General features: G+C 31.9%; 464 protein-coding genes, 14 pseudogenes, 3 CRISPR repeat arrays, 7 riboswitches and 4 other annotated features (2 of these 492 running past the window's edge). Of the genes and pseudogenes, 95 read left to right on the top strand and 383 right to left on the bottom strand.

What is annotated here, in order from left to right; all coding sequences use genetic code 11:
* From ACZ5N4_RS13630 to ACZ5N4_RS13645, 4 genes are all read right to left on the bottom strand, one after another.
* A protein-coding gene (locus ACZ5N4_RS13630) for a hypothetical protein (RefSeq protein ID WP_464210775.1) crosses the window boundary here: on the bottom strand, nt 1-459 show its 5' portion. Its footprint begins 6 nt before the window's first position; the window shows 459 of its 465 coding nt (coding positions 1-459); the start codon lies at nt 457-459; its stop codon lies beyond the left edge, outside the window.
* A gap of 2 nt (nt 460-461) precedes the next feature.
* Complete coding sequence (locus tag ACZ5N4_RS13635; RefSeq protein ID WP_464203060.1) at nt 462-1406, bottom strand: ParM/StbA family protein; 945 nt, start codon at nt 1404-1406, stop codon at nt 462-464.
* Between the two features lie 578 nt (nt 1407-1984).
* On the bottom strand, nt 1985-2629 hold the full coding sequence (locus ACZ5N4_RS13640; RefSeq protein WP_464203061.1) for a helix-turn-helix domain-containing protein: 645 nt from the start codon (nt 2627-2629) through the stop codon (nt 1985-1987).
* A 130-nt stretch (nt 2630-2759) separates the two neighbouring features.
* Nucleotides 2760-3056 carry a hypothetical protein gene (locus ACZ5N4_RS13645; protein WP_464203062.1) on the bottom strand — a complete coding sequence of 99 codons (297 nt, stop codon included), beginning with the start codon at nt 3054-3056 and terminating at the stop codon, nt 2760-2762.
* Nucleotides 3057-3468: 412 nt separating this feature from the next.
* On the opposite strand from ACZ5N4_RS13645, the gene ACZ5N4_RS13650 reads away from it, so the two are divergent.
* Nucleotides 3469-3675, top strand: a complete 207-nt coding sequence (locus tag ACZ5N4_RS13650; RefSeq protein WP_464203063.1) for a helix-turn-helix domain-containing protein — start codon at nt 3469-3471, stop codon at nt 3673-3675.
* Between the two features lie 53 nt (nt 3676-3728).
* Here ACZ5N4_RS13650 and ACZ5N4_RS13655 read toward each other — a convergent pair whose 3' ends face one another.
* Complete coding sequence (locus ACZ5N4_RS13655; protein ID WP_464203064.1) at nt 3729-3992, bottom strand: zinc-ribbon domain-containing protein; 264 nt, start codon at nt 3990-3992, stop codon at nt 3729-3731.
* A 250-nt stretch (nt 3993-4242) separates the two neighbouring features.
* Between ACZ5N4_RS13655 and ACZ5N4_RS13660 the strand changes: the two genes are divergently transcribed.
* The gene (locus tag ACZ5N4_RS13660; RefSeq protein ID WP_464203065.1) at nt 4243-4872 is read left to right on the top strand and encodes a hypothetical protein; all 630 of its coding nucleotides are present in this window, start codon (nt 4243-4245) and stop codon (nt 4870-4872) included.
* Between the two features lie 200 nt (nt 4873-5072).
* Here ACZ5N4_RS13660 and ACZ5N4_RS13665 read toward each other — a convergent pair whose 3' ends face one another.
* Both ACZ5N4_RS13665 and ACZ5N4_RS13670 read right to left on the bottom strand, forming a co-directional pair.
* Complete coding sequence (locus ACZ5N4_RS13665; protein ID WP_464203066.1) at nt 5073-5588, bottom strand: hypothetical protein; 516 nt, start codon at nt 5586-5588, stop codon at nt 5073-5075.
* 30 nt (nt 5589-5618) lie between these two features.
* Nucleotides 5619-6182, bottom strand: coding sequence for a DnaA N-terminal domain-containing protein (locus ACZ5N4_RS13670; protein WP_464203067.1), 564 nt, complete (start codon nt 6180-6182; stop codon nt 5619-5621).
* Between the two features lie 212 nt (nt 6183-6394).
* On the opposite strand from ACZ5N4_RS13670, the gene ACZ5N4_RS13675 reads away from it, so the two are divergent.
* The gene (locus ACZ5N4_RS13675; RefSeq protein WP_464203068.1) at nt 6395-7198 is read left to right on the top strand and encodes a hypothetical protein; all 804 of its coding nucleotides are present in this window, start codon (nt 6395-6397) and stop codon (nt 7196-7198) included.
* 158 nt (nt 7199-7356) lie between these two features.
* Here ACZ5N4_RS13675 and ACZ5N4_RS13680 read toward each other — a convergent pair whose 3' ends face one another.
* The 3 genes from ACZ5N4_RS13680 to ACZ5N4_RS13690 form a co-directional block, all read right to left on the bottom strand.
* Nucleotides 7357-7896: a hypothetical protein gene (locus ACZ5N4_RS13680; protein ID WP_464203069.1), complete on the bottom strand. Its 540-nt coding sequence runs from the start codon at nt 7894-7896 to the stop codon at nt 7357-7359.
* Nucleotides 7897-8075: 179 nt separating this feature from the next.
* On the bottom strand, nt 8076-8786 hold the full coding sequence (locus ACZ5N4_RS13685) for a hypothetical protein (RefSeq protein WP_464203071.1): 711 nt from the start codon (nt 8784-8786) through the stop codon (nt 8076-8078).
* Nucleotides 8787-8822: 36 nt separating this feature from the next.
* Entirely contained in the window at nt 8823-8993 is a 171-nt protein-coding gene (locus tag ACZ5N4_RS13690; RefSeq protein ID WP_464203072.1) for a hypothetical protein, read from the bottom strand.
* A 943-nt stretch (nt 8994-9936) separates the two neighbouring features.
* Here ACZ5N4_RS13690 and ACZ5N4_RS13695 point away from each other — a divergent pair.
* The gene (locus ACZ5N4_RS13695) at nt 9937-10713 is read left to right on the top strand and encodes a hypothetical protein (protein WP_464203074.1); all 777 of its coding nucleotides are present in this window, start codon (nt 9937-9939) and stop codon (nt 10711-10713) included.
* A 482-nt stretch (nt 10714-11195) separates the two neighbouring features.
* Here the strand turns inward: ACZ5N4_RS13695 and ACZ5N4_RS13700 are convergent, their stop codons facing one another.
* The 11 genes and pseudogenes from ACZ5N4_RS13700 to ACZ5N4_RS13750 form a co-directional block, all read right to left on the bottom strand.
* Nucleotides 11196-11429, bottom strand: a complete 234-nt coding sequence (locus tag ACZ5N4_RS13700; RefSeq protein ID WP_464203075.1) for a hypothetical protein — start codon at nt 11427-11429, stop codon at nt 11196-11198.
* Nucleotides 11430-11438: 9 nt separating this feature from the next.
* Nucleotides 11439-11714, bottom strand: coding sequence for a hypothetical protein (locus ACZ5N4_RS13705; RefSeq protein ID WP_464203076.1), 276 nt, complete (start codon nt 11712-11714; stop codon nt 11439-11441).
* 335 nt (nt 11715-12049) lie between these two features.
* Nucleotides 12050-12784 carry a DUF6483 family protein gene (locus tag ACZ5N4_RS13710; protein ID WP_464203078.1) on the bottom strand — a complete coding sequence of 245 codons (735 nt, stop codon included), beginning with the start codon at nt 12782-12784 and terminating at the stop codon, nt 12050-12052.
* 565 nt (nt 12785-13349) lie between these two features.
* Nucleotides 13350-13919, bottom strand: a complete 570-nt coding sequence (locus ACZ5N4_RS13715) for a hypothetical protein (RefSeq protein WP_464203079.1) — start codon at nt 13917-13919, stop codon at nt 13350-13352.
* Between the two features lie 52 nt (nt 13920-13971).
* Nucleotides 13972-14163: pseudogene (locus tag ACZ5N4_RS13720) on the bottom strand (DUF255 domain-containing protein); the annotation flags it as partial.
* A gap of 271 nt (nt 14164-14434) precedes the next feature.
* Nucleotides 14435-15712 carry an FAD-dependent oxidoreductase gene (locus tag ACZ5N4_RS13725; RefSeq protein ID WP_464203080.1) on the bottom strand — a complete coding sequence of 426 codons (1278 nt, stop codon included), beginning with the start codon at nt 15710-15712 and terminating at the stop codon, nt 14435-14437.
* 191 nt (nt 15713-15903) lie between these two features.
* Nucleotides 15904-17049: an NAD(P)/FAD-dependent oxidoreductase gene (locus tag ACZ5N4_RS13730; RefSeq protein ID WP_464203081.1), complete on the bottom strand. Its 1146-nt coding sequence runs from the start codon at nt 17047-17049 to the stop codon at nt 15904-15906.
* 12 nt (nt 17050-17061) lie between these two features.
* A complete protein-coding gene (gene cydC, locus ACZ5N4_RS13735) occupies nt 17062-18849 on the bottom strand; it encodes a thiol reductant ABC exporter subunit CydC (RefSeq protein WP_464203082.1) in 1788 nt (595 codons plus the stop codon).
* A gap of 70 nt (nt 18850-18919) precedes the next feature.
* Entirely contained in the window at nt 18920-20677 is a 1758-nt protein-coding gene (gene cydD, locus ACZ5N4_RS13740; protein WP_464203083.1) for a thiol reductant ABC exporter subunit CydD, read from the bottom strand.
* A 156-nt stretch (nt 20678-20833) separates the two neighbouring features.
* Nucleotides 20834-21838: a cytochrome d ubiquinol oxidase subunit II gene (gene cydB, locus ACZ5N4_RS13745; protein WP_464203084.1), complete on the bottom strand. Its 1005-nt coding sequence runs from the start codon at nt 21836-21838 to the stop codon at nt 20834-20836.
* Nucleotides 21829-23220 (bottom strand): cytochrome ubiquinol oxidase subunit I, encoded by a 1392-nt coding sequence (locus ACZ5N4_RS13750; RefSeq protein ID WP_464203085.1) that lies wholly within the window; start codon nt 23218-23220, stop codon nt 21829-21831. The genes cydB and ACZ5N4_RS13750 overlap by 10 nt, the downstream gene beginning before the upstream one ends.
* A gap of 215 nt (nt 23221-23435) precedes the next feature.
* Between ACZ5N4_RS13750 and ACZ5N4_RS13755 the strand changes: the two genes are divergently transcribed.
* On the top strand, nt 23436-24386 hold the full coding sequence (locus ACZ5N4_RS13755) for a polyprenyl synthetase family protein (RefSeq protein ID WP_464203086.1): 951 nt from the start codon (nt 23436-23438) through the stop codon (nt 24384-24386).
* Between the two features lie 62 nt (nt 24387-24448).
* On the opposite strand, the gene ACZ5N4_RS13760 is transcribed toward ACZ5N4_RS13755, so the two are convergent.
* Both ACZ5N4_RS13760 and ACZ5N4_RS13765 read right to left on the bottom strand, forming a co-directional pair.
* Nucleotides 24449-25336: a UbiA family prenyltransferase gene (locus tag ACZ5N4_RS13760; protein WP_464203087.1), complete on the bottom strand. Its 888-nt coding sequence runs from the start codon at nt 25334-25336 to the stop codon at nt 24449-24451.
* 748 nt (nt 25337-26084) lie between these two features.
* A complete protein-coding gene (locus ACZ5N4_RS13765; protein ID WP_464203088.1) occupies nt 26085-26777 on the bottom strand; it encodes a GGDEF domain-containing protein in 693 nt (230 codons plus the stop codon).
* Between the two features lie 86 nt (nt 26778-26863).
* On the opposite strand from ACZ5N4_RS13765, the gene ACZ5N4_RS13770 reads away from it, so the two are divergent.
* Nucleotides 26864-26941, top strand: coding sequence for a LysR family transcriptional regulator (locus ACZ5N4_RS13770; RefSeq protein ID WP_464210941.1), 78 nt, complete (start codon nt 26864-26866; stop codon nt 26939-26941).
* 344 nt (nt 26942-27285) lie between these two features.
* On the opposite strand, the pseudogene ACZ5N4_RS13775 reads toward ACZ5N4_RS13770, so the two are convergent.
* A pseudogene (locus ACZ5N4_RS13775) lies at nt 27286-27456 on the bottom strand (DUF255 domain-containing protein); the annotation flags it as partial.
* A gap of 287 nt (nt 27457-27743) precedes the next feature.
* On the opposite strand from ACZ5N4_RS13775, the gene ACZ5N4_RS13780 reads away from it, so the two are divergent.
* Entirely contained in the window at nt 27744-28844 is a 1101-nt protein-coding gene (locus ACZ5N4_RS13780; RefSeq protein ID WP_464203089.1) for a PQQ-dependent sugar dehydrogenase, read from the top strand.
* Nucleotides 28845-28943: 99 nt separating this feature from the next.
* Here the strand turns inward: ACZ5N4_RS13780 and ACZ5N4_RS13785 are convergent, their stop codons facing one another.
* The 7 genes from ACZ5N4_RS13785 to ACZ5N4_RS13815 all read right to left on the bottom strand — a co-directional run bounded on the left by ACZ5N4_RS13785 (nt 28944) and on the right by ACZ5N4_RS13815 (nt 37489).
* Complete coding sequence (locus tag ACZ5N4_RS13785) at nt 28944-29066, bottom strand: hypothetical protein (RefSeq protein ID WP_464203090.1); 123 nt, start codon at nt 29064-29066, stop codon at nt 28944-28946.
* 40 nt (nt 29067-29106) lie between these two features.
* Complete coding sequence (locus ACZ5N4_RS13790; protein ID WP_464203091.1) at nt 29107-30804, bottom strand: methyl-accepting chemotaxis protein; 1698 nt, start codon at nt 30802-30804, stop codon at nt 29107-29109.
* 365 nt (nt 30805-31169) lie between these two features.
* Nucleotides 31170-31694, bottom strand: coding sequence for a hypothetical protein (locus ACZ5N4_RS13795; RefSeq protein WP_464203092.1), 525 nt, complete (start codon nt 31692-31694; stop codon nt 31170-31172).
* 157 nt (nt 31695-31851) lie between these two features.
* Complete coding sequence (locus ACZ5N4_RS13800) at nt 31852-33513, bottom strand: putative ABC transporter permease subunit (RefSeq protein ID WP_464203093.1); 1662 nt, start codon at nt 33511-33513, stop codon at nt 31852-31854.
* Nucleotides 33506-34231, bottom strand: coding sequence for an ABC transporter ATP-binding protein (locus ACZ5N4_RS13805; protein ID WP_464203094.1), 726 nt, complete (start codon nt 34229-34231; stop codon nt 33506-33508). Before ACZ5N4_RS13805 ends, ACZ5N4_RS13800 begins: the two co-directional genes overlap by 8 nt.
* A gap of 264 nt (nt 34232-34495) precedes the next feature.
* Entirely contained in the window at nt 34496-36934 is a 2439-nt protein-coding gene (locus ACZ5N4_RS13810; RefSeq protein ID WP_464203095.1) for a VIT and vWA domain-containing protein, read from the bottom strand.
* 126 nt (nt 36935-37060) lie between these two features.
* Entirely contained in the window at nt 37061-37489 is a 429-nt protein-coding gene (locus ACZ5N4_RS13815) for a bacteriohemerythrin (RefSeq protein ID WP_464203096.1), read from the bottom strand.
* A 345-nt stretch (nt 37490-37834) separates the two neighbouring features.
* On the opposite strand from ACZ5N4_RS13815, the gene ACZ5N4_RS13820 reads away from it, so the two are divergent.
* A complete protein-coding gene (locus tag ACZ5N4_RS13820; RefSeq protein ID WP_464203097.1) occupies nt 37835-38293 on the top strand; it encodes a peroxiredoxin in 459 nt (152 codons plus the stop codon).
* A gap of 134 nt (nt 38294-38427) precedes the next feature.
* Here the strand turns inward: ACZ5N4_RS13820 and ACZ5N4_RS13825 are convergent, their stop codons facing one another.
* Nucleotides 38428-39000, bottom strand: a complete 573-nt coding sequence (locus tag ACZ5N4_RS13825; protein ID WP_464203098.1) for a hypothetical protein — start codon at nt 38998-39000, stop codon at nt 38428-38430.
* Between the two features lie 97 nt (nt 39001-39097).
* Here ACZ5N4_RS13825 and ACZ5N4_RS13830 point away from each other — a divergent pair, with 97 nt between their 5' ends.
* Entirely contained in the window at nt 39098-39304 is a 207-nt protein-coding gene (locus ACZ5N4_RS13830) for a hypothetical protein (protein ID WP_464203099.1), read from the top strand.
* 141 nt (nt 39305-39445) lie between these two features.
* On the opposite strand, the gene ACZ5N4_RS13835 is transcribed toward ACZ5N4_RS13830, so the two are convergent.
* From ACZ5N4_RS13835 to ACZ5N4_RS13885, 11 genes are all read right to left on the bottom strand, one after another.
* Entirely contained in the window at nt 39446-42598 is a 3153-nt protein-coding gene (locus ACZ5N4_RS13835; RefSeq protein ID WP_464203100.1) for an AAA family ATPase, read from the bottom strand.
* Nucleotide 42599: 1 nt separating this feature from the next.
* On the bottom strand, nt 42600-43757 hold the full coding sequence (locus ACZ5N4_RS13840) for an exonuclease SbcCD subunit D (protein ID WP_464203101.1): 1158 nt from the start codon (nt 43755-43757) through the stop codon (nt 42600-42602).
* 21 nt (nt 43758-43778) lie between these two features.
* Entirely contained in the window at nt 43779-43931 is a 153-nt protein-coding gene (locus ACZ5N4_RS13845) for a hypothetical protein (RefSeq protein ID WP_464203102.1), read from the bottom strand.
* A 177-nt stretch (nt 43932-44108) separates the two neighbouring features.
* The gene (locus tag ACZ5N4_RS13850; protein WP_464203103.1) at nt 44109-44798 is read right to left on the bottom strand and encodes a DUF3786 domain-containing protein; all 690 of its coding nucleotides are present in this window, start codon (nt 44796-44798) and stop codon (nt 44109-44111) included.
* Nucleotides 44799-44945: 147 nt separating this feature from the next.
* The gene (locus tag ACZ5N4_RS13855) at nt 44946-45311 is read right to left on the bottom strand and encodes a DUF4363 family protein (RefSeq protein WP_464203104.1); all 366 of its coding nucleotides are present in this window, start codon (nt 45309-45311) and stop codon (nt 44946-44948) included.
* 16 nt (nt 45312-45327) lie between these two features.
* Nucleotides 45328-46038 carry a DUF421 domain-containing protein gene (locus ACZ5N4_RS13860; RefSeq protein ID WP_464203105.1) on the bottom strand — a complete coding sequence of 237 codons (711 nt, stop codon included), beginning with the start codon at nt 46036-46038 and terminating at the stop codon, nt 45328-45330.
* Between the two features lie 133 nt (nt 46039-46171).
* Nucleotides 46172-46375, bottom strand: coding sequence for a DUF1657 domain-containing protein (locus tag ACZ5N4_RS13865; RefSeq protein WP_464203106.1), 204 nt, complete (start codon nt 46373-46375; stop codon nt 46172-46174).
* Nucleotides 46376-46398: 23 nt separating this feature from the next.
* The gene (gene spoVAD / locus ACZ5N4_RS13870; RefSeq protein ID WP_464203107.1) at nt 46399-47400 is read right to left on the bottom strand and encodes a stage V sporulation protein AD; all 1002 of its coding nucleotides are present in this window, start codon (nt 47398-47400) and stop codon (nt 46399-46401) included.
* Between the two features lie 158 nt (nt 47401-47558).
* Nucleotides 47559-48035: a stage V sporulation protein AC gene (gene spoVAC / locus ACZ5N4_RS13875; RefSeq protein ID WP_464203108.1), complete on the bottom strand. Its 477-nt coding sequence runs from the start codon at nt 48033-48035 to the stop codon at nt 47559-47561.
* A 12-nt stretch (nt 48036-48047) separates the two neighbouring features.
* On the bottom strand, nt 48048-48908 hold the full coding sequence (locus ACZ5N4_RS13880) for a DUF421 domain-containing protein (RefSeq protein WP_464203109.1): 861 nt from the start codon (nt 48906-48908) through the stop codon (nt 48048-48050).
* 13 nt (nt 48909-48921) lie between these two features.
* A complete protein-coding gene (locus ACZ5N4_RS13885; protein WP_464203110.1) occupies nt 48922-49128 on the bottom strand; it encodes a DUF1657 domain-containing protein in 207 nt (68 codons plus the stop codon).
* Between the two features lie 243 nt (nt 49129-49371).
* On the opposite strand from ACZ5N4_RS13885, the gene ACZ5N4_RS13890 reads away from it, so the two are divergent.
* Nucleotides 49372-49647, top strand: coding sequence for a DUF1657 domain-containing protein (locus ACZ5N4_RS13890; RefSeq protein WP_464203111.1), 276 nt, complete (start codon nt 49372-49374; stop codon nt 49645-49647).
* 225 nt (nt 49648-49872) lie between these two features.
* Here the strand turns inward: ACZ5N4_RS13890 and ACZ5N4_RS13895 are convergent, their stop codons facing one another.
* The 3 genes from ACZ5N4_RS13895 to recQ form a co-directional block, all read right to left on the bottom strand.
* Nucleotides 49873-50682 (bottom strand): DUF166 domain-containing protein, encoded by an 810-nt coding sequence (locus tag ACZ5N4_RS13895; RefSeq protein WP_464203112.1) that lies wholly within the window; start codon nt 50680-50682, stop codon nt 49873-49875.
* A 91-nt stretch (nt 50683-50773) separates the two neighbouring features.
* A complete protein-coding gene (locus ACZ5N4_RS13900; protein WP_464203113.1) occupies nt 50774-52111 on the bottom strand; it encodes an MATE family efflux transporter in 1338 nt (445 codons plus the stop codon).
* Between the two features lie 143 nt (nt 52112-52254).
* Nucleotides 52255-54033, bottom strand: coding sequence for a DNA helicase RecQ (gene recQ, locus ACZ5N4_RS13905; RefSeq protein ID WP_464203114.1), 1779 nt, complete (start codon nt 54031-54033; stop codon nt 52255-52257).
* Between the two features lie 219 nt (nt 54034-54252).
* Between recQ and ACZ5N4_RS13910 the strand changes: the two genes are divergently transcribed.
* From ACZ5N4_RS13910 to crcB, 3 genes are all read left to right on the top strand, one after another.
* The gene (locus ACZ5N4_RS13910; protein ID WP_464203115.1) at nt 54253-54759 is read left to right on the top strand and encodes a hypothetical protein; all 507 of its coding nucleotides are present in this window, start codon (nt 54253-54255) and stop codon (nt 54757-54759) included.
* A 39-nt stretch (nt 54760-54798) separates the two neighbouring features.
* A riboswitch (Fluoride riboswitch) is annotated at nt 54799-54857 on the top strand.
* 57 nt (nt 54858-54914) lie between these two features.
* Nucleotides 54915-55328: a fluoride efflux transporter FluC gene (locus ACZ5N4_RS13915; RefSeq protein ID WP_464203116.1), complete on the top strand. Its 414-nt coding sequence runs from the start codon at nt 54915-54917 to the stop codon at nt 55326-55328.
* A 27-nt stretch (nt 55329-55355) separates the two neighbouring features.
* Nucleotides 55356-55712 (top strand): fluoride efflux transporter CrcB, encoded by a 357-nt coding sequence (gene crcB / locus ACZ5N4_RS13920; protein WP_464203117.1) that lies wholly within the window; start codon nt 55356-55358, stop codon nt 55710-55712.
* A 196-nt stretch (nt 55713-55908) separates the two neighbouring features.
* Here the strand turns inward: crcB and ACZ5N4_RS13925 are convergent, their stop codons facing one another.
* The 3 genes from ACZ5N4_RS13925 to ACZ5N4_RS13935 all read right to left on the bottom strand — a co-directional run bounded on the left by ACZ5N4_RS13925 (nt 55909) and on the right by ACZ5N4_RS13935 (nt 59246).
* Nucleotides 55909-57111 carry an MFS transporter gene (locus ACZ5N4_RS13925; RefSeq protein WP_464203118.1) on the bottom strand — a complete coding sequence of 401 codons (1203 nt, stop codon included), beginning with the start codon at nt 57109-57111 and terminating at the stop codon, nt 55909-55911.
* Nucleotides 57112-57229: 118 nt separating this feature from the next.
* The gene (locus tag ACZ5N4_RS13930; RefSeq protein WP_464203119.1) at nt 57230-58048 is read right to left on the bottom strand and encodes a purine-nucleoside phosphorylase; all 819 of its coding nucleotides are present in this window, start codon (nt 58046-58048) and stop codon (nt 57230-57232) included.
* Nucleotides 58049-58073: 25 nt separating this feature from the next.
* Nucleotides 58074-59246, bottom strand: coding sequence for a phosphopentomutase (locus tag ACZ5N4_RS13935; protein ID WP_464203120.1), 1173 nt, complete (start codon nt 59244-59246; stop codon nt 58074-58076).
* 791 nt (nt 59247-60037) lie between these two features.
* Between ACZ5N4_RS13935 and ACZ5N4_RS13940 the strand changes: the two genes are divergently transcribed.
* Nucleotides 60038-60904 carry a cation diffusion facilitator family transporter gene (locus tag ACZ5N4_RS13940; protein ID WP_464203121.1) on the top strand — a complete coding sequence of 289 codons (867 nt, stop codon included), beginning with the start codon at nt 60038-60040 and terminating at the stop codon, nt 60902-60904.
* Nucleotides 60900-60986 (top strand): annotated as a pseudogene (locus tag ACZ5N4_RS13945) (asparagine synthase C-terminal domain-containing protein); the annotation flags it as partial. The gene ACZ5N4_RS13940 and the pseudogene ACZ5N4_RS13945, both read left to right, overlap by 5 nt.
* 189 nt (nt 60987-61175) lie before the next feature.
* Here the strand turns inward: ACZ5N4_RS13945 and pduB are convergent.
* The 30 genes from pduB to ACZ5N4_RS14095 form a co-directional block, all read right to left on the bottom strand.
* Complete coding sequence (gene pduB / locus ACZ5N4_RS13950; protein WP_464203122.1) at nt 61176-61874, bottom strand: propanediol utilization microcompartment protein PduB; 699 nt, start codon at nt 61872-61874, stop codon at nt 61176-61178.
* A 34-nt stretch (nt 61875-61908) separates the two neighbouring features.
* Nucleotides 61909-62229 carry a phage integrase N-terminal SAM-like domain-containing protein gene (locus ACZ5N4_RS13955; protein ID WP_464203123.1) on the bottom strand — a complete coding sequence of 107 codons (321 nt, stop codon included), beginning with the start codon at nt 62227-62229 and terminating at the stop codon, nt 61909-61911.
* Nucleotides 62230-62380: 151 nt separating this feature from the next.
* Entirely contained in the window at nt 62381-62671 is a 291-nt protein-coding gene (gene eutM, locus ACZ5N4_RS13960) for an ethanolamine utilization microcompartment protein EutM (RefSeq protein ID WP_464203124.1), read from the bottom strand.
* A 74-nt stretch (nt 62672-62745) separates the two neighbouring features.
* A complete protein-coding gene (locus tag ACZ5N4_RS13965; protein ID WP_464203125.1) occupies nt 62746-63396 on the bottom strand; it encodes a phosphate propanoyltransferase in 651 nt (216 codons plus the stop codon).
* Nucleotides 63396-64988 carry an acetaldehyde dehydrogenase (acetylating) gene (locus tag ACZ5N4_RS13970; RefSeq protein ID WP_464203126.1) on the bottom strand — a complete coding sequence of 531 codons (1593 nt, stop codon included), beginning with the start codon at nt 64986-64988 and terminating at the stop codon, nt 63396-63398. Before ACZ5N4_RS13970 ends, ACZ5N4_RS13965 begins: the two co-directional genes overlap by 1 nt.
* Nucleotides 64989-65022: 34 nt before the next feature.
* The gene (locus ACZ5N4_RS13975) at nt 65023-65682 is read right to left on the bottom strand and encodes a BMC domain-containing protein (RefSeq protein WP_464203127.1); all 660 of its coding nucleotides are present in this window, start codon (nt 65680-65682) and stop codon (nt 65023-65025) included.
* Between the two features lie 20 nt (nt 65683-65702).
* Complete coding sequence (locus ACZ5N4_RS13980; protein WP_464203128.1) at nt 65703-66365, bottom strand: cupin domain-containing protein; 663 nt, start codon at nt 66363-66365, stop codon at nt 65703-65705.
* A 59-nt stretch (nt 66366-66424) separates the two neighbouring features.
* Entirely contained in the window at nt 66425-66973 is a 549-nt protein-coding gene (locus ACZ5N4_RS13985; RefSeq protein WP_211140965.1) for a BMC domain-containing protein, read from the bottom strand.
* Between the two features lies 1 nt (nt 66974).
* Nucleotides 66975-68303 (bottom strand): 4Fe-4S dicluster domain-containing protein, encoded by a 1329-nt coding sequence (locus ACZ5N4_RS13990; protein ID WP_464203130.1) that lies wholly within the window; start codon nt 68301-68303, stop codon nt 66975-66977.
* Between the two features lie 62 nt (nt 68304-68365).
* Complete coding sequence (locus ACZ5N4_RS13995) at nt 68366-68629, bottom strand: EutN/CcmL family microcompartment protein (protein WP_211140967.1); 264 nt, start codon at nt 68627-68629, stop codon at nt 68366-68368.
* Nucleotides 68626-68928, bottom strand: coding sequence for a BMC domain-containing protein (locus ACZ5N4_RS14000; RefSeq protein ID WP_211140968.1), 303 nt, complete (start codon nt 68926-68928; stop codon nt 68626-68628). Before ACZ5N4_RS14000 ends, ACZ5N4_RS13995 begins: the two co-directional genes overlap by 4 nt.
* 18 nt (nt 68929-68946) lie before the next feature.
* The gene (gene eutJ / locus ACZ5N4_RS14005) at nt 68947-69792 is read right to left on the bottom strand and encodes an ethanolamine utilization protein EutJ (protein WP_211140969.1); all 846 of its coding nucleotides are present in this window, start codon (nt 69790-69792) and stop codon (nt 68947-68949) included.
* Nucleotides 69774-70460, bottom strand: coding sequence for a cobalamin adenosyltransferase (locus ACZ5N4_RS14010; protein ID WP_464203132.1), 687 nt, complete (start codon nt 70458-70460; stop codon nt 69774-69776). Before ACZ5N4_RS14010 ends, eutJ begins: the two co-directional genes overlap by 19 nt.
* A gap of 6 nt (nt 70461-70466) precedes the next feature.
* Nucleotides 70467-70913 carry a EutP/PduV family microcompartment system protein gene (locus ACZ5N4_RS14015; protein ID WP_464203133.1) on the bottom strand — a complete coding sequence of 149 codons (447 nt, stop codon included), beginning with the start codon at nt 70911-70913 and terminating at the stop codon, nt 70467-70469.
* Nucleotides 70910-71263, bottom strand: a complete 354-nt coding sequence (locus ACZ5N4_RS14020; RefSeq protein ID WP_464203134.1) for a BMC domain-containing protein — start codon at nt 71261-71263, stop codon at nt 70910-70912. The genes ACZ5N4_RS14015 and ACZ5N4_RS14020 overlap by 4 nt, the downstream gene beginning before the upstream one ends.
* A 40-nt stretch (nt 71264-71303) precedes the next feature.
* Nucleotides 71304-72257, bottom strand: a complete 954-nt coding sequence (gene cutD, locus ACZ5N4_RS14025; RefSeq protein WP_464203135.1) for a choline TMA-lyase-activating enzyme — start codon at nt 72255-72257, stop codon at nt 71304-71306.
* A gap of 53 nt (nt 72258-72310) precedes the next feature.
* Nucleotides 72311-74851 (bottom strand): choline trimethylamine-lyase, encoded by a 2541-nt coding sequence (cutC, locus tag ACZ5N4_RS14030; RefSeq protein ID WP_464203136.1) that lies wholly within the window; start codon nt 74849-74851, stop codon nt 72311-72313.
* 105 nt (nt 74852-74956) lie between these two features.
* Complete coding sequence (locus ACZ5N4_RS14035) at nt 74957-76426, bottom strand: acetaldehyde dehydrogenase (acetylating) (RefSeq protein ID WP_464203138.1); 1470 nt, start codon at nt 76424-76426, stop codon at nt 74957-74959.
* Nucleotides 76427-76459: 33 nt separating this feature from the next.
* Nucleotides 76460-76768: a BMC domain-containing protein gene (locus ACZ5N4_RS14040; RefSeq protein ID WP_211140976.1), complete on the bottom strand. Its 309-nt coding sequence runs from the start codon at nt 76766-76768 to the stop codon at nt 76460-76462.
* Between the two features lie 25 nt (nt 76769-76793).
* On the bottom strand, nt 76794-77090 hold the full coding sequence (locus ACZ5N4_RS14045) for a BMC domain-containing protein (RefSeq protein ID WP_308038281.1): 297 nt from the start codon (nt 77088-77090) through the stop codon (nt 76794-76796).
* 62 nt (nt 77091-77152) lie between these two features.
* A complete protein-coding gene (locus ACZ5N4_RS14050) occupies nt 77153-77419 on the bottom strand; it encodes a hypothetical protein (RefSeq protein ID WP_211140978.1) in 267 nt (88 codons plus the stop codon).
* Nucleotides 77406-78515, bottom strand: coding sequence for a hypothetical protein (locus ACZ5N4_RS14055; RefSeq protein ID WP_464203139.1), 1110 nt, complete (start codon nt 78513-78515; stop codon nt 77406-77408). Before ACZ5N4_RS14055 ends, ACZ5N4_RS14050 begins: the two co-directional genes overlap by 14 nt.
* Nucleotides 78516-79027: 512 nt before the next feature.
* Nucleotides 79028-79858, bottom strand: a complete 831-nt coding sequence (locus ACZ5N4_RS14060) for a MerR family transcriptional regulator (protein ID WP_464203140.1) — start codon at nt 79856-79858, stop codon at nt 79028-79030.
* Nucleotides 79859-79974: 116 nt separating this feature from the next.
* The gene (locus ACZ5N4_RS14065) at nt 79975-81117 is read right to left on the bottom strand and encodes a 1-propanol dehydrogenase PduQ (protein WP_464203141.1); all 1143 of its coding nucleotides are present in this window, start codon (nt 81115-81117) and stop codon (nt 79975-79977) included.
* Nucleotides 81118-81295: 178 nt separating this feature from the next.
* Nucleotides 81296-82381, bottom strand: a complete 1086-nt coding sequence (locus ACZ5N4_RS14070; RefSeq protein ID WP_464203142.1) for a uroporphyrinogen decarboxylase family protein — start codon at nt 82379-82381, stop codon at nt 81296-81298.
* A gap of 3 nt (nt 82382-82384) precedes the next feature.
* Entirely contained in the window at nt 82385-83092 is a 708-nt protein-coding gene (locus tag ACZ5N4_RS14075) for a corrinoid protein (RefSeq protein WP_464203143.1), read from the bottom strand.
* Between the two features lie 176 nt (nt 83093-83268).
* The gene (locus ACZ5N4_RS14080) at nt 83269-84993 is read right to left on the bottom strand and encodes an ASKHA domain-containing protein (RefSeq protein WP_464203144.1); all 1725 of its coding nucleotides are present in this window, start codon (nt 84991-84993) and stop codon (nt 83269-83271) included.
* Between the two features lie 250 nt (nt 84994-85243).
* Nucleotides 85244-86392, bottom strand: a complete 1149-nt coding sequence (locus ACZ5N4_RS14085) for a double-cubane-cluster-containing anaerobic reductase (RefSeq protein ID WP_464203145.1) — start codon at nt 86390-86392, stop codon at nt 85244-85246.
* 200 nt (nt 86393-86592) lie between these two features.
* Nucleotides 86593-86919, bottom strand: a complete 327-nt coding sequence (locus ACZ5N4_RS14090) for a DUF2325 domain-containing protein (RefSeq protein WP_464203146.1) — start codon at nt 86917-86919, stop codon at nt 86593-86595.
* Between the two features lie 241 nt (nt 86920-87160).
* A complete protein-coding gene (locus tag ACZ5N4_RS14095; protein WP_464203147.1) occupies nt 87161-88303 on the bottom strand; it encodes an aldo/keto reductase in 1143 nt (380 codons plus the stop codon).
* Between the two features lie 238 nt (nt 88304-88541).
* Here ACZ5N4_RS14095 and ACZ5N4_RS14100 point away from each other — a divergent pair, with 238 nt between their 5' ends.
* A complete protein-coding gene (locus ACZ5N4_RS14100) occupies nt 88542-89318 on the top strand; it encodes a 3'-5' exonuclease (protein ID WP_464203148.1) in 777 nt (258 codons plus the stop codon).
* A 90-nt stretch (nt 89319-89408) separates the two neighbouring features.
* On the opposite strand, the gene infC is transcribed toward ACZ5N4_RS14100, so the two are convergent.
* The 8 genes from infC to ACZ5N4_RS14140 all read right to left on the bottom strand — a co-directional run bounded on the left by infC (nt 89409) and on the right by ACZ5N4_RS14140 (nt 97866).
* A complete protein-coding gene (infC, locus tag ACZ5N4_RS14105) occupies nt 89409-89915 on the bottom strand; it encodes a translation initiation factor IF-3 (protein WP_464210943.1) in 507 nt (168 codons plus the stop codon).
* Between the two features lie 282 nt (nt 89916-90197).
* Complete coding sequence (locus tag ACZ5N4_RS14110; RefSeq protein WP_464203149.1) at nt 90198-92198, bottom strand: ABC transporter ATP-binding protein; 2001 nt, start codon at nt 92196-92198, stop codon at nt 90198-90200.
* A gap of 84 nt (nt 92199-92282) precedes the next feature.
* The gene (locus ACZ5N4_RS14115) at nt 92283-94010 is read right to left on the bottom strand and encodes an ABC transporter ATP-binding protein (protein ID WP_464203150.1); all 1728 of its coding nucleotides are present in this window, start codon (nt 94008-94010) and stop codon (nt 92283-92285) included.
* 29 nt (nt 94011-94039) lie between these two features.
* A complete protein-coding gene (locus ACZ5N4_RS14120; RefSeq protein ID WP_464203151.1) occupies nt 94040-94492 on the bottom strand; it encodes a MarR family winged helix-turn-helix transcriptional regulator in 453 nt (150 codons plus the stop codon).
* A 392-nt stretch (nt 94493-94884) separates the two neighbouring features.
* On the bottom strand, nt 94885-95607 hold the full coding sequence (locus ACZ5N4_RS14125) for an EcsC family protein (RefSeq protein ID WP_464203152.1): 723 nt from the start codon (nt 95605-95607) through the stop codon (nt 94885-94887).
* Nucleotides 95608-95978: 371 nt separating this feature from the next.
* Nucleotides 95979-96629 (bottom strand): ABC-2 transporter permease, encoded by a 651-nt coding sequence (locus tag ACZ5N4_RS14130; RefSeq protein ID WP_464203153.1) that lies wholly within the window; start codon nt 96627-96629, stop codon nt 95979-95981.
* Nucleotides 96622-97488, bottom strand: coding sequence for an ABC transporter ATP-binding protein (locus ACZ5N4_RS14135; protein WP_464203154.1), 867 nt, complete (start codon nt 97486-97488; stop codon nt 96622-96624). The genes ACZ5N4_RS14130 and ACZ5N4_RS14135 overlap by 8 nt, the downstream gene beginning before the upstream one ends.
* Before the next feature lie 3 nt (nt 97489-97491).
* Nucleotides 97492-97866, bottom strand: coding sequence for a GntR family transcriptional regulator (locus ACZ5N4_RS14140; RefSeq protein ID WP_211140992.1), 375 nt, complete (start codon nt 97864-97866; stop codon nt 97492-97494).
* A 294-nt stretch (nt 97867-98160) separates the two neighbouring features.
* Between ACZ5N4_RS14140 and nudC the strand changes: the two genes are divergently transcribed.
* Nucleotides 98161-98946: an NAD(+) diphosphatase gene (nudC, locus tag ACZ5N4_RS14145; RefSeq protein ID WP_464203155.1), complete on the top strand. Its 786-nt coding sequence runs from the start codon at nt 98161-98163 to the stop codon at nt 98944-98946.
* Nucleotides 98947-99044: 98 nt separating this feature from the next.
* Here the strand turns inward: nudC and ACZ5N4_RS14150 are convergent, their stop codons facing one another.
* The 3 genes from ACZ5N4_RS14150 to hisS all read right to left on the bottom strand — a co-directional run bounded on the left by ACZ5N4_RS14150 (nt 99045) and on the right by hisS (nt 104687).
* Nucleotides 99045-101522, bottom strand: a complete 2478-nt coding sequence (locus ACZ5N4_RS14150) for an ABC transporter substrate-binding protein (RefSeq protein ID WP_464203156.1) — start codon at nt 101520-101522, stop codon at nt 99045-99047.
* Between the two features lie 259 nt (nt 101523-101781).
* Nucleotides 101782-103086 (bottom strand): hemolysin family protein, encoded by a 1305-nt coding sequence (locus ACZ5N4_RS14155; protein WP_464203157.1) that lies wholly within the window; start codon nt 103084-103086, stop codon nt 101782-101784.
* 284 nt (nt 103087-103370) lie between these two features.
* Nucleotides 103371-104687: a histidine--tRNA ligase gene (gene hisS, locus ACZ5N4_RS14160; protein WP_464203158.1), complete on the bottom strand. Its 1317-nt coding sequence runs from the start codon at nt 104685-104687 to the stop codon at nt 103371-103373.
* Nucleotides 104688-105126: 439 nt separating this feature from the next.
* Between hisS and ACZ5N4_RS14165 the strand changes: the two genes are divergently transcribed.
* Nucleotides 105127-105918 carry a Cof-type HAD-IIB family hydrolase gene (locus ACZ5N4_RS14165; RefSeq protein ID WP_464203159.1) on the top strand — a complete coding sequence of 264 codons (792 nt, stop codon included), beginning with the start codon at nt 105127-105129 and terminating at the stop codon, nt 105916-105918.
* A 91-nt stretch (nt 105919-106009) separates the two neighbouring features.
* Here the strand turns inward: ACZ5N4_RS14165 and ACZ5N4_RS14170 are convergent, their stop codons facing one another.
* Nucleotides 106010-106876, bottom strand: a complete 867-nt coding sequence (locus tag ACZ5N4_RS14170) for a LysR family transcriptional regulator (protein WP_464203160.1) — start codon at nt 106874-106876, stop codon at nt 106010-106012.
* Between the two features lie 130 nt (nt 106877-107006).
* Here ACZ5N4_RS14170 and ACZ5N4_RS14175 point away from each other — a divergent pair, with 130 nt between their 5' ends.
* Nucleotides 107007-107843, top strand: a complete 837-nt coding sequence (locus tag ACZ5N4_RS14175; RefSeq protein ID WP_464203161.1) for a sulfite exporter TauE/SafE family protein — start codon at nt 107007-107009, stop codon at nt 107841-107843.
* Entirely contained in the window at nt 107843-108202 is a 360-nt protein-coding gene (locus ACZ5N4_RS14180) for a DUF1634 domain-containing protein (protein ID WP_464203162.1), read from the top strand. Before ACZ5N4_RS14175 ends, ACZ5N4_RS14180 begins: the two co-directional genes overlap by 1 nt.
* A gap of 278 nt (nt 108203-108480) precedes the next feature.
* Here the strand turns inward: ACZ5N4_RS14180 and ACZ5N4_RS14185 are convergent, their stop codons facing one another.
* From ACZ5N4_RS14185 to ACZ5N4_RS14200, 4 genes are all read right to left on the bottom strand, one after another.
* Nucleotides 108481-109722 (bottom strand): HAMP domain-containing sensor histidine kinase, encoded by a 1242-nt coding sequence (locus ACZ5N4_RS14185; protein WP_464203163.1) that lies wholly within the window; start codon nt 109720-109722, stop codon nt 108481-108483.
* Between the two features lie 6 nt (nt 109723-109728).
* Entirely contained in the window at nt 109729-110424 is a 696-nt protein-coding gene (locus ACZ5N4_RS14190; protein ID WP_464203164.1) for a response regulator transcription factor, read from the bottom strand.
* Between the two features lie 202 nt (nt 110425-110626).
* Nucleotides 110627-113131, bottom strand: coding sequence for an ABC transporter permease (locus tag ACZ5N4_RS14195; protein ID WP_464203165.1), 2505 nt, complete (start codon nt 113129-113131; stop codon nt 110627-110629).
* A 54-nt stretch (nt 113132-113185) separates the two neighbouring features.
* A complete protein-coding gene (locus ACZ5N4_RS14200; RefSeq protein ID WP_464203166.1) occupies nt 113186-113881 on the bottom strand; it encodes an ABC transporter ATP-binding protein in 696 nt (231 codons plus the stop codon).
* A gap of 611 nt (nt 113882-114492) precedes the next feature.
* On the opposite strand from ACZ5N4_RS14200, the gene ACZ5N4_RS14205 reads away from it, so the two are divergent.
* Nucleotides 114493-114729: a hypothetical protein gene (locus tag ACZ5N4_RS14205; protein WP_464203167.1), complete on the top strand. Its 237-nt coding sequence runs from the start codon at nt 114493-114495 to the stop codon at nt 114727-114729.
* A gap of 321 nt (nt 114730-115050) precedes the next feature.
* On the opposite strand, the gene ACZ5N4_RS14210 is transcribed toward ACZ5N4_RS14205, so the two are convergent.
* A complete protein-coding gene (locus ACZ5N4_RS14210) occupies nt 115051-115182 on the bottom strand; it encodes a hypothetical protein (RefSeq protein ID WP_464203168.1) in 132 nt (43 codons plus the stop codon).
* 28 nt (nt 115183-115210) lie between these two features.
* Between ACZ5N4_RS14210 and ACZ5N4_RS14215 the strand changes: the two genes are divergently transcribed.
* Nucleotides 115211-115522: a hypothetical protein gene (locus tag ACZ5N4_RS14215; protein ID WP_464203169.1), complete on the top strand. Its 312-nt coding sequence runs from the start codon at nt 115211-115213 to the stop codon at nt 115520-115522.
* Nucleotides 115523-115841: 319 nt separating this feature from the next.
* Here the strand turns inward: ACZ5N4_RS14215 and ACZ5N4_RS14220 are convergent, their stop codons facing one another.
* Together ACZ5N4_RS14220 and ACZ5N4_RS14225 are read right to left on the bottom strand one after the other, a co-directional pair.
* The gene (locus ACZ5N4_RS14220) at nt 115842-116006 is read right to left on the bottom strand and encodes a hypothetical protein (protein WP_464203170.1); all 165 of its coding nucleotides are present in this window, start codon (nt 116004-116006) and stop codon (nt 115842-115844) included.
* 279 nt (nt 116007-116285) lie between these two features.
* Nucleotides 116286-116459 (bottom strand): hypothetical protein, encoded by a 174-nt coding sequence (locus ACZ5N4_RS14225; RefSeq protein WP_464203171.1) that lies wholly within the window; start codon nt 116457-116459, stop codon nt 116286-116288.
* Between the two features lie 90 nt (nt 116460-116549).
* Here ACZ5N4_RS14225 and ACZ5N4_RS14230 point away from each other — a divergent pair, with 90 nt between their 5' ends.
* A complete protein-coding gene (locus ACZ5N4_RS14230; RefSeq protein ID WP_464203172.1) occupies nt 116550-117020 on the top strand; it encodes a hypothetical protein in 471 nt (156 codons plus the stop codon).
* A 964-nt stretch (nt 117021-117984) separates the two neighbouring features.
* On the opposite strand, the gene ACZ5N4_RS14235 is transcribed toward ACZ5N4_RS14230, so the two are convergent.
* Entirely contained in the window at nt 117985-118149 is a 165-nt protein-coding gene (locus ACZ5N4_RS14235; protein WP_464203173.1) for a hypothetical protein, read from the bottom strand.
* A 19-nt stretch (nt 118150-118168) separates the two neighbouring features.
* On the opposite strand from ACZ5N4_RS14235, the pseudogene ACZ5N4_RS14240 reads away from it, so the two are divergent.
* Nucleotides 118169-118297, top strand: a pseudogene (locus ACZ5N4_RS14240) (bacterioferritin-associated ferredoxin); the annotation flags it as partial.
* A 156-nt stretch (nt 118298-118453) separates the two neighbouring features.
* Here ACZ5N4_RS14240 and ACZ5N4_RS14245 read toward each other — a convergent pair.
* From ACZ5N4_RS14245 to ACZ5N4_RS14285, 9 genes are all read right to left on the bottom strand, one after another.
* The gene (locus ACZ5N4_RS14245) at nt 118454-119137 is read right to left on the bottom strand and encodes a GGDEF domain-containing protein (protein ID WP_464203174.1); all 684 of its coding nucleotides are present in this window, start codon (nt 119135-119137) and stop codon (nt 118454-118456) included.
* 151 nt (nt 119138-119288) lie between these two features.
* Nucleotides 119289-120401, bottom strand: coding sequence for an acyltransferase family protein (locus tag ACZ5N4_RS14250; RefSeq protein WP_464203175.1), 1113 nt, complete (start codon nt 120399-120401; stop codon nt 119289-119291).
* A 75-nt stretch (nt 120402-120476) separates the two neighbouring features.
* Nucleotides 120477-120887 carry a 3-hydroxyacyl-ACP dehydratase FabZ family protein gene (locus ACZ5N4_RS14255; protein ID WP_464203176.1) on the bottom strand — a complete coding sequence of 137 codons (411 nt, stop codon included), beginning with the start codon at nt 120885-120887 and terminating at the stop codon, nt 120477-120479.
* A gap of 130 nt (nt 120888-121017) precedes the next feature.
* Nucleotides 121018-122133: a M20/M25/M40 family metallo-hydrolase gene (locus tag ACZ5N4_RS14260; RefSeq protein WP_464210945.1), complete on the bottom strand. Its 1116-nt coding sequence runs from the start codon at nt 122131-122133 to the stop codon at nt 121018-121020.
* Nucleotides 122134-122435: 302 nt separating this feature from the next.
* The gene (locus ACZ5N4_RS14265) at nt 122436-123602 is read right to left on the bottom strand and encodes an ABC transporter permease (RefSeq protein ID WP_464203177.1); all 1167 of its coding nucleotides are present in this window, start codon (nt 123600-123602) and stop codon (nt 122436-122438) included.
* 12 nt (nt 123603-123614) lie between these two features.
* Nucleotides 123615-124277, bottom strand: coding sequence for an ABC transporter ATP-binding protein (locus ACZ5N4_RS14270; protein ID WP_464203178.1), 663 nt, complete (start codon nt 124275-124277; stop codon nt 123615-123617).
* A gap of 39 nt (nt 124278-124316) precedes the next feature.
* The gene (locus ACZ5N4_RS14275) at nt 124317-125267 is read right to left on the bottom strand and encodes an efflux RND transporter periplasmic adaptor subunit (RefSeq protein ID WP_464203179.1); all 951 of its coding nucleotides are present in this window, start codon (nt 125265-125267) and stop codon (nt 124317-124319) included.
* A gap of 180 nt (nt 125268-125447) precedes the next feature.
* Entirely contained in the window at nt 125448-126740 is a 1293-nt protein-coding gene (locus ACZ5N4_RS14280; RefSeq protein WP_464203180.1) for a sensor histidine kinase, read from the bottom strand.
* Nucleotides 126733-127419, bottom strand: coding sequence for a response regulator transcription factor (locus ACZ5N4_RS14285; RefSeq protein WP_464203181.1), 687 nt, complete (start codon nt 127417-127419; stop codon nt 126733-126735). Before ACZ5N4_RS14285 ends, ACZ5N4_RS14280 begins: the two co-directional genes overlap by 8 nt.
* Before the next feature lie 285 nt (nt 127420-127704).
* Between ACZ5N4_RS14285 and ACZ5N4_RS14290 the strand changes: the two genes are divergently transcribed.
* Both ACZ5N4_RS14290 and ACZ5N4_RS14295 read left to right on the top strand, forming a co-directional pair.
* Complete coding sequence (locus ACZ5N4_RS14290; protein ID WP_464203182.1) at nt 127705-128406, top strand: EAL domain-containing protein; 702 nt, start codon at nt 127705-127707, stop codon at nt 128404-128406.
* A 170-nt stretch (nt 128407-128576) separates the two neighbouring features.
* Nucleotides 128577-129362, top strand: coding sequence for a CAP domain-containing protein (locus ACZ5N4_RS14295; RefSeq protein WP_464203183.1), 786 nt, complete (start codon nt 128577-128579; stop codon nt 129360-129362).
* Nucleotides 129363-129464: 102 nt separating this feature from the next.
* On the opposite strand, the gene aspS is transcribed toward ACZ5N4_RS14295, so the two are convergent.
* The 4 genes from aspS to ACZ5N4_RS14315 form a co-directional block, all read right to left on the bottom strand.
* Nucleotides 129465-130754, bottom strand: coding sequence for an aspartate--tRNA(Asn) ligase (gene aspS / locus ACZ5N4_RS14300; protein ID WP_464203184.1), 1290 nt, complete (start codon nt 130752-130754; stop codon nt 129465-129467).
* 237 nt (nt 130755-130991) lie between these two features.
* Nucleotides 130992-131208: a binding site (T-box leader), on the bottom strand.
* 150 nt (nt 131209-131358) lie between these two features.
* The gene (locus ACZ5N4_RS14305; protein ID WP_464203185.1) at nt 131359-131994 is read right to left on the bottom strand and encodes a LysE family translocator; all 636 of its coding nucleotides are present in this window, start codon (nt 131992-131994) and stop codon (nt 131359-131361) included.
* A 17-nt stretch (nt 131995-132011) separates the two neighbouring features.
* Nucleotides 132012-132680, bottom strand: coding sequence for a class I SAM-dependent methyltransferase (locus ACZ5N4_RS14310; RefSeq protein WP_464203186.1), 669 nt, complete (start codon nt 132678-132680; stop codon nt 132012-132014).
* 90 nt (nt 132681-132770) lie between these two features.
* Nucleotides 132771-133325 (bottom strand): helix-turn-helix domain-containing protein, encoded by a 555-nt coding sequence (locus tag ACZ5N4_RS14315; RefSeq protein ID WP_464203187.1) that lies wholly within the window; start codon nt 133323-133325, stop codon nt 132771-132773.
* 84 nt (nt 133326-133409) lie between these two features.
* On the opposite strand from ACZ5N4_RS14315, the gene ACZ5N4_RS14320 reads away from it, so the two are divergent.
* Nucleotides 133410-133889, top strand: coding sequence for a YbaK/EbsC family protein (locus ACZ5N4_RS14320; protein ID WP_211141020.1), 480 nt, complete (start codon nt 133410-133412; stop codon nt 133887-133889).
* A gap of 51 nt (nt 133890-133940) precedes the next feature.
* Here the strand turns inward: ACZ5N4_RS14320 and ACZ5N4_RS14325 are convergent, their stop codons facing one another.
* The 5 genes from ACZ5N4_RS14325 to fabF form a co-directional block, all read right to left on the bottom strand.
* Complete coding sequence (locus ACZ5N4_RS14325) at nt 133941-134474, bottom strand: GNAT family N-acetyltransferase (RefSeq protein WP_464203188.1); 534 nt, start codon at nt 134472-134474, stop codon at nt 133941-133943.
* Nucleotides 134475-134568: 94 nt separating this feature from the next.
* Nucleotides 134569-134895, bottom strand: a complete 327-nt coding sequence (locus tag ACZ5N4_RS14330) for an MGMT family protein (protein WP_464203189.1) — start codon at nt 134893-134895, stop codon at nt 134569-134571.
* A gap of 458 nt (nt 134896-135353) precedes the next feature.
* Nucleotides 135354-137102, bottom strand: a complete 1749-nt coding sequence (abc-f, locus tag ACZ5N4_RS14335; RefSeq protein ID WP_464203190.1) for a ribosomal protection-like ABC-F family protein — start codon at nt 137100-137102, stop codon at nt 135354-135356.
* Nucleotides 137103-137504: 402 nt separating this feature from the next.
* On the bottom strand, nt 137505-137693 hold the full coding sequence (locus tag ACZ5N4_RS14340) for a hypothetical protein (protein ID WP_464210947.1): 189 nt from the start codon (nt 137691-137693) through the stop codon (nt 137505-137507).
* Between the two features lie 196 nt (nt 137694-137889).
* Nucleotides 137890-139131, bottom strand: a complete 1242-nt coding sequence (gene fabF, locus ACZ5N4_RS14345) for a beta-ketoacyl-ACP synthase II (RefSeq protein WP_464203191.1) — start codon at nt 139129-139131, stop codon at nt 137890-137892.
* A gap of 265 nt (nt 139132-139396) precedes the next feature.
* On the opposite strand from fabF, the gene ACZ5N4_RS14350 reads away from it, so the two are divergent.
* The gene (locus ACZ5N4_RS14350) at nt 139397-140305 is read left to right on the top strand and encodes an AraC family transcriptional regulator (protein WP_464203193.1); all 909 of its coding nucleotides are present in this window, start codon (nt 139397-139399) and stop codon (nt 140303-140305) included.
* Nucleotides 140306-140422: 117 nt separating this feature from the next.
* Here ACZ5N4_RS14350 and ACZ5N4_RS14355 read toward each other — a convergent pair whose 3' ends face one another.
* The 4 genes from ACZ5N4_RS14355 to ACZ5N4_RS14370 form a co-directional block, all read right to left on the bottom strand.
* Entirely contained in the window at nt 140423-141283 is an 861-nt protein-coding gene (locus ACZ5N4_RS14355) for a GGDEF domain-containing protein (RefSeq protein WP_464203194.1), read from the bottom strand.
* Nucleotides 141280-141630: a hypothetical protein gene (locus tag ACZ5N4_RS14360; protein ID WP_308038339.1), complete on the bottom strand. Its 351-nt coding sequence runs from the start codon at nt 141628-141630 to the stop codon at nt 141280-141282. Before ACZ5N4_RS14360 ends, ACZ5N4_RS14355 begins: the two co-directional genes overlap by 4 nt.
* A 202-nt stretch (nt 141631-141832) precedes the next feature.
* Entirely contained in the window at nt 141833-142507 is a 675-nt protein-coding gene (locus ACZ5N4_RS14365) for an HD-GYP domain-containing protein (RefSeq protein WP_464203195.1), read from the bottom strand.
* Between the two features lie 94 nt (nt 142508-142601).
* Nucleotides 142602-142690: riboswitch (cyclic di-GMP riboswitch) on the bottom strand.
* A 131-nt stretch (nt 142691-142821) separates the two neighbouring features.
* Nucleotides 142822-143334 (bottom strand): DUF3267 domain-containing protein, encoded by a 513-nt coding sequence (locus ACZ5N4_RS14370; protein WP_464203196.1) that lies wholly within the window; start codon nt 143332-143334, stop codon nt 142822-142824.
* A 215-nt stretch (nt 143335-143549) separates the two neighbouring features.
* Between ACZ5N4_RS14370 and ACZ5N4_RS14375 the strand changes: the two genes are divergently transcribed.
* Entirely contained in the window at nt 143550-144293 is a 744-nt protein-coding gene (locus ACZ5N4_RS14375) for a hypothetical protein (protein WP_464203197.1), read from the top strand.
* Between the two features lie 249 nt (nt 144294-144542).
* On the opposite strand, the gene mnmA is transcribed toward ACZ5N4_RS14375, so the two are convergent.
* Both mnmA and nifS read right to left on the bottom strand, forming a co-directional pair.
* Nucleotides 144543-145619 (bottom strand): tRNA 2-thiouridine(34) synthase MnmA, encoded by a 1077-nt coding sequence (mnmA, locus tag ACZ5N4_RS14380; protein WP_464203199.1) that lies wholly within the window; start codon nt 145617-145619, stop codon nt 144543-144545.
* 30 nt (nt 145620-145649) lie between these two features.
* Entirely contained in the window at nt 145650-146801 is a 1152-nt protein-coding gene (gene nifS / locus ACZ5N4_RS14385; protein ID WP_464203200.1) for a cysteine desulfurase NifS, read from the bottom strand.
* 503 nt (nt 146802-147304) lie between these two features.
* Between nifS and ACZ5N4_RS14390 the strand changes: the two genes are divergently transcribed.
* Complete coding sequence (locus ACZ5N4_RS14390) at nt 147305-148033, top strand: hypothetical protein (protein WP_464203201.1); 729 nt, start codon at nt 147305-147307, stop codon at nt 148031-148033.
* An 85-nt stretch (nt 148034-148118) separates the two neighbouring features.
* Here ACZ5N4_RS14390 and ACZ5N4_RS14395 read toward each other — a convergent pair whose 3' ends face one another.
* From ACZ5N4_RS14395 to ACZ5N4_RS14405, 3 genes are all read right to left on the bottom strand, one after another.
* Complete coding sequence (locus tag ACZ5N4_RS14395) at nt 148119-149414, bottom strand: APC family permease (protein WP_464203202.1); 1296 nt, start codon at nt 149412-149414, stop codon at nt 148119-148121.
* A 2-nt stretch (nt 149415-149416) separates the two neighbouring features.
* A complete protein-coding gene (locus tag ACZ5N4_RS14400; protein ID WP_464203203.1) occupies nt 149417-150145 on the bottom strand; it encodes a gamma-glutamyl-gamma-aminobutyrate hydrolase family protein in 729 nt (242 codons plus the stop codon).
* A gap of 185 nt (nt 150146-150330) precedes the next feature.
* Complete coding sequence (locus ACZ5N4_RS14405; RefSeq protein ID WP_464203204.1) at nt 150331-152358, bottom strand: sigma-54 interaction domain-containing protein; 2028 nt, start codon at nt 152356-152358, stop codon at nt 150331-150333.
* Nucleotides 152359-152500: 142 nt separating this feature from the next.
* Between ACZ5N4_RS14405 and ACZ5N4_RS14410 the strand changes: the two genes are divergently transcribed.
* Nucleotides 152501-153571 carry a M20 family metallopeptidase gene (locus tag ACZ5N4_RS14410; RefSeq protein WP_464203205.1) on the top strand — a complete coding sequence of 357 codons (1071 nt, stop codon included), beginning with the start codon at nt 152501-152503 and terminating at the stop codon, nt 153569-153571.
* Nucleotides 153572-153644: 73 nt separating this feature from the next.
* On the opposite strand, the gene ACZ5N4_RS14415 is transcribed toward ACZ5N4_RS14410, so the two are convergent.
* The 12 genes from ACZ5N4_RS14415 to ACZ5N4_RS14470 form a co-directional block, all read right to left on the bottom strand.
* Complete coding sequence (locus ACZ5N4_RS14415) at nt 153645-154088, bottom strand: threonine/serine exporter family protein (RefSeq protein WP_464203206.1); 444 nt, start codon at nt 154086-154088, stop codon at nt 153645-153647.
* Nucleotides 154085-154843, bottom strand: coding sequence for a threonine/serine exporter family protein (locus tag ACZ5N4_RS14420; protein WP_464203207.1), 759 nt, complete (start codon nt 154841-154843; stop codon nt 154085-154087). Before ACZ5N4_RS14420 ends, ACZ5N4_RS14415 begins: the two co-directional genes overlap by 4 nt.
* 161 nt (nt 154844-155004) lie before the next feature.
* Nucleotides 155005-156456 carry an aminomethyl-transferring glycine dehydrogenase subunit GcvPB gene (gcvPB, locus tag ACZ5N4_RS14425; RefSeq protein ID WP_464203208.1) on the bottom strand — a complete coding sequence of 484 codons (1452 nt, stop codon included), beginning with the start codon at nt 156454-156456 and terminating at the stop codon, nt 155005-155007.
* Nucleotides 156456-157799 carry an aminomethyl-transferring glycine dehydrogenase subunit GcvPA gene (gene gcvPA / locus ACZ5N4_RS14430; protein WP_464203209.1) on the bottom strand — a complete coding sequence of 448 codons (1344 nt, stop codon included), beginning with the start codon at nt 157797-157799 and terminating at the stop codon, nt 156456-156458. Before gcvPA ends, gcvPB begins: the two co-directional genes overlap by 1 nt.
* A gap of 1 nt (nt 157800) precedes the next feature.
* Nucleotides 157801-158184 (bottom strand): glycine cleavage system protein GcvH, encoded by a 384-nt coding sequence (gene gcvH / locus ACZ5N4_RS14435; protein WP_464203210.1) that lies wholly within the window; start codon nt 158182-158184, stop codon nt 157801-157803.
* Between the two features lie 41 nt (nt 158185-158225).
* Complete coding sequence (gene gcvT / locus ACZ5N4_RS14440) at nt 158226-159332, bottom strand: glycine cleavage system aminomethyltransferase GcvT (RefSeq protein ID WP_464203211.1); 1107 nt, start codon at nt 159330-159332, stop codon at nt 158226-158228.
* Between the two features lie 162 nt (nt 159333-159494).
* A riboswitch (glycine riboswitch) is annotated at nt 159495-159593 on the bottom strand.
* A 294-nt stretch (nt 159594-159887) separates the two neighbouring features.
* Nucleotides 159888-160580 carry a PilZ domain-containing protein gene (locus ACZ5N4_RS14445; protein ID WP_464203212.1) on the bottom strand — a complete coding sequence of 231 codons (693 nt, stop codon included), beginning with the start codon at nt 160578-160580 and terminating at the stop codon, nt 159888-159890.
* A 65-nt stretch (nt 160581-160645) separates the two neighbouring features.
* Complete coding sequence (purF, locus tag ACZ5N4_RS14450) at nt 160646-161992, bottom strand: amidophosphoribosyltransferase (protein ID WP_464203213.1); 1347 nt, start codon at nt 161990-161992, stop codon at nt 160646-160648.
* 135 nt (nt 161993-162127) lie between these two features.
* A riboswitch (TPP riboswitch) is annotated at nt 162128-162239 on the bottom strand.
* A 63-nt stretch (nt 162240-162302) separates the two neighbouring features.
* On the bottom strand, nt 162303-163469 hold the full coding sequence (locus ACZ5N4_RS14455; RefSeq protein ID WP_464203214.1) for an MFS transporter: 1167 nt from the start codon (nt 163467-163469) through the stop codon (nt 162303-162305).
* A 193-nt stretch (nt 163470-163662) separates the two neighbouring features.
* Nucleotides 163663-164088: a MarR family winged helix-turn-helix transcriptional regulator gene (locus ACZ5N4_RS14460; RefSeq protein ID WP_464203215.1), complete on the bottom strand. Its 426-nt coding sequence runs from the start codon at nt 164086-164088 to the stop codon at nt 163663-163665.
* Between the two features lie 138 nt (nt 164089-164226).
* Complete coding sequence (locus tag ACZ5N4_RS14465; RefSeq protein WP_464203216.1) at nt 164227-167361, bottom strand: DEAD/DEAH box helicase; 3135 nt, start codon at nt 167359-167361, stop codon at nt 164227-164229.
* Between the two features lie 220 nt (nt 167362-167581).
* A complete protein-coding gene (locus ACZ5N4_RS14470) occupies nt 167582-168136 on the bottom strand; it encodes a class I SAM-dependent methyltransferase (protein ID WP_464203217.1) in 555 nt (184 codons plus the stop codon).
* 767 nt (nt 168137-168903) lie between these two features.
* Here ACZ5N4_RS14470 and ACZ5N4_RS14475 point away from each other — a divergent pair.
* Nucleotides 168904-169992, top strand: a complete 1089-nt coding sequence (locus ACZ5N4_RS14475) for a M24 family metallopeptidase (RefSeq protein WP_464203218.1) — start codon at nt 168904-168906, stop codon at nt 169990-169992.
* Between the two features lie 17 nt (nt 169993-170009).
* Entirely contained in the window at nt 170010-170891 is an 882-nt protein-coding gene (pepI, locus tag ACZ5N4_RS14480) for a proline iminopeptidase (protein WP_464203219.1), read from the top strand.
* Between the two features lie 365 nt (nt 170892-171256).
* On the opposite strand, the gene ACZ5N4_RS14485 is transcribed toward pepI, so the two are convergent.
* The 19 genes from ACZ5N4_RS14485 to ACZ5N4_RS14575 form a co-directional block, all read right to left on the bottom strand.
* Nucleotides 171257-171997, bottom strand: coding sequence for a hypothetical protein (locus ACZ5N4_RS14485; RefSeq protein ID WP_464203220.1), 741 nt, complete (start codon nt 171995-171997; stop codon nt 171257-171259).
* A gap of 93 nt (nt 171998-172090) precedes the next feature.
* Entirely contained in the window at nt 172091-174655 is a 2565-nt protein-coding gene (locus ACZ5N4_RS14490) for an ABC transporter permease (protein ID WP_464203221.1), read from the bottom strand.
* Nucleotides 174652-175335 carry an ABC transporter ATP-binding protein gene (locus ACZ5N4_RS14495; protein ID WP_464203222.1) on the bottom strand — a complete coding sequence of 228 codons (684 nt, stop codon included), beginning with the start codon at nt 175333-175335 and terminating at the stop codon, nt 174652-174654. Before ACZ5N4_RS14495 ends, ACZ5N4_RS14490 begins: the two co-directional genes overlap by 4 nt.
* Before the next feature lie 82 nt (nt 175336-175417).
* Complete coding sequence (locus tag ACZ5N4_RS14500) at nt 175418-176407, bottom strand: sensor histidine kinase (protein WP_464203223.1); 990 nt, start codon at nt 176405-176407, stop codon at nt 175418-175420.
* Nucleotides 176394-177080: a response regulator transcription factor gene (locus ACZ5N4_RS14505; RefSeq protein WP_464203224.1), complete on the bottom strand. Its 687-nt coding sequence runs from the start codon at nt 177078-177080 to the stop codon at nt 176394-176396. Before ACZ5N4_RS14505 ends, ACZ5N4_RS14500 begins: the two co-directional genes overlap by 14 nt.
* Before the next feature lie 178 nt (nt 177081-177258).
* On the bottom strand, nt 177259-177534 hold the full coding sequence (locus ACZ5N4_RS14510) for a DUF961 family protein (RefSeq protein ID WP_464203225.1): 276 nt from the start codon (nt 177532-177534) through the stop codon (nt 177259-177261).
* 296 nt (nt 177535-177830) lie between these two features.
* The gene (locus ACZ5N4_RS14515) at nt 177831-178724 is read right to left on the bottom strand and encodes an SPL family radical SAM protein (RefSeq protein ID WP_464203226.1); all 894 of its coding nucleotides are present in this window, start codon (nt 178722-178724) and stop codon (nt 177831-177833) included.
* 13 nt (nt 178725-178737) lie between these two features.
* Nucleotides 178738-179001 (bottom strand): zinc ribbon domain-containing protein, encoded by a 264-nt coding sequence (locus ACZ5N4_RS14520; protein ID WP_464203227.1) that lies wholly within the window; start codon nt 178999-179001, stop codon nt 178738-178740.
* 63 nt (nt 179002-179064) lie between these two features.
* Complete coding sequence (locus ACZ5N4_RS14525; protein WP_464203228.1) at nt 179065-179976, bottom strand: helix-turn-helix transcriptional regulator; 912 nt, start codon at nt 179974-179976, stop codon at nt 179065-179067.
* 36 nt (nt 179977-180012) lie between these two features.
* Nucleotides 180013-180741 (bottom strand): ABC transporter permease, encoded by a 729-nt coding sequence (locus tag ACZ5N4_RS14530; RefSeq protein WP_464203229.1) that lies wholly within the window; start codon nt 180739-180741, stop codon nt 180013-180015.
* Nucleotides 180741-181586, bottom strand: coding sequence for an ABC transporter ATP-binding protein (locus tag ACZ5N4_RS14535; protein WP_464203230.1), 846 nt, complete (start codon nt 181584-181586; stop codon nt 180741-180743). The genes ACZ5N4_RS14530 and ACZ5N4_RS14535 overlap by 1 nt, the downstream gene beginning before the upstream one ends.
* A gap of 170 nt (nt 181587-181756) precedes the next feature.
* Nucleotides 181757-182773, bottom strand: coding sequence for a LytTR family transcriptional regulator DNA-binding domain-containing protein (locus ACZ5N4_RS14540; protein ID WP_464203231.1), 1017 nt, complete (start codon nt 182771-182773; stop codon nt 181757-181759).
* Nucleotides 182774-183101: 328 nt separating this feature from the next.
* A complete protein-coding gene (locus tag ACZ5N4_RS14545; RefSeq protein ID WP_464203232.1) occupies nt 183102-183674 on the bottom strand; it encodes a xanthine phosphoribosyltransferase in 573 nt (190 codons plus the stop codon).
* Entirely contained in the window at nt 183658-185001 is a 1344-nt protein-coding gene (locus ACZ5N4_RS14550; RefSeq protein WP_464210948.1) for a nucleobase:cation symporter-2 family protein, read from the bottom strand. Before ACZ5N4_RS14550 ends, ACZ5N4_RS14545 begins: the two co-directional genes overlap by 17 nt.
* Before the next feature lie 203 nt (nt 185002-185204).
* Nucleotides 185205-185306: riboswitch (purine riboswitch) on the bottom strand.
* 79 nt (nt 185307-185385) lie between these two features.
* Nucleotides 185386-186243, bottom strand: a complete 858-nt coding sequence (locus tag ACZ5N4_RS14555) for a YitT family protein (RefSeq protein ID WP_464203233.1) — start codon at nt 186241-186243, stop codon at nt 185386-185388.
* Nucleotides 186244-186404: 161 nt separating this feature from the next.
* Complete coding sequence (locus tag ACZ5N4_RS14560) at nt 186405-186689, bottom strand: ArsR/SmtB family transcription factor (RefSeq protein ID WP_464203234.1); 285 nt, start codon at nt 186687-186689, stop codon at nt 186405-186407.
* Nucleotides 186690-186886: 197 nt separating this feature from the next.
* Complete coding sequence (locus tag ACZ5N4_RS14565; protein ID WP_464203235.1) at nt 186887-187510, bottom strand: MtnX-like HAD-IB family phosphatase; 624 nt, start codon at nt 187508-187510, stop codon at nt 186887-186889.
* A 410-nt stretch (nt 187511-187920) separates the two neighbouring features.
* Nucleotides 187921-189075 carry an amidohydrolase gene (locus ACZ5N4_RS14570; RefSeq protein ID WP_464203236.1) on the bottom strand — a complete coding sequence of 385 codons (1155 nt, stop codon included), beginning with the start codon at nt 189073-189075 and terminating at the stop codon, nt 187921-187923.
* A gap of 10 nt (nt 189076-189085) precedes the next feature.
* Nucleotides 189086-189523, bottom strand: a complete 438-nt coding sequence (locus ACZ5N4_RS14575) for a DMT family transporter (RefSeq protein ID WP_464203237.1) — start codon at nt 189521-189523, stop codon at nt 189086-189088.
* Nucleotides 189524-189715: 192 nt separating this feature from the next.
* On the opposite strand from ACZ5N4_RS14575, the gene ACZ5N4_RS14580 reads away from it, so the two are divergent.
* The 4 genes from ACZ5N4_RS14580 (at nt 189716) to ACZ5N4_RS14595 (ending at nt 193181) form a co-directional block, all read left to right on the top strand.
* Entirely contained in the window at nt 189716-190135 is a 420-nt protein-coding gene (locus ACZ5N4_RS14580; RefSeq protein WP_464203238.1) for a HutP family protein, read from the top strand.
* A 364-nt stretch (nt 190136-190499) separates the two neighbouring features.
* Nucleotides 190500-191510 carry an ABC transporter substrate-binding protein gene (locus tag ACZ5N4_RS14585; protein ID WP_464203239.1) on the top strand — a complete coding sequence of 337 codons (1011 nt, stop codon included), beginning with the start codon at nt 190500-190502 and terminating at the stop codon, nt 191508-191510.
* Nucleotides 191511-191512: 2 nt separating this feature from the next.
* Nucleotides 191513-192421: an ABC transporter permease gene (locus ACZ5N4_RS14590; RefSeq protein ID WP_464210950.1), complete on the top strand. Its 909-nt coding sequence runs from the start codon at nt 191513-191515 to the stop codon at nt 192419-192421.
* A complete protein-coding gene (locus ACZ5N4_RS14595; RefSeq protein WP_464203240.1) occupies nt 192387-193181 on the top strand; it encodes an ABC transporter ATP-binding protein in 795 nt (264 codons plus the stop codon). Before ACZ5N4_RS14590 ends, ACZ5N4_RS14595 begins: the two co-directional genes overlap by 35 nt.
* 96 nt (nt 193182-193277) lie before the next feature.
* Here ACZ5N4_RS14595 and ACZ5N4_RS14600 read toward each other — a convergent pair whose 3' ends face one another.
* The 9 genes from ACZ5N4_RS14600 to ACZ5N4_RS14640 all read right to left on the bottom strand — a co-directional run bounded on the left by ACZ5N4_RS14600 (nt 193278) and on the right by ACZ5N4_RS14640 (nt 202165).
* A complete protein-coding gene (locus tag ACZ5N4_RS14600) occupies nt 193278-193697 on the bottom strand; it encodes a hypothetical protein (RefSeq protein WP_464203242.1) in 420 nt (139 codons plus the stop codon).
* A 115-nt stretch (nt 193698-193812) separates the two neighbouring features.
* On the bottom strand, nt 193813-194457 hold the full coding sequence (locus ACZ5N4_RS14605; protein ID WP_464203243.1) for a tetratricopeptide repeat protein: 645 nt from the start codon (nt 194455-194457) through the stop codon (nt 193813-193815).
* Nucleotides 194458-194798: 341 nt separating this feature from the next.
* Complete coding sequence (locus ACZ5N4_RS14610; RefSeq protein ID WP_464203244.1) at nt 194799-195374, bottom strand: transposase; 576 nt, start codon at nt 195372-195374, stop codon at nt 194799-194801.
* Complete coding sequence (locus tag ACZ5N4_RS14615) at nt 195337-195876, bottom strand: helix-turn-helix domain-containing protein (protein WP_464203245.1); 540 nt, start codon at nt 195874-195876, stop codon at nt 195337-195339. The genes ACZ5N4_RS14610 and ACZ5N4_RS14615 overlap by 38 nt, the downstream gene beginning before the upstream one ends.
* A gap of 149 nt (nt 195877-196025) precedes the next feature.
* A complete protein-coding gene (locus ACZ5N4_RS14620) occupies nt 196026-196802 on the bottom strand; it encodes a tetratricopeptide repeat protein (RefSeq protein WP_464203246.1) in 777 nt (258 codons plus the stop codon).
* Between the two features lie 60 nt (nt 196803-196862).
* A complete protein-coding gene (gene dapB / locus ACZ5N4_RS14625; RefSeq protein ID WP_464203247.1) occupies nt 196863-197666 on the bottom strand; it encodes a 4-hydroxy-tetrahydrodipicolinate reductase in 804 nt (267 codons plus the stop codon).
* A gap of 474 nt (nt 197667-198140) precedes the next feature.
* Nucleotides 198141-199805, bottom strand: a complete 1665-nt coding sequence (gene ilvB / locus ACZ5N4_RS14630; RefSeq protein WP_464203248.1) for a biosynthetic-type acetolactate synthase large subunit — start codon at nt 199803-199805, stop codon at nt 198141-198143.
* Nucleotides 199806-199835: 30 nt separating this feature from the next.
* Nucleotides 199836-200837, bottom strand: coding sequence for a ketol-acid reductoisomerase (ilvC, locus tag ACZ5N4_RS14635; protein ID WP_464203249.1), 1002 nt, complete (start codon nt 200835-200837; stop codon nt 199836-199838).
* 131 nt (nt 200838-200968) lie between these two features.
* Nucleotides 200969-202165 carry an aminotransferase-like domain-containing protein gene (locus tag ACZ5N4_RS14640; protein WP_464203250.1) on the bottom strand — a complete coding sequence of 399 codons (1197 nt, stop codon included), beginning with the start codon at nt 202163-202165 and terminating at the stop codon, nt 200969-200971.
* 84 nt (nt 202166-202249) lie between these two features.
* Nucleotides 202250-202448: a binding site (T-box leader), on the bottom strand.
* A gap of 387 nt (nt 202449-202835) precedes the next feature.
* Nucleotides 202836-203030, top strand: a binding site (T-box leader).
* A gap of 47 nt (nt 203031-203077) precedes the next feature.
* On the opposite strand from ACZ5N4_RS14640, the gene ilvD (ACZ5N4_RS14645) reads away from it, so the two are divergent.
* Nucleotides 203078-204763, top strand: coding sequence for a dihydroxy-acid dehydratase (gene ilvD, locus ACZ5N4_RS14645; protein WP_464203251.1), 1686 nt, complete (start codon nt 203078-203080; stop codon nt 204761-204763).
* Nucleotides 204764-205071: 308 nt separating this feature from the next.
* On the opposite strand, the gene ACZ5N4_RS14650 is transcribed toward ilvD (ACZ5N4_RS14645), so the two are convergent.
* The 9 genes from ACZ5N4_RS14650 to ACZ5N4_RS14690 all read right to left on the bottom strand — a co-directional run bounded on the left by ACZ5N4_RS14650 (nt 205072) and on the right by ACZ5N4_RS14690 (nt 214341).
* Nucleotides 205072-205998, bottom strand: a complete 927-nt coding sequence (locus ACZ5N4_RS14650) for a RelA/SpoT domain-containing protein (RefSeq protein ID WP_464203252.1) — start codon at nt 205996-205998, stop codon at nt 205072-205074.
* 119 nt (nt 205999-206117) lie between these two features.
* Complete coding sequence (locus tag ACZ5N4_RS14655) at nt 206118-206498, bottom strand: helix-turn-helix domain-containing protein (RefSeq protein ID WP_464203253.1); 381 nt, start codon at nt 206496-206498, stop codon at nt 206118-206120.
* On the bottom strand, nt 206491-208263 hold the full coding sequence (locus ACZ5N4_RS14660) for a sensor histidine kinase (RefSeq protein ID WP_464203254.1): 1773 nt from the start codon (nt 208261-208263) through the stop codon (nt 206491-206493). The genes ACZ5N4_RS14655 and ACZ5N4_RS14660 overlap by 8 nt, the downstream gene beginning before the upstream one ends.
* Nucleotides 208241-208948 carry a response regulator transcription factor gene (locus ACZ5N4_RS14665; RefSeq protein WP_464203255.1) on the bottom strand — a complete coding sequence of 236 codons (708 nt, stop codon included), beginning with the start codon at nt 208946-208948 and terminating at the stop codon, nt 208241-208243. The genes ACZ5N4_RS14660 and ACZ5N4_RS14665 overlap by 23 nt, the downstream gene beginning before the upstream one ends.
* Nucleotides 208949-209330: 382 nt before the next feature.
* On the bottom strand, nt 209331-210251 hold the full coding sequence (locus tag ACZ5N4_RS14670) for a DMT family transporter (RefSeq protein WP_464203256.1): 921 nt from the start codon (nt 210249-210251) through the stop codon (nt 209331-209333).
* A 151-nt stretch (nt 210252-210402) separates the two neighbouring features.
* The gene (locus ACZ5N4_RS14675) at nt 210403-211329 is read right to left on the bottom strand and encodes a hypothetical protein (protein ID WP_464203257.1); all 927 of its coding nucleotides are present in this window, start codon (nt 211327-211329) and stop codon (nt 210403-210405) included.
* 464 nt (nt 211330-211793) lie between these two features.
* Complete coding sequence (locus ACZ5N4_RS14680) at nt 211794-212711, bottom strand: ketopantoate reductase family protein (RefSeq protein WP_464203258.1); 918 nt, start codon at nt 212709-212711, stop codon at nt 211794-211796.
* Between the two features lie 261 nt (nt 212712-212972).
* Complete coding sequence (locus ACZ5N4_RS14685; protein WP_464203259.1) at nt 212973-213461, bottom strand: prolyl-tRNA synthetase associated domain-containing protein; 489 nt, start codon at nt 213459-213461, stop codon at nt 212973-212975.
* Between the two features lie 247 nt (nt 213462-213708).
* The gene (locus tag ACZ5N4_RS14690; protein ID WP_464203260.1) at nt 213709-214341 is read right to left on the bottom strand and encodes a flavodoxin family protein; all 633 of its coding nucleotides are present in this window, start codon (nt 214339-214341) and stop codon (nt 213709-213711) included.
* A 304-nt stretch (nt 214342-214645) separates the two neighbouring features.
* Here ACZ5N4_RS14690 and ACZ5N4_RS14695 point away from each other — a divergent pair, with 304 nt between their 5' ends.
* Nucleotides 214646-214981 carry a winged helix-turn-helix transcriptional regulator gene (locus ACZ5N4_RS14695; protein WP_464203261.1) on the top strand — a complete coding sequence of 112 codons (336 nt, stop codon included), beginning with the start codon at nt 214646-214648 and terminating at the stop codon, nt 214979-214981.
* A gap of 184 nt (nt 214982-215165) precedes the next feature.
* Here ACZ5N4_RS14695 and ACZ5N4_RS14700 read toward each other — a convergent pair whose 3' ends face one another.
* On the bottom strand, nt 215166-215285 hold the full coding sequence (locus ACZ5N4_RS14700; protein WP_464203262.1) for a MerR family transcriptional regulator: 120 nt from the start codon (nt 215283-215285) through the stop codon (nt 215166-215168).
* Nucleotides 215286-215359: 74 nt separating this feature from the next.
* On the opposite strand from ACZ5N4_RS14700, the gene ACZ5N4_RS14705 reads away from it, so the two are divergent.
* Complete coding sequence (locus ACZ5N4_RS14705; protein WP_464203263.1) at nt 215360-216283, top strand: hypothetical protein; 924 nt, start codon at nt 215360-215362, stop codon at nt 216281-216283.
* A 146-nt stretch (nt 216284-216429) separates the two neighbouring features.
* On the opposite strand, the gene nadE is transcribed toward ACZ5N4_RS14705, so the two are convergent.
* From nadE to ACZ5N4_RS14730, 5 genes are read right to left on the bottom strand one after another with little or no spacing between them, the layout of a single operon-like run.
* Nucleotides 216430-217164: an NAD(+) synthase gene (gene nadE / locus ACZ5N4_RS14710; protein ID WP_464203264.1), complete on the bottom strand. Its 735-nt coding sequence runs from the start codon at nt 217162-217164 to the stop codon at nt 216430-216432.
* Between the two features lie 55 nt (nt 217165-217219).
* Entirely contained in the window at nt 217220-218689 is a 1470-nt protein-coding gene (locus tag ACZ5N4_RS14715; protein ID WP_464203265.1) for a nicotinate phosphoribosyltransferase, read from the bottom strand.
* 2 nt (nt 218690-218691) lie between these two features.
* Entirely contained in the window at nt 218692-219240 is a 549-nt protein-coding gene (locus ACZ5N4_RS14720) for a cysteine hydrolase family protein (protein ID WP_464203266.1), read from the bottom strand.
* Between the two features lie 12 nt (nt 219241-219252).
* Nucleotides 219253-220050: a ribose-phosphate pyrophosphokinase gene (locus ACZ5N4_RS14725; protein ID WP_464203267.1), complete on the bottom strand. Its 798-nt coding sequence runs from the start codon at nt 220048-220050 to the stop codon at nt 219253-219255.
* A gap of 21 nt (nt 220051-220071) precedes the next feature.
* Nucleotides 220072-220962 (bottom strand): NUDIX hydrolase, encoded by an 891-nt coding sequence (locus ACZ5N4_RS14730; RefSeq protein ID WP_464203268.1) that lies wholly within the window; start codon nt 220960-220962, stop codon nt 220072-220074.
* 748 nt (nt 220963-221710) lie between these two features.
* On the opposite strand from ACZ5N4_RS14730, the gene ACZ5N4_RS14735 reads away from it, so the two are divergent.
* Nucleotides 221711-222994 carry a LysM peptidoglycan-binding domain-containing protein gene (locus tag ACZ5N4_RS14735; protein ID WP_464203269.1) on the top strand — a complete coding sequence of 428 codons (1284 nt, stop codon included), beginning with the start codon at nt 221711-221713 and terminating at the stop codon, nt 222992-222994.
* A gap of 181 nt (nt 222995-223175) precedes the next feature.
* On the opposite strand, the gene ACZ5N4_RS14740 is transcribed toward ACZ5N4_RS14735, so the two are convergent.
* From ACZ5N4_RS14740 to ACZ5N4_RS14755, 4 genes are all read right to left on the bottom strand, one after another.
* Nucleotides 223176-225755: a RyR domain-containing protein gene (locus tag ACZ5N4_RS14740; protein WP_464203270.1), complete on the bottom strand. Its 2580-nt coding sequence runs from the start codon at nt 225753-225755 to the stop codon at nt 223176-223178.
* Nucleotides 225756-225835: 80 nt separating this feature from the next.
* The gene (locus tag ACZ5N4_RS14745; protein ID WP_464203271.1) at nt 225836-226027 is read right to left on the bottom strand and encodes a hypothetical protein; all 192 of its coding nucleotides are present in this window, start codon (nt 226025-226027) and stop codon (nt 225836-225838) included.
* Between the two features lie 62 nt (nt 226028-226089).
* Complete coding sequence (locus ACZ5N4_RS14750; RefSeq protein WP_464203272.1) at nt 226090-226233, bottom strand: hypothetical protein; 144 nt, start codon at nt 226231-226233, stop codon at nt 226090-226092.
* Between the two features lie 174 nt (nt 226234-226407).
* Nucleotides 226408-227013, bottom strand: a complete 606-nt coding sequence (locus ACZ5N4_RS14755) for an FMN-dependent NADH-azoreductase (RefSeq protein WP_464203273.1) — start codon at nt 227011-227013, stop codon at nt 226408-226410.
* Nucleotides 227014-227226: 213 nt separating this feature from the next.
* Here ACZ5N4_RS14755 and ACZ5N4_RS14760 point away from each other — a divergent pair, with 213 nt between their 5' ends.
* Nucleotides 227227-227619 (top strand): winged helix-turn-helix transcriptional regulator, encoded by a 393-nt coding sequence (locus ACZ5N4_RS14760; protein ID WP_464203274.1) that lies wholly within the window; start codon nt 227227-227229, stop codon nt 227617-227619.
* A gap of 122 nt (nt 227620-227741) precedes the next feature.
* Here the strand turns inward: ACZ5N4_RS14760 and ACZ5N4_RS14765 are convergent, their stop codons facing one another.
* Nucleotides 227742-228296, bottom strand: a complete 555-nt coding sequence (locus ACZ5N4_RS14765; protein ID WP_464203275.1) for a flavodoxin family protein — start codon at nt 228294-228296, stop codon at nt 227742-227744.
* A 290-nt stretch (nt 228297-228586) separates the two neighbouring features.
* Between ACZ5N4_RS14765 and ACZ5N4_RS14770 the strand changes: the two genes are divergently transcribed.
* From ACZ5N4_RS14770 to ACZ5N4_RS14780, 3 genes are all read left to right on the top strand, one after another.
* The gene (locus ACZ5N4_RS14770; RefSeq protein WP_464203276.1) at nt 228587-229780 is read left to right on the top strand and encodes a phosphoenolpyruvate hydrolase family protein; all 1194 of its coding nucleotides are present in this window, start codon (nt 228587-228589) and stop codon (nt 229778-229780) included.
* A 138-nt stretch (nt 229781-229918) separates the two neighbouring features.
* Nucleotides 229919-231127 (top strand): Tm-1-like ATP-binding domain-containing protein, encoded by a 1209-nt coding sequence (locus ACZ5N4_RS14775; RefSeq protein ID WP_464203277.1) that lies wholly within the window; start codon nt 229919-229921, stop codon nt 231125-231127.
* Nucleotides 231128-231195: 68 nt separating this feature from the next.
* Nucleotides 231196-232026 carry a phosphoenolpyruvate hydrolase family protein gene (locus ACZ5N4_RS14780; protein WP_211140737.1) on the top strand — a complete coding sequence of 277 codons (831 nt, stop codon included), beginning with the start codon at nt 231196-231198 and terminating at the stop codon, nt 232024-232026.
* 121 nt (nt 232027-232147) lie between these two features.
* Here ACZ5N4_RS14780 and ACZ5N4_RS14785 read toward each other — a convergent pair whose 3' ends face one another.
* Nucleotides 232148-232594, bottom strand: coding sequence for a hypothetical protein (locus ACZ5N4_RS14785; protein WP_464203278.1), 447 nt, complete (start codon nt 232592-232594; stop codon nt 232148-232150).
* A 316-nt stretch (nt 232595-232910) separates the two neighbouring features.
* Between ACZ5N4_RS14785 and ACZ5N4_RS14790 the strand changes: the two genes are divergently transcribed.
* Nucleotides 232911-233459: a DUF6241 domain-containing protein gene (locus tag ACZ5N4_RS14790; RefSeq protein ID WP_464203279.1), complete on the top strand. Its 549-nt coding sequence runs from the start codon at nt 232911-232913 to the stop codon at nt 233457-233459.
* A 39-nt stretch (nt 233460-233498) separates the two neighbouring features.
* Here ACZ5N4_RS14790 and ACZ5N4_RS14795 read toward each other — a convergent pair whose 3' ends face one another.
* The 4 genes from ACZ5N4_RS14795 to ACZ5N4_RS14810 all read right to left on the bottom strand — a co-directional run bounded on the left by ACZ5N4_RS14795 (nt 233499) and on the right by ACZ5N4_RS14810 (nt 237889).
* Nucleotides 233499-234092 (bottom strand): hydrolase, encoded by a 594-nt coding sequence (locus ACZ5N4_RS14795; protein WP_464210952.1) that lies wholly within the window; start codon nt 234090-234092, stop codon nt 233499-233501.
* Between the two features lie 45 nt (nt 234093-234137).
* Entirely contained in the window at nt 234138-235322 is a 1185-nt protein-coding gene (locus ACZ5N4_RS14800; RefSeq protein ID WP_464203280.1) for a multidrug efflux MFS transporter, read from the bottom strand.
* A 103-nt stretch (nt 235323-235425) separates the two neighbouring features.
* The gene (locus tag ACZ5N4_RS14805) at nt 235426-236256 is read right to left on the bottom strand and encodes an AraC family transcriptional regulator (RefSeq protein ID WP_464203281.1); all 831 of its coding nucleotides are present in this window, start codon (nt 236254-236256) and stop codon (nt 235426-235428) included.
* 232 nt (nt 236257-236488) lie between these two features.
* Complete coding sequence (locus ACZ5N4_RS14810; RefSeq protein ID WP_464203282.1) at nt 236489-237889, bottom strand: L,D-transpeptidase family protein; 1401 nt, start codon at nt 237887-237889, stop codon at nt 236489-236491.
* A gap of 1046 nt (nt 237890-238935) precedes the next feature.
* Here ACZ5N4_RS14810 and ACZ5N4_RS14815 point away from each other — a divergent pair.
* Nucleotides 238936-239091, top strand: coding sequence for a WYL domain-containing protein (locus tag ACZ5N4_RS14815; protein WP_464210954.1), 156 nt, complete (start codon nt 238936-238938; stop codon nt 239089-239091).
* Nucleotides 239092-239283: 192 nt separating this feature from the next.
* Here ACZ5N4_RS14815 and ACZ5N4_RS14820 read toward each other — a convergent pair whose 3' ends face one another.
* On the bottom strand, nt 239284-241449 hold the full coding sequence (locus ACZ5N4_RS14820) for an aerolysin family beta-barrel pore-forming toxin (RefSeq protein WP_464203283.1): 2166 nt from the start codon (nt 241447-241449) through the stop codon (nt 239284-239286).
* Nucleotides 241450-242235: 786 nt separating this feature from the next.
* Between ACZ5N4_RS14820 and ACZ5N4_RS14825 the strand changes: the two genes are divergently transcribed.
* Nucleotides 242236-243018, top strand: coding sequence for a Na-translocating system protein MpsC family protein (locus tag ACZ5N4_RS14825; RefSeq protein WP_464203284.1), 783 nt, complete (start codon nt 242236-242238; stop codon nt 243016-243018).
* Nucleotides 243019-243511: 493 nt separating this feature from the next.
* On the opposite strand, the gene ACZ5N4_RS14830 is transcribed toward ACZ5N4_RS14825, so the two are convergent.
* The 20 genes from ACZ5N4_RS14830 to ACZ5N4_RS14925 form a co-directional block, all read right to left on the bottom strand.
* Complete coding sequence (locus tag ACZ5N4_RS14830; protein WP_464203285.1) at nt 243512-244312, bottom strand: TrmB family transcriptional regulator; 801 nt, start codon at nt 244310-244312, stop codon at nt 243512-243514.
* Nucleotides 244313-244519: 207 nt separating this feature from the next.
* The gene (gene ilvD / locus ACZ5N4_RS14835) at nt 244520-246172 is read right to left on the bottom strand and encodes a dihydroxy-acid dehydratase (protein ID WP_464203286.1); all 1653 of its coding nucleotides are present in this window, start codon (nt 246170-246172) and stop codon (nt 244520-244522) included.
* A 22-nt stretch (nt 246173-246194) separates the two neighbouring features.
* Nucleotides 246195-246407 carry a tautomerase family protein gene (locus tag ACZ5N4_RS14840; protein ID WP_464203287.1) on the bottom strand — a complete coding sequence of 71 codons (213 nt, stop codon included), beginning with the start codon at nt 246405-246407 and terminating at the stop codon, nt 246195-246197.
* Nucleotides 246408-246430: 23 nt separating this feature from the next.
* Nucleotides 246431-247417 carry an ornithine cyclodeaminase family protein gene (locus ACZ5N4_RS14845; RefSeq protein ID WP_464203288.1) on the bottom strand — a complete coding sequence of 329 codons (987 nt, stop codon included), beginning with the start codon at nt 247415-247417 and terminating at the stop codon, nt 246431-246433.
* 65 nt (nt 247418-247482) lie between these two features.
* Complete coding sequence (locus ACZ5N4_RS14850; protein ID WP_464203289.1) at nt 247483-248379, bottom strand: TSUP family transporter; 897 nt, start codon at nt 248377-248379, stop codon at nt 247483-247485.
* A gap of 456 nt (nt 248380-248835) precedes the next feature.
* Nucleotides 248836-249360, bottom strand: a complete 525-nt coding sequence (locus tag ACZ5N4_RS14855) for a hypothetical protein (RefSeq protein ID WP_464203290.1) — start codon at nt 249358-249360, stop codon at nt 248836-248838.
* On the bottom strand, nt 249357-250121 hold the full coding sequence (locus ACZ5N4_RS14860; protein ID WP_464203291.1) for an ATP-binding cassette domain-containing protein: 765 nt from the start codon (nt 250119-250121) through the stop codon (nt 249357-249359). Before ACZ5N4_RS14860 ends, ACZ5N4_RS14855 begins: the two co-directional genes overlap by 4 nt.
* A complete protein-coding gene (locus ACZ5N4_RS14865; protein ID WP_464203292.1) occupies nt 250105-251403 on the bottom strand; it encodes an ArnT family glycosyltransferase in 1299 nt (432 codons plus the stop codon). Before ACZ5N4_RS14865 ends, ACZ5N4_RS14860 begins: the two co-directional genes overlap by 17 nt.
* 75 nt (nt 251404-251478) lie before the next feature.
* Nucleotides 251479-252363, bottom strand: a complete 885-nt coding sequence (gene ftsX / locus ACZ5N4_RS14870; protein WP_464203293.1) for a permease-like cell division protein FtsX — start codon at nt 252361-252363, stop codon at nt 251479-251481.
* Between the two features lie 6 nt (nt 252364-252369).
* Nucleotides 252370-254373 carry an ABC transporter permease gene (locus ACZ5N4_RS14875; RefSeq protein WP_464203294.1) on the bottom strand — a complete coding sequence of 668 codons (2004 nt, stop codon included), beginning with the start codon at nt 254371-254373 and terminating at the stop codon, nt 252370-252372.
* Entirely contained in the window at nt 254363-255133 is a 771-nt protein-coding gene (locus ACZ5N4_RS14880) for an ABC transporter ATP-binding protein (RefSeq protein ID WP_464203295.1), read from the bottom strand. The genes ACZ5N4_RS14875 and ACZ5N4_RS14880 overlap by 11 nt, the downstream gene beginning before the upstream one ends.
* Before the next feature lie 245 nt (nt 255134-255378).
* Nucleotides 255379-256251 (bottom strand): TSUP family transporter, encoded by an 873-nt coding sequence (locus ACZ5N4_RS14885; RefSeq protein ID WP_464203296.1) that lies wholly within the window; start codon nt 256249-256251, stop codon nt 255379-255381.
* Nucleotides 256252-256547: 296 nt separating this feature from the next.
* Nucleotides 256548-257558 carry a sensor histidine kinase gene (locus ACZ5N4_RS14890; protein WP_464203297.1) on the bottom strand — a complete coding sequence of 337 codons (1011 nt, stop codon included), beginning with the start codon at nt 257556-257558 and terminating at the stop codon, nt 256548-256550.
* Entirely contained in the window at nt 257555-258223 is a 669-nt protein-coding gene (locus ACZ5N4_RS14895) for a response regulator transcription factor (RefSeq protein WP_464203298.1), read from the bottom strand. Before ACZ5N4_RS14895 ends, ACZ5N4_RS14890 begins: the two co-directional genes overlap by 4 nt.
* A gap of 309 nt (nt 258224-258532) precedes the next feature.
* Nucleotides 258533-259789 (bottom strand): MFS transporter, encoded by a 1257-nt coding sequence (locus ACZ5N4_RS14900; protein WP_464203299.1) that lies wholly within the window; start codon nt 259787-259789, stop codon nt 258533-258535.
* Between the two features lie 85 nt (nt 259790-259874).
* Nucleotides 259875-262499, bottom strand: coding sequence for a phosphoenolpyruvate synthase (gene ppsA, locus ACZ5N4_RS14905; protein ID WP_464203300.1), 2625 nt, complete (start codon nt 262497-262499; stop codon nt 259875-259877).
* Entirely contained in the window at nt 262496-263110 is a 615-nt protein-coding gene (locus ACZ5N4_RS14910; protein ID WP_464203301.1) for a TetR/AcrR family transcriptional regulator, read from the bottom strand. Before ACZ5N4_RS14910 ends, ppsA (ACZ5N4_RS14905) begins: the two co-directional genes overlap by 4 nt.
* Nucleotides 263111-263367: 257 nt before the next feature.
* Entirely contained in the window at nt 263368-264330 is a 963-nt protein-coding gene (locus ACZ5N4_RS14915) for a D-2-hydroxyacid dehydrogenase (RefSeq protein WP_464203302.1), read from the bottom strand.
* A gap of 68 nt (nt 264331-264398) precedes the next feature.
* Nucleotides 264399-265268 (bottom strand): AraC family transcriptional regulator, encoded by an 870-nt coding sequence (locus ACZ5N4_RS14920; RefSeq protein WP_464203303.1) that lies wholly within the window; start codon nt 265266-265268, stop codon nt 264399-264401.
* Nucleotides 265269-265510: 242 nt separating this feature from the next.
* A complete protein-coding gene (locus ACZ5N4_RS14925; RefSeq protein ID WP_464210956.1) occupies nt 265511-266404 on the bottom strand; it encodes a LysR family transcriptional regulator in 894 nt (297 codons plus the stop codon).
* Between the two features lie 153 nt (nt 266405-266557).
* On the opposite strand from ACZ5N4_RS14925, the gene ACZ5N4_RS14930 reads away from it, so the two are divergent.
* Nucleotides 266558-267136 (top strand): DJ-1/PfpI family protein, encoded by a 579-nt coding sequence (locus tag ACZ5N4_RS14930; RefSeq protein WP_464203304.1) that lies wholly within the window; start codon nt 266558-266560, stop codon nt 267134-267136.
* 272 nt (nt 267137-267408) lie between these two features.
* Here the strand turns inward: ACZ5N4_RS14930 and gltX are convergent, their stop codons facing one another.
* The 9 genes and pseudogenes from gltX to ACZ5N4_RS14975 form a co-directional block, all read right to left on the bottom strand.
* Nucleotides 267409-269070 carry a glutamate--tRNA ligase gene (gene gltX / locus ACZ5N4_RS14935; RefSeq protein WP_464203305.1) on the bottom strand — a complete coding sequence of 554 codons (1662 nt, stop codon included), beginning with the start codon at nt 269068-269070 and terminating at the stop codon, nt 267409-267411.
* A 50-nt stretch (nt 269071-269120) separates the two neighbouring features.
* Nucleotides 269121-269341 (bottom strand) — a binding site (T-box leader).
* 190 nt (nt 269342-269531) lie between these two features.
* Nucleotides 269532-269873 carry a hydrogenase maturation nickel metallochaperone HypA gene (locus ACZ5N4_RS14940; protein WP_464203306.1) on the bottom strand — a complete coding sequence of 114 codons (342 nt, stop codon included), beginning with the start codon at nt 269871-269873 and terminating at the stop codon, nt 269532-269534.
* Between the two features lie 81 nt (nt 269874-269954).
* Nucleotides 269955-272657 carry an FAD-dependent oxidoreductase gene (locus ACZ5N4_RS14945; protein WP_464203307.1) on the bottom strand — a complete coding sequence of 901 codons (2703 nt, stop codon included), beginning with the start codon at nt 272655-272657 and terminating at the stop codon, nt 269955-269957.
* A 33-nt stretch (nt 272658-272690) separates the two neighbouring features.
* Nucleotides 272691-273362, bottom strand: a complete 672-nt coding sequence (gene hypB / locus ACZ5N4_RS14950; RefSeq protein WP_464203308.1) for a hydrogenase nickel incorporation protein HypB — start codon at nt 273360-273362, stop codon at nt 272691-272693.
* A gap of 62 nt (nt 273363-273424) precedes the next feature.
* Nucleotides 273425-275194, bottom strand: coding sequence for an oleate hydratase (locus tag ACZ5N4_RS14955; protein WP_464203309.1), 1770 nt, complete (start codon nt 275192-275194; stop codon nt 273425-273427).
* Nucleotides 275195-275298: 104 nt separating this feature from the next.
* Entirely contained in the window at nt 275299-276315 is a 1017-nt protein-coding gene (locus ACZ5N4_RS14960) for a DUF5692 family protein (protein ID WP_464203310.1), read from the bottom strand.
* 127 nt (nt 276316-276442) lie between these two features.
* Entirely contained in the window at nt 276443-277018 is a 576-nt protein-coding gene (locus ACZ5N4_RS14965; protein ID WP_464203311.1) for a TetR/AcrR family transcriptional regulator, read from the bottom strand.
* Nucleotides 277019-277219: 201 nt separating this feature from the next.
* A pseudogene (locus ACZ5N4_RS14970) lies at nt 277220-277480 on the bottom strand (AIR carboxylase family protein); the annotation flags it as partial.
* Nucleotides 277468-278415, bottom strand: a complete 948-nt coding sequence (locus tag ACZ5N4_RS14975) for a LysR family transcriptional regulator (protein WP_464203312.1) — start codon at nt 278413-278415, stop codon at nt 277468-277470. The pseudogene ACZ5N4_RS14970 and the gene ACZ5N4_RS14975, both read right to left, overlap by 13 nt.
* A 123-nt stretch (nt 278416-278538) precedes the next feature.
* Here ACZ5N4_RS14975 and ACZ5N4_RS14980 point away from each other — a divergent pair, with 123 nt between their 5' ends.
* Nucleotides 278539-279816, top strand: a complete 1278-nt coding sequence (locus tag ACZ5N4_RS14980) for an aminotransferase class V-fold PLP-dependent enzyme (protein WP_464203313.1) — start codon at nt 278539-278541, stop codon at nt 279814-279816.
* A gap of 82 nt (nt 279817-279898) precedes the next feature.
* A complete protein-coding gene (locus ACZ5N4_RS14985; protein ID WP_464210958.1) occupies nt 279899-280651 on the top strand; it encodes a TSUP family transporter in 753 nt (250 codons plus the stop codon).
* A gap of 160 nt (nt 280652-280811) precedes the next feature.
* On the opposite strand, the pseudogene ACZ5N4_RS14990 reads toward ACZ5N4_RS14985, so the two are convergent.
* The 5 genes and pseudogenes from ACZ5N4_RS14990 to ACZ5N4_RS15010 form a co-directional block, all read right to left on the bottom strand.
* A pseudogene (locus ACZ5N4_RS14990) lies at nt 280812-280958 on the bottom strand (ATP-dependent sacrificial sulfur transferase LarE); the annotation flags it as partial.
* Nucleotides 280958-281071, bottom strand: a pseudogene (gene larC / locus ACZ5N4_RS14995) (nickel insertion protein); the annotation flags it as partial. The pseudogenes ACZ5N4_RS14990 and larC, both read right to left, overlap by 1 nt.
* A gap of 94 nt (nt 281072-281165) precedes the next feature.
* Nucleotides 281166-281552 (bottom strand): MerR family transcriptional regulator, encoded by a 387-nt coding sequence (locus ACZ5N4_RS15000; RefSeq protein ID WP_464203314.1) that lies wholly within the window; start codon nt 281550-281552, stop codon nt 281166-281168.
* Nucleotides 281553-281571: 19 nt separating this feature from the next.
* Nucleotides 281572-282726, bottom strand: a complete 1155-nt coding sequence (locus ACZ5N4_RS15005) for an aldo/keto reductase (protein WP_464203315.1) — start codon at nt 282724-282726, stop codon at nt 281572-281574.
* Between the two features lie 79 nt (nt 282727-282805).
* Nucleotides 282806-283945, bottom strand: coding sequence for an aldo/keto reductase (locus ACZ5N4_RS15010; protein ID WP_464203316.1), 1140 nt, complete (start codon nt 283943-283945; stop codon nt 282806-282808).
* A 342-nt stretch (nt 283946-284287) separates the two neighbouring features.
* Between ACZ5N4_RS15010 and ACZ5N4_RS15015 the strand changes: the two genes are divergently transcribed.
* Nucleotides 284288-284815 (top strand): hypothetical protein, encoded by a 528-nt coding sequence (locus ACZ5N4_RS15015; RefSeq protein WP_464203317.1) that lies wholly within the window; start codon nt 284288-284290, stop codon nt 284813-284815.
* Nucleotides 284816-284950: 135 nt separating this feature from the next.
* On the opposite strand, the gene ACZ5N4_RS15020 is transcribed toward ACZ5N4_RS15015, so the two are convergent.
* Genes ACZ5N4_RS15020 through ACZ5N4_RS15030 form a run of 3 tightly spaced genes read right to left on the bottom strand, consistent with a single transcriptional unit; the run spans nt 284951 to nt 289815 of the window.
* Nucleotides 284951-286408, bottom strand: a complete 1458-nt coding sequence (locus tag ACZ5N4_RS15020) for an FAD-dependent oxidoreductase (protein WP_464203318.1) — start codon at nt 286406-286408, stop codon at nt 284951-284953.
* 38 nt (nt 286409-286446) lie between these two features.
* Entirely contained in the window at nt 286447-287688 is a 1242-nt protein-coding gene (locus ACZ5N4_RS15025) for an NADH-ubiquinone oxidoreductase-F iron-sulfur binding region domain-containing protein (protein ID WP_464203319.1), read from the bottom strand.
* Between the two features lie 15 nt (nt 287689-287703).
* Entirely contained in the window at nt 287704-289815 is a 2112-nt protein-coding gene (locus tag ACZ5N4_RS15030; RefSeq protein WP_464203320.1) for an FAD-dependent oxidoreductase, read from the bottom strand.
* A 99-nt stretch (nt 289816-289914) separates the two neighbouring features.
* Between ACZ5N4_RS15030 and ACZ5N4_RS15035 the strand changes: the two genes are divergently transcribed.
* The gene (locus tag ACZ5N4_RS15035) at nt 289915-290733 is read left to right on the top strand and encodes a MerR family transcriptional regulator (protein WP_464203322.1); all 819 of its coding nucleotides are present in this window, start codon (nt 289915-289917) and stop codon (nt 290731-290733) included.
* 83 nt (nt 290734-290816) lie between these two features.
* Here ACZ5N4_RS15035 and abc-f (ACZ5N4_RS15040) read toward each other — a convergent pair whose 3' ends face one another.
* The 3 genes from abc-f (ACZ5N4_RS15040) to ACZ5N4_RS15050 form a co-directional block, all read right to left on the bottom strand.
* Entirely contained in the window at nt 290817-292457 is a 1641-nt protein-coding gene (gene abc-f, locus ACZ5N4_RS15040) for a ribosomal protection-like ABC-F family protein (protein ID WP_464203323.1), read from the bottom strand.
* Between the two features lie 117 nt (nt 292458-292574).
* Nucleotides 292575-292856 carry a CD3324 family protein gene (locus ACZ5N4_RS15045; protein WP_464203325.1) on the bottom strand — a complete coding sequence of 94 codons (282 nt, stop codon included), beginning with the start codon at nt 292854-292856 and terminating at the stop codon, nt 292575-292577.
* A gap of 182 nt (nt 292857-293038) precedes the next feature.
* Nucleotides 293039-293608, bottom strand: a complete 570-nt coding sequence (locus ACZ5N4_RS15050) for a CD3072 family TudS-related putative desulfidase (protein ID WP_464203326.1) — start codon at nt 293606-293608, stop codon at nt 293039-293041.
* Between the two features lie 194 nt (nt 293609-293802).
* Between ACZ5N4_RS15050 and ACZ5N4_RS15055 the strand changes: the two genes are divergently transcribed.
* Entirely contained in the window at nt 293803-294372 is a 570-nt protein-coding gene (locus tag ACZ5N4_RS15055; protein ID WP_464203327.1) for a CD3073 family putative ECF transporter S component, read from the top strand.
* Nucleotides 294373-294480: 108 nt separating this feature from the next.
* On the opposite strand, the gene ACZ5N4_RS15060 is transcribed toward ACZ5N4_RS15055, so the two are convergent.
* From ACZ5N4_RS15060 to ACZ5N4_RS15070, 3 genes are all read right to left on the bottom strand, one after another.
* Nucleotides 294481-295188, bottom strand: coding sequence for a DUF1287 domain-containing protein (locus tag ACZ5N4_RS15060; RefSeq protein ID WP_464203328.1), 708 nt, complete (start codon nt 295186-295188; stop codon nt 294481-294483).
* A 2-nt stretch (nt 295189-295190) separates the two neighbouring features.
* Nucleotides 295191-295292, bottom strand: coding sequence for a hypothetical protein (locus ACZ5N4_RS15065; RefSeq protein ID WP_464210959.1), 102 nt, complete (start codon nt 295290-295292; stop codon nt 295191-295193).
* Between the two features lie 187 nt (nt 295293-295479).
* Entirely contained in the window at nt 295480-296874 is a 1395-nt protein-coding gene (locus ACZ5N4_RS15070; protein ID WP_464203329.1) for an amino acid permease, read from the bottom strand.
* Nucleotides 296875-298138: 1264 nt separating this feature from the next.
* Here ACZ5N4_RS15070 and ACZ5N4_RS15075 point away from each other — a divergent pair.
* Nucleotides 298139-299452 carry a pyridoxal phosphate-dependent aminotransferase gene (locus tag ACZ5N4_RS15075; protein WP_464203330.1) on the top strand — a complete coding sequence of 438 codons (1314 nt, stop codon included), beginning with the start codon at nt 298139-298141 and terminating at the stop codon, nt 299450-299452.
* 116 nt (nt 299453-299568) lie between these two features.
* Here ACZ5N4_RS15075 and ACZ5N4_RS15080 read toward each other — a convergent pair whose 3' ends face one another.
* Nucleotides 299569-302562: a helicase C-terminal domain-containing protein gene (locus ACZ5N4_RS15080; RefSeq protein WP_464203331.1), complete on the bottom strand. Its 2994-nt coding sequence runs from the start codon at nt 302560-302562 to the stop codon at nt 299569-299571.
* 396 nt (nt 302563-302958) lie between these two features.
* Between ACZ5N4_RS15080 and ACZ5N4_RS15085 the strand changes: the two genes are divergently transcribed.
* Nucleotides 302959-304128 (top strand): glycosyl hydrolase family 18 protein, encoded by a 1170-nt coding sequence (locus ACZ5N4_RS15085; RefSeq protein ID WP_464203332.1) that lies wholly within the window; start codon nt 302959-302961, stop codon nt 304126-304128.
* A gap of 197 nt (nt 304129-304325) precedes the next feature.
* Here ACZ5N4_RS15085 and ACZ5N4_RS15090 read toward each other — a convergent pair whose 3' ends face one another.
* The 3 genes from ACZ5N4_RS15090 to ACZ5N4_RS15100 all read right to left on the bottom strand — a co-directional run bounded on the left by ACZ5N4_RS15090 (nt 304326) and on the right by ACZ5N4_RS15100 (nt 306473).
* Entirely contained in the window at nt 304326-304778 is a 453-nt protein-coding gene (locus tag ACZ5N4_RS15090) for a GNAT family N-acetyltransferase (protein WP_464203333.1), read from the bottom strand.
* A gap of 114 nt (nt 304779-304892) precedes the next feature.
* Nucleotides 304893-305429, bottom strand: a complete 537-nt coding sequence (locus ACZ5N4_RS15095; RefSeq protein ID WP_464203334.1) for a flavodoxin family protein — start codon at nt 305427-305429, stop codon at nt 304893-304895.
* 132 nt (nt 305430-305561) lie between these two features.
* Entirely contained in the window at nt 305562-306473 is a 912-nt protein-coding gene (locus tag ACZ5N4_RS15100) for a PhzF family isomerase (RefSeq protein WP_464203335.1), read from the bottom strand.
* A 489-nt stretch (nt 306474-306962) separates the two neighbouring features.
* On the opposite strand from ACZ5N4_RS15100, the gene ACZ5N4_RS15105 reads away from it, so the two are divergent.
* Complete coding sequence (locus ACZ5N4_RS15105; protein ID WP_464203336.1) at nt 306963-307205, top strand: zinc ribbon domain-containing protein; 243 nt, start codon at nt 306963-306965, stop codon at nt 307203-307205.
* Nucleotides 307206-307368: 163 nt separating this feature from the next.
* Here ACZ5N4_RS15105 and ACZ5N4_RS15110 read toward each other — a convergent pair whose 3' ends face one another.
* The 7 genes from ACZ5N4_RS15110 to ACZ5N4_RS15140 form a co-directional block, all read right to left on the bottom strand.
* A complete protein-coding gene (locus ACZ5N4_RS15110) occupies nt 307369-308094 on the bottom strand; it encodes an intradiol ring-cleavage dioxygenase (RefSeq protein WP_464203337.1) in 726 nt (241 codons plus the stop codon).
* A 178-nt stretch (nt 308095-308272) separates the two neighbouring features.
* The gene (locus ACZ5N4_RS15115; protein WP_464203338.1) at nt 308273-308812 is read right to left on the bottom strand and encodes a nitroreductase family protein; all 540 of its coding nucleotides are present in this window, start codon (nt 308810-308812) and stop codon (nt 308273-308275) included.
* 60 nt (nt 308813-308872) lie between these two features.
* Nucleotides 308873-309793, bottom strand: a complete 921-nt coding sequence (locus ACZ5N4_RS15120) for an alpha/beta hydrolase family protein (RefSeq protein ID WP_464203339.1) — start codon at nt 309791-309793, stop codon at nt 308873-308875.
* A 228-nt stretch (nt 309794-310021) separates the two neighbouring features.
* Nucleotides 310022-310159 (bottom strand): hypothetical protein, encoded by a 138-nt coding sequence (locus ACZ5N4_RS15125; RefSeq protein WP_464203340.1) that lies wholly within the window; start codon nt 310157-310159, stop codon nt 310022-310024.
* A 135-nt stretch (nt 310160-310294) separates the two neighbouring features.
* Complete coding sequence (locus ACZ5N4_RS15130) at nt 310295-310597, bottom strand: hypothetical protein (protein ID WP_464203341.1); 303 nt, start codon at nt 310595-310597, stop codon at nt 310295-310297.
* Nucleotides 310598-310773: 176 nt separating this feature from the next.
* Nucleotides 310774-311085, bottom strand: coding sequence for a hypothetical protein (locus tag ACZ5N4_RS15135; protein ID WP_464203342.1), 312 nt, complete (start codon nt 311083-311085; stop codon nt 310774-310776).
* 847 nt (nt 311086-311932) lie between these two features.
* A complete protein-coding gene (locus ACZ5N4_RS15140) occupies nt 311933-312625 on the bottom strand; it encodes a TetR/AcrR family transcriptional regulator (RefSeq protein ID WP_464203343.1) in 693 nt (230 codons plus the stop codon).
* A 90-nt stretch (nt 312626-312715) separates the two neighbouring features.
* Here ACZ5N4_RS15140 and ACZ5N4_RS15145 point away from each other — a divergent pair, with 90 nt between their 5' ends.
* Nucleotides 312716-313399 (top strand): hypothetical protein, encoded by a 684-nt coding sequence (locus ACZ5N4_RS15145; RefSeq protein WP_464203344.1) that lies wholly within the window; start codon nt 312716-312718, stop codon nt 313397-313399.
* 375 nt (nt 313400-313774) lie between these two features.
* On the opposite strand, the gene ACZ5N4_RS15150 is transcribed toward ACZ5N4_RS15145, so the two are convergent.
* Entirely contained in the window at nt 313775-314101 is a 327-nt protein-coding gene (locus ACZ5N4_RS15150; RefSeq protein ID WP_464203345.1) for a hypothetical protein, read from the bottom strand.
* A gap of 386 nt (nt 314102-314487) precedes the next feature.
* Here ACZ5N4_RS15150 and ACZ5N4_RS15155 point away from each other — a divergent pair, with 386 nt between their 5' ends.
* Entirely contained in the window at nt 314488-314667 is a 180-nt protein-coding gene (locus tag ACZ5N4_RS15155; protein ID WP_464203346.1) for an H-type small acid-soluble spore protein, read from the top strand.
* A 374-nt stretch (nt 314668-315041) separates the two neighbouring features.
* Nucleotides 315042-315899, top strand: coding sequence for a metallophosphoesterase family protein (locus ACZ5N4_RS15160; RefSeq protein ID WP_464210960.1), 858 nt, complete (start codon nt 315042-315044; stop codon nt 315897-315899).
* 1 nt (nt 315900) lies between these two features.
* On the opposite strand, the gene ACZ5N4_RS15165 is transcribed toward ACZ5N4_RS15160, so the two are convergent.
* The gene (locus ACZ5N4_RS15165) at nt 315901-316953 is read right to left on the bottom strand and encodes an epoxyqueuosine reductase (protein ID WP_464203347.1); all 1053 of its coding nucleotides are present in this window, start codon (nt 316951-316953) and stop codon (nt 315901-315903) included.
* Between the two features lie 126 nt (nt 316954-317079).
* Here ACZ5N4_RS15165 and ACZ5N4_RS15170 point away from each other — a divergent pair, with 126 nt between their 5' ends.
* Nucleotides 317080-317979: a LysR family transcriptional regulator gene (locus tag ACZ5N4_RS15170; RefSeq protein ID WP_464203348.1), complete on the top strand. Its 900-nt coding sequence runs from the start codon at nt 317080-317082 to the stop codon at nt 317977-317979.
* Between the two features lie 276 nt (nt 317980-318255).
* Here the strand turns inward: ACZ5N4_RS15170 and ACZ5N4_RS15175 are convergent, their stop codons facing one another.
* The gene (locus tag ACZ5N4_RS15175) at nt 318256-318840 is read right to left on the bottom strand and encodes a cyclodeaminase/cyclohydrolase family protein (RefSeq protein WP_464203349.1); all 585 of its coding nucleotides are present in this window, start codon (nt 318838-318840) and stop codon (nt 318256-318258) included.
* Nucleotides 318841-319074: 234 nt separating this feature from the next.
* Here ACZ5N4_RS15175 and ACZ5N4_RS15180 point away from each other — a divergent pair, with 234 nt between their 5' ends.
* Nucleotides 319075-319638: an accessory gene regulator B family protein gene (locus ACZ5N4_RS15180; protein ID WP_464203350.1), complete on the top strand. Its 564-nt coding sequence runs from the start codon at nt 319075-319077 to the stop codon at nt 319636-319638.
* Nucleotides 319639-319689: 51 nt separating this feature from the next.
* Here the strand turns inward: ACZ5N4_RS15180 and ACZ5N4_RS15185 are convergent, their stop codons facing one another.
* Complete coding sequence (locus ACZ5N4_RS15185; RefSeq protein ID WP_464203351.1) at nt 319690-320187, bottom strand: LytR/AlgR family response regulator transcription factor; 498 nt, start codon at nt 320185-320187, stop codon at nt 319690-319692.
* Between the two features lie 270 nt (nt 320188-320457).
* On the opposite strand from ACZ5N4_RS15185, the gene ACZ5N4_RS15190 reads away from it, so the two are divergent.
* On the top strand, nt 320458-320643 hold the full coding sequence (locus ACZ5N4_RS15190) for a hypothetical protein (protein WP_211142733.1): 186 nt from the start codon (nt 320458-320460) through the stop codon (nt 320641-320643).
* Nucleotides 320644-320774: 131 nt separating this feature from the next.
* Here ACZ5N4_RS15190 and ACZ5N4_RS15195 read toward each other — a convergent pair whose 3' ends face one another.
* From ACZ5N4_RS15195 to ACZ5N4_RS15205, 3 genes are read right to left on the bottom strand one after another with little or no spacing between them, the layout of a single operon-like run.
* Complete coding sequence (locus ACZ5N4_RS15195) at nt 320775-320933, bottom strand: hypothetical protein (protein WP_464203352.1); 159 nt, start codon at nt 320931-320933, stop codon at nt 320775-320777.
* A 23-nt stretch (nt 320934-320956) separates the two neighbouring features.
* On the bottom strand, nt 320957-321799 hold the full coding sequence (locus ACZ5N4_RS15200) for an aldo/keto reductase (RefSeq protein WP_464203353.1): 843 nt from the start codon (nt 321797-321799) through the stop codon (nt 320957-320959).
* A 37-nt stretch (nt 321800-321836) separates the two neighbouring features.
* Complete coding sequence (locus ACZ5N4_RS15205) at nt 321837-322472, bottom strand: flavodoxin family protein (RefSeq protein WP_464203354.1); 636 nt, start codon at nt 322470-322472, stop codon at nt 321837-321839.
* 455 nt (nt 322473-322927) lie between these two features.
* Here ACZ5N4_RS15205 and ACZ5N4_RS15210 point away from each other — a divergent pair, with 455 nt between their 5' ends.
* The gene (locus ACZ5N4_RS15210) at nt 322928-323269 is read left to right on the top strand and encodes a winged helix-turn-helix transcriptional regulator (RefSeq protein WP_464203355.1); all 342 of its coding nucleotides are present in this window, start codon (nt 322928-322930) and stop codon (nt 323267-323269) included.
* Between the two features lie 563 nt (nt 323270-323832).
* Here the strand turns inward: ACZ5N4_RS15210 and ACZ5N4_RS15215 are convergent.
* The 10 genes and pseudogenes from ACZ5N4_RS15215 to ACZ5N4_RS15260 form a co-directional block, all read right to left on the bottom strand.
* Nucleotides 323833-323944 (bottom strand): annotated as a pseudogene (locus ACZ5N4_RS15215) (radical SAM protein); the annotation flags it as partial.
* Nucleotides 323945-324386: 442 nt separating this feature from the next.
* Entirely contained in the window at nt 324387-324680 is a 294-nt protein-coding gene (locus tag ACZ5N4_RS15220) for a hypothetical protein (RefSeq protein WP_464203356.1), read from the bottom strand.
* On the bottom strand, nt 324661-327261 hold the full coding sequence (locus tag ACZ5N4_RS15225; RefSeq protein ID WP_464203357.1) for a RyR domain-containing protein: 2601 nt from the start codon (nt 327259-327261) through the stop codon (nt 324661-324663). The genes ACZ5N4_RS15220 and ACZ5N4_RS15225 overlap by 20 nt, the downstream gene beginning before the upstream one ends.
* 403 nt (nt 327262-327664) lie before the next feature.
* The gene (locus ACZ5N4_RS15230; RefSeq protein WP_464203358.1) at nt 327665-328474 is read right to left on the bottom strand and encodes an alpha/beta hydrolase family protein; all 810 of its coding nucleotides are present in this window, start codon (nt 328472-328474) and stop codon (nt 327665-327667) included.
* Between the two features lie 113 nt (nt 328475-328587).
* A complete protein-coding gene (locus ACZ5N4_RS15235) occupies nt 328588-329442 on the bottom strand; it encodes an AraC family transcriptional regulator (protein ID WP_464203359.1) in 855 nt (284 codons plus the stop codon).
* 221 nt (nt 329443-329663) lie between these two features.
* Nucleotides 329664-330083, bottom strand: a complete 420-nt coding sequence (locus ACZ5N4_RS15240; protein ID WP_464203360.1) for a hypothetical protein — start codon at nt 330081-330083, stop codon at nt 329664-329666.
* Between the two features lie 562 nt (nt 330084-330645).
* On the bottom strand, nt 330646-332340 hold the full coding sequence (locus ACZ5N4_RS15245; RefSeq protein WP_464203361.1) for an oleate hydratase: 1695 nt from the start codon (nt 332338-332340) through the stop codon (nt 330646-330648).
* 186 nt (nt 332341-332526) lie between these two features.
* Nucleotides 332527-333144, bottom strand: coding sequence for a TetR-like C-terminal domain-containing protein (locus tag ACZ5N4_RS15250; protein ID WP_464203362.1), 618 nt, complete (start codon nt 333142-333144; stop codon nt 332527-332529).
* Between the two features lie 112 nt (nt 333145-333256).
* Entirely contained in the window at nt 333257-334660 is a 1404-nt protein-coding gene (locus ACZ5N4_RS15255) for an MATE family efflux transporter (RefSeq protein WP_464203363.1), read from the bottom strand.
* Between the two features lie 295 nt (nt 334661-334955).
* Nucleotides 334956-335933 carry an alpha/beta fold hydrolase gene (locus ACZ5N4_RS15260; RefSeq protein WP_464203364.1) on the bottom strand — a complete coding sequence of 326 codons (978 nt, stop codon included), beginning with the start codon at nt 335931-335933 and terminating at the stop codon, nt 334956-334958.
* A gap of 217 nt (nt 335934-336150) precedes the next feature.
* On the opposite strand from ACZ5N4_RS15260, the gene ACZ5N4_RS15265 reads away from it, so the two are divergent.
* Nucleotides 336151-336747 (top strand): TetR/AcrR family transcriptional regulator, encoded by a 597-nt coding sequence (locus ACZ5N4_RS15265; RefSeq protein WP_464203365.1) that lies wholly within the window; start codon nt 336151-336153, stop codon nt 336745-336747.
* Nucleotides 336748-336941: 194 nt separating this feature from the next.
* Here ACZ5N4_RS15265 and ACZ5N4_RS15270 read toward each other — a convergent pair whose 3' ends face one another.
* The 16 genes from ACZ5N4_RS15270 to ACZ5N4_RS15345 all read right to left on the bottom strand — a co-directional run bounded on the left by ACZ5N4_RS15270 (nt 336942) and on the right by ACZ5N4_RS15345 (nt 349348).
* On the bottom strand, nt 336942-337064 hold the full coding sequence (locus ACZ5N4_RS15270) for a hypothetical protein (protein ID WP_464203366.1): 123 nt from the start codon (nt 337062-337064) through the stop codon (nt 336942-336944).
* Between the two features lie 637 nt (nt 337065-337701).
* A complete protein-coding gene (locus tag ACZ5N4_RS15275; RefSeq protein WP_464203367.1) occupies nt 337702-338295 on the bottom strand; it encodes a hypothetical protein in 594 nt (197 codons plus the stop codon).
* A gap of 29 nt (nt 338296-338324) precedes the next feature.
* On the bottom strand, nt 338325-338942 hold the full coding sequence (locus tag ACZ5N4_RS15280; RefSeq protein ID WP_464203368.1) for a nitroreductase family protein: 618 nt from the start codon (nt 338940-338942) through the stop codon (nt 338325-338327).
* A gap of 159 nt (nt 338943-339101) precedes the next feature.
* A complete protein-coding gene (locus tag ACZ5N4_RS15285; RefSeq protein ID WP_464203369.1) occupies nt 339102-339500 on the bottom strand; it encodes a (2Fe-2S)-binding protein in 399 nt (132 codons plus the stop codon).
* A 75-nt stretch (nt 339501-339575) separates the two neighbouring features.
* Complete coding sequence (locus ACZ5N4_RS15290; protein WP_464203370.1) at nt 339576-339767, bottom strand: DUF1858 domain-containing protein; 192 nt, start codon at nt 339765-339767, stop codon at nt 339576-339578.
* Nucleotides 339768-339847: 80 nt separating this feature from the next.
* Complete coding sequence (locus ACZ5N4_RS15295) at nt 339848-340294, bottom strand: MarR family winged helix-turn-helix transcriptional regulator (protein WP_464203371.1); 447 nt, start codon at nt 340292-340294, stop codon at nt 339848-339850.
* Nucleotides 340295-340428: 134 nt separating this feature from the next.
* On the bottom strand, nt 340429-341553 hold the full coding sequence (locus ACZ5N4_RS15300) for a DUF4932 domain-containing protein (RefSeq protein WP_464203372.1): 1125 nt from the start codon (nt 341551-341553) through the stop codon (nt 340429-340431).
* A gap of 220 nt (nt 341554-341773) precedes the next feature.
* Entirely contained in the window at nt 341774-342199 is a 426-nt protein-coding gene (locus ACZ5N4_RS15305) for a cytochrome b5 domain-containing protein (RefSeq protein WP_464203373.1), read from the bottom strand.
* A gap of 4 nt (nt 342200-342203) precedes the next feature.
* The gene (locus ACZ5N4_RS15310; protein ID WP_464203374.1) at nt 342204-342656 is read right to left on the bottom strand and encodes a hydrogenase maturation protease; all 453 of its coding nucleotides are present in this window, start codon (nt 342654-342656) and stop codon (nt 342204-342206) included.
* Nucleotides 342653-344068 carry a nickel-dependent hydrogenase large subunit gene (locus ACZ5N4_RS15315; protein ID WP_464203375.1) on the bottom strand — a complete coding sequence of 472 codons (1416 nt, stop codon included), beginning with the start codon at nt 344066-344068 and terminating at the stop codon, nt 342653-342655. The genes ACZ5N4_RS15310 and ACZ5N4_RS15315 overlap by 4 nt, the downstream gene beginning before the upstream one ends.
* Before the next feature lie 9 nt (nt 344069-344077).
* Complete coding sequence (locus ACZ5N4_RS15320) at nt 344078-344950, bottom strand: hydrogenase small subunit (protein WP_464203376.1); 873 nt, start codon at nt 344948-344950, stop codon at nt 344078-344080.
* A 194-nt stretch (nt 344951-345144) separates the two neighbouring features.
* Nucleotides 345145-346209, bottom strand: coding sequence for an ACR3 family arsenite efflux transporter (gene arsB, locus ACZ5N4_RS15325; protein WP_464203377.1), 1065 nt, complete (start codon nt 346207-346209; stop codon nt 345145-345147).
* A 52-nt stretch (nt 346210-346261) separates the two neighbouring features.
* Nucleotides 346262-348007: an arsenical pump-driving ATPase gene (arsA, locus tag ACZ5N4_RS15330; RefSeq protein WP_464203378.1), complete on the bottom strand. Its 1746-nt coding sequence runs from the start codon at nt 348005-348007 to the stop codon at nt 346262-346264.
* Nucleotides 348008-348028: 21 nt separating this feature from the next.
* A complete protein-coding gene (arsD, locus tag ACZ5N4_RS15335) occupies nt 348029-348406 on the bottom strand; it encodes an arsenite efflux transporter metallochaperone ArsD (RefSeq protein WP_464203379.1) in 378 nt (125 codons plus the stop codon).
* A 113-nt stretch (nt 348407-348519) separates the two neighbouring features.
* Entirely contained in the window at nt 348520-348936 is a 417-nt protein-coding gene (locus ACZ5N4_RS15340; protein ID WP_464203380.1) for an arsenate reductase ArsC, read from the bottom strand.
* 22 nt (nt 348937-348958) lie between these two features.
* Nucleotides 348959-349348 (bottom strand): ArsR/SmtB family transcription factor, encoded by a 390-nt coding sequence (locus ACZ5N4_RS15345; RefSeq protein WP_464203381.1) that lies wholly within the window; start codon nt 349346-349348, stop codon nt 348959-348961.
* A 234-nt stretch (nt 349349-349582) separates the two neighbouring features.
* Between ACZ5N4_RS15345 and ACZ5N4_RS15350 the strand changes: the two genes are divergently transcribed.
* The gene (locus tag ACZ5N4_RS15350) at nt 349583-350110 is read left to right on the top strand and encodes a VanZ family protein (RefSeq protein WP_464203382.1); all 528 of its coding nucleotides are present in this window, start codon (nt 349583-349585) and stop codon (nt 350108-350110) included.
* Nucleotides 350111-350343: 233 nt separating this feature from the next.
* On the opposite strand, the gene ACZ5N4_RS15355 is transcribed toward ACZ5N4_RS15350, so the two are convergent.
* From ACZ5N4_RS15355 to ACZ5N4_RS15435, 17 genes and pseudogenes are all read right to left on the bottom strand, one after another.
* Nucleotides 350344-350838 carry an arsinothricin resistance N-acetyltransferase ArsN1 family A gene (locus tag ACZ5N4_RS15355; protein ID WP_464203383.1) on the bottom strand — a complete coding sequence of 165 codons (495 nt, stop codon included), beginning with the start codon at nt 350836-350838 and terminating at the stop codon, nt 350344-350346.
* Nucleotides 350839-350846: 8 nt separating this feature from the next.
* A pseudogene (locus tag ACZ5N4_RS15360) lies at nt 350847-350948 on the bottom strand (MarR family winged helix-turn-helix transcriptional regulator); the annotation flags it as partial.
* Complete coding sequence (locus ACZ5N4_RS15365) at nt 350945-351526, bottom strand: SF0329 family protein (protein WP_464203384.1); 582 nt, start codon at nt 351524-351526, stop codon at nt 350945-350947. The pseudogene ACZ5N4_RS15360 and the gene ACZ5N4_RS15365, both read right to left, overlap by 4 nt.
* 113 nt (nt 351527-351639) lie before the next feature.
* Complete coding sequence (locus ACZ5N4_RS15370; RefSeq protein WP_464203385.1) at nt 351640-352563, bottom strand: exonuclease domain-containing protein; 924 nt, start codon at nt 352561-352563, stop codon at nt 351640-351642.
* A gap of 220 nt (nt 352564-352783) precedes the next feature.
* On the bottom strand, nt 352784-352936 hold the full coding sequence (locus ACZ5N4_RS15375; protein ID WP_464203386.1) for a hypothetical protein: 153 nt from the start codon (nt 352934-352936) through the stop codon (nt 352784-352786).
* Nucleotides 352937-352970: 34 nt separating this feature from the next.
* Entirely contained in the window at nt 352971-353339 is a 369-nt protein-coding gene (locus tag ACZ5N4_RS15380) for an LbetaH domain-containing protein (protein WP_464203387.1), read from the bottom strand.
* A gap of 127 nt (nt 353340-353466) precedes the next feature.
* The gene (locus ACZ5N4_RS15385; RefSeq protein WP_464203388.1) at nt 353467-354057 is read right to left on the bottom strand and encodes a TetR/AcrR family transcriptional regulator; all 591 of its coding nucleotides are present in this window, start codon (nt 354055-354057) and stop codon (nt 353467-353469) included.
* 50 nt (nt 354058-354107) lie between these two features.
* Entirely contained in the window at nt 354108-354473 is a 366-nt protein-coding gene (locus ACZ5N4_RS15390; RefSeq protein ID WP_464203389.1) for a VOC family protein, read from the bottom strand.
* Between the two features lie 608 nt (nt 354474-355081).
* Nucleotides 355082-355636, bottom strand: coding sequence for a MarR family winged helix-turn-helix transcriptional regulator (locus ACZ5N4_RS15395; RefSeq protein ID WP_464203390.1), 555 nt, complete (start codon nt 355634-355636; stop codon nt 355082-355084).
* A 197-nt stretch (nt 355637-355833) separates the two neighbouring features.
* A complete protein-coding gene (locus tag ACZ5N4_RS15400; RefSeq protein ID WP_464203391.1) occupies nt 355834-357105 on the bottom strand; it encodes an acyl-CoA thioester hydrolase/BAAT C-terminal domain-containing protein in 1272 nt (423 codons plus the stop codon).
* Nucleotides 357106-357526: 421 nt separating this feature from the next.
* Complete coding sequence (locus ACZ5N4_RS15405) at nt 357527-358255, bottom strand: MerR family transcriptional regulator (RefSeq protein ID WP_464203392.1); 729 nt, start codon at nt 358253-358255, stop codon at nt 357527-357529.
* Nucleotides 358256-358504: 249 nt separating this feature from the next.
* Nucleotides 358505-359185 (bottom strand): DUF6273 domain-containing protein, encoded by a 681-nt coding sequence (locus ACZ5N4_RS15410; protein ID WP_464203393.1) that lies wholly within the window; start codon nt 359183-359185, stop codon nt 358505-358507.
* A gap of 17 nt (nt 359186-359202) precedes the next feature.
* Complete coding sequence (locus tag ACZ5N4_RS15415) at nt 359203-359679, bottom strand: putative immunity protein (protein WP_464203394.1); 477 nt, start codon at nt 359677-359679, stop codon at nt 359203-359205.
* A 12-nt stretch (nt 359680-359691) separates the two neighbouring features.
* The gene (locus ACZ5N4_RS15420) at nt 359692-360771 is read right to left on the bottom strand and encodes a MerR family transcriptional regulator (RefSeq protein ID WP_464203395.1); all 1080 of its coding nucleotides are present in this window, start codon (nt 360769-360771) and stop codon (nt 359692-359694) included.
* 109 nt (nt 360772-360880) lie between these two features.
* Complete coding sequence (ppsA, locus tag ACZ5N4_RS15425; protein ID WP_464203396.1) at nt 360881-363493, bottom strand: phosphoenolpyruvate synthase; 2613 nt, start codon at nt 363491-363493, stop codon at nt 360881-360883.
* Nucleotides 363494-363854: 361 nt separating this feature from the next.
* On the bottom strand, nt 363855-364979 hold the full coding sequence (locus tag ACZ5N4_RS15430; RefSeq protein ID WP_464203397.1) for a radical SAM protein: 1125 nt from the start codon (nt 364977-364979) through the stop codon (nt 363855-363857).
* Nucleotides 364980-365282: 303 nt separating this feature from the next.
* Nucleotides 365283-366218 carry an AraC family transcriptional regulator gene (locus ACZ5N4_RS15435; RefSeq protein WP_464203398.1) on the bottom strand — a complete coding sequence of 312 codons (936 nt, stop codon included), beginning with the start codon at nt 366216-366218 and terminating at the stop codon, nt 365283-365285.
* 160 nt (nt 366219-366378) lie between these two features.
* On the opposite strand from ACZ5N4_RS15435, the gene ACZ5N4_RS15440 reads away from it, so the two are divergent.
* Entirely contained in the window at nt 366379-366543 is a 165-nt protein-coding gene (locus ACZ5N4_RS15440) for a hypothetical protein (RefSeq protein ID WP_464203399.1), read from the top strand.
* A 14-nt stretch (nt 366544-366557) separates the two neighbouring features.
* Nucleotides 366558-367298 (top strand): SDR family oxidoreductase, encoded by a 741-nt coding sequence (locus ACZ5N4_RS15445; protein WP_464203400.1) that lies wholly within the window; start codon nt 366558-366560, stop codon nt 367296-367298.
* A 383-nt stretch (nt 367299-367681) separates the two neighbouring features.
* On the opposite strand, the pseudogene ACZ5N4_RS15450 reads toward ACZ5N4_RS15445, so the two are convergent.
* Nucleotides 367682-367879, bottom strand: a pseudogene (locus tag ACZ5N4_RS15450) (radical SAM protein); the annotation flags it as partial.
* Between the two features lie 178 nt (nt 367880-368057).
* Complete coding sequence (locus ACZ5N4_RS15455) at nt 368058-369341, bottom strand: DUF4026 domain-containing protein (protein ID WP_464203401.1); 1284 nt, start codon at nt 369339-369341, stop codon at nt 368058-368060.
* Between the two features lie 364 nt (nt 369342-369705).
* On the opposite strand from ACZ5N4_RS15455, the gene ACZ5N4_RS15460 reads away from it, so the two are divergent.
* A complete protein-coding gene (locus ACZ5N4_RS15460) occupies nt 369706-370461 on the top strand; it encodes an AIM24 family protein (RefSeq protein WP_464203402.1) in 756 nt (251 codons plus the stop codon).
* A gap of 277 nt (nt 370462-370738) precedes the next feature.
* Here ACZ5N4_RS15460 and ACZ5N4_RS15465 read toward each other — a convergent pair whose 3' ends face one another.
* The 10 genes from ACZ5N4_RS15465 to ACZ5N4_RS15510 all read right to left on the bottom strand — a co-directional run bounded on the left by ACZ5N4_RS15465 (nt 370739) and on the right by ACZ5N4_RS15510 (nt 377806).
* The gene (locus ACZ5N4_RS15465) at nt 370739-371773 is read right to left on the bottom strand and encodes a Cfr family 23S rRNA (adenine(2503)-C(8))-methyltransferase (protein ID WP_464203403.1); all 1035 of its coding nucleotides are present in this window, start codon (nt 371771-371773) and stop codon (nt 370739-370741) included.
* Nucleotides 371774-371935: 162 nt separating this feature from the next.
* On the bottom strand, nt 371936-372124 hold the full coding sequence (locus ACZ5N4_RS15470; protein WP_464211083.1) for a hypothetical protein: 189 nt from the start codon (nt 372122-372124) through the stop codon (nt 371936-371938).
* Nucleotides 372125-372869: 745 nt separating this feature from the next.
* The gene (locus tag ACZ5N4_RS15475; RefSeq protein ID WP_464203404.1) at nt 372870-373391 is read right to left on the bottom strand and encodes a PadR family transcriptional regulator; all 522 of its coding nucleotides are present in this window, start codon (nt 373389-373391) and stop codon (nt 372870-372872) included.
* Between the two features lie 63 nt (nt 373392-373454).
* Nucleotides 373455-374303: a sialate O-acetylesterase gene (locus tag ACZ5N4_RS15480; protein WP_464203405.1), complete on the bottom strand. Its 849-nt coding sequence runs from the start codon at nt 374301-374303 to the stop codon at nt 373455-373457.
* A 602-nt stretch (nt 374304-374905) separates the two neighbouring features.
* On the bottom strand, nt 374906-375670 hold the full coding sequence (locus tag ACZ5N4_RS15485; protein ID WP_464203406.1) for an ABC transporter permease: 765 nt from the start codon (nt 375668-375670) through the stop codon (nt 374906-374908).
* Nucleotides 375671-376432, bottom strand: a complete 762-nt coding sequence (locus tag ACZ5N4_RS15490; protein ID WP_464203407.1) for an ABC transporter ATP-binding protein — start codon at nt 376430-376432, stop codon at nt 375671-375673.
* A gap of 115 nt (nt 376433-376547) precedes the next feature.
* Nucleotides 376548-376736, bottom strand: coding sequence for a cysteine-rich KTR domain-containing protein (locus tag ACZ5N4_RS15495; protein WP_464203408.1), 189 nt, complete (start codon nt 376734-376736; stop codon nt 376548-376550).
* 39 nt (nt 376737-376775) lie between these two features.
* On the bottom strand, nt 376776-377126 hold the full coding sequence (locus tag ACZ5N4_RS15500) for a DUF1048 domain-containing protein (RefSeq protein WP_464203409.1): 351 nt from the start codon (nt 377124-377126) through the stop codon (nt 376776-376778).
* 9 nt (nt 377127-377135) lie between these two features.
* A complete protein-coding gene (locus ACZ5N4_RS15505) occupies nt 377136-377483 on the bottom strand; it encodes a DUF1048 domain-containing protein (protein WP_464203410.1) in 348 nt (115 codons plus the stop codon).
* Nucleotides 377483-377806, bottom strand: a complete 324-nt coding sequence (locus ACZ5N4_RS15510; RefSeq protein ID WP_464203411.1) for a PadR family transcriptional regulator — start codon at nt 377804-377806, stop codon at nt 377483-377485. Before ACZ5N4_RS15510 ends, ACZ5N4_RS15505 begins: the two co-directional genes overlap by 1 nt.
* A gap of 195 nt (nt 377807-378001) precedes the next feature.
* Here ACZ5N4_RS15510 and ACZ5N4_RS15515 point away from each other — a divergent pair, with 195 nt between their 5' ends.
* Complete coding sequence (locus ACZ5N4_RS15515) at nt 378002-378148, top strand: integrase (protein WP_464203413.1); 147 nt, start codon at nt 378002-378004, stop codon at nt 378146-378148.
* A 516-nt stretch (nt 378149-378664) separates the two neighbouring features.
* On the opposite strand, the gene ACZ5N4_RS15520 is transcribed toward ACZ5N4_RS15515, so the two are convergent.
* The 13 genes and pseudogenes from ACZ5N4_RS15520 to ACZ5N4_RS15580 form a co-directional block, all read right to left on the bottom strand.
* Nucleotides 378665-379855, bottom strand: coding sequence for a M28 family metallopeptidase (locus ACZ5N4_RS15520; protein WP_464203415.1), 1191 nt, complete (start codon nt 379853-379855; stop codon nt 378665-378667).
* Nucleotides 379856-379950: 95 nt separating this feature from the next.
* Complete coding sequence (locus tag ACZ5N4_RS15525) at nt 379951-380721, bottom strand: MerR family transcriptional regulator (protein ID WP_464203416.1); 771 nt, start codon at nt 380719-380721, stop codon at nt 379951-379953.
* 493 nt (nt 380722-381214) lie between these two features.
* A complete protein-coding gene (locus ACZ5N4_RS15530; protein WP_464203417.1) occupies nt 381215-381442 on the bottom strand; it encodes a helix-turn-helix domain-containing protein in 228 nt (75 codons plus the stop codon).
* On the bottom strand, nt 381439-381909 hold the full coding sequence (locus tag ACZ5N4_RS15535; RefSeq protein WP_464203418.1) for an RNA polymerase sigma factor: 471 nt from the start codon (nt 381907-381909) through the stop codon (nt 381439-381441). Before ACZ5N4_RS15535 ends, ACZ5N4_RS15530 begins: the two co-directional genes overlap by 4 nt.
* A gap of 131 nt (nt 381910-382040) precedes the next feature.
* Complete coding sequence (locus tag ACZ5N4_RS15540) at nt 382041-382352, bottom strand: hypothetical protein (RefSeq protein ID WP_464203419.1); 312 nt, start codon at nt 382350-382352, stop codon at nt 382041-382043.
* A gap of 124 nt (nt 382353-382476) precedes the next feature.
* Nucleotides 382477-382563, bottom strand: a riboswitch (cyclic di-GMP riboswitch).
* 172 nt (nt 382564-382735) lie between these two features.
* Nucleotides 382736-382939 (bottom strand): annotated as a pseudogene (locus tag ACZ5N4_RS15545) (GntR family transcriptional regulator); the annotation flags it as partial.
* Between the two features lie 134 nt (nt 382940-383073).
* Nucleotides 383074-383838 carry an ABC transporter permease gene (locus tag ACZ5N4_RS15550; protein WP_464203420.1) on the bottom strand — a complete coding sequence of 255 codons (765 nt, stop codon included), beginning with the start codon at nt 383836-383838 and terminating at the stop codon, nt 383074-383076.
* 9 nt (nt 383839-383847) lie between these two features.
* Nucleotides 383848-384609, bottom strand: a complete 762-nt coding sequence (locus tag ACZ5N4_RS15555; protein WP_464203421.1) for an ABC transporter permease — start codon at nt 384607-384609, stop codon at nt 383848-383850.
* On the bottom strand, nt 384602-385525 hold the full coding sequence (locus tag ACZ5N4_RS15560) for an ABC transporter ATP-binding protein (protein ID WP_464203422.1): 924 nt from the start codon (nt 385523-385525) through the stop codon (nt 384602-384604). Before ACZ5N4_RS15560 ends, ACZ5N4_RS15555 begins: the two co-directional genes overlap by 8 nt.
* 122 nt (nt 385526-385647) lie before the next feature.
* Complete coding sequence (locus ACZ5N4_RS15565) at nt 385648-386604, bottom strand: sensor histidine kinase (RefSeq protein WP_464203423.1); 957 nt, start codon at nt 386602-386604, stop codon at nt 385648-385650.
* 1 nt (nt 386605) lies between these two features.
* Complete coding sequence (locus ACZ5N4_RS15570; RefSeq protein WP_464203424.1) at nt 386606-387304, bottom strand: response regulator transcription factor; 699 nt, start codon at nt 387302-387304, stop codon at nt 386606-386608.
* Nucleotides 387294-387476 carry a DNA-binding protein gene (locus tag ACZ5N4_RS15575; protein ID WP_464203425.1) on the bottom strand — a complete coding sequence of 61 codons (183 nt, stop codon included), beginning with the start codon at nt 387474-387476 and terminating at the stop codon, nt 387294-387296. The genes ACZ5N4_RS15570 and ACZ5N4_RS15575 overlap by 11 nt, the downstream gene beginning before the upstream one ends.
* Nucleotides 387477-387668: 192 nt before the next feature.
* Complete coding sequence (locus tag ACZ5N4_RS15580) at nt 387669-388214, bottom strand: conjugal transfer protein (RefSeq protein WP_464210962.1); 546 nt, start codon at nt 388212-388214, stop codon at nt 387669-387671.
* A 219-nt stretch (nt 388215-388433) separates the two neighbouring features.
* Here ACZ5N4_RS15580 and ACZ5N4_RS15585 point away from each other — a divergent pair, with 219 nt between their 5' ends.
* Entirely contained in the window at nt 388434-388895 is a 462-nt protein-coding gene (locus tag ACZ5N4_RS15585) for a recombinase zinc ribbon domain-containing protein (RefSeq protein ID WP_464210963.1), read from the top strand.
* 36 nt (nt 388896-388931) lie between these two features.
* Entirely contained in the window at nt 388932-389288 is a 357-nt protein-coding gene (locus ACZ5N4_RS15590; RefSeq protein WP_464203426.1) for a DUF4368 domain-containing protein, read from the top strand.
* 30 nt (nt 389289-389318) lie between these two features.
* Here the strand turns inward: ACZ5N4_RS15590 and ACZ5N4_RS15595 are convergent, their stop codons facing one another.
* From ACZ5N4_RS15595 to ACZ5N4_RS15605, 3 genes are all read right to left on the bottom strand, one after another.
* Complete coding sequence (locus ACZ5N4_RS15595) at nt 389319-389582, bottom strand: phospholipase D-like domain-containing protein (RefSeq protein ID WP_464203427.1); 264 nt, start codon at nt 389580-389582, stop codon at nt 389319-389321.
* A gap of 153 nt (nt 389583-389735) precedes the next feature.
* Nucleotides 389736-390047, bottom strand: coding sequence for an NUDIX domain-containing protein (locus ACZ5N4_RS15600; protein WP_464203428.1), 312 nt, complete (start codon nt 390045-390047; stop codon nt 389736-389738).
* A 60-nt stretch (nt 390048-390107) separates the two neighbouring features.
* Nucleotides 390108-390632, bottom strand: coding sequence for an HXXEE domain-containing protein (locus ACZ5N4_RS15605; RefSeq protein WP_464203429.1), 525 nt, complete (start codon nt 390630-390632; stop codon nt 390108-390110).
* A gap of 144 nt (nt 390633-390776) precedes the next feature.
* Here ACZ5N4_RS15605 and ACZ5N4_RS15610 point away from each other — a divergent pair, with 144 nt between their 5' ends.
* From ACZ5N4_RS15610 to ACZ5N4_RS15625, 4 genes and pseudogenes are all read left to right on the top strand, one after another.
* Nucleotides 390777-391343, top strand: coding sequence for a TetR/AcrR family transcriptional regulator (locus tag ACZ5N4_RS15610; RefSeq protein WP_464203430.1), 567 nt, complete (start codon nt 390777-390779; stop codon nt 391341-391343).
* Nucleotides 391336-391461: pseudogene (locus ACZ5N4_RS15615) on the top strand (nitroreductase family protein); the annotation flags it as partial. The gene ACZ5N4_RS15610 and the pseudogene ACZ5N4_RS15615, both read left to right, overlap by 8 nt.
* An 86-nt stretch (nt 391462-391547) precedes the next feature.
* Nucleotides 391548-391778, top strand: a complete 231-nt coding sequence (locus ACZ5N4_RS15620) for a YciI family protein (RefSeq protein ID WP_464210964.1) — start codon at nt 391548-391550, stop codon at nt 391776-391778.
* A gap of 358 nt (nt 391779-392136) precedes the next feature.
* Nucleotides 392137-393207: a diguanylate cyclase gene (locus ACZ5N4_RS15625; RefSeq protein WP_464203431.1), complete on the top strand. Its 1071-nt coding sequence runs from the start codon at nt 392137-392139 to the stop codon at nt 393205-393207.
* On the opposite strand, the gene ACZ5N4_RS15630 is transcribed toward ACZ5N4_RS15625, so the two are convergent.
* Entirely contained in the window at nt 393166-393816 is a 651-nt protein-coding gene (locus tag ACZ5N4_RS15630) for a recombinase family protein (RefSeq protein WP_464210966.1), read from the bottom strand. The genes ACZ5N4_RS15625 and ACZ5N4_RS15630 overlap by 42 nt on opposite strands.
* 105 nt (nt 393817-393921) lie before the next feature.
* Here ACZ5N4_RS15630 and ACZ5N4_RS15635 point away from each other — a divergent pair, with 105 nt between their 5' ends.
* Nucleotides 393922-394074, top strand: a complete 153-nt coding sequence (locus tag ACZ5N4_RS15635; protein ID WP_464203432.1) for a hypothetical protein — start codon at nt 393922-393924, stop codon at nt 394072-394074.
* Nucleotides 394075-394118: 44 nt separating this feature from the next.
* On the opposite strand, the gene ACZ5N4_RS15640 is transcribed toward ACZ5N4_RS15635, so the two are convergent.
* From ACZ5N4_RS15640 to ACZ5N4_RS15670, 7 genes are all read right to left on the bottom strand, one after another.
* Nucleotides 394119-394901: a recombinase zinc ribbon domain-containing protein gene (locus ACZ5N4_RS15640; protein ID WP_464203433.1), complete on the bottom strand. Its 783-nt coding sequence runs from the start codon at nt 394899-394901 to the stop codon at nt 394119-394121.
* 15 nt (nt 394902-394916) lie between these two features.
* The gene (locus tag ACZ5N4_RS15645) at nt 394917-395441 is read right to left on the bottom strand and encodes a recombinase family protein (RefSeq protein ID WP_464203434.1); all 525 of its coding nucleotides are present in this window, start codon (nt 395439-395441) and stop codon (nt 394917-394919) included.
* A 266-nt stretch (nt 395442-395707) separates the two neighbouring features.
* The gene (locus tag ACZ5N4_RS15650; protein WP_464203435.1) at nt 395708-396547 is read right to left on the bottom strand and encodes an alpha/beta hydrolase; all 840 of its coding nucleotides are present in this window, start codon (nt 396545-396547) and stop codon (nt 395708-395710) included.
* A gap of 72 nt (nt 396548-396619) precedes the next feature.
* Nucleotides 396620-396757 carry an HXXEE domain-containing protein gene (locus tag ACZ5N4_RS15655; RefSeq protein ID WP_464203436.1) on the bottom strand — a complete coding sequence of 46 codons (138 nt, stop codon included), beginning with the start codon at nt 396755-396757 and terminating at the stop codon, nt 396620-396622.
* A 356-nt stretch (nt 396758-397113) separates the two neighbouring features.
* Nucleotides 397114-397362 carry a hypothetical protein gene (locus tag ACZ5N4_RS15660; RefSeq protein ID WP_464203437.1) on the bottom strand — a complete coding sequence of 83 codons (249 nt, stop codon included), beginning with the start codon at nt 397360-397362 and terminating at the stop codon, nt 397114-397116.
* Between the two features lie 10 nt (nt 397363-397372).
* Nucleotides 397373-397534 (bottom strand): hypothetical protein, encoded by a 162-nt coding sequence (locus ACZ5N4_RS15665; RefSeq protein WP_464203438.1) that lies wholly within the window; start codon nt 397532-397534, stop codon nt 397373-397375.
* A 75-nt stretch (nt 397535-397609) separates the two neighbouring features.
* Nucleotides 397610-397720, bottom strand: a complete 111-nt coding sequence (locus ACZ5N4_RS15670) for a helix-turn-helix transcriptional regulator (RefSeq protein WP_464203439.1) — start codon at nt 397718-397720, stop codon at nt 397610-397612.
* Between the two features lie 118 nt (nt 397721-397838).
* Between ACZ5N4_RS15670 and ACZ5N4_RS15675 the strand changes: the two are divergent.
* Nucleotides 397839-398557, top strand: a pseudogene (locus tag ACZ5N4_RS15675) (AIM24 family protein).
* A 118-nt stretch (nt 398558-398675) separates the two neighbouring features.
* Here the strand turns inward: ACZ5N4_RS15675 and ACZ5N4_RS15680 are convergent.
* The 3 genes from ACZ5N4_RS15680 to ACZ5N4_RS15690 all read right to left on the bottom strand — a co-directional run bounded on the left by ACZ5N4_RS15680 (nt 398676) and on the right by ACZ5N4_RS15690 (nt 401289).
* Nucleotides 398676-399533: an AAA family ATPase gene (locus ACZ5N4_RS15680; protein ID WP_464203440.1), complete on the bottom strand. Its 858-nt coding sequence runs from the start codon at nt 399531-399533 to the stop codon at nt 398676-398678.
* A 282-nt stretch (nt 399534-399815) separates the two neighbouring features.
* On the bottom strand, nt 399816-400463 hold the full coding sequence (locus tag ACZ5N4_RS15685) for a lactate utilization protein (protein ID WP_464203441.1): 648 nt from the start codon (nt 400461-400463) through the stop codon (nt 399816-399818).
* Nucleotides 400464-400695: 232 nt separating this feature from the next.
* Nucleotides 400696-401289, bottom strand: coding sequence for a TetR/AcrR family transcriptional regulator (locus ACZ5N4_RS15690; protein WP_464203442.1), 594 nt, complete (start codon nt 401287-401289; stop codon nt 400696-400698).
* A gap of 227 nt (nt 401290-401516) precedes the next feature.
* Here ACZ5N4_RS15690 and ACZ5N4_RS15695 point away from each other — a divergent pair, with 227 nt between their 5' ends.
* The 4 genes from ACZ5N4_RS15695 (at nt 401517) to ACZ5N4_RS15710 (ending at nt 404162) form a co-directional block, all read left to right on the top strand.
* A complete protein-coding gene (locus ACZ5N4_RS15695) occupies nt 401517-401684 on the top strand; it encodes a LysR family transcriptional regulator (RefSeq protein ID WP_464203443.1) in 168 nt (55 codons plus the stop codon).
* A gap of 38 nt (nt 401685-401722) precedes the next feature.
* Nucleotides 401723-402295, top strand: a complete 573-nt coding sequence (locus ACZ5N4_RS15700; RefSeq protein ID WP_464203444.1) for a substrate-binding domain-containing protein — start codon at nt 401723-401725, stop codon at nt 402293-402295.
* Nucleotides 402296-403610: 1315 nt separating this feature from the next.
* Nucleotides 403611-403841 carry a hypothetical protein gene (locus tag ACZ5N4_RS15705; protein ID WP_464203445.1) on the top strand — a complete coding sequence of 77 codons (231 nt, stop codon included), beginning with the start codon at nt 403611-403613 and terminating at the stop codon, nt 403839-403841.
* Nucleotides 403842-403883: 42 nt separating this feature from the next.
* The gene (locus tag ACZ5N4_RS15710; RefSeq protein WP_464203446.1) at nt 403884-404162 is read left to right on the top strand and encodes a hypothetical protein; all 279 of its coding nucleotides are present in this window, start codon (nt 403884-403886) and stop codon (nt 404160-404162) included.
* A gap of 364 nt (nt 404163-404526) precedes the next feature.
* Here ACZ5N4_RS15710 and ACZ5N4_RS15715 read toward each other — a convergent pair whose 3' ends face one another.
* From ACZ5N4_RS15715 to ACZ5N4_RS15770, 12 genes are all read right to left on the bottom strand, one after another.
* A complete protein-coding gene (locus tag ACZ5N4_RS15715; protein WP_464203447.1) occupies nt 404527-405219 on the bottom strand; it encodes a CRISPR-associated endoribonuclease Cas6 in 693 nt (230 codons plus the stop codon).
* 1 nt (nt 405220) lies between these two features.
* Nucleotides 405221-406741: a hypothetical protein gene (locus ACZ5N4_RS15720; RefSeq protein ID WP_464203448.1), complete on the bottom strand. Its 1521-nt coding sequence runs from the start codon at nt 406739-406741 to the stop codon at nt 405221-405223.
* Nucleotides 406738-407814, bottom strand: coding sequence for a type III-A CRISPR-associated RAMP protein Csm5 (gene csm5, locus ACZ5N4_RS15725; RefSeq protein WP_464203449.1), 1077 nt, complete (start codon nt 407812-407814; stop codon nt 406738-406740). Before csm5 ends, ACZ5N4_RS15720 begins: the two co-directional genes overlap by 4 nt.
* A complete protein-coding gene (gene csm4, locus ACZ5N4_RS15730) occupies nt 407814-408860 on the bottom strand; it encodes a type III-A CRISPR-associated RAMP protein Csm4 (RefSeq protein WP_464203450.1) in 1047 nt (348 codons plus the stop codon). The genes csm5 and csm4 overlap by 1 nt, the downstream gene beginning before the upstream one ends.
* A gap of 8 nt (nt 408861-408868) precedes the next feature.
* Nucleotides 408869-409636, bottom strand: coding sequence for a type III-A CRISPR-associated RAMP protein Csm3 (gene csm3 / locus ACZ5N4_RS15735; RefSeq protein WP_464203451.1), 768 nt, complete (start codon nt 409634-409636; stop codon nt 408869-408871).
* Nucleotides 409637-409652: 16 nt separating this feature from the next.
* Complete coding sequence (gene csm2, locus ACZ5N4_RS15740; RefSeq protein ID WP_464203452.1) at nt 409653-410108, bottom strand: type III-A CRISPR-associated protein Csm2; 456 nt, start codon at nt 410106-410108, stop codon at nt 409653-409655.
* Nucleotides 410101-412230 (bottom strand): type III-A CRISPR-associated protein Cas10/Csm1, encoded by a 2130-nt coding sequence (cas10, locus tag ACZ5N4_RS15745; protein ID WP_464203453.1) that lies wholly within the window; start codon nt 412228-412230, stop codon nt 410101-410103. The genes csm2 and cas10 overlap by 8 nt, the downstream gene beginning before the upstream one ends.
* Before the next feature lie 501 nt (nt 412231-412731).
* Nucleotides 412732-413094: a CRISPR direct-repeat array (repeat unit 30 nt).
* A gap of 1714 nt (nt 413095-414808) precedes the next feature.
* A CRISPR array of direct repeats spans nt 414809-415298; the repeat unit is 30 nt; unit sequence ATTTAAATACATCCTATGTTAAGGTTTAAC.
* An 892-nt stretch (nt 415299-416190) separates the two neighbouring features.
* A CRISPR array of direct repeats spans nt 416191-416753; the repeat unit is 30 nt; unit sequence ATTTAAATACATCCTATGTTAAGGTTTAAC.
* Between the two features lie 389 nt (nt 416754-417142).
* Complete coding sequence (gene dnaB, locus ACZ5N4_RS15750; RefSeq protein ID WP_464203454.1) at nt 417143-418444, bottom strand: replicative DNA helicase; 1302 nt, start codon at nt 418442-418444, stop codon at nt 417143-417145.
* Between the two features lie 11 nt (nt 418445-418455).
* The gene (locus ACZ5N4_RS15755; RefSeq protein ID WP_464203455.1) at nt 418456-419346 is read right to left on the bottom strand and encodes a DnaD domain-containing protein; all 891 of its coding nucleotides are present in this window, start codon (nt 419344-419346) and stop codon (nt 418456-418458) included.
* Nucleotides 419333-419923 (bottom strand): sigma-70 family RNA polymerase sigma factor, encoded by a 591-nt coding sequence (locus tag ACZ5N4_RS15760; protein WP_464210968.1) that lies wholly within the window; start codon nt 419921-419923, stop codon nt 419333-419335. The genes ACZ5N4_RS15755 and ACZ5N4_RS15760 overlap by 14 nt, the downstream gene beginning before the upstream one ends.
* 24 nt (nt 419924-419947) lie before the next feature.
* Nucleotides 419948-420574, bottom strand: a complete 627-nt coding sequence (locus tag ACZ5N4_RS15765; protein WP_464203456.1) for a hypothetical protein — start codon at nt 420572-420574, stop codon at nt 419948-419950.
* Between the two features lie 454 nt (nt 420575-421028).
* Nucleotides 421029-421448, bottom strand: coding sequence for an organic hydroperoxide resistance protein (locus ACZ5N4_RS15770; RefSeq protein ID WP_464203457.1), 420 nt, complete (start codon nt 421446-421448; stop codon nt 421029-421031).
* Between the two features lie 313 nt (nt 421449-421761).
* Here ACZ5N4_RS15770 and ACZ5N4_RS15775 point away from each other — a divergent pair, with 313 nt between their 5' ends.
* Entirely contained in the window at nt 421762-421932 is a 171-nt protein-coding gene (locus tag ACZ5N4_RS15775) for a hypothetical protein (RefSeq protein WP_464210970.1), read from the top strand.
* Nucleotides 421933-422072: 140 nt separating this feature from the next.
* Here the strand turns inward: ACZ5N4_RS15775 and ACZ5N4_RS15780 are convergent, their stop codons facing one another.
* Entirely contained in the window at nt 422073-422873 is an 801-nt protein-coding gene (locus tag ACZ5N4_RS15780) for an SDR family oxidoreductase (RefSeq protein WP_464203458.1), read from the bottom strand.
* Between the two features lie 64 nt (nt 422874-422937).
* Nucleotides 422938-423414 (bottom strand): Crp/Fnr family transcriptional regulator, encoded by a 477-nt coding sequence (locus ACZ5N4_RS15785; RefSeq protein ID WP_464210972.1) that lies wholly within the window; start codon nt 423412-423414, stop codon nt 422938-422940.
* Between the two features lie 45 nt (nt 423415-423459).
* On the opposite strand from ACZ5N4_RS15785, the gene ACZ5N4_RS15790 reads away from it, so the two are divergent.
* From ACZ5N4_RS15790 to ACZ5N4_RS15805, 4 genes are all read left to right on the top strand, one after another.
* The gene (locus ACZ5N4_RS15790; protein WP_464203459.1) at nt 423460-423708 is read left to right on the top strand and encodes a hypothetical protein; all 249 of its coding nucleotides are present in this window, start codon (nt 423460-423462) and stop codon (nt 423706-423708) included.
* Nucleotides 423709-423721: 13 nt separating this feature from the next.
* A complete protein-coding gene (locus ACZ5N4_RS15795) occupies nt 423722-423901 on the top strand; it encodes a hypothetical protein (RefSeq protein ID WP_464203460.1) in 180 nt (59 codons plus the stop codon).
* 168 nt (nt 423902-424069) lie between these two features.
* Complete coding sequence (locus ACZ5N4_RS15800) at nt 424070-424732, top strand: TetR/AcrR family transcriptional regulator (RefSeq protein ID WP_464203461.1); 663 nt, start codon at nt 424070-424072, stop codon at nt 424730-424732.
* Nucleotides 424733-424750: 18 nt separating this feature from the next.
* Nucleotides 424751-425920 carry an alpha/beta hydrolase family protein gene (locus ACZ5N4_RS15805; RefSeq protein ID WP_464203462.1) on the top strand — a complete coding sequence of 390 codons (1170 nt, stop codon included), beginning with the start codon at nt 424751-424753 and terminating at the stop codon, nt 425918-425920.
* Between the two features lie 298 nt (nt 425921-426218).
* Here the strand turns inward: ACZ5N4_RS15805 and ACZ5N4_RS15810 are convergent, their stop codons facing one another.
* From ACZ5N4_RS15810 to ACZ5N4_RS15820, 3 genes are read right to left on the bottom strand one after another with little or no spacing between them, the layout of a single operon-like run.
* Nucleotides 426219-427367: a TolB family protein gene (locus tag ACZ5N4_RS15810; protein WP_464203463.1), complete on the bottom strand. Its 1149-nt coding sequence runs from the start codon at nt 427365-427367 to the stop codon at nt 426219-426221.
* Nucleotides 427357-428814 carry a sensor histidine kinase gene (locus ACZ5N4_RS15815; protein ID WP_464203464.1) on the bottom strand — a complete coding sequence of 486 codons (1458 nt, stop codon included), beginning with the start codon at nt 428812-428814 and terminating at the stop codon, nt 427357-427359. The genes ACZ5N4_RS15810 and ACZ5N4_RS15815 overlap by 11 nt, the downstream gene beginning before the upstream one ends.
* 12 nt (nt 428815-428826) lie before the next feature.
* On the bottom strand, nt 428827-429522 hold the full coding sequence (locus ACZ5N4_RS15820; protein WP_464203465.1) for a response regulator transcription factor: 696 nt from the start codon (nt 429520-429522) through the stop codon (nt 428827-428829).
* A 231-nt stretch (nt 429523-429753) separates the two neighbouring features.
* Between ACZ5N4_RS15820 and ACZ5N4_RS15825 the strand changes: the two genes are divergently transcribed.
* The gene (locus tag ACZ5N4_RS15825; protein WP_464203466.1) at nt 429754-430581 is read left to right on the top strand and encodes a hypothetical protein; all 828 of its coding nucleotides are present in this window, start codon (nt 429754-429756) and stop codon (nt 430579-430581) included.
* Between the two features lie 187 nt (nt 430582-430768).
* On the opposite strand, the gene ACZ5N4_RS15830 is transcribed toward ACZ5N4_RS15825, so the two are convergent.
* Entirely contained in the window at nt 430769-430945 is a 177-nt protein-coding gene (locus ACZ5N4_RS15830; protein WP_464203467.1) for a hypothetical protein, read from the bottom strand.
* Between the two features lie 156 nt (nt 430946-431101).
* Here ACZ5N4_RS15830 and ACZ5N4_RS15835 point away from each other — a divergent pair, with 156 nt between their 5' ends.
* Nucleotides 431102-431647, top strand: coding sequence for a DUF3231 family protein (locus ACZ5N4_RS15835; protein WP_464203468.1), 546 nt, complete (start codon nt 431102-431104; stop codon nt 431645-431647).
* 321 nt (nt 431648-431968) lie between these two features.
* Here the strand turns inward: ACZ5N4_RS15835 and ACZ5N4_RS15840 are convergent, their stop codons facing one another.
* The 4 genes from ACZ5N4_RS15840 to ACZ5N4_RS15855 form a co-directional block, all read right to left on the bottom strand.
* Nucleotides 431969-432187 carry a DUF2922 domain-containing protein gene (locus tag ACZ5N4_RS15840; protein ID WP_464203469.1) on the bottom strand — a complete coding sequence of 73 codons (219 nt, stop codon included), beginning with the start codon at nt 432185-432187 and terminating at the stop codon, nt 431969-431971.
* Between the two features lie 14 nt (nt 432188-432201).
* Nucleotides 432202-432426, bottom strand: a complete 225-nt coding sequence (locus ACZ5N4_RS15845; RefSeq protein ID WP_178910605.1) for a DUF1659 domain-containing protein — start codon at nt 432424-432426, stop codon at nt 432202-432204.
* Between the two features lie 334 nt (nt 432427-432760).
* Nucleotides 432761-433006, bottom strand: a complete 246-nt coding sequence (locus ACZ5N4_RS15850; protein WP_464203470.1) for a hypothetical protein — start codon at nt 433004-433006, stop codon at nt 432761-432763.
* Between the two features lie 141 nt (nt 433007-433147).
* On the bottom strand, nt 433148-434062 hold the full coding sequence (locus ACZ5N4_RS15855) for a class I SAM-dependent methyltransferase (protein ID WP_464203471.1): 915 nt from the start codon (nt 434060-434062) through the stop codon (nt 433148-433150).
* A gap of 489 nt (nt 434063-434551) precedes the next feature.
* Between ACZ5N4_RS15855 and ACZ5N4_RS15860 the strand changes: the two genes are divergently transcribed.
* Nucleotides 434552-434704 carry a hypothetical protein gene (locus ACZ5N4_RS15860; protein WP_464203472.1) on the top strand — a complete coding sequence of 51 codons (153 nt, stop codon included), beginning with the start codon at nt 434552-434554 and terminating at the stop codon, nt 434702-434704.
* A gap of 168 nt (nt 434705-434872) precedes the next feature.
* On the opposite strand, the gene ACZ5N4_RS15865 is transcribed toward ACZ5N4_RS15860, so the two are convergent.
* From ACZ5N4_RS15865 to ACZ5N4_RS15880, 4 genes are all read right to left on the bottom strand, one after another.
* On the bottom strand, nt 434873-435562 hold the full coding sequence (locus ACZ5N4_RS15865) for a radical SAM protein (protein ID WP_464203473.1): 690 nt from the start codon (nt 435560-435562) through the stop codon (nt 434873-434875).
* Nucleotides 435563-435660: 98 nt separating this feature from the next.
* Nucleotides 435661-436368, bottom strand: a complete 708-nt coding sequence (locus ACZ5N4_RS15870; RefSeq protein ID WP_464203474.1) for a B3/B4 domain-containing protein — start codon at nt 436366-436368, stop codon at nt 435661-435663.
* A 57-nt stretch (nt 436369-436425) separates the two neighbouring features.
* A riboswitch (guanidine-I (ykkC/yxkD leader) is annotated at nt 436426-436521 on the bottom strand.
* Nucleotides 436522-436725: 204 nt separating this feature from the next.
* Entirely contained in the window at nt 436726-437352 is a 627-nt protein-coding gene (locus ACZ5N4_RS15875) for a class I SAM-dependent methyltransferase (RefSeq protein WP_464203475.1), read from the bottom strand.
* 102 nt (nt 437353-437454) lie between these two features.
* Complete coding sequence (locus ACZ5N4_RS15880) at nt 437455-437871, bottom strand: RrF2 family transcriptional regulator (RefSeq protein ID WP_464203477.1); 417 nt, start codon at nt 437869-437871, stop codon at nt 437455-437457.
* Nucleotides 437872-438036: 165 nt separating this feature from the next.
* Between ACZ5N4_RS15880 and ACZ5N4_RS15885 the strand changes: the two genes are divergently transcribed.
* The 3 genes from ACZ5N4_RS15885 (at nt 438037) to ACZ5N4_RS15895 (ending at nt 441548) form a co-directional block, all read left to right on the top strand.
* On the top strand, nt 438037-439437 hold the full coding sequence (locus ACZ5N4_RS15885; RefSeq protein WP_464203478.1) for a LysM peptidoglycan-binding domain-containing protein: 1401 nt from the start codon (nt 438037-438039) through the stop codon (nt 439435-439437).
* Nucleotides 439438-439642: 205 nt separating this feature from the next.
* The gene (locus ACZ5N4_RS15890) at nt 439643-440281 is read left to right on the top strand and encodes a cupin domain-containing protein (protein WP_464203479.1); all 639 of its coding nucleotides are present in this window, start codon (nt 439643-439645) and stop codon (nt 440279-440281) included.
* A 496-nt stretch (nt 440282-440777) separates the two neighbouring features.
* Nucleotides 440778-441548, top strand: a complete 771-nt coding sequence (locus ACZ5N4_RS15895; protein WP_464203480.1) for a DUF975 family protein — start codon at nt 440778-440780, stop codon at nt 441546-441548.
* Nucleotides 441549-441714: 166 nt separating this feature from the next.
* Here the strand turns inward: ACZ5N4_RS15895 and ACZ5N4_RS15900 are convergent, their stop codons facing one another.
* From ACZ5N4_RS15900 to ACZ5N4_RS15980, 17 genes are all read right to left on the bottom strand, one after another.
* Complete coding sequence (locus ACZ5N4_RS15900) at nt 441715-442482, bottom strand: DODA-type extradiol aromatic ring-opening family dioxygenase (RefSeq protein ID WP_464203481.1); 768 nt, start codon at nt 442480-442482, stop codon at nt 441715-441717.
* Nucleotides 442483-442612: 130 nt separating this feature from the next.
* Nucleotides 442613-443026 carry a (2Fe-2S)-binding protein gene (locus ACZ5N4_RS15905; protein ID WP_464203482.1) on the bottom strand — a complete coding sequence of 138 codons (414 nt, stop codon included), beginning with the start codon at nt 443024-443026 and terminating at the stop codon, nt 442613-442615.
* Nucleotides 443027-443110: 84 nt separating this feature from the next.
* Nucleotides 443111-443302 carry a DUF1858 domain-containing protein gene (locus tag ACZ5N4_RS15910; RefSeq protein ID WP_178910589.1) on the bottom strand — a complete coding sequence of 64 codons (192 nt, stop codon included), beginning with the start codon at nt 443300-443302 and terminating at the stop codon, nt 443111-443113.
* Nucleotides 443303-443412: 110 nt separating this feature from the next.
* On the bottom strand, nt 443413-443844 hold the full coding sequence (locus ACZ5N4_RS15915; protein WP_464203483.1) for a hypothetical protein: 432 nt from the start codon (nt 443842-443844) through the stop codon (nt 443413-443415).
* Between the two features lie 409 nt (nt 443845-444253).
* Nucleotides 444254-444466 carry a hypothetical protein gene (locus ACZ5N4_RS15920; protein ID WP_178910587.1) on the bottom strand — a complete coding sequence of 71 codons (213 nt, stop codon included), beginning with the start codon at nt 444464-444466 and terminating at the stop codon, nt 444254-444256.
* 150 nt (nt 444467-444616) lie between these two features.
* Nucleotides 444617-445774, bottom strand: coding sequence for an SLC13 family permease (locus ACZ5N4_RS15925; protein WP_464203484.1), 1158 nt, complete (start codon nt 445772-445774; stop codon nt 444617-444619).
* Nucleotides 445775-445895: 121 nt separating this feature from the next.
* A complete protein-coding gene (locus ACZ5N4_RS15930) occupies nt 445896-446471 on the bottom strand; it encodes a MarR family winged helix-turn-helix transcriptional regulator (protein ID WP_464203485.1) in 576 nt (191 codons plus the stop codon).
* Between the two features lie 402 nt (nt 446472-446873).
* Entirely contained in the window at nt 446874-447128 is a 255-nt protein-coding gene (gene rpsR, locus ACZ5N4_RS15935; protein ID WP_178910584.1) for a 30S ribosomal protein S18, read from the bottom strand.
* Between the two features lie 125 nt (nt 447129-447253).
* Nucleotides 447254-447541 (bottom strand): 30S ribosomal protein S6, encoded by a 288-nt coding sequence (gene rpsF / locus ACZ5N4_RS15940; RefSeq protein WP_178910583.1) that lies wholly within the window; start codon nt 447539-447541, stop codon nt 447254-447256.
* Between the two features lie 178 nt (nt 447542-447719).
* Nucleotides 447720-448502 (bottom strand): Rossmann-like domain-containing protein, encoded by a 783-nt coding sequence (locus ACZ5N4_RS15945; RefSeq protein WP_464203486.1) that lies wholly within the window; start codon nt 448500-448502, stop codon nt 447720-447722.
* A gap of 18 nt (nt 448503-448520) precedes the next feature.
* Nucleotides 448521-449540, bottom strand: a complete 1020-nt coding sequence (locus ACZ5N4_RS15950; protein ID WP_464203487.1) for an ATP-binding cassette domain-containing protein — start codon at nt 449538-449540, stop codon at nt 448521-448523.
* Complete coding sequence (locus ACZ5N4_RS15955; RefSeq protein WP_464203488.1) at nt 449537-450229, bottom strand: GTP-binding protein; 693 nt, start codon at nt 450227-450229, stop codon at nt 449537-449539. The genes ACZ5N4_RS15950 and ACZ5N4_RS15955 overlap by 4 nt, the downstream gene beginning before the upstream one ends.
* Nucleotides 450230-450307: 78 nt before the next feature.
* Nucleotides 450308-451384, bottom strand: a complete 1077-nt coding sequence (locus tag ACZ5N4_RS15960) for an ABC transporter substrate-binding protein (RefSeq protein WP_464203489.1) — start codon at nt 451382-451384, stop codon at nt 450308-450310.
* Nucleotides 451385-451444: 60 nt separating this feature from the next.
* The gene (locus ACZ5N4_RS15965; RefSeq protein ID WP_464203490.1) at nt 451445-452224 is read right to left on the bottom strand and encodes an ABC transporter ATP-binding protein; all 780 of its coding nucleotides are present in this window, start codon (nt 452222-452224) and stop codon (nt 451445-451447) included.
* The gene (locus ACZ5N4_RS15970; RefSeq protein ID WP_464203491.1) at nt 452221-453243 is read right to left on the bottom strand and encodes a FecCD family ABC transporter permease; all 1023 of its coding nucleotides are present in this window, start codon (nt 453241-453243) and stop codon (nt 452221-452223) included. Before ACZ5N4_RS15970 ends, ACZ5N4_RS15965 begins: the two co-directional genes overlap by 4 nt.
* Nucleotides 453244-453615: 372 nt before the next feature.
* A complete protein-coding gene (locus tag ACZ5N4_RS15975; RefSeq protein ID WP_464203492.1) occupies nt 453616-455037 on the bottom strand; it encodes a 6-phospho-beta-glucosidase in 1422 nt (473 codons plus the stop codon).
* A gap of 167 nt (nt 455038-455204) precedes the next feature.
* Nucleotides 455205-455975, bottom strand: a complete 771-nt coding sequence (locus tag ACZ5N4_RS15980; RefSeq protein ID WP_464203493.1) for a MurR/RpiR family transcriptional regulator — start codon at nt 455973-455975, stop codon at nt 455205-455207.
* Nucleotides 455976-456012: 37 nt separating this feature from the next.
* Here ACZ5N4_RS15980 and ACZ5N4_RS15985 point away from each other — a divergent pair, with 37 nt between their 5' ends.
* Entirely contained in the window at nt 456013-456423 is a 411-nt protein-coding gene (locus ACZ5N4_RS15985; RefSeq protein ID WP_464203495.1) for an amino acid--tRNA ligase-related protein, read from the top strand.
* A 263-nt stretch (nt 456424-456686) separates the two neighbouring features.
* Here ACZ5N4_RS15985 and ACZ5N4_RS15990 read toward each other — a convergent pair whose 3' ends face one another.
* The 5 genes and pseudogenes from ACZ5N4_RS15990 to ACZ5N4_RS16010 form a co-directional block, all read right to left on the bottom strand.
* Nucleotides 456687-457187, bottom strand: a complete 501-nt coding sequence (locus ACZ5N4_RS15990; protein ID WP_464203496.1) for a CAP domain-containing protein — start codon at nt 457185-457187, stop codon at nt 456687-456689.
* A gap of 655 nt (nt 457188-457842) precedes the next feature.
* Nucleotides 457843-458391: a GNAT family N-acetyltransferase gene (locus ACZ5N4_RS15995; RefSeq protein WP_464203497.1), complete on the bottom strand. Its 549-nt coding sequence runs from the start codon at nt 458389-458391 to the stop codon at nt 457843-457845.
* Between the two features lie 137 nt (nt 458392-458528).
* Nucleotides 458529-458885: a VOC family protein gene (locus tag ACZ5N4_RS16000; protein ID WP_464203498.1), complete on the bottom strand. Its 357-nt coding sequence runs from the start codon at nt 458883-458885 to the stop codon at nt 458529-458531.
* A gap of 76 nt (nt 458886-458961) precedes the next feature.
* Nucleotides 458962-459315, bottom strand: a pseudogene (locus ACZ5N4_RS16005) (VOC family protein); the annotation flags it as partial.
* A 221-nt stretch (nt 459316-459536) separates the two neighbouring features.
* Nucleotides 459537-460745 carry a YibE/F family protein gene (locus ACZ5N4_RS16010; protein ID WP_464210974.1) on the bottom strand — a complete coding sequence of 403 codons (1209 nt, stop codon included), beginning with the start codon at nt 460743-460745 and terminating at the stop codon, nt 459537-459539.
* A 448-nt stretch (nt 460746-461193) separates the two neighbouring features.
* Here ACZ5N4_RS16010 and ACZ5N4_RS16015 point away from each other — a divergent pair, with 448 nt between their 5' ends.
* A protein-coding gene (locus tag ACZ5N4_RS16015) for a flavodoxin family protein (RefSeq protein ID WP_464203499.1) crosses the window boundary here: on the top strand, nt 461194-461373 show its 5' portion. The gene runs 444 nt beyond the window's last position; the window shows 180 of its 624 coding nt (coding positions 1-180); it begins with the start codon at nt 461194-461196; its stop codon lies off the right edge, out of view.

Genomic DNA, 461373 nt, shown 5'->3' on the forward strand with positions numbered 1-461373 from the left:
AAATTGTTTTAATGCTTTTAGTTTCTTTTGTCTTACTTCCTCGGCTTTGTCCTTATCATCTTGCTTTACCTCTACAGGTTCATCACTAAATTGACCTATATCTAACGATATATCATCATTTACATCTGTTTGTACCTTGCTATTACTATTAGTATCATTTAATACCTTATCCTTATTTATAGGTGCTGGTTGTCTCGAATTAATATCATTAGTTGCTTTTTCAACCTTATCGGTATTATTAGCACCCTTTTGTACCTTTTTATTCCTTTTAGTGTTTTTTTGCATCTTATTATTATCTTTAGATACTTTTTGAACTTGTTGGATATTATTAGTTGCTAATCGGTATATTGCTTCCTTTATAGCATCAGATTCCGAATAGGATTGAGAAAGATAGTCTTCGATTATCCTATCCTTCTCTTTTTGGTCATTTAATGTAATATAAATCCTTCTGCTAGACATAATTAAGCCACTTCCCAAGCCAATTTTGAGGCATTTAAAGCTCCTATTGCATTGCTATTTAAAGCATTTTCATGTATCTTATAATCTAAATTTGTTAGTTTGTTTATTACATCTTGTAACATTAAGCTTGTGCCACCTGTGAAGATTATTTCATTATATGTTTTTAAATTCACATATCCTTTTACAGAATTTAATATATCTTGAAGAAATTCTCCTAGTTGTTTCTGTGTTATTTTGATTGTTCCATTTTTTATACATCTAACAACTGTTTCCTCATTAAGATCCTCACCTTTTGCATTTTCTAAGGCTCTTATTTTATTGTAAAAATCGAATGAACCTTGTCTAATTGTTTGTAAAGTTTCTATTTCTCCATCTACCATACAACATATATTTATAGTTCTTGAACCTAAATCAAGTATACATATATCCTTACTTTGTTCTTCATCTGAAAGTGAATAGAATGAAGCAAATCCTTCTGGCAGTACCATCATTTCATTAATTTTAACTATGCTCTCTATACCATTAAATTTGAAATTAAATTCCTTACCCTTTAAATTTTCTATAAGTTTTTTCTTATTCTCCATTTGAAGTGAAGGTAATAATAGAGTTAAATTAGTTTCTATAATTTCTTGTCCTTCATTAGCTTTACAAATTGCATAAAGCAATTGTGCCATATAATCCCTTTCACATTTATTGAACTCCCTTGATAACTCTCCTATAGCCAAATATGTAGTTTTTCCTTCTAACTCTATTCTTTGTAGTCCTTCACTGTAGGCTTGATAATCCATACTAATTCTTGAACTAAAGCTGCCTTGATTTTCTCCTATGTATTTGATATTCATATTACCAAGGTCAACCACTGTTATTTTTGTAGTAGCTCCTATTGAATTCCCTTTAATTATTTCATTCATATTTTCTATCTCCTTTGAATTTAAATTTTTAATCATAGTGCTTTCAATGCTTCCAACTATCTATTACAAATAGAAGTCTCTACGATCGCTTAATTTTCACTTTTCCGTATAAATGTTCATTAATCAATTTTAAACGCATAGAAACCACTTTTTGTGACCAAGTTATGCGGTTTGTAGCACTTTTAAAATAAAGATTTCATTGACAATAGTCAATTTATGTTTTATAATGTTGACAAGAGTTAATAAAAAAATAATTATCATCTCCTTTCTATGGTTGATGTATAAGATTTAAAAAGTTGGTTAGAATGTAATAATAAATGAGTTGGTTAACAGGAAATAACCGTCAATTATTCCCTGTATTTAGTATTTAATTTTAGAGTACAGAACCCACTTCGTAGTTTATCACATTTACCTATTCAATGTAAAATTGGATATTAGTTTTTATTCGTCTAAATATTGCCATTCAAGTTTATATGGTTGAAATAATTGGTTGTAGCGTTAGTTTATAACCTTATTTGTGTTTGTAATAAAATATAAAATTTATCTCACTTTGATTATTTCATTTGAATTTACAACCTAACTTAATCTAAGATAAGAAAGGTTGTAACATTTGGCTAGATAGTTCTGTAATACTCTTCTTGTTCTTCTAGTTCAGCTTCAATTTGTTTATATCTACATTTTATAAGATTAATTAATTCTGTTCCAAAATGCACACCTTCCCAATTATCGGGCACATTCATTTTATCTTGTTTCAATTCCTTGTTCCAATAAATACTGTCTAAAATCTCATTTAACACACTTATATTAATCTTTTTTTCAATAATAATATAGAATAGACTCAATATACTATTAACTATAGGTTGTTTTTCTTCTTCTTCTGGTAAATTCAATATTTCATTTAACTTTTCTTTTATATCAAATATATCTTCTATATCTAGTAATATTGATGAATTAGCTACTAATCTAAAACTATTTACCTTTTCCACTAGATTAATTAGTCTTTCATATTCCTTTCTAGCCTCACTATTTGAATTTATTTCATTTGCAAGTTTAGATATTACTTTAATTTCTACTTCATCGGTTTCTTCTACTGTTAATTCTTTTTGAAAATACTCAATAGGTACTTTGTTAAATTTTTCAGATAATGTTTCAAGGTGTTTTTCTGGTATTTTTCTTCTACCAGATACCCACGAATTAACTGTTTGCTTAGATATTCCCAACATTTCGGCTATTTCAACATATTTTGTATTTGATAACAAACATATATATTCTAACCCTATAATCTTAACCACCTCATTACAAATGTTAAATGTAATACTTTCAGTACGACACTCTATGCTTATAATATATCATTTGTAATACTCTCAGTCAACCACCTTTAGAAAATTTTTATACAAAAGTTTCTAAAATACTAGAAAACATTGGTCTACATATACTATCCTTTTTAAAGAAATGTGTATCACATTGTTCATCTGCTACTATGTATCCTTCTTTAACTCCTATAAGGCATTCTCCTGGTATTTCTGCACCTAAACAAATATAATCTTCTACCTCTGCTACTGTAGCCAATTCCTCTACTGCACAATTATTAACATACTCAATTTCAAAATCACTAAGTTTCTTTGCGTATATCATTTTTACATCTCCCTTATTTTTAATACTACTAATATTACTTAAGTTAAACATGTTGCACATCCTGTAATTTTTTAAACTTCTTTAGATTTTCTGGCGTAGGTGCAATATTAAACTCAGCTGCAAATACTAAAAATCTTTGTAAAACTTTGATACTCATATTTTCACCTTCCTTATTGAATATTGATTTTACCCAATTGAAGGTGTATACTTAAATTGCAAGTAGAAGTACCTTACCTTCAGGTGGGTGCTTTTTATTTTTATAAGGATTTATTTACCTTATATACACATTGTACACTTTGTATTATATATAGTCAAGTATATAATATTCAAATTTAAAACTATATTATGTATTGAATTATGCATAAATAAGGTATATAATTATATATAAAATAGTAATAAATACTATTATTTATACATAATGTAGTTTTTGTTATTATAATTAAGGAATGGAGTGTGTCGTATAATGGTAAGATTTAAAATTGATAAAATATTAGAGGATAACCGAGTTAGTGCCTATTGGTTGGCACAGGAGAGTGGCATTACCTATGCTAGCATACATAAAATAGTAAATAATAAAGTTAAAAGTGTTAACTTGGATACGTTAGAAAAATTATGCAAGGCTCTAAAATGTGATCTTCCAGATATAATGGAATTAGTTAAGGAGGAATAATTTGAAAACGAAAAGGTAGAAGAATGAATGTTCCTCTACCTTTTTATAACTTATCATTTATTTTCATCTAAATATTTATTTAAATTATCATTGGCTTTTTTCAAATCTTCTGTCTGTTTTTTTAAATCTTCTTGATGCTTGTTTTCTTTATAATTATAAAAAGCAATGCTCCCAATTATTATTATAATTATTATACAAATACTTATTAGTTTTATACTTTTATCAGACATAGTTTTTAATCTATATCCACACCCTGGACATGATACAGATGTATCCGATATTTCCCTTTGACACTCTGGACATTTTATTAAACTCATAGCTGCATCTCCATTTTCTCATTTATAGTTGTAATCTCCCTTCTTTTGTAAACATTCTACAAATCAAAGGAAATTCCTCTATTAAACTCTAAATAGTTGCTAATTTTATAAAATTTATCCTTTAAATTCATTTAATAAATTAAACAATACAAAATGAAAAACAAAGCATTAATGAGATATTAAAAGTATTCTAAATATAATTTCGTATAATCTACGTTATTATCCATATAATACGATTGGAGGTGGTAAAATGAATAATGAATATTCTATAGTTAATTATTTTGATTCAACTTGTAGAATTATAATAGATGAGTTCAATCTTATTTTTAACACCATGAGTTTGAACGAAAGAAGAAACTACGCTAATTATAAAATTTGTGAAAATGATTTAGTTAACAAACTTGGTAGGTCTTTTGCAAATCTTGCTAGATATCCATCACACGGAACTCGAGGTAGAGATATTATAATTGACTATAAACAATTTGAGGTAGAAGTAAAATACTGGAGAAATTGGAATTGTAATTATGGAATAAATAAATTAAGATGGGAACCGTCTTTTTATAGTGCATTGAATTGGTTATGTAACGAAATAGATAACGGTAATAAAAACAAACGAACGATAATATGTGGTTGGTGTACAATTTTTAGTTGGAGTCAGTTATTACAATTAGGAAACAATACAGGTAAAAATCCAAAAGTAAATACTGAAAGATTACATATGCTGCCATTTTTGAACTGTACAGATGATACAATTTCAAGTATTAAAACAAGGTATGATTTAAGAGAATCTTCATTTAGAATACTAGGCAAAAATTCTATACTTAATTGGAGACTATTAGGAAGCGAAAGTGATAATTTTAATATGGTTATATTTTGGTAAAATTTTTGAAAAATTAATCTTTTAGAGATTACTTTGTAATACATTAAAATACATATAAACATGTTATAATTTCAAGGTTTTCCTTGTATTGTATTTGAGTAAAAATAAAGAAGTCTTATTTCTCAGCTAAGGCTTCTTTTAATCTATTTTCTCAGAATATTTATTTTTAACAAATGGATAACAATAAATTTCATTATAATCTATTGTTTATTACTATAATTTTTTAATGTTTCTTCCCAAATTTGTTTTGGCAATAACCTAACTACAGCATCCACACCTAAGTTATACATAAGTAATGTCAATAATTGAGATGCTACTATTTTATCACCACATATCTCACCTTCTATAAGTTCTATTTTCTCAGGTCTATACATGTCAAAATCGTCTATAGACACTTTCTGACTTTTTAACGAAGGTGTTAATTTACAAATAGGATCTTTGCTATTTAATATGAATTCCCATTTGTCTTCATCATTATATTCTCTTTTTCCTTCTAAACATTCTTGTAAATAAAACAACTCAGAATCTGTCGTATTAGTGTATTCATAGTCTAGAGCATCTATTGTAAAATAAGCATGAGATACACAATCATTTTTTAAATTAAACACATCATCCCAAGTAACACGTTCTCTCATTAGCTTTGCTGCTGTGTTTCTATCTATTTTATTTTCTAATAATTGTGTAAGTAAGTCTATAAATATTTGTTTTATATCCATATAAGCACCTTTTAAATATCATTTATTATTTTACTTATCCCATTTTATACTTATTACCTTAATGTGATTACTAAAGTCAGTTATACTAGTTTTAAATCCTAATTTCACCAATTCTTCACTTACATTCTCTATAATATCAGATTCAACTTTATTACACATATAACTTGTAGAATAATTTTCAGCCATCATTTCAATAGTATCTAATATTTTTCTTAGTGTTTTCTCAATTTCTTTTTTTATATTAATTGACTCAGCATTTTTCCTATCGGCTATCTTTCTCATATCTTCTACTGTTTTTAAAACATATTCTTCTTTTTGATCTTGCTTTGATTCTATGTTTTTATCAACCCTAATTATAATTTTGTTATAACTAAACCCATTACCAATAAAACGACAATAAGCTGTGTTAAATAACAATAAATATTTTTCTTCAATTATTGCTTTTTCAAAATCATTTGCTACTGGAATTATAATATTATTTCCTTCCATGTAGGCATTTTCAATACTTTCTTTACACCACGTCTTAAACGAGGCTTCTGTTAGTTCTTTTTTTAGTAAGTTAGCAATTTCAAAATTTATTTCTTTGATATCCATGATTCCTAAGCCTCCTAATCAGCTTTAGTTTATTTTATATTCTATCATATTCAGTCATCTGATTCAATTATATTTATTTTTCTTCTAAATTCTCTTATTATCTCGTAATTTTGTATTGTTTAATTAATTACTATACTCATTATGAGAAAATTTTCCCAATTTGTCCAACCGTGTTATAATATAGGAAATTGTGTATGAGGTGATATGTTTTTATGAGTAAACAAGGGAAGAAAATTACTGGACTAGTAGGGTGGATGCGACATTTAATTTCAGTATTTATAGCATGCATATATACTTTATTTATATCAATTGCTTTACTTAATATAGCAACTAATATAGCAATGAAATTTGCTAATTCATCCATAAATCCCATCTTAACATTTACAATATCATATATAGTGACCTTTATATTATTAGTTGTATTATTGTCTATATTCTTCCATTTATTAGGTATACTATTTGGTTTTAAAAAGAATGATTTCTTTATTAGAACTTTAAGTACTAATGAATATAATTACTTGTTAAACCATAAATTAATTCATTATACTAATTTTTTATCAGATGATTCAATTTCTGAATACAAAAGTAAAAATAAATTAAAAATAACCGGAAATAGCAGTGCAAAATCAAATTACTCAATGCATTGGAATGAAGCTAAAGAAAGATATGTGTGGTTTCATCAATCAGAAAATTTAAATGATGAGCCTTCGCTAGATAGTTTTTTCTTTTCTCATGGAACTGAAGGAATTCCGAGAAAATATAAAATTATAATAAACCCTAGAGATATCGATAAAACTAATCTTTATATTAGACCTTGTGATAATGCTATAATACTTAAAGGTGATTTTTATGGAGAATGCGAATTAAATGAAAGCTTTAATTGGTATAATGATAAAATTTACTTTTGGAAAGTATTAAAAGATAACTTATCTCTAACAAATTTTAATATAATTTTCTATTTTGGATTTAGACAAATCATCGGAAATATGAGAGATTTACTTAGTAATCATCGTTAAAAAGAGAGTAAAAATTTTACTCTCTAATTATACACATAAATATCTATTGTTTTATAAGAATCATGTTCTTCATTTGCCATATCCCCAGGATGGTGGATCTGGCATTTAAATTCCCCTTTTTCTCATTAAATTTTAGTGTTTTATCAGAAACATCCCCCCTATTCATTAAGGATATTTTTTCTAATTAAAACTTTTTTATTTTTATTCTTTTCATTTGTATACATAAAATAAATTGTATTTGTATTTTTTAATAAATCGATTATAGTTTTATCATCTATATTAAAATTAAATTCTTTAACTATACATTTTTTAGCCTCAATATTTATTATAGTTGATTCTTGTGAAAAACTAAAATATTCTCTTGTAATCTCATTATCTTTGTCATTTAAAATCACACTAAATAATTCTTTTTTGTTATCATAAAACCCTATTTTAATATTTCTCATTATTTTGGGAATTTCCGAGCTATTATATATATCCATTTTAAATTTTATATATAATGACTCTACTTCTAAGGAAGTTGTTTTTATATAAGTTCTTTCTCTAAATTCGTTTTTTATTGTGTTTTTTACATCCCAGTCTTTTAAATATAAATGTATTTTACCTGTGCTTTTCAATAATTTAGTAACAATTAGTGTAGTCACCGATCCTACTACAGCTCCGATAATACCATTAAATTCTTTAATTATTTCTATCATTAATTTATATAACTCCCCTACAATTTAAAATAATTTTTTTATATCCTTGTCCTATTAAGTTTGTAACCTTAGCATTTACCAAACTATTATAAAAACCTCTAAAACTGATCTGCCACCTTGTTTAGAGATTTTTCCGTTTAAAAGGGAAAACTCTTTTTCTTAGTGGTATTTCTTTTGTTTTAATCTTCATTATATAAAATTTCACCCTGTCTTAATTGTGACAACATTTCTATTAACTGTTCATTATTCTTTTCTATTCTATCAAACTCTTTGTCTAATTCCTTTTTTAGAAAACTATAACTAAGTTGGCCATCATCTACTAGATCGATTAATTTCCAAATATATTCTCTATTAGCTTTAGCACATTGAATCCTTTCATCATTTAATGGATAATTAATATTCTCCATATTACATTCATCTGTTGATTCTAGCATATAACAGTTTATATTAGTATTAAAATTTTCTAAAATTATATCTTCATTATCATAAGGTTGTAAGTATTTATCCTCATTATTTTTATAATTAGACAAACATTCTTCGATATAAGCTTTTGTTAGTTTCCCAACATTTCTTAAAGTATAAATTTGTTCATCATTTAATACTACTAATTGTTCAATGCTTACAATATGCCTACGCACTAAATTATTAATACTACGAGTTTCAAACTTTAATAATTTACATAAATCATACAATTTTGTTTCTTTGGTAATAATATTTTTAGATTTTAAATTTTCTATATTTAAACAACAATCTTTGAATCTACTATATTGTTTAAATATACTACTAATACTTGAAATAGATACTCTATATTCTTGAGCCAATTGTTCATATGAATTTCCTGCTTTAATTTTTTTGATAATTTCCTTATTTCTTAGTTCAAATTTATCCATTTTACTTCCTCAGCTTCTTTTTTAGTCATTTGTTAATTATCCTTCTTTATATAAATCACACCATTTTGCTTCATACTTATCAGTTAACTTACAATTTCCACGTCTTATGCAGTATATATCTGGATTCTTGTACTTACTTTTAGAATTAACTTTAGCATGTACACAATCGGTACATATCCTATCCGTTATAATATTACTTTCATTCATTTAAATCACCTGTCTATTCTTAATTGTATATAAAAATTATTAATAAAAGCTATATGGTTATTACCTTTAGTAGCTATTAAATTAACTACTATCTATCTTCTTATAGGAATCATTACAACATTAACTAAAATTATACAATATTATATAAAAAAAATAAATAATTGCGCCTTTATTAAAAATCTTTAAAGTTCCTATTAAAAGATTAGATGTAATGAATTTTAAACACGCTACTTTTTTAGTAGACCAATTATATCTCTTCTAGTTTATCCTCTCAAATTTCTAATAAGTCATCATATTTTCTTATCAAATTTTAAATTATAAACATGAAGCAAATAAAATAAGTATACTTACAAAACGCAAATACACTTATTTTTTCTATACTATGTTTTATTAAAGTTATAACTTTTCATTTCACCAATACATCTTATATTTAAATTCTTTGTATATAACACTATAATCATAATATATAATTAAATAAAAAACACGAGGGAAGTAGAGTACAATAAAGAATATAAGCGTTATTGTAGATATGAAAGGGGGAGCGCCAACATTTCTGACAAAGCCCACGCTAGAGAATTTAGTTCCACAAACCTTGATTTTTGATAACAGTATTGTAGACTTGAGTAAGATAGCCCCTTAAAGCTACTTTGTAGTACATGACAACTTAGCTGCTACTACTCCAAATCAAATATTTAACGCTTATTTAAATGAAAGTAAATACAAATATCGCGAAATGGCATTATTATGGCGTAGATTTATTCTCGCATAAAAATAAACGTTTACAAACCTTTATTATATAGATTACGACTTAAAAATGGCACTTCACGACATTCATCTTACATTTTTTTTGTGTTTGTGGTATATTTATAAATAACAAGCTTGTTATATTTTGCATATATTTAGCATCATGTTCTAAATATGTTATTAAATAGGGGGAGTTAAAATGAAAAAAAATATTAGTAAAATCTTAATTGGAGCGTTTATATTGGGGTTAATTGGATCAAGTTCATATGCTACACCAGTAAGCGCTAAAACATCAAATTCTGATGTAAAACAAGTAAGCACTGTAACCCAAAAGACTCAACTAAAACAATCTGAAAAAGACCAATTAGTTAACTGGTTTAATTCTTATAACGTAAGTAATAAGATTCAAACTAAACTTATTGCAAAATTAGAAGGTGGACAAGATTGGGATTCTTTTAATCCTAAAAATCATTGTATAACTACTAAAGGAACTTTACCAACAGGAGAAAAATACATAAAAAAGGTTTTTGATGATGGGTCAATAAGTGTGCAGACGATTGATTTATCAGAAGCTGAAGTTACACAAGTAAATCTAGCAAACTCTGAAATTACTCCAACCGCCATTGATCCGGGACAAATTACTCATGGAACAGGATATACTTTATATACTAATGCTAAGGTTTATGCAAGCAATGGATCCGTAACTGCCTCATTTCGTACAAGTTTCTATTTAACACAAGGTGGTTCTGATGGAATAACTATGACTGATATTCAAAAGTCAACTTACCTTATCACTGTATTGGGTGGAACTTATTCGGGTGCAAGCTTAAATGTAATCCCTAATGAGTCTTATGATCCAGCTTCTGCAATTTTAACTTTTGACTGGACAATATATGGTGGTGCTGCAAGTCATCGTGCTAATTTAGCGTTATATGTTGGAAATGACACTTATTGGACAAGTGATAATATCTCATAAGCCAATATAAGGATGTGACATTATTGGAAATATCTATTTCAGCGGTTATTCTAATTATAAGCATTATAGCTGTTGTTTTAATATGTTTAGCTATTGTTTTAATACGTTTAATTATTAAATTTATTAAAAAATAAAGTTATAGACTTATCAATTTTCAATGTAGAGGTGTCGCCAACAAAATTGATAAATTGCATGTTAATTTATGTCTTAGCGTGGGCTTTATTTGAAATGTTAGCGACACCCCCTTGAGTAGAAATAAGGAAGTCTTAGCCGAGATAAATAAGGCTTCCTTATAACTATTTTCCAGAAATTCATTTCAATTATTTCGTATATAAATCCAAACTAAAAAAATATAGTTACTAGAGACTATATAGCGTAAATTTAATTTATTAATATTACTTATTCTATTAATAAATTAAATATTAGCCTTATACACTAATTTTTAACAAATAGAATCAAGTCCTAATTCTATACGGATTATCTTATTTTTGTTTCTTAAAAGTATTATTGTTAATATCAAACAATAAATCACTAACATTAATATCTATTTTTAATTTTTCTTTGCATTCATATAGAAAATTATTATCATTTAAAATAACATTTGTAACATTATCTAAATAAGTTTTAAAATAATCTCTAAATTGTACAATTTCAAATGGAACTCCTGATGCTGTAAAAAATACATTTGCTGTTATAACTTTATTGTTTGCCTTCAAGCAACAATTTTAATTATTATTTCTTAATACTTTGAGCTCATTACTTTGAAGACTTTCCCTACTTACACCTTTCAGCTTATCATTTAATAAAAATCCCCAATTGTTATCAATTATTTCTAGCAACTTTATTTCATCATAGATATCTTTATGTACTCCTATGTCAATAAAATAAACAGTATCATTATTTTCTATCAACTGAATATTATTTTTATACTTATGTCTTTTAAGTTTTTCAATAATTTCTTGTGAATAAATTATCCGTTTGGATATTGATACAATGAACATAGGACATCATTTTTATTCCATACATAAAAATACCTTATATCATCTATTTTAGGATAAATACCATAAAACATTATTAAATCACTATTTTCTGGTAAACATTTTTTTTATAATAATTATTTATTGTTCTATTATTATGATTTTCATACACTTTTCTTTGTAGAAAATACAATCCTACAAAAAAGCAATAATACCAATTACAAATATAACCACTCCCATAATTTATTTTTAATGAGAGAATTTATATAATCACTAAACTCCCACTAAGTCTCATATCCCTCTTTTATAATATTTTCAATGACATTGTTGATAATCTATAAAATATAGATATTATGACATTATGTTTTATTAAAGTTATATTTTTTATTAAGCTCATTAATCCCATCTAAAACTTCATTTCTTGGTAAATTTCCACTTTCTAATTCCGCATCTGTTCTATTTAATATGTTTTTGTAGAATATATTCCCTTCTTCTACCCATCTTTTCTTGTTCATATAATTACTCTTGCCTATCATAGTATATAACAAATCCTCTGCTTCTGAGTATCTGCCTGTTATTCTATAATATTTAAATATTTTTTCATTCAATTCAGCAAGTATAGAACTCTCATAATTTAATAAATTTAATAGCTTGTCTATCTTTATTCTTTTTAAAGGCAAACCTCCTACTCTACCATATGCTAAATCCTCATCTATAATGTTTTCTAACATATTATCTAATTCTATAAATTTAGTATTAATCTTTTTGGCAATAACTGCTGTTCCAGTTGCCGTTAACATGAACATTTGTTTACCTTTTCCTGATATTTCGTCATAGTCTAATTTAATGCCAACAACTGCATTTGCATTTAAAGATTTTGCTTGTTCACTTAAATTACTTAAAGCTTTATTGTTTAATTGTTTTAACTGCTTCTCATAAGAATCGGAATTACCTCCCATAAAATCAGTTAGCTCAGCAAATAAATCACTAAAAACTCCTGTTCCAATAACAATCTGTGCTGAAACAATATCAACATACTCTACTATATCCCACCCATTTAGTTCAGATGTAGTTGATAATAATATTTTTTCCATAATTAATTCCCCTAAATTTTATAATATATTTTATAATATTATACACTATAAGTTCTATTAATGTAAGTAACTTCACGTTGTGCTAAATAAATGTATTATTGTATACATATTAAAATTATTAATATAAAAAGTATATATATTTGTGTGTTTTTAGGACTACATTTAGACTTACACCGTTATTAACTTTAGGTTGTGAACTGGTATTATCCCCATACAGAAGTCTAATTTACATCCGAAAATTAATAAGGACAATTTGAAGGATTTAATAATTGAATTGGAAATTTTAGATATTATAATATGGATTACAATTTAAAAAGAATATTATTTAAGAATTGTTGTTCCAAATTTATATGATATGAATTATTTTTAAGAACGACAAATAAACCTTTTTTATATATGATTTAAAAAGGTTGAATTTAATAGACTTTAAAATTCCTCCAAAAATTTTTGATAGGATATTTTAAAATTATTTTAAAAATGGTATAATAACATTAGTGTTAAGTACATTTATTTTAATGTTTAGGCTTATCAAAGGTGCAACTTTGATAGGTCTTTTGCTTTTTTGCTAAGTCCATCCTAATAAGGCATATTCAATATTTTTCAAATCCTCTTTGGAATAATCCCTTTGCCTGTAGTTGTTAAATATGCCAACCTTCTCCTTATTATAATTGTATTTTTTACTCTCATTATGTTGCTTTTCTGAACTCTTAGCTTTTGCTTCTTCCTGTTGTGCCTGAAATATTTGTTTCAAAAGTTCTACCATTTCCTTTTTCTTTCTCATATAATAGTAGTTGCTTCTGTTCAAGCCTTGCCTCACCTTTATAAATGGGCATAAGGAGCTTTCTGACATGCGATTAATACAATGGGATATGTATTCTCGAGTATAGCTTAAAGTATCTCCTATCTCTTGCTGAGAAGCATATACTATCATATAGTTATCCTTAGATTCATCTGTGTTAACCCTACATTCAAAGAAATCTAGTATCATTGAACAAGTACCTCTAATTCCTTTAGGTAATGATTTTAGAAACGATATTTTTAGGTTTAAGGCATCTGCATTAGAAAACACCTTCAATGACTTTATAGGCATGAATTCTTTTCTAAGTTTTTCTTTTAAATTTTCACTTAATAACATAATATCTTCCCTCCATAAAACTTGTACATTTTTATGGGGTTAATACGTTGTATCTTTTATATACGTGACACCAATGACATGTACTATAACCTAAACTGAGAAAGATTGGCTTATCTTCTGCTTTTGCTTTACTAAATGCCTCTTCTCCCCATGGATACCAATTTACAGGATTATGAGCATGTTGTAAAAGATATAGAGATTTCTCATTTATCAATTTATTGGGTACTACATCTTTATCAGTCATTATATCACCTTCCTTCTATAAATATAATAATCTTTAGTATATGCAAAAAATAAAAATGAAGTACGCTCGAAGTAGTAGAATATGAATTTCTAAAGAAATAAAAGGTGTTTACTAACGCCTTTTATTTCTTTGTGTTATAACATATGAGAGATTCTATGGATTTCCTCAATATTAGCTAGATGGTTTACATTTCCTGAAAAAGCTCTTGCTACTAACCAATATATAAGCTATATAACGCTAGCTATTATAATCTTGTTTAATGCATACAATTCTACCCTAGTTTTTTCGCAAAAACATTACTCAACCCTAAGGTTTCAATTCTATTCTTAATATCTTCATTATCAGTTGAATAAAGTCCTAAACTTTTCATTCTTTCAAAATACTCTGCTCCAGAAAAAGTATGTCTAATCTTCTTACCATCAGATGTTGTTAACCTATAATTCGAATAATAAATTATGTCCCCTATTGCTGTTGAAGTTGGTAGATTTAGTAAAGGTATATTGAGTGAAAATCTTACAGCATTATGTCCAGCTAAAGAACCAGTACAAATTGCTTCCGTGTGACCTATGAAAAATCCTGATTTTTCACCAGCACAGAATAAATTATCCACTCCTATTACTTTCAATTCGTTAGTTCTAGGAGCTGCAGCTAGATATCTTATAGAATTACCCTTACCACCAGAATAAGGGTCCATGAATCTAACTTTCTCTAATCCCTGAATTTTTCTAAGTTTTTCAATTGGATAAAAAGGACTCATAAGCTTTATGTGACCAGTATCAAGAAGTACCAGGTTTTCTGCAAACTGATCAAGAGCATATTGTTGGCAAACCTTAATTTTCAGCTTTTTTGGATTTACGTCCTGTGCTGGAATTTTTAAAACAACTACACCTTTTTCATCTAATTTACGCACAATATCATCAGACAAACTATCCTTTGGAATTTCACAAGACCCACTAAAAGCACCAGGAGTTCCATCTTCACGTTCAGAATTTATATCTTTTACACCAGCTTTAGCGCTAATACTTACCCTTGAACCAAAAGTAGGACATCTTAGAATACACATTACACAGCCATTGCCATACTTTGAACAATTGTCCATAGCACCTGTAGAGCCAGTAGCATCTATAAAAACATCGCCTGCTACCAAACTACCATCCTGAAGTTTTATATGTGTTATGTTGTTTTCATCTTTTTCGATAGTAACAACCCTACTAATTAGGTTTAATTCGATACCTAAATCTGCTAAGTAATTTCTTAATGCTGGTTCAACCTTACTTACATCGTAAAGGGATGCGTGGTTGTGTTCAGGAAAGCTTATGTTTGTATGCCTAGCATTATCATCCATTAAATGAATTAATTCTCCTGCACCTAGGTTAATTAATTCTTCTGCCGCGGTATATCTACCATTGTTTCTAAATATTCCTCCTACGTTTCCAAGACCTAAAAGCAAGTCTGTTTTTTCATATAAAGCTACATCTGCCCCAGCTTTTTTTGCAGTTATTGCAGCAGCGCAACCAGACCAACCACCGCCGATAATTATGACTTTCATAAAACACCATCCTTTTAATAAGTACTAATATTACAATATTTATTATTATAAAATTAAATACCAAGTTTTTCAGATTTAAATTTAAAATAGCATCCAATAAACTTACAAGTAATAAAAAATCTACTATGGTCATAAAAATTAAATACAAAAGGTGCTATACTGATTTTTTAATCAATACAACACCTTAAGCCTTATGGTTTTACAAAAGGATATTTAAATGCAGCTTTTAACTCTGACCAAAAGTTTCTAAAGTTATAATTTTTAATGCCACATAATATATAATGCATAAATATTCCTTTGCGTCCTTTTATGTCCTTACCAAGCACTGCTCCAATACTAGAAATATAAATCGGTATTATCCACCCCAAGTCTACAGGTGTAAATGGTGTTCTTCGCTTTTTGTTTAATACAGATGCAATGTTTTTAGCTCCATGTCTACCAGACATTTGTGCAAAGGTTACAGCCCTTCTTAAAAAATTATTGTTTTTATCCTTTATAGCAGCTGCATCTCCAACTACATAAACTTCAGGGTACTCAGGAATTGATAAAAATTCATCAACTATGATTCTTCCATCTGGAATCGTTTTGTATTCTCCACTAGGCTTTAATACAGACTTAACTCCGCTGCACCAGCAGAAAAATACATCCTTAATAACCTCATTGTTCTTTAAAGTTATATCTTTTCCGTCAAATGTCATAATTTGATTATCAGTGTATATTTTAAACTTAAGTTCATTTAACTTATCTATTACATGAGAGCATAGCTTTTCAGAAAGCATAGGTAATATCCTATTCGCCATTTCCACAAAAATAACATTTAAATTTTTTCCTTTTCTCTTGCTTAAATCATATAAGTTACAAGCAAGTTCCATACCAGTAAAACCAGCTCCTGATACTACTAATGTAGCTTCTGGCGCAGTATCTAAGTACTCTGAAAATTTCATCTTAATGTTTTCAGCTGCCTCTAATGAATCTAATACATTTACTTTATCTAAGCTTTGATTAAAACCAAATAAGTTTGTTGTTGAGCCAGTTGCTAAGATTAGATAATCATATTTATACTGATTTTCATTTGTATTTATGGTTTTTTCATCAAAATTTATCTCTAATATTTCTTCTTTTATAAATTTCACTGATTGTGGAAGTAAATTCATTATATTTTCTCTAACATCACTGCTCTCCAATCTGCCACTAGCTACTTCAGGAAGGTTTGGAAGCATTGTTGTATATTCTTTTTTATCTATTAAATAAATTTCGTGAGAAGTTGAAAGTTTTTTAGAGAGTTTCTTTGCTGCGTTAATTCCAGCAAATCCTCCACCGACTATAAATATCTTCATAGTAACACTCCTCTAAAATAAATATTGGTGTTGTGCACTCCATAGCTTATAATACGGCCCTTTATTATTTAATAACTCACTATGTGTGCCTCTTTCCACTACTTCTCCTCCGTGAATAACTAAAATTTCATCCATTCGATCCATCCTTACTAATCTGTGAGTCACCCATATGCAGCTTTTATCTTTAATAGTATTATAAATTGAATCTATGACTTTCTTTTCGAGTCCTACATCTAAACTAGCAGTTGGTTCATCTAGCAATAGTATTTTACTCTCTTTTAATAAGGCCCGTGCAATTGCCAGTCTCTGTTTTTCACCACCTGAAACTTTAGACCCGTACTCTCCTAGTAAGGAGTCTACTCCTCCTGGAAGTGCTTTAATTAAGTTAAATATATGAGCTCTTTTCAATATATCAATAATAGAATATTCATCTGCTCCTGTATTTGCTATAAACAAATTTTCTTTAATAGTAGCATTAAAAATATATGGATTTTGCTCAACATAAGCATATATCTTTCTTATTTCATCTATTGCTAACTTGTCATATGATATGCCACCTAGCTTAATATCTCCTTTTTGAAACTTCATAAATCCCATCAAGGTTTTTAAGATAGAGCTTTTTCCAGAACCGCTAAACCCAACTATACCTATCTTTTTTCCGTAAGGAAGATTAAAGGATAATTCTTTTATAATGAAATTTCCAGAGTTCTTATCATATACACTTAAATTGTTAACAGAGAGATTGTAATTATCTAATGCTTTTTTAGTGAGTCTATCGTTATTAAGATTAGTAAAATTTCTAAAAGAAACTTCCTTATTGCGATTAGAATTATTGGATCTAAAATTATCATTTTTTTCTGTAATGGATAAAATATTATTTCCAGCATTATGTGCGATCTGAAGTTTATAAAGTATACTAGGAATCTGCAGTAATGCTTCAAAGGAAGCCATAATCGCTAGTGGCAGCATGGCGTAGTATATACCAGATAACTTATTTTCTATTACTAGCGGTGCAGCTACTAATAGCGATATGACCATTCCTAAGCTTACAAATAAAGCATGTATGTTATCTTCAACTGTAGCAATTAAATTTTTCTTCTTTTGTATTTTAGATAATTCATTGTTTAATAGGCTAAACTTATAGTTAAATTCCTCCTTCATGGAATAAATAGTTACTTCTAAAATACCTTTTAACATATCCAAAAGAATTAAGTTTAGCTCTTTTTTTACCTCAGACTCTTTTTCCATTAATTTAGTATTAAATATAAATAATACAAGAGGTAAAATGATACCACAAAAGAAATATATTAAAATATAATAATAGGAAATAATTTTATTAAAATATGATAGAAATATAGCAGTAATTATTCCCGTTAAAATTGCTATTATTAATGGATAAACTCCTCTTAAATAATACTCTTTCAATGAATCCACATCACTTACTATTTTGCTATAAATATCGCCTTTTTTATAAACTTTATTATTTTCTGAGTAGTTATCCTCGAAATTTTTATAAAACCATTTTCTAACGCTACTTAATACTCTGAAAGTAGTATCATGTGAAAAAATTCTCTCTAAATATCTAAATACTCCCCTTGATATTCCCAAAAATCTAATACCAACTATTAAAATCATTAAATCTAATACATCTGGATGAAGAGCGGCTTTAGATATTAAAACAGAAGAAGTTGAGAACATTCCTATACTACTCAATACGGTAAAAGTCCCCATAAATAATGAGAGAATAACAAGTGGAATATGTTTTTTCATAAGATAGTTCATAACTTTAAAAAATCTCATTAACTTTCCTCCACAATTTTATTAAGTAACTGTACCAGTCATACACTGAAAAGCTCCATTGAATCAAGTTTCACTTCATCATATTATAATACCGGCCTCTACGCTTCATTAGCTCCTCATGGTTACCTATTTCAACTAAATAACCATCCTGTAGAACTAAAATTTTATCTACAGCTTTTATAGTATTTAATCTGTGAGCTGAAATTAAGACTGTTTTATTCTCAAAATAACCTTTCATAATATTTACAACAATCTCTTCTGTTTTAGAGTCCAAAGCGGAGGTAGCTTCATCTAATATTATAAAATCAGCATTTTTTACTACTGCTCTTGCTAATGCAATTCTTTGCCTTTCCCCACCGCTTACTTCTATTTCTTCACCTTCTCCAATAATTGTTTTATATTTGTCTTTAAATTCGTCTGAAAATAAGTCAACCTTTGTAGCATGATAGATATTTAAGATATTGCTATTGTTCATCTTGTTTCCCATTAAAATGTTATTTTTAATGTCCATATTAAAAATGTGAGGAAACTGAGGTACTATTGCAACTTTGCTAAAATAACTATCTTTGTTTATACTGTTTAAATCGATACCATTTATATAAACCATATCATCATCAACTTTTAAAAATCCACTTAAAATATTTATCAAAGTACTTTTACCACAGCCACTCTCCCCTACTAAGGCAACCTTTTCTCCTGCGTTAATCCTAAAACTTATATTATTTAGATTATCTTTAAATTCATGAGAAAATCTTAAATCTTTAACTTCAATATTTAAACCTTTATTAATATCTATTTTTACGTCGCTTTTCTTCTTACTAAACCCTTTCTTTCTACTTGCTTGTACATCAAATGTTGAATAATTGTATTCTTCAAACTTAAGTTCCTTCTCCATATCTTCAATTTTTTCAATTACAACCTGAGCATTTAATGAAGAATGAAATCTCATCCCTAATTGTCTAAGTGGCATATAAAAATCTGGTGTAAGTACTAATATAAAAAACGCTTGTAAAAAACTAATTTTACCATAAACTAGCCTTAAACCTAAGCCTACTGCTACAACAGCAGTACTAATTGTCGCCGATAATTCTAAAACTAATGATGATAGAAATGTTACTTTTAAAACTTCCATTGTTGATTTTCTATAGCTTTCACTTATCTCATATATTTTTTCTTCCTGAATCTTGCTTCTGCCGAAACTTTTTAATGTATTTAACCCTTGGAGCATATCTAAAAAATGTGAACTTAGAATATTAAGTTTTTTCCACTGTTTTTCATTTAATTCTTTAGTTTTATAGCCTATAAGGGCCATAAATATTGGAATGATTGGAAAGGTTATAACCATTATCAATGCTGATAATCTATCTACAAAAGCCACAGTAGTACAAATCATTAAGGATATAAAAACAGCTGAAGCAACTTGAGGAATATACTGTGAATAGTAAGGCGTAATCATTTCCATTCCATCTGTAAGTATATTAACAAGTTCTCCTGTACTATTATTTTTAACTTTATATGGATTAGTCGAAAGAATTAAATTAAAAAATTCTAACTTTATCTTATTCTTTATATCCTCAGAGCAGTCTTTAATGTATTTTTGAATAAAAAAGTTAGAAATAAATCTAAAAGCAGCATTTAACAAAAACAATAAAATATATAAGTTAATCTTATTTAAATTACACTTTTTCAAAAATACTCCCTCTACTATTAAGGCTAAAAGCGCAGCTGTAACTATTATAAAAATAGAATTTATAACTGCACTAATAATAATTACAGGTATATATAGTTTTTTTATGCTGCTTTCTTTTAACAATCTTTTATTTAACATAAGTATATATACTCCTTATAGTATATTTGCTTCTAACTTACACGTATTCCCGAATAAATGGAGACACAAGAACTCTTTGCACTCTCAAATTAGAGTTCTTGTGTATGGTTAAGTTACTCTATATTAAGCTAAATAATCAGTTATTTATATTTGCTTTTAATACTCCAAATCCTTTCCTGTAACTCTTTTTCTAAATATCCAGTAAGTCCAGGTCTGATATGCAAGTACAATAGGAACAAATACCAATGCTACCTTTGTCATCAAAAGTAAGGTATTATGACTTGAAGCAGCGTTATAAATTGTTAGACTGTACTCAGGCTTTATACTTGAAACCATAACTCTTGGAAACATTCCTAAAAATAACGAGCTAACACCAAGCGCAATCGAAAGACCATTCATTATCATAGCAATTTTAGCTTTTTTTTTTCTAATCAAGTACCAACTTAAACATAAAAATATTACAGCTAATATAGATGTACTTAATGCAAACTTACTGTTATATAGGTCAGTTTTCACAAAAGTCCCTATTATAAGCACTAAAGTAATTACTATTGCATATAATCCAAAGCTCCTAGCTGCTTTCAAAGCCCTTTGTTCTATTACACCTTCTGTTTTTAATGATAAAAAAATCGCACCATGAAAGATAAATATGAATAAGGTTGCTGCTCCAGCAATTAATGTATAAAAAGAAATCAAATCGAAAAATCCCCCGACATAATTCATTCTATTGTCTATTGGAACACCTTTAATTAAATTTGCTAAAGCTATCCCCCAAAGTATAGACAAGACGAAACTGCTGCCAGATATTGCATAATCCCAAGTTTTTCTCCAAATAATACTTTCATACTTACTCCTAAATTCAAAAGCAACTCCTCTAAGTATAAGGGCTACAAGTACTAGAAGAAGAGCCATGTAAAAACCACTAAACATAGTAGCATACCATACTGGATATGCAGCAAAGATTGCACCTCCAGCTGTTATAAGCCAAACTTCATTACCGTCCCAAAATGGGCCTATTGTATTTATAATAATTCTTCTTTCTCTATCTGTCTTTCCTAGAAAATGAAGAAGTATTCCTACTCCAAAATCAAAACCTTCAAGGAAGAAAAATCCTATAAATAAGATAGCAATTAATATAAACCATACAATTGCTAAATCCATAATGATCCCTCCCGATTACCATTAAATTTTTGATTTAAAGATTTATTTCCTTCTGGAGGTATCTTGGCAAACTTGAACATTAAATATAAGTCTATAATAATTAATATTGAATATACAGCTACAAAAGCTACTAACGATATTAAAACATAAGTACTAGATACTGTAGGAGAAATAGCCTTATCAAGCTTTAAAAGTCCAAATACGATCCAAGGTGTTCGGCTTATCTCTGTTAATATCCAACCAGTGGTATTTGCAATATAAGGTAGTGCAATTGATAAAACTAAAAGCTTAAGTAGTTTTTTCTTTTCATAGATTTTCCCTTTGACATAGCAAAACAAAGCAGTCAATGACATCAAAAGCATGAGTATTCCAGCTCCAACCATCAACCTAAAAGAGTAAAATGATATTGTAACAGGAGGAATGTAATTGCCTGGACCGTACTGTTTTTCATATCTTTGTTGAATATCATTCAAACCTTCAACTTTACCAGTAAAACTATTGTAACTCATAAAACTTAAAAGCTTTGGTATGCTTATCTCAAAAGAGTTTTTCTTATTTTTTTCATCGATTATAGCTATTATAGATAGTGGTGCAGGATCCTTTGTTTCCCATAAAGCCTCAGCTGCTGCCATCTTCATAGGTAAATGCTTAACAAGATATTTTCCCTGAACGTCACCCATGCCTGCAACTAATAATGTTGAAACAATTGAAACCATAATTCCCATTTTCAATGAGGCCTTTACCCATGCTCCATTATTCCTCTTTATTATATGATATGCACTTATTCCTAATATAAAGAATGCCGCCGTAGCTAGTGATGCAAAAATAGTATGAGGAAATTGAACCCAAAGGTGCGGATTTGAAATAATATCTGTAAAACTTGTCAGTTCTGCTCTTCCATTTTTTATAGTATATCCTACAGGTTCATGCATAAATGAATTAGCTGTTAAAATCCAGAAGGCAGAAAGTGTAGTTGATAATGCAACAATCCATATTGAAACAAGATGTACTTTTTTAGAAACTTTTTCCCATCCAAAAATCCAAATTCCAAGGAAAGTTGATTCCAGGAAAAAAGCAAGTAGCGCTTCTATGGCTAAAGGCACACCAAAAATGTCCCCAACATATTTTGAGTAATTAGACCAGTTCATTCCGAACTGAAATTCTTGCACCAGACCTGTTACAACTCCCATTGCAAAATTTATAAGAAATAGTTTCCCCCAAAACTTAGTCATTTGCTTATACTTATCCTTCTTTGTTTTAACGTATAAGGATTCCATTACTGCAATTAAAAATGACAATCCAATTGTTAATGGTACAAAAAAGAAGTGATAAATGGTTGTAGCTGCAAATTGTACCCTTGCTAAGGTGATAACATCTTCCATAACAAGCCCCCTAAATTATTATTTCTAAAATTTTCCATTATCTATTATATGTAGCTCCAGCAAATTTGGAATACTTTTTATTAAATTAGTTATAATTTATAAATTTAGTTTTGAGGTTAAAATAGAAATCTGTTCTATATTTATTAGTAAAAAATAGAATAACTATAGATACTAATATATATTCAGCATAACTAATAGAGAAAAGAGGAAGATCTATGTTAAGAGAAAAAGAGTCTATAGACATGTTTAATACAGATTTAATAGAACTAAAAAAGATTATTAGAAATAATTTAATAGATACTGATGCCACTGTTAAAACTCTTCTAAATGATTTAGCTGCAGATGATGGAAAATTAATTAGAGGAGTTTTTACATTAATTGGAGGAAGCTTTGGAAAAATTGAAAAAGAAAAACTCATCAATATTTCTGCAGGAGTAGAATTATTACATTTAGCTACCCTTGTTCATGATGATATAATTGATGAGGCAAATATTAGAAGAGGTAAAAAGACAATTCATAGCAAACATGGAGTAAAAACAGGAATATTTATAGGAGATTATCTTTTTTCACAAGCATATGTTATATTTTCAAAAAACTGTTCTCATAAAAGCATAGTAGATGTGTCTGAAACCATAAAATCAATATGCAGAGGTGAAATAAATCAATTTTATTCTCTTTACTCCTTAGATTCTACCATTAAAAGTTACTTAAAAAGAATCAGTAGTAAGTGCGCTTCTCTCTTTTCTCTTAGCTTATCTATGGGCGCGTATGAAAGCAATGTCAATATTGATATTGTAAAAAAATTAAAAAGCATAGGATATTCTACAGGAATGGCATTTCAACTAATAGATGATTTACTTGACATAACATCTTCTGAAAGGATCCTAGGTAAACCTTCTGGGAATGACATTAAAGAAGGAATATACACTATGGCTGTTTTATATGAGTTGAGAAGAGGAAATACTCATTTAAGAAATTATTTAAAAGAAGGTAATTTCGATGAAGCACTTAACCTTTTAAAAAACTCTGCTGGATTAAAAAAATCAAGAGAAACCGCTCAAAGGTATACTAATAAAGCTCTGATATTGGCTAATGAACTCCCAAATACGGATGAAAGCCAAGCCTTGAAGAGAATAATTACAAAGATGCTGCTGCGAGATTATTAGTATTTATGAAAATTTAAAGGCTATCCTTTTTAGGACAGCCTTAATTGATTATTTAGCTTCTACTAGTCTTGTATTGATATTAATAATCCAATAATCACAGCTAAATGATATTTTAATCCAATCCTCCCTATTAGTTCCATTGTTTTACTTTTTGTATAAATGCTCTTATCATAGGATAAGAAATTCGAAATTGACTTATAAGGAAATAATAAAATAACAGCTACTAATACAGCAATGGGATAGATGTCCATTATTAGTAAAATGAATGTTAATACCAGCAACATAGTTACATTAAAAATCCAAAGCTTTTCAGAATTTTTGATTCCTATCAGTATCGGTAATGTCTTTCTACCAACTTTCTTATCTTCTTCTATATCACTTAAATTATTAGATAGTAATATGGTACCAATAAATACTGCAGTAGGAACTGCTAAAAGCACTGTATTTAAATTAAATACTCCTGAGTAAATATAAATAGCCGTTGTTGTTATACCTATTCCCATGGTTACTCCAGATACAATTTCACCTATCGGAGTATATGAAATAGGCAAAGGCCCACAAGCATATAAAATTGAAATGATTTCACCAGTGAGCGCAACTATTAAAATATAATAACTTGTTTGGGTGGCTATATAAATACAAATTATAAAAGTAATAAATTGATACGTGAATATAATAACTAAAACTTGTTTTGGAGTAATTTCGCCACTCACTAAAGCTTTTTCATTCTCCTTCTCTTTGCTATCTGCACCACGTTTAAAGCCAAAATAATCATTAACCATATTAGTTGCACTTTGAATTAGTATCATAGCAACAGCTAATAATATAAAATAACCACCATTGAACTTTCCAAAAGCATATCTTGAATAGATTGAGCCTAAGATTACTGGAACAATCCCTGCAATAAGAGTTTTAATATCCATAAGTTTTATTATTGTACGAAAACTCATTTTTTCACCCACTTGTACAATCGCTTTGTAAATATCTTTTAATGTTGGATATTTTTCTAGCTTTGTTTCATCTTTACCTTGTCCGCCAAGAAAACCTGATCTACATGCAAGGCTTACTACATAAGGAGCATCTATAAATTTTCAATAAGTTTTAAAATAAGATAGTACGTTTTTATGTGCTTCAGATTCAATATTATCTTGACAAATTAATACAACAAATGACTTGGAAGTGTATACAAACTGTCTAATAAATAGGGATAACTGAACTGTTATAAAGTAAGGAGTTTTAATATTTAGATACATAAAATTATATTTTAAGAATGATTAATTTATAACTGTAAATAAAAATAGGCACCCAAATTAATCAGTGTCTTTTTATATATATTATTTGTTATATGAATCTAGCTATATTATATTAGCGTACATTTTTATAGATGCAAATTTTTGTTTAAAACTTCAGCGACTTCATCATCTTCAAAAGGTTCTCTTCCATGAAGCAATCTATTAACCCTTTGATGCATACTCTTATTCTGCATATTATCACGCTCCCTTCATATTTTTATCTATATTACTATACTTAAAAAAGCTATCAGATATAATCCGATAGCTTTTTTAAGTATAGAAAATTTATTTGAATTTCCAAAATAAGATTCTAATCCTAAGATCCTAGGAGATAATTGAAAGCTATCTCCTTGATTTTAATAATAATTATAATGTTAATTATCAAGTGCTCTTTTGTTTATCTACACTATAAATCAACACAGGCATCTAAAAATGCCACTGAATTTTTATTAGTCTTCGCCTTATATAACGCTTTATCAGCTAAATCTATAAAGGCATTTATATTCATTTTATTTCCAACTGAAGTAATTCCTATACTGGCAGTAACTTTAAAAAGGATATTATTATAAAAAAAATCATAGTTATGTATAGCACTTCTAATTCTATCTGCAATATTCAATGCATCTTTCGCACTAACTCCAGGAAGAGTTATAACAAATTCATCGCCACCCCATCTAGTGGCTATATCAGTAGCTCTAATATTATGTTTTAAAATATTTGAAAGTTGTTTTAAGATTTCGTCACCTGCAATATGACCATATGTATCATTAATATTTTTAAAGTTATCTAAATCTATTATTAGCAGAGAAATATATGATTGCTTTTTTTGTAGTTTCTCCATTGAATCAGATATACTCTCATAAAAAAAGTCTCTGTTGTTCAATTGAGTTAAAGGATCTATATACATAGATTTATGAAAAGAACGTGTTATTTTTCCAAGCTTAAGTATAAAGATAATATCAATACATCCTGATAATAACCATATTAGTAACATTGAATAATTCGGTAAGTATAATGTAGCCATATATCCCAATACATGTAAAAATAGTATGAATACTGATGCTATGATGGGAAAAAACTTAATAAAAAGTTTATTCATTAGTAACACCTCCAGTAATATATACGTAGGCTGTATTAAATATAGGGGAGTACATAGGTGAATTTTATTAAAAAGAAGATTTATTTATCACAACATCAGCTTTAAGTAAGGCTATCAGTAATCTTGAAGAAGAAATAGGTGTTGTTCTTTTTGAAAAACAGTGAAGAAATATTAAACTAAATAAATATGGAAAGATTTTTTATAGTTATGTATATAATATTTTGATTCTAAATACCTAAAATAAAAAATAAAAACCTTGACACTTTTAGAGTACCAACGTTTTTTTGGCTTTCTTTAATATTAAGTATTATCTTAATTTTAGTAGCATATTTACAAGCCTATAAAACAAAGTACTAAACCTGAGACTTATATAATAATGTTTTTCTTATAATCTATTCTGTCTGCAGTATAATCACATACAATTTATATTTTAAATTTTAATAGTTAAGAAAGCACTTTTATCGGTATAAATAATTTTTGACACCAATGACATGTCGTTAATTAATCACGAGTAGCCGATAGATAAGAATACGGGTTTATCCTCATTTTTAGCCTTCTCGAACGCATCAGCACCCCACGGATACCACTCGACGGGGTTGTACTCGTGTTGTAAAAGGTAAGGACTCTTTTCCGTAATTAATTTATTAGCTTTTCTATCGGCTACCTCTGTAATTTTCATAATATCACCTTCTTTCTAATTTTACTCCGTTATATTATGCTCTTATGTTTATAACCTTATTATATATACGATGACGGACAGAATTAGAGACTTATTGAAAGCGAAAAATAGGAAAATTATATATCGAATTTTTTATTAGGATTTATCCATTAAAATGGTACGGTTAGCCTCGTAAACGAATAATATGGTAATTAGATAAATAATAAAGATAAAAAGTGACAAATTTTATTTTCTAAACCTGTCACTTTTTTAATGTGTGCATTCATTTAAATTTGGAGGATAACAGTATGAAAAAAATAATTTATAATATTTTGTGTAATATGAAATTTAGTGGTCGTAATGCAGCCAATGTTAAAGCAAAAATAATCACATCAAGGCAATTTCCTTACGAAATTGAAGTTATCGCTGAAAATTTATATGTACCCTGGGCCATAGCGATAAGCGATGAAGGCAAACTATATTTTACTGAGAGGTCTGGGGCAATTAGAATTATTGAAGATGGTAAACTTCATCCACAGCCACTCATCACATTTCGTGCACCCTTTGTAAGTCAGGGGGAAGGAGGTTTGATGGGTATTGCGCTCGACCCAAATTATTCACAAAACCATTATATGTATGTTATGCATTCATATGCAGAAGGTAATCGAATCTATAACCGTGTTGTCAGATTGGTTGAAAACAATAATAGGGCATCCATTGACCGGGTTCTTCTGGATAAAATCCCTGGGGGACGAATTCACAATGGCGGAAGGCTAAAGATAGGTCCGGATCAGAAATTATATATTACAACGGGAGATGCAGGGAATTCTGCATTGGCACAAGATCCCACAAGTACAGCCGGAAAAATACTGCGAATAGAATTAGACGGCAGGATTCCTGAAGATAATCCAATTATTAATTCACCAGTTTACAGCTTAGGACATCGAAACCCGCAAGGTTTAGCGTGGAATTCAAAAAATGTCTTGTATGAATCGGAGCATGGACAGTCAGCACATGATGAGATAAACATAATACAACCAGGAGCAAATTATGGATGGCCTCTCGTTCAAGGAGATGAAGACTCCACGGAAGTTAAAATACAAAAGCCCTTAATACACAGCGGAGAAGAGACATGGGCACCCTCTGGTATTGCCTTCATAAATCAAGGACCATGGCAAGGAAAATTACTCATTTCCAATTTGCGTGGACAGCAACTACTTGCTATATCCTTGAATGGAAAAGGAACGGTAGTGAAAAGTATAGAATCATGGTTGAGAAATAGGTATGGACGATTGCGTGAGGTTATTCAGGGGAAAGATGGATCAATTTATCTGACAACAAGTAATAGGGATGGCAGAGGTAATCCTGATATAGCTGATGATAAAATTATCCGGCTCATTCCGAAGTAAAGCGACTATTATTTTATTGATTTTATACTTTTGCAAAGATTCTCTCAAGATATACCCGTAACTCCTCGAGCCTTCATAACTTAGTGACTTATTAAAAGATCATCTTATAATTGCTTCACAACTTGTCAAAGCATCTAAAGTTGGTGACAATAAAGCTGCTGCAGATGCTGAAAAAAGATTAAAGAGTAAGTAAAAAAAACAGAAGTATAAAACTTCTGCCATAAATTTATAATTTATTTCTTTTTAATCGCCATCCTAAATTCTATACTTTGAACTTTCTAACCATATTACTTAAATTTTTTACTAACTCTGCCTGCTCCTTAGAAGCTTCAGCCACTTTATCTATGCCTAATACAGTTTCATTTATATTATTTAATATTTCATCAGAATTTGCTGCTGATTCTTCAGCTGTTGCAGAAACATTTTGAATAGCATTACTTACTTCTTCTATGGCCGCAAGTACAACTTTTGAAGAGCTTGATATTTCTTCTGTTACATTATTTACGAAGGCAGAATCTTTTTCATACTGTATGCCTGTTTCTACCAAGAGCTCATAATCTGATTTTACTTGATTATTTATAAATGCTAATACTTTTTCAGCACTATTTGAAAGATTTGAGAAGGCATCCTCTACTCCGCTTACCACTTCTTGTATTTTCGATGCCGTGGTAGAGGATTGTTCTGCGAGCTTTCTCACCTCATCTGCAACAACAGCAAAGCCTTTTCCCTGTTCTCCAGCCCTTGCAGCTTCTATTGCAGCATTCAATGACAATAGATTTGTTTGGGATGCAATATTGGCAATAGCTTGTGACATGTCCCTAATTTCAGTAACAACTCTTCCAGCCTCAATAGCTTGCTTAATATCTGATAAATTATCATCATTTACATTATTTGCAGCTATAATGGCACTTTCTCCTTTGTTTTTTACGATAATTGCTCTCTCTTGAATTTCTACAGCAGATTTGGTACCATCATTTGTCTTGTTAGTTAGATTGTTTGTATTGAATTCAATTTCTTGAGAAGATGCATTAATCTCTTCTATGGTAGCACTTAAATCTTCTGATGCTTTCGCTACCTGCTCTGCAGACTCAAATATGTTTTTCATTTTAATGGAGATCTCCTCACTAGTATACATTAAGTGTTGTGATGAGCTAACAACTTTATCTGTTGTATTTGTTACTTCTTTAATTAAAGTTTGTAAATTCTCCACCATTTTATTATATGCACCTGCTATTTGTCCTATTTCATCTTTGCTGTCTATATTTAATCTTAATGTTAAATCACCCTCATTATTAGCAAGTTCTTCAAGTTTGTCAGAAACTTTTGATAGTCCAAAAATCTTTTTGGACATTATAATAAACACCCCTAGTATAAAGGTAGTAAGAATTATAATTAAAATATTAGTAAAAATCATAGCAATATTTAGCTTTTTTTTAGCTAACTCAGTTTCATTTTGAACTCTAGTGTTCATTTTATTTTGGAATTCATTTATAGGGTCTGTGATGACTTTTTTGTTAGAATCATAATTATTATCAAACATTAATATCCTTGCTTTTTGAAAATCACCAGCAGCTACTGCTTTCATGGCAGCATCTTCCGTTGCAATTAAGGCATCTGAGTTTTTCTTTGCCTTTTCTATTAGTTCTAATTCATTCTTTGGAGCATTTAATTCTTTTAATCTTTGAACAACTTTATCACGAGTTTTAGTTTCATTAACCTCTTTCCAATAATTATCATAGTGTATCTTTTCACCAAACTGAACATATCTTCTTGCCTCATTTGTTAAATAATCTGATGCGTTTACTAAATCAATTCCTAACTGTTTAGATTCTTCCTTCCTTGATACAGCCTCACGTTCCTTTTTAAAACAGATATTTAAATAATAAACACTGCTTCCTACTAAAATTGATAATACTAAAAAAATTGCTGCAGATAATTTCAAAAACTTAGATATTCTCATTTTGATTCCTCCTTGAGTAAAATTTAGGAATGGCTTAACATGATTTAATTCTACAAATTTCCTCCTTATCATTTTTACTTTAATTAATTTTCGTTGGATTGTCTCTAAAATTTATATGTTTTTCCCAAAATTATATATTTTATTATTATGTAATTTTAAAAAAATTAGATTTCATAAAATATTTATTTATCTTTGTTCTAAAATAGGTCTCTTCAATAAGCAAAAGTCCATTCATCAAATAGCAAGTGCTAATTAATGAATGGACTTAATATATGATAAAGTTATAATTAAACTTTATCTTTATATGCTAATTTTGCATCAAACACTCAAACACTTTAGGTATATTAAATAAATAGTATTTCAAACTAAAAATATTGATTATTTTGATTTTTTCCTTGTTGTCCTTGTTGTCCTTGTTGTCCTTGTTGTCCTTGTTGTCCTTGTTGCCCTTGTTGATTTTGTTGTGTCATTTGCTTTAATTGATTTTGAGCACCATCTATTAATTGAGTCATTTGGTTAAGAGCAGTATTTGCTTGAATTTGTTGATTAGCTTCAGATAATGCATTCATTGCTTGTTGTATAGAACCTTGTAATTGTTGCTGTGACTGCTGCTGCTGTTGCTGAGCTTGGTTTCTAAAGCTTTGCATTTGATTTGAAAGTTGTGTAGATACATTTTGAGTTACCTGTGATTGACCTTGTGATTGACCTTGTGATTGAGTTTGCGATGCTGTATTATTGTTAGATAGAACTCCTAAAGTAGATTTTATTTCACTTAGCGTATGCTGCATAGAATCCTGTTGATTTCTAAGAGTATCTAACTCTCTGGATATTTCAACGTCTGTTTTTGCTTCTTGTAAACTTTTCAATATTTCTTTATTTTTTTGATCCATATTCAATTCCTCCTAAGCAATAGTTTTGATACATCTATATGTTTTCCTTAGCGATTAAATATATGTTATTATAATTTGTACAAAAGTTGAAAAATCTGCATAACTAAACGCTAAACTTATTAAGCAAGTGTTTAATTACGCAGATTTTATTATAATCTTAGTTCTCAATATTTTTAAATAAACTTACACCCTTTATTAGGATAATTTTATATAGAATGAAATCTATTATTAAGAATAAAATAAACATTACAGTTGTAATATAAAATGCCTTTTCACTAAATTTAATAATAGGTATTGCTGATATTGCAGCTCCAAGTACGCCAACTATAAGACTTAAAAATCCATTGAAATTTTGTTTAACAGCTTTAACTTCATTATCCCAATTTAATTTTGGGTAATTTAAATCAATTAGCAGTCCAGCCATAGAAGAAAATAAAAGTCCAGGAATAGACACAATCAGTGACATTACTACTAGATATAATGGAGCTTTGATTAGTACAATAGCCATTAAAAGCATAACAATGATGGATACTACTCCCATAATCATACCGGATAGTATTTTTGCAGCAAACTGTGTAGTATAGTCCACCGGAATATATTTACTTATAAAAATATTTTGACCTTCTCTCGATATAGCTGTAGCAGTTATTAAGTTACTTGCTCCTAAGAAGACTCCCACTGCAAGAGCCATTCCAACAATAATTGCTGAAATACTAGGATCTCTTATAATTGCTGTAACCTTTTCTAGTTCTTTAAATAATTGAGGTTGAGTTACCATTGGTAGCAATAAAAATACAGGCCATAAAAAATTCATAATTATACAATTCATAAAATAAACTGGAGTTCTAAATAAAATTTTCAGTTCTCTCATAGTTAATGCTATCAATGGAGAGTGTATTTCACTAAATTTACTTAATTGTTCTGAATTTAGCTCTTTTCGTTTAGAGTATGTTTCGGAAATTCCGACAATTCCCTTAAAATATAGTTTTTCACCTAAAACTAATAGTACTAAGACTACAATTAAAGTTAGTATAATATATAAAAGTAAGTTTAAAAATCCCTGAGTAGTGCTGCTAAACACTAAAGCTTTTGCTGCTATAATAGAACCTGGAAATAACTTATTAGATAATTGAACTAAAGAGTTGTTACCCGAAGTTATCATTTTAATCATTTGGTCAGGATTATTTGAAGATACTCCAAATTTTTGCATGAATATATTTATGCAAATAGCTATAAACATAACTCCAATTCCACCTATAATTTTCAACTTATCTTTGTGCTTTCCAAGGTTTGTAAAGCTCATAATTATCATATTTAAAACTGATACTATTCCTAAAGGCGCAAGTGGCAGTATTAAAAATATTATGATACCATATGCATAATATATGAATGAAGCGGAACTTTTCACTCCGTATACAATTAGTATAGGTAAAAGCAATACTAGTTCTGTTAAGTATTCATATAGTAATGCTACTGTAAATTTTGCTCCTAGTATTTGCGAAGGTTTTAGCGGTAGAGGAAGAAGATTTTCTATATCCTTTGTGAAATACAATACATTTAATGAATAGAAGATTCCAAAAAAGAATACAAATATACTTACAAAGGAGATTCCAAGTGCTAAAATTAGTCCTTCTTGATTTATTCTTGATAAAAGATTATAACCAGCACTAATAGAGTTTACAATTATACCTATTGTTGGAGCAAAAGCGGCTGCTATTAAAACCCATAGTGCAATAGTTTTGGCTTTCTTCTTTTTATCACTGCTTAGATTAATATTATTCTTTAAAAGTATCTTGGTTAAAACAATATATCTACTCATTTTCAGTCATCTCCAAGAATATATTTTCTAGTGATTGATCCTGTTTAAATTTCTCTCTAAGTTCACTAAAAGTACCGCAAAATAGTATCTCACCTTTATTTATAATGGCAAACCTGTCACATATCTTTTCCGCTACCTCTAAAACGTGAGTAGAGAAAAAGACAGAGTTTCCCTTATCTGCATGTTCTCTCATCATCTCTTTTAATACATATGATGATTTAGGATCTAATCCAGTCATTGGTTCGTCTAGTATCCATACAGATGGATTGTGTATCAGAGCACCCATTAAAACTATTTTTTGTCTCATACCATGAGAGTAGCTTTGAATATAATCATCTAAAGCTTTACTAAGTTCAAATCTTTCTGAGAGACTTTTAATTCTTTCAATTCTTTCACCTTTACTAACTCCATAGATATCTGCCATAAAATTTAAATACTCTATACCTTTTAATCGTAAAAACATATCAGGATTATCTGGTACAAAACCAAATTGCATTTTAGCCTTTAAAGCATTATCCTTGATATTGATATTATTAATGCTAATATCTCCACTATCAGCATTAATAATTCCAGTTATCATCTTTATAGTTGTCGTTTTCCCTGCACCATTAGGTCCAAGAAAACCAAATATTTCACCATCAGGTATTATTAAGTTAATGTTATTTACTGCTTTAACTTTATTATTGTAACTTTTGTTAACCTTTGTTAGTTGTATCATCTTTTTCCTCCTAATTATTACTTTAAACACTCATAGTTCATTTTATTTAAAAACACTAGTGTATTATTATACCTGTTATATATAATATATAACAAGTATAATAAATGTGCAACCTTATTATTAATCTTTCTATAATTTTTACATAACCTGTATGAGGCTAAATTAATATTTTATCTGGTTTCTACAGCTACTAACACTCCATATCCAGTAAGTTAGTTAGATAAAAAAGTTTACACCATTAAGCGTAAACTTTTTTATTTATACTTATAAAGTTTTTAATCCTTTTAAAACTGCTAGCTTAGCCATATTAAAGATAGAATTTCTTTCATCATCAATTACTATTTTTTCATTTATAGAACTTCCATCTTCACTCATATTGAATAAAGATATAACATTTTTCTTGAAGGAGTATTCTATAAGGTTATTTACTAATACCTTATCATTCTCTCTTTCGTTTAAAATTTTATATAAATAATTTATAGTATACATAGCTTTTTCAGTATTTCTTCCCTTAGATATATTTTTATCTATACATCTAGTTAAAGCCAGTATTGTCATTTTTGCAATTATACTACTTAGATTAACGTTCATATCTGTATAACTTTGAGTTAAGAATTCTATTGATTTATTTAACTGGTTAAAGTATATATCTATATCTTCATCACCTATTGTAAAGGCAAGTAATACCATGGCAGTTGTCTCTATTTTATCTTCTGTACTACTATCCTCATAATCAACAAAAGCTCCATCTGCAAACTGATTTTTTGCAATAACTCTTAAAAGCTTTTCACGTGGATATCTTCTATCAAGATATTCATTATCATTCATAACCTTGTTGTGATCTTCCAACAAGTCTTCATGAGCCTTGTATATAAATCCAACTACATCAGTGTCTTCAATATCGAATTTTTCTAGTTCATCTGCTAATGTACTTTCATTAACCTTTAGAGGAATAATATTTCTTAACTCTATACCAAGCACAGGTTCATCTCTAAGCTCCATGAAAATAAAAGTGGTTTCTTGACTTAAGAGTCCATTGTTTTTAGACAGCTCTACTACTTTTTTTCTCATAGCTTCTCTTTTTTCACCACGTTCTGCTTTCATGTTAAGCTCAATGGACTTTATTCTCTTTCTAGCCCATACTTTTTTAAGTAGAGTAGCATTCTCTTCTGTATTAAAATTATCTAAGTTTATCTTTTGAATATAGTCTTTATTTCCAACTTTTCCTTTGATAGTTACTTCTCCACCTACTTCTCCTATTACGTTAGCAAAAATTGAAAAAGGTTCTCTATCATACATATATTCTATAGTTCTAGGATAAGTAGAGGCAATCTTTAAGTCTCCCCAATCAATTTGTATATCGTCTACCTCTGGATTTTGAATTCTCCTAAATTGTCTTAGCACAATATCTTCAATTCTTTTACCATTATTTATAAATTCTGCTTTACCAAAGCTTTCATGTGCAAGCTTATTTAAAAAGTAATTGTTTGCCGCTGAATCTATTCCAAAGCTAAATATTCTGTTATCATCCAAATGTTCTCTTACATATGATAATATTTCTTCTTCTTCTTCAACTTGATCATCGGTAAATATTAATATGGTGTTGTGACCGCCTTCATTTTCTAAAGCATATTTTAATCCCTCAAAAATATCTGCATCGCTTTCGATTGATAAATTGTCTATCCATCTTGAAGCGCTCCTTAATGTATCAGCGTTAAAGTCTGCCATGCCTTCTTCTGAGAAGTATTTTAAGCTGTCGCCCATAGCTACAATATCAAATTTGTCTCCTTTAGAAAGGTTACGTATGCAAAGCTGGAGAGCATTTTTAGCTTGTTCTAACTTCTCACCTTCCATTGTATCGGAAATATCTATTAAAAACACATAATTTTCCTCAACATCTTCTTCAAAATGATCAAGTTTTGGAAGCATTCTTATATAGACTATTCCTCTTTCTTCATCCTTTTCTTTATATTCATAGATCATACCATCAGCTTCTAAATGTTCTTGTTCTTTCATGTATAGTATAAAATCTTTATCCATGGATTCATATTCTTCATTTAAAGTAATTTTAGCTATAGTATCGCCATCTCTTTCAACATCTATTTTATGATAAGGACTATTAAAATCTAGTTTGCATAGAGACTCAATTAAAATATTAGTCTTTAATTCAATATCATTTTCTTCATATTTTTTACCCAAAAATTTATCTAACACATTATTTTTAAAGCTATTTATTGTTGAATCTGTATTTAGATTCTTTTGTTCAAAGACTGCAGGAATAACAAGTTTATAAGTATTATCTTTATATTCTAGTTCATTGATATATGATAGTTTTATACTTACTGTTTCCCCAGATATAATCTTTCCTATACTTATTTTAAATTGATGCTGCTTGAATTCCTCTAAAAGGAATGCATTATCCCCTCTTAACTTAGCATTTTCATAAATTTTAATTGATTTCTCTTTTTCTTCTACCACAGCCTTTAATGTTCTGCCACCTATTTCTGCTTCAAAGCCTGAAATTATAGCTCTTTTAGGTATTGGGAAGAAATAGACCCCTTCTATATCACTTTTTCCACTGTTTTCATAAACTTGATGTATAGATACTTCTGCATATGAGCCGCATATGTTTCCGTTTATACTTACTTTCTTTAATATTATGCCTTCATTGTTTCCTTTGATTTCTTTTATACCATAAGCCATTTTTAAAACCACCTTTATATTACTTTAAAAAATCACACTCAATTTTATGATTTCCATAATAAAACATATTATACATAGTAATTCCAGCTAAGTTTAAAGATAATTATATTTAAAGTCATTATAATATTATCTCGTAAAATCTATTCCATTTTTTAAGTTTTCAAAATAATCTCTTACTTTTAGATCTTGGCCAAGTATATGTCCTTCTATCCAAACATAAACAAAATCTAGTAATTTAATTATAGCTTTTTGTTGATCATCATCTACATGGTTTAAATTTATATTTTCAATTTTTTCAATAAAGTCTTCATGTATTTTTTTATGATTATCAAAATCAGGATATTCATATAGCCTCATAACTTTTTCTTCATCTGCAAAATGATAAACTGTATATTCCTTAAGCTCATCTATAAGGTCCAGTATCCTGTCATAATAATCTACATATTGTTTGTGTAAAGCCAAATCATAAATAGCCTGTCCAATTTCAAAAAGTTTTTTATGTTCGTCATCAATTATTTGTATATTGCAGCTATATTTTTTCTCCCATTCGAACATATTTTCACTCTCCCTCTTCTCTAATTGTCTTTAAATTAATAAATGCTAATGCCTTTTCTTAATAATAGCATATATTACCTATTTTTATAATATGCATAATTATTTTTTTTAATCTTTAATAGATAATTTTACTATTTAATCTGTTATTATGAGTAGCGTATTTTTGCATATATATTGAACATTGATAATTATTATTATATAATATTTTTAATTATTATATTTTACGAGGAGGTGAACTGTTGCAATAAATCTATAAAAACATGGTAAAATCCATATGAATTAAGTTGAACAGGGAATTAAACAATACTTATAGATTTTTATAGGTTATTGGCAACGGTGAGTGTTATGAATATAGAAGAAGGAATAAAAGCTCCAGATTTTACTTTACCAGGCTCTGATAAAAAGGACCATAGGCTAAGTGATTACTTAGGGAAAAATGTAATATTGTATTTCTATCCTAAGGATAATACTGCAGGCTGTACAAAAGAGGCATGTGCATTTAGAGATAACTTTGTAACTATAAGCAATTTAAATGCAATAGTCTTAGGCATTAGCAGAGATTCTTTAAATTCCCATGATAAATTTATTGAAAAAATAAATATTCCATATGTATTGCTTTCTGACTCCAATGAAGATGTGTGTAAATTATATGAGGTTTTAAAAGAAAAGAATATGTATGGTAAAAAAAGTATTGGAATTGAAAGAAGTACTTTTATTATTGACAAAGATGGATTCATAAAAAAGATATTCAGAAAAGTAAAGGTAGATGGACATATTGAAAAGGTGCTAGAACAACTAAAATAAAACCATTTAATATTTATAAATTTACATTGCAAATAAGTATTGCTTAAGATTTAGTAGACAAGAAGCCCGCTGATAGTTAATAGCAGTGGGTTTCTTGATATTTTAAATTAACACATTTATTTACTAGCTATTTTCTAATAATAGCATAAGATTTTTTTCAATCTTTTAATAATAATAATAATAATTAGATCAGTCCACAGCCAACTATATAAAAACCCAAAAATATATACGAAAAACAATTTTTTTATATTAAAATCATATGATACTGCAGGTCCAAGTACGGGAATTTGAAAAGCATAAAGCAGTATACTTATGCCTGCTAGTAGCATAACAGCAGAAAATGCAATTATATATATTCTTCTACCTAAACATAAAAATCCTATCCCTAAAGATATTCCTAGTAAGCCAGTTGTAAAAGCAAATAAAATGATCTCGCTGGGCATAAAAGCTAGCAATAGAAGCATTGTCAATAAATAACCAATAATTCCATAGGAAATAGAAAAAATAGTACATATAAAAATTGGTGCTGTAGCTAGAGGGCTAATAAGATAGCCTATGCCGGGCGCTAAATCTCCAAAACATTGGAAAACTGAAGCTAAGGCACTAAGGAAAGCTATAACAGTCATTTTTTTTACTCTTGAATAATTAGTTTTTACATTAATATTTATAGCCTCAGCATCTTGTGATATTTTATTACTAAAGTACATAATATCTCCCCCAATTCATATATTTATTCCTATAAATTTTATGCTATGCAATACTTGTATAAATGGTGCCTATAATTGCATTGTTAAATAATTTCTTTTGGAGGATAACATTAATGAAAAAGAGCAAAAAGGTTGTCTTAACTCTCGTCAAAATATGTTACTAAATATGTCAGCTAATGAAGTAAAAAAACAATATACGCCAAATATTAATCCTGATGATATACTAGTAACTGGCGATTATAAAGGTGAGGTTTTTGCTCCCTGGTACTGGAGTTATATGGAAAATATCAAAAATTTAAAATAATTGTTTTAAATTAGGGCAGGTAATCTTTATTAGATCCCCTGCCCTAATTTTATTCATGGAGGTTAAATGCCTAAATGGCATTTAACGGGCAGAATTGCCCCGTGGTCGTAGACAAACTCCACCTGAAGCCAAGAATTCTGTTTATCTAACGTTAAATTTTGTAGTACTTCCTTCTGCACTAGGAATTATTTCTAATCTAGAATCAATTCTTTCCTTAAGTTCAGGTACGTGAGAAATTATTCCTACAAGTCTTCCGTAATTTTGGAGATCTATTAAACACTGTATAGCATTATCGAGGGATTCAGGATCTAGAGTTCCAAAGCCTTCATCAATAAAAATTGTATCAATACTTATACCTCCGGCATAACATTGAACTACGTCTGCAAGGCCTAGAGCCAATGCAAGTGAAGCTTTAAAGCTTTCACCACCAGATAGTGTCTTTACATGACGATATTTACCTGTGTAATTATCAAAAACTTGAAGCTCTAATCCACTCTGAGTAAGCCCCTTACCCTTTTCTTTTATTCTATCAAGTTCATATCTATATTCAGTCATTTTACCAAGTCTTAAATTTGCTTTTTCAATTATTTCATCAAAAAACGCTGCTAGAACATATCTTTCAAAAGTCATTCTTTCAGTATTATTACCTTTTGCTACCTCCGCTAAATCTCCAATTATACTGTACTCTTTTTCTTTTTCCTTAATCTGTTCATTCAATTCATTAATTCGAATAAGAGAACTTTTATTCCTTGTTATTTTAGCGTGAAGCTCTGTTTTTTCTTTTTCTAATACTTCCATCTGATCCTTTATATTTTTATCTTTTGCTAAAAGTGTACTTATATCTATAATACTTAAACCTTCTAAGTCCTTTAAGGATTTTTCATATCTATCCTTTACAGACCTTAATTCCTCATTAAACTCATTTATTCTTTTATTTAAATTTTCAACTTCTTCTTCATTTAGTTTTGAAGCTTTATAATCCTCTAGGTTTTTGAATCCAGACTTTATAATTTCTTCATTTAGCTTGCTTTCAGCTTCTTTCAACGAAGCTTCAGCTTCATTAAGTGATTTAATTAGCCCTTCATTTTCTGTTAAAAGCTTTTCGTGCTGCAGCTTGCACTCATTATACAAATTCTGCGCAGCTTTTAACGCTTTACACATAAAGTCATAACGAGCTTCTGAGTCCTCAATAACTCTTTTTAGTGCCCTTTCAGAACGAAGATTTTCTGGAATTTCAACTATAAGTTGATTCAATATACCTTTTTTTCTCTCAACTTCGGCTAGCTTTTGGGCATACTCATCATTTAGCTTTTCTAATTTCATTTCTTCAGCTTGAAGCAATATTTTCTTTTCATTTAAGCTTTTTAAGATATCCTCTTCTTGATTTTTTTCTTTATTAAGTCTTTTAACTTCTATGTATAGTTTCTCTTTGAGACTTTCAAATTCTAACAATCTATTATTTATAAAATCTGTTAAATCATCTTTTGATAATTCTAGTATATTTTCTTCTATTAAAAGATTAAGCTCATCTTTTAATCTGTCAATAATACTTAAAAGTGACCTGCCTTTAACGTCAGTTTCTCTAAAGCTTTCATCACTTTTATCAAATTTATTTTTTGCTTCCTCTAAAAGTTTCTTATACTTTTTCAATTCATCTTCTGTTGGAACATCATGTTCAAGCTTTGCAAGTTTCGGATGATGTGTAGAGCCACAAACCGGGCAAGGATCTCCAGTATTTAGTCCTAGAGCTAACACTCCAGCCTGACCATCTCTAAATATCTGTTCCATATCTTTAAACTTCTTTTCACATTCTTCATATAATTTTTTGTTTTCATTAACTTCTTTCTTGTATTTTAAGTATTCATTCCTAAAGGAAATAAGTTGCTTATTTTCAGAATGTAAAACAGATATTTTATTATATATCTGGTTAGTTTTTTCAAGTTCAGCATTGAGCTTAATATAATCTGAGGATGCCTGTCTAACAACTTCTAATTTGTTAGACAGGATTTCTATATCTTTTTTAAATTCTTCAATTAATTGCTTTTTTTCATTCTTTTTATTACTGACATCCTTTAACTGTAGTTCTATTAAATTTAAGGATGCATTTTCATTTTCAAATATTTTTACTTTTTCTCTATATCCTTTTAAGACAGAAGTATATTCTAAAAGCTTTATTTTTTCTTCTTCCTTTGAATTTTCAAGTTTTAAAGCCTCTTCAGCTTTAATTAAGCCTTTACTAGCAGTTTCTATCGAACTTAGATTAAGTTCCAATTCTCTTTTCTTGATTATTAAATCTTTATGTCTTTCTATGTAGTTTGCTTCCACTGCATCTATTTGTGCAGCTTTTCTAGCTTTTGTAAGCCCTTCTTTTTCCAAGTTCATTATAGGTTGTCGGTCTTCAAGCTTATCTTTTATTTTTTCAAGTTCTTTTTGTTCTTCAAATTTTTTATTATTCTCTTTTGCCTCAAAAATTTTCTTTTGATTTTTCTCTAGTTCATTCAAACTCTCTTTTGCTAACTGTTCTAAGGACGACCTTTTCTCAATATCTTCTTCAATAAAACTTTCTAAAGAAGTAACAATTTCAGTTATATTTCTATTTTCATTTTCTATCAATTCCATAAGTAAAGTGTTATTGTCAAATTGTATGGTACTTATATTTTCACTTTGTTTATTATTTAAATCCTTAATTATATTTTTAATTTCTCTAGCCCTATCATTCAACTTTATCTCAACTAATTTATAGGCTTCTGTTCCAAATATTTTCTGAAGTATTTTTTCTCTGTCTTTACTTTCTGATACTAAAAGTTTTCTAAATTCACCTTGAGGTATCATCATAATCTGCTTAAATTGAGCATAGTTAATACCCATAATTTCATTGATTTTATCATTTACATTGCTTACACCAGATATAACCTTTATCTGTTCATCTGAATGTATTATTTTCATTTCAGCGTCAGTTTTCTGCTCTGTAGTTCCTTCACCTCTTGATTTCCTCTTTTCCTGCTTTGGTATTCTCTTTATATAATACTTGGTTCCTTTAAGTTCAAATTCTAATTCTACAGAAGTTAAAGTATCAACATCTGCAAATTGGCTTCTTAAGCTTTCACCATCTCTATCTTCACCACTGGCTTCACCATAGATTGCATAGCTTATACCATCAAATATTGTGGTTTTACCAGCGCCAGTAGGTCCAGTAATCAAAAAAATATTTTTATTATTTAATATTGTAAAGTCTATTTCTTCATTTTTGGCATAGGGTCCAAAAGCAGTCATTGTCAACTTCAAAGGTCTCAAATTATTCGCCCCTTTCACCTTTTTGTACTTCTTTTAACACCTGGGCTATTACCTTAGCTTTATCTTCATCAAATTCTTTTCTTGTAATTCCAGTATAAAACTCTTGAAAAAGCTCAAACATATCTCTTTTGCTGCGGTGTTCTGCTGAAAATTGCTCTAAATCTTCCGAGTTATTATTAAAAGAATTTCGCGTAAGTTTTAAAACATTAGGATATACTGTTCTAATTTTACTCATAGGTTCAATAAGCTCACCATCATCCGCTAAATCAACTTGGAGATAATCTTGAACATTCGTATTTTTGTACACTTCTGGTTTTAACAATTCTTCCAAATTTCCTCGTATTATCCTCATATCTCTAATTGGAGTAAGTTTTCGTAAGTTTATTTCAACATTTCCCTCATCATCTATATTCACAATAGTTATAGATTTATTATGGCGTACTTCTGAGAAAGAATATTTCATAAGAGATCCAGAGTATCTTATACTATCACTTCCAACCTTTTGTGGTCCATGAAGATGGCCAAGGGCTGTATAATTAAACTCTTTAAAGTGCTCTAAATATATATAGTCTGTCCCTCCTATAGAAAGAGGCCTTTCTGAATCGCTTGTCTCACCACCAATTACGAATCCATGAGCTACAAGCACATTTCTTTCTTTTTTATTCATATTTTCTTTTATAGAATTTACTATTACTTTCATAGCATCATCATGAGTATGAATATTCTCATCTTCAAATAAATCACGAACTATTGCAGGATCTGCATATGGAACCAAATAAAAGTTAACAGGTCCAGCCTCATCATGAATAGATACCTTTTGTATATCCTTTTTAAGTCTTCCTTCAATGTATAGACCTTTATTCATCAATATTCTGCTAGCAAAACCAACTCTATCAGGACTATCATGATTTCCCGCTATAGCTATTATAGGTACTTTTAAGTCTATTAATATTCTAGAAAATATTTTATCTAAGAGTTCTACTGCTTCCACAGGAGGAACTGACCTGTCGTATAAATCTCCAGCAATAACAATAACATGTGGTTTTTCTTCCTCTATAACCTTTATAAATTCATTTAAAATATAGCGTTGATCTTCTGTCATATGCACTTGATGCACTATTTTTCCAATGTGCCAGTCTCCTGTATGAATTATCTTCATGTAAGCACCCTCCCAAGTAAATCACGTATATGAAATTTCTACATTGTACTTTTCAATTATTTCTTTTATACATTCATCTTTTATCAACTTATCTTCAATTTCTTTTATTATGTCTTCTGATAATTCGGTATCATCTAATTTTATTAAAACGAACCCCTTTTTTAATATTATCATAATACACCCTTCCTTTAATAATTTTTATTATACTTTAGATTATAGTAAAATAAAAATAAAAAAATTTTCTTTTAAATAATTCTATGTATCAATTTGAAAATAAGTGTATTAAATTTAAAAAAATCTAATTATTACCAAAATATCAAGGTACTAATTAGATTTTCTTTATGATAATATTTAATTTATTTCATATCCATCTTTTGTTTTTTTCTGATATAATCCAATCCACTCAGGTATCTTTCCTTTATTTTTAAGAAGTTCTATAGCAACATCTCCAACTACTGCCAGGTCTTCTGCATTAAAGTAATATTCTATATTTTTATCAAATAATATATTTGCAGCAGCTGGTAATTCATCATCCCCATGCCAAACTATAAATGTAATATATACATTATTTATAAACTCAAATTTGCAACACAAATCTGCTCTGTCTAATAGTTGTGCGCCTATAGCTTTAGAACCTTCTTTAAAAATTTCCTGTTTATTTGAAAAAACTCTGGCGAGCTTGAGTATAGTCCTATTATAAAAGTTTTTATAATAAACTAATCCACCGGGTATTTCTTTATATGTTATATCCTTATTAAAAGGAGGAACTGCCCTAGAATTTACAAGGTATCTTAATATTAAGATTTTTATCGCGTAGCCCTTAATTTCCTCTCCATTCTCGCTATCATATAGTTCTCCTGAAGGATGATTTACAGTATAATTTTTACCCATGATTTTAATTTTAAAACACCCATTTTCCCTGTCATAAGGAATAGTAGACTGATTTGAGATATCCACTGGGTCTGTCTTAGAAAATATGCTTTGTATGTATTCGTAAGGAACTCTTCCCTGTCTATCATCTTTTAAATCCTTATTCGCCATTACCCAATCCCCCTACTGCAAAATTATATAGTATTAAATCTATTATAAAAATTATACTATAAAAAAGGAAAGATTTGATAGCTAAAGTTATCATGAGTTGTAAAATGTAAAAAATATTTAATAATTTTTACATTACTGATCTCCTTACTACTGTCCTAACTCTCGCCAGTTCTCATATATTTCTCCTAATTCCGCTAAAGCTCCGGCTTGATCTTTCCCCATAATAATTCCACGGAGTCTTGCCAAATTAATATTAATATTATAAATTTCGTCTCTTTCAACACTAAATTGAATTCTTGGAACTATTTTCCCCCATGCAGTCACTAGTTTTTGTCTATCTTCCTCAGCACGATTCCAGTTTTCTTCTTTTACGTCTTCTACAATTATAGAAATATATTTTGCTACATCTTCCCCCTCTCTCATAGGTTTTTTAAGAAATTGCCCCGTTGTCATAATTAACACAAAGAAACCTAAGATAATAATTGGTATACTGTAAGCAATTATTTTTTTCATCAATACACCTCCTATTCTACTTTTTAGTAGATTTTGTGTTTCCAAAGTCTTTGTACAAATCTATATACAGATTATTAGTTTTATCTATAGAAGCTATGAATACATCTTCAACATCATTTATTCCTTTTTTTCTTAGCTCATCTGTTAACCATTCCTTATCTCTGTTTACGACTTTTAGATTCTTTACTATAATAGTCCCATCATATATAAGCGTTATTGTCAATCCTCCAGGCCCTGTATAAAGATTCATATCCTTCGGAGTAACAGGTATATATTCAGGTTTCTTTAATACAGAAAGTTGCCCATCTTTTTCTAAGACTGCAAATTGTACTTCTTTTAAATCAAATACATCTTTTCCTCTAAGTTGTTCTAATAAGTCAGATAAACGAAATCTCATTTTTTTCATTGCATCTTCCATTACCTGTCCATTCATCACTACAATAGTAGGCTCTCCATCAATATAGCTTGAAATAGTTTTGGATTTTAATGTAGACCACTGCATTATAAAGCAAATTACAGCCCAAGTTAAAAGGCCTACCCAGTGTGCCCAAGCACTACTGGTTAGATCAGTAGTTAAAGTGGATGCCATAGATCCGATAGTGATTCCTAGTACATAATCAAAGAAAGTAAGCTGACTAATCTGCTGCTTTCCAAGTATTCTGGCAAAAATTAACAAAGTAAAAAAGCCAATTATTCCTCTTACTAAAACTATTAATGCTTCGCTCAAATAAATCACCTCAATATTCCATAAAAACTATTATTTGTTATATAAGAACAATATAAAACTCTAATTATATATGTTATAAAAAAGCTGAAAGAATTATACTTTCAGCTTCTCACTTAAAATTGTCATTTTTATTCTATTGTTTATAGGTTGGTTCTTGCTCTTCGATATATTGCTGTCTACCTTGTAAAGTTTGAAGTGCATCATCTAAATTTTTTGCTATGTTTTGAAAATCTGCTTTTGCTTGTGTATCTTCAGTTTCTAATGCAAATGTTTTCATTGTAGCAGCTGCACTTTGAATACCTGCTACTGCTTGTTGCATTTGAGTTCCTACTGTCATATTATCACCTCCTTTCAAAGGTTTTACATTTCTATAGATACTGCATGAGCAATACATGGAATACTTTCCTTTTGTTGAAATGTCATTGGTGACATTAACGCACCAGTTGCTACAATTAAAATTTTTTTCAGTTCGCCTTTTCTCATTCGATTTAAAAGATGACCATAAGTTACTGTTGAGGAACAACCACATCCACTTCCTCCTGAAAATACTGGCTGATCTTGCTTATAAATTAAAAGTCCACAATCTGTAAGTATCTCTGGAGGAATGTTCATTCCATGTTTATTTAAAAGTTCTCCTGCAATTCGATGGCCAAGGGAACCTAAGTCGCCGGTAGCTATCATATCATAATAGGATGGGTTTATATTTAAATCTCTAAAATGAGCTTCAATAGTATCTACTGCAGCTGGTGCCATTGCTTCTCCCATATTAAAAGGGTCAGAAATCCCCATATCTATAACACGACCTATAGTAGCAGAAGTAACTTTTGGTCCTTCTCCTTTGCTTGCTACTATTGCTGCTCCAGAGCCTGTTACAGTCCATTGGGCCGTAGGTGGTTTTTGCCCACCGTATTCCGTTGGATATCTATATTGTTTTTCTGATGCTGCATTATGACTTGTTGCTGCAGCTAATACGTAATCTGCTGCCTTACTGCTTACCAATAGAGAAGCCAGTGCTAATCCTTCCATGGAACTAGAGCAAGCACCGTAAATTCCTAAATAAGGAATGGAAAGAGTACGTGCTGCAAAACTGCTGGTTACAATCTGATTTAATAAATCTCCACTGAGAAAAAAATCAATATCCTCTTTCTTTACTTTTGCTTTTTCGATGGCTATTTCACATGCCTGTTCCAATAGTTTTTTTTCTGCTTTTTCAAAGCTATCCTGTCCTAGCCAAATATCTTCATGTAGGATATCAAAGTCTTCTGCTATAGCACCTTTTGCTTCAAAAGGTCCTCCAACGGCAGCAGAAGCTATAATAACTGGTTTAGATTCAAAAACCCAAGATTGATGCCCTTTTTTCATTTACATTCCTCCTTTTAGTTGGAACACTGGGTAATTTTGCTTGTTTCCCTTCGGGAACTGGGTAACTTAAGATTTTCGCTTCCGCTCACAAGTTACCCGTAAAAGTTCATTTAGAACTTTTACCTAGCAAAATTACCCGTTAAAGTCCATTTAGGACTTTAACCTCCTAACCACTGAAGTGTAATTTTTATAATTGCAACTACAAAAGCAGAAAAAACACCATACACAATTACTGAGCCAGCTATTTTAAACATATTGCCTCCTACGCCAAGGACATATCCTTCAGTTTTATGTTCTATGGCAGCGGAAGCCATCGAGTTGGCAAATCCAGTAACGGGTATAGCAGTGCCTGCTCCAGCCCATTGCCCAATGTGGTCATATATACCTAGACCAGTGAGTAATACTGAAATAATAATTAATGTTGCTGAAGTCGGATCTCCTGCTGTCTTTTCCGTAAATCCAAAGTATGTAATAAATAACCACTGTAGTAACTGCCCAAAGGTGCATATGAGTCCTCCTACAAAAAAAGCTTTGACGCAATTTTTAAATACTGGACGCTTTGGTTCCATTACTTTAGCAAAATCTTGGTATTCTTGCTGCATAGGAGTTAATTTCTTCTTTTTCTTATTGGACATTCTTATCACCTTCTAACGTAATAAAAAAGATTCTAATTTTTCCATCACAGCTTTTAACTTCTCTGCATCCTGCTGGTACATCTGTTTAGCTGCTTGATCTTCTGTCTCAAGCGCAAAAGACATTAAATCTGCCTGACATTTCTCTATATTAGCATAAAGCAGTTCTTTTACTTGAGGCTGCGGCAGTTGCAGTGCGTCATCAAAGAGATCCAAGTACAAATCTCCTGATGCATCTACCTGACCAATAAAAACATTATCTAAAGATACTCCCGCATTTTGTAGTTGACTTTCAAGCCATCTATGATTTAATCCCATATTGCTTAAAGGCTCATTGAGAATGTTGCCATCTAAAATTACTGTCTGTGGGGCTGCTTGTGGGGCTACTTTTTTTCCCATATCATGTGGAGTAATTGGCTTTTTATCTGATTTTAAAATAACATTAATATCTCCAGTAGGCTCCATAACTGCAAATTCCACGTCTGCTAGATTGAATACGTTTTTAGAACGTAATTCTCTTAAGAGCTCTTCCCCTGTCATTCTTTCTTTCCCTAAATTTTCTTCCATTACTTTTCCATCTTTTATTAGCAGAGTTTCTACACCATAAATTAAGTTATGCAGCTGCCTGCTTTTCATTGATGCAAAATCTAAAGCTATAGTTAATAATGCCCATACTAATATAGCAATAATACCGAAAATAAAATTTTTAATAATGTTTACTGAAAGTAAGGCTGCTAAAATTGAAACCACTGTATAGTTAACAAATTGAAAAGCTGTTATATTAGAAAGATTTTTTTTACCTATCAATCTCACTAAAATTAAAGTAAGAAAAAATAAAACCACAGATCTTATTAAAATTACTAACCATTCTACCATGCCATATCGCCCCTTACTTGCCTTTATATTGAGGTTCTTCAAATTCTAAAGTTTTTAACCTATTCTCTAAATCTTTAATAACTGATCCTGTTGTTGTAAGCGCCTCTTTATATGCAGCTTTAGCTTCTTCCTTTTGAGATTGAACGGAGTAAATTCTTAGCGTCCCCTGTATCCCTTTTAAATTAGCTAAAGTTTGTTTTACCTTAGAGCCAATGGTCATTGCTATGAACCTCCTCTCCAAATAATTATTTAATTTTTACTTTTTTTCTTCACAATCCTTATTGTTTCAATTATTTTTTATTTCATTCATTATAATAACTTATATTTTTATTTTAAAGTAAACTTAGTTATGCAAAAGACTTGAACATCTTTCCTATTAGTTTTTGTATACATTTCAAATAAAATACTAATAATATTAAATGTTAGTTTAATATTAGCTATACTATAGTAGGAGGTATAAAAAATGACAGTAGTAAATAAATTAAATCAAACTCTAGAAATGTTAAAATCCTGCGAATCAAATTGTAATACTTTTTCAATGGATACAGATGATTTAAATGCAAAACAACTTTATACTAAACTAGGAGAGCAGCTTAAACAATGTACAGATATGCTGCAAAGCAGAATAAGCTATGTAATGGATCAAGAGCCACAATATCAGACTCAAAATCAACAGAACCAAGTGGATCAACAAGCTAGTGCTATGGAAAACATACAAAAACAACCACCAGAATTATAGTAGAAGTGTAAGCTGTGTTTTTTACACTGATTACTAAAAAGTTAAATATAAAAAGCGTAATTTTAAAAAGTAAGGCATCTGAAAGAAAATAACAAGTCAAAGATGCGATGGATATTTTGTATCTGCCAAGGTCGTATGATGCAAAATAGACTAGCATACTGACTAGTTATTTTTTTGAAGATGCCTAAAATAAAAAACCCCATTACTATTGGGGTTTTTAGTCTACTATTCAACTCTAATTATTTCTGCATTTTCTAGGGAGCTATAGTGAGTATAACCCCCAATATGAAGTATTGTATCACCTAACTCAGGGTCTATATGCATTCCACCTAAGCAAGGATAGCTATGCCAATATTTTGCTACAGATTTCTTAGCTTCTTCTCCTAATTTTGTACCTACAAGATGTTTTGCTATATTATATCCATTACCGCAGGGTGCTGAAATTACTACATCCGCTCTAACTATCACATCATCATTATTTACAAAGAGTTTAAATTTAGGTTTTCCAAGTTTAAACTCATCAATAAAATCATTAACTAATTGGAATTTACCATAAGTTAAAGTGCAGAATGGTTTAGGGAAGGCATATTCAAGCCCATACTTTTTACACTCATCTATTACCAGCTCCCTTGTCCACTTCGACACCCAATCCTTATCTTCACAAGGTACAATAATAGCTTTTCCTCCACTTTCCTTTATAATTTTAGGAAGCTCTGGAAGTATATCTTGATGAACTCCAATGATTACAGCTATATCATGCTCTTGAAATTTATCTGGAAGATATTTAAGTGGCTCATCTTCAAATAATTTATAAAAATCTGGTACTTTAACTATTTGCGAAATACTATTTTCAAAATTTAAGTTGTACTTAGTTCTGCACCAAACACAAGATTTGCCACATACAGTACATACGTCTCTTTCATCTCTTAAGTGAGGTATAAATTTTGTATTAGCAAATCTTGTGTCAATCTTAACGTAAAAATCATTTTCAACCTTTTTATCACTCTTCTCGGAACAAATCACTAATAATTTCATGTTCCCCCTCCTCGATTGGCTTTTAACTAAATTATAGTAAAAGTTAACCAAAAAGTCAGTAACACAGGTTACTGTTTTGTTAAATATTTATCTATCTCAACTTATTTAACTTTTTTTCAAAGTATATGAACATTAAGATTGCATCTACTGTCCACTGGATAACTGTAATCCACCAAACATAAATAATAGATAACTTTAATATTCGTATAAAATAGAAGATTAAGGGTACTCTTATTAACCAACTTGTAAGAAGGGACACAATAAAAGGACTTTTGGCATCACCAGCACCTTTTAACGCTCCAGAAAATACTAATGATAAAGCTATTGATGGCTGTTCAAAAGCACCTATAAATAAGCACAATGATGCTAAATATACAACTTTCCGTTCATCTTCATTTACAAATAAATCTACTAAGAAACCAGGCATTAATAGAAAAACTATTCCAAACACACCCATCATTATCACAGCACCAAAGGCACAGGCGTAGCCGTATTCCTTTGCTTTTTTGTAATTTCTTTCTCCAATTTTCATTCCGACTAAAGTTGTTGCAGCAGTACCAAAGCCCATGCCTGGCATAAAGGACATAGATTCAACTATATTTGCTATTTGATTTGCAGCAAAAGGAATAGTTCCAGCACGCATTATAATAAAGGTACCTAACAACCTGCTTGTACTAAATGCTGCTTCTTCCATAGAGGAAGGTATAGCTAAAAATAATAAATTCTTAACTTTACCTGTATGTAGTTTTATCATATATCTTGGTCTTATTTTAACTTCAGATTTGATAAGTAAATATAATAGTAAAAATATAAAACCAATACATTGAGAAATAACTGAAGCAACTGCAGCTCCTATCACGCCCATTTTAGGTGCTGCAATTCCAAATATTAATGCCAAATCAAAGACAATCTTTAAAGAAGCAACAATAAGGGAAGCTACAAATGGCGTATATGTATTACCATATCCTCTTAATATTGAACTTATAATATTTATTAACATATTGAAAAATATTGAAACTATAGTGATCCTAGTATAAGTATTGCTTAAGTCTAATACTCCTCCTCTTGCTCCAGCTATTTGTAATATTGTTCTGCTGAAGATAAATAGTCCATAACATAGTATAAAGGAAAGAAAAATCCCTATTACAAATCCTATAGATGCATATTCTTCTGCTTCTTTTTTATCCCGCGCACCAATGCTTCTAGAAACGAATGAAGTTATTCCGATGCAAAGACCTATAGTGATAAATATTATAACACAGCTATTTAGAATTTCATTACTTATTCCAACGGCACTTACTGCTTTGTTTCCACCGTAATTGCCGATAATCATCGTATCAAACATGGACATTAATGTGTAAACTGCCGCTTCAGCAATAGCTGGGATTGATATATTTAATACCTCTTTTACAACATTTTTACTTAACATATTATTTCCGCCTTTTAATACATTTAAAATTTTGAGCCTTATATTCTTAAATATATTAATTAAGTGGCGTTTTTAATATATAAATTTTTTAGCAGAGGACTTTTTGCCAATCTTTTTTACTCTACAATTACCACAAAACGATATTACTGTTTATTATCTACATAACTTTTAATTGACTGTAAAAATTCCTCTCCATATTTTTTGAGTTTAGTTTCACCTACTCCTTTTATGTTAAGCATATCTTCTTCATCTAAAGGACAATATTCACTCATTTCTCTTAAGGTACTATCTGAAAATACAATATAAGGCGGAACATTCTCTCTCTCAGAAATACTTTTTCTTAATGATTTCAGCAATACAAATAATGAGTTGTCTTCTACTGCTATTTTCTTTCGTTTTTGTGTCTTATGATATACCTTTTGTTCACCCTTAAGCACACCTATAGCTTTTTCTTTTAATCTAACTACAGGGAACTGACCTTCTGTAAGACCTAAGTAGTCGTCCGCAATTAGTACATTTATGAGGTCCTTTATTTCCTTTAAAGTGTATCCTTTCATTATTCCAAAAGTAGATAGCTTGTTAAATCCAAACTCAGAAACTTTCTGATCTTTTGAACCTTTAAGTACTTGAGATACAAGTACAGTTCCAAACCTCTGCTTCATTCTAGCTACACAGGAAAAGATCTTTTGAGCATCAATAGTTATATCTGAAAGTTCCGTTTCATCTTTACAGTTGCTGCAGTTATCGCAGCAATCTTGAACATTTTCTTCTTCAAAATATTCAAGAATATATTTTCTTAAACATTTTGTAGTATGGCAATAGTCAACCATATGCTGAAGTCTTCTGTATTCTATTAATCTTCTTTCTTCTAAAGAGGTACTTTGTTCGATTAAAAATTTCTGAAGCATTATATCTTGAGCTGCAAATAATAAAACGCATTGACTTGCTTCTCCATCTCTTCCAGCACGTCCTGCCTCTTGATAATATGCTTCCATATTTTTAGGTATGCTATAGTGTATTACATACCTAACATTTGATTTATCAATACCCATACCAAAAGCATTAGTTGCAACTATAATATTCACATTATCATATATAAAATCTTCTTGAGCCTTGTTTCTCTCAGAGTCAATTAGTCCTGCATGATATTTACTTATAGAGTAACCTTTGCCTCTTAATAACTCGTATATATTGTCCACTTCTTTTCGTGTAGCAGCATATATTATACCTACTTGGTCTTTATTATCTTCTACGTATTTTAACAAATAATCTTTTTTATTTTCTCCTCTGACTACAGAAAAGAATAGATTTTTACGATCAAAACCTGTAGTATAAATCTTTGGACTTTTAAGCCCTAGAAGTTTTACAATATCATCTTTTACCTCTTTAGTTGCTGTAGCCGTAAAAGCTGAAATAACAGGTTTATCAATTAAGCTTTTAATTAAAGGTTGTATAGTTCTATAGCTTGGTCTGAAATCGTGTCCCCACTGTGATACACAGTGAGCTTCATCTATTGCTATCATTGATACATTTATTGTTCGCAGCAATTGACAAAAGTTCTCTGATTCCAACCTTTCCGGCGATATATATAATAACTTTGCATAGCCACTTAGAGCCAGCAAAATTCTCTGCTCTACCTCGTTATTATCTAATGTACTATTTATGTAAGTTGCCTTAACACCAGCACTATTTAAAGAATCTACCTGATCCTTCATAAGGGATATTAAAGGTGATATTACAATAGTTATACCTGGGAGAAGAAGTGCAGGTATTTGATAGCATATGGATTTGCCTGCTCCTGTAGGCATTATGGCAAAAGTATCTTCACCCTTTAATATACTTTCTATAACCTCTTCCTGACCTTTTCTAAAACTACTATATCCGTAATATTTCTTAAGTAATTTTCTAGCTTCATCTAGCATTAAGTTAAGACCTCCTGAATTTAATCAACCTATATTATAACATTTAAATGATATTATAAATAAACAATAATTTTTAATTTTAATATATATTTCATTTTTATACTTCGTAATTTATGTTAAAATATATTAATAATGATTATACTTATATTTAAAGCAACATATTTTTTTAGTTAAAACATATGCTTTATATTAAATACTGTAATAAAGGAGACACTCAATATGAATTTAAGCATTAAAAAATCTATAGCAATCATTATCTTAGTTTCTTTAATCCCCATATTCTCAGCTTATTCAAAATCTGTAGGGTTTTTTTTATTTAATTCTAAATTATTAAAAAATGATAACTCTAAAATACAACAGTACATGCCACAAATAACAACTAAAGAAAATTTAATTGTAAAAAATACAAACAATAATGAAGAATTAATATATGAAATCAAAAGTAAAAAGAATGATTTAGATATGGCTATAAAATCCTTGAGGGTTAAAGATTATAATGTAGCCTTGAAGTTAAGCGAAGAAATTAAGCAGTATGTTAGCAAAGGACAAATTTTAGATCAAAATATAAATAGCATGAAAGAAATTATAAAAATAGATGGAAACAAACATGACTACGCATCACTTATAAGTCATATGGACAGCGTAATTGACTTACAAAGCGCTAAATATAATTTTCTGAAAGAAGCAAATCAAGATTTAGATTTGGCATTAGAATCTTTAAAATAAAACTCATAAAGCTTGTATTTATAATATAAAATATAGTATAATACTTTTGGTGATGGAGCTCACCTTTAATCGCGTAAGCTAATGGCTCCTACTTTAATTTAAAATTAAAGTAGGAGTTTTTTTGTTATACTAAGCATGAAGAGGAGATGTATAAAATGAGAAAATATATTTTTATAGGAATAGGAGGTTTTTTTGGGGCTATTTTAAGACTTTATATAAAAACTGTTCCCATACAGAATTATAAAGAACTAGTTCCCCTTAATATACTTTTTATTAATGTGATGGGAAGTTTTCTTCTTGCATTAATAACTACAACGGCATTAGAAGTTTGGAAAATAAATTCAGACATAAGGCTTGGAATTTGTACTGGCTTTTTGGGTGCATACACTACTTTTTCAACTATGTGCAGAGAAGCTGTAACACTTTTAGATAAAGGCTACTATTTTTCCGCTGTAACCTATCTTACAAATTCAGTGTTTCTTGGCATAGCTGCAGCTTATCTAGGTGTAGTAGTTGCAAGGGAGTTTATATATAAATTAATAAATAAAAAAGCTTATAAGTATGAGTAAAATAGATAGTATTAAGAGGTGCTAATTATGGAATTTTTATTAGTAGGAACTGGAGGAATATTGGGAAGTATAACAAGATATTCACTAGGTAAATTTGTAGCTGCTCACTGTAAAAGGCAATTTCCGCTGGGAACTGCTTTTATAAATATAAGTGGAGCATTACTACTTGGAATATTAAGTAGTGCTGGCGCAAGTAAAGACATGTATATATTTTTAGGAGATGGTTTTCTCGGAGCTTACACTACATTTTCTACATTTATGTATGAAGGCTTTAGTCTATTTGAAAGTAATAAAAAGCTTAATGCATGTATTTATATACTAATGTCAGTTCTTTTAGGTGTTATTGGATATAAAATAGGGTTTAAACTTGGATTATTGTTTTAAATAAGGCATCTGAAAGAAAATAACAAGTCAAAGATGCGACGGATATTTTGTGTCAGACAAGGAGGCAGGTTCCGCAGATAGTCATCACTATCTAAGGGTTCTGCGGTTGCAGTATGACACAAAATAGACTAACATACTGACTAGTTATTTTTTTGAAGATGCCTAATAGGAGTAAAGTGAATTTATCACCTTACTCCTACTCTTTTAGTGTTTCTTCTAGTATTTTTTCATCCTTTTGTAAAGTCATAGATACTACAACAATAATAAGTGCGAAAACAGCTATACCAAAATATAAAATTTTAAAGGTTTCAGAATAATCAAACCCTCTAACCACATAAAATTCAATAAGTCTTCCCCATAAAAGAGATATTAGGAATCCTCCTAAAAATCTTATTGCCGTATATAGCGACATTTTTCTTGAAACATTTGTATGAATTGATTTTGCAAGAAAAATGTTTAAAGTTGAGAAAGCTATTCCTACAAATAGGGCTGTAAGAGCTAAGAATAATATGGATATTTCCAATGATAAATGCATTCCAATTCCAACAGCGGATACTATAAATACGATATACAGGTAATTTCTTATTGTTTTAAATGAAAGTTTTCTAAGTAAAATTACTGGTAGTATAGTTCCAACTACACCTAATATTTGCTCCAAGGATAGCACTCTTCCAGTGCTTCCGATAGCTTTAAAGCTTTCCATATAGTAAGCTAAATAAACCTGAATAGATCCAAAAATAGCTTGTGCTGAAAATATCATCAATACTAAGCTAATATATATCTTTTTATTATCCTGTGGTACATCTTTACTAATAAAATTTTCTTCAACTTTTTCGTGAGCATTTTTAATACTTATTAAGATGAAAAACCATACTATAATACCTATAGTTATTGGTATTAAGAATAGTTTTATTGGTTCATTAATAAAGCTTCCTGTTATCATTGCAGCAACAAGTCCACCAGCTGCAGCTCCAATTTCTAAAATGGTTGAACTCTTCTTTTGATCCTCGCTGCTTAAAGCAACCTTACTCATTGATAGCACCAATGGGAAAAATGCTGCCTCACCTAAAGCTTCAATAAATCTTCCAAATACAAATAAAGGATATTTTACTATAGTTATTGAAAGTATTTCTATAGAAATTCCAAATATCCATAAGAATACAAATGTTAAAAGCAGTGGTTTTGTTCCAGTTTTCTTTATAAGAGAGCCTACTACTGGAGAAAACAAAATCATTACTAAATAGCCTATATTGGGAAGCCATGAAACCTGACTTATTGTAACGCTAAATATCTTCTGAAGAGTAGGTAATATTGGAAAAAACATAACTACACCAAATATTGATAAAAATGGTACAATGAAATTTGCTATGAAAATGCTATTTTTCTCTCTTAAATTCATTTTTCATCCTCATTTATAACTGTACATAAATATATTCAATGTGATTACTAATTACTATATATAACTTTTAAAATGGCCACTTTACATTATTAATTATAGTGACCATTTTAAATAGTGATTATACTTCTTTTACTATATTTTTCATAAGGTTGATGAATTTTTCTCTTGCTATCTCTGAAGTTTCCATTACTTCAGCGTGACTCAAAGGTTGCTCAAGTATTCCTGCTGCCATATTTGTCATACATGAAACACCTATAACCTTTATTCCGCTGTGATTTGCTATAATTACTTCTGGAACAGTTGACATACCAACTGCATCTGCACCTAAAATACGTGCCATTCTTACTTCAGCAGGTGTTTCATAAGTAGGGCCACTAAACCAAGCATATACTCCCTCTTGAACTGGTATATTTAATTTTTCAGCTATACTCTTAACCTTGCTTCTTAAGTCTTTATCATATGCATTTGACATATCAGGGAAACGAGGACCAAATTCATCTAAGTTTTTGCCTATTAATGGATTAGTTCCTGATAGGTTAAGGTGATCTTTTATAATCATTAAATCCCCAGGTTTATAATCTGTATTTGCAGCACCAGCAGCATTTGTAACAACCAAGGTTTCAATACCTAGTGCCTTCATAACACGAACTGGGAATACAACTTCTTGTACATCATAGCCTTCATAATAATGGAATCTTCCCTGCATAGCTATAACTGTTTTTCCTTCTAAAGTTCCAACAACTAAACGACCAGCGTGTCCTTGAACAGTCGATACTGGAAAATGAGGTAATTCATTATAAGAGTAAAACTCTGGATTTTCTATTTGATCTGCAATTGCTCCAAGACCAGATCCTAAAATAAGACCTATTTGAGGCTTATATTTTGTTTTTTCTAAAATAAAATTTGATGCTTCCTTAATTTTTAATTCATAATTCATGTCATCTACTCCTTAATATTAAATCTTATTTCAAAATTTCTTTTAAAAAACTTTCTCCATTTTTAATTTTCTCTAAAGAAAAGATTTCAGCAATAGTCTGCCCAATATCAGCAAAGCTATTTCTTGTTCCAAGGTTAATATTGGATTTTAAAGTTTTACCATAAGCTATAAAAGGTACATACTCTCTTGTATGATCTGTTCCTGGTGTAGTAGGGTCACAACCGTGATCAGCAGTAATCATTAAAACATCTGAATCTCTCATTTCTTCAAGTATTTCTGGAAGTCTTGAGTCAAAAGCCTCTAAGCCTTTTCCATAAGCTTCTGGATCATTACGATGTCCCCACTTCATATCAAAATCAACTAGATTTGTAAATATCAATCCTTTTTTATTTTGCTTCATATAATTTAAGGTTTGATCTACTCCATCCATATTATCTTTTGTATGAATTGCTTCTGTAATACCTTTACCACAGAATATATCTTCTATTTTTCCCACAGCCATTACATGTAAATCATTATTTTTTAAAACATCAAGTAGAGTATCATGTGGCGGTGTTAATGAAAAATCCCTTCTATTTGCAGTTCTTGAAAAACTACCTGGTTGTCCGATAAATGGTCTAGCAATTACTCTAGCTACTGCATGCTCATCTTTTAGTATTTTTCTTGCAGTTTCGCACATTTTATATAGTTCCTCAAGAGGTATAATTTCTTCATGTGCAGCAATTTGGAATACACTATCTGCTGAAGTATAAACAATAGGGCTGCCAGTCTTCATATGTTCTTCACCAAGTTCATCTAATATTGCAGTACCTGAAGCAGGCTTATTACCTATCATTTTTCTTCCAGTAGCGCTTTCAAAGGCTTCAACAATTTCTCTTGGGAATCCGTTAGGATATGTTGGGAAAGGTTGCTTTGATACTACTCCAGCCATCTCCCAATGTCCTGTTGTTGTATCCTTTCCATTTGATGCTTCAGCTAAACGAGCATAACATCCTATTGGGTTCTCTGCTCTATTAACTCCTTTTATATGATTAATATTTCCAATCCCTAGTCTTTCTAAGTTAGGAAGTTTTAATCCTCCTAGTACCTTTGATACGTTTCCAATAGTATTACAGCCAACATCGCCATATTTGTCAGCATCATACATTTCACCCATTCCAACACTATCTAACACTATCCAGATAACTCTATCTACCATATCTCCTACTGATTTTTAAATTAATAATATTATTTTAAAAATCAGTATTTCACCTCCTTATTTTTCAAAATTTTATATTAATTCTACTGTTATAGTTTTAAATCATGTATGTTGTTCATACGTAATATGTGAAAGCGCTTCCACATGACTTATTATAAAATGTGAATTTAAATAAATTCACATTTGGCTTTATATCTTTACATATTGACTTTTTTATTTTGATTAATAAATTGTATCGATGTAAACTAACAATTTATCTAATTTGCTAAAATTATCAGTATTATTTCACATTTAAATATGTTAGCGCTTACATACTTAATATACAACATATTATGCCAAAGTTCAATATGTTGTTTTAAAAATTTTTCTAAGACATTTATGCTAACTTAACAATATAATAATTATGAATGATTTTAGTTAAGTTAAATAAACTATATTAGTGTTTTTAATTAAGTACTGATGCTGACATTTGTCATATAATAACAAGAACCAATTTATAAAAAAAACCATATAATTAATATTAGATGATAATTAATATTATATGCTATTGATATACAAAATTAATTATTCTTAATTATCATTTGATAATTAAATTCTCAGTAATTTCTTATATAAATAGGCTAATTTATTGCCTACATAAGCTTAGAATTTATCACATATTTATCAATTGAACATATTATATTATTATAATAGATGTATTTTTATAAAACTAAACCGTTATCAGAGATTATGAATAATTAGATATTATTAAATATAACTAGGAATACTGAACTTTAGGAGGCAACAATCAAATGGACAAAGAAAAAGCTGCTTATTTATCTATTGTATCAAATTCTTTACTTATTATATTCAAGCTTACTGCCGGTATACTTATAGGTTCTATAAGTGTTATATCAGAAGCTATTCACTCTTCAATTGACTTATTAGCTAGCTTTATAGCGTTTTTTTCCATAAGAAAAGCATCAAAAACAGAGGATGATGATCATCCTTTTGGATATGGTAAATATGAAAATATATCTGGATTTGCGGAAGCTATTCTGATATTTTTCGCTGCTGCCTTTATTATTATAGAAGCGATCAAGAAAATTATTCATGGATCATCAATAGATAGTGTTGGATTAGGCTTAGCGGTGATGTTTATTTCATCTGTAGTTAACTTTTTAATATCAACTAAGTTATTTAGTGTGGCAAGAAAAACCGATTCTATTGCACTAGAAGCTGATGCATTACATCTTTTAACGGATGTAATAACAACTGCAGGAGTATTTTTAGGGCTTCTTGTAGTTAAGTTAACGGGATTAAAAATCATCGACTCCTTGACTGCAATATTTGTAGCATTCTTGATTATAAAAACTTCTATTGATTTAACCAAAAGATCCATAAAAGATTTAGTGGATAGCAGACTTCCAGATGAAGATATTAATAAAATATTAGAAATCATTACTTCACATGATGAAATTAAAGGTTATCATAGACTAAGGACAAGAAAAAGTGGCCAGAAAAAAGAAATTGACATTCATTTAAAGCTTAGTGAAAATTATTCATTGACCCAAGCCCATAACATATGCAGTCATATAGAAAGAGATATAAAGCATATTTTCCCAAACAGTTATATTCTCATACATCCCGAACCATCCTCCATCATAAAAAATATATAAATCTCCTTGGTTTGGCCAGCTTATGAGAGATTTTCAGTTGTTAGCTTATTTGATTCAGTTTAACCCCTCGCTTAAGGAGTAAAATGTTAAGATAGAGATGTAATTGAAGGTAAAAGCATGTAGTTTAAAGCAAAAACTACATGCTTTTCTTTATTTGAATGGACATTCTAACAATAAATAATTCTAATAATTTGAGCATCATACTTTTGCACCTCGCAACGGTTCTTCACAGAATCCAGCTACTTCTTTTCTACAGTAATAACACCCTCTGTTAAATATATGGTTTAGTAACAGATTGAGGCTCTTGTCCCATTATTTTCAATAAAGATAAGCCAACTTCTCTTGCAGCTATTACTGATTGCCTAACAGCATCTGAATCTCCAGTAATTGTTATAATTACTTCATTTGTGTGTGCTGTTCCTGCACCTGGACTTGCATATGTTACCAGCTCAACATTTGCAGTTTTCATTGCTGTATCTGCCATTACTAAACCGATACCAGCTGGAGCACTGGCAATTATTCCAAAGGCCTTTCCAAGTGGGGCACCAAATGCTTTTTCTGATGCCAAGCTTGCTCTTGCAGTATAGGAAAGTTCTAAGTGCCCTGAATCACATACATAAACATCTCCAAAAGTTCTATCTAATTCTTTAAGAGCAACTTCTACAGCTCTTCTTGCATCTGATACGTCTTCTGCTGCTAGAATTATCAAAGAGCCATGCCCTGCTCCACCCTTTGTATCTCTTGGCATTTCAATAGTTATTACTTCTGTATTAGTAGCTTTTACAGCCTCGTCTGCTGCCATAATATGAGGGCCTGCCCCTATTCTTGAACTAATTATTCCTATAGAACGATATTTTTTATCTAATCCCATTTTTTCATGAAGAAAATAATCAACATTAGCTATAACTAAGCCAATGGTATCTCCAATTGCTGTTCCCACAAATTCTGTTATTTTTGATGATGTGTTCATTGTTAATACCTCTCTTTTCTCTTAAACCCCTAAATTAGTTTGAACAATTAATAATACGTTTATTATATTTTTTTCTTACAATATAATTCCTAGGCGGATTTTTATGATAGAAAAACCTACTAAGCATAGCTAATGCACAGAGTTTAACATTTATAGTTTGCGCTGTTTCCTTCTCTACGAGCACTAAATAGTCTTTGTACTCTTTACTCGTTTCCCTATCCAATTTCGAAATTTCTTCATTTTTGCAGCTATAGTACCAATTTATAAATTGTTCAACACATCTTGAATATGTCTTAACTGTACTTAAACTTTTATGCTCCTTGTATAGCAAATACTTTTCAAATTCCTCTATCATATATACACACATCTCCTTTGCTATTACTTAAACTTCTAAAGCATTTTTATGGGATAAATTTTTTTAATTTCCTATCAAAAATATAAAAATTAGTATAGGAAATAAATTCCTATACTAATTTCTAGAAAAACATTAGTTTATCTAAAGTATCTTATTTTGCAGCTTCTTTATTTGATGGAAGAATTACTTCAACCTCTGAATGTGGTCTTGGTATTACGTGTACTGATATTAATTCTCCAACACGTTGTGCTGCAGCAGCACCAGCATCTGTAGCAGCTTTAACAGCTCCAACATCTCCTCTAACCATAACAGTTACAAGTCCGCCTCCAACATATTCTTTACCTATTAAATATACGTTTGCTGCCTTAACCATAGCATCTGCTGCCTCTACAGCTCCTACCAATCCTTTAGTTTCTATCATTCCTAATGCATCATATTTCATTTTAAAATCCTCCTAAATATCTTTTATTTTTATATTTAAATTTTTTATTATAAACTTTATTTTTTATTAGTTTTTTATTTTACTATTGTTATTTTTGATTTTGACGTAATGCCCATAGCATTAGCTTCTTCAATATCAAGATGGCATTCAAGCTTTGAAGCATCGTTAGCTCTAACAGCTACATTGCTGTATATTCCACCTCTTAAATTATCAAATTTTATTGATACTACCTCTCCATCATGTACTCCTAAATTTTTAGCATCTTCAGGTGTCATGTGAATATGTCTTTGTGCAACTAGTAATCCTTCTTCAATTTGAACAGAACCTTTTGGTCCAACTAAAGTTATGGAAGGTGTTCCACTTAAGTCGCCTGATAGTCTTACATGTGTTGCTGCTCCAAGTTTAATGCAGTCTCCAGTTAATACTTCAACTTGAGTTTTACTTCTTACAGGTCCAAGTATTCTAACTTTTTCAATTGCACCCTTTGGTCCGCAGATTGTTACAACTTCCTTGCAAGCATATTGTCCAGGTTGAGATAGATCTTTAAGTTTCTCAAGCTTATAACCCTTACCAAATAGAGCTTCTAAATCCTTTTCTGAAAGATGTATATGTCTATTAGAAATCCCTACTGGAATCTCATATGGATTCCCAGAAGCTGCAGTATTTACTTCTTTATTTTTAACTGCTTCTAACAAAAGCTTTAATACTGCTTCATAATTTTCCATTAGTTTGCCTCCTTAATAGCGGCAACTATTTGGTTAACTAAGTCTGCAATTTCATCATTTTTTAAACCTTCATTGCTAGCGCAAGTATTAGTATTTTTAGCACAGTCATTAGCCTTAGTTAAAGCTGCTGCAGCCGCTGCAATTTGAGCTGGGCTCATGTTCATAAATGAGTTTTGAGCTCCATGATAACCTTCAGTAGTTTTTGCACAGTTTGTAGCTGGAGTATTCGCTGCTAATGCTGCACAATCTTTTATACCATAAGCAACTCTCTTAATGTTTACAAGGTGTTCAGGAGTAACGTTCTCAGATACTGAGCTTCCTCCCCATGTACCGCAGCCTAAAGTGAAGGAAGGATTAAGTCCTGTGCTTGCACCTGTTCCACCTTGAGTACCACCAGTATTAACAAGAATACGTGAAGCTGGCTTTTTAGCAAACTTCATAACTATATCTCTATCTTCAGTATGAAGACTCATTGTGTGACCAATTCCATTTTGAAGTAATGCGATACTTAATTCACATGCTTCGTGCCAATCTTTTACTGTATAGAAACCAAGAACTGTTGTAAGTTTTTCGAAGGATAATGGATTACCTTCTCCTACTCCATTTTGTCTTCCTATAAGTACTCTTGTTCCTTCTGGAATGCTAATTCCTGCAGCACTTGCAATAACTTGTGGGCTTCTTCCAACAAACTTAGCGTTCATAGCATGTCCATTTTTGAATAATAATCTACAAACTTTATCAGTTTCTTCTTTTGTCATGAAGTATCCACCCTGCTTTTTGAACTCTTCAATAACTCTAGCTTCGTTGCATTCTTCACAGATTATTGATTGCTCTGAAGCACAGATTGTACCATTATCGAAAGTCTTACTTGCCATGATGTTTCTAACAGCTTTCTCTACATCAGCAGTTCTTTCTATGTATGCTGGAGAGTTTCCTGCACCAACACCAAGAGCTGGCTTTCCTGAGCTGTAAGCAGCTTTAACCATTCCTGGACCACCTGTAGCTATTATTATAGCAACTTCATTGCTTTTCATTAGTTCATTTGTAGCTCCAATTGTTGGAATACTTACTGCAGTTATAACATTCTCTGGTGCACCAGCAGCAACAGCAGCATCATGCATTAATTGAACTGCTTTAGTTGTACATTTTGCAGCAGATGGGTGTGGTGAGAACACTATAGCATTACGGGATTTAATTGAGATCATAGCTTTGAAAATAGCTGTAGATGTTGGGTTTGTTGAAGGTACTATACCCATAACTAAACCAACTGGTTCAGCAATCTCTATAAGCTTATTTACTTCGTCTTCTCTAATTACATCGATAGTTTTCATATCTTTAATTGAATCATATAGTATTGTAGATGCTAACTGGTTTTTGAAAGTCTTATCTTCAACTTTACCAAAACCTGTTTCTTCAACTGCCATTTGAGCTAAACAAACAGCGTTTTCTTCTGCAACTCTAACCATATTACGTAAAATTTTATCAATTTGCTCTTCAGTATAATCAGCAATTTTATTAGCTGCTACTTTTCCAAGCCTAGCAAGATTTCTAGCTTCCTGTATTGAGCGTAAATCCTTATCAAAGTTTTCCATTGTTTCATACTTCCTTTCATAGCCTTAAAAATAGCTATTTTTTCTCATAATATAGTTTAAATTTAGCAATTAATAAATTTTTATCTGCCTTTGAAATTGCTCTGCCTGTAATTACAAAATCTTTGTATTCACGAGCTAGATTTCTAAGTTTAACAACCTTTAACTTAGATAAGATGAAAAGGGCTTTCTCTATACCATTTTTACTTACTAACTCATCTACATCATCTTTATGTAGATTATCTAAATTTACCCTATGAATTTTATCTGACTCTAAAGTATCTTGATCTTTTTCAATATTATCTTCAGCTTTTTCTACATCTTCTACTTCTGCATCTTTTGTTTCTTCTACATCATCTAGGCTGTCTTCATTTTCTACATCTTTATTATCTATATCTTCACTTGATACTGAGTCTTCTGGATTTTTAGGTCCAATTATACTTTCCAATTCCTGATGAGGACGTGGAATTACATGCTGTGAAACTAAAAGTTCTTCATGGAGCTTTTTAACAGCTGCTACTCCAGCTTCTATAGATGCTTGTACTGCACCTACATCACCTGTAATTGAAATTGTAACAAGACCGCCACCTACATAGGTTTTTTCAATAATACTTACATCTGCTGATTTCACCATCGTATCGGCTGCCTCAATAGCTGCAAGCAATCCTTTTGTTTCTATTAAACCAAGCGCTTGCATAGGTTTATCCTCCTAGTCTTCTATAAAAGATCCGCCCAGTTTGCTGGATAGGTTGCATAGAATACCCTAGCTTTATCTGGTGAACCCCAAACTACTTTAGAACCAGATGGTACAAATAACACATCTCCAGCATGAGCTGTATATGTCTTTCCATTGATTTCTACTGTTAAAGTTCCCTCAATAACATAGTCAAGTTCTTCATAAGTTAATTCCCAATCAAACTTTGAATTTTCAATAATTAAAAATCCAGCACTCATTTTTGATTCTTCTTTACTTACTAGTTCTTGAAAATAAACTTTGTTATCTGGATTACCAGTATCAAATACATCCATTTTTACTGAGCTTCCTCTAACAACTTTAAGTCCACTAGAATCCTTATCAGCTTCATATGGAAGATTTTTTCCTTTTAAGCATTCAATCATTTGCTCTAAAAGACCTTTGTCCATCATTGCTTTAAAGATGTTAAGCATCATTTCGCTGTCCATTCCCTCTATGCTTAGAGGTTTTTTAGCATCAATCTGCTGTACTTTAGGTTCTAAAGCTTTTGTAGTAAATACTATTCCATTGTTTTTTGCAAGGTCTTGAGCTGATGGTGTAATTATTTCACTGCCATCTACACAAAATACTTTTTCTCCCTTTAATATTAATGCTTCAATATCTTTTGCACATATTAATTTTTTCAATTTATCACTTCCTTTCATTCATATTGGGATATCTACTTAAGATTTTGGATGTCTGCTTATTAGAACAGCGATTCTATCAGTCTGTCGGACACCGAAGGTATAACTTCAGCATTTACCAGCAGACCTTTTTGTTCTGCAATAGCCTTTCCTGCTTCAACACCGGTTTGAACTGCAGCCACGTCTCCAGTAAAAGTGAAAAATGACTTACCGCCCAGTCCTGTTCCCAATCGAAGTTCTAAAGGATGTAATTCAGCAGCTTTCATAATTGCGTCAGCAGCAATAACCATAGTTGCTAAGGAGAAAAACTCTATAATTCCTAAAGCCTGAATTCTATCTGGCATTGTTGCACCTGTTATTGCTGGGAATACTTCAGGGCTGACATTTGGTATAATAATAGAATCAATCAAGAATTCTTCTGCCAACCTTTCACCAACACTGACTGAATCCTGAACCGCTGCAACATCACCTTGAATAATAGCAATATATTTACCTGGACAAACAGAGCTAGCTGTTACTATTTCCACATCAGCGGTTTTTACCATCTGATCTGCTGCATATATACCACGTGCAATACTTGTAAATTCAACCATTCCTATTGCTTTCGCCATATCAGTCCCTCCTTATAGTAATAAAATCATTTCCACTTTCCACAACAGTTCCTGAAATGCTTGCGTGAATTGCAGCACCCAAACTTTCTTCAGGAATTTTCCCTATTATCTGTCCCAACTTCACATGATCGCCAGCATTAACAATGGTCACTGCAGGTGCCCCTACATGCTGTCTTCTTGCAATGTGCACCAATTCAGGCTTTATTTCAACTTCTATCATAGGAGCTGGCTCATCAAAATCATGCAAACCTAGCCTAGCTATAAGGCGCTTACTTGGAACCAATCGATATTCACGATTTTTGCTGGCAGTGAACTCTGACTTCATCGGTTTATACCTTATATTCTGTTCTGCCAATTTCCCTTTAAAATAGAGATTTGCAGATTTGGGATAAAGCCCTGCTGGACAGGAGAACAATTCACATAAATTACATTGACAGCATAGCTGTGCACTCTTCTGCCCTTCAACATCTGTTAATGCATAATTTAAAGCTCTCATCATCTTGTGAGGCTGCACATTATGTCCAATAAGATAACGAGGACACATATCTGTACACATACGGCACTGTTCACAGGAAGCTCTATTTACTCTTCTTGTCTGTTCTATATTCATAGATTTCTTACGAATAAGAAAATGCTGTTTTTTCAAAATTACAAATCCCTTGTTTTTCTTTGTAATATACCCATCTATACTACTCATCACAGATCCCATCATAGGTCCGCCATCAATAACTGCATAGTTATCAAAATTTTCTATTCCGCTAAGCTTTAATACATCTATAATAGGTGTTCCTATCGGTACCTTTACGGTCAATCGTTTAGGAATATCTCCTGCAATTGTGATATATTTTTCTGTAACCGGCTCTCCCTTGGAAGCATGGTAAATATTTAATGCCGTTTCTGAATTCACTACTACACATCCAACCTGGATTGGAATACCTGCTTCAGGAACAACTCTACCTGTAAGTTCATAAACTAGAACCTGTTCATCACCTGCCGGATAAATATCTGGAAGCTCTTTCACTTCAACAAAATCGCCTACCTGCAGTGCCTCAATCCTTTCTTTCAGAATTGAAATCACTTTTTTGTGCTTTCCTTTAATACCTATAAGAGCTTTCCTAGCTCCAACTAATTTTCCTGCTGCTTCAAACCCTTTAATTATTTCATCTGGAAATAACTCCATCAACTGCTGATCCACCCTCAGCAAAGGTTCACACTCAGCTCCATTAAGGAGTATATATTCCGATTTTGATGTTAGCTTTGCATGTGTAGGAAACCCTGCACCACCTGCACCAATAACACCGGCTTCTCTAACCATTTCAAGAAGATTCATTTTTACCTCCTTTGCAGTTCTCTATGATTCATAGGAATTATTAATTCTTATGGATCCTGAACTTATCCAAAATTACAATCTGCATCAATTATTCCAACAACAACTGCATCTACAGGAATATCATCATTTCCTAACATTCTTCTAGCAGAAGATCCAGTAGTAACTATAACTCTATCACCGATACCTGCACTAATGTTATCCACTACAATAAATCTTCTTCCTGAATCAGTTCCACCAATTTCCTCTGCAAGCATAAATTTAAGTCCATTAAGTGATTCTGCTTTTCTAGTTGCCCATACAGTATCAATAAGTCTTGCTGCTATCATATTGCTTTTACCTCTTTCATTTTTAATTTAATTTCATTTAATGCAGCTTCAACGGATGCTGTGTCACCAAAAATCCCAATTAGAACCATATGCTGAGGGCATAATCCTCTAATATCTTCAACGGTAACTCCAACAGCTTTCTCAGCAATATCTGCAGCATAAATCATATCAATAAGTTTGCCTTGTACAAGTCCTATTGCATCACTGCTGTCTAAGTCCGTTTTACAATTTCCACCCATTCTTCTTCTAAGAATATCTTTAGTGCTTGGGGAAGGTGATTTTATAATTCTAAAATCCACTTTTAAACTCCCTCCTTATTACTCTATAATATCCTGAGTACAGCTTAATGCTATTCCAAGTGGTGTGGCAAACATAGGATTCTTAGGTTTATGAGTATATACTCCTGTCTGTTTTCCAATAATTTCTTCAATTCCTGTAAGGCAGCAAGTACCACCTACTAAGGAAATTTCCTTCACATCATAATCCTTAATATTATAATTAATAATTGATGCTACCTTTTCCACTACTGGCTTTAATATTGGTAAAATTTCTTTATGGTTCTTGTTATCTCTTTTGAATTTATCTGCCTCATTGAAAGGCATTCCATATGCACCTGAAAGAACTAATGAAAAATGAGTTCCACCTGTAGGTTCGTCAACAACATGGATAACTTTTCCATCCTTTAAAATTGATATTCCTGTTGTTCCGCCGCCAACATCTACCACTGCACCATTTTTAATTTTAAGTACATTATTAGCAGCAGTAGGTTCATCTAAAAGGCACGTAAGCTCAAATCCCGCAGCCTGAACTACATTTTTAATTGCTCCAGAATCTAAGGCATCCGTTCCTGGTGGAATTGCAGCAGCAGCATAAAGAAGTTCAGTATTAAGTTTTTCCTCAATTTCCTGTTTAAGCTCTCTAACAATCCTAACTGCTCCAATATAGTCAACAACCATACCATCACGCACTACATCTGCATACCTATATGCGCCTGCAACAGGCTCATAGTTTTCATCTAAAACTGCCAGTACCACACATGCAGTACCTAGGTCTACACCTGTATAATAAACAGAAGATTTATTAAGAATTGGTTTTTCTACAACTTCTTCAAACTTCTGAATCATTCTATCGCAATATTCAAAAGTTAAATTTTTCTCTGACATTCTTTTCCTCCCACTGCTGAACAAATCAATTGAGACAGCGAATTAATTATTGAATTAAGATTTTCATCAATTTTATTTTTTAAACTGTCATCATCATTTTGGTAAGTATCCATTATTTCAAACTGTAATTCTCTCAAAGCACAGCGAAGTGTATGCAATTTTAAGATAGCAGTGCCTTTTTCAAGCTGCATATGGAATTCTGTTATTTCAAAACAATCTTGGAGTTCAGTTGTAAAATTTAATGAATTTATGCCTGTACACTCTTTGCAATAAATAGGTTCAAGAGTACCCATTCCACTCACAACATTTCTAATATTTGATATTTTTCTGCCCAAAGTTATGATATTTTGTGCTAGAACAATATCTCCTTTTAATATCTCACTACTAGTAACAAGGAATGCTGCCTCTATGGATTTCAATTTACAACAAAGCTTCTTTTTTAAAATTAAGTTACTGTTTCCCACTTCTTTTATGCTTTCTGCCGCTTTTACAGCTTTTGTCTGATTCTTTTCCTTTGGTTTTGAATCATCAGTAATTTTTATCCTTTTATCAGACAAATATTGAGCTGCTCCAGGTGTAAGCCGCTGTCCCTGTTGTAATTTGTAGGTATTAAAAGGTTCTTTTCTATATAAATCTCTTAAATACTCTTCGGTAATAAATTTGATCATCGACCTTTACTCCTTACCTTTTTCAAATAAATACTTCTTTAAGGCATCAATTCCTGTTCCCACTTCAAAACTAATATGAAAATATGGTTCCGTTACTCCTATATTCTTTAGCTGTCTCAAAGATTTCTCTTCATTTTCAGGCATTAAATCACACTTTGTTATCACTCCAATTACAGGACATCTAAAAGATTTTGCAAATCCATGAGAATATATTTCTGTACAATTGGATTGATCAACCAATATAAGTACATGAGATGCATCCTGGGATGCTGCAATTATATGTTTATACATCCATGTATTCTCTAAATAGGAGCCTGGAACATCAATGGTATTTTTACCATAAATTAAATCTGGTGTTCGCCTTAACGGACCATCATAATCATTCAATGCATTAACTAATGTAGTTTTACCGCATCTTGAAGGTCCAATTACCATTATGCGTTTTTTTCTCATGTTCTTGTAATGGGAGCAGGAGTAAATCCAAGCATACTCTTTAGCGTATCATTTACTGCGCAAAGTGCTGTTTCAACACTTTGAACATCACCGTTTATTACAACAGAACCTGTAAAACGATCAAGGAATCCAATTTGTACATCAGAAGCCTTTGTAGCAATATCTGCCGCAATAATAGCACTTTCATAGGGAGAAAGAGTTAAAATACCTATTGCTCCCCTTTCATCAATTCCTAGACGTTCATATATATCAGGCATTGGCGATGCAATAACATGAGCTATAGTAATCTGTTTCCCTGGAACTGACTCTTGTATAATACGCTGTATATCTCTATCAGAAAAATCTCCCATAAACCTTACCTTCCATCTTAATTATCTATTTGAAAATTATTTAATGACGAATTACTTTTGCAGATAAATCGTATTTTTTAATCCAGCTTTCTATTCTATCTAAATCTTCATCTGTTAAGCTTGGATCATTTTTTATAGGATATTCCATTCCTAATTGGTTGTATTTATTTACACCCATTTTATGATATGGAAGTAGATCAATTCCCTTAAAGTTTCTGTAATCTTTATATGGCTTTAAAAATTCCATTGTTCTCTCAATGTCTTCTTGGTGATCATTTAAGCCTTTAAGTAATGGCATACGAATTTTTACATTATATTTGCGGCGAAGTAATTCTTTAAGATTATCTAAAATCAATTCATTTCTCACACCAGTTAACTGAAAATGTCTATCTGAATCAATATGCTTAATGTCAAATAGGAATAAATCTGTGAACTCCGCGACCTTAAGTACTGATTCCAGTTTTGCGTAACCACATGTTTCAATTGCAGTGTTTATTCCCTCTTGCTTACATGCCATCAATAAACTGCTTGCTGCTTCAGGCTGCATTAAAACTTCACCGCCACCTAATGTGACTCCGCCACCAGAAATTTCATAAAAAGTTCTATCTTCTTCTACGATTTTTAAAAGTTCAGAGATGGTCTTTACTTCTCCAACTATCGATATAGCAGATTTAAGGCAGGCATCCTTACACTTACCGCATCCAATACAATCAATATCATGGTTAACCTCATGCTTTAAGGTTTCCTTGGAGATAGTGTGTATCCCTGCAGGGCACACAGAAACACATGCCCCGCAGTCAACACATAAATTACTTTTAAGCATAACCCTATGTTTTTTAATTAATCCCTCAGGATTTGCACACCATTTACATCTAAGAGGGCAACCCTGAAAAAATATTAAAGTTCTTACTCCATCTCCATCATACATATTGTATTTTTGTATATTAAAAATCGTCGCTTTTCGTTCGATTATACCTAAAGTTCCATTGCTCATATTCTTCATTCTCCAATTTTATTTACCTTGATTTTTAATATATGTCCTTTAATTTAGAAGTGTGTAAGCACAGTTCTGCTGATGATTTCATCTTGAACATCTTTACATAACTCAACAAAGAATGCACTATATCCAGCAACACGAACTATTAAATCACGATATTGCTCTGGATGCTTTTGAGCTTCAAGTAGAGTATTGTTATCTAAATAGTTGAACTGCATTTCTCCAAGCTGAAGGGCACATGCACTACGTAATAATGTAATGATTCCCTGTTCACCTTCTGGTGTATCAAGAAGCCCAGCTATTAACTTGAAGTTATGAACCATACCTATGTTCATATCTTCACAAGACATTTTAGAAACAGACTTAATTATAGCAGTAGGTCCTTTATAATCTGATCCTTGAGATGGACTTATACCATCTGATAAAGGTAACCATGCTTTACGTCCATTTGCAGTAGCTCCAGTTAACTGGCCAAATGGAGTGTTGTTTGAGATTGATAAAGTACCATGGCTAAGTACTGAATATAATGTCTTATATTTACGGTGCTCTTGTTCAGTAAAGTTGATTAAATCAGCAGCAATTAAATCTGCATAATCATCATCGTTACCATACTTAGGTGCTTCTAAACAATCTTTTCTTAGTTTTTCATATCCAACAAAGTCAGCTTTTAAAGCTTCGTTCATTTCTTCTAAAGTGTATTTCTTATCTTCAAATACTAACTTCTTTATAGCTGCCATAGAATCTGTATAAGTAGCAAGACCACTCCATACTACTCCAGGTCCGAAGTTATACATAGCTCCACCTGCTTCTACTCCTCTACCTTTTTCCATACAGCCTTCATACATCATAGACATAAGTGGCTTTGGTGCAAGATCTCTGTGAACACGTTGAGAAATTACTGTAGCAACACTTGTCCATTTAGTAATATATTTAATTTGCTCTTTAACAGCTGCTTCAAACTGCTCGTAAGTTTTAAAGCTGCTTAAGTCTCCCATGTCAGGGCATACTTGCTTGCCATACCATAGTGGCACACCATGGTTAAGCACAAGTTCTATACATATAGGCCATTGAGTGTATCCTGTAGAAGTCCATTGATATAATCTTCCTGACTTCTGAGGCTCAACACAGCCCATTAAGCAGTAATCTCTTGCGTCTTCTATAGAAACACCTTTAGCTAACATCATTTTTATATGAACATCGTCAAAGTGACATGCTGGGAATCCCATGCCTGCACGAATAACTTCAACTATCTTTTTAAGATATTTCTGTGGTGATCCTTTGTGTATACGACATGCTAAAGATGGTTGATATATTTTAACATGACGAACTGCATCCATTAAAAGGTATGTTAATTCGTTTGTAGCATCACGACCTTCTCTAGTAACACCACCTAAGCACATATTAACGAATGGTTGGTAACCTGCGAAGAATTTAGAACCACCTTCACTTGTTATCCACATCATTTCAGACATTTTTATAAGCATACAACCTGCTAATTCAAAAGCTTCAAAATCAGTCATACGTCCATCTTCTAAATCATTTTTGTAGAATTCATACATGTATTGGTCAACACGTCCTATGGACATACCTGTTTGATTTTCTTCAACTACAAGTAATGATTCTATAGTCCAAACTGCTTGTATTGCTTCCCAGAAAGTACTTGGCTTATGTGCTGGTACTCTAGCATTTACTTCAGAAATCTTTAGTAACTCAGCCTTACGCTTAGGATTAGTTTCCTTTGCAGCAAGCTCAGCTGCGTAGTCTGACATACGTTTAGCGTATATCATAACACCCTCAGCAGTATCTATTAATGACTTATAGAAGTAGATTTTATCTATATCTTCTGGATTTTCATAGCTAAGGTGAGTCAATTTTTCTTCTGATTCTCGCTTTATATCAAGCATACCTTTTTTCATTAAGATAACGTCATATCCTGGGTTAGAGTCTCCTCCGCCATTTACTGCGTGATATGAACAATCTGAAACAAAGGATTCACCTGAAAGTTCCCATACTCCAGCTTCACGGTACTGATCTTCGCAGAACTCATCAACAGATTTTCCCTTCCAAAATGGGAATAACTCTTCACGCATAACTCTCTTATCTTCTTCTGATATATAGAATGGGTCTTGTGGACGATTTCCTATTGTATCAATTTCATCTACCATCCATCTCCAAGCTATATCAGGAGAAAATGCTCCTGCACGAGGCTGTCCATTTGGTGCTCCAACGATAAGTTCGTTATCTTGAATTACAAGTGGTGCAGTTTCGCAGCAGTGTTTAAAACATTTACCACGTAAAACTGATTTAGGAATACCAGGGTTTTCTTTAGCTATTTCAGTAATAGCTCTTGCACGGTGAGTTGTTATAGTTGGAACATGTTTTAAATAAGTTTCCTTCAACTTAACTAAACGTTCTGTTATTCCATCTGGAATTTGACCATTATTGTCAACTGCAACATGTGTATGAGCTGGTTCTTCTTTTACTATTTCTTTAGAAACTTTTTCAAACATTTTCATTAAACCAGCACGTTCTTCTTCAGACAAGTTCCTAGTAGCTTCCATAAATTTATTTGAAAATTCACGAATATCCAATTTATTACCTCACATTCTTTAACTTATTTTTTAAATGAAACTCCTTCTCCTTATTAGTCGAATGAGTAAGCGATTCACTACAAATCAAAGATTTGAGTTCTCTGCTCATTTTAAGTCCTTCATAATTTTCCTTAAGACATTCTCTAATAACTTAAGGTTATCTTCATCTTTTGTATTTAATTTATTTCCTTCAGTGTTTACGGTTTTAGTAAGTTCTTCTACGCTGCGAACTCCATATCCAACTTTGCGCAGATATATTAAGTTCATAGGCGAAACGTTATCCGAAGTCATTCCATCCCCTGCAGAACCACTGCCTAAAGTCATTGAAGGAAATAAGTTTGTAGTTGCTCCCATACTTCCAAAAGTTCCTGGAGTGTTAACAAGCACTCTTCCAACAGGTTTTTTTAGTGCAAATTGGCGAATTACTTCCTCATCCTTTGAATGTATGATGAGTGTATGTCCCTGTCTCTCACTAAGCAATAATTCTATACACTTTTCACAAGCATGCATCCAGTCCTCTTCTATATAAAAAGCTAGTACAGGACAAAGCTTTTCTCTTGAGTAAGGATTTTTTTGAAAAACAAATTTCTGCTTGGAGATAAGGACCTTTGTATCTTCTGGAACAGTAAAGCCAGCATTTTTAGCCAGGAATTGTGGTGATTTTCCAATCATCTCTAAGTCTGGGCTTCCATCTTTATAAAAGAATATAGATGCTAACTTTTCCGCTTCTTCTTCTGTCATAAAATATGCACCGTTCTTTTTAAGCTCTTCTTTTACTTCCGCTACAATGCAACTGTCAACAACAATTGATTGTTCAGCGGCAGATACAACTCCATAATCAAAATTCTTGCTGTCAATAATATCTTTGGCAGCTTGTTTTATATCCGCTGTACGCTCTATAAAAGCTGGACCGTTTCCATTGCCTCCATAAATTACTGGTTTACCAGATTTATAAGCTGCTTTTAGTATTTCTGGAACTCCTGTATTCATTATGAGAGAAGTATCTTTATGATTCATAAGTTCTAATGAACCGCTTTTAGTTACTGTATGTAGATATGCAAGAGTACCTTCTGGAAGTCCTGCTCTCTCCGCAGCTCTAATCAAAATATCAATTGTTTTAAAAATTGTATTTTTAGCTCTTGGATGAGGTGAAAATATAATCGCATTTCCTGATTTAATTGCAATTAATGCCTTATATATAGTTGTAGAAACAGGACTAGTTGATGGGCAAAAGGCTATAATAACACCCATTGGCACTCCAACATCCATTGTACTGTTCACTTTATCTTCATTAATGATACCTACACATTTCATATCCTTAAGTCTACTTTTCAGATACTTGCATACAAAGCGATTCTTGATATACTTATCTTCCCACTTTCCATATTCAGTTTCTTCATTAGACATTTTCGCAAGTTCCATTAAATGTTTTTCAATCTCTTCAGCCATAGCTTCAACTATCTCATCAAGTTTTTCTTGTGGGAAGGTTGCTAGTTTTTTTTGCGCCTCACGAGCATTTTCAACAAGAATTCTGGCTTCCTGCATGGAGAGTAAATCGTTATCGATAATATTCACTTTTCTCTCCTCCTTTTAGGAAAATTTCACGTTTTATTCTGTTACAAGATTTGTAATAGCATATCTTTTTATTATTTTTTCAAGATCTGGGTGTGGACTTGGAATAACTATGGAACTATAAAGATTTCCACCTTCCATTCCTTCAACTGCTGCAACACCAGCTTCTACAGCTGCTTTACAAGCACCAACATCTCCTTTAACTAATACAGATATATATCCTGATGCAACATTTTCATATCCTATAAGTTCAACATTTGCTGCTTTGCACATAGCATCTGCTGCTTCTAAAGCAAAAACCAAACCAAAAGTTTCAATTAACCCTAAAGCTTCATATCTTGCCATATGTATATCCTTTCCCTTCTATCTTTTATAAATCAATATCGTGTACTGAAACAATATCTCCAACTGCTCTAATAGGACGCGGCATAACATTATGCGCTGTTAATTTACCAATAGCTGCCGCTGCCTCAGCACCTGCTTCTACAGCAGCTCTTACTGCACCTACATCACCTTTTACCATAATAGTTACAAGCGTTGAACCAACATTTTCATATGAAATTAATTCCACATTAGCTGCTTTAAGCATTTTGTCTGCAGCCTCAAGTGCAGGAACTAATCCTATTGTTTCTACAAGACCTAAAGCCTCATTCCCATAATATCTCACTTTCAAGTCCTCCTTCCTTATTCTCATCTCATATATATTTTTGGTAAACTATACTGCCTATTTTAGTCTTTAATATATTTATTTATAGTAGCAGCACCTTCTGCATGTGCATGATAGTAAACCTTTAGTTCCTTATTTTCATCTAATTCAAATCTTGTTTCTTCAATGAGACCATTTGCTTCTGCTGTCATTAAAGCTGTTATTACTGCTTTCTTATTTAAAGCCTTAAAGCTGCCATACTCTCCCTTTAAAGCATTTATAACATCATCAGCACAAGCTTCATCAACCTTTGTAAAATATTTTAAAATTGCATAATTAAGCGGCTTCATTTGCTCCTACCTCCTTCTTTCTGAATAAATCCAATGGATTCATAGCTATTACAAGAATTCCGAACATCATTGTTACAGCAGCAATCCAAACGATTGGAGGTAATGCCCATCCATCCATACCACTTATTACTCCAAGAACTATCCAACAGCAGAACGGACCCCAGAAGGAGAATGTGCCATTACAAGCCATACCAAGAGCAGCACCACACATACTGTTACCGTTATACCAGCTCATGTAGGAAACAAAAGCACAGAGACCACTTAAGGCAAACCATATCATTGCAGGTCCACTTGTGAATGCTTGAACAGCTAAACCAGCTGAGGATTTAATGCCGTCACCAAATATCATTCCAAATACAGGTACTAATATTATTAAGTTTGAAAGTCCTGATGTTGCTTGACGGATTGTGATACCGATTTCTGAGTCGATCATAGATGTACCATATCCAGCCACACAACCTTCAAATCCCCATCCAAGTGCTGCAATAAATGCGATACAAAGCCCAAAGAACATTCCCTTTGGGGCATCTCCACTGATACTAGTACTACCAATCATGAAACTAGATAAAACGCAGATAACAATACCAAGCATCATACGTTTATTTAATTCTTGTTTAAATAATATTCTTCCTAGAATAGCGCCGATAGCTGGACAAAGAGCTGTAATTGGAATAACAATTGAACCAGCCATTTTTAAAGCTACAACATAAGCGGTACTTGATATTGGTCCTCCAATAAGAGCAGCTAATATCATTACAGCACCTGGCTTAGTTTTAAGACATCTAAAGAAATCTCCAAGTTTACCTTTAATTGCTGCATAACCCATTGCCCAAACAGCACTACAGGTATCGTTTACAGCACTACCAAGAGCACCAAGTACATATGTAATAACTAAGGCTGATAAACCTGCTGTATTGACACCATACCAGTCACCCCAAACTCCTTTTGTCATCCCTAGTGTTAAAAAGGCTGAGTAGAATCCGTACATAAGACCTGAAAAAAGAGCAATTGTAATACCTTTTCTTAAGAAATCCGATGATAATTTGTTTTTTGCACGAATTGCTTCTAAGTCTACCTTTTGGGAAACTTCCTTCATAAAATAAAACCCCTTTCGCTTATACGCTTAATACTTTTTTAACTAAATAGAAATTTATAACTGAATATATTTTGGGATTGTTATAATTGGGGACATTTTATTTTTAAATTATTGAAAACTTTTCATTTTATATCTTGTAGGTATGTTACTCTTAAGTAAATTATAGGCCGTTCCCTATAGGGTAAAGTCAATATATATTCTTATATAATTTAAAACCTTATAATAATTTAAAACTTTATAATTTTAGCTATGATTCAAACTTTATAAAATTAGTTATATCAGTCTTTTAGATAACAAATGCAAAATATACCAGTTACAAAAATATATTTTTTGCTTAGTAATGTTGTAATTTATTTACAAAATAGGCAGTATTGTCGTTTTAATATCCCTTTATACTTTACCCTAAGGGCAACGTTTTCAATGTGAAAGTGTTAACGTAAAAAGTGCATGAAAGTTCTAACATTTATTTTAATGTTAGAACTTTCATGCACTTTTTACGTACCATCGTAGACTTAATTCTCTCTCCTGACTTTAATTAAAACTTCCGTTACAAATTTGTCTACATTTTTAGTTGTCCAATAATCTGTTACATATCTTTCATAGCACTCCTCAGAACATATATAACCATACTCTTCCGTCCATGCTTGTATTTTTTTATATGTTTCATTAATTGTTTCATGAGATCCTATGTGATAACAAGCAGCTACTATACAGCCCCCAAATTCAATGCTTTCTTCTTCTTTACACTTTAAAATAGTCTCCTGCATTATTTTCATCTTGTTACACTTTCCATTAATTTTATCTTCAAAAGATGGAAAACATATAATTACAGGTCCTGTTATTGCATTATTTATACTATCAATATAATTATTAAACTCTATATTAACTATAGAATCCATATAATCATATTTAAAATCTTGCTCTAAAAAGATTAAGGTACGATTGTCAATGTATTTTATAGCAACATTGCTAACATTGTTTTCAATTACCATCTGTGCTTCAACTATAAGGTCATGCCAATCTTTAACGGATCTTATTTTTAAATTTATTTCTCTATCAAGTTCTTTTAATTCATCAATCTTTTTTCTAAAGCTTTTATCAAAAAAATCATAAGTTGTTCCTTCTAAGAACTCTCTCATTTCCTCTAGTTTAAATCCACTCTGTTTATAATATTTTATTATTGGCACAGATAATAAATTTTTCTTGCCATAATATCTGTAACCGCTTTCATCTGCTACTTTATCAGGAGATAATATACCCATTTTGTCATAATACCTTAGTGCTTTTTTTGTTATTTTGCATATTTCTCCGACTTTTCCTATTGAATACAATTCATTTTCCATCTAAATCCCCCTTATTTTTGATATTTTTAATTATATTTTAATTCAACTAATTTTTCAATATTTTCGAAAAAATATAAAAAAACCACCCATAAATGGGTGGTATAAAATACAATCTTTTATCCCAAAACTTTATCTAAAAGTTTTAATAAATCTTCTCTTGTCGCTTCTCTAGGATTCGCTGTTGTACATATATCATTAAGAGCCGCGTTAACAATTTCTTCTCTTGATGCTTGAGCCAAATTCATATCGGCACCTTGTTCTTTAAATGTTGCTGGAATCGTCAATGTCTTTTTAAGTTCTATAATGCTTTTTATTAGATTATTAACACCAATATGTACATTTGGTGCATGTAACTTTAATAGTTTTGCAAGTCTTTGATATTTTTTAGCTGCTATGTCATATTCAGCACTAAAGGCCGATTTGTTCAAATTAGCATTATACTCAATGACATAAGGAAGTATAATAGCATTACTTCTTCCATGAGAAATATGCAATTTCCCACCAACAGCATGAGCTATACTATGAGTAATTCCAAGTCCAGCTGCATTAAAGGCCATACCAGCAAGGCATGACGCATTGTGAAGTTTTTCTCTTGCTACTATATCGTTTCCATCAGCATAAGCCTGTGGTAAAAATCTAAAAGCTAAAGTGAGAGCTTTTTCTGCAAGAGCATCTGAAAAATCAGTGGCATTCTTTGAAACATAGGCCTCTATAGCATGTGTAATTACATCCATTCCTGTATCAACAGTTATAGCCTTAGGTACAGTTTTTACCAGTTCAGGATCCAGAATAGCAACTGTTGGAAGAAGAGATTTATCTGCAAGAGCATATTTTAATCCTTCTTGTTTATTTGTAATTACTGCATATTCAGTTACCTCAGAGCCTGTACCACTTGTAGTAGGTATAGCGTAGAAATCCTCTATAGAAGACACTCCCCCAGTAACTTTTTTTGCATATTCTCTCATAGCCTTAGCTCCATCAATTGATGAACCTCCACCAAGAGCTATCATAACTTGTACATTACAACTTTGTAACTTTTGAATACCAGCAGCAATAATCTCTACAGATGGATCAGGTACAATATCACTGTATATAGCTACTTCACAATCAACAAGTTTTTCTTGGATTTTTGCAGCTACACCTGAAGTTTCCATAAATTTATCACATACAATTAGTACTCTTTTATTTTTAATCTCCTTTAGTCTATCTAAAGAACCTTCTCCAAAATAGACATTTGTGTTAATACTAAATTCTTTCATATACATAATCTCCTATTTTAAAAGTAATTAAGATATGAATGAATTAGTTTTTCTTTAATTTAAATATAAAATTAACCCCAAATTATAACAGTTAAAATAAATCTATTATAAACTTTACTTAATGTATTATACCATATTGAATTAATAATACAATACTATTCCAACAGATTGACAAAAATTATACAAAAAAATTTAAAATATTCTTTAATTCTTCAATATCAACAGGATAACCAATTTCTCTAGCTGTATCCATCATAATTTGTATATTTTGCAGTGGTGTCTCTACTGGAAGACTACATCCAGACATTATAGCATACCCTTTTGGGCTATCATACCCTTGTAGCACACAATTAATAACTGCATCTCTGATTTCCTTATGAGTACCAGCATACATAACATTAGATGGATCTACATTACCAAGTATCCGCATTTTATCTCCTAAGGCTGCTTTAGCTTCAGCCAAGTTTACCATATTGTCCATACTAAAACCAGCTACGCCTGAGGACGCTAATTTACCTATTGCCGGCCAAATTTTTTCTGTCTTTCCGCATATATGAAGCACTGTTCCTTTCCCTCTTGATTGAATGAATTCAATTAGTCTTTTCAAATAAGGAAAACAGAAAGTTTCAAAATGTTTTGGATTTATTATAGTACAGGATGCTAATGGTTCTGATATAGTAGGAGTCAAGCCTAAATCAATAATTACTTTTGCATATTCAATACAGCTTTGAAGGGAAATTTCACAAAGCTTATGTATGGCTTCTGGATTTTTAAAAAATAGCTTTGTCATCTTTTCTATTCCTACTAAAAAGAAGGCATTTGAAAAAGGTCCTACAACACCACCAGAACAGGGCACTTCTTTTCCGAGTGCATCGACTAAATATTTCATAGCATCTACAAAAACAGGAAGTCTCCCATCTTTAAATGGATCTGCCACTTTAAGTTTACTTATATCTTCAATATTATCTATTGCAGGTCTTGCTAAATCTGCTGTATTATCTTCTGGAAGATGAACTTCTGCTCCCATAGCTTCTGCCCAAACATATAAGTCTGTAAATACTCTAACTCCATCCATGCCAAATCGTCTATATGCTGAAATTTGTGCATCTGCAATAGTTTTTCCATTTGTATTAAACTCTGAAATCTTGCATCCATGAATGCGAGCTACTCCATTCGCTATATTAGGATTGCAAGGGAGTCTGTCTACTAATTGTCCCTTGCTTAATGCAACAGCCCTTTCTAGGGGTGTCATTTGATCTATCATCTTTTATGCCCCCTGTACTAGAGTGCTGTCATTATCCTTAGCTGTTTTATCTCCCTTTGATATTGTAATTACTAAATCTTTAGCAAATTTTGCTGCTTTTGAAGCATCTGTGGTATATCCATCAGCACCTATTTTAGTAGCAAAACTCTGAGAAATAGGACCTCCACCAATCATAACTTTAATCTTATCTTTTAATCCTTCTTCTTTTAGGATATTTATAACTTCAGCCATTCCTTCCATTGTAGTTGTCATAAGGGTAGAAAGAACAATAATATCTGCTTTAACTTCCTTAGCTTTATTAACAAATTCTCTAGGAGGCACATCTCTACCCATATCTATAACATCAAAACCTTCAGTTTCCATCATTATTTTAACCAAATTTTTTCCTATATCATGTGTATCTCCTTGAACAACACCAATTACAACTTTATGTTTATCATTAATATCCTTTTTTTCAAGATGAGGTCTTAAAACATCTAGTCCAGCGTACATAGCATCTGAACACATTAATAATTCTGGTATATAATATTCTTCCTCCTCATAAAGCACACCAGCTCTATTCATTCCATCTGCTAAACCTTTATCAATTGCATCATAAGCACTAATTCCATTTTCAATGGACATTTTTGCAACCTCAACAACCTTTTCTTCTTCCATTTCAACAACTGAATCAGATAATTCTTTAATTAAATTTTCTTTTAAATCGCTCATGTTTATATCTCCTTTTTAATTTAATTTTTTATAAGTTTTAGGCAATATTCAATAAGCAAATTACCTCACCAATAAAAATACTGATAAATTGAATAAGAAGAGTTATTTTTATTGCTTTTTAAATGGTAGTTCCTTAAATATGAATAATAACGCTATTAAAAATTTATATTGCTGCACTAAAAATTAAGAGCACTTATGAAGCTATCCTGGAAATCTTCTCTAGTGGAGAGTTCTACAACCTCTATATTTTCCTTTACCTTGCTCATCTCTTTAAGCTTCTCCTTGTTAACTAGTGCAATTCTTGCACCTTCAATAGAGGAATTCCCTACAAAAGTAATCTCGCCCTTAAATCCCTTCGGGATAAGTCCTATATTTTTTATGCTTTCAGGGTTTATATGATATCCAAAGGCTCCTGCTATTACCACTTCATCTATATTTTCTATACTTGTATTTATTTGCTTAAGAAGGATGGTTACCCCAGCAGCAATTGCTCCTTTAGCTAATTGCACTTCTCTAATATCTTTTTGCGATATGTAAACATCATCAGTAATATAAAATTTTTTATCGCTGAGTCTATCTTTAATCTTCTCTGGTAAGTCTTTATTAAATCTTCCAGTTGATAAAATAACATTGCGTTTAACTAAACCTGCAACTACGTCAATAAGTCCACTACCGCAGATACCTTTTGCACTAGTATTTCCTATGGTTGAATAACTTATATTTAACTCATCATCTATATCAAAGGTATCTAGCGAACCTTCCTCAGCTCTCATACCACAGGATATATTCATACCTTCAAGAGCAGGACCAGCAGCAGTTGAAGATGCCGCCATCTTACCGCCACATATAGTAACTATTTCACCATTTGTACCAATGTCTATGAATATAGAAGGATGACTCTTATTTTGAAAATCTATGGCTACTATTCCAGCCATTATATCAGCACCAACATAAGAAGATACTGAAGGAAGTATTGTTAAAATCCCTTCTGAATTAACCTCTATCTCTAATTGTTTAGCGTAAAAATTAAGCTTATCCAAAAAAACTGGTCTATAAGGAACTGTAGCTATGGCGTCTGGTATAACTCCTAAAAAAAGATGGAGCATAGTAGTATTAGCTGATATTACAACTCTGTATATGTCATCTGTACAGTATTTATCTTCTACAAGGTCTTCTATCATTACATTTATTTTTTTTCTTATGCAGTTACTTAATGTATTTATTCCATTTTCGATAGTCATGCAATAGGTTATCCTTGATATAACATCTGCTCCAAACTCCGTTTGTGGATTTAAAGCTGAAACTTTATTTAAAACCTCTCCATTCTCCATATTTACAAGATAAGCTGAAAGCCCTGTAGTTCCTACGTCTACAGCAACACCTAAAATACAATCTATTTTTTCTCTTATGTCAATAATAGTATCTTTATGTAAAATTCCATAGAATTCTTTAATTTCATTCCTTTCAAGTAAACCAATCTTTTTTAGCACATTGATATTTTTAAATTCATATTCAACTGTATCTTTATAAGGAATAAAATTTTTCTCATCTATATTAGGCAGCTTAATTTTTTTCATACTGCTGTTAATTTCAACATCAATAGAAAAACCCCTATTAATTGTCTTTAAATTTTCATCTTCGTTTAAAAGCTCAATATTCACATCGCCTTTTACTCTTGCAATACAAGCAAGCCTCATGTTCTCTTCATCAGTATGCCTAAGTTCATCCTGAGTTTTAGGATATAATTCTCCAAAAGATCTAACTTTACACTTACCACATTTTCCTACAGAATTACATGATGTTTCTATTTTAAGCCCTGCTTTTCTTATAGAATCTATAAGTTTAGTACCCTCCTCTACTTCTATAGATATATCTTCGTTAACAAATCTAATCTGCGGCATCTTTATTCTCCTTTGCTGAGTAAATTTACGATTCCAAACTAAATGTAGTGAAAACCTTATCCAAAAGGGAAAATACTAAAAAAGCCTGCATACCTATTGTATTAGCATAAAAAGGTATAATACAACAATTATCACTAAATTGAATAAGAGCCATCACTATAATTTAATTTATTTATAGTTATATGTAATTTAAAAGGAGCTTATGACCATTAATGTCACTTGCTCCACAAAGAACACCTTCTAACAAGAATTATAGCATTTCTATAAAGGCAGCTATTCTGGTTTTGATTTGACCTACATCTGTTTGGGAATAATCTGTTTCTATACTCATGTAAGGCAAATTTTTATTTTCATTGACAAATCTTTTTATATTATAGGATTCTACACTATATGTATGACAAGCTTGAAGAATAACATCTACAACACCATCAACTTTATAATCCTCAATCAACTCTGATAGAAGCTTTGTTCTATTATCATTTGGAGTCATACATGAGCATCCTATATTTAAGTATTTATCTGTTAAAGCATCAATAGTATTAATATTCTCATCTACCAATCTGCTTATTTCTTTTACTCCTGTACAATTTTCGTAGCAAACAACAACTCCACCATTTTCTTCAATAGCCTTTACAATTTTTTCTGTTGCTTCTCCCATAGGGCATCCAGTAATAAGTATTCTTTTTGCCTTTGGCGAAACTTTTCTTTCTCCATCCGCATATTTAGCTTTAGCTTCTTTTACAAGCTCATTAAGCTCTTTTATTTCAATTTCCTTGTCCCACTTAAATGAAGCTCCATTTAAAACTCTCAACATTTCTAATCCTGTTATAGGTGGCGGACACATTTTCCCTAGCTCATAAAATTCTTTTAACGCTAGTCTCTCTCTATTTCGAATCTTAATTGCTTCCTTTATTTTTTCTTCAGTTATCTCCACATTAAACTCTTTTTCTAGCATAACTTTTAGTTTAAAAATTTCATTTTTCCAGAGTCTATAACTGTCTTCTCCATTATATGTTTGAGGTAATTGCATTACGTGAATATTTTTAATTTCCCCTAAATATTCATACATTTTCTTTTTGCCATCACATGTGGTTTCCCCAACAATTAGATCGGAAAAATAAAAATAAGGGCATTTATCAGTAATGGCAAAACCATAACTAGACTTTATTAGTGGACATAAGTTTCTTGGCAGATGCTTTTCTGCATCAGGTATTGTTTCATCACTTTTAGCACAAAGTGATACTGCTACAGCACCAGAGGCAGCTATAATCTCCCAAGGTGTATAAGTACAGAAAGTTCCTACAACCTTTCTTCCTTCATCCTTTAAATTTTTAATTGTTATAAATCCTTTTTTTCTTGATTCACTGAAGTCATCAAATATTTTAGGTAAATCATTCATAAATAACAGTCTCCCATCCCCTTTATTTCTATATAACACATTTTACCACAAATTCATTACTAAAATTATTTGCATTACTTATAGATTCTGAGATTCATATTAGAAAATATTATACTTACTATTTATAAATGTAGAAATAATAAAAGACTAAACTAAAAGCAGTTAACTTAGCATTTAGTTTAGTCTAATTTATTAATAAACTATTTAATAACATTATTACTAGCAAAATCATCTATGTTTTTAAAAAAATTATTTATTTCTTGTTCCATATAAGACCATGATCTTTTTGTAAATATCATCTTTGTTTTAACACCTTTTAACTTTTCTTTTGTGTTTTTCATGATACAGTGACTTATATAATCTACCAATACAATGACTAAGTCAGCTCTATCTATTCTTAGTAGAATATCTCCCCTCTTATCGCCACCCTTTCTACCACTTATATGATCAATATCCTTAAAGCCCTTCTCATACAATTTACAGGGAATACTTCCAAGGTTATCTCCTCCAATAATTAAAGCACTCACATTACCACCCTACCCTTACATTATTTTTTATTTTAAAATAATTTTTAACACTGATAACAAATCATATAATTGATAACGATATTCAATTTCAATTATATCACATTTTTTATTGTTTTTAAATAGCAAATATTCTTAAAAGTTTTTACTTGGCAAACAAGTGGCAAAAGCAAGAATAGATAGCATATAAAATAAACCATAACACCTTTGCTGCTGCAAATTTGCCATGGCTTATAAAATCCTACTATACAGTTATATCATTAGTACCTTTCTCTTCCCATACAGCAATTTCTTCTAATCTCTTAATAATTTGAAGATGTTGAGTACACTCACCTTCGCATTTGCCACATTTTATACAGTCTGCTGCAAACTTTTTGCCATTCATGTTATAATTCCAGTATTCTAAACCGTAGACAGACTTTATCATTTCTTCATCGCTTTTCTTGAACATTTGTTTTTCATTATAGAAAAGCATATATCCCGGTATGTTTATTTCCATTGGACAAACCTTGCAGTAGCCACAGCCTGTACAAATCTCATTCATATTTTTACCTAATTTACTTTTTAAAATATTAATATCTTCTTCTGTAAATGGTTTTCCCTCATCTGCAATTCTGCAAGCTTCATCAATATCATGCTTATTTCCAAAGCCTATTAATGAAATAGTAATTTGAGGACTTGTAATGTTAAATCTTAATGCTAATTCAGTAGCTGTTTCTCCTTCGGAAGCCAAAAATGATAATTCTTCTTCATGACTTGGAATTGAACCTCCGCTAAGTGGGTTCATTGCTACTATCCCATAACCATTTTTATTTGCATGCGTAACCCCGTTCCATCTATAAGAGAAATTTAATATATTTATGCCCATTGTAACTCCGTCAAATTTGTTTTCATTCAATATTTCTGTTACTTGATCTCCTGGTTGGTGTGATGAAAAAACAATATGATCTATTAAACCTGCTTCCTTACATTTTAAAAGACCTTCATATTGACCGCCCGATCTCATTGCTAATTCATAATGTTCCATTTTTCTAATACACCATATGTGATAAAAATGAATCTTAGGAACTCCTAGCCTTTCCAAAGACTTTTTGACTCCTGCTATAGCTTTTTCAGCAGTGTCAAATACTGTAGGCCTTCCTTTAGTGGAAACATAAAAGTCTGTTTTTCCCTCTTTAATCATTTGTCTAAAGGCTATTCCCAATATATCTTCACTTCTTCCGTCACAATATCCCGGTGCAGTATCAAAATAATTAATTCCTTTACTATAGGCATATTTAACTAATTCAGCATTTTCTTCATCACTTTTGCTTAAATCAAATCTCAGGCCTCCAAATCCGACTACAGAAACATTTTTATCAGTCCTACCATACTTAGTATATTTCATTTGTTTTCCCCATTTTATTAAACCAAACAACTATTAAAAAACTATGATTTTTTTATATTGTAAATTATCTTGATTACTAATGATAAGTATACATTATAATTTATACAGGTACAATGAAGAGAAAGTATATATATACCAATCATAAACTACTAGTACTTTTTCATAGTAATTAAGGTATACTATAGGTAATATAGTTTGTTACATATTAAATTTCGTATTATACTTGAAAGGGAATATTATGAATTACATAGTATTTGATTTAGAATTTAATCAGGAATGCAGTCCTGTAAAAACAAATAAAAATACAATAAATACAAAATGCCCCTTTGAAATAATTCAGATTGGTGCAGTAAAGCTTAATAGCGAGCTTAAAACAGTCTCTACTTTAGACAGTCTTGTTAAGCCTGATATATATACTATTCTTAATCCTTTTGTAAAAGAAATGACCGGCATAACAATGGATCAACTAAGTAAGGCTAAGCCATTTATTGAGGTCTATAAAGAGTTTGTCGAATTTGTAAGCGGAGAGGACAATGTCTTATGTGCATGGGGAATGGTTGATATAAAAGAGTTATTCAGAAATCTAGAGTATTATGATTTAGATACATCCTTAATCCCGAGAAAATATATAAATCTTCAACTTTATACTTCTAAGTACTTAAGCTTCCCAAAAGGAATTAGTATAGGATTAAAAAGAGCAGTGGAGTTATTAGAAATTTCTCATACTGATGAATTTCATAACGCTTATTACGATGCCTATTATACGACAGAAATTTTCAAAAAAATCTATAATAAAAATATTAAAACTAATATATATAAGTCGCATAAAGAACTAAGATTAGAGAGACATGAGAATTCAAGAAAGAAAATTGATACTTATAAATTAATAAAGCAATTTGAAAAAATGTTTAATAGAGAAATGACACAAGAAGAGCAGAAGATAATTAAATTAGCCTACATGATGGGAAAAACAAATCAATTTCAAATTAAAAATGAAGAAAGAGAGGTTAAATAAAAACCTTCCTGTAGGCACCCTACAAGAAGATTAAATTTACTTTGTTGTACACATAGAAATAAATTCGCTAATTGTTATCAATATAATTTATTATTTCTTTGGGGCTAAAATCAAAATCATATTGTTTCCCTCTAATTTAGCTGGTTTCTCGATTGTACCAACATCTCCTATCTTAGAGATAAACATATCAAAAACTTCTTTTCCTACATGAGTGTAATTGTTTTGTCTTCCTCTAAATCTAATTGATACTTTAACTTTATTCTCGTTTTGTAGGAATTTTTTAGCGTTATTAGCCTTAACATCTATATCATGTTCTTCAATACTAGGACTCAATCTTATTTCTTTAATATCAATAGTTTTTTGTTTTTTTCTATTTTCCTTTTCTTTTTTACTTTGTTCATAAAGGAATTTATTATAATCCATTATCTTACATACTGGTGGATTAACTGCTGGAGAAATCATTACTAAATCCAGATTTCTTTCTATAGCCATCTTTAATGCTTCGCTAGTAGAAATTATTTGAGTATCCTCTTCTCCCACCAATCTTATCTCTTTTGCTCTAATATTTTCGTTTAAATTTGCATTTCTATTTATAATGCAACACCTCCAAATTTTTGTTTTATACGCATATTTTTATATATAGTTATTATTCGCGATACTATATATTCCTACTCTTTCAATTTAAACATTTATATAGTTTAATTTATCATAATGCTTATTTATTACTATGTGTACTTGTTTTATCCTACCATTATCTTATAATAAAGTCTATCTTTTTCTAATTTAACTACAAAAATATATATAATTGTTTAAAATAAAAAAACTGCGCAGAAAACTGCAGCAGTTTTTTATTCATATAATTAATAACATTAGCTACGCTTAAATAGCCTGTTCCCCTAGATTTTTACCTGTAAATTGACTGTTGTAAAGATCAGCATAAAAGCCTCCTTTATCAAGGAGCTCATTATGGTTACCTTGTTCAATGATTTTACCATTGTTCATTACAAGTATCAAATCTGCATCTTTTATTGTAGATAATCTATGGGCTATAACAAAGCTGGTTCTTCCCTTCATCAGATTAGTCATAGCCTTTTGTATCTGAACTTCAGTTCTTGTGTCAACACTACTTGTTGCCTCATCGAGAATTAGTATTGCAGGATCAGCAAGTATAGCACGAGCAATAGTTAAAAGCTGTTTTTGACCTTGTGATATATTAGATGCTTCCTCATTTAGCACTGTATTATATCCTTCTGGAAGAGTTCTAATAAAGTGGTCAGCATGAGCAGCCTTTGCTGCTTTGATGACATTCTCGTCTGTTGCACCTCTGCGTCCATAAGCAATATTGTCTTTTATAGTACCATTAAAAAGCCATGTATCTTGAAGTACCATACCAAACATAGTACGCAAGTCTCCCCGTTTTAAATCCCTAACATCTACACCGTCAATAGTAATTTTTCCATCGTTTATTTCATAAAAACGCATTAGTAGGTTTATTAATGTAGTTTTACCTGCGCCAGTTGGACCAACTATCGCTATTGTTTCTCCTTCTTTTACATCTATATTCATATCTTCTATAAGGGTAACATTTTCTTTGTAACCGAATTTAACATTTTCAAATTTAACCTCACCTTTTACCGGTGCTATTACCTTTGTACTATTATCATCTAAATTTCTTTCTAGTATTTGATTATTTTTAAAGTCAACAATTTTAGCATCTTCTCTATCTGGGATTTCTTCAACCTCATCTAATAGTTCAAATACACGCTCAGCTGCTGCTATTGTAGACTGAAGAATATTAGCTATATTTGCAGTTTGAACAATCGGTTGACCAAATTGCCTTGCATACTGAATAAATGCCTGGATATCTCCAATTTCAATTTTCTTTTTAGTAACAAAAATTCCTCCAACAACACAAACGAGAACGTAGCCTATATTGTTAATAAAGTTCATTAAAGGCATAATTATACCAGAGATAAACTGAGCCTTCCATCCTACATTATATAGTCTTTCATTAATGCTGTTAAACTCATTTATCGATTTTTCTTCATGTCCAAAAGCTTTTACTATTTTATGTCCAGTATACATCTCTTCTACATGGCCATTTAGTTCTCCAATAGTTTTCTGCTGTTCTGCAAAATATTTTTGTGAACGCTTTGCTATAGTTGTTGTAACAATTATAGATAGTGGCAATGTTATAAGGGTAACAAGTGTCAACGTTACGCTTATTGATAACATCATTACAATAATACCTACTATAGTTACAACTGAAGTGATAAGCTGAGTCAAACTCTGCTGCAAGGTAGTTGATATAGTATCAACATCATTTGTAACACGACTTAATATTTCTCCATGTGTACGTGAATCAAAATATTTAAGAGGTAAACGTGCAAGTTTATTGTTTAAGTCGTTACGCATATTAAATACAGTTTTCTGTGCAACACCAGCCATAACGTACTGTTGAATATAACTGAATGCTGCACTGATAACATATAAACCAATTAGATAAAGTATTATTTGCCCAATATAATTAAAGTCAACACTTGGAACTCCCTGTTGTTTTAATTGAAGTAATAGCTGTGGGTTTGCACCTTTTTTTACTGCTGAAGCTGCTGCATTTAACTTTTCATAGTACATATATTTATTCATCAAGCCTTCAAATAACTTGGTTGTAGCTTTTCCCATTATCTTAGGACTAACAATACTAAAAATAGTACTTAAAATGGCTGTTATAAACACTACAATAAGATTTATCTTATGTGGTGCTAGGTATTTTATAAGCCTTTTCATCGTTCCCTTAAAATTTTTGGCTTTTTCTGCTGGCATTCCCATGGCCATACCTCCACCCATAGGACCTCTTCCAGCTCTTCTTTTTTCACCCATAATAATATCCTCCTTCTATGCATAAGGTCAGCTAGCTTTTAGTGATTTATTGTTCTGCTTCTAAAAGTCTAGTAGATGCTTGCTTTATGCTAATTCCGCCTCTGATAACTGTGAAGATACTATCTCGCGATATATCTCGCAATCATTTAAAAGGGTTTTATGTGTGCCGATTCCTGCAATTCTACCTTCATCTAACACTATAATCCTATCGGCATCTATTACAGTGCTGACTCTTTGAGCAACAATAATTGCTGTTGAAGCCTTTATTTCTGATTTTAAAGCTGCTCTAAGCTTTGCATCAGTTTTAAAATCTAGTGCTGAAAAGCTGTCGTCAAATATAAATATCTCCGGTCTTCTAACAAGTGCACGAGCAATGGCCAGACGCTGCTTTTGCCCTCCGGAAACATTACTACCACCTTGAGCAATCATTGAATCATATCCCTCTTTCATATTAGACACAAATTCTGATGCTTGAGCAATTTCTGCTGCATGCCTAATCTCCATATCATTTGCATCCTCTTTTCCATATCTGATATTGTCAGATATGGTTCCAGTAAACAATACAGCCTTTTGTGGAACAAAACCAATTTTTTTTCTAAGGTTTTCTTGAGACATTTCTCTAATATCCATTCCGTCAACTAAAATACTGCCACTATCAATATCATAGAAGCGAGGTATGAGGCTTATTAGTGTGGATTTACCAGAACCTGTTCCGCCAATAATGGCAGTTATTTCACCAGGTTTTGCGCCAAAAGAAATATTGCTTATCGCTGGCTGCTCTGCACCAGGATAACTAAAGGTAACATCCTTAAATTCTATATATCCTCTTTCTTTTTCAGTATTTTTGGGTTCTGTAGGATCATTAATTTCAGGTTTCATATCAAGCACTTCGTTAATTCTTACTGCTGAAGCCTCAGCACGAGGTATCATAACAAACATCATAGAAACCATAATTAAGGAAAACATTATCTGCATAGCATATTGAATAAATGCCATCATATCTCCTACCTGCATTTTTCCACTATCAATACGTATTCCACCAAACCAAATTATTGCAACACTTGTAAGGTTCATCATTATTATCATAGCAGGCATTAAAACTGCCATTATTTTATTAACTTTAATAGCAGTGTTGGTTAAATCAGAATTAGCTTCAGTAAATCGTATTTTTTCATCATCAATACGATTAAAAGCACGTATTACTCTTATTCCTATAAGATTCTCACGTACAACAAGATTTAACTTATCTAATTTTACCTGCATTGCTTTAAATAATGGAACTCCCTTTGTTGCAACTAACGCAATTATACCTGCAAGAACAGGAATAACTACTACGAGAATAAGTGACAACTCTGCATCTTTTGACACAGCCATAATAATACCACCTATACACATCAGTGGTGCACTAATCATCATACGCAATATTAATATTGTTACTTGTTGTACTTGCATAATATCATTTGTAGTTCTTGTGATAAGTGACGCTGTACCTACTTTGTCAAATTCATTTAAGGAAAAACTTTCTGCTCTTGAAAAAACTTCCTTTCTAATATCTCGACCAAACTTTGTTGCAACTTTTGATGAGAAAAAACTTGCCAAAATTGTACAAACACCGCTGACTGCTGCTACAATCAGCATAAATCCGCCGATTCTCATTATATAGTTAGTATCTCCCTTAACAATACCAGTGTTAACTATATCTGACATTAATGTAGGGAGGTATAATTCTGCAATAGATTGAAAAAATAAAAGAACTAAAATACCTGTTACAACCATTGCATATGGCTTTAAAAATCTAAATAATTTAAACATCATTATCATCTCCAATTACTAAACTATAGTTATATTTCAATCTTCCTATCGCATACTTTCATAAGATTATCTCTGACTTGCATTAGCAATCTACGAAGTAATATTTCTTCCTCTGAGGTAAAATTACTAAAGCATTCTGAATTTATAATCTTCATAACTTCCTTTACTTCTTCACAAACTTTTCCCCCCTTTTCTGTAATATAAACTCGCGAAATTCGCTGATCAACAGCATCTGCTTTTCGTTCTAAAAGCCCTGCCTTTTCCATCCTATTTAACATGACTGTAGCTGTCGCTGGCTTAATGTTAAGCTTATTTGCCAACTCTTTCTGACTCTGTCCATCTTTTTTATATAATGTAAATAGCATACCTGGTTGACCAGGGTATACCCCTACTTTATCAAGCAATGTATGAGTACGGTGATAGTGAAGTTTTATTACTTGAGCAAAAACATGATATAATGAATCATCTTGAAAACATTCCATTAAGTCACCTCCAATTTATTTAGTCGTCTAACTGTATTTTATAATATCATTACTTTTTACGTAAGTCAACAAACTTAATAAAATACTTGTATAGCAAGTATACCAGAAAACGTTATCTTCATTATTTATTTACTAATTTAGTTTGTTGTCTAATTATATTATTGAATTATTATAACTATATTGCTGTAATATTATTTGTCATATTACTATATTTATCCGAGATATATCATTACTTATGGACATTTTAAGAATACTTTTTTACTTGCACTTTAATAATAGTCTATGACGTTATGTTAGAGTCAACAGTTAAGCTTAAATTTTAATAATAATATTAAAAATAACAAATGGGTTATCTCATAATGTATAGATAACATTATGAGACAACCCATTTGTTATTTGTCTTTAAAAATTCTCATTCTATAAGCATTAATTGCAGTTTCACCAAGCTTATCTAATAATTGATAATTTGCATAAGCTCCAACCACAGCTCCAATTCCCGGAACTAACTGCAGCATTTTTGCTAAATCGATATAGTCTCTATATTCCTGCTGAAAAGTTCTCCAATCAAAGGAATTCACATCTTCTGGAAGATGTTTAACATAGTTTTCCCAGTCTGCAATCTCTAAATAAACTCGTGCTCTTCTCTCAGGACTTGAAAAAGCCAACTGAAATATATATAAAATATATAATCTTTCTTTGTAATTTGCTGCATTAAAACCATATAAGCTTGCTACCTCAAATAAAAACTTTATTTTTATGCTTAAAAGTATTGGAAAGTCTGCTAATCCTAGAAGCAATCCCCCTGCTCCTGTGCCAGCACCACTTAAAACAGCAGCTTTTCTATAAGAATTTAATTTTTCCTTAACTAATCTTTCTCTTTCTTCTAAAGATACATTCATTAGAGGTAACTTTGTTGTAAATTCAGAACCTAGAAGAACTACTTTTACAGTATTTTTTATCGCATCTGTAATTATTTTATTTGCTTTATCTGGTATTAAGTTATTGACTTTGTTTTGCAGCCCTTTAGCTACCTTGCTTGTGAATGATGGTTTCTTTAACATCTTTTTCTGCCATAATTCTAGCTCTTTTTTAGCTTCCTCTGTGTAATTATTCATACTTACTCCTTAAAAATATTTGATAACTATATTTAAATTACTATAATATTATATTAAGGCATTTAAATGAAATTTAAAATATCTTCACTTAAACTTTAATAACAACATTTAAATTATTTTTTTTAATTTACTATAATTTGTCGCCAAAATAAGTAAGAGAGATGAGATAAAGTATAACAGTGTTCCATATACATTACTTATAATAGCAACTTTTGAACCAAATATAAATGCTGTTCCGCTTAAACAATAAAGTAAGATATTAATATATTTTATATTTTTCATTTCACCACCTCTAATCTTCATTTATAATATTTAGCAAGATAACATATTTACATTCTTTAGTTTTATAAATATTACAATTTAAAAGTTTTCTAAAATTCCCTGCTCTCATATAGCTTAACAGACAGTAAAAAAGAACCTAGAATCATGATTATTATAGCACCTAAAAGATATACTAATATTTGCATATCAGATTTACTAGTAAAGAAATTTACTATAGTTTTTATAAATATATTACTTTGAGTTTTGCTTGTTATTTTTGCAAGTGCTGCTCCCCCAAAGAAAGTAAGAAAAAATAGCACTAAGACAACAATTCTAGATTTTGTATAACCAACCTTAAAGATAACAGGAAGATATATACCATTTAAAAGAGTTATAGCAAAAAGTGCACCTATTATTTCTTCTAAAGTAACAGGATGTATTGTAATAGGAGATCCCAATAGCCTAATTACAATTGTTGTAAGAAAATATGCAGCTATTCCCACTCCAATATATAGAAAAATAGAGAGATACTTTGCCAATACAATATTTCTTCTTTTTATAGGCAAACTGTTTAACATTATATCCGATTTATTTTTCTCCTCCAGTGAAAATCCTGTTATGACGAGAATATAGCTAATCATCACCATAGCTGAAACAAAACCTGCTTCTTTGAGGAACACTATTAAAAATATCATATATACAAAGGTAAATAACACTGTCTTTTTTTGTATTAAAATATCTTTTATTATAAGATTAAACATTTAATTCCCTCCTTGTACAATACAACATGACATCTTCTAGAGATGGTTTTTCTATGATAATACCATCCTTAATAAATTTGTTTATACTGCTTCGATTTTTTGCTAATCCCTCAAAACCAAATTGATTTTCTTTTATACCAACGAAATTTTTTCTCGTATCTTCATTTAAAAACTCTTTCTTTCCTTTTACAAGTCCATAGCAATCTAGAATTTCATCCTTAGTTGTACTGAATAATATTTCACCATCGTTAATTAAAGTTACATAATCAGCTATTTTATCTAAATCTGATGTAATGTGTGTTGAAAAGAAGATACCTTTATTTTCGTCTTGTATTAAATAAGAGAATATATCCAGTAACTCATTTCTTATCAATGGGTCTAAGCCCGAAGTTGGTTCATCCATAATAATAAGTTCCGCTTGATGAGAAAGTGCAATAGCTAAAGAAAATTTCATTTTCATTCCTTTTGATAGTTCTTTTATCTTCTTCTTAGGTGCTAGATTAAATTCTTTTAAATATCTATTAAAACATTCATCGCTCCAGTTTTTATATAGAGGAGCAATAATTCTCTTCATTTCAGAAATAGTTAACTCCTCATAAAAGTAATTTTCATCATAGACAAAGCCAATTCTATTTTTAATTTCATTTTCATTTTTGACATTGTCTAATCCAAAAACTTTTATCTCTCCAGCATCCTTCTTAAGCAGATTCATTATTAGCTTAATGGTGGTACTTTTACCTGCTCCATTAGGACCAATAAACCCCATAATAAACCCCTTTTCAAGAGTAAAACTAATATTTTTTAGAGAAAAATCCTTAAAATCTTTTTTCAAATTCTTTATTTCTAAAATTGGTGCCATTTATTAAACCTCCTCATAGAAAAGCTTAAGCATTTCTTTCATTTCTTCTAAAGATAAATTTATACTTTTTCCTGCAGTAATTGCTTCCAAAAGTTTTTCTTCCACCATCTTCAATCTAGTTTCTCGCATAAGTTCCTTATTTTGTGCGGCTACATAAGTGCCTTTGCCAGGTATTGTTACAATATACCCATCTTTTTCAAGTTCATCATAAGCTCTTTTTGTTGTAATTACACTAATTTGAAGTTCTTTTGCTAAGTTTCTAATTGACGGGAGGCCCTCAGCCTCTGAAAGCTCACCTTTTAAAATTGACTGCTTTATTTGTGTAACAATTTGTGCATATATGGGCTCCTGTGATGAATTAGAAATAATTATATTCATTATTTTATACCAACCCTCCAATCAATATATACTGTATATATACATTATATACAGTTAAATATCTAATGTCAACACTTACCAAAGTTTTTGTAGACTCTTCTATTGTATGAAGTAAGTGAGTTCATAGAATATTCTTAGCAGTTTATTGTTCTGTGCGCTGATTTAGTGTGAATTACTTTTACTGAGTGTGAAAATATTTGAATGATTGTCCACTAGATAAATAAATAATAAAAATAATAATAAATTTATGGTATTATTAACATAATAAATTTAATGCAAAAGGTGTGACTAAAGATGAAAAGATTTTATTTTATATTCAATGGCGATGAACTGTTAGTTAAAATTAAAGACAACCACATATCCTTCATCGATGATGATGATATTAATTCCTTAAAAGTTAGTTTAATAAATTCAGACAGTTTTATATCAGAAGATAATAACGAATACATATTTGGAGAATTAAGTAAGCAAGTAAATGTTGCTGAGCCCCTTCAATTTATTAAATTTCGCTCGCTTATAGCATTACTGGACATGCCTCTGTTTAATTTGGCCTCCAGAGCCCTTCACTTACTTAACTGGAATAGAACTTATAAATATTGTAATAAATGCGGCTCCCCCCTTAAGGATAAAGATGATGAAAGAGCAAAAGTCTGCCCTAATTGTGGTCTAATAGTTTATCCAAGAATATCGCCAGCAATAATAACTGCTGTTGTCAAGGATAATAAACTACTGCTAGCCCATAACGTTAACTTTAATAAAGATGTATATAGTGTTATAGCTGGATTTGTAGAACCTGGAGAATCCTTTGAAGCTTGCGTTGCTAGAGAAGTCTTTGAGGAAATCGGAATACAAGTTAAGAATGTAAAATATTTTGGCAGCCAACCTTGGCCTTTTCCAGATTCTTTGATGGTAGCATTTACATGTGAATATAGCAGTAGTGAAATAAAAGTAGACGGAATAGAGATCAGCGATGCAGATTGGTATAGTGTAGAAGAGCTTCCTAAAATACCGACTAAGGGAAGTATAGCCCGCAATTTAATAGAATGGTTTGTAGATAACCACAGGAGTACAAACCAATAAGCAACTTAATTACTAATAAATAATCTCTACAACGCTAAAAAGAGTACATACTAATAAGACCAATTTTAATTAGTATGTACTCCTTTAATTTTGAGTAACTACTTTTCTATTATTATATCTTCATATCTAACTATTCCAAGAGGACTAATTCTTACACCAATTACACCTTCTCTTGAAACATGTCCGAGCTGTGGATGATATAAAAATATCCAAGGTGAATCATCAACTATGATTTGCTGTAGTTCTTTATATACCTGTATTCTCTTATCAGGATTAATAATTTCCTTAGCCTTTTCCATCATTTCTGTAACCTTTGGATTATTATATCCAGTAAAGTCTGTAAAGTTAGAGGGATTAAACATAGGCTGAAGAAAATTATCCATATCTCCAGTATCTGATATCCATCTACTTAAAAACAGGTCACTTTTATTTATTGATTCTGGATTAAGATATTTATCAGGACTTACCATTTCCAAAGTACATTCAATTCCTACTTCTTTTAAGTCATTTACAATTGATTGTGTTATTTTATAAAAAATAGTTTCGCTACTTTCGTCTCTAATTAAAATTCTAAGCTTCGAATTTCCTATTAAAGTGCCTTTTCTACTTAAAATTTCTTTTGCTAATCTTTGATTATAGGTAAAGCCTGATAAATACTTATTCTCAACCATATTTGAAGGCATAGGCCCCTTAGCTTCCTCTCCAAGGCCTCCTAATATTTCATCTATAATTTTCTTTTTATTAACCGCTAAGTTAAAGGCCTTCCTAATTTCATTGTCTTTTGCAAATATGGAATTTGATCGTAAATTAAAGCCAGCATAATAAGTTCCCATTACGCTTTTATATTTTATATCTAAGCCTTTAATTTTTGATAATTCCTCCATTTGTTTTTTATTATCTATTGTAACAAAGTCACATTCATTATCGATAAAGCTCTCTATAGACTTTATTCCTTCAAATCTTACAATGATCTTATCCACATATGGAGAACCACCAAAATAATTATTAAAAGCAGTTAACACACACCTATCCTTTTCTACACTTTCTAAAATATATGGACCACATCCAGTGAATTTTCCTTTCTCAACATCTTCTTTAGCAAGTATAGAGCAAACATATTGTCCAAGATTAAGTAAAAATCCAGTGTATGGTCTCGTGAGTTTGAGCGAAACTCTGTACCTATCGAGTATTTTTATCCCCTTAACTTCTTGTGCTATTCCTTTATTATACTCTTTTGCCCCCTCAATTTGTTCTAAGAACCAACTATTTGGAGATTTTAAAGATGGCCTTAATAATCTTTCATATGTATATTTAACATCTTCTGCTGTTATTTCTCTACCATTATGAAATTTGGCGCCTTTTCTTAAATTAAATATCCATGTTAAGTTGTCATCCTCAACATACCAGCTTTTTGCGATTCCAGGAGTAATTTCTCCAGTAGAGCTTATTAGTAACAATCCACCATGTACATTATATAGAATTTGTCCACTCTGAGTATCTATTGCAAGCTGTGGATCATAGCTTAATGGAGCCTCACTCAAAAATGTTGTAAGCATTAATTCAGATTTCTCATCTGTTTCAATTTTATCTAAAAGCTTAGTAGATATACTTTGTAGATCCTTTGAAACATTTGAAAGAATATTTAGTGAAGTTTTAGTATACTGAGTATTTAGTGATGCAGTTTCTACCATGCCCATAACCTTCTCAGATGTTCTATTCATCTCTTCTGTGGAAAAGATAATATTTTCAAGGCTTTCAGTCTGTTTTGAAACTGCTGCATTAATTTCCTCTGCCACCTCACTAGTAGTACTTACAGCATTTATTATGTTATTAAATACTTCTTTAGTATTTTTTCCAATATTACTTCCCTCTAATACTTTGTCCATGCTTTTATTCATGGCGCCTATAGTTTCATCTATACTATTATTTATTTCATTAATAGTATTTGATATATGTCCAGCTGATTCTGCACTTCTCTGAGCAAGATTTTTAACTTCTTGAGCAACCACTGCAAAGCCTCTTCCAGCTTCTCCTGCCCTAGCTGCTTCAATAGATGCATTTAAAGATAAAAGATTTGTATGATTTGCTATATCTTTAATAATTGCAAGCATTTCATTTATATGAGCTGCTTTTAGACTTAAATCGTTTACTACTTTTTTAGCATTTTGAACGGATAGCTCAATTTCATTCATAGCTGATATAGAGCTGTCTACTGCATTACTGCCTTCTCTAGCTATTTCCATTGTCTGTTCTGCTATACGTTTTGAGTTTTCAGTACTAGCAAAAACTTCCTCAGCTAATGCTGAGTAATTACTTATTTCACTGACAACCTTCTCAATAGATTCCTTTTGTATTTCGGCATTTTTAGCAATATCTTGCGTTAATGATATTAAGTTTTCAGCTGCAAAACCAGTTTCTTCAATTTTATCATTTATTCTTGTTACTATGCATTTTTGATTGTGTTTTAAAAGACTTAATTCATTTTCATTTTGTATGTTATATAAAATTTCATTTTTAAGTGGTTTATAGACAGTTTCTTTATTTGAGTTTTCTTTACTTTTTTTCCATCCAAGCATTAACTTCACCTCATTTAACTATTACAACTACTTTATTCTATAATATTTTAGCATATTTTTCAAAACATTTTCTCTGTATTTCGTATATTGATATTTTTCGTAATAAAAACTACTTATAAAGATAAATTTGCTAATTTTTTTCTTTATATTTTTTTAAAACTTATATGGTTTAATTATTTCACTAATTACTTTTAAACAAAAAGATGCTGGTTTAACCCAGCATCCAATGTTTAAACAATATTTGTTGATATTATATTTATTATCCTATATAAACTTTAAGTTCTTCTATTCTCTTTTCATTTACCTTCTCAATTTTAAACTTTAAGTTATCATATTCAATAGTGCTATCATCGTCATCTTTAGGTATAGTTCCTAAAAGTGTCACTACGAATCCTCCTATAGTGTCTATATCATCTGAAGGTAAGTTAATATTTAAACTTTCGTTAACTTCATCTATTGGTATTAACCCATTAATTAAATAGGTATTTGAATCGATTTTTTTAATGTAATCTGTGTTTTCATCATACTCATCAAATATATTTCCCATAATTTCTTCAATTAAGTCTTCTATTGTTACGATACCTGAAAATCCTCCATATTCATCAATCAATATGGCCATATGATTATTGGTACTCTGTAATTCTCTGAATAAAGCGTCTATATTCTTAGTCTCTGGAACAAAATGAGGCGGTCTCAGAAGAGTTTTTATATTTATATTTTCAATATCTTTATTTTTTAATTGAATAAATAGATCTTTCATATATAAAACACCAATAATATTATCAATGTCGTTTTCATATATAGGTATTCTCGAATATTGTTCTTCTGATATTTGATTTAAGAGTTCGTCAATTGGAGTACCTAACTCTAAAGCAAATACATTTATTCTTGGAGTCATTATTTCCTTAGCTAAGGTGTCATCGAATTTAAAAATGCTATCTATCATGTCCTTTTCAATTTCATTAATAACTCCATTCTCTTCTCCAACCTTAATCATTGAGCGTATTTCTTCCTCTGATACTTTTTCTTCAAGGTTGTCTAAATTCATTCCAAATATTTTAACTAGTATATTTGTTGACGCTGTGAGCATTTTTACAAATGGAGAAGTGATTTTAGATACAAATAATATTGGTTTAATTGCAAACATAGCTATTTGTTCTGATTTTTGTAATGCAATTCTTTTTGGAAATAGTTCTCCAAAAACCAAAGTGACATATGACAGCAGCACTGTTATAACAACAACAGATATTTCATTACTTCCTGGTATACTAAACTTATTCAGTACACTTGAAAGATGTTTTGATATATTTGTTGCTGCAGATGCACTGGCTAAAAAGCCTGCCAAGGTAATTCCCACCTGAATTGTAGCTAAAAATTTACTAGGCTCATTTAAAAGTTTTAGTAAATACTTTGCTTTTACATTCCCTTCTTCAGCAAGATGGTTAACTTTATTCTTGTTTAAAGAAACTATTGCCATCTCCGAGGCTGCAAAAAAAGCATTGATTAGAACTAAAACCAAAATCAATAATAGCTCTAGTAAAATACTACTCGGACCATTGTCCATTAATTATTCCCCCTAACATAAATAAGAAATATAGAGTAAATTATAACATAAATTCGTCTGATATTAAAACATCGTAGACAATCAAATGCTACGTATAATCTCATTTATTTGCTTTAACAGACAAATACATAATATTATATAAGGAATTTATGGCTTTTATTCTTGAAATATCTTAAAATCTTTGAATTTTGGAAGCATTTATAAAAATTAAAATAAAACTGGCACTTAATACATGCCAGCTTTTAAATTTATTTGATATTTGCTCTGAAATTTAAAAATTCTGCTTATAATTTTACTTTATTAATTATTTCTTCTATGGATAAACTCAATTGTTCTCCAGTGTTCATATCTTTTAGTGTTAATATTTTGCTGTTAACTTCTTCTTCACCAATTATTATGACAAATGGTATTCTTAGCTTATTGGCATATGAAAGTTTTTTATTAAATTTGTTATTTTCTAAGTAAACTTCCGAAATAATATTATTTTCCCTTAATTCTTTAACAACTTCTACTGAGTATCCCATAGTTTCTCCCATAGGGACAACTAGCACCTTCGTTAAAGATGAAGAGGCATTTTCTTTTAGGATTCCAAGTTCTCTTAGTTGGGAGAACAATCTAGTTAACCCTATAGATATTCCAACACCTTGAAGTTTTTGGTTAGTGTAATGCCCTGCTAGATCCTCGTAACGACCACCAGAACATATTGACCCGATATTAGGGTAATCATCAAGCATTGTTTCATAAACTGTTCCAGTGTAGTATTCTAGTCCTCTTGCTATTTTTAAATCTATAATATAATTTTTTTCTGGGACTCCAAAACACCCAATATAATAAATAACCTTAGAAAGCTCATCTAGACCAAGCTTAAAGTCTTCATTTTCAATATTTAGCTCTGCTAGTGAATTTAATATTTCTTGATTACTTCCCTTTATATCGATAAAATTAATTATTTTATCAACAGCAGCTTCATCTAATCCTAACTCCTTCAGTTCACCGAAAACTGCCTCCATACCTATTTTATCTACCTTATCAATGATTCTTAATACCTCTACACCATTTAAAATTCCGAGGTAACTAAAAAATCCATTTAAGATTTTTCTATTATTTATACGTATTTTAAAAGAGCTTAATCCAATTTCCGTGAATATTGAATATATTATGCTTGGAATCTCTGCATCATTTACTATGCTTAATTCTCCATTGTTAATAATATCTATGTCGCATTGATAAAATTCGCGGTAACGTCCTTTTTGATTTCTTTCACCTCTAAATACCTTACCTATTTGATATCTGCGGAATGGAAAAGTTAAATCAGACATATGCTGAGCAGAATATCTAGCAAAAGGAACTGTTAAGTCAAATCTCAATGATATATCATTGCTTCCTTTAGTAAATCTATAAATCTGCTTATCAGTTTCTTGCCCTCCCTTAGCTAATAATATTTCTGTTTTTTCTATTATAGGAGTATCCATAGGTATAAAACCGCTTTTTTCATAATTACTCCTAATAATATCCATAATATTATTAAATACAATTTGATCCGCTGGCAGTAACTCCATGAATCCTGGTAAAGTTGATGGTTTGATAAACTGTTTTTCCATTTTCATTCCTCCTGAATTATTTTCTATTTAATTTACATAAAAAACCCATGCAGGCTTTGTACCTACATGGGTGATAATTTACTAAATTAACTATCATCACCATAGATACAACTGCTATAAATTCAAGCAGACCTACATCTATGGTTATTTTCCATGACGTAAGTCTCTACTAATGATGGTGATGAGTTGTTTTAAACATTATAATTAAGCTCTGCATAATTTTTTCTCCTAAATATATAATATTTATAATTATAATATATCACATTAAATTATTAAAGTACAATATTCCTTTTTTATTATTATATGCATTATTTATGATAACTTGCTTTTTTATATTAAATTGCAGCAAATCTTGATAGTTTGCTATTAAAATGTGGATTTTTTAAAAAGGTCATATTATAATAAAGCTCTACACTATGGAAGAAAGAGGTTGATCTATATGATAAAGCTTATAGCAAGTGACATGGATGGTACATTATTAAATGAACATGATAAATTAAACGAAGAATTTTTTCATATAATAGAAAAGCTTAAAGAAAGAAATATAATATTCGTTGCCGCAAGTGGCAGGCAATACTTCAATCTTGAAAACAAATTTTCTAGAGTAAAGAATGATATAATATTTGCCGCTGAAAATGGAAGTTTTGTACTTTATGAAGGTGAAGAAATATACTCAAGTATATTAGATAAGAACGTAGTTAAGGAACTTATTAAAATTGGAAGAGAACTTGATGACTGTGAGATAATATTATGTGGCAAAAAATCAGCATATATTGAGAAAAACTATAAAAAATTTATAGATGAGGTTGAAAGATATTATCTAAAATATGAAGTTGTTGATGACCTTGATGAAGTTGATGATGACATTTTAAAATTCACACTATGCGATTTTAAAGGATCTGCTGAGAATTCAAACAATGTATTTAAGCCAATTTGGGGAGATTCTCTTCAAATTACTGTATCCGGACAAATTTGGCTTGATATTATTAATAAGGATGTAAATAAAGGTGTAGCAATTAAATACATTCAGGAAAAGTTAAATATAACTGCTGAAGAGACAATGGTTTTTGGTGATTATTTTAATGATGTAGAAATGTTTAAATCCGCTTACTACAGTTATGCAATGGCTAATGCACCTGAAGAAGTTAAAAAACATGCTAGATTTGCTGCTAAAAGCAATAGAGAAAATGGAGTATTGGAAGTTATAAAAAATGAGGTTTTAAACAAGTAGTAAATAAGTTGGTTGCTGAATGCTTATTATAATTTAATATAACATAAAACCTATTGAAAACATTTAATAGGTTTTATGTTTATTTTATATGTTACACCTCAAAGAATTCTAAAAAATGCTTAGCTGCAGTTGATAAGTATCTGTCTTTTCTCCATATTGCTGCTATGCTTGTTTCTAAAGATGGTTCATTAATATCTTTATATTTTAAATTTGTGCTCTTAACGAGCTCCAATGCAGTTTTAGGTACAATGGCTATACCAATGCCCGATTGAGCCCATAACAATGTTGTTCTCGCATCATCGTTTTTACAAATTATTTTTGCTTCAAATCCTACCTTAAGACAAGACTCAGATATTATCTTTTCAAACCTTCTATATATAATTAATGGCTTGTCTATTAAATCAGTAAGAGATATAAATTTGTTTTCTTCAAGCCAATTACAGTCTTTAGCATATACTGCTATCATAGGTTCTTTTGATAGAAATCTTACTTCAAATTCATCTGTATTAAAAGGGGTTCTCACAATTCCAATTTCTATTACACCATTATTTAATATCTCTAATATTCTAAAAGTGTTTCCTTCCCATACCTCAAAACTTACACCAGGATACTTACTATGAAAGCTTTGTATTCTCTCTGGAAGAAGTGTAGCCCCAGAAGAGGATACTGTACCGATAGATAAAGTTCCCTTTAGTCCAGTTCCAAAATCCTTTAATTCTTTAACTGTAGACTGCGCTAGTTCTATCATTTGTTCAGCTCTATTGCGTAATATTTTACCGGCATCTGTTAGTTGAATTTTACGACTTCCTCTTTCAACAAGCTTAACGCCTAACTCTTCTTCAAGCAGCTTTAGATGGTAACTAAGTGGCGGTTGAGCAATATTTAATTTTTTTGCAGCTCCTGTTATTTGACCTTCTTCGGCTATTGCAAGAAAATATTTAAGCTGTTTTATATCCATAAAATCATCACCTCTGATATACAATTTTTATATCGAATAGATATATATTTAATATTTTTAATATATATTTTCACCTGCTATAATAATACTTGAATTTGCTAATTTGTTCAAACTAAAAGGAGATGATGTTTTGTCATTAGTAGCATTAAAAATATTAATAATATCTGTTATAGCTGGAGTAGTAGGTTCCGTTCTTGGACTTGGTGGTGGTACTGTAATTACTCCTGCACTTACATTATTATTCGGTGTTGATATAAAACACGCTATTGGAGCAAGTATTATTTCGGTAATTGCCACCTCTAGTGGATCAGCTGTAGCATATATAAAAGATAAAATAACTAATATAAGAGTAGGCATGTTCCTTGAAATAGCTACCACTACTGGAGCTATAACAGGAGCTTTCTTAGGAGGCCTAATAAATCCTAACTATCTTTATGTTCTCTTTGGAATATTGTTATTATACTCTGCTTTTGCAATGCTAAAAAAAGGCAAAGATGAATTGCCTCAGAATGTATCAGTTCATCCATTGGCAAAAAAATTCAAGTTAAATGGAGAATACTATGATAAAGCTTTACAGAAAAATGTTGCTTATAATGTAGACGGCGTACCTGCTGGTTTTAGCGTTATGTATGGTGCTGGGGTTATTTCAGGGCTTCTCGGAATAGGCAGCGGTAGTTTTAAAGTTATGGCTATGGACTTATGTATGAAGCTTCCTTTAAAAGTGTCCAGTGCAACTAGTAATTTTATGATGGGAGTAACTGCTGCCGCTAGTGCTGGTGTGTATTTTCTTAAAGGTGATATAGATCCTAAGATTGCTGCCCCTGTTGCCCTTGGAGTTCTTGCAGGTGCTACAATAGGAGCTAGAATTATGCAGCAACTGAAAAGTAAAACAATTAGAAAAATATTTATACCTTTTCTAGCCTATGTGGCAATACAAATGATTTACAAAGGAATAGGAGGACACTAATGAAAGAAAGTAATATTGGAGAAATAGAACTTATAATAAGTAAATCTTTGAGAGTAGGAGTTCTCTTGAGTTCATCAGTAATATTAACAGGACTCTTGATGTTTTTAATATCTGGACACAGTGGATACCCAGAAAATTTCTATCCAACTACGCCTTCTGCCGTAGTATCTGGTTGTTTGTCCTTTAAGCCCTATGCCATTATACTTTTAGGATTGATGATTTTAATAGCAATTCCAGTATTTCGTGTTGGTGTTTCAATTATTGTCTTTTTAAAAGAAAAAGATTATTTATATGTAAAAATTACCACTGTGGTTTTTATTATATTAATCATAAGCTTTTTAATGGGCAAAGTCGGGTAAAATAAACAGGGTTCTTGGCTTTAGGTGGAGTTTTAAGCTCCATCTGAAGATTAGAGGCCGTTATCCAGTGGAAGTAGACATCGGATAAAACTTAAATAAGCTTGAGGATAATCATTGAACAAATATAAGAACATATAAAAAGGCTTGCAAGAAGATTTATTATGAATTTTTTAAGTAGATATATTTAAAAAGAATGTTTAAATATCTACCTATTGATCATCTTATCTAATGCAAGCCTTTTTAATATCGAAAGTTATAGCATTAAACAATTTATATGCTTAATATTTGAGAAATGTGACAATAAATTTTGTTCCTTTTCCTACTCTACTTTGTGCTTCAATTGTTCCATTATGCGCTTCAATTATTGATTTTGCTAAAGCTAATCCAATTCCTACAGAGTCACTTTTTCTTGAGGTTCTTGCTTTATAAAATCTTTTAAAAATATGAGGTAAGTCCTTCTCGTCAATTCCTTCACCAGTATCTGTTATAATTATTCTTCTATAAATAGGATTTTCCGCTAATTCTATGATTATTTCTCCTCCTTGAGCAGTATGTTCTATGCCATTTTTGATAATATTTATTAAAGCCTCTTCAACCCACAATTTATCATGCCTAAAAACTACTTCAGAAATTTCCTTAAAAACTAATTTAATATTATTTTGCAGCGCCTTGCTTTCAAGTGCATCTATTGAATCTTGTATAGTCTCATTCAAGCTTTGCTTTTCTTTTACAAATTCTATAGCTTTTGCATCAAGCTTAGCAAGCTTAAGCATACTTTTGATTAACCAGTTCATTCTACTAAGCTGATTTTGATTATTCAATAAGAAAGTTTCTCTTTGCTCCTTTGATAGATCTTTGCTTAGTAAGATATCATTATACACAATCATTGCTGAAAGAGGAGTCTTTAACTGATGGGATATATCAGATAATAAGTCAACAAGAAATTGCTTTTCATTTTTTAGGGCATCTATATTATTTCTAATAATTTCTCTCATAGAATTAAAGGAACTTGCTAGTTTGGAGAAGTCTCCTTCTTTATTTTCATTAATTGCTAAATCATAATCTCCCTCAATTACTTTCTTCGCCCCTATAGTTAACTTTCTTATTTTTTTATAAAAGAATATATATTGAAAATAATTAAACATGAAAAATATTGCAGACATAAATATAAACAGAAAAATAATACTGTAATTGTTTTTTTTGATAGTCTTGTTAACGTAAGGAAAAATTTCACTTTCTAAATCTTTATTTACACCATATTGATTTAAGATTACCTTACCTTTATCAGCCTCTTCTTGAGATACTTCTCTTGTAATAATAGGTATAATCTCTTTTTCAAGCTCTGGATTTTTATTTATTACTCTTACCGTAATAGCTCCTAAGCTTTTTATATAGTCATCTTTTAAGTCATCATGATGTAATTTTATTATAAAAGATTCTAAACATAAAAATATAATCATTAAAAATAGAAGAATAGAAGAGCTTAATTTTAATTCAGGATTAATAAAATATTTTTTCATGTATATCTACTCCTTAACAACATCCTTATCCCATTTGTACCCTAATCCTCTTAGCGTGACTATATATTCTGGGTTCTTGGAACTATCTTCTATTTTTTCTCTTATCCTCTTAATATAAACAGACAATGTGTTTTCGTCGAAAAAAGATTCTGCTCCCTCTGTTAGCTCCTTTAATATTTCATCTCTCTTAATTAATACCTTTGGATTATTCATAAATATCAATAGAAGTCTATATTCCTGGGCTGTTAGAATAATTTCTTTATCTTTTTTCTTTACTATTGCTTTTGCATTATCAACTACTATATTTCCACTTATAAGCCTGTTTCCTGCAAGTGATATTTTAGAGCTTCTCCTTAGTGATACTTTTATTCTTGATAAAAGCTCTCTAACTCTAAAAGGCTTTGTTATGTAATCATCACCGCCTATTTCAAGTCCTAACACTATGTTAACTTCATCATCACATGCAGTTAAAAATATTACTGGAATATCACTTTTAGTTCTTATGGACTTACATAGTTCATACCCATTTCCATCTGGTAAATTAACATCTAGTAATATTAAATCAAACTGACTTAGCTGAAGTAAATTTTCTGCTTCTGATATCGTTGATGCTCTACAAAGCTCATAGCCTTCATCTTTTAATGTAAATTCTATACCAAGTGCTAGAGATTCATCGTCTTCTACTAGCAATAATTTGTACATACACTTCACCTCTTTTAATTTTTTAGAAATACAATCAATTTAATAATACTTGATTTATATACTAAATTGAATATATAAATATGTAATCCTTAAGTTCTTACCCTATCTTTTAGATAATGCTAAAAATAATGTCATGGACTATGCAATCCATGACATTAATATCTGATACTCTCACAAATTCTCTTTAACCCTTTATATTACATTAAAAATCTTCTCTAATTGCTTCAATTAAGTTTTCTTTTCTGATTCTCGAAAGTGGTGATAGTACTGAAAGATAACCAATCACTATAGCTGCTATACCTGCAGTAGCTACTGCACTCCAGGGAAAGTTCCATGGAAACTCTCTCACTCCACCTAAACCTTTATACATTGAAAATGATAAGGCACATGCTATTATTGATCCGTATATAGTACCAACTATACCATACATGAATCCTTCTAAAACTATCATTTTCTTTAATCCTTTTTGAGTTAAACCAATAGATTTTAATGCAGCAAATTCTCTTTTTCTTAATATAATATTTGTCGTTATTGTGTTTATTATATTAACACTTCCTATTAAAGATACAACTACAACAAATCCGTATATTAATATCTTTACCATTAGTATTGAAGTCTTTGTTTTTCTATTTTGTTCTATATTATCAATTACTCTTAATGAAGAATTTGATTTTATTGCAGTTTCTATTTCTGCTTTTGCTGCTTCTTCATTCTTCGCATCTTTGATTATAATATTTAAACCTACCGGTTCAATACTATTCTTATTAGTTAACTTTTTAGCAACTTCTTCAGTTGTAATAAGCTTTAACCCCTCTTGCGATCCCCAGAAATTAAAAGGTTCATTTTCAACTATCGCCATGACCTTAACTTTTTTAGTCTTTGCTTTGTCAAATTCAATTTTTTTATTGTTATCTCCTGCAATCTCACTATATTGAAGATCTATTTCATCTCCTACTTTTATATTAGCAACTGGACCTACATGTTTCTTTTGTGTTTTATCATTAAATATTGTATTTTTGCTAATTAAAATTACTCCATTTTCTTTGCTTAGTTTTTCAACATCAATATCACCAGAAGTTAAATATTTTTTAGAAGCTTCTAAAGCCCCTTGGTCATAAACCGCTGTATAGCCATTTAAAATAGTTTTTTGATTATAACTTGAATTAGTCTTATTATATACTTTACCCATATCTTGAATTTCTTTGATTTCTTTACTCTTATCTATAGCTATATCAAAATGATATGCATCATAAACCTTATATATCTTATCTATATCATTTACATTTTTAAGATTATCTATTATTTTTTCGTTTATATATGTCTCTTCCTTTGTAGCTTGTGAATTTCTTATAACTGAGAAGTGGATATTTTTTGATTCATTAGCATCTTTTCCTATAGTTAATGTCATATCCATGAAAGACTTAAAGGTAATAAATAATACAACACTTATCACTATTGAGAAAACAGTTACTCTATATCTCTTTTTATTTCTTTTTATGTTTTTAACTGCTAGTGCTGCTTCAAAACCAAATACTTTTCCGATAACTCTATTTTTTCTTCTTTTTATTTTTTCTTTTGTTATTGCTGTCCTACTGCTTATAGCTACTAATGGTGATATCCTGCCAGCGAAAATTGCTGGTATCAATGCTGACAAATATATTGATATTATGCCAACACCTCCACTTATAGCCATAATATTAGGATCTATTACTGGTTTCATAGGAAAAACCGATTCTCCGCCAATTAGTTTAAAAGCAAAGCTTATTCCATATATAGCTATAATACCACATACTAACCCCAAAGGAACACCTATGGCAGCTAAAACTGTTGCCTCTTTTAATACAATTTTTCTTATTTGTTTTGGAGTTCCTCCTACAGCCCTTAAAAGGCCAAACTGCTTTATTCTTTCCACAACGCTTATTTGAAATGAATTGTATATAACTGCTATAGTCGATATTACTACTATTCCAATGATTATACCTAGTGTAGCATATAATCCAGCCATTCCCGAACCTTTATCTCCAGCACCTTGCATTATAAGAAGATAAGTATTTTCTCCAACTTTATCTTTTTCAGTTAATCCTTTTAGTTCCTTTACTGCCTTCTTTAAATTTACTTTTGGACTTATTTCCACTAGCAGCATAGACTTTGACTCATCGATTTTATTATTTTTAGTTAATAAAATTCCTTTATTTTCAATTTGATTTCCTATATTGTCTTCCAATATACCTACAAGAGTATATTCTTTTTCATTAACCTTTATTTTATCCCCTATTTTACCATTTTTATCAATACGACTTAATGCCCATTTTTCTATTGCCACTTGATTCTCGTTTTCTGGAAACTTACCTTGTTTCACTCTATACGGAAGAAGTTCTAAAGCCTTATCTGTAGCTATTATAACATCAGTAGTTAATTTCCCCTCTAATTTAGTTTCTTCACCTACTGTATAAAATCCACTTCTAGAAACCTTTGGATTGTTTGTTATCTTAGAAATTAAACTTTCATTTGCTTTTGTAAAGGCTAATTGCCATGATCCATAGGAATTTTTAGCATCATCTATTTGCGCATTTTGTATTCCTTTAAAGAAAAGCCCAATTGATGATATCAATGCAACCGACAGTATAATTCCTATGATAGTAAGTAAAGTTCGTTTCTTATTAGTCTTTAAATATTTGCCCGTAAGCTGTCCATAGTTAGTTATCATTGGGTTACCTCCTAGTATTCCTTAATTCTACATTCTGATATTAATTTACCTTGACTATGCACCATATTTATTTCTTAGATACTTATCAGAAACAATTTCACCATCTTCTATGGTAATCACTCTATCAGCCATTGAGGCTATATTAATATCATGAGTAATAAGTATTAATGTTTGGTTATACTTTCTAGCTGTAAATTTCAATAATTCAATAACCTCTTTTGAATTCTTACTATCAAGGTTTCCCGTTGGTTCGTCTGCAAGTATTATTGAAGGTTTATTTAACAGTGCTCTTCCAATTGACACCCTTTGCTGTTGGCCACCTGACAGCTCAGATGGAAGATGATTTTTTCTTTCCTTAAGTCCCAATATTTCAATAATTTCTTCCAAATAGCTTTTATCCACTTTATCATTATCTAATAGTGCTGGAAGAGCTATGTTTTCCTCAACATCTAAAACCGGAATTAGGTTAAAGAATTGAAATATAAATCCTATCTTTCTTCTTCTAAATATTGCAAGCTTTTCTTCTTTATAGTTATAAATACTTTCACCGTCAATTATAACTTTTCCCTTTGTTGGTCTATCTAAGCCTCCAAGCAAGTGAAGTAATGTACTTTTACCTGAACCAGAAGCCCCTACAATTGCCACAAATTCTCCCTTATTTACTGATAGATTTATATCTTTAAGAGCTTCAACTATATTCTCACCTTTTCCATAAGTTTTGTTTAAGTTTTCAACCTTTAGAATTTCCATATATCTCTCTCCTCTGTTTTATTATCACCATGCTTAAATTATATATCACTACATTTCATTACTCCATGTCATTTAACTTACAAGAAAAAGTTTTGTCTTACAATTTAGTAAGATTGACATGTATTTAAAATTGAATATAAGTCCTAAATTGTTTATACTGCTTAATTTTAAGCTTTTTCAGAAAAATAAAATTTGAATAAACCTGAGCAAAATTGAAAAGTTTTTTTGACGAATTTTTGCCGTCAAAAGAATTGTGTTAATAAAAGCTCCGGATTACTCCAGAGCTTTTATTATTCTCAGTGGCATATTTATAAATCCTTCTTATGCTAATAACCTGAATGAGGTTACATTTTGAAAAGATGTACATCTGGTTGCTTTTCTTTTATTACTTCTTCTATTTTCATTGCCTCTTACTTCCTTTTTAAAATTTTGTAATCTTATTTTGCATCCTGCATATTATGTATTGTGTGTAAAAATTTTATGGAGGCTTACTAATGTATAGAAACGAAAATCTGGATCATGAACAAAATCTGGATCATGAACAAAATCTTAATCAAGATTCAAATGAGGCTTACCTTGGCTATCGCGAGGACCCTGATGATGACCCTCGCATGAGAATGTGCTGTCCTATGATGTGTTGTTGTCCTATGATGTATGGACCTCAAATGATGCCAACACAAGTTTCTCCTGCTCAAATGATGCCTAGTAGTGGATGTGATGATCCTGATCCTCGTCGACCATTTTTCCATCACAGACCATTTTTCTTCCCTTTCAGACCATTTTTCTTCCCTGTCAGACCATTTTTCCATCACAGACATTTTTCCCATCACAGCCCATGGTGGATGTAGCATAGATAAAATCGATAACTACTATATATCTAAATTAGGTAAACATAACTGCAGCTTAGGCTGCAGTTTTTTTATTTAATTTCTTAAAAAATAGTAAGTACTGACATCTCTGCCAGTACTACAACCAGGAGGATACTAATGTATTTTATCTTAATTAATTTCATTATATGGTTATTTATTATAATGTTACATTTAAAAATAAATAAGCACTAGCATTTCTACCAGTGCCATTGGGAGAGTAGTTAGAACACGCAGGATTCGAACCTGTCATGTAAGCCCAAGTTGATTATTGTCCTATATTAAAAGAGAGTTTTCTTCCCTTCATTGTTGCCATACATCTTTCATGTAATCCATGGTGCGCTTCATACATTCCTTAAGGCTATCAGCAGCGTTTTCTTTGTCTACTTTCTTGCTAGAACAAAACGGACATACTAAATATCTATCCTTAGTCATCTTATCCACATCTTAAGATAACAATATAATGAATATTACGGACTACTACAATGGCAATAATGAAGACATAATTGAAAATTACTATCGGCCTAGAAATATGAATTCTCCTACTTATCCCATGTATTCTTGCCCGCTATGCAACTATCCAATGTCTATGAGGGATGAATACTACGATTCATACGAATATGATGATCCAGATGAATATTACGATTTAGACGAATATGATGATCCAGGATACAGACAAAAGCGTCGTAGAAGACGTAGACATAGACGTAGACATCCACATTTTTATGGTCCTTACTTTTATCCATGGCTATACTTCCTCCCATTTTTCTTCTAATCCGAAAGATATTAAGACTAATGGAATTAGTATTAATAAGAATCCTTGCACACCAATTGTTCCTGGTGTGCTTCTTTAATCTTCTTAACAACTACACATTTTAAATATAATAAGCACCTGGATTTAACCAAGTGCTTAAATATATACCGTTGCCACAAAGTATGTAATCCCCACTACAACCATTAGGCAATTGTCCTTATACTTATTATATAGTATATATTTAGTATTTTTATCTCATTTTCGTCTCAAATTTGTCTCATGCTTTAATTGGCTTTTAAAATACTATTTGTTTTGTTTTGGGCATGAAAAAAGAGAGCAATTACTCTCTTGAGTTCTCTTTATCAGATTTTATACCTTTATTTCCCAACTCCTTTTCTGCAGCTGGAACAATACCTAATCCACCTATACTAAAAGCTGTCATGTTATTTAACTGTTTTACTATTTCGTTTTCTTCATTATTAATTTTTTTATCTTTATGTTCCATATTATCACCTCAGTTATTATAATAACCACTGGTACGATTTAATATTCTACATAAAAAGAGCCCTATACACAAGCTCTTAATAATATCTTCTCAATACATAATTTACTGCTTTTGATATCTTTCTATTTTTTCTTAAATAATAAAGGCACCTATGTCCTAAGACCTAACCGCCTTTATATATGTTATTACTTATTACATATCATCCCTCTTGCTTCTCTGGCTAAAATATGTATAGTTGCTTTTGTTATGAGTAACTTTATATACTCTTTATCTTCTAACTTATCTTTGCTTAATAGATCCACCTTTACCTCGCCTATAACTGTCATGTATCATCATGTTTTCGAAATCAGAAAAGAAGAGGCTTTCTTTACCCCTCCTATGTTTCTTTCTTGGTTTATTTAGTATCTTTTGTACATCTGGTTGCCGTTCTTTTATTACTTGTCCTATTTTCATTGCCCCTCACTTCCTTTTTAAACTTTTGTAACCTTATTTTGCATTCTGCATATTATGTATTGTGTATAAAAATTTTATGGAGGCTTATTAATGTATAGAAACGAAAACCAGAACATTGATCAAGAGCTTAATCAAAATTTAGATGATACTCGTCGTCATCACCATCATCATGGACACCATCATCATCATGGACATCATCATTTTGGAATGTGTTGTCCTATGATATGCTGCTGCCCTATGATATGCTGCTTCCCAATGATGCATGGACAGCAAATGATGCCTACTCAAATGTCTCCATCACAGGTTTCTCCTGCTCAAATGATGCCTACTAAAATGTGTCCATCACAGGTTTCTCCTGCTCAAATGATGCCTACTAAAATGTGTCCATCACAGGTTTCTCCTGCTCAAATGATGCCTACTCAAACAATGCCATATGGCATGGACCATAAATGTAAATGTGGAGATCATATGATGTATAGAGATGATAATATCAATAATGATAACATCAATAACGATGAACTCAGACAATATTATTCAAGACCTTACTATTATCCATATTAGCCATATTAACCATAGATAAAATTAATAATAACTATATATCTAGATTAATTAAACATAACTGCGGCTTAGGCTGCAGTTTATTTTTATCTAATTTCTTTAAAAATAGTAAGTACTTACATCTCTGCCAGTACTACAACTTGGAGGTAATTAATGTATTTTATTCTAATCAATTTCATTATATGATTAATTTATTATAATGTTACATTTAAAAATAAATAAGCACCAGTATTTCTACCGGTACTTAAAATAGATAAATTATTTGTATTTAAAACTAACACTTTTTACTATTGCTATTCTTTGTTAATATTACTGCTGCTACTAAAACAATTATATCAACGCCTAATATAATAAGATTCATACAATAGGCTCCCTTCTTTCAATACTTATTAATTATATTGTAGGAATCTATTGTTACATCTATGTGTCATTCCTGTTACATAATCATGTAGTTATTTAACAATCTGCAAATTAATAAGCACCGGTATTTCTACCAGTGCTTTATTAAATGAGTTTTAAAGGGGACTATTGATATATCCTATATGTTTGGGTAACTTAGGATATCTATTATTATAGACACCAATTGTTACATAAATATGTCATTACTGTTAAATAACTATATACTTTTTAATTACTTGTAAAATAATAAGCACTAGTTTTTACACCAGTGCTTAGTCGAATATATTATATAAGATTGGGTAACTTATCCTGCAAGGCTTTTATTACTTCAGGACAATCATTATTATAACTTCCAATTATTACACATTTATAACCAAATTGTTACATTTTTGTGTATTTTAAAATAAATAAGCACTTAGATTTCTCCAAGTGTTCTTATTTTTCATTTATTTTCATATAGCTTTTACTATTAGATTCAAATTCCTCTATCATATAGCCTTCATATAACTCATATGCTTTTTTATCTTTATTTAAAACCCATAGTTGCCCATTCTCATCTAATTTACATTCATTCTAATTCATATTTTTTACAACCTTTACTAACTAATTCGTCTATATTCACAATGTTAATATTTATATCATCTTCAATCATAAGATTTTCAATGTCCTTATGTTGAATTAAAATTTCAATTAACTTATTTGTTAATTGAAATTCTATAAAAGGAAAATCCATAACTGTTAAGCACTTTGTACTTGATAATATTATAAGACTTACAGGAGTAATGAAAAATGCGAAATGTGAGATTAACAATCCTTTAGGTAAATGTTGCCGTCCTATTATTCAAGAGACAATCAATAAAGCATTGAGCATGAAATCGTGAGCAAATACGAATAATGGAGCAAAACAAAAACACCCTAGGCTTGTAACCTAGGGTAAGAGATTAGTTGATGTTTCAAGCAAAAAACTATGAAAAATATCAAGCATGTCATCATTAAAATGAGATTTCCTGCTAAAAAGAGATGTTGTTTTCGTAAACTTATGAGTTATTCAAATTTATAACAGTATTTTTAATTTGCTTTGCCTTGTATAGTGCACAGTCAGCTAAATCTACAAAAGTGTCTATACTTAACTCTTCTTTTATAGATGCGATACCGATACTAATTGTAATCTTAATTACAATACTATTAAAGCAAAACATATGCTCTTCTATAATTTGTCTAATTCTTTCTGCCGTATTGTATGCATATTCCTGACTGGTTTCTGGAAGAATTATAGCAAATTCATCTCCTCCCCACCTAATTATGCTATCTCCTTTTCTGATGTTATGAGATAAGACATTTGCCAACTGGGTCACAAGCTTATCACCTATAACATGACCATAGGTGTCATTAATAATTTTGAAGTTGTCCATATCTATCATAATTAGAGAAACCACAGATTTTTTCTTTTTTAACTTTTCCAGTTCTTCATTCATTTTTAAATAGAAGAAACCTCTATTGTTTACTTTTGTTAGTGCATCTTCGTATACCCCTTTGTGAAGCCTTTGAATTAACTTACCACATCGAAATGCAAAAACCATATCAATTAAAGCTATAGAAGACCATATCAAAAAACAATGCTGTTTTCCTAGATTTACAGTTAATAAATAGCCTATAACGTGTAAGACTAATACAGATGTAGTTATAATATATGGTACAAATTTTATAAAAAACCTATCCATGATAAAGCACCCCTAATTTGGAAATTTAGTTAAATAATAATACAAAAACCTTTTATATACTTATTGTAACATATTTATTGTAACTTTTATCTGCTATTTTTATAAAAATATTGAATTTTTTGGAATATAAAAAAGCTGCTTTTAGCAGCCCTTATAACTTTATATATTTATTTTTTGAATACATTCTATTCATAATCCACATCCAAAGAATCACATACAGTATTGAAAAATATAAAGAATCAAGCCATTCACCAGCCCAGGGGGTTATAAATTTAAAGGTAATCCAAGGGCAGAAACCTAAAGGCTCTTTAAACTGGCTATCATATATAGGCACTCTCCAAAGAGTTTTTCGTATAAGTTCTGAAACTAAATAAACAAAAATAGGACTACTTCCTAATGCAGTAAAAGGTCTAAGCAGGCTTTCTTTTTTGTAAATGTCACAAACTAGATATAATATAGCTATACTTAAAGCTGCAGCTCCAGCTGTTACTAATATAAAAGAACTAGACCATATAGCTTTATTAAAAGGGAATATTTTATTAAATAGAAAAGCACCAAGTAAAGATGCTGCTCCGAGAATTCCTATATTTAAAACCCTATTGTAATCACTCGTACTCTTACATACTAAAAAATAACCAATTGTACATCCGAGAGTTCCAGAAGAAATTGATGCTAATGTACTTAAAATTCCCTCTGGGTCCCAGGTTTTTAAGGCTAAATGCCCACTTAAAAATCTAGAGTCAATTCTTTGTACTAAGTTTCCTTCCATTTCAAATCCATAAGGCTTTAATATTAGATAATACCCTATAATTATTATCAATGAAACAGCAATTAAAGAACCAACAACTTGACTATCTTTCTTTGTATTACATTTTATTGATATGTATATTAGGCTAGAAAATAAGTAAACTACACCGATTCTTTGCAAAACCCCTGGAATCCTGATTGAAGTAAAATCGAATAGTGGAAAGCCATTTAAAAATATACCTAACATTATTAATATAAGACTTCTCATAAAAACCTTTAAAATTACGTATTTTTTATTATTACTCGCAGACAGCCTTCTATTCATGACAATAGGGATAGTCATACCTGTAATTAGTATAAAAAACGGAAATCCAAAGTCAGCAAAAGTTAGCCCATTCCATGGAACATGCCTTAATTGGATATAGTTTCTGTCTCCATTCCCCGGATTATTACATAAAACCATTATGGCTACTGCAAAGCCTCTCAGTACATCTACAGCTTTAATTCTTGAAATCAAAGCACCACCCCCTCGTTCATTCAAATCTTCCGCAGTTTCTATCTACCGCAAGTATATGTATTTTAACAATCTATATTAAAGTTTTGCACACATCCAAGTAGCTTCTACAGCAATTTTATCTTTACAGTAAACAGTTCCTGATTGCTTTATAACTCTGTTTGATATCTTTATATTTTTAACTATCATTTCAATGGTGCTTCCAACTTCAACAGTGCTAAAAAATTTAGCATTCTCTATAGATGCAAGCCCGTACAACTCATCATCATCGTTATTCAATTTTTTTACACCTGCACCACCACATTGTGCCATAGCTTCAATCAATATCATATTTGGGACTATCTTTTCTTTAGTATGGTTTTCTTGAAAAAATACAAAGGATTCATCAAAAGTCTTTACACCTGTAATTTCATCTTTGTTAACATTAGTAATCTCATCAACAAACAAAAAAGGATATCTATGAGGGATCAAAGATTCGATTTCTTTCATAAAGCAAATTCTCCTTATCTATTTTATATATGACCATATACTATTATACCATGTGTTACTAATTTGTACATTTTTAGTAGCTCGATTAATAATAAAAACCACTTAGCATAGGTAAGTGGTTTTTGCTGAATTATGCTTCTTTTACTATTTCAACTACCATTCTAGCTGAATTAATTAAATCTTCTATAGCGATATATTCTTCTAAAGTATGGGCTTTTTTCATACCAATACCTAAATTAACAGCTTTTATACCATTGGCATTTAGTATATTAGTATCACTTCCGCCGCCAGTTGATGCAACTTTAGCTTCCATTCCCATATTAGAGAATACTTTCTTTAACATATTAACTATTTCATCATTCTCGTCTACACTAAAAGCGCCATACATTCTTTCAGTTTCTATTTCTATTTCTGCACCAAAATCAGCAGCAGCTTTTTTAAACGTATCTACCATGTGCTTTGTTTGGTCATCTAATTTAGAGTTATCTAAACTTCTAGCTTCTGCTAATATATCAAGTTCTGGCATAACTATATTAGTAGCAACTCCGCCTTTAATAGTACCTATATTAGCAGTAGTTTCTTCATCAATTCTTAATAAGTTCATATTTTCTATAGCTCTAGATGCAACCATAATTGCACTTATGCCTTCTTCTGGTACTAAACCTGCATGAGCTGGTTTACCTTTAATTTTAACTGATATTTTATCTTGAGCTGGAGCTTTAACTATTATTTGTCCTGGAGCTCCACCACTATCTAGTACAAATGCAAAATCTGGGTTGATTTTAGAATAATCTAAGTACTTAGCTCCAAATAGTCCTCCTTCTTCCCATATTGAGAACACTATTTGTATATCGCCGTGTTCAATGTTATTTTCTTTTATTATTCTTACAGCTTCTAATATAGCTGCTATTCCACCCTTATCATCGGAACCTAACACTGTAGTGCCATCACTTTTTATTATTCCATTAACTTCATCTATGATAGGCTTTATACCTTCTCCTGGACTAACTGTATCCATATGTGAACTAAACAACACAGTTTTTCCTGGTCTATTTCCTTTTAATGTAGCGATAACGTTTCCAGTTTCACCGCCAGCTTTAACTCCTGCGTCGTCTACATATACGTCGAATCCTAAGTTCTTTAGCTTGTCTACTAGAATTTTTGCTACAGCACCTTCCTTAGAACTTGGACTATCTATTTGTATAAGTTCTAAGAATTCCTCCACTAATCTTTGCTTATTTACCATCATATGTACCTCCTAAAAGAATTTTTTCTTGCGTCCATTCTAATTATATCATTTATTTTTAAAATGTAAATTTATTAGTTATATTTCTATATTTTTGATTGCATCACTTATAGGGCTATAAGGCCGAAAATTGACTTACACCCCGGACTATGTTTCCAAGCTTCAGTCCGTTAAAAGCTTTGGAAACATAGCCCTTTGTGTAAGTCAATTTTCTAGTTTGAAACCCTATAGCAGCTATAAATATAGAAATGTAACTAAAAGAGGAGTAACCTAAAAGTATATTTAGGTTACTCCTCTTTTAGTTATTCAAATCTTAACGCATCAATAGGCTTAAGGTTAGAGGCTTTATAAGCTGGGAATATACCAAAGATAACTCCTACCGCTAAAGAGAATGAAAATGCTACAATAACTATTGGTATTGAAAAAGTCATTGACATTCCGAGTGCTGCTACAGCCCACCCTATACCTAGTCCGAATACTACACCTGATATACCACCTAAAGAGCTTAACACTAATGCTTCAATAAGGAATTGTACTAATATATCCTTTCTTGTTCCACCTAAAGCCTTTCTAATGCCTATCTCCTTTGTACGCTCTGATACAGACACAAGCATAACATTCATTACTCCTATGCCGCCTACAATTAATGATATAGCAGCTATACCGCCTAATAAGTATGTCATAGTACTTGATATTGAACTCATTGTGTCTAGTAATTGTTTCTGACTCATAACTCTATTGTTGTTATCAGTTGATTTAAAGAAGCTAGTAAGATAACTATTTACCTCATTAGTTACGGAATCAACATTTTTTTCATCCGAGGATTTTATATAAATAGTTTGAACATTTCTTGTTCCAGCAAGACTTATTGCCGTAGTGGATGGTATAACTATCATATCATCTGTATTGCTTCCCATGGAACTTCCCTGTGATTTTAATACACCTACAATTTGATATGTGTTTCCTTTTATATCAATATCTTTTCCTACTGGATCTGTAAATCCATAAAGCTGCTCGGCTATATCTGATCCTAAAACAGCAACTTTATTTCTATAATCTACATCTAAATCAGCAATAAATCTACCTTCTGCAATAGTCATATTTCTTATATCAAGAAAATTGCTAGTAGTACCAGTTACTGATGTATCCTGAGAGGTTTTATCAACTTTAACAGTTGTGCTAGTAGAAATAACTGGAGCAACCTTATCTATTCCTTGTATTTGCTCAATATCTTTTACATTATCAAGGGTAAACTGCTTACTGCCGTTACTTGATGTATTTGCTGAAATAAGATTTGTTCCAAGTGATTGAACTTGAGAAGTTATTTGCTTTGTCGATCCACTTCCCATACCTACTAATACAATTACTGAAGAAATCCCAATGATAATACCTATCATAGTAAGGGCAGATCTTAATTTATTGCTTTTTATATTTTTTATAGCTAGTTTTATTGTTTGAAAAAATCTCATTTAATCCCCTCCCTATGCATAAAGCTTACCATCTTCTATAGTAACAACTCTTTCCGCCTGCTCTGCGACCTTATGGTCATGCGTTATTAATATTATAGTTTGTCCTTGTTTATGAAGCTCTTTTATAAGCTCCATAATCTCTTTACTGGTTTTACTATCTAATGCTCCAGTAGGTTCATCAGCTAAAAGAATCTTTGGATTTCCGACTAATGCTCTCGCAATAGCCACTCTCTGCTGCTGTCCTCCTGAAAGCTGATTTGGCCTATGATGTTCTCTTCCTTTAAGCCCTACTTTTTCAATATACTCCATAGCAAGCTCCCTACATTCTTTTTCACCCATACCTCTATATAAAAGGGGCACTTCTACGTTTTCTACTGCATTTAGTTTAGATAGCAAATTAAAATTTTGAAATATGAAGCCTATTTGTTTATTCCTAATTTTAGCTAGCTCTAATTCATTTGCTTTATCTATATTTACCTTGTCAAAAACATAACTCCCAGTATCAGCCACATCTAAGCATCCTAATATATTCATTAATGTAGATTTACCGGACCCAGATGGTCCTATAATAGAAACAAATTCGTTTTCTTTTATATTTAGATTTATATTATCTAAAGCTTTTACAACAGTATCCCCCATGGTATAAGCTTTAGATAAATTATTAATTTCTATCATTAAAATTCTCCTTTCTTCGTTAATTGAAGTACTTAAGTTCTATTTACCCTGACTATTGCTTTGTCCACCTGGTGCTCTATTGTTTCTTCCGCTTCCGCCTCCGCCTTGCATCATTTGGAAACCGCCCATGCCTTTCATCTTTGAGGAATTATTGTTAGAATTTTGAACTTGTGGTAATTCAATTTCTTGTCCAGATACTAATCCATTAGTTATCTCTACCATTCTTCCATTGCTAATACCAAGCTCAACCTTTTGTAATGTTGGTGTCGTATTATCTTTAAATACTAGTACATATTTTTCACCTTTAATATCTTTAACTGCTTCTACCGGTACTGCTAGTACGTTCTCTTTAGATTCAGTCACTATTGTAGCTTCTGTAGACATACCTGCTTTTATATCATGTATATCGTCAAAGGCTATTGTTACATCAAAGTTTGAAACTCCATTGGAATATGTGCCTTGTTGACTAATATCCTTAATAACTCCAGTGAACTTCACATCTGGGAAAGCGTTAACTTTTATGTCTGCCTTTTGACCAACTTTCAAATTTACTAAATCTGTTTCATCTACTGATATTTTTGTAAGAAGATTCTTATCATCAAATATAGTTATAAGTTCCTGTGATGCATTTACACTATTACCTGAAGCAACACTTATATCACTAATAACTCCATCGTAAGGTGCTACTATAGGATCGCTTCCATTTACAAAAGTTATTAACTCCTGTCCTTTTGTTACTACTTGATTTTTACTTACAAGTATTGATTGTATTGTATCTCTGCTGGATGCTTTAAGTGTATCAGTTGACGATGATTGAACACTGCCTGACCCGGAAACTGATTTTTGAATATTTTGTACAGAAGCTTTTGCTTTAACAATCTGAGAAGTTTTGCTTTGTGTTGATGCCTTAGCATTGATACTTTTATAGACTCCAAATCCTCCAAATCCTAATACGGCTATTATCATTATACTAATAGTTGCTTTTTTCATAATTACCCACCCTTTCTATATAATTAATTTTAATGTCCATCGTTATGGGTACTATTATGATACTTAAATCTTAACTTATCCTTAACTATAACATTGAATTTTTATCCATTGTCAGATTGTTATCAAATTATAAGTTTAATTTGTATTTAAAACATAAAAAAAGAGAACTTTCAAGTTCTCTTAATCAACTGGTAGTGTTACCTTAATTATTGTTCCTTTAGGATGATTTGGTGAAGCTTTTATTAAGCCGCCGTGATTACTTACTATCCATTTGGCAATAGATAAGCCCAGCCCCGTCCCTCCTGTTTGTTTTGTTCTGCTCTTATCTCCACGATAGAATCTTTCAAATATCAATTTAGTTTCTTCTTCTTTTATACCTATGCCAGTATCTGCTACACTTATAATACATCTAGATTCTTCATTTTTAAGATTAACTTTAATAGCATCTCCACTATTTGTATATTTTAAGGCATTATCTAAAAGAATAATTATAAGCTGAGATATTCTTTCTTCATCGCAATTTACAATTAAAGCTTCGGCTAAATTCAATTCCATATGCTTATCTTCTAAATCTGCAATTTCTACATAGGGTTCAGCTATTTTATTTATTAAAATACTAATATTTACAGGTTTCTTTGCAATTTCCAGTGTATTAGAATCAGATCGTGCAAGTGTAAGCAGATCAGATGTAAGTTTTGATAATCTTCTTGTTTCTGAAAGTGCAATTCCTAAATAATTTGCATTGTTAATTACAGTAGAATCAGGATATTTAAGAATTAATTCTAATTGAGATTGAATTACTGTTAAAGGAGTTCTAAGTTCATGTGAAGCATCTTCAACAAATTGTCGCTGCTTTTTCCAAGCATTAACTATAGGTATCATGGTTCTTTGTGCTAAGAATGATCCTACTCCTATGGTAACTAAGAATAGTATAATGCCACCAATAATTATGATTTTTAAAAGGTTATCTAGAAGTTCTTTTTCTGAATTTGTGTTTCTTAATAGCTGAACCATGATAGTTTTATTATCTACTTGAACACTGAAGGCTATTGTTCTAAAATGAAAATCATTAAATTTAATATCATATAATTTATCTGTTATAGTTGGTTTGATATTTTCTAAATTTTTTTGATAAAACATTGATAATTGAGAATGAAAAAGAATATTTCCTTTTTCGTCTCTTAAAATAGGTATTATACGTGGATCAAGAGGTGGTATATTATGGGGACCTGGTTGTGTAGTTTGACTAGATTCTAAAGCTGGAATCATTGAAGATTCTAGCTTCGGAAGCTCCAAACTAACTTTAGCCAAATTATTTTCTATCATTTTCTTAGAAATTAATAGTGATCTATCTACCCCTCTATATAAATTTGTTTTAGCATAAAAATATATAATCATATTAAATACAATAAAAAGTATAAAAAATATTGTTGTATTTAATAGTGTTAGTTTAAGTCTCTGTTTTTTAAACATTTTCATCCTCATAAGTTTTTAGCATATATCCAACTCCGCGTATAGTTTTTATACATTTATCATAATTATAGTTAGATAGTATTTTTCTAAGTTTATGCATGTATACCTCCACTATGTTTATGGTGGTATCTGATTCAAATCCCCATACTCTATCAAATATTTGCTCTTTTGTTAGAATAGTTTCTTTATTGTTAATTAGGTATTCTAGAAGATCAAACAACTTAACTTGAAGGTTTATTTTTTCGCCTTTTATAGACAGCTCTCTATTCTTAATGTTAAGTTCAATTTCTTTATACTTTAAAATGTTTTCTGCTGCCATTGAACCTGATCTCCGAAGTAGTGCTTCAATTCTTGCTTTTAATTCTTGTATATGAAAAGGTTTGACTAGATAATCGTCAGCGCCTATTTTTAAACCCTTTATTTTATCTTCTAAAGAGTCCTTCGCTGTAAGAAATAGCACTGGCGTATCAATATTCTCTTTTCTTAATATTTTTAGCACCTCATAACCATCTAATAAAGGAATCATTATATCAAGTATTATTGCATCATATATGTTTTGTCTAGCCATATATAACCCCTCTTCTCCATTATAAGAGGCATCTACCTGATAGTTACTTTCTAGACTATTTTTAATTGATTGTAATATTAATTCATCATCTTCTATAATAAGTAATTTCATATGCAACTCCCTTATAATTTATTAAATTTGTTATCTTTATTATGTTGTGTTTAATGATTTATTTAAATACAAATTAATAAAAATTAGAAATGAAGTCACTTAAAATTTGTAGTACTTATACTTCAATATTCCTTACTTTCCCATTTAAAGCATATATTTATCTTAACTTACTTAAATATACACTATTTGACATAATAAGCCAGTGCATGTTATGATTTTAATAATGAATATTATTTTACTAAATATTAAATTAATTCTTATATAATTGGAGGGGACGTGATTATAGTGGGCTTCTTTTTAGATAAAAGGATTGATATAACTAACCTTACATGCTGGTATCAGCCAATATATGAAGTAAATACCATGAACGTATTTGGATTTGAAGCATTAGTACGAAGTAAGCTATATCGCGATTTTAATGCTATTGATCTTTTTCATCAAGCGGGAATACAAAGAACACTTACAATACTTGATTATCAATTAATTTTGAAGGCTCAACAACTATTTAGATATAAGAATACTCACTCACTATTCATAAATATATTTCCATCAACTTTACTGGATAAAAGGTTTATTTCATGGTGGAAGGAATTCTCATCACTTGCTCCACAAATCGTTTTGGAATTGTCTGAGGAAGAACCTATATGCGACTGGGAAAATTTAAAATCTGTAATAAAAGTGCTAAAAAAGGATAAAGTAAAAATAGCTGTAGATGATATGGGTGAAGGATATTCATTTTTAAAGCATTGGCTGCAACTAGAACCTGATTATATAAAATTAGATAGATGTCATATGACAAATTTGATAGATAACAAAGCAAAACAGAAGAACTTAGAAGACTTAGTAAAACTAATTGGACCATCGATAGAAATAATTGCTGAGGGAATTGAAAAAATTGGATGTCTCGAAATAATTAAAAATGCAGGTATTCGATATGCCCAGGGTTACGCTCTTGGCAGGCCTGCACCCTTTGATAACTTTTATTAATTATATAAGAAGGTGTGAGTTAAAAACTCATACCTTCTTAATTTTTTATAATTATAATTTTACTAATAATATTCATTAGACTTACAAATACTAATGCTGTAAATTCTATTATTTAAGTCTAAGGAGTGAATTTAATGAAAAAGAAAAGCATTGTTTCTATTCTAATTGTTATGTCAATTTTTTCAGTCTCATGCGCACAAAAGCAACAATCAGCACAACAGCCTACTGCAGGTGTAGAATCCTCATATTCTAAAACAGGTGATGTTGAAAAAGTAAAAATTACCGCTGACCAAGCAAATATAAGATCTGGCTGTTCTAGTGATGCTCCTGTCATTCAGACAGCAAATAAAGATAATTCTTTTAATGTAGTTAGTCAGGTTCAAGATTGGTTTGCAGTAAAACTTCCAGATAACAAAATTGGTTTTATTCCTAAAGATCAAGGTAAGGCAATAGCACCTGAAAACAAAAAAGCCCAAGCGGCTGCTGATACTACTGGAACAACTACTCAAGGAACAACAGCGCAAACAGCACCGAAAACACCGACTGCACAGACAAACGCTACTACATTGACCGATGCAGAGCAGCAGATGCTAAAATTAGTAAATGATGCTCGAGTTCAAAATAATTTACAACCTTTAAAAGTTGATATGCAACTATGTAATATTGCCAGAATTAAATCTCAAGATATGATAGACAATAATTATTTTAGCCACAACTCACCAAAATACGGTAGTCCTTTTGATATGATGAAATCCTTTGGAGTAGGTTTTGTTCAAGCAGGAGAAAATATCGCAGGCAATCAAAACGTTCAAAATGCAGAAAATGCATTGATGAATTCTCCAGGCCATAGAAAAAACATATTAAGTCCAGATTTCACTCATATAGGCATAGGAATTAGAGCTGGTGGTCCTTATGGAAGCATGTTTACACAAGAGTTTATAAGCAAACCTCAATAAAAAAATAATAGCGGATATGTTTTCCGCTATTATTTTTTATATTATATAACTTATCAAAGGAATAGATGAAGTAACTCACAAATTTTCATTTATTAGATCTAATTAAGGTGTTAATCTACTTCTATCTCTAGGAAATGCGGATGTTTCTCTGATATTATTTATTCCTAAAAGTAAGGCTAAAAGTCTTTCGAGACCTATCGCCAATCCCCCATGAGGTGGCACTCCATATTTAAATACATTCACATAACTTGAAAAATTTTCATAGTTTAATCCTTTAAATTTAAAGCTTTCAACTAGCATGTCATAATCATGTATTCTTTGGCCTCCAGAAGTTATTTCCGTTCCCTTGAATATAAGGTCAAAGGATCTAGTACCATTTATGCCTTTAGGCATTGTATACATAGGTCTCTTTTTTCTACTGTAGTTTGTAACAAAAATAAACTCTGAATTATATTTCTCCTTTGCATACTCACTTAAAAGCCTCTCTCCTTCTGGATCTAAGTCATTGTCAGTTACAATTTTGTTGTAGTTTTCTTTTAAAACCCTTGCTGCATCTTCAAATTCTATCCTTGGTATCGGCGCTAATATTTTAGGAATATCTACATTTAACATTTTAAAATATCTAGCTCCTTCTAACTCTAGTTTATTTATAATGTGCTTTAACATTTCTTCCTCTATATCCATAATATCTTGTTCATCTTCAATAAATGCCAATTCAAGATCCATGCTCGTAAATTGGTTTAAATGTCTAGCTGTATCATGTTCTTCAGCTCTGAAAAAATTTCCTATTTCGAAGACTCTCTCATAACCAGCGGCTACCATCATTTGTTTATAAAATTGAGGACTTTGCGCAAGGTATGCATCTCTTCCAAAATAATCTAACTTAAAGAGAGCAGTTCCTCCTTCAGCTCCTTCCGCTACAATTTTCGGGGTAAATATTTCTATAAAGCCTTCTCTTGATAAAAATTCTCTAAAACCTTCCACTATAATATGCTGTATTCTAAATATAGCATTCTTTTTTTCATGTCTAAGACTTAAAATTCTATTATTAAGCATTGTATCAAGAGAAATATTTAACTCCTCGCCATTTATTTCAATAGGCAGATCTTCTTCTACTTTGCTCAACACCTTGAGAGATTTTACTGCTAATTCAAAATTATTTAGAGAGTTTTTCCCCTCTTTGATTGTACCGCTTACTTCCAGTACACTTTCACATTTTAGTCCATGTATAATCGGCTCTTTATTATCAACCACACATTGAACCATCCCACTTCTGTCTCTTAAAATTATAAAAGTAATACCTTTAAGCCTCCTTACTCTATGAACCCATCCTTTAATTATTACATTCTTATTCAAGTTTTCTCCTAGGCTCCTAATTAATGTTCTTTTCATAATAATCTCTCCTTTTATTTATTTAATAGCTTAATTTTATTGATCTTTTAGTAATAAAAAAATCTTCACTCCTTTTAGGAGCGAAGATTTAAATTCACGGTACCATCCTAATTTATCTTGTTTTAATCAATAGGCAATTTAATAAAAGAATATTAAGTAGTCTAAAAAATTTAGTAGAATTTTTTAAAACTAATAATACTTTTATTGACACATAAAATACAAAAACCTCACTCCTAGTGTAGGAGTGAGGTTAAATTCACGGTGCCATCCTGCTTAATCTTAGCAAAACAAAGATATCTTTAGACCCTTTAACGGCGGCAACCGATTTATTCTACTTAATTTCAAATAAACTTCTCAGAGATGTCTTTCACTAATATCGTTCCTTTGAGGCTCACACCACCCCTCACTCGCTTTGAGGACAAATATTAATTACTTTTCTCTTCATAGAATTTTTTTGTAATATATCGTTTAACGTATCACATTTTTTATATCATGTCAATATTTTTGTGTTTATTTTTATATTTTTTACTAGTCAATCTTCCTTTAAACACATAAATTCTATGGCAATTGATAAATCTCTATGCAATATAAAAAATAGTTTTATCTAATTTGATAGTTTTGCTCGTAATAAATTTAATCCCAATCCAACAAATATGATTCCTGATATCTTATTTAATGAATTAGCTAGTCCTACCTTTTTACTTATTTTTCCAGTTAAGTATGATGAAAATACTGCCAAAATTATACACCATATCGTTCCAGTAATAATAAATGTACATCCAAGCAATAAAAAAGGTAGAACTCCATAAGTGTTATTAGGATTAATAAATTGAGGTAAAAAGGCTAGAAAAAATAACGCTACCTTAGGATTTAATACATTGGTTATAATTCCTTGAAAATATATATTTTTAAAACTATTTTTTTCATTATCTCCATTATAAATAAGTAATGATGATTTTGACATAAATGAACGAATACCAAGATAAACTAAATAGGCTGCCCCCAAATATTTAATAATGTTAAAAGCAAGAGCTGATTTAGCTAATATGACTGAGAGCCCTAAAGCCGCCAATATGGTATGTACAATGCACCCAGTTGAAATTCCTAAAGCAGACATTATACCTGCCTTCTTGCCATTAGACATGCTATTTCCCAATATATACATAGTATCTGCACCTGGAGTCAAGTTTAGTATTATTCCCGTAATTATAAAAACACTGAAATTTACAATACCAAACATAATAAATCCCCCTTACTTTATTTTCTCCACACTAGTGAATATCTCCAAAATAGATGTCTTTTCAATTTTGCATTAGGAATTATTTCCCTGGTAATTTTTTCAACATCCTTAATTGTCATATATCTATCATGTTTTGCATGTTCATTCCACGCTTTAATTTCTTCTTCTGATTTCTTCACTTTACCTGTTTTTATTAACATAGTAATTATATTTATAGGTATAGCTGCTATTGATATCAAATAATCCGTTAGTTTTTCTTCTTTATAGAGATCAAGTATCATAAATACTCCATTTGGTTTTAGAGCCTCTCTTATTTTTAATAACATTTCTTTAAACTGAAGATGATGAAAAGTAGCAATAGAAACTATACAATCATATTTTTCCTGTCCTAAATCCCATTCTAATACATCCTCAACTTGGTACTTAATATTATTATATTTTCGAGATTGTTCTTCTGCTACTCTAATCATTTCTGGTGATAAATCTATTCCTTCAACTGTATGAGATTTTTCAGCTAGTAATCTAGTAAATTCACCTGTTCCACAACCAATGTCTATTGCTTTTTCACATTCATTTGGTATGAATTTTAGTAAAAAATTATGATAGTGTTTGTTATGTTCCCAATTTGAGGGCTTTGTATTTGCAATCTTATTAAAGTCATCAATTATAGCATCTTTGTCATCCATAATACTATTCCCCTATCTCTACTAAAATAAATATATTTAAATTATAATATATATCTATTAATAAAAATACTGAAAAATACAATAGATTTTTTATTTAAAATAATATATTATATGCTGAAAGCAAGTTTGTGTATTAGAGGTATTTCGATAAGTATGCTGTTTATTTGCAAAATAACTTATAGCATCTCCATCAGACAAACTGTATATATTATCTTCAATTAATAATTCCATCTTACCTTTTGTTACAATGATATATTCCTCCACGCCTTCATTATGAGGCAAAGACTGATGATTACAACCAGGTTCAAGAGTAATCATAAAAACCTCGAATCTTCTTTTATTGTCATAAGGAAACAATGGATATACTTTCATTCTTTTATCATTCTCTAATATTGGACCTATTTCACTACAGGAAACATATCTTATATCATCTTCAATTTCTTCCATAAAGTATGAAAAAGAGACATTTAAACCTGTAGCAATTTTCCATAAGGTAGCAACAGTAGGATTAGACTCACCACGTTCAATTTGTCCTAGCATTGCCTTGCTTACCCCTGTTAATTCAGAAACTTTATCAAGACTTAAACTTTTCTGTTTTCTAATATTATTAAGATTTTTGCCAATAATAGTAGTAAGATTTTTCATTTAATTACCTCCAAAGTAATTGTATGTTATAACATACTGTTGTACAATATATCATAACATATTATTTGTAGAGGAGGTAGTTTTATGTCAACAGATCTTAGTAAAAGCGCTGAAAAAGTGCAAAGCGCATTAAACAAATTTGGATTTGAACTTAATGTGGTTGAATTATCAGAATCAACTCGTACTGCACAGGAGGCAGCCGATACAATTGGTTGCCAGGTAAGTCAAATTGCTAAGTCATTAATATTTAAATGCAAAAATTCACAAAAGCCACTTCTAATTATTGCAAGTGGTACAAATAGGGTTAATGAAAAAATAATTAAACAGTATATTGGAGAGAAACTTGAAAAAGCAGATGCTGATTTTGTTCTTGAAAATACAGGATTTGTAATAGGCGGCATACCTCCAATTGGGCATAAAAATTCCATTACAACATTAATTGATGAGGATTTAATGCAATATGAAGAAATATGGGCTGCTGCTGGGACCCCTCATGCAGTATTCAAACTTACTCCAAAGATTTTAACTGAAATAACACAAGGAAATATTGTCTCAATAAAATAACAGGCAGACCACAAGGTATGTTATATCTTGTGGTCTGCCTGTTGATATAAGCTAATCAATTAATAACCCCATTGCAAGTGAATCATAGAACTCACCATTAATTAAATAGTCTCTTTTCAAAACTCCTTCTTCTAAAAATCCTATTTTTTTATATAAATTAATACCTGCTTTATTATCAGTTCTAACTCTTAAATTTATTTTTCTAATTATACCTGAATTTTTACTCCAGTTGACTAAATATCTAATAAGCTTCTCTCCGATGCCATTTCCCCAATATTCTTTGAGAACACTTACTCCAAATTCACCAACATGAGCATTTCTTTGTCTCGGCCCGCCGGAAAAGTTTAAATTCCCAATTACTTTTCCATTAACTTCTGCTATTATGAATAAAGAATTATCTTTCTCTAAAGTGTTTTTTATAAACTCTTCTTCCTGCTCAACTGTTCTTCCAAATTCACCTAATCCAAAAGTTAAAAAATCCGATTCTCCTCCTATTATGTTTAGGTACTTTATTAGTGCTTTAGAATCAGATTGATTAGCTTTTCTAATAATAACCTTCTCTTGGTTGACTATAATTTCTTTCATTAGTAATTCCCCCTAAATGATCTTTATACGTAAACTTTGCTCTCTTATATTTTTTGCTTGTCCATTTTAAATAACATTTTTAGCGTTTATTTCCCTAGGACCTATCATTATCAGGTCCACTCCATATATGTTTCTTCATATTGATGCACCCGCTTTTATTAAAAGTTATTCCCTCTGAACTTAGTATAGCTCTTTGAAGTTCTGGCGATCCAAATACGTATCCCGGTGACATTTCTCCAAGTCTATTAACTACTCTATGGCATGGTAAATTAAGCTGTTTAGGCGCTGCTCTCATAGCCCACCCAACTACTCTTGCACTTCTTGGTTCACCTAATAATAAAGCTATCTGTCCATATGTAGCTACCTTACCTTCCGGTATCTGAGATACTAATTTATAAACTCTTGAAAAAAAGTCCTTCAACTGATTTTTACTCCTCTCTACTAACAACTCATAAAGATATATTTTATATTTTATTATATATTAGGATATTTATCCAACACTATATTACCATATTCATAAAATTTTAAATCTAATTCGGCATTAAGCAGATATCCCAAATTTTAAGCAGGCATCCAAAATCTTAAGTAGATATCCCAAATCTATGATTTTGAGATGATCGCTTACACAGAGTGCTGATTTGGTGATAGCCACTTACACAGCGTATTGATTTGGAGATGATTGTTTATTTCTACGAAGTAAAGAATTGGAGTTTCTTTTAAAATAGAGATATGTTAATAAAAAAATAAGCTGGCAAAATATAACCAGCTTTAGTATATGAACTGTATAAGAGAAAATACCTTATTAGGTACATTCTACATTATAACCATATAACATTAAATTAAACCCATCATTTAAAATAAATTATTCACTTATCCTATCTATTCAAATTCCTTTTTTTTATTGATTAGCTCTTTAAATTTATTGTCTAACTGATTATAAGCTGGAGTACCCTGCGTAACTTTCGTCAACTCACCAAGCACATATGCAATTTCATTTTCAATTAACATTTTCTGTTCTCTAATATTATTTTCATTTTTGTTTTTCTCAGAGTTATTCCTTTTGTCTTTTATAAATAGTTTATCTAAATAATCTTTAGGCTCACTCAATATTTTTTTTATTTTATTATCTTCAAATACTAAAAGACAATCACAAATATTTTCTATCATATATCTATCGTGAGATACCAAAATTATACTTCCGTCATATTCTCTAAGTGCATCTTCTAATTTTTCTCTGCTGTAGATATCCAAGTGATTTAGAGGTTCATCTAGTACCAGTAGATCTTGATGTTTAGCGATGAGCTTTGCCATTCTAACCCTTGTAAGCTCTCCTAAACTCAAGGTGGATATAGGTTGTTTTATCATCTTTTCATTGAAACCCATGTTTGCTAACATCGTTCTTACCCTGCTTTCATCCTCTCTTGATTCAATGTCAAACAGTTCTATAACAGATTGCTCTCTATTAATTTCTTGAGCTTCCTGACTTAAATACCCTATACTTATAGATTTACTTATAAAGAGTTCTCCTTCATCTAAACTTTCCTTACCTATGATAGTGTTTAGTAGGGTGCTTTTACCACACCCATTAGGTCCAAATACTCCCACACGCTCTCCACTCATTATATAAAATGAAGTTTTCCTAAATAAAATCCTAGAATCAAAACTTTTTTTGATATCTGCTGCCTCAATAATCCTTATTTTCCTTAAAGCAGCTTCACTAAATTTAAAATCAATTTTTTTGTCTTTTTCAGGTTTTTTAACTCCTTCCAAATCTATCTTTTCAAGCCTCTTAATTTTAGACTTTATTTGTTTATCCATCTTCTTGGCCTTTTTTCTAAAATATTCTTTTTTACCTAATCCTGCTGCCTCCTTTTTTGTTGATTCCCTGTGGCCTTTATCAGACCAGCTCTTTAACCTGGTTATTTCTTGTTGGATTTTTATTTTATTACACTCTTGGATCTCATATTGATGAAGTTCACTTTCATATCTTCTTTTCTTTTCCTCTCTATAAAAGCTATAGTTCCCATGATAGATACTTGTCGTTCCTTTATTTATTTCAATTATCTTATTAACTGCACTATCTAAAAAATACCTGTCATGAGATATAATTAAAATAGTTCCCTTATATTTTTTTAACTCCTCTATAAGCCAATTCATTCCCTGATAATCGATATGATTAGTAGGCTCATCTAGTATAAGAAAGTCTGGATTTCTAGACCATATATTGGCTAAAGCAAGTTTCATCTTCTCTCCACCACTTAAGCTGCTGAGCCTTTCTTCTTCCATTGGATCTATTTTTTCTATGCCTAGATAACTTGATATCTCAAGTAAGTTTCCTATATATTCTTCATTCTTAATATTTATCTCCTTTCCACTCCAAGTTCTTTGACTATAAAAACTATTTTGTTTAAGATATCCAATTTCAATATCCTTCTTATACCAAAGAATACTTCCTTGCTCAGGTTTAAGGGCACCGTAAATTATATTTGCTAAGGTGCTTTTACCTGCTCCGTTTAATCCTACCAGACCTATTCTATCTCCTAAAGCAATATTAAAATTTACATTATTTAAAATAGTTACTTCACCAAATTCTTTGTTTATTCCTTGTAAACTTAACATCATTGTCATAAATGCCACCTCATTTTTCATATAATTTCAAGGTTTTACTTATGAGTTAAGAATTTTTCAAAACAAAAAGACGGTAAGCAAACATAGTTCACTAACCGCCTAAAAAATTGCATAAAAAAACTGTGCTGAAAGACACAGTAAATATCCGGTTATTTTATATTTTACTAATGTTCTTAACTCATAATATGTGCTTAAAGGTTCTACAAAAAGAGGATAATATTACCCCTTAAAAATACTTCAAACACCAATATTCAATTAGATTATCTAGTTAAGAACATAATCTTCATTTCTTTCTCCTTCCAAATTACAATATTTAAACTTTTTATAGCAACATCATATTACCATAATATTGAACAACAATCAACTGCTCTTAAAAAAAGCGTAATACTAATAATCATTAGTTTACGCTTTTTTCAGACTTTTAAAGAGGTTATCTCCTGAGGGCACTTCTCTAAAGAGATCATTAAATATTCTAATATTACAGGGAACAGCATAATCAGCACTTACCCAATGAATAGTACCTTTTACCTTTCTTTCCGTAAAACCGCTTCCACTTTTAGTTTTAGGATCATAGGTGCATCTTAACTCTATTTAATTGGATCAAGTACTGCCATGATTGAAGGCACCTTAGATTTTAAATTTTGTCTTAAAGAATGCTCTAACATTGCTATATCTACAACGCTCCCACTTTTTGATACTCCTATTTCACCTAAAAAATTATGAATAGACTCTATAGCAATTAATTATATTATTAAACATTTTATACAATAATATTAATTTAGTCAGCCTATTTAGAATTGAAAGATTTTAAAACCAATGAAGCATTATGTCCACCAAATCCAAAAGAATTTGATAAAGCATAATTAAACTCAGCACTTTTCCCCTCATTAGGTACATAGTATAGATCACATTCTGGATCTGGAGTTTTATAATTTATTGTTGGTGGTAAAAATTTATCCTTAAGTGCAAATGCTGTTATGATAGCTTCTATGGCACCTGATGCCCCTAACAAGTGTCCTGTCATTGATTTGGTTGAACTAATGGCAAGTTTATACGCATATTCACCAAATACAGATTTCACAGCAGCAGTTTCGGTTTTATCATTTGGTTTTGTTGAAGTTCCATGTGCATTTATATATCCAATGTCAGATGGTTTTATATCAGCATCTTTAATTGCAAGTTTCATACACCTTGCAGCGCCTTCTCCACCTTCAGAAGGGGCAGTTATATGGTATGCATCATTTGTGCAACCATAACCAACTATTTCAGCAATAATATTTGCTCCTCTATTTAAAGCATGCTCAAGTTCTTCGAGTATAAGTACACCAGAACCTTCTCCTAGTACAAATCCATTTCTTTCTAAGTCAAAAGGCTTAGAAGCGGTAAAAGGATCCTCATTTGTTGTTATAGCTTTACTAGCACTGAATCCCGCTAAAGTTAATCTCGTAATAGATGCCTCTGAGCCTCCAGCAATCATAATATCAGCATCATTACGTGCTATTACCTTAAAGGCATCACCTATTGAGTTAGTAGAAGAAGCACAAGCTGAGACAGAACATTCATTGAAACCTTTAGCTCCATATTTTATGGCTATAATTCCCGATGCCATATTAGGTATCATCATAGGAACAAAGAATGGACTAACTTTGCGATGACCTTTTTCAATAAGTTCACTATGTTGTTTTTCCATAGTTTCAATTCCACCTATCCCTGTTCCTATTATTACACCTACTCTCTCCTTATCTATTTTATCAAAATCCAACTTTGAGTCTTCAATAGCCATTTGAGCAGATGCTAGTGCAAATTGAGCAAACCTATCCATCCTTCTAATTTCTTTTTTATCAATAAATATAGATGGATCAAAATTCTTTATTTCACCACCAACTTTAGTTGGTAGATCAGAAACATCAATTCTTTCAATTTTACTAATTCCACACTTTCCAGCTTTTATTGACTGCCAGAGTTTATCTGCCCCAATTCCAAGAGATGAAACTGCTCCCATCCCTGTGATCACTACACGTCTTTTCATATAAAAAATCCTCCTAATTTTACATTATTAAACTTCATTTACTATGGCATAAAATATATGTAAAGGTCCTGCGTTGTAGACTAAATTACACCGCTGTACTTTATCACCACATTTGCCTAGTATTTACTTTAGTAATTGTAATGGATATAATGAATTAAAATAAATAAATATTACCTTTAAAAATAATTTTAATAGATTTAATAAATTAAAATGAACAAATATTGCTTTTAAAATATAAAACTATCGTTAGAAAAGGATTTAAGATATGATAAACTTAAAAGAATCTATCGTTTCAAGTATAGATTACATTGAAGATAACCTATATAATAAAATTTCTTTAGATGATATATCTTTCCATGCAGGAGTGTCTAAATATCATCTTCATAGAATTTTTAAATCTTTGACAGGCGAATCTATTATTGAATACGTTCAATCAAGAAAGCTGACATCAAGTATTAATGAACTTGTAAATACTAATATGAGAATTATAGATATTGCTCTAAATTATGGTTTTGACTACGAACAATCTTATATTAGAGCTTTTAAAAAGAAATTCGGATATACACCACTAAAAGTGAGGTCAGGCCAAAACTCATTAAGCTTAGTACTTAAAGAAAAGATTAATACTAATGACATTTTATCTGTCGATAACTCAATTACTTACAATCCGCATTTCATATTTAAACAAAAGTTTAATTTAGTTGGTATCAAACATAAAATATTAAGTAAGTCTGGTATTAGAACGGCAAATGCTTATGGAAGAGATTTTTTTTATAATCATAAGAGCAAAATTGTTAATGCTATAAATCCTCAGATATACTTTGGATATACGGATTGGAGTGGAAATGATAATGGTTTTATTTACTATACTCCAGCTGTACAAGTATCCGACTCTACTAACCTGCCAGAAGGAATGACGTACATTTCCATACCAGCTCATAAGTATGTAGTTTTCCGCTTTGTTGGATTTTTCCGACCAGATGATATTAATGGAAGACATGTAGGAAGGTTACTGGTCCAATTATATTCTAAATGGATTTTTAGGTCAGGTTATAAGTTTGCTGATACCTTTAGATTCGAGTATATTGATACATCTATTTCAAAGAATAGCTATTGTGAGTTATATGTATATCAGCCTATAGAGGATATACATAATGGTACAATCTCACATTAAAAAGAGCATGTATAGATTATATATATATCTATACATGCTTTAATAATTTAAAAATAAAAAAGCTAGATAGTTTATCCAACTTTTCATGTTACCATATAATATAATCTTAAAACATAGCTACGCAGATTCATATATACTATCTGTATTAGCAATAATTAAATGTTCTTCATTATTTTTAGCTTTTGTAGAAGCCAAGCTAGCTGCATTTACCATCTTATATACAAGTGAAATTATATTATCATCTATAGTCCTGTTCTCTTTTGCTGCAGATACTCCAACTGAAATAGTAACATCTATATTATCAGTAAAGGTATTTGAAGAAACAATTTTTATCAAATATCTTGCTAGATCAATAGATTTATCTATTGAATAAGGAGTTAAAACAATGAATTCATCTCCTGCAAATCTTGATAAAAAAGTATCTTTAGGGGTATTGTCCTTTAAAATTTTGCTTAATTCCTCTAATACTATATCTCCCTGAATATGTCCATATTTTTTATTGATATATCCAAAGTTATTTAAATCAATAAAAATAATAGCAGGAGTTATTCCTTCCTTTATTAGCTTTAGGATATTATAATATATGTAATCACTCTTGTATAAACCTGTTAAGAGGTCTATATGCTTACCTAATTCTTTATAAAGCTGATTTTTTATTAGCATTCCCAATAGCCTATTATCATCTCTAACTAATAAAACATCTTCTCCGCTTTTATCAAAGATCTCTTTTGCCTTCCACATATATGTATTGCTGTTTATATATATAATAGAGCTTGTCATAGCATCAGCCACAAGTCTATTAGGATGTGCTTTAAATAAATTTTTATATGTTAACACGCCAACAGTTTCATTATTTTCTACAACCAAAAAATAGTGACAATCACTATCCAAAATCAAATCTTGAATTTTTTGAATACTGTCACATGCATTTATAGTTACATAATTTGAAGATATTATATCTGATATGTTTCCTATCATATATCTATAGACCTGCTAACCTGAAGCACAATATTTACTTGTACTTTTATTATCATCGAAGGTGTAGCAATTCTTCCTCCTTCTTCTAAGACTAATGGTATTAATTTTTCCTTAGGTAGAATATTGAGCAAAGATTTTCTAATTACAACAGCCTCAATTGCATCGTGATCAATTCTAATAATGTCATACTGATCTGGCGACAGAGCATCTGCCATTCTTCTTGCGCCCTCTGGCCCTATTGGAGCTTTTTTACCAACAATTAAAACATCTTGCATTGGAGGCATTTCAAATTCTGATAATCTCATAGATATTTCTGCCTTTTTTGTGCTTTCAATATAACCACTCATAGCATACACTCCTCTTAATGACTAGATAATACTTAACTGCAACCTTTATATTGATTATTTTACATTTATTTTATATTTTTTATTCACATAATGGTATTATAGTATTTTATATGCTACATTACAAGGTAAAATTTGGATTAAAAGATCAATTATTGTACCTCACTTTGCAAGTAATGTCGAACTACAAAATTCATTTTTCTAATCAAATATCATTATATAAGATATCCATAAATATATCTACCAGCTCAGGATTAAATTGCTTTCCCTTTTCTCTAATTAATATTTCCTTAGCTGAATTTTGTGAAATAGATTTCCTGTATATCCGATCTGATGTTAAAGCATCAAAGGTATCTGCAATTGCAATAATTTGAGAAGCAAGTGGAATTTCATCATCTTTTAAACCGTCAGGATAACCAGTTCCGTCCCATCTTTCATGATGACTTCTTATTATATCACTTAAATCTTCACAGAATTTAATGTTCATTATTATTTTTTCGCCAATAATTGAATGCTTTTTAATCTCCTCATATTCTTCTACTGTCAGCTTATCTGGTTTCTTTAATATTGAATCATCTATACCTATTTTTCCTACATCATGCAATATAGATGCTAAATGAATTTTCAACTTTTCTTCCTCTGATATTGGTAGTATTTCACAAATTGTATTGGCGTAGAATGCCACATTCTTTGAATGTTCCCACGTATAAAAGTCTTTTCCGTAAATCAAACTTGCTAGCATTTCTGCTTCCATGATATGTACTCCTATAATAGGACTTATATATTGGCCTATCACTTCGTCCTCCCGAAAAGAAATATTATTGTATGTGCCATATATATTACAGCCACATTCTTTAAAGCTCATAAAATTATTTTTCATAACATTACCTCACCTACGAAATATTAAAGGCACCTAAAATAATTTTAGGTGCCTAATAGATTATGTTATATGTAAATACAACATAAAATTACATTTCGGCAACCTGGCAATCATAGGATTAACTATTCCCTTAGACCCATAGCTTTGCGACCTTACCTTTCAATAAGTGTGCTATTGTCGATATAAAATATATATTAAAAATTAGCATTAATAATTGTATCAATTTGCTACATTATAGTATATATTGGAGTTATTTGTATAATTTTGAAAACAATATTTTAATTATAATATATATACTATATTATTACAATAGTTTACTTAATAACATCAAATCCATATTCCCTGTCTATTATTTTACTATCATAACTACATCTGCATAAAACAAAAGCCATATATATATCTCCTATGCTTCCTATTAAATTAAAAAAATAGATTAAACCACCAATCCAAGGTGGAAATAGCGTAGAAGCAATAGATATTACTACTACTGGAGATAAAAGTACTATTAAAAACTTATTTCTATCAATAGGCATGCTTGATACCTCTTGTGTATATGCATAAATTATTTTAATTCCATATTTTACTTTGCCACCAAAGAGTTTAAATGTTATACCATGAATTAATTCATGGATTGTGCAAATTAGTATCATTGTCAATGCAGCTATAATATAAAAATTAAATAATGGATTGTCTGTAGGATAACTTATTACACCTCTTGATAAAAAATTATTTAATATTACATCTAGTATTTTTCCCATAGACTCAGTTAGCATTATAGCTACTAGTAAACATATTAAATGAGTTTTCCATGTAATTTTAAATGACATGATATCACCTCATTATAATATTTTACATGTTTTATATTTTTATACATTATTTTCTTAGAAATTCAAGTCATTTCAATGGTTTTATTTAATTATTAAATTCTTATTTGGCCATAAAAAACATACTTTTCACAATTCTATTATGAAAAATTTGGTTATATTTTTGAAAACTTGTCCATACTAATATAATAAAATAACATATAGAGAGGATGTTTTAATTGAGTACGAATGTTAAGAAAGTAATGTTAACAATTCTTATAATAATTGATCTTATTGCTATAAGATATGCAAATGTATATGGCAAAGCTAGTACTGCTAGTCAAATATATAATAATGTTAAAAGCAATCAAGTAGCATCCATGGATGCAATAAAAAATATTAATACTAAAAATATAGGCCAAGCCAAACTAGCAACAATAAAGCAAGAAGCTAAACAAGAAGTTAAAAATCAACCGGAACAAATTCCTATTAATAAAGAAAGTAATTCTCAAACTGAACAAAATAAAATTACTGAAGATAATAATCAACAGTCTGACTTAAATAAATCTGAAGCTGCAGAAAAAAATGCTGAGAAAAATAAGGAAAATAATCCTTCAAATAAAAAACAACTTTCACGTGGCGGCAGCCTAGAGACAAATAGTTTAGGAGATGAAATAGATATTGTTTTAACTTTCTATACAAGCCTTGCAGAAGAAAATGGCGGATACGCCGGTATTAATTGCACAGGTGGAAAGCTTACTCCAGGAATGGTTGCAAATAATGTGCTTCCTCTTGGAACAGAGATTTATACAAGTGAGTTTGGTACCTTAACTGTAGCCGACAGAGGTGGAAACAATTTTGATACTATACATAGACTTGATGTATTCATAGCTAGAAATGACGGAGAAAGTGACTGGGAATATAAGAAAAGGGTAAATAATATGGGTAAAGTAAAAATTAAAGGCTATATGGCAAAGCACTAGGTTTATCTATGGGTCTTAGCGAAGGATTGCAGAAAAGACTTAGAACTTAGATAGTGGTGAAAAGCCTAAATGGCTTTTCACGAGCGGCTTATCAATTAGCATTGATAAGTTGGTCCGACTGAGCGTAGCGAGTTTATCTAAGTATTAGTCTTTTCTGTAATACAAGCTTTAGACTCATTAAGAAGTATTTATGCAACCAGGAACTGTAAATATATTCCGGGGTATAAGTTAACTTTCGGCCTTATAACCCTATATAATTTCGTCTATAATTCCTCCACCAACTAAGTATTCTTTATTATAGAATACTACAGATTGCCCCTTTGTTATGGCACGTTGTTTATTTTCAAATTTAACCTTTACTCTGCCATCTTCAAGTGGAGTTATCCATGCTTTTCCTGGTTTAGCGGAGTATCTTATTTTAGCCTCAACTTCCATAGTATCTTCTAATTTATCAAAAGGAATAAAGTTTATATCCTTAGCTATTAATTCTGTATTAAATATATCCTCTTCACTACCAAGAACAACAGTATTGGTAAGTGGGTTTATGTCAGTTACGAATACAGGCGTGCCAAGCGCTATACCAAGGCCTTTTCTTTGACCTATTGTATAGTACACTATGCCCTTATGCTTTCCTAAAATATTTCCTTGTTTATCTACAAAATATCCTTCTCTGACTTTACCTGGAACCTGCTTTTTTATATAAGAACCATGGTCATTGTCAGGAATAAAGCATATTTCTTCACTGTCTTTTTTATTATGAACAAGTAATCCTATTTCCTTAGCAATCTCTCTTATTTTATCTTTCTTATATAATCCACATGGCATTAATGTATGAGCTAATTGGAACTGAGTTAAGTTATATAGCGCATAAGTCTGATCTTTTCTATCATCCTCAGATCTTCTAAGCAAATATCTATCCTCTACTTTTTCTATAGTTGCATAATGTCCTGTAGCAACATACTCAGCACCTAAATCCATAGCTTTTTTTAGCAGTGCATCAAATTTAATATACTTATTACATGCGACACATGGATTTGGGGTTCTTCCTTCCATATATTCATCGATAAAATAATCTATAACATTCTTTTTAAATATATCCTTAAAATTCATAACGTAAAAAGGAATATCTAATTTGTATGCCACTCTTCTAGCATCTTCTACTGCACTTAATGAACAGCAGCCTCCTTCTGCAGCTTCATACTCCTCATCTTCCTGCCAAACTTGCATAGTTACTCCAATAACGTCGTACCCTTGCTCTTTTAAAAGATATGCTGTAACGGAGCTGTCTACTCCTCCACTCATTCCTACTACAACTTTTTTATTCATGTTTATCACCTATTTTCTAAAATATTAACCTTACATACGATTTTTTCTGATTCTCTCTATAATACTTGGTATTACTTCAAGTAAATAATCTACTTCTTTCTCTGTTGTCCTTGAACCCATTGTTAACCTAAGTGCTCCTTTAGCCATTTCTTTTGATAATCCTATAGAAAGCAGTACTTGTGAAGGCTCTATTGCCCCTGCTGAACAAGCACTTCCACTGGAAGCACACACGCCTAAACTGTCAAGAGCCATAAGAAGCACATCACCTTCTATATCTTCAAAGCTTATATTTACGTTACCTGGCAATCTTTTGTCTCCTACTGCTCCATTTAACCTTGTGCCAGGTATTTTTAATAGTCCCTCTATAAGCTTATCTCTAAGACTCTCTAGTCTCTTACTTTCATTTTTCATATTTTCAACTGCCAATTCTACAGCTCTTCCTATACCTACAATACCTGCAACATTCTCTGTACCTGCTCTTCTGGCTCTTTCTTGAGCACCACCATGTATTAAGTTATGAATTTTTATGCCTTTTTTCACATAAAGCGCTCCCATTCCTTTAGGACCATAGAATTTATGCGATGCCATAGATAATAAATCTATTTTCATATCTTTTACATCAATCGGAACATTTCCTACTGCCTGTACTGCATCACTATGAAAAATAACTCCTTTTTCTCTGCATATCTCCCCTATTTCCTTGATAGGTTCAATAGTTCCTATTTCATTATTTGCAAACATTATTGACACAAGTATAGTTTTGTCTGTTATAGCATTTTTTAAATCATCTATTTTAACCACACCCTGTTCATTAACAGGCAAGTAAGTAACTTCAAAACCCTGATCTTCCAAGTATTCGCAAGTATGCAGCACGGCATGATGTTCAATACAACTGGTAATTATGTGATTCCCTTTGTCTCTATTTGCAAAAGCAATCCCTTTGATTGCCCAATTATCTGCTTCAGAACCTCCACTTGTGAAATAAATCTCATCACCTCTAGAGTTTATGGCACTGGCAATTCTATCTCTAGCTATATCAACTGCAGCTTTTGTTTTTCTTGATATATGATAAATTGAAGATGGATTACCAAAATATTGTGTAAGATATGGATTCATTTCTTCTAAAACCTCTGGCTTAATAAAGGTTGTAGCAGCATAATCCATATAGATTTCTCTTTCCATTCTTATCGCTCCTCATAAATAATATAAGCTACTAAAATTCTGAGTAATTTACTATGATATAATTATTCTATTTTTAAATGCAACATTTGTCAATATTTTAGAGTTACAACTTATAATATAAAACAATTTTTACATAGCGTATATGAATAAAGCTGCAATTCGTAAAATTTCATTTTGATACGCAAAATAAAAATTTTGCGTCAGTCTTAGTGAAGGGCTTTAAGAGAACCTTAGAACTTTAGAGTTGTTTGAGCGCAGCGAGTTCTCGAAAGTTCTTAGGTTATCTTGAAGCACAAGCTTTAGACTGACTAAAAATTTTTACAATATGACACATCTTATGCCATTAATTGAAACTACTATGTAAGCATAAAAACTCTCATATCGGATAACCTAAATATTGATACCTTTTCTAGATAAAATATAATTTTAAATTAAATTTATTTTACCTTTAAGAATATATTTTATACGTCTTTTCAAAAGATGAAATTTTAGGAGGTAGCACTATGAAAAAAGTAGTAAGCATTGTTACAGCAGCACTAATAACATGTTCTTTAAATGCATGTGGTAATAGAAATACTTCCTTTAACAATCCGGGAATTAATCAAGGTGGCGCAAATATAGGTTTAAATCAAGGCAGTAATCCAGGAACTACCACAACATATAGAGATGGTGTTTATATTGGCGAAGGTAACAAAACTGCAGCGGGAAATCAATCAGCTGTAGTTACAATTACTGGAGGTAGAATTTCTAATGTTGTCCTTAAAACTCTTGATGCCAAAGGCAGAGAAATAAGTACTAACAGACAAACTTCTACAGGAAATGCTGGAACTGCTATTGGTTCCAATATGGGTGGCACTACCAGCGGAACTCCTGGTGAAACTACTAGCGGTACTAAAGACAATGTTAATGGAGGAACTACTGGTGGAGCTAAAGGTGGAGCTACTAGCGGATCAATAACTGGTACTGGAGGCGGACGCGCAAATGGAACTGCATCTGGGAATCTGGTGACTGGTGGAACAACTGGCGGCGCTACTGATGGAACTACTATTAACGGCACAACTGCAGGTGGAAATACTGTAAATAACTATGAAAGAGTTAGAAGAGACTTAGCGTCTTCCATAGTTCAAAACCAAACAACTAATGTTACTATTGGTGACGTTGGCAACGAAAAAAATGCAGTTGATAACTGGAAATTAGCTGTTAATAGAGCTCTTGATAGAGCAAAGAGATAAGATTTTAAATGACACCAGTACAATACTGGTGCCATTTTTTATTAGATGTCTACTGCCAGAATATATCTAGCAATAGCTATATTTTTTAACAAACTTCTTTATTATCTATTGAATTATTTCCTTTTCTCATTATAAAGTATAGTGGTATTCCTATAACTAATGCTCCAAGTCCCCATATAATCTGCTGTTTAGTTGCTTGAGTTAACAACCATAAGCTAACTACTACAGATAAAATAGGTAGTACTGGGCCAAAAGGTATTCTAAATGTACTTTTTAAGTTGTTTCTTTTTCTAAATATAATTACTGAAAGACATGTTGGTATATACTGAGCAAATCTTGAAATTACACTTATTGCTGCAAGCTGGGTAAAGCTTCCTGATATTGCGATTGGAATTGCAAGTATTACAGTCACTATTATAGCAATATAAGGTGTGTCGAATTTGCTTTTCTTTGCAATTACTTTAGGTAACAGTCCGTCGTCAGCTAAAGCAACTCCTGACCTTGGAGTGATAAAAGATGCGGCAATATTTATACCCCCTATGGAAACTAGCGTTCCAGCTGTAACAAGCATTCCTCCAAAGCCCCCAAAGAAAGTATTAGCTGCATCTGCAACTGGAGTAGTACTTGAAGCAAGTTTTGATCCTAAAGTACCTACTGATACTGTTTGAGTTAATATATATATAATTGATACTAAAACCATAGTTATAATAATTGCTATTGGAATATTTTTCTCAGGATTATCCATATCTTCAGCAGCAACTGCTATAGATTCAAAGCCAGTGAAAGCATAGAATATTAATATTGCAGCAGATCCAAAGGTTGCTGAGGTAACATTACTAGGAAACATAGGTGTGAAATTTGAACCCTTTATACAAAATATACCTATAGCTACAAAGAATATTAATGGTACTAATTTTCCTATAGTTATTATGTTATTTAAATACTTAGTTGCACTTACACCTAAAATATTTACACATCCTAAGCCTACAAGTATTAAGATAGCTATCATATTTTTAGTAGAAGTATTAGCCGCTGCTGGCCAAATTTTTGCTAAAGCTGTTGGGAATCCAACTGCCATTGTAGCCCATGCTATAATACCTACTGCCCACTTCATAATTCCAACTTCAAAGCCAATAAATTCTCCAAAGGCTTCTTTTGCATAAACATATGGACCTCCATTTTTATTAAACATACCTGCAACTTCTGCAAAACATAAGGCCATTGACAAAACTAATATCATATCAAATAGATATACCCATATACTTCCTGGTCCCATGAGCTTCATTGCCTTACCTGGAAGTAGAAATATGCCTGAACCTATTACTCCATTGATTCCTAATAGAACTATACTCCAAAGCCCTAGTTTTTTCTTGTTATCCATTATTAATCCTCCTTAGTACATTGTTTTATTAACGCTTTAAATAAGTCAAGCATTTTTGAGTCTTTTTTGGCCATCATTTCTGGGTGCCATTGTACAGCGATTACAAAATCCTCTTCTTTTTCTATTGCTTCTATAACTCCATCCTTTGCCCTTGCTGAAATCTTAAATCCGGTGGCAACCTCTTTAATTGCTTGGTGATGGAAGCTGTTTGTTAAAGCACTTTCACCTAATATATCATATAATTTTGTTTCTTTTATTACTTCAACAGTATGGCTAGCTACATCTGGTCTTGAACTCTGTTGATGTTTTATGTAGCTTCCTTCTATTTTTGATGTGTCTTGATGTATTGTTCCTCCTAGTGCTGCATTTAGTATTTGAAGTCCTCTGCATATTCCAAGTATTGGTTTATTTAACTCTAATGCAATTTTGATAACTTTAATATCATAGTCGTCTCTTTCTGGGCATAAGAATCCCTGCTCTGGTATTGGTTCTTCGCCATATACTAAAGGATTTACATCATATCCTCCTGAAATTATTAAAGCATCCATATTAGCTATCTGACCTTTAATAGTCTCATAATCCGATATCAGCGGAAGTATAAATGGTGTACCTCCAGCCATAGCAACAGTTTGTACATAATCGTTATTTACATATGCTCTTTCGTAGCCTGGAAACATTCCTCCCTGATCAATTAATAAATTTCCTATAATTCCTATTAGTGGTTTATTCATATCTGTCCCTCCAATGTAACTTCTTCGCAAATATATATAGCAATTTGCGTGCCAAATGAATTTTAATTATAAATATACTTTTAAGTGTCAGTTAATTCTCATATTTAATTTTCTCTTTGTTAAAAATTAAATAAAAGTAGAGGAAATTTAAACAATTCCCTCTACTTTATTGGTTAAATAGGTTATTAGTTTATCCTATTTTTTATCCACTTTATAAAATTTCTTCCCTTAATAGTGAGTTCACTGCCTCTTCTACCTAAGCTGGATGTAATTATTCCTAAGTCATTCAGAATTGTTAAAATTCTTCTTACTTCTGCTTCCGTTATGCTTCTACATCTATTTTTTAAGGCTTCCTCTATATTTTTTCTTCCTACACCCATGTTATTTGAATTTTTTTCTTCAATAATTTCTAATATCTCTAAGGCATTTTCCACATTGCATTTATCATTTAAATAGTCATACTCTCGCTTATAATCTATATTGCAATTTAAAATATAAAAAGGAATATTTTCTATTTTAACTTCTTCTTCACTCATAAGCTCAATATAATCTGCAGCATTTTTAAGCTCTCTTATATTTCCAGGCCAAGTGTAATTTAATAATAAATCTACTACATATTTCGAAAGCTTTAGATTCTTTTTCGCATTTAAGGAACTCTCTAAAATTAATATTATATCTTCTTTTCGCTCTCTAAGTGGAGGAATATTTATTGGCAGTACATTTAATCTATAAAATAAATCCTCTCTAAATTTACCCTCGTTTATCATCTGCATTAAATTTCTATGAGTAGCAGCAATTATTCTTACATTAATATCTATAACGCTTTGAGAACCTATTCTCATAACTTGTCTTTCTTGAATTACTCTAAGCATTCTAGTCTGAAGAGATAATGGCATATCTCCTATCTCATCTAAAAATATGGTACCGTTATGAGCCTGCTCAAATAACCCTGCCTTTCCTTCTTTTAAGGCTCCAGTAAAGGACCCTCCTTCATAACCGAATAATTCGCTTTCAAGTAAGCTCTCAGGTAAAGCGGCACAATTTATTGCAACAAAAGGTTGTTTGGACCTATTTGATGCATTATGAATAGATTGAGCTAAAACCTCTTTACCAGTACCACTTTCACCGGTAATTAATGCTGTAAGATCCGAAGAAGCAATTTTTTTTGCTAAGCTTATACACTCTTTCATTCTAACTGAATTAGTGAGTATATCATTAAAATCATACTTAGCTACAAGTCCCTTATTTCTGAGTTTCTTGCTCAAATTTTGTTCCAACTGCTTAATATAAGTTACTTCTTGAATGTTGAAACAGTAGCCAATGTTTTGCCCTAAGGACTTTACAATTTGCTTATTAACATTTATATATCTTCCTTTTAGCTCTAATATTTCATCCTTAATAATCTCTTTTGTAAATGTATTTACAACTTCTTTATCTAAAACATCACCAATTTTTTTACCTTTTATATCTTCTCTTATATAGAAAATGTTCTTAAAAGCATTGTTATAGAAAGATATATTTTCTTCATTGTCTATAAGCAAAAATCCTTCCTTTGAAGAATTAATTATGATGTCCAACTCTTCATTTGCAACGTAAAGCTGCCTATAACTTTCTTTTATACCATTATTTAAGTTTATAATGCTTTCAGAATAGTTTATAACTCTTTCACTTAATCTTTTATCCTCTATATTGAGCTTATTTATTATTTTTATGAAAGTAGTAGTATCTATACACCTATTCCCAACATTTATTATAGTCTCTATATACTTAGGCACATGTTCTTCTTCATCTGGAGTTATAGCAATATTAATATCTTCATAAATTTTATCAGGTTCGTAAGCTATAAGTTCCAAATTACTTATTCCTATCTGATAAAGTAGTGAAACTGTTTCTAAAGTAGTTTCTTTACTATCGTTGATTACTAATGCTTTAGTATTTTTAGGAAGAGTAAATAATTTATATATTTCACTATCCTTTAAGGTTCTTTCTATTATTATGGTATTCTTTTTGTTTTGCACATATTTTTCACATTCTAGAGCCTTTTCTTTTATCATAAAAAGCACTATATCATCCTTAATTATGGAATCATCTTTTAAGTCATCTATATAATAATTATTTATTTTTACAAATCCTTTAAAAATATTTTGTAAATTGTTTTTTAAAAATTTTGCTAGTCTAGAATTGCTATTCGTTACAACAGCTATTGTTTTCATTAGTTTGTTACCTCCAAATTATTATATATACAAAACTTTAACTAATAATTGATAATTTATCAATGAAAATTTATATTATATTCTTATTGGTATGTTTTTTGCTATATTATATTAGCAGAAATACAACTAGGAGGTTATTTATATGGACTGTATAGAAATTACAAAAGAACTTATTAAAATCAATAGTTCAAATTTAGAAGGTGCAAACAAAGCTATAGATTTCTGTGAGGATATATTATTATCTCAGGGATTAAAAACAGAAATAATCGAGAATAATGGGTTTAAAACTTTAATATGTACTATTGGAAGTGGTGATAAAACAATAATATTGAACGGCCATTTAGACATTGTACCTGGAAAGGCTGAACAATTTGTTCCCTATATAGAAGATGGAAACCTCTTTGGAAGAGGTAGTGCCGATATGAAAGCTGGAGCTGCCGCTATGCTTACTACAATGTTAAAGCTTAAGAACGAAAATTTGAATTGTAAGCTGCAGCTTCAATTGGTTACAGATGAAGAAACAGGCGGCTTTAACTGTTCAAAATATTTAGTTGACAATGGCTTTAGAGGAGATTTTGTAATCTGTGGTGAGCCAACTCAATTAGGTATAGGAGTGCAGGCAAAAGGTATACTGCAGGTATACTTGGAGTTTTTCGGAAAATCTGCTCATGGAAGTAGACCTTGGCAGGGAACTAACGCTATAATTAAAGCTTATGAGGCCTTTAACGCTATTTTAGAATTACCTTTTGCAAAAGAGAAATCAGAGCTCTATGACTGCCCTTCTATTAATCTATCAAAAATAGAAGGCGGAGATGTTTATAATAAAGTACCTGCTTACTGCAAAATGTGTCTTGATATAAGATTTCTTCCTGGACAAGATCCTCAGGAAATAATAAGACAAATTGAAGAAGTAGCTGGCGTTAAAGTAAATATTCACTCCATAGGTGATGCTGTAAAAACAAAAGTTGATGATTTATACGTAGTAAAATTAAGCCAATCGATAACTAAAATAGCCAATAATAATGCTGAAATATTCGGTCAGCATGGCTCTGCAGACACTAGATTTTATTCAAAATATGATATACCAGCTGTAGAATTTGGACCTACAGGCCAAAACTGGCATGGTGATGATGAATTTATAAGAGTAGATTCGATTTATACATATGAAGAAATGCTTATAGATTTTATACTAAATATTAGTAGTGGTTTATAAAATTATAAAAAGTAAACTTTTAATTCAATAAAAAGGCTGCATCCTTTATATTTTAAGAATACAGCCTTTTAAACTATTGTGCTAATTTTTTTGACTTCATTAACTTTGAAATAAAACGAAAAGTTGTTGATGAAAGCATTATACCAAATGCAATTGCTCCTGCTACAGCTACTGCTTGCATGCCCTTTGAATATGCCGCAGAATAATCTTGTTCTACTATGTAATTTATAGTATTAAATGCTGTTATACCAGGCACAAGTGGAAATATTCCTGGTATTGAAAACTGCACCGCAGGAGTTTTAAGTTTTCTTGCCATTAATTCACTGTATAAACCTACAATGAAAGATCCTGCGAAGGATGCAGAAACTGGACTAATTGTATACTTATATACTGCAAGATAAGTTGCCCAACCAATAGCTCCACAAAAACCAGTCCATATTATCTTTTTTCTGTCAATATTAAAAAGAATAACAGGAAATATACTACCGAAAAACGCTAACACTATTTGTTTCATCATAATTTAACACCTACTCCAATAGCCAATGCTGCACCAATCCCTACTCCTATAGCAGTTATAATAAGCATTGCCTCACCAAATTTAGCCATACCTGATTCAAAGTCACCATAAATTACATCCTTAACACCATTTGTAAGGGCTACACCAGGTAATAATATCATTATTGCACCAGTTATAACATTTCCTTTACTTACAAAGGGTAATAGCTTTTGAGCAATTATGCTTGACCCTCCTATAATAAATCCAGAAAGAAAGAATTCGAAAAACTGAAAGAATCCAACTTTAGATATTTTCTCTAACATATAGTAAATTCCTATGCTTACTAAGGCCGAAACAATAGAATCATAGATTGTCCCATTAAAGAACAATGAATAAACAAATGAAGTCATACTTGCAGCAAAAAGTCTTACTGGAAAGCTGAAGTAAGGTGCTTCATCTATATCTTTTAATACTTGCTTTGCTTCTTCATAAGACATAGGTTTATGCTGAAGATTTCTTGAAAAAGAGTTAATAAGTTCTATTCTATATAAATCTACTCGTCTTATTCTAATTTTTTTCAGCGAAGTTATCTTTTCATCATTACCATCTAAGAGAGATATAAATACGCCTTTGGCTGTTACCATACATTCACATTCTAGATTGTAGGAACTACATATTCTTTCGATTGTTTCTTCAACTCTGTAAGCTTCTGCGCCATTACTTAAAAGCATTTGCCCCGTAGAAAGCGCAATCTCTAAAACTTGTTTAGCTTCCATATTATACTCCTTTATGATCCATTAAATTATTTATAGCCAGTAATATTATATCATTTTTTATAGTAATTTCTATTAAGTTATAGTAAAATTTAATACCATAAAAAACCTAAGAACTCTTAGAGTTTTTTATGGTATTTTTTAAATTTAATCTGGAGACTGGGTTATTTACTCCATCTTAATATTGGAGATCTTGCTGCCTTAACTTCATCTAACCTTTTAATCTCAGTACAATTTGGAGCTGATTTTACAAGTTCAGGATTTTCCTTTGATTCTTCAGCAATTTTAATCATTGCATTTATAAACTCGTCAAGGGTTTCAAGTTTTTCTGTTTCTGTAGGTTCTATCATTATGGCTTCCTGTACAATTAATGGGAAGTAAATTGTTGGAGGATGATATCCATAATCTAACAATCTCTTTGCTATATCCAAAGTTGACACGCTGTCATTATCCTTTAATCCAGCTAAAACAAATTCATGTTTACATATATCATCTATAGGTAATTCATAATGGTCTTTTAATTTAGCTCTTATATAATTTGCATTTAGAACTGCTAGCTCACTTGCTTCTTTTAAGCCTTCTGCACCCATAGTTAAGAGATATGAAAATGCTCTAACCATAAGACCAAAGTTTCCATAGAAACTTTTTACCTTTCCTATTGAGTAAGGTCTATTATAATCTAAATAATATTTATCATCTTTCTTTGATATTAATGGCTTTGGTAAAAATTCTACCAAGTCTTTTCTGACACCTATTGGACCACTTCCTGGTCCGCCTCCACCGTGAGGAGTTGAGAAGGTTTTGTGTAAATTCAAATGACATACATCAAATCCCATATCCCCTGGCCTTGTTCTTCCCATAATAGCATTCATATTAGCGCCATCATAATATAATAACCCCCCTGCTTCATGAACAAGCTTAGCTATTTCTACAATGTTCTTTTCAAACAATCCTAAGGTGCTTGGGTTAGTAAGCATTAGACCTGCTACCTCATCGCTTAACACAGCTTTTAGCTTTTCAATGTCTACAGCTCCACTTGAGTCAGATTGAACTTCTATTACACTAAATCCTGCCACTGATGCCGAAGCTGGATTTGTACCATGGGCTGAGTCCGGTACTATTATCTTTGTTCTTTTAAAATCCCCTCTTTTTTCGTGATAAGCCTTGATAACCATAAGTCCTGACAGCTCTCCATGTGCCCCTGCAGCTGGTTGAAGAGATACATCTTCAAGACCAGTTACTTCTGCTAGCTTTCCACTAAGTTCGTACATTAGCTTTAAAGCTCCCTGCACAGTGTCTTCTGGTTGATATGGGTGGAGATTCAAAAATTTAGGTATTGAAGCCATATCTTCATTGATTTTAGGATTGTATTTCATAGTGCAGGAACCTAAAGGATAAAAACCTGAGTCAACTCCATAGTTTTTATTTGAAAGTAATGTAAAATGTCTAATTACATCTACCTCACTAACTTCTGGAAGCTCTGCCTCTTTGCTGCTTAGGAACTCTTCAGGAATTAATTTTTCAATACTTATTTCAGGTACATCACAGCTAGGAAGAGAATACGCTTTTCTTCCTTCTTTGGATAGTTCAAAAATAATTTTATTATATTCCTTCATTATTTAATTCCCTCCAATACACATGCCAATTTGTCGATTTCGCTCTTTGTTCTTTTCTCAGTTACACAAAGAAGCATTGAATTTTTGTAGTGAGGGTATTCCTTTTCTAATTGATATCCACCAAGAATTTTATTTTCTAATAAAACATTATTTATCTCTTGTACAGAATTATTTGATGCTACTGCAAACTCTTTGAAGAACGGTTTATTAAATACTGCATTGTATTTTCCGCTCTTTATTATCTGTTCAAAAGCATAATGGGATTTTTGTATACTTTGTATCGCTACTTCTCTTATGCCCTTTTTACCAAGAGTTGTTAAATATATCAGAGCAGTTAAAGCATTAAGTGCTTGATTTGAACATATATTTGATGAAGCTTTATCTCTTCTTATGTGTTGCTCTCTTGCCTGTAATGTTAAAACAAAACCTCTTTTACCTTCCTTATCTGTTGTTTGACCTACTATTCTACCGGGCATCTTTCTTAAATACTTGTTTGTTGTTGCTAAGAAACCTAAATAAGGTCCTCCATAATTTAAACTATTTCCTAAGGATTGGCCCTCACCTACCACTATGTCTGCACCATATTCTCCTGGACTTTTTAAAACCCCAAGAGATATTGGGTCACAGCTTACAATAAGCAAGGATTTGTTTTGGTGAACAAGTTTTTCTACTTCTGTTAGTTCTTCAATTATTCCAAAGAAATTTGGAGTTTGAACAATCACTGCAGCTATATCTTTATTTAGTTCAGCTTTAAGTCTTTCTACATCAGTAACGCCATCTATTTCTTCTATCTCAATTAAATTCAAATTTTTAAATCTCAAATAAGTTTTTAGTACTTTTCTTGTTTCTGGATGAACAGTTTTTGAAACAATAACAGTCTTTCTTCTTGTTGAATCTACAGCCATTTGAGCTGCTTCTGCACAAGCAGTTGCTCCATCATACATTGAAGCGTTAGCAGCTTCCATTCCTGTAAGATTTGCTATCATGCTTTGATATTCAAATATTACTTGGAGAGTTCCTTGGCTTATTTCTGCTTGATAAGGAGTGTATGCAGTATAAAACTCTGATCTTGATATCATATGCTTAATCAAAGAAGGTATATAATGATCATAAGCTCCTGCACCTAAAAAGCATACTAAGTCATTACAGCTTTTATTTAAATCAGCTAAACTATTAAAATAAGATTGAACTTCTAACTCCGACATACCTTTGTTCATATTTAAGCTTCTATTTAAACAAACATCCTTTGGAATATCTGCAAATAATTCATCTATAGAGTTTACCCCTATTGTTTTTAGCATTAGCTCTTTATCTTCCGCTGTTAGCGGTAAATATGGATGCATACTATTCCCCCTTATTACATAATTTTTCGTATTGGTCAGCTTTTAATAAGCCATCGACTTCTGATTTATCTGACATTTCAACAACTATCATCCAGCTGCCATAAGCATCTTCATTGACTAGTTCTGGACTATCACCCAGCTTTTCATTTATTTCAACTACCTTCCCTCCAACAGGAATAAATAGATCTGAAGCCGCTTTTACTGATTCAACAACTCCAAAGGCTTCATCTTTAGAAAATTCTGTATCAACCTCTGGTAGCTCTACAAATACTATTTCCCCTAATGAATTCTGAGCAAAATCTGATATTCCTATATAAGCCTTATTCCCCTCAACCTTTACCCATTCATGATCCTTACTATACAATAACTCATTTAAAATTTTCATATAAATATCCTCCTTTTAGTATTAAATATTTTTAATATTGATTACTTATTGTAATTTTTTTTATAAAATCTTTTATCCACTACTTCAGCTTCAATAAGCTTGTTCCTAACCTTAATGAAGATGGTAGTTCCTAGTTCAGAATACTTTGAATCAATTAAGGCTAAACCTATATTTTTCTTAATAGATGGTAAAAGATAGCCAGTTGTAACGGTTCCTATCTTATCATCTTCTGCAAAAACATCGTATCCATGTCTTGGAATAGCCTTTTCTTTCATTTCAAACCCTACTATTTTTCTTTTTAGGCCTTCCTTCTTTTGCTTTACAAGAGCATCCTTACCTATGAAATTCTCCTTGTTCAACTTAACGAAGAATCCTAATCCAGCTTCAAGTGGTGTTATAGATTCTGACAATTCATTTCCATAGAGCGGTAAATTAACTTCAAATCTTAAAGTATCTCTAGCGCCAAGCCCTACTGGCTTCAATCCATCTTCTTTTCCGACATCCAATATCCTATCCCATAAGTCTATTACACTTTCAACGTCTGTGTAAATTTCGAAACCATCTTCCCCAGTATAGCCAGTTCTGGAAACTAGGCATTTTATCCCCCCTATTAAAATGCCTCTTTTGCAGAAGAAAAATTTAATGTCTTCTAGATCTGTATTTGTAAGCTTTTGAAGTATTGCCTGAGCTTTCGGTCCTTGAATTGCAAGTTGAGCAATAGATGATGAGATATTTGTTATATCTACTTCAAATTCATCTTTATTTTTTAACATCCAATCAAAATCTTTTTCAATATTTCCAGCATTTATTACTAAAAAAAAGTGATTTTCATTAAATCTATAAACTATTAAATCATCAACAACTCCTCCATCTGGATAACACATAAAAGCATATAAAATTTGGTCATCTTCTAATACAGCTATATCATTTGTCACTAAGTTTTGAACAAATTTAAAAGCATCTTCTCCAATTATCTCTACTTCTCCCATATGGGAAACATCAAATAACCCAGCCGCCGTGCGCACTGCTTCATGCTCAGCTATTATACCTTCATATTGCACTGGTAGAGCCCAACCAGCAAAGTCTATAATTTTGCCACCATATTTTTCGTAAGAATTGAACAACGGAGTCTTCTTTAATCCTTCCATACTTCAATACCCCCTATAATTTTTTGTACAACAAATAAAAAGGACATGAAGGCAAACTTTAAGTTAGCCCACATGTCCTCTGTTTCTTTACCTGAGAGTTTCGATATATAACCATATCTTACACCGTTGGTTCTGCTATTTAAAACAGTCTTTTCAGAGTTTCGTCCTACAACGTTATTTTTACCTGAGAGTTTCTAATATAGCCGTGGTACTATATCATTGCTCCTTCGGTTAACAGATGTTATCTCACACTGTAGTCATCCGAAAAATATTAAATTTTATTTTCAAGTTAATTATATTGCTCTCTGTAATTATTTTCAATAATAGTTAAAAAGTTAACTTCATAAAATTGCCAATATTCAAATTATTTCTATATATGCTTTTTATAGTGAGATTTTTTAATGATATGTTAATTCTTTTAGTAAATATTAGCATATTAATAAAGTACTCATTTAATAAATATCAAACTATCGTTAAAAAGCTAATAGTAGATTATTTTCATTTACATTTAATATTATTTAGCATTTTGCAAAAATATTCCTTATATGTAATAAATCATTCTGTACCATTTTTTCTATTTTTAGCTCTTAAATAAATTTCGTTTTCAAAAATAAACTCTATTATTTTTTCTCTTTCTTTTTCTGTTATAATATCGAAATAAATTCCATAGAGATAAATAGTTCCATCAGGATCTGAGATAACTTCTTTTCTTGTTATCTTACTGAGAAGAGACAGTCTGCAATTTACATTTATGCAAACTATTATTTGACTTCCAACGTCTAAGCTATCAGAGCACTGCAGTTTTAATCCTCCTCCACCTATATCAGTTATAATGCCAGCTTTGAATCTATTTCTTGCAAGTATCTCAGTTGATATATCTGATATTGAGTAATAATGAATACCTGCAGCTAAAGGTAGGTATGAAATCTTCAAGTTAATTGGAATTCTATGGTACATTCTTCTGTCAATAAGTCTTATTATCTTAGGAGGACTTAGTACAAGATGTATGTATTCTTCATTGTTTTTTATTCCTAAAACAGTTGATTTGCAAAGAAACAGTTCATTCTCTTGTAATACTATAAGTTCTATATGTTTATCTACTGGAAAAATAAAATGCTCATAATAATCGACGCTTACAAGAATACATTCCTTGTAAACGGTTTTTATAACCCCTGTACAGCTTCTACTTTCGTGCATCAACTGAAGCACTTTATTACAACAATTCAAGTTAACAAATTTATCCACCATCTAGCCACATCCCCTTAACAGCATAAATATGTAGTTTATATTATACAGTAAAAATGGAAATATTTCTATTTTATAAAGCATTGAAGACAAATATCTTTCTTCTTACCAATAGATTTCAGTAAACCTTCAATACTTAGATATTGTAAACTGTCAGCATCAATGAGATCTTTTATTTCATCTATACTGTATCTAGAACCGACTAACTCATGACTATTAGAAGTATTGATTCCCCAAAAGCACGGATATTTTATAATAGGAGAAGCAGCTCTAAAATGTATCTCTTTTGCGCCTGCATTCCTTAATAATTGTACAATTCTTTTACTTGTAGTTCCTCGCACAATAGAGTCATCCACTACAATTACTCTCTTGCCTTTAACGGAGTCTTTTATCACATTTAGTTTAAGTTCCAGGTTAGCTTGCCTTATTTTTTTAGAGGGTTCAATAAAAGTTCTTCCTACATATTCATTTTTTTCAAATCCTACATCATAGGGAATACTAGATGACTTTGCAAATCCAATGGCAGACAAAATTCCAGACTGAGGAACGCCTATAACTATATCTGATTCAGTAGGACATTCATCCCAAAGAGCTCTTCCTGCATTAATTCTTGATTGATAGACACTTACTCTGTCAATTATACTATCCGGCCTAGCAAAATATATGTACTCAAAAGCACAAATTGAGTGCTTAAATTTTTTACAATAATTTATTGATTTCATTCCAGTAGAATCTATTGTAATAATTTCTCCAGGATATACATCTCTTATTAATTCAGCCTTAATAGAATCTAGTGCACAGCTTTCAGAGGATAAAACAAAGGAGTTATTAAGTGTTCCTATACAAAGTGGCCTAATTCCCTTTGGATCTCTGAATCCAAATAGCTTTTCTCCAGTATAAAGCAATACTGAATATCCTCCATCTATTTGTTTTATAACCTCTAATATTGCATCTTCTAGTGTTTCACACTCGCTGTTTTCTATTAATTTTAATATTACCTCTGAATCTGTTGTGGTATTAAATTTCACACCTTTTGCCTCTAAATTAGCTCGCAGCTCTTTAGCATTTGTTAAATTCCCGTTGTGGGCAATTGCAATACTCCCACTTATTATGGGCTGCGCATTTATTATATTACTATCTCCACAAGTTGAATATCGTACATGCCCTATTGCTGAATTACCTGTAATCTCGCTAAAATTTCCTTTATTAAAAACATTAGAAACAAGTCCCATCCCCTTATAACAACTTATATTGTCACTATCAGCAACAGCTATACCACAGCTTTCTTGCCCCCTATGCTGCAGAGCATTAAGTGCAGTATATAACAAAGAAGATATATCAAGAATTTCATCACCTAAAATCCCAAATACACCACACTCATCTTCAATTTTATCTACTTGTTTACTGCTATTCATACCTGCACACTTCCTATCTTTTAAATTCTATAATTATTTACCTGATTTTCAAAGCATAGGATTTTCAATGTGCTTCTTTAAAATAAAAAAACACAAATCCATAGGATCTGTGTTTTTAAATTAACATCTTCTTAGACACGTTATGAAAACAACTTCCTACGCTGGCATTATCCAGTTCAGGTATTTAGGGTCAAAGAATTAAAGTTCTTACTCTCAGTTGGCCAATCCAACTCCCCTGTGTTTTTTTATTCACTTTTATTATCTAATAGTACCATAGGAAATCTTTTTATTCAATTTATATTCTGTTTATCTATGCTGCATTTTCTAATTCCTTCTCCTGCTGAGGTTTTATTGTGATTAAACCAATTGCTAATAAAGTGATAAAACTAGCTACTGCAAAAGGAAGTTGCTGTGAAAATGCATGTCCTAATATTCCAGACAAAACAGGTGCTATAGCAGCTCCAAGCCAACGAACAAAATTATATGCTCCTGAAGTAATGCCTCTTTCATATGGAGATACTTCCATGATATGACTAGTATATAATGCATTATTTAATCCAGAAACTAGACCTGATAGAATAATTAGTATGATTTTCCCATATAGGTTGCTCATAAAGAATAGAGATCCAGTAAAAATAAAAAATAATAATAAACTATACGGTAGAATAATCTTAGGACTAAACCTCTTCTCTAGATTATGGGAAAGAATAGCTGAACCATAAGCAAGCATTAATCCCCAACCAAAGAACACAAAACCTAATTGAATAGGTGAAACTTTTATAACAAGTGGTGAATAAGCTAATATTACGAAGAATCCGTAATAATAACACATAGAGGACATTGCTACACTAATAAAAGGACGGTATTTAATTAATTTTAATAGTTCTTTACCACCAGCTATTTTGCGCTTACTTTTATCTTTAGATTCATAAACAAAAAAGCTAACTAAAATAAAGGCAATGAATATAAGAATACAAGTAGCCATAAATGGATAACGCCAAGAATATCCACCTAAAACTCCTCCCAGTAGAGGTCCTCCAGCCATTCCAAGACCGATTGCAGCCTCGTATAAACCTATTGCATCATTTGCATCATCTGTAAATGAAATTAATAAAATCATTGCTGTAGCAAAAAACATTGAATTTCCAAGTCCCCAACCTGCACGGAAAATTGAAAGTGCAGGAATTCCATTTGAAATTCCACATAATAAAGAAAACAGTGTAACTAGACCTAATCCAATTGACATCATATTTTTATTACCTAATTTATTAGCTAAAATTCCTGATGGAATCATCATAATTGCCATAGTTAAAATATATGCTGTAAATAACATTTCAACCTGCCAAGGACTGGCACCTATATGTTCTGCAATTATTGGTAATATAGGATCAACAACACCTATGCCCATAAATGCTAAAAATGTAGCGAATACTGTAATATTTCTTGCTCGATTCTTTTTGCTTTGTACGTTACTCATAAAATTCCTCCATAAATGCATATTGTATAATTGCTTTTTGATTTTTAGTTAAAATCTTTTTTTTACCTCCTTATTCATAAGTCTTTTTAAAATTTTAATTATTAAACTTTAGAGTAATTATTATATAATTTCAAAATAATTGCTAAAGTATGACTTATCAATAATTGATATATCAATTATTTGATTAAAAAAATTACTCTAAATTTAAAATCAACTTATTTAATAAATCTTTTAATTGTTGAAACTCACTTTCATTAAAAACTGAAATATTTTCTTGGTTTATTTTTATAACCATTGGCAGCACTTCTTCATATAAATTACGACCTTTATCAGTCATATAAACTAGAAATTCTCTCCTATCATTAGATGAGTTTTCCCTCTTAATGAGCTCTTTTCTTTCAAGTATATCTAAAATTCTTGTGAGAGCTGCCCTATCTTTAAGGCATCTTTTAGCTAAATCTTTTTGATTATACCCTTCTTTTGTATATAATCCACTTAAAATTACCCACTGTTCTGTTGTAATATCGTAATCTTTAAGTGTCTTCTGTAATTTATTTTTCATTAACAATCTTGCTTTATAAACAATCCATCCAAGTGCTTCATCAAAAATATATTCCATATAATTCCCCTCTATTTAATATTTTGTTCTTTAGTATTGACTTAGTTATTGTATCAACAAAGTAATTGATATGTCAACTATCTTGTTGCATATTTCATTTCTTCAGCAAAAAAGAGTTTAGAAGCTCTATAGTTTTGCTCAATCCCTATCAAAAAGCTTCATTAACTCTTCTTTTGATAACTTATTTATAATATCACCATTTTTAAGTTCTCCTGTGATGATGTTATCAATTAATTCTTTCTTATGTTCTTGCAGCAAAATAATTTTTTCTTCTATTGTTCCTCTAGCAACTAACTTAACTACTTCTACTACATTCCTTTGACCTATTCTATGGGCTCTGTCTGTGGCTTGATTTTCTACTGCCGGATTCCACCATGGATCAAAATGAATGACTAAGCTTGCTGAGGTTAAATTAAGACCGGTACCTCCTGCCTTTAGTGAAATTAAAAATACTTTTATCTTATCACTATTGTTAAACTCATTTACTAATCTAATTCTTTCCTTAGATCCAGTAGAGCCATCCAAATAAAAGTATTGAATACCTTTTTCATTTAAGGATCTACCTATTTTTTTCAAAGCAGAAGTAAATTGAGAAAACAATAATAGTTTCCCACCGGAGGCTATCTGTTCTTCTATTAATGACATTGCAATTTTGAGTTTTCCACTTCCACCTTTATATTCGTCAAATATAAGAGATGGGTCTAAACAAATTTGTCTTAGCTTTGTCAAATAAGAAAAAACTTCTATTTTGCCGTTGGAGTTATTTTTTATTTTTCCCCGGATATCTTTTATATAGGAACCATATATTGCCTTTTGAGCTGCTGGCATTTCAACCAATATCTTTTTTTCTATTTTATCTGGTAAATCCTTTATAACTTCTTTTTTAGTTCTTCTTAAAATAAAAGGTTTTATTAATAACTTAAGGTTATCTAAATCACAGCCGCAGTCAGAAATAAACTTTTCATCAAAGGTTTCCTTAGAATATAAATATCCTGGCATTATGAAATCAAATATTGACCAAAGTTCAGTTAAATTATTTTCAATGGGGGTTCCAGTAAGTGCAAATTTCACCTTTGCTTTAATTTCTTTAATCGCTCTTGTACTTTGAGTTATTGGATTTTTTATATTTTGTGCCTCATCTATAATACAATAATCAAATTGAATATTACTGTATTTCTCAATATTATTTCTTAAAGTTCCGTAAGTAGTTAAAATTACTTCATACTCTTCTAATTTATCTAGTACCTTTTCCTGTTCTTTAATACTTCCATGTGCAATTCCAACTTTCAACCTAGGAGCAAACCTATCTATCTCATCCTTCCAATTATAAATCAGCGATGTTGGAGTAATTATTAAAGATTTTTTGTTTTCTTCTGATGTAAGAAAGGCTATTGTCTGAACTGTTTTACCTAGCCCCATCTCGTCTGCCAAAATGCCGCCAAATTCTAACTCACTTAAATTTTTAAACCATTTAAATCCACTTACCTGATATTCTCTCAATATTGCTTTCAGATTCTTTGGTAAAGCTATTTCCCTAGCATTTATCTCAGTTAACTTCTTTTCTATATCTTTTATTAGATTAATACCTTTGCCAAGTTTATAATTCTTATTATTTAGGCTTTCCCATATATATAAAGCCTTACTTTTTTCTATTTTTATTGAATCTTTTTCTATATTTTTATCATTATCCAAGGTCTCAATTAAATTAAAGAAACCTATAATACTGTCATCTTCAAAATCAATAAATCTATTATCTTTAGTTTTATAAAATCTATTATTAGACTTATAACTTTCATATATATTGCTCAGCTCTGTTTTATCAATGTCTCCAATATTATAATTAAATCTTAAATATCCATTTTCTTCGTACAAGTCTATTTCAATAAAAGATGAATCAAATATTTTTACATCTTCCATGCCCTTTCCTAACACAATATTACCTAATGAACGTATACTACTTTCTCTTGTGCTCAAAAGATTAAAAATATCATCATCCTCGCCAATAAATATAAGTTTGTCTTTTCTTTTAATAAACTTATAATATTCTAATTTCATAAGAGCTTTTTCTTCCTTATTATAATCCCTTATAAAATGTGTTTTTTTATTGCTGCTCTTTAATATGTTAACTTTTTCATTATAATAAATTGCATATACTTCACAATAGATATTGGATTCCTCTTTATAAATTAAAAATTCAAATCTTAGAGAGTTAACTCCAAATCTCTTCACATCTTCTCCAATTATAATATTATTTGAAATACTACTTATAAGAGAAATAATTGCATTATAATTTTTTATAGTTTTATTATATAAAATTTCACCTTCTTTTTGAAACTTATCATATAAAGGGCTATATATTTCAATTTGATTTTTTGAAGGTAAATAAAGTTGCCCATTAAAAAAGTATACATCTTTATTTTTATTTAAAGGAATTGGAAGTTTTTTATGTGTTGTTAACACAAAATGTTCATTTTTCTCTTTTAATGTAAAGCTAACAGGTAGGTCTCTTTTAAGAATATCTACTTTATACTCTATCCCATTGTATTTAAATAAAATTTTATTTCCGCCAACACATTCTAAAAATGCTCGTAAATCCACTGGTTGTATTATTAAGTTTCTCCTAGTATCTGATATTCCTCTATTTGAAGAAACGCATTCTTTAATAAAATCTATTACTTTTATATCATTAGTACAAATAGTATGCTGTGAAGGGTTATATGTAAACTGATTATTGAAAAAGATAGTTTCACTCTTATTTAAAGAAGAGATAAAATTCTTCAAATCAGTAATTAAATATTTATGGTCACGTCCTAGTCTAAATTCTAGTTCATAATTAGTTTTACCTTTCCAAGACTTGCAAGTTATCTTTACATCAATGCCTACTTCAACTTTTGCCTTTTTATCTTCAGGTAATTTTCTAAATGAATTATCTTCTTTACCTTTTTTCTTATGAAGTATACTTAAGAACTTGTATCCTGTGGCAGTCAAATGCTCACACATAAATAGATTTTTATTTATAGAAATTTCCTTAAAATCCTCACAAGTACAACTTACACTATCTAATTTTTTATTTGATAAATTTATTTTTATATATGTTTTATATTTATTATGATTAAGATCATTTAGCACATCTCCATATATATGATATATATTATCTATTTTTTTCCCTTTAATATTAGATACTAATCCATCTCTAAATATCTTTTCTCCACTTTTCCGCATTAGATTAGAAGACGTTTTGAAAATTATTTGTTCTAATTCCTTGAAATTCATTTTCTCACCACCCTTTCACATATAAGTCTCTAATATCTTTAATCATATAATTTTTATAATAGATAATTATTATATCATAATCAGTAAGAATAAATACCAAAAACTGCACTAGATTTCTCCACTGCAGTATAGTTATTTATTACATTTAACCCTGTGAGTGAACATAAAAACATTCTTGAATTTTCACTTAAAAATCTCTAAAATCTAAATAATTACGGAATTAGGATTCAAATATGGCACAATAAAAGTTCTCTCCTAATGAAAATTTTTCTATAGTTTTTAGTCCATTGTTATTACAAAGCTCTTCAACGTAATTTTCTGACAGCCTATGATCGATTGGAGGTCCCATTGGTGTTTTTCTCTTATGAAACTCTATTATCATAAGCTTTCCTTTTCTTTTTAAAACTCGCTTTATCTCATTTAACATATATTCTTTATCTTCTATCTCATGTAATACAGTTACCATTATAGCCATATCACAGATGTTACTGCCTAGTGGAAGTTGGATGGAGTCAACTTTCTTAATTATAAGATTTTTAGTATTTTGCTCATCCATTCTATTTTTTAGCAATTCAACCATACTATCTGATATTTCAAGGGCATAAATATCGTTACCGCTAATTTTCGCAGCTGTAAAAGAAAATATACCCGTACCAGCACCAATATCACATAGCACCATATTCTCTTTAAATCCTGTTTTTATTAATGTATTCTTTGGATTAAGCTCTGCTATTCTTATTGGATTTTCAAGTTTATTAATTTTACTATCATTCATCTAAACCATCTCCTTCTACCTAACACTTACCTTTTATTTAATAATTGTGGTATATACTAGTTAATTAACATATACCCTTTAGGGGTATGCTCTTATATTATATTAATCTATTCTGTTTGTCAAACAAAAGGAATAAAGAGAATAATAAAACTCATCATTAATTAAAAACTCTCTTTTTACTATTCTTTCTCCTGAAAACCAAGTTTCTTTTATCCGATGACTACCCGCTCTAATACTCCCTCGCACTCTGTGAAAGCGACTATCACCAAATCACAGATTTGGGATATCTGCTTTTCTCAAAGAGGGAGTAAATAGCGGCTACGTCCCTGGATTCGTTCAACTAAGAATCAGGTGGGGGTTAAATGCCTAAATGGCATTTAACGGGCAAAGCCCAGGGTCGTAGACGAACCCCCATCTGATTCAAGTTTCCACTTCATAAATACCTCCTGTATTATCAGTTCTAACTCTTAAATTAATTTTTCTAATTATTCTTCAACTTTCGATATTGATTAAATATTTTTATTAAACTGAATTTTTTACAGTTGCACTTAAATTTTTGCTGTAAAACTATATGAAAAAACTTCAAATTAATATATAATAGAAATATATCCTAAATATTAAGTATATTCTTATTTTAAAGTTTTTAGCTAAGCACTCCAGAAGAAATGGAAAATAAATAATTATAGAATAGTTACCAAGAAATCATTGTTTACAATGACTAAAAATATTACATTATTATTTAATAACTTAATTAGGAGGGAATACCTATGGATACAAAAAAACTAAACAGAATACTAAAATCAATGGAGGAGCATAAGATTCCTCAAATGATTATCTCTGATCCAACAGCTATTTTTTATTTAACAGGAAAATGGATTCATCCAGGAGAAAGATTATTAGCATTATACTTAAATGTTAATGGAAATCACAAAATTCTTATTAATGAATTGTTTCCACAAGAAAAGGATCTTGGTGTAGAAATCGTATGGTATAACGATATTCAAGACGGAGTTGAAATTTTATCCAAATTTGTAGAAAAAGATAAGGTTATGGGTATCGATAAAGTATGGCCATCTAAATTCTTATTAAGATTACAAGAACTTGGCGGAGGAAGCAAATTCGTAAATGGTTCTTTAATTGTAGACTATGTAAGAATGATAAAAGATGAAGAAGAAATTGCTATTTTGAGAGAATCATCAAGATTAAATGACCTTGTAATGGATGAGTTGATTCCATGGGTAGTAAAAGGTTTATCTGAAAAAGAATTAAATGTTAAAGTTCGTGAAATTTATAAAAAACATGGTATTAACGAAGTATCTTTCGATCCAATTACAGCATATGCTAAGGGAGCAGCAGATCCACACCATGTAACAGATGATACAAAAGGTAAATATGGAGACTGCGTTATCCTTGATATTGGAGGATTCTACAAGAACTATGCATCTGATATGACAAGAACTGTATTTATCGGTGAAATTTCCGAAAGACAGAAAGAAATCTATGATATCGTTGTAGAAGCAAACTTAAGAGGTATCGCTGCTGCAAAACCTGGAAACAGAATGTGTGACGTAGACTTAGCTGCAAGAAACTACATTGAAGAAAAAGGATACGGAAAATATTTCACACACAGAACTGGACATTCCTGTGGTTTAGAAGATCATGAATTCGGCGATGTTTCTTCCGTAAATGAAGACATTATCAAACCGGGACAATGTTTCTCTATTGAGCCAGGAATTTATCTTCCAGAAGAAGGAATAGGTGTTCGTATTGAGGACCTTGTTATCATAACTGAAGATGGCTGCGAAGTATTAAATAAGTATACAAAAGACGTAATTATTGTTCATGAATCCAAATAGACAGAAGGAGATTACTTATGAAAATTACTGAAGGCTATATGCCATATCTAGAATATAAAACCTACTATCGTATAGTGGGTGAATGTACAGGAAATAAAAAGCCATTGCTTTTATTACACGGTGGACCAGGTTCTACACATAATTATTTCGAAGTACTTGATAAAGTTGCAGAAGATGGACGTGCAGTTATTATGTATGACCAATTGGGATGTGGATTATCCGCAACACCTTCCCGTCCTGACTTGTGGTGTGCGAAGACATGGATTGAAGAATTAATCCAGTTACGTAAACACTTAGGCTTAGACGAAATTCACTTATTAGGACAATCTTGGGGAGGAATGCAGGCAATTCAATATGCTTGCGAGTACAAACCAGGAGGAATCAAGAGCTATATCTTATCCAGCACTTTACCATCTGCTGCATTATGGGAAAAGGAACAGCGTAGAAGAGTTGCATACCTTCCACAGGAAATGCAGGATGCCATTGCGAAGGCAGAAAAAACTGGAGATTATTCATCAAAAGAATATCAGGAGGCAGAAGCAGAATTCATGCTTCGTCACTGTGCAGGCAAAGTTGGACCAGATTCACCAGAATGCTTAAGACGTCCAAAAATTGCTGGAACAGAAGCTTATGTAACTGCATGGGGTCAGAATGAATTCAGCCCATCTGGTACATTAAAAGACTTTGATTTTATGAAAGAGATTGAAGATATTCAAGAACCTTGCTTAATCACCAGCGGTTTACTTGATCTTTGCTCACCACTTATTGCCAAAACAATGTATGATAAGATTCCGAATTCAGAATGGGAATTATTTGAATTCAGTCGCCATGCGCCATTCGTAGAGGAAAATGAGAAATATATAGAAGTACTTAATAAATGGTTGAATAAAAACGACTAGTCTATCACAGTGAGATGACTATTATTGTGATAGAACCTCTTAGCAACAAAAACTAAAACAGTTTTTGTTGCTAATGTTTTATATTCAAAATATCTTATATTTTCTTTGCTATCTTTACCACTGTCTCAACGTGCGTTGACTGCTAACGGTAGACAAGCTTAATTTAAATATAGAATTATAAATAGAAGATGTTGAGATAATTTTACATCTTCTATTTCATTAACATTATAAATTTAACTTATCCGTAAATTCTTTTCTAAACCCTTTCTCTTTGCCTTTATTGTAAAATGAGAGACCTATCAATTTATATTTATCATTTTCTATAATAAGACTATTCTCTATCTCGTAACTAATTTCTTTTGGTGCTAACAAAGTTTCTTCAACCTCATAAACTGCTGATGTTTCTTTAATGGCGTTACAAAAAACTCTTTCGTTCCTCTATATGGCACATAGTTTCTTTTTATCTTGTTCTCTATTTCCTTTAATATTTCTAATACGCATTGTAATAACTCTTCATTATTTATCTCACTTAAATCATCGTATTTACTGCTTAATGTTACCTCTAATCCACCTAAATAATCTTCTGAATCAAGAAATTCATTAATTGATTTTATATTTGGATAGTATTTAGTAATATTAGAAAATTTATAAAAATAGTTTTTACTAATTGCTTTTTGAATTACATTTCTTCCAAGTTCTAATAATTTATATGTTTTTCTATTTAGATTGCCAGACTTCGTTTCTTCTTGACTCTCTTCTAATATATGAGTTTCCCTTATTGAACCTGTTTTTAATGTATAACTATAACTTTTATCTACTCCCATTTGTTCTAAATTGGTAATATCCATATTTGGATTTATAACCTGCCTATTTGCAAATATAAATCCATTTTTAAAAACATTACTTTCTTTAAAGCTATCCTTTAGTTTTAAAACTACCGTCTTTTTATTATCTTCATCATCTAACAAACCTTTTTTTTTAAGCTCTTTTCTCAAATCTGAAATATATTTAGGTTCATTTGCCACAACTGCGGTTTTTTTTATTACCGCAGGGTACATTCCTTTGTAATTTACATTACTTGTGTAGGATGGATCCTGTATTTTCAATGTCTAAATCGCCTTTCGGGACGATTGCGAATCACTTGAACCCAATCATGCAAATTTTTTTTGATTTTCTATCAAGTTAATATCGGTTTTGAATTAAGTCATGTCATCCCGAAGCGCGTCAATGATATTTTCCTTTTTTATCTTGCGAGTGGCATACAGCATTGTAATGAACACGATAAAGAGCACGCTGAACACGCTGATTGCCATACTGCCCCAAGGAAATACAAAATAGAAGTTGTCCATCCTTTCTGCGGTTACAAGCCCTTTGTGAATCAGCCAAGAAGAGATTGCCGCTATTGGAAGCCCGAACAGCAACGTCCTCATGCCATAAAAAACACACTCGAAATTCATCATCTTTTGGAAATCCCGTTCAGACATACCCACCGAGCGGAGCATAGCAAGTTCCCGCCTGCGCAGCTTGATATTGGTGGAAATGGTGTTGAACACATTGGCAACCGCAATTAGTGAAATCATGATGGCAAAAACATAGGTGAAAACATCAATAACAAATGTCATACTGCGGTAGTGTTCAATTGCCGCGTACACATTGAATAGGGTATACTCAGACGTAATTCCTGTTTCCTGAATCATCGTTTCCATTTTAGCCACCGATTGTGAAGGATTCTTTGACAGAAAGCTCATTCCTACACCTGCATGGGTATCAGGGGTTTTAAACTTCTCTTTGAGGGAATAGGGGGCCACCACCATAAAAACGTATGATACCTTCTTGGAAGGTTGCTTTGAAATCGTATCCACCGGATAATTATCCACAAACGTAATGTTTATGCTTTGCGCCTGTTCCATCTTCGGCTTGTCATTTATTTGGGGAGCAACACTTAAAGTCATGGAACGATTCACAAATATATATGACCCGTCTCTCAGTCTGGCAACGGCAATCATTTTCCCGTCCTTCCCAGTATATTCTTCTCGGGGCAAGCCCAATTTTTTGATAAAACTCAGATATTCGCTGTCCTCAATAAACTGGATGTCCATTGGCAGATGAACCGTTTGGTCCGGCGCAGCATAACCTGCGTATTTTCGGTAACGGTCTGAAAAATCGCTTGCCTTAGCCGTGCATGAATACGCGAAAAGGGCTTGGTAGGAGCTTTTGTAAACCCCGTCTGCGGTTTTTAGTTTGTCGTAAAGCGGCAATATTTTGCTGTCGTCCATGTCCTGAGTGGTAAAAAAGATGTCATAATTAAAGTCCATTATAGATTGTTCTCCAAGCCGTTTCAAAGTTGTTCCAAAGGCACTTCCCGATACAAACAGCACAATGCTTAAAACAAGGGATAGCACAATGCTGCGATAGCGTTTTTTGTTTCTCTTAAAATTCTTTAATGCAAGAGTTCCCTCCAAACCGCAAATACGCTGTGCAAGTTTTGACGTTTTCACAGCTTTCGATTCGGTTTTAACTTCGCTCGTCTGGCGAATACTCTCCATCACAGGAGTCTTTCCAGCTTTCCTGGCCGGGATATAGGCTGAAATCAAAATGGTAACCAAACTGATCGCAGCTGCCGCGACAATCATTGGGATAGACACCGATAAGCTTAAATGCATGGTGCTTGAGATAATGTTACCAAACTTCTTTGCAACAATAGGAATTATAAGCCCGATACTGCCTATGCCGACTATAACGCCAATGGGGATGCCCATTGCACCAATGCAAAGTCCCTCAAACAGCACTGAATTTCGCAGTTGCTTAGCTGTGGCTCCAATAGATGAAAGAATCCCGAACTGCCGTGTGCGTTCGTTCAGCGAAATATTGAACGAGTTATAAATAAGAAAAATTGAACCTACCATTATTATGGCAACCAAAATGCCGACAACTGTGTACAGAAATGTGTTGAACAGTTTATCGTCCGAAATACCCATGAATTGCAACACTTTATCGTTAAAGATATAGCTGTGGTTTCCAGCTGTACTTTTTGCGTAAGCCTGAATTCCTCGTGGGTTTTTAAGGGTGACAAATATGCTGAAGCTGTTCCCTTGATCTTGAGTATCTGCCTTTGTTATCAAGGTGTATCCTGGTGCGGAATGTTCCTCAAAACCAGGTCTTTCGCAGATACCCACAACTGTGTAGGTTTTTTCAGCTTTTGGTACAAGAGTTTCTTTGATTTTCCCAGGCTCTCCCCCAGAAATGTAAGGGTCGTGTTGACCGAGATTTTTGTTTGTGTCCATGCGGCTTCCAACAGCAAGTGAAAGCGTGTCGCCCACCTTGAATCTAACACCGCCTTTGAGCGCAACATGAGATGGGATAAGAATCTCCCTGCTATTTTCTGGCAGTCTGCCTGTAATCAGAGTTATGGGCAAGGTATCAAAGGCTTCCTTGCTGAATCCGGCTATAAAAAGATACGGCTTTTCTGGGCTTTTCCCGCCCTTAAGTGTTGCATAGCCGATATCTTCAAAGGCTGCGGTGTTTGCAACTTCCTTGTCGTGGGTTCGCTCCTGCACGAAAGAGGAATTAACATCGAAAAACTCAACATGCCAATTGCCTTCTTTCTGGATTGCACCGTTTACCAGAAAATTTAGCATGGAAGTACCAAAGGTAGCCACTGCTGTAAACATGGCGGCAGACAGGATAACTCCAATAACCGTTACAATAGTTCGTGTGCGGCTTTTTTTCATGCTTTGCAGGGTAACTTTGTTGAAAATGTTCATGATCTCACCCTTTCATCCCGTACTACTTTGCCATCTGATATGCCGATAATGCGGTCCGCTTGCAGTGCGATATTTTCATCATGTGTGACGATGATAAGGGTCTGATTATATTTTTCATTGCTTGCTTTCAGCAGCTTGATAATTTCATGTCCATTTCGGCTGTCCAAACTGCCCGTGGGTTCATCGGCAAGCATGACCGCCGGGGCGTTCATCAAAGCACGTCCTATGGAAACGCGCTGTTGCTGACCGCCCGAAAGCTGATTGGGTAAATGTGTTTTTCGGTCTTTTAGCCCAAGCAGTTCGAGCAAGTCATTCAGCCGTTCCTTGTTGACCTTCCTCTTGTCCATTAGGATAGGCAAGGTGATGTTTTCCACCACATTCAGCGTGGGAATGAGGTTGTGAAACTGGTAAATCAGCCCAACCTGCCGCCTGCGGAAGATGGCGAGTTTTTCATTGCTTTGGGCATATACATCCTGCCCGTCCAAATACACCTTTCCGCTTGTGGGTACGTCCACGCCGCCAATGATGTGAAGCAATGTGGATTTGCCGGAGCCGGAGGAACCGATGATTGCGGTAAAATCCCCTTTTTCGATTGTAAGCGAAACGTGGTCAAGGGCGGTAACTTGGTTTTCGCCCTTGCCATAGACTTTGCATAAATTTTCAACTTTTAAAAACTCCATTATGTGAGTCTCCTTTCTTATGTTCTACCCATATAATAGAACCTTCAACTTACATCTCTGTGACATTTCGGTGAGAGATTCGTCACTTTGGAAAACGAATGGAAAACACCGCGCCGCCCTGCGGGTGATTTTTGGCGGTAATCGTCCCTCCCTGCCGTGTTATAATCATCTTGCAGAGAGCCAATCCAATCCCGTATCCTGTAGCACCTGCGTTTTTCCCACGATAGAACCTGTCAAATAGGCAGGGTAAATCTTCTTTTTCAAAGCCCGCGCCGCTGTCGTGGATGGCAATCTCGGTAAACAGTGGGTTGTCCGTGCAGACAATCTCAATCTTACCGTTATCTCCTGCGCTTTCTATGCAATTTTTGAGGATGTTTTGAATTGCTTCCGAAAGCCAACCTAAATCGCCCTGAATAATCATCCCTTTCGATGCATCTATTTGCAAAGTAATATCGTGTAGTTCCATTGGGATTAGGAACGGGCGAAGCGCGGCGCATATCAAGTTGTTTACATCTATCTGCTTGCTTTGGAACACCACAATGCCCGCGTCCAAGCGGGATAATTTCAATAGGGAAGTAATCAACCAATCCATCTGTACAAGCAATTCCTCTGTTTCCCGCACAAATGCTTTCCGCTGGTTTTCATCAGGATTATTCGTAAGCAATGACAGAATGAGGTTCGCGGATGTGAGCGGAGTTCGGAGTTGATGGGCTATGTCAGCCAGCGAATTGGCAAGATGTTCTTTTTCTTTTTTCAGCCCGTCGTTTTGTTCCCGAATACGCAGCGTCATTTTTGTTATCTCACTTTGCAGAATGGAAAGTTCGCCCTCGTCTGATTCAGCAATATACAGATGGTCAGTATTATGGAGCACAAGATCGATTTGATTTGAAATCCGTGCAAGGCTTTTGTATCTAGCTTTGGTAAAGGCGAAAAACGCTGTGCCAAAGGCCGCGGCAGAAGCAAGGGCAAGGATTCCTGCTAACCTATTTATTGCAAATCCCAGCATTACAGTAACGGCGGCCATTAAGGAGAACAAAATGGCAAACTGTCGAAACTCTCTATTCCGAAACATACTCGCCCCCCAATCTATACCCTGTACCGCGAACGGTCAGAATAATTTGCGGGCTTGCTGGGTTGTCCTCTATCTTCTCTCGTAAGCGTTTGATGTACACGGTCAATGTATTGTCATTGACAAACTCGCCCGCTGCGTCCCACAATTCGTCAAGCAGCCTGCCTCTCGTGATAATACTTTTGGGGTTGCTAATAAACACCAAAAGCAAGCGGTATTCTAATGCTGAAAGAAAAACCTCAATGCCATTTTTTTTCACAACGCCGCTTGCCGTATCGACATGAAGCCCGCGAATTTTAAAATCTGACCCAAAGCGCCCGCTTTTTCGCAGAGCGGTTCCAATTCGTGCAATCAATTCACGGGGGCGAAAAGGCTTGGTGATATAGTCGTCCGCGCCCATATTCAGCCCAGTAACAACACTGGACTCATCGCCAGAAGCCGTCAGAAAGATAACGGGAATATCTTGCATTTCTTTGATTTCCGTGCAAACCGTAAATCCATTTCCGTCAGGCAAAGAAATATCTATAAGTGCCAAGTCAAATTTATTCCCAGCAAGCGCAGCAAGGGCTTCACTCCGCGTAGGGGCGTGGGTGACTGTAAATCCCTCCGAGCGGAGTAAAAGTATAAGGTTTTTAGCAATTGCCTTATCGTCCTCAACCAAAAATATCCGTTTCATTTATTTTCACCATCCCTTACTTTACTGCTCCTATATCGTCCGTCAGCCGGTTTTTCAGCGTCAGCAGGAACAAGCCATGTATTTCCCATTTTTTTAGCTCCCTTAATCCGCCCGGCAGAGCAATGGTACACTACCATTCTGTCTGTGATTCCCCAATTTTTCGCTGCTTCTTTTGTCGTTATATAATCCAAGCATAACACCTCCATAATTTTATTATATTTCTTTTGGCAGAAATATACAAGCTGAGGTATAAAATAACGTCAGCGTGCAAAATATAGTTTGTGAAACCACGAGTGCCGATTTTATAGCCCTCTGCGGTAATGCGTAGGTTAAGCAGCTTTACCTTTTCCTCAAAGTCAAAATGCTTTTCGCCTGCTTCTGCCGGAAGAATCACAAGAATATCGTCTGCCTGTGATTTATCAAGGGCAGGCGTTGTGCTTCGTACCCTTGACAAATCCCATTCAGACAGGTAACGGGCAATTAAGCAGAATAAGGAGTATTCCTGCCAGTTTTTATCTGGCTGACTTTCAAAATGTAATTTGGGCGGTGGACGCTCCGGTTATTTTGATTGCGGCATGGCTATCACCTCCCTTCTGATTTTTGAGCAAGAAAAAAGACGCTCATTTCTGAACGTCTAAACAAGAGAAGAAGGGGTATCATTTTAACGGTACCCCTTTGATTCTCCACCTTTATTTTCTTGTATCCCCACACTCTATATCAACCACCACAGAAACATATAAAGCACCATATTTAAAACCAGCTTATTTGCTTATTATAATATCCATTCTTATAAGCGGCTACTATATCCTGCATTTTATAAAGTATCCCTAATTTTTCACATTCATCTTTAAATACTTTCCAAAGTCTTTTTGAGTTAACAGAAGAACATTCATAGCTATTTCCAAAAGTATTATTATATCTTTTAGCTAAATTACTATTTGGAAATAACTCTGTTACTTTATTATAAAAATAATCTCTTTGGTTTTGTCTAAGAGTTACTCCCATACCATAAGCCAAAATAAACTTTGCGCCGCATTCATAGGCCTTTCTTACTATATTTATGATATTCTCTTCATTATCGTTAATGAATGGTAAAATAGGCATAAGTAATACTCCAGTAAATATACCATTATCCGAAAGCTTTTTTATTGCTTTAAACCTTTCAGAGGATACACAAACATTTGGCTCAATTTTTTTACAAAGCTCATCATTAAATGTAGTAATAGTTATCTTAACAAGCACTGGTGAATGCTCCTTAATTTTTTCCAAAATATCAATATCTCTTGTAATAAGATTACTTTTAGTTGCTATTGCTACTCCAAAATTAAAAGCATTTATTTGATCAAGTGCGTTCCTTGTCAGCATCAAATCCTTTTCAAAAGGATTATAGGGATCGCTCATTGCACCTGTCCCAACGATTCCAGTTCTTCTCTTGCCTTTTAATTCTTTTCTGATAAGTTCTGTTGAATTTTCCTTTGCCCTTACCCTATCAAAGTTCTCTATACCATAACATTCACTTCTAGAATCACAATAAATACAGCCATGGCAGCATCCCTTGTAAATATTCATATTATAATTGATACCAAACCATGAGTTTTCCTTGACATACTGTGAGATTATTGTTTTTGCAGGAATATAGTCCATTTATCCTCCTTACCTACCTATTCTTCCATCTTTTTAGTGTAGGAAGAAATCTTTGTAGATTGCTTCTAGCTTCTTGTTCACTCATGTGAGGATTTGCATTTACCATGTGTGGTACACAAAACTCAATCATCTGCTCCATTGTCATATCACCTTTAAAGGCGCCATTTTCAAAACAATAAATACAGTACTCCATGTTCTTGCTTCCATCCTCATTAGTTCCAATTTCCTTTTGATCAACAAGCGGCATTCCACAGCTTTGACAATAAATTCTTTCCATTATAGACACACTCCTTTTTGTTATTTGTATCTATAATATCAAATAATATATGACAACTATATGTCATATTATATATTTTTTAAACATATTTTTAAGTCTTTTTTTAACTTCTTCTACTACATATTCAGGCTCAATAACTTCCACGCTATCTCCATAAGATAATATGTGAGAGTATACCCACTCATCATAGGGAAACTCTGCTGTTACTAAATAAGAGCCATCTGTTTCTTGTAAAATTTGATTTTCGTTATAATAATCAATAATACGATAAAGCATATTAGAATTGAATCTAAGCTTTAGTGTAACTATATTAAATTCATAATCACTTTTAGTTTTCTTAAAATACTTACTAATTTCTTTTCTTTCAAAATTTTTATCTATAGTCTTTACTTCTCTCATACGTGTAATCTTAAATACCCTGAAGCATTCTTTTTCACAGCAAAAACCTAATAGATACCAAGATTGACCTTTAAAGATAATCTTATAAGGCTTTACTACTCGGTCACTTTTAATATTTCTACAATTTACATATTTAAACTCTAGGATTTTTTGTTTTAATATGGCAGTCTTAATTTCCTCAAATCTCCTATCAATCTCGCCATTACTTCCCCAATGTGTAAAATCAACATCTACCCAATCTATAGAATTAATATTTCCAAAGATACTTTTAAGTTTTTCTATAGTATTATCTATCTGCAGTTGTTTGGTTGCTTCTAAGGTCTTAAGCGCAAAAATTATGTTTCCCCTTTCATCCTCCGATAAAATAGTTTTATCTAGGGTATAATTCTCCAAAAGAGAAATTCCTCCACCTTTTCCTTTACTCATATACACTGGTATACCTGCACTAGATAGCTCATCTATATCTCTATAAATTGTACGCTGCGACACGCTAAATCTTTCTGAAAGCTCCTTTGATGTTACTGTTCCTCTATTGAGAAGTATAATTATTATCTCCATTAATCTGTTAATTTTCATATTTATCACCAATACTATTATATTACAAATTTATTCTTAATTGTCTAACCCTTTTTTATTGTATATATAAGCAAAGACAGCTGCGGAAATTATTATCCACACTAAAATAATACATATATTATAAGTAACGCCAGTATTAATTGCTTCGCCTTTAAATATCTTTACTAACAATATATTTAAATTATAAGTTGGTAATAAATCTGATATTTTACCAACTGCCTTATTTAGCTTTGCAAACAGAGGAAGCATAAAAAAAGCCATCAATATAGGCATTCCTATAGTTCCTGTAGCTATCTGATTTTGAGCAATTAATCCTATTACAGCTCCTAATTCTATCATACTTAAGGCAACTAAAGTAGATATAAATATATACTTGCCTAAATATTGTATATTCATTTCAGCTATAAAAAACATTGTTATATTAACAACTAATGAAAGCAGCAATGTTATGATAGCTTTTCCCGCTAAAAATTCCATTGGCGAAACAGCTGATAACATTAATGTTCTCATAGTATTCTTTTCCTTTTCTTCTGCAATTAACATAGCCATAACAAGACTAGATACTAATGTCAAGTTCATACCCAAGCATAAATTTAAAATTGATATTTTATATACATATTGTGATGGGTTTCTCCCAAACATCTTTGAATATATAAAACAAAATACTATTGGAAGTATACACATAAATAAAACATTAGCATTCTTAACTATATCCTTTAATTCTTTTTTAAATAATCCATTTACTCTCCTTATTGAAAACTCCATTATAACTCCCTCCCAGTTAACATTAAAAATATTTCTTCTAAATTTGGTTCCATTGAATGGATAGACAATGCTTGTCCTTCTTCCATCAGAGTTTTAAGCCGAACTGCACCTTCTTTATTATTCTTTATCATTAGAGTCTTATTATCTTCCTTTAAAATTACTTTAATATCATCCTTTGCATAATTGAGTTTTAAAGTAACTGGGTTACCAATATCAACTATCTCTCCATTATTTAAAAATGCTACTCTATCACAAAGCTTATCAGCTTCCTCCATATTGTGTGTAGTTAAAAATATAGTTGTTCCCTCGCTGTTAAGTTTCTTTAATAATCTGTGTATCCCTAATGTCGTCCCAGGGTCTAATGATGATGTTGGTTCATCTAAAAATAGTAGTTTAGGTTTATGAAGCACTGCTCTAGCTAGCATTAATCTTTGTTTCATTCCTTTAGATAGCTTTTTAGCCTCCTTATTTTTACACTCTATCATACCAACCTTTTCTAATACCTCATATATATTCGCTCTTGGCACTTCATTAATATCTGCAAATAGATTTAGGTTATCTAAAACTGTAAGCCTTTCATATATACCGCTGTTATCCGTTAGTATTCCAATATACTTGAAGAGTTCTTTTTTTTCAGAATATATGTCTTTTCCAAATACATTTACATCTCCATTTGTAGGTATTAGTTGTGAAGTCAAGATTTTAATTGTTGTAGTTTTCCCAGCTCCACTTGGACCTAAGAATCCAAATATTTCACCTTCTTTAACATCAAAAGTTAAATTCTTCAAGGCTGTATTTTCCTTAAAGGTTTTTCTTACATTTTTCATTGAAATAATATTATCCATAGCTCAAACCTCTTTTCTTTTTTCTATGAGATAATTATTCCATGAATAATGCTGCTAAACTACAAATCTGTCTTCAAAGGAGTATCATTGAGGTTGAGAGGAGCATTTTTTAGTTTAAAATTTTATATTTACAGATAAAAGGAGTATATTTTACCTCACTGGAACATAATTTACAGATTTAATATGTCTTTTAGTTCTTCCATTCTCCCTTTAGCAAGGGGAACAGAACTTTTAAGTTTATCGTCTAAGCTTAAGCTGTAGCTATTCCTTGTCCAGGTTATAACTTCTTTAACTCTTTGAAGATTTACTAAATATGATCTGTGACATCGAAAAAATCCAAAATGCTTTAGCCTATTTTCTAATTCTGCAAGTGATACCATACATGGAAATCTTTCTCCTCTTATGTTTAAGTTACTTACACCTTGTTCACTTTCTACATAATCTATTTCAACAGGATCAAAGAGCAATATCCTTTCATCAATCTTTGCTGGAATCTTTTCAATTTTATATATTGGCTTTTTATCTTCATCGCTATCATTAATTAAACAAATATCATCTTTGTTGTCTTCAATTCCCTTAAATCCATTTTCATCAAGAATATAAGACTGACCTCCTAGCAATAGGGTATCTTTAAAAGATACAGAAGTATTCAATACAGAAGTTCCCTTAGAACATAACTCCTCTATATTTTCTATTATTATTTTTGCTCCTTCCCTATCCATATTAAGTATTGGTTCTTGAAATATTATTAATTTAGGTTCTTTAAGCATCTCTCTTGCAAAACTCAATCTTCGTCTTTGAGAATAAGTTAATTTTTTCACTCCCATATTACTTATATCTAATAATGCGAGCTTTAGCATTATCTTTTTATAATCAATATGAGGATTAATTACGCTGCTGTAAAACTTCATATATGACTCTACTGTTAACCTTTCATAAAAGCCTTCTTCCCTAAATACAATTCCAATATGTCTTAAATCGCTCTTTATGTAATCTGTATGTTTTTTACCAGCTATATAAATTTCGCCTTTTGCTGGTATTTCTTTTCCCAAAATTAAGTCTACTAACATATCACTAGTTTCATTGCTACACTCTATACTCACTAAGCTGCCTTTTTCCACCTTAAATGTAATACCATTTATTATATTATTTTTTTGTCTTTTATATAAATCATTAATCTCTAACAAGTTTATTCCCCTTCCAAAGTAACAGATTTACTATTATCAATCTTTTAATATAGTGCAATTATAATTATTATACAATAAAACTTTGGCATATTTTAGCTTTTGTTTTCAAAAGCATACCACCTACATTCAAGAGATATGGTTTCATAATTTCTATATGAAATAACAAAAGACTGTACTAGTTTTATCCAATACAGTCATACTCATTTTTTATTTAGGCATATGAAAAGAAATAAGAGACCAAAGATTCGTGGCAAATAGGCGAGAATACTGGTCTATTATTTACTTGATTATGCCTTATGTTGAAATTAGCTAGAAAGTAACTCTATACTTATTCTACAAATTCGATTAAATCCTCACCTAATTTAGCAATACGTGCTAATGAATAAACTTCGTAGTCTTTGTCTTCCAAAATCTTGCGTCCAGGTTGAAATGACTTTTCGATAACTATTCCTATTCCTGCAACTTGAGCTCCTGCTTCTTCAACTAAACGGGCAGCACCTAATGCAGCTTCACCATTTGCTAAGAAATCATCAATAATTAGTATTCGATCTTCTGCAGTTATATATTTTTTAGATAAAGTTAGCTCATAATCCATTGCTTTTGTAAATGAATGTACAGTTGTTTGATAAACATCACCATTTAATATTTTTGATGATTGTTTCTTTAATGTCACCATTGTCAAGTTCATTTGCATTGCAGTCATAACCGCTGGAGCAATTCCTGAGCTTTCGATTGTAAATATTTTAGTAATTCCATGCTCTTTAAAATAATTTTTGAAATAAGTGCCCATTTCATACATTAAATTTGGGTCTACTTGATGATTTAAAAAGGAATCAACCTTTAATACAGTTTCAGATAATGCATGTCCATCTTTTAAAATACGATTACGCAATTCTTTCATTTATATCACCTACTTCATTAGACTTTTCATTTTTTTCTCTTAGTAGTACATTTAATACTAATGCTGTAATTGTTCCTGTTGAAATTCCTGATGAAAAAATCATTTTTAAACCTTCTGGCAATTTAGCAATGACATCTGGACGGAATGTAACCCCTAACCCTAAGCCAATTGACGTAGCAATAATTAGTAAATTACGATTATTGAGCTTTACACGACTTAAAGTCTCAATTCCAGCTGCAGCTACCGTTCCAAACATAACAATTCCTACTCCACCAAGCACTGGCTGTGGCATTATGTTAATTAATGCAGCAAACTTAGGAAATAAACCTAAAATAATTAGTAATGCTCCCGCCATCATAGTCACATAACGACTAGCCACCTTTGTCAATGGTATAAGGCCGATATTTTGGCTAAATGACGTATTTGGCATAGCACCAAACACACCAGCTAACATACTTCCTATACCATCAGATAATACTCCAGCACCAATGCGTTTTTCATCAGACTCAATTCCTGAAACTCCATTTATAGCTTTCAAACATCCAACTGTTCCTATAACTGTAACAAAGTATGCAGGTATAAATGGTAACAAAACTTTTAAGTTAAAGTTTATTCCATATCCAAAGGCTTTAGGTAGTGATAGCCAGCTTGCTTGTCCTACAGATGAAAAATCAATCATTCCAAGTGGAATGCAAAGAATATATCCAACAACCATTCCAATTAAAACTGATGCACTGCTAACTAATCCCTTACCATAGTGGTTTAATAACAATGTAACTGTCATTATAGCTAAAGCAATGGCAATATTTTTTAGGCTACCATAACTAGCACTTCCTACACCGCCAGCTGCCCAATCTATTGAGACTGGTAGCAAAGTCAATCCAATTAAGGACACTACTGTTCCCGTTACAATTGGCGGGAACAACTTCATTAAAGGTTTAACAAAAAAGCTTAATAAAATTACTATAAGTGCACCTAAAATTGTTGCCCCAAAAATACCTGGCAATCCAAACTTTGCTCCAACAGCAATAGCTGGTGCAACAAATGTAAAGTCAGTTCCCATAATACAGGCAACTCGTGCTCCAACTGGTCCAACTCCCTTTGATTGAATAAAGGTAGCAACCCCTGCCATTAAGATTGCGCTGCTGATTAGTGCTGTTGATGTTTTAGCATCAAAACCTAGTGCTGCGGAAATAACGATTGGAACAACAATAATTCCACCAAAAGCAGCAAAAATATGCTGAAATCCTAATAAAATTTGTGTTAATAATCTTGGTTTGTCCTCAACTCCATAGATTAACTCAATGTCATTTTGATTCTTTTTCATATTTTCCATTTTAATCTCCCTCTATGTTTTTAAAAATACTTGTCTATCATACATAGAGCATCGTAGAACAAACTGCAGCACGGTTTAAAATAATAACATATTCATCCGAACTTATGCATTTTTAATTAAATGTGTAATAAAAAAACACCTCAAATAATTTGAGGTGTTGAGTTTAAAACCAATAGATATAAAATATACCTATGTGTTAAAACACATTACCTCGTAGTCTGCTAATTTACGGCTAGCAGGTAGAAACTTTCGGACCATATTACCGACGATATACGAGCTTTTTGTATGATATATCAGCATTATAACACATTTTTCGATATAAAAATATTTTTTTAATATTATTAATTATTAGTAATTTTCAGTTTGAGTAAAAATTTAATGTATAGCTTTCTTTTTATACTTCTTACCTGACGCTTCAACACTTCCAATAGTAACTAAAGCATCATCATCAAATCCGTGAACAATTGATTTCAGTTTGGCAATTTCAAGCCTTGATACAACAACATATATTACATTTGTCGAATACCCTTTATAGCCGCCTTTTCCTTGAAGTAAAGTGACCCCTCTACCAAGTCTGTCCATAAGCGCTTCGGATATATCTTTGTGTTTTTCTGATATAATAGTAACTGCTTTTGATTCATCTAAACCTTCCACAGTAATGTCAATCACTTTAAAGGCAATAAAGTACGCTATTAAAGAATACATTGCTCTGTCCCATCCGAAAATGAATCCAGAAGTACCTAATATAAATAGATTAAAGAACATAACAATTTCTCCAATTGAAAAGCTTGTTCTTCTATCTAATATTATTGCCACAATTTCAGTCCCATCTAAGGACCCGCCGCTTCTAATTACTATTCCAATACCTGCACCTAAAATAATGCCTCCAAAAACTGAGGCTAGAAGAGTATCATTTGTAATTCCTGAGACAGGGTGAAGAACACTTACCCCTATAGATAAACATATGACCCCAAATAGGGTTGATAAGGTAAAAGTTTTTCCGATTTGCTTATACCCTATGACAAAGAATGGTATATTTAATAAGAAAATGAATACACCTAAAGGAATTTTTGTTATATGACTTGCCATTATAGATATTCCCGTTATTCCACCATCAATTACATTATTGGGAATTAGAAATATTTCAAGACCGATGGATGCTAGGGTAGCCCCTAACATTATTAATAAAACCCGAAAAATAAATACAAATTTGTTACGATATTTTTTTATCATGTAACATCCCCCCTTTGAATATAATTTAGTATAGTTATCTTATTTCTATATTTCTATAAATATAGAAATAAGGTATAAAAGTTTAGCTATAAATAGCTTTACAAATTTTAATGAAAAGATATTTATAGCTAAGTTTACTTACAACTAATATAATTATTAATTTAATAGTCAATAACTGCTGGTGCATAGTGCTTTAAAACTTCTTTTTGTATTTGGTATATGTGATATACTCCTACTTTTTTTAGTTTAAGCAGGCCGCATTCTGTAAGAAGCTTTAGGTGGTGCGAAAGTGTTGATCCAGCAATTAAATTTAAACTTTTAGATATCTCAGCGCAGCTAAGCTCATCTTGTTTTGCCATTAATCTTATTATTTTAATGCGCGTAGGCTCACCTAATGCTTTATAAACTTTGGCTATATGATCAATTTCATTATTATATGGTATCATGATACATTTTACCTCTTATTACTTTAATATATTTCGATAACCATCGAATTAATTATATCATTAATTAATCATATAGTCAAATATACGAAATCAAGAGTATGAAATTACCGATAAAATAGAGAATATATAATGTATCTTCTCATTTTAAAGAATCTATAAGAGAAAAAAATTTGGGGTTATTAAATATAACCCCAAATTTACATATGCTTTATTACATCATAAAAGGTATCGAAATTATAGTAAGGTATATTTTGTTCTTCACAGTGCTGCTTTAAAAATGACTTAGCAAATATCTTATCTGCATATACACAGGCGCACCTATCAGAATGGCCATCGCCAACATAGTATACTTCATAACCTTCATCTTTCAATTTTTCAACTACCTTCTTTTTGCAGTTCCCACAAAGATTACATTCCTTATCCGTATTTAAAAAAGATAGCTTCCAGCCTTCGTCATAAACCGCACTATTACAGGATAGATCTAAATCTTCTAAACCATTTTGTTTAAGTATTTCTTTTATATAAATATCATAACCATCTGAGGTTATTACTACTTTATAAGAATTCTTCTTTATTATATCGATAAATTCTTTAAAACCAGGATTTATTTCAAACTTACTGGCAAAGGCTCTTATTTCTTCGTCATTATATTTGATTAAGTCCCACTGTTTTTGGCCGCATTCAGATGTTCCTATTTCTTTCTTAATCCAGCGATCACCTATTTCCTTCCAGCCATCTCCAGCAAATTTTTGTATTATAGAGAAACCTACATCCTTTACGGTTATTGTTCCATCAAAGTCTACCACAAATGCTTTTTTCAAGTTTTTTTACCCCCAAAAGTGTAATATTATACTTCTACTATTTTACCATTATAATATATAATTTATCCCATAACAATTATCTTCTATACTACTTTTAATTTGTAATATAAAAATTTTGCGACATAATATCCTATAGGAAAAGTAACTAGAAAGTTAGCTTATACAGAGGGATATGTTTCTAAAGCTGAAGATAGATTTAAAAACTTTGTGCTAGTCTTAGTGAAGGGTTTTAAGAGAACCTTAGCACTTTAGAGTTGTTTGAGCACAGCGAGTTCTCGAAAGTTCTTAGGTTATCTTGAAACACAAGCTTTAGACTGGCTAAAAGTTTTTAACGTGCTGAAGCTTGGAAACATATCACGGCGTATAAGCTAACTTTCAGCCTAGTGATCTGTATATGGACTTATGTCGCATTATTTTTTATATACTACTTTTCCATCAATGATTGTATATAAGGTATCTGTATACACATCCATAGGATTTCCGTCATATATTGCTATATCCGCATCTTTTCCTTTTTCTATGCTTCCCACTCTATCACTTATACCAAGTATCTCTGCCGCATTTATAGTTATAGTTTTTAAAGCTTCTTCTATGCTTAACCCTGACTTTACAGCTAATCCAGCACATATTGGCAGATACTCGATTGGAATAACCGGATGGTCTGTCATTATTGCTAACTTGACTCCTGCATCATTTAATAATTTTGCAGTAGTATAATTTCTGTTTTTTGTTTCTACTTTACCTCTAAAGGTCATAATTGGCCCAAAGATTGTAGGAACACCAGAATCTTTAATTTGTTCTATAATAATATGGCCTTCAGTGCAGTGATCGAGAGTGAGTAAAACATTAAACTCTTTAGCTATTCTAACGGCAGTAAGCATATCATCTGTTCTATGTGCATGGGCTTTTAGCGGTATTTTTCTATCTAAGACTGGCATTAATGCTTCCATCTTTATATCTATATCAAAGTTATCACCTTTAGCTAATGCTGCATTTTTCTTATTTTTATAGTTTACTGCTTTTGTTAAAGTTTCTCTAAGAAGTGCAGCGGTTCCCATTCTAGTCATAGGCATTTTATTTTTTCCTTTATAAATCCTTTTTGGATTCTCACCAAAGGCAATTTTTACTGCTGCTGGTTCTAATACTACCATTTCATCAATGGAAACCCCTTTAGTTTTTATAATTGCAAATTGTCCTCCTATTACATTAGCACTGCCTGGACCACTCATAACTGTTGTTATTCCAGCTTTCACAGCTTCATCAAAAGCTGGATCAAAAGGATTTATCCCGTCTATTGCCCTTAATTGTGGAGTTATAGGGTCTGTTGATTCATTTAAATCATTTCCCTCAAATCCTATATCCTCCTCAAGCATTCCTAAGTGGCAGTGTGCATCTATTAGCCCTGGTAAAACCCATTTATTTTCCGCGTCTATTACCTCTGCGCCCTGCGGCTCATTAATATTTTCACTAATTTCAACAATTTTACCATCCTTAATAAGTATAGATCCCTTTTCATAGTTAACACCTGTCATCGTAACTATTTTACCATTTTTAATTAAAAGCATATTTTCCCTCCTATCTAACTACAATCTTAACTCCTATAAGTATAAGTATAATCCCAAATAGCCTAACAAAATCAATTGGGGATTTTGTAACACCAAATAATCCAAAGTGACTTAGCACAGCACCAGTAATTACATGTAGAGAAACAAATATAGACAATGCTGATGCTGCTCCTAATATTGGCACAACCTTTATACTTAAAAACACAATTACTATACCAAAGGCTCCTCCTATCCAGTATAATGGAGGTACATTTTTGATATTTACATATTCCTTAAAACTACCCGAAACTAAGATTATTGTAAGCATGATAAATGTACTTGTAAGAACGCTATGAAAAGCTGCTATCTTTGGTGTAATAGCCTTTCCAAGCACAGCATTAATGGCAGGCTGTGTTCCAAGACAAATCCCCACTATTACAGCCATAATAATACCATAAGTCTTTTCCATTTTATCCCCCTCTTAAGTATACATGATTCCAATACTGAAAGGTCAATTTACCTTTTTAATTGAATCTTTGGTATTTGAATCACACACAAAATAATAAAAAATTATCTATACATACAAGATTATACATTATGTACTCTAAAATGTTAAATGTATGCTATAATGTTATAATAATAAACTAGAGGAGGAATTAGAATGAACCGTCAAAGCACTGATGTTGCTAAAGCATCTGTAAAAATGGCAATATCCTCAAGATCTAATGAAGAGAAGCTGACATTAGCCTTTAAAGAAAAAGGCATTCTTACTACTGCTGTAGATATAGGCGGTGACTTTACGAATTCAACAGTTAAAATTATTGAACGAGCATTAGTTGCTTCCCATAGATGTAAAATAATTAAAGACTGCCATGTTCACGATGGAGCTGTAGCTGGTGCTACAAAAGAAGCTCTTGAGCAAATATCACGGAAAGCTACAGGCCTTAACGTTGGAGGGAAAATAGGAATAGCACGAGCTGGAGAACATATTAGCGTATGCATCTTCATGAGCATAGGACTTCTTCATTTAAATGAAGTCGTTATAGGGCTTGGTCATCGTTCAATACCTGACATTTACTAATTGCCAATTAGTAAATGTCATTTTTCTTTCTTTTTATCTTTATAACTGCAAATATTATTCTTTTTTAAATATGTATTAGTAAATTAACCATCAAAATATTGAATTTTGCCAATTCTGACTGATATGTTGACTTTATTTATAATCTATTATATGATTATTCTCAATAACTTAATTTGGAATTTTAAATAATTGACAAATTTCAAACATTAAAATTAACAGTTTTTCTATAATTTGCTGTTAATATTTATAACTTTTACATTATTATTTGACATTTGAGAGTCGTCCAAGCGTAGTATGGTAGATATTAAAAGTAAAAAAATTACTTTTAAATTTTATAACTTAATATTTTTAGGAGGATGGTAGTATGGTAGGAAAAAAATTATTATCTTGTCTATTGGGAGGTCTTGTTTTAGGCACATCTATTTTAACAGGCTGTTCTTCAGCTACTTCAAGTAGTACTAGCAATTCCAAGAAGGTTTTAAATATTGGAATAAGCCAGCTAGTAGAGCATCCCGCTTTAGATTCAGCCCGTAAGGGATTTGTAGATGCACTGGCATCTAAAGGATTTAAAGATGGTGAAAAAATCAAAATAGATTTTCAAAATGCTCAAGGTGACATCCCAACTGCACAAACAATAGCAAGCAATTTTGTTTCAAACAAAAAAGACTTAATACTTGCTATAGCAACTCCTGCAGCACAGGCTGCATACAACAGCACTAAAGAGATACCTATTTTAATGACAGCAGTAACTGACCCTGTCAAATCTGGTCTTGTAAAATCAATGAATAAGCCAGATACAAATGTCACAGGAACTAGTGATGCCCTTCCCTTAGATAAGCAATTTGAGCTTATCAAAAAAATAGTTCCTAACTGCAAAAAGATAGGTATACTTTACAACACTAGTGAAGCAAATTCAGAACTCCAAGTTAAAGCGGCTAAAGAAGAAGCTGCGAAGATGAATTTAGAAGTTATAGCTACAGGTGTTACTAGTTCCAATGATATACCTCAGGGATTAAATGATCTACTTTCAAAAGTAGATGTTTTATACACACCTACAGATAATCTTGTAGCTTCATCAATGTCTTTAATCAACTCTAAGTGTTTAGAAAAGAAAATACCTGTTATAGGTGCCGAAAAAGCTCATGTTGATTCTGGCGCTTTGGCAACAGAAGGTATAGATTATTACAAACTTGGTTTTCAAACGGGTCTGATGGCAGCTGATATATTAGATGGCAAAAAACCTCAAGATATGCCAGTTCAGACTTTAAAAGAAACAAAACTCATAATAAACGAAGATACTGCTAAGAAACTGAATATCGCCATACCTGACGATTTAAAAGCAAAGGCAGAAATAGTTAAGGGTGGTGCTAAGTAGTGATTGGCTTTTTAATAAATATACTTGAACAGGGTTTAATATTTGGTATAGTATCCATAGGAGTTTATATAACTTATAAAATATTAGATTTTCCTGATTTATCAGTTGATGGTACCTTTGCTCTTGGAGCTGCTGTAACTGCTGCAGCCTTAGTAAAAGGAGTAAATCCATTTTTATCACTGATTATAGCTTTCATAGCTGGTCTTGCAGCTGGAGCAATAACAGGCTTGCTGCATGTAAAGCTTAAAATAACTAATCTTCTTTCAGGTATTTTAGTTATGATAGGCCTTTACTCCATTAATCTTAGAATAATGGGAAAAGCAAATGTTCCACTATTCACACAGAAAACTATCTTTTCAAATGGTTTTTTGCCAGTGATCATAATTGCTTTAATAGCATTTTTAATAAAAATACTGCTTGATATGTTTTTAAAAACAAAGTTAGGATTCATACTAAAAACTACTGGAGATAATCCACAAATGGTTACTTCTCTTGGAGTGGATATGGATAAGATGAAAATACTAGGCTTAATGCTATCTAATGCCATTGTAGCTTTGGCCGGTTCAATAATGGCTCAATACCAAAAATTTTCTGATGCAAATATGGGCACAGGAATTATTATAGTTGGTCTTGCAGCGGTTATAATAGGAACCTCTATTTTGAAAAAATCAACATTTATATCAGCAACCACTACAGTAATTTTAGGATCAATACTATACAAAGCAAGCGTATCAGCGGCATTGAAGATGGGTTTCCCTCCTACAGATTTAAAACTTATTACCTGTCTCATAGTTATAATTGTATTAACTTTGAATGGGAAGAGATTTAGTTTAAGTCTAAAAAGAACTAAAGTTTTTAGTTTAGGAGGTGTAAATATTGCTTCAAATAAAGAATCTGCAAAAGGTTTTTAATAAAGATACTGTTAATGAACAAGTTGTATTTAGAGATTTATCACTTAGTATAAATAAAGGAGACTTTGTCACCATAATAGGCAGTAATGGCGCTGGAAAGTCAACGCTTTTAAATCTAATAAGTGGTTCTTTACCAATAGACAATGGTTCTATAATTTTAGAAGGCAAGGAAATTTCTGCATTACCAGAGTATAAGAGAACAAAATTTATAGGTAGAGTATTTCAAAACCCTACATTAGGGACATCACCTTCTATGACTATATTGGAGAACTTATCTATGGCTTACAACAAAGGAAAAGCTTTTAATCTTACAGCCTGTGTTAATAAGAAAAATATAGGCTTCTTTAAGGAAATGTTATCTGAACTTTCCTTGGACCTTGAAAATATAATAGATACTAAGGTAGGATTACTATCCGGTGGGCAAAGACAGGCTTTATCCTTACTTATGTCAACAATGTCTAATCCTGAGCTGCTTTTACTTGATGAACATACTGCAGCATTAGACCCAAGAACATCTGAAAACATTATAGAAATGACTAAAAAAACTGTAACTGGGAAAAATATAACTACGCTTATGGTTACGCACAATTTATCTCACGCAATAAACACAGGAAACAGATTGATAATGCTTCATCGAGGTGAGGCGATTGTAGATGTTTCAGATAAAGAAAAAGCAAATCTAACTATTCCTAAACTTTTAGATTTGTTTAAAAATAAAAATTGTGAAGATTTCATAAGTGATACATTAGCTCTTTCTTAAAACTTCTTATAAAATATTCTCTTTATATTTTAAGGACTACACAAAAGGACTATAGGTTATGTTTACCTATGGTCCTTTTACTTTTATTATATTTCTCTACTCCAGCAATTCCTTTATATCCTTATATACCAGGCTATTAGATATACCACCATAATACCTTATAATATCGTCAATTACTGTAATAGGAGGTTCAAATCCTCTATTTATTATATCCTTTATCCTTTCAAATTCTCCTTCAAGTTTAGTTTTATCTAAATCTATAAATTCAACTATAGTTTGATCCTTTACATCGCTTTCTTCAATAAATTTTTTAAGCTCATTATATAAATCCCCTACAGTTTTTGAAGTATTTATTTTGCATCCACTGTGGGAATTTTTCGCGCTGGAACAACCACTGCATGAACTTTTTTTACTAGAGCAGCCAGAACAACCATTACCTTTATTGTTACATCCACATCCACTTGATATAGGCTGTTCCTTAACTCCAAATATTTGTACCTTTATTATATTATTCATTATGTTAAAATCCCTTTCTAAATATATAACTACCTTATATTAAGGATTATATCATTTTTATTTTTTAATTCAACAGCATACAAATAAAATTAAAGAGAATTGATTTTAATATGTTTTATATATTAAAGCAAAGTTTGCCTCCACACTTTTTACACTCTGCTTTGATTGTACTTTCGCATTCTTTTAACTTGCATATCAATGCTAAATTGTAATACACTTCATTATTATAAGGATTCAATTTTATAACTTTCATATAGTCTTTTATTGCCTTTTCATATTGTCCTTGATAATAAAATGCAACTCCTCTGCCATTATATGCATCTTCATATTCACTATTTAACTCTATAACTTCACTATAGTCTTTTATTGCTCTGTCATAATCCTTCATAATGTAATGTACAATTCCCCTGTTATAAAAGGCTTCTTCATCAAGAGGATTTAAATCTATTGCTTTACTAAAATCCTTTATCGCCATAGAAAAATTATCCTGCATTTTATAGGATAAAGCCCTGTTAAAATACGCATTTTGATTTAAGGGGTCTAATTCTATGACTTTATTATAGTCTTCTATAGCTTTTTCATAATTATTCATTTCATAATAACCAATGGCTCTGTTATTATATGAATTCTTATCTTCTATATTTAGTTCTATAGCTTTTGTCAAATCCTTTATTGCCATATCATATTCTTTTAAATCCGTATAAACACCTGCTCTGTTAAAATAAGCATCTTGATATTGAGGGTTTAATTTTATAGCCATTGTATAAAATTTAATTTTATCAGATTGATATACTTCATAATAGGCTCTATAGAAGAATTCTTCTGCCTTTTCTATTTTACTTTTACTATCAATATTTTTTCTTCTGATTTCATTTAATTTAATTATATTATTAATATTAATCCCCCCTTATAACAACCTATTTTTTAATATATGATATAATCATGAAAATTGCTCTTAAAAATTTTGTAGAATTTTTAAAACCTTAGGCGAAACTCTATTTTAATATGCAATAATGATTGTTGCAAATATAATATTTTAATATAGATAAGTCAACTTTCAGCCTTTTCTATCTATATAGATAAACAAACTCAAAGCTAGACTTATTTATAGTAATTTTTAGCGTAAACTAAGGACTTAATCATATCCTTTTGTTCATTAAAATGATGATAAACCATTTTGATTGACTCAAAAAGTTCATCAATAGAAAAATATGCACTTGCACTAAACATGCAATTTTTTAATTTATTCCAGATATTCTCCTGAGGATTTAGCTTAGGAGAATATCTAGGAGTATTTATTAAAAACAACTCACCTCTATGAGTTTCGGCGAAAGCCTGCATAGCCTTACTAACATGAAATCCCGCATTATCTAATAGAACATATACTTTTTTACCTACATTGATATCAAGTAGTCGCTTAAGAAACAATTTCACTTCTTCAGAGGTAATTACTTGTTTTGCCGAATAGGCATCTATGACAGTATCAAAGTTTTTAGTAATTTCAGTAGCACCTATTAGGTTAAGTCCTTCATGGCAATTGTTGCTCTCTAAAACAGGGGATATTCCTACGAGACTCCACGTTCTACGAATATCAGACTCCGTCCTAAGACCAGTTTCATCCATGGCATAAAATACACACTCAGAAGAGTTTTCTACAGAAATTAGAAGGGTTTTCATTTTTTAAAAAGGTTTTTTGTTCAACCTTATCAGCCTTAGTCGGCTTGCGCTGCGCTCTTTTATAGCTAAGATTATTTCGTTTTAACAATATTCTTATATATTCCTTAGAGTACTTTTCGCCATAGTTTTGATAAATGTACTCTACAAGAAGAGGACAGGTCCATACGTTACCTATAAATCCAAAATCATTAGGCCGTGTGTGTAATACAGTATTTATTAGATCATCCAACATCTCAGCACTAAAAGTTCCCTCTGAACCTCCACGATGATTTTCTAATGCCTTTAAGCCCCTAGAATTCCATCTTTTTATATAGTCTATAACTGTTTGTTTAGACTTTAATAAGAATCGGCCAATTTTTATGGTACTAAAACCCTCGTAGCGCATAATCACAGCAGTTAATACATTTCTAGCAAATTCATCTTCATGTGAATTTCTTATTTTCTTAAGTTCTTCTGTTGTGAATCCATATAATGATTCAATTTCCATACCTCTTCTACCCATAGTAACCTCTCCTAACTAAGTTTTACTTAACTTTAGTCTGTGCAGAAATCACTATAATATTTTGAATAAGTCAATCATGGAGTTGGTTTATCTATATATCTGTTTTAACATTATATATCTACTATAAAAAAATAAAGGGTTCCACCCTTTTAGTTGGAACCCTTACTTTTTAAATCTAATTCAATACATTTTTTATAATCTGAACATATGGTATTGCACATATTTTTCTGTTTGCATACAAGAGCCATATTATAATACACTTCCGGATTATTAGGATTTAACTTAATGACCTTAATATAATCATCAATAGCTTTTTCGTATTTGCCCAGTTGATAAAATACAACTCCCCTATTATTATAGGCACTTTCATATTCATCATTTAATTCTATTGCTTTACTGTAATCTGCTATCGCTCTATCAAAATCATTTAAAGCATAGTATATAATTCCTCTATTATAATATGCTTCCTCATCTTCTGGCTCCAAATTAATTACTTTAGTAAAATCTCTTATTGTATTTTCGTAATTCTCCTGCATTTTATGTGCCAAGCCTCTGTTAAAATAAGCATTTTCATCAACAGGATCTAGCTCTATTATCTTATCATAATCCTGTATTGCTTTGTCATATTCTTTTATTTCATAATAAACAACAGCTCTACCATTATGAGCATCTTTATTATTCGGATTTAACTCAATTGCTTTTGTAAAATCCTTTATTGCCATATCATATTGTTTCAATCCCTTAAAGACTATGGCACGATTATAGTAAGCATTTTCATGTTTAGGTTCATTACTTATAGCCATTGTATAGAACTTAATCTTTTCATCGGTATATATTGAATAAAATGCTCTATTGTAGAATTCTTCAGCTAATTCTTTTGTACTTTTTCTTTTATATGTCTTAAGTTCAATTACCTTGCTATTCATTATAATCCCCCCTCTAAATCGCTTACTAATTATTATATGAATATTGCAAAAACATGATTATTATTCATTTATTCCTAAAACATCTTTTACTGTGTATAGACCTGGACCTTTATCCTGTAAATATAAAGCTGCATTACAAGCACCATTTGCAAAGCAGTCCCAATTATGTGCGTGGTGAGTGATTTCTAATCTTTCTCCCATAAGTCCAAACATAACGGTATGACTGCTGGAAATATCCCCTGCCCTAAGGGAATGATATCCTATAGTACCTTCTTTTCTAGCCCCCTTGCCTTCTCTTCCATGTACTGCAACTTCCTTAAGTTTTTTTCCTAAAGCTTCTGATATTACTTCACCCATTTCTTTTGATGTTCCGCTTGGAGCGTCCATCTTATACCTGTCGTGCATTTCAATTATTTCTATATCAGACATACTGCCTATAGCTTCTGCAGCAGTACTCAAAAGCTTATACATAAGGTTCACCACCATGGAAGTGTTTGCTGCAAATAGCACAGGTATAGTCTTTGATATTTCTACAATTCTACTATACTGTTCTTCTGAAAACCCTGTGGTGCCGCATACTACAGCTTTATTATGCTTTAATGCGATTTCTAAAACTTCCATTGAGCACTCGGTAGTTGTAAAATCGATTATTGCATCACATTTATCAATTATATCTTCTAGGTTATCTACAACCAATGCCCCAATTTCTTCACCGACTCCTGCAGCTAGTCCTGCATCTTTTCCTATATAATCTCGTCCATGTGGAGCTACTGCACCAACAATAGTCATATTATCCATATCTTTAGCCAATTTAATTATTGTCTTTCCCATCTTACCTTTTGGCCCTATTACTATTATGTTCATATTCCCACTCTCCTAGCCATCAATAAATTAAATATTTAGATAATTATACCACAAATTAGGAATGTAGGCGTATTAATAATTATAGGGTTTCAAACTAGAAAATTGACTTACGCAAAGGGCTATGTTTCCAAAGCTGAAGGTAGATTTAAAAACTTTGTGTCAGTCTTAGCGAAGTGTTTTAAGACAACCTTAGAATCTTAGATACTGGTGAAAAGCCTAAATGGCTTTTCACGAGCGACTTATCAATTCTAATTGATAAGTTGGTCCGACTGAGCGGAGCGACTCAATGTTATATGAAACTCCTCTTCCTTACGTCAGAGGAGTAAGCGATTCGCATAAAATCATAGATTTTAGCTCTCTGCTTAAAACACAAGCTTTAGACTGGCTAAAAGTTTTTAACGGACTGAAGCTTGGAAACATAGTCCGGGGTGTAAGTCAATTTTCGGCCTTATACCCTATATTTTAAATTTTCATCTATCCAATACTTTGAGCTATAGCTGCCCCTGGAGGTACAATAGGATATACTTTTTCATCTCTATTTATTTCACATTCAACTATAACAGGTTCATTTAAGCTAAGTGCATAACTCAATACTTCTTCAATCTCACTGTTATTTTCTATCTTCATAGTCTTAATCCCATAGGCATATCCTAATTTTATAAAATCAACATCTGGACCTAGTTGTGTATGACAAAACCTTCCTTGATAGAACATATCCTGCCATTGATGCACCATACCTAAAGCATGATTGTTTAAAACTAACTGTACTACAGGCAGCCTATACTTTGCTATAGTGGCTAGCTCTGTAGAATTCATCTTAAAACTACCATCTCCTGCTACATTAATTACTTTTTTATCGGGATTGCCTACAGAGGCTCCTATGGCAGCACCAAGGCCGAAACCCATAGTTCCGAGTCCTCCTGAAGATATGAATGTTCTAGGTTTGGTAAATTTGAAATATTGAGCTGTCCAGATTTGATTTTGACCTACTTCTGTAGTTAAAATGCAGTTTCCTTCTGTGAGATGAAATAATTTTTCCATGATGAGCTTTGGACTTACATGAAGAGTTGTATTTGATTTTCCAGCACTGAGTTTCTTCCAGCTATTAACTTGGTCAAGCCAATCTACATTGTCTTTTTGACAAGCTTTCTCCGTTAAAACCTTTAGAACCTCTTTTACATCTCCTTTTAAAGCCACATCAATGTTCACATTTTTTCCAAACTCTTTAGGGTCAATATCAATATGAATTATTTTAGCATCTGGCGCAAAAGCTTCTACTTTACTAATTACACGATCACTAAAACGTGCACCTACTGCAATAAGCAGATCACATTCGGTAACAGCATAATTTGAACACTTACTTCCATGCATACCTACCATTCCCATATAATTTTCATGAACTCCAGGAAAAGCTCCCATTCCCATTAGTGAACAAGTTACTGGTGCATTTATTTTTTCTGCAAAGGACATAAGTTCATCCTGTGCACCAGATATAACTACTCCCCCACCAGCATAAATTACAGGCCTCATGCTACTGCTTATAAGTTCTTCTGCTTTTTTAAATTCTTCTTCATTATGCATTAAGCTTAGCCTTTTTCCTTTTGGCTTTTCAACTTCCGCATATTCATAGTCCATTTCTGCTATTTGTATATCCTTTGGGATATCTACAACAACAGGGCCTGGTCTTCCTTCTCTTGCTATATTAAAAGCTTCTCTTATGGTACTAACCAACTTATCTGCCTCTGTAACAATATAGCTTTTCTTTGTTATTGATGTAGTTATGTCTACAATATTTACTTCCTGAAAAGAGTCCTTTCCAAGTAAACTCTGAGGTACCTGTCCTGTAAATACCACCATTGGAACTGAATCTCTATAGGCTGTAGCAATACCTGTAACTGTATTAGTAGCTCCAGGACCTGAAGTTGCAAGGACAACTCCTACTTTTCCTGTGGATCTTGAATATCCATCAGCAGCATGAGTAGCCCCCTGCTCATGCGCTGTTAGTATATGAGTTATTTCTTCAGTGTTATACAGGGCATCATAAATTGGTAATACTGCTCCACCTGGATAACCAAATATTGTGTCTATGCCCTGCTCTTTTAAACATTCTAATAGTACTTCTGCGCCTTTCAATTTCATAATGATACCCCCTTTTAAAGTTTAGAAAATCTATTTACTTTCAATCCATGACATCATAGCTCTAAGTTCTTTACCTACTTTTTCTATAGGATGATTTTGTTCTTTTCTTCTCTTTGCATAGAAGTATGGTCTATTAGCTTGGTTTTCTAATATCCAATTTCTCGCAAAGGTTCCATCTTGAATTTCGCTAAGGACTTTTTTCATTTCTTTTCTTGTATCTTCAGTTACTATTCTACTGCCAACACTATAGTCTCCATATTCTGCTGTATCACTTATAGAATATCTCATGTAGCTTAAACCACCTTGACTCATCAAATCTACAATAAGTTTCATTTCATGTAGACACTCAAAATATGCATTTTCTGGTGAGTAGCCAGCTTCTATTAATGTTTCAAATCCAGCTTTTATAAGCTCAGTTACACCTCCACAGAGAACTACTTGTTCACCGAACAAATCTGTTTCAGTTTCATCTTTAAAGGTTGTCTGTAGAACTCCAGCTCTAGTTCCACCTATTCCCTTTGCGTATGCTAGTGCATAATCACAAGCTTTCCCACTATAATCCTGATATACTGCAAATAAGCAAGGGACTCCTTTCCCTCCAACATATTCACTTCTAACAGTATGACCTGGCCCTTTTGGTGCTACCATAAATACATCTACCTCAGCAGGTGGAACTATTTGATTAAAATGAATATTAAATCCATGAGCAAACATCAACGCTTTTCCTGCAGATAAGTTTGGCTCCACACTTTCTTGATATACCTTGCTTTGTTTTTCATCAGGTATTAAAAGCATTACTAAATCTGATTCTTTAACAGCATCAGCTACTTCTAAAACCTTAAATCCAGCTTCTTTTGCAAGTTCCCAAGACTTACTTCCTTCATACAATCCTACTACTACATCTACACCACTTTCTTTTAAATTCAAGGCATGAGCATGTCCCTGGCTGCCATATCCAACAACTGCAACTTTTTTTCCTTCTAATAAACCTAAATCTGCATCCTTATCATAATAAACTTTTAATCTTTCCATTTTTATTCCTCCTAAAATTTTTATTTATATTAATTAAATTTTTAAATATTATTGAGCTCAATAATGTGTTGTTTTATTTATATAAATTTGAATTTATGTGATATTTTAACTATTAAAAGTTAAAAAATTTTTTATTGATAGCTTTTTAAAATCTCACCAAGTCTTTTTATTCCTTCTACAATCTGATCATCTTTCATGCTTGAGAAGTTCAATCTAAAATTATTTCTACAATTGCCATTTGGATAGAAGGCTATTCCTGGAACAAAACCTACTCTCATTTCCATTGCCTTTTTCAAAACATCAGACGCATCTAAATTTTCTGGAAGCGTTACCCATAGAAAAAGTCCTCCATTAGGATGAGTGAATGAACAGTTTGATGGAAACTCCTCTTGAATAGTTTTTAACATTAAGTCTCTTCTTCTCCTGTAAACGGCAGTTATTCTATTTACATTTTCTTTTAAATCATACATCTTCATATACAATGCTGTTTCTTTTTGAGACATAGTATTTGTCTGCAAATCTACGGATTGTTTAACAAGTAAATATTGATCTAAAAATTCCTTACTTGTACATACCCATCCAATTCTTAAACCTGGACAGAATACCTTTGAAAATGTTCCATGATATATCACCCTGTCATCTTTATCAAAACTCTTAATTGCTGGGAGCCTGTCTCCTTCAAAAATTAAATTCCCGTAAGGGTTATCTTCTAGAATAAGTACATCATACTTTTGTGCTAATTCAACCATCTTTTTTCTTCTTTCAACCGGCAGCGTTATACCTGTTGGATTTTGGAAATCTGGTACAGTATATATAAATTTAGCATTTGGATTATTCTTTAACGCTTCTTCAAGCTCTTCCATCACCATACCTTCATTATCCATTTTCACTTCAATAAATTTGGGTCCATAGGCTTGGAAGGCAGTTATTGCACCTAAATAACTAGGGCTTTCACATATAACTACATCTCCCTCATCTAAAAATATTCTTCCTGAGAATTCTAATGCTTGCTGTGATCCACAGGTTATCATTACGTTGTCTGCTGTAGTATCTACACCAGCCTCTGCCATGATTTGTTCTGCAATAATTTCTCTGAGCTCCTTAACACCATAGGTTGAGCTGTATTGAAGAGCATTATGCCCATCTTCATCAAGTAACTTTTGAGTAACCTTTTTCATCTCTTCGATTGGAAAAAGTTCTCCATCAGGGAGCCCTCCTGCAAAGGATATTACCTCAGGCATTTCTGTAAGCTTCATGATCATTGCAATTACTTTATCTGCTTCACTGCATCCACCACTGCTAAGTCTCTTTGCAAATTTATTTTTCATAACAACACCCCTTAACACAGTAATTATTATTGTTTTATATTGTATTTTATACGAATAAAAAAGAATAAAAAAAATCAAACCTCTGCCTGGGGCGAGAAGTTTGACCGCGGTACCACCCAAATTTTTTACTCTATTAGATAACGGCTTCTGCCGGCACAACTTACTTATAGTTCAGTCTGCAACTCTAGGGTGATTTTCAACAGTTTCCGATTTGTGAGCTTTCACCTGCCCTCACTCTCTTTAAAATCTTTCACCACTTACTCGTCCCTATCATAGTTTTTGATTTATATAATTATTAAAGTATATGGAACAAAATGTTTATTCATTCACCATTTGTGAAAATCATAATATTAATTCCTTCACTTGTCAATATATTTTTTAATTTTTATTTTTTAAAATTTTTCTTTTTTTCTTTTGCTACATTATAACGAATTTATTATTTTTATATTTTAAGTATTGATATTATGTCATTTTAATAAAATATATTACGATTTATTAATTATTTATAATAAACGTTTTCATATGACTTCTAAATTTATTGACACTCAACTTTCATTTTGTGCAATATATAAATTTTATTTATTCATTTTTCTAAACAAGCTTTGATAGAAAATTTTATATTTATTCATTGACAGAAAATTTAAAGTATAGTATATTAATTGACAATACTAAAAAAACTGTGACAGGGAAGAGTAAACAAAACTATGCTTTAAAGAGAGTGGGGTAAGGTGAAAGCCCATAAGCTAACGTTGTTGAAAATCACCCTTGAGTTGTTAAGCTGAAATTTAGTAAGCCTAACCGGCAGAAGCCGTTATTTAAATTAAGTTATAATTTGGGTGGTACCGCGACAGACCTCGCCCCATTGTGGGAAAGGTCTGTTTTTTATTTCATAAATTTTAGGGGGTTATATACATGACAAAGTTGAATTGGAGAAGTAAAGAGGTTACAGAAGGAGTTGCTCGTGCTCCCCATCGTTCATTATTTTATGCAATGGGATATTTACCAGAGGATTTAGAAAAACCTTTAGTTGGAATAGTAAATGCTCATAATGAGATAATACCAGGACATTTTCATCTAAATGAAATAGTTCAAGCAGTTAAGCTTGGAGTAAGTGCTGGTGGTGGAACACCAATAGAATTCCCAGCAATAGGTATTTGTGATGGTATTTCCATGAATCACAGCGGTATGAAATATCCTTTAGCAAGCAGAGAACTAATAGCAGATTCCATAGAAGTTATGACTATGGCTCATAAATTTGATGCCTTAGTTCTTGTTGGAAACTGTGATAAAGTAGTTCCGGGAATGCTTATGGCTGCTGCAAGACTTAATATACCTGCTATTTATGCAAGCGGCGGTCCAATGCTTACAGGTAATCATAAGGGAAAGACTCTAGACTTAGTAAGTACATTCGAAGGTGTTGGTGCATATGCGGAAGGAAAAATAAACTCTGATGAACTTGATCAAATTGAAAACTCTTCTTGTCCAACTTGCGGAAGCTGCTCTGGTCTTTTTACTGCTAACAGTATGAACTGTTTAGCTGAAGCCTTAGGTATGGCTCTTCCGGGAAATGGTACTATACCTGCACCTTTCGGCAGTAGAAAGCAGTTAGCTAAAAGAGCTGGTATGCAAATAGTTGAACTCATAAAAAGAAATATAAGACCAAGAGATATATTGACTTTAAAGTCTTTTAAGAACGCTATATCTCTCGATATGGCTATTGGTGGATCAAGCAATACTACTCTTCATCTTCTAGCCATTGCTAATGAAGCAAAAATAGATCTTAATTTAAAGGAATTTGATGCTATTAGCAGAGAAGTTCCTAACATAGCAAAACTCAGCCCTGCTGGTAAACACAGTATAGAAGACTTAAACAATGCTGGTGGAATTTCTGCAGTACTTAAATTACTTAAGGATGCAGGATTGATTGAACCAAATACTATCACAGTTACAGGAAAAACTTTAGGTGAAAATATCGCTGATGCTGAAGTTTTAGATCCAACGGTAATAAAGCCACTAGACAATCCTTACTATAAGGAAGGTGGAATAGCAATACTTAAAGGGAACTTAGCACCAGATGGAGCGGTTATAAAACAGTCTGCTGTTGAGCCAGAAATGCTTTACCATCGTGGTCCTGCAAGAGTATTTAACTCTGAAGAAGATGCTTTTACCGCAATTATGGACAGACAAATAAAATCTGGAGATGTTGTTGTAATTAGATATGAAGGCCCTAAAGGGTGTCCTGGAATGAGAGAAATGCTTAGTCCTACTTCTGCAATAATTGGAATGGGACTTGAAAAGTCTGTAGCTTTACTTACAGATGGCCGTTTCTCAGGAGGCACTAGAGGACCCTGTATAGGCCATATATCTCCAGAAGCCTATGAAGGAGGACCAATTGCACTTATAGAAGATGGAGATATTATAGAAATAGATTTACCTAATAGAGTTATAAAGGTTGAGTTGTCTGATGAAGAACTTAAACAAAGATTATATAATTGGACTGCACCTCCTATAAAAGCGGAAGAAGGAACCTATTTATATCGCTACAGCAAGCTAGTCACTTCAGCAAGCACTGGTGCAGTTCTTAAAAAAGATTTTTAATATAATAAAAGAGTATGAATATAGAAAAACTAACTAGAAAGCTAGCTTATACAGAGGGGTATGTTTCCAAAGCTGAAGTAGATTTAAAAACTTTGTGCCAATCTTAGTGAAGGGTTTTAAGAGAACCTTAGAACTTTAGAGTTGTTTGAGCACAGCGAGTTCTCGAAAGTTCTTAGGTTATCCTGAAACACAAGCTTTAAACTGGCTAAAAGTTTTTAACGTGCTGAAGCTTGGAAACATATCCGGTTGTATAAGTTAGCTTTCGGTCCAGAAACCCTATATTTAAATACATACTCTTTTATTAAAACTTAGAGTTCCTTTGGCACTGTTCCAAAAGATTTAGCTAAGTCATCTGTTAATTTTGTCAAATTGTCTTTCAATATTATATCATCTAAACTTGATAATATTGCTTCCTTATCTTTCTCATTTAATTGAACCTTCAGTTCAATCATATCTATTAATTCTTTTATCTGATTATTTTTTTGTTCTATTATATTTTCGTATTTTTCTTCCATCTCAGTCCAATTCTTATTCAACAGGTTTATTAGTGAAGCCATTTCATCAGAACTACCTGCAATACGGTTAAATAATAAAAGATTTAGCTCTAATACTTCTGGAATTTGGCTATGAGAATATCTAAGCTGATGGTCTATTTCACCATACCCCTCTTCAAATATTGTTCTTACTTGAATCTCTGCTATAACCTGCTGATTTGTTGGAAAAAACTCTATTAAATAGTGAACAGATCGATAGCCAGATTTTCTAGATTTGATTTGGATATCTAACTCCTCAAATCTTTTAGTATCGTCACCCTCTCTAACATTAGCAGTTATTTCAATAACCTTCCACGTTCTTAATATGAAATTATGAATATCTTCCCAATCATCTTTAAAAATGTGTATTGCCCTTATGCCTATAAGATCGGTTATTTCATTTTTATAATTATCTACAGTAAATTGAAAATCTGAACCATATTTTTCTTTTCTATCTGGAGTTTTTCTAATAATTTTTTCAATTAATCGTTCTCCATCCTTTACTCTAGCCTTTACTGAGTGTATTTTATTATGGGTTCTTAAAGTGTTTGCAATAAAATTAGCTTGAGTTTCATAGCTGTCCTTAAATTTATTAAAGTCAACATATATTTTATCCAAAACATTCCAGTCAATTCCATTTTCTATAATAGTATTCTCTGAAATATGGTATCTCTTTGAAAATTTTTCCTCAATTAGTTCCATACTTTGTCCTCCTGATATAATGAAATCCTTATAATATAATATTACCACATATAGTATAATAAGGTGAAAAAATTCTGAGATGTAAATTGCTTATTTACTATGGAACTAATTATCGTAGGTTATTCTAGAGCTTTATTTCCGCTCAACATATATTCATCTATGGCCTTTTTACTAAAGCGTATTTCACCATTCGTTTTTATACAAGGAAATTTTGAATCTGGATTATCAATAATAGAGCTATAGATTAATTTAATATCTACTTTTAAATAATTCGCTAGCTCTGTAGGTGTCATTATATCCTTTTGCTGTTCTTTTAAAGCTAGCATTTCATTTGAAATTTTGTTGTTTAGTGTATTAGTATTACTCATAATTAAATCTATTTTATGTTCTAGAGAATTTAACTTTTCATATTGGCTGTTTAATAAATAAACAGTACTTACGTTCGATATTATTAAAACCGTGAATAAAACTCCTAAAGCATATTTTAAATTTTTATTCATCAATATCACCTCCCTGCATTTTCAGCACTATAAACACCTTAAATAGGTCTCCCTCTTTTTCTATATACATTTTACCATCGTGCAGCTCTATAATGCTTTTTGAAATTGCAAGGCCTAATCCGGAACCTTCAACTTCTGAATTTCTTGATTCGTCCCCTCTCTTAAAACGTTCAAATATTTCTTCAACATCAAAGTTCATTTCATAGGCTGCTATATTTTTAAAGGATATAATTACTTCATTAGCTTTATTTTCAATATTTATATATACTCTAGTATTTTCCATTGAATATTTTAAAGCATTAGAAACAACATTTTCAATTACCCTTGATATTTGTTTTCCATCTAGATTTAATACAACTTCACTTGCAAAGCTTTTTAATTTAAAATCAATATGTTTTTCTTCATAACAATTTGAGCACTCTCCCAGTACTTGATAAATTAAATCTACAATATCTACCTTTTCTTTAGCTAACTCCAATTTTCCGCTGTTAATTTTAGAAACTTCAAATAAATCCTCAATAAGAACTTTTAATTTTTTAGCCTTAGAATCTAGAATTTTAATATAGTCTTCTTTTTCCTCTTCTGTTGAATCCTCTCTTTTTAAAAGATCTACATAAGTTATTATTGATGTCAAAGGTGTTTTTAAATCATGTGATACATTTGATATTAATTCTGATTTTAGACGCTCATTTTTTACATGTTCCTCTAGTGCCTTTTTATAACCTATTTTTATTGAATTAATATTTTCCGCCAAATTAGAGAGATCTCTATTACCTTTCGTATCTAGATATAAATTAAAATTGCCTTTAGCAATTTCTTCTGTACCCTTTGAGATTAGTCTAAAATATTTTACATCCCTAATCAGTGTTAACAAACAACCTAAAATATAAGCTATATAGAGTATGATAAAGCCAATGCATTTATAATAGCTCATATAATCTATCAAAAATACAAATATAATCATTAGTATAATAGCTATAGTAGATAATGTAATAGTCTTTTCACAAATTCCCCAATTGTAATACAACTCCTTGGCTTTTGGTATTATAAAATACAAGCGTGATTTTTTAAGTTCTCTTTTTGCATTTTCTTTTCCAACAGTTTTTATCCATTCTACTTTTCTTATAATAAATACTGTAGTAACAATTAGCCAACCAAAAACAAAGATAAGTTCTATTAGGGATTTATAACTAGGACCAAGCACAGTAGCCCATGTATCTACTGCCGTATTAATGCCTGTTTTATCGTACCAGTAATATTCAGTAAAATATTTTCCTGACTTCAGAAATTCTCTACGATCTAAGTCCCTCTCTATAAGAGGCGTATAATTCACTTCATTATCTGCTTTATAGTAATAGTATGAATTTTGTTTTATATATTCATTAAAGGGATCTTTTAAGTCTGCAACCTTATGAAAGTTTGTATATACTTTTCCATTTTTATTGTCTATTATTGCAAACTTTACTTTGAAATCTTTAAAGTCCCTTTCTATATCAATTTGCTTAACTTCTCCATTTTTTAATTTTTCTAAATAATCTGTAGTACAGTATAGCTTTTGACTTAATGGAAATGAATCTTCGATTAAATGCTGTTTTAATACAGTTTCATTGTTTGTTATTCTCACTAAACCATTATTTACAATCAAATCTATAGTAAATATTACCGCCAAAATTGTTAAAATCACCATTATAATTATCTGCCTTAACAAGCTTCCAATAAGAATACTTTTAAGATTTTTGAATTTATTTATCAATTTTGTATCCAATACCCCACACCACCTTTATGTATTTCGGTTCTTTAGGATTTATTTCAAGCTTTTCTCTGATTCTTCTTATATGCACTGTTACAGTGTTTTCACTTTTATAAAAAGGTTCATTCCATGCGTTTTCATATATTTGCTTAATAGATAAAACTCTACCAGCATTTTCTGCAAATAGCAGTACTATCTTAAATTCTAAGGGAGTCAACTTGATTTCTTCTCCGTCTACTTTTACAACATTAGAGGCCTTGTTTATGTTTAATCCCCTTATTTCTATTTCATCCTCATTTGGAACTTGTAAGTCAACATTGGCATCCCCTAGTAGAAGAAATCTTCTAAGCTGTGATTTCACTCTAGCTACTAACTCTAAGGGATTAAAAGGTTTAGTTATATAATCATCAGCACCAATATTTAATCCTAATATTTTATCTGCATCTTCACTTTTTGCTGACAGCATTATTACTGGTATGTTTTTGTTTTCTCTTATCTTTAAACAGGTTCTTATACCATCGAGCTTAGGCATCATTATATCTAGTATTATTAGATGTATATTTTCCTTTTCCAATATATCTAACGCTTCCAGTCCATCGCCTGCTTTAAGCACATCTATATCACTGCCTTTTAAATAAATTTCGATAGCATCTCTTATTTCTTTTTCATCATCTACTATTAATACCTTTTGCTTATCCATAATGTCCTCCATATTGAAAATTTTTCTTTTTTCAGTATTCGTGTAAACATATACTTTTTCCTCCTTTTTAACTTATGGCATCTTCAAAAAAATAACTAGTCAGTATGCTAGTCTATTTTGTGTCATACTTCGTCGGCAGAACCCTTAGATAGAGTCAACTATCTGCGGAACCTGCCTCCTTGCCTGATACAAAATATCCGTCGCATCTTTGACTTGCTATTTTCTTTCAGATGCCTAACCTTACAGAAATCCTTTGGAAATCTTATCTATAGGTATAATTTTACAAGGTAAAAATTACGAAATAGCTTACAAAATTATTAAGAATTTCTTACAAATTAAAAGCCGTACTGTATTATCAGTACGGCATCTATCTATAGATCGCTTATACACTCTCACTATCTGAAGATGTAGAGTAACTATTTACTTTAAATTTTTTAAGAAAGTTCAACTTTGTTTCCTCTATAATAATGCCTATAAAAATAACTACACTACCTACTATCATTCGAAAAGTCATTGTTTCATTTAAGAAAAATATAGCAAAAATTCCTCCGAATGCAGATTCTAATGTGAATATAAGGGCAGTGCTGGTAGAGGATATATATTTCTGCGCAATGTTTTGCACTAAAAAAGGTATAACAGTAGTTGCAATAACAAGATATGCTATGGACTTTGACATTTTGGGTGTCATATTTATTGTATAGGATTCAAATATTCCTGTTAGTATAACAAACAATAAAGCTGTCACAGCAAACTGTATTATTGTTGAGATTATAGGGTCAGAATCTTTCTTAAAATATTCTATAGCTATCATATGACATGCAAAAGATATTGAGCAAAAAATGGATATTACGTCCCCTTTATTTATATTAAGTGATCCATTTAAGGTTAATAATCCAATGCCTATTGTTGCTATAAAGGCCCCAATAATTTCGTAGTTGTCTGGAACTCTTTTATTTATAGCCCAAGCTAAAAAAGGAACTACTATTACATATGCACCAACCAAAAAAGATTGTTTTGACGCAGTGGTATATATTATACCTGTTATCAACGCAAAAAAGGCACTAAATAAAAACATTCCAATTATTAATCCTTGATATATATCTTTTTTTCTTATATTTTTTAACCTTTTACAAAATATAAGAGACAAAATAATTGTTGACCATACAAATCTTAAAGTCATTAATTGAAATGGCTTTATACTATTTAGGCTATCCTTTACAATTGCATAGCTCGTACCCCAAAACATTGTCACAAAGGCTAGTGACAATGTAGAAATAACAGCTTTTTTATCATATTTTGACATTCACTTCACCCGCTTTATAATATATAGTAGAAATTGCACGATATAAATCTCCAATTAAATTATAACTGATATTTTCCAATGCGGGCATACTTTTAATAATAATTATATTTAAATTTAGCAGTGACTTGAAATATATTGTAATCTATACTCTTCAAATTAAATGTTTACTTGTATAAAATATTTGCTTATAAATATTATTGCGCTCTTTACCAAGGAAGTATACTGATACTGTTCCAAATAAAAAGTTTTCTATTAACAATTCAAAAAAATGACCAAATCTAACTGAGCTCGGCATAAAATCGTTTGGCAAAAGTAAAGGTGTACATAGTCCAACACTTAAAATAAATCCAACTAATAGATACTTTTCTATACCTTTCTTTACAGCTACACTTCTTATCGCTAAACATCCAATTAAAGCCCAAAGAACACCACGAACTATTTGAAATAACACTAGCCAAGGATCTGTGGACAGTTGATTTTTCATATGAAGGATAAATGGAAGGATTTTTTGTGATCCTGTATAGTATTCTCTAAGAAGTGGAAATTGCCAAGCAATAAAATATCCAAAGATAAAGTAAAATATTAGATATATTAATGCAAGAATGAGAATATTCAAAGGTAGTTTTTGAGATTCATATTTTGGAATTCTATTTTTAAATTTATTGCTTTCTTCTTTTATCTTTACTGACACTATTGAAGCTACTATTGCTACAACTGCACCGGTAAATAAAGTACTAAATATAAGCTGACTAGGCATCTTTATGGCATAATTAAAATATATAGTTTCTATTTGAGTCATGAAAAACATAACTCCAAACACAATTGTAAAAACTGATAATAAAAGCTTTTTACCTGAAAATATACTTCTTTTCGTATACCAAATGATTATTATAGAATTTAGAAAGCATAGGAGAAATAAATATCCCAGTGCGATAACAGCTTGCTTATGTCCTTCATTTTTACCGCTGCTTAGCCCTAGTGCTCTTTGTAATATTCCTGATACAATAATCCATGTAATTACCATTGATACTGTTAGTAGCAATAATTGTTTTATATTTTTAAGCATATTAGTATTCAATCTTGTCCCCTCCGCATTTCAATTTTTGGCAATCTATTTCCATTATAAACCATAATACCTATAAAAACACTATAAAATTATAAGTCTAAGCTTTAGAAAAATAAAAAACTAACTTAATATAAACAGAGTTCTTGGCATCAGATGGAGTTTGTCTGCGACCACTGGGCAATTCTGCCCGTTAAATGCCATTTAGGCATTTAACCTCCATCTGATGCTTAGAAATCGTTATCCAGGGACGTAGCCGCTCTTTACTCCCACTTTGAGAAAAGCAGAGAGCCCAAATCTCTGATTTGGTGCGAATCGCTTTCACAGAGTGCGAGGGAGTATTAGAGCGGGTAGTCATCGGATAAATATACTAAGCTAGTCTTATTTTGAGATTTATCTTTTCCATCTAATTATTCCATTAAAAGTATAATCTATATAACTTTCACTACTTCTATTGCACATTTAATTTGAAAAATGTATCATAGTGCGTAACCAAAATGTTTTGCAATTTTATAATAAATAGGAATTTCCATTCCCAAATTGTTTGCTAATCTTACTACATCAAATATCAATCCATCTATTTCTGCTTTTCTACCTGCTTTTATATCCTTTTGCATTGATGATGTGGTATCAGGAGTCAATGAATCTAAAACTTTTAAACTAGCTTCTGTTATATCAACATCAAAATTTAACTCAAGTTTATTACCTATTTGTTTTATCTCTTCACAAAGCTCTTTAAATGTCTCTCTGTACTCACCATCCTCTTGCATTGCTTCTACTGTTATATCATAATATGCTCCACAAGCAGCACATGGAGAAACAAAAGAAAACTTCTGGAAGGTATCAGCCTCAATTTTCTCTGACAAAATTGTATTTATGCTACAGTCAACTAATGTATTTTTAATATCATTTAATATATTTGAGTCAATTTGTATGCCTTTTCTTGTACCGAAAACTATTTTAAACAAACTTCCAAGTTGAATAATTGATCCAGGTGCATCAATAAATGCTGATATATAAATGCAACCATCAATAACCTTTACGCCATTTAGACTATTGCTTATTCTCTCTCCTATACCATAGCCGTTCATTAAAGGAATTACAAGACTATTCTCATGTGAAACATTCTTTATAATAGGAATAATATCATTGATGGAATAGCTTTTCACACAAATAAAAATTACATCAGCTTTATCTACATACTCTTCGCTTGAAAATGCCCTTATCTTGGACAGATTTAACTCACCCTTAATTCCAGATTTAATCTTCAGTCCATGTTTTTTTATATGCTCAAGATTTTCTCCTCTAGCAATAAAGTCTACATCATTATTATTCGAAGCTAAGAAACCTCCAATTGAACCACCTATACCACCTGTTCCAATGATTAAATATTTCATAACTATCTCCTTTCCTCTAGTATTAATGTTATTTAAGAGTACAAGCAGCATAAATAGCTACCTGCGATAAGTATTTCTGCATTCAAGCAGCCCTAATCATAGCACTGGTTGCTATGATTAGGGCCATTATATCAACATTTCCTATAAGGAACATCTTCATCAGTTAAAGTTTTAAGCTCAAATATCATTGAGCGGGAAAGAAGAGCATTATTTGCTTTAAAATCAAATAAATTTATTTTTATGCTATAACTCTAATCAGTTTTAAATGTTTAAATATTTAATTTTATTTCCATTATGATCTATTACTTTTTTTAAATCCTCAAAGGAAATCCAAACTGTTGCAGTATTGTCGTTAGGATGAACGCCTAACTTTGTTTTTCCTATTAAATCATTGTCAAATACTACTTCTACAGAGCCTTCTTCATCATTTATTACTCCAAGTGGTGTTACTTCTCCTTTTTGAAGTTTCAAATATTTATCAAGCCTCTCTGCAGATGCAAAACTAAGTCTTGTGCTGCCAAGCTGCTTTTGAATATCTTTTAAATCAGCCTTCTTGTCTTTATCTAAAACTACAAGGAAATGTCTTTTACCCTTTTCATCTCTAAGAAATAAATTCTTACATACATCTCCCTGTTCAGTAATGTTTAAAGCATCCATCTCCTCTATTGTAAAAACAGCAGGATGGTTCATCACCTCATACTTAACATTTAACTCCTTTAACTTTTCAAAAACTTTTTCTTGTGCGCTCATTAATATTTACCTCCTAATTTAAGTTTCACTCTTTAGTTTTTCCATTATTATCTAAAATAACAATACTTTCTGAGCAACTTCAGTAATTTTATTCAAAAATGTTATTAAATGATATCATAACAGCTCTTCCCTTTAACAAAATGATAAAGCCATATTAAATATGTTCGACATTTGTTAAAAAAGACCTTCTTTATTATCTTTAATCGTAAAAAAAGACCGCCATTATTTTGACGATCTATTTACTAATTTAACGAATAAAGTTTGTGAATACTTTGCCTTCTTTTTCAGGCTCTTCAATTTTTCCTTTTCCAAGCTCAACCAATTTCATAAGCCAAGCCATATTTTTGCCAAGGACTCTCATTATTTGTGTACCTTCTTCATCTTCTTTAGCTTCTCCTGGAGCTGTTCCATGTATTACATTCCAATAGTTTGAAGTTGGCATAAGCATTTCAGAATAATTAATATAATTGTTCAATTGTTCAAAGGTAGGAACACCGCCTGAACGTCTCACAGCAACAACTGCAGCTCCCACCTTATGTCTTAGCATAGATTTGTTTACACTTGTAACATAAAAAGCTCTATCCAAAAATGATTTCATTGTTCCTCCTATGGCTGAATAATGAACTGGAGATCCAAGTATTATACCATCCGCCTCTTTCATTTTTTGAATCCATTCATTCACTTCATCCTTAATCACACATTTTTCATCTTGATTTCTTACGCAGCCATTACAAGCAAGGCAGCCTCTTATAGCCTTATTACCTACATGAATAATCTCAACTTCTATGCCTTCTTTTTCTAGCTCCTCAGCAACCATTTTTATCCCATGGAATGTATTTCCTTTCTCTTTAGGACTTCCATTAAATGCAACTACTTTCATTTAGCTCATCTCTCCTTTATATATCTAGTGATAAGATTATAAAAATCCTTTCACTGACTTATTTTTGCTTTAAATACCTTTATTGTTCGGCACTAAATATAGTATATTCAACACAGTTCTTTGCAGCAAGTAGGCACTTTAAAGTTAGATAACTTACTTTAAAGTAGGAATTGTGATTTACTCTATACCTTTAAAAATAAATCAATAAAATATTTTTCTGCATTGCTTGTAAATTCTATTTTTAATTTTTATTTTTTATATTATAATCATGTATGAAATATACGTTAAAGTAGGTGATCTTATTTTGATAGAACATAAAGGTAAATCATACATATGTGCTTTAGATTTGGGGTTTGAAATAATAAGAGGTAAATGGAAAGCTGTAATACTTTGTCACTTATCTGATGGTCCAAAGAGATTTCTGGAGTTACAGAGAATTACTTATGGTGTAAGTCAAAAAGTATTAAGCGAATCTCTAAAACAGCTTGAAGTTGATGGAATAATAATTAAACATATATACGCAGAAATACCTCCAAGAGTTGAATATTCATTAACTGAAAAAGGCAAAGAATTAGTTCCTGCATTAAAAATAATTGAAGAATGGTCCAAAAATCACTTTTCTGATATATTGAATAAATAAGAAAATGGTTCTAGATAATATGTTATAAATATTCTTTACTACTTTCTAGAGCTTTTTCTAAATCCCCTTAAGCTGTGGTTTCTATAATATTAACAGCTTTTTTTCTTATATCACCTTTAATTATTTCACAGCTTAATTCTATTCTTGCTATTTTCATTTGCTCTAAATATCTTTCTGTGTAAATTCAATATCCATTTGCTTTTCTTTTAACCGACTCTATATATCTCCACTTCTCATATAATATAACTGTATTTGGATGTACTTTTACAATTTTTGCAATTTTAGAAGTACTATAAATTCTCATTTAATGCCTCCTTATCTGTATTAACTTAAATTACATCTCCTATTATAATATTTAATTTAACCTCTGGCGATACAGTGGAGTATTGGATTGAAGTAGCAGTTTACCTTAGGGAAATAGATGGCTGTTTTATTGTCAAAACCCATGAAATTGAAGTTGATATAAACAATAATATTATCTTTGAACAATTGATAAAAAAGATAGATATAAATGATAATGTTATAGGCATTTCTGCATTGCCAAAAAAATATAAATATATTCAAAATGATGTAAAAATAAAGGATAATTCTATATATCATTTGAATTGTCGGAAAACCTATTGCAAAATGGAAAAATTAGAACTTTTATCTCCTGATATTTTTAAGTCTGCATTAGAAAAACAAAGCTTAAAATTTAATGATTTATTAATGCCAAACAAAACAACCCTATTGACACTTAACCCTATTGATCGTTCACTTATTCAGCAAACAGCTGAATCTTACTACACATGTACCTGGCATTGCTCATTAAATAATTATTCAACTTATCAAAAATCAGTCCGTCCAAGATATATCACTAATTACGACGTAAACTACCAACGTGTTCCTTACAACTGGGGAGGTTGGGATTCACTTACTGGATTTGCAACTAAAATTTCACAGGGTAAAACCGCTGGAAATATTAGTACAAAAAAAGTGTATTCTATAATAGCTGGGGTGGATTGTTCTGGATATGTTCAAAGATGTTGGGAGTTAAATGATTCTAAGCGCAATACAATCATGTTAGATGATCCAGCAATATCCTATAAAATATCTGTAGTAAATATTAAATTCGGTGATGCATGGAATAGTACAGGCCACATAATGATATATCAAGACAGAGATGCTTATGGAAACTATATTTTATATGAATCAACATTATTAAATGGATACGATAGAGTATACCATTCAGCTCGTGCTATATCTTATGTTGAAAGTAATTATCATTTAATAAGACGTTTGAATATTAATGAAAATGTTTAGTTAAAGGTTCTTTTGTTATCAATGAAAATTTTAGGCCACTGCTTAGTGTTATTAAGCAGTGGCTTTTAGACTTCTTAAAAGGAATCACTATATAAATGTTTCTCTTAATTATAGATATCTAAAAAATAACGAGTCAGCTTATGATTTCATGCTCTCTCATACTTTGGCGGCAAGTTCCTCTTGTGCTTGTTATACTCATGCTTCAATCTAATTTTTTCATCGATTTCTTTATCCCCACAGCTACCATTTTCTATATATTCATTAATTTGTTTATAGGAAAAACCTAGCTTCTCCTCATCAGATTTTCCGCTTAACCCGTCACTTGGAGTTTTATGAACCAATTCATAAGGTAATCCTAAAAAGTCCCCCACTGATACAACCTCTTCAGTAGTTAGGTCTCCTATAGGATTAAAGTCAAAGGCGTTATCGCCCCATTTTGTTGTATATCCTACAAAGCCTTCTGACTTATTCCCGGTACCACATACCCTATAGTTCATACTAGTTCCAATTGCATATAAGGTAGTCATTCTCAGTCTCGGAGGAATATTGATTTTAGCATCAATAGATAACTTTTCATCTGCAATACCCTCTAATAACCCATTGTAAGCTTTTTCTATATTAACTATTTTATGATTAATCTCAAGAATATCTACAATCCTTAAGCTGTCAGATATATCCTTCTGCTCTCCATTTGGCATTAAAACACCAAATACTCTTTCTTTTCCTAAAGCTTCAGCTAATAATTTGGCTGTTACAAAGCTGTCCTTTCCACCGCTAATTCCAATAATCGCTCCCTTAGCACTAGGCTGGTTTTTAAAGTATTCTCTAATCCAATTTATAATATTTTCACATTCCTTTTCTGCATTAAAATCTTTTTTCATTTTTATACCTCCAATTAAAAGGGAAAATAATTTTCCATCTTATTCTAAAATATTACTAAAATCTCCCATGAAGCCTAGTTCTTATTTCTGATAATGAGTAATCTTTTATCAACTCACCATCCTTAAATACAACTTCTAATAGATTATCCTTATACTCTGCTTGATTTTTTAAAGTCAATTCATCTTTGTATAAAATATTTTGTCCCTCTCTATATACATAACACATTCCCTTTTGCGACTTTTTAAAATTATCTTTATCTGTTTTAGGTGCTTTAAATATAAACTTTTCTTCACCATCTATTACTGCATGAGTAGCCTTTAAAGCAAATCCAAAAGTATCTCTAGTATTGTATTGATAGGTGTATGAACCTATACCAAAGACACAGTTATTTACTGCAAAGCCCTTTTCCTCTAACCTCCTGCAAATCTGTTCACATCTTTCTACAGTTATACTGTCTCCGTAAATTGTCCCTATTTTACTATTTAGAATCTTATATCCTTTTGAGTTGATTTCTCCACCAAATATATCCCACAGCAATTCAACAGTTCCCTTATATTCTTCGCTGTCTTTTGCTGCATCTTTATCACCACAAATTATTTTTACAGGATCTCCACTATCGCCTCTAATAACAATTTTGCCATCTCTATTTAATATATCTTCTTTCAATCTCGGAATTATATTCGTTATAACATTCCAATAGTCATAGGTGTCAGATACTATGCTCAAAACTCCGCTTGGAAATACCTCAGTGATCAATCTCTTATAGGCCGCAAATTCATCTTCACCGTAACTGCACATTACACTGTGTTCTGTAGAAGGAGTTCCTAATCCAACTAGTTCCTCTTCTATATTACAATTATAATATTCCTCTAAATAGCTAATGGCAGGTATTGTTGCAGTTCCTAGAAAGGAAAGTAAATGTGCTGCACCACTTAGCTCTGCACTTTCTATAGAACTAAAACCCCTCATACTAAAATCTCCACAAGCTTTTCTTATATCCCCGTTTTCTACAGTAAGATTAAAGTACTTTTCTATTATTTCTCTGTACCTATATGCTATAGTGGCACTTGTCATTGGCTGCCATATATTACAGCTCATAAAGGTTTCTAAATAATTCACAAGCCACGCAAAATCCTCATGGGTATTTGTAATTTCAATCATTGGAGTTTTAATATTTACTCTTAAGCCCTCTTCTACAGCTTTAATTTGTATTGGTAAATACCCTAAGTCGTGCAAAGCTTCAATATGCTTTGTATCTGATGCTATATTCCCCATAGTTTTAGAAATGATTCTTTTATACTCAGAAATCACTCCTTCTTTATCTTTATGGAAGAAGTTTTCATTAAAGTATTGAATTAAATATTTCTTTACAAAAGGTTGAAGTCCAAACATAACAACCTTATCCATATTTTCTTTTCGAGACATCCTGGGAGTCCAGTAACTCACTAACTTAGTCATTCCCTTTGCATAGCATATATGATGAATTGTTTTATAAAAATCCGTTAATAAAAATGGGTTTATCATTATTAGTTCCCCCTATTGATTACTTTTACCTGCAGACCTTCCATTACATCTAATGCCTTTTCATGCAGTGCATCATCAAAGCTGGCACAAAGACTTGCATCCACTATAATATCAGCATTTCTGTATTGTGATTGGAACATTACCATATTGCTAATTACACATATATTAGTGACAACTCCAACTAACTCAATTTCCTTAATATCCTCTCCTAGTTCACTTGCTAGTCGAAGCATATCTTCGTTGGATATTCCAAAGCCTTCTTTTTCATAATGAAGTGTATTTTCTAAAGTTGAAAAATCCTTTATTTTCTCATACAGCTTATGGCCATTGGTGTCTTTGATACAATGGGAAACGGGCAAATTTTTACCTTCCCTAGTTTGTAAATAATCTTCGTGATGAGTATCATAGGTAAACAGTACCTTATCCCCATTTTCTAGATATTTATTAACCTTATCATATATACCTTGCTCTAATGTTTTTGCTTTTTCAAATCCAAGTGTTCCATCTACAAAGTCCTTTTGGTAATCAATAACTACTAACAGTTTTTTCATAATAAATCCCCCTTAAATTTCGTAGACCTTAATTTTTTCATGCCTTCTATTTAAAATACTATTGGTTGTATATATCCCTGTAATTAAATCATCCTTTAATAAATCCCCTTGAAAAACTGTATTTTCGCAGTGAGTGACTGCCAGATATATTTCTGTTGCCCCCATATCCTTTAGCTTAGAAGCTGTCAGCATAAAAGTGCCACCCTTTGAACATAAATCATCCACTATGATAGCCTTAAAGTCTTTTCTTTCCATATGCCCATTAATCTGTAATTTATTTATACGTCCTGTTCTAAAATCACGCTCTTTGCTAGCAGTTAGAGTTTTTTCATAGCATATTTCTTTTCCATATCTCTTTGCTGCACCTGCATCTGGATAGACTAAATATACCTCTTCTTTTCCGTCATTCAATTCTTTTAATAGCTTCTCTGCTAAAGTTTTAGACATATCTACCACCTTAACTCTATCTAATAATGCGGTGGATACCTCTGAATGCGGCTCATAAATCGTTACGCTTTCGAAGTTTAAACTATTTATTAGCTTGCACAAATGCTTTAGTGTAAAAATCACCATGCCCTCAGTTCTATCCATTCTGCTGTAAGGCATATAAGGAAGTATTAGATTACATTTTACTCTTAATTCATCCAAATGACTTTTTAAAAATATTAAGTGAGTTATATCTTCGTCATTTTCAAAGTTAAGCCTAATTTCATTATCATCACTTCTTAACTTTAAGTTTTCACTATTAATTAAAGATTCACCATTAGGAAATTTCTTAAACTCTATTCTCTCACCATTAAAATAAATCATTTTATACCATCCTCTTCTTTTTTAAAAATTATGCTCCCAGTTTTCATTAAACTTAAACACCTTAGCTGGTCTAAAAGGTTTACCCTCTATCTTTTCATCGGTTTCTATAATCATTTCACCCATTTTTCTTCTGAAGTTTAAAATTTCTCTTCCCATTATTGCTTCATAGACATTCTGCAGTTCCTTTACAGTAAATACTCTTGGCAAAAGATTAAAGGCAATTGGCGTATATTCCACCTTATTTCTTAATCTATCTATTCCATAATCTAATATCTTATAGTGATCAAAAGCCAATTCCTCTGTAGAGTTATCTAATAACCTATAAGTCGTTTCCTCTCTTCTAAAAATATCTCTTCCAATTCTTTCTGTTACTTCATAATTTATTATTACTCTTTCATCAATGGATTTAAGAGTTAAAAGATGTTTGTTTTCTACATATTGTTCATATCTTTCAGAACTAATAAGAGTCTTATCTATCCAAAACCATTCACTTCTCTTTTGTAAATCTACTTCTTCAAACCTTATCCTGCTCTTTTCAACTAAAGCAATGTTTCCTACACTAATAATCCTTGTTCTTTTGTCCCTATCAACATCTCCAAAAGTATATAACTGCTCGGTATAAACATTATCTATTCCTGTCTTTTCCTTAAGTTTTCTCTTAGCCCCCTCATCTAAGCTTTCTTTTATATCAATAAAGCCACCTGGAAGCGCCCACTTTTCTTTATATGGATAGTCATCTCTTTTAATTAAAATAACCTGCATACCTTTTTTAGGCACCTTTCGAAGATTATCTTCATCCCTATCAGCAGTTGTAAATATTATGATATCATTTGTAACACTCAGCCTCTTGTAATCATTCTCATCATAATTTTTTAAGAATTCCTCTTCATTATCTATAAAATTTTTATCCAAAATATTTTCTCCTCTACTTATTATAGTTTAGATATTATCAATTTGATATTATGTGTTTATAATACAACTTATTCCACTATATGTCAATAGATATTTTAAATTTTCTTACAATTATTAATAATTATTTATTTCATATTCATCACGATTTGCTTTTATATTAATTGCAACTATTATATTTTTTTTATTTATCGTTCAATATCTTATAGTTTGTTTTTTAAAATATTTTAATTATTATGGTTTACTTTTTCATTAGTTTACATAATATTAAAATTGTCAACTTGAATTTTTTACTATGTAATAAAACAATTCCATAATTAACCTTGTATTATGTCACTTTATATACATAAAATAACTTTAAATGTATTATGAGGTGATTAATTTGAGTTTTTTTAATATTTTTAGTTCATATAATTTCCATCACCATTTAATATTGTTTATATTAGGTATTACATATTTAGTTGGTAAATCAACATTTACCTTATGGGTATTCTTTAAAGTCTTTAAATCTAGACTTAAGCGTTAAATTTCAATTATGTTTCACTAACCTGTGGTTTTATATTTGCTCACTGTTTCAGTATTATTAATTGCATTACTTTTCTCTTTTGTACAAGTTTAAATTACAACGCGAAAATACCGTAAAATTCATTACTATTTCCAGTAAGCTGTACAAAATTAATTGATACATTAGTACACTTCTCCTTCTAGCTCATATAATGATATTGGATAAGTTTTATAAGAAGGAGATATTATGCAGATTCACGTTGTTCAACCAGGGCAATCAATATTTGGAATAGCTCAAGCATATAATTCCACAGTTTCAGCAATTGTTGCAGCTAATGAAATTCCAAACCCTAATCAATTAGTGGTAGGTCAGGCATTGGTAATTCCTATTGTGGGAAGTTTCTATTGGGTGCAACCTGGAGATAGTTTGTACAGCATTGCACGCAGTTTTGGAATAAGCTATCAAACACTTGCACAGATTAATGGGATTTCAGTTGCTCAGCCACTGCAAATTGGATTAAGATTGTATATTCCTCCACGACCTAAAACAACGGCAGAAATAAATGCATATGTTGAACCAATAGCTGGAACAATAGCTCCTGAATTAGAACAGGCAGCTCGAAGTGCAGCACCATTTTTGACATATCTGGCACCATTTAGCTTCAGGGTTCAAAGAGATGGAACATTAGAAGCTCCTCCATTAGGTAATTTTCCAGCCATCGCCAAAGCGAATAATGCAGCCTTAATGATGGTAGTTACTAACCTTGAAAAAGGGCAATTCAGCACGGAGCTCGGGAGAATCATTTTGACAGATACAGAAGTACAAAATCGTCTGCTTAATAATATCGTCGCAACAGCAAAACAATATGGTTTTAGCGATATACATTTTGATCTGGAGTTTTTGCCTCCTGAATTAAGGGAAAACTATAATAACTTTTTGAGGAAAGCAAAAGCAAGGTTCTCTCCAGAAGGTTTGCTGATGTCTACAGCTTTGGCACCAAAAACAAGCGCCACTCAGGTAGGCTTATTGTATGAAGCCCATGACTATAGAGCTCATGGTGAAATTGCAGATTTTGTTGTCTTAATGACTTATGAGTGGGGATATAGTGGTGGCCCGCCAATGGCTGTATCACCAATAGGTCCCGTAAGACAAGTAATTGAATATGCTTTAACGGAAATACCTGCTTCTAAAATTATGATGGGTCAAAACTTGTACGGATATGATTGGACGCTTCCTTTTGTACCTGGAAGTACTGCAAAGGCAGTGAGCCCTCAGCGTGCCATTGAAATAGCGGCAGAAAATAATGTGCCAATTAGCTATGACTATACAGCACAAGCTCCTTTTTTCAATTATACCGATAGCCAAGGAAAACAGCATATAGTATGGTTTGAAGATGCGCGCTCAATTCAAGCAAAGTTTAACCTTGTAAAAGAACTAAATTTACGAGGAGTTAGCTATTGGAAATTAGGTCTTCCTTTCCCACAAAACTGGTTGTTAATAGAAGATAATTTTAATGTAGTGAAACGATAAATTATAGAAATCATCTTGTGATATAAAATTTTTTAAATTACTCAAACATAATACTTTTATTAGTATCATGTTTGAGTAATTTAACTAAATAATAGATTAAGAAAATAATAACTATAACCATCATATAATGCTATATGGAAATAAACTTTCAACATAGTATTCTAATAACTTCGCATTCTCATTAAAGCTTATTCTCGCAATAGCAGACAAATTTTAGTCGTTCTATCTTAAAATTTGATTTTGCTAATATTTCTGGCCAAATCTTAATCATTTGATACACTTTATTTTTCTTCTCTTCCGGCAAATAGTTCCAGGGTACAAGTGCGGGATCAGTTTTTTTCTTGTTATCTTTAAACTTGCCGAACCTCCAGCCAACCTTTTTTTTATGACGATACCATCGCATATGTTCATTTTCAGCCAATATATCTAGCTCTTTCATTGTAAATTCTATAAACTCTGGCCTTTCTTTAACAGAAACAATATCGTAATTAATTTTAAGTAGTGCATTAGGAATATTTTTAGCTTGATCACGGTTGAGAATTTTAAGTTCTTCACTAAGCTCCTGCCATGGTACTATAAAGTCTCCATCCATATTTTTATTATTTTCATTAATTACTCTATATTTTTCATGAATAGCTTCTGCAAGACTTTCAATCTTTTCACTATAGAAGGCATCATGCATTAAGTGTCTTAAAAATTGTTCTTCATCTACATGCAATCTTAACTGTTCTTTAGAAGGTAAGTGAGATTGTTCCCATTTTTTTGCATTGGTTAACATACTCATTTCCAATATTGCCTCCACGGATCTAGACTCATGTTTATATCTTCTGATTTTAAGTAGTGCTCGAAGTACACCATTATCAATTTGAGCCTCTCCCTTATCATTTATAAGATGAGGCACTTTACGTTCCAATAGTGAACGTAGCAGCATTGCCCTCCTAATCATAAATAAATGGTCCCACTTCTCATCCGTTTGGTTTGGCCCAAGAATATTTACGTATCCTCTTAGACGACTTACAAAATCCGGACCTTTTGCACTTTTAAACTCAAGCAAAAACTGTCTTTGTTCTTTTTCATCTTCAAAGTCTTCTCCACAAAACTCTTTAAAAGTACTGCTTGTCCCACCTGCAAATACAAAAATAGCTTTTCCAATAGGATGAATAGAATCCCCTTCTCTAAACACACCATCCTGCATAGGTGCTAGGAAATATTTTAACCACCCGAGCTTTCCTTCAAGAGAAGAATCAAATTCATCAAAAAATACTAGAGGAATTTTCCCTTCTAGTACAAAGTCTCTTACTTTATGAAAGGCATTTACCAAATCTAATGGTGTACGAAATTGCGATAAATTAAAATCTAATTTCTTAATCAAATTTGGAGCAATACTATTAGCCACTTCTAGTATACCAAAAGACTTTCCAGACCCGGGAGTTCCAAACACAGCAATAGATAGAGGTCGGACTGTGTTTTTAGTAGAGATATACTCAAGCATAAGATTTTTAATGCTCCTATAGCTTTCAATTTCGGTCTTATCTACTGTTGTTAGCCTTCCAAACCGCGCTATTGGTATAAACCTAAGTGCATTTTCTACTCCATTTTTTACAATATCATATGCAATCTCCGCCAAATTAGTTGAGCTTTTGTCCTTTAAAATATACCAGCAGGCACGGCAATTAGGGTTATGTGAAGTAGGCACTAATACCTCCTGTACATGCTCTTTATGTATAAAATCATCTTCACTTTCAAAAAATATTAAAGGGTTTGGAAATGAAGATTCTTCAATATTTTCTCCAAAACCCTCAATAAAATATTTTTGGGCAGAAACAATACCTTGGCGTATACCTAGACTTATTGATTCAGATAACTCTTCATTATCTTGAGTTCCTGACACAATAGCACTTGCAAGTCCTGAAACAAAGCAGGAGGTAAGTCCATACATTTTGCCTTGACAATCTTTGATAAAGCCTCCTTCAAATTCATAGGGTAAGAAATACAATTTAGTTTCAGGTACGCCTTCATTTCTATAATAAATGGCACCTTCAAGTCCAAAAGGTACTATAAGATGACGACAATTTGCTAAAAATGCAAGGTTAGGATTGTTATTAATTTGCCAAACAAAGTCTTGCGCTGTTCTTTCCCAAGAGAGACTTTTGCTTATGTTAACTCCCTTTGAACGCAAATCATCACCATTTATAATTACTATTGTCTTTTCATTATGAAACTTTTGTAGATGTTTCCAAAGCTCACTGGAATCAATAGGATTATTCATTTTATATAAAACTATTGGTAATGCTCCAGAGGATTTTAAAGCTAAAGGCCAAAATTCCTTATTAGAGTTAAAACCGTTATTTTCATCATCTAATATGATCATGTCTGCATTTGGTTCATCATTTATAATCGGAAGCAATCTTGGTACACCAGACACTGGACCTGTGAATCCCATAAAACGGTTTATCCTATAAATTTTATTATTTTTGTTATCATCGGATATTGGAAAAGGTTCTAGCTCCACAGTAGAGCTAAGAAACTCTCCTGGTAGAATTAATTCTATATCATGTATCTGTGGTGAAAGTACAGAATTTCCTGTTGCCAAAGCTACAAGCTTTGATAGGAGCAAAGCTCCTCCTGGTTTTAAAGTGCTATGCATATTTAAGTGTGTCTGCCAATTTAAACCGGTGTTACTCTGAGGATATGTTATCCATTGCAACAAGTTTATACATATATCACCTGATACAATAATTTTTGCATTTTTATTTTCCATATTTAAACTCCTATTGTAATTAATATTAGTATATACATTCTATCTATATACTAGTAGATTGGTCATAAATATAAAGTGATTTAAATCACATTTTTCATAATTAATTCATTAAATATAATATATGTTAACAAGTTGCCAGGATAATAAACCATTCCCTTTAAAAATATACTTTCAAGAGATCTTCTAGCTAATGGAACAGCATAGTTTTCATTATGCCTTTCATTACACACCTTACATAACTTGCATATAGATGCTATACATCTTGCCATCATTGTGTTATTCTAATATTTCATATCTTCCTTTGGAATAAGTTGCAATTCATCTCTAACCACTGTCAATCCGTTTTTTTAATTGAATCTACTAACCTTAACGCAAATCCAACATTGCATTTAGCTTTAATACAATCTGCTTTATCACAATCTTGACAGTCAAAACATATTTGCTGTAAATTGCTAATTGTATTATTAATGTAATCCATACCTTTCCTCTTCCCTTATATTACTAATAAGTTTGCTCCTCTTAACTATTAAGCAAGCACTCAGTGTTACTATGTAATGTACTTTTATTTACTTTTTGTAGCAAATACTATTAAAGAATGGATAGCTTAGATTTAGCTATCCATTCTTTTAATAATTTAATCTTAAGATAAGTACTAAAAGTTTCTCGCTTTTTCTTCAGCCTTTTCAATTGCATTTTTTACAATTGTTTCTACATCTTCACCAATAACATCTAACTTGTCTGCTGATATTGTAGTAAAATCAGTTATTCCAAGGAAAGCAAAGATTGTTCTTAAATATCTATCTCCCATTTCATATGCTGCAGCTGGCCCTTCTGAATATCCGCCACCTCTTGCAACAATATGAACTGCTTTTTTCCCTTGACATAGACCAACTGGTCCCTCTGCAGTATACTTAAATGTAATTCCTGTAACACATATATAATCAATATATGCTTTTAGTATTGCTGGAAAGCTTAAGTTCCACATTGGTGCTGCAATTATATACTTATCTACTTCAGCAAATTGATATGCATATTTTAAAATTGGATGCTTTCTACTCTCATCAGTCTTAGGTCCAAAAACGCTGTTTAAATCTTCTCCTTTTAGAAATTCTATACCCTCTTTGTATAGATCTAAAGTTATAATTTCATCGTTAGGATTTTGTTCTCTGTACTGTTCAACAAATTTGTCTGAAATTTTAAAAGTTCTTGATACTCCTTCTGGTTTTACATTTGCTTTAATATATAATACTTTACTCATATAATTTACCCCTCTTTAAATTTAGTATAATGTTTAATATCTTTTGTGATTATTATTTTTCTATACATACAAATAAATGCATTTATTTTGTGATAGCTATCTTTCATTAATCTTCTATGATATTATAGTATTATTTAATTAATCTTTTATCAAGTATGCACTTTTTTGTCATACAGTGACAAAAAAGTCATCACTATTTAATGGGGTGTTTAAATGGAACAGTTAACAAATAGACATGAAGAATGCTATATGAAAGAAAAGTGCCTTCAGTATGAAAAGTGTCCAATGGTTCTAATTCAGAGCATGATTTCGGGAAAATGGAAAATACTGATTTTATGGTATTTAAGTTATTCGAAACTTAGATTTAGCGATATTCAGAGAAAACTACCTAATGTTGCTCAAAAAGTACTTTCACGTCAGCTAAAAAGTTTAGAAGAAGATAATCTTATACATAGGAAGGTCTATCCTGTTGTACCACCTAAAGTCGAATACAGCCTAACAAATGTTGGTAGAAAATTAATTCCTATCTTAGAGATGATGCACAAATTTGGAGCTGAATGTTTAGAGGAAGATCTTGAAAAACAAACTAAGGATATGACTAAATAGCCATATCCTTATGTATTGAGCTAGTATTTTAACATAATAAACTTAAAATATAAACAAATCCCATAGAATGTATAGGGTCAATATCAGTATTATAACATCGAATCTTTAACCAAAAAGCTTTTCTACAATGACTTCCCCAGTTCTTCTGCTTTCACAAGTGCGTCCGTTACTTCAATATCACCTTTTTCATTAACCTTCGGAACTGCCAACACTCCTTTGTCTTCCCACTTCATATAGTGGGCAATTTCTCTATAAGTTGCTGTTATTCCGTCAAATACATTCATATCTTCATCAGCCCCGCATACAAATAGAAGACTTTCTTTGATTTTCAGAGGGCGTTTACAACTTTTCCCCACATAAGCATACATTTTATCAATTGCTGCTTTGATTTGTGTAGAAAAGTTAAACCAATATAATGGTGTAGAAAATACGATGACATCTGCTGCTTCTAATAAAGGTGCAAGCTCATCAAAGTCATCTTGGAAAGAGCATGGTTTTCCTTTACTCCAGCATGTTTCACAGGCTTTGCAGCCGCCAATTTCTTTCCTTGCAGTTTCAAATTTTGTTACTTCATGTCCAACTGATTGGGCTCCTTTTATAAAAGAATCTGCCATCCTATCACTATTTCCATTTTTTCTTGGACTGCCGATCAATACCAATATATTTTTCTTTTCCAACCTATTTCACCCCTAATACTGTTAAAGTCTTTTTCCTATTATATCATACATACTTGCTAAAGAATTCATTTCTAAAGTTAATTATAGATGCCGGTATTTCATTATTTCCTACTATTTTGACCTAGTTAATGGTAATTATATTATAAATTTAATTTACAAAGCTTACTTAATAAGAATAAACAGTTGAAAAATTTAGGTAATTATTTGATTTTATTATCTACTATTCATATAATGTAATTATCTTCCTATGGAAAATGATTAATTGTAAACAATATAAGGGGTCTAAAAATATGGAGAGAGAAAAGATATTAGAGGATATAAAAATACAAACAAAGAATGGAAATCATATTATTGGTGTAGCAACAGGTACAGGCATGACAGCAAAGTATGCTGAAAAAGGTGGGGCTGATTTTGTTTTAGTGCTAAATTCCGGTAGATTTCGACAAATGGGAAGAAGTTCGTTAGCAGGTTTTCTGCCATTTTGCAATAGTAATGATATGGTAATGGACTTTGCTTCAAAAGAGATAATACCCTTAGTAAAAGACATCCCTATTATTTTTGGATTTAATGCAACTGACCCTACAAAGAATATAGAAAGCTACATAGATAAAATAAAAGATATGGGATTTTCAGGTATTAATAACTACCCCACAGTTGGACTTATAGATAGTCAATTTGGTGAGGCTCTAGAAGAAGCCGGATGTCATTATTTGATTGAAGTAGAAGCTATAAGAGTTGCCCATGCTAAAAATATGTTTACAGTTGCCTTTGTATTTAACGAGATACAAGCAGAACAAATGATTAATGCTGGTGCTGACGCCATTTGTGTACATTTAGGCTTAACAGGTGGAGGATTATTAGGGGCAAAAAAAGTATTTTCACTTGAAGCTGCAAAAGTAAAAATGGAAAAGATATTTAATAGATGCAATGAGTTAAAGTCAGATGTAATTAAATTAATATATGGTGGTCCTGTGAAAACACCAATTGATGTTCAATACATGTATAGTAATACCGAAGATTTGATGGGATATATAGGTGGATCAGCCTTTGAGAGGATTCCATCGGAAAAATCTATTACAAATATAACAAAAGCTTTTAAAGTATCGACACAGCTTGATGAAGATGATTTATTGCTTAAGATGCTAGATGGAGTTACAAAACACTATAACTATGTTGAATTTGTGAAGGAATATGTTGCTCAAAATTATATGAATGATATTTCATTTTTAGATTTAGCTAAGGTAGCCCATGTATCTAGAGGTTACTTAAGTAGTCTTTTTAAAAAAGAGGTAGGTTGTAGTTTCCCAGAGTATCTAGTTAAATTCCGTATAAATAAAGCAGTAGAAATCATAAATAAACAAAATATACAGTTATCAGAGTTAGCAGGATTGGTTGGTTATCAAGATTATGCGCAGTTTAGCAAAATGTTTAAAAAGTATAAAGGGTGTTCTCCAAAACAATATAAATCTAAAAATATAACATAAACACAAAAACATAGTACATAACAACGTTTACATTAAGAAGTAAAAAAAGTATGATTAACTTATGATTTTGTTATGAGAACGTTCTCTACCCTATTTATATAACTAGATAAAATCAAATTTATTGAGGAGGTTATGAATTTGAAGACAATCGCTATTGCAGGAACATTCGATACGAAAGGTGCTGAATATTCATATGTAAAGGAATTGATTGAAAGTTTGGGTTTAGGTACTTTCACCATTCACACTGGCGTGTTTGAGCCAACCTTTAAACCAGATGTATCAAACAGTGAAGTAGCTGAGGCAGCAGGCACAGACATAAGAACTCTAGCTTCTAAAAAAGATAGAGCATTAGCAACAGAAGTATTATCAAAGGGAATGGAAAAATTACTGCCTGAACTATATAAGCAAGGTAAATTTGATGGTATTATCTCCTTTGGTGGTAGTGGCGGAACTTCACTAGTAACACCAGCTATGAGAGCACTGCCTATTGGTGTTCCAAAAGTCATGGTATCAACAGTAGCTTCTGGAAATACCTCTCAATACGTAGGTACAAGTGATATTATTATGATGCCTTCTATAGTAGATGTTGCAGGGCTTAACTCAATTTCAACAAAGATTTTTTCAAATGCAGTATTTGCAATTGCAGGTATGGTTAAATTTGAAAACACAAAAGTAATGGATAAAAAATCATTAATTGCTGCAACTATGTTTGGGGTAACAACGCCCTGTGTTACGACAGCTAGAGAATATCTTGAAACTAGAGGATATGAAGTACTTGTGTTCCATGCAACAGGTATAGGTGGACAATCTATGGAGGCACTTATTGATGCTGGTTTTATTGAAGGTGTGCTAGATCTTACTACAACAGAATGGGCAGACGAAATTATTGGCGGGGTTTTAAATGCAGGACCACATCGTTTAGAGGCGGCAGCTAGAAACCATATTCCACAGGTTGTATCAGTTGGTGCACTTGATATGTGTAACTTTGGCCCCTATGACACAGTACCAAGAAAATTTGAAGGCCGCAATTTGTATAAGCATAACCCTACTGTAACACTCATGAGAACAAATATTGAGGAAAATGAAGCAATTGGTAAAAGGCTTGTTGAAAAATTAAATATGGCAAAAGAAAAAACTGCCTTATTTTTACCTCTAAAAGGCATATCGGGAATAGACATAGAAGGCCAACCATTCTATGGTGTAGAAGAAGATAAAGTGTTATTTGACATCTTAAGAAATGGTGTAAATAGAAATGTTGTAGAAGTGGTTGAAATGGATTGTGCTATTAATGATGTAGAGTTTGCTGAAGCAGCAGCACAAAAATTAATAGATTTAATGAATAAATAAGACCATAGATATATTATGGATCAATAAAAAACTATAAACAAAATATAAATTTATAGGAGGGTTTATAAATGAATACAATGACAAGAAAAGAAATCATAGAGAAATTTAAGGAAGAAGTTAAAAATGGAAAGATACTTTTAGGCGTAGGTGCTGGTACAGGTATTACCGCTAAAAGTAGTGAAGCTGGTGGAGCTGATATGCTTATCATCTATAATTCCGGAAGATATAGAATGGCAGGCCGTGGTTCGTTAGCTGGATTGTTATCTTATGGAGATGCAAATCAAATTGTAGTTGAAATGGGTTCTGAAGTACTGCCTGTTGTAAAACACACTCCAGTACTAGCTGGTGTATGTGGAACTGATCCTTTTAGAGTTATGGATGTATATTTAAAACAGTTAAAAGAACTAGGATTTAATGGAGTTCAAAACTTTCCAACAGTAGGCTTGATTGATGGTGTATTCAGACAAAATCTAGAAGAAACAGGCATGGGATATGACCTAGAAGTAGAAATGATTAGAAAAGCGCATGAATTGGACATGCTTACAACACCTTATGTATTTGATCCAGAGCAAGCAAAAGCAATGGCAGCCGCTGGAGCAGATATCCTAGTAGCACATATGGGCTTGACTACCAAAGGTACAATTGGAGCAAAAACAGCTCTTACGTTAGATGATTGTGTAAAGAAGATTGAAGCTATTATTAAAGCTGGTAAAGAAGTTAATCCAGATATTATGGTAATCTGCCACGGAGGACCTATTGCAGAACCAGAAGATGCTGCATATGTGATTGAAAGAACAAAAGGAATAGATGGATTCTTTGGTGCATCTAGTATTGAAAGATTTGCTGCTGAAAGAGGTATTAAAGAGCAAACATCATCATTTAAATCAATAACAAAATAAGTATAAGAACAATCGAATATTTTATTAGGTGCAAGATACTTATAATTCAAAACATCTTGCATCTAACTTTTATTCCCAAATATATTTTTATTTATTAATAAATTATAGAAAATCCATCCTTTTATTTGTTGCCTTCTACCCTATTTTTACCTTTCTCTGTAGCTGCTGTTTTTCTTTTCATAGTTTTTATGTTATCTACATGTCTAAATCTCATCGCTGACCAATTATCATCAATTGATACTTGAGATACAGGTTCAAATTCGTAAGGCGAAAAAACTTCCCATGCTTTTGTTCTATTTATATCTGATTTATACCTTTTGGAAGTTCCTTTTGGATAGCAAAGCCATAAATGTCCATCAGTTTCTAATACCTCAATTAAATTATTTGCTATACTTTTGGCCTTGCATAAATCTATTTCAAATACTTGTATAAATTTATACTTGCCACTTATCGTTGTATGAATGTCTGATGTAATTTCAGCTAAAACATCTTTGTACTCCTCTGGTGCATTTAAAATTAAAACTGTGTTTTGTGTTGTCAAACCTAATTTTTTTAAAATAGGGTTCATAGTATATCCTCCAAATATTTAATTTAAGTAATCATAATTGTATCATAAATGATTTTAACATTTATCCTCAATATAGTATATATAATTAAAGCTATACATACTATTAAAAATCATGTCTTATATTTAGCATAAAATACTATAAGTAAATGATAGCACTCAATATTATTGCATTTTTATACTCATGTATATACTTCTTCATGCTGCTTTCTCTCCTGCTCTATACATTCAAATAAAAGTATGAACTAAGTATCTTGTGGAAAATTTATGTATATGATGATATAATTGTAAAAGACGAATTTTATAAGGAGATTTTATTATGAAAAAAAATGTTAGAAATATAATCATTGTCTTAGGTATGATATCAATTCCGATAATTGGGATAGGTTCATATATGATTACGCTAAGGCCAGATACTAACTCAGCATCACATATAGAGATTAAGAATGAGACTAAGAATGAAGTGAAAACTAACTCTACAATAAAGGAAAACGATGTTAGTACAAAAAATAATACTAGGCTCGAAGTAGCAGCAAGCATACATCTGATGGCTAATGGTCTGGTGGTTGCAGAAGATAATGCAAAAGATGGAGTAAAAGCTATGACTCAAGATGAATTAAATGCTACTTATAAGCTAATTCAAACCTTACCAGAAGGACCTGAAAAAACTAACTTTATAGAAATTATAACAAGGTGGAAGAATTGCGATTTTTCTCAGATTGTAGAAGATCACAATACAGTATGGAAAATACTAGGTGAGGGACAGCCAGAAGGTTCACTAAAAGGACGTGCCATTAAAATTAATGAACCAGCTATAAAACCTACTATTAATCTTATTAAAAGAGGAGATTATTTAAAAGACGAATAACAGATTAAACATTATTAATAAGTTCTATTGTATCTAATTTTATCCTAATGACGAAACTACTTCTTCACTTGTTCGAACCTGACCTATCCTAGGAAAGATATATCTACAAACATAATCATGTTCTTCCTTCATTGATGCAGTCATTGCATCTTCCACAAAAATTTGATTATAGCCATGTTGATACGCTTCTCTTGCTGTAGTATCTACACCAATTCCAGTAGAAATACCGCATAGTACAATAGTATCAATTCCACGACGTCGTAACTGTAAATCAAGGTCAGTACCATAGAATGCTCCCCATTGTCTTTTGGTGATGGTATGAGCATTTTTAATATTTGCTAATTCAGGCACAAAGCTATCCCAACCTTTTGGTAATTGCATTGAATTAGTATTTGAATCTGTTTTTGGCTTTGGCATATCTTTTCCATCTGTAGAAGAAACTCTTAGAAGGGCCACAAATCCTCTCTTTTCTGTGAATGCATTAATTAATTTACTTGCATTCCGAACAACCTGATCACCAGTATGAGGAGAAAGCTCCCTGTTTACAATTCCATTCTGCAAGTCTATGACTACAAGTGCTGTTCTTTCTGCTTTAATAAATTCGGTTTTATTTGTTGATTTTAAATCTTCCATTTTTTCTCTCCTATTCATTTTGCTATATATATTATGATTATTAACTTAAGCTAGCTTTTTATATACTGAAGAATAAACCCATAATGCATTTATCAATAACAATGTACTTGTAATAAAAAATACATATCTAATACCCAAATAGGCTGATATTTGTCCACCTAAAATTGAACCTCCAAATACACCTAGATACGATGCCGACATGTTAAAACCGAAAACTCTACCTGTAAGGGAATCTGGTGTAATTCTCTTAATTAAGGCATTAACAGAAGGAAGCAATCCTGCTGTTGCTAAGCCTAATAAAAAACGAAGCGCCATCAACTGCCAAGGATTTCTTACAAAGGCTTGTGGTATAAAAATTACTCCTGCTACTAAAAGTGCAACTAACATAATCTTCTGTGGTCCAATTTTATCAGAAATTTTCCCCAGTCTTGGAGCAGCAATTATACTTGCCATCCCTGAAGCTGAGAATGCCATTCCAGCAAGCAGTGCGACATGGTTAGTATTGTTAGACAATTGGGTAACATATATTGTTATGATTGGTTCTATAGAGTATAATGCCAAGGTTAATACAAAAGATGTAACAAACATTGTGATTATTAAACTTCTGTTTGGAATAAGGCTCCATATCTCTTTAGTACCAAGAACCTTTTTCTCTTGACGATTAAAAGTTTCCTTTACAAATAAAACAGTTGTAATGAATGCAATAAGTAGCAGCGCACCTGTTATAAAAAATACATTTTGTAATCCAAGGTTTTCTCCTATATAACCACCAATCATTGGTCCAAGCAGAGAGCCTGCAATAGATGCTGTAGAAAGTGTACCTAAAGCCCATCCTACATGTTCCTTATCTGTCTGAGTTGCAATCAAGGTAGTGCAAGCGGTGCTATAGCCTGTTATAACTCCCTGCAGCAATCTTAATCCTATCAGTTGATATACATTGCGTGCAAAACCCATGCTAAATACAACTAATGCCATACCAAGGCTTGCTCGCAGAAGCATTGGCTTTCGTCCAAACTTATCAGCAGCCCGCCCCCAAATTGGCGAAAAGACAGCTGAAATTATAAAGGTAACACCAAAAGCAATTCCTGAGAATTGTTCAATTAAAGCTGTACTATGAACTCCAAGGTGTTTTATATATAGCGGCAATACTGGAGCAATCTGACTCATGCCTACACTTGTTACAAACATTCCAAACCAGCAAACTATTAAATTTCTTTTCCATACTTTCATGAATATAAGCCTTCCTTCTACTATGCTTCAATTATTGTAAAAAAGTACTTAACAATACTATCCTCATTTTAACTTACAGATTGGCTTTATACCATGCACTATATTAAACCACATGGACATTTTTGCTATAGAATTCTGAGGGGCTTATCCCTTCAATTCTTTTAAATATCCTGCTAAAATAAAATTCATCAGTGAATCCAAGTTCCTGTGACACTTCTTTTATTTTTTTATCACCTTCAATTATAAGCTCTTTAGCTTTATCAATTTTCATCTTGTTAAAGAAACCAATTACAGAATATCCTGTAGTAGCCTTGAAAGTTCTTGATAGATAAGTAGGTGAAAGCTGTACCATCTCTGATAATTCAGTCAAGGTCAGCCTATTATTTATATTCTTATGCATGTATTTAATAATTTTTTCTATTTTTAAGGATGTTGAGTAATTCTGGTTTTGCTTTTTTATACTTTGGAAGATTTCAAAAATTAATTGCTGAAGTAAAGCCTTAGTAATAAGCTCATAACCAGGCAGCTTTATATTCCAGCTATCAACTAATTTTTTAAATACATTACTGATATGATAGTAATCCTTTAATTCTTGTACAGAATGAAGTGGTAGCATTTCATTTTCATCTCTAACAGCCCATTTGTTATCATTAAAGAACACATTTATATAGCTGAAATGCACTGACATAAAACAGATGGAATCATCAATATCTGCCTCTATACAATGCAATACATCAGGACAAATGTAGAACATCATACCTTCCTTAATCTGATATCTTTTATTTTTAACTACAAAATTCCCTTTTCCTCCGGTAACGAGTATGAGTTCATGATGTTGAAGTGTTCTAGTGATTTTTGATGGATATTTCCGAGAGTCATTAAATTGCCTCATATTACAATAATGAATGTGAAAAAAAAGACTATTTATGTTCATTTTATCCTCCTTAGCTCAGGTTAAAAAGCAATAAAAAAATAGATTTATTGCTAATTCCTTAACCTATAAATCTATTTTACCATAGTAATTTATTTATTTTTTAGAAAATTAATAGTGCAACAACTTGTTGCACTATTAAAATAAATTCTATTTTATAATATTAATTAAATATAAATCCAACATCTTATTTCTAAAGAAGCCTATCTTTTTTTAAATTCTATCAAATTATAGACTACTCAGTATAACAAACAATAGGGGTTCCTGGTACAATATTATCATATATTGCATTTGCTAAACTATATGGTGAGTTTATGCACCCATGAGAACCACTTTTCATATAAATATCTTTTCCAAATTCTGTTCTCCATGTTGCATCATGAATACCTATATTTCCATTAAAAGGCATCCAAAAATCAACTGGTGCACTATAATTTTCTCCCTTTAATGTAGCTTTTCTTTCTTTATAATTTAATACATATGTACCTGAAGGGGTTCCAAAATTTTGGTTCATATCTCCAGTAACAACATCTCCTTCTGTAACAAGAGCACCATTTTTATAAAACCATAAATGTTGTTTTGTTAAATTAATTTCTACGTATGTATTTCCAATATCATTATTATCATGAGATACTGCCTTTTGTGAATATATTGGTTCCCTCGTTGCATCTTTACCTTTTTTTATAACTTCAATTAAACTCTTCACTTCTTCAGGCTTATTAATAATCCACCCATAGTTACCACCATATACTTGTACTACTTTGGCTGTTGATGTAGTAAAAGTTCTTGTTTTTCCAAATGTATTGTACTTAGCAGCTAATGAATATACATACTTTCCAATCTGCTCTTCATTAAATGCAACATTCATATTTTCATCTACATAAAGCCATTTATTTATAGTTGAACCATCTGCCACTTCTTTATTATCACCAAATGTATGTGTAATCTTCAAACTTGTATATTTATTAAGAAGATCTATAGCTTCTTTAGCCTCTTTAGATTTTAACGTATACTTTGGTTTTTCATAACAATTAGCCTCATCTAGATTTAATATGTTTTTTTGTTTTAAAATTGCATTTTCTACATTTTCGTATACAGCATCTTTCTTTATTTTGTTTCCGTTAACTTCAGCTATCATCTTATACCCATCATTTGAATACTCAAAAGAAACATTTTTAGGTTCAGTTACCTTCTTACTACTAAAGAAATTCTCCTTGTTTAATTTTTCTTTTAACAATTCTTTGTCGAAAGTTATTAGACCGTCTATTTGCACCTGACTTTTACTAAAAAGTGAGGTAATCCACTTAAATGGATTTTGTTTGTTTTTGAGCTCTTTAATTCTATCCTTTTCATTACATACTAATCCAATTTCTTTTCCATTAATCTTACTCTTAACTCCATCTCGTCCTTCTACTTCTAATGAATATGTAGAAATAACTGATGATATTTTTTCTTCTGCCCCATTTATAGTTTTAAATGAAATATCAATTCCATTAATTTGAGTACCAGAATAAAAATGATTCATATAAAATATTGATATTCCTAAATACATAAAAATTAAAGTGCTTATTACTATTATAATACCTTTTTTATTATTCATAATTTTATTCTTTTGTTTTCTTCTCTGTTTTCTCATAATAAATATCATCCCTTTGGTTATGGTTAATATACAAAATTTCACAAAAAATCTTGATCTTATTTTAATTTTGCATTTCTTAATAAATTATCTTTACTTTCCACCTATATAGTTGGCATATCAAAAAGCTCATCTAACACTTCCTTATATTTATTTTTGTAATCTTGAGTAAATGGGGTATCCTTTTCACCTATGTTTCTTTCATTCATTATCATATCATAATATTTATTTACTTTGCATCTTTACTTTTTTTTATTTTGAATTCATACGCTTCACTTATTAGCTTTACTCCCTGAAATGCTCTGTCTAAATTCTTTTTTTTGCAAGAATTATGTATTTATTAATAATTAATTTCTTTAGTATTTTTCCTTTGGCAATTCTTCTTTTTATTTTAAATAAATATGTAATGAAAATAATTTTTGCATATAAATATCTACTTGCTGAAGCTTACGGGTAAAATAAATTATAAGATATTAGATTAAATAAATGAACATTAATACTATCACCACCTTAGTTTAAATTCTAATCTCAAATGTTCTTAATTATAAATATTTAGATTGAACCAATCACTAATATATAAGATTTTATGTTTTGAAATACCCTTTATATTTTATCACCATATTTACAATAAATATATAAATTAAGAGAACATACTCAAAATTTTATATTATAAACAAGATTAATTAATTTATTAAAGATCTTCATGTTTTTCTGCCCTTATTTTTATAAATTTTACTTTCATCTACCTAATATAACATATAATATTAAAATAAACACTGCATATTTGTATTTTCAGAGAATTATATCTACAACTAGCCTTGTAGTACTCATATATATATCTTTCATTTTTTATTTTCTTCAACTGTAGATATTTATTTTAAATCTTTTACATTTTTTACAACAAAATAAGCACTTGGAGTTGACCAAGTGCTCTCCTATATCACCAGCTTACAATCTCTGCTGATGAACAACTATTTTTCTATAGTACCATTAAATCTCTTAAGTGATATAAGCTTTATAGAGTTAGAATAAGGATCTATAAAACTATATATGATGCTGTAAGAAGTAAACGATGTGTAGTATTTAACTATGGAAATTCAAAATGTGAATGTGACTGGCAAAAGGTTAAACCAGTAATTCTTATTTTTAAAGACATTTCATGGTATTTATTTTCATTTATTGAAAATAGTAAAAAAATATAATATCAATTGTTGAAATTGCAAAAGAATATGGGGTTAAATTTATTTATCATTCATTTGGCATGACATTAAGAGATACTCAAAGAGATTATTATTACTCGAAGCTAGATGAGCTGTTTCCTGGTACGTAGTCATCGGATAAACATGAGGGGGCGATAGCATATATGCTATCGCCTATCTTAATTTGAAAGTAAATTAATTATGATAAACATTAATTTCTGCTGCTGAAGCCCATCCACCAACACCTGATGTTGCTTCAAGTTTTACATAAGCTGCACTAGTAGGTGTGAATTTCGCAGTCTTTTCAGAAGTGTCATCTGCCCATGTACCAGTTGATACTTTTGTAAAGTTCACACCATCATTACTTACATATACATTGTATCCTGTAATGATACCATTATGAGTACCATCCTGCCTTGGAAGGTAATTTATTTGACTAACATTTTGACTACCACCAAGATTTAGTATGATTGATTGTGGTAAAGGATTAGACCCATCCCATTTTGTATGCCATATTGTTGATGAGTTATCATCTATTGCACAGGATGCTCTATTATTTTGATTTGCAGTCTCCTCACTTGTTGCTGTTGCTGTCATTTGTGAGTGTGGTATTTTAACTAGTATAGGTGTAGGCGTTTTATAAACATTAATTTCTGCTGCAGAGGCGTATCCACCAACACCAGCTGTTGCCTCAAGACGTACATAGGCTGCATTGGTAGGTGTAAAGGTAGCAGTCTTTTCAGTATAATCATTTGCCCATGTACCGCTTGATACTTTTGTAAAGTTCACACCATCATTGCTTACATATACATTGTATCCTGTAATGATACCATTATGATCACCCTCATGACCACTATCCTGTCTTGGAAGATAATTTATTTGACTAATATTTTGACTACCACCAAGATTTAGTATGATTGATTGTGGTAAAGGTTGAGACCCATCCCATTTTGTATGCCATATTGTTGATGAATTTCCATCCAATACATTGCGTGCTGGATATTCTGGGTGCTCGCCCATTGATGTTGCTGTCATCTGTGATTGTGGTATTATCTGAGAGCTTGGATTGCTTGTACCATTGGTCGAAAAATCTATTATTTTTACACCTGGAATATGATTGTCTACGAAATTCTTAACTGTTGTACTACTTGTACTATTTGGGGCAGATCCAGGCATAGTGCTATCTAGAGCATTTCCAGTCATAGTATTACTTGAAATTGGTGTAGCTGGTCCTGCTACAATTCTCATATTGGTAGCATTATCAAAATGAAACGTTCCAGTCTCTAATCCGCCTAATGGTATCTTACACATGCTAAGCATAGATTTTACAGAGTCACTGCCGTATTTATTTATTAACCAATTCCAATCCCAATTTGAATATCCTGGTATATCTCTATGAGTATATTGATCTAATATATCTTCTGTTGCACTTTTTACTCCTGGTTTACCAAAAGTAAGATCTATAGTAGGTCTGTTTGTTGGGTGATCTGTTCTAGCGTTATCACTATATCTTAAGAATCCGTGGTAAGTAATGGTAAAGTCAACATACATTTTAGCAGTATAAGGTACGTCTGCAGTAGTCTTAAGAGTTTGCAATTCTAAATGTACTTGTTGATGTGCTGGTACGGTAGTAGAATATGAAGTTGTCAATGTGTTAGTTGATGAAGTTTGTGAAGTATCTGTCCATCCTTGGTCTGCACTAAAATTAACTTGTATTTCAGACTCTGTGCCCATTATCCCAGCACTAAACTTATATTTATTTTTTAATGAAATACCTTCTGAAAATTTATAAGTAGAACTATGTGAAGTAGTAGTAGATAGTTGGTAAGAAAGAGTACTAGTAGCTGTACCAGGAGCATCACCACTTACAAGATCACAACTACCTGCTACTTGTGGTTGAAGATTCGAAACCTTCTGAGGACCAGTAACTAATGTTGTAGGATCAAGGTAAAATTTCACATTAGAAATTGTCATTTTTAATCTCTCATTAGACCTATACCCTGATGCATATGGATCATTTGCGTTATAATGTGCTTGTAAAATATAGTCATTTCCTGATTTAGAAAAATCGAAATCGTCTCCTACATACTGACTTCTAGTACCACCACACCATCCAAAGCCTAAGTTATGAGCGAGCAATGCATATTGCCTTATAAAAGAAGGATCTCTAAAGATTTTTGCCTTTAAATCCTCCTCATCAGTAAAAGAAAATATTCGAGGACTTCCCTGAGGTATATCATCTGTAGCTGCGTGAACCACTTGCTTGTATGCTGGAGATATTAAGGAAATAGGCGAAATAAGTTGTGACACAAGCAGCGAGCTCAGGAATGCCGCCTTAAATAACTTTTTTAAACTAATCATTTTTCAATCCCCCTCGTATAATTTAAGTTTGTACCTAATTTTCACACAAATAATTTTTTGTTCAAATTTCTTATAAATTCTTTATACCAACCTCCTTCTTTTCTGGCTTCACTTTATGGATTAGGAATTTTCAAATTTAATTTGTGTTTTTCATAAAATAAGTTCCCAATCTTGTTAGAGCCGAATTAGTCATCTTAGTAGTTTAGAATTAAATTTATATAAACAAAAACTGCTCCACAATAAAAAGATATAAATATATCCTTCTAATTGCAGAGCAGCTAAAGCTTCATCAATCATAGATTGGTATCTCTAATTGCCTTTTTGCATTTCTTTATTTATTTTTTATTAATTACTTAATTATTTTTCCAGAGACTACACAATTGTTTCTCCGAAACTTTAATAATAATCAAATAATTTTTGTACTTCTATATTACACAATTCTTCTATTGTTGTCAATATATTAGTATTTTTTTATTTTCTTGCTTTTTTGTAGAATATACATATATATATTTCCATTTTATAATTGTTTCTCACAAAATATATCACGAAAAAAGAGATTTCTTAAATTTTATTGGTTGAAAAATGTAATAATTTATGATAAATTAAGAATTACCAGAATTGATTTGCTATAATTTGGTAAAAAAATTTTCAGAAACTTAATCATTCATACTGTCATTCGTAGTATGAAATCCTAATTTGCACTCTTTGTCTGTTGAAGAAGGATTGATTTTAAAAAAATTAATTTTAATGATGGTATAATGTTTAAAATTGGGGGGGTGATAGTTTATGGATTATAAGGATAAAATTATACTCCAAAACATGTCTGTACTATACATAGAAGATGAACCTATTACAAGAAAAGAAATTTCTAATTACATCAAGAGTCTTTTAGGCAAGTTAGTTACTGCTAGTAATGGTTTAGATGGATTAAAAAAAATTCAAACATATAATCCAGATATATTGATTGTAGATTTAATTCTACCTGATATGACTGGTATCGAATTGATTGCTCAAATTAGAGAGAGCGGTTGTAGTTGTCCGATTATTACAACAACTGGCTTAGATAATATTGAAGATATATTGAAATTAGTTGACTTAGGAATTGAAAAGTATATTATTAAACCAATTGATACCAGCGAGTTATCTCAAGCTTTAGTGCAAATAAGCGGAAAACTATTAGGATTTCAAATTAAACAATATTTAAAGAAAACCTCGATATTAAATATTGAACAAAGAAAACAATTAGAACAGCAAATCCGAAATTGCTTTGGAATATATTTGAAAGAACTTACGGGGAAAGGCGCTGAAAGAATCGAAATAACGTTAAAAATTTCAGAAGTTGATATAAAATTAATAAACTGCTTAACAATTATGGAAAAAAGCCTAGCTGTTGGAGGTTATGATTATAAAATGATTGATTTTAATAGAAATTTTTTATATAAAGCTTGGAAAAAAGATATGGAAGATAAATTTTCTTTTTTTTGTGATTTTCCAATCTATTTAAAAGAAATAGAAACGAACTCTGAAAAAGGATATGATAAACTAACTTTTTCTTATATAATAAAGTGAAAATTCAATTAGATGGAACTATTAGAATAGGTAGTTACAGGATAAACTATAAAAAATTAGGAATAATAGACCGTTTTGAGAAATTCAATACGTTTTTTAATTTAAGTTAGATTTAAAATTGTTTAAAATAAAAATTATAGTATCAATTCTATTGGGTATTCTTGACTGTGCAAGAACCCAACTTGTCATTGGCGTCATTCTGATTACTATAACCTTTAAGAATTTTTATATTTCAACACATATAGCATCTTATCTATTATAAGATGTTCAGACTGCTGACAAACATATTTTGTCAGCAGTTTTTTATTTGGACAAAAAGGATCCTGAGTTTTTATATAGAATATATAAAATATAAGCTGTTTTATATTTGGAGGACTTGAAAATGATAAACGGAAGAAAAGAAACTCAAACCCAATTTGAAATTGTAGGGGTTTGTAAACAATCTGAGACACTCATCTAAAAATGAATGTCTTATTATTTTTATCTACTTTAGCTAAAAAATATCACGGATTTTTTCATAGTCCTTGCCTAATTCTCTCTGCATTACTTCCTGGAAAATACCAGCGCTTTTATAAAAATACATATCATGTCTTACACATTCAGCAGCAAGTGCTATCATAGGTTTACTTTCTGTCCAAATAACTTCAGCCATGCTGTTGCTTAGAATTTGCCCAAAAACAACCTCTTTCATATCTGAAACAAGTGTAATCCACCTGCCCCCCATTTCTTTGCGCTTTTCATCTACCAAACCATGCCTACAATATTTCTTTAATGGAACCTCTGAATCTTCATTGTTACTAAAATAAATAATCCCCATCCTAATATCTTGTTTTTCTAACTTCTGTATATCCTTTAACACATTTGGTAAATCCTCTTCCCATATCTGCATCAATAGTTCACTCTTTGTCTTTTTAATAATCTCTCTACATTTTGCAAATACATTAGAATTTTGGCGGATATGCCATATGTAATCTAAATCAGTTTTTGCAGGATATTCTTTTAATCGTTCTGTAAGATTCTCCAATACATCTGACGTTTCATGTTTTACTCTTTGTGCTATTTCATCTATTGGAACTGCTGCATATCTATTATTATTTTCTTGCTCTGTAAAAAGAATAAATCCCTTTGAAACCAATGATTCCAATATATTATAGATTTTGGATCGCGCTACTGATGATAACTTGCTTGCTTCATAACCGGAGGTACTTCCGTGTCTAAGTAATGCTAGATATACCTTTGCTTCTGCATCAGTTAAACCAATTTTATTTAACAAAATAATTTCATTATCTACCATATTTATATCCTTCCCTGACTTTATTCTATAGTTATACTGCTATAATATATTACCACAATATACTACCATAAAACTCCAAACATAGAAATACTCTTTTAATTAATATAAGAAGGAACTGCCATATGACTAATTGCGTCCTATGGCAGTTCCTTTTAATATAATAATCTGAGGGATAACGGTATAGCAATAGTATCTATTATATGTTTTTTACCAAGGCTGCATAGCTCCGCCTTCTTCTGCTGGTCTGCAGTTCTTTGCAAATAATGCGAGACAGCCTTTTTGTTCTTTAAGAGGCGGACATACCCAATTTTTTCTTCTCTCTGCTAATTCCTCTTCTGATACTTCTAATGTTACTTCTCCTTTAATTGTATCTACTACAATAACATCACCATTTTCTACAAGTGCAATGTTACCACCATCGTATGCTTCTGGTGATACGTGTCCTACAATTGCTCCGTAGTTGAATCCTGAGAATCTGGCATCTGTTACAAGTCCTACACTCTTATGCAAGCCATAGCCTACTAACGCGTCTGTAGTAAGCATCATCTCTTTCATACCTGGGGAACCTTTACATCCTTCATAACGGATAACAATTACATCACCTGGTACAATTTCACCTTTTTCGATTGCTGCCAAGGATTCAAAGTCATTGCTGAATACTTTTGCTTTTCCTTTGAAGTATTTCATTTCCTTAGGCACACCTGTTGGTCTTACGATAGCACCATTTGGAGAAAGATTACCGCGCAGAACTTTAAGTCCTGGTTCGTTGTATAATGGGTCATTAAGACTTCTGATAATATCTGTGCTTTCTACTTTTACGTTAGCTAAAATATCTTTCCACGTTTTTCCTGTAATAGTTGGGACATCTGTATAAAGTTTGCTTTCAATCATCTTCATAACAGCTAGAACTCCGCCTGCATAGTGGAAATCTACTACTGTATATGGACCGCTTGGAATGACACCTGTAATACAAGGAATTTCTTCAGCATATTTTTCAAAGTCTGCCATTGTAATTTTGATACCAAGCTCATATGCAATGCTTAAAATGTGTAACACTGCATTTGTTGATCCTGCAACTGCCATATCAAACATAATTGCATTTAACAATGTTTCTTTTGTAATTAAGTCAGAAGGCTTACGGCCAGATTTTATCAACTCTACCATGTAAGCTCCTGCTTCTCTTGCTTTACGGATCTTTAAGTTATCAGATGCAGGAATCGTACCTGTTCCTGGAAGAACCAAGTTCATAACTTCTCCAAGCATTTGCATTGTATTTGCTGTTCCCATTGACGGACAAGCACCATAAGATGGACATACGTGTTCTTCCATATCCGCTAATTTTTCTTCGCTTTCACCACCAAGTACTGCAACGTCAAGCTCTGCTTCTACAACTTTTTTACCACAATAGTTTCCAGGCTGCATAGAACCACCAGTAATAACCATTGCCGGGATATCCAGTCTAGCTGCTGCTAAATATGTGCCTGCGATAATATTGTCGCAAGACGCAATCATTGCCAAGCCGTCAAAATGATGTACTTTTGTAACAAATTCAATAGACATTGCTACGATATCACGGCCAACTTGTTCATATTTTAATTCTTCTGCCCCATTTGCTACGTTACCACATGTTGCAGGGATTCCGAATTCTACAGGAATACCGCCTGCAGCCCAAATTCCTTGTTTTACTGCTTCAGCGATTTGGCGAAGATGGGCACTACCTGGAGAACCTTCCATAAATGAGTTTGGTACTCCAATGTGAGGTTTGTGTTTAATGTCGCTGTCTGTATATCCAGCCGCTTTTAACATAACACGACGATGCGCTGCTTTTGGTCCATTCCAATATGCTCTATTACCTTCCATTTTTCTTCCCCCTTATATCCCCTTAAAAATTTGGCTCAATGATTAGATCTTCTGATTTTATTTGTTCTACCACTTGTTTTTGCCAGTCTTCCTGTGCAATATCTTCAAAAGATACTGATACATGGCCTTCACTACAACCAAGTTCCTTAACGGTTAATTTTTGTATTTTCTTTGCAAGATCTTCTTTTACTTCTAGGCTTCTTCCTGGATACATTTTTACTGAAATATGCGGCATAATATTTCCTCCTTTCTATTTTATTAACTCCATTTGGTTCCGATACCTTGTTCTATTGCTTTATCATAAATATACTTTGCAGTTATCAGGTCTTGTGTTCCGATTCCTACAGTTTTAAATACGATGATTTCATCATCATTTTCTCTTCCGGCTACATTTCCCAGTATAACTTCCCCTAAATCACCTGTGAAATCATCTTTTGTAATTGTTCCATTTTCAAGCGGAATTAAGATATCCCCTGCTTCTGATAATACAGCTTCGACCGAATCAAAATAAATCTTGCTTGCTCTTGTTAATATTACTGGATCCATTTCCTGCATGTGGTGCTGATAAGATCCAACGCAACTGATTGTTGCACCTCTTTTCACTTTGCTTCCATCAAATACAGGCTTTGAAGAAGGAGTCACTGTAATAATCAAGTCAGCATCTTCAATTGCTTCATCGGAGCTTTCTGCTGCTACAATCTTTGTTCCATACTCCTTTAATTCCTCCTGCATCTTTGCTGCAAAGGCTTTTGTTCTTTCAAAGTTTAAATCATATACTTTTACCTCTTCAATATCACGAGCAACGATCATAGCCTCTAACTGTGTAGCTGCCTGTCCACCTGTTCCGATCAATGCACCTTTTTTAGCATCTTTTCTTGCTAATATATCAAATGCTGCCCCTGATGCGGCTCCTGTTCTAAGTTGAGTAACATATGTTCCATCTAAAATTGCATTTACAAATCCATTTGTTCCATCCACTAGCAATACCTGTGCTGGTGCTGATATAATTCCTTTATCAATATTTTTCGGAAAAATATTAATAATTTTCAATGATGCGCAATCTATATCTGATACATATGCTGGCATGAACAAGAATGTACCATCATGCTTTGGTGCAGGAATTTGGGTACGAAGTGGTACAACACTTTTTCCTTCTGTAAAAATACGAAAAGCATCTTTATCAGCCTCAATGGCATCTTTCATTGAAAATACTTTTTTAATGTCCTCTCTTGATAATAATAACATAATTAATTCTCCTTTTTACTGTAGATTTTAATGTCTATTAATATAACGTGAAAAATAGTATTGAATTATTCAGTTCTTGTTAGTTCTAGGTTCTTGTTGCTTTTTGCAATATCTCTAAAGAAAGTAAATGATGTATAAATCATTACTGCTACTACAATCCATGTCAACGTTTTCGGCGGAATGGATTTAATAAAGAAGTAAGCTGCAAGTACACCTAATGTTCCGAAAATAGAAATATACACAGTAGCCTTTCGATTATATTTTCCTTCCTTAATAAATTTTACACTTGCAGATGGCATAAGAAAAGCACAAGATCCCATCATAATTGGAAAAGCTGCAGCAATATTCATTCCAAGTGAACTTACAAGTGCCATACAAGGTGCATATAACCCTATTCCCATTGTCATAAAAACACCTAACAATAGATTTACCACTATGCCGATAACTAATTTCCCACCGTATAGTGCAGTAGCAGTTCCCATTGCACCAAATGGTCCTAAACCTAATGTTCTACAAGCCATAGTAAATGCCACTATGAGCAGTGCTACACCTAATACTGTTCTGACTACTTTTACTGACCATTTAGAAACAATCGTAGCACCAGCCACAGCACCGATTACTGCAGCTACAATCATACTTACCAAAGTAAGGGTATCTACTTTTATCAAATCCAAAAACAATATAAATTCTGTAATAACAGGTATCGTAAATGCTACATTACCTGTCCCACATAGCAGTTGATCTGGACAAGATTTTGTAAATTTAAATGCAGCCATACTTGTTGCCATACTCCCAATCCCTAATGTATCTAACAAATTTGTCACAAATCCAATAATTGAATGTGCCGCCACATGTTCTTTTGTAAAATCTTCTTTGTGAGCAATGCAATCCTTAACTAGATATACAATAAAAAATATAGCATATGCTATAATCGCCACCCTGAAAACCATTACAATATTCATAATTGTAATTCCCCCTATAATATTATTATGAAACTCCTTCTCCTATCGTCGAATGAGTAAGCGATCATCTCAAAATCACAGATTTTGGATGCCTGCTTATGTATATCCCCTTAGTAGCTTTGTAACGTATCCCCCTATAGTAACTATTATACATTTAAAATCTTCTTTGTCAATCTATATATCTATAATTTGACAATCAATTTTCAGACTTTTATGTATTTTCTAATTTTAATATTATATTTTTACGTATTTTATAATTTTAACCTTATATTTTTATATATATTCCATATATTTTCACACTTTTAAATCTCAACAGTATCATTATATACACTAATCATTTCTACTTATTTTCTATTTTTGATAAATCTATATCAATTTATTGTAATTTCCTGGAGAAAAGAGAAAATGGAAAGAGATTCCACAATATGATCTCTTTCCATTTTGTTAATCTAAGGGCTATTTTGTTTCTTTGAAACCAATAGGATAGAAGATTTGGTAAAATGCAGAAGCTGTTAAAATTGATAGCAATACAAAGGATGGCATGAATAGAAAAAAGCTATTTAAGTATGTGTATGCATCAAAGGCATACCCCATTTTCATGACTACATAAGGAAAATACATTAATGCTGTTATAGTAACACTAACAATGGCTATTATTCCTATGGAAATCACTCTCACCACATTGAGCACCAAGGGCGAAACAATACTATCCGTTAATGCCCCAATATGATATTTGTTCACACGTTCAAATTCTATTAGGGCTAGTCGTGCAAATAAAACTCCACTGACCAGTGCCGCAGTTATACAAGGTTTTACAATCAAATCACTATATGTGCTTTGAGCAAGCATAGTTTTAAACATAGTTTCCTTTAGATTATATCCCAATATTGGAGATATCATAGTCAATAGAATAATCGTATAAACAGTTTTTAAGTGAAAGATACGATTTAATTCCACTCTAAGATAAGAAAAGAATTTCATTGTTTCCTCACCTCTTTCTCCATAATCAGATGCATATAGGCATCCTCAAGGGTAGGTTTTGAAGCATGTTCTTCAAACACCATAGCATCATTATAAGCCAAGGCAATCAATTGCTCCGGTGTGCCGTTAAATAAAATTTGACCATACTTAATAACAATCAATCGATCACATGCAGGATGCACATCCTCAATTATTTTGGTGGATAGCAAAATAATCTTGTCCTGCGCAACTTGAGAAAGTAGATTACGAAAATTAATACGTTCCTCTAGATCAAGTCCAGCAGTGGGTTCGTCAAAAATCAATAGTCCTGGGCTTCCCATAAGGGCTTGAGCAACTCCTATACGCTGTCTTTCTCCACTAGATAAAGTGGAAATGATAGCTTCCTGTTTATCCATCAGATTTGTCTTTTGAATAACTTCCTTAATGACCTTCCTGCTATTTTCTATTCCTTTAAGTGCCGCTATATAATCAAGAAACTGCCATACAGTAAGTTCATCATAAAGCCCAAAAGATTGTGGCAAGTACCCCAAATTAGCTTTTAGCTTTTTTTCATTCTTAGGCAAAGGTACATCATCTACAAGAATTTGCCCACTAGTCGGTAATAGTTCTCCTATCAGCAGCCTTATAAAAGTTGACTTTCCCGCCCCATTAGGACCTAAAATCCAAATGAGGCTGGGGCTTTCTATTTCTATAGAAACATTCTGTAATGCTCTTTTACCCTTTGGATATGTCATATTTAAATTTTCAACGGAAATCTTCATAAATATTATTATCCTTTCTTGTAGTTAAAGGGGTAAAGTGTTTTTTATATTTGTGTATTGAAAGCTTTATAAAACAATAGAAGCAATATACCATTATAAATATTTCAGGAAAAGCATATCTCCCTTGTCCTTCTGTTACAAAATATACACCTGTAAACATATAAAACAATATTACATTATATAAAGTATATTTATTTAAAAGATGTGTTTTTCCTTTCCACATATACCTTAAAATTATCACACTGTAAATTAGTATATATGCTATAGCTAGCGCAAAAATTGTGCTTCTAATGTCATTAGTAACAGTAAATATAATATCTCTAGCAGAATCACTTACTTGACTTCCATAAGTGCTGTAAAGCACATCATCACCCCAGAAATATACGTTAAATAATCTTTTAAAACCTAATTCTATAAACTGTATTGGATGAGATTTTATCCATGCTTTGGCCGCTTTACTTAACATCTTATTTTTTTGCGTCATATTAGCTATCTTGTATTCTTCTGTTTTTACAATAGAATTTTCTACATTTTCTACTGGCATCCATCTTCCCATTTTATTTTGAGAATTATTATTTATATATAAAACAATTCCTCCATTGTTAGATACATAAGTAAACTGACCTACAAGCTTTGAGTTTCTATATATCCATGGTGATATAATGATAGCAGAAACTATTAAGACTATTAATGAATTTTTTATAGAGAGGATAACTTTTTTCTCTATTAATAATTCCACTAAAAATATAGCAAAGAAATATGCAATAAAAAAAGGTTTTATCAATGTATTCAGTCCTGTAAGTATCCCTATATATATGTACTTATATTTAATATCACTAAAATATATAAAAGTGCTAAAAATGAGTATAGTTGTAAATAGCAGTTCTGTGGCTACTAAGCTGTTATAAAATATATTATTAGGCATAAAAACAAATACTGTAAATATTATTTTTCTATCCCTTTCCTTTAAATTTACTCTTTTTATAACAGCATAAAATAATACATAGCTTGCGAAGGTCAAAATCAAATTAAGAAGCTTTGCTTTAAATAAACTTGCTCCAAAAAGTTTAAAAACTCCTCCAAGTAACATACAGTATCCCACTGATGTATAGGTATCTCCCCAAGGAAGACCGTTTGCTATTTCTACTGATAATTTATAATAGTAATCAAAATCTGAAAATGGTTTGGTATCTATAAGTAATATCCACAATATGCATAATACCATCCCTAAGATCATTATAATTTTATAATAATTGTTGTTCTTAAAAATAGATTTTTTCATGTTCAATTTAGTCCTTTCTAAAATTGCTTAACTTCGTTATAAATGTTGGTTTGATCAAATTCAATATGCTTTCTTTTAAACTACTAAGAACTTTTTTATAACCAAAATATTTCCTGCAGCACATAGAATTATTCCGATAAGTATAAAGCTCCATGACATAGTTGTGAATATAAAAGACGGATCTATAGTACTAATAAACATTGTTGACAAATAAGGAGCTACTTGTATATATATAAAACTATATAATAAATAAACCGCTATTACTGCGGACACTGCTCCTAAAAGTCCAATTATAATTCCTTCAAAAATAAATGGCCATCTGATAAACCAATCTGTAGCACCAACATATTGCATTATACTAATTTCATTACGTCTTAGATATATGGCAAGTTTTATTGTATTTTTAATTAAGAAAAATGATACTGCCATGAATATAAGGAAAAGTATACCCCATATCCATTGAATTATTTTAGTAATTACTAAAATTTTTTTTGGAACACTTTGTCTACCACTAATTTCATTTATACCTTCTAATCCATTAATTTGAGAAATTATTTTAGGTATATCATCTGGTCTATTTACTTTAATTATATATGCTACTGATAAGGGAGTGTCATTTTCAAAATCAGCTAATGAATTTTTATTTCTATTATCTAATTTCCTTTTCATATTTGCTGAAGCTTGTTTTTTATTTCCAAAAGTAATATCAGTTACACCCTTTGCCGCTTTTATTTTATTATATATATTTTGTTGATCTGTAATCTTTATATCATCCTTTAAAGTCACCCGTATTTCAAATTGAGAGTAAATACTAATAATCCCCATTTTAACATTCAATGCGAATAGCAAAAATATTCCTAAAACAAATAAGGTTGCCATTACTGTAGCAATGGAAGCAATGCTAATAGCAGCATTTCTTCTAAGACTTTTTAAAGCATCTTTTAAAATAGATTCTTTCATATTCATTTATTTCACCATCTTCCTAGCTCCAATATAAGTAATCCAAAAATATCCTCCATAGATTATAATAAAAATAAGTGTAGTTATTAAAAGCTGCCCTGTAACATTAACAGCTCCAAGATAATTTACTACTACCTTTGCTACCTTTAATCCAACAATAGAATGAATTAATGCTAAAAATAGCGGCAGCATAAAATAAATTGCTGTTTGTGTCAATATTGTTTTATTTAGCATTTCATCATCTACACCCATTTTTTTGAGAAGCTTGTATCTTTCAATGTTATCCGCTGACTGGGATAACTGCTGAAGGGATAAAATTATTGCTGATATTATTAAAAATATTAATCCCATATAAAGAGCTAAATAAGAAACTATTCCTGCCATCCCAAAAACCCTTGCTTCTACTCTCTCCTTAGGACTACATATAAGGGTTATTTCATCTTTTTTACTCTCAGATAGTGTATGTACCTCCTTTAAGAACTCCTTCTCTTTCTTAGTTTTCTCCCCCTTAAAATTAAGATTTAAAAATCCTAAACCTGGCACTAATTCCTCTGCCAGCTCATCTCTTACTATAAAGGTACAAGCATTAGTTTTAAAGCTAATACCATCTATAGTAAGCTCCATAACAGTTTTTTTTGAAGGTATTAATTCTTGTCCACCCACTTTAATTTTTGTTTTTTTATCCATTGCCTTTTGAATAGAAGGTAATAGTTCCTTTATATCTCCAAAGGCTGCATACTCTCCCTTATTTAAAGTTATACCTTCCTTTTTATAAAATTTCATAATGCTATTAAAATCAGAGAGCTTCATTATTTTTATTAAACTATCTCTTGCAACATCTATATTTGACTTGTTTTTCTCCCCTTCCTCCTTACCAATATAAGTTTTAATCCCTAATTGTTCATTTTCATTTTTAGTAAAATATTCATAATAAGTAACATAATCTTCTGCATAATAACTTAACTCTATGTTTTTATTTAAAAACTCATTTATTGGCATTTTCCCTTGATAAAGCAAGTTAGTATCATATTGTGGTGAATCATCTATATTTTTATTTAAAGTTTTACTAATGCTAAACCCACCGCCTAACATACATATTGACATAAATATCATTAAAGACACAAAGGCCATGGACACAAATGTAGTGTTTATCCTGCTGTTTATTTGCCTTAATAAAAACATATTTAATTCTTTTAAGTATACTCTTTTACTATTTTGAGCTAACCTTAATAAAAATCCAGATAAAGAGAAGAAAAATAGAAAGGTTCCAATTACAGCCAGTGCTATAGGTATAATGATAGTTATATCTGTAAATATTATTCTTAAATTATTACTTAAAATTATAAAATAAGCTGCTGCTATTAAAATAATACTAGTAATAAATATTATCATTGAAGTTTTTAAACTCTTTACTTTTACCTTTTCATTTTTTCTTCCATCTGTTAACAAGTCAATAAGCTCCAGCTTTGTTATGGATATAGTATTAAATAAAAATACAATCAGGTACATTACTGTAAAATAAACTATAGTTTTTATAAATGCTCCACTGGAAAATATAAATTTAAAGCTTTCCAGCTTCACATGAAATAATTTTGCCGTAAAAATTGACATTCCTTGAGATAAAAAAACTCCTAAAAATAACCCTATTCCTAGAGAAAATACTCCAATTAAAACAGTTTCAATTAGTAATATATTTGATATTTCTCTATTCTCCATGCCTAAGGTTAGATATATCCCAAATTCTTTTTTTCTGCGTTTTATAAGATAGCTGTTGGCATATATTATTAAAAATCCAAGTATGCATGATATAAATATAGATACTATCCCCATTACCTCATCTATTCTCTGAAAATTTTGAGCCTCATATTCATTAAGCTTCATCATAATCTTTTGAGAACCAATAGAATTAAAGATATAAAATATACATACTCCAAATACTAAGGTTAAAAAGTATATAGTATAGTCCCTTAAACTTCTTTCCATATTTCTTTTGGCAAGCTTAATATACATCTCTTATGTCACCCCCAAGAAGAGATACTACTTCTATAATTCTATTGAAGAATTCACCTCTGGAATCCTCTCCTCTTATGATTTCATTAAAGATCTTGCCATCCTTAATAAATAGTATTCTTTTCGCATAACTAGCTGTGAAGGGGTCATGTGTTACCATTATTATTGTAGAGTTCCTGCTTCTATTTAGACTTTCTAAACTTTCAAGAAGGATTTTAGCAGACTTAGAATCCAAAGCTCCTGTTGGCTCATCTGCTAGTATTAAAGAAGGATTTGTTATAATTGCTCTAACTGCTGCCACTCTTTGCTTTTCTCCTCCAGATAGTTCATAGGGATACTTGTTTAAAATAGCTGTTATATTAAGTGTTTCAGCAACTTCCCTTACTCTTCTATCAATATTTTCACTATCAATTTTCATTATGCTAAGTGCTAAAGCTATGTTTTCATAGGCTGTTAAGGTATCTAAGATATTGAAATCCTGAAATATAAAACCTAGTTCTTCCCTTCTAAATTTAGCTATTTCCTTTTTATTTAATTCAGTGATATCCTTGTCACCTATATTAATATGACCACTAGTTACTTTATCTATTGTTGAAATGCAATTTAGCAATGTTGTTTTTCCACTGCCAGAAGCCCCCATAATTCCTACGAACTCTCCCTCATCAACCTGAAAACTTATGTTATTAATTGCTTTCGTTACAACACCACTGCTGCCATAATATTTTTCTATATTTTGAACCTTTAATACTGTCTTACTCACAATTGCCTCCTCGGAACCATATTTTCTAGAAACTTAGATGTCTTATATGTATATATTAGTATTTTTTATGAATTTAAACCATAGGGTAATATAACATAAAACTAACATTTTTGTCACTTAAGCAGCGAAACCAAATCTTAAGTAGATAGTGATATTACCACTTATTTTGTATACTCTTTTTTAAAACTAAAAAGGCGCTGTTCATAGCGATTTAAAAAATTGCTAATGCAACAGCCCCATTAAAATTAATTTTTATTTTTCATTGCCGATCTAAACATTATGATGGATGTAAATATAATTACGAACACTACCACCCATTTTAACGTGGTAAGCGGTAGTTCCTTAACAATATACGCAGCGATTAGAACTCCTATAATACCAAAAATATTTGTAGCCAAAGATACTTTTCTGTGATAAGCACCTTCCTTAACAAACTTTATGGCCGCTACAGGCTCGAGGAATGCACAGGAACCCATCATTATAGGAAAGGCTACCTTAGGGGACATTCCCAAGGCAAAAACCAAAGCCATACATGGTGCATAATTTCCTATTCCTATGCACATTAGAGCTCCCAGGATAAAGTTACCTATCAGACCTATTACAAGCTTACCTCCTGTAAGTGCTGTTGATGTTCCTCCTATAGGCATTATATTTAGTAATCCTGACAGCATTACAAATGCAACAACCAGAAGGGCTATTCCCATTCCAATCTGGACCTTTTTTTTCGGTAGCTTGGCCACTATTCCCGCCCCAAAGTAAGAGCCTGCAGTAGCTGCTATGATCATTGTAATCAATGTAGTTATATCAACTTTAATAACAGTCATGAATATAAGCGCTTCTGTTACCACAGGAATGCAGTTGGCAACATTCAAGGTGCCTGGAATTATTCTATCATCCACAAGCTTTAAAAATTTATAAACTGCAGTGGTAGGAGCAAAGCTTCCTATTCCCAAAGTATCAAAGAAATTTGCTATCAAACCTACTATTCCATAAACTAACCAGTTACCGCCTTTCTCAAGTCTTCCTTCTTTTTTTGTTTTCATGTAATCCTGAAAAAAAATAAATGCAAAGACTAGGGTAAAAGCCATAAGGATTCCTGAAACAATTTTAATGATCATGCTAAAATCTCCTTTAATTTGAATATAATAATACTTTATATTGTTACAATTATACAATATTTTAGGCAGATATTAAATAATTATTGTCAGGTTAATTCAGAAAAATGAAATAATATATAAATTCTTATTCATTTTTTACTTTTATTTCCATCAATATGCACCTTAGTAGCTTTTCCTGTGACAACTTTCAGCGATATGGTTGCAAAAATTGAAATTAGTTAACACCTGAATTTTCAAGTTTTTAAAAGAGATAAGAATATATTGTTATTAAATATTAGGAATAGGTTTAGAACTTCCTAAACTAAATGCATATTGTTTTTAGGGAATAGTATAGAAACGGTAGTCCCTATCCCCTCTTTAGAAGTTATGCTAATACCTAGTCCCAAACTATCACAAAGCTTTTTACTTAAGTAAAGCCCAAAGCCTGTAGATTCTCTAAACTTTCTACCATTCTCGCCAGTGAACCCTTTACTAAATACATTTACTAGTGATTTCTCACTTATGCCAATGCCTGTATCACTTATATTTAAAATTACCTCTCCATTATTATTTTTACATTCAAATAGAATCTCACCCTCGGGTTTTTCTATGTACTTAATAGAATTGCTTATTATTTGGTGTAAAATAAACTCAATCCACTTTTTGTCACAAAAAATAAATTCATCACATTCTATAATTTTAATTTTTATATGTCTATCAATAAGAGTGTTAGAATTTCTAATGACTACATTATTAATACAATCCTTAATATTTAACTTCTTAATTATGTAATCCCTGTCCACCTGGCTGCTTTTGCTATAAAAAAGGGACTGATCTATATAGTTTTCTACTTTCTCTATTTCATTTAAAATATTAGAAGTTACACTAGATTTATTGTTATCAATGATTAATTTAATGGCTGATATAGGTGTCTTTATTTCATGTATCCACATTTCTATGTATTCTTTGTATTCTTGCTTATCATTGATAAACTTTCCTATTTCATCATTCATTGACTTATTAGCTTGAGTTAAAATATCATACAAAATCTTGCTTTCTAAAAAGTCCCCTTCACAAATAAGCTCTGAAATCAGATATTTTTTATCTAATGAATCTAAATTATCATACACCTTTTTATAATACTTACTCTTAGCAAGATAATCATAAAAGTAAAAACCTATAAATGCTGCAAAGTTTAAAATAACTATAAAAATAATAGCATGCAAATCAACACTTAGAGCCTTTAAAATCATGGATGTAAATATTAATACAAAAACCTCAATTACAATGAAAATAGACTTTTCCTTAAGATACTCTCCTATTCTCATACTAAAATATACCCTTGTCCTCGCTTAGTTTGAATGTAGCCCAATGCCCCAAGATCCTCCAGCTTTTTTCTAAGTCTATTCACATTAACAGTAAGTGTGTTGTCATCAACAAACTCTGCTTCTTGCCATAAACATTTCATAATTTCATCCCTAGAAACAATTTTTCCATTATTACTTATGAGAATATGTAGAATTTTACTTTCATTTTTGGTAAGCTCTATTTTATTGTTATTGAACGCAACCTCGCTTGCAGCAATATTATAAATAATCCCTTCATATCTTAGCGAATTAACTTGTTCATTTCCATAAGTCCTCTTTAATACAGCAGAAATTCTAGCTAATAAAATTTGTAGGTTATAAGGTTTAGTTATAAAGTCATCCGCACCTAAATTTATGCTCATAAGTTCATCTAATTCATCATCTCTGCTAGTAACTACTATAATTGGCACCTGTGAAACCTTCCTAATTTCTCTACATACATAATGACCATCAAAGTATGGTAGATTAATATCTAATAAAATAATAGATGGATTTTCCTTTATAGCTTCTTCTACTATATTTTTAAAATTTGTTGAAAAACAACTATTGTAGCCATATCTATTAAGAAAAGTACAAAGTTCATCTCTTATTCTAGAATCATCTTCTATAATAAATACCTTTTCCATAATACACCTCATCCACAGATTAATATTATCTAATCCGCTTTCCTCTACTAATTACCACTTTATTTAAAACCTTACAATATTCTCTTATAGTATATCACTCATTGCAAGTTTTTTTAAATATTAAACTACACTTTTATCTATACCATTAATAATTACCCTCAAAACTTACTTATTTAAGTTTTTAATAAAAATGTACAAATAATATATTACCGCACAAAAATACTCTCCCTACTAGCAGATTTTTATTCTTAATCTGTCTACTTCAAGGAGAGTATATCAGCTTAAATAATACGGTATTCTTATATTTAATTAAAGTTTATGGTTCTTCAATATTGGGACCATAAACACAACTAAAACTAACATCATTAACAAAGCAGCTGTCATTACCGTCCAATGTACAGGAGCCCTATTAAGAATGATTCCATAGACTAACGCACCTAAGGGCATGCCTCCCTTAGTAATCATTCCAACAATCGAAAACATTCGAGACATGTATTCGTTGGGTGTTGCTCTTTGTATAAAGGTCTGCACAGGAACATTGATGAACATAATGGCGATACTTAACAGTCCAAGAACTCCTGCCAGCAAGTCAAAGTACAAAACGCTGCCTCTCCCTAGTATAAACAAACTATGTGGAAACAATAGAAACGAAAAAGTCAGCATTGCAAGCATTAGTAGACTGCAGCCGCTTACAAGTGATTTGGTCATCTCCTTCTCTTTACTAAATAGCAGGCTTGCCAGAATGCTCCCTAGTAGTGCTCCTAATATAATTATCATCTGAAGGTAACCGTATTGTGTATCGGAATATTTCAATTGGGTTCTAAAAAACAAAGGCAATGTAACTGAAAATATTGGCTGGATAACGGCATATATTACCAAGAAAAAAATACACAGTTTAAGTATTACTTTATTAGTTAGAACGAATTTAATACCATCTGAGAAATCTGCTGTTAATCCTAGTACACCAGTGGCTGGTTCTCGTTTTATATGCTTGTATCTGATCAGTAACGAGCTGCCCGCCGACATCAAAAATGAGACTCCATTGATAAAAAACACCGCTGTAATTCCCACTTTTGCATATAATGTGGCACCAATTACCGGACCTAACAGGCTGCCTAAGATTCTAAGGGTTGCAAGATTAGAATTGGCCTTGGTCAGTTCATCCTGAGCCACCAATTGAGGCAGCATTCCTTTAGTAGCTGGGTCAAACAAACCATACAACAAAGACACTACTACCTGCATCGACAGCAGCAAAGTCAGGCTCATTCTGCCCGAATGTGCACCAAAAGCCAAAGCCATTACTGCCGCGGCACTAGCTAAGTCTGTTGCCACCGTGATCATCTTTCGATTAAGCCTGTCCGCAAGTACTCCAGCAAAGGGATAGATTATAAGAGCGGGCACTAAACACAGAAAGGAGAACAACCCAACAGTAGCTGACGAGCCTCCTGAATCGATAATATATAAAGGCATAATCACCATTTGAATTCCCGTTCCCGTATCGGATATCATTCTTCCAAACATAAGTAATATAAAATTCATATTCAAAGCTTTCTTACCTCTTTTCATAAACCCGTCACCTCCAAACCTTTCCACATTATAGAGCGACTCGGTTGAGTCGCTCTTTTAGCATTGTATATTTTGAACTTGTTCATCACAGGATTTCTACGTATCCTTCTTTTCCATTAATCCTTATTCTCTGTCCGTCTTTGATCAATTTTGTAGCATTCTCAACACTTACCACTGCAGGCAGGCCGTATTCTCTTGCAACAACGGCCCCATGAGTCATCATCCCACCTACTTCAGTAACTAAACCTTTAATTGATACAAAGAGTGGAGTCCAACTAGGATCAGTAAATGTTGTGACTAAAATATCTCCTTCTTCTATATCGGCATCCTCCATTTTTAAAACAACCCTTGCACGACCTTCAACAACACCTGTTGAAACCGGTACTCCTGCTAAGGCACCTTGAGGTATCTTGTCTGTATTATACTCACCGGTTATAATCTCTCCCTCAGATGTTATTACACGAGGAGGTGTAAGCTTTTCAAAGATTTCGTATTCCTCTTTTCTCTTAGTTATGATATTGTAATCTAATCGATTTGTTTTAATAACATCCCTAAGTTCATCAAAAGTTAGATAATATATATCCTCTCTATGACCTATTATGCTCTTATGAACTAAAACATCAGCTTCTTTCATAAATGCCTGTTTGATTATCCAGTCATACCATATCAGAACGTACTTGTTAAATTCACGGTAACCGGCATAATTACGTAAAACACTGATTGCCTTCTTTGCCTTCTTGGCTTTTCTTTTTCCACCAGGTAATTTCTCAAGACGATTGAGGATTTCCTGCTCCTTCTGCCTTGCTTCCCGCAGTCCCTGCTCAAATTTGATACTGTGCGCGCCTGGCCCAAAAGCTTTGATATTGCTGAGGATGGCGGGAATAAGTATAGTCGGTCTTTCATTCCATCGCGTCCTAGTTATATCAATTTCTGCCGAACAACGCATACCATATTTCTTGAGAAATGCTTTAATTGAATCACTAACAGCTAAGCCACCTTCAAGCTTGGTCAAATCCTCAAAAAAAGTTTCTTCCTTCGGTTGCTTAAAATATTCAAGCACTGCCGGATACTGCCTTACTACATCAGCAACATCCAAAAGCTCAAGTCCCATTTCAGATGTGACATTATTAGATACGGATTGAGCAAGAGTATCAGCTACATTCTTTTCACCTAGCCATTTTTCAATATTTTTATTTATCCAGTAAGAGGCATAGGCTCCAGCAAAAACCACTCCATAGCTATTGAAAATAGTATTCTTTATTTGCTTCATACTACTAAGAATGGAATTAAACAGTTCATCTCCTGAAACTTTAGTAATACTTTTCTCCAGTTCCAGCATCAGAGTCTTATTATTGCTCATCAGACTTTCCACTATAGCTGGATCGTTTGCCCTATAGTCTTTTATGGTAAGGTTTAACCATTTCAACCACATTGACTTTGAAGACATGGCTGTCTTTCCTCTATACAGCGTTTTGATAAAATCCTTTCGTTTCGTCAGATTAATAAGAGCATTTTTCATTAGAACATCCACCGTATCGAGACCTTTGATAAAAGTCATCCTGCTAAGGGGTGAAGAAAGTTCACGAGATGCATCTATATACAACCTTCCACCCATCTCACTCATCGCAGTGTTGACCATCTGTTTAAATAGACTCTGGAAGAAGGACATTCCTAATGGTCTCATGGCTTCAGTCATCATCTGCCTATGTCCAAAGGAGATATACACATGATTCTTTCCATCCTTAGTTTCTGGTGGTATAGGATACAATGTAGTGATAGGTCGGCTCTGAACAATATAGAAATTATCTTCATAAAGGCACCATTCTATGTCTTGTGGACAACCAAAATATGCCTCAATCTTTCTGCCCATACCCCCTAGCTGTAAAATTTGCTCATCCCAAAGGGTCTGTGTATTCTGTTTTGCAGCCTGAATCTCTTGTTCCTTTGTACCGCCCTTTTCTAGTGCATAGATGGCTAGTTTCTTGGTGGATATCTTTTTATCCAATATCCTGCCTTCCCTCACTTTATAGATATCCGGATTCACTAGACCGGATACAAGAGCTTCACCAAGCCCAAAACTTGCATCTATGGACGTAACCTTTCTGTTGGAGGTGATAGGATCTGCAGTAAACATTATCCCTGAAGCCTGTGGAAAAACCATCTTCTGTATTACCACAGAGAGATAGACCTTGCGGTGGTCAAAGTCATTTTGTATACGGTAAATTACTGCTCTATCTGTGTACAGCGATGCCCAGCACTTTCTGATATGTTTCAGTATGGCATCTTTCCCTATAATGTTCAGATAGGTATCCTGCTGCCCTGCAAAGGAAGCCAGTGGCAAATCCTCCGCTGTGGCACTTGAACGTACAGCATAGGCATTTTTTTCACCAAGCTTTGAAACATATTGTGAAACCTCTTCTACAATATCCTTTGAAATAGATATTCCTTCGATAACCCCACGAGTTTTTTTACTGAGTTCACCGATTTTTTCTCTGTCATCTACCTTTAAAAGGGATAATTGATGAAGCAACGCATTAAACTCCGGATTGTTTTCAACAATTCTTTTATATGCTTCAGTAGTTATGCAAAAGCCATCTGGAACACGTATCCCCTCAATTTTGGACAGTTCACCAAGATTAGCGCCTTTGCCACCTACGACTGGAAGCTTTGATTTATCAATCTCTTTAAAGCCTAGCACATATGAACTCATACATATTCCTCCTTATAAAGATTATTTCTTAGTAAGTCTAAGCACTCCCTAAATTCTTTGAGAAAGGCTTCATAATCAACTTCTGTTTTATCCGATACTTGATTTATATACCCATCAGTAAGCCAAACAAGCATTTTCATAACGAGCTTTGGGTCAATGCCTTCCTTAAATCTTGAATAGTCCATACCATCAAAGGCAATTTTATTTCTAAAACCTTCACCCTTGGCTAAAATGGATTCTTTGTCTTTTTTTACTTCTTCATCCGTTTCAAAATATGCACTTGTTAAAAAGGATGGGATTGCAGGGTGTTTTTTCATAACTGCAAGCTCAATATTAGATGAAAGCTTAATTCTTTCAAAGAAATCAGTGACTGTATAATCAAACTTTTCTTCAACTTCCTTCATAATAATATTGCCGCATAACTCAATTAAATAAAAATATAAGGATTTTTTTGTACCAAAGTAATGAAACACCATAGCTTTTGAAATTCCCGCCGCTGAAGCTATGTCGCTTACTGAGGTTTTCTTATAACCATTGGTGCCAAAGCATTTAAGGGCAGCATCTATAATTGTCTTTTGTTTATCTGCAGGTAAATTAAAAAATTTCTCCATAAGTTTCACCTCTCAAAGTTTATAAACCGAATCGGTTTATTATGATATAATTATATTCCTATAAACCGATTCGGTCAATAGGGTTTTTAACAATATTTTATTCATTAAGTTTAAACTTTAATTTTAATATGTTACTTAGATAAGGTGCTATAAAATTTATACCACTGCTAATATCCTGCCCCTTCGTTAATAAAAAACTGCTGACAAAATATGTTTGTCAGCAGTCTGGGGAAGTCAAAAATGACTTCCCAGGTCTTTTATTTGTTCTGTACCCTGTAGCCAGTTTTAAAATCAACTATATTTTTTAATGGCTCCTGTTTCTTAAAATGCTCAAGGTTTTCAATACTTATGTTAACAATTCTTCTCAAGGTTTCTGGAAGGTGAAAAAATCCTGATATATGAGGAGTAATAACAACTCCCGGTGCATCCCATAATCTATGTTCAGCAGGTAATGGTTCTGGATCTGTTACATCAAGGCCTGCTCCACTAATAATTCCATTTTCAAGGGCATCACACAAATCCTCAGTACATATACAATTTCCTCTTCCTACATTAATAATAATTGCATCTTTCTTCATCAAGTTAAATTTATCCCTATTAAACAAATGGTAAGTATCCTTTGTTCCTGGAAGAGATAAAGCCACTATATCCGCCTTAGGTAAAAGGGTATCCAAGGCTTCCATTGTATATAATTCATCAATATATTCTGGTTTTTGTCCTTTCGTCCTTTTTATACCTATTGTATAACTTCCAAGTGCCTTCATTTTTCTGGCAAAATCCCCTCCAATGTCACCAAGTCCCACAACTAGTGTAGTACTTCCTTCTATTGAAGTAACATTTCCTTCATCCTTCCATATATGTTCCATCTGATTTCTATAATATAGATTCAGCTTTTTCTTTATTTCAAGTACTAGACCTAACATGTGTTCAGATATTGCAAGACCATAAGCACCGGTGGCATTTGTAAGATATGCTCCTTCAGGAATTACACTAACTTCACAGTATCCATCTGTACCTGCACTATTTAATTGCAGCCATTTAAGCTTTTTACTTCCCTTTATGTATTGTGGTGGAACATTGCCAATGATTATATCAGCACTTTTTACAAGTTCATCAGTAATTTCCTTAGTAGATATAAAAATATACTCTGCTTCTGGCATCTTTGACTGAAGTTTTTCTTTTTCTTTATCATTTAATGGAATCACAACTAAAATTCTCATCTATTTTCACTTCCTTTTAGTATCTATTATACTATAATAATTAGCAGTTTAATAAACTTCTCTTTTCTCTATTTTTTAATAACAGCAATCCAGATCTCTTGATGATTTTCCTGCATATAGCACTCAATAACTGGAAGATCAGCTAACTCATATCCTGAATTAGGAAGCCATTCTCTGTAAAATTGTTTATAAACTCTCTGTGTTGCCTCAGGTAATTCTCCATTAGCTTCAAAAATTGCCCATGTTGCAGCAGGATAAGAAAATTCCTTCATTCCTTCAAGTACTGGAACATGTTTGCAACTTGGTACATCAACGTGATTTGTTACTCCAATAATATATTCCATTTCCTCTGATTCTCCCCATTGCCCACCTTGGGCGATTCCTAAAAATCCTGAAGGTCTATAGTCAGGAAAATTTTCAAAGAACATTTTCATAGTTCCATCCTTCCATGAGTTTTCCCAAATCTGCGGAATTACTTCAAAGGCTGTTGATGTTTTTACTTTGTGTGATACTCCCATTACTCTAAATGCAGGCCATTGTTCAATTTGATAATTCATATGATTTTCTCCTTTTATTGTAATTTGAAAGGAGAGCTTAGGACAGGATTTCAATTGAACTGTTCCGTTCCTAACACTTGAAGGCAGTACTCCATGAAAATTTTTAAATGCCCTAGTAAATGAATCTTGAGATTCATATCCATATTTTAAAGAAATATCAATTATTCTTTCTGTACTATTTAATAAATCAAAGGCCGCCATGGTTAAACGTCTGCTTCTTATATATTCAGATAATGGCTTGTCTGCTATATATGAAAACATCCTTTGAAAATTATAAACAGAACATCCAGCAATTTTTGAAATAGCTTCATAAGATATTTCATCGGCAAGATTTCTCTCTATATAGTTTATTGATTCATTCAATCTTTCAACCCAATCCAATCTTCTCACTCCCAATTCAATAATATCTTTTTTACAATAACCCTACTCGATATTTGGTGCCGCATTTTGTAGCTTCATTCTTATTAATTTATTTTAACTTACTATTCTGCATTATATATATTTTATATCAATTAAATAAAACTTACCACATTAAACCTTACATGGTAAGTTAATCAATTATATCACTAATAATCTCTGTATTCTAAAAAACCGTATTAGAAACTTATGAATCCACTCTATCCTTATTTCCAATTACTAGAGTCTTCTAATGTAATTTCTATTAATTTACTCATTGGTAGTGATATACTTTTATTTTTATGGTACACAAGTTGAGTTCTAAACTTACCAAATGGTTCTTTTACTTCAATCATCTTAAGACTTCCATCCTCTAACTCATTTCTAACTGCATAAAAAGGCAAAAAGGAAATTCCTAATCCACTCATTACACACTTTTTAATAGCTTCTATACTTGAAAATTCTAAAGGACTTACATATTTTATTTTTTTCTGTTTTAAGTAATTTTCATAGGCTATTCTAAAACTACACCCTTTTTCACTAAATATGATACTTTCTTTTGCCTCTTTACCCTCAAAATTCTTTGATAAAAATTCTAAATCTGCATCTGATGCACCAATGATACCCATACATTCATCATTCAAATTTTTAACAACTAAATCTGTATCCATAATTTCAGGTTCAATAGTAAAGATAATATCTAACTCTCCACTATGTAGTTTGCTTCTTAAATCGCTACAAATTGAATTCTTTAAAATTATGTTTACTTTTGGGAAGTTTTTTCTGTATTCCTTTAAGATTTTTCCTAAACGGTATATGGATAGAGATTCCCCTGCTCCAATAATTAAATCACCAGATACACCATTCTGTTCTGATGTTATGTTCTTAATTTCTTTATATACATGTAGCATTTGTTTAGCGTATGGAACTAACTCCTTACCTACATTAGTCAAAACAATTTTTTTACCTAAACGGTCAAATAAGGCTTTCCCTAATTCATTTTCTAAAATTTGAATATGAGATGTTATAGTGGACTGAGCATAACCTAAATGATCTGCTGCTTTTGTAAATCCCTCAAGTTCAACTATAGTTATAAATGTTTGCAAATGCCTAATTTCCATCAATCTCATTCCTTTATACTCTAAATATATAATATTACAATATCATATATTTCGATTATTTACTTCATTTATTTCAATTTTACTGATGGTATATATAAAGTTATAATTAAGAAAACCAAATATCAAATATATATTAAAAGGAGATGTTTAAGTATGAAGAAAGTATTATTACTTCTTGCCAATGGTTTTGAAGCCGTAGAAGCAAGTGTTTTTACTGATGTTATAGGTTGGAATAAATCAGACGGTGATGGTACTACAGATTTAATAACCGTTGGAACGAGAGAAAAATTGAAATGTACCTTTAACTTCACAGTGATCCCGGAAATGCACATCAATGAAGTTAACATTGATGAATTTGATGCACTTGCAATACCAGGAGGATTTGAAGAGGCAGGATTTTATGAAGATGCTTATAGCGAAGACTTTTTAAACATAATCAGAGAATTTGACAGAAGAGGAAAAATAATAGCTTCTATTTGTGTTGGTGCACTGCCTATCGGAAAAAGTGGAGTACTAGCTTACAGAAATGCCACAACATATAATTTTGGAAAAAGACAAAAACAATTATCTGAATTTGGCATAAATGTTCTTGGTAATGAACCAATTGTTGTAGATAAAAATATAATCACTTCCTATAATCCTTCAACTGCTTTCGATGTGGCTTTCAAGCTTTTGGAGATGCTTACATCTAAAGAAAACTGTGATAATGTTAAGAAGCTAATGGGGTTTTAGTAAAATAGCAAAGTGTAAAGCTATTATTTAGAGCAAAAACCTAAAAGGTGTGTTTTATCAAGTTCAGGATGGCAAGCCACCTTCACAAGGGTGGCTTTACCTTTTCCATAAAGTGAAACTTACTTCAGGTGGGGTTTTAGACCCCATCTGAAGTTTAGTTGAACGAATCCAGGGACGTAGCCGCTCTTTACTCCCACCTTGGAGAGGATGGGAGTATTAGAGCGGGTAGTCATCGGATAAAACGCTAAGTTTTAAACTTGCCTTTTATATACCTATATTTCTAAAAACTTTTCAAATCTTTCCTTTACTTTATCTTCACCTAATATACTCATAATAGTGTAAATATCAGGTGTATTGCTTCTATGTGATAAAGCTGCTCTTACCGCACCTGCAACATCTGAAATCATACCTTTAAATTGGTCTGGATTTGCTTTATATTCTTTTCTATTTGCACAGTATCCTAGCTCCAAACCAATTGCTTTTAAATCTTCAAACCATTCCTCTTGGCTAGTAGCATTAACATTGTATTTATTAACGTATACTTTTATTATTTCTTTTGCTGATTCTAATGTTAATGTCTTTGGCAATTCAACTTGTTCAGCAGTTTCTTTGTAGAATAATTCATCAAAGAAATAGAAGACTTTTTCTTTTACTTCATCCCACTTAGCATAGTCTTTTCTTGGTTTTGGACCCTCTTTATCTATATTAAATATTTCTTTAGACATTTTTTCATTAGCTGCAACCAATTCATACATTTCTGCATCGAATTCTTTTACCCAAGCTACATAGTTATCGTAAACTACATCTGCTTTCATTTTGCTAATAACATTTTTACTTACATCATTTAATTTTACTATATCGAATAAAGCTCCTGATTTGCTCATTTTGTCTAAATCTACTTGGAACTCATGATAATCAGCTGTAGGATTTTCTTCTCTCCACTCTTCAAAATTTGAGTTTATAATATTTAATAAATATTCGATAACTGAAACCGTTGGATATCCAACTTCCTTATAATAAGAAACAGCAGCTTCAGCATCTTTTCTCTTTGATAATTTTCTCTTTGAACCATTATCATTTTTCATTATTGTTGGAATGTGAGCATATTGTGGTCTTTCAAAACCTAATATTTCAAATAATTGAACGTGTATAGGTAGTGATGATAACCACTCTTCTCCTCTTATAACATGAGTAGTTCTCATTAAAGCATCATCTATAGCATGTGCAAAATGGTATGTTGGTAATCCATCACCCTTTATTATAACAATATCTTGATTATTTTCTGGGAATGATATATCACCTTTTATTAAATCATGGAACTCAACCCTATTTTCTATGTTTCCTGGTGATTTTAATCTTAATATGTACTCTTCGCCTGCTTCTATTTTAGCTATAGCTTCTTCTGGAGTTAAATTTCTGCACTTAGCATATTCTCCATAATATCCTGGTGTTATTTTTTCAGCTATTTGCTTTTCTCTTAAAGCTGTTAATTCCTCAGGAGTACAGAAACATGGGTAAACCAATCCCTTAGCAACTAAATCCTTAGCAAAAGTCTTATATATTCCCGCTCTTTCACTTTGTCTATATGGACCATATTCGCCCTTAGAAGTTTCTTGTCCTGTCATCCCTTCATTAAAATCCATTCCAAAGTTATTCATTGTTTGGATTGTATCTTCAATTGCACCTTCAACTTCTCTTTTTTGATCTGTGTCCTCTATTCTTAAATAGAAAATACCTTCACTTTGACTTGCTAATCTTTCATTTACTAAAGCTGCAAATACTCCTCCTATATGTTGAAAGCCTGTTGGTGATGGCGCATATCTAGTAACCTTTGCACCTTCTTTCAAATTTCTCTTTGGATATTTTTCAATATAATATTCTGGTGTCTTATCAACACTCGGAAATATTATATTAGCTAATTTTTCTAAACTCATTCTTCTTCCTCCTAAAAACAGTATAAATATAAAAAACTTTCGCCCTAAAACCATAGGACGAAAGTTAATTCCGCGTTACCACCTAAATTGATTAAGTAAACTTAATCCACTCATTATCTCTATACGGGGAGAATACCCTAAACCTACTACACAATAAAGCTTTCAGTTTACGCTCCAGAGCTTCTTTCTATAGAATCAAATATTAGGCTTCCACCATCCCTAACTCTCTTTAAATTAATCTCTATATACTATTCTCTTTCAACGCAATTATTAACATTAGTCTTTACAAAATATAGTACTATTATACATATACTACTGATTATTGTAAATAGTATACTTCATTTATATTTATAAATGCTTATTTAAACAATGACCTCATTTACCTATGGTAGTCGAGTAGAGAAAGCCCTCACGAACTTTTCCCCGCACCGGTTCACTGTATCTAACCTAACGACATCTTTTTAGCAGGCAATGATTTCCTTAATCATAAACTCTTTTCCACATAATAACTCCCAGTGTCTACTTCCGCAGTTTGGGCATGTGTTATTATTCGCAATGAGATTAAAAACTTTATTACACTTTTCGCAAATAGCATTGCCTGGTAATATCTCAATTTTTAATTTCGCATCCTTCAACAACGTACCATCCACTGCAGCTGGATAACAGGCTTCAATATATCTCGGAATCATCGATGAGAGCTCACCAATTTGGAGAACCAATGTATCGATTTTTGTTAATGCATTTTTTCTTGCGAAATTTTCAACAGTTTCAATGACTTCAATCAAAACTCCCAATTCATGCAAATGAACTCACCTCTCTTGACAAAGTATAAAGAACGGGAGAACTCGTGCTCTCTCGTCTTTTACTTCATATAATTATGTTAATTATTCTGTCTTGCCTTTTTCTCTGGAGAAAACTGATTCCAAGGATTTTTTTACCTTTTTGACTACAATTCTCCCCTTACGTTTGATGGCATATTTTATAATAGTAGATTTCATTTCTTTCAACTCTACACCAGCACTATCATATTTTCTTACCAATGAAATTGCGTCAAATTTGCACTTTGTAGTACAAACTCCACAGCCTACACATTGATAATCATCCACAACCACAGCTCCACAACCAAGGCATCGCTCTGTTTCCTTCTTTACTTGTTCTTCTGTAAATGTAGTACGCAAATCCTTAAAGCTTTGTTTTGATTTGTTGTTTCCATCCACATGAGGTGCTTTTTGTCTAGGTAGGCGGTCATAGCCGTCAAGGTTTAAGTTTTTCTTATCAAGAGGATGGTATTCCCTCTCACGGCTTATTGTCAAATTATCCCCATGGACATAACGATGAATTGAAATCGCGCCTTGCTTACCTAAAGCAATGGCATCGATAGCAAACTTAGGACCTGTTACCACATCTCCACCAGCAAATACATCTAGCTCTCCTGTCTGGAAAGTGAGAGGATCAGCTTTTGCTGTCTTATTCGGATTTAATTCTATTTTGGAGTCTTTTAATAATCCACCCATATCGATTCCCTGACCTACTGAAATCAGGACATTGTTTGCCTTAACAATCTTAGTTTCATTTTCATAAAATCTAGGATTAAACTTTCCATTTTCATCGAAGACAGAAAGGCATTTTTTGAATTCTACACCTACAACACGTCCATTTTCTTGAAGTATTCGCTTTGGCCCCCAGGAATTGTTGATAGCAATACCCTCTAGTAGTGCTTCATCAATTTCTTCCTCAAGGGCAGGCATTTCTTCCCGGTTTTCCAAACAATACATATCTATTTGTGAAGCACCAATTCTCTCAGCAGTCCTGGCAACGTCAATAGCAACATTTCCTCCACCAATGACGATAACTTCTCTCTCTATTTTTAAATCCTCACCTAGGTTTACTTTACGTAAGAAGTCTACACCAGTCATTACGCCTTCAGCTTCTTCACTCTCTAATCCCAGTTTTTTGCCAGATTGAGCACCAATTGCTATATAAAACGCTTTGTAGCCAAGTCTTCTGAGTTCATGAAGGGTAACATCATTGCCAATCTCAACGCCTGTTTTAAATTCCACTCCTAATTCTTTTAAAACTTCAATTTCGGAATTTACTATTTCTTTTCCTAATCTAAAGGATGGAATTCCAAGTGTTAACATACCACCAAGCACCTTTTGCTTTTCAAACACTGTTACTTGGTATCCATCAACAGCTAGGAAATAAGCACAAGAAAGTCCTGCAGGTCCTGCACCCACTACAGCAATTTTTTCTGGCCTTTGCGCTTTCTTTTCAGGTACAAAGCGTTGATCAGAATTTAAATCCTGATCTGCAATGAATTTTTTGATATCATCAACGGCAATCGGCTCATCCACACCTGATCTTGTGCAAGCAGATTCACAATTTCTTGGACAAATACGTCCGCAGATTGCTGGGAACGGATTTTCTTTCTTGATAAGCTCTAGTGCTTCCCTATACCTTCCTTGAGCTGCCATCTTAATATACCCTTGAACAGCTATGTGAGCTGGGCATTCAGATTTACAGGGGCTTGTTCCGCTTTCAGCAACAACTTTTCTATGTCGATAATCAGGATTCCATTTGTCTGGTCCCCACTCCGTATCATATGGCGTTTCTCTTTCTTTCAAAGTGACAGGGTTTTTGTTGGTACATAAATTTGGGCCCAATGTTAATGCATTGACCTGGCAATTTTCCACACATTCTCCGCAAGCAACGCATTTATCCCGATCTACTTGTGCTACATAGTTTGATCGAACAAAATCAGGGTTTCTAAAAAGATTTGCATTTCTTAAAGCTAAGCAAGAACAACCGCAGCAATTACAAATGGCGAGGGTTTTTCCCGGTCCGTTTGCATTAGGTATCTGATGTACCATACCTTCTTTTTCCGCTTGTTTAACAATGGCAAAGGCCTCTTCTTTGGTAATACGTCTGCCTCTTCCTGTACGAATATAAAAGTCAGCAGCTGGACCAAGCTGAATACACATCTCTTCAATTGTATGTCCACATCCTTCGCCCATGGTTCTTCTGACTATACGGCAGGCACAATCTGTAGCAGAGAAAGTGTCATGTTTATTAAGAAGATCTGCAATTTCCTCATAAGAAGCCCTTCTAGTATCGCCCTCAATGGCGCTTTGTATGGGGATAACTCGCATTATCCCTAGTCCTGGAGGAACGTTTCCTGCCAACATCCCACCTACTTTTCTTGTATATTCTTCAAAGCACTCAGCAATTACTGGATACTTTTCAACATTTCCCTTATTCACAACCATGTATTCCATGACACCAGGAACAAAGAGCTCAAGAAAATATTTGTTAACACCATTTTCTGGTTCTAATTTAATAACACCATCAACTGCCAATTGGAATAGGATTCGCTCTACTTCCTCCACTGGTTTACTACAGAGAACGGCAACTTCCTCTACGCTTTTAGGTTTGCGAAACTCCAAACAAAGTGCTACTTCTGCCATTTCATTCGTAACAACCGGCTCTATAATTCTATATTCTGGGTCTTTTGGCGTTACCTTTACTAACCCACCAGTAATCCCACCAGCAATCTTATTCGCCAGTTCGAGTACTTTTTGTTTTACCATATATACTCCCCCCAAATAAAATTTAATTACCTACTATTCTTCATTCCAATTTTTGACTTCTGTACGTAACCACTTAACCCATGTATCAATTCCTTGGCCAGTTTTAGCAGAGATTGGAATAACCTTAATATTGGGGTTTAATTTTTTTACACGTTCTTTAACTGCCTCAAGATCAAAATCAAAAATACCTATTGCATCGATCTTGTTAATTAATAAAACATCAACAATAGAAAACATTAAAGGATATTTCAGAGGCTTATCATCTCCCTCCGGTACACTTAAAATCATGGCATTTTTTGATGCACCAGTGTCAAATTCTGCTGGACAAACCAAATTTCCTACATTTTCTAAGATGACGAAATCAACACCTTCTGTTCCCAGTCCCAATAGACCTTGTTTTGTCATATCTGCATCAAGATGACACATCCCACCTGTGTGCAATTGGATTACCTTAGCCCCGGTCTGAACAACAATATGAGCATCGACATCTGAGTCAATATCCGCTTCTAAAACGCCAATATTCATTTCATCTTTCAAAGCTTCAATAGTTCTTAAAACAGTTGTTGTTTTACCAGAACCTGGTGATGACATCAGATTCAATAAAAAGGTCTTATCTTTTTTTAATTCTTCCCTAAGCAAATCTGCTTGTCGATCATTATTCTCAAAAACACTTTGCTTAATCTCAAGAACTTTAAATGTATCCATATAATTCCACCTCCATTTGATCCTAAGTTTTATTTTTACTCATTTCTTCATTTAAAAATATATTAGATTACATTATACCTTTTTAATAACTCTTCAATAACAGTTCCCGAAATCTTCTTTAATGCTTTCTTCTTAACAAAATTCAAAGGGAATGGCAATTTTGTATCAATAGGCTTCTTGCCATCCATCATCTTTACTGTAGAATCCAGCAATACACGGACATCATAGCATGAAGCAAAGACCTCTGGAACACCACGATCTATGTCTAGCAATGTGTAAACTGCTTCCATAGCTGTTCTCACTGAATATTCCGTTGTAAACACCGTGTCACGTGGTGTATCGGCGAACTGACCAATGAAAGCAAAGTTCTCACTTCCATCTGGCACAACCTTAGGTCTGTCACCTTCTCTTCTTGGCATAAAGAATGCCGTAACATATGGCATCACACAAGGTATGCATCGTGCAGAATTTGCAGCTAGCTCGTGAATCTTGGATTCAGGCACACCTATATGATAAAGCCATTCTTCTGTAATTTCTAAGCCTGTACATTCCCGCAGTGGCTTCTTGATATAATTTCCTAAAGTTTCGGAGAATAGACCGTATACCCAAACCACAAGCTGGTCTTTAGGTTGTTCTTTGAAATGAGGCTGTCTATTCAAAGTATAGCTCATAAGCCAATTTGAGTCTTTTATCGTAATGATACCGCCAGTAACAACCTTTCCGCTAAATGGATCACGTTTGCAAATTTTTTCAATATATGGAGGTATTCTGTTATCAAGTGTTGTAATTGTAGCAGATTCCCAGAATGTTTTTTCTGTATTAGTACAGAATTTATCAGGTTTACCAAAGGCTGTGTCTTGCTTCGCAATGTTTCTCCAAAGCTCCCAGCATCCTGATATAGATCCATTAAACTCTGGTGCGTGGTAATGGTCGCCAAGGGTAGAATTTTCTGTACAGCTTCCATTAGTAATGAACACTAAATCATTTTTAGTAAGTCTAATACATACTTCCTTGCCGCCATGCTTATAAACAATTTTCTTAGCAAACTTTTTGCCATTTTTAATATCAAAAACAACATTTGTTACTATGGTATCATATTGGAACTGAACGCCGTGGGCTTCAAGGTATTTTACCATTGGTAGAATTAATGACTCATATTGATTGTACTTGGTAAACTTCAAAGCAGATAGGTCTGGCAAGCCGCCGATGTGATGAATAAATCTCTGAAGGTATAGTTTCATTTCCAATGCGCTGTGCCACTCTCTAAAGGCAAACATGGATCTCCAATATAGCCAGAAGTTAGAATTAATAAGGTCATCTGAGAACACATCAGAAATTTTCTTATCATACAAATCTTCATTCCTAGTCATAAAAAGCTTCACAAGCTCCTTAGAAGCTTTTTCACTTAATCCAAACTTCCCATCGGTACGGGCATCCTCACCTCTATTTACAGTTGCTCTCATCAAAGAGTAATTTGGGTCCTTTTTATTCAACCAATAATACTCATCTAAAACAGAAACACCCTCTGTTTCAATAGAAGGAATAGAACGGAACAAATCCCACAGACATTCAAAGTGATTCTCCATTTCACGGCCACCACGAATAATAAAGCCTTTTTCGCTGTTCTTAATACCGTCGCAGGCTCCTCCAGAGATATTAAGTTCTTCTAGAATGTGAATGTTCTCACCCTTCATTTGTCCATCACGTACTAAAAAACATGCAGCTGCCAGGGAAGCTAAACCTGCTCCAACTAAATATGCAGATTTTTTATCCACATCAGCTGGTTTTAAAGGACGAGCAAATGCTTCATAATTCCCATTACTATAATACATTGAAAGCACCTCCTAAATACTACCATATAACCAGATTATATAGATTTATTCTAAGGATAATAAACCAAAAGCTAATTTGCCTAATTATGGCTATAAATTCTGATTTAATGATAAAAAACATTATCCTGTTGTAATGATCTTTGTTCTGCAAGTACTTTGACTTCCTTATATCCTTTCAAATCTGTGTAAAGCTCGCTAAGATAAGGATTTCTCTTCGTTTTAACTACTTTGTAAATCATATAAACAAGTACTGCTATATTTGCAGTTAATGCTGCAAAACTAAATGCAAATAGTGGCACTGTATTGTAGGATGACGAAACCGCAAAGGCACCCTTATCAATGAATGATGGGAATGTCTGTGCAAACATACACCATATGGCCAGAGTTTGTGCACGATGCTGCAGCCACGCCCCTTTTCCTACAGTAAATGCACAAAGGGTTGGAGCTAATAGCAAAGCAAAACCGCAATACCAAGCATGACCTGGCAGGCAATTATATGTGTAAGCAAAATTCCATAAATCATAAGCTATTATCCAAAACCACAACATATCAGGCCACAGCATATCTTTGCTGCCATCTTTAGCAGTACATTTTTTTATGCAAATTCCAAACCATCCGGTTATAGTTATGATGTTCAGGATACCTGCTATACCATTCATGAAATTCCAGGGACCACCAAGTACATACATGGCTTCGTCTACTAAATTCCCTCCCATTGGATATTGGATACCAACTTGGAAATCACGAAGTACTGCCTCTATAATGTTGATAGTAAGGATAAGTGGTGGGAAACATAAAGCCCATTTTTTATCAGATAATCTCCATTCTTTACCTGTGAATTTATTTTTCCATTTAACATGTCTGATGCACCAAAAACCTATGCATCCAGCTGTAGAAGAATACACCTTTGCCAAATGGAACCAGTCTGTATAAGTTGTGTCACTTAATACCGTAACCCATAATATTGATAGTATTATCGGTAAAATAACAAAACAGAAAAAACCAACATATTTCCATCTGCGTGCTATTTCATTAAAGCCAAAGAGTGCTGCAAAAACAATTACCCAAATACCCCATACACTTAATGCTGATGCGCCATTGGTGTAGTTAAAAACAAACATGTCGTAACCTCCTTAATATAAACATTTAGTGTTCTATTAAATTCATTTTACAATTTCTGTAAAGAACTCTTCAATAGACAAAAAAAAGAAAGTGTCTATTTTGAACACCTTCTTCTTTCTGCGAAAATTATTTTTTTATTTCTTCTTTTACAAAGGCAGCCACAGAGCGGGGAATACTTCCTGTTATCATGATCAAAAGCTTTTTAAGTATAATTTCTGGTTCCTCTTTCATTCCTTGACTTACCCAGTCTATCATCAACCCATTAAACACATGTCTATAAAAATTAACGATGAACTTTTGATCTTTCTCCTTTAATTTTACTCCCATTTTTTCAACACACTCTTCAACCACATCGTCCAGCAACCTGTTAGAAAGATCTGTAATGTAGGTATTGGCTTCAGGCCAATAAGAAGAATTATATACATGTAAAATTATTTTCGAATTTTTCTTCAGATAATTCATTGTAGCCAGGAACCCACCACCCCAGGTTTCAAAGGTTCTGTTTTGTGCAATTTCTATTGATAATTCCTCAAGAAATATGAATTTAAAAACATCCATAATATCAGTAAAGTGATTATAAAAAGTCTGCCTGTTTACATCACAATGTTCACAAATTCCCTTCACTGTAATCTTATCTATAGATTTCTTGTTTAATAATTGTTTAAATGAGTCAATTATTTCAGATTTAGCATTCTGTCTCATAATCTTCTCCTCTAATACAAAAATATTAATTTTTCAGTAAAAAGGTTTTGTATGTTTTCCATTTGAATAATGAAAAACATTACCTACAAAAATTATAACACCAAATCTATATTATTTAAGCATATCAATCAACTACTTTTTACTTTATTTACAATTAATGTTTTATAGCTTATATTTATTTCTCTCTATCTGAACCTTAACTTATAACTTATTAATTATACTAGCATTATACGCTGCACCAAATCCATTATCTATATTTACTACACTTACACCACTAGCACAACTATTTAACATGGACAATAAAGCTGCAACTCCTCCAAAGTTGGCTCCATAGCCAACACTTGTCGGAACAGCTATCACAGGTTTGTCCACAAGACCGCCTATAACACTAGCTAAAGCTCCTTCCATTCCTGCAATTACTATAACTACTTTTGCACCTCTAATAACATCTAACCTTGAAAAAAAGATGTAATCGAATTTATGAATGCATCAACACTTCTCGATAAATATCGATTTTTTTTTCGTATCAAAACCAGTTCTCTACTAGAAAGCTCGCCCGCTAGTTTATAGAAACAAATATCTTGATTAAAGTTCACATGATTTACTAAAGAATCTCGTATGAATGCAATTCCTATACCTTTACAAGCAATATGATAAGATGTCATTAATTGATCTATATACATTACCGCTTTTGGTACAAATCCAGCTTTTTGACATAATTTTATACTACGTGTATACATATCATTACCTTTTTTAAGTATAATAAAGGGCTCATTTGCAAATTTGTTTAACTGCACAGATGGAAAATCAGGGGACAGATGTTTATTCTCTGCTATATCCTGAAAGGATAAGCGATAGGCAATTAATTCATCGTTGATTTTATAATTTCCTGGAACCGCTAAAATAATATTTTCTCTGCCAATTACGTGATTTTCAAAGTGCTTTGTATCTAAATAACAACACTCTATTCCTAAATCAATTGTCTCCTTCATCAGTTCTTCCTTTAAACCAAGGGAATTGACTTCAGATAAATCTACAGTTATACCTGGTTGTTGTTTTTTGAACTCTGCTATTATATCAGGAAGTACATATGAACAAAAGAAATTTGAACCACCAATAGAAACTTTTCCTGTTTTTAGATTCATTATATCTTGAAAGTACTGTTCAAGATTATTTTCAATGGCTTTGACCTGAAGGATAGCCTTTATATACATTTCCCCTGGTTCAGTTAAATGTATTGGTGTGGTACTTCTATCAAACAAAGAAACTCCTATATCTGTTTCTATTTTTTTGATATATGCACTTAGTGCTGGTTGACTGATATAAAGATTTTTTGCAGCTTTTGAAAAGCTACCTTCTTTATAAACTTCGTATACATAGTTCATTCCTTGAAACATTTTACTATCTCCCGACTATAATTAAATTTATATAATAATTATATAAACATATGAATTAGATTATATCATTTTACCATGGTACAATCAAATAAAGTATCAATACTTTAAAAGGAGATGTATAAAATGAGTAACATAAAAAATGGAGAATTATTTTCAAATGAGCTATTAAAAGAAATTAAAGAACGTTTTTACTATGTAGATACTGACCATAATATTGGTGAAAGGCTTTTTTTCGGTAACGCTGGAGGCTCTTTCAGACTTAAAAAAGCAGTAGAACAATTTACCAAAATTGATGCTATTCCAGATTATCCGGGCCCTATTCATAAAACGGCATCATATTTACAAAAAATTCTAGAAGATGGAATTAATGATGTAAGAACTATTTTCAATTCAAAAGGCGGTAGTGTTTTTACATCACTAACAGCTTCTCAAGCTATGTTTGATATAGTACGAGCTATTGCTGAAAATATTAGTGGCACAAATATGGTGACATCTATACTGGAACATCCTTCAGCATATGACTCAATCGAGTATTATGCTAAAAAATTAGACAAGGAACTTAGGGTGGCAAAAAGCAACCCTGTCACAGGTGGAGTAAATGTTGATGAAATTATTAAATTAATAGATAAAGATACATGCCTTTTAAGTGTAATGTATGCGTCAAACATTTCAGGTGCTATCTATGATATTGAGAATATAATAAAAAAAGCTCGTAAAATTAAACCTGATTTATATATTATTGTAGATGCAGTACAGCATACCCCACATGCTTTAATAGATCTTCAAAAAACTCCTGTTGATGCTATTAGCTTTGCTCCGTACAAATTCTTTGGTTGTAGAGGCTTAGGAATTGCTTGGCTATCTGAGAGAGTAGCAGAACTTCCACACCATAAATTAATTTCTAAAGAAGCTGATGTATGGGAACTAGGTAGTCCTGCTCCATCACAATTTGCTGTAGTTACTGAAATAGTAAACTATGTATGTTGGATTGGCAGCAAATTTATTGATAGTAGTGACAGACGTGAATTATTTGCTTGTGGTATGACAAAAATTACTCTACAAGAAAGAGCATTAATGGCTAGGATGCTTAACGGCACTAATGAAATTACCGGACTTAGAAATATGAAAGGTGTTAAAGTATTCTTTGATTACGAAGATCTTACAAAAAGAGATTTTATAATTGCAATTGGCTTTGATAATATAGGCTACTCACAAGCAGTTAGAGAATATGAAAAAAGAAGCGTCATTGTATATGACAGATTGATTTCTAGCCCATATTCAAAGAGAATGCTTGAGTCTTTCAATTTAGATGGTGCTATTAGAGTTGCACCATTACATTGTAATTCAACTGCGGATATTGATAAATTCTTAAAAGTAACAATGGAGATATCTCAATTGTAATCAAATTAAGAAAAGTTGTAATCCAAAAAATATGGTTCAGATATGAAGATTAGTATAATTATTAAAGGAGTGTATATTCTTGATCAATAACTTAATATTTTTATGTGCAGCTGGATTTTGTGCTGCCTTTGTAGATTCTATAGCTGGCGGCGGCGGAATTATAAGTATGCCTGCATTCTTAATGGCAGGTATTCCTCCTCATTTAGCATTAGGGACAAACAAGTTTTCTTCTTCCTGTGCTTCCTTTACAAGTTCTATTAAATTTGCTCAATCTGGTAAGGTAGATTTTAAGCTTCTAAAGTTTTTAGCTCCTTTTACCTTTATAGGTGCTGTTTTAGGTGTAAATACTGTTCTTAATATCAATGCAAAGCACCTCAATACCATAGTACTAGTACTTCTACTACTTGTTAGCATTTATAGCCTATTTTCAAAGAACATAGGAACTGAAGATAACTTTCAAGGTCTTACTAAAAAGAATATTTTACTTGGAATTATCCTTGCATTATCCCTAGGTTTCTATGATGGTTTTTTCGGCCCTGGTACAGGTTCATTCTTGATATTCGGACTTATAAGCATATTTTCTTTTGATTTTACTCGTGCTGGCGGAAACGGAAAAGTTTTAAACTTTGTAAGTAATATTGCATCTTTAGGTATGTTTGCATTACGAGGACAAATTGATTATAAAATAGGTATACCAGTAGCCTTATTTATGATAATAGGTGCAAGATTAGGGACAAAGGTTGCTTTAAATAAGGGCGCAAAACTCATAAAACCAATCTTTGTTACTATGTCTCTAGCTGTAGCAACTAAAATGCTTTATGGAATGATAAGTTAAGTATTTTTAATTAGTCTAAAGCTCCATAGCCATCAACCTAATAGATACAGTTAAGAAAACAAAATGAGATTTTAAAACAACCCTTTTTAAAATCTCATTTTTAAGCATGTTAATATTAATTCTCTTAATTGACTTTTGGGGCAATAGTTTCATTAAAGCTTCCTACTCTATATCCTTCTAAATCTAAAGTTACATAATCATATCCTTGTTCTTTAGCAATAGATAATATCATACTAAACACTGCAGTTTTGCAAAGATAGCATCTATTTTCTGGATTAAATTTAATTGAATCAATAATTGGAGCTTCTTTTGAGTAAATTCATGAGCGTTTGCTACCAGTATTGCTGCTCCTGTAGGCGTAGTTGTTTCAAATTGTACTATTCCAGTCTTTATTGGAATATTCTTTAAGATTTCTACTGTTTTTACTTCATACTCAGAATTTAAGTTCATTTTCGAAAGTTCCCGCAATCTCGATTTTTGAGAAATCGCCATTTAATTCTCTATTTATCAATTATTAGTTATCCGTTCTTTTCAATTGTTCTTCTTTTATCAATACTCTTTCTTCATATCCATCAATTTTCTTATCCAAACGTTCCAACGTTTGCTGCATTTCTTTAATTTTTTCAGCAAGCTGACTACGTTGTTCTATCAAAAGTTCTTTTCTAGCCTTGATTGTAGAAGTTCCTTGCTGGAACATACTTACGTACTCTACTAAGACTTCAATGGAAAGTCCTGCACTACGCATACATTTTATAAAATGAATCCAATTACAATCTTCTTCTGTATAGTTCCTGATTCCGCTTGCATTTCGATTCACTGGTGGAATTAAGCCAATTCGCTCATAATATCGCAGCGTATCTGCTGAAAGGTTAAATCTTTTACTTACTTCTGCAATCGTCATAGAAAAGCCCCTCCTTTGTTTAATTGCCAAACAGTTTAACTGCCTGTTTCATCTTATTAATGATATCTACACCAAATGGGCAGTTTTTCATACATAACCCACATTCTATACACTCACTTGCGTGCTGTTCTAATAAGTCATAATGATTCTTTAATGTTTCAGGAACCTCTTCTTGAATTAATGCTAAATCCAAATATTTATTTACTGATGCAATATCTATCTTTTTCGAGCATGGGGCACAATGTCCACAATACATACAATGTCCGCTAAATGAACTTCTTGGGGCATTTGCAAGAACTTCACTATAATCTTTTTCTTTATTACTTGCAGTAGTATAAGCAGTCGCTGCAAATACTTGATCTGTATTAGATACTCCAACCATTACGGAAACAACTGCTGGTCTAGTTAAACAGTAATGTAAACATTGCACTGGTGTCAGTGCTTTTTCAAAAGGTGATTGTTTGTCACTTAATAACACTCCAGCAGCATATCCTTTCATAACAGTTAAAGCAACGCCCTCATTTTCGCAAGTTCTATATAACTTATCACGTTTTGGATCAATACCTTCATAAGCTCTGTCTTTAAAAGTACTTTCTTCAAATAGTTCGTATACATCCTTAGTAGCTGGTAACATATCATAAGCAGCATTGATACTAAATAAAATTACATCAATTATTCCTGTTTCCACTGCTTTAAAGGCAATGTCTGTATTATGTGTTGATATTCCTAAAGATTTAATAATCCCCTTTTCTTTTAATCTTTTTGCATATTTAATTATTTCTCCATTAAAAATGTTATCAAAATCTTTTTGATCATCAACATAATGAATCATCCCTATATCCACATAGTCTAACTGCATTCTAGCTAAAAAATCTTCAAATGCATTGACTACTTCATTAAAATCCCTAGTACGTCTATATTGTCCTTCATCCCAAGTGGAACATAAATGTCCTTCAATAACAAAACTGCTTCTAGGATATTTACTTAACGCTTTACCAACGTTGCTTCTAACTTCAGGATTTGAGTTATATATATCAATAAAATTAATACCTTCTTTAATTGCACAATCAATAATTGCTTCGCAATCTTCATAACTTTTATTTTCAAATCCTTCACCGCCAATACCAATGGCACTTACTTTAATTCCTGTTCTTCCTAAAATTCGATATTCCAAATTACACACCCCCTAACTAAGCATATCACTTTGAGTTATCTCCAAGTCAATATGTTTTTCTCTGAATTAAAAATGACTTCTATCTGCGGAGAGGAAGTTCTGTTTCAAAGGTATCAGCCACATCCTTTAAACCTTTTGTAATCTCAATATGCTGTGGACAATTTCTTTCACACTGTTTGCATCCGATACACTCTGATGCTTTACCACGTGTTTTTGTATAGTTATCGTAATATAGTCTTTGTATAGAAAACGCGGTCTTCAAAGATTGTTTTTCTGTATTGTATAATGCAAAATACTTCGGAATATCTATGTTTTTCGGACATTTTTCCACACAGTACTGACAAGCTGTACATGGAATAGCAATTGCTTCGTTAATAATCTCCACAGCCTTTTTTACAATATCATATTCTTCCTGTACAAAAGGCTTAAACTCTTGCATATATCCTATGTTATCCAGTAACTGTTCCATGCTAGACATCCCACTTAATACCATCATAATTCCCTCATGGCTTGCAGCATAACGAATAGCCCACGATGGTATTGACATATTAGGATGATACTCTTTAAATAATTGCTCTGCTTTTTCAGGCACTTTCGCAAGGGTACCACCTTTTACAGGTTCCATAACAATAACCGGTTTATTATGTTTTCTTGCTACCTCGTAGCATTTCCTTGATTGAATGCTCTCATTATCCCAATCCAAATAGTTAATCTGTAATTGAACAAAATCTACTTCCGGATGTGCTGTTAGGATTTCATCTAATAAATCCGCATTATCATGAAAAGAAAATCCAACCTGTCTAATTTTTCCTTCTTTTTTCTTTTCCTGAACAAATGCAAAGCTATCAAATTTTTTTGCTGTTTCATAATTTGTTATACCAAGATTGTGAAGAAGATAGTAATCAAAATAATTTACACCACATTTTTCTAACTGTTCGTTAAAAATTCTTTCCTGATCCTCTTTTGTTTTTAAAAACATTGTTGGTAATTTTGTCGCTAAGGTAAAAGTATCTCTATTATGACGTTTTACTAAAGCCTCTCTGATAGCTATTTCACTCTTACCCATATGATACATATAAGCTGTATCAAAATAAGTAAAGCCTCTTTCTAAAAAAGTATCTACCATTTTATTTAATGTATCCATATCAATGCTTTCTGGATCATCCTGGTTCTTTACTGGTAGACGCATAAATCCAAATCCTAATTTTTTCTTTTCCATATCTATATTTCCCCCTTCATTTTTACTTATTTTCTGGAATAATTTCATTAATGCAGACAAGTGCGTTCACTCCTGCTATATAAACTCTACCACTTGGAGTTAACTCCAAGTCAAGTATTTTTTTTAAATACTATTAAATTAACTGAACTCTTATTAGAAAAAGACAACCTCCAGATAACTTACTGTTATTTGGAGGTTATATATTTACAAATATAGTTGGCATGTATTTTAAAGATTTTGCATATAATTTTGAAGTACTAAAGACTCTGCATAAATATTGTCTATATCTTTCCTTAGTTTCAGAACCTTATTATTAACAATTTATATTAGAAAGGAGTTATTATGTCAAACATTATTGAAGAAGTTAAAGACATGTATAAAATCATTAAGCTAAGAAATTTTCGTAATACACCAGGTGTAACTTTTGATTTATTTCCTATGGATATGATTTCAAAGGTTGATTCTATTGATAGAGTAATCCATAAAAAAGCAGCAGTTTCACCTGGCCCAGTAGGAGATGTAGAATACCCATGGTATATGCACCAACATCAAGATGACAATTTAATAGTTCTTCATGGTCGTAGAGAAGTTGACATTTATACTAAAGAACATGGTAAAGTAGAACACTTTACCGTAACTCCTGATAAAATATTAAAAAATGGAGAACTTATTTATGAAGGCGGTGCAATTTTAGTTTGGTCAAAAGGAGTTTTTCACCGAATAGTAAGTGGTGAAGAAGGCTCAGCTTCACTAAACATTGCTGTGCATTATGACGGATTTGATATAAATACAAATTTTAGTGTTTATGATTTAAATGTAGAAACTGGTGAATATAAAGTTATCAGAAATGGATTTGAGGATCAAAAGTAATAAAGTGTTACTCTATTGAATTTATAAAGCAACCCATGATAGTAAGGCTGACCTCAAAGGTTCGCCCTACTATCATGGGTTTCAGTTTAGATTTAAGGCTTTCTAAATCATTGATTCATTAGTAATTAGCCTTTTCTATTCTTCTGTAAAATGCTCTTTAATATACTGAACTGCATTTTCACCAGCCATTCTGCCTGAGTTCACTGCAAATCCTAATGTATTTCCTGGAAGAACAAATACATAGTCTGGGTTACATATAGAGTTTGCATCTGTTCCTGCTGCAAATAAACCTGGTATTACTTTGTCTTCTGTATCTATTACTTCTGTCTTGTAGTTAATTTTGATTCCACCTAAGCTTCCATATGCACTTGGTGCAAATTTTAAAGCATAATATTTTTGCCCTATTAATGGTTTTAAGTATTTTGGATTTTTATTGAATATATTATCCCTTGATTTACAACACTCATTATATTCATTTAGTGTTTTCACAAGTCCGTTTTTATCAATTCCTGTTTTTTCTGCTAATTCTTCAATAGAGTCTGCAATAAATAAAACATCATTTCCGTTTTTAATAAGTTCATCCATTTCTTGTTTAAAATCATCCATGCTAATATTGGAAGTAACAACATTTATTAAATCTAAACCATTTTTCTCATATTCTTTCATGATACTATCATCTATAATTGAGAATGCAATTCTATTCTTTTGTCTACATATAGCGTTAACTGAAAATACAGGATTTTCAACTACAGATTCATCGTAAAATCTTTCTCCATCTAGGTTTACAAAAAGATTTGGTTGTCTAAATGGAAGCTCAATTGGGGCATATCCACCTGTATTAGGTGCAAAGAAAACTAATTCCATATCCATTCTATCTCTTGCTGCGCCAGCTTCCCATGCCATGCTGATTCCATCACCTGTAAGTCCAGGAATTCTATAAGAAAATAGATCCTTTCCCCATTCAAATCTTGTATACTTTTTAATAAATTCAGGACTGTCACCAAATCCGCCTGTTGCAATAATAACTGCTGAACCATATGCTGTAATTTCTCCATCCTTATCCTTTGCAATGACACCAATAACCTCGCCATCTTCTTTAATTAATTTCTGAATTGGTGATTCTAAGCAAATTCTAACTCCTAATTCTTCTGCCCTGTCTGTCATAGCTTTAATCATAGTTGCAGCCGCTCTAAGTCCAGGTGCTCCTGTTTTTGGTTGAACAATGTGCCAAGTTGCTTCTGATCCTGGAAAATATTTTGATGGTAATGCAAATTTTACACCCATGTCTTCCAACCATTCAATTGTACTAGCTGATTTATAAATATAATTTTTTACTAACCTAGCATCAGAACGCCAGTGTGTGTAATCCATAAATTTTTGAAAGGCTCCCTCTCTTGTACAATCAACAAGTCTTTCTTTTTGCATCTTTGTTTCTACTCCTAAGAGTCCCATTGCCATGTTAGCACATCCACCAGTTGTATTTGCCTTTTCAAATACAATAACCTCTGCACCTTGTTCTGCAGCTGAAATAGCTGCTGCCATTCCTGCTGCTCCACCACCTATAACAATTACATCTGTTTCCATTTCGCGCATTTTTCTTACCTCCTGAATTATATATAAATATTTTATAGCTATTTTCTCTTTCTTCTTCCAAGACCTTTCTTTTCGCCTAATCCGCCTTCTTTAAAGCTTCCAACCTCTATAGGTTCTATAGGCAATTGTGGTTTTATTCTCCCATATCTTTTTACTGCTTTTGCAGTACAAACTTCTTCACATTTTCCACATTTATCGCAAGAATCCTGATTGATAACATGGATCAACTTTTCTCCACCCTTGATTGCATTTTGAGGACAATTAGTACACTCTCCGCAACCATTACAATCTTTCGGGTCAATGAAATAATTAGCATAAGAAATACAACTCAATGTATCACATATCTTTCTATCAATGTGCTTTTCAAATTCATCTCCGAATTTATTAATTCCTGTATATAAAGGGTTAGCTGCACTTTTCCCAAAATCACATAGTGTTCCAGCTTTCATTGTTTCACACAGCTCAAAAGCTAAATTAATATCTCCATCTCTTCCTTTTCCCTCTGTTGCATCCTTAACTATTCGATAAAGCTGATAAATACCTTCTCGACAATATACACATTTACCACAGCTTTCTTTGCTATTTTGGAGCATTTTTTCAAAGGACCATTTTACAATACATGAATCTGAATTATAAACTTCAATCTTTGCAGTCTCAAGCATTGTACCGTAACCCATCAGATTAGAATATAAGAATGGTGTATCTAACTCTTCTTCGCTAAAAACAGCACCTGTGTTTCCACCAACTTGTACAAATTTAATTGCTTTTTCAGATTTAGTACCATTACCATATTGATTAATAATTTCTCTTAAAGATACTTCAAAGGGAATTTCATATATCCCTGAGCTTTTAACATCTCCTGTTAGTGTTATTATTTTTCTAGGGATATAGTTTTCCTCAGAGAGAGAACGACTAAGAGCTAATAGAGTTTCTGAATGATGAACAAGAGTATCTCCATCAAATATTTCTTTTTCAAAGTCTTTTTTATTATCAACTAAAACTACTTCTAATCCATATTTATCTAATTCATTTAAAAATTCAGCATAACATTTACTAAGATAAATTTTGCATTTTTCTATTCTAAGTTCATTCATGCATATCTTAATTCCATCAATGACTTGGTTCATATAGTTTTCTAACAAATACTTAATGTTTTCACTTTGCCTCCTATCCTCAATAAAAAGACAAGCTAGTTCTTTCCATTCTCTACTTTTCCATCTATCTAATACACTGTTATTTTTAATTCCATGACCGGATATCTTTATATTCTCCATTGACATTTTTTCACCGCCTTTTTACTTTACCTTATACTCTGTCCAGAATTTTGATTTTTTAAGTTGAGGACGCAAGTCACACTGAAGGCATCTAGATGCCTCACATTCTGCTGTTTTTCCATCCATCCCAACTGTCATTAAATCAAAATTATCAATCCTTTTATCAACTGAAATACATTTATACTTACTACATTCTTTTTTAGCAAATTCTTCTTCCATTCCTATTTTTCCATTTAAAGTCTGTTCTGAAGATAATGTCTCTTCTATAATTCCATCTCCGCCTAAATATACATCCATGTTCGATGCTGCTTTTCTTGCACCAGCTATTGCCTGAATAACAGAAGCTGTTCCAGTAACTGCATCTCCAACGGCAAAAACTCCCTCAATATTAGTTTTAAAACAATCATCAATGTCTACCAATCCTCTTGGATTAAGTTTTAGTTCTTCAAAAGCTGTAAGATCCGCTCTTTGTCCTGTTGCAAAAATTATCATTTCTCCAGGAATTAAGTGCTCTGAGCCTTCTTTCGTCTTTAAAACCAGCTTTTTATTTTCATCAAAGTAGAAATTTTCTACTTCCTGGCATACAATTCCGGCAACATTTCCTTCCGCTTCTTCAATCTTTACAAAAGTTCTGCTATTATAAACTTGAATTCCTTCTTCTTTAGCTTCCTCTATTTCCTCAACGCTGGCAGTCATGTTATCTGCCCCTTCTAAACAAACAACAGATATGCTCTCACATCCTAGTCTTTTTGTTGACCTTGCACAGTCAAAGGCTACATTACCGCCTCCTAAAACAACTACTGATTTTTTCATATTAATATCTAAATTTATTAAATCTCTTCTTAGGAAATCAATATTCACATAGACATCTTTTAAGTCAGAACCTGGAATTGGAATACGTACTCCTTTATCTGTTCCTACAGCAATTAAAATTGCATCATATCCTTTATTCTTCAAGACTTGCATCGATTCAACTTTGCTGTTTGTAATAATATTTACCCCAGCTTCACGGATAATGTCAATTTCTGATTCCACAACACCTCTTGGTAATCTATAATCTGGAATACCTGCTGACAGCATTCCCCCTGCAACAGGAAGTTTCTCGTATATATCAATTGCATGTCCTAATTTTGCAAGATAATAAGCAGCAGTTAACCCAGCTGGTCCAGCTCCTATGATAGCAGCTTTTTTATTAGTACTTTCCTTTTTAAAGGAGTTCTTTTTCCACTTGTAAGAGTCACTTTCAGCTGCAAATCTTTTTAGATCACGAATTGATACTGCTCCATTTATTTCTTTTCTTCGGCAGGCAGATTCACAAAAACGCATACAGACAAGTCCTAGAGATTTTGGGAATGGTGCCTTTTCACGAATAACTGCCGCTGCTTCTTCAAAATTACCTTCCTTTATAAAACGAACATATTTAGGAACGTTAATTCCTGCTGGACATTCTTGCTTACAAGGTATTAATACCTCATCTCTATTTCCTTCTTTAAAGATACCCTTTTTATCTTGTAATGCTCCTGTAGGACAAACTTCAACACAGGCACCACAAAAACGGCAATTTGCATCTTCTAAGGATAAGTTACCTTTGATTCCCACATATGCTCTATCTTCTTCATTTTTGTCCAGTCCTAAAATTTCTACACCTCTGATATCTTGACATACTCTAACACATCTGCCACAGGCAACACATCGATTTAAATCACGAATAATTAGCGGATTATTTGTATCAACAGGTACTGCATTTAGCGTTCGTCTTAGTCTTGAGGTACTGACACCTAAGTATTGAATTAATGATTGTAATTCGCATTTTAGATATTTAGGACATGTTGTGCAATCGTCTACATGATTTGCCAACATCAATTCCATTGATAATCTTCTCATTTTATCTAATTTTTCAGATTTTGTTTTTACTATCATTCCTTGTTCGATTTTCGTAGTACAGGCTGTTTGAGCTTCATCTCTGCCTTGTATTTCAACAACACATAATCTACATCCACCAACATCGGGCAAGTCAGGATGATGACAAAGGTGGGGAATATAAATATCAGCCTCCTCAGCCACTTCCATGATTGTTTTATTTTCATCTGCATATAATTCTATACCATCTACTAGAATATTGATTTTACTCATGTTAACCTCCAAATTTCTTGACTGATTTGCAAATCTTAATTTATACTATAACTATAAACTTTGCTATAAGGGCAAAGTCAACAGCGGAGAGTGAAAAAAATGACAAATTTATATACAATAGGTGAAGTAGCTCGTTTTTTAAAGATATCGGCTAAGGCATTGCGTCATTATGATCAGTTAGATTTACTAAAACCATGTTATATATCTCCTGATACAAAATATCGTTATTTTAGTTACGATCAATTTTTTATCATTGATGTTATTCGCTATTTAAATAAAACCTTATGCATTCCATTAGAAGATGTAAAAAAATTATTGGATGAAGATAAAGAGAATGGGAAATTACTAGCTCTTTTAGAATCACATAAAGATCAATTAGATCAAAAAATAGCTGCCCTTAAATATTCAAGACAGCTTACAGATACTTTAATTGCTGATATTAAATATAAAAATAAATACCCTGAGAAAATTGAAGTATATGAACAATATCTTATGAGTCGCAGTTTTTATTATATTGAGTTAGATACTTCTATTTATGATATTGATAAATATGTAACTAGAAACATTAGCAATATAATTAACATAGACAATAAGGAAAATAATACGATGTGCCTACTATTTTCTTTATCAGAATATGAGAAAACCCAAGAGCTGCATGTAAAGGGGTTTGGTGTATTTTCTGATAAAAAGATACCTGGATTAAGCTCAAAAACCCTCCGTGAGGGCCGTTATATTACTGAGCGCTTTCTTTATTCAGAAGAGAATACTATGGTAGCACTAAGGAATTTAACTAGATATGCAAATATCAAGAATATAAAAATAGATGATTCAGCTTTTTTAGTATCAAAAATGGTTGATTTATCTGCGTCCTCTAAGTATGGTTATTTCATGGAACTTCAAATAATGAATCGTATATAAAAAATCCACGATATAAGAGCGGTGAACTAATAGAGTGGAATCTTAAAAGCAAAGGAAGTGATGGAAGATTAACTCTCACTTCCTTATTTGTTTTGAAGCATATTTAGTTGTTTAATTATTTCGAAGTATTCTTTGTCTAATTTTTCTTTTTCATCAGGTGCTGCTGATAATATTTTTTCTATTATTTGTATTCTTTTTAGCTCAAGTAATGTTTTTTCTGCTGGAACAACATTTTTTCTATTTAACTTATAGCTATTGTAATCCTTTAAGTTACCATCAAAATATTTTATTTTCTGTTCGGATAGTTCGAGAATATTAGTAGCCAATGTATTTATAAATCTTTTGTCATGGGATACAAAAATTACTGTTCCCTCATAGCATTTCAATACACGTTCTAATACTTCTACTGATGGAACATCTAAATAGTTAGTAGGTTCATCAAGAATAAGGACATTAATCTCTGAAACTAATAGTTTTGCCAGAGATAATCTGATTTTTTCTCCACCACTCAAAACAGAAACAGGTTTATTTATATCATAATCGTTAAATAGCAAGTTTGCCAAAGTATTTCTAACAACACTTTCTGTTTGAATACTACTTTCCAAAACAGTATCTAAAATAGTCTTTTTTTCACTTAAATTTTCAAATTCTTGATAAACAAATCCAATCTTGGCTTTGGGTACAATTTGAATAGAAGGTAATCTCTTTTCAATAAGTTTTAATAAAGTAGTTTTTCCACTTCCATTTTTCCCAATTACAGCTATTTTTCCTCCATTTTTTATCATAAATGAAGTATCTTTAAAAATTGTCTTATTAGAATATGAAAATGATAAGTTATCTGATCTTATGATAATTCTATTTTTAGGTGGATTAGTTAAGCTAAAATTTAATTTTATTTGTGCTTGCTCAATAGGTTTCTCTTTTACTTCTAAATGTTCTAATCTTGATTGAATAGCTTTAGCTGATTTCTGCATACTTTTTTGCCTGCCACCATTTGACCTACTTGTGGCTACATAATTTCTTGTTTTATATTCTGAATTGCTAATCTTTTTGGGCTTTTTCGTTATTTTTGCTGCTTTTTCTTTCTTGTTTACATAAGCTTCTTCTAACCTTTTTTTCTCCATTGTATAATTTAAATATTCACTTTTTTGAGTTTCAAGTTCTAATTCTTTTTGTGTTTTATAATCATCAAAATTCCCTTGGTAATCGTATAATGTATTATTTCTAATTTCTATGATCCGATTGCACACTTGATTGAGTAATTCCGTATCATGGGTAATCAACACAAAAGAATCTATATTAGATAACTTATTTTTTAATAATTCAATTCCATTTAAATCAAGATTAGAGGTAGGTTCATCCAATAAAATCAAATGTACCGATTTGCTAAGTGCTTCTGCCAGTCGTAAACGAGTTTTCTCGCCACCACTTACAAAGTTATTATCTTCTTTTTTTTGAACCTCAAATTCTTTTAATAATTTTCTTTCTGCTGTGTTATTAAAGGTATCAAATTGTTTGAAATAAGAAATTTCTCCATATTTTTTTACTATGCCAGTATCTATATCAGTATCACCTGAAATTATTTTTAGCAGAGTAGTTTTTCCACTTCCATTTAGTCCTATAAGACCAATACGGTCGTTTTTATTGATTACTAGTTTAGAGAAATGAAACAATATATTTTCTCCAAAGCTTTTCTGTATGTTTTCCATTTCAAGAATCACCATCTTATTACACCTCCCATCATGTGAATATCTGTATCTAATTTTAACAAGTTGTTTTACTTGTTACTACAACATAAATGTTTATAAAAAAAGTGTGTTGTACGCACAACACACTTTTTACTAATAAGAATCTTCTTTATTCTTTTTTCTAAGTATTCGCCTTATACTTTCTTCAACTAAGAAATATTTTTCAGAAAGCTCAAGAACAGAAAATCCCTTTTTATAATCTTCATAAATTTGTTCGTTTCGTTTGTTCAATGTTTCTTTTGTATTTGTATTTTCTCCCCAAGATTTTTTATTATATGTTTCCTTAGGAATATATATTATTTCACCTTGAACATAGTTCTGGATTTGCTTTAATATTTCTATTGGCAATACTTCGTCAGCTTTAACATAGCCCATTTGCATACCTCCTAAATAATAAATTGTTTAGGACTTGCAAAGGCTATATACAATATTTAATTATATAGTGCAATAGCCTTTGCTATGCACGAAATGTTCCTACTCCCATAACTCTTAACCTACCTTTCAACGATTTATGTGTATTATATCACAAATAAACCAATTTTTGAAAGAGAGAAATGTTATTTTATCTCTATCTTACCTAACAACTCTGCTATATTCTTCATGGTTATATCTTCATTTTCTTCATCCATATCTATAATATTTATTTTTATATTTTTCTCAATCAGCATCTGTTCTATTTCTTCCATAAAGACACCTGGTTTATTTATAGTTTTTAAATCATTTATCTTTTTTTCAATATCTTCCTTACCCATAAATTCTCCTCCCCATACAGGTGAAGAGCATGTTAAATTATGTCCGCAACTGGGGCTGCCTTTTACAGCTATTAATGTCTCTATTTTGTATCCATTACTAATATAATCTTCTATTTGTTCTAGTATTGGCTCAAATAACTTTCTGCAATGTTTTCTATAATATGGATTATCAAATTGTTCTTTAACATGTCCCCATCTTTTTATGCCGTACATGGTAAGTTCGGGACACGGAAGTTGAATTATTCCATAATCATTGTCCATTAAATATTTTATTAATCTATTGGATATATTGCCAAATTCACATAATCCTTCTACTTTTGAGTTAACATTTAATATACAGTGACTTAAAATTACAATATTTTTTGTTCTTTTCATAAGCTTCATCCCCTTTACCAAATATCATACAACATCTAGGATAGTTTAGTTTTAAAAATTGAAAACTTTTCTATTATTTTTCTAAATAGACTAATCCAGTATTATAAATAATATCTATTTTAATTTTCAAAATTATTATATTATACTTTACTAAATGCAATAATTATACACCAATGTAAAACGGAGGTAAAAACATGAAAAATAAAAAAAACTTTGCTCTTATACTTTGTGCATTTGCAGCTGCAATAAATATTGTATTAGGAACATTAGTTGGACAACTAAAAATCCCTCTAATTTTTCTTGACACAATAGGAACAATCTTTGCTGCAGTGTATTTTGGTCCTTGGTATGGTGCCGCTGTTGGTGCAGTGTCTAACATTATTACAGGAATGATTTTTAGCCCTAAGGATATTCCGTTTTTCTTAGTAAATGTAGTTGTTGGATTATTAGTAGGCTACATAGCTAAAAAGTATGGCTACGGCATAATCACAGCTGTGGTAACAGGACTTATTCTTTCAATTGTCTGCCCACTAATAGGTTCTCCTATTGCTGTTTGGCTATATGGTGGGGTTACAGGTTCTGGAAATGACTTTTTAGTATTATGGCTTAGAAAATCTGGTGCAGATATTTTCACTTCAGCTTTTATTCCAAGAATTACAGGAAATATTATAGACAAGGTTATATCATCAGTTTTGGTTTGGGCTTTGATAAAAAAACTTCCTGCTGAATATAGGCCAAAAATAGATAATAATTTGCCTGCTTAATTCTACTCCTATACCTTTAGGTAGATTAAATTTGCTGCGCTCATTAAAATTCCTGAAGGCCCTTGGCGTACCTTAGGTACGCCTTGCTAACCATTAAATTTTGAGACTTTATTTCGGAAATCTAAAATGACCTGTTATTTTTGGCATCCAATACATAATTTCGTCACCTTCTCTAGCATAAGGCGGTGCATTATGTATTATATACGGAACCCCATCTGCTCTCCTTTTATCAGAAACTATAGCTATGTGTTCAGTGTGATCAAAGGTTATGATATCCCCTGGCTGCCATTCTTTTAAATTCTCTATATCGTTAGGTTTTAACTCAGTAGTCAGACTAGTTGCATATTTTTTAAAATAGACGTAAAGATTAGGCACTCTTCTAAAATCTATATTAGTATCTGGTTTTCCCTCAACTCTCTTATAATCACTAGTATGATTTCTTACATCCTCATCTACCATATTTTTTAGATTATATCCTGCATCTTTAAATGCTCTCCATACTAAGTCAGTACATACTCCCTCATTCTCCGGAGGATATCCACCTACATAATAGTCTCCTTTATATTTTACTTTCTTATCTGCTTCTTTTCTTGCTCCAAGAACTATATCTTTCTGATCTTTTATGCCATCTTTGTCTTTGTCTGAATTTATTAATACTATTCTTTTCTTTAACTTTTCATCAATTGTTTCACTCTTCTTTTCACTAGTTGTATTTTTAGTTTGCACCTTTTCTATATTTTTCTGTGTAAAAAGTTTAAAACCTATAGTAATTAAACATATCAAAACTAAAAATATCACAAAAAACTTTTTTCTCATTTTTACCCCCTTGTCCCTTTAATTGAAGCTGCTGCAAGTGCATCCTCATAATCTTCTCCATTTACAACAAATATTCCTTTAAAAGTACCTAATTCTTTTGCTATATTAACAGAAGTTTCATACTTATCCTGTTACTTGTAGTTACGGAATTATAAATATAAAAAGTACCCTATAGGGTAGCACAGCCTCTTTTCTGTGTCTATCCTACAGGGTACAGTTTACCCCTTATATTTTAACTACTAATTATTAGTAGTATTTTTATTCAATACAGTTGCATAGTAACCAAACAGCTTAACTAAGCAGTTTAGTAGCTTTCTTTTTATTTAATCCAGTTCCATACCAAGCAGCAATTAAAACCACTAGCCATACAATTCCAACTATAGCTGGAATTCTTGTATCTGCACCCATGCACATGGAAACAAATACACCAACTAGGAATATCATAGTGATGATGCCTGAAGCTGGATAAAGTACTGTTTTGAACCTCAATTTCTTAACCTGTTCAGGTGTAAGACTCTTTCTGAATTTAATCTGAGTGTAAACAATCATGAACCAAGCAAATATTCCTGCAAATGTTCCTACGCTTGTAACATAAGTAAATGCTTTACCAGGAGCAACATAGTTTAATATAACTCCGATTAACATAAATCCTACTGAAGCAAGTATTCCATTCTTAGGAACGTTAGTTTTGCTAAGCTTTGAGAAGAACTTAGGCGCCTGTCCTTGCAGTGAAAGGTTATACATCATACGTCCAGTTGTGAATATACCTGAGTTACATGATGATGCTGCTGCTGTAAGTACAACGAAGTTTATGATACCAGCTGCTGCAGCTATGCCAAGTTTAGAGAATGTAAGAACAAAAGGACTTCCTGTTGTTCCTATGCTGTCCCAAGCATAAAGTGACATTATAACAAACAATGCACCAATATAGAATATCATTATTCGCACAAAAACGCTGTTTATAGCTTTTGGTATTACTTTTTCAGGATTTTTTGCTTCCCCAGCTGTAACACCGATAAGCTCAACTCCTACGAAAGCAAAGGAAACCATAGTCAATGTTGATATAGGTCCCATGATTCCTTTAGGGAAGAAACCGCCGTGAGCAGTCAGGTTTGAAATACCAATTGGTACTCCTTTATTTCCCAAACCAAACATTATCATAGCTAAACCGATTGCAATCATAGCAATTATTGTAACAACTTTTATAAGTGCAAACCAGAATTCGATTTCTCCGAATGCTTTTGCTGCGGTTAAGTTTACAACAGTAAGTATACAAACGGCAATAAGTGCTGACACCCACTGTGGTACGTTTGGAAACCAGAAGTTTATGTAAATACCTACTGCTGTAACTTCTGCCATGCAAGTTACAACCCACATTATCCAGTATGTCCAACCTGTTAGATATCCTGCAAGAGGACTTACGTAATCGTTCGCATATGCACTAAAAGAACCTGCAACTGGATGTTCAACGGCCATTTCCCCAAGGGCACGCATGATAAAAAATATAATTATTCCTGCAACGGCATAGGTAAGCAATATAGCTGGACCTGCGGCCTGAATAGCTGTTGCTGATCCCAGGAACAAACCAACTCCGATAGCTCCACCGATTGCCATCATTTTAATGTGTCTTTCTTCAAGACCACGTTCTAGGCTTTCGCCTGCTTGAGTTTGAACTTCGTTACTCATTTTACTACCCCTTTCTTATAAAAAAATTAAATGCTTTTGTAACCCTAAACCCGTCAGGATTCGAGGCTTTTCAAGCTATATCAAAAAGGATTTCCAACACTCATTATTGAATATATATTGTGAAGTACCCTTTATGAACAAATTAAAATTTATGCCAAAGAAAACAATCTTATTTTTCCACAATATTCAGTTTTAAATTAATTATCTGTTTTTTATTTTTTTGATTTTATAATTATTCAATTTCATAAATATTCTTTCTTTATTTTATATAATTGTTTTAATATTGTCAATAATCATACGAATGATAAGGCCAAAATCAATTTTTATAAAACCACGAAACTCCTTCTCCTATTGTCGAATGAGTACTCGCTGAGTAAGTGACTCACTCCAAATCACAGATTTGAGCTCGCTACTTAACCGATCATATCAAAACCACAGATTTTGTATGTCTGCTTATTGAATATAAAAATTCATTTATAAAAATAAATAGTTTATTTCTATAAATATCTCTATTTATACAAACAGGTTTTGAGGCATTTTTTAGACGATAATATAATTAAGAAAAAGTTTTCTATATAATTCTATATTTTAATATATTAAGTAATAAAAACTTTATATCGTCACGAATCCTGTCGTTGTCATTATAAATTTTGACAGTATGTCAAAATTTAATTTCATTTTTCACACTAAAACCACTGAATTTATCATCAAGTTCTTTCACAAAATTTGAATTAAAATGTGCAAAATTAAGCTTCATTTATAATAAAAAAGATGTGAAAAAAGCAGATAGAAGAATTTTTTAATTCTTGTACTTGCTTCTTTAAACTGCATTAAATTTATTTATAACATCCATAGCATTCATTATTCCGTTTTGATCTTCTCTTATAACTTCAATCAATAGAGATAAATGTATGTATTTCGTCAACTAGATTATAGTATAAACCATCTAATAGTAATTAATGTATTAAATAATTTTTACATAAAATTATTGTTTTTCATATTCTCTAAAGCTTGATTGATATTAATTAGTTTAATAAAAAATTTGAAATAACATTAAATTTTATGAAATTTTATTAAAATAGTTTTAAAACTTAAACACTTATACTATAATCAGTGTAAATAATTATTCATCAATCTAGAAGATGTATCTTTAGATAACACAGACATAAAAATCAATTATTCTGGAATGTCTACTGAGGATGAATTTATGCGATAAATGCTATACACTTATTACAAATTACATTTTTGAGGAGGTATTTTATAAATGAATAAATCAGTACTATCAAATCATTTCAAAAAAAGAATGCCATCAGACGTAAGACTTGGTCAGATGAGATTTGCGGAACGTAAAGAGAAGCCTGCATTAATTAATGTAGCAATTGGAAACGTTTCACTTCCAACAAATCCTGCTATGCAAAAAAGAATGTTTGCATTGAATGCACCTGAAAGCCCATTCGCAAAGGGTGTTATAAGATATTCAGGTACTGCTGGTGTAGCTGAAACTCAGGATGCTTTTAAAAACATTCTTAAATGCGAAGGTTTTAATACTAGCAAATTGCATGTTCAAGTAACTGATGGTGGATCCAGTGGTATGGAACTGTTATTACTTGGCGTTTGCGGAGATGCAGGTACTGAGGACAGGCCTCTTATGATGATTGACCCAGCCTACACAAATTATATTTCTTTTGCCGAAAGAATTGGACGTAAAACTGTTACAGTAAAACGTAACTTAGGCGAGGATGGAAAGTTCAGCCTTCCAGAACTAGAGAAAATTGAAGAAACTATTAAAGAGCATAATCCTGGAGCGCTTCTTGTAATACCTTACGACAATCCTACAGGTCAGCTCTATGATTATCCAGCTCTTAAAGAGCTTGCTAAACTATGCGTAAAATATAATATGTGGATGGTTAGCGACGAAGCTTATCGTGAATTATATTATGATGAAAACACTGATCTAGTAAGCATCTGGGGACTCTCTGATGCAGATGTACCTGGCATAGAAGGCAGAAGAATAAGCATCGAGACTGCATCAAAGGTATGGAATGCCTGCGGTTTAAGAATCGGAGCTATCATCACTGATAATGCAGAATACCATACTCAATCAGTAGCTGAATATACTGCAAATCTCTGTGCTAATGTAATCGGTCAGTATATATTCGGAGCACTAGCTCATGAAAGCAAGGAAAGCATTGCTGGATGGTGCAAAGGCCTTCGTGACTATTACAAAGGAATCATGTTTAAATTATATGACGGTATGAAGGCACTAGAACCTGGTCTTATCGTTTCCAGCCCTGATGCATCTATATACTCAGTAATTGACGTTAGAAATGTTGTAAAACCAGGATTTGATTCAATCGACTTTGTTTTGTACTGTGCACAGAAAGGCTCAGTGAATTACAATGGAGTAGATACAACTCTTCTAGTAGCACCTTTGAAAGGCTTCTATGATATTAAATCAGGTGAACCTAATCCAGGAAGCACTCAATTCCGTATTGCTTTCATAGAATCTCCAGAAAACATGGAAAAGGTCCCTGAGTTATTCATTAAGCTTTTAAGACAGTATGAGGCTCAACGCTAAAATTTGCAGTAAGATTACTTACAAACCCCTATGTTTTAGGACATAGGGGTTAACTTTACCTAGTAAATTCTGTTACTAATAGTATCAAACCTTTTATAGTTGCACAATAAAAAGAATTACATTATAATATCTTTAAAATACTGAGTTATTTTACTTCTATTTGCTGCATTTAACTTTAATGCTTCACCATTAATATAAATGTTTACTCCATTAACTAAATAAATATTTACATCGTACTTCAAATTTCTTTTGCTATACTCTAAGGACATAAATTCATTTATAAACTCCTCAATTCCCTTGAGTGTCGTAGTCTTCTGAAGCATCTTTTTCTCTGAAATAGCTTTCTTTAAAATATGCTTAACTTCCTTCATTATCTTATAGAGGTTTATCTGTTTCCACCTTGCCACCCTCATCTTTAAATCTCTAAAGAGTTCATCTCCATCTTTTCTTATAACAGGAACTCCATGAAGCTGATTTTCAAGTTTTTTTACTGTGGAGTTGTTACTATCAAATTTACTCATAATAAATAAGGTGCCATAATCGTATTCGGTTCTTATAATTCTTCCGTAAATCTGCTTCAAATCTATAGATACAATTGGAAAATTCACCTTTGCATAAGCCTGCCAATAGTTTTTCCCTCTTTCAACTTGATTTTCTATTAAAGACTTATAAAAAGGCTCCTTACTGTTGATATTAGGAACTTTATCTAAAATTACTGTGGTCATGGTGTCCCCTGGAATATCTATTCCTTCAAAATATCCCTTTGATCCTAGTAAAATATATCTTTCCTCCCTGGATCTCAACTTTTCTATATCTTTTTTACCCTCTACAACGCTTACCCCTAAAGCCTTAAAATTTTCTGAAGCCTCTTCTTTAAAGGCCTCAAGCCTTTTTCTGCTTGTAAAGAGAATAATAATATTACCTTCAACATTAGATAAAAGCTCTATAACAAACTTTTTCATTTCTTCTGAAAAAGTATCTGTATTATTAGGATCGATATTCTCAATAGCATAGATTGCACTCTTACCTTTATAGTCAAAGACAGGCTTTATAGGAGGAACCTCTACTATTTCTTTATTTTGAGACTTTGCAATATTTATTCCCAAGGTGTTTTTTAAACTATTGTAGCCATTATCTGTACTTAAAGTTGCAGATACAAAAAGGCAGCTCTTAGCTCCGCTTAGAACTTTTTCATAAAAAGCACCGGATACATCTAAAGGTATGCTGGATATCTTCCACCACTTAAAGAACTTATCTACTTCAAAGTAAAAGCAGTAGCCTTCTTCACTTTGAATTATTACATCCTCTAATAATCTACTATAGCTATTTATGACTTCCACTTTTTCTACTAATATTTTAAGCCGTTTATCTTTTTCAAGAGTAGATATATCCTTTAAAACAGAAATGGCCTTTTCTACATTTATATTTAAGCTACCTAAATTCTCTTTAAGATATTCTAAATATTTTATTACGCCTGCTATCTTAGGGTTGCTTTTATTTAAATGCTCCTTGATATTATAATCCTTGCTTATGCCACTGGTAGATACATAGTTTTCAAAGGCAGCTTTAATATTTGCAATTTGATTTATACACTGCTCTATCCCTGATTCTATCTCGCTTAAAGGCAAAGTATCCTTTTTAGTTCTTCTTGATAAATAATATAGATACCCGCTTTTTTCTGCGCTGCTATATATCTCTTTTATATATCTTTCAAATTCATGAGAAACTAGAGTGCTTTCAAAAGCATCATAGGCTTCCTGAGTGAGATTGTGAGCTTCGTCCACCACAATATTTTCAAGAGGAACAATACTTTTATAGGGCCACTTTAATAATAAGGAATGATTTACAACAATAAGCTGAGACTCCTTTAATGCCTCAACCTTTGATGCATAATAGCATCTATCTTTATATTTACAGGCTCCCACATCGCAAAGCTCTGAGTCACAATTACACTGATTTATCAAGAAATCTAAATTAAACTTTTCTCTTATAATAGGGCTTATTTCTTCTAGATCTCCAATGCCCTTTTCTAGTATGAGTCTTTTTAAATAAACATAACCAATAAGAGTTTTCATATCATTGGGATATTCTATCTCGCCAAACCTGTCAAAACAGAGATAATTACTTTTCCCTTTTATTAAAGTATAGCTTACATCTCTTTTTATATTTAATGCTTCAAAAAGATTAGGGATGTCCTTTTCTACTAGCTGATTTTGTAGTCCCTTTGTATTAGTAGATATAATAACTTTTTCTTCTTTAATATATGTATATATGGAAGCAGGAAGCAAATAAGCCATGCTTTTTCCTAGTCCTGTTGGTGCCTCCATTATTGTAATCCTGCCTTTTTCCAGTCCTTCTCGTATAAATTGTGATGCATCCCTCTGCTGCGGCCTTAAGGTATAACTCCTTCCATTTCTTCTCCAGAGTTCTTTATGCTCAAAAAGTTTTTCATAATCTTTCAGTGCAAAAACAGGATATGGCTCAGTAACTTTCTTTTGGAGTTCAATAGGTTTATTTTCTATGAAGCATTTTACATCCTTCATATTTATCTTTGTAAGATGCTTATACCAGTTCCATGCTTCTAGTTCCGTAATGCTCATAGGCAGCGAGTACCCATTTCCATAGTAAAAGCTGCTTATTGCATAATTAAGCATCATTATTATATCTTCTGCATAACTAAGATCTCTACAATTTCCCTCTTTGTAATTATGAATAAACTTCTTTAATAAATATTGAAAATTAAACTCTGTAAGCTCTGGAAAAAGGATGGCAAGAAGTTCTATTAAATCTAAAAACTCATTATCTATGTTAAGAAAACTTCCTTCAAAGGCTTTATTATGACATACTAATGGAAGGTCTTCAATAAACAGTAATAGTTTCTTAATCCCATCTTTTAACTGCGGAGCACTGTCTAGTTCTTTTTGAGTAACTCCTCTCAAAAGATCAGAAATACTTAGCGCTACTAATCTATTTGGATTAACTAAAGTGCTAAACTTTGTAACAACATTATCTTTTATTTTAACAGCGCAGATCTTTATAACCTTCTTATCAGTACCAGTGGTCTCTATATCTAAAAATATTACGTTATTTAATATACTGTAAGGTTCCATATATTCTCCTTAGTAAGTAGTTAACTGTTTTATGCTTGTAGCATTTGCGTAAAGTCTAAGAGTATTATAACATATATGATTCTTCATCTTAATTAAAAACTGTAGACTCAACTTTAGTGAGATTAGAGCTTTTTACTTTATCTCTTTTAGTAATTCTTTATACTGGAATTCAAATTAATAAAAGATCAAAAATTTGATATAATAGCTATTAGAAAAGTGGCACTCTTCTCCTTCTAATTCATACAATAATAATGGATGAATTCATAAGTAAAAGGAGAAATTATGCAAATTCATGTTGTTCAAGCAGGACAGTCTATATTTGACATTGCACAAATATATAATTCGACGATTGGCGCAATTGTAGGGGCAAATGAACTTCCAAATCCTAATCAGCTAGTGGTTGGTCAGGCACTGGTAATTCCTATTGTGGGAAGCTTCTATTGGGTTCAACCAGGAGACAGCTTATACAGTATTGCGAGGAACTTCGGAATAAACTATCTAACACTTGCGAGGGTCAATGGAATTTCACCAAATATGCAACTCCCCGTTGGACTTAGGTTGTATATTCCTCCGCAACCGAGAAGAAGCGCAGAAATAAATGCATACGTCGAACCAATAGCTGGAAAAGTTTCGCCTGAATTGGAACAATCCGCCCGAAGTGCAGCGCCACACTTGACCTACCTAGCACCTTTTAGCTTCCAGATTCAGAGAGATGGAACCTTAAAAGAGCCTCCGCTAAACAATTTTAGACAAATCGCGGATAATAGCGGTGCAGTTCTATTAATGGCAGTTACCAATCTTGAACAAGGACAATTCAGTACAGAACTTGGAAGACTTATTCTAACAAATGAGCAATTACAAAATACTCTACTTGACAATATCATCGCCACAGCTAAACGACTTAACTTTAGAGATATACATTTTGATATGGAGCATTTGCCTCGTGAACTAAGAGAAAACTATAACGCCTTCCTGAGAAAGGCTAAAGCAAGATTAAGTGCAGAGGGTTTCTTAATGTCTACAGCCTTAGCACCAAAAACAAGTGCCACCCAGGCAGGTGAATGGTATGAAGCCCATGACTATAGAGCCCATGGTCAAATTGCAGATTTTGTTGTACTAATGACCTATGAATGGGGCTACAGCGGCGGCCCAGCAATGCCTGTGTCTCCACTGCCTCAAGTTAGGCAAGTTATTGAATATGCTTTAACAGAAATGCCTTCTTCTAAAATTATGATGGGACAAAACTTGTACGGATATGATTGGACGCTTCCTTTTGTACCTGGAAGTATTGCAAGGGCAGTGAGCCCTCAAGAGGCCATTTTATTAGCAGCAAACCATAATGTACCAATAAGCTATGATACTACAGCACAAGCTCCTCATTTTGACTATACAGATGAAGCTGGAAAACGTCATACAGTATGGTTTGAAGATGCCCGATCAATTCAAGCAAAATTTAATCTAGTAAAGGAATTAGGCCTCAGAGGTGTAAGTTATTGGAAATTAGGGATTCCATTCCCACAAAACTGGCTGCTTATCGAGAGTAACTTTGATGTAGTGAAACGATAATTTTCCATAGCTAAAAGCTTTACTTAACCCCTGGTCTAACCAGGGGTTTTGCAATAAAAAGACCGATAGATAAACTACCGGTCCTTATATTTTGGGGGAATCAAAATATACTCACATATTAGATTATACCCACATTAAACTAAATTAAACACTTGATATGATAGAAAGTTACGACTTAATAGAACTGCGTGTCATGATTACTTTTCTAATACACTTATATCTTCATATTTCATTAAATAATAAGGTTCATTTTCTATAACTTCTTCCTCGATTGTCCACCCTTGAGATAAATAAAAATTTAAAGCATTTACATTTGCCCTTACGCACTTCAATGTTAATGGTAATCCAACTTCTTTTACAGATTGATCTATCAATGCTTTGCCTACTCCACGCCTTTTAAAATTTGATGAAACAAATAAATTGTGAATAAATTTATCTTCTTCCCAAATTGAAACAAACCCAGCAATGTCATTGCCTATTTTTGCTGTTAATATTAACTCACCTTCCGTGCTACTATCAAAATCTTCTAGCTTTATACTGTCATATTCCATCCAATTAAAATTTTCCTGTCTTGTTTTTAAAAAAATCTTGCGTAGCTCATCATAGTCCTCTTTCTGAGCCTTTTGTATTGAGATATCATTTTTACTCATTATATCTCCTCCTCTCATGCTATAAAACATTTTGCAATACATAACGAACATGGCCTTATGTATTAATATAATTATACAAGCTATTATAGCATAAATAAAGGATTTTATGTAAAATTATAGACCTAATCCTAAGCTCCTTGCCATTGTTGAGTATTGGCTATTTTCTACATCTTTCCTGGTATTTGCCCCCAAAGCGAGAACCATGCCACCTTCTTGCCAATGAAGATAATTACATATAGCATGAAAATTTGCTTTCAAAGTATCCATTGCCCAATCATCCTTATCATTGCCAGCAGCAATTAAAAAAAGCTTTTTTGATGTCTCATGTAATATAGGATTAACAGAAAAAAATCGGTCAATAGCACCCTTGAGTTGTGCTGTTATACCAAAATAGTAGAGTGGTGTTACTAAAACAACTGCATCAGCTGTCAATAGATGTGGATAAATTTTTGACATATCATCATCATATACACATCTTCCTTCGTTCTTGCGACAGTGATAACAACCTATACATGGATGAATATCTAATTTGGCTGTTTCAAAACGAACTACTTCATGACCTGCTTCCTTTGCACCAATGCAAAACTCATCAGCAAGGAATGCTGTAGTTCCCTGTGAATGTGGACTTCCTGTTAAAATCAATACTTTCATTTCAATACCTCCTAATGTGTATATAATTTTATTTAGCAATTTCTTAAAACTCTGACATAACTCAATCATACGAAACAAAAGACACCCCTATATATTAATCTCTATCTCCGTAACAGTTATAATACAGACTTTTTAATCATTTAATGATAATTCAGATTTAAATATTACAACAGCATTTCCAGAGACTTTAACTTCTACAGGTTCTTCATTTTCTATCTTTACCTCAACTTCAATAACACCAGGTCGTTTTATAGCTTCACCCTGCTTAGCCTTGAATTTAAATAAAGAATTATTGTGCTTAACTAAATTTCGATGAACAAGGTATGCACCTAAAGGACCATTTGCATTACCAGTTACAGGATCTTCATTAATGCCTATTGCAGGTGCAAACATTCTGCCATGTATTAAAATATCACTATCTTGTGAATTAATCGTAAAAACATAATATCCATTACATTTAATAACCTTACTCAGCTTAGAAAGTTTGCCATAATCCGGCTGTATTGTGTTTAAAGTTTCATTGCTTTTTATACCAACCATAACTTTAGAATGACCTGTTGAAACAATCTGTACTTCATGGTCTTCCAATAAATCACTCTTTGTTATATTAAGTGCTGCTAGAAGTTCTTTTTTATTTACGCCATCAATAATAGTACCAAACTCAATTTTTCCCTGGGTCATAACAATTTTATAATCCCCATTTTCTTTTACTATATCAACTGGCAAAATTCCAGCACCTGTTTTATGATAAACTTTTGAAGTATCGAGTCCATTTTCAATAGCACGTGCATAATGGGCAGCAATAGTAGCATGTCCACAGATCGGTACTTCACTTGTTGGAGTAAAAAAACGTATATGAACATCATATTCATGGCTATTTGAAGAAAAAATAAAGGCTGTCTCAGAATTATTAAGTTCCCTAGCTATTTTCTGCATTTCATAATCAGTTAATCCATCTGCATTTGTTATTACTCCTGCTGGATTTCCTGTGAATTTTTCCTTTGTAAATGAATCAATTTGATATAAATTATATTTTCTTGTCATAATTTTACCCCCTAAGGATGTTATAAATTTATAGATTAGAACTCATTTTTTAATTCGAGGAAATTAATATCACTTATTATATAATTAATTATAGCCTTATTGAAATATACATACTAGTACGCACTTTTTACTTAGATACTTACTGCTAGGAAAGTGGAATAAGATATGGAGAAATAAAAAATCTATTCCAAATATAAGTCATAAAATATTATCTCAAAAATTAAAATCGTTAAATAATGGGTATATAATTATTGCTATTTTCAGCTAAGGAAGATGTAACCTCTGCTATGTTGCTTGGTATAGCAGATAAACCTTTCACTTTGGAAGATATAATTTATTTTAAATAGTAGACAATAATTCTTTTAAAATATTGGTACTATCTTTTTGTTTCGGATATAATAATAGGAAATACTTGTATATTAAAGGCGAACTGTTGATTGAATATTTATATACTATACGAAAGGAATGATAAAAATGACAGAAGTAACAATGTGTCAAAGTTGTGGTTTACCGTTTAACGAAGAACATGCACATTTCATAGCAACAGAACCAGACGGAAGTAGAAGCATTTACTGCACAAATTGCTATAAAGACGGAAAATTTATTGATCCCAATATATCTATGGAAGAAATGATTGAGAAAATTGTACCTGTTTTAGGAAAAGCAATAGGCGAAGAAGAAGCAAGAAAAGAACTGACAACTTTATTTCCGACTCTCAAGCGTTGGAAATAAGCATATAAATACCATTAAGAACCTGATAAAACAGCATTAATATATGTGAATATTAATGCTGTTTTTGCGTTATTACTTATGAGATTTTTTGTTTTGCACCTCAAAACGGAAGCCGTTTTTTAAAATTTGGCCTCTTTTTGATGGATTTTATAGATTATTGAATTTAATCAAGAGAAGTGCGATAACCATAGTCAATCCCAATAGTCAACGTGCCTTTAAGAAATCCCTCTCCCATTTTAGTGAACTTAGGCCATCCTCCTTGGACGCCGTGAGAATGTCTAAGAACGATATCATTTTCGTTTGTATATGAACTGAATCGTCTTAAATTGTATGGTGGCAAGGAATGAATTATGTTTGTTAACCCCTGAGGAAAAAATAGCTGAGTTGTAAGGAGTTCTTTAGAATCATCAAGTATTTTCACATGAATATGAACCGTTCTTGGTGGATACCACCCGGGATATATTGTTAGAAACTCAACCATGCCATTTTCATCGGTATACTGACGACCACGTAAAAATGTTTCACGGTCAGTCGGTACGGGTTTTGGGTTCATGGACACTTCAACACCTTGATACCCTGTAAATCCAGAGTAAACTCCATAGGCGCTAGCTTGCCAGATATCCACTGCTAGTCCAGGAATCGCCGTACATCCCTTCACATCGACAACTTTTAATCTGAGCAGAAGGTCAACTCCACGCTGACTTTCTCGAACATCCTTTCGAACTATTGAGTTTTTTAGATAGAAGGGACCTTCAGCGGCGGAACTGGTAAGTACACATTTATCTGTATGCTCGAAACTATAGCTTAAAGTACAAAATTTGTTGTACTGCTGTGTCAGAATATTTTCATTAATCCACTGACAACAAGCATGCCTTTCATCTTGAAACATTGATAAGATTCTCCTTCAGGTTTCATGATTATATATCATTATATGGATCCATCTTGAGGAAAGTGCATGTTTAAGTGATGAGATTTCAAAATTAACCTCATCAAATATAAATGCATAATACCATAAGGATAATAAAAGATATCCATATTTCACTTTAAAAAAGAGTAAATGCTTAACTTTATAACCAACTTATAATATTTTCAGAAATGTCCCTTCTATTAGATTTTAGATTACTTCTACTTGAGTATCCAACAGATATAACGGCCATTAACTGTAATTCATCTGAAACTCCCAATAATTCTCGTACTTTATCTTCATTTTTTAATATTTCTCCAATCCAACAAGTACCTAACCCTAGTCCATGAGCAGCAAGTAGCATATTTTGTATTGCAGCTCCAATTGATTGAGCATGTTTCAAGTAAATACTTGGAACCTTATCGTCTAGAACTTTAGTGTCTAGAAAAACTGCTATCAAGCAAGGGGCAGTCTCTACCCAATTATGGTATACAGTAAGAGACGCTACTTTTTTTATTAGTTCCTTATTATTCATTACTACAGAGAATCTCCATGGTTGCATATTATTACCAGATGGAGCCCAATTAGCTGCAGTTAACATCTGCATGATAGCATCTTTACTCACTTCTTCTGAAGTATATGATCGGACACTTCTACGATTTAATATACATGGCATTGCTGAATTCATCTTTCCTTTCTCCATTTATACTCCTCCATTAGTTAGTCCTATTTTATTATTTTGACTTTATTAATGGTAATTATATCATAATTTGCGTGATAAAAAATCCAAAATCTTTGTATTCATTTCATGATGAAAATTCTCACGATTAAAACCAGATGGATCTTGAGAAGGAAGAAATTCCACCTTAGTCATGGATTTTGGAAACGGACTTAAAAATGAGAAATGTCCAGCATTTTTCACACTTCTGTATATAATCTTCTTGTTATCATGAACTCCATCCAAAATAATTTGAGCATGAAAATTGGGGGTATATTCATCTTTTTCCGCAGTAAACATTAATATAGGAATATTAACTCCATTCAGCGCTTCTTTCTCCATAAACCAAACTGATGCCGGAGCCAACAAAACCAGTGCTTTAACTCTATTATCATGCATTACACTGATTGGCTGAGGTTGTCCTTCTGGCCACTCATGAGGGAATGAAGTTGGCAAGCCTCCTGCCACTGCTAACGCTGTATACCCACCCATAGAATGTCCTATTATAGAAACAGAATCAGGTTTTAATAACTCCCCAAATTTTTTGCTATCGAAAAACCAATCGATAGCAGTACAAAGATGACGTGGTCTATTAATTAAGTTTTTTACAGTCCCCTCCAATGAGTTGTTGTTCCTATTATTAAATGGGTGCTCAAGCATTCCGACTATAAAACCATTGCAAGCCAAATGATGAGCAAGCGTTCGATATAGCAAATGTCCCCCACCGCTGCCGTGAGATATTAATATTAAAGGGAATACACCTTCTTTGGGCTCGGAATTTATTGAGACATTCATGCTGTATGGCCCCACGTTTTCTGTTTTTCCAGGAGTGCATGTCGGATACATGATAGCCATCGGAAATGCTACGCCCATGTAATCATCAATAAGCTCAACCTCACAGTAACCAACAAAAGTATCCATTTTTTCCTCCATCAAAGTTTTCATATTTATTTCTTTCCCTTCCAATTCACATCATTCATCATGTCGCCTATTTTTATATTCCTCCTGCGGGATTTACTCCACCTTCAATTACCAACTTATTAATTACACCATTTAATTCTATAGGAGCTATTCCTTTGACACTAATCCCATATATTGATCCTACAGGTTTAACGCTAAGCCCAATTGCGGAAAGAGTCGTTATAATACCTTTTACGAGTGACTGGCCAGTACCCCGACATGAAGAACGCATGGTTAAAAATCGTAATTAAAATAATCCTTAACAAAATTAGCCATAGGGTTTTTGTCATTTTTTCTTCCAATAACATCTAAATCTTTATCATAAAAATACAAATATGCTATACTTTTTTTCCTTTCAGATGTTCCAATCATACCAAAGGATTTTGGGAATTGTGTATTTCCTTTTCCATTTACATTTCCAGCTACAACTTTAAAAGTATAACTATTTATTGAAAACTCATGTTCAGGAATAATATATTTACTTTCATCACCATTAAAGGCGATTTTTTAATCTAAAAAAATATATTTTTTTGCTAATTTATCTTTTTCGCTTTTATATGTTTTATCATCATATTTCACAACTAAAACAACTGAGTTAGATTCAAATACAATCATTGATCTATAAGTATATTTGTATTCGATATTCTGATATTTAGGTAAATCATCAAGAGTGGGCATAATGTCTTTTGCATTTGAATCAATTGAAGTGCCACTGTTAAGGTAATATTTAATATTTGACCTTGACTTGCTATAGACAGTAATGCAAAGAATAAAAGTAAGCAATATAATAATTAAATATTTTTTCCCCATTTAAAATCTCTTCCCCCAATAAGCTATCCTTACTTTGTACTGTCTTACGATTCTGAATTACTTATCGGTCATTATACCATATTTTTCAAGATAATTCATTAAGACTAATTAAAGTTTAATAATGCGCTGTCTTTATAAATTGTTCGTCTTTTCAAGAGTATTTTTTATCATTATATTTAACCCCCACCAGTTCCAGACGGATTAATATACCAATATTTTAATTTACCAAAATACTTATATTTACTATCAACGTCATATGAATCTGGACCAATAGCAGGATTTCTACAAATGTACATAGTACCATATTGTGAGTCAGGAATTGCTCTTTCAGAAATTTCTGTTTTAAATGCCTTTACAAAATAACCTTGAAAGAACAAGTCAGTTCTTATAACTCTTTCAACTGTTGAATGAGTAAAAATATCAAATCCAATATTAAATACTATAAAAACAATAGATATTACTATAATTATAGTACCTTTCTTTTTCAATTTTTAATTCCCCCCATATGTAAATTAATTATTCATACATCTTAGAAAATGGATCATACTCATCAAATAAAAGTATATCTACCCTGTAAATCATATTTTTTCTCCTTTTTCTTCACAATACAAGACATACTATCATTTAAATTCTATAGGATTATGGTTAATAAACGATGTATCTCTAACCTAATTTATCGGATATGTTTAGGCATTAATTATATCAATCCTCTATTTAATATAAACTTTATAAAGTTTATATAATGAGTCATCCCCCGATAGTATCTCTTTTTTATTTGTCTGTACAATAATCATTGTAGCAAATAATCTATAATTTAATATATTATAATTATAGAGGTGATATAATTTATTGTGAAAGCATAAGCAGGTTAGGAAGAAATGTTGATGATCTTAGGTAAACATATGATTATTTCAAAAACAAAGGTGTTACAGTTAATTTTGTTAAATAAGGGATAAATACTTGTGGTGTCAGTTATAAGTTTATACTAACTATATTAGGTGCAGTAGCAGAGATGGAGTGTAAAAATATCGTTGAGAGGGCTCAACAATAGGTTGAAAGATGCATTGAAACTAAGAACCACTAAAAATGAAGTGTGCCCCAAATGCGCTTCGCCTCAACCAGTACCCCACCAATATTCCCGTCGAGGTGTTTTTTATGCTATAAATTAGTAACAGAGGAATTAGGTCATTATTGTTTTACATTTTTACATTATGAATAGATTTGGATTCAGAAGTTAAGCTGCAAAGAACAAGCAGCTTAACTTTTATTTTTATGACTAAAAGATAAAGCTGCTCAATTTTTTAAACAAATTATAGAACGAAACCGCTGCAGTTACTATGGGAGGTAATTATCATTGTGAAACCACTTAATATTACTTTCAATTATAGAGAGTGGACTTTTAAGTACAGTACAACTTATTAAGTCGGCCAGTTCATCTGGAGATAGATTAATATCTGATTGAATCCAGTGTATTATCATGGCAAGATTACCATTAATAAGACTCTCAATAACATATTCTTTTTTTAACAATTCTTTATTTTTTGCTGTCATAAGTACAGAATGGAATCTCTGAGTAAAATTATTTCTCATCATCTTTTTGAAAGACTCTCTAAAATAGAGATGACTATGAGGGCTAGTGAGAATTTTAAACAATTTTTTGTTTTCAACTATATAATTAAGTATAGGTTTAAAAAATTGAGCAAATTCGTTGGTTTTTTCTGAATAATAAAAATGATGAAATTCTCTACTAAGTTTAGCAATTGCGTCTAATTGCTCATTTTCAATTGATGTAAGAAGATCATTTAAATCAATATAGTGAAGATAAAAGGTGCCACGATTTATTCCGGCAGATTCAGTCAAAGTTTTGATATAAATCTGTCCAAGTGGTTTTATATCATATAAATCCAGAAAGGCCTTTATAATTTTTTGACGAGTTCGACGTATTTTTGTAGAATCGATATTAGTATTCATTTTTACCTCCATTAATATTTTTTTTGCAAATTCAACATATTCAAAATTTGTGTTCATTGATTATGAAAACTTTCATAATATAATATAAGCATAAAACAACACGGTGTTGTTTTCAATTTAATTTATAATAAATGGAGGTAAAAAGTTATGGATACAGCAAAAAATTTATCCTATTCAGTTACAGCTTATATTGGTGAGGAATGCTTGACTGATCAAGATATTCAGAAAATGGAATTAGTGAGATCTCGAAGAGCGCTTACTTTTTTGAAGAACAAAATTGGCAGTGAAAAGATTATAAACTTAATAGAGGAAGAACTTAACGAAGCTACTATTCAAACGGAAAAATGGACTGATGAATCAAATGGAGAATGGAAGTCTGGATCTGTCCTACTAGAAATGCCTAAAGTGAGAGCAGAACAATTCCATAAATGGTTCATGTGTTTGGTGAAAAACGAGAGTAAATTACTAGGTACCGCTCATCCTGATCACTATCGTAATCGCGTTTTGCCGGATGGACGAGCAGAGGTAATTGAGAACCTTGGAGAATTCGAATATCCATGGCATATTTTCCTAAATCTAACTGAAATTGATTCAACAATACCAATTCCAGCTGATAAAGACTACCCATATGGTTTTGTTGCAATTATAAAAAATAAAAACGGAAAATTGGTTAGCTATGCATTACATGAATTACGCGACTACAAAGACGGAATGCAGGCAAAATTAACTATAATTTTACCAAAAGCTGCACCAGATACTCTTATACATGGGCATTTGAATCACTTCTCTATTGAATTTAGAAATTGGTATATTGCCATGTCCGAAGAATAGAAGACATTATCATTATTGTTATAATAAAGCGACTTCTGATTTAGTAGTTTATTTTGGGTTACATTACAATTGACTGATAATGGAATTATTAACGATATGGAAATACATATTGAATTATAACCGTACTAGATAAGTTTAAACAAATTTTATAATAATTATCCTATAACTGTATAAACTATAGATACATAAATATCCTCTCTCCACATTGGAATTTTATTATAGCAATAAATAGTCCTACATTCTTTTAATCAAGAGTGTAGGACTTGTTAGTTTTACAATAATATGAAATATACGCATTAACTCAATCACACATTATGCTCATTTTGCTCAGTCAGACAAAATTGGAATTTAACGTGTTTTTCTAAATTATTGCTTCTACGTTCTTTCGATTTTTGCTTTTTCGAATTTCAAGGCTTCAGCTATGGCATTGCCTTCGTTAAGCTCGCAAAGTTCAATTTCATTATTAATGGCTTCTAGCATTTCCGATTTGCTAATCATACGGTAATCATGTTCTAGTTCATCGTCACCAAGACCAACTGGAAAAGTATAATCCATATAATACTTGTTATCCTTTGTAATACCATATATAGTTGACTCAATAGGTCCAAAGCAAAGCTTAATTATTATATCCCTGTTACCTTCTTTATCTGTGCTATTAGCTGGCATACAATGACAAATATTTCCGATATATATTTGATTCATGTGGCACCTCTCAAATTACTATTTATCCGCGGATTATATAAATAATCTTTACTTCACAGTTAATTAGAATTGTTATTTAATTCACATGAAAATTATACCACAATATCTATATATCTTCATCACTTTGCAGAAAACATAGGTATTTTTAACACCGCATTGTTCAATTTTCAAAGACCATTGTTCGTATTTCCATTTTCAGCAGTTACGTCGCAAATTATTCAAGTTGCGAATTAACTAAAAATATTTGCAGCATTTTTATTTAGGATTTTTAGCTTTTCTTTCAAAATTAACTGCCAGTTATTTCAGATTCTATAATTAAAGAATATTTTATTAGTTTAATGTAAAAATTATGATTGTCTAAAAAATAATAAGTGGAGGTTATTATCATGAATACAGTACGTGCAAAAGAAATTGCTTCATCAACAATTATGGCTGATGTAACACATAATGGAACACGAATTTACATCGAAAGTGTAAACGACAATGAAGGGACTGCTAAAATACATCCTCTAAACAACCCTAAAAGTGAACAAGAGGTCTCTTTAACTGACCTAATGGAACATTAAATAACAAGGCAACTATTTTCATAAAAAATGGTTGCCTTGTATTATGTAAAAATATATGATTTGGTAGTATTTAAGCAATCCAATTGCTGCTTTAATTCGAATTTTTTCATCCTTTGAATCAAGTGCTCTTACTAAGACATCTATTGCTTTTTCGATTAATGATACCATTTAAAATCAAATAGCATATATTGAATTAGAAACCCAATAGCTACAAAGTTAATAGAAGGTGATACTAAATGAAACTCAATCCACCCAAATTAATAATGAACCTACTATCATTAGTCTACTGCAATGTTCTCTTTAAAATAATCTATAGAAACAATTCACCGCTGCCCAAGCATTCTTTAAAGTTTGACACATCAGGAAAATTTAAAATTGTTCAGTTCGCTGATATTCAGGATGGTCCTGATACGGATCCACGAACTCTTGAGCTCATGAACAGAATTTTGGACAAAGAAAAACCTAATCTTGTGGTTTTAACAGGAGATAACATCGATGAAAAGTGTAAAACAACAGAGGATGTTAAAAAGGCAATAACTAATATTGCAGGACCTATGGAAGCGAGAAATATTCCGTGGGCTATTGTGTTTGGGAATCATGATGATGAGCATTTAGTGATGAACAAAGAAGAGATGATGAATTTTTACATGACCTTTAATTATAACATCAGCCAAATTGGCTTTAAGACAGGAAACAGAATAGGAAACTATAATTTACTGATACAAGGGACATCCTCACAGGCTCCTGAATTTAATATTTATTTGCTAGATTCAGGGAAATATTGTACCTCAGGAACCTATGACTATATAACCTGCACGGAAATTTGCTGGTATAAAACTATAGCAAAGAAACTTAAAAAGCAGTATAAAAAGGTAATACCTGCTATAATGTTTTTTCATATACCGCTTCAGGAATTCTATACTGCATATCAAAACGGCTATGTCGATGGCCTACGACTTGAGCCTGAAGGTGCCTCTTTAATCAATACCGGCATGTTCCATACTATTGTCAACACAGGTGATGTTAAGGGCATTTTTGTTGGTCATGATCATAGCAACACCTACACGGCTATCCTTGACGGTGTATTGCTTGGTTACGCGGGAAACGCAGGCTATGCAACTTATGGTAATCCTAAACTGCAAAGGGGTGCTCGTGTTTTTGAGATAAATGAAAGCAACCCTTCAGTTATTAATACTCACATGATATTCTCAGGTGATGTTGGTTTGAATTAATTTAACTTGTCCCTGGTTTATGAGGAAGCAGATTCAATTTTTGAATTGCCCACTCCGCCATTTCTCTTACCTTTGCATTACTATCGTTACAGGCATAAAAAATATATTCCCTATACTGTTCCTTATAATCATTGACCATTGCGTTAATGGCATTAGTCTTCCATCTCCAAACATTATGTTTTTCTATATACCAAAACTTAGGTTGCATTACATTCTCTAAAAATGTATAGTCCATTTTAAGGATTTTTTCTAGGGATATATGCTTACTTAATTCAGATAAACCAGGGAATTCTTCTGTAGCATTCCAAGCTCCTTTGTTCATGGGGCAAACATTTTGACAAACATCGCAGCCAAAGACCCAACCACCCATCTCTTCATTAAATTTTTCATGTGGTAAATCCCAACCTTCCCAGGTGGTAAGACAAGAAACACATGAGGAGCGGTTCATAGTATAAGGCTCAGATAAAGAAGATGTTGGACAGGATTTAATACACAGATTGCATTTTTCAGGACATTCCTTCAATTTTGGTATCTCAACAGATTCCAACTCTTTATCTATGAGCCATGCTTCTAAATACACCCATGAACCGGAGTCCGTATAGAAGAAATTATTTTTACGTATTATTCCAAGTCCAGCTTTTAATGCGGCCCAGCGCAACGCAGTAATTCCAAATTTTCTTTCGGTAGCGGTTTTAATCCCCAGTTCTTGCATATATGCTTCAAATTTCAAACTGTCTTGAAAATCTTCGGAGTTCTCATCTCTTCTACTATCTACTAAATAATATTTAGCAATCAAACCTTCCAAGTGGTCAGGAATATGATATTTTCCGTATTGTCTTGCACAGATAACTATTGATTTTGCCCAAGGATATGTATCTTGCAAGTGGGCAAAACGATAAAATCCTTCGTAATATGGCTTAGTAGCTGGAATACGCTCAATTCTTTCATTAAGTTTTTCCTCATAGCCGGACATATCAGATATTTTAATAATGCCGCACTTTTCATATCCCATACTAAGTGCTGTATTTTTTATTTGTTCTCCCAATGAATTCATTTCATATACACCCCTTCCATAAACTTATACTATCAAACAACTATATATTTGTAAAATTGATATATTCGAATTGACAATTCATTTTTATCAATATATTATTTTAATATAGAGATTGGAGTGAAACAAATGGATATTAGACACTTTAAAACATTTAAAAGTATTATAGAAGAAGGTAATTTTTCAAATGCCGCAATGAAACTGGGATACACTCAGTCTACTGTTACATCTCAAATTCAACAATTAGAACAGGAGCTCTCAATCAAACTATTTGAAAAAATCGGCCGTAATATGGTGTTAACGTCCTTAGGAAAAGAATTGATACCTTATGCAAATGAATTACTTGATACGGTAAAAAAAATAGAGAGTATCGGTAAGTATGGTGATAAGATTACAGGAGAATTGAAGATTGCAGTTCCAGAATCATTGATGTCTTATAAATTACAAAAGGTGCTCGGCTTATTTAAAGAAAAAGCTCCTAATGTAAAGCTTTCTATCATTACACTTAATTGTTTTGCTATAAGAAATATCTTATCAATGGGTGAAGTAGACATTGGTTTAATGTACGATGTTGGAACTCAAAATGATAATTTGACTACTATTCAGCTGGCAGATTTCAACTTAGCTTTAGTATGTTCACCTTTATTTCAGCAAGATAAATTAGATCTTTGCAAACCAAACCAAGAAATAAATACAAGCCTTATTATTAATGAAGTTGAATCTATTTATCGAAAAATACTTGAAAATTACTTTCATGACAACAATATAAAATTAAATAACACAATTGAACTTTGGAGTATTGAATCCATAAAAAAATGTGTTGCAAGTAATTTAGGAATCTCTTTCTTGCCTCGTTTTACAGTAGAAGAAGAACTTGAAAGTGGTAAGTTGAAAGAACTTAAGGTAGGATGCTCTGATAGCAAGATTACAGCAATATGCGCTTATCATAAGAACAAATGGATTAGTCCTGCAATGTCGTTGTTTATGGAGTTAGTGAGAGATAACTTTAATATTGGTGACAATTTTTAATACATAATATTGGGTTATGAAGCCATTGTTAGTAAGATAAATTTACACACTGTTTTGAATACAGCTATACTGACCGGTGACTCAATGGAAATTTTATTTATACTTAATAAAAAGATTAGGGAAAGTCTGTCTTAGTAAATGTATTAATTTTACCCATAACCTCACCCTTTGTAAATATTGCACTATTACTGATTAGCCATGATCAGCATATTATGGGTTTTTATAAGCATAGTTTAAGGAGAGGCCTTACTGTATCTCTCCTTTCATTCTTATTTTTTACACTTCCAATTCTGCCTCTAATTCATCAACCTTTTTTGAAATATAACTTTTAAAATCCTGATCATGGACAAAGACAAGATTTGATTTTATAAGAAAAATTGATGAACGGACTGCAGATTCTGCCAGAATATGAGCTTGCTTTACATCCGATGCTGATGTTCCACATCCATGTTTATCGACAACCTTTATAATATTAATTAACTCTACAATATTATTAGCCATACTTAAAGGTACTTCTATAGCTATTTTAAAATTATCTTGTAATTCCTTTTGTTTAATTTCTTTTTCAACTTCTGTATCTGCCTTCATTAAATAGGAATCTATTACTTTCTTAAAGGCTTTTGTATCTTTATCAATATCATTGAGAAAAATTTCCCTATAGGAGGAACATTCTTCAGCTATTTCTTTCATTTTAGCTGAAATATTCTGATATTCAGGTTTTCTTGAGGTAAGGTTAGCAGCCATTTCAGTTAATGCTGCTGCAGAAGCTGCGCTCAATGCGGCTATACTTCCTGCAGCTGGAGTTAATGGTTTAGAAGCTATATTCTCTAAGAAAGAATTAATTGATTTATCACTTAACATTTAATCACCTACTTTTACAAAATAATATGTAAGAAGCAAAATGTTATATTTTATGTAATTAGTATACCCACGGAAAACTTTTTTAGAGAAAAATCACTTTTTCTCTGGTAATTAATTTAACTTCATATTGTACTAAACTTGTAATTTAAATCATATCATTATGTAAACAAGCTCCTTTAAATGAATGTATTTTAAAATTATAGTGTTTTTCACTTTATAGGTGGTGCGTTAAAAATGATAGATAAATTGGCTTTACAGCTTACCTCCCTAATTTGTACCGAAGCCTACAACAATACTAAAGACAGAGCAAGGATACAGTATGGCTTAAGTGTAATTTTAAGTGAAGGATTTAAAATTGTTTTTCTAATACTGTTTTTTAATATAATACATAGACAAAATTTTTTCTATTTTTCCTTACTCATACTGATATCAACTAGAGTATTTGCTGGTGGAGTACACTTAAAGGGAGCCTTAAATTGTTTACTTCTAACAGCTCTGCTGCTTATCTTCACAAGTGTGCTGGCACCATTGGTTCCTAGACTACCGACAGTATATTATGGGCTTATTGGCATAGTTAGTTTTGCTATAGTTTTAGTTAGGGCTCCAATATGTAGTGTAAGGAGACCTATAAAAGAGAATAAAAAAAAGCTACAGTATAAAATTGCAGCAGCTCTGTCTGTAGCTTTATGGACTATTATTTTATTATTTTTACAAAGCGCTCCATATGTAAACTGCGGCTTCAGCACTATATTAATACAAAGCGTACAGCTTGTGCTGACTAAAAAGCCGAAGCTATAAATTTTTTAATAAACTTACAAAATAAGGAGTTCATCATTATGAAAAAATTACTTAAAAATCTAAAGGGAAAAGGCATGTTATGCGCACTTTGCCTCTCTGTATTGCAGCCTCATTTAGGATATTCTTTATGGGAACGATTATAAATTTCTCCTTGATTTCCGTAGCAGCAACCTGTTCCCTGCTGTCCGATAGCAAAAGCTTTGTTATTCCTTGGATGTTTTCCTTATTATAAGGCTTTAATATATAATCATAACAGTGAACATTCTTAAAGGCTGAAAGCATATACTCCTTGTAAATTGTCACAAATATTATCCAGTTTAGTCTATATCTTTCTATTTTTCTTATTTCAAGAGCAAATTTAAGACCTGATTCATTTTTTAAATTAATATCAACATAGAAAAGATCAATCATCTTTTGCTGGGCTATTTTAAAAGCCTCTGTAGCATTGGTGGTTTCATATATTTGATACATGTCGCCTGATTGTTTTATAATCTCTGACAGGGTTTTCAACTGAATACAATCGTCTTCTAAAATTAATATATTGTACATATAGTTATCATGCCCCTTTGTATTAATTTATTCTTAATTAAATATTCTATATTCATTTAGAAACGCCTTCCTAAACTTGAATAATTTATTTAACTGAGTTAAATATTTACATAAATTAATAACAAAAATTGGAGCTTTTATGCAATGTTCAATATGTTCTAAAAGAATATGTGCTACAATTAAGCTACAAAGATATATTTTTTTCTAAATTCTATTCAAGAAGTGAGCGGATTGCACCTATCCATATATTTATAAAAGGAGTGTGGTCTTGTGAATCTAAATTTTATTATTACTATTCTATGTATTACAATGCTGGGAATTGTTGCTATGCTGCTTGGTTTTTGCTATAAACAGGAAATAATGAAAGCGTTGTTTCAATCAAAAACAACTTTAAAAAAAGACGAGCTTTCCTCTGAAGTCACATTAAGTATTGACAAAAAAGAATGCAATAAGTAGCTCTGCCAAGCTTCCTATTGCACCTAAACACAATTATTTCTAATGCCATAAGCAAATTGCACAGTTCCGCAATCCACTCACTCAAACATTATATCACAAATTTTGGAAACAAATCAATAGATAATTAAAAATTATTTCATCTTTAGGTGTCCCATATTAACCTGTGCCTCAACTAACATGCTTTTGGGATGGGTACTGATTATATGCAGTGCAATGAAAAAATAATTGCCAGGCAACGAGGCTATCCAGTTATTTAACTGTTGATAGCCTTGTTCTTGGCAATTTCTCATTAAAACCACCGTTACTTGATTAATTAAAAATCAAAATTATCTGGATCAGGTCCTACTCTCAAATCTTGATTTAAAGAATTTATCTTCTCTACTTCTTCATTAGTTAATTCAAAATCAAATATCTGTGAATTTTCTATTATTCTGCCCTCGTTTGTGGACTTAGGAATAGTTATCACTCCATTTTGCATATCCCAACGTAAAATAATTTGAGCAATAGATTTATTATGATTATGGGCAATTTCCTTCAATATTTCATTATCAAGTAATTTACCAACCATAAGTGGTGACCATGCTTCAACTTGAATATCATTTTGTTTACAGAATGCTCTAACCTTCCCCTGTGTTAAACGTGGATGAAATTCTATTTGGTTTATCATTGGCTTAATCTCTGCATCCTTCATTAAATTTTCAAGATGATGTACTTGAAAGTTACTTACTCCTATTGCTTTTACACGGCCTTGTTTATATAAATACTCCAATGCTCTCCAAGCATCTTTATACTTACCTTCTACAGGCCAATGTATAAGATATAAATCTAAATAATCAAGTCCAAGTTTCTTTAAACTTGTTTCATAAGCCTTTATTGTGGATTCGTATCCCAAATCAGCATTCCAAACCTTAGATGTTATAAATAGATCTTCCCTTGAAATACCTGCTGCCTTTATTCCTTCAGCTATTCCCTTTCCCATACTTATTTCATTATCATAAATAGCTGCTCCATCTATGCTTCTATAACCATTTTTTATTGCAGTCTTTACTGCATCAACTAAATTTTGGCTATCCTCTACTCTAAAAACACCAAGCCCTAGCCATGGCATTTTTACACCATTGTTTAAAGTTACTGTATTTGTTAAATTGTTTATCATATTATTTCTCTCCTTATAATACCTTTAACTTCAAAGCTTATCTTATAAAGTTGGTAAATATTTTATCTTCTCTTTCATTTTCTTTTACATTATTTTTACCTGAATCAATAACCTTCAATAACCATGCCATATTCTTTCCTAGAACACTCATAATTTGCATTCCTTCTTCATCTTGTATAGCTTCTCCAGGTGTTGTACCATGAATTACATTCCAGTAATTTGATGTTGGCATCATCATCTCTGAATAATTGATATAGTTATTCAGCTGTTCAAATGTTGGAACACCACCGGATCTTCTTACTGCCACCACACTAGCCCCTACCTTATGTCTAAGCATTCCATTATTAACAGATGTAACTAAAAATGCACGATCCAAAAATGATTTCATCGTTCCTGGTATAGCTGAATAATGTACAGGGGAACCTAGAATAATTCCATCAGCTTCCTTCATCTTTTGAATCCAATCATTAACCTCATCATTCTGTATAACACATCTTTCGTTCATGTTTCTACTGCATCCCCCGCAATCCATACATCCGCGTATTATCTTATTTCCAACATGAACAATCTCTACCTCTATATTCTCTTTCTCTAACTCTGCTGCTACAGCCTTTATTGCCTCATAAGTATTTCCATTCTTTTTAGGGCTTCCATTAAAAGCAACTACTTTCATATATATACCTCCATACAATTTATTTTCAAACATGTGTTTATTATATGGTTCAATAATACAAGTGACAAGTACGTACTTTTTCGTTAGATTACTTACCTTTAAGTAAGATTTACCGTAATATCTACAGACAGACATAAAAAATTTTTCTTGATAATAATATATATTTATTTTAATCTCTAGATTTGATATTATGAAGTTACTTGGTATATACTGTAATTCTAATGCATAGTTAATCAAGTTTTATCCGATGACTACCCGCTCTAATACTCCCTATGCACGGTGTGAAAGCGATTCGCACCAAATCAGAGATTTGGGCTCTCTGCTTTTCTCAAAGAGGGAGTAAAGAGCGGCTACGTCCCTGGATTCGTTCAACTAAGAATCAGATGAGGTTTGAAACCTCATCTGATTCAAGTTTCCACTTCATTAAATATAAAAGATTAAAGGTAGGTAATCAAATGATAAATTATAATGGTAGGCACTATGTATGTTTATTGGATTTTGCAATGGATTTTATCAGAGGTAAATGGAAGGCAGTTTTATTATGTCATTTATATGATGAACCTAAAAGATTTTTAGAGCTTCAACGAATAACTGAAGGAATAAGTCAAAAGGTATTAAATGAAAAGCTTAAAGAATTAGAAAATGAAGCTTTAATAAATAAGCAGATTTATCCTGAAATTCCACCAAAAGTTGAATATTACCTTACTGAAAAGGGAAAAGACCTTACTAAAATCATTAAAGAAATTGAGTCTTGGTCTATTAAATATTATTCTCACTTAGACAGTGGATGCAAATAATCTGATGTACTATATTGGACTAAAGATATTAATTAATTCATTAATTATTGACAACATAATGTAAACATAATAAACTTAAGCCCACCTGAATATAAGGTGGGCTTGCCTTTTGCTGATGCAATTTAATATTTTAGCTGTTTATGCCTCCGTTGTTTTTGGTAATAAAAGTACTATTTGAGCAGGTGTTTTGTTATACTTACTAGCTATATTAACTAGCGGATAAAAGTTTAGAATATATTTTGAAGCCTGATTACCAAGTGGACTCCATACAGCCACCTAAACCTATTTGTGGAATTTTCACATGATTATTGAGCTTGATAGTATTTTTATTACTATTTATCATTATATTGTCACTCCTCCCTCTGCATCTTTATCTGGAATACTATCTAAAAAGGCATTCGGTAATCTCTTTAAACCCATTTCTAATCGTTCAAACATTCTTTCTTTATCATAAGGTAACATTCCATGAACCGGAATAACATTTGAAGTATGCAAACCAAAAAATTCAGTTTCTACAGTTATACCTTTTATTAAATCGATGGTTTCAGTTTGAAATTGTACCCCTTGATACATAGAGCAAAATGTACACTTATTATGACTACAACCTACAGTTGCCTGTAATAATAATGATTCACTTTCAAAAGGGGGGCTGTAAACTTTTCCTGTATATTTCATAGTTTTCTCTCCTAACATAATTTATATTTATATAATAAATATTTATCTGTAATAAGCTTAAAAATATAGCATTATCAAAGATACATACATTATAGTCCGTAGTTCCGTAGGTGAAAAGTACGCACTTTTAAGTAAGATATATAATCTATATTTAATTGTAAAATAAAAAGAAAGTGTTTCAAAACTAAGTAATTAGTTGCGAAACACTCCTTTTTCTATTGATTATTGACCTGTAGCGGATTGAAAGTATCTTTGATTTTAAAATTGTCTTGTTAACTTTAAAATATCCTCTTAATTTTTCTTGATATGATTTACTATAAAATTCCCTCAAACCATAGGTCCGAGGGAACACAAAACACATCTTCATATAAGCAATAGCAAATTAACAAATAGCTTTGGTATTTACTCACATAATAGAGCAATACAAATTAGTAGATATCGCTTAACGCTGCAATGCCTCTGATTTTGTTTCCCATAACAAGCTCCAAAGACATCGAGAGAATAGCACCCTGGCTAAACCATAAAATTCTTTCAGGTTTGAAGGAAGATAACTATGCTTACAAGCACATAAATAAGCTGTTTCACCTTTCTCAAGTTCTACAGGGATTGGTGATTTCTGTACTATTATAGGTTTCTCCATATTTAATGTCATAAAATCAACACTATTCTTTAACATAGCCATAATTTTGAATGTAATAATCCATTCTTTTTTACTATTACATAGACCCTTTACCATATACTTGAGATTCACAATAGCATAAATACTTTAGTCGCTCTATCTTAAAATTAGAATTAACCAATATTACCGGCCAAGCTTTTATGTATGATATCATATTATTCTTCTCATCTATCCCTAGGTTATCCCAAGGTATTAAAGAAGGATGAGTTCTTTCCTTTTCGTCTATCTTATCACCATATTTCCAGCCTTCTTCTTTCTTTTGCAATGACCAACGTTTATGTTCATATTCAGCTAAAATCTCCAACTCTCTTTCTGTAAATTCAATTATTTCCGGTTTTTCTTTAACAGACATTATATCGTAATTTATTTTATGTAAGGCGTTAGGGATATATCTTACTCTATCACGAATAGAATTTTTAAATTCTTCATCAAGATCATCCCATGGCTGCATGCATGTTAAACCTGGCTTTAGAATATCTTTATAAATTTCTTTACGAGTATGATAAAGATCCATAGCAAGCTTCTCAATTTTCTCACTAAAAAATGCATCCTTCATAAGGAGACGTAAAAATTGTTCCGCATCAACATGAAGTGTTAACTGTTCCTTTGATGGCAGATGCGATTGCTCCCACTTTTTGGCTCCACTGAGCGAGCTCATTTCAAGTATTGCCTCCATAGATCTTGATTCATGTTTGTACTTTGTGATTTTAAGAAGTGCTCGTAATACACCATTGTCTATTTGAGCTTCACCCCTATCATTTATGAGATGAGGGGTTTTACGCTCCAGGAGTGAACGTAAAAGCATGGCCCTTCGAATGACAAATAATTGATCCCAATGTTCATCTGTTTGATTAGGCCCCAGGATATTCACATAGCCCCTTAGCCTGCTTATAAAATCTGGCCCCTTCCTACTTTGGAATTCTTTAAAAAAGAGCTTATATTCAGTTTCATCATTAATATCTTCTCCGCTGAATTCTTTAAAGGTACTGCTTGTGCCTCCTGCAAATACAAAAATCGCTTTGCCAATCGGGTGTACGGAGTCGCCTTCTCTGAACAAACCATCCTGCATAGGTGCTAAGAAATACTTCAGCCAGCCTAATCTTCCTTCAAAGTAGGAGTCAAATTCATCAAAAAATACAAGCGGAAGCTTTCCTCTCAGTGAAAAATCTCTTACTCTGTGAAAAGCTGCTATTAAATCTGAAAGCGACTGAAATTGAGATAAATTAAAATTTAATTTTTCAATCAATGCTGGTGCAATACTTGAAGCAACCTCCGAGACCCCAAAGGACTTTCCTGATCCTGGTGTTCCAAAAACAGCAATAGAAAGCGGTCGAACTACGCTTTTTGCTGAAACGTACTCTGAAATTAGATTTTTAATGCTTCTATACCCCTCAATTTCCGTTCTATCTACGGTTTTCAGATTGCGGAAAGTTGCTATAGGGATAAATTTAAGTGCACTTTTTTCACCATTCTTAACAATATCATAGGCTATTTCAGCTAAATTAGTTGAACTTTTATCTTTAATAATATACCAGCAGGCCTGACAGTTTGGATTATTTGTGTTTCGTATTGGTACCTCCTGTATGTGTTCTTTGAAAATAAAATCATTTTCGCTCTCAGTAAATATTGATGGGCTAGGAAAAGTGCTTTCAATAGCATCATCCCCAAAACCATAAATAAAGTATTTTTGGGCGGCAGCCATTCCTTCACGAATTCCTTCATCAATACTTCTGCTAAAACTCTCATTCTTAGCTATTGCCTGAGTAATAGACTTTGCTAAGCCTGCCACAAAGCAGGAGGTCAATCCATACATTTTACCTTGGTTTTCTTTGATGAATCCACCCTCAAACTCGTAGGTTAAAAAATATAAATGAGATTCTATGCCATCTTGCTTTTTATAATATATAGCACCCTCAAGCCCAAAAGGCACAATAAGATGTTGGCAGTTTGCGAGAAAGCAAAGGTTAGGATTATTATTCATTTGCCAAACAAAGTCTAATGCTGTTCTTTCCCATGAGAGACCTTTGCTTATATTAACACCCTTTGATCGCAGATCATCTCCATTTATAACTACTATTGTGTTTTCGATATGAAATTCTTCAATGTGCCTCCAAAGTAAGCTGGAGCAGTTTGGATTATTAGTTTTATATATTATTATTGGTAATTTATTATGAGATTTTAAAGCCAAAGGCCAGAATTCTTCATTAGTGTTAAAGCCATTATTTTCATCATCTAATATGACTAGATCAGCATTCTCATCGTCGTATTCAATTGGAAACTGTTTAGGTACACCTGTAATTGGACCTGTGAATCCCATAAACTGACTTACCCGATAGACTTTATGATTGCTTTTTTCCTCTGAGTCCACTGGAAAAAGATCTAATTCGACTGTAGAAAGAAGTGTTCCTTCATGTAGGCATCTCTCAATATTTTGTATCTTTGGTGAAAGTATTGTTGCACCAGTTGATAATGCTGCTAGTTTTGATAAAAGTATTGCATCACCTGCTTTAGAAACACTATGTACATGTGGATAGTACCTCCAACTCAGTCCCTTGGTACACTGTTCGTATGTTCTCCACTGCAATAAGTTAATACATACATCGCCTGACACTGCAATCTTTATTTCTCTATTATCCATAGTTCTAATTCCTTCTTTATATAATATTGAAAAGAGCCACCCGAACTTTATCGATCAGCTCTTCTATAAATTATTATTTCTTCATTTATTATTTATTATTCCTTCATTTATTATTATAGAAAATATTAGAGTGCCGAGAACCGAACCTCACATATAATTTATTTTTTCTTCAGTTAAACTAAATTGGTCAGCTGGTACAACCTTTCTCAAGGCCTCTGTTTTAATGTAATCACCACAAAAACACAATAAAAAGGCCATACCAGTTACCTCAACTGATATAGCCTTAACTTTTCTCCACTAAAGAATGATGCAAATCTTGTGTTTGCTCATATGTATGGTGGAGGCGAAGCACAACCTTTAAAACCCACCATAGATTATATATTCCTTAATGCTAGTTCATATATTATTTTAAATGCTTTCTTAAAAAGCTTAATGATTCTGATATTATTTCATGTGTTCTATTGTTATCATTAAATAAATCGAATCCATGCCCACCTGTAGAATGATTGTAAATATCAATATTTAAATTATTTTTTAATCCTTCTACAATAAACTTGTCAATTGATTCATTAATTATTGAGCTGTCAAGACCTGCTCTTGCAACAAATAAAGGAGGAATCTTACTCAAATTTTTATTTATAAGATTTATTGGTGAGTACTTCTCTAGCTCTTCATCCTGTATATTGAACTTAAGAAGCTCTCTTACGGATGTGAAATCTCCAAAACCATAATAAGCAATAACCCCTTTAATATAATTAAAGTAATCATGCATACCTGCGTATAAACCAAATGGAACACCGCCAGAAAAACACCAAATAGCGATTCTATCTTTATCTATACTTAGCTCATCAGCATTTTCTATTAAATAATTAATAACTACATCTATATCATTCGTAACTTCTTCAACACTAAACCCCTCGGATAAAACTTTATGATTAAAAGTTACTGCATTAAATCCATAAGCTGCTATTAATTTTCCATAAGTAACATATTGTCCAGTTTCCTTAAAATTTATAGACGCAGCTTCTCCATGTACTAAAATTACTACAGGCAACTTTTCTTTTTTACCATTACTAAAAGGACTGTATAAATCCATTAGCAATTCTTCCTTATTTATAGTCTTATACATTATATTTTTTTGTATATTCACATTTTCCATGTTGTCAATCTTGTATACTATCTCTTTCTTCAAAATTTCTTCAATACTTAACATACTATTTCTCCCTCAAATATAAAATTAAAAATATCAATATATTCCAGAGCATAAGTTAAATGTCGGCCATGGGTATTTGTAATTTTAAGTCCCTAAATCGTATTTACATCACTTTATTTCTTAATAGGAATCCACATCTCACATCTATAATTTTCAGAGAACATATCTCCTACAGGAAATATCTCAAGATCTGGTGCACAATCATGCCGATATCCCATAGATGGCATCCACTCTGAATATATCCTTCGAAGGAGATCCTGCAAAGCTTCTGGTGCTGGTCCTACTGCTTCAAATGCAGCCCAAGTTGCTGCTGGAACGACTTCTGAAACATATCCTTTCGGAATAGTGCCTTGGATTTCCTCGATTGCTATCATATAATTAAACTCATATTTATATTTATCAAATCCCTTAGATATACCTAGAACACCAAGCTTACCTGCTTTTGAGGAAATCCACTGGTATGAACCATCCTTCATACACTCCTCCCAAAACTTAGGAACCTCACTAAAGTTTTGTTCATCTAGCATAGTTACTCTTGTTTGTTTACCTATTACTGTAAAACTTCCTTTATCAAGAATCCTATAATTTATATCTTTATCTCCCTTTATTGAAATATGAAAAGATAACTTTGGATATGCCTTAAGATTTACCCCAGACTCACGGGCTGCAGTGGGACTTATTCCATACATTTTTCCAAAAGCCTTTGTAAAGGCTTCAGGGGTTTCATAACCATACTTATATGCTACATTAATAATCTTTTCACCAGATATAATATCTTGTACAGCCAGTGTAAGCCTTCTCCTCCTTATATACTCAGCTACTGTAACACCTGTCATCATATGATACATCCGCTGAAAGTAAAATGTAGATGATAAGGCAATTCTTGCCGCCTCTTCAATATCAATCTTTTTAGTAATATTAGCCTCTATATATTCTACTGCATTGTTCATTGCATTAAGCCAATCCATAAAACTTGTTCCTCTCTCTTTCTATGATAAATAATTTTCACCTATTTGTCCTGTCTTTAAATGCTTTCTAATGATAGGTTATAATGTTTTATATTATATGGCAGCGGCGAAGCACGACCTTTGAAATCCACTACTCTTTCTAAATATAAAAATGCACCAGCATTTGCTGGTGCTAATAAAATAAAAATTTTAAGACATTTTTAAAAACGGTTAACCTACTTCTAATTCTGTATACGAGGTGTAAATCCAGTTATAATTAATGTTGACCATGCACTATCTTCATTATCAATCCACTGGCATTCCACATCTAAATATTTAAGCCACGCATTAAGTCCATAACTTTTCTTACTTATGTTAGGAGATTTTCTACCATGCTGTTCTTTTATAACCTCTAGCAATTCAATTTGCTCATCCTTACCTAACTCTTTATTTACTAATTCTAGTACTACTTCTAGACATTCTGTATATGCTCTTCCATCTCCAAGATAAATTTCATCTGAATAAATTTGTCTTTCCTTATTTAAAACATCAATAATTTCATTAATTTCTTCTTTATTAGATAAGTAATACTTTGCTCTTCTTAAAGCTTCAATGTCTCCATCTAATTTGTTTATCTTCTTCTCTAAACTTTCTTTCATCATAAACATACTCTCTTTTCATATTTTAATTGGTCTTCATTAAATACCTTTAATAAAGACTAATTAATTATACCAGTAATAATATATTATTGCTATTTATCTTTGTATTTAAATTTCATTATTATTTAGATATAGATTTTTTATACACAAGGTTATATAATTAAATTCATTCAAAATATTATAATCGATTAGGTTTAAATGTGATTTATATTCAATTTCGCAAATCTCAAACCATAACGCAAAAACCACTAATTCTGTATAAAAGTTGCCCTCCCCCTAGATAAAGTTTGGTTAAAGTCCTAGTCCACGGAAACATAAAAACACACATGAAAAATAGGGCAAAATGCCATAAGCCTTTGATACCAGCTTATCCCATAGGTTCTCTCTCCTTTTTTCATATCAACACTTAACAAAAAAACCTTCATTACTTATGACACGGTTCTCCGTGTTAGTTATACCATAGACTTTTCAAATTATGCATATAATCGCCCAGGCTGGATTAACTAAAAGAAAATCCCCATCATCTGGGGATTCTCCTTCTTTATTCTACGCTTGGATTAAGTATTTATAATAGTTTTCCAAGCTCCGTGTTCTTTAGCAATTCACCTAACGGTATATTTTTTAATGGAAGTTTATCAATGCCAAGACATGTCTTTGCTGCATTAATTAATACACGAATATCATACTGACTTGGATATACAGGGTCTACTTGCTTTTCAAGACCCAGCAGTCCGTATACAGCCATCATTGCGCTTCTTACAGAATATTCTACTGTGAATACGCAGTCTTCAGGAATTTCTGCAAACTGTCCTAGGAAGCCAAAATTCTTGCTTCCTGCTGGAATTACATTAGGCCTATCCCCTGCTACACGAGGCATAAAATGTGAAGTAATGTAAGGCATCATGCTAGGGATTACATTGACTGTATGTGCTAGAATCTCAGGAATTCTGTCTTTTAAGCCCATATGATAAAGCAGCTCTTCAAACATTTCACGTCCTGTACATTCTGAGAAAGTCTTTTTAATATAGTCCCCTGGAACGTCCATATTCAATGCATATGCCCAAAGTACCTTTACATTATCCGGTTGACCTATAAAGTGTGGATGCTTTGGAACAACCCAACTCATAAACCAGCTTGAATCTTTTATTGTAACAAGTCCACCCATACCAGGCTTATCCCCTGTAAGCTTTAGGATATATGGGAATACAATATCATCATCCTTTAAGGTTATAGTAAAGGACATCCATTTTGTCTTATCAATATCACTGCAGAATTTTTCTGGATGACCAAAGTCTGGTGACTTCTTCGCCATTTTTTCCCATACGCTGAAACAGCCTTTATCCTCAGATCTATTTAAAATTGCAGCATGGTCAAGATCACCTTTTGTTGTATTCTCAGTCATGGAACCATTAGTAAATAATACTATATCATCGTTCTTTACATTAAGGAGTTCATTCTTACCATCTTTAATATAGTGGATTGCTGTAGCTACTTTTTCATTATTTGAAAGATCAAAATCTATATCTGTAACCTTACATCCGGTTTCGAAGCATACATCATGCTCCTTAAGCCATGTAATAAGAGGAAGTATTAAAGAATCATATTGATTGTATTCAGTATGAAGAATACCTTGTAATTTATTCATACCACCAATTAAATGCATGAATCTTTCCATATAACGCTTAACTTCAACTACACTATGCCACTTTTCAAAAGCAAACATTGTTGCCCAGAAGTACCAGAAGTTTGTTTCAAAGAAGCTAGGTTCAAAATATTCTCCTATTGTAGTTGCTCCAAGTGCTTCTTCAGTCATCATATGAAGTTTTGCAAGTTCCATTGCATTCTTCTTTGATAATCCAAGGCTTGAGAAATCAGCCTTTTCTCCTTGATTTTCTACTAATCTGCAGTGAGATTCAATAGGTTCTTCTATATTAAGCTGACGAAATTCATCTAATACGCTTTTATTTTTATCATTCAATGATGGGATGAAACTGAAAAGTTCCATAAAGCATTCAAAATGCTCTTCGATCTCTCTTCCACCTCTTGCAGAATATCCTTTTTCCGCCATTCCTGCAGCATCCATGGAGCCGCCGAAAACATCAAGCTGTTCAATTACGTGAATGTTTTTTCCTGGCATATGTCCATCTCTTATTAAAAATGCTGCAGAAGCTAGAGAACCTATTCCCCCACCAATCAAATATGCTTTTCTTGTTTCAATATTCTTTGGTGCAACTGGATTGATTCTTTGATAATTATTCATATGAAATCCTTCCTTTCCTATAGTAAGGGATAGCCGAAGAAGAACTTTTAAGCATCCCTAAATGATTTGACGTTGTCTGATATACTTATAATATTACTTATTTTAAGAACTTTATTCAAATAACAAAAAAAGCATCTGTGAAAAATTTTCACAGATGCAATAAAGTGTGTAAATTATAGAGGCACATCACGTATTATATATAGCTGAAGTTGTTTTTCTATCATTAACTTTCATAATTCTCAGTATGGTGCCACCCAGCATTCTTTCAACTCTGTCGGCAATATCTTCTTTCTTTTCTTTAAGACCAGTGCTGAGCCATTCCAAAAACTGTCCGGTTATTGCGTAAGAAAAAAATACTGCTGTTTCCTTCTTTATTTTTTCATCAACATCCATCTCTCTTGTTATATCCTTTATAACTCCTTCTAATACTTTAGTAAATGTCTTACACAAAAACATCTCAAGATGTTCACGACCTAAAGATTTAGTTGTATTAATACAGATGGTTTTATTATCTATTGTATATTGGAGAACAAGAAAGAGCCCGGTCTTCCAGTTATTTAAGCTGCAGCATTGATCAAGCTCCTCAATAACTTCGTTCTCAAATATCCATCTGAGTAAATCATAAACATCATGAAAATGATTGTAAAAGGTATGTCTTGTAACTCCACATGTATCTGTGACCATCTTTACTGTTATTTTATTTATTGGAGTTTGTTTCATCAATTGCTTCAGAGAAAGAGCTAATGCATTTTTTGTAACATGTGATGTAGACATAGAATCAATCATTCCTTTCTTCGTGTTCAATGTACAAAGCTTGTAGAAGCTGTACTTTAAATGTGATAATCAAAAACCATACTACAATTACATAGCGTTTAAACCTTAACCTTCAATAATTATTTCATTTGTAATGCCAATTCTATATATCCACAATCCCAACCTGCGGCACATTAAGCTTGCGAATCTGGCGTCTAGCATAGAAGAAAATGCCTACCTGTCCGATTCCCGCCAGCGCCCAAGTGACCGGGTAGCAGGCAAAAAGCATAACCTCTGTAGGATACCAGGTAAAGATTGTAGCCAGCCAAAGAATTCGCATAAGACAGGCACCTACTAGTGTGGAAATCATAGGCGATATAGAATAGCCCATGGCACGGGTTAGCCCTGGATACACGTTCATCATGCCGCAGGTGAAGAATGCAACCATCATGATATTAATACGCAGCATGCCAAGCTTAATGACCTCTGAGTCGGATGTGAAGATACCAAGCAGTTGCTTTCCAAAAATCACTGTCACACCACCTAGGAGAATCCATGTGGCAAAGATTAATACTGTACACACTTTTGCAATGGTGTCAATTCGATCATATTTCTTTGCCCCCATGTTCTGTCCAGTAAAAGAAATTGCTGCATTATAATAGGCATTCATTGTGGTGCCGATATAATTTTCAACATTGCTTGCAGCTGCACTAGCAGCCACCATGGTGGATCCGAAGGAATTAACTGCTGACTGGATCAGCACATTGGAAATGGAGAACAATAATCCCTGCATTCCTGCTGGCAAACCAATCTTCACAATGTCCTTTAGCTTATGTTTATCAATACACATCTTACGTGGTATGAAACGTACAGCTCCCTCACATCTGTATAGACACATCATAATAAGCAGCACCGAGATATACTCGGAAATGACTGTGGCAGATGCCACGCCAGCTACTCCCATATGTAGTACAATTACAAAAAAAAGATTAAATATAACGTGTAATGTACCGGCAATAATAAGATAGTACATTGGACGACGGCTATCACCTGTAGCACGCAAAATAGCTGCTGCAAAATTGTATACCATGTTAGCAGGCGTACTGATAAAGTAGATTTCCATATATACTACGGACAATCCGATAATATCCTCTGGAGTTCCCATCATCTTCAGCAAAGGCTTACAAAGTATGATGCCTATCACCATGACAATCAATCCACCAATAATGCTGATGGCAATAGATGTATGAACAGATCGACTTACAGCGTCTGGCCGATCTGCGCCACAATCCCGAGCCACAACGACGGTGGTACCTACGGATAAACCCATAAATAAGGTTATAATAAGATTAATGAGTGAAGCTGTGGCCCCCACTGCAGCCAATGCCTTGCTGCCTGAAAAATGTCCTACTACCACCATATCAGCAGTATTAAACAACAGTTGCAAGATATACATTGCCATAATGGGCAACGCAAAGATAAATATCTTCTTGAACAACGGGCCATTGCACATATCTATGTTACGGTTTTGAGAACTCATGATGACATTCGCTTCCTTTACATTCATTGTTTTGAGCTAAATTTGTTTATCAAATGGATATACCTCGTATATAAAATGACCTCCTAATTTTCTCTTGTTTATTTTAATGCAAGCTATTTGATAATACAATACCTGAACTAAATCATCCTATGTTTCTAATCTTTTAGTACATACTTCATTGTTTAATCAAATATCTTTATTTGTCATATAAAAAACCATATTGGATTTCTCCAATACGGCTATATGTATCGTGGGTTTTAGTGGTGGAGGCGATACGCGACCTTTGAAATCCACTATTTTTTATTTTACTTCCTATAAAACACTATAGACTTTTAAGAAATGAAATTATAGCTGAACCAACCTCTTCTGGCCTCTCTTGTTGAGCCCAATGTCCGCAATCCTCAAGAAATATAGTTTGACGGATGTTTGGAACAAGACTCGCCATTTCAGAAATTATTTGATCCATTCCTGGAATACTTAACCCAACATCACGACTCCCTACTATAAATAGGGCAGGAATTGTCACTTTTAATCCATTGAAACAGCTTAATAATTCTCTATTTCTATCTAAATTACGGTAATAATTTAATCCGCCACGAAAGCCTGTTTTGGCAAATGCTTCTGTATAAACCTCTAAGTCTTTTTCTTTAAGCCAAGATGTTATTTTAGGCATTGGTAATGCTGAAAGCAATCCCTTCTCTCTTGATACCATATTAAATGGATTTGGGGTTCCATCATTATCTTTACGTGGTCCTGCATCTCCGGAAGCCGAATACAGCAAATTATGAACTGTAGAATGTACATCTTTCTCGAATTCTTTTTCTGCTACACCTGGTGTTTGGAAATATAGGGTATAAAATAACTCCTCCCTATTTTGTGGAAAAACAGTGGTTGGTGGAATTGGAGGTTGAGGCATCATAGGAACTGTTAATGCTATAATTCCTTTGAATTTATCTGGTCTTAATAATGCTGCATTCCATGCAATTGTTGCTCCCCAATCATTTCCTACTATTACTGCTGTTTCTTCATTTAATGCATCTAACAATCCAATTATATCACCAACTAAATGAAGTAGAGTGTATTGATCAATATTTTCTGGCTGTTCTGTATCTCCATATCCTCTTAAATCTGGTGCTACAACATGAAAGCCTGCTTCAGCTAAAACAGGAATCTGATACCTCCATGAATACCATATTTCAGGGAAGCCGTGAAGCAATAATACAAGTGGTCCTTTTCCCTGTTCAGCTATATGCATTTTAATACCATTTGTTTCAATAATTCTATGTTTTAATCCACTCATTTTACTTCCTCCTTATGCGTACTAATTATAATTAACAGCATAATCGTTTGTTTATAAACACGTGTTGTTAAAGTGATTTGTGCATGCTATGATTATACTGCACTAAAATTAATAGTTCAACCAACAAAAATACTATAATGTTGGTTACTTAATAAAAACATAGTTGTGACATGAATTTAATGAATGTACATACTCGTTAATTTAGAAAGGAAAAAATATGATATCAAAATCTCAAAGAAATTATAAGCAAATAACTAGTACTCGTAATTTAATTCAAGATGCATTTCTTTCATTAGCTAATGAAAAATGCTTTGAAGATATAACTGTTAAGGATATCTCAGAAAGAGCACCAGTAAATCGTTCAACCTTTTATTCTCATTTTGAAGATAAATATAATCTATTAGATTCTTTTATATCTGATAAATTCATGACAATTGTATCAAGCAGGATTCATTCTGATACAAAGTTAACTGAGGAAACTTTACGAGATTTAATTCTTATCATGTATGATTATCACCAATCCATAGGAACTAATTATACAAAATTGTATAATTCAGCAGCTGTACTAATTGATATCAAAGTCCAACTAAAATTACAAGATATCATACTAGCTATGCTAAATAACATTAAATCTTTTCCAAATAATGAACAAGATAAATTAGAATTGATTACTGTTATGATTAGCAGCGGCATATATTGTGCTACTAAGCGCTGGCATAGTAATAGTAACTTGAAAGACGCATCTACATTGGTCAAAGAAGTTCTTCCTTTTATGATTTCTGGATTAAAATCAGCAATTGATGAGGTAAAATAGTTATAAAAAAATCCACGACATTTCTGTCGTGGATTTCATGGTGGAGGCGAGCCTCGTTGAACCCCTATCTGAATAATATATTCTTTATCTCAACTGTCGGCTAAGTCAGAGGAATTACTTCCTCCTTCTCGCCTAAGAACTGTACGTGTCATTTTAACGACATACAGCTCAAGCTCTCATTTATCCGTTTGTCTTTATGGTATTTCTGCTAGCCTTAGTTGTCTTATACGTTTGTAACATTCTTGTTTTTCATGTTTTGTTGGAAGTTCACCTCTTAACGGAAACATCTTATAATATTGTCTGTTACAATAATCCATCTCTTTCTACTTCCACTACGACAGGAGTGAAAAATCCTTGCAATAGCGTCATGACACCCTCTTTTAGGCCTGAAGCCGTATGATATTGGTTCAAACCTAGCTTCCCATTGCGATTCTAGTGCTCCTTTGTACACGGGAAGCTACATTTTCTAATCTGCAATACAATGGCCAACATATCCCAACCATTGCTGCTAATGACGATGCTTAGGGTCGCAGGTGTGCTTTGCAGACTTCTCATGCAAAGCGGACTTGAACATTTTGTTTGTTGCCGTAATGCTTTCAGAATAAATTCAACAAATTATTTTAATTTCTCCGCTATTGAGATAAAATCACAGAACTTATTATAAATATAATTGTATTGTATAACAGTAAACCATGAGGGCAAATCAAGCCTGCTTCTATTAAATTGTCTTTCTTCATTCTTTCCAACATTACCTATAATACCTACTACGATAGGGTATTCAATAAATAGCAAACTTGTTCAATTTTCAGTTGCTGTAATTCCATTTTTCTAGATGACTCATCCTCTGTATATTTTCGCATTTCTCTCATCTATTGCTTTTACTTTCATTAAAGAATCTTTGGTGAAACTAGCCCCTTACCATTAGGATCAAAACCAATATCGCATAGGTCACCGCTATAAAGATGAATTAAAGTTTCTATTCATATCAAACCAGTTCTCCCATGGTCCAAATATTTTTTCATGAGGTTCGATACATCCTCTTCTATATGGAAAACTATCTTTTTTATACAAACCTCTTATCTTTAATCCTGATAATATGCTATTCATGCGCATATCTCTTTCTTCAATAGACTGGCTATATATTAATATTACTCTGTCTCGATGGATTTCACCTTTTAAATACCTATCTGGTTTCGCTTCCTCAGATATGCTATGACTAATTCCAGTACCTAATCTTTGACCCTTATCTGCATATATCAGAGATTTGTTTTTCATCATTTTTCCACTTAAATTATGATCCTTATCTGCCTCCTCTAGTAAAAATAATAGAGTTTCATCTAGATCTGTCAGGTTATCCTCCCAAATTTCAAACTTCCAGCAGTTTATACATTCACCGTTTGGTGTATTGTCTATGTTTGTTCTAAAAATACATCTGGAGCACTTGTTTCCCCAGTCTTCTCCATGTCCAAAATAAACCCAATAATCATCCTCAAAATATGGTACTCGCTTAGTAAGTTCATTAAATTTTGCCTGAGTTTTTTTATCCATTGTTATCTCCTTAAAAAATCACTATTAAATCATATTTCTCTAGAAAGTTCATTTAAATCTTTTCGTCTTGTAAATGAAAGCTTTGGTGATAAAGTATATCCTATAGGTAGTAATACAACGGGAACTTCACCATTCTTACAATCAAGAATATCTATTATTTTATCATCATTAAATGCGCCAACCCAAGTAGAGGAAAGCCCTAAAGCTTCAGCGGCAAGCATTGCATAAGTACATGCAATTGTTGCATCTTGAATACTATATAACTCTTCCCCCCTTCTTCCGTATCTCACCGATGATTCCTCTGTTTTTGCTATAAAAACTAGTACTATTGATGCCTCTGCTATAAAAGCTTGATTCAGCGCAGCTTCAGACAGCTTCGCTTTTACATCTTTAGATTTTACTACTACTACCTCATAAGCTTGTAAATTTCCAGCTGAAGGTGCAGTATTAACAACATTTAATATCTGCGTAATCTTATCCTCTTCAATTGTTTTATCAATAAATTTTCTAATTGAACTCCTACTTTTATATATATTTTGAAAATCATTTATCATAGTTGTCCTACTCTCATATATTCTTCTTTTATTAACTCCGCAAATTCTGGTTTTTGTTTCGATACATTCATTGTGCAATAATCTTCTCATCATAATATTTAAGATCTCTTTTAGGTATTAAACTTTCTCCATCAGCTAGCACTTATTAATTTTTTCTGTTAGCTTTTAACCGTTATTTTTAAAGAGACCATAATTCAGAAATATGAATCATAGCCTCTATCATCTCAATATTAGGTGTTTTATCCTAAAATATTATTTTTTTAATAAGTAATCAACCAATGCCTTATTACCTTCTATACATCTGCCACATCCAGTACCAACTTTAGTAGCAGCTTGTACATCTTCAAAGGATTTAGCGCCGTTTTTAACAGCAGCCACTATATCTCCTGCTGTAACCTTGAAACATCCACATACAATTTGATTTTCATCGATTTTTTTTCTAATTATTAATTCATTTACTAATTGTTTGTTGCCTTCTACACAACGACCGCATCCAGTACCCACTTTTGTAACGGCTTGTACTTCTTCAAAGGACTTAGCACCATTTTTAACAGCATTTTTTAAATCCTGTTCAGTAACATTGTAACATCCACATACTACTTTATCTTCTGATTTAGATTTTATAAATTTTGAAATTATTGATTTGAACATCTTCTTTATCTCCTTTGTATATTAAAATAATTAACTGAATTTATCATTAGTTTATTTGTGTTATATATCTTCACTTTATTTAACTTGATTCAATCTCTCAAGTAATTTTTCAACGTCAATTCCATGAACCGCAGCTGCTTGTTCAATACTTTCAGCTTGTGAAGCAGGGCATCCAATACACCCCATTCCAAAATCCATAAGTACTTGTACCGCTTCTGATCCCATCTTTACGATATCTTTTATTAATGTTTCTTTTTCTACCTTCATTTATATATCTCCTCTCTTTCACTGATACTAATTAGTTAATTACTAATTAGTAATATCACTTTAAAATATTAGGTGTATATTCATACACCCGATAATTTCATTAATAGACTTATTAAGTTATTCTTTTCCTCCGTTGTTAAAACACTAAAGATTTCATTTATATTCTCTACGTGTTTAGGAAAAATATCACCTATCAATTGCTTGCCTTTCTCTGTAATACTAATTAGGTTAACCCTTCTATCCTTGGGGTCTACACATCTTCTCACTAAGTCTTCTTTAGCCAGATTATCTATGACAACGGTCATATTCCCACCTGTAGCTAAAGCTTTTTCAAGTATTTCACAAATTTTTAAATCTCCTTTGTGATACAACATTTCGAGTACAGCAAACTGAGAAACTGTTAAACCTCCCTCTTTAATTGTCCTTTGTTCTTTTTTACGAACCATCTGGCTAGCCCTACTTAATACTATTAATGTCTTTAAATTTAAATCACTTAATTCACCATAAGATATTTTTTCTTTACTCATATAAATAATATATTACTAATTAGTAATATTGTCAAGTACCTTAAAATAGACTTTTTGATCAAGAAAAGTTTTAGGCTTGTGGCAGTCGAGTAGAGAAAGCCCTCTCGGACTTTCCTTAATTAATCCAAATGTATTTATTGGTTTGATGATTGTTTAATGGATAATTCTTTAAATAGTTGAACCAGTTCTGGATAAAAATCATTAAATGTAGGATATTTCTCTCGATTATTCTCATATTCTTTTAATTTTTCAGAAATTGCGTTAATATAAATAAATTTCCTGCCAGTGTCCATAGTGATATACTCTTCACTTTTTTCAGTTCCGTAGGTGTTACGTAAAACTCTGTAGCTTATTGATCGTACGATATGTTCATTTACGCAATATTCCCAACTTCCATATGCCTGCTTAGTCATATCATCTTTTATAGGAGAAAACAAATTACTGTACTTATTAATTTCATCTATATTTTTTTCAGTTAATGGGTTTACATAGGAGTGTCCGAATTCATGAACTACCATCTGAAAAAACTCTGCATCATCACTTGGTACAACCATAAAATCATATAAATCATACTTTCCGTCTTTTGCTGGTATCCTTACGCCATAACCTCCTATTGATAAAGGTTGTATAATAAAGTTATAGCTGTTTTGCTTATACCCATAATAGTTTTGAATCTTGTCTATAACACCAGATTTGTCAATCCTATTTTTTACGTCCAAAACGCATTCATTGTAAAATTCATTATGGCTTATATAAAACTCGTCAAATTTAGAATTCTTCCTAAAATCGGCTAATAATTTAAAGAATTTTAGTAACTTTTCCTTTCCCCCTGCTTTGGTGATAATACTTTCAGGTAAAGAGATATTATCTAAAAGCTTTAGATTATCATCAACATACAACATAGAATTAGGAGCTGCGTCATAGGTAAAACCCGTTTTCATCATTTCTTTATATAAAATAATTACCTCTTCATTCTTATACTTTGAAAAGTATTTAGAAATATCATCACTATACTTTTGAGTATCTACATATAAATTCTTCTTTAGAATAACCGGATCATCTGCAAGATACTGAACCACACCGAGCAGTTCAATTTTAGGTTCAATACTCACATTGCATGTACCACTTTTCTTAACTGAATTTGCTGTCTTTTCACTGACCTCAATTGTTTTTGTATTATTACTATTTTTACATCCAATACAATTCAATAACATCATACATACTATACCCAAAACCACTATCTTCTTTTTCGTAATCATCATTTACCTCTTAATATGAAGACTTAATTTGTAGAATTACCTTTAATTTCCGAATTATATACAATATAACACCATAAAAGTATACATTATACAAAGAATAAAGCTCGAGTTTGTAACTAGATAATAACATCATCGCTCCTTTCAGTTAACTCCTAGCATATCCTTGGTAGCATTTCTCCCTCTAACATATTCGATTTACTATTTTTCAGATATATCACCTTCATTTCTTTAAGGTTCCTATTTTAGGAAGATTACTTAAAACTATTGATACACCTAAATGACAACTTGAAAACTGTTTTGTTAAATCTTTTCCAGAGTATAAACCAAAATGAGTTCCGCCAGCCCAGGTTATATTCATACTAACATCATATACCACTCCGTTGACAGCAACATAGGCTGACATTCCACCTTCTCCATTGTATTTTGCCAGTTCTTCTATAGTAAATTCTCTTTGCTTCTCTAAACTTTCTCGATTACTAGTGCATCTTTCCTTAATGTTTTCTAAAGCTTTTATCTCTCTTTGCAATAAATTTAGATAATAATTTCTTTGGTATGGACATAAGCTAAGGATTGTCAACTGTCTGTAGTAATATATTTTAGTTTGAATACAATAGAGTTTTTGTGATAACTCACATTTTTTATTCATTGCTTTACTCCCTATTTTTCAAAATACTCCTTACAATATTTATAGTTTTTTCAGAAATCATGCGGAGGTTATTTGCTAAAATCTCACTTAAGCCTAAATTAAAATCCACATCACTTATTTCAATTCCAACAATATATCCTTCTACATCTTTATAATTCAGGCTTATTAAATCCAACAGTCCAAAACTATGCTGACTATATTCTTTTTTAAAGGATTTATATTCTCTAATAGGACAAAGGGTTATTTCTCCTGGTTTTTTACCATAATAGGCTCCATCTAAAATAAATATATAATCTCCTTCCTCTATCGTAGAAGTACAATAATTAAAATCAGTTTCTCCTATTATAACTTCTATGTTGTCTTCTTCTAGTTCATACTTTATTTTTTCTGCAACAGCAATACCTATACCGTCATCACCCATTAAAATATTGCCTATAGCTATAACTTTAACCTTCATACTAAAATCTCGATTTTTATCGGTTCTTGATTATTCCCTACTATGTGTGTGGCACAGGATACGCATGGATCAAATGACCTAGCTATTCTTCCTATCTCTACTGGTTGATTTGTATCATTTATTTTAGAGCCTATCAATGCTTTTTCCAGAGCTCCAGGCAGACCTTTATTGTCCTTAGGCGATAAATTCCACATTGTAGGCGTAATAACATCATAATATTTTATAACCTTATTCTCTATTTGTACCCAATGACCTAAAGCACCCCTAATGGTGTCAATTAAACCTACTCCCAAGGCTTTATCTGGAATTTTATATGCCTTTTGATTATTCCTTTTTAATTGAATTCTTTCCGTTAGCTTCTCCATTATTTGAACTATTTTCTTTGTTTCTATTACTCTAGCTATATTTCTATCCATGCAGGAGTTTCCTCTTGTATACTCTCCTGTAAGCATGAGCCTTGCTAAAGGTCCTACCTCCATAGGCATACCATCATAACGAGGTGCTTTTATAAAAGTATAGGCACCTGTTTTTGCTATATCTACTTCTTCAGCATTGCCTTCTCCTGGTATTTCTACGTCTTTGTCACTTACATACCATGCATGCTTAATACTTTCTGTAATTTTACTAGGATCAAGAGGGTGTTTTTTTCCAGCTATCATAATTGATGAGCCTACGTAACTTATTTCAGGATCTGAATATCTATTAAAAATTCCATAGCTCATAAAGTTTGGATAAGATATTCCTTTTTCAAAATAATCGGGATAATACTGAGAAATAATGTTTATATCATTTATCATAGAATTGTTAATAAACTGCTTAAGTTCCGATATAATTGACTTAATTTTTATTAATTTAGATGAATCAATATTGACAGTAACCCCTCCAGCAAAAATACCATGGCTATGTGGCGCTTTTCCACCTAATACAGCTAATCCTTCATGTGCTAATCTGCTATATTTAATGTTTTCCATATAATTTTCTATAATTTTTTTACTTAATGTTTCAGGAATTCTAAAATCAGCATATCCCTGAGGCGATATTGGCTTAATATCAGGCATTTTAACAAAACTAGGTACTGTAAAATAATAAAACTGTCTCATATGATTGTGTAGAAATTCAAAGCCGTGAATTAAATCACGAATATAAGAATCATTTATATCCACCTCTAGTTTTAAAACGTCCTCTAGAGCTAGTGATGAAGCCATAGCGTGGGAGGTGGAACATATACCGCATATTCTTTCCGTAAAATATATAGCATCTAAAGGCGATCTACCTTTAAGCATTTTTTCAAAGCCTCTATATAGCAAACCACTAGTCTCTGCATTTACTATAATATTTTTATCTACTTCTGCTTTTATTTCTAAAAAACCACTTATTCTAGTTACAGGATCAATTTTAATAGTTCTACTCATCGACTCCTCCTAATATCTTACAAAGGGTTCCATGCCATCAGGAAAATATGCCTGTGCACACCCAATGCAATTAGTATTGACCCCTATAGGCCAATTAACATGGTCGTTCCATTGTCTCCTTGGGCAATCTGTCTTTGTAACAGGACCTCTACAGCCTAGTTTAAACATGCATCCTTCATCCCCAAATTTTTCTGAAAATATTCCTTTATCGAAGAATCCTCTTCTCGTACAATTATCATGAATAGTCACCCCATAAAATAAAAGAGGTCTTCCTTCATTATCTACCTCTGGCATACCATAACCTACTAAATGAGCTATAGTTCCAACTACCCAATCAGGATGACACGGACAACCAGGCAGCCTTATTACATCTCTATTTATAACTTCCTGTACACTTTTACATCCAGAGGGATTAGGCTTTGCAGCAGAGATTCCACCATGAGAGGCACATGTGCCCACTGCAAGCACATATTTCGCCTTTTCTCCTGCAGTTTTTATTGCCTCCAAAGCTGTGATTGATTTGCCTTTGTAATTAGCAATAATGTTATAATAGCCATTTTCCTTAGTTGAAACTGCACCATCAACTAAAAGTATAAATTCAGTATTTAAGGTTTCTAGGAATTGTTCAAAAGCAAACTCGCCTTCCGCTCCCATAAGTGTGTTATTGTAAGTTAAATTCACCAATTGAGTTAGTATATAAGTTAGATCTGGGTTTTCACTATTAAGAAAAGATATAATATTTCCAGAACAGCCTGTAACTTCTAGCCACATTGCATTTAGTCTAATGGCTCTATTACTATTAATTAGTTCTATTGCCTCTTGAGCAAGCCTCCTTGATGTCGTATTCTTTACTTCTATTAAAGGACATTGTAGTTTTTGCAATACCCCAATCCCTCCGGTTTATTACTGATTATTTCATAAATTCTATGGCAACATAATTATCTTCATAATATGCTAGAAAATTTATTTACCTTTAAAAATTATATAAATAGAATTTTTAATATATGCATTAAGATTTATAATTTCTTAAGTTAAAAAAGGCCAGCACAAGCTGACCTTATTAATATTTACTTTAATTACTCAATTTCTGTATTCTTTTTATAGTTAAAATATTTTCTACCCCAAGCCAAAGCTACATTAACAAGAGCTATCATTACTGGCACCTCAATAAGCGGACCTATAACTGCAGTAAAGGCCTCTTTTGATTCGATTCCAAATACTGCAACAGCAACAGCTATAGCAAGCTCAAAATTATTGCTAGCTGCGGTGAAGGAAAGCGTTACCGTTCTGTGATAATCTATTCCTGACTTATGACTTATAAAGAAAGAAACAGAGAACATTATTATGAAGTATATAATTAAAGGTATCGCAATTCTTACAACATCCATTGGAAGCTCAATTATATACTTACCTTTGAACATAAACATAATAACAATAGTGAATAATAGAGCAATTAATGCTAATGGGCTAATCTTAGGTATAAATTTTTTAGTATACCACTCAGTTCCCATCTTAGGCTCTAATAATAATCTTGTAAGCATACCCCCAATGAACGGTATTCCAAGGTAAATGGCTACTGATGATGCTACTTCTCTCATTGAAACATGTACAGCCATCCCTTCAAGCCCTATAAGCTTCGGCAATACTGTAATAAATAAATACGCAAATATTGAGAAGAATACAACCTGAAATATAGAATTAAAAGCAACAAGCGCTGCTGCATACTCATTATCTCCATCAGCTAAACTATTCCATACGATTACCATAGCAATACATCTTGCTAGTCCAATTAATATAAGACCTACCATAAGGTGCGGATAGCCTCTTAAGAATATCACTGCAAGAGAAAACATCAGCACTGGTCCTATAATCCAATTTTGTACCAAGGATAAAACTAAAACCCTAGGACTTTTAAATACCTTTCCTATTTGTTTATAGTTTACTTTAGCAAGTGGCGGATACATCATTACAATAAGACCTATAGCTATAGGAATCGATGTGGTGCCAACGGATAACTTTGACAATGTGTTAGATATTCCTGGTAAAGCCCATCCTAAAAATATTCCTAAGCCCATGGCAATAAAAATCCATAATGTTAAATAACGATCAAGCCATGATAACCTTGATGATTTACTACTCATAAGGAACCTCCTAAATATTAAGCATTAATAATATTTCACTACAAAAGATTTTTTAGTTCATCAAATCTAATAATCTTTCACCTTTTACTTCTTCTGGTTTCCATTCAATAACTGCAAAGTTACCCTCAGAAATCTCATTTACTTTATTTATCCAAGTAATCTCATTACTTGCTTTAGCCTTAAGAATCATATTGCTGGTATTCGTTGCTAATAAGCTAGAATTTATAACCCACCATTTACTATTGATTCCTGCTCTATTTAAATCCTCTTCTAATCTCACAGCTTCATATACAGGTGTAGTTTCAGCTAAAGTTACAATAATAGTTTGTGTTTCATTAGAATTTCTGAGCTTAGGTAAAAGCATTTTAACTGATTCAGGTATATCACCCTGTGATCGCTGTATCTCTCTGTGATAACTTTGAGTAGAGTCAAGAAGTAAAAGTGTATGGCCTGTTGGTGCTGTGTCTATGACAACTACTTCATTTTTTGATCTCTCAACTATTTCTGCAAAAGCCCTAAACACAGCAATTTCTTGAGTACAAGGAGATCTTAAATCTTCCTCTAAATAAGCTATATCTTCCTCACTCATGTTTTCGTCAACTTTACTTAAAACTTCTTTCTTATACTTTTCTAATTCTTTCTTTTCATCAATATGGCTTAATGTAATACCATAGCTTTCGTCTAAAACAAAATTTAAGTGAGCTGCAGGATCTGTAGTAGTCAAATGTACCTTTTTACCTTTTCTAGCAAGGCCTAAAGCAATAGCTGCTGCTATAGTAGTTTTACCAACTCCACCTTTTCCCATCGTAAAGATTACTTTTTTGTCTGTATTATACAAATCATCAATAATATCTTTTAAATTTAGGAATTTCTCAGTATTTAAAGCTTCATTATTATATTTAATGTTATCTTCCTTTAAGAAAGCTCTTACATTTTCAAGCCCTGTTACATTATAAGGTCTTAGTGGAATTTCGTAAGTTTCTAATACCTTTAAATTTTCTGGGATATCCTTTAAAGCATTCTGCTGCTTGGCATAAATTGCAACTGAGAGATTATCATCATGACTTTTTAAAACTCCGTTAATAACTAATATCTGATTATTTACTCCTATATCTTGTAATTCTTTTGATGCCATTTCTGCTTCTTTTAAAGGTGAGCTTTCTGGTCTTGATACAAGTATTAGGAGGGTTTTATCTTTATCTGATAAAGTTTTTACAGCATTTTTATAAACTTCTTTTTTACTTTCAAGTCCTGCCAATTGTCCTAAACAGGATGCTCCATGAGTACTTTCACTTATAAAATTACTCCATGCTGATGGAAGCTGCAGCATTCTTAATGTGTGTCCTGTTGGAGCAGTATCAAATATAATATGATCAAACTCCTGCTCAGCTTTTTCATCAGTTATAAAACTAGAGAATTCATTAAAAGCTGCTATTTCTACAGTACAAGAACCAGAAAGCTGTTCTTCCATATTTTTTATTACTACCTCTGGAAGTTTTCCTCTATATGGACCAACAACACTCTCTCTATATTCTCTAGCAGCTTCTTCAGGGTCAAAGTTAGCTACCACTAAATTTGGTACTTCCTTAATAGCAACTCCCTTATTACTTAATTCTGTGTTAAAAACATCCTGTAGATTTGAAGCTGGATCTGTGCTTATAAGCATGATTTTCTTGCCTTGGTCTGCTAAGTTTACTGCAGTAGCACAAGCTGTTGATGTCTTTCCTACGCCGCCTTTACCTGTAAAGAATAGATATTTAGTTAATTCTATATTATTTACATTAAAATTCTTTACCATAGTTATACCTCTTTTCTTAAGTTAACAGCATCCACCTTTGCAGCCGCAATCTTTAGACTTAAGCTCAATCTTAATCCCTGTTTTTAAATAATCTTCTGGTATTTCAAGAAACTTGCAGAACTCCTCATTAGTTGGGTATGATTTTGTTTTTACTACAACATCGTCAACTATAGTAACTGGTAATACATCTACTCCATCTTTGTTTAATATTTCATTGATAATTTTGTTATCAACAAAAGCCTGCGGGTTACTTGTTAAGTTATATCTTTCAACTGTAATTCCTTTTTTCTTTAAACTGTTTAATACGGTGGATACTCTTAATAATTGAGGATCAACTGCTGGTCCACATACGCCTGTTGGGCAACACATAGCAGGATCAAAAATAATCATCTTTTTCATAGTTTATATCTCCTTTATAAGTCTAGTTATTTAATTTAAATAACTAGGTTTCTTTATTAAATTGATTTTTTATTTATATTTTTTATTTCTTTAAATACTATAAATGATTAAACTTAACTATTTAAATCAATTTCATTATTTTTAATTCTTCTTGCTAAATCTTTTACTTTTTCTTCAATAGCCTTTGCTGTTTTAATAAATTCTTCATCCCTTTTGCCTGAGGGATCATCCAATCCCCAATCTTCCACATGTTTTGCAGGTAAGAACGGACAAACAACATTACACCCCATTTTTATAATTATATCTACCTTTGGTATATCTTCAAGTAATTTAGACTTTTGTGTTTCATTCATATTCACTTTGTATAAATCCTTGATTATTCTTACTGCATCCTGATTTATTTGAGGTCTTAGCTCCGTTCCTGCTGAATAAGATTCAAAAACATCAGAAGCAAATAGTTTTCCTAGTGCCTCTGCCATCTGAGACCTACAAGAATTATGCACACATATAAATGCTACTTTAGGTTTCATATATTTATCCTCCGCAATATATCTATTTCAAATTAATATCAATACAAACTTTGCCTTCTTTTATATCTTCACACCCTAGATTACTGCTTTTATATTTTTTTAATCTCTCGTAATCTATGCTGCATTGTTCTAATTTAATAGCCTGTTCTTCTATTATTTCTTTTAAGAAAGGAAATTCCTTAACCGTATCTTCATTTATTTTGTAATATACGTATTTAGCGACCTTATAGTATTCAAGTATCCTTGCGCTAGTTAACTTATTTAAGTGCCTTGATGCATTTGATTGGTTGATATCAAGTAATAGCTCTATCTCACAAACACATAACCCTCCATCCTTTAGTATATTTAGGATTCTTATGCGTGTTTCATCTGCTAGCGCCTTCATCACTTGTATTAAATCCAAAATGTTCACCCCTTCATATTATCATATTCGATTATAATCATATGATACACAATAATATTATATTCTACAACCTATTTTCTAAAATTTAGCACAAACTTAACATTAGTCTTTGTTTAACAATGATGTTGAAAATTCATGATATAATAATTAAGACGCATTTGTAAGGTAAGGCGAACTACAGATTATTTATAAACTGAACGTCAGAGAATAAGCAGTGATGAAATGAAAAATGGAGGTATTATTATGAATAAACGAGAACGAATTAAAACAGTCTTTTTATATGGTGTTTTCATTTGTTACATACTTTTTTTAATTAAAATATTGTTGTTATCAAGAATTTCGCATTCGGAGCTTAGGTCAATCAATCTCATTCCTTTTTATAGTATAACGGAATATATATCTGGCAACACTGCAAATTCAAAAAAATTTGCTTTTAGTAATTTGGTTGGCAATATCGTTATTTTTATTCCCCTTGGTATATATTTGCCATTACTCAAAAAAGATAAAAGAGTAATCACCAATCTGTTGTTTATATTTATAGTGAGTTTATTTGTTGAAATCATTCAGGGGCTTTTAGGCATCGGAGCATCAGACATTGATGACATAATTTTAAATTGTTTAGGTGGATGGGTTGGTATTTTAGGGTATAAGTTTTTATTGTTACTATTTCGAGATGAGAAAAAAGTACGTACTGCAATTACAATACTATCTGCTATCGTAGGATTACCTGTTCTATTATATTTATTATTCATGGTGAGATTGAGGCTCTGAATATCTTTATTGCATATACAAGAAGATACCCTACACAAAAAGAACGTAGAAATTAAGCATAATCTACAGTAAGTTTCTTGCACAATATTCTTAAATTACAAATCAAAGGTAGCCTTAATGAGGTTCCCTTAACATATGTTCTAGAATCAATAACATTCTCAAATAGAACCTAACATTAAAATAAGCTATTAAAGGATATACGCTTTATTTTCTCCTTTAATAGCTTAACTAACTTATAGAAGCTTTTCCATTATAGTAATATTAACAAACTTACCGTCAAGTATCCCCTGATTCATATAGGTCCCAACTTCCCTAAAACCAACAGATTTATATAGCTTTTTTCCTATATCATTAGACTCAAAAGTGCTTAAAACTAACTTATTAAAGTTTTGATTTTTGGCAATTTCAATTAAATAGTTCAGTATTTGTTTACCTAATCCTTTTCCTCTCATATTTCTTTCCACATAGATTGAAAAATCACCAACACCACTGTAGCAGCATCTTGAATTAAACACATTTATAGAAGCCCATCCTCTAACTGTACCTTCACAATCTTCAATTACTACAACCTTATATCTGTCGCCTCTTGTATTAAGCCACTCTTTCATTTCTTCCGTGTCCCTTAGCCTAGTTTCTAGTGTAGCAATTCTATCCTCAATACCTTGATTATAAATATTAGTTATAGATTCTATATCCTCAATTCTTGCTTCCCTCATAATATAACTCATTTACATCCCCCTATTTCTACAATAGCGTGACATTGTGACACTGTTGTTCCACAACATGTAGCTTCGCTTTTTTCAAGTATTCCAAGGTTTCTAACAAGAACTCTAATCAGTTCCCCATATCAAGAGCACTAAGCCGCAATTCATAAAAATACTGTACAATTGGGTGCTTCAACTTCATTTTCTCGGCCATGTTTAAAAGTCGCTTTTTCCCCACTCGTCTGTCCACCAAGGCCAGAATATTCAATAAGATATCATTACTCTCTAGACTTTCCTCAATAGAAATAGTTAAAAATCTATTTGCTACAACATTAAAATTTGATTTGCTTAATGCTGACTGTGCGGATAGCATTTCCTTTGCATATTCTGATATTTTTCTATTTCTTGCAATTACTTTTAACCGATCCTCTGGGACTGCCCCATTTGTACCTTTTCTGACCATTTCAATTTCCTCACTATTGATAGGAATTTGAATATCCGAATCATTCTTTATTTCCTGCTCTGTCTGATACCATCTGATTAAGGTGCTTGTATCACTCATATTGAATATGTTCTTTTTATCTACTTTAATATAGCATTGCCCCGCTTTATCAGATAAATATCGGTAGCTAGTGGCACTATATTCTACTCTGCCATATAATGCAGGGCAAAGAAAACTCTCTAGACTTTGCTTCATTTTGCTCCAAGCCATAAATTCCTCCTATGAATTAACATCCTAAATTAATATATCTAAGGGGCTGCCATACTAATGATTTAAAAATTATTAGTATGGGCAGCTCCTTTTCTATCTTCAAAAATTTCAAGCTATTTTCGTATTTTCAAAAAGTCTTCTTCATTTAAAAACTTTATATTCTGTCCTTTTGTATTTAAGTCTGTTGCTTTTTTAAGCTTATTACTCATTTCTTCTCTACGTAAATCTTTTATATCCTTTATATTAGTCACTAAAATTGTTGTGTTTCTTGTAACAGAACTTCCTGTGCTTCCACCAAGTCTTCTAACTAATCTCATTGCTTCATCCCTGGACATAGAATTTAACTTCCCAGTAAATACCACAACTTCATTTTTAAATGCATCACATTCTAATCTTTCAAATTTATTTTCTTTTTTTGGATTATTAATTCTATTAGATGTTTTGAGAATCCTGCCTTTAGTTGACGATGGCTTATATCCATTACTAGCTACAGTTCCAATAGTTACACCTATTAATTTAGATATTTCGTTAATATCCTTACACTTTAATTCTTCTGATATATTAAGCAATATATTGCTACAGGCAAGGGCATCATATAGCGCATCATGGTGTTTAAACTCATATCCTAAAAAATCATTTACTGTATTCAATTTTGCATTTTCAAGGCCTTTATAAAAGTTTCTAGCAAGTTTCATTGTACAAATATATTCAAAACTAGGCAGTTCTATTTCATAAAGCTCTGCACTCTTTTTTAAAACTGATATATCAAAGGAAGCATTGTGTGCTATTACTAAATTTTCATTAAAATGATGCTTAATCTTCTCCCATACTTTATCAAATTCTGGTTCATTCTCAACCATAGCTGGTCTTATTCCATGGATTCCAATATTAATTGGCATAAATCTCATTTCCTTAGGTCTTATTAAATGATGTGTTTTTTCTATAACATGTCCATTTTTCACAACCACAATACCAATTGAGCATGGACTATTTCTTTTTTCATTTGCAGTTTCAAAATCTATAGCTATATAATTCATTTCTTTTCTCCCTAATATTATAATAAATAAAGTTATATTCTAGCATATAATTTTATTTATTATAATGAGTATTAACTTAATGATATTTAATATTGATTGTTTAATAGTCCAGCCCCTTTTATAATTTCCTGCTCCGTAAATAAACTTAAGACAGCTTCATTTATAAACATTCCAAAAAACATTATATCAGTCTTCATTTTACTTATCTACTCATTTTGATTTATTTCAGTTTACTATATTCTTCATCCGTTACAGGTTCACACCATTCATTGCTTGAACCTTTCGTCGGAACTGATAAGGACAGATGTGCAAATGCTACATTTTCCTCGCCCAATGTAAAATTAGATACTTTTTCTAATTCTTTTCTTTCCATATGATAACCACCCCTCCATTATTCACTTCGTTGATTATTCAACACCGGCTTTGATTTTCTTGATAATTTTCGCAGGTACACCGCCTACAATAACATTAGCAGGTACATCTTTGGTCACAACTGCACTGGCGGCAATGACAACACCATCACCAATTGTAATGCCGCCCTGGTCTTGAAAACGGCAGCCCGAATTGATAAATACATTCTCGCCCACAGAAATATTCTTCCCGCAGTCCGTATAAAAAGGCAGGAACATGTGCTGTTCACGATAATATACAAATAGAGAAAGTCCCCAAGGAATACCATAAATTTTTAAATAAAGAATAGGACCATTGATAATAATTGTTACAGCAAAAGCACTCTGTGAATTCCCGAGATCGAAAATTCGCAGAGTGCTTTTCATTTTAACATTATATCTCTACATCGATTGAACTAAACCAGCTTCCGATGTTAACTTTTCAAGATTATTAAATATCTTCTCTTCGTCCTAGTTTCACCACTGAAGCTTTAGAAAAATTCAACTTTTAAAATTATGCTTTTAGTTCATCATAAAAACTATCCCATAGGCTTATTAAAGTCTTGCCTATATCCTCACTGTTTCCCCTAAAGATGCTCTGCATCTCAACACCGCTGGAGGAGCTTATGAACATGTTTGCTATTTGTTCATCACTCATAGGGGAATTAATTTCACCTTTTTCTCTTGCAGTGTGAATAATATTTTTCCAACTACTTAGTTGAACCTCTTTAGACTTTTGCAATCTTTCCTGAAAATCCGGAAAAAGCTTTATGGCATCAAAAATTAGAGAAATATAATTAAAACTTGGTACACTGCCTTCCTCATTTTGTTGCTTTAAATTTTCTGCATAATAATTAATATAATCAATGTAAAAATGATAAAGAGAGTCTTTACTAAATTGGTCATAGGGAACGTCTAAAACAGAAGAAAACACATCATTGACCAATTCGAGAAAAAGTTGCTCTTTACTTGTAAAATAGTGATAAAAAGCACCTTTGGACAGCCCTGTCTTTTCTACAATCTCTTTAAGAGTAACTTCTTTAAAACTCTTTTGTAGAAAAAGTTTAAAGGTAACATCCAAAATATGTTCTCTTGTATTTTTCACACTGTCCCACCTTTCCTCTGAATTTTTTCAATTTGGTAAGGGGCATTATCTTAATCAACTAGCACTTGATGAATTTGTATGAGGTTACCACAAGTATCATTAAATACAGCAATAATAGCTCCTACTGATTTTGTTGGCTTTATAGTAAACTCAACGCCCAGCTGCACCAACCTTTCATACTCCTTCTCGACATCTTCCACTGCAAAGGATGTTGCTGGTATGCCCTGAGCAAAAATGCCTTTTTGATATGTCTCAGCAACAGGGTTATCATTGGGTTCAAGAAGCAGCTGTGTACCTTCCGGTTCGTCAGGTGATGTAACTGTTATCCAATTTACTTCAGGTATATGTACTTTCTTCACAAAACCCAATACCTCAGTGTAGAACTTAAGTGCTTTATTGGTGTCATCTACAAACACACTAGCTAATTCAATTTTCATATCATCTTCCTCCTTAATATATTGGTATTCTTTTTAAATCGTATTTAACAGAAAAGCAATTATTATGAAGCTACTTTAAATACCGACCGTTCGGTATGTTCAAATAGTAACATTATAATTTACTGTTGTCAAGGATATTATTTCTTGTTTGAAATACATAATGACAGAAAAAAAGTGTGTCTACGTAAACATAAACACACTTTAATATTTTCTTCAAAACCTCTCAAGCCACTGATAGCAGCCTATTTCTTCTCTATCAACACAACACACTCCACGTGTGTTGTGATAGCAAGATGATACTGATATGCGGAATGATTATTTTGTGGAAAGGTAGGCCCCCCTAAAAGTAAGGGGGGCGCAAAATTCTTATAGTTTATACTATTAGGCAAAATCACATTAGTTATGCCATCTTCCTGTGAAATTACCATTTGGATTATTAACCCATCCTTTTACATCTTTTCCTAATAAATCATCAAAGCTAAATGATTTCATTTTTTTATATTGCTGCTTTAAATATCCATACCTTGTTCACTTTCAATATACACCTTCCCCTAAGGACAAAGTCAACTGCAGAAAATTTATTGGCCTTATAATTTGCCACTTCTTCTAGTTGAAAATCTTTCTAGTGCAGTTCTTAATTCTTCGCAACTAATATTTGAAACTTGAACCTTCTCTTCAAATCCATCCATTTCTACGCCATCAAAACGATACAATTTAAGCAATAATCTCCATAAAGTTTCCACTTCATCTTCATTGAAATCTTTGAAAATATCCGCCATAAAGTCAATAGTAGCACTACTGCCGCATTTCAACATAGTTTCCATTCCTAAATCAGTCAAACATACATTAACAGCTCTCTTATCCTTTTTACTTGGTATAACTGATACAAAACCTTTTTTTACAAGACTATTAATCAATTGGGTTATGTTTTGTTTGGTTGAACCTAGCTTGTTAGCAATATTAATTATGGTAGTCTCGTCTTTAGGTAAATGAAGAATTGCCAGCATAGTCATATATTGTCTAGAAGTTAGTGGCTCGCAATATTTATCCCCTGTAATTTGAAGTTTATTTGAAACTGAAATAAGACTGGAAAATGCCTGTTCCATAATATGTAATAAATAAAATTCCTTACTGTAGTCCATGATAAGAATCTCCTTTATGAATATACTATATAATATATAAACATTAAATTTAGTCAATGCATTGTCTATAAATTATATAACTTTAATAAATAAATTTCAACGCACTAATATCCTAGTATTTTTAAATACAAGTAAAATAAAAAAAGAGAGATGCAAAGCTAACTATAATCAGATTTGCACCACCCTACTGGATTTACTCACTTATAGAATTCAATTGTTCTTTTCCAGGATTTAAACTGTCCTTCTGCATTGCCTTCTATAGTTCCCCCCGAGGAAAATACTCCGCCGCTCATATTCATAGATAATGTCTCACTTAAAGGAATAACATATGGAATCGGTAATGGATGTCCCATTTCATCATATGCTAGTAATTCTACACTATATAAATAATTATTATTTTTTAAATTTTGTAGTATCTCTAAACATCCATCATAACTATTCCATATATTATCTTCCTTTCCTGATATCATAAGAATATCCGCTTCAGAATTCTCCACTTTTATTCTTGCTTCTTCTTTATTTATTGCTCTTTCAATACTTTTCTTGTAAGTGCTTACAAATCCAAATGGAATTCCTTTTTCAGTATTCTTTTTTAAATCCTCATAAAATATATTATTATCAACTTCTATATATGGAATTGATTCTCCTTTATACGACCAGGATGAAACATTCTTTCCGCTCATCAGTCCATCAAGTGCTTGAAAGCAATAAGTATGAGGTGCTGACACAACCACTTTTTTAATTTGTTTGTATCTTGAAGCAAGTAAAAGAGCCAATTCTCCACCTTTTGATGTTCCATGTAAAAATATATCTTCGGTATTAGTAATTTCATTTTTCTTCATCCATTCAAATATCTTTTCAAAATATTCTAGTGGAATTTTTTCTAACTTGTCTGGTAATCCTTCTGAAGCAAAGTATGAAACTATAAGAACATTAAATCCCTTAGATGCAAGTGGTCCTGCTAAAAGAGTTAAAGCCTGTATTTGTCCATCCGATCCTCCTAACATTAAAATTGTTTTATCACTGGATTTTTCCTTATAAAACAGCTGTCCAGTAAACCCTTCGGATATATGTTTAACAATGATATCTTCAGATTTGAACAATCTCTTTAATTTAATTTCCTTTCTTTCAGTAGAAGATTCAAATAACATATTCATAATTATTGGCTCATCAATGGATATATTTTCTGCAATGTTTTTACCTTTAGTTTTAGACTTTTTCAATGAATAAATTAATCCCATGCTGTCAGCAGATTCATAGGTACCTTCTACAGGTTTAATCAAGTCTAAGTCAACTTCTCCTTTTTCATTAGAAATAAATACTGCATAAGATGAAAATTCTTCACCTTCACACCATGGAAACTCCATTTTCATACTTATTCTTAGTTTACTATTAGGAATTAAATCTAAGATTTTAACTTTGATTTTATCATCTACAAATGCTTCTTTATCATATAGGTTTATTTTCATAATAACATTCTCCTTACAATACTACTTTTTACATTTTATATAAAGAGCTCTTTTGAAATTTATAATTTATTACTGGTTAAAAAAAAGACAATATATTGACTATTTAATCATATCAATATAAACATCATTAGTCAATATATTGTCTAATTTTAATATTGTATTTTTCCTTAAAATTTATACCGTATATGTTAGCCTCAATAACCATAAATGATTAAGGATTCTTAGTGCTGCTAACGGTAATCATTCTTAAATCTAATCATATCAGTACTTCTAAAAAAATCTACGTCATTTATGATAAGGTTCACCGTAACGAGATATACGCCCATGCTGGACGTACGTAAAGAAAAAGGAACATCCATAAACTTAGATGCTCCTTTAACTTATCTTGAAAAAATGATATAATTGTAAATTATTTATAAAATTAAAGCTTTGAAATTGCAGTTTTAATGTATTTATAGAGCTCTCCTGTAATACCAAACTGCATTGGATTGCCAGGATTCTCTGCGTGGAATCTCTCTGCGGATCTGGTTATTTCCGGATCATCACCGGTAATTGAGGTAGTCATATCGTTCCAAGCTTTCGCAAGTTCCAAGACCTCCGCATCATCCACAGGCGTATTGTTTTCAAACTTTTCCTTAAACTTGCTTATTACATTTGTCCATAGATTCCCCATTTTATTTCTTTCTTCAGCTGAAAGACTTTCCTGTGTCTTTTTCATTTTCTCCAATTGCTCTGTTGTAAAGTAATTTTGTACGTTCAAATGAATCACCTCTATTAATTTAATAAATTTTTCCGCACCTATTTCTTCTTTGCTGCTGAGCATGCTGTATAAAAGTTCAAGCTCTCTATATAGCTGCTCCTGAAGTTCTATTTGTTCTTTAACTCTTTCCATTTGAGCTTTAACAACTTGAAGTGGATCGTAATCCGGCTTTTCCATAATAACCTTTATCTCCTCCAAACTAAAACCTAATTGCTTAAGTGATATTATTTGCTGCAGCCTTGATATATCATCTCCTGTATAAAGCCTGTGACCGGACTCAGTAAACTCAGATGGTGAAAGCAGTCCAATATGATGATAGTGGTGTAGTGTCCTCACCGTTATACCGGTCTGTTTTGCTAATTCTCCAATTTTCCAAGTACTCTTCAGCATGCTAAATCCCTCATTTCCTTTGTATTAACTTGTCGACAAGTTTAGTATATAACCTGACGTCGCGTCAGATTCAAGTACTTTTATAAATATTTTGTAGGTATATTATGTCTAATGGGAAAAAATTTGATTGTAAGCATTTAACTACTACTCAACGTATTAAAATTGAAAAAGGAACCCTACTATAAAGTGAAGATTTATTTTCATTTTATAGTAGGGTTAATTATTGTAAGATTACGAAACATCATGCTTTTATAATACAAGATTAATTTTTAGTGCAGGGCGCACACCGTCACGGGCGTTACTGTTATTGGCATAACTTCGAATACTACGATTTGTACCGATAAAATACACACGGGAAGCTTTGTTTCCTTGTGTTCTAAGCCACCACCAGGAACAGCCAAATTCTTCGCCATTTTTGATTATATAGTTAATTTTTGTCATTTTATCATATACATATAAGTTGCATCCATCGGTTTTTTTCGTTTTGGCAAAATCCGTTCCAACGGCACGAAGTAAGTCCTTGCCGTGTATATCAGATAAATACTTTATCTCATTAACGCTAAGCAAAAAAACCTTATCCTTCGTGTCTGGGCAGCCTTCTCCATTGTCAGTACAATGAGTGGTCTTTATAAATTCCTTTTCTGCGGCAGTGAATGCGATGTTATAGAATTCATCGTTCAGCCACTTTCGCAAATCACAGTCACGCCACGTCATATCCACGCAATCACGCCACTTAATATCCGCAGACTTGCCGTGATACCGCTTGCAGTCCAAAATGTACTCACTCAAAAGGAACAGCTCACTTCCTGAATTTTGCAGCACCCGCCACTCTATAGGTGTCCTGTCCGTGCCATCCAACCTATGTGGATAAGTACCGAAAGTAATGATTTCTCCGGGCTTTGCATTCCGATTACATTCAACTATTTCCATGTTGTTATCCTCCTTCATTAAACACTCTTCATTAATTCAATTTGGATTTTTCTTTCTTTTCTTACTTCCTCTAAATTTTTAGGGTACATTAAATTTATTAAAGTTATTGCATAATCTGAAGCAATTAAAGCATGTCTCTTCACATGAGGAATGAGAGCAACTTGCCCCATAACTCTCAAGACTTTGGCTTTCATTGGGTCTTTCTCTGTGCGTGCTAAGTCGGGTATCATGGCAGCCGCCTGTCTAGTCTCTTGGTATGTGGCCTTTCCTTCTTGCCACCTTCTGTTGACGTCAATACACTCGTTAATCGCATCCAGTTGCACATTGGCGAGGCTTAACACATGTTGTACCAACAGCAGACCATAACGTGAGATGTCATTTTTGCTTTTGCTTTCAAACACTGCAATAAGTTCATCTTTTAACTCAGGAATATCATCAATTTTTTTTATTATTCCTACATCACCCATATAACTACTATCTTTCTTATTCTTCATAATTACACCTCCTTAAATTTCTGTTTTTTTACTTATTAACTCACCTATATAACCAATCAATTCCTTTGTATTACTCTCAGTCTCAGATAGGGAAGACAACAGCCAGTCATCTGAATCCGACCTTTCTTCGGATAAAAACATATCATTTCCCTTACTTTTAGTTTTCAGCTTTTTAAGCATCCTTCTTATGCACTGTGTGCTGTAGTTTTCCTGCCTCAATGCTTTAATGATTCTAAGCTGCTTTATTTCATCCTCCCCGTAAACACGATAGCCATTTTTGCTTCTTGGTACTTCAAGAAGTCCATTTCTCTCCCAGTACACAATTACATTTATTGATACCCCAAGCAGTTTTGCAGCTACATTCCTATTTAATGAAATATTCTTTTCTGTAAGTAGATCACTTTTCAATATTTCCTGGATTACTTTCATAACCTTAAGTTCATTATTCTTTTCATTTTGTATATGTGTTAAATACTCTCTGCTTAGCTCCAAAGCCTTCTTCAAATCCCTCTGAGCTGCACTTCTTATAATATTTTGAACTTCAAACTTCATATACCATTTAATCGAGTCGCTTCTTAATGCCAATCTTACCAGTTTCATCTGCTCCAAATGTGTTTCGGTGTAAACCCTGTAGCCATTTCTCTTTCTTGGAGCGGGAGCTATGTAGCCCCATTTCTCGTATAACATAACAGTGTTTGGATGTATCTCCATTATTTTAGCAATTTCAGAAGTACTATAGGTTCTCATTGAACACCTCCCTCTTTGGTTGCCCAAATTGCATTTCTCATTATAGCATACAACTAAAACCCTAGTACGACAGTGGAGGGTTTCAATATTTTTTATTTCCATATAAAAGAAAAACATACTTATAAAACTTCTATCATTAAATACAACAAAGTCCGAGCTATAGGTTGGATTTATTGCTACGACAATATATCCTTCGCTTGCTAAGTTCTCTGCCAGTACTGTGTAGTTAAACACTATCTTGCCCATTTCAGGCTCAAAAACTATTAAAGGGTAATTGCTTTGCTTGGTTGATAAAGGAACATTCTGGTAAGAATTAGTTTGAATCTTTTTAAAATTCTGCTGCAAGTATATCATACTAATACTTTTTTCCTTCTAAGAAAGCGACCCTAATTGGGCCGCCTTCCTAGCTTTCATCTATTATTTAATTCCTAAGGAGAAGACAACATCTTCCCCATTATAGGATTTCTACATACCCTTCTGTTCCATGCACGCGAATTCTTTGCCCATCTTTTATCAGTTTTGTAGCATTTTCTACTCCCACAACTGCTGGTAAGCCATATTCACGTGCGATAACTGCTCCATGGGTCATCAGTCCACCAACTTCTGTGACTAGGCCTTTTATGGATACAAACAGTGGTGTCCAGCTAGGGTCAGTAAAGGATGTGACTAATATATCTCCTTCTTCTAGATCAGCATCTTCCATGTTTAAGATGACACGTGCTCTTCCCTCTATAACTCCAGAAGAAACAGGCAGACCTGCAATAGCGCCCGCTGGGAGATTTTCTCGTTTGTACTCACCGGAGGGTGTTTCACCGTCAGAGGTGATAACACGTGGAGGAGTTAGTTTTTCATATAATTTGTACTCTTCTTGACCTTTGCTGATGATATCATAATCCAGTTTATTTGTGCCTACCACTTCGCGAAGTTCTTCAAAAGTGAGGTAATATATATCTTCTTTTTCATGAATAACGTTTGCTTTTACGAGTCGCTCGGCTTCTTTCAGTAAAGCCTGCTTATAAACAAAGTAGCGACTAACCATGCCGTATTTTGGATATTCGCGATAGCCGATGAAATTCCGGATTAGGTCAATCATTCCTTTTGTTTCTTTGACTTTTTCTTCACCATCCGGTAATTGCTTCAATCGTTCTAATAACTCATGTTCCTTTTTCAAAGCTTCCTGTCGCCCTTGCTCAAATTTTCGATTGCCAGCATTAGGCTCAAAGTTTTTGATGTTACTGAGAATCATGGGTACAAGTGTAGTTGGTTTTTCGCTGAAGCGGGGTCTAGTAATATCTATTTCTCCGCTGCATCGCATTCCGTATTTGTTGAGATAAGACAAGATTGCGTCCCTAGTCTCCTGTCCACCATCAAATTTAACCAGTTCATCCAAAAAGTTATCATCTTTTACATGTTGTAAATAATCAATTATTTCTGGATAAGGACGAATCACATCTGCAACATCCAATAGCGCCAGTCCCATTTCCGAAGTAATATTGTTTGGTACAGATTGAGAAAGGGTGTCTGCTGCGTTTTTTTCACCTAACCACTCCATCATTTTTTCATTGATCCAGTGTGAAGCATTTATAGCAGCCATAAATACAGCTGAACTTTGCGGGTCAAATAAGATCCTCTTTAGCTCCTGGATATCTTCTAGTATAAAATCTATTAAATCTGTTCCTGATTTACCTTGGATGTTTTGTTTTAACTCCTCTATAGATCTTTGGCTGCGTTTAATCAAATCAGAAACAATTGACGGATTGTTTTCGATTTGTGCTTGAGGATTCGCAGGTGGCTTAACTTTATTGCTATTACCGTCACTCTGCTCTTTCTTATCATTTGGTAAAGATTTTATGAAATCCCGCTCTATTATGGTCATAAGTGCGTCTTTCATGAGAGGATCGTGTTGCCCCATGTTATTTAATAACATTTTTCTGCTGTCAGGTGAAGCCAGCATTGGTGTGACATCAACAAACAACCTTCCACCAGCTTTAAACCTGTGTCCAAAAGATACTAACTCCATTAAAGACATTCCTAGTGGTTTCAAGGGGTCTGTCATCATTTGTTGATGACCCACAGATAAATAGACGTGGTTTTCTTCATCCTTCGCTTCAGGGATGGGGTATAAAGTAGTGATTGGCCGACTCTGTACAATATAAAATGTATCTTGAGCCAAACACCATTCGATGTCCTGAGGGCAGTCGAAATGTTCTTCGAGCTTTCTGCCCATGCACTCAAGCTGCAAAATCTGCTCATCTGTCAACACTTGCCTATTCTGCATCTCAGGCTCAATCTCCTGTTCTTTCGTACCGCCTTTCTTTAAGGCATAAATAGCCAGCTTTTTGGTAGATATCTTCTTATCGATAACCTTGCCGCTTAGCACTTTATAATTGTCAGCATTAACCAGGCCGGAGACCAAGGCCTCACCAAGTCCGAAGCTGGCATCAATGGATAACACCTTTCTATTAGAAGTTACAGGATCAGCAGTAAACAAAATCCCTGCCACCTCTGGGAAGACCATCTTCTGAACAACCACAGACAGGTGGACTTTACGGTGATCAAAGCCATTTTGAAGGCGGTAAATTACCGCTCTCTCGGTAAATAGCGATGCCCAGCACTTACTGATATGCTTTAGGATTGCCTCCCTTCCGATAATGTTCAAATACGTATCCTGCTGGCCAGCAAAGGAGGCCGTCGGTAAATCCTCTGCAGTTGCGCTGGAACGCACGGCATAGGCATCTTTTTCACCAAACTTTGTGAGATAACCAGCGATCTCTTCTGCTATATCCTTAGAAATAGATATTCTTTCGATGGCCATGCGAACTTTCTTGCTAACTTCACTAACTTTTTCCCTATCTTCTACTCTAAGATGCGATACTTCATCTAATAAACCGTTAAGTTCCTGATTATTTTCAGTTATCATTTTATATGCTTCTGTAGTTACACAAAAACCTTCTGGTACTAAAATTCCCGTAAGCCTAGATAGTTCCCCTAGGTTGGCGCCTTTACCCCCGACCATGGAAAGCTTTGTTTTGTCAATTTCCTGAAAACTAAGCACATATGAATTCATACATTTTCTCCTTCCTCCTTTTAGTCGTAACCGGTCGTAGTTTAACCTACTCGTTAAAGGTCATTTAGACCTTTAACTCCTTTTCTAGGTATAGGTGAAGCAATTCTCTATGAAATGATGTCTGTTCCTATAATACACACAATAAGCGCAAATTATAAGCCTATTATTTAAAAATTTCATATGATATAATAAAAGTGGAAGAGTAGTTGAATTTTTGTAAGAATTAATTTTATCGCTAAAGCTTTACTGAACTCCTCGTCTAACCTGTGGTTTTCTTAAACAAAAAAAGAACCCTGATTTCTCAAGGTTCTAAAATTATTTTTTCTGGCTTTTTTAAGGAAAAACAAAACGACAAGTCACCCTAAAACTCTATCACTTCTGGTTTATAGCCGTCAGGTAATTCTTCTTCACTTAAAAATTGGAAATTGTCATCATTCAGTATTGGAAAAAATATCTCGAATGGAATCCCAGAAAACTCACAGGCATAATTACTGGCTCCGAACCACTTACCCTCTTTGCTACTTAAATTTAAATCTCTAGCAAATTTTGTATAGTTTGAGCAATCATGAACTGCTAAATCCCAGTTTTCTTCATCAGCTATTTTCATGAATTTCAGAGTTAATTCCCTACTCCAAATCGGAGATATATAGCCATGTCTGGAAATATACATGTTTTCCCCATAATAATTGTCTATGTTATTCTCATTTAAATGTAATTCAGCACAATTGATAAAGTCAAGTTTTGTCTCGAAGATTGCTTGCTTTTTCTTAAAAAAAGCTTCAAAAAACTCAGGAGTCATTGGAGTTTCAATACCTACATTTTTAATATATTTTTTCGCTATTCTAATATTTTCAATAACTTTGTCTGAACAGTTAGAAGCACCTAGGTTGAAACGTATCTCATTAAGACCGGCTTCACCTAATGCTTTCAATGTCTCTTCCGTAGCTAAAATGCCATTTGTATATAGATGTTGATAAATTTGAGCATCACTAAATTTCTTTATTACCGAATAGTATTTTTCAATTTCCATGAATGGCTCTAAATAAACGTAGGCAACACCAGTGGGTTTCTTGTGGATGGAAAGAAGTAAATCAATATCCTTCTCATAAAATTTAGTGCCTCCAATTTCCCACATACCTTCGCCAACTGGTGGAATATTTTCTAGTTGTCCATAATTATAACAGAACTTACACTCTATGTTACATTTGTTCGTTTTCCTAATTGCACCCAAACCAGTGCCCAACAGACAAGAGCGACATCCTTTTGAGAATTTGCTTTCATTTCCCACAAAAAAAGTTCTATTCTCTAAAGTTTTCAAACCTTTAATTTTCGACATTAACGTATCATTTCTATGTTCGATCGCTGCCTCAATTTGTGCAAAGGTAGAGTAAATGATTTCTTCATGTTTTGGACTAATTTCCTCATCTTCAGGCATTTGCGAAAAAAAATCAAACCATATCAACGCATCTTTCTTTGAAATTTTCATAATGTATCCTCCTCTAATTAGTCTTCCTAAAGATTCAATTCAAATCTTTTTGCTATGATTTTTCACATATTCTTCTTCAAAAGACATACTCGCTCCACTATTATATCACTTTCATTGTTTCCTTACTATGTCTTTGGAAACATATAACTTTTTGCATAAAAAAAGAACCCTGATTTCTCAAGATTCTAACTGTGTTTCCTTTGCAGATTTACCACTGTCTCCACGTGCGTTTTGGCAGTATGGTAATACTATTACGCGTTTATGTATTGGATTTGCGAAAATGTATATTGAAATATTTTTCACTTAACTTAAAGTAGTGTCTGAAGATAATGAATCTCGAAGGCGATTTATATCGCTTATAGGAGGCAATCCAAACATGCGTGAATATTCCCGGCTAAATTGAGATGGACTTTCATAACCGACCTGAAAACCAACGTTTGCAGCTTCATATGACTCGGCAAACAGCAAACGTCGCGCCTCTTGTAATCTTATCAGCTTTTGATATTGCAAAGGACTCATTGCTGTTACTTTTTTGAACTGATTATGCAATGATGAAGTACTCATATTAACTTTTTTTGCCAAATCTTCAATTCGCAGCGGTTTTGAAAAATCACTGTTTATAATCTGAATAACTTTTGCAATAGAATTTGCATGACTACCAATCATGGCAAATTGCTTAATGAGATTTCCTTGTTTATCCTGCAAAATTCTATAAAGAATTTCGCGAATTATCAAAGGGGAAAGCACCGGAATATCCGCAGGTGTATCTAAAAGACGAACAAGCCTCAACACAGCATTAAGCAAATCAGAATTTATTCTATTTACAACCATTCCACGTCCTGAATCCATCCTACCGCCCCATGCCTCATTTGACTCTTTAATAATATCAAGTATTTGATCCGTACTAAAGCTTATTTGAACACATAAGTAGGGTTCCTTAGAAGTAGCTTGAATGATTTGGCCGGTAATTGGAAGGTGAACAGATGTAACCAGATATGATGTTGGATCGTACTGATAATTTTCATCAGCCAGTGTTACAATTTTTACACCCTGTGCAATTACCAATAAGGACGGTTCATAAATAGCATGTAAAGGCTCAGAAACATTGGATGCACGAATCAAACGCAAAGAAGGTATAGCTGTATCGTGTATTCCATCTAAATTAACAAGTCCATTAATCAAGGAAACCAATTCTTTTTGATATATTGTAATTTTGTCATTCAGTAATTCTTTATTCATTTTTAACTCCTTTCCACTATGAATTGGTATAAAAATTATATTATACTTTGTAGGATTAGGCAATGATTAAAGCTGAATCGGCTACCTGGTTGACTTATCCTATATATATAATTATCTCATAAACAAGTTACTTAATGAAAGTAGAAAGGAGGGGTCTGAATTGAGTTTTAGTAAAGATGATAACATGAAATACATTAATAACAGTACACAAATCCCTTTGCCAATCCAAAAGTTCATAGATTTCACAAACGCAAGTGATTCAGAAGCATTTATTGGTCTGTTTACTGAGGATGCTTATCTTGAGGACTGGGGCCGCATAAATTAAAGGAGGATTTTATTATGAATACAATTAAAAAAGAAAGAGTTGCCATTGTTACCGGAGGCTCGAGAGGAATCGGGCGTGCAATCGCAGAGCGTCTCGCATCCGATGGACAGACAGTAGTTATAGCTTACGCAAGCAATACCGCTGAAGCTGATAAAACTGTACAGTCTATTCTAGAGAAAGGCGGACAAGCTATTGCTGTTAAGACAGATGTTAGCAATGAAAATGCAGTTAGTGAGCTTTTTGATAAGGTAGAGAAGGAGTTTGGCGGTATTGACGTGGTAGTTAATTCGGCAGGCCTCATGATACTTGACACGATTGCTAATTTCGATCTTGATAAACTTGACCGAATGCACCGTACAAATATTCGCGGCACATTCGTTGTTAACCAACAGGCAGCTCGCCGTGTGAGATCTGGCGGTGCTATTATTAATCTTTCAACCTCAGTAAAGAAGCTTTCATTGCCAACTTATGCTGGTTATGCTGCCAGCAAAGGGGCTGTTGATGCAATCAGTCTTGTACTTGCAAAAGAACTCCGAGGCCGAGATATTACAGTAAATGCAGTAGCTCCCGGACCAACAGCAACAGAATTGTTCTTAGAAGGTAAGGATGCTGAGACAATTGACTACATGGCTAAGATGAACCCTATCGAACGTTTAGGAAAGCCGGAAGATATTGCTGAAGTAATTTCCTTTCTAGCAGGGCCAGCTAGATGGATCAATGGGCAAACCATTTATGCTAATGGAGGAATGGTTTAAAAATTTAACTAATATTGACCTTACAATTTTAAGTAATGTATTGCTTATTCTTGAGTATGGTTTATTACCGGCGTATCTAGACTTTATGCAGCAGCAAAGTCTGCCGTAGAAAGTCTTTCCCAAGCTCTATCTCAAGAGGTTAAACATTTAGGCATAAACGTTACTTTAGTGCGAACTAGAGAAATAATTAAAAACTTTAATTCTGAGATTGATAAATGGGAAAAAATAAGTTTGAATACAGCATTTGATGAATAGTCATAAAAAACTACTCTTTAGCAGAAATGAATCTATCATATCTACTGAAGAGTAGTTTCTTTTACAATATCAAAATTTTTATATTTTAATACATATTTTTATTCTGTTTTTCCACCTTCAATTACAATCTGGTCAGCAGCTATTTTCATGAATTTCAGAGTTAATTCCCTACTCCAAATCGGAGATATATAGCCATGTTTAGAAATATACATGTTTTCCCCATAATAATTGTCTATGTTACTCTCATTTAAATGTAATTCAGCACAATTGATAAAATCGAGTTTTGCCTCGAAGATTGCTTGCTTTTTCTTAAAAAATTCTTCAAAAGACATACTCACTCCACTTAATTATATCACTTTCATTGTTTCCTTACTATGTCTTTGGAAACATATAACTTTTTGCATTAAAAAAGAACCCTGATTTCTCAAGGTTCTAACTGTGTTTCCTTTGCAGCTTCGCCACTGTATTTCTTGAAAACCTGGATACTTATTATGTAATTACAATTTATTTTTCTAGTAAATACACACTATCTGGAGTAATTTGACCATCTGGTGTATATAATATCCAGTCGGTTAAATCTTTTAAATTTAATTCCATTTCAGTATTTACTGTTAAACCTTTCATATAGTATGGTTCTTGAGTTAAAATTCCCTTTATCTTTTGATCATTTATTTCAAGAACTTCAAACCAAATATGTTCCTTTTTGTTATTTTCTTCATTTTGATATTCATCATCAACTAGCAACCCCATTTTTGCAAGCCCATGTATTTCAATTTCAGTATTTTTTATTCCATCTTTAAAATACTCAATTCTTTCTTTTGCAAGTTTGCTCATACGTTCTGTTTCTTCTATTGTTAACATCAATAAAGCATTACTTGAAATATCATCATCTACTGCTGATATATGAGTATATTTTTTCTCATCACAATCTGATTCAGATAAATATATAAATACAACACCTGTATTGTATTTATGACTTTGTATTCTATCTTTAATTCCACACATAATATCATTATTTTTATATGAAGTAACAGCAATCGGCCAATTTACCCAAGTTCCTACCAAAGGTTGCCCATTATTCATATATCCTATCAAAAATGGTTCTTCCTCATCAACAAATACACCATCTGAAATTACTCTTTTTGCGATGGTTTGAAGAACATAATAATGATTTTCATATGTATCTCTAGTTGATTGTAAAATTTCAACTTCAATTGATCCACAACGATTAAGTCCATGGGTATGAAGCCACACATTTCCATCTTCATCGCTTACCGCTTGTACACAATAAATATAATCAGGTGATGGTGGTATTTCAGACTCAGCTGCTAATTTTGCCCATACACTAGATAAAATTCTTTCTGTACAAAAATCTACAATTCCAACCATATCAGGCAGTAAAGTATATAATACTTTAAGCTGTAAATGATAAGAATCAACTACAGATTCACCAAATTTCATTGCAGTAGTTATACCTACTTTTGCTTCAAGCATTGCATTGTAATTTTCTTCTGTAAAGTTATGATTTATTGTATACATTTCAGATATCTCAAAGTCTTCTGGAATTAATTCTAGTTCATAATCTTTACCCTTATAACTAACTTTTATAGCAATATTTTCTTTCATTTCAGCGCCCTTAAAATCAAATAAAGTTGCTTCTTTTAAACGATCAATAATATTCTTAGGATCTTTGATTTCCTCTACATTTTTGGGTACTGCCATTATATATGATATTTCTTTTTCTATATTTCCACTCTTAAGTTCTCTTTTCTTCTTTCTGCTAAACATTTTAACTGCTCCTTTTATAATTATAGTTTTTGGAATTTACTAGATCTATTTAAATATATTATCATATTATGTTTATTTTTTCTATTTACCTTGTTAGATAAAACATTAACTTACGCTAATGCTTTATCTAATACTTAAAGAACTACCTATTACTACTTTTCCTAACTTATTTGATTTAATAATTTGTTTACGTCCCCCGAGGGTTCTAATGAGCGCAGCGAATTTGATACCAACATTTTATGTTTAATGGTATAATATACATAATGAAAAGCATACCTATTAAAACAGAGAAAATCACTTCTGTCTCTATCATATAAAATACAGCTAAACTAGTAATAACTTATTAAGAGGGGGAAAAATTAAAATGGTAATATGTAAAAATCTCTATGAAAATAAAAATATAGAAATAGTAGAAACTAAAGGCGATGTTAAAGTTCTTGAATATAAGAAAGATTTAAGTGTAGATGCTACAAATGCAGTGGCTGCATACTTTGCTTCAGAAATGAACGTTAGAAAAAAACAGGTTTTGATTGAACTAAAAGGTAATGCTTATACAATTAGTGCTGGAGCAATGCAGTGGACTTCAGGAGCTGTTAATATGGCGGCAGATGTTAAAGGACTTGGTGATTTATTTGGTAAAGCTTTATCTTCTAAGGTAACAAAAGAATCTACAATAAAGCCAAAATATCAAGGAACTGGTTTATTAATGTTAGAACCTACATATAAACACATTTTACTTGAGGAGGTTTCAGAATGGGGAGGAATAGTACTAGATGATGGACTTTTTCTTGCCTGTGAATCAGAAGTCCAACAAAAAATAGTAGCCAGAACTAATCTTTCTTCAGCAGTACTGGGAAAAGAAGGTTTATTCAACTTATGCCTTAAAGGTGCAGGAATTGCTGTTCTAGAGAGCCCTGTTCCAAGAGATGAACTCATAGAATTTGTACTTGAAAATGATGAAGTTAGAATTGATGGAAACTATGCCATTGCATGGTCTGATTCACTAGATTTTAGAGTTGAAAAATCCAGCAAAAGCCTAATTGGTTCTGCGGTTTCAGGCGAAGGGTTAGTTAATGTGTATCGTGGAACAGGAAGAATACTTATGGCACCTATTGAATAAGCTATATATGTAATTTCTCTAGATGCAAAGATATTAGTTAACAAGGATACTAATTATCTTTCGCATCTAGGGATATGATATTTATCAAGAAAATACTTAAATTTGTAATAGACTATAAATTATTGGAATTGCTATATTCTAAAACTTACATACCCAAAAAGTCCCTCAAATCTAAAATCTGAGGGACATACAACACTCTTCAATATTTAATTAAAAATCTTCAAGATCTTTAAAATGAGACTATTTCTTTACTCAAATGGATATTTTTAAACTAACATCATAATTCATTTTCATAACACAACTGTCCGCAAGCAGCACTAATTTCAGAACCAAATTGTGCTCTAACAGTTACACTAATACCAGCTTTCTTTAGTGTACTGCAAAATTGCTTGATAGCACTTGAAGATTGAAATTTAAAAGTTGTTTTATCCGTAGAATTATAAGGTATCAAATCAATGTGATATAAATGCTCCCATGAACCACGATTTTTCAATAAACCTATAATTGCCTCTGCATGTTCTTTCGAATCATTAATTCCTTCAAGCATAATATAAGCAATAAACACTCGTCGTCCCGTATGAATGATATGTTCATCTAATGTCTTCATTACCTCATTCAATGGAAATCTTTTATTTATAGGCATTAAATCGCTTCGTTGGCTTTCAAATGGTGAATGAAGTGAAAAAGCCAGATTCACTTGTGGAAATTCTTTGGTCAATCTTTGAATTCCTGGTATAATGCCAATTGTTGAAATAGTAATTCTTCGTTGACTTAACCCAAATAAATTTTGATCAGTTAAAATTTTTACTGCATCAAATAACTCCGGATTTGCAAAAGCCTCACCCATTCCCATAAATGAAATACTATTCAATCTATGGTCATTAAAATAGAAATAAAGTAATTGGTCAGTTATCTCATCAGCAGTAAGATTGCGTTTAAATCCAGCACTTCCCGTTGCACAAAAACGACATCCAAAGCCACAACCACATTGGGAAGAAATACAAAACGATTCCCACCCCTGTTTATACTTTAATCCAACAGCTTCTATTCTTTCTCCATCAGTCAATTCGAATAACAATTTTTGAGCTTGTTTAGAATCTTGTGAAAAAACAGGTATTACACTAGATACATTATTTCCAAACTCATTTGCTAAAGCTAACCTTAACGCTTTTGGTAGTATATGCATATCATCAAAATTATCTATTCTTTGATGAAAAATAGCTTTTGTAAGCTGTTCATATCTATAATCAGGTAATTTTAAATTTGATACCATTTGTTTTATTTTTCCATATTTTGTTTTTGTCTGTTTCATGTAGGCTTCCTCCTCACTACTAATAGTTAAGAAGCAAAGCCAGTATAATTAGCGACTTATACTACTCCATGCAAGCGTCGCCCAAAACATCTGGCTTTGCATGGAGCCTATTGTGTGTTACTTTTATATTCCCATTAAACATATTAATTGCCATTTCTACCTTTACAATTTTATTATTTTTGTTGCAACATTTTCGCAAAACGCACTATCATGCTCAACAAACAAAATTGTAGGTTCATGTTCAATTAACAATTTCTCAATCTGCATACGAGAAATGACATCAATAAAATTCAATGGTTCATCGCTACCTTTATAAGCGAAGGTCAGGTTTGTTACATTTATTAAAGACATATTTTTGTCCTCCTCTGTATTTAATAGTATAAATAACAAAGTCGGAACAATAGGCGACCTTGTTATTACTCCATATAAGTGTCGTCTGCAGTATCCGACTCTATATGGAGATTATCATGTGTTAGCAAAGTGTCTTTATTTATCATAATATTGTTTATCCTCCTTATTCGAATTATTTATAAAAAAGTAAGAGCCGCAAGAATTAATTATTCTTACAGCTCATAGATATACGTAGTTAAGCTAATCATTATAGCATAGCACAAGTGTATATATTAAGAGAAAAAAGAATAACTTTCTTGCATAAGTACAACAAAACAAACAGAACACACCTGTTTATCTTTGTATTAAATGTACTTTAAAAATTAGCAAGAAAAATTAATCATTTTTTCACCTCAAATTTCAAATTTTTTATCATTATACTATTATACGTCGAAAAAGTCAATAAAGAGCGAATCAAGAAAATCTATTTCTTCTCTATCTTCACAACACACTCTACATGTGTCTAGGCAAAATAATGATACTGAAACGCATAATTATTACACTTATACCCCGGGGGACTTTTTAGAGAGCGGGGGTCGTGAGTTATATCCAATATACAAAAAGTTTTATAAACTATAATTTTTGAAATTGCCTATTTTTCTAGGCTTTGTTGTTTCACACAGAAACTCTATATCTCATAATTTAATTCGCAATACCCACTTCAACTTATCCTTATGGATTTCTAGATAACAGATACCCCCTTAAATTAATTTTCATTTCTTAGATCTTTTAACAGTCCTTCAAACCATTGAACATTTACTAAATGATGAGAAAGTGAATTTTCCAACATTTTTCTAAAATAAGTAGGGATAGTTTCATTACGTTCAAGAGATTGTTCTATTAAAGAAATTTTCTGATTAGTTTGTTCGATTTGTATATCTATTAGCTTTTTTAGTTCCTCGCTTTTATATTCATTAGCAAATAGCATTGCTGCATAAAAAGATAAATTTATATACTCTGTCTTAGAGCCATACTTATACATCAATTTTTCAAATTCTTTATCCCCTAGTTCAGTGATGATATAATTATGCGTCTCTCTAGCATTGTCTAATTGGTCAACTTTTTTAATATATTGCTTTTCTTCTAATTGTTGAAGATTATAATAGAATGACCCTTTAGTGAAATTCACTATATATTTATAGTGTCTCTCTTCCATTAAGGCTAATAATTCGTATCCGTAAGAACCTGGGTTTTGTTTTAATAAACCTAAAATTAGTAATGGTATCAAAAAGACACCTCCTTTAAGTTCTTCATCAAAATTATATTAATAGTCATTTTATAATTATAAAATTTAATCATTGTTGATTTGCATAACTTGAGATAGGAATTCATCATATGATATTTTTCCTAATGCAAAATCCATACTTTTTATATATATCTGTTCTGCTTTTGTATGTGTTCTAGCATCATTTAAATTTAGCAACTCATTTTCATTAATTAATGGCTTCAATACATGTTGCTTATTAGAAAAAGCTTCAAAATATCGTAAACCAAATTTTCTTTGAGAAATTGCATCGATATGAATACCATCAGGATTAGATGTTAAGCCTGAGGCTGTGACAAAGTAACAATTATCTTGTTCAAAAGCAAATTTTTGTAACTCTTCATTAATGAAATTATATTCAGTACAGCTTTTTCCGAATCCTTCTTTCCCTAAAAAATCTCCTAAGCCACCAAAAATAATTGGAATATCAGGAGCATTCAACTCCTTTCTAAGAGCCTCAATAATTAAAAGTAACTTTTTATAATATACTTTGTAGTTACCATTAACACTATCACTTTCTCCTTGATGCCATAGAATTCCTGTTAACTCACTACTTTTCATCGCAAATTTAGCTTCAGTTATTGCATGTTTAAAAAGCACTTCGTCTACAGCCCACTCATCCAGTGTACTTCCACCTTCTGCGCAAGGAATTAAGCCAATAATATCTTCTTCATTTTGACGACACCATGCATCTGCAAATGAACCCGCTAGACTTATTCCCGAAACTGGACGGTCATAATTGATTGGCTCAGTCATCATTTGCCATCTACCATTACGCAACATTTGTATTCTTTCATTATAAATCGGGGGTACTTCATGAATAAATCCCCTCCCAGCCATATTTGACTGTCCTAACATTAAAAATGATTTAACCATTTTTTTCATCCTTTCTTTTTATTTAATATCTATAAAGAAATGCTTCCAGCTCTCAATAAATGTTAAGTAGTTACTTATTTAATTCATTGCTTCTATATATTTTACTAGATATCAAAAACTACCAAATTTATCATTAGTCTAATTAGACTAACGACACTTAAATATTATAGTCTAATTAGACTAATTGTCAACCATATATTTCTGCATAATTTTTAGTCCCCTATAGTTTAACTTATTTCTTGGCATTTATCCTCTTACGCAAAAAACTTATACACTCACCTAATGCCCACTATTTTTGCGTATTTATGCACCCAAGGTTGTAAATTCCCCAAACTTTTAGTCTGAGGAATCATAAAAACACATATTAAAAAAAGGGTAAGATTTCTCTAACCCTTTGCTATCGCCCTATTTCTTCTCTATCAATGCCACACTCTCTACATGCGTGATAGCATAATATCTACACAATTACGTAAAAGGTTATTGATATAATGACCTTTTAGCAAAATCTATCCCTATGAGTAAGTAATTACAAATGGATTAACATCTGATAATATTACGAGCTCTTTAAATTTCTAAATTAGATGTACTTATATAAAGATAGGTTATAATTTTTTATAGATCCTCATTGCAAAGATATAAGCAACAACTATTATTGCTATACACCAAGCAAGGGCAACCCAGATATCATTTCCTACTGGTTGGTTTGCCAACAAATTACGAATAGCCTCTACGATAGGCGTTACAGGTTGATTTTCTGCAAAGGCACGTACTGCTGAAGGCATAGTGTCTGTTGGTACAAAGGCAGAACTGATAAATGGTAAGAAGATGATTGGGTAAGAGAATGCGCCTGCACCATCTGGTGTTTTAGCAGCAAGTCCCGTAATTACAGCAATCCAAGTCAAAGCAAGTGTAAAGATCCCTAGAATTCCAAACACCGCTAACCATTCTAATATTCCTGCTGAAGAACGGAAGCCCATTAATAATGCAACAAGTATAATCACTACTACAGAAATTCCATTAGAAATTAATGAGGTTAATACATGTCCCCATAATACTGTAGAACGAGCGATAGGCATAGAGTGAAAACGTTCAAAGATACCACGTTTTTTATCTGTAAACAAACGGTAAGCTACATATGCAATCCCACTACCAATAGTCATTAACATTATACCTGGTAATAGATAATCAATATAATTTTCTGTACCTGTTTTGATTGCACCACCAAATACATAAACGAATAATAACATAATCGCAATTGGTGTGATACTAACTGTAATAATTGTATCCATACTTCTAAAAATATGACGCATAGAACGTCCAAACATAACACTTATATCTTTGAAAAAATATTTATTTGTAGATTCCATTTATTTCTCCCCCTTTTTACCAATGATTGTTAGGAATATTTCTTCTAATGTAGGTTGTTTTTCAACATATTCAACTTTTGTAGGTGGGAATAATTTTTTCAATCCTTCTAGCGTATCTAAAGCAATGATCTTTCCTCCATGAAGAATAGCAATTTTATCTGCAAGTTGTTCTGCTTCATCTAAATATTGAGTCGTTAAGAATACTGTAGTTCCTGCAGCTGATAACTCTTTTACAATCTTCCAAACTTCTAAACGTGCTTCTGGATCAAGACCTGTCGTTGGCTCATCTAGGAAGATAATCTTCGGATTTCCCGCAAGACTCATTGCGATATCAATTCTTCTTTTCATACCTCCAGAGTAGGTACCCACTCTGCGGTCTGCCGCCTCTGACATACCAAAACGATTAATTAACTCATCTGCTACTTGATTTGGATTTTTAAGATGTCTGAGCTTTGCTATCATTTGAAGATTTTCACGTCCAGTCAAAATTTCATCAATAGCAGCAAATTGACCAGTAAGACTGATAGAACCTCTAATGTCCCCTGGATTTTTTTCAATATCAAAACCATTAATTACAACACTTCCAGCATCTGCTTTAAGTAAAGTAGCCATGATTCTAATCATCGTTGTTTTTCCTGCTCCATTGGAACCTAGTAATGCAAAGATACCTCCTTGCTCTACTTCAAAATCTACTCCTCTGAGTACTTCTACATCTTTGTAAGATTTCTTTACCCCTTTAACTTGTATGATATTTTTTTTCATTTTCTTTTCCTCCTCTACAATATAGTAACCTTACTCAAATCTGCGCCTAATTCTCTCAATGCAGCTTGAGCAGTTATCATAAAGAAAGAGCCGATAACTGTGATTTCATTCACGGTTATCGGCTCTGCGTCTTAGCGTCTGGCTCTTTGATAACTGATATATTCAGTTGTTTTACATTGATTATCGTTTCCTGTTTACACTTGGGACAAAATAGCGGGAAGTTTTCAAGCACCGTATCAACACCTATCTTGACCCGTGTTTTGTTGCCACAGAACGGGCATAATATCCACTCGTATTTACACACTCTACCATCCCCTTACTTGATGTTTTTGTTGACCACTATTTACTTTGTTTTATTCGTAACCTTTTTCATGGCCTTGTTAACTTCTTGGTCAACAGATTCTTGATAGATGTCAGCGTAAGTTTTTGAATCTTTGATTAGATCGTCGCAGAAAGACGCTACGTCACTGCCCGTCACTTCGAGCACGCCTTTCCCCAAGGCCGCACCTTCTTCAAAAAGATCGATAATCCCCGAGAACAAACCAGTCCCGTCGGTTAGCTCAACAGGGCCGACCTTAAAGAGATATTTTTGAATCTCTTTATAAACAATCTGATAATCTTTCGGGAGCGCTTTGACACGCGCCACGTGCGCCCTCCACTCTTTTTTGCCTTCGATGATATCTTGTATTCTCATTTTATCCTCCTATTTACCTAATTTTTTAGCGATATTATTGTTGAGTTGCTCGCGCCACTTGTCACGATAAGACTTTGCCCCTTCTTCGCCGACCAGCGCTGAACAGAAACCTTTGATATCGTCACCCAAAACCTCTTGGACACTCTGACCGTCCGCCGCCGTTTCTTCGAGCATGCCAAGCACACCGTCAAGAATTGGCATGAGGTTGCGACCGGTGAAATCTGAATGCGGCCAAAGATTAGCTTTAATTTTTTCCCATGCCTCTTGATAATCAGCTGGCAGATTTTTGGCTCGCGATTCAAAAGTTTTCAATTCTTTAGTCATGTCGCTCCCTGTAATTCTTTCCCAAAAATTCATTATTTCTTCTCCTTTAACTCATTAATTTTTGATGATACGAACTCCCATTTTTCCCAAAACTTTCGTAGTTCCTCGCGTCCCGCATCATTGAGTGTGAAAAACTTTCTTGGCGGTCCCATATCTGACGGCTTTTTCGTAGTTTCCACCAACTTGTTTTTCTCAAGCCGCACCAAGATGGTATATACTGTCCCGTCCACAACGTCCGAAAATCCGAGGGCGTTCAGCCGCCGCGTGATCTCGTAACCGTAGATTTCCTCGTGGCTGATGATTTCAAGAACACAGCCTTCCAGCACTCCTTTGAGTATTTCTGTAAGGTTCTCCAACGTAACCCCTCCTTGCTATTCTGTATGACTTGTATTCAGTATTACTTACTACTACTATATAGTATCACGCAGTAGTGGTTATGTCAATATGATATGTTTATTTTTTTGCGTTTATTTTTACCAGCGAGATTTAAAATAATACTAAGGATGATAACAATCACTTTATAATAGTACCCGTAGAAGCTAAGCTCAAATATGAGTGCCTTTTTACTTGATAAGCCCACTGCCATCACTAAATATGACGAGCAAATGGTAAGGCGGTTGATTGAAAAAATGATAGTATTTCATGATAAATTTATTGTAGAATTTAAATCTGGTCTTACCATAGATATAAGTGAATAGAGCTAAAAACAAATAAAGCACTCTACGCTGTTTAGTTATAGCATAGGGTGCCTTGAAAACAGAAAAAGAAGAATCCCAACCACTAGATATTTGGCATTTAACTCACTCTATCTCTATATTTAACGTTTGACTGTATTCAAATTCTATATAAGAGGGTCGTTTTCCTCTATCAACACAAACAAATACGCATAACCTATACCTTAACGCAAATATTCTTAGTTCTGCGTAAAAGTCAGCCCCCCTAAATAAAAGTTCCCCCAAACTAAATCAGTCTGAGGGAACATAAAACACACTATCAAATTTTATAAAAAACCTTCAAAGCCTTTGATACCAGCCTATTTTCTCTCTATCCTTACTACCGTCTCCACGTGCGTTGATATTGGCGCAATAAAAGTGTCCACCAGAGAATGGTTTTTTTTTATTTGCCGTCTGGCAGAATGTTTTGTATTGCTTTTACTACACGCCATTTATTTTGTCAGTATCTGCATATCATATATTGAACATTTAATGTGATTGCTAACATTTAAACTTTTTAATGATTTCTAATAAAACTGAAACAGTAGGCAATATTAATTCAGAATCAATGGTATCCAAAGTGTCCAATGGTGTATGCGTATATTCTAAAGCACCATTATAAAAATCAGATGATGTAACAGCTAAACAAGGTATCCTATTAAAAACAAATGCACAGTGGTCACCTGCAAACCATTCATCACCTTTTTCTATATTCTTATGATTTTGAATTATATTATCTAATATAGACATCATGTCTTTTTCAAGGTTATAATATGAAATTGCTGTTTTAGAATTTCGGTGACAAGGTGAATCGATATTTATTACTAATTTAATTTCAGATTTTTGCTGAATGATATATTCGAAATATTTTAACTGTCCATTAACACCAAAATATTCTTCGCTATTAAATGGAACAAAATCTATATCAAATGTTGTTTCTATAGATTTTAAACTTTCCATTAACTTCATCAAAACAGCAACGCCAGTAGCATTATCAAGTGCTCCGATAGTGTTATATTTAGTGTCCATATGTGCACATATTACAATTTTTTCAAGACTTTTTTTAGCCTTTTTAGAAGCAACTAACTGTTTACTTTTACTATGTCTATTTTTAGAATTGATTTCTAACTGTATAGTGGATTCGTTATCAATAAGCCTTAAAATTCGTGGTAATAAGTTGTCACTTGCATAAGCAGTAGGAATTAAAAAATTTCCATCTTCAAACATTGGAAACGGATTCATTCCATTTAACTGATTTTTTCCAGTTAAAGAAACTATAACTTTTGGTTTTTTATTTTCTAATAAAGTAATAATTTCCTTGTGTTCATCTGGATAATAAAAAGGAAAATCTTTCGGTTGTAAAGCACTTTGAGCTAAACTACCATATATAATTAAAACTTTATCTTTTAACTGCTTCTCTCTTAGTTCTGCTATAGAATTTATAAAAAGCACCTTACCATTTCCATTAAAGTATTTTGAGAATGGACTAGCATAAATACTTAATTTAACTGCTCCGATTTTTATTACAGATTCTTCATATTCCCAAACGCTGCAATCAAATGGTAAAGAAGCGATACTATAACCTTCATTTATAAATAATTCTTCAATATAGTTTAAAAGCATATCATTTTTTTTTGTGCCAACTGGACGTTCTATTGAAACTCTTTGCAAAAAATCTAAATTACTAATCATAAAATTTTCCTCCTAGTATTTTATTGGGTAAAAAATATACCACCCTTTTATTCAAAGTATAGCATTGAATAAAAGGGTGGTGTACAAATGTAAGGTTAATCTTTTAGTAGAGATATTTGCTCAAAAATAATAGGAATATTCTGTGCTGCATTATATAATTTTTTTAATTCATATATCCATCTATCGCCTACTGAAATAATATCATTTTCTGTAGGAGGTGTATCCAATGCCGTAATAATCATATCTAAATCTCCTGTATCTAACGTTTTCAAACTATTATGAATTGCAACTACACTATAACCCGCTTGTCTTAACATATATATAACTTGTATTCTTTTAAACATAGCCTGTGAATACAGTTTTTCACCAAATTTACCTGTATCATCAGAATGAATTAAGTCGTTTCTTTCCCAATTTCTTACAGTCTCAACAGTAATTCTAAACAATTCTGCAACTTGTCTTCGTGAAAAAGAATTCTCATCAAGAAAGTTTTGATTATTAAATTTTTTAATTGTCCAAACTTTCAGCATAGCAGCTGTATTATTTGCAATTTCAATTTCATGTTTTATTAACTCTATATATTCTTTTGTATAATACTCTCCTTTATCCCATTGCCGTTTCCCAGACGCCCACATTATTTTGTTTCCGGTATCTCTAATTCGTTTATTAAAAAATGGATAACCATATATACATCTACATATCTTAACCTGTAAAACATGAAGTTTAGTGAAAGAGCGATAATTATTATTTTTTCTCTGAGCTGGTGAAATATAACCTAAATGCTCATATAATCTTATTGTATTAGGATGTAAATCAAACATCTCAGCTAATTGTGATGTACTAAAGAATTCGTTGCTTCTTATCATATTTTCACCAGCTCCATAATGATTTTTTTATTATATAATAGCATAATTTAAATATTTATACTAAATAAACAAGCGAAAAATTTTAAATCCATTTATTTTGTGATAGTCAAATTTTCTTTTTTTCTAAAGTCAATATGAATTGTTAAATCTTCACGGATTTAGTCCTATTGTCAAGATACTTCACTGAAACAGACAGCAACACTTGATTTCCATTCCCGTTATGTACTGGATTTGTTAGTTCAAAAAATGTTTCTGATTTTATCTTCCTCTCCTGTGAAGATGATATACTTGCAGAAGTACCTAAAACAAAGGACTTCTACGTATTACTTCTTTGTATCAACACAATAGTCTCCGCATGTATTCCGCTTTATTCAGTTTTCAAGGAACAACGGCTTGTCAGCCTGTCAAAACACACTGTATGACAGTATGCTTTGATAGATTGGCAATAGTTTAAAAGAAATGAGCGCATGAGAAAATCACATGCCCTTTTCCCTTAAATCTCAAAATCCAGTATCATTTGTAACAATGCTGTTGTAAGATGTTCCTGCCTGTCCTTATCCACAACGTAGTATTTCTTCCCGTATTCATCTGAAAGAATCTTTGTAGACAACTTTGCTATGTAACCCTCGTAATGTTTCAAAATCTTTTGCATCGCCATAGCGTCACCTTCTGTAGCTGCTTTAATTGTGGTATATGGCAGGAGATTTTTTTGTTTCTTCACAGGTCTTCACCCTCCAATCGCCTTTTTAATGTTGCCAAAGCACTGATACGGCTGCGGTAAATAGTGCTACGGTTTTTTCCAAGTTCCAATGCTATTTCAGCGTCAGACATTTCTAGAAAGTAGAACATCAGAAGAATGTTCCGTTTTTCTTCCGGTAGGCTGTCCAAAGCATTTGCAACCGCTTCATTCCCGACCTCCACATGGAATTTCAGAATCAGATAATACTTACCGTCCAGATGGTAGGTATCTAAAGTTTGCAGATGGTTCAGTTCCTTTTTCGGCAGTTCGGAAAACGGGCATTCTTTACGAAATTTTCTTCCGGAAGAACGGCGGCAGTTACTTTGTGTGCGAATCATGACCTTTCTTGCCAAACAATCAAATTGGTACTGAATAGTTGTCTGGAAATCACGGTTGGCCTGTTCTGTCAGCTCCTTTACCGGAATGGAATTGAAAGAAGATGGCTTCATAGAATATCACCCCCTTTCCAGCCAGCAGGGAGAGAAACTTCGGTTTCTCTTGCCCCCTTTCGCACTGACTCTCACCGGAGAGGTGATATTTGTTGCGTTTTTCAGAAAATATTTTGAGATATTTTTGAGAATCAAAAAAGGCACACAAACAGACTGTTTTTATCTGCATGTGTGCCTTTTTCATTTTTCTTATGTATTATTAAAAAACATATAAATGTTTGCTTTTTCCTATAATAAAGGAATACTTTTTTTACATTATTAGAAATTGGATTTAACTGACCAATCATACTATTCATGGGCTTGCCCCCTTGTAACTGCCATAAACCTAAATAGATAACCCCCTGTTTATTCTCTGTATAAGCCAAACCGTTACAGCAAGGTAACGGTTCCTCCCTTAACTGCTGGCAGTTATATACACGCATAAAAATACCCGCCAAACTCATGTTTTTTTTATTTGGCGAGTAGTTCATTTTGACTTTCGTCTATAAAGGTTTCTTCTAAATATATTCTCACTAAATGAGCAAAAGGAAAACCTGCCGTAAAGGGCAGGTTTTATACGTAATTCTTTACAGTAGCTAGACTATCATCGTGCTTTGACACCTTAGATCCTCGGCTTTGCGTCCTTGTCTTTCGGCAAGTTTGCCCTTTGACTAAATTCTATTTTATTTTCAAAATCTTGATGAGGATATAGAAATAGCGCCTCGATAATCTGATTTTTGTCATATCCAAGTGCTTTCATTTCATGTAGAAAGCGCTGTATTGTAAGCCGAACCAGTTCCTGACGTCTGCACATAATCTTTTGTTGATCTTTAATCACTAAATAACCTTTTCCTTTGTGGCTTTCCACCAAGCCTTCATGCACCAAAGAAATCATGGCATGCTGTACTGTGTTCGCGTTTACGTGAACTTCGGACGCTATTTTTCGTACTGAAGGAATTGGCATACCTGGTGCCAGTTCACCAGATAAAATCATATTTTGAAAGTGATTATGTAATTGCAAATAAATGGGTATCTCACTGTTGATGTTCATTCCACTGTCCGTCCTCCTGTATCATCCTTTGGCCTGTATCCAGATTTATGACTTGATCCGCCAGCCCACACATACGCTCGGTGAAAGTTATGATTAGGAGTACAGCCATGTAATGTATATCATCCTTCTTATGATTACTTCCTGTGTTTTTTTCCTGCATTTTTCGCTACCGTAGTTTTATCCTCGAAGCCTTTCATACAAAGCAACATAACGATTGATAGTGCTACCATAATGAGTAGGACACCGATTTCTACAGAAAGATTAAACGTGAGTGTACCGTCTCCCGTAAACTTGATAATTCCAAGGCCAGCGGTAATAGGATAGTAATCAGTCAATGCTCTGCCTGCTATAAAAATGCCACAGAAACCGTAAACAAATGCTAATCCAGTCCCGGCAAGAAAGCCGTTTTGTTTTCTACTAAAAAAAATGATGATAGGCAACACAGCCAGATAACAGCAAAGTCCTAATCCAATGAGTTGAAAGAACGATTTCATTATAAGAACCGGAGACATATCTCCATGGCAGAACAGCGCACCTAAGACAAATGTACATAGAAAGCTAAAAAAACCGTACAATGCAGTAACAAGCCCAACTGTAATCACTTTTCCCGCCAATAATTTACGAAATGGAATCGGTACAGTCAACATATTTTTCAATGTATGATCCACATACTCACGGTTTATGATATAGCCTCCGATCAGAACAATCATAAACGGAAAAGCCATGCTGAAGTTATTCCATATGACGCTGTTTGTATAACTTTCATACTGCATTATTTCATTACCACTGTTCTGCTGGAAAGCGGCTAAAAGTGCTGAAAACAACACGGCTACAATGCCGACCCAAAGAATGCTGTAGCGCTTAAGCTTTTGAAATTCTGTAATAATTATATTAATCATAGTTTCCTCCTAATCTTCCTGCTTTTTAAATATGAATGAAATCAGCAGGACTGATATTACCGCTATTAAGAACAGTATGCCTGCACAAACCGGAGTGGACAGCATATAGGGTTTTCTCATTGCAAGATATTCCGCGGTAAGTCCGCTCCAATAGGATGTCCACCAGCGCATAATGACTGGTGCGGGCAACACGGTAATAAGAGCATTGTTAGAAGCGAATTTTAACATGTTAAGTGATATGCCAAAATTTAAGATAGAATAAATAAAGGCAATTAAAATGGAAAAAATATAGCTTTTGTTGAAATAGACAATGAGAATAACCACGGGAAGGACTGAAACAAACAGCATAATGCCAAGGATGGCACTTAGTCCTAATTTAAAAGCAACTCCTTCCACAGCACCCACAACTAGTCCGCCGATGATTGTAGCTCCTAAGCCAGCTATGGAATATAATACTGCAACAATCAAAAGCACTGACAACTTTGCTGCTACAAGTTTGGTTTTGGGAACCGGTACGGTCATCAGGTTTTTTAACATGTCACTATCTCTTTCCATGAAGAACAGAATGCTTGCCACTACACTTAGTACGCATGGTAAAAGGAGAAAATCTCCGAACGTAACGACCAGCTTAAAAAGCTGTTCAAAATGCAGACTGTCTTTTGCTGCTAATGCGGTCAGGGGGATAGGAAAAAGGCAGGCCGCTAACATACAAAATAAAATAAACTTCTGCCGTTTGATTTTGGCAAATTCGCAAATAATTAAATCAAGCAATTCCCTCACCTCCGGTGACATGTTTGAAATAATCTTCTAAGGTATCATTTTGGGTATGCGCTTCTGATATATTGAGGCCACTTTCAATCCATTTACGAGTAATAGCGGCCACTTCTATTTCCGTATCGTAAAGTCGCAAATTATGGTCGTCATCAATATGAAAATTGGATGTATGAAAGTCAGCCTCCAAAATCCGGGAAGCCTGGGACGTGTCCGTAACGATGAAATGAACATATCTGCTGTTTTTTTTCTCTAATTCTTCCAAGCTTTCTTCTTCCAGCAAAACACCGTGATCAATGATACCAATATCGTCCGCCAACAGGGCCATTTCAGACAAAATATGGCTAGAAATTAATATAGTTTTACCTTGTTCCGTACTAAGCCGCTTTATGAAATCACGGACTTCCACTATACCGATGGGATCAAGTCCGTTGATAGGCTCGTCCAAGATCAGAAGCTCCGGATCATGTAAAATAGCATTTGCAATACCAAGCCGTTGCTTCATACCAAGCGAATACTGTGAAAACAGTTTTTTATCCTTATAAGGCAGTCCCACCACATCCAATACGTTTTTAATGGCATTGCTGCCCGGTACTCCACGGAGCCTCGCCATAATCTTAAGGTTTTCCGTGCCTGTGAGGTTAGGATAAAAGCCCGGCGATTCAATCAGGTTGCCAATTCGGGAAAGAATTTTCTTTTCATTCGTACGCATATTTTTGCCGAAAATACGTACTTCGCCAGATGTAGGACTTGTCAGCCCCAGCAGCATTTTCATAGTGGTAGTTTTTCCTGCACCGTTGCGTCCTAGTAGACCGTAAATTCTGCCTTTCTTCACATGGATACTTAAATTGGCAACACTCTTTTGTTCACCGTACTGCTTTGTCAAATTATTAGTTTCAATTACAAAATCACTCAAGATGTAAAATCCTCCTTTATTTTTATAAATCTAATTTTATCCCCTCAACCTTGCATGAACCTTGCACGAACCTTGAATTAACCTTGAATCTTACGAGAGAAGTAAAAAAACCTGCCTTTCATTCAGCAGGTTTTTTCGTCAACCAGTGGAAATCGTACGATAAATTCTGTTTGTTGATACGGTTCGCTTTGGACTGAAATCGAACCGCCCATCTTTTCCACAAGCTGCTGCACAATGGACAGCCCTAAGCCACTTCCTTTTTGAGAGCGTGCCGTATCACATTTATAAAGCCGCTCAAAAACATGCGGCAGATCCTGCTTGGAAATTCCCTTACCATCGTCTGCAACAGAAATCATTACACCAACGGTAAGGAGAGAAATCTTGATTTTAATGTGAGTTGCCCGACTATGGGAAATTACATTCTGAATCAGGTTATTTATAATACGGGTATAGGCATCTGTATCTAAATTGACCTTGATGCTTTTTTCCGGGATTTCTATGTCAAAATCGAGTTGATTGTTTTCAAAAATTGGAATCCAGTCTTTCAGTAGGTTTCTGGTAAGCTCCGCAAGTTCCACTTCCTGAATAGTAAAGGTTTCTTCATTGGAGTTCAGTTTAAACCATTCAAACAGCACATCTACATAGTCTTTCATATCATGTGCCCTCAATCGGGCGGTTTCTATATATCCTTCCCGTTCCGTACCAGCTACAATACCTTTTTGTGCCGCATCCAAATATCCAATCAGAGTTGTCAGCGGAGTACGCACATCATGGGAAAGACTTGTCATCAATTGACTGTTGGTTTTCTCTGCTCTTTTTAAGTCGATGACCTGTTCTCGAAAATCAATAACAATATCATTCATTTTATAACAGATCATAGAAGTCATATCACTGGGTTTTGCTAAAATTTTTCGATTACTGTTGCCATGTGCAATGTCGTCCAGTGTTTCCGAAATATCATTTAATTTCAACTTGACATTGCGCATTTTTCGGGAAAGCAGCAGGGTGGAAACGACAGCAATAACGGCAACTGCAACTACAGCAGCAAGCAACGGAAGCTTCACATAGACTCCATCCATTTTACACCTCCCGGCTAAAGCGGTAGCCTACGCCTTTCACTGTTTGAATATAGGTTGGATTATTGGGGTCAGGCTCTATCTGTTTTCGCAATTTACTGATATATCCCATGATATTATTGTCATCATAGGCATATGGCTCCTGCCATATTTCTTCATATATTTGCTGTTTGGTTAAAATTCTGCCTTGGTTTCTGGCAAGGTAGCAGAGAATGTCAAACTCCTTTGCGTGAAGCTCAACTTGCCCATCTTCAATTTGAACAATTCGAGTGTCCAAGTCGATCGTAAGCTTCCGAAAGGAGAGCCGATGAGGTTCTTCATTGGCACTGTTGTTTAAGGTTGTATATCTGCGAATTAAAGATAAAACGCGGGCGATAAATTCTTCCACGTCGAAAGGTTTTGTCAGATAGTCATCGGCACCGGAACGAAGGCCGTTTACTTTGTCAGTGCTTGCTGTTTTTGCCGTCAGCATTAGCACTGGAACGGCGCTAACACTTCTAATTCTTTCAAGAATATGAAACCCATCCATTTCAGGGAGCATAACGTCCAAGACAATCAGTTGATAATTGCCCTGTAATGCTAACTTCAAGCCATCTGTTCCAGTATGCGCAAGTTCAGCAGCGATATTCTCTTTCTCTACACATTTTTTCAGTAATTGACATAATCCCATGTCATCATCGATAATCAAAACTCTATTTTGCACGGCTTTCCCTCCTGTATCTCTTATCTTCTGGCTTGACGGCGTCTTTAGGCATAAGCCATGTATTTCCCATTTTTATCGCTCCGTCAATTCGGCCGGAGGTGCAATGATAAAGTACCATTCTATCGGAAATCCCCCATTTGATGGCGGCTTCTTTTGTTGTTATATAATTCATATCTCTACCTCCAATACATCTATTATATTTCTTTTGACCGAAATATACAAGGTTCTTCATAGCCCTCTATTTACAAACCATTATGATATCATACCTACAAAATACAGAAAATTATATATAGAATGTTTCCCAAAAGTTATTTTGGAACGTAACATGTAAAACTTAAATGAGAATATATGCTACGTTTTTTACTTATCTCACGATTTTCCAGTTCCCGCCCTTTTCCAGCACCAAATCAAATTGTGATATTTGATTTGCTTTTGTCTGCTGGTCGAGATACTTTACAGAAACAGACACTAACAATTGATTTTCACCTCGATTATAGACTGGATTTATTAGTTCCGAAAATACATAATCTTTCCCGATTGGCTTTAATACGCCGTCATTCACATAATAAGACAGCTCTTTCGCAGTAGCAGTAAGGTAAAGTTTGAAGAACGTGCTTAAAAATTCATTGATTTCATTGGTCGTCGCAGCGTCTACCGTTCCGTCACTTTCCTTTGCCTTTGGTTCATAGCCGGATTTTTCAGGTACGCTGCAAATGGTGGGATTCTTTGTGATAACCATATTTCCAGAACTATCTACATAAAGAACCAGTTCATAAACTACCACTGCTAGAAACGCGAAATTTGTTTCAATCCCATACTCTATTTTCATACAAAGCGTATCTTGATTTTCATTTGATGCAAATACAGCATTGACACTTTGAATATAGGTTTCTACACGAGAAGGACCTATTGATCAAACAATAATTTTAAATCTGTCAACTTAATCTTGTTTTCTGCGTGCATTAGAATGGCGGTTCGGGCAATCGTAAACCATCTGAACAACCACGGCGTTATGTGTCCGTCCTTCTACAAGCAGAGCCAGGGCCCAAAGTACAGTTACCCCAACGTACGGGCAAAGCCGATGTGGAGTACCATAACAGTCACCAACATGCTGTAAAATCCTGTTTATATCGGGGATATGGCGCAAGGCCGAAACCGTGTCAAGAGCTACAAGATACACAAAATCGAGGCCGTACCCGAAGAAGATTGGATTGTCGTTCAGAATACCCATGAACCGCTTGTTGACCGAAAAGCCTTTGAAAAGGTTAATCAACTGTTAAAGCGCGATACCCGTATCGCGCCAAAGCAAAAGCAACTTTATTTGTTCAGCGGCTTCCTCCGCTGTGCGGATTGCGGGAGGGCAATGTCACGAATAGCAAGTAAGGAACTGTATGTTTACTACCAATGCAGCACATACAAGCGCCTTTCAAAAAAAGCCTGCACCATGCACTCGATTAAAAGCACAAGGCTTGAAGCGGCTACGTTGTATGCCATTCAGCAACAGGTACACCTTGCGGTCATCTACTCCGCTATCGTTTCCCAAATCAACATGGCACCGCTTAAAAAGAGTCAGTCTGTGCGGTTCGAATAGTTGATTTCCGCAAAAGAAAAGGAGCTTGTCAAAATCATGCGATACAAGCAAGGGCTTTATCAGGACTGGAAAGGCGGTATTATTACACACAATGATTACCGTCACATGGGCGAGGATTACGAGCGGCAGAATGAATCCATCAGCGAGGTTATCGCCAATCTGAAAAAAGAGCGGGACGAACTGGAAAACGGCATAGATGATGAAAATCCGTTTTTGGCTACTTTCCAAAAATATGAGAACATCGACAAGCTGACAAGAGAAATACCGATTGAACTGGTTGACCATATCAAGGTATACGAGGGCGGCGACATTAGCATAAGGTTTAAGTTTGCCGACGAGTTATGCCGCATTATCGAGTACATTGAAGTCAACTCACATTTACTGGTGGTATAGCCCCACCACTTCAACAGTTTGTTGGTTTTCCTAATATATAACGCTCATATGCTTGCTTTCATAATTTATTTTTATTTCTGTATTATTAAGCTTTGCGAGTTCCCCAATTGCTTTATAATCAGTGGCTTGCATGTATGTAGTTGCAATAATTCTTAGTCTTGTGCCTTCACGTTTAGTAAATTTATGAAGGTCTTCAATAATTCTTCTAACAGCACTCCAATTTAAAAAGGAAACTAATAAGTCTATAGAATCACAAGACAAAATCTCCTTTTTGGTTTTCAATAACCCTAGCAAAATTCAGTTTTATATAAAGAGAGGTTAGAACTTCACCATGTTCAAGAATTTTGAAATCTTTAAAATCATCTTCACTGCTGTTTTCTACAATTTGACTTATTATATCATTACATAACTTAATTTGAGCAGTAAGAGCTTCTTTATTACTAAATTTTAAGCTTCTTCTTTAGTCAATTGGTCCACAGCAGCTAAATCTTCAGGTGCGCATACTAATGGTTTTAAGTTTTCTCTTTTAAGCCTTATTATTTTTGAATGTTCACTAGCAGCAGGGATGCCAGAAACAAGAGAGCACTTTGTAGAAATTAATTGTACTATAAAACTGTTATACTCGTATATATTTTCATTAAAAACGTTATTAAATTCAATAGTATAATTAAGTTCTTCACGAATTTCTCTTTCAGTAGCTTTTTTATAATCTTCTCCAGCTTCAATTTTTCCGCCAGAAAACTTCCAATGGTTACCCATAGACATAAAATGTGGTAATTATGAAGGAACATGGTGAAAACAAAAGAATAAAGTAAGATGTTATGAATTAGAATAGCATTCAAGCCAAAAATCAAATTTTTTCATTACCTTATGCAAAAACAAAACATTTATCACCATAATTACCGTACATATTAATATAGAAACTAATGAAGCTGAAGAGTTATAGTTCAGTAACATAGTAGTCTTGTATATAATAAAACAAGAAATAGGAATAAAAATTATGCTGGTTATTATTGATGGTACATATTTTTTAAAAAATAAAAACTGAAATAAATGAACAAACAAATGAATAGTAAAAGCAATAAAAAATCCATACCAAATAATGTAATTGCTAATTAAAGATGAAACTAATGTAATTATTGAAATTATAAGAAATTCTTCAGTTACTGCAATTGAAAACGCTACAGTTGAAGCATTAAAATCAATTGGAATATGCCTAATTTTTAAACTTTCTATATATTTTTTGTTTCGTTGTTTCCAAGCAGTAATCATTATTATTTCTTCAAAATCATGAAGCATAAAAATAACAGGGAAAGTCCATACAAATATAAATAATGGTTTCATAAAAATACCTTCTTTTATAAACAAGATGTCTCACTTGTGTCACATGGTAATTAATAGTATAATATTATTAAAAAAATAAGCAATAGTTTTAAAATAAGTGCTACAAATAATATAAATTTGTATCAATAAATGTGAGGGATAATCATGCAAAAGAAAAACAGAATTAACCCATTATCAATTCGGTCTAAAGAATGGTTAATGAATGCATTATTAGAGTTATTATCAGAGAAACCTTATAACGAAATAACAATAACAGAAATGGCTTCACGTGCTCAATTAACGAGACGTACATTTTATCGTAATTTTGAGACTAAGGAAGACGTCTTAAACATGTACATACAAAAATTATACTGTGAGTATAAGGAATTGTTACAAGAAGAAATAATATTAAAAGTACATAATGTTGCAAAAGTTTATTTTACTTTTTGGAATAAACACTTAGAGTTTTTAGCTATAATGGAGAAAAATAATTTATTATTTATGATATTGCAAAAATATAATGAATACTTACCTGTTCTTCATGGAGATCTTATAGGTAATAATGAAGAACTTGAGAATAGTAATATGTTAGAATACATATTAACTTTTAGTGCTGGGGGCTTTTTTAATACTCTTGTGAAATGGGTACATGATGGAGCAAAAAAATCACCTGAAGAAATTGCTAATATAGTTGATAAAATAATCTTGAAAGGGACACTATTAAATGATTAAAGAAATTGAAATGAGTAGAAGCATAAGAAAATATATTAATAATCCGGTTGAAAATGAAAAAATAACTGAGTTACTTGAAAGTGCAAGACTTGCACCATCAGGTAATAACACACAACCTTGACACTATATAATAGTAAAATCTGAAGATAGGTTTTGCGCATTTGTTTTTGTTGATAGAGAAAAAAGCCTCTCAATGAGGAGATCATAAAGAGCCACGTGGAACATTTAAAACGATTAAAGAGACAAGGTAAACTTGTTCTTTGCAGGCCTTTCACGGATTATCCCGGAGGAATGGTCATTTTCTTGGATGAGAGTTTGGTTGAAGTCACGAATATTGCAAAAGATGATCCTTTTATTGCTTCAGGATGTAAGTCTTTTGAAATCAAAACGCTGGAACCAGCTAATAATGAAAATAATTACCTATTGATAGAATAGAGAGGTATTTCTAAAATTTATGCAATCAGACGTTTTTCTTGACGAAATATCCTTGCCGCCAAGGCCTCATCAGGTTCAATCGGCATCTTTTTTGACCGTTCAAGACATGTGGAGTCCACCGCGTTGGTAAAGCGAAAGTAAATAATTAACAAGTTCTCAATTAATTATAAATTCTTCTTAGTATAAAGAAGAATTTTAATTTTAGATTTTGTAGTAGCTGAACATAGGATTAAGAAAATTTATAAATACAGACAAGTTAGAAAATTGCTTAAAAAACTGATTTTAGTTTTTGTTTTTTAAGATATTAGATTTATGAAAATATGATATAATTTTTTATATATTCCTTAGAGGTGATTTTGTGCTTAATTCACTATTTGTAAATGCTTCTATTCTTATATCTTTTTTATATTTTGGAAGTCAACTGTTTAAAAGCAAAAAGATTAATTCTAAATCAGATTTAAAGACTAAAATGTTAATAGGAATATTATTCGGCTTAACTGGATGGCTATTGATGTTTAATGGAATTAATTTATCAAACAATATGGTTATGGATTTTAGGATAATTGCATTGATTATCTCTGCAATTTTTTGTGGGCCTGTATCGGCATTAATAACAACATTAATTATTATAACATTTAGATTTGGTTACTTCGGAATAAATGCTGCTTCATTAACAGCCACGTATAATCTAACAATAATATTTATAATTGCTAGCATTATATCGATATCCAAATTAGACTTTAAAAAGAAATACATATATATGGGCCTGGCTAATATATTTTCTTCAACAATATGGACCTTGATATTGGTTAAAGATAGAAATCTAGTACTAGGTATTTTGTATAATTATATACTTTCTACAATTGTAGTTTCTATTATAATTTATTTTGTTTTGGTTTATATATACAAAACAAATGAAATATATTTAAAACTTAAACAAGAATCTACAAAGGACTTTCTAACAGGACTTTTTAACGTGAGAGAATTCGACAAATTATTAAATAAATTTGCAGTAGCTGCTGCGGATAAAAATGAAGATTTATCATTGCTTATGATTGATATAGATTTTTTTAAAAAAGTAAATGATACCTTTGGACATTCCTCCGGGGATATGGTTTTAAAGCAACTTAGTAATATCCTTACAAGTTCATGTGGGTCCTTTGATATTATCTCAAGAAAAGGCGGGGAAGAATTTACAGTAATTTTATTAGGTTGTAATTATGGACATGCACTTGAAATTTCAGAAAGAATTAGAAAAAATGTGGAAGATTATCATTTTATTATTGAGAAAAACAAAAAAATCAGAATTACGGTTTCTATAGGTGTAAGTTCTTATCCGGGCAGAACACATGACCCCAATGAACTTTTACATGAAGCCGACAATGCATTATATTTTGCAAAATGTAATGGAAGAAATAGAGTAAAATAAATACATTTGTATTATAGCCAAAGTGCATGTAATTCTAAAGATGATAATAAAATAACCATTTTTAAGCGTTACTATCGGGATGCCGTTTAGAAACATGGCAAAAATCTGTTTTACCACTTCGGCGACTTCAAGATCAACAAGCAGGGCGTGTTTGTCGTTGGGGTCTTTGATGTAGCCATAGGTAGCGTAGGAGCCGAAAAACTCACCGTTGCGCTTTTTGTAGTCAAACACCTGCCGGATTTTCTTTGAGGTCTGATAGCAGTATTGGTCGTTCATCACATTTGTTATCGGCACAACCATACTGGAAACGCTCTCCTGGTCGTTGTAGCTGTCTATCCGTTCATGCAAGCTGATAAACCGTACATTCATCTGAACAAACAGTCTGTCAATCAGGATGCTCGCTTCAACATAGTCGCGGGAAAGGCGCGAAAGGTCTTTGATAATCACACAGTTGATTTTCCCGGTGCGAATGTCGGACAATAACCTTTGAAAATCGTCGCGGTCGGCGTCTGTCCCGGTAAAGCCATCGTCTTTGTATTCTTCCGACCATTCAAATTCGTCTGCGTTCATCTGCTCAAACTCGTTGAGTATTTTCCGCTGATTTTCTATGCTATCACTAACTTCCTTCTCTTTGTCCTTAGCATTGCCACGCTTGAAAAATGTCCTTTATGGATATTTAGGGGAAAAGATTCTAAATCCTATATTCCTTCAAATTTGACTGATGTAGATGTATTAAAATATAAATCCTCTATAAAAGAGTTGAAGATTATTGATTTTAATTATAACGGACATATGATTCTTGACGAAGAGTTAGGTAAAGCGTGTAAGCATATTAATCATATACTCAATATAGTAGATGCCCACTAACAAAATAGTAATTTACTTAATACAATATACACCTTTTAGTATTATTATATTTTAATAGTAAGCAAAAATAAGGAAAAAGAACCCCCATCTGAGGATTCTCCTTCCTTATTATTTATGAAATATTTCTGTACCAGTTCGTCAAAGTGAAGCTCTATGCTTTCTATATCTTTCTTGTTTTTTATGGTTATCTTATTTATAATTAGTTGTAGTAGAGTTTTTTTATCTTCTGGAGCAGTGATTTCAATCAAATTGTGGAAGTTACTCAATGTATCCCTTACCACCTCGTACGGTACGTTTACTGAATCATTGCTTTCCAGTTCTTTTTGTATCTGTATTCTACGCTTGGATTGGGTATCAATTTTGCCAGTTATGCTTTCCATTCTTTGTGCCAGTGATTGCTTGTCTATCATACCATCTTCGTATAGCTCAAAGACTCTGTTCTTCCTGTTTTCTAGGTCTTTTAGGCTCTTTGTTAATTGCTCTTGCTCCTTTTCCAAGGGCTTTATTATGTCAATTCTTTCTCGGTTTAAGTTCTTAACAATATCCTTTAGTATCTTTTTATTGAATACTACTTCTTTAATCCTTGATAATACATACTCTTCTGCATAGTCGGCTCTGACTCCATTGGAGTTGCAGGCGGCAGTTCCTTTGCTCATCCAGTTGCCGCAGACGTAGTATCTAGTGACCAGGTATGTGCCATCTTTTCGCTTCTTCTTAGTTCTTCCTGCTACCATCGAAGCACCACAAACATGGCATTTCATCAGTCCAGTTAGAAGGTAGTTACTTTCAAAAGCTTTTTTAGGTTTACCACATTTGAGCTTGTACATTTCCTGAACCTTTTCTCACAATTCTATTGGAATAATAGCTTCATGCTCTCCATCAACAATGATTAGATTCTTATTATATCCTTTCCTTCGCTTTTCACTCCAATTTTCTCTTACGTTATAACTTATCTTACCAATGTAGACAGGATTCATCAGAATATCTTTAACGCCACTAGTTCCAAACATATTACCTTTTTTAGTCTTGTATCCTTCATGGCTTAATTGATTAGTAATAGCCTTTAATCCTTTACCAGCGGAATATAGCTCAAATATCCTTCTAACAGTTGTTGCTTCTTCTGGAACTACTTCTAACCTTGTATTATTTTCATTTATTATTACAGACTTATAGCCTAGTACAATACCGCCATTCCATTTTCCAGTCCTCGCTCTCTGTTTCATTCCCATTTTCACGTTATCTACTATCGTTTCTCTTTCAAATTCCCCTATTGAAGCTAATAGATTCATCATTAGCCTTCCTGCGGAGTCGCCCAGCGAACAGAGAGACCACCTTTTGCCAAGATAGTAAACAATACTTTTGCTCAAAAGGCAATTCAGGATATAAAATAATAATTAAAGGCATGCCGCTGGGGTGCCTTTTAAATCTTTACAATACGCAATATTTATAATTTTACAAATATAGTACCAGTTTTATGATGTGGTCACTTAACTCTTATTAATTCGTAAAATATGGATATTTCAAGTTGCCTAATTGCTGATATATTTCTTTTTGTAATAATATATGTTACTTTATAATTTAAGAATATAGTGAATTACTGTTCAATTATGGTGGTACATTATTTTTCAAACTTTTATGATGACGTTATAATTTCAATAATTTGTTTAGTTGCTTTTTTTGATTCAGGAAAGAAAAGTAATGGAAAAACATGAATCATAGAAGGATATTCATAATAGTCTATTTTTACACCTTTTTCTTCTGCCATATTTTTAAATCTTTTTGCATCAGGGTTCAATATATCATGAGTCCCTGTAAATAAACTTATTTTACCTAGTCCAGTAACATCACCATACAGTGGACTTATCAAGTAGTGTTTAGAATTTTTATCTCCACTATACCATTTAGTTATATCAATTAATGATGGTACGGATAATAGTGGATCAAGTTCTTCTACTTCATGTATTTTAGGATTAGTTAGTGACATATCTAAAGCAGGAGAAATCAAAATTATATTTTTAGGCTGAGGTAAGTTCTTTTCTTTTAAAAATTGAGCTAAAGAAAGACTTATAGATCCACCTGCAGAATCTCCCATAACAACTAAATCTGAGTGATTCACTTTTGAAATGATTTTATGGTATAAAGGAAGAAGCATATCATAAACATCCGAATATTGATAGTCAGGAGCTAATGGATATAAAGGAACAGTTATTGTGCAATTCAATTTTCGTATAAGTTTGCCTATGAATTTCCAATGGGGAGGCATAATATTATAAACAAATCCTCCACCATGAAGATAAATAATATGTTTTTGTCCTACATTTCTCAACGGTTTAATGACATAATAGCAATGACCATTAATGATCATTTTATTGACATTGAAATCTCTTTTAAGTTTTTCTGGCGGTTCATAATTTATATAAGATTGCCTTTTAGTTATACTTTTTTTTAATTCATCACCAGTTTCTTGCCACATTTTTTTTTATTAGTGATTTGTAAAATTATTTTTAGTAATTTACTTTGAATACTTTCCATATAATCATACCCCTTAAATCATTGATTCGTATCTTATTAGCAAATAATCAAATTTTTTCATTGCTTTATGAAGAATTAATATGATTTCTTCAAAGTCATGAATCATAAAAAGTATTGGAAAAAGCCAAATAATTATAAAAAATATTTTCATAAAAATAACCTCCTTGTATTTTAAAATAAATGTCTCGGTTGTGACATTTAACAATTACTAGTATAATACATCTTATAAACAGTTTTCAATATGTTTAGTTCAAGTGCTACAAAAAGAAAAGATGTGTGTCAATAAACCTTAAGGAGGTACCAACAATCTGAATCAGGTGCCATTCATGCCAACACCTACGGCGTTTATCCGTCCGAGATTGCCGCCCTGCAAAAAGATTATGCGGAATTGTCGGGCCGGGTTTCAGATGTTCTCAAACAGCTTACAGCATTGGTGGAGCTATAAGGAAAGCTGGGAGCGTTGGCACAATGCCGCCGCTCCCCGCTATTGCTCTTTTCGTTTACTACTTACTCTTGGTAAGAGATGCCCTCTTCAACTGCACCGAGGATTCTTAGTACAAAAGCACTTTCAATCGTGTCATCTGAAAACTCATACTCTAAATCTTCCTTAATTTCCGAGAAGGTTTGTTTTATCTCTTGTTGTTCATCATAGCTCATATCATCCCAACTTTGGTTATGAGCATAAACACATCCGCTCATTGAAGATACAATACCTATGGCTAAGGCAGCTACAGAAATCTTTTTAAATAAGCGCATAATACCCTCCTTAGAAGACTAATTTTGATAAGATACCAAGCGCTACAATGAACAATACTGTAATAATTGCTGTTGATGCTACAATAGCAATTACTCCGATTGTTTTTCTTGCTGTGTGACTTAGTTCTTTCTTTGGCATTGGTTCAACTGTAATGCTATTATCTCTTCCCAACAAAATGAAGTCTGTATTCGTATTATAAATTTCAGCAAGTTTAATGATATTTTCTATTTCTGGTTTTCCTTGTCCCTATTCCCATTTACTTACAGCCTGCCGGGAAATTCCTAACATATCAGCAACCTGTTCTTGGGAATAATTTTCCTTTTTGCGTAATTCTTGCAATCTTTCTGCTATGTCCATTCTTATCACCTCCTGAAAAAATTCTAGCAAAATCTTATGGTTGCACACTACCAACAGTGTTTTGATTATTGTCAACTGGTCGTTGCAGTTATGAAAAAATCTCTATGAAAATAAAAATATAGAAATAGTAGAAGCTAAAGGCGATGTTAAAGTTCTTGAATATAAGAGAGATTTAAGTGTAGATGCTACAAATGCAATAGTCGCATACTTTGCTTCAGAAATGAACGTTAGAAAAAAACAGGTTTTGATTGAACTAAAAGGTAATGCTTATACAATTAGTGCTGGAGCAATGCAGTGGACTTCAGGAGCTGTTAATATGGCAGCGGATGTTAAAGGACTTGGTGATTTATTTGGTAAAGCTTTATCTTCTAAGGTAACAAAAGAATCTACAATAAAGCCAAAATATCAAGGAACTGGTTTATTAATGTTAGAACCTACATATAAACACATTTTACTTGAGGAGGTTTCAGAATGGGGGGAATAGTACTAGATGATGGACTTTTTCTTGCCTGTGAATCAAACGTCCAACAAAAAATAGTAGCCAGAACTAATCTTTCTTCAGCAGTACTGGGAAAAGAAGGTTTATTCAACTTATGCCTTAAAGGTGCAGGAATTGCTGTTCTAGAGAGCCCTGTTCCAAGAGATGAACTCATAGAATTTGTACTTGAAAATGATGAAGTTAGAATTGATGGAAACTATGCCATTGCATGGTCTGATTCACTAGATTTTAGAGTTGAAAAATCCAGCAAAAGCCTAATTGGTTCTGCGGTTTCAGGCGAAGGATTAGTTAATGTGTATCGTGGAACAGGAAGAATACTTATGGCACCTATTGAATAAGCTGTATCTGTAGTTTCTCTAGATGCAAAGATATTAGTTAACAAGGATACTAATTATCTTCCGCATCTAGGGATATGATATTTATCCGATGACATTCTTGCCTCTACTCTCAACAACATCAAAATTCATTTTCATATCTTTTGAAAAACTCATAATATGTACGAACATTTTCTAATTCTGTCCACTTTTTCACATCAACTGGATTTTCATCAAGATCATATATTTTTGCTCCACGCACGGAAAGCAAAAATGGAGAATGTGTTGATATAATAAACTGACAGCCTAGAAATCGTGCTGAGTCCTCAATAAATCTCACTAATTCTAGCTGACGTTTTGGAGAAAGACTATTTTCAGGCTCATCCAATATATATAATCCATTTTCACCTATTTTTTCAATAAAGTATCGGAAAGCACTTTCCCCATTTGAATATTCTCTTACATTATCCATCAATTCATTTCTCACAAACCGTGACTGAGTTTTACTTCTAGCCATATTTACCTTTTTTAGATGCTCGTAATCTGCTATAGATTTCATTTGGAAATGAGAATATTTCGCATCCAAATACTCTTCAAAAAGTTTTTCCCGTTTTTGGTCAATTCCTTCATTAAGATTACGAATATTCAACATATAATCAAATACATCATCACTCGTTATAATTCTACTATTCTCAGGAATGTCATCATCTTCAAGCTGCATCTCACACATATTGACATAGTCGGAATAGAAATTAGATTTATTATAGATAGAATCTCTACTTATTCCTGTTTTTTCTGCTATCACATTTAATGCCGTTGATTTTCCTGAACCATTTCCACCATATAAAATCGTAATTGGCACAAAATCAATTCTTTCAAAACCATGTCTTGATAATATTTTAAATGGATAAAACGAGTCATAGCACGTTCTTTTTTCCTCTATTAAAAAGTCAAATTCCATATCATCATTTGGAAACGTAAAGACATTTAAATAAACCATCATCATCTTCCTTATCATATTTAACTTTACCTATATATTTTACTATACTAGAGACTATTAACGTTATGCTTGATGTTATCTGAAACATCATAAACAATCAGTTTTTATATCTATTAGTATATATTTGCCAAGATAATTATAATGTGTAAGGTCAATATCTGTAAATAAATTTTATACCCTGGGGTAATTGCGAGGGAGAATTCCTGAGCTTCAAATTGCATATCTATAATAATGACTGATTTTCAATTTGATCTTTGTAGATCTCCTATATTTTATACTAACTTAAAATCCACTGCTCTTTCCTACAACTACTACAGTAATATCAGACATACCTGGCTTTTTTCTTATTACAGAATATGATCTGCAAATTCTAGTGTCAACCTGGCAATTAACACACACACCTATTTTTGTGCATGGATTTGTAGTGCTAAGTCTCTTATTATTCATAGGTGCCGCTACAGTTTTTAATCTTTCAAAGGCTGCAGCTTCATCTTTACAAATCTTATCAACACTCACTACTATTATCACTTTTTTTGGACCAAAGTTCATAGCTGCTATCCTATTTCCCCAAGCATCTACATTTACAAGCATACCATCCAAAGTAATAGCGTTGCTGCTACATAAGTATAAATCACTTAGCATTTCTTCTTTTGCTATAGCAGCTCTTTCCTCAATAGTTAGTCCTGATATAGAATGGTCTAAAACTTTACCGCCAGCAGCCCTAACTTTATCTTGCATCCCCATATTATATATAGTCATTGACCCTGGAAAACCTACTGTAGATTCTGAGGTAACATGCTTCATAATAAAATCAGAAGCTTCCTCAGTAGTCGCTACATACATTGCATCAAAATCATTTTTTATTAAAGCTTCCACTGCTTTTTTCCCAACTGTTTCATTGTGCCAATTTTTAATTTCCTTTGTTTCCATGTTTATTCCTCCTAATACTTTACATTGAAAAGTAATTTATTATATTACTTTTATTAAGAATTGATCTTCTATTGCTTGTGTTCTTATTAAATGTACCTATTCTATAAGTAAATCTTAAACTGAACATTCATTCTAATGCGATCAATTTAAATTTCTTGACCCACTTATAAAGGAAATCAAGAAATTTATAATTTAATTCTTGCTAAATCTCCAATGCATATGCTTGAGAAAATTATAAGTTTTTCTCTTTTTTGATTGCAGCATTCCAGCATGCATAAATCGCTGTTTGAATAATATCCTCTGTAAGATCCGTATTACCTTGAAAATATGACTTTAATAAGTAAACCATAGACCCATAATGCATTTGAACCATTAATTTAGGTTCTAATTCAATAAATAGCTTTTGTTCTATGGCTTCTGAATAAAGCATTGCAACTTTTCCGCACCAGACTCCATCATATATTTCCTTTTTTACCTCATCAGTAATATATGGTGAAAATGAATATTGCTCTATAAACTGAAAACCCTTAGGATAATTTATACCAAACTGAATAAAATTTTCCCAAATTCGTTGAAATCGTTCTTTAATTGTTTCATTGGAATAAAAACCTTTTAGTATTTGCTCAGAATGAAATTTAACAATTCCTTTATAAAGCTCATTTATGATAGCTTCTTTGCTATCAAAATAGTGATAAATACTTCCAGTTGATATTCCTGATTCTTTAGAAATCAGAGACATAGAGGTAGCTTGCAATTCTTTTTCACTTATTAGTCGAAGTGTAGTCTCTAGCACAGCTGCCTGAACTTTATTGTAATTCTCAAACATGATACTCCTCCGTATTAGAACTTTTGCAAAAATCATTAAATCGAATGTTCATTCTAATTATATTTTAATTTCTATCAGTTGTCAATGTTATATTTAGTTCTCTTAAACTTATATAGTAGTATAAAAAGCAAACTAAGGATACAATAAAGTGTTATCATTTCCTACATTGTTGAAACTTTAAAACATTTAGAAGTATTATAGAAGAAGGTGATTTTTCAAATACGGCAATGAACCTGGGATATACTCAGTCTACTGTTACATCTCAAATTCAACAATTAGAACAGGCGCTCTCAATCAAACTATTTGAAAAAATCGGCCGTAATATGGTGTTAACGTCCTTAGGGAAAGAATTGATATCTTATGCAAATAAATTACTTGATACGGTAAAAAAATAGAGAGTATCGGTAAGTATAGTAATAAGATTACAGGAGAATTGAAGATTGCAGTTCCAGAATCATTGATGTCTTATAAATTACAAAAGGTGCTCGGCTTATTTAAAGAGAGAGCTCCTAATGTAAAACTTTCTATCATTACACTTAATTGTTTTGCTATAAGAAATATCTTATTAATGGGTGAAGTAGACATTGGTTTAATGTACAATGTGGTCACTCAAAATGATAATTTGACTACTATTCAACTGGCAGATTTCAACTTAGCTTTAGTATGTTCATCTTTATTTCAGCAAGATGAATTGGACCTTTGCAAACCAAACCAAGAGGTAAATGCAAGTCTTATTATTAATGAAGTTGAATCTATTTATCGAAAGATACTTGAAAATTACTTTCATGATAACAATATAAAATTAAATAACACAATTGAACTATGGAGTATTGAAGCCATAAAAAAATGTGTTGCAAGTAACTTAGGAATCTCTTTCTTGCCTCGTTTTGCAGTAGAAGGAGAACTTAAAAATGGTAAGTTGAAAGAACTTCAAGTAGGTGCTCTGATACTAAAATCACAGCAATATGTGCTTATTATAAGAACAAATGGATATATCCTATGTTAAGATTTAACACTATAAGGCCTATAGTTCTGGTCAATGCTCTTGATCCATTTAAATACATAACATGTTATGGTTTAATGTTAAAAATCCATGGAAAATTTACAGATTATATCTATTTAAATACATCGCATGTTAAGGTTAAACAAATGTTAAAAAGAGATAAAATTACAGGTATTTCATAATTTAAATACATCTCATGTTTAGGTTAAACCTAAATGAAACTTTTCATAAGAGTAAAGACAAAGCATTTAAATACATCTCATGTTTAGGTTAAACCACTGAAGAATAGACATTCTCATTTTCTATTATACCTCTAAAAGCCTTGAAAATAAACACTTCTTCAGAAATTTACCAGCTGGTTCTATTATTTTTAAATATAAGCAAATAGAACACCTCTAAAGCTTATATTTGATGGCTTTAGAGGTATTTTGTTTGTGAGTACAGCTGGTAAAATGTAATTTTTATGTAGAGATAATTACATCGTATGTTATGGTTTAACTTAATTATGGCATTAGGAGATGTATACAATAATAATTTTAAATACATCTCATGTTTAGGTTAAACTGCTTATGAAACAGATAAGGCTAGAGGATGTGAGGTATTTAAATACATTCTATGTTATGGTTCAACAAAAAGGATATGCATTTTACTTTGACATTACTTCATTTAAATACATCTGATGTTAAGGTTCAATAGCTCCAACAGTTTTGATGTTTGGTACAAGTAATCAATTTAAATACATCATATGTTGAGATTCAACACAAACTGGTCACTGCTTCGGTACTACTTAGCATGTATTTAAATACATCACATGTTATGGTTAAACGGTGAATGGCTAATGCAAATCGCAAGCTTATCCGCATTTAATACGTTACTGGTTAAGGTTCAACATATGGAAGAAAGAGTACCTAATGGAACAATAGTAATATTTAAATACATATTATGTTAAAGTTTAATCTAGTAGATGAACAGTTAAAGGCATTTACTTATGAATTTAAATACATACCATGTTAAGGTTCAACGTTAAAAACTTAGACAAAGATTTAAATTCTATTTCATTTAAATACATACCATGTTGTGGTTAAACGGGGATGGAAGATATAGTTACATAACTGCTAAACGTATTTAAATACATACCATGTTGTGGTTAAACTACTGAAGAATAGCCAGTTCTATTTTTTATTATATTCCTTGCAGCATTGAAAATAAAGAATTTCTCAAAAAATTTACCAGCTGATTTTCTATTTTAAAAAAGCTAAATCAAAAATCCTCTAAAAGCTTTATATTTCACATCTTTAGAGATATAAAGCTTTTATTTATGGTTGGTGATATATCTATAGGACTTAGTTGCTATAAGAAAGTCGCAAGTTTATTCATAAGGCTAGGCACATCCTATGTTAGGATTCAAGAGTTACTTGGACTAAGCAAGACGGAACTACTGCAATATTTAAATACATCTCATGTTATGGTTAAACAAAATGCTGGAATTGTGGTCAATGGAATTTTTATTGATTTAAATACATTATATGTTAAGGTTAAACGAATATAATCTAGGAGCTTATAGCTTCTCTGCAACATTTAAATACATCATATGTTAAGATTCAACTTTGACATATCGACAAGTGATGGAAAACCAGCTAACATTTTTAAATACATGTTGTGTTATGGTTTAATTGAAGTAAGACTTGATGCAGTACAAAAAACTATAGAATTTAAATACATCACATGTTATGGTCAGTTAGTTAAATTCCAGATCGTAGCCAATAAAAACGGATCATTTAAATATACTTTATGTTATAATTCAATGACAGCTATGGCGGAAACTCATCTCCATTCTTTATACTTAAATACATACTATGTTAAGGTTTAACTGAAAAAATTTAACGGACACGCAGTTGTAATTATATTTAAATACATCTTATGTTATGGTTCAACACAGGTTGGGTAGAAACTATAAATCCAAATGACGAATTTAAATACAACTTATGTTATGGTTCAAGCTACTATAAAATAGCCATTTCCTTTTTTCATTATACCCTTCACTCTATTGAAAATAAAGGATTTTCTTTAAATTTTACCAAGTGACTTTTAATTTAATAAGAGCCAAATTTAAAAGTACCTAAAGCCTTACTTATCAAAGCTTAAAAGGTACTTTACTTTAAATTTAGGTTGGTAAAATGTTATTATCTAAATGTTTAATAATCTTAAATCCATATCTTGAAAATAATATTATATTATTTATAATCGCAGAATCCAGCTCCAAGACTACTTCCTTTTTCCCCTAACCCTAAAGCAATTGCTATTAGAGCCTTTTTCTGACTAAGCTCATCTTGATTAACCTTTATTTGCACTTTGTTCCCCAATAAATTAATGGATTTATAACTATATTTCATAGGAAATCTATTTAAAATTTCTATTTCATTAATGAACATTCCTAATTCCTTAGCTCCATATTCTTCTCCAATTTGGTTAAGTTTTTTCTCTAAATTATCATTTAACCTTTTCATTAATAAATCTACTGAATGTTTTTCTTTAATCCAAGGCTTACTATCTATAGTGACAATAACTGGTTTTAAAGTATATATTTCATTAATTTTATCTACTTCTTGCATTTTTAAATCAACATCTATAGCTTTAATATTGTTATAATTATGATTATAAATAGCTATTGCCATTTTGTTTAGCAATTGAATATTCATACTTCTAAGTCGAAAAGAATATATTTTATCTTTTTTATATACCTTGTCCTTCTCTATTGGATAAAAAGTATCATATACATATTTATAAAACTTTTCTTCATGAATTTTTCTTAGTAAAGCTGTTTTCAACATAGAATTATTTATAAATACACCTATATTATAAGGAACTTCAATAAAATTCATATCTATTGATAGCTTTACCACTATTTTCAGTTCATAGAAATTCATTTTAAATCTCCTCTATAAGTTCTATAATATGGTTGTTAAATTTACTATTTTTATCATAGAAACTATCATCCAAAAAATTCCCATCAAAAATTTCAGTAAATTTTATTATTAAATTATCAAGATATTTATCTATTACAACATCTCCAAATTCCTTTTCAGCGAATTCATCAATTTTTTCTTTTGATACACCATTATAACCGTGAGCTAATATACTCTTATTTCTTAGGGATTTTAAGCTCTTTAATTTTGCACATTCATTCACCAATTCAAACTCCAAAGAATTTTCCTTTAATATTATCTCTAATATTTTTTTCATTGATTCTATATTAAGCTCACGATCCTTGTACTGTAATTTAACACCTGGTTGTATTTCTGCACTATTCAGCTTATCTATTTGAGCCTCTGATAATGCTTCTTCTTTTAGAAATAATTTTCCATCTTCTTTATCTACAACAACATTTTTGATCAATAAAATATTACTATATATATCTTCTTGGATTCTAAATATTCTACCAAGAAAATCTGTATATGCCCCATTATTATACTTATATATAGCATTGTTTTTTAACTCATTAATCAAATATGTCTCATTTCCGTCTCTTAGTTTTTGTATATAATTTTGAAAGCTATTGCATATATCTCTGCTTTTAGGGCTTTCATCCTTAACTTTCTTTATATATTTTTCAGCAATATCAAAATCAAATTCAATTCTTGATGATGCTGCTTGAATCATATTTAAAACTATATAAACCTGTTTTTTCTCTGATACATCATATTTACTCGCATAATCATTAACTAGTGTTTCAGCGCCTTTATAATTTTGATTTTTTATAAATAAGCAAATTTGCTTTTTACTATCAGCTTTTCTTAATGATTCTGATATTGTAAGACTATATGCGTCTTTACTTTTTCTATCTATATAAAATGGAATTACCTTTTTATTAATTTGATTTGTTGCATTAAATAGAAGGGCTGTAGACATTGCTGGAGTTCCACCAGTTATCTCTATGAATAACTTTTCAGCACCTTGAAGTCTAGCTACTTCTTCTTCATATTTTTTCATCATCAAATCATAGTCTGATGGATTTATATCTATGCATGAAGTACTAACTTTAGGTGTATCTTTAAGTCCAGCCAACCCGATCTTTTCTTTTAATTCCTTATTCTTATTGTCATTTTTTATTTTTAATAATATTTCACCTAATTTTATAGTATCTTTCTTATGATCTTGATTTGTAACCATAAATACAATTTTTGTTAATTTATCATTCCCCAAATCATTTTTAACTTTTTCCATAGCAGATTTTATAATTGGCAAATCAATATATTCCAATCCCTTAGGATAGTAATTTAATAATTTTTCAGTAAATAACTTAAAATTATCTACTACTCCATAACTTTCTTCAAGCATTTTTACCATTTCATTATCATCACAAAATAATCTTTTCATATCTTCATGCTTACCTTCTTTAACTTGAAGATCATGACTTCCTAAATTTAATATTAATGCAACATTCTTCATATTTCCTTCACCTCAACCCATCCAAAAGTTCCTTCAATATTATTATCATTTGAAATCACCCATTTTGTTGTAGGGAACTCGCCTTTTTTTCTTTTCTTATTTAGCTTTATTACAAGACTATAAATTTCATCATCGCTAAGTTCCGCTGCTAATGTATTACTAAAAAAGCCTTTCAATTTTCCAGCTCTTGATATAAAACCATTATTATCTCTTTTGAATCCTCTTATCTTCTCTAACAAAAGGCTATATTCATTTATAAGTACATTTTTTTCATTAAATCTAACTTTTGATATTTCTTCTAACTCTTTATTTATAACTTTCTCATAAAAATTATTTATTTTATAAAACAAATCTTCTTTTGTAAAAATTCCATTTTTCAATATCATTTGGGAATATAGCACCTGGCTTTTATCTATACTTTCTAAAAGTATCTTCATATCTAAATTTAACTTTTCAGAATTGATATCCTTATATATGTTTATACTTCTAGCTTCATATATAGATGTTTTAACACTATCATCTATTTCTGTATCTCTAACTATTAAATACTTAAAAATATCCTCTTGAACTCTTCTAGGATCTCTTCTAAATATATCTTGTCCAACATATTCCTTATACTTTTTTTTATCTACGACAGCCTTTTTGTCTATTTCATTATATAAAACTGCTGTTCTAATACTACCTTTTAACGAACTTCCTGGTATATATGGTATGCCTTTAGATTTAATACATGTATTTATTTCAACATTTCCTTTTATGTTGCAGCCACATTTAATTCTACCAGCCTCAACCTCTTCCAGCTTTATATGCTTATCCTGTAGTAAATTTCTTATAGTATATTTATCTTTACTATTGCTTCTCTTGTTTCTTAAAATCTGTAAATATCTATTATAATATTCTTCATCACTAATAAGGATACCAGCAATTTTATCAACATCTAGCAAAACAAACTCATCTTTATCTTTTACTATATCTATATAAGGGCTTAATTTACTATTACCATCATTTAAAATTGCAACAGGTGAAAGTGTTTTTATTTCTAAATTTATTATATCTTTTTGTAAATCATTCATTATTCTTCACCCCCAAATGGACACAAGAACGCTTTACCATAAACATATATATTATGATTAATGCCTTCTACTTCAAAAGAATAAATATCACCTTCTACTTTTCCAGTGAAAATGCTTCCTTCTTTTATCAGCCTTAATGCTGGCTTCTTTATACTTGTTGATTTCTTTGAAAAAATAAATCCATTTCTGTTTTCTAAAGAATATTTGCTTATATTACTTAAATCGCTTTTTTTAGGATAAATCATTGAAATATTTATATATATTTTTCCATTATCACAAATATTAAATTTGCAATCACTTATAGATATTTCTTCAATTACTCCTGCACCTAAAGACCTTTTTCCACCTATTGATGTAAACTGAAGAGATTGGATGCATTTATCTTTTAGTATTTCTTCATTATCATCTATGAAAAAATAGAAATATGGTTCTACCTTTATTCCATCTACTTCCTTAGAGGATAATATGCTAAATGAATCATAGTAAGTATCTATAGATTCTTTAGTATGTCTATCAATTGTATTTCTTTGAAGCATATCTTTTTTTATTGGAGAATAATCTTCTAATACCTTTCTCACATCATCTTCTACTTCATTATTTTCTATGTAATACTTTCCATTAACAATAAATCCATTTTTAAAGCTATAATCGATTACCTCTTCCTTTAAATTATAATTTTCACTTAAGTTTCTAAATGAATTATGAGATATCCACGTAATATTTTTATACTTTTTTCTATTTAACAAATTTTCTTCTTCTACTTCTTTTGAAATTTCTTTTTCCTTAATTAATAAATAGGGCTTAGGTAAAAAGTCTATATTCTTTGATACATTGTTCTTAGTTATTTTCATTCCTAAAAAAGCTGATGATATCTTCACTTTTTTATTTATTGAATTTACTATGACATTTAATTCATCATCTTTGATAACATATGATAATGCATTAATAATCATAGAATACAATTTATCAGAAGATATATAATCATATAATTCTTCACCAATATGAAGTTTTGCATTATCTCTAAATCTCAATATTACTTTCTTCATTTTATCACCTACTGATTACAAATCATTTGTTCTTTTAACTTACTAATCCAATCATCATCCATTTCATTTACAGAAGATTTAACATTTCCAAATGACTTACTTGTATAATCATCTATTGTTTTTATGAAAAACTTAATATTCTCTAGCTTAACTTTACCATATCCTCTTGTACCATTTCCCCCTAGGTAATCATCTTCAAGAAATTGAAAACCTTCTTTTAAATATTTAAGATTTTCTATATCACCTTCATTATATATTGTATAAACTATCTCTAAATCAAATTTAACTCCTTCTGGAACCCTTTCAATAGGCCTTGGATTTGCTGAAGAATTTAATCTATCTATTGAATTTTCCCATTTTGACTCTGTATATACTAATTCTAACTCTTTAAATTCTCCTTCTTTTTTTCTCATAGCTTCAGCTATACTTGCTTTTAAAAAAGCATCTCTTACTATTATTCTTGTTGGCAGAATTTCTATGTCCTTTTTCTTATTTTCCTCACTGGCAGAAACTCCATATATTTTACACACAAAGCATTCACCACAGTTACAAGGAAGATTTTCTCCTTTTCCATTCTTGCTTATTTTATTATGAGCAAGTTCTGTGAGACTTCTTAGCTTACCTTTTAAAGATGAACCAGGAATATATGGCTCTCCCTTATGGTTTTTTATCACACTATTTTCCATTCCACCAATTTCAACATTTGTACTACTACCACCTATATGTAGTCCTGTCTTAGCAACCAAATCTGCATTTATTATTAATCTACCTAGCATTTTACTAATCCCCCCTTTATTTATCATTACCAACATATTTTCTATAAGCCACTATTGTTTCTATAAATTCTTTTAAAGATTTTATTTCTTCTTCATCATCATTAATACTTAACCTTTCAATCCCTTTGTCTAAAATACCAATTAAACTTCCAATACCGATACTGCCTTCATTTTTTCCTATTATATAAGCTAACCTTGGTCTTAATCTTTTTAAATCCATTGCTGTTTTTGCATTCATAATATCACTATATATTTTTCTAATTTGAGAAGTAGTTAATTTTTTATATTTTAAATATTTTGCATAATTCTTACATTCATTTATATAATTATCATATCCTTCTTTTAAGCTTGTAATCTTAAGTATAATTTCATTAAAATAGTTTGAATACTTTTCACCTTCATCATTGTTTTGTCCATATTGTGTTTTATTACCATGATAACTTTTATTATTATAGCCTCTATTATTATTCACTCTTATTCTCCTTTCTTGATACCCGTCTACAATTAGATTGAGCCCACTTATTGGCAAATGGTATTATCATAGCTTGCTTACTCAAGTCAGATTTTGTTACCGCACTTAAGCATATATTTTCATATTGATTTACTAGACTTTCAATCAATTCACTATTGTCTTTAGTCACCAAATCTTTTAAATAATAAGCCAACCTATACATTTTTATATAGTTTATATTTTTATTGCCTTTTTTAAAAACCGCTTTAAAACCTTTAGTACTTTTATCTATTTTTTCAAATATGCCTTTACTTTGTGTTTTCTCATATATTTTTTTAATAAGATTTTTTAATTTAATTAATTCTAAATATTGCTCCCAAGTAAAGACTTCTCCAAGAAAGCATATTCTATCTTTCCCTTCTGCTAGTTTTCCTTCTGACAAAAAGTCTTCTGTAATTTCAGCTGTCTTAATAATAGGAAAATTGGAATTAAACATTCCAACACCAGCTGAAAAAGTTTTATCCTTAGAATCTACAAATATTCTAAATAATTCTCTAAGCACATATGCAAATTCGAATACCTCATCATATCTTCCTACTATAAAGGTATCATCACCACCTGCATAAATTATTGTAATTTTTTCCTTCCAATTTTTCGTTTTTAAATATTCCTTGCACTCTTTAGGCATATAATTATTTTCTATAACCTTTTCAACAAAGCCCTCGAAAAACATGGAAACATTTCTACTCAATCCAACAACTTGTCCAATACTTTTGGTATTAATAAATAAACTTCCAAGATTATCAACATCTAATTTAATAACACCAATTTTATTATCCCCTAATGGTTGGCTGCTTTCCGCCGTTTCATCTAATGAATTAGTAATAAGTTTTATACTTTTAAAAATATATCCATCTGTATTATCATTATCAAAATCATTAATTGAATATATGGTAACTTTTTTATTTTCTTCACAGACACTATCCGTAAAAGAAATATTATAGCCTAATGCTTTAAATACAGCCTTTATATCTTTATAAGTATCTTTGATTGAATTAAAATCAATCTCTTCTTCTATATAATACTTTTTATTTCTTGAATCTTCTATTAGTTCTGTATATGACTTACATAAAGGGCATCTTTTCTCTCCATCTAATTTATCAGATATGCAATTACAAATATTGCATGTTTGATCTAATCTTCCACCATTATCTATAGGTCCAAATATTTTTTCAAAATTTTCCTCAATCTCTATTTCATTCCATTTATTATTTTTAATTTTCCCTACGCTGTCTCCAACTTTCTTCCAAATCTCTTCAAAGCTATTAAAATCATTTAGTGTAAACTCAACTTCTGCCAAAGCTAAATAAAGTTCGCCATTATGAGCATTAAGCAAAAGTTTACTTAACTCTTTTCTTATTTCTTTAAATTCTTCTATCTGCTCTTTACTTGCTATAATATAAAAATTTCCCCCACCACTATACAAAATATTAGTGATATTAAGTTCAAGCTTTCTGACTATATATTTTGAACATAAATCCTGCAAAAGAGTTAAATAAAGAGAACGTGCTTTTAATGTTTTTAGAGCATCTGCTTTCTTAGTTTTATATATGAAATTTTGTATTCCAGAAAAATCACCTTTTATTAATAGAAATTGATTATCATTTTTTTCTTGACACTTTACTATAGCTGAAGTTATTTTACAAATATCAAATAATGAAATATCACAATTTTCCTTATTTATAGCAGGAATATTGCTTAAATACTTCATACATATATAATAAACTCTTTTAAAGTTGTCCTTACTAGATTCCAGTTTATTAAGTACCTCATCAATATAATTATTCCAAACACATTTTTGAATTGTTCTATTTTCTTTTTTATTTTTATTTAATGACTCAAAATCTAATTTTGATTCTCTAAATAAGAAGTAACTATCATCAGTATTTGATAATATGTTCCTCAGCTTATAGATAGAATTCTTTCTTAGTTCGATTTCCTGATTACCTATAGCTGCCCTATATGCCTTTTCTATATTATCATTGCTCTCAATTGAAAATATATTTAATAATTTATTATATCTTTCTTTATCAATATTTTTCAAATATTTAGCAAATGCGTATATTAATTTACTACACTCCAATAACTTATCCTCCTTTTCCCCATTCTATTACAATATACTCCATATATTGTCTAAAATTATACCATTTTCAAGTATTTGTTTCAATTGTATGATTTATCATTATCAATACCCTCAATTCAGAAATGAGATAAAAGGACTGTGGTTACTACAAAATATATAAAAAAGCTATGCATAAACGGATATAGCTTCCTAAATGCATAGCTTTTATTGTTATAAATTTACAACAATGGATATTTATCATTATTATGTATAGATACATCTTGTGTTAATCGACAAGCTAATAATATTCTAGTTCAAGGAACAGCAACATTTAAATACATCTTATGTTAGGGTTAAACTTGTAGTTATGTCCTCAGCACAAGTTGGTAAAACATTGAAATATATGCCATATTAAGTTTCACCAGAACAAGTGGTAATTTAATAACAGAAACTTTAAAATTTAAGTATATAATATGTTACAGTTCAACAAATAGGTTATAAATTAAAGGAGGTTATAAATTAATTTAAATACATCCTATGTTACGGTTCAACTTCTCTTTTATTCATAAATCAATTGCCTCCTATGATATTTAAATACATCCTATGTTACAGTTCAACACAAACACAAGAACAAAGAAAAGGAATTAACAAAATATTTAAATACATCCTATGTTACAGTTCAACAGGAGCAAATGGCGCAACAAGGATTGTTTAATTCTGGATTTAAATACATCCTATGTTACAGTTCAACGTAACAAATAGGAGCAAAGACGAAGTAACAACAAACAATTTAAATACATCCTATGTTACAGTTCAACAAGAATTAATGGGGGTATTAAATAAAAGAATTTCAGATTTAAATACATCCTATGTTACAGTTCAACCACTGTGAAATAACCATTCTCTATTTTTATTATATCCTTTAAGTCATTGGAAATAAAGACTTCTCCGAAAATTTTACCATCCATTTTTTAATTTTTTAATATAGAACTAAAAAACACCTCTAAAAGCTTATAGTTGAATGTCTTAGAGATATTTTATTTATGATTATGGTTGGTAAATATGATTTTTATGCAGAGGTAATTACATCACATGTTAAGGCTAAACCTAACGAGTATGGTCAAACAGCTTTCCAAAAAATATAATTTAAATACATCTAATGTTAAAGTTCAACTGACTTAAAGGTTATGAAGCTATCAAACTCAAGAGAGTTTAAATACATCTTATGCTAATGTTCAATACACAACTACATTCTATAAGCAGTATTTAAAACTTAATTTAAATACATCCAATGCTACGGTTCAACAGGTACAGGCTGTAGAATAGTAAGCTGTGATAAATTTAAATACATAACATGTTACGGTTCAACGATATGAGATATAATTGCACTTTAGAAATGGATTAATTTAAATACATAATATGTTACGGTTTAACTTTGCAATTTCTACTGTTGTAGCTCCATTTCTTCCACTTAAATACACTTTATGTTACAGTTCAACAACTGCAAAGTATCCATTCTTTATTTTTTATTATACCCTTAAAAGTATTGAAAATAAAGTTGTCTCCTAGATCTAAATTCTAGGAGTTTTTTTCAATTCTATGTTCCAATATGTTGGTAATGTATAATTGCCTGAATACATCTCATATTATTGTTTAACTGCAAAAAAAGCTACTGCAGAGGTTGAAGGTAAATTATTTAAATACATCCTATGTTAAGGTTTAACGAAAAAGAAGGCTGAACTCATATATGAGGAATTTGGATTTAAATACATCCTATGTTAAGGTTTAACAGTCCATTTTAATGCTGGTAAAAGTGCTGGTGGTTGATTTAAATACATCCTATGTTAAGGTTTAACCACTGTAAAATAGCCATTCTTATTCTTCATTATAACCTTTAATGTATTGAAAATAAAGACTTTCTCAAAAAATTTACCAGGTGATTTTATTATTTTCAAATGCAGATCTAAAAAGTGACTTTAAGGCTTATAATTCAAGGTATTAGAGCTACTTTATTTATAATTGTGGTTGGTAAAATATAATTTTTATGCAAAGATAACTACATCATATGTTATGGTTTAACTTTAGGTAGTAATACAGCACAAATACAATTCCCAGAATTTAAATACATCTTATGCTAAGGTTCAACCCATACTTGTAATATGTATGATCCATGTCCTATATGATTTAAATACATTCCATGTTAATGTTCAACCCAGTCGAATTGGCAGATATAAATCCAATATTCTAATTTTAATACATCTCATGTTAACGTTCAACTATGATTTTAATTAACAATGGTGACTTAATACCCGAATTTAAATACATCACATGTTATGGTTAAACTACTGTAAAATAACCACTCATAACTCTATTATGCCTTTAAAAGCATTTAGAATAAAGACTTCCTTAAAAATTTACCAGCCGTTTTTTATTTTTAAATACAGAACCGAAAAGTGTCTCTAAAGCTTACAGTTGAAGAACTTATAGGTATTTTATTTGTGACTACATCTGGTTAAGTGTAATTTTTATCCAGAGATACTTACATCACATGTTAAAGTTCAACTGTAAATGCTTATGAAACTAATAAAGCACAAGATTGATTTAAATACATCCTATGTTAAGGTTTAACTAACAATGTTGGAATGAACGCTACTGCTTATTATTTATTTAAATACATCCTATGTTAATGTTCAACACATACACATTAGCCTATAAATCAGAGCCTGGAGTATTTAAATACATCCTATGTTAAGGTTTAACCAAAAGAACAATTTCATATTTATCTTACATTATTAAATTTAAATACATCCTATGTTAAGGTTTAACGCAGACCCAGTGACAAATAAATACTTATGTGTATAATTTAAATACATCCTATGTTAAGGTTTAACTATTCCATATAGTTTAGAATTAAATAGTATAGATTTATTTAAATACATCCTATGTTAAGGTTTAACTACAGCTCCATTATCACCATTCAGATTTTTATTTAGATTTAAATACATCCTATGTTAAGGTTTAACTATGATGCTATACTATCTCCAGGTTCTAACTGGACATTTAAATACATCCTATGTTAAGGTTTAACCACTGTAAAATAGCCCTTCTTATTCTTCATTATAACCTTTAATGTATTGAAAATAAAGACTTTCTCAAAAAATTTACCAGGTGATTTTATTATTTTCAAATGCAGATCTAAAAAGTAGCTCTAAGGCTTATAATTCAAGATATTAGAGCTACTTTATTTATAATTGTAGTTGGTAAAATATAATTTTTATGCAAAGATAACTACATCATATGTTATGGTTTAACTTTAGGTAGTAATACAGCATAAATACAATTCCCAGAATTTAAATACATCCTATCTTGTGATTTAACTATTGAACAATTAATGATTCTTATTACTTCTGTAGAATTTAAATACATCTCATGTTAACGTTCAACTAAAAATTAATCATAATACATTCATGCTACTCTAATTTAAATACATCTCATGTTAACGTTCAACTACTGTGAAACAGTCACTCATCAACTCTATTATATCCCTTACAATATTGAAAATAAAGTTGTCTCCTAGATCTAAATTCTAGGAGTTTTTTTCAATTCTATATTCCAATATGTTGGTAATGTAGAATTACCTGAATACATCTCATATTATGGTTCAACTAGAAGAGCGCATGGACCATGTTCTTCGATCTAAATGCATCACATATTATGGTTAAACTACTGTAAAATAACCACTCATAACTCTATTATGCCTTTGAAATCATTTAGAATAAAGACTTCCTTAAAAATTTACCAGACGTTTTTTTATTTTTAAATACAGAACCGAAAAGTATCTCTAAAGCTTACAGTTGAAGAATTTAGAGGTATTTTATTTGTGACTACATCTGGTTAAGTGTAATTTTTATCTAGAGATACTTACATCACATGTTAAGGTTCAACTATAAATACTTATGAAACTGATAAAGCACAAGATTGATTTAAATACATCGTATGTTAAGGTTTAACTGCAAAAAAAAGCTACTGCAGAGGTTGAAGGTAAATTATTTAAATATATCCTATGTTAAGGTTTAACTGACCGAATACAAAGGTCTTTTTTTATTTGCTTTTAAATTTAAATACATACTATGTTAAGGTTTAACAATATAAAAATATCAATGATTTACATCAATATTTCAAATTTAAATACATCCTATGTTAAGGTTTAACAATTTACTCAGTCAACAGGTAAATCCTTTAAAGCAAAATTTAAATACATCCTATGTTAAGGTTTAACATCCTTCCATAACTACGTTGACAAATGCTTTCACTAATTTAAATACATCCTATGTTAAGGTTTAACTAGAATAAGTTTGGCAGCTAGAAACATAATTGATAAATTTAAATACATCCTATGTTAAGGATTAACATGGTATGAGTATAGCAGCAAGATTTGGTTCTGAAAATTTAAATACATCCTATGTTAAGGTTTAACAAATCCTTACCTAGTGGCGTGGCTGATATACAGGACAATTTAAATACATCCTATGTTAAGGTTTAACTACTGTAAAATAGCCATTCTTATTCTTCATTATAACCTTTAATGTATTGAAAATAAAGACTTTCTCAAAAAATTTGCCAGGTGATTTCATTATTTTCAAATGCAGATCTAAAAAGTAGCCCTAAGGCTTATAATTCAAGGTATTAGAGCTACTTTATTTATAATTGTGGTTGGTAAAATATAATTACAAATGTGATGATAAATTTCAATATTTACTTGTACTTAAGGAACACATTACTCCGCTTCACTCCGTAATGCGGACTTTCACGCTAAACTCAGACTTCGCTACACTCGCCTTCACTAAGCGTTCTTTCAAGGAACATCTTCCTCCGCTTCTCTCCGCAAGATGGGCTTTCACACTAAACTCAGATTTCGCTGCGCTCATCTTCGCTAAGTGTTCAATGCACAAATCCTCTGTATCTCCGGTATCCACCTAAACCTCGCCGTCCCCAGCTCTCCATTCCTATTCTTCGCTACCATACACTCAATAACCCCCTTCTCCTCACAATCCTCGTTATAATAATCATCCCTATATAAAAGCATAGCAATATCCGCGTCCTGCTCTATACTCCCCGACTCCCTCAAATCCGAAAGTCTAGGCCTGTGGTCACCTCTACCCTCTGGCGCTCTAGAAAGCTGAGAGACCAAAAGTACAGTTATATCAAGTTCCTTTGCCATAAGCTTCAGTTCTCTTGTGATCTTGGAAACCTCAACATTTCTATTTTCCGCACCTTTTACACCTTCAATAAGCTGGAGATGATCTATCACAACTATATCCAGACCTTCTTTTATCTTAAGCTTTCTGCACTCACTTTTTATAAGGTTTATCTTATAAATTCTATTATAGATTTTCATATTAGAACCCGCAAAAACTGCTGCGGCTTTGGTGACTGCACACCACTGCTTATCCGTTAAATCTGCCTTTTTTACTTTATCCATAGGAATTGCTGTATATATTGACAGCACTCTATCTATAATTTGTATTGGACCCATCTCTAAATTAAAGAAAGCTACTTTTGCTTTTTCTTTAAAAACAGAGTTTAAAATTATATTAAGTGCTGTCGCAGTCTTTCCCATAGAAGGTCTTGCTGCAAGTATTACTAGGTCTTCCTTTTGGAGTCCTCCAAGCATTTTATCTAGAGATTTATATCCTGTTTTCACTCCTTGAACAGCTTCACCTTTTTCATATCTAGCCTGCAAAGTGTCCATATACTTGTCCATAATAGGCAGCATTTCTCCGGTATCCTTTGCTTCCGAAGAGTCTAGTTTCATAAGGGAATTTTGAGCGTAATCTATTACCTCATCCGTGGAATCTTCAGCTTTTTTAAGCTTTTCCATAGAGCTTTCAAAAATTTTCATAAGCTCTCTATAGTTTGATTTTTCCTTTACAATCTGTCCGTATCTCTTTATATTTGTGGCTGTAATACTGCTATTTATAATCTCAGTTATATAGCTTACTCCACCTATTTCCTTTAGAGTTTCCCCCATCCTATCACAAAAAGTCACGATATCAATAGGTATCCTCTTGTCCTGCATTTCCACTAAATTTTTATATATTATTCTATTATTTGAGCTGTAAAAATCCTCTGCTTTTATCAGGTCTATCACTTCACATATGCTGTCATTATTCATAAATATAGAGGACAGCACATTTTTCTCCGCGTCAAGGTTGTACATTTTTTCTATATTCAAAATGCCACCCCCTAATCCACATACCTATAGGCATCAAAGTTAACTCTAGCCTTAGGTCTATCAAGTTTTTTCATCAGCTCTTTCATCGTGGTAATGCCCTCTGCTGCCCAACTTTTAATAATGCTTTCAATGTATCCAATATGCTTTGCTTTATACTTAACCGCTTGTTCAATAGCTTTTATTATAACCTCTTCTTCAAAATCCTTTCTCCATTGAATAAATTTTTCTATTTCAGCTTTAGAGGCTTTCTTAATATTTTTACTAAACTCTAATAGAATTCTACTTATACTTTTATTCATTACTTTTTGTTTATTATAAGATTTATTTATATATATTTCTTCTTTTATTTCTTCTTCCCCCAGGGGCTTATAAGGGGCTTCAAAAGGGCTTGAAAGCCCCTCTTTATCTGCTTTTAAAGAATCCATTTCTTCACTTTCAGTTTCTAAAAAAGCATTATCCGATTCTTTTTCAATTTTTAAACCATCAACTACAATGCCGTTAAAAATATCTTTTACAGGATGATTCCTTTCCAAACATATTCTGTACATTCTTTTTACAAATTCTTTATTTTTAACTTCTTTAAGCTCTTTGTTTATACATATTATTGTATTTTTGCTGATTATAAAATTATATTTAGCCCAATTTGTTATCATAATCTCATCTGTTTCTTCGCAGTAATCAATTTTTCCATAGTCCCTGAAACTTTTTAAAAGCCTGTCCAAAGTTTCTCCATCATAGCCAAGTTCAAGCTGAGCAAGAGGCTTTACTAATTTAAATATGCCGCATTGTGTAGTTCTTGCGTTTGTCATAATATACATATAAAAATACTTTTCCTCTGGTTTAAGTCCTAATATAAAACCATCCTGCCAAAAACCTGTTCTTACCTGTCTAAATAATGCCATTAAAATCCATCCCCTCTAAACATTTTTTAAGTTTCATAAGTGCCTTTTTCTTTCTATCTCCAGCTGCCTTATAACATATCCCCTTTAAATTTGCATAGTCCCTTAGACTTCTGCTTTCAAAGTAAAACCAGTAGATAATCTCTTTTTCCTGTTCATTAAGCTTCCTTAAAGCGCTAGCAAGCATAGCTTTTTCCTCTTTTTTAACCATATCTTCTTCAATATCATCTTCGCCTGCTAAAGCATCTATAAGTTCATAGCCCTCATTATTCAAACTCTGTAAACTGCAGCATTTTGCTTCTTTTACACTGCTCCTTATAAGTAAATATAAAGTTCTTCTTACTGTATTGAACACATAGGTGGTAAAAGCATTTTCTCTTTCAGTATCATACATGTTTACAGCCTTGATTATTGATGCTTGTCCTATTTGTACTAAATCTTCAATATCGTAACCCTTTACATATATGCTTCTGGCGGTTTTAATAACAAAAGGCGTATACCTTTTTATTATCTCCTCCATAGCAGTCTTATCCCCTTCTTTTGCCTTTATAATGAGCTCAATTATTTTGTTACCATTAATTTCAAAAACCCCCTCATTATTAAATTAAGGTAAAACATAATCATCATAAGTACTGTTAATATGTAAATCCTCCATTATTTTCTTAACCTTTTCCTTAGCTCTATTTAAAGCTCTCATAACACTTTCATACTTAACCCCTCTGCGCTCAGCAAAAGCTTTTAAATCTCCACCATAAATAAATTCTTTCAATAGCTCTAGCTCATATTCGGATATTTCTCCGCATAAATATCTATCACAATTACTTTCCAGAGTCATTGTGCTCAATAGCTGCTCTTCGAAATCTATAAGAAAAAGATAATTTTCATAGGCTGAGTTATCCTCAAAATCTCCTAGAATATCTTTTTTACAAAATTTTTTATGCTTCTTACTTATTGTAAGTACTCTTTTACATACTGTTTCTTCTATGTAGTTAACCAACTGACCAAAAGTACTTCCTTTAAAATTTTTTGCACAATCTAGAATCATCAAATAACATTCTGATCTAAAATCATCAAGTAATAACCTATATTTATGCCTTATATATTTCTTGTATAGATTTCTTATAAATTCATTAAAAGCTATACATAAGTTATTTAATTTAGAAAACTTTTTCCTTTTAATCCAATTCAGTATTTCATCCTTTTCTCTTTCAGTTAACACCTTAATCTTCATATTTTTACTCCTTTGCATTTAAATTTTGTCTATGTTTCCTTCTTTATATATTTTTTAAGAAGGAAATGTTTTATAATTATTGTTTTTTAAAAACCCTTCTACTTATACAGAGCACGTTTTTTAATAAAATTCGGACACGATTTGAAAAGCAAATTCTTTTACGATTATACATTTTGCGATATTAGTTTTCAATTTTATACCATTTCATTAAAAAGCACTTATTTAAGTCTACAAATCAGCCTATAATTACAACTAAAACTATTTTTTTCTTTAATTTTTTCACCGGTATAATTTCTCTTTTGTCATATGATTTTTGCAGGAAATTTAAACAAAAAAAGTGGGTACAAGAATCTTTTGATTCTTGTACCCACCTTTTTTATAGCAAAAAATAAAAAGTTAACTTCTCCTTATAAGACTAAAATAGTCTATAGAAAAGTTAACTTACAATTTGCTTTTAAACAACTTCTATTACTACATCTACATTTCCTCTAATTGCTTTTGAATATGGACAGTTTTTGTGAGCTATATTTACATATTTTATTGCTTTTTCTTTTTCAACTCCGTCAATTGATACTTGCAGTTTTACAGCTATTTTTAATCCCTTATCCTCTGGATCTTCTACTAAGGATACACTTGCTGTAACAGTAGTTTTTTCAAACTCTACCCTAGATTTTTGCAAAACAACTTCCAATGCACCATTAAAACAAGTACTATAAGTAGCTGCAAAAAGTTGCTCAGGATTTGTTAATGTTGTTTCCTCTCCCCCTAGTTCTTTTGGCATAGCTACATCTAAATTAAAAGACATATCTGGCGAATAAACTCGTCCTTTTCTAGCTCCTACATTAATCATAGTTGCCTCATATAAAGTTTTCATAATTTTACCTCCCTTTTATAAGTTTTCTAAATAAAATCAATCTCACATTCAATATTATTTATTAATTAATAATATTTATTATACATCTAATATATCATAATTATTCCATTAAATCAACATGATTTAATTATTTTAAGATTATTCCAATTTGATTATATTAAGATTCCATAGTAGGCTTTTCTCTCATTGAGCCGAACCTCACATCGGTTTTGATAAAACTTTTATAACTAAAAAGTTTATTTGCTTTTGAACTATAAAACTATTTAAAAATTCTGACACAAGTAATATAATTCAATTAATAAAGCAAGTTATCATCAATGAAATTGAAGGTACTGAATTTTATAAACTAGCTGCCGAGAAAGAAGGAATTTCAGAAGAGGTTAAAAACGAATTCTTATACTTATCGAAGGAAGAAATGAAACATATAGAATGGCTTAAAGTTCTATTTGATAAAATCAAGAACGATAAAGAAGATGAATTTTAATTGTTTCCATGTTGATAAACCTCCTATTTCTTAATACAAAAAGAGAATAACACCAAAACAAAGTCTGGTGTTATAGTGTATAGTTTATTATTCTTGTGTGCTTCATCAGAAATTTTTCTAGATACTTTATTTGCATCCACCTATAGCTTTTTCATAAAGTATTCCTTTAGAGAATCAGGAAAATGTGTGATCATACTATATGTAAATGGAACAGCAACTTTATAACGGGAATTAAGTCGTCTTTTCAAAATTATATCACTGATGGCTTTTGCTGCTTCTTTAGGATCAGCTTGTTTTTGCTTGTTTCTATATTTAGCATCTGATTCATAAAAACGGGAATAGCAAGAATTTGAATTCGACATAAGATTACTTGAATTATCAGCTAATGTCTTAAAGAAATTAGTTTTCATGGGTCCCGGTTCGATGACGGTTGTCTGGATATTATAGCTGTGCAATTCTAAACGCAATGCATCGCTTAATGCCTCAACTGCAAATTTCGATGCGCAATAAGCCCCATTAATCGGTTGAACAAATTTTCCTGAAATCGAGCCAATGTTTACAATCTTACCAGATCGTTTTTTACGCATTTCTGGAACAACTGCCTGAATCATGTTAATTATGCCAAATACATTTACATCAAACATACTTTTAGCACTATTTACGTTAATTTCTTCCAAAGCTCCTCTAACTGAATAACCCGCATTATTTACGAGAATATCAATTTTATGAAATCTAGATATGACTTCGTTTATTGCTGCATAAATGGACTCTTTTTGGGTGACATCCAGCGATACTTTCAAGGATGCAGGCAAATCTTTTAAGGCTTCCACATTTCTCGCTGTTGCAACGACCGTATATCCTTTGTCAAATAATATCTTACAGAGCTCTCTCCCAATTCCTGTGGAGCATCCTGTAATTAAAATAACTATTTCATTTTTCATAGCAATCAACCTCCAATAATAAAACTTAGCTACATCATAAATCACTTGGAGATTCCTTGCATTATCATTTGTTAAGATTTGATTTTTTTCTTATTCTGCTAAGGGATACAGGGGTTATTCCTAAATAGGAGGCAATATGACATTGTTTAAGACGCCTTTCCAAGCCTGGATATGCAGCAAGGAATTGTTTATAGCGTTTCATGCTGTTTAATAATTTAAAACTAATTGCATGTTCTTCTTTCGCAACAAGGACGCTATCAATCATTTTTTTGTAAAATAAAAGTAGCTGATAATTTCCTTCGACTATTTTCTCAAAATCGGAAATCTTAGCTACAAGAATTTCACTGTCTTCCAATGCTTGTATGTAATACATAGATTCTTTTTGAGATAGATATGCCACATAAGAGAATAGTATCCCACCTTCTGCATAAAAATACTTTGTTATATCATTGCCTATTTTATCAATATAATAGGAACGAAAAACCCCCTTAATAATGAACCCTATTTCGGTAGAGCTTTCACCTTCTCGTAAAAAGAACATATCCTTAAAAAACAGCAAAGCTTTACAATAATTGGAGCAATAGTAATGGCACTAACAGGAATACTTGGAGGCTCCTTCTTCTCAATAGATGAAATTGCCTCAAGCACTATGCAGGTTATTTCCAAATTCACACCAGAATCTTGGGCAATAAAGTCTATTACTGATATTACTTTTAATAATGCTTCCATTACCTCTGAACTACCTTCAATAATTATACTTGCAGCAGCAGGAGTTTTAGGTCTAACAATATCTTATGTTTTATTAAATATTAAAATTAGAGCCGAAAGGGCATAGGGGGAATTTAAAAGTGGATTTAAATTTAATTTTAAATATAATTGCATTAATTGCAGGAATTTTAATAAATGTCTTTATGAAAAAACTTGTTATGTTAATCTTTAAAAAAGATGGAACACTTCCAAGAGTTCCACTTAGATTTATAGGAATCATACTTATTATAAATTCAATTTCTCATATATTTCATATTTAATAATTTATTTTATTTATACTATGTTATTGGAATACTACAGATTCGACCACTCCTATCTTACCAATGAGGATAAATATTTTAGTTTTGCAACAATATTATTGACATGATTTTTTAGCTATGCTATTCTAACTGTACAGACCGACGTCGGTTTTAAAAAGGAGTGATAAAATGCCTCGACATAAAGACCCAGAAGTTAGGAAAAATGAAATAATGCAAGTTGCGGAGGAATTGTTTTTAGAGAAAGGATATGAAGATACAACTGTTGATGATATCTTGCAGAGAACAGGTTTATCCAAAGGTGGATTTTACCATCATTTCAAATCTAAAAATGAAGTTTTTATGGGTATTATTGATAAGATAACTGATCAGTCTGTACAGTCTATCGAAGAACTAGCTGAAATGGAAGGTATTAATGCAGAGCAGAAGTTCCAAATATTTTCTAATAAGCAATTCCAATTAAAAATGCCTAAGGCAAAGATTATACAAGGCTTTTATAAAGAGCGTGATGTAAATCCACAGTTTCATAAGCACAATATAATGATGTGGGAAAAGTATGTTCCGGCATTTACAAGAATAGTAGAGCAGGGTATTTCAGAAGGCTATATGAAGGTAGAGTATCCTGAAGAAACTGTTAGATTGCTATTTATGGCTATAGCTTCTTTATATGACTTATATGGTTTAGAAGTAGAAACTAAGGAACAGGAAATTAAAATTAAGAGGCATATTGAGGCGCTGGAATTAATATTCACTAGATCCTTAGGCATATGCAAAGGCAAAATAAATCTAGTTAAGAGCGATATGCTTAATAAGCTTACTAAAATATCAGAATAAATAAAGGAGGAATCTACCATGGAGAAACAACAAGATGTAGGCAAAAGACAGACACATCATTACTATTTCGATAACGGTACAATGGACTTTGCTGCTGGTTGGCTTCTTGGTTACAGTCAAATAGGCGGATTGTCTGTTGGTGAAATATATGATTGCCTTAACAAAATTGAAGACGGAAACCCAGAGTCATGGGCAGATGAATTCACAAATGTGATAAACTATCAGGAAAAGCTGGCATTAGAATGTGCTAAGACTGGGGATAATGAAGGTGCTGGCATTAAATATCTAGCTTGTACACAAGCAGCTAGAGCAGTGCTCCATATGTGTGATCCTACAACAGATCAAGCGATGAATACTGTACAGAAAATGGAGAATACGTTTCAGAAGGCAATGAAAATGTGGGAAACTGGTCTGGAATCATATAATTTTGATTTTAATGGAAAAAGTCTCCCTGCATATATTACAACACCTCTTAAATATGAAAAACCGTTATTTATAGTAATAGGTGGTGGTGACACTTTTAGAGAAGATCTTTACTTTTTCGGTGGATCTGCAGCTTTAAAACGCAGTTATAACGTTCTGCTTGTAGACTTGCCAGGACAGGGAAAAACTCCATATGATGGTATGCACTTTGGTAGAGATACTGTAAATGCACTATCAGCAATACTTGACAAGATTGATGATATGGGCTTTAAAGGTAAAAAGATTTTGTCGGGCTATAGCGGTGGTGGATATTTCACCACAATGCTGGTTGCAGCTGGCAAGAAGCTGGATGCTTGGATTGCAAGTACTCCTGTATTTGATTTCAAATTAACAATTGAAAGGGCTATACCAGCATTAATTGGAAAAGCTAATAATTTAAATCCTATGCTCGAATTAGCATTAAAGAAATATGCTTGGCAATTTGGTCCTGGTGGCCTCACAAACATATTGCAAACTTTTGCAGATATAGGTGTAGCAGATTATTCAAAGATAAATGTACCATCATTATTTCTTGCAGGCCTAAGTGAAGATGAAGAAATGATACGTCAAGCAAGGATTATTTACGATGCTTTAAAAACTAAGCAGCCTGCATCAAAGATTATAGAATTTGATTCAGCAACAGGAGCCGATGCCCACTGTCAGGTTAACAATCTGCTTTGGGCCCAACATCAAATATTCAACTGGCTTAAAAACTCAGGCATATGATTCTAAAGGCCTATTTTAAACACTGTGACAATTCAGCCATCAAATAGTACAAATTAATTATACAAAAATATTAATAGTTTTATATAAATTGGTTTAAATGTGGCTAGATAAGAGCTCCATTTTGCATAATCTTTTTTATTGACGTATTAAGGACTTACTTTATGACTGTAAGTCCTTAATACGTCTATTGCAATAAATATTAACTATATTATTACGCAAAACCCTAAGTCTTGTAATGCTTAAACAAAAAGCATACGTCATTTATGGTACGGTTCACTTCATCCTATTCTAAGTTCATTCACTCCTTAAACGAAAACCTATATATCGTGCTCCCCCCATTATACCCAGTAAAATAGAAAAGCCTCTTCCCATCCTTGCTCCATTTTAAACTATTTCCATACCTAGCGTTGCTGTAAACAGTAGTATCTGCCTCTATTTTATCCTTATTAAAAAGTGCTGCATGCAGCTCAGAAACCCCATTATTATCAGAAATATTATAGGCAATTTTTTTATTATCTTCTGTTATTCCGATGTTATTTATATTTCCTTGCTTTAAGTTCTTGTAACTTTTGCCTTTAACGTTATATATAAAAATCCCATCAGTTCCTTGGATGTTGCCAGTAAATATGAAATTCCCATCATTTAGAGGTATAAGATCATATACAGTTCCTTCTATAATATCTTCTGAAGTCTCTTTGTTTTGTAAGTTGATTTTAAGTATCCTTGCTTTTGTTTCAGTGCTAATAGGTTTAATTCCCTGGTAAATGCAATATACAGTATTTTCATCTTGTGATGATTTCAAAGAATACATTTCTTTAGCCTTAGGTGCACTGGTCTGCGTAATACCCTTTATGGTGGCAGGTGCCAAATTATTTACTTCACCAGTAATTAAATCCTTTATAAATAAATCATTATCATCAACACCAATGTACTTGTTGTTGTTTATAATTAAATTAGCATAAGACCCATTAGTAATAACTTCAGTATTTTGTTTTGTATTAACATCATATAAGTATGTCTTCCGATTATTTATTTCTTTTATGAAGTCGGAATATATGATTTTCTTTCCGTCTTCTGATATAGCTAAATGATTAAAATCGCCGCTATCTTTTTTATAAATTTCAGTGAGTTTGTTATTATCAATATCCAGCATAGATATCTTTTCATTGTTATTCTTATCTAAGGTTTTGAATATAATAGTATCGTTATCTAATACATTAATATCAAAAAATATATAATTTGTATCTAGCTTTGATACATTTTCTACACGAAGCTCCTCTGCTTTGCCATTTGGTAAATTACTATTAAATAGGCTTTTTTCTAATACAATAGTTCTATTCTTTCTGCTATTCAAGGTATAAATATAGCTCACAAAATAGAAAGATACTATAAAAATCACTAAAATCAAAATAACGTAAATACTATTCTTATTAAATTTACTTTTCATGACTCTCACCTTTAAATTTAACAATAACTTCTGTACCTTCATTGATAGTACTTTTTATCTCTATACATCCGTTATGTTTTTTAACTATATTTTTTACTATAGAAAGTCCTAGCCCAGCACTTCCCTTCTCTCTTATTTCCTTCTGAGAAATTCTATAAAAGGGTTCAAACAAGTTGTTTAAATGTTCTTTTTCTATTCCAATTCCCTTATCCTTAACCTTTAAGTAAGTATATTTCCATTCACTGTATGCCTCTACCTCTACAGTGGAGTTAACATTTCCGTATTTTATAGAGTTGTCAATCAAGTTAACTAGCACTTCTCTTAATTTATCATTATCACCTTTTATAAAGATATTTTCTTGAACCTTAGGCTGTACTTTTATATTGTACTTTCTTCCCTTTATGTTCATCTCCTCACAAGTGTTTAAAATAAGTTTTGATAGGTCTATTTTTTCCATGTTATAGCTTATATCTTTTGAAGCAGCTGTCGATAAATCCAGTATTTCAACTACCATATTATTTAGCCTTTTGCTTTCATTAATAATATAAGAAGTTCCCTTATCAAAAAATTCTTTATCGTTAAAACCATTTTCTTTTATTATTTGAGCATAACCTAATATTGTAGTTAAAGGTGTTTTGAGTTCGTGGGTTGCATTATCAAAAAAAGTTTTATTCTGCTTTTGTGCCTCTTTTAGATTATCTCTATCTCTATTTATTATTGCTATCTGTTCCTTAATTCTATCTACCATTATTTTAAACCTATTTGCAAGTTCACCAATTTCATCTTTAGAATTTATATTTATATTTAAATCAAAATCTCCTTTAGATACCTGTTCTGAGCCTTTAGTGAGCTCGATTATAGGCTTTGCTATTTGCCGAGAGATAATTATTGATCCAATAAACACAATGATGAATATCACCGCTGCAAAAATATTAATGACATACTTAAATCTATTGCTGTACACATAGAGTTCCGAATAATCCTTATTATATCTTATAATTCCAATTGCATTATTATTTATTTCTACAGGGTAAGAAAGACTAACTATTACTTTTCCCCCTATATAATTTATGGTATAAGCTATCTGACCTTTAATTGCTTTTGAAAGATCATCACTTTTTATACTTTCTGGACTTAAAAAGTTTGAAATCTTTTCTCCATGAGAATTATAAATCTCTACAGTATTCCCAATTTGAAAGCTCAATTCTCTTGAAATTGCATCTGCATCTTCTAAAAGATTAGCTTCATTAAACTCCTTATTATTAATTAAGAAGTGCTGTTTTAAATATAGATCTAAATTTTTCTTCACTCTTATCATGTCATTTTCTATTATATGTGCAGTATTTTGTTCCGTTATTTTATAAGAGACAATAAGAAGTGAAGATAGTCCTACAAAAATTATTATAGAAAACCAAATTAATATTTTATTTTGTATTGAATATTTCATAACTCCACCTTCTTATATAAGCTTATAGCCGATGCGAAAAACTGTTTCTATAAAAGATGTACTTTTATTCTCATCTAGCTTTTTTCTTAACCTTTGAACGTGAATATCTACTGTTCTAGTATCTCCTACAAATTCAAAGCCCCATACCTTATCTAACAGCTCTGACCTTGAAAAAACCCTTCCTTTATTTTCTGCTAAAAATAATAATAAATCATATTCTTTATTTGTAAGTTCAACTTTTGAGTTGTTTTTTAATACTTCTCTTTTTTCTTTATATATCTCAATATAATTAGAAACTTTAATTGCCTCAAATTTCTCTGTTTCTATTGCTTCAGAGGTTAATCCTATTCTTCTAAAAATAGCTTTTATTCTAACAATTACTTCTCTCATATCAAAAGGTTTTGTAATATAATCATCTGCTCCTAGTTCTATCCCGAGGATTTTATCAATTGTATCTGACTTTGCAGTGATCATTACAATAGGTATGGTATATTCCTTTGAAACCTTTTTACATATTTCAAAGCCGCTTATGTCTGGCAGCATTAAATCCAGTATCAGCATATTAGGTTTAAAATCCTGTACTAGTTCTAAACCTTTCTCTCCATTTGAAGCAACTCTGATTATAAACCCCTCTCTTTTCAGTGAATAGGATAATAAATCTGATATATACTCTTCATCTTCAATAATAAGAATTTTTCTCTGTTCCATAGCTCGCCTCCCAATTTATAATAACTTATTTTCTGCAATTAAATAATAAAAATCTATAGATTTTACAACTTAGATACAACTGCCGTAATCTATGAAACATTTGGATTTTATAATAAATGTATAAGGTTATTCTTAGTGTTATAAATGTAGGCGGTGATTATGATTAAAGTTTTAAACTAAGATACCTTAAAATTATATAGTTTGATTAATAATAAAAGGAGATTGATTTTTATGAAAAAAACATTCATTACAGCTGCTATTGCAGTATCACTTTTAACTACTTCCATAGGTGTTTATGCTGCACCAAACACTACCTCAAAACCAAATACTAAACCTCAAGTAGAAAGTAAGGCTACTGAATTATCTGAGATAGCAAAGGACCCAACAAATAGTCAAGGACGCATTGAGCATACTAAAGTAGCTACATTAAGAGCTGACGGCAGCGAAGGTGTAATTTTTGAAAGCTGGACTGACCCTAAGACCTTTGATTCAAGAATGGATAACATAATAAAAAGAGATGGAAAAGTAGAAGCTTATAACAGTACCTATACAAAGGACAGTGGTAGAACAATAGTTATGCTTCAAAGAGATGAAAATGGTAAAGTAACAAATGGTGAATTTGAAGCTGTTAACCAAAAGGGAGCTGAATATAATAATTCCTTATTCAATAAGTACAATTCTTTTACAGCTTTGAGAGCAAAATATGCATCCTCAGAATGGACTGCCGATGGAACTATTAAGTCTGAAGATGGAAAAACACTTAACAAAGTTTATAAAACTTATAAATCTATACCAACTAAAAATGCTGGCAAATTATCTAAAGCAGAGCTTTTGGCTCAACCTAAAGTGACTATAAAAGAAGTTGCTTATATTGATGCTACTACAGGACTTCCAATTAGAGTAGAAAAATATGAAGAAGCTAATGGAACTATGAGCTTAATAAATACTGATGTATATGAATTTAAATATGTAATTTCTCCTGAAAATCTATTTGACACAAATGGAGTAAATTTAAAACAACTTCCTGACTTTAATTACGACGAAAATGCAAAAGGTTAGTAATATTAAAAGTAGCTAACTATTTGAGTGTATAAATAAGTCTGTGTAAACCTTCTGATGGGTATACTTAAAAATAGATATCCAAAGCAGGTACACAGACTTTATACTTTTATACTCTTAAATCCAACCACTTGTATTTCTAATTCCTTCGTTATACAAATTAAGTTCCCGCTTGTCAAATTTATATCTAATAATTTTTTGTCATCTGCTTGATAGGATAATTTAGATATAACTCACATCCATCTCTATCGTACTTTTTGAAGAAAGCACAAGATTCTTCCGCTTTTCTATTATCTAGCTCAAAGGATTTAACCTCTTTCGTTGCATCATTATTGACTTCCGAAATCATACCATTCCCTTGCAATTTAGCAATCTTATCTGGTATCTTTTATTACTTTCCTTGATATAGTTATTTCCCATGTATAAATTAAATGAGCCTTAACTATGAGAATTCATATGTATAAAATCTACTATAAAATAAATAATAGCACTGTGACTATTCAATGATAAGGAGAGTAGTATGAATTTATTAACGAAGGGAAGTAAGATTATTATGGGAATTTTAAGTGGAAATCCTCAAGATGAGCCTCTACATTATGGAGAAGTATTTGGACTATGGACCGCTTTATCAGTTGCAAAAGGTGCATTAGACGGTTATCAAGTTTTTATTAATCATACTGGTGACAAAGAATTAAAAGCATTTTTAAAACAAGTAATTGAATCATCAATCAAACCATCAATAAAAGATATAGAAGAAGTATTACTACACAACGATATAACAGTTCCGCCAACACCAGCAGAAAGACCTGAAGCAGACCTTGAACAAATTCCAGTTGGAGCTAGATTGCAAGATGCACAAATAGCTTATATGGTATCTGCTGATATAGCAGCAGGTGTTGTAGCAAGTAGTCAAGGAATGAGTCAATCAATTCGTGAAGATGTTGGATTATTATTTGGCCAAATGGGTGCAAAAAAGGCAAAAGATGGTGCAGCATTATTACAAATCATGAAAGATAAAGGTTGGCTAGTTCCACCACCACTTCATCATGAAACAAAACAACAATAGTTAATAACAAGTTGGTAAAAGGGTAGAAAAACAAATATAAATATCTGCTTTCTAATTTTTTTATATTATTTAACTAACGTAAGGTGTTAGTTGTACAAGGAAAGAAGGCGAATCCTAAAAATAATGGATTCGCCTAGAAATTAACCTTATCCTCTTGTTTGTACATTTAAATGGTGGCGTCGAATCTCAATGAACCACTCCTCCGTTACTTATGGTACGGTTCACCATATCATATTCTAAAGCCATCAGGAAATTTTAACAAAAAAGTGGGTACAAGAATCATTTGATTCTTATACCCACCTTTTTTAAGCTGCATTAGATTTATTTAACTGCTAATTCAGTGATGTTTTTGTCATCAATTTGAGCTGAATCCTTAACTTTCAGCTCTCCCCCAGTGGTTGCAAATATGTTCTTAGCCAATATTACATCCATGGCAGCCTTTACTTCTGCTTCAGTGATATCTTCCTTTACATTATTAACCCTTATAGCAGTCTTTTTACCGGACTCGTTTAAAAAGTTCATAACTAATGTTTTACTCATTTAACTTCCCTCCCTTAGGCATTCATTATTCCACTTTGATCTTCTCTTATAACTTCATCTAAAGTTTTTCCAAGAAGCTTTCCAACCTCTACGGACACATCGTATATGTCCTGCTCTGTTGCTGTGGTTTTCACCTTTGAAAACCTCTGTGATTTTATTATTTCTTTTCCCTTGGCATCTACACCATCCTTATATTTAATTACTAGTGTAGTCTGCAGTTTTGTTGCTGTTGCAGCCATATTTATCAACTCCTTTCACTTAATATATATACGGCTTGAGGAAATGTAGGTAGTTGCAAGCTTAAATTATTTAATATATTTTTTAACTAGTTTACTTTGTATTTAGTTTACATAATTTTATAATTGTCAACATACTATCCGTTGCTCCCCGTAATAAGGGCTTTCTCACTAGCTTCAGACTTCACTGAACCGACTGACATGATATCTGCATCAAAAGTTAAATAAAGTTATCACAGAAAGATTTCCCTGCGATAACTTTATTTAAAATTGCTATGTATATATTATATCCTTATATTGATTATGTACGTAAAATCACATCTTAATAACATTCGGATCATTTGCCTGTGCTTTTATAGTACCAATGGGAAGTTGCACTAAATTTTCTTAATCCCATTACCTTTTCAAAAGTCATATCAACAATTAATGGAATCCTATTTCTTCTATTTGCCCTTCCTAAAAGTACTCTAATGAATTCACTTACATAAATTATTTTTCCAGCAAATCTTGTAGCTCCAAAATATAGTAGTATATAAAATGCAAAATACATATAAAATATAGACTTGTAGTAAATATTGTTCATCACTAATCTCCTTGCATTATATATACAACTTTTAGTTCGTCTCTTCATACTAATACCCAACTATCGTAGATTTACGATTGATAGATAAAATAAGAATAAAGTGTCTTAACTGTAAATACTAACTGTGAACAGTTTTCATGTTTATTTTTTGACAGCAAAACAATAATTCACATTATCAAAAGCTGTCATTTGATGGTTTGGGTTTGCCTTATTATATTTTTTGAAGTACTGCTCTGTTATTTCATTCGGTGTCAAATGTTCATAAATCGTGAAATTACTTTCGGCCAACAGTTTCTTCAATTCCATATAAGAATAGCTTGCAAGCATTTTTTCATTTGCCGCAGCAGCCATTGCTGCTTGTTTTTTAGCACGTTCTCCTGCTTTGTCTGTATAGGTATTCTCATCATTATAATCAAACACAATATTACTGCCTTTTGGTATAAAACCTGAAATTGTATTGACTGTTTCTGCAAATACCTGTTTGGACAAATAGTAGCTTATTCCAAGCAAACTACAAAAGCTAATTTTGCTTTTGTCAAATTCTATACAGGCAAGCAAATTGCTTTGCCAGTTATTTTCTCTAAAATCCGCAGACACATAATGGAGATTTGCTGGCTTTTCTGCTGCTACTGATTTAATACGTTTTTGCTTGTCTGCACCAGTAACAGGGTGGTCAATTTCAAAAATTTTAATTTTTGATGCCCAGTCAGGCTGACGATATGCAAATGTGTCATATCCAGCAGCAAAAATCAAATACTGTTTTGCACCATTTTGTACAGCATTTTTGAGTAAACCTTCCGCGAATGCTCCTCTACCCAGTGGAGTTGGAGATAACTGATTATCAACAATCCAACGCAAAACTTCATCCTGTGTCCCCTCAAATGGTGGATTAAAAAATTTGATACCTCTTGACATATTACTTGCAATTTGTTCGTATTCATTCTGCGTTAGAATATCCTTTGCTAAGTAATCATCAAATACTTTCTCTTTGTTTTGCACTGAATGATATGCTCTTGAAAATGCACTTACGAGTGCTGTCATGCTTTTTTGCTCCATAAAATTATCACCTCTAATAATATATACAACACTCATAGCAACGCTACAACACTTGACTTTTTTACCATTTTGTGTTATAATAATCACATAAAGAATGAAAAGTTTACAAAACCGTCACATTTATCGTGGCGGCTTTTTTAATTGAATAAGACAATAAAGTATATTCAAGATAAAAAATATTACCAATAATCCGTGCAGCATAGTATCTTACTAATGTAAATATTACTAATTTATCTTTTTATATTCTTGTTTTATTCTCTCTTCACTAAGTTCAGCATATATTTAGTAATTAACTTTCGGAATAAGCCAATACAGTTTTGTTGCTGTATTGGCTCATTTTCTTTTATTAGCTGTCTTTAAGGTTTAGCTTTGTATAACCGGATGGTAAAATTGAAGTATAAAAAATACTAGATTAGGAGGACTATAGAATTGCATATAAAATGCTCTTCTCCATCCCGGCTTAAAGTATCTTCTTTGCTGTGAGAAAAAATGAATTTATCTCAAAATGCTTTTGAGCAGATGCTAACCAACGGATCAATTCGGAGCACTAGCGGACTTGATTTAAAAAAATGCAGATTGCAAACAGATGCTATATTGATTATTGATAAATGGACAATTGAAAGTCAATCCGCTTCTGCATAAACATTATAAAAATTGATGTTTAGCACAATATCAATATAATTAGTAATATTTATAAAGAATAAATAAAACAGGACTTACTTTTGTAAAGTAAGTCCTTGATTCGTTTTTTAAGAAAAATTGAAGATTCACTGTTAATGAATCTTATAAGAAAATTATGTATTAGCATTACTAAATATTTAGTAATGCATTTGAAATTTCCTCAAATCTTTCATCAGTTATACCAAGTTTTTTCTTAAATCTTTCATCTTCCATTCTTGCAATAATTATCTTGTCAGGAGATATTTCCTTAATAATATTTTTTATCTTCTGAATTGATTCTTCATCATCGTTATAGCCCTTAATGATAGTAATTTCAAATATAAATTTTCCTTTGTATTGTTTATTGAAGGAAACCATGTTTGAAATATATTCTGCTAACGTATACCCTTCAATCGGCCTTTGGACTTTTTGAAAATCTTCTTCTGTTATTACTTTTATCTCTCCAACAACCTCATCACATTTATTAACAATTTTTATATATTCATCTCTACCTAGTAAATATCCATTAGAAAGCAGTCTTACAGGTAAACCTTTGCCTTTGATAAAGTCAACAATATCACCTATTTTATCATTTACTAAGGCTTCTCCTTTTGAGTTAATAAAAATTAATTCTGCTCTTGTATTTTCTATCATGCTCTCTAGTTCAATCAATGAACTATCTATTTTATCAAATGACTTTTGGGTATCTACCTTATTTTGCGACCTTCCAATAGGACAAAATATGCAATCAAAATTACAATGCTTTTCTGGAAGTATGTTAACTTCCAGTACCCTTCTTCCATCTTCAATATAAATATCTTTATAACTGAAACCACCCATCACCTTTTTCTCCTTTCTTGCGACCACGGGGCAACTTAAACTCACTCGTTCCACTCGTAAGTTGCCCGTTAAAGTCCATTTAGGACTTTAACCTCCTTTTACTTTATTGATACTTCTTTATTGTTAATATCAAGAATTGAAATCTCACATGTTCCACCTAAATTATCCTGTACTGTTTTTGCTAAATCTTTTAACGCATTCTCAAACTCTTTTAATCTTGTTTCATCAATTAATTCAATGCACAAAAAAGCATTCTTTGTATTTTCAGTGAGCATTGTTCTTACTGATTCGCGCCAATTAAAGCACCTGCAAATTGCTCCTTCATTATCTTTATATACTATTTCACCTTCATATGGTGGTGCATTTTCATCCGTTCCTAATGTAACAAAATTTTCATTTCCAACTGCCTTAGTCAATCTTATATCCTGAGCAAATGTATCGATATCCTCACCACCGCAGGGCAATCCATATCTTAATGAAATAGAGTTGTAAATATCAACTAGAGGATTAATAGTTCCTAAATGGTTTCCATTATGCACTCGCTTTAGTAATGCCTCAATCGATGACCTTGCACCTTTCTTTGTTTTAAATTTTTGAAACGCCTCTCTCCATACTTTTATAACTTCGTTACTACTAAATTCTGCATTATTCAAATATTTCAATGCTTCCTTTTCTGAATTATAAATCATATCCTTATATTTGTCTTTATCTTTTATAGAGTTATCTATGCCATGACAAGCAACAATACCAATCCTTGCATTGGGAAATAGGTTCCAAAAATCGTCTTCAATAACAAATTTTTTCATTAAGATATACCTCCTCAACAATAAAAAATAAAAAAAGCCATAGAGATATTATTAAATATCTCCCAGGCTTTTATCCTTCCGTGTACACAGTCAACTGTGTGTTTTCTCTCGGACCAGCCAGTTACAAACTGCGGAACCCTAGAAAACTTAAATATATAATTCAATTATGATTTACAAGTTCAAAATCATGAACTGATTTTAGCATAATATTAAGATTAAGTCAACTATATGCCTTCCTTCGCAAAATATTACTATTGCGTTCTAAGGACGCTCATTAACTTATTTAAATTCTAGCATAGTTGAATAACTATAGTCATGAAAAGGTGTCATCATTTCCTACATAGTTGACATTAATAATTATTCTTTTTTACATTTTATAATTATAAATTTTAATGGAGGTTTATTTTCCTTATTCTTACTCGGTTCATCAATTTCCGAAAGTTCTGCTAAACCATACTTTCCAAATTCTTGTTTTACTGAATCAGAATCATAAAAGAACATTTTTACTCCTTCCATTATCTCGAATCGATCTTTACTCAGTTGTTTTCCCCTTCCAAACATTGGGACTTTTTTCGAAACAGCCGTAAAAATCATATATCCGTTTGGTTTTAGCTGACTATAGCAATCTTTAATTAATTTTTCCCTTTCGCGTCTATTCAATAAATGAATAAGTGCAAAGCAAAATATACCGTCATAAAGTTTGTTATCAAAAGGCATGTCAGTTACTGAACCATGATATATTGGAATATCAAGCCCGTTTTGTCTTGCCAAATCAATGGCTGTTCTTGATATCTCAATACCTGTTACATTAATTCCGTTATCTAAAAAAATCTTTGCATTTCTACCGTACCCAATACCTGGGATTAATATATCCTTAACTTTCTTCTCAAGGAAAAAGTCATTTGCCAAGATTGCGGAGTCTGCAGGTTCAAGTCCCCACATCATTTGTTTTTCTATAAAGCTTGATTCCCAAAATTCTGTCATATATATCTCTCCTTTGCTCTTTTAAATATATATATTACAGATATTTAATATCTGTAATTAAAACATAAAAAACCATATAATATGATTGAGTAGGTAAAAAGATTATTCTTTACCTATTTCATTAGTTGTTGTATTTTGGACTACTTCATAGAGCTTTTTATTCTGCAGATACGTCTCCATCACAGTTTCTGCTTCTTCCATTACTTTGAGAATACGACACTTATCTTCCTCCTCATGGAGTTCACAATTAAATAATGCTCCAGTTCCTTCAATTGCCTTGATCACATCCATAAATGAAATGTCCTCTTTCTTTTTACGCAAAACATAACCACCATTCACACCTGGAGTTGACTGAATTAAGCCCGCCTTTACCAGCTGCGTTAAAATCTTTGAAAGATAGGTAGCAGATATTTTGAAGTGACTTGCTAGCATTTGTAAACCTAAATTATCAGTCTTATCATGTGCAATCATATACGCAACGGTGTGTAGTGCATAGTTTGTCGCTTTCGAATATTTCAAAGTACCCTCTCCTTTAAAAGATATTACAGAGTCTATTTGTCTATAATTCTACAGATAACGATTATTTTTGTCAATACTTTAAAAAGAATATGAAGTTTTTTAAATTCACCAATTTTTTTTAAAATCATATTATATAATCAATATTAATTGTTTTTGGAGAATCCTATGCAAATATTTTACACCGTTCGTTCAGGTGACACACTTAATAGTATCGCTAGACGTTTTAATATTCCACTCATTTCTCTTATAAATTCAAACAATCTTGCAGCACCCTATAGGATCTATATAGGACAGCAGTTATCAATGCCTCCTGGTGTAACTACTTATGTTGTAAAACCTGGTGAATCTATTTTCTTTATATCACAAATTTACGGTGTGCCTGCCCGCATAATCATAGAAGCAAATGGAATTGCTCCCCCATATACCATAGTACCTGGACAAATTCTGATTATTCCTCAAGGCGTACCCTACTATATTGTTAGACCAGGTGATACACTTTATAAAATTGCAGTAAAATATAATGTTATACTTAACGGACAACCAAGGCCTGATCTTATAATAAAAGCAAACCCCGGTCTTACCTCCTCTATAGTACCTGGTATGAGTATTGCAATTCCATATCCACCGCCTGGTGGTACAGGAAGATTAGCTGTAATATTAAATGACGATATTAAATCTTACTTAGGACTGTATGAACCAAATACCGGTGAATTAAGCACTATGCCTGTAGATGAAGCTGGTGAAACATCACGGATATTTTGGTCCCCAGATCAGACTCAGATTGCATATATAGGAAACTCTGGTATTATCTCCATTATTAACTTTATAACGATGAGAGTTTCGAAAATTGATCAGATCACTGTTCCAGGGTTTATTGATTGGGCTCCAGATAGCAGAGGGATCGTTTACTCTGATAATAAAATCATTAGAATCTATGACGTTTTAAACAATACATTCAAAACAATCAATCGAGCAGGAACCTCATACGTTCAGTGGTTCCCAAATGGCACTGAACTTTTATATGAGGCAAAGGATAAATCAAATATTAGTCAGCTCTACAGAAACAATTTAGACGGAACCAATGAAATTCAAATCACAAACAACGCTAATTGGCCTTTTAACAATGTAAGGCTATCTCCAAATGGTAAATTTGTTTTATATACTACACCTGGTGCTAGTATATCGGAAATTTATACATTGGAGCTTTCTACAGGGAACACATATAAAATTCCTGGTGGCCCAGAAGCAAAAAATTACTATCCAACTTGGTCTCCAGATTCAACTAAAATAGCTTATAGTTCAACCCAATTTATAAACGGCAAGTATTACTCATTAATTAGATTGTCTGGAGTAAGAGGTGAAGGTGACTCTACCGCAGCGATTTCTAGCTGTTACTCTACACCTGTAACCTGGTCCCCTGACAGTAGAAAGATCGCTTACTTATCGAGATGCAGAGATGAATACCGTCCTGTTGAAGTTTGGAGTATAGATATAATAAAGTTAGTTCCAATCAATCTATTGAGTGGTTTCATCTTTTATAGCCTTGATTGGTCGCCTACAAGATAGTGAAAAAAGCCTCAGTGGAATTGCCTGTTCTCCCTTAAGTATTCCGCCTAACTTATCAGACTTTTCACAAAGGATTACTTTATGCCCACGCTTTGCAGCTCCCAAGTAGTTATAAATATGTTCTTAGCCAAGCGTAACACCTATGTGAATTAAAGAACATTTTCTAAACATAAAGCATATTATAGTGTTGTAAGTCTGTGAAAGGATGTATAATATGTATCCATGTCCATATTTCTATAACACACCGATGTTTAACTTAGATAATATGTATAGAATGTATCCTTGTCCTTACTATTTTAGCGAGCCAATGGATAAACCAGATTTTTTTGAACAATTTAGCGATAACTCTGTTCCTTTTACTGATGAAATAGAGTATGCTTCCAGATGTGATTCTTCATATTCAGATAAGAGAGCTGATCCAGTTGAATTGAAGGATTATGGCTCAGAACCTTTTGTAGTTAACATTAATGAGGTTACTAAGCAGAACGATATCTTTCGTACAGCGCTCTGGACAGGAAAACATTTGCAGGTTACCTTAATGAGCATTAAGCCTGGAGAAAGCATAGGATTAGAAATCCATCCAAACGTTGATCAATTCTTACGTGTTGAGGAAGGTCAAGGAATTGTTAAAATGGGCAATAGAAAATATATGCTGAACTTTCAAAGGAAAGTCTCTGATGACTTTGCAATCATGATACCTGCTGGCACATGGCACAATGTAATTAATACAGGTAATAAACCACTTAAACTGTATTCTATTTATGCACCACCTCAGCATCCAAGTGGTACAGTTCATAAAACTAAAGCAGATGCAGAAGCTGCTGAAAAGGAACACAGTCGCTAATATTAAAAGGAACTAGAAAATGAAAATTCTCCAATTTCGGAGTTTACTCTAAGGCCGCCAGGTGGACCTCAAAGGTTCACCTGGTTAAAGAAGCTTTTGCAAATTCTCCTTTTCATATATACAACTTTAGAAAATATAGACAGTCTAGTTATTCAGCGCTTAAATCCACTGTTCCCGTAAAATCATAATCCTCAATTCTTATGCACTTCCCATTAGTTTGTATAAAAGTAGACATGCCTAAATTTGGTTCAGTTTTTCCGTAATTCTAATTTTGAAATCATGAGAAAAAATAAGTAATTGCATGCAATATAGAGATTATGTGTATCTGAAAGGTAAAATCAATCAAAAGAGATAAATACATGTATTTCATTAACTTGATATATAGTATAAAATACCTTATTATATATTCATAACAATAATTTAACGCATTACTTTTTATACATTGTGAGTTTTGCAAAAGTAAATAAATTAATAATTTAAATTAGGAGAGAGATATATGTGGACTAGAAAAGAATTAAAAGACAAAGCTAAAGCGGTTTTAAGAAAAACCTATTGGACCGCATTTTGGGTTAGTATAGTTATTGCCTTGGCAGGAGGTACTAACGGTTGGGGCGGCGGAGGTGGTTCACACTCTAGAAACTCAAGAGACTCTGTTTATTCAGATATCTATAATAATGTCTTTGCAAACTGGAAATTTACATCAATTGTATTAATTGTATTAATTGCACTTATAGTAATATTAATTCTTCGTATTTTTATTGGATATTGCTTAGAAGTAGGTGGAAGAAAATATTTTGTCCAGTCCGCTCAATATAGAGATAATAAAAAGTGCTTTAGTTTTGGATTTAATAAACAAAACTATATGGGGATAGTGAAGACAATGTTATTAACAAATGTTTTTATTTTCCTTTGGACTCTACTATTAATCATACCTGGTATAATTAAGTCCTATGCCTATAGAATGGTACCATATATTCTTGCAGACAATCCAAACATTGGAGCTCAAGAAGCCATTGCTCTAAGTAATGAGATGACTAGAGGACATAAATTTGATATGTTCGTATTAGACTTATCATTTATTGGTTGGTACCTATTAGGTGTATTAGCTCTAGTAGTAGGCGTATTATTTGTAATGCCTTATGAGAATGCTACAAACGCTGAACTATATTTAGTATTAAGAAAAGATGCTTTAGAAAATAACTTGTGCAGCTATGAAGATTTATTGTTAACACAGCAAACCTCAGATGATGATAATGGTATGTACTAATTCTAGAATTGTAGTGTACTTCTTAAAAATGATAGTTAAATCCCCATAACTACAAAACAAAATAAATGTTCTAAAAATAGGGATGTTTCAAAACTAAATAGTTAGTTGAGAAACACCCCTATTATATTGTTCTTTACAAGCTATGACTCCTAAAAAATAGATATATTTAAAACTCAAAGCAAATATAACTTAATGTTCCATAATCATAACTGCGATGTAATAATTTAGGATTTACCTTATTCTGTCCACTACCCATGTTAATAAATAGAGGAACTAAATGTTCATTTCTAGGTATAGCCAGTTTAGCATATGGAGCTAAATTTTCAAAAGCCATTAAAGAATCCAAGTCATTTTTCTCCACCTTATCGATAAGCCAATTATCGAATTCCTCAGCCCATGCCTTAGTTCCCTTTGCCTCCCAATCGATTGTTGCAAGATTGTGTACAGTTGCTCCGCTTCCAATTACCAATATATCTTCCTTGCCTAGCTCCTGAATTGATTGCCCTATTTTATACTGCTCTTCAAGTGAAAGCTTTGGATTAACAGAAACCTGAACCACAGGTATATTAGCTTCAGGATACATCAGATGTAACACCACCCATGCACCGTGATCTAATCCTCTACTCTCATCTTTTTTTGTTGTAATCCCGTGACTTTCAAGTTTTGTTTGGAGGCTTGAAGCAATTTCAATTGATCCTTTAGCTGGATATTTAAAAGAATAAAGTTCCTTTTGAAAACCTCCAAAATCATAAATCATTTCATAGGTATCATCTCTAAAGGATATAGCTAAAGTATCACTTTCCCAATGGGCAGTAAATATTACTATGCCTTTAGGTGTATATCGTCTACCTAATTCTTTTAGGAATTTTGTATAATCATTCTTTTCAAATACCAAGTTTGGTCCACCATGACAAATAAATATTGATGGTATCATTGTCTCACATCCTTTTATAATAAATTATTAAACAATAATCTATTTAATATTAGTATATAATTATTCTGATCAGTCAACTTCTAGTTATTTTCATCATTTATTGCCTAATTCATCTTTACTATATTCATTACTATTTTGCTAATAATTGAGCAACTAATGCTTTATTACTCTCTACACATTTACCACAACCAGTACCTACTTTAGTAACGGCTTGCACTTCTTCAAATGATTTAGCACCATTTTTTATAGCTTTCACTAAGTCTTGTACAGTAACTTTAAAACATCCACACACTATTGGATTTTCGTCAATTTTTTTGTTTAATAATAATTTATTAACTAACGCTTTATTACTTTCAACACAATTACCACAACCAGTACCCACTTTAGTAATAGCTTGAACTTCTTCAAAGGAATTGGCACCATTTTTTATAGCATTTTTCAAATCTTGTTCAGTGATATTAAAACATCCACATATTACTTTATTATTGCCTTCTTTATTTTCTTCCTTAGATTTTATAAACTTTGAAATTATTGATTTTAACATTTACTTATCTCCTCTTTTAATTTCTGCTTTTTAAATTACTTCATACAATTACTTAAAAATTTATATGCTAAATAGGCTTGTAGCTTATTGAATACTATTTAAACTTTGAAGTAAGTCTTCTAAATTAATTCCGTGAACTGCAGCTGCTTGTTCTATGCTCTCGTTTTGAGATGCAGGACATCCAATACATCCCATGCCAAAACTCATTAATATTTCTACTGCCTTAGGTCCCATTTTCACGATATCTTTTATTAATGTTTTTCCGTTAACTATCATTGTTCATACACTCCTCTATAAAATATAATTTTTATTCATATCAAACTAATTTTCCTAATGTCCAATTAGTTTTACAAATTTTTTTATCATAATGCCCTCCAAGTAATAAGTTATCCTATTCTCATATATTCTTGCCTTATTAACTCTGCAAACTCTGGTCTTTGTTCATTTACGTTCATCAAGTACAGAATTATATTTCCTGGATATGATATTTTTTCTTTTAGTTGTGTATATTCTAAAGTCCTTCTTGTCAGAGCTATTACACAATTTTCATTATGGTTTTCATTACACTCCTTACATAGCCTACATATATTAGCAACTCCTTTGGCAATTACTTTTTCATCATAATATTTAAAATCATCTTTTGGAATTAAACTTTCTCCATCAGCTATAGAATAAGTAGAATTATCTTTGATATTTTTGACAACATAATTAGCGAATCCGATGTTACACTTTCTATAATTACATTTTTCTGATCCTTTATGATGACATTCATTACAAATTTCCTTAAAGTTGTTTTCTAAATTATTTAAATAATCCATCCCACTCTTCCATTTGTGTTATTAATTAACTTATTGATATTTAGTAGGCATAGCCATAATATAAGGTGCATGTACTTGTGAACATTGTAGGTTCTTTAGAATTTATTCCATCAACTTATAAATAATCACTTTATTCTTTTAATTCACTTTGTTGATTAATTTTACTTCTATTAATTATTTAACCAACTTACATTTAGTAAGTAACTTTAAATTAATTATTGCACATTCACTTCAATTAGTCAAGAGTTTTTTCTAGATTGCGTCAAAGCCAATGCAATCAAAAAATATAAATCTTCTTTCCTACTGGTTAGTAAATAATTATTCCAGTATTCTTTTAGTACTATTGCTGTTAAAGTCCAACAAAAAAACAGCCCTGTTAGGCTGTTGGATCTTACTCTTTAATTAAGTTTTACATAATACTTTTATGGAGTTCATTAATTGCCCATTCTACAGCCTCTCTACTACTGCCAAATTCCTCATTTGTACTGCTTACATAGGAATACCCCTCTTTGTCATCCACAGTTTGAATAAACAACTCTTTTGCTCCATTGTAGATACTTAGCTCACCATCTTCTTCAAGGACCTCTACTAATTCCTCAGGTTTTATCAGGCTTCCTTCCATGTAGTAACCCACCTTTCTATTCTATTTATAAAATTATGATTCAACAAATTATATTATTTTATAACTTATTTTCAAAAATATCTTTCAGAAATAGTATATATTGTAGCTATACTTTTTGGGGTGTCGCCAACATTTCCGATAAAACCCACGCTATTGAATATAGATATAAAAAATCAATCCTATAATTGATAGACAAAAAAAGTTTAATAAAATAAACTTCAATAGATATTCTTTCTTTTTATAAGGATATTCAAGGATCAACATCTTGTAAGAAATAATACTTGCCAGTGAAGCAATAGGAGTCCCCAGCCCACCAATAGTTACTCCATAAAATAATGCATGCCAATTGAATGCAAAAGGAGCAAGCAAAATACTGCTTGGTACATTACTTATAATTTGACTTAATAGCAATGCAGACAGATAAATACTTGCTGGTGTATGAGTTAAAAATGTTAGAAAATTACGTATTATAACAATGTTAGATATATTGCCTACTGAAATAAAAAAACAAACAAAAGTAATTAGCAATCCGTAGTCGAGTTTTTTAAATAGACTTTTATCTAAAGCAAGTGTCACCAATATTAAAATAGGCAAGGTTATAAAGTAAGGTATAGTACCAAGAATATTAAGTATCAGTAAAACAAATAATACTGAAAACACGATTATTTTCTTTTTTTTAAGTATTGAGATATCATTCATAATAAAGGAAATTTGTTTAGGATTAATAAAGAAGGTTATGCAAATTAGTAAAAACAAACTTACAATACAAATTGGTAATGAATAAGAAAAAAAGTTTTCAACATTTAATTTATAATGAGAAAAAATGTATAAATTTTGAGGATTCCCAATTGGTGTTGCACAGCTTCCAAGATTTGCAGAAATTGTTATAAGAATAGTGGGTAAAATAATATTATAACTACACTTCCTGGAAATATTAATTAAGATTGGAATAATTGCCATTAGTGCTACATCATTTGTTAAAAACATGGCTGATACAAAAGCAAACAAGCACAAAACTTGAAGTAAAATTCTTTCGTTTTTACACTGCTTCAAAATCAATAACGATATGTGGTTAATCAAGGAATATTCTTCAAAAGCTTTCACAATAATCATCAATTCAAACAAGCAAATAATCACTCTCAAATCCAAATATCTCCAATTTGGATTGTTAAAAAATGAAGTTATAATAGCAGCAGATAAGGAAATGGATAAAAAACAATCATTTTTTAAGGATGTTTTTATTTTTGCTAATATTTCAATCAAAAATTCGCAATTTTTATTTAATAAAAATATTTTAAATCCATTCAAAGCATTTACCACAGTTTTCATAATAGGGTCACCTTCTCTAATATTTAGTATAAAATAAGATCTATATTTTGTAGTACCAATTAAAATAAGCAAAAATATTCATTTGAATCACCGGAAGAATTTATTTGTGGTGGTGTAATGGAGGCTTTGGATGATGCCCATCTCTTTCATGAGGTGGAATGTGTTCTCTCAGATGAGGCGGTAATGGTTCGCTTAAATCATAATCTTCAAGAATCGCCTGTGCTTCAAAATGAGTACAAAGCTTTTTGATTGTATTATAAAATGAGTATTTTTCTTCACTGGATAGGCTTTCAAATACTTGTTCTGAAAAATCATTCTGATTTTCAAATTCTTTTAAAAACTCTAAACCATCAGGAGTTAAAAATACACGCATTTTACGTTTATCTACTTCATCTTTTGTCCTTCTAATAAGATTGGAACGTTCCAATTTATCTAGCAGCTCTGACAATGTTGCTGCTCTGACATCCAATATTTCAGTAAGCTCTTTTTGGTTTAATCCATCGTTTTGAGCTATAATATTTAAAAGTCGAACCTGACCACGATAAGGTGTGTAATGGGCTCGTGTTCTATATAAACTTCTTTGGTACATATTTATAAATTTGTTTAGTGCAATTAATAATTCATCAGATGAAATAATTATTTTTTCATCCTTTTCATCAATAGTATTGTTGTCCATTTGAATCCTCCTTAAAATATAACAAGGTACCTAACTATATTTATAATATAAACTGATTTTATGAGCAAGTCAAGTAATATTTTAAGGTACCTAATTAATTTTATTGTTATTCTATCTCTAACATGAATCAAATAGTCTATAAATTTTGTACCAATTGCTTAAATATAAACTCGATAACATTTTAATATTGTTCATTTAATTCAAAAGCTTTATAAAATGATGCTTAGAATTAAGCTTCTTGATTTACTTTGATATATCAGATCTTAAGTTATATTGTATTGGAAAGGCTAGTGATTATCATAAAATAGAAATATGTTTCTATAGTAGCTTCTATTTGACATTGATATTTATATATAATAAAAAAGCTGAAGAATATCTAACATCTATTCTTCAGCTTTTGATTTAATCTGTTGTAAATGGTAATAATGCTATGTTTCTTGCTCTCTTTATAGCATCTGTAAGTGATCTTTGATGCTTAGCGCAAGTACCGGAAATTCTTCTTGGAAGAATCTTTCCTTTTTCAGTAACATATTTTCTTAACTTATTTATATCTTTGTAATCTATGAATTCAGCTTTATCCATACAAAAAGAACAAACTTTTCTTTTTGCTCTTCTCATCTTACCTGAATATCTTCTTCCGCCTTCTCTTTCTGCCATGCTTCTCCCTCCTTACCTTTTGAAATAGAATATCTCCATCATCTACTGGAGTTATATCTTTTCGTATGTTTCTTGATTAAAACTTTCAGTTTTTTTCAAATGCTTCAGACATATCATCGTTAACTTTATTTTTCATTGTTAACTATTATGTGTCTTATAACACTGTCATTAATTCTGAATACTCTATCTAACTCTTTTGGCAATTCAGGATCAGCGCTGAAGTTTATTAGAGTGTAGTGACCTTCACCAATTTTGTTTATTTCGTAAGCAAGCTTTCTCTTACCCCACGCATCAACGTTATCTACTACTCCTCCACCATTTTCTATTACGCCCTTAAATTTTTCAACGTTAGCTTTAACAGCTTCTTCGTCTAATGATGGATGTAATATAAATATAGTTTCATACTTTCTCATTAAATTTCACCTCCTCCCCCTGGACTAACGGCTGTGTTTTTCACAGCAGGGACTCCAAGTTTATATTCTATCACTAATTTGATTATAAAACAACATATTTTTTCTAAAATATGTTGTTCTACTGTTTTTCTACATCTTTTTCAAGTTTTATTTATGGTGCTTAAGACCGCTGCTCATATTACAATGGATAAGTTTCAAGCCTTTGACTTTTTTTGAAGTTAACTTTTTGGCCTGTAGTGTATATCCTTACTTTTTCAGCACCTGAAATAACTCTAAAGGCACGCTGGTGATCTTTAATCATAAATCCTGATAGCGCTTCAACTCCATAATCAAATAGCACAGGCGCTAGCGGAGTTGCAGGTCCTACCATGGTAACTCGTTTAGCGTTTTTTGACAATTCAAGAATTCTAGGCAAAGTTTTATCCATAATAGATGCACAAGTTATATAAGCATAATCACACTCAGGCAACAAATATTCGACAGCGGATATAGGATAATCCCCCTCCTCTGGTTCCCATTCAATGATAGAGAGATCGCATATTGGCTCAAACAGATTTTCTAAATGTGGAAAATGTCCAACCACAACAACTTTTTTATTTTTCACTTCATTTTGAGACATAATAAAAGGGTCAAATAATCTATCCTCAACCCGATTTGAATCTGAAAATTCCACCCCATTTTTTCTTGCTACCTCAGGATTGTTATAATAAGCATTTATTGCAGCAACTCCAATAGAAGCTTCAACAAAGTTCCATGATTTTGCACAGGCTGCTACCTCACGCAGTGGTGCTCCAATCAAATTTTTTGTAAACATAGGCATTCTAGTTTCATAAGAACGAAAACTAGCAATTCCTGATCCCTTCCCACTTCTAACATAGGAAGTTACACTTCCAGTTATAAGCTCATCTACTATAAAATCCTCTGGAATTCCATTTATCAAATCATCATATATTTTCCACATAACATACTCTCCTTTTCACTATTTAAGTAAATCTTCTGTTATAATTTCACCTTCCCGCAGCCTGCTGCGAATCATCATCAATGTATTATCAAGCTTTTCAATATCTGCAAGGCTTTGTTTTTCAGCATCAGAAATTTTTATAATTTTATATATACCACCATTCTTAATAACAATACGTTTATCAGCACTAATAGCTAGCAGTGGATCATGAGTGGAAACAAAAATAATCTTTTCCTTTTTCGCCAAAAGCTCTATGGCCTGACGCCTGTCAATTCCGGCATTCTCAATTTCGTCAATTAATACAATAGGTGATTTACTTATATAAGCAGTGTCTGCGATCATTAAAGCTCTTGATTGTCCACCACTTAGCTGTGTCACTTTTGTATTTTTAAGAAATTTTTCACCAGCCAGATTATTTGCACACTTAAAACACTTCTCAACCACCTCATCAATGTTAGATGTCAATCTACTTTTTGCATGCATCTCTAAAAATTCACGGACAGTCAAATCCATGACAAAATTCATATTTTGTGAAAGTTGTGCCACCAGTTTGCCTTCCATATCAAAGCGCTGAAGTTCATCAACGATCGCTCCATTTACCAGTACTTGCCTGCCTGTTGGAGTATCTCCTTGAGCAAGACACTCAATATCACTTAGAAGTCTGCTTTTACCAGACCCAGTTGGCCCTACAATGCTTATAACTTCTCCGGAACAAATAGTAAGTTTGATGTTTTCAGCTTCCTTTGACTTATTAAAGCCTCCTATAATCGTTATAGATGAAACATTGGTAGACAAAGCTTCTGTCTGTGTAAAAGTTTGAAGAAACTCATAAAAGTTCATCAAAATACTATGTCTGTCCAAGCCAAATTCATTTAAAATTTCTTCGTCTGCTTCTTCAAGTGCCTGAAATAGTGGACGTTTCTTTGTAATGGCATCCAAACGGAAATTGGCAAGAAAATCTGCCGCAATAGGATATGTCTCTATTACTTCTTCAAGATTTTTTTGGTTTATGTAATTCATTAATTCTTCCATTGTCATATCTTTTTAAACTCCATTTTTTTCATCATTCCCATTTGATAGGATTCTCCTATTTTCGTTTCCCCTGTGCAATATGAACATATTGCTGCAGGCATTGTAAACTTAAGTTTCATATCTTTAAGGGTATCAATATCTCTAGTTTGCTTCAAATATTTTGACAACAAAAATGTACCCTGCCCCGTAATACCGTTAACAAATACAATCTTTGCAGATGAGTTAGTCTGTTTTATATTAAAAGCAAATACCTCACGTTCCGCTTGAGAAACAATATCCCCCTTTGTTACTACTATGATATCAGCAAATCTCACCATAGGACCTATCTTTCGTGGAGTGTTTATGCCTGACAAATTGTCTATTACACACACTGAAAGTATACCTTTAATGTAAGGTGAACAGCGATTACATAGACCAGCACTCTCTGTTATCAGCATATCAAAGCCAGATTGTACTCCCCACTGCACAGCATCTTCAATATTACTAACAAAATAATGGTCGGGACATATCTTTCCAGAAAACCCAGTCTCTACAGGGATGTCTGCTTCAATATATCGTAGATTATCAAAGGAAGTAAGGCAATCGAATTTTACAACTCCAACACTTCCCTTTGGCATGTCCATACATTCAATCAGCTTTAAAATAACAGAGGTTTTTCCTGAAGATGGGGGTCCAGCAACAGTTATAAGTTTCATTTTAATCCTCCTCATATAAGTAATAAGAATAACAAATTATGATACCACATAATTTTGTTATTCTTGTTATTTTAGCTATTATTTTTTGAGCAAAGAATTTCCTACAAAAGCTTTATACTGATCTTCTGTCAGCTTGCAGTGATAAAATAATTCATAATATTTTGCTGCTTCCTTATAAACATCATACTTAGCTTTTTCTGGATATAATAACTGCGTAATCCAGATCATTCCCATATAACGATTTACTGATGGCGGATTACCCATCCAATTATATGGACCATTTGGCACTTCATAGTATTTTCCATTTTTAATTGCATTAAGCTTCTGCCATGCTGGATTATCTGCCACAGTGCTATAAATACTTCCTGGAGCAAAGAGAATTACATCAGGATTCCATAAAGCAATCTGCTCCATATCCACTGGATCTCCACTTCCCTTGCTGGAGAATTTTTTAAGAACAGCAACATTGTTACCAACCTTATCTAAAATCTCAGCATGGAAAGAACCTTTTGCAAGCACACTAAGACCATCATTACCAGAGCAGTATAGAACTTTAACCTTGCCATTCTCACCTACAGCATTCATAATATCCTGGGTTTTTTTATAGGTTTGTTCGCAATACTGTGCTAGAGCTTCTCCTTGTGCTTCTCTGCCCAGTAGTTTACCAAGTTTTCTATAAGCCTCAGGCATAGTAGCTGTGGTTGCATCAATATGTATCGTTGGAATATTAACCTTGCTTGAAATACTATTCATATCTTCCACAATGGTAGATTTAGCTTCTCCAACATCAATAACAACCTGCGGACTTAGTTTGGCGATTTCTTCAATATTTAAGTTTTTACCACCATAAAACTGCCCAATTACAGGAAGATTGTAATATTTTGAATCCAGATACTTTTTAGATTCTGCGGACCATTTGTCTGATACTCCTACAAGCATATCGGGAGCCAAAGCAAAAAGTACAATTTGAGCAAGGGAACCAGATGCTGCAATCTTGGTAATCTTTGCTGGAAGTTTTACCTGGCGTCCTGCAGAGTCTGTAAAAGTAACACTTTCACTCTTATTTGTTGACGTAGTGCTTTTGCTGCAACCAGCTAGCGTAGATATCATAAGACAAAGTGCAAGCAGAACTGCGAAGAGTTTTTTCTTTCTCATTTTAATTCCCCCTAAATAACTAAAGTATAATTAAGACCATATTAAGAATAGTCATAGCCTTCAAGAAATAACGCATTTTGGTATACAAACCTTTACCTTACCTCCGTATAAAGTCTGCATTTCAACGTCTATACCATATAGTGTTTGAATCAATGGTTCTGTGAAAATATCAGTAGGTGCGCCACTTGCCAGTATCTTTCCATTTTTAAGTGCTAGTACAGCATCTGAAAACTGAAAAGCTTGCTCCGGATTGTGTGTTGATTGAATAATAGTATACCCATCTCTAGTTAGAGATTTTATCTCACTCATAACACGAACCTGATTACCAAAATCCAAATTTGCTGTAGGTTCATCCATAATTAGAACTTTAGCCTCCTGTACCAATGCACGAGCAATCAAAACAAGCTGCCTTTCACCACCACTTATATGGGTGTAGCCCCTGTTTTTCAGATGCTCAATTCCCATTCTCTCTAAAGCTGCCAAAGCAAGCTTAATCTGTTTTTTTCCCGGACTTGCAATGCTAGAGACCTGAGTGGTGGTACCCATAAGCACCATATCAAAAACACTAAAATTAAAGGATGGATAATGAGATTGAGGAATATAAGCAACTAGCTTAGCCATTTCCTTTGCACTAAGGCCTTTAATATCAATGCCATTAAAAAGAACTTTTCCTTTGTAGCCATTTAATAAGCCAAGTATACAATGAAACATTGTACTTTTTCCTGCTCCATTTGATCCTATAATGGATAACAACTGATTATCATAAGCTGTAAAACTAATATCATCAAAGATCAGATGATCTCCATAGCTAAAAGAAAGCTTGGATACTTCAATACTCAATATGTTTCCTCCTTTCTTGTAATGAGGTAGATGAAAAAAGGTGCTCCAATAAATGCAGTAAGGATGCCCAGCGGAATTTCTACAGCTAGCAAGTTCCTTGAAACATCATCTACTAACAGAAGAAAAATCGCCCCTAATAACATAGAAGCAGGCATCAGATGTTTATAATTGTTTCCTACAACTTTTCGTGCCAGATGAGGTATAACCAAACCTACCCATCCAATCATGCCGCTGACTGATACGCTGGCTGCTGTTATCATAGTGGCAAAAATAATAACAATCAAGCGAATTCGTCTTGCATTTACACCCATAGTTCTTGCCTCATCATCGCCCATGGTGAGAACATTTAGCTGCCATTTTAAAAGAATCAGAACAATGAGACCTACTGCCATAGGAATAATTACAAATTTAATCTGACTCATTTTAGCTCCCGCAAGACTACCTATTAACCAATATGTGATAAGAGGAAGCTGATCATTGATGTCTGCAACCAATTTGATATAGGAGGTTCCTGCTGAAAAAAGTGAGCCAACCATAATCCCTGATAAGATTAATCCCAATATATTTTTACCTTTAGCCCTCTTGCCGATGAAGTAAATCAGAGCAACAGAAAGCAGCCCGAAACAAAAGGCACTGATTGTAATCATCTGGCTGTTTCCATAACATAAGATAGCTAATGCTGCACCAAAGGCAGCACCGGCTGAAGCTCCTAATACATCCGGTGCCGCCATCGGATTTTGAAAAATTCCCTGATAGGATGCTCCTGCAGCAGAAAGACAACACCCTACCAGACAAGCCAAAATAATGCGTGGCAGACGGACATTTAAGAGAATAGCTTCAGTTTGATCCGTCCAAAAATGATTAATAGGATAGAATTTGGAGACCAGAATAGCAAGAAGATCTTTTGTTGAGATAGGATATCGTCCTAGTTGGAAAGAAGTTATAATGACTACTATAAGAATAATTAAAAGGCCGAAAACCTTAAACGCATAGGCATTTGATGACTTTATTTTCAACATGCTTCCTTTTCCTCTTTCTTTCTAATTGATGCATTTACAGCTAAATACTCTAAAATGCAACTATAGTTCTATATTGTGGTTTCAATAAAAATTCTATAATAATATCACCTTTTATGTAAATATGTGGTTTGCAAATACTTTTGTACAATTAATGAGCACTGTTATAAAAACTAACACTATTATTTATATAACTCATTGTAATTTCTCTTCTTTAGGAATCATAACCACTTTAATTTCACCATTTAAAAATAATAGAAGGAAGTCCTAAATTGGAACTCGCCTATTTATTTTTTTCCAAAATAAGAGCCACCTCAAAATAGAAATTAATTTCTATTTTGAGACAGCCCGTAATTATTTGTAAAGGTATACAAATTAATTATTCTTACCCTCTAAAAATTCTATTTTTTCCTTAAATTGAGGTAAATATTCTTTGTGTGCAACTAACATTTCATCTAAAATTGTTTGTGCGATTTTCCCGCTTGGAACAAGTGGGTTAATTGTAAATGCTTGTAACGCAGTACTATAATCTCCTGTTACCGCAGCTTTAATAGTAGTTAACTCCATGTCTTTCATATGTTGTAACAATCCTCTACTTGAAGAGTCAAAGGATCCCCATGAAAGTGGAACTGGCCCATTAGAAGTAATGAGAGAACTTACTTCAACAACTACGTCATCTGGCAGGTCTGAAATAGCACCGTTATTTTTCGTACTTACTACCATATGGCTACGCTTATCATTATATATGGAAGTAATTAATTCACATGCTGCATCAGAATAGTAAGCTCCTCCACGTTTTGCAAGTTGTGGTGGTTTTATGCTTAAGTTAGGATCTTTGTAAAGTTCGAATAATTCTGCTTCTGTACGTTTTACTACTTCTGCTCTAGTTTCACCTTTCTCAAAGGCTTCTAGCTCTTCTTTTAACATATCATCTGTAATATAGTAATACCTATGATACATACATGGTATAATTCCTAAATTGCGAACTTGTTCTGGTAAAAATCCAATATTAGGGATATTTTGAACTCCAGCTTTTTGTTCAGCATCTTCATCAGGATTATTGTTTGGGTTTATTGGACTCTTAACTCCTTCTAAGGCTTTTGCCAGTCCTTCAGGGGATGTATACGCAGCTTCAATTACATCTTTTGTTTTTTCTATTCCTGTTTTATCCCATACACGATGCCAATGGAAATGGTTTAATCCTCCAAAACGGAAGAATAAATCTTCCTCTTTTCCTTTCAAAGCTCCTGCTGCAATTTTACTACACATAATAGGTACATTACATAAACCTACTACTTTATCCCAATGACCATAACGAATAACTGCTTCTGTCACCATTCCAGATGGATTGGTGAAATTAACTAACCATGCATTTTGACAAAGTTCCTTCATATCTTCCACAATATCTAATATTACAGGAATTGTACGAAATGCCTTAAACATTCCTCCTGCACCATTCGTTTCTTGTCCAATTATTCCATGGGATAAAGGAATTCTCTCATCCTTAATACGAGCATCTAATAAACCTACTCGAAGTTGAGTAGAAACAAAATCTGCATCCTTTAGTGCTTTACGACGATCTAATGTTAAGTGAATCTCCCAATCTAGTCCTGCTGCTTTAACCATTCTCTTTGCTAAATTACCAACAATCTCTAGTTTTTCTCTTCCAGCTTCAATATCTACTAACCATAATTCTTTGATTGGTAATTCATCTTTTCTTTTTATAAAACCTTCTATTAATTCTGGTGTATAACTTGATCCTCCACCAATAGTTACTATTTTCAAATTCTTTTTCATATTCATCACTACCTTTCCATGACCATATTATAATTCAAACTATTAATCCTTAGAATATTTATAGCGCTTATAGTCACAAAGAGGACTGTTTAGTTACATGTTCCACCTAAAAAACAAAGTGTTTTTTGGACAGCAAAAACCCCCCTTAATTTTTTTAAGGAGGGTTTTTAATGCTCTGAAGGTGTTTTCATGCTTTGCTTTTTTAATATGGTTAACTTAGCTAAAGCTTCAATTATATACATTGCTGGAATTTGTGAAGTTATATCTACCTTCACCCATGAATTCTCATAAGCTAACTCCCTTTGTATATAATATGAAATATTATAATCTGACATTTTTGCTAAGGTGCTATTCTTGCTGTTAGTTATAGACACCACAGTTGCCTTACTTCTTTTCAATATTTCAGAATTTTGAACTAAAACCTCAACCTCACCCTCAACAGATAAGGTAATTATTATGGTTTCATTTGGTACCTCTAAATTTATTGGAAACATTGGATTGTTGACTCCTGTAGAAAAAATTCCAACATTACAAAAATATCGGCTAGCATAATCAGCAATTATTCCTGAATTACCTACACCTAAAAAAATAACATGTTTCTTTGACGCTATAATATTTGCGATTTTATCAAGCTGATTTTGAAAAGCTTCAGTATTTGCTCTTTGTAAAAAATCCATAACTATTGAAGAATCATACTTTTTGGGGCGATTACTACTCTTGTCTAATTCCAGCTTATATCTCACTTTGAATTCAGAAAATCCATCACAATTCAATTTCCTGCAAAATCTAGTGATAGTAGTAGTTGAAACATGAGCTTCATTAGCTACTTCTCTAATAGTCATATAGGCAATTTTTTCACTATTTTTTAATATAAAATTATAAACCTCATAATCTAAATCACTAAATTGACTTAAAACTTGGTTAGAAAATAAACTCACAGTGTATCACCACCTTCCCAACATTATAAAATATAAAATGTTAAAAAACAAGTTTCTATCATTTGAAGAGTATTCTGAAAAGAAGCTAATTCAACCAACTTTTGTTATAGACTTTCCAAAAGAATCTTCTCCACTTTGTAAAACTCATAGGGATAATTCAGATTTAATTGAAAGATTTGAACCTTATGCCTATGGCGTTGAACTCGGTAATGCTTATTCAGAGCTTAATGACCCATTGAAGCAAAGAATACTTTTACATGAACAAGCATCAAAACTAAGAGCAGGACTTGAAACAGCTAGTCCAATGGATGAGGAATTTGCGGTTGCCATCGATACAGCAATGCCACCAACTGGCGGATTGGGAATAGGTATCGATAGAATGATAATGTTCCTTACTGGTTCTTATACCATAAGAGATGTTATCGCATTTCCTCTAATTAAAAGATAAGAATAATATAACCAAAAGTACTCATATCACTAATAAAAAATATTGATATGCGTACTTCTATTGTTATATGCTATTTGATTCTTATATGCATAATTAAATGACTTTCGTAATATCTTTGAAGTGCGACGCAAAAACACCGTAAAATTCAATTTTGAATGATACAGTGTTTTATAAATTGTTCGTTTTTTCAGTTGTGACATTAAATATAAAATTGATGATATGACGTTTTGCACCAGAACCTTATGGCTTGTTTTGAATACATGCTAGCTACTGAAAATCACTGACCAATAACGCCTTCCATCTGGTGATACGGCAGTTCCCACACCGAGACGATTATAACTAGAGTTCAAAATTCTCTCTCTATGGGGCGGGCTTTCATTCATCCACCAGCTTACTGCGTTGTAGTAAGTTCCAGGTTGCCCGCAATAAATAATCCAACCAAAATTCGCTGCCGTAATACCTGCGTCCTTTAACATTTTACCCTCGTCTCCACCGAAGGTAGGACTATAATGTTCAGCAGGACAACGCCCAATAGCAGCCATGTCCCTTGCTTTTGCTCCAGCCACTTGACTTAAACGTTGATCATAAACTAACCTATGTTTCCCAGCTCTTTGTCTTGCTAGATTAATCAAGTATATCATGCGGTATATACTTCCAGCAAAGAATTGTCTTGGAATTACCCCATAAGGGTTTGTTCTTCTAAACATCTCACATGCTGGGGCACATTCATAAGAATACCCTCCTAAAGCTTCACAATCCTTCATACATTGTTCATAGGTATAACGTACTGTTGGCCCTGGGTAGGAATATATAGGATAGAAATAGGGATAATGGTATTGCCGTTGACTCGAAGGTGAAAAAGGATGATAACACAAAGAAAATCACTCCTTATCTTAATCTTACTTATTTATAGTTATTAGAACTGATTACAAAAACCTAACAACAATTTATCTTATGCCTAGATAGAAAAAATTGCTACTTTTTTCTGAGGTATAATTTAAAATTAAATAATACTTTTTGATGATCAATTTCCAAAGATTCTAATTTTCGAGCCAGTTCACCTTTTAAATTTGTTAATCCAAGCAAAATAGTTCTATCGATGCCAAGATTACATCTTTCGTCAGTATCAGGCCACACTTCATAATTCTTGCTTTGAAACTCAACACCCACCTACTTCAGTAGTTACGTCGCCATAATTTCATAATATCTAAATATCATATACTCTGAATAAATAGACATTCTCTTTGAAATGCGACACAAAAACACCGCAAAATTCATTTTGAATAATGCGATATCCATGTAAATTTTTCGCTTTTTCAGTTGTTATGTTAAATAAGAAAAACATGCATTGACTCAACCAGACATTATGCTCGTTTTGTTCAGTCATACAAATTGGAATTTACTTAATTAATACTTTTATCAAAATTTACATATCATTATATGTAAATTTTGATAAGAACCATCTTTTAATTTTTCTGCATTCTCTATTGTTCCGCATAACTTAAATCCATTTTTTTCATAAATATTAATTGCACCTGTATTATCTTCAACAACATTAAGTTCTATTTGCTCATATCCAATTTCCTTAGCCTTTTCAAGACAATATTCAGTTAACATTGTACCAATCCCCATATTCCAGTATTCTTTTAAAATACTAATACCATATCCTGCTCTATGCATTGTTTTAATTTTATCCCCTAATCCAAATACTGTTGAATTACCGATTAACCTTCCATCAACAAAAGCCGCTATATCAAAACTTTTTTCTGATTTTAATTGTCTCGAAATATATTTCTCTTCGTCCTCTAAACTTGTACTGATTTCTTCTGGATATCTGCTTAAATTATTTGTTTCACCAGCACTTTTATATAAATAATCAAGCATTTCTTTTGCATCTGACATTTCAGGACTTCTTAATATTACATATTTTCTATTTTTTAAAATAATTCTACGTTCTAATATCTTCATAATTATCCCCCATATTCAATATAGATACTCAGTGCTATAAACTGCCCGATAAATTATTATTTGTCTATGGATTTTATAAATAATTTTTACTCCCAGTTTTAATAAATTTACGAAGTATAACTTAGCAATGTTTAATATTAACTCTTGTGTTCAACATACTCAACTATAGTGCCATCTAAATGTTGTACAGTCATATTCATTCCCGTTGGAACTTCTTTTAAATCTCTAATAATTGTAGCACCATTACTTAATAAAAAATCTTTAAATTCAATAATAGAATCTACTAAAAATGTTGCTTGTGTATCTTTAATTGGCTTTAATGCTTCATCAGAACCACTTATAATCAAAATGTTTCCAACTTGTGCTAATTCTAAATTTATTTGAGAATACTTAAATCTCAATTTGCATTTTTCATTTAATGCTTTTTCATAAAATTCTATTGATTTATCAATATTATGTACATAAAAACGATTCAAAATTTGTTTTACTTTCATTGTTATCCTCTCAATAAATTAATTTGCAGCTTCATAATTTAAGAAATTTGTGTAGTAAGTTCGCTGTAGACTTAGCCTATTTTATTCGTTGAAACATTAGATGACTTTCTTTAAATTGAACTAAATCCCATAAGTTCCCGTATAAATCTTTAAATACTGCAACAATACCATATGATTGTTCTTTTGGTTCTCTAACGAATTCAATTCCTTTTGCTATCATATCATTATAGTCTCTCCAAAAATCATCTGTCCCGAGAAATAAAAAAACTCTTCCTCCTGCTTGATTTCCGACAAAAGGTATTTGTTCTGGCTTTGAAGCCCTTGCAAGTAATATTGTAGTTCCAGACGAACCAGGCGGTGATACTACTACCCAGCGTTTATCTTGCTCTGGTTGATATGTATCTTCAATTAACGTAAAATGAAGTTTTTTGTGTATAATAAAATAAATAAAAATAGGAGGATATTAGATGAGCAAAAATAGCCATAAAACATTGGAACTATGAGAAAATGTCCAAAGTATACAATAGAAAAAATTATATACCCCAATATAATTAATGGCTTTATTCCTATTCCATCTTACATTATTTCTGTTAGAATAGATAGGATTGTGGCCGTTAAACTGAAGAAAGCCCCTCAAATTGAGGTTTAGGCTTAGTTATCTATAGAGTTATTATAATCTGAGTCAACACCCGAGTTTTTTTGTTCATATTTCGTAATAAGTATGGCTGATGCAATAGCTGTAATAGGTATAGCCAAAATTAAACCTATGCTCCCTGCTAATGCTTTTAGTATTTCTGCTGCAATAATATCTTGATTAATTGCAGTAGAAATTGATGTAGTATACGAAGCTATCATTATTATTATATACATGGCTCCTCCTACATAAGCAAGTATAAGTGTATTGGCCATAGTTCCCATAATATCTTTTCCTACATTCATTCCAGACTTAATAAGTTCTTTCTTAGTCATTTCCGGCTTTGCTTCTTTAATTTCTTTCATAGCAGAAGCTATGGACATACTTACATCCATTACTGCTCCTAGTGCACCCATAATTATTCCAGCAAAAAATAACCCTTTAAAATTAAAATTAGGATTCTGTATTGTATAAATTATTGACTGAATTTCATCATCATTAAGACCATTTACTCTTATAATGAAATTAGAGTAAATTGCGATAGCTCCTGCTATTAATACACCACCAGAAGTTCCAATGATTGCAGCTAAGGTTTTTTTATTTCTTCCACTTACTATAAAAAGATTTATAACAATTACAAAAATACATATAATCACAGAAACTATAATAGGGTTGTACCCCTTCATAATTAATGGAATAAGAATTTTAATTACTGCTAATCCAGTTATAGCTAGCGTTACTACAGATTTTATTCCCTTTACTCCACCAATTAGTATTAACAAAATTATAAAAACAGCACTTAACTTATATAAATATTTATATCTAACAATATCATAGATATAGGCGCTATTTATATTACCTTTTGTATCTTGATCAATGTTAACTAACACTTCATCTCCAACTCTTGCAAAACTTTGGGTATTATTCTTGTCATCAGTAGCGTTTCCGTCTACAAAATTTTCTGCTGTAATCACCTGTCCTCTAAGTTTACCAGATGAAATTCTAATATCTGCATTACAGTACCTTTCTCCATTATTATCTGTTTGTATGCTATCAGAATAAACTTTAATAACAGTTCCATGTATTGCTTCAGCGTCACTATCAACCTTAGATATATTATTCTCTTTATTTGCTTTTGGCCCATCATAAGCCTTTGTAACAGTACTCGTTATAATTAGTATAAATAGCATTACAACAATTATAATATTTTTATTTACCTTACGTATTTTTACCACCCTTTTCCTAAATTCTATTTTCTAATAATAAATTTCTTTCCAAAATATTTTATTAAAGTGCACTTCATCAAATTTGGTTAATTATATTTTATATTTTTCCTTTAACTAGTGTATAAAAAAATATTAATAATGTTTAAACATCCTTATAAAATTTGTTTTATAATTATTAGCAATATACTGCTAAGGCCTCTAACCTTGTTCATACTATCCTTGAATCATAGTTATTTATTAACATATACTCAATCAATATAAACTTATATAACTTTGATGAATTAATATGTCTTACAAAATTCACAACTTTTCCTTTCCATTGTATCCTTCTAGATACTATAATACAGAAATGTGTGTACTTGTAAAACTAATACTTGCATTTTAAAATAATAACATACTCAAATAGTATAAAGCTATAATAAATATAAAATTAAAGTGAGGTATAATAATGAAAGTATTACTCATTAATGGAAGTCCTAAAGCTAATGGCTGTACTTATACTGCCTTAACTGAAGTAGCAAAAGAATTGGAAAATAACGGAGTTGAAACAGAAATTTTTCATGTTGGAAGCAAACCTATTCGTGGTTGCATGGCTTGTGGTGGTTGCTCTAAAACTGACGGCCTATGT

The organism is Clostridium nitrophenolicum (assembly GCF_055391695.1).

Excerpts from the sequence above, each read along its gene's own strand:
- ACZ5N4_RS13635 (WP_464203060.1), bottom strand. The coding sequence starts at position 1,406 with ATGATTAAAAATTTAAATTCAAAGGAGATAGAAAATATGAATGAAATA.
- ACZ5N4_RS13645 (WP_464203062.1), bottom strand. The coding sequence starts at position 3,056 with ATGTTTAACTTAAGTAATATTAGTAGTATTAAAAATAAGGGAGATGTA.
- ACZ5N4_RS13650 (WP_464203063.1), top strand. The coding sequence starts at position 3,469 with ATGGTAAGATTTAAAATTGATAAAATATTAGAGGATAACCGAGTTAGT.
- ACZ5N4_RS13655 (WP_464203064.1), bottom strand. The coding sequence starts at position 3,992 with ATGAGTTTAATAAAATGTCCAGAGTGTCAAAGGGAAATATCGGATACA.
- ACZ5N4_RS13660 (WP_464203065.1), top strand. The coding sequence starts at position 4,243 with ATGAATAATGAATATTCTATAGTTAATTATTTTGATTCAACTTGTAGA.
- ACZ5N4_RS13665 (WP_464203066.1), bottom strand. The coding sequence starts at position 5,588 with ATGGATATAAAACAAATATTTATAGACTTACTTACACAATTATTAGAA.
- ACZ5N4_RS13670 (WP_464203067.1), bottom strand. The coding sequence starts at position 6,182 with ATGGATATCAAAGAAATAAATTTTGAAATTGCTAACTTACTAAAAAAA.
- ACZ5N4_RS13675 (WP_464203068.1), top strand. The coding sequence starts at position 6,395 with ATGAGTAAACAAGGGAAGAAAATTACTGGACTAGTAGGGTGGATGCGA.
- ACZ5N4_RS13680 (WP_464203069.1), bottom strand. The coding sequence starts at position 7,896 with ATGATAGAAATAATTAAAGAATTTAATGGTATTATCGGAGCTGTAGTA.
- ACZ5N4_RS13685 (WP_464203071.1), bottom strand. The coding sequence starts at position 8,786 with ATGGATAAATTTGAACTAAGAAATAAGGAAATTATCAAAAAAATTAAA.
- ACZ5N4_RS13690 (WP_464203072.1), bottom strand. The coding sequence starts at position 8,993 with ATGAATGAAAGTAATATTATAACGGATAGGATATGTACCGATTGTGTA.
- ACZ5N4_RS13695 (WP_464203074.1), top strand. The coding sequence starts at position 9,937 with ATGAAAAAAAATATTAGTAAAATCTTAATTGGAGCGTTTATATTGGGG.
- ACZ5N4_RS13705 (WP_464203076.1), bottom strand. The coding sequence starts at position 11,714 with ATGTTCATTGTATCAATATCCAAACGGATAATTTATTCACAAGAAATT.
- ACZ5N4_RS13710 (WP_464203078.1), bottom strand. The coding sequence starts at position 12,784 with ATGGAAAAAATATTATTATCAACTACATCTGAACTAAATGGGTGGGAT.
- ACZ5N4_RS13715 (WP_464203079.1), bottom strand. The coding sequence starts at position 13,919 with ATGTTATTAAGTGAAAATTTAAAAGAAAAACTTAGAAAAGAATTCATG.
- ACZ5N4_RS13725 (WP_464203080.1), bottom strand. The coding sequence starts at position 15,712 with ATGAAAGTCATAATTATCGGCGGTGGTTGGTCTGGTTGCGCTGCTGCA.
- ACZ5N4_RS13730 (WP_464203081.1), bottom strand. The coding sequence starts at position 17,049 with ATGAAGATATTTATAGTCGGTGGAGGATTTGCTGGAATTAACGCAGCA.
- cydC (WP_464203082.1), bottom strand. The coding sequence starts at position 18,849 with ATGAGATTTTTTAAAGTTATGAACTATCTTATGAAAAAACATATTCCA.
- cydD (WP_464203083.1), bottom strand. The coding sequence starts at position 20,677 with ATGTTAAATAAAAGATTGTTAAAAGAAAGCAGCATAAAAAAACTATAT.
- cydB (WP_464203084.1), bottom strand. The coding sequence starts at position 21,838 with ATGGATTTAGCAATTGTATGGTTTATATTAATTGCTATCTTATTTATA.
- ACZ5N4_RS13750 (WP_464203085.1), bottom strand. The coding sequence starts at position 23,220 with ATGGAAGATGTTATCACCTTAGCAAGGGTACAATTTGCAGCTACAACC.
- ACZ5N4_RS13755 (WP_464203086.1), top strand. The coding sequence starts at position 23,436 with ATGTTAAGAGAAAAAGAGTCTATAGACATGTTTAATACAGATTTAATA.
- ACZ5N4_RS13760 (WP_464203087.1), bottom strand. The coding sequence starts at position 25,336 with ATGAGTTTTCGTACAATAATAAAACTTATGGATATTAAAACTCTTATT.
- ACZ5N4_RS13765 (WP_464203088.1), bottom strand. The coding sequence starts at position 26,777 with ATGAATAAACTTTTTATTAAGTTTTTTCCCATCATAGCATCAGTATTC.
- ACZ5N4_RS13780 (WP_464203089.1), top strand. The coding sequence starts at position 27,744 with ATGAAAAAAATAATTTATAATATTTTGTGTAATATGAAATTTAGTGGT.
- ACZ5N4_RS13785 (WP_464203090.1), bottom strand. The coding sequence starts at position 29,066 with ATGGCAGAAGTTTTATACTTCTGTTTTTTTTACTTACTCTTTAATCTT.
- ACZ5N4_RS13790 (WP_464203091.1), bottom strand. The coding sequence starts at position 30,804 with ATGAGAATATCTAAGTTTTTGAAATTATCTGCAGCAATTTTTTTAGTA.
- ACZ5N4_RS13795 (WP_464203092.1), bottom strand. The coding sequence starts at position 31,694 with ATGGATCAAAAAAATAAAGAAATATTGAAAAGTTTACAAGAAGCAAAA.
- ACZ5N4_RS13800 (WP_464203093.1), bottom strand. The coding sequence starts at position 33,513 with ATGAGTAGATATATTGTTTTAACCAAGATACTTTTAAAGAATAATATT.
- ACZ5N4_RS13805 (WP_464203094.1), bottom strand. The coding sequence starts at position 34,231 with ATGATACAACTAACAAAGGTTAACAAAAGTTACAATAATAAAGTTAAA.
- ACZ5N4_RS13810 (WP_464203095.1), bottom strand. The coding sequence starts at position 36,934 with ATGGCTTATGGTATAAAAGAAATCAAAGGAAACAATGAAGGCATAATA.
- ACZ5N4_RS13815 (WP_464203096.1), bottom strand. The coding sequence starts at position 37,489 with ATGTTCGAATGGGAGAAAAAATATAGCTGCAATATACAAATAATTGAT.
- ACZ5N4_RS13820 (WP_464203097.1), top strand. The coding sequence starts at position 37,835 with ATGAATATAGAAGAAGGAATAAAAGCTCCAGATTTTACTTTACCAGGC.
- ACZ5N4_RS13825 (WP_464203098.1), bottom strand. The coding sequence starts at position 39,000 with ATGTACTTTAGTAATAAAATATCACAAGATGCTGAGGCTATAAATATT.
- ACZ5N4_RS13840 (WP_464203101.1), bottom strand. The coding sequence starts at position 43,757 with ATGAAGATAATTCATACAGGAGACTGGCACATTGGAAAAATAGTGCAT.
- ACZ5N4_RS13845 (WP_464203102.1), bottom strand. The coding sequence starts at position 43,931 with ATGATAATATTAAAAAAGGGGTTCGTTTTAATAAAATTAGATGATACC.
- ACZ5N4_RS13850 (WP_464203103.1), bottom strand. The coding sequence starts at position 44,798 with ATGGCGAATAAGGATTTAAAAGATGATAGACAGGGAAGAGTTCCTTAC.
- ACZ5N4_RS13855 (WP_464203104.1), bottom strand. The coding sequence starts at position 45,311 with ATGAAAAAAATAATTGCTTACAGTATACCAATTATTATCTTAGGTTTC.
- ACZ5N4_RS13865 (WP_464203106.1), bottom strand. The coding sequence starts at position 46,375 with ATGACAGTAGGAACTCAAATGCAACAAGCAGTAGCAGGTATTCAAAGT.
- spoVAD (WP_464203107.1), bottom strand. The coding sequence starts at position 47,400 with ATGAAAAAAGGGCATCAATCTTGGGTTTTTGAATCTAAACCAGTTATT.
- spoVAC (WP_464203108.1), bottom strand. The coding sequence starts at position 48,035 with ATGTCCAATAAGAAAAAGAAGAAATTAACTCCTATGCAGCAAGAATAC.
- ACZ5N4_RS13880 (WP_464203109.1), bottom strand. The coding sequence starts at position 48,908 with ATGGTAGAATGGTTAGTAATTTTAATAAGATCTGTGGTTTTATTTTTT.
- ACZ5N4_RS13885 (WP_464203110.1), bottom strand. The coding sequence starts at position 49,128 with ATGACCATTGGCTCTAAGGTAAAACAAACTTTAGCTAATTTAAAAGGG.
- ACZ5N4_RS13890 (WP_464203111.1), top strand. The coding sequence starts at position 49,372 with ATGACAGTAGTAAATAAATTAAATCAAACTCTAGAAATGTTAAAATCC.
- ACZ5N4_RS13895 (WP_464203112.1), bottom strand. The coding sequence starts at position 50,682 with ATGAAATTATTAGTGATTTGTTCCGAGAAGAGTGATAAAAAGGTTGAA.
- ACZ5N4_RS13900 (WP_464203113.1), bottom strand. The coding sequence starts at position 52,111 with ATGTTAAGTAAAAATGTTGTAAAAGAGGTATTAAATATATCAATCCCA.
- recQ (WP_464203114.1), bottom strand. The coding sequence starts at position 54,033 with ATGCTAGATGAAGCTAGAAAATTACTTAAGAAATATTACGGATATAGT.
- ACZ5N4_RS13910 (WP_464203115.1), top strand. The coding sequence starts at position 54,253 with ATGAATTTAAGCATTAAAAAATCTATAGCAATCATTATCTTAGTTTCT.
- ACZ5N4_RS13915 (WP_464203116.1), top strand. The coding sequence starts at position 54,915 with ATGAGAAAATATATTTTTATAGGAATAGGAGGTTTTTTTGGGGCTATT.
- crcB (WP_464203117.1), top strand. The coding sequence starts at position 55,356 with ATGGAATTTTTATTAGTAGGAACTGGAGGAATATTGGGAAGTATAACA.
- ACZ5N4_RS13925 (WP_464203118.1), bottom strand. The coding sequence starts at position 57,111 with ATGAATTTAAGAGAGAAAAATAGCATTTTCATAGCAAATTTCATTGTA.
- ACZ5N4_RS13930 (WP_464203119.1), bottom strand. The coding sequence starts at position 58,048 with ATGAATTATGAATTAAAAATTAAGGAAGCATCAAATTTTATTTTAGAA.
- ACZ5N4_RS13935 (WP_464203120.1), bottom strand. The coding sequence starts at position 59,246 with ATGGTAGATAGAGTTATCTGGATAGTGTTAGATAGTGTTGGAATGGGT.
- ACZ5N4_RS13940 (WP_464203121.1), top strand. The coding sequence starts at position 60,038 with ATGGACAAAGAAAAAGCTGCTTATTTATCTATTGTATCAAATTCTTTA.
- pduB (WP_464203122.1), bottom strand. The coding sequence starts at position 61,874 with ATGAACACATCATCAAAAATAACAGAATTTGTGGGAACAGCAATTGGA.
- ACZ5N4_RS13955 (WP_464203123.1), bottom strand. The coding sequence starts at position 62,229 with ATGATAGAGGAATTTGAAAAGTATTTGCTATACAAGGAGCATAAAAGT.
- eutM (WP_464203124.1), bottom strand. The coding sequence starts at position 62,671 with ATGAAATATGATGCATTAGGAATGATAGAAACTAAAGGATTGGTAGGA.
- ACZ5N4_RS13965 (WP_464203125.1), bottom strand. The coding sequence starts at position 63,396 with ATGGAAAATTATGAAGCAGTATTAAAGCTTTTGTTAGAAGCAGTTAAA.
- ACZ5N4_RS13970 (WP_464203126.1), bottom strand. The coding sequence starts at position 64,988 with ATGGAAAACTTTGATAAGGATTTACGCTCAATACAGGAAGCTAGAAAT.
- ACZ5N4_RS13975 (WP_464203127.1), bottom strand. The coding sequence starts at position 65,682 with ATGCAAGCGCTTGGTTTAATAGAAACAAAAGGATTGCTTGCAGCTATT.
- ACZ5N4_RS13985 (WP_211140965.1), bottom strand. The coding sequence starts at position 66,973 with ATGGCGAAAGCAATAGGAATGGTTGAATTTACAAGTATTGCACGTGGT.
- ACZ5N4_RS13990 (WP_464203130.1), bottom strand. The coding sequence starts at position 68,303 with ATGAATCTTCTTGAAATGGTTAGAGAAGCCGGTGTTATTGGTGCAGGT.
- ACZ5N4_RS13995 (WP_211140967.1), bottom strand. The coding sequence starts at position 68,629 with ATGATAGCAGCAAGACTTATTGATACTGTATGGGCAACTAGAAAAGCA.
- eutJ (WP_211140969.1), bottom strand. The coding sequence starts at position 69,792 with ATGTCAGAGAAAAATTTAACTTTTGAATATTGCGATAGAATGATTCAG.
- ACZ5N4_RS14010 (WP_464203132.1), bottom strand. The coding sequence starts at position 70,460 with ATGATCAAATTTATTACCGAAGAGTATTTAAGAGATTTATATAGAAAA.
- ACZ5N4_RS14015 (WP_464203133.1), bottom strand. The coding sequence starts at position 70,913 with ATGAGAAAAAAACGCATAATGGTAATTGGACCTTCAAGATGCGGTAAA.
- ACZ5N4_RS14020 (WP_464203134.1), bottom strand. The coding sequence starts at position 71,263 with ATGGGAGATTTTTCTGATAGAGATATACAGCGTATTATACAAGAGTCA.
- cutD (WP_464203135.1), bottom strand. The coding sequence starts at position 72,257 with ATGAGCAATGGAACTTTAGGTATAATCGAACGAAAAGCGACGATTTTT.
- ACZ5N4_RS14040 (WP_211140976.1), bottom strand. The coding sequence starts at position 76,768 with ATGGCAAGATATGAAGCTTTAGGGTTAATTGAAACTTTTGGTTTGGTT.
- ACZ5N4_RS14050 (WP_211140978.1), bottom strand. The coding sequence starts at position 77,419 with ATGAAGCCGCTTAATTATGCAATTTTAAAATATTTTACAAAGGTTGAT.
- ACZ5N4_RS14055 (WP_464203139.1), bottom strand. The coding sequence starts at position 78,515 with ATGAAGGAAGTTTCCCAAAAGGTAGACTTAGAAGCAATTCGTGCAAAA.
- ACZ5N4_RS14060 (WP_464203140.1), bottom strand. The coding sequence starts at position 79,858 with ATGGAAAATGAATTGTATTCAATAGGAAAAGTCGGAGAAATATGCAAA.
- ACZ5N4_RS14065 (WP_464203141.1), bottom strand. The coding sequence starts at position 81,117 with ATGAAAGAATTTAGTATTAACACAAATGTCTATTTTGGAGAAGGTTCT.
- ACZ5N4_RS14070 (WP_464203142.1), bottom strand. The coding sequence starts at position 82,381 with ATGATAGATCAAATGACACCCCTAGAAAGGGCTGTTGCATTAAGCAAG.
- ACZ5N4_RS14075 (WP_464203143.1), bottom strand. The coding sequence starts at position 83,092 with ATGAGCGATTTAAAAGAAAATTTAATTAAAGAATTATCTGATTCAGTT.
- ACZ5N4_RS14080 (WP_464203144.1), bottom strand. The coding sequence starts at position 84,993 with ATGCCGCAGATTAGATTTGTTAACGAAGATATATCTATAGAAGTAGAG.
- ACZ5N4_RS14085 (WP_464203145.1), bottom strand. The coding sequence starts at position 86,392 with ATGAATGATTTACCTAAAATATTTGATGACTTCAGTGAATCAAGAAAA.
- ACZ5N4_RS14095 (WP_464203147.1), bottom strand. The coding sequence starts at position 88,303 with ATGAAATATACTAAGTATGGTAGGACTGATAAAAATGTTTCTGTAGTC.
- ACZ5N4_RS14100 (WP_464203148.1), top strand. The coding sequence starts at position 88,542 with ATGAATTACATAGTATTTGATTTAGAATTTAATCAGGAATGCAGTCCT.
- ACZ5N4_RS14110 (WP_464203149.1), bottom strand. The coding sequence starts at position 92,198 with ATGGGTGAAAAAAGAAGAGCTGGAAGAGGTCCTATGGGTGGAGGTATG.
- ACZ5N4_RS14115 (WP_464203150.1), bottom strand. The coding sequence starts at position 94,010 with ATGTTTAAATTATTTAGATTTTTAAAGCCATATGCAATGGTTGTAACA.
- ACZ5N4_RS14120 (WP_464203151.1), bottom strand. The coding sequence starts at position 94,492 with ATGGAATGTTTTCAAGATGATTCATTATATCATGTTTTTGCTCAAGTA.
- ACZ5N4_RS14125 (WP_464203152.1), bottom strand. The coding sequence starts at position 95,607 with ATGAATAATTACACAGAGGAAGCTAAAAAAGAGCTAGAATTATGGCAG.
- ACZ5N4_RS14130 (WP_464203153.1), bottom strand. The coding sequence starts at position 96,629 with ATGTTTAATCTTATAATAAAAGATATTTTAATACAAAAAAAGACAGTG.
- ACZ5N4_RS14135 (WP_464203154.1), bottom strand. The coding sequence starts at position 97,488 with ATGGCACCAATTTTAGAAATAAAGAATTTGAAAAAAGATTTTAAGGAT.
- ACZ5N4_RS14140 (WP_211140992.1), bottom strand. The coding sequence starts at position 97,866 with ATGAATATAATTATTTCTAATTCATCACAGGAGCCCATATATGCACAA.
- nudC (WP_464203155.1), top strand. The coding sequence starts at position 98,161 with ATGAAAAGATTTTATTTTATATTCAATGGCGATGAACTGTTAGTTAAA.
- ACZ5N4_RS14150 (WP_464203156.1), bottom strand. The coding sequence starts at position 101,522 with ATGCTTGGATGGAAAAAAAGTAAAGAAAACTCAAATAAAGAAACTGTC.
- ACZ5N4_RS14155 (WP_464203157.1), bottom strand. The coding sequence starts at position 103,086 with ATGGACAATGGTCCGAGTAGTATTTTACTAGAGCTATTATTGATTTTG.
- hisS (WP_464203158.1), bottom strand. The coding sequence starts at position 104,687 with ATGGAAAAACAGTTTATCAAACCATCAACTTTACCAGGATTCATGGAG.
- ACZ5N4_RS14165 (WP_464203159.1), top strand. The coding sequence starts at position 105,127 with ATGATAAAGCTTATAGCAAGTGACATGGATGGTACATTATTAAATGAA.
- ACZ5N4_RS14170 (WP_464203160.1), bottom strand. The coding sequence starts at position 106,876 with ATGGATATAAAACAGCTTAAATATTTTCTTGCAATAGCCGAAGAAGGT.
- ACZ5N4_RS14180 (WP_464203162.1), top strand. The coding sequence starts at position 107,843 with ATGAAAGAAAGTAATATTGGAGAAATAGAACTTATAATAAGTAAATCT.
- ACZ5N4_RS14185 (WP_464203163.1), bottom strand. The coding sequence starts at position 109,722 with ATGAAAAAATATTTTATTAATCCTGAATTAAAATTAAGCTCTTCTATT.
- ACZ5N4_RS14190 (WP_464203164.1), bottom strand. The coding sequence starts at position 110,424 with ATGTACAAATTATTGCTAGTAGAAGACGATGAATCTCTAGCACTTGGT.
- ACZ5N4_RS14195 (WP_464203165.1), bottom strand. The coding sequence starts at position 113,131 with ATGATAACTAACTATGGACAGCTTACGGGCAAATATTTAAAGACTAAT.
- ACZ5N4_RS14200 (WP_464203166.1), bottom strand. The coding sequence starts at position 113,881 with ATGGAAATTCTAAAGGTTGAAAACTTAAACAAAACTTATGGAAAAGGT.
- ACZ5N4_RS14205 (WP_464203167.1), top strand. The coding sequence starts at position 114,493 with ATGAGAATGTGCTGTCCTATGATGTGTTGTTGTCCTATGATGTATGGA.
- ACZ5N4_RS14210 (WP_464203168.1), bottom strand. The coding sequence starts at position 115,182 with ATGACTAAGGATAGATATTTAGTATGTCCGTTTTGTTCTAGCAAGAAA.
- ACZ5N4_RS14215 (WP_464203169.1), top strand. The coding sequence starts at position 115,211 with ATGAATATTACGGACTACTACAATGGCAATAATGAAGACATAATTGAA.
- ACZ5N4_RS14220 (WP_464203170.1), bottom strand. The coding sequence starts at position 116,006 with ATGGAACATAAAGATAAAAAAATTAATAATGAAGAAAACGAAATAGTA.
- ACZ5N4_RS14225 (WP_464203171.1), bottom strand. The coding sequence starts at position 116,459 with ATGAAAATAGGACAAGTAATAAAAGAACGGCAACCAGATGTACAAAAG.
- ACZ5N4_RS14230 (WP_464203172.1), top strand. The coding sequence starts at position 116,550 with ATGTATAGAAACGAAAACCAGAACATTGATCAAGAGCTTAATCAAAAT.
- ACZ5N4_RS14235 (WP_464203173.1), bottom strand. The coding sequence starts at position 118,149 with ATGGATTTTCCTTTTATAGAATTTCAATTAACAAATAAGTTAATTGAA.
- ACZ5N4_RS14245 (WP_464203174.1), bottom strand. The coding sequence starts at position 119,137 with ATGGATAGGTTTTTTATAAAATTTGTACCATATATTATAACTACATCT.
- ACZ5N4_RS14255 (WP_464203176.1), bottom strand. The coding sequence starts at position 120,887 with ATGAAAGAAATCGAATCTTTGATCCCTCATAGATATCCTTTTTTGTTT.
- ACZ5N4_RS14260 (WP_464210945.1), bottom strand. The coding sequence starts at position 122,133 with ATGGTAAATAAGCAAAGATTAGTGGAGGAATTCTTAGAACTTATACAA.
- ACZ5N4_RS14265 (WP_464203177.1), bottom strand. The coding sequence starts at position 123,602 with ATGAGATTTTTTCAAACAATAAAACTAGCTATAAAAAATATAAAAAGC.
- ACZ5N4_RS14270 (WP_464203178.1), bottom strand. The coding sequence starts at position 124,277 with ATGATAGAAATTAATAATTTATCTAAAGCTTATACCATGGGGGATACT.
- ACZ5N4_RS14275 (WP_464203179.1), bottom strand. The coding sequence starts at position 125,267 with ATGAAAAAAGCAACTATTAGTATAATGATAATAGCCGTATTAGGATTT.
- ACZ5N4_RS14280 (WP_464203180.1), bottom strand. The coding sequence starts at position 126,740 with ATGTTTAAAAAACAGAGACTTAAACTAACACTATTAAATACAACAATA.
- ACZ5N4_RS14285 (WP_464203181.1), bottom strand. The coding sequence starts at position 127,419 with ATGAAATTACTTATTATAGAAGATGATGAATTAATATTACAATCAATT.
- ACZ5N4_RS14295 (WP_464203183.1), top strand. The coding sequence starts at position 128,577 with ATGTCAATTTTTTCAGTCTCATGCGCACAAAAGCAACAATCAGCACAA.
- aspS (WP_464203184.1), bottom strand. The coding sequence starts at position 130,754 with ATGAAAAGAACATTAATTAGGAGCCTAGGAGAAAACTTGAATAAGAAT.
- ACZ5N4_RS14305 (WP_464203185.1), bottom strand. The coding sequence starts at position 131,994 with ATGTTTGGTATTGTAAATTTCAGTGTTTTTATAATTACGGGAATAATA.
- ACZ5N4_RS14310 (WP_464203186.1), bottom strand. The coding sequence starts at position 132,680 with ATGGATGACAAAGATGCTATAATTGATGACTTTAATAAGATTGCAAAT.
- ACZ5N4_RS14315 (WP_464203187.1), bottom strand. The coding sequence starts at position 133,325 with ATGAAAAATCTTACTACTATTATTGGCAAAAATCTTAATAATATTAGA.
- ACZ5N4_RS14320 (WP_211141020.1), top strand. The coding sequence starts at position 133,410 with ATGTCAACAGATCTTAGTAAAAGCGCTGAAAAAGTGCAAAGCGCATTA.
- ACZ5N4_RS14325 (WP_464203188.1), bottom strand. The coding sequence starts at position 134,474 with ATGAAAGAAATTATAGTCAACCAAGAGAAGGTTATTATTAGAAAAGCT.
- abc-f (WP_464203190.1), bottom strand. The coding sequence starts at position 137,102 with ATGACAATGATGTTAAGTTTACAAGGAATAAACAAAGAATTTGGTGAA.
- fabF (WP_464203191.1), bottom strand. The coding sequence starts at position 139,131 with ATGAAAAGACGTGTAGTGATCACAGGGATGGGAGCAGTTTCATCTCTT.
- ACZ5N4_RS14350 (WP_464203193.1), top strand. The coding sequence starts at position 139,397 with ATGATAAACTTAAAAGAATCTATCGTTTCAAGTATAGATTACATTGAA.
- ACZ5N4_RS14355 (WP_464203194.1), bottom strand. The coding sequence starts at position 141,283 with ATGATAGGAAACATATCAGATATAATATCTTCAAATTATGTAACTATA.
- ACZ5N4_RS14360 (WP_308038339.1), bottom strand. The coding sequence starts at position 141,630 with ATGAGTGGTTATATTGAAAGCACAAAAAAGGCAGAAATATCTATGAGA.
- ACZ5N4_RS14365 (WP_464203195.1), bottom strand. The coding sequence starts at position 142,507 with ATGAAAAATAATTTTATGAGCTTTAAAGAATGTGGCTGTAATATATAT.
- ACZ5N4_RS14370 (WP_464203196.1), bottom strand. The coding sequence starts at position 143,334 with ATGTCATTTAAAATTACATGGAAAACTCATTTAATATGTTTACTAGTA.
- mnmA (WP_464203199.1), bottom strand. The coding sequence starts at position 145,619 with ATGAATAAAAAAGTTGTAGTAGGAATGAGTGGAGGAGTAGACAGCTCC.
- nifS (WP_464203200.1), bottom strand. The coding sequence starts at position 146,801 with ATGGAAAGAGAAATCTATATGGATTATGCTGCTACAACCTTTATTAAG.
- ACZ5N4_RS14390 (WP_464203201.1), top strand. The coding sequence starts at position 147,305 with ATGAAAAAAGTAGTAAGCATTGTTACAGCAGCACTAATAACATGTTCT.
- ACZ5N4_RS14395 (WP_464203202.1), bottom strand. The coding sequence starts at position 149,414 with ATGGATAACAAGAAAAAACTAGGGCTTTGGAGTATAGTTCTATTAGGA.
- ACZ5N4_RS14400 (WP_464203203.1), bottom strand. The coding sequence starts at position 150,145 with ATGAATAAACCACTAATAGGAATTATAGGAAATTTATTAATTGATCAG.
- ACZ5N4_RS14405 (WP_464203204.1), bottom strand. The coding sequence starts at position 152,358 with ATGAAAACAATAGCTGTTGTAACGAATAGCAATTCTAGACTAGCAAAA.
- ACZ5N4_RS14410 (WP_464203205.1), top strand. The coding sequence starts at position 152,501 with ATGGACTGTATAGAAATTACAAAAGAACTTATTAAAATCAATAGTTCA.
- ACZ5N4_RS14415 (WP_464203206.1), bottom strand. The coding sequence starts at position 154,088 with ATGATGAAACAAATAGTGTTAGCGTTTTTCGGTAGTATATTTCCTGTT.
- ACZ5N4_RS14420 (WP_464203207.1), bottom strand. The coding sequence starts at position 154,843 with ATGGAAGCTAAACAAGTTTTAGAGATTGCGCTTTCTACGGGGCAAATG.
- gcvPB (WP_464203208.1), bottom strand. The coding sequence starts at position 156,456 with ATGAAGGAATATAATAAAATTATTTTTGAACTATCCAAAGAAGGAAGA.
- gcvPA (WP_464203209.1), bottom strand. The coding sequence starts at position 157,799 with ATGCATCCATATTTACCGCTAACAGCGGAAGATAAAGAGCTAATGCTA.
- gcvH (WP_464203210.1), bottom strand. The coding sequence starts at position 158,184 with ATGAAAATTTTAAATGAGTTATTGTATAGTAAGGATCATGAATGGGTA.
- gcvT (WP_464203211.1), bottom strand. The coding sequence starts at position 159,332 with ATGGAAGGATTAAAGAAGACTCCGTTGTTCAATTCTTACGAAAAATAT.
- ACZ5N4_RS14445 (WP_464203212.1), bottom strand. The coding sequence starts at position 160,580 with ATGGTGGATAAATTTGTTAACTTGAATTGTTGTAATAAAGTGCTTCAG.
- purF (WP_464203213.1), bottom strand. The coding sequence starts at position 161,992 with ATGAATAGCAGTAAACAAGTAGATAAAATTGAAGATGAGTGTGGTGTA.
- ACZ5N4_RS14455 (WP_464203214.1), bottom strand. The coding sequence starts at position 163,469 with ATGAGTAACGTACAAAGCAAAAAGAATCGAGCAAGAAATATTACAGTA.
- ACZ5N4_RS14460 (WP_464203215.1), bottom strand. The coding sequence starts at position 164,088 with ATGGAATATATTTTTGATGAAGCACTTGGATGGATTGTTTATAAAGCA.
- ACZ5N4_RS14465 (WP_464203216.1), bottom strand. The coding sequence starts at position 167,361 with ATGAATTTCAAGGAATTAGAACAAATAATTTTCAAAACGTCTTCTAAT.
- ACZ5N4_RS14470 (WP_464203217.1), bottom strand. The coding sequence starts at position 168,136 with ATGAATGATAGTAAAATTAATAAACTTGAAAATCCAATAAGAATAGCA.
- ACZ5N4_RS14475 (WP_464203218.1), top strand. The coding sequence starts at position 168,904 with ATGGATACAAAAAAACTAAACAGAATACTAAAATCAATGGAGGAGCAT.
- pepI (WP_464203219.1), top strand. The coding sequence starts at position 170,010 with ATGAAAATTACTGAAGGCTATATGCCATATCTAGAATATAAAACCTAC.
- ACZ5N4_RS14490 (WP_464203221.1), bottom strand. The coding sequence starts at position 174,655 with ATGAACATTTTCAACAAAGTTACCCTGCAAAGCATGAAAAAAAGCCGC.
- ACZ5N4_RS14495 (WP_464203222.1), bottom strand. The coding sequence starts at position 175,335 with ATGGAGTTTTTAAAAGTTGAAAATTTATGCAAAGTCTATGGCAAGGGC.
- ACZ5N4_RS14500 (WP_464203223.1), bottom strand. The coding sequence starts at position 176,407 with ATGTTTCGGAATAGAGAGTTTCGACAGTTTGCCATTTTGTTCTCCTTA.
- ACZ5N4_RS14505 (WP_464203224.1), bottom strand. The coding sequence starts at position 177,080 with ATGAAACGGATATTTTTGGTTGAGGACGATAAGGCAATTGCTAAAAAC.
- ACZ5N4_RS14515 (WP_464203226.1), bottom strand. The coding sequence starts at position 178,724 with ATGGACTATATTCCTGCAAAAACAATAATCTCACAGTATGTCAAGGAA.
- ACZ5N4_RS14520 (WP_464203227.1), bottom strand. The coding sequence starts at position 179,001 with ATGGAAAGAATTTATTGTCAAAGCTGTGGAATGCCGCTTGTTGATCAA.
- ACZ5N4_RS14525 (WP_464203228.1), bottom strand. The coding sequence starts at position 179,976 with ATGAAAATTAACAGATTAATGGAGATAATAATTATACTTCTCAATAGA.
- ACZ5N4_RS14530 (WP_464203229.1), bottom strand. The coding sequence starts at position 180,741 with ATGGAGTTTTCAATAAGGAGAGTAAATGGATTATTTAAAAAAGAATTA.
- ACZ5N4_RS14535 (WP_464203230.1), bottom strand. The coding sequence starts at position 181,586 with ATGGATAATATTATTTCAATGAAAAATGTAAGAAAAACCTTTAAGGAA.
- ACZ5N4_RS14545 (WP_464203232.1), bottom strand. The coding sequence starts at position 183,674 with ATGAAAGAATTGCGTAATCGTATTTTAAAAGATGGACATGCATTATCT.
- ACZ5N4_RS14550 (WP_464210948.1), bottom strand. The coding sequence starts at position 185,001 with ATGAAAAAGAATCAAAATGACATTGAGTTAATCTATGGAGTTGAGGAC.
- ACZ5N4_RS14555 (WP_464203233.1), bottom strand. The coding sequence starts at position 186,243 with ATGATAAAAAAATATCGTAACAAATTTGTATTTATTTTTCGGGTTTTA.
- ACZ5N4_RS14560 (WP_464203234.1), bottom strand. The coding sequence starts at position 186,689 with ATGATACCATATAATAATGAAATTGATCATATAGCCAAAGTTTATAAA.
- ACZ5N4_RS14570 (WP_464203236.1), bottom strand. The coding sequence starts at position 189,075 with ATGCTTTTAATTAAAAATGGTAAAATAGTTACGATGACAGGTGTTAAC.
- ACZ5N4_RS14575 (WP_464203237.1), bottom strand. The coding sequence starts at position 189,523 with ATGGAAAAGACTTATGGTATTATTATGGCTGTAATAGTGGGGATTTGT.
- ACZ5N4_RS14580 (WP_464203238.1), top strand. The coding sequence starts at position 189,716 with ATGAACCGTCAAAGCACTGATGTTGCTAAAGCATCTGTAAAAATGGCA.
- ACZ5N4_RS14585 (WP_464203239.1), top strand. The coding sequence starts at position 190,500 with ATGGTAGGAAAAAAATTATTATCTTGTCTATTGGGAGGTCTTGTTTTA.
- ACZ5N4_RS14600 (WP_464203242.1), bottom strand. The coding sequence starts at position 193,697 with ATGAATAATATAATAAAGGTACAAATATTTGGAGTTAAGGAACAGCCT.
- ACZ5N4_RS14605 (WP_464203243.1), bottom strand. The coding sequence starts at position 194,457 with ATGGCTATAAAATTAAACCCTCAATATCAAGATGCTTATTTTAACAGA.
- ACZ5N4_RS14610 (WP_464203244.1), bottom strand. The coding sequence starts at position 195,374 with ATGAAAACCCTTCTAATTTCTGTAGAAAACTCTTCTGAGTGTGTATTT.
- ACZ5N4_RS14615 (WP_464203245.1), bottom strand. The coding sequence starts at position 195,876 with ATGGGTAGAAGAGGTATGGAAATTGAATCATTATATGGATTCACAACA.
- ACZ5N4_RS14620 (WP_464203246.1), bottom strand. The coding sequence starts at position 196,802 with ATGAATAGCAAGGTAATTGAACTTAAGACATATAAAAGAAAAAGTACA.
- dapB (WP_464203247.1), bottom strand. The coding sequence starts at position 197,666 with ATGAACATAATAGTAATAGGGCCAAAAGGTAAGATGGGAAAGACAATA.
- ilvB (WP_464203248.1), bottom strand. The coding sequence starts at position 199,805 with ATGAAATTGAAAGGCGCAGAAGTACTATTAGAATGTTTAAAAGAGCAG.
- ilvC (WP_464203249.1), bottom strand. The coding sequence starts at position 200,837 with ATGGAAAGATTAAAAGTTTATTATGATAAGGATGCAGATTTAGGTTTA.
- ACZ5N4_RS14640 (WP_464203250.1), bottom strand. The coding sequence starts at position 202,165 with ATGAAAAATAAATTTGCAAAGAGACTTAGCAGTGGTGGATGCAGTGAA.
- ilvD (WP_464203251.1), top strand. The coding sequence starts at position 203,078 with ATGACAAAGTTGAATTGGAGAAGTAAAGAGGTTACAGAAGGAGTTGCT.
- ACZ5N4_RS14650 (WP_464203252.1), bottom strand. The coding sequence starts at position 205,998 with ATGGAACTAATTGAGGAAAAATTTTCAAAGAGATACCATATTTCAGAG.
- ACZ5N4_RS14655 (WP_464203253.1), bottom strand. The coding sequence starts at position 206,498 with ATGAATAAAAATTTAAAATATGCTTTAGGAGTTTTATTCACGGTTTTA.
- ACZ5N4_RS14665 (WP_464203255.1), bottom strand. The coding sequence starts at position 208,948 with ATGGATAAGCAAAAGGTATTAATAGTAGATGATGAAAAAGAAATAAGA.
- ACZ5N4_RS14670 (WP_464203256.1), bottom strand. The coding sequence starts at position 210,251 with ATGTCAAAATATGATAAAAAAGCTGTTATTTCTACATTGTCACTAGCC.
- ACZ5N4_RS14680 (WP_464203258.1), bottom strand. The coding sequence starts at position 212,711 with ATGAAATATTTAATCATTGGAACAGGTGGTATAGGTGGTTCAATTGGA.
- ACZ5N4_RS14685 (WP_464203259.1), bottom strand. The coding sequence starts at position 213,461 with ATGAGCGCACAAGAAAAAGTTTTTGAAAAGTTAAAGGAGTTAAATGTT.
- ACZ5N4_RS14690 (WP_464203260.1), bottom strand. The coding sequence starts at position 214,341 with ATGAAAGTAGTTGCATTTAATGGAAGTCCTAAAGAGAAAGGAAATACA.
- ACZ5N4_RS14700 (WP_464203262.1), bottom strand. The coding sequence starts at position 215,285 with ATGAGAATTTATAGTACTTCTAAAATTGCAAAAATTGTAAAAGTACAT.
- nadE (WP_464203264.1), bottom strand. The coding sequence starts at position 217,164 with ATGAAAAAAGATTTTAATGCAGAAAAGGAATGTGAAAATATTATAAAT.
- ACZ5N4_RS14715 (WP_464203265.1), bottom strand. The coding sequence starts at position 218,689 with ATGATAAACCCATTTTTATTAACGGATTTTTATAAAACAATTCATCAT.
- ACZ5N4_RS14720 (WP_464203266.1), bottom strand. The coding sequence starts at position 219,240 with ATGAAAAAACTGTTAGTAGTTATTGATTACCAAAAGGACTTTGTAGAT.
- ACZ5N4_RS14725 (WP_464203267.1), bottom strand. The coding sequence starts at position 220,050 with ATGATTTATTTTAATGGTGAGAGAATAGAGTTTAAGAAATTTCCTAAT.
- ACZ5N4_RS14735 (WP_464203269.1), top strand. The coding sequence starts at position 221,711 with ATGCAGATTCACGTTGTTCAACCAGGGCAATCAATATTTGGAATAGCT.
- ACZ5N4_RS14740 (WP_464203270.1), bottom strand. The coding sequence starts at position 225,755 with ATGGAAAATAAAAATGCAAAAATTATTGTATCAGGTGATATATGTATA.
- ACZ5N4_RS14745 (WP_464203271.1), bottom strand. The coding sequence starts at position 226,027 with ATGATGGCAAGATGTATAGCATCTATATGCAAGTTATGTAAGGTGTGT.
- ACZ5N4_RS14750 (WP_464203272.1), bottom strand. The coding sequence starts at position 226,233 with ATGGATTACATTAATAATACAATTAGCAATTTACAGCAAATATGTTTT.
- ACZ5N4_RS14755 (WP_464203273.1), bottom strand. The coding sequence starts at position 227,013 with ATGAGTAAAGTATTATATATTAAAGCAAATGTAAAACCAGAAGGAGTA.
- ACZ5N4_RS14760 (WP_464203274.1), top strand. The coding sequence starts at position 227,227 with ATGGAACAGTTAACAAATAGACATGAAGAATGCTATATGAAAGAAAAG.
- ACZ5N4_RS14770 (WP_464203276.1), top strand. The coding sequence starts at position 228,587 with ATGGAGAGAGAAAAGATATTAGAGGATATAAAAATACAAACAAAGAAT.
- ACZ5N4_RS14780 (WP_211140737.1), top strand. The coding sequence starts at position 231,196 with ATGAATACAATGACAAGAAAAGAAATCATAGAGAAATTTAAGGAAGAA.
- ACZ5N4_RS14785 (WP_464203278.1), bottom strand. The coding sequence starts at position 232,594 with ATGAACCCTATTTTAAAAAAATTAGGTTTGACAACACAAAACACAGTT.
- ACZ5N4_RS14790 (WP_464203279.1), top strand. The coding sequence starts at position 232,911 with ATGAAAAAAAATGTTAGAAATATAATCATTGTCTTAGGTATGATATCA.
- ACZ5N4_RS14795 (WP_464210952.1), bottom strand. The coding sequence starts at position 234,092 with ATGGAAGATTTAAAATCAACAAATAAAACCGAATTTATTAAAGCAGAA.
- ACZ5N4_RS14800 (WP_464203280.1), bottom strand. The coding sequence starts at position 235,322 with ATGAAAGTATGGAAAAGAAATTTAATAGTTTGCTGGTTTGGAATGTTT.
- ACZ5N4_RS14805 (WP_464203281.1), bottom strand. The coding sequence starts at position 236,256 with ATGAACATAAATAGTCTTTTTTTTCACATTCATTATTGTAATATGAGG.
- ACZ5N4_RS14810 (WP_464203282.1), bottom strand. The coding sequence starts at position 237,889 with ATGAGAAAACAGAGAAGAAAACAAAAGAATAAAATTATGAATAATAAA.
- ACZ5N4_RS14820 (WP_464203283.1), bottom strand. The coding sequence starts at position 241,449 with ATGATTAGTTTAAAAAAGTTATTTAAGGCGGCATTCCTGAGCTCGCTG.
- ACZ5N4_RS14825 (WP_464203284.1), top strand. The coding sequence starts at position 242,236 with ATGGATTATAAGGATAAAATTATACTCCAAAACATGTCTGTACTATAC.
- ACZ5N4_RS14830 (WP_464203285.1), bottom strand. The coding sequence starts at position 244,312 with ATGGTAGATAATGAAATTATTTTGTTAAATAAAATTGGTTTAACTGAT.
- ilvD (WP_464203286.1), bottom strand. The coding sequence starts at position 246,172 with ATGGAAGGTAATAGAGCATATTGGAATGGACCAAAAGCAGCGCATCGT.
- ACZ5N4_RS14840 (WP_464203287.1), bottom strand. The coding sequence starts at position 246,407 with ATGCCGCATATTTCAGTAAAAATGTATCCAGGAAGAAGCCTAGAAGTA.
- ACZ5N4_RS14845 (WP_464203288.1), bottom strand. The coding sequence starts at position 247,417 with ATGTTATTATTATCAAGAGAGGACATTAAAAAAGTATTTTCAATGAAA.
- ACZ5N4_RS14850 (WP_464203289.1), bottom strand. The coding sequence starts at position 248,379 with ATGAATATTGTAATGGTTTTCAGGGTGGCGATTATAGCATATGCTATA.
- ACZ5N4_RS14855 (WP_464203290.1), bottom strand. The coding sequence starts at position 249,360 with ATGAAATTCTTTTCTTATCTTAGAGTGGAATTAAATCGTATCTTTCAC.
- ACZ5N4_RS14860 (WP_464203291.1), bottom strand. The coding sequence starts at position 250,121 with ATGAAGATTTCCGTTGAAAATTTAAATATGACATATCCAAAGGGTAAA.
- ACZ5N4_RS14865 (WP_464203292.1), bottom strand. The coding sequence starts at position 251,403 with ATGAAAAAATCTATTTTTAAGAACAACAATTATTATAAAATTATAATG.
- ftsX (WP_464203293.1), bottom strand. The coding sequence starts at position 252,363 with ATGAAAGAATCTATTTTAAAAGATGCTTTAAAAAGTCTTAGAAGAAAT.
- ACZ5N4_RS14875 (WP_464203294.1), bottom strand. The coding sequence starts at position 254,373 with ATGTATATTAAGCTTGCCAAAAGAAATATGGAAAGAAGTTTAAGGGAC.
- ACZ5N4_RS14885 (WP_464203296.1), bottom strand. The coding sequence starts at position 256,251 with ATGATCATTAAAATTGTTTCAGGAATCCTTATGGCTTTTACCCTAGTC.
- ACZ5N4_RS14890 (WP_464203297.1), bottom strand. The coding sequence starts at position 257,558 with ATGAGAATAGGAGAGTATCTTAAGGAAAAGTCTATTTTCATTGTAATT.
- ACZ5N4_RS14895 (WP_464203298.1), bottom strand. The coding sequence starts at position 258,223 with ATGGAAAAGGTATTTATTATAGAAGATGATTCTAGAATAAGAGATGAA.
- ACZ5N4_RS14900 (WP_464203299.1), bottom strand. The coding sequence starts at position 259,789 with ATGAAAAGAGGTAAGAAAGCTTTGAATATGAATTTTATATTACTTATG.
- ppsA (WP_464203300.1), bottom strand. The coding sequence starts at position 262,499 with ATGAGTTCATATGTGCTAGGCTTTAAAGAGATTGATAAATCAAAGCTT.
- ACZ5N4_RS14910 (WP_464203301.1), bottom strand. The coding sequence starts at position 263,110 with ATGGAGAAATTTTTTAATTTACCTGCAGATAAACAAAAGACAATTATA.
- ACZ5N4_RS14915 (WP_464203302.1), bottom strand. The coding sequence starts at position 264,330 with ATGAGAATTTTAGTTGTGATTCCATTAAATGATAAAGAAAAAGAAAAA.
- ACZ5N4_RS14925 (WP_464210956.1), bottom strand. The coding sequence starts at position 266,404 with ATGGAAATTAGGCATTTGCAAACATTTATAACTATAGTTGAACTTGAG.
- ACZ5N4_RS14930 (WP_464203304.1), top strand. The coding sequence starts at position 266,558 with ATGAAGAAAGTATTATTACTTCTTGCCAATGGTTTTGAAGCCGTAGAA.
- gltX (WP_464203305.1), bottom strand. The coding sequence starts at position 269,070 with ATGAGTTTAGAAAAATTAGCTAATATAATATTTCCGAGTGTTGATAAG.
- ACZ5N4_RS14945 (WP_464203307.1), bottom strand. The coding sequence starts at position 272,657 with ATGGTAAAACAAAAAGTACTCGAACTGGCGAATAAGATTGCTGGTGGG.
- hypB (WP_464203308.1), bottom strand. The coding sequence starts at position 273,362 with ATGGATACATTTAAAGTTCTTGAGATTAAGCAAAGTGTTTTTGAGAAT.
- ACZ5N4_RS14955 (WP_464203309.1), bottom strand. The coding sequence starts at position 275,194 with ATGTATTATAGTAATGGGAATTATGAAGCATTTGCTCGTCCTTTAAAA.
- ACZ5N4_RS14960 (WP_464203310.1), bottom strand. The coding sequence starts at position 276,315 with ATGTTTGTTTTTAACTACACCAATGGCGCATCAGCATTAAGTGTATGG.
- ACZ5N4_RS14965 (WP_464203311.1), bottom strand. The coding sequence starts at position 277,018 with ATGAGACAGAATGCTAAATCTGAAATAATTGACTCATTTAAACAATTA.
- ACZ5N4_RS14975 (WP_464203312.1), bottom strand. The coding sequence starts at position 278,415 with ATGTTTCAAGGAATGAACTATGTATACGAAGTTTATAAAGAAGGTAGC.
- ACZ5N4_RS14980 (WP_464203313.1), top strand. The coding sequence starts at position 278,539 with ATGAGTAACATAAAAAATGGAGAATTATTTTCAAATGAGCTATTAAAA.
- ACZ5N4_RS15000 (WP_464203314.1), bottom strand. The coding sequence starts at position 281,552 with ATGACGATTGCAGAAGTAAGTAAAAGATTTAACCTTTCAGCAGATACG.
- ACZ5N4_RS15010 (WP_464203316.1), bottom strand. The coding sequence starts at position 283,945 with ATGGAAAAGAAAAAATTAGGATTTGGATTTATGCGTCTACCAGTAAAG.
- ACZ5N4_RS15015 (WP_464203317.1), top strand. The coding sequence starts at position 284,288 with ATGTCAAACATTATTGAAGAAGTTAAAGACATGTATAAAATCATTAAG.
- ACZ5N4_RS15020 (WP_464203318.1), bottom strand. The coding sequence starts at position 286,408 with ATGCGCGAAATGGAAACAGATGTAATTGTTATAGGTGGTGGAGCAGCA.
- ACZ5N4_RS15025 (WP_464203319.1), bottom strand. The coding sequence starts at position 287,688 with ATGTCAATGGAGAATATAAAGATATCCGGTCATGGAATTAAAAATAAC.
- ACZ5N4_RS15030 (WP_464203320.1), bottom strand. The coding sequence starts at position 289,815 with ATGAGTAAAATCAATATTCTAGTAGATGGTATAGAATTATATGCAGAT.
- ACZ5N4_RS15035 (WP_464203322.1), top strand. The coding sequence starts at position 289,915 with ATGACAAATTTATATACAATAGGTGAAGTAGCTCGTTTTTTAAAGATA.
- abc-f (WP_464203323.1), bottom strand. The coding sequence starts at position 292,457 with ATGGTGATTCTTGAAATGGAAAACATACAGAAAAGCTTTGGAGAAAAT.
- ACZ5N4_RS15045 (WP_464203325.1), bottom strand. The coding sequence starts at position 292,856 with ATGGGCTATGTTAAAGCTGACGAAGTATTGCCAATAGAAATATTAAAG.
- ACZ5N4_RS15050 (WP_464203326.1), bottom strand. The coding sequence starts at position 293,608 with ATGAAAAGAACAAAAAATATTGTAATTTTAAGTCACTGTATATTAAAT.
- ACZ5N4_RS15055 (WP_464203327.1), top strand. The coding sequence starts at position 293,803 with ATGAAAAATAAAAAAAACTTTGCTCTTATACTTTGTGCATTTGCAGCT.
- ACZ5N4_RS15060 (WP_464203328.1), bottom strand. The coding sequence starts at position 295,188 with ATGAGAAAAAAGTTTTTTGTGATATTTTTAGTTTTGATATGTTTAATT.
- ACZ5N4_RS15070 (WP_464203329.1), bottom strand. The coding sequence starts at position 296,874 with ATGAGTAACGAAGTTCAAACTCAAGCAGGCGAAAGCCTAGAACGTGGT.
- ACZ5N4_RS15075 (WP_464203330.1), top strand. The coding sequence starts at position 298,139 with ATGAATAAATCAGTACTATCAAATCATTTCAAAAAAAGAATGCCATCA.
- ACZ5N4_RS15080 (WP_464203331.1), bottom strand. The coding sequence starts at position 302,562 with ATGGAACCTTACAGTATATTAAATAACGTAATATTTTTAGATATAGAG.
- ACZ5N4_RS15090 (WP_464203333.1), bottom strand. The coding sequence starts at position 304,778 with ATGAGTAAAAATGATATCTCAATACAAAAGGCTCAGAAAGAGGACTAT.
- ACZ5N4_RS15095 (WP_464203334.1), bottom strand. The coding sequence starts at position 305,429 with ATGAAAGTATTGATTTTAACAGGAAGTCCACATTCACAGGGAACTACA.
- ACZ5N4_RS15100 (WP_464203335.1), bottom strand. The coding sequence starts at position 306,473 with ATGACAAGAAAATATAATTTATATCAAATTGATTCATTTACAAAGGAA.
- ACZ5N4_RS15105 (WP_464203336.1), top strand. The coding sequence starts at position 306,963 with ATGTGTCAAAGTTGTGGTTTACCGTTTAACGAAGAACATGCACATTTC.
- ACZ5N4_RS15110 (WP_464203337.1), bottom strand. The coding sequence starts at position 308,094 with ATGTTTCAAGATGAAAGGCATGCTTGTTGTCAGTGGATTAATGAAAAT.
- ACZ5N4_RS15115 (WP_464203338.1), bottom strand. The coding sequence starts at position 308,812 with ATGGAGAAAGGAAAGATGAATTCAGCAATGCCATGTATATTAAATCGT.
- ACZ5N4_RS15125 (WP_464203340.1), bottom strand. The coding sequence starts at position 310,159 with ATGATTGGAACATCTGAAAGGAAAAAAAGTATAGCATATTTGTATTTT.
- ACZ5N4_RS15130 (WP_464203341.1), bottom strand. The coding sequence starts at position 310,597 with ATGGGGAAAAAATATTTAATTATTATATTGCTTACTTTTATTCTTTGC.
- ACZ5N4_RS15140 (WP_464203343.1), bottom strand. The coding sequence starts at position 312,625 with ATGAACACAAATTTTGAATATGTTGAATTTGCAAAAAAAATATTAATG.
- ACZ5N4_RS15145 (WP_464203344.1), top strand. The coding sequence starts at position 312,716 with ATGGATACAGCAAAAAATTTATCCTATTCAGTTACAGCTTATATTGGT.
- ACZ5N4_RS15150 (WP_464203345.1), bottom strand. The coding sequence starts at position 314,101 with ATGAATCAAATATATATCGGAAATATTTGTCATTGTATGCCAGCTAAT.
- ACZ5N4_RS15155 (WP_464203346.1), top strand. The coding sequence starts at position 314,488 with ATGAATACAGTACGTGCAAAAGAAATTGCTTCATCAACAATTATGGCT.
- ACZ5N4_RS15165 (WP_464203347.1), bottom strand. The coding sequence starts at position 316,953 with ATGAATTCATTGGGAGAACAAATAAAAAATACAGCACTTAGTATGGGA.
- ACZ5N4_RS15170 (WP_464203348.1), top strand. The coding sequence starts at position 317,080 with ATGGATATTAGACACTTTAAAACATTTAAAAGTATTATAGAAGAAGGT.
- ACZ5N4_RS15175 (WP_464203349.1), bottom strand. The coding sequence starts at position 318,840 with ATGTTAAGTGATAAATCAATTAATTCTTTCTTAGAGAATATAGCTTCT.
- ACZ5N4_RS15180 (WP_464203350.1), top strand. The coding sequence starts at position 319,075 with ATGATAGATAAATTGGCTTTACAGCTTACCTCCCTAATTTGTACCGAA.
- ACZ5N4_RS15185 (WP_464203351.1), bottom strand. The coding sequence starts at position 320,187 with ATGTACAATATATTAATTTTAGAAGACGATTGTATTCAGTTGAAAACC.
- ACZ5N4_RS15195 (WP_464203352.1), bottom strand. The coding sequence starts at position 320,933 with ATGAGAAATTGCCAAGAACAAGGCTATCAACAGTTAAATAACTGGATA.
- ACZ5N4_RS15200 (WP_464203353.1), bottom strand. The coding sequence starts at position 321,799 with ATGATAAACAATTTAACAAATACAGTAACTTTAAACAATGGTGTAAAA.
- ACZ5N4_RS15205 (WP_464203354.1), bottom strand. The coding sequence starts at position 322,472 with ATGAAAGTAGTTGCTTTTAATGGAAGCCCTAAAAAGAATGGAAATACT.
- ACZ5N4_RS15210 (WP_464203355.1), top strand. The coding sequence starts at position 322,928 with ATGATAAATTATAATGGTAGGCACTATGTATGTTTATTGGATTTTGCA.
- ACZ5N4_RS15220 (WP_464203356.1), bottom strand. The coding sequence starts at position 324,680 with ATGGTAAAGGGTCTATGTAATAGTAAAAAAGAATGGATTATTACATTC.
- ACZ5N4_RS15225 (WP_464203357.1), bottom strand. The coding sequence starts at position 327,261 with ATGGATAATAGAGAAATAAAGATTGCAGTGTCAGGCGATGTATGTATT.
- ACZ5N4_RS15230 (WP_464203358.1), bottom strand. The coding sequence starts at position 328,474 with ATGTTAAGTATTGAAGAAATTTTGAAGAAAGAGATAGTATACAAGATT.
- ACZ5N4_RS15235 (WP_464203359.1), bottom strand. The coding sequence starts at position 329,442 with ATGGATTGGCTTAATGCAATGAACAATGCAGTAGAATATATAGAGGCT.
- ACZ5N4_RS15240 (WP_464203360.1), bottom strand. The coding sequence starts at position 330,083 with ATGATGAAAGAAAGTTTAGAGAAGAAGATAAACAAATTAGATGGAGAC.
- ACZ5N4_RS15245 (WP_464203361.1), bottom strand. The coding sequence starts at position 332,340 with ATGAATAATTATCAAAGAATCAATCCAGTTGCACCAAAGAATATTGAA.
- ACZ5N4_RS15255 (WP_464203363.1), bottom strand. The coding sequence starts at position 334,660 with ATGAATGTAAAGGAAGCGAATGTCATCATGAGTTCTCAAAACCGTAAC.
- ACZ5N4_RS15260 (WP_464203364.1), bottom strand. The coding sequence starts at position 335,933 with ATGAGTGGATTAAAACATAGAATTATTGAAACAAATGGTATTAAAATG.
- ACZ5N4_RS15265 (WP_464203365.1), top strand. The coding sequence starts at position 336,151 with ATGATATCAAAATCTCAAAGAAATTATAAGCAAATAACTAGTACTCGT.
- ACZ5N4_RS15270 (WP_464203366.1), bottom strand. The coding sequence starts at position 337,064 with ATGGATTATTGTAACAGACAATATTATAAGATGTTTCCGTTAAGAGGT.
- ACZ5N4_RS15275 (WP_464203367.1), bottom strand. The coding sequence starts at position 338,295 with ATGGATAAAAAAACTCAGGCAAAATTTAATGAACTTACTAAGCGAGTA.
- ACZ5N4_RS15280 (WP_464203368.1), bottom strand. The coding sequence starts at position 338,942 with ATGATGAGAAGATTATTGCACAATGAATGTATCGAAACAAAAACCAGA.
- ACZ5N4_RS15285 (WP_464203369.1), bottom strand. The coding sequence starts at position 339,500 with ATGTTCAAATCAATAATTTCAAAATTTATAAAATCTAAATCAGAAGAT.
- ACZ5N4_RS15290 (WP_464203370.1), bottom strand. The coding sequence starts at position 339,767 with ATGAAGGTAGAAAAAGAAACATTAATAAAAGATATCGTAAAGATGGGA.
- ACZ5N4_RS15295 (WP_464203371.1), bottom strand. The coding sequence starts at position 340,294 with ATGAGTAAAGAAAAAATATCTTATGGTGAATTAAGTGATTTAAATTTA.
- ACZ5N4_RS15300 (WP_464203372.1), bottom strand. The coding sequence starts at position 341,553 with ATGATTACGAAAAAGAAGATAGTGGTTTTGGGTATAGTATGTATGATG.
- ACZ5N4_RS15305 (WP_464203373.1), bottom strand. The coding sequence starts at position 342,199 with ATGAATAAAAAATGTGAGTTATCACAAAAACTCTATTGTATTCAAACT.
- ACZ5N4_RS15310 (WP_464203374.1), bottom strand. The coding sequence starts at position 342,656 with ATGAAGGTTAAAGTTATAGCTATAGGCAATATTTTAATGGGTGATGAC.
- ACZ5N4_RS15315 (WP_464203375.1), bottom strand. The coding sequence starts at position 344,068 with ATGAGTAGAACTATTAAAATTGATCCTGTAACTAGAATAAGTGGTTTT.
- arsB (WP_464203377.1), bottom strand. The coding sequence starts at position 346,209 with ATGAGTAGTAAATCATCAAGGTTATCATGGCTTGATCGTTATTTAACA.
- arsA (WP_464203378.1), bottom strand. The coding sequence starts at position 348,007 with ATGGTAAAGAATTTTAATGTAAATAATATAGAATTAACTAAATATCTA.
- arsD (WP_464203379.1), bottom strand. The coding sequence starts at position 348,406 with ATGAAAAAGATGATTATTTTTGATCCTGCTATGTGTTGCCCAACAGGC.
- ACZ5N4_RS15340 (WP_464203380.1), bottom strand. The coding sequence starts at position 348,936 with ATGAAACCTAAAGTAGCATTTATATGTGTGCATAATTCTTGTAGGTCT.
- ACZ5N4_RS15350 (WP_464203382.1), top strand. The coding sequence starts at position 349,583 with ATGAATAAACGAGAACGAATTAAAACAGTCTTTTTATATGGTGTTTTC.
- ACZ5N4_RS15355 (WP_464203383.1), bottom strand. The coding sequence starts at position 350,838 with ATGAGTTATATTATGAGGGAAGCAAGAATTGAGGATATAGAATCTATA.
- ACZ5N4_RS15365 (WP_464203384.1), bottom strand. The coding sequence starts at position 351,526 with ATGGCTTGGAGCAAAATGAAGCAAAGTCTAGAGAGTTTTCTTTGCCCT.
- ACZ5N4_RS15370 (WP_464203385.1), bottom strand. The coding sequence starts at position 352,563 with ATGAATTATATAGCTATAGATTTTGAAACTGCAAATGAAAAAAGAAAT.
- ACZ5N4_RS15375 (WP_464203386.1), bottom strand. The coding sequence starts at position 352,936 with ATGGAAAGAAAAGAATTAGAAAAAGTATCTAATTTTACATTGGGCGAG.
- ACZ5N4_RS15380 (WP_464203387.1), bottom strand. The coding sequence starts at position 353,339 with ATGAAAAGCACTCTGCGAATTTTCGATCTCGGGAATTCACAGAGTGCT.
- ACZ5N4_RS15395 (WP_464203390.1), bottom strand. The coding sequence starts at position 355,636 with ATGGACTACAGTAAGGAATTTTATTTATTACATATTATGGAACAGGCA.
- ACZ5N4_RS15400 (WP_464203391.1), bottom strand. The coding sequence starts at position 357,105 with ATGAAAATAAACCTATATGATAAAGAAGCATTTGTAGATGATAAAATC.
- ACZ5N4_RS15405 (WP_464203392.1), bottom strand. The coding sequence starts at position 358,255 with ATGCTGAAGAGTACTTGGAAAATTGGAGAATTAGCAAAACAGACCGGT.
- ACZ5N4_RS15410 (WP_464203393.1), bottom strand. The coding sequence starts at position 359,185 with ATGGAAATAGTTGAATGTAATCGGAATGCAAAGCCCGGAGAAATCATT.
- ACZ5N4_RS15415 (WP_464203394.1), bottom strand. The coding sequence starts at position 359,679 with ATGAAGAATAAGAAAGATAGTAGTTATATGGGTGATGTAGGAATAATA.
- ppsA (WP_464203396.1), bottom strand. The coding sequence starts at position 363,493 with ATGAATTCATATGTGCTTAGTTTTCAGGAAATTGACAAAACAAAGCTT.
- ACZ5N4_RS15430 (WP_464203397.1), bottom strand. The coding sequence starts at position 364,979 with ATGAAAATTTCAAAGAAAGATGCGTTGATATGGTTTGATTTTTTTTCG.
- ACZ5N4_RS15435 (WP_464203398.1), bottom strand. The coding sequence starts at position 366,218 with ATGAATAAAGAATTACTGAATGACAAAATTACAATATATCAAAAAGAA.
- ACZ5N4_RS15445 (WP_464203400.1), top strand. The coding sequence starts at position 366,558 with ATGAATACAATTAAAAAAGAAAGAGTTGCCATTGTTACCGGAGGCTCG.
- ACZ5N4_RS15455 (WP_464203401.1), bottom strand. The coding sequence starts at position 369,341 with ATGTTTAGCAGAAAGAAGAAAAGAGAACTTAAGAGTGGAAATATAGAA.
- ACZ5N4_RS15460 (WP_464203402.1), top strand. The coding sequence starts at position 369,706 with ATGGTAATATGTAAAAATCTCTATGAAAATAAAAATATAGAAATAGTA.
- ACZ5N4_RS15465 (WP_464203403.1), bottom strand. The coding sequence starts at position 371,773 with ATGAAACAGACAAAAACAAAATATGGAAAAATAAAACAAATGGTATCA.
- ACZ5N4_RS15470 (WP_464211083.1), bottom strand. The coding sequence starts at position 372,124 with ATGTCTTTAATAAATGTAACAAACCTGACCTTCGCTTATAAAGGTAGC.
- ACZ5N4_RS15480 (WP_464203405.1), bottom strand. The coding sequence starts at position 374,303 with ATGGTTAAATCATTTTTAATGTTAGGACAGTCAAATATGGCTGGGAGG.
- ACZ5N4_RS15485 (WP_464203406.1), bottom strand. The coding sequence starts at position 375,670 with ATGGAATCTACAAATAAATATTTTTTCAAAGATATAAGTGTTATGTTT.
- ACZ5N4_RS15490 (WP_464203407.1), bottom strand. The coding sequence starts at position 376,432 with ATGAAAAAAAATATCATACAAGTTAAAGGGGTAAAGAAATCTTACAAA.
- ACZ5N4_RS15500 (WP_464203409.1), bottom strand. The coding sequence starts at position 377,126 with ATGAGAATACAAGATATCATCGAAGGCAAAAAAGAGTGGAGGGCGCAC.
- ACZ5N4_RS15505 (WP_464203410.1), bottom strand. The coding sequence starts at position 377,483 with ATGAATTTTTGGGAAAGAATTACAGGGAGCGACATGACTAAAGAATTG.
- ACZ5N4_RS15515 (WP_464203413.1), top strand. The coding sequence starts at position 378,002 with ATGAGTGCCTTTTTACTTGATAAGCCCACTGCCATCACTAAATATGAC.
- ACZ5N4_RS15520 (WP_464203415.1), bottom strand. The coding sequence starts at position 379,855 with ATGATTAGTAATTTAGATTTTTTGCAAAGAGTTTCAATAGAACGTCCA.
- ACZ5N4_RS15525 (WP_464203416.1), bottom strand. The coding sequence starts at position 380,721 with ATGATAAGAAGCAACGAATTCTTTAGTACATCACAATTAGCTGAGATG.
- ACZ5N4_RS15535 (WP_464203418.1), bottom strand. The coding sequence starts at position 381,909 with ATGAAGCCATCTTCTTTCAATTCCATTCCGGTAAAGGAGCTGACAGAA.
- ACZ5N4_RS15540 (WP_464203419.1), bottom strand. The coding sequence starts at position 382,352 with ATGAGTTTGGCGGGTATTTTTATGCGTGTATATAACTGCCAGCAGTTA.
- ACZ5N4_RS15550 (WP_464203420.1), bottom strand. The coding sequence starts at position 383,838 with ATGATTAATATAATTATTACAGAATTTCAAAAGCTTAAGCGCTACAGC.
- ACZ5N4_RS15565 (WP_464203423.1), bottom strand. The coding sequence starts at position 386,604 with ATGGATGGAGTCTATGTGAAGCTTCCGTTGCTTGCTGCTGTAGTTGCA.
- ACZ5N4_RS15575 (WP_464203425.1), bottom strand. The coding sequence starts at position 387,476 with ATGAATTATATAACAACAAAAGAAGCCGCCATCAAATGGGGGATTTCC.
- ACZ5N4_RS15590 (WP_464203426.1), top strand. The coding sequence starts at position 388,932 with ATGCGATACAAGCAAGGGCTTTATCAGGACTGGAAAGGCGGTATTATT.
- ACZ5N4_RS15600 (WP_464203428.1), bottom strand. The coding sequence starts at position 390,047 with ATGGGTAACCATTGGAAGTTTTCTGGCGGAAAAATTGAAGCTGGAGAA.
- ACZ5N4_RS15605 (WP_464203429.1), bottom strand. The coding sequence starts at position 390,632 with ATGAAACCATTATTTATATTTGTATGGACTTTCCCTGTTATTTTTATG.
- ACZ5N4_RS15610 (WP_464203430.1), top strand. The coding sequence starts at position 390,777 with ATGCAAAAGAAAAACAGAATTAACCCATTATCAATTCGGTCTAAAGAA.
- ACZ5N4_RS15640 (WP_464203433.1), bottom strand. The coding sequence starts at position 394,901 with ATGTACAAGCTCAAATGTGGTAAACCTAAAAAAGCTTTTGAAAGTAAC.
- ACZ5N4_RS15650 (WP_464203435.1), bottom strand. The coding sequence starts at position 396,547 with ATGTGGCAAGAAACTGGTGATGAATTAAAAAAAAGTATAACTAAAAGG.
- ACZ5N4_RS15655 (WP_464203436.1), bottom strand. The coding sequence starts at position 396,757 with ATGAAAATATTTTTTATAATTATTTGGCTTTTTCCAATACTTTTTATG.
- ACZ5N4_RS15660 (WP_464203437.1), bottom strand. The coding sequence starts at position 397,362 with ATGCGCTTATTTAAAAAGATTTCTGTAGCTGCCTTAGCCATAGGTATT.
- ACZ5N4_RS15670 (WP_464203439.1), bottom strand. The coding sequence starts at position 397,720 with ATGGACATAGCAGAAAGATTGCAAGAATTACGCAAAAAGGAAAATTAT.
- ACZ5N4_RS15680 (WP_464203440.1), bottom strand. The coding sequence starts at position 399,533 with ATGGTTTATTTAAATGTCTTTACGTTTCCAAATGATGATATGGAATTT.
- ACZ5N4_RS15685 (WP_464203441.1), bottom strand. The coding sequence starts at position 400,463 with ATGGAAACAAAGGAAATTAAAAATTGGCACAATGAAACAGTTGGGAAA.
- ACZ5N4_RS15690 (WP_464203442.1), bottom strand. The coding sequence starts at position 401,289 with ATGTTTGAGAATTACAATAAAGTTCAGGCAGCTGTGCTAGAGACTACA.
- ACZ5N4_RS15695 (WP_464203443.1), top strand. The coding sequence starts at position 401,517 with ATGAACCTGGGATATACTCAGTCTACTGTTACATCTCAAATTCAACAA.
- ACZ5N4_RS15705 (WP_464203445.1), top strand. The coding sequence starts at position 403,611 with ATGGTTGGTGATATATCTATAGGACTTAGTTGCTATAAGAAAGTCGCA.
- ACZ5N4_RS15710 (WP_464203446.1), top strand. The coding sequence starts at position 403,884 with ATGTTAAGATTCAACTTTGACATATCGACAAGTGATGGAAAACCAGCT.
- ACZ5N4_RS15715 (WP_464203447.1), bottom strand. The coding sequence starts at position 405,219 with ATGAATTTCTATGAACTGAAAATAGTGGTAAAGCTATCAATAGATATG.
- ACZ5N4_RS15720 (WP_464203448.1), bottom strand. The coding sequence starts at position 406,741 with ATGAAGAATGTTGCATTAATATTAAATTTAGGAAGTCATGATCTTCAA.
- csm5 (WP_464203449.1), bottom strand. The coding sequence starts at position 407,814 with ATGAATGATTTACAAAAAGATATAATAAATTTAGAAATAAAAACACTT.
- csm4 (WP_464203450.1), bottom strand. The coding sequence starts at position 408,860 with ATGAAGAAAGTAATATTGAGATTTAGAGATAATGCAAAACTTCATATT.
- csm3 (WP_464203451.1), bottom strand. The coding sequence starts at position 409,636 with ATGCTAGGTAGATTAATAATAAATGCAGATTTGGTTGCTAAGACAGGA.
- ACZ5N4_RS15755 (WP_464203455.1), bottom strand. The coding sequence starts at position 419,346 with ATGGCATTATTTAGACAGGTAAGAACAGGTTTTTGGCAGGATGGTTTT.
- ACZ5N4_RS15765 (WP_464203456.1), bottom strand. The coding sequence starts at position 420,574 with ATGAAGATTAAGGTGTTAACTGAAAGAGAAAAGGATGAAATACTGAAT.
- ACZ5N4_RS15770 (WP_464203457.1), bottom strand. The coding sequence starts at position 421,448 with ATGAAAACTTTATATGAGGCAACTATGATTAATGTAGGAGCTAGAAAA.
- ACZ5N4_RS15780 (WP_464203458.1), bottom strand. The coding sequence starts at position 422,873 with ATGAAAAATGAAATAGTTATTTTAATTACAGGATGCTCCACAGGAATT.
- ACZ5N4_RS15785 (WP_464210972.1), bottom strand. The coding sequence starts at position 423,414 with ATGTTCTTTTTACGAGAAGGTGAAAGCTCTACCGAAATAGGGTTCATT.
- ACZ5N4_RS15790 (WP_464203459.1), top strand. The coding sequence starts at position 423,460 with ATGGCACTAACAGGAATACTTGGAGGCTCCTTCTTCTCAATAGATGAA.
- ACZ5N4_RS15800 (WP_464203461.1), top strand. The coding sequence starts at position 424,070 with ATGCCTCGACATAAAGACCCAGAAGTTAGGAAAAATGAAATAATGCAA.
- ACZ5N4_RS15805 (WP_464203462.1), top strand. The coding sequence starts at position 424,751 with ATGGAGAAACAACAAGATGTAGGCAAAAGACAGACACATCATTACTAT.
- ACZ5N4_RS15810 (WP_464203463.1), bottom strand. The coding sequence starts at position 427,367 with ATGAAAAGTAAATTTAATAAGAATAGTATTTACGTTATTTTGATTTTA.
- ACZ5N4_RS15815 (WP_464203464.1), bottom strand. The coding sequence starts at position 428,814 with ATGAAATATTCAATACAAAATAAAATATTAATTTGGTTTTCTATAATA.
- ACZ5N4_RS15820 (WP_464203465.1), bottom strand. The coding sequence starts at position 429,522 with ATGGAACAGAGAAAAATTCTTATTATTGAAGATGAAGAGTATATATCA.
- ACZ5N4_RS15825 (WP_464203466.1), top strand. The coding sequence starts at position 429,754 with ATGAAAAAAACATTCATTACAGCTGCTATTGCAGTATCACTTTTAACT.
- ACZ5N4_RS15835 (WP_464203468.1), top strand. The coding sequence starts at position 431,102 with ATGAATTTATTAACGAAGGGAAGTAAGATTATTATGGGAATTTTAAGT.
- ACZ5N4_RS15840 (WP_464203469.1), bottom strand. The coding sequence starts at position 432,187 with ATGAGTAAAACATTAGTTATGAACTTTTTAAACGAGTCCGGTAAAAAG.
- ACZ5N4_RS15845 (WP_178910605.1), bottom strand. The coding sequence starts at position 432,426 with ATGGCTGCAACAGCAACAAAACTGCAGACTACACTAGTAATTAAATAT.
- ACZ5N4_RS15850 (WP_464203470.1), bottom strand. The coding sequence starts at position 433,006 with ATGAACAATATTTACTACAAGTCTATATTTTATATGTATTTTGCATTT.
- ACZ5N4_RS15855 (WP_464203471.1), bottom strand. The coding sequence starts at position 434,062 with ATGGAGCAAAAAAGCATGACAGCACTCGTAAGTGCATTTTCAAGAGCA.
- ACZ5N4_RS15860 (WP_464203472.1), top strand. The coding sequence starts at position 434,552 with ATGAATTTATCTCAAAATGCTTTTGAGCAGATGCTAACCAACGGATCA.
- ACZ5N4_RS15865 (WP_464203473.1), bottom strand. The coding sequence starts at position 435,562 with ATGGGTGGTTTCAGTTATAAAGATATTTATATTGAAGATGGAAGAAGG.
- ACZ5N4_RS15870 (WP_464203474.1), bottom strand. The coding sequence starts at position 436,368 with ATGAAAAAATTTGTTATTGAAGACGATTTTTGGAACCTATTTCCCAAT.
- ACZ5N4_RS15875 (WP_464203475.1), bottom strand. The coding sequence starts at position 437,352 with ATGACAGAATTTTGGGAATCAAGCTTTATAGAAAAACAAATGATGTGG.
- ACZ5N4_RS15885 (WP_464203478.1), top strand. The coding sequence starts at position 438,037 with ATGCAAATATTTTACACCGTTCGTTCAGGTGACACACTTAATAGTATC.
- ACZ5N4_RS15890 (WP_464203479.1), top strand. The coding sequence starts at position 439,643 with ATGTATAATATGTATCCATGTCCATATTTCTATAACACACCGATGTTT.
- ACZ5N4_RS15895 (WP_464203480.1), top strand. The coding sequence starts at position 440,778 with ATGTGGACTAGAAAAGAATTAAAAGACAAAGCTAAAGCGGTTTTAAGA.
- ACZ5N4_RS15900 (WP_464203481.1), bottom strand. The coding sequence starts at position 442,482 with ATGATACCATCAATATTTATTTGTCATGGTGGACCAAACTTGGTATTT.
- ACZ5N4_RS15905 (WP_464203482.1), bottom strand. The coding sequence starts at position 443,026 with ATGTTAAAATCAATAATTTCAAAGTTTATAAAATCTAAGGAAGAAAAT.
- ACZ5N4_RS15910 (WP_178910589.1), bottom strand. The coding sequence starts at position 443,302 with ATGATAGTTAACGGAAAAACATTAATAAAAGATATCGTGAAAATGGGA.
- ACZ5N4_RS15915 (WP_464203483.1), bottom strand. The coding sequence starts at position 443,844 with ATGGATTATTTAAATAATTTAGAAAACAACTTTAAGGAAATTTGTAAT.
- ACZ5N4_RS15920 (WP_178910587.1), bottom strand. The coding sequence starts at position 444,466 with ATGGAAGGAAGCCTGATAAAACCTGAGGAATTAGTAGAGGTCCTTGAA.
- ACZ5N4_RS15930 (WP_464203485.1), bottom strand. The coding sequence starts at position 446,471 with ATGGACAACAATACTATTGATGAAAAGGATGAAAAAATAATTATTTCA.
- rpsR (WP_178910584.1), bottom strand. The coding sequence starts at position 447,128 with ATGGCAGAAAGAGAAGGCGGAAGAAGATATTCAGGTAAGATGAGAAGA.
- rpsF (WP_178910583.1), bottom strand. The coding sequence starts at position 447,541 with ATGAGAAAGTATGAAACTATATTTATATTACATCCATCATTAGACGAA.
- ACZ5N4_RS15945 (WP_464203486.1), bottom strand. The coding sequence starts at position 448,502 with ATGTGGAAAATATATGATGATTTGATAAATGGAATTCCAGAGGATTTT.
- ACZ5N4_RS15950 (WP_464203487.1), bottom strand. The coding sequence starts at position 449,540 with ATGACAATGGAAGAATTAATGAATTACATAAACCAAAAAAATCTTGAA.
- ACZ5N4_RS15955 (WP_464203488.1), bottom strand. The coding sequence starts at position 450,229 with ATGAAACTTATAACTGTTGCTGGACCCCCATCTTCAGGAAAAACCTCT.
- ACZ5N4_RS15960 (WP_464203489.1), bottom strand. The coding sequence starts at position 451,384 with ATGAGAAAGAAAAAACTCTTCGCAGTTCTGCTTGCACTTTGTCTTATG.
- ACZ5N4_RS15970 (WP_464203491.1), bottom strand. The coding sequence starts at position 453,243 with ATGTTGAAAATAAAGTCATCAAATGCCTATGCGTTTAAGGTTTTCGGC.
- ACZ5N4_RS15975 (WP_464203492.1), bottom strand. The coding sequence starts at position 455,037 with ATGAAAAAGAATTTGAAAATAGTAACTATTGGTGGAGGATCAAGTTAT.
- ACZ5N4_RS15985 (WP_464203495.1), top strand. The coding sequence starts at position 456,013 with ATGTTAAAAAACAAGTTTCTATCATTTGAAGAGTATTCTGAAAAGAAG.
- ACZ5N4_RS15990 (WP_464203496.1), bottom strand. The coding sequence starts at position 457,187 with ATGAAGGATTGTGAAGCTTTAGGAGGGTATTCTTATGAATGTGCCCCA.
- ACZ5N4_RS15995 (WP_464203497.1), bottom strand. The coding sequence starts at position 458,391 with ATGAAGATATTAGAACGTAGAATTATTTTAAAAAATAGAAAATATGTA.
- ACZ5N4_RS16000 (WP_464203498.1), bottom strand. The coding sequence starts at position 458,885 with ATGAAAGTAAAACAAATTTTGAATCGTTTTTATGTACATAATATTGAT.